The sequence below is a fragment of the Pseudomonas sp. 15A4 genome, from assembly GCF_016925575.1.
In the GTDB taxonomy this organism is placed as follows: domain Bacteria; phylum Pseudomonadota; class Gammaproteobacteria; order Pseudomonadales; family Pseudomonadaceae; genus Aquipseudomonas.
The window spans coordinates 2,031,450-2,492,822 of record NZ_CP068986.1; the positions used below are offsets into that span (position 1 = coordinate 2,031,450).

General features: G+C 60.4%; 372 protein-coding genes, 1 tRNA gene, 1 other RNA gene, 48 pseudogenes and 1 riboswitch (1 of these 423 cut by a window edge). Of the genes and pseudogenes, 214 read left to right on the plus strand and 208 right to left on the minus strand.

All coding sequences use genetic code 11. The features are described from left to right. The 5 genes and pseudogenes from rlmF to JN403_RS09155 all read right to left on the minus strand — a co-directional run. Positions 1-433, minus strand: the start of a protein-coding gene (rlmF, locus tag JN403_RS09135; RefSeq protein ID WP_205486791.1) for a 23S rRNA (adenine(1618)-N(6))-methyltransferase RlmF. Its footprint begins 608 nt before the window's first position; only the first 433 of its 1,041 coding nucleotides appear in the window; its start codon is at positions 431-433; the stop codon falls past the left edge of the window. Between the two features lie 179 nt (positions 434-612). Continuing rightward, the gene (locus JN403_RS09140; protein WP_205486792.1) at positions 613-3,459 is read right to left on the minus strand and encodes a valine--tRNA ligase; all 2,847 of its coding nucleotides are present in this window, start codon (positions 3,457-3,459) and stop codon (positions 613-615) included. Between the two features lie 174 nt (positions 3,460-3,633). Beyond that, complete coding sequence (locus tag JN403_RS09145) at positions 3,634-4,092, minus strand: DNA polymerase III subunit chi (protein ID WP_122622524.1); 459 nt, start codon at positions 4,090-4,092, stop codon at positions 3,634-3,636. A 7-nt stretch (positions 4,093-4,099) separates the two neighbouring features. Then, a complete protein-coding gene (locus tag JN403_RS09150) occupies positions 4,100-4,528 on the minus strand; it encodes a DNA polymerase III subunit chi (RefSeq protein WP_172609625.1) in 429 nt (142 codons plus the stop codon). Positions 4,529-4,585: 57 nt separating this feature from the next. Next, a pseudogene (locus JN403_RS09155) lies at positions 4,586-6,075 on the minus strand (leucyl aminopeptidase). 304 nt (positions 6,076-6,379) lie between these two features. On the opposite strand from JN403_RS09155, the gene lptF reads away from it, so the two are divergent. Then, a complete protein-coding gene (lptF, locus tag JN403_RS09160) occupies positions 6,380-7,498 on the plus strand; it encodes an LPS export ABC transporter permease LptF (RefSeq protein ID WP_065992010.1) in 1,119 nt (372 codons plus the stop codon). Then, complete coding sequence (gene lptG, locus JN403_RS09165) at positions 7,491-8,552, plus strand: LPS export ABC transporter permease LptG (protein WP_122622521.1); 1,062 nt, start codon at positions 7,491-7,493, stop codon at positions 8,550-8,552. Before lptF ends, lptG begins: the two co-directional genes overlap by 8 nt. A 63-nt stretch (positions 8,553-8,615) precedes the next feature. On the opposite strand, the gene JN403_RS09170 is transcribed toward lptG, so the two are convergent. The 14 genes and pseudogenes from JN403_RS09170 to gap form a co-directional block, all read right to left on the minus strand. Beyond that, complete coding sequence (locus JN403_RS09170) at positions 8,616-9,104, minus strand: RDD family protein (protein WP_205486793.1); 489 nt, start codon at positions 9,102-9,104, stop codon at positions 8,616-8,618. Positions 9,105-9,200: 96 nt separating this feature from the next. Continuing rightward, entirely contained in the window at positions 9,201-9,413 is a 213-nt protein-coding gene (locus JN403_RS09175) for a cold-shock protein (RefSeq protein WP_003227496.1), read from the minus strand. Between the two features lie 395 nt (positions 9,414-9,808). After that, positions 9,809-10,930, minus strand: coding sequence for a glycine cleavage system aminomethyltransferase GcvT (gcvT, locus tag JN403_RS09180; protein WP_205486794.1), 1,122 nt, complete (start codon positions 10,928-10,930; stop codon positions 9,809-9,811). A 70-nt stretch (positions 10,931-11,000) separates the two neighbouring features. Next, positions 11,001-12,377 (minus strand): L-serine ammonia-lyase, encoded by a 1,377-nt coding sequence (locus JN403_RS09185; RefSeq protein WP_205486795.1) that lies wholly within the window; start codon positions 12,375-12,377, stop codon positions 11,001-11,003. Positions 12,378-12,483: 106 nt separating this feature from the next. After that, complete coding sequence (gcvP, locus tag JN403_RS09190; RefSeq protein WP_205486796.1) at positions 12,484-15,342, minus strand: aminomethyl-transferring glycine dehydrogenase; 2,859 nt, start codon at positions 15,340-15,342, stop codon at positions 12,484-12,486. 10 nt (positions 15,343-15,352) lie between these two features. Next, entirely contained in the window at positions 15,353-15,736 is a 384-nt protein-coding gene (gcvH, locus tag JN403_RS09195) for a glycine cleavage system protein GcvH (protein WP_122535875.1), read from the minus strand. Positions 15,737-16,262: 526 nt separating this feature from the next. After that, entirely contained in the window at positions 16,263-17,771 is a 1,509-nt protein-coding gene (locus JN403_RS09200; protein WP_205486797.1) for a sigma-54-dependent transcriptional regulator, read from the minus strand. An 84-nt stretch (positions 17,772-17,855) separates the two neighbouring features. Then, the gene (locus JN403_RS09205) at positions 17,856-18,206 is read right to left on the minus strand and encodes a DUF5064 family protein (RefSeq protein WP_205486798.1); all 351 of its coding nucleotides are present in this window, start codon (positions 18,204-18,206) and stop codon (positions 17,856-17,858) included. 177 nt (positions 18,207-18,383) lie between these two features. Further along, complete coding sequence (locus JN403_RS09210) at positions 18,384-18,797, minus strand: YbaN family protein (RefSeq protein WP_205486799.1); 414 nt, start codon at positions 18,795-18,797, stop codon at positions 18,384-18,386. Between the two features lie 93 nt (positions 18,798-18,890). Beyond that, a complete protein-coding gene (locus JN403_RS09215; protein WP_205486800.1) occupies positions 18,891-19,490 on the minus strand; it encodes a biliverdin-producing heme oxygenase in 600 nt (199 codons plus the stop codon). An 88-nt stretch (positions 19,491-19,578) separates the two neighbouring features. Continuing rightward, positions 19,579-21,780, minus strand: a pseudogene (locus JN403_RS09220) (TonB-dependent hemoglobin/transferrin/lactoferrin family receptor); the annotation flags it as partial. A 264-nt stretch (positions 21,781-22,044) separates the two neighbouring features. Beyond that, positions 22,045-22,284, minus strand: coding sequence for a FecR/PupR family sigma factor regulator (locus tag JN403_RS09225; RefSeq protein WP_205486802.1), 240 nt, complete (start codon positions 22,282-22,284; stop codon positions 22,045-22,047). A 140-nt stretch (positions 22,285-22,424) separates the two neighbouring features. Then, a complete protein-coding gene (locus JN403_RS09230; protein WP_205486803.1) occupies positions 22,425-22,940 on the minus strand; it encodes a sigma-70 family RNA polymerase sigma factor in 516 nt (171 codons plus the stop codon). 225 nt (positions 22,941-23,165) lie between these two features. After that, the gene (gene gap / locus JN403_RS09235) at positions 23,166-24,167 is read right to left on the minus strand and encodes a type I glyceraldehyde-3-phosphate dehydrogenase (RefSeq protein ID WP_205486804.1); all 1,002 of its coding nucleotides are present in this window, start codon (positions 24,165-24,167) and stop codon (positions 23,166-23,168) included. A gap of 234 nt (positions 24,168-24,401) precedes the next feature. On the opposite strand from gap, the gene edd reads away from it, so the two are divergent. The 10 genes and pseudogenes from edd to JN403_RS09285 all read left to right on the plus strand — a co-directional run bounded on the left by edd (position 24,402) and on the right by JN403_RS09285 (position 36,540). After that, positions 24,402-26,228, plus strand: coding sequence for a phosphogluconate dehydratase (gene edd / locus JN403_RS09240; protein WP_205486805.1), 1,827 nt, complete (start codon positions 24,402-24,404; stop codon positions 26,226-26,228). Next, positions 26,225-27,198, plus strand: a pseudogene (locus JN403_RS09245) (glucokinase). Before edd ends, JN403_RS09245 begins: the two are co-directional and overlap by 4 nt. 112 nt (positions 27,199-27,310) lie before the next feature. Further along, positions 27,311-28,048 carry a response regulator transcription factor gene (locus JN403_RS09250; protein ID WP_122622508.1) on the plus strand — a complete coding sequence of 246 codons (738 nt, stop codon included), beginning with the start codon at positions 27,311-27,313 and terminating at the stop codon, positions 28,046-28,048. 6 nt (positions 28,049-28,054) lie between these two features. Continuing rightward, a complete protein-coding gene (locus JN403_RS09255) occupies positions 28,055-29,515 on the plus strand; it encodes an ATP-binding protein (protein WP_275900183.1) in 1,461 nt (486 codons plus the stop codon). A gap of 138 nt (positions 29,516-29,653) precedes the next feature. Continuing rightward, positions 29,654-30,940: an ABC transporter substrate-binding protein gene (locus JN403_RS09260; RefSeq protein ID WP_122535890.1), complete on the plus strand. Its 1,287-nt coding sequence runs from the start codon at positions 29,654-29,656 to the stop codon at positions 30,938-30,940. Between the two features lie 156 nt (positions 30,941-31,096). Next, complete coding sequence (locus tag JN403_RS09265) at positions 31,097-32,005, plus strand: sugar ABC transporter permease (RefSeq protein ID WP_037014845.1); 909 nt, start codon at positions 31,097-31,099, stop codon at positions 32,003-32,005. Continuing rightward, on the plus strand, positions 31,998-32,843 hold the full coding sequence (locus JN403_RS09270) for a carbohydrate ABC transporter permease (RefSeq protein WP_122622506.1): 846 nt from the start codon (positions 31,998-32,000) through the stop codon (positions 32,841-32,843). Before JN403_RS09265 ends, JN403_RS09270 begins: the two co-directional genes overlap by 8 nt. Positions 32,844-32,845: 2 nt before the next feature. Beyond that, positions 32,846-34,006 carry an ABC transporter ATP-binding protein gene (locus JN403_RS09275; RefSeq protein ID WP_122535892.1) on the plus strand — a complete coding sequence of 387 codons (1,161 nt, stop codon included), beginning with the start codon at positions 32,846-32,848 and terminating at the stop codon, positions 34,004-34,006. 137 nt (positions 34,007-34,143) lie between these two features. Further along, on the plus strand, positions 34,144-35,499 hold the full coding sequence (locus tag JN403_RS09280; RefSeq protein ID WP_122535893.1) for a carbohydrate porin: 1,356 nt from the start codon (positions 34,144-34,146) through the stop codon (positions 35,497-35,499). Between the two features lie 166 nt (positions 35,500-35,665). Further along, positions 35,666-36,540 (plus strand): annotated as a pseudogene (locus tag JN403_RS09285) (D-hexose-6-phosphate mutarotase). A 38-nt stretch (positions 36,541-36,578) separates the two neighbouring features. Here the strand turns inward: JN403_RS09285 and JN403_RS09290 are convergent. Next, on the minus strand, positions 36,579-37,448 hold the full coding sequence (locus tag JN403_RS09290; protein WP_065992054.1) for a MurR/RpiR family transcriptional regulator: 870 nt from the start codon (positions 37,446-37,448) through the stop codon (positions 36,579-36,581). A 230-nt stretch (positions 37,449-37,678) separates the two neighbouring features. Here JN403_RS09290 and zwf point away from each other — a divergent pair, with 230 nt between their 5' ends. The 3 genes from zwf to JN403_RS09305 are packed head-to-tail and all read left to right on the plus strand — an operon-like array spanning position 37,679 to position 40,546. Further along, complete coding sequence (gene zwf, locus JN403_RS09295; RefSeq protein WP_122535895.1) at positions 37,679-39,148, plus strand: glucose-6-phosphate dehydrogenase; 1,470 nt, start codon at positions 37,679-37,681, stop codon at positions 39,146-39,148. Further along, complete coding sequence (pgl, locus tag JN403_RS09300; RefSeq protein WP_205486806.1) at positions 39,135-39,854, plus strand: 6-phosphogluconolactonase; 720 nt, start codon at positions 39,135-39,137, stop codon at positions 39,852-39,854. The genes zwf and pgl overlap by 14 nt, the downstream gene beginning before the upstream one ends. 17 nt (positions 39,855-39,871) lie before the next feature. Further along, complete coding sequence (locus tag JN403_RS09305; protein WP_122535897.1) at positions 39,872-40,546, plus strand: bifunctional 4-hydroxy-2-oxoglutarate aldolase/2-dehydro-3-deoxy-phosphogluconate aldolase; 675 nt, start codon at positions 39,872-39,874, stop codon at positions 40,544-40,546. Positions 40,547-40,890: 344 nt separating this feature from the next. Here the strand turns inward: JN403_RS09305 and JN403_RS09310 are convergent, their stop codons facing one another. Together JN403_RS09310 and JN403_RS09315 are read right to left on the minus strand one after the other, a co-directional pair. Further along, entirely contained in the window at positions 40,891-42,096 is a 1,206-nt protein-coding gene (locus JN403_RS09310; RefSeq protein WP_205486807.1) for an aminotransferase class V-fold PLP-dependent enzyme, read from the minus strand. A gap of 28 nt (positions 42,097-42,124) precedes the next feature. Next, positions 42,125-42,388, minus strand: coding sequence for a DUF3820 family protein (locus JN403_RS09315; protein WP_122535899.1), 264 nt, complete (start codon positions 42,386-42,388; stop codon positions 42,125-42,127). A gap of 232 nt (positions 42,389-42,620) precedes the next feature. On the opposite strand from JN403_RS09315, the pseudogene JN403_RS09320 reads away from it, so the two are divergent. Further along, positions 42,621-43,095, plus strand: a pseudogene (locus JN403_RS09320) (PA2169 family four-helix-bundle protein). Positions 43,096-43,138: 43 nt separating this feature from the next. Here JN403_RS09320 and JN403_RS09325 read toward each other — a convergent pair. The 11 genes and pseudogenes from JN403_RS09325 to JN403_RS09375 form a co-directional block, all read right to left on the minus strand. Further along, positions 43,139-44,611, minus strand: a complete 1,473-nt coding sequence (locus tag JN403_RS09325) for a sensor domain-containing diguanylate cyclase (RefSeq protein WP_205486808.1) — start codon at positions 44,609-44,611, stop codon at positions 43,139-43,141. A 102-nt stretch (positions 44,612-44,713) separates the two neighbouring features. Next, complete coding sequence (locus JN403_RS09330; protein ID WP_122535902.1) at positions 44,714-44,986, minus strand: HPr family phosphocarrier protein; 273 nt, start codon at positions 44,984-44,986, stop codon at positions 44,714-44,716. A 16-nt stretch (positions 44,987-45,002) separates the two neighbouring features. Further along, positions 45,003-45,860 (minus strand): RNase adapter RapZ, encoded by an 858-nt coding sequence (gene rapZ / locus JN403_RS09335; protein WP_205486809.1) that lies wholly within the window; start codon positions 45,858-45,860, stop codon positions 45,003-45,005. Positions 45,861-45,862: 2 nt separating this feature from the next. Beyond that, a pseudogene (gene ptsN / locus JN403_RS09340) lies at positions 45,863-46,326 on the minus strand (PTS IIA-like nitrogen regulatory protein PtsN). A gap of 12 nt (positions 46,327-46,338) precedes the next feature. Next, on the minus strand, positions 46,339-46,647 hold the full coding sequence (raiA, locus tag JN403_RS09345; protein ID WP_037014798.1) for a ribosome-associated translation inhibitor RaiA: 309 nt from the start codon (positions 46,645-46,647) through the stop codon (positions 46,339-46,341). 76 nt (positions 46,648-46,723) lie between these two features. Further along, complete coding sequence (locus JN403_RS09350) at positions 46,724-48,217, minus strand: RNA polymerase factor sigma-54 (RefSeq protein ID WP_122622499.1); 1,494 nt, start codon at positions 48,215-48,217, stop codon at positions 46,724-46,726. 189 nt (positions 48,218-48,406) lie between these two features. Continuing rightward, positions 48,407-49,132 carry an LPS export ABC transporter ATP-binding protein gene (lptB, locus tag JN403_RS09355; protein ID WP_074884367.1) on the minus strand — a complete coding sequence of 242 codons (726 nt, stop codon included), beginning with the start codon at positions 49,130-49,132 and terminating at the stop codon, positions 48,407-48,409. Continuing rightward, positions 49,132-49,673, minus strand: a pseudogene (gene lptA / locus JN403_RS09360) (lipopolysaccharide transport periplasmic protein LptA). The gene lptB and the pseudogene lptA overlap by 1 nt, the downstream one beginning before the upstream one ends. Further along, positions 49,660-50,232: an LPS export ABC transporter periplasmic protein LptC gene (lptC, locus tag JN403_RS09365; protein WP_037014789.1), complete on the minus strand. Its 573-nt coding sequence runs from the start codon at positions 50,230-50,232 to the stop codon at positions 49,660-49,662. Before lptC ends, lptA begins: the two are co-directional and overlap by 14 nt. 10 nt (positions 50,233-50,242) lie before the next feature. After that, complete coding sequence (locus tag JN403_RS09370; protein ID WP_074884370.1) at positions 50,243-50,776, minus strand: HAD family hydrolase; 534 nt, start codon at positions 50,774-50,776, stop codon at positions 50,243-50,245. After that, a complete protein-coding gene (locus JN403_RS09375; RefSeq protein ID WP_122535906.1) occupies positions 50,777-51,751 on the minus strand; it encodes a KpsF/GutQ family sugar-phosphate isomerase in 975 nt (324 codons plus the stop codon). 308 nt (positions 51,752-52,059) lie between these two features. Here JN403_RS09375 and JN403_RS09380 point away from each other — a divergent pair, with 308 nt between their 5' ends. The 10 genes from JN403_RS09380 (at position 52,060) to hisC (ending at position 60,088) form a co-directional block, all read left to right on the plus strand. Continuing rightward, positions 52,060-52,869, plus strand: a complete 810-nt coding sequence (locus JN403_RS09380) for an ATP-binding cassette domain-containing protein (protein WP_122535907.1) — start codon at positions 52,060-52,062, stop codon at positions 52,867-52,869. After that, positions 52,869-53,666 carry a lipid asymmetry maintenance ABC transporter permease subunit MlaE gene (gene mlaE, locus JN403_RS09385; RefSeq protein ID WP_122535908.1) on the plus strand — a complete coding sequence of 266 codons (798 nt, stop codon included), beginning with the start codon at positions 52,869-52,871 and terminating at the stop codon, positions 53,664-53,666. The genes JN403_RS09380 and mlaE overlap by 1 nt, the downstream gene beginning before the upstream one ends. After that, positions 53,666-54,133, plus strand: coding sequence for an outer membrane lipid asymmetry maintenance protein MlaD (gene mlaD, locus JN403_RS09390; protein ID WP_122535909.1), 468 nt, complete (start codon positions 53,666-53,668; stop codon positions 54,131-54,133). Before mlaE ends, mlaD begins: the two co-directional genes overlap by 1 nt. 11 nt (positions 54,134-54,144) lie before the next feature. Next, positions 54,145-54,798 (plus strand): ABC transporter substrate-binding protein, encoded by a 654-nt coding sequence (locus JN403_RS09395; RefSeq protein WP_037014772.1) that lies wholly within the window; start codon positions 54,145-54,147, stop codon positions 54,796-54,798. After that, positions 54,795-55,100: an STAS domain-containing protein gene (locus JN403_RS09400; protein WP_172609597.1), complete on the plus strand. Its 306-nt coding sequence runs from the start codon at positions 54,795-54,797 to the stop codon at positions 55,098-55,100. Before JN403_RS09395 ends, JN403_RS09400 begins: the two co-directional genes overlap by 4 nt. 114 nt (positions 55,101-55,214) lie before the next feature. Then, the gene (locus JN403_RS09405; protein ID WP_065992095.1) at positions 55,215-55,454 is read left to right on the plus strand and encodes a BolA family protein; all 240 of its coding nucleotides are present in this window, start codon (positions 55,215-55,217) and stop codon (positions 55,452-55,454) included. Between the two features lie 23 nt (positions 55,455-55,477). Beyond that, a complete protein-coding gene (murA, locus tag JN403_RS09410) occupies positions 55,478-56,743 on the plus strand; it encodes a UDP-N-acetylglucosamine 1-carboxyvinyltransferase (protein WP_122536135.1) in 1,266 nt (421 codons plus the stop codon). A 163-nt stretch (positions 56,744-56,906) separates the two neighbouring features. Continuing rightward, on the plus strand, positions 56,907-57,542 hold the full coding sequence (gene hisG / locus JN403_RS09415; RefSeq protein ID WP_065992096.1) for an ATP phosphoribosyltransferase: 636 nt from the start codon (positions 56,907-56,909) through the stop codon (positions 57,540-57,542). A gap of 156 nt (positions 57,543-57,698) precedes the next feature. Beyond that, positions 57,699-59,027: a histidinol dehydrogenase gene (gene hisD / locus JN403_RS09420; protein WP_205486810.1), complete on the plus strand. Its 1,329-nt coding sequence runs from the start codon at positions 57,699-57,701 to the stop codon at positions 59,025-59,027. Between the two features lie 2 nt (positions 59,028-59,029). Further along, positions 59,030-60,088 carry a histidinol-phosphate transaminase gene (gene hisC / locus JN403_RS09425; RefSeq protein WP_205486811.1) on the plus strand — a complete coding sequence of 353 codons (1,059 nt, stop codon included), beginning with the start codon at positions 59,030-59,032 and terminating at the stop codon, positions 60,086-60,088. A gap of 26 nt (positions 60,089-60,114) precedes the next feature. Here the strand turns inward: hisC and algW are convergent, their stop codons facing one another. Further along, complete coding sequence (gene algW / locus JN403_RS09430; protein ID WP_122535914.1) at positions 60,115-61,281, minus strand: Do family serine endopeptidase AlgW; 1,167 nt, start codon at positions 61,279-61,281, stop codon at positions 60,115-60,117. A 98-nt stretch (positions 61,282-61,379) separates the two neighbouring features. On the opposite strand from algW, the gene JN403_RS09435 reads away from it, so the two are divergent. From JN403_RS09435 to cysN, 3 genes and pseudogenes are all read left to right on the plus strand, one after another. Further along, the gene (locus tag JN403_RS09435) at positions 61,380-62,138 is read left to right on the plus strand and encodes a Nif3-like dinuclear metal center hexameric protein (protein WP_205486812.1); all 759 of its coding nucleotides are present in this window, start codon (positions 61,380-61,382) and stop codon (positions 62,136-62,138) included. A 147-nt stretch (positions 62,139-62,285) separates the two neighbouring features. Further along, positions 62,286-63,203: a sulfate adenylyltransferase subunit CysD gene (cysD, locus tag JN403_RS09440; RefSeq protein WP_122535916.1), complete on the plus strand. Its 918-nt coding sequence runs from the start codon at positions 62,286-62,288 to the stop codon at positions 63,201-63,203. 15 nt (positions 63,204-63,218) lie between these two features. After that, positions 63,219-65,116: pseudogene (gene cysN, locus JN403_RS09445) on the plus strand (sulfate adenylyltransferase subunit CysN). Positions 65,117-65,255: 139 nt separating this feature from the next. Here cysN and JN403_RS09450 read toward each other — a convergent pair. Next, positions 65,256-65,693 carry a DUF1043 family protein gene (locus JN403_RS09450; protein WP_122535918.1) on the minus strand — a complete coding sequence of 146 codons (438 nt, stop codon included), beginning with the start codon at positions 65,691-65,693 and terminating at the stop codon, positions 65,256-65,258. A 145-nt stretch (positions 65,694-65,838) separates the two neighbouring features. Between JN403_RS09450 and JN403_RS09455 the strand changes: the two are divergent. The 4 genes and pseudogenes from JN403_RS09455 to zapE all read left to right on the plus strand — a co-directional run bounded on the left by JN403_RS09455 (position 65,839) and on the right by zapE (position 68,998). Next, positions 65,839-66,466, plus strand: a pseudogene (locus JN403_RS09455) (alpha/beta fold hydrolase). A gap of 28 nt (positions 66,467-66,494) precedes the next feature. After that, a pseudogene (gene trpS / locus JN403_RS25410) lies at positions 66,495-67,312 on the plus strand (tryptophan--tRNA ligase); the annotation flags it as partial. 41 nt (positions 67,313-67,353) lie between these two features. Further along, positions 67,354-67,842 carry a hypothetical protein gene (locus tag JN403_RS25415; protein WP_240356872.1) on the plus strand — a complete coding sequence of 163 codons (489 nt, stop codon included), beginning with the start codon at positions 67,354-67,356 and terminating at the stop codon, positions 67,840-67,842. Between the two features lie 61 nt (positions 67,843-67,903). Continuing rightward, a complete protein-coding gene (gene zapE / locus JN403_RS09465) occupies positions 67,904-68,998 on the plus strand; it encodes a cell division protein ZapE (protein WP_122535921.1) in 1,095 nt (364 codons plus the stop codon). Between the two features lie 83 nt (positions 68,999-69,081). Here zapE and JN403_RS09470 read toward each other — a convergent pair whose 3' ends face one another. Further along, on the minus strand, positions 69,082-70,002 hold the full coding sequence (locus JN403_RS09470; RefSeq protein WP_172612965.1) for a GlxA family transcriptional regulator: 921 nt from the start codon (positions 70,000-70,002) through the stop codon (positions 69,082-69,084). 220 nt (positions 70,003-70,222) lie between these two features. Here JN403_RS09470 and JN403_RS09475 point away from each other — a divergent pair, with 220 nt between their 5' ends. Further along, positions 70,223-71,359, plus strand: a complete 1,137-nt coding sequence (locus JN403_RS09475; RefSeq protein ID WP_122622490.1) for an acyl-CoA dehydrogenase family protein — start codon at positions 70,223-70,225, stop codon at positions 71,357-71,359. A 78-nt stretch (positions 71,360-71,437) separates the two neighbouring features. Here JN403_RS09475 and JN403_RS09480 read toward each other — a convergent pair whose 3' ends face one another. Further along, positions 71,438-72,475: an NADP(H)-dependent aldo-keto reductase gene (locus tag JN403_RS09480; protein ID WP_122536136.1), complete on the minus strand. Its 1,038-nt coding sequence runs from the start codon at positions 72,473-72,475 to the stop codon at positions 71,438-71,440. Between the two features lie 239 nt (positions 72,476-72,714). Here JN403_RS09480 and rplM point away from each other — a divergent pair, with 239 nt between their 5' ends. From rplM to JN403_RS09515, 7 genes and pseudogenes are all read left to right on the plus strand, one after another. Further along, positions 72,715-73,143, plus strand: a complete 429-nt coding sequence (rplM, locus tag JN403_RS09485; protein ID WP_019693576.1) for a 50S ribosomal protein L13 — start codon at positions 72,715-72,717, stop codon at positions 73,141-73,143. A gap of 14 nt (positions 73,144-73,157) precedes the next feature. Beyond that, complete coding sequence (gene rpsI / locus JN403_RS09490) at positions 73,158-73,550, plus strand: 30S ribosomal protein S9 (protein WP_065992123.1); 393 nt, start codon at positions 73,158-73,160, stop codon at positions 73,548-73,550. Positions 73,551-73,674: 124 nt separating this feature from the next. Further along, complete coding sequence (gene petA / locus JN403_RS09495) at positions 73,675-74,268, plus strand: ubiquinol-cytochrome c reductase iron-sulfur subunit (RefSeq protein WP_122622619.1); 594 nt, start codon at positions 73,675-73,677, stop codon at positions 74,266-74,268. Then, positions 74,268-75,478: pseudogene (locus JN403_RS09500) on the plus strand (cytochrome bc complex cytochrome b subunit). The gene petA and the pseudogene JN403_RS09500 overlap by 1 nt, the downstream one beginning before the upstream one ends. Further along, positions 75,478-76,245, plus strand: a complete 768-nt coding sequence (locus JN403_RS09505) for a cytochrome c1 (RefSeq protein WP_205486813.1) — start codon at positions 75,478-75,480, stop codon at positions 76,243-76,245. The pseudogene JN403_RS09500 and the gene JN403_RS09505 overlap by 1 nt, the downstream one beginning before the upstream one ends. Positions 76,246-76,471: 226 nt before the next feature. After that, a pseudogene (locus JN403_RS09510) lies at positions 76,472-77,088 on the plus strand (glutathione S-transferase N-terminal domain-containing protein). Between the two features lie 18 nt (positions 77,089-77,106). Next, entirely contained in the window at positions 77,107-77,520 is a 414-nt protein-coding gene (locus JN403_RS09515) for a ClpXP protease specificity-enhancing factor (RefSeq protein WP_065992131.1), read from the plus strand. 79 nt (positions 77,521-77,599) lie between these two features. On the opposite strand, the gene JN403_RS09520 is transcribed toward JN403_RS09515, so the two are convergent. The 4 genes from JN403_RS09520 to JN403_RS09535 all read right to left on the minus strand — a co-directional run bounded on the left by JN403_RS09520 (position 77,600) and on the right by JN403_RS09535 (position 81,199). Further along, positions 77,600-78,178: a BON domain-containing protein gene (locus JN403_RS09520; protein WP_065992133.1), complete on the minus strand. Its 579-nt coding sequence runs from the start codon at positions 78,176-78,178 to the stop codon at positions 77,600-77,602. Continuing rightward, complete coding sequence (locus JN403_RS09525) at positions 78,175-78,768, minus strand: phosphoheptose isomerase (RefSeq protein ID WP_065992135.1); 594 nt, start codon at positions 78,766-78,768, stop codon at positions 78,175-78,177. Before JN403_RS09525 ends, JN403_RS09520 begins: the two co-directional genes overlap by 4 nt. Positions 78,769-79,013: 245 nt before the next feature. Beyond that, complete coding sequence (locus JN403_RS09530; protein WP_205486814.1) at positions 79,014-79,388, minus strand: YraN family protein; 375 nt, start codon at positions 79,386-79,388, stop codon at positions 79,014-79,016. After that, the gene (locus tag JN403_RS09535; RefSeq protein ID WP_205486815.1) at positions 79,385-81,199 is read right to left on the minus strand and encodes a penicillin-binding protein activator; all 1,815 of its coding nucleotides are present in this window, start codon (positions 81,197-81,199) and stop codon (positions 79,385-79,387) included. Before JN403_RS09535 ends, JN403_RS09530 begins: the two co-directional genes overlap by 4 nt. Positions 81,200-81,421: 222 nt before the next feature. On the opposite strand from JN403_RS09535, the gene rsmI reads away from it, so the two are divergent. From rsmI to lpxC, 18 genes are all read left to right on the plus strand, one after another. Continuing rightward, the gene (rsmI, locus tag JN403_RS09540; protein WP_205486816.1) at positions 81,422-82,327 is read left to right on the plus strand and encodes a 16S rRNA (cytidine(1402)-2'-O)-methyltransferase; all 906 of its coding nucleotides are present in this window, start codon (positions 81,422-81,424) and stop codon (positions 82,325-82,327) included. An 86-nt stretch (positions 82,328-82,413) separates the two neighbouring features. Beyond that, positions 82,414-82,770, plus strand: an RNA gene (rnpB, locus tag JN403_RS09545) — RNase P RNA component class A. 306 nt (positions 82,771-83,076) lie between these two features. Continuing rightward, positions 83,077-83,532 (plus strand): division/cell wall cluster transcriptional repressor MraZ, encoded by a 456-nt coding sequence (gene mraZ / locus JN403_RS09550; protein ID WP_037017349.1) that lies wholly within the window; start codon positions 83,077-83,079, stop codon positions 83,530-83,532. Further along, complete coding sequence (gene rsmH, locus JN403_RS09555) at positions 83,529-84,476, plus strand: 16S rRNA (cytosine(1402)-N(4))-methyltransferase RsmH (protein WP_122622484.1); 948 nt, start codon at positions 83,529-83,531, stop codon at positions 84,474-84,476. The genes mraZ and rsmH overlap by 4 nt, the downstream gene beginning before the upstream one ends. Next, complete coding sequence (gene ftsL / locus JN403_RS09560) at positions 84,473-84,766, plus strand: cell division protein FtsL (RefSeq protein ID WP_037014701.1); 294 nt, start codon at positions 84,473-84,475, stop codon at positions 84,764-84,766. Before rsmH ends, ftsL begins: the two co-directional genes overlap by 4 nt. After that, positions 84,763-86,511, plus strand: a complete 1,749-nt coding sequence (locus tag JN403_RS09565; protein ID WP_205486817.1) for a penicillin-binding protein 2 — start codon at positions 84,763-84,765, stop codon at positions 86,509-86,511. The genes ftsL and JN403_RS09565 overlap by 4 nt, the downstream gene beginning before the upstream one ends. Further along, on the plus strand, positions 86,511-87,974 hold the full coding sequence (locus JN403_RS09570) for a UDP-N-acetylmuramoyl-L-alanyl-D-glutamate--2,6-diaminopimelate ligase (protein WP_205486818.1): 1,464 nt from the start codon (positions 86,511-86,513) through the stop codon (positions 87,972-87,974). Before JN403_RS09565 ends, JN403_RS09570 begins: the two co-directional genes overlap by 1 nt. Further along, positions 87,967-89,337 (plus strand): UDP-N-acetylmuramoyl-tripeptide--D-alanyl-D-alanine ligase, encoded by a 1,371-nt coding sequence (gene murF / locus JN403_RS09575; RefSeq protein ID WP_205486819.1) that lies wholly within the window; start codon positions 87,967-87,969, stop codon positions 89,335-89,337. The genes JN403_RS09570 and murF overlap by 8 nt, the downstream gene beginning before the upstream one ends. Then, positions 89,337-90,419: a phospho-N-acetylmuramoyl-pentapeptide-transferase gene (mraY, locus tag JN403_RS09580; RefSeq protein WP_122622481.1), complete on the plus strand. Its 1,083-nt coding sequence runs from the start codon at positions 89,337-89,339 to the stop codon at positions 90,417-90,419. The genes murF and mraY overlap by 1 nt, the downstream gene beginning before the upstream one ends. A gap of 5 nt (positions 90,420-90,424) precedes the next feature. After that, complete coding sequence (gene murD, locus JN403_RS09585) at positions 90,425-91,771, plus strand: UDP-N-acetylmuramoyl-L-alanine--D-glutamate ligase (RefSeq protein WP_122622480.1); 1,347 nt, start codon at positions 90,425-90,427, stop codon at positions 91,769-91,771. After that, on the plus strand, positions 91,771-92,985 hold the full coding sequence (gene ftsW / locus JN403_RS09590; protein WP_172612963.1) for a putative lipid II flippase FtsW: 1,215 nt from the start codon (positions 91,771-91,773) through the stop codon (positions 92,983-92,985). Before murD ends, ftsW begins: the two co-directional genes overlap by 1 nt. Next, positions 92,972-94,045, plus strand: a complete 1,074-nt coding sequence (gene murG / locus JN403_RS09595) for an undecaprenyldiphospho-muramoylpentapeptide beta-N-acetylglucosaminyltransferase (protein WP_205486820.1) — start codon at positions 92,972-92,974, stop codon at positions 94,043-94,045. Before ftsW ends, murG begins: the two co-directional genes overlap by 14 nt. Continuing rightward, positions 94,038-95,498 (plus strand): UDP-N-acetylmuramate--L-alanine ligase, encoded by a 1,461-nt coding sequence (gene murC / locus JN403_RS09600; protein ID WP_205486821.1) that lies wholly within the window; start codon positions 94,038-94,040, stop codon positions 95,496-95,498. Before murG ends, murC begins: the two co-directional genes overlap by 8 nt. After that, positions 95,495-96,454 carry a D-alanine--D-alanine ligase gene (locus tag JN403_RS09605; RefSeq protein WP_205486822.1) on the plus strand — a complete coding sequence of 320 codons (960 nt, stop codon included), beginning with the start codon at positions 95,495-95,497 and terminating at the stop codon, positions 96,452-96,454. Before murC ends, JN403_RS09605 begins: the two co-directional genes overlap by 4 nt. Positions 96,455-96,457: 3 nt before the next feature. Further along, entirely contained in the window at positions 96,458-97,330 is an 873-nt protein-coding gene (locus JN403_RS09610; RefSeq protein ID WP_122535941.1) for a cell division protein FtsQ/DivIB, read from the plus strand. A gap of 15 nt (positions 97,331-97,345) precedes the next feature. Continuing rightward, positions 97,346-98,605, plus strand: coding sequence for a cell division protein FtsA (gene ftsA / locus JN403_RS09615; RefSeq protein WP_037014678.1), 1,260 nt, complete (start codon positions 97,346-97,348; stop codon positions 98,603-98,605). A gap of 63 nt (positions 98,606-98,668) precedes the next feature. Further along, on the plus strand, positions 98,669-99,859 hold the full coding sequence (gene ftsZ / locus JN403_RS09620) for a cell division protein FtsZ (protein ID WP_074884474.1): 1,191 nt from the start codon (positions 98,669-98,671) through the stop codon (positions 99,857-99,859). Between the two features lie 112 nt (positions 99,860-99,971). Further along, positions 99,972-100,883 (plus strand): UDP-3-O-acyl-N-acetylglucosamine deacetylase, encoded by a 912-nt coding sequence (lpxC, locus tag JN403_RS09625; RefSeq protein ID WP_065992158.1) that lies wholly within the window; start codon positions 99,972-99,974, stop codon positions 100,881-100,883. 508 nt (positions 100,884-101,391) lie between these two features. Here lpxC and JN403_RS09630 read toward each other — a convergent pair. Beyond that, positions 101,392-101,859: a DciA family protein gene (locus JN403_RS09630; protein WP_205486823.1), complete on the minus strand. Its 468-nt coding sequence runs from the start codon at positions 101,857-101,859 to the stop codon at positions 101,392-101,394. A 298-nt stretch (positions 101,860-102,157) separates the two neighbouring features. Between JN403_RS09630 and secA the strand changes: the two genes are divergently transcribed. The 4 genes from secA to JN403_RS09650 all read left to right on the plus strand — a co-directional run bounded on the left by secA (position 102,158) and on the right by JN403_RS09650 (position 107,894). Beyond that, positions 102,158-104,929: a preprotein translocase subunit SecA gene (gene secA / locus JN403_RS09635; protein WP_205486824.1), complete on the plus strand. Its 2,772-nt coding sequence runs from the start codon at positions 102,158-102,160 to the stop codon at positions 104,927-104,929. A 135-nt stretch (positions 104,930-105,064) separates the two neighbouring features. Then, the gene (gene argJ / locus JN403_RS09640) at positions 105,065-106,282 is read left to right on the plus strand and encodes a bifunctional glutamate N-acetyltransferase/amino-acid acetyltransferase ArgJ (protein ID WP_122535944.1); all 1,218 of its coding nucleotides are present in this window, start codon (positions 105,065-105,067) and stop codon (positions 106,280-106,282) included. Positions 106,283-106,320: 38 nt separating this feature from the next. Next, positions 106,321-106,947: a glutathione S-transferase family protein gene (locus JN403_RS09645; protein ID WP_205486825.1), complete on the plus strand. Its 627-nt coding sequence runs from the start codon at positions 106,321-106,323 to the stop codon at positions 106,945-106,947. Between the two features lie 2 nt (positions 106,948-106,949). Next, entirely contained in the window at positions 106,950-107,894 is a 945-nt protein-coding gene (locus JN403_RS09650) for a Nudix family hydrolase (RefSeq protein WP_205486826.1), read from the plus strand. Positions 107,895-108,155: 261 nt separating this feature from the next. On the opposite strand, the gene JN403_RS09655 is transcribed toward JN403_RS09650, so the two are convergent. From JN403_RS09655 to JN403_RS09665, 3 genes are all read right to left on the minus strand, one after another. Beyond that, the gene (locus JN403_RS09655; RefSeq protein ID WP_205486827.1) at positions 108,156-108,734 is read right to left on the minus strand and encodes a cob(I)yrinic acid a,c-diamide adenosyltransferase; all 579 of its coding nucleotides are present in this window, start codon (positions 108,732-108,734) and stop codon (positions 108,156-108,158) included. A 4-nt stretch (positions 108,735-108,738) separates the two neighbouring features. Then, positions 108,739-110,787 (minus strand): ATP-binding protein, encoded by a 2,049-nt coding sequence (locus JN403_RS09660; RefSeq protein WP_205486828.1) that lies wholly within the window; start codon positions 110,785-110,787, stop codon positions 108,739-108,741. Between the two features lie 61 nt (positions 110,788-110,848). Next, the gene (locus JN403_RS09665; protein WP_205487282.1) at positions 110,849-111,760 is read right to left on the minus strand and encodes a putative 2-dehydropantoate 2-reductase; all 912 of its coding nucleotides are present in this window, start codon (positions 111,758-111,760) and stop codon (positions 110,849-110,851) included. Positions 111,761-111,941: 181 nt separating this feature from the next. Between JN403_RS09665 and JN403_RS09670 the strand changes: the two genes are divergently transcribed. Continuing rightward, positions 111,942-112,427, plus strand: coding sequence for a YajQ family cyclic di-GMP-binding protein (locus JN403_RS09670; RefSeq protein WP_065992166.1), 486 nt, complete (start codon positions 111,942-111,944; stop codon positions 112,425-112,427). Positions 112,428-112,578: 151 nt separating this feature from the next. Further along, the gene (locus JN403_RS09675) at positions 112,579-113,427 is read left to right on the plus strand and encodes a mechanosensitive ion channel family protein (RefSeq protein ID WP_205487283.1); all 849 of its coding nucleotides are present in this window, start codon (positions 112,579-112,581) and stop codon (positions 113,425-113,427) included. A gap of 265 nt (positions 113,428-113,692) precedes the next feature. Here the strand turns inward: JN403_RS09675 and JN403_RS09680 are convergent, their stop codons facing one another. Both JN403_RS09680 and JN403_RS09685 read right to left on the minus strand, forming a co-directional pair. Next, complete coding sequence (locus tag JN403_RS09680; RefSeq protein WP_172609563.1) at positions 113,693-115,258, minus strand: AmpG family muropeptide MFS transporter; 1,566 nt, start codon at positions 115,256-115,258, stop codon at positions 113,693-113,695. Positions 115,259-115,300: 42 nt separating this feature from the next. After that, complete coding sequence (locus tag JN403_RS09685; protein ID WP_240356873.1) at positions 115,301-115,669, minus strand: MGMT family protein; 369 nt, start codon at positions 115,667-115,669, stop codon at positions 115,301-115,303. Positions 115,670-115,829: 160 nt separating this feature from the next. Here JN403_RS09685 and JN403_RS09690 point away from each other — a divergent pair, with 160 nt between their 5' ends. From JN403_RS09690 to groL, 5 genes are all read left to right on the plus strand, one after another. Further along, positions 115,830-116,837, plus strand: a complete 1,008-nt coding sequence (locus JN403_RS09690; protein WP_122535949.1) for a DUF481 domain-containing protein — start codon at positions 115,830-115,832, stop codon at positions 116,835-116,837. A gap of 219 nt (positions 116,838-117,056) precedes the next feature. Beyond that, the gene (locus tag JN403_RS09695) at positions 117,057-117,788 is read left to right on the plus strand and encodes a HugZ family protein (RefSeq protein WP_205486830.1); all 732 of its coding nucleotides are present in this window, start codon (positions 117,057-117,059) and stop codon (positions 117,786-117,788) included. 66 nt (positions 117,789-117,854) lie between these two features. Next, entirely contained in the window at positions 117,855-118,361 is a 507-nt protein-coding gene (locus tag JN403_RS09700) for an FxsA family protein (protein WP_205486831.1), read from the plus strand. A 253-nt stretch (positions 118,362-118,614) separates the two neighbouring features. Further along, a complete protein-coding gene (locus JN403_RS09705; RefSeq protein ID WP_037014630.1) occupies positions 118,615-118,908 on the plus strand; it encodes a co-chaperone GroES in 294 nt (97 codons plus the stop codon). Between the two features lie 49 nt (positions 118,909-118,957). After that, a complete protein-coding gene (gene groL, locus JN403_RS09710; RefSeq protein WP_122535952.1) occupies positions 118,958-120,601 on the plus strand; it encodes a chaperonin GroEL in 1,644 nt (547 codons plus the stop codon). 578 nt (positions 120,602-121,179) lie between these two features. Here groL and JN403_RS09715 read toward each other — a convergent pair. Then, the gene (locus JN403_RS09715) at positions 121,180-121,923 is read right to left on the minus strand and encodes a phosphatase PAP2 family protein (RefSeq protein ID WP_205486832.1); all 744 of its coding nucleotides are present in this window, start codon (positions 121,921-121,923) and stop codon (positions 121,180-121,182) included. A gap of 235 nt (positions 121,924-122,158) precedes the next feature. Between JN403_RS09715 and colR the strand changes: the two genes are divergently transcribed. The 5 genes from colR to JN403_RS09740 all read left to right on the plus strand — a co-directional run bounded on the left by colR (position 122,159) and on the right by JN403_RS09740 (position 125,932). Next, a complete protein-coding gene (gene colR / locus JN403_RS09720; protein ID WP_037014624.1) occupies positions 122,159-122,842 on the plus strand; it encodes a two-component system response regulator ColR in 684 nt (227 codons plus the stop codon). Further along, positions 122,832-124,154, plus strand: a complete 1,323-nt coding sequence (locus tag JN403_RS09725; protein ID WP_122535954.1) for a HAMP domain-containing sensor histidine kinase — start codon at positions 122,832-122,834, stop codon at positions 124,152-124,154. Before colR ends, JN403_RS09725 begins: the two co-directional genes overlap by 11 nt. Positions 124,155-124,315: 161 nt before the next feature. Next, a complete protein-coding gene (locus tag JN403_RS09730) occupies positions 124,316-124,984 on the plus strand; it encodes a class I SAM-dependent methyltransferase (RefSeq protein ID WP_205486833.1) in 669 nt (222 codons plus the stop codon). A gap of 4 nt (positions 124,985-124,988) precedes the next feature. Then, positions 124,989-125,708, plus strand: coding sequence for a lipopolysaccharide kinase InaA family protein (locus tag JN403_RS09735; RefSeq protein WP_122622465.1), 720 nt, complete (start codon positions 124,989-124,991; stop codon positions 125,706-125,708). Continuing rightward, a complete protein-coding gene (locus JN403_RS09740) occupies positions 125,705-125,932 on the plus strand; it encodes a hypothetical protein (protein ID WP_108120736.1) in 228 nt (75 codons plus the stop codon). Before JN403_RS09735 ends, JN403_RS09740 begins: the two co-directional genes overlap by 4 nt. Positions 125,933-126,008: 76 nt before the next feature. Here JN403_RS09740 and JN403_RS09745 read toward each other — a convergent pair whose 3' ends face one another. Both JN403_RS09745 and JN403_RS09750 read right to left on the minus strand, forming a co-directional pair. Beyond that, complete coding sequence (locus JN403_RS09745; protein ID WP_205486834.1) at positions 126,009-129,083, minus strand: multidrug efflux RND transporter permease subunit; 3,075 nt, start codon at positions 129,081-129,083, stop codon at positions 126,009-126,011. A gap of 14 nt (positions 129,084-129,097) precedes the next feature. Further along, positions 129,098-130,264, minus strand: a complete 1,167-nt coding sequence (locus tag JN403_RS09750) for an efflux RND transporter periplasmic adaptor subunit (RefSeq protein WP_205486835.1) — start codon at positions 130,262-130,264, stop codon at positions 129,098-129,100. Between the two features lie 340 nt (positions 130,265-130,604). Between JN403_RS09750 and JN403_RS25420 the strand changes: the two genes are divergently transcribed. From JN403_RS25420 to JN403_RS09760, 4 genes are read left to right on the plus strand one after another with little or no spacing between them, the layout of a single operon-like run. Next, positions 130,605-131,402: a hypothetical protein gene (locus tag JN403_RS25420; RefSeq protein ID WP_240356874.1), complete on the plus strand. Its 798-nt coding sequence runs from the start codon at positions 130,605-130,607 to the stop codon at positions 131,400-131,402. 22 nt (positions 131,403-131,424) lie between these two features. Then, positions 131,425-132,276, plus strand: a complete 852-nt coding sequence (locus tag JN403_RS25425; RefSeq protein ID WP_240356875.1) for a lipase family protein — start codon at positions 131,425-131,427, stop codon at positions 132,274-132,276. After that, positions 132,264-132,641 (plus strand): hypothetical protein, encoded by a 378-nt coding sequence (locus JN403_RS25430; RefSeq protein ID WP_240356877.1) that lies wholly within the window; start codon positions 132,264-132,266, stop codon positions 132,639-132,641. Before JN403_RS25425 ends, JN403_RS25430 begins: the two co-directional genes overlap by 13 nt. Before the next feature lie 25 nt (positions 132,642-132,666). Further along, a complete protein-coding gene (locus tag JN403_RS09760) occupies positions 132,667-133,425 on the plus strand; it encodes a hypothetical protein (RefSeq protein WP_205486836.1) in 759 nt (252 codons plus the stop codon). A gap of 49 nt (positions 133,426-133,474) precedes the next feature. On the opposite strand, the gene JN403_RS09765 is transcribed toward JN403_RS09760, so the two are convergent. The 9 genes from JN403_RS09765 to JN403_RS09805 all read right to left on the minus strand — a co-directional run bounded on the left by JN403_RS09765 (position 133,475) and on the right by JN403_RS09805 (position 143,803). After that, on the minus strand, positions 133,475-134,572 hold the full coding sequence (locus tag JN403_RS09765; protein ID WP_205486837.1) for a DUF1513 domain-containing protein: 1,098 nt from the start codon (positions 134,570-134,572) through the stop codon (positions 133,475-133,477). Position 134,573: 1 nt separating this feature from the next. Then, entirely contained in the window at positions 134,574-135,638 is a 1,065-nt protein-coding gene (locus JN403_RS09770) for an imelysin family protein (RefSeq protein ID WP_205486838.1), read from the minus strand. A 27-nt stretch (positions 135,639-135,665) separates the two neighbouring features. Further along, entirely contained in the window at positions 135,666-137,093 is a 1,428-nt protein-coding gene (locus JN403_RS09775; protein WP_205486839.1) for a di-heme oxidoredictase family protein, read from the minus strand. A 137-nt stretch (positions 137,094-137,230) separates the two neighbouring features. Next, positions 137,231-137,482 (minus strand): AP2/ERF family transcription factor, encoded by a 252-nt coding sequence (locus tag JN403_RS09780; protein ID WP_205486840.1) that lies wholly within the window; start codon positions 137,480-137,482, stop codon positions 137,231-137,233. Between the two features lie 552 nt (positions 137,483-138,034). Then, on the minus strand, positions 138,035-139,390 hold the full coding sequence (locus tag JN403_RS09785; protein WP_205486841.1) for an imelysin family protein: 1,356 nt from the start codon (positions 139,388-139,390) through the stop codon (positions 138,035-138,037). A gap of 215 nt (positions 139,391-139,605) precedes the next feature. After that, positions 139,606-141,657 (minus strand): bifunctional diguanylate cyclase/phosphodiesterase, encoded by a 2,052-nt coding sequence (locus tag JN403_RS09790; RefSeq protein ID WP_172609546.1) that lies wholly within the window; start codon positions 141,655-141,657, stop codon positions 139,606-139,608. A gap of 308 nt (positions 141,658-141,965) precedes the next feature. Continuing rightward, positions 141,966-142,562, minus strand: a complete 597-nt coding sequence (locus JN403_RS09795) for a Fe-Mn family superoxide dismutase (protein WP_065992213.1) — start codon at positions 142,560-142,562, stop codon at positions 141,966-141,968. 203 nt (positions 142,563-142,765) lie between these two features. Then, entirely contained in the window at positions 142,766-143,368 is a 603-nt protein-coding gene (locus tag JN403_RS09800; protein WP_205486842.1) for a LysE/ArgO family amino acid transporter, read from the minus strand. Between the two features lie 36 nt (positions 143,369-143,404). Then, positions 143,405-143,803 (minus strand): ACT domain-containing protein, encoded by a 399-nt coding sequence (locus JN403_RS09805; RefSeq protein ID WP_205486843.1) that lies wholly within the window; start codon positions 143,801-143,803, stop codon positions 143,405-143,407. A gap of 105 nt (positions 143,804-143,908) precedes the next feature. Between JN403_RS09805 and JN403_RS09810 the strand changes: the two genes are divergently transcribed. The 4 genes from JN403_RS09810 to JN403_RS09825 all read left to right on the plus strand — a co-directional run bounded on the left by JN403_RS09810 (position 143,909) and on the right by JN403_RS09825 (position 147,820). Further along, on the plus strand, positions 143,909-144,808 hold the full coding sequence (locus JN403_RS09810; RefSeq protein ID WP_205486844.1) for a LysR family transcriptional regulator ArgP: 900 nt from the start codon (positions 143,909-143,911) through the stop codon (positions 144,806-144,808). An 88-nt stretch (positions 144,809-144,896) separates the two neighbouring features. Next, positions 144,897-145,895, plus strand: coding sequence for an NAD(P)-dependent oxidoreductase (locus JN403_RS09815; protein ID WP_205486845.1), 999 nt, complete (start codon positions 144,897-144,899; stop codon positions 145,893-145,895). 67 nt (positions 145,896-145,962) lie between these two features. After that, on the plus strand, positions 145,963-146,817 hold the full coding sequence (locus tag JN403_RS09820) for an ATPase (RefSeq protein ID WP_172609541.1): 855 nt from the start codon (positions 145,963-145,965) through the stop codon (positions 146,815-146,817). Between the two features lie 265 nt (positions 146,818-147,082). Continuing rightward, a complete protein-coding gene (locus JN403_RS09825; protein WP_205486846.1) occupies positions 147,083-147,820 on the plus strand; it encodes a hypothetical protein in 738 nt (245 codons plus the stop codon). Between the two features lie 86 nt (positions 147,821-147,906). Here JN403_RS09825 and JN403_RS09830 read toward each other — a convergent pair. The 3 genes and pseudogenes from JN403_RS09830 to JN403_RS09840 form a co-directional block, all read right to left on the minus strand. Further along, a pseudogene (locus JN403_RS09830) lies at positions 147,907-148,954 on the minus strand (alkene reductase). A 58-nt stretch (positions 148,955-149,012) separates the two neighbouring features. Next, on the minus strand, positions 149,013-150,179 hold the full coding sequence (locus JN403_RS09835) for an MFS transporter (protein WP_205486847.1): 1,167 nt from the start codon (positions 150,177-150,179) through the stop codon (positions 149,013-149,015). Positions 150,180-150,216: 37 nt separating this feature from the next. Further along, positions 150,217-150,525 (minus strand): metalloregulator ArsR/SmtB family transcription factor, encoded by a 309-nt coding sequence (locus JN403_RS09840; RefSeq protein WP_205486848.1) that lies wholly within the window; start codon positions 150,523-150,525, stop codon positions 150,217-150,219. Positions 150,526-150,803: 278 nt separating this feature from the next. Between JN403_RS09840 and JN403_RS09845 the strand changes: the two genes are divergently transcribed. Beyond that, complete coding sequence (locus tag JN403_RS09845; RefSeq protein ID WP_205486849.1) at positions 150,804-151,400, plus strand: ACP phosphodiesterase; 597 nt, start codon at positions 150,804-150,806, stop codon at positions 151,398-151,400. On the opposite strand, the gene JN403_RS09850 is transcribed toward JN403_RS09845, so the two are convergent. Next, positions 151,361-152,149 (minus strand): lysophospholipid acyltransferase family protein, encoded by a 789-nt coding sequence (locus JN403_RS09850; RefSeq protein ID WP_205486850.1) that lies wholly within the window; start codon positions 152,147-152,149, stop codon positions 151,361-151,363. The two genes, JN403_RS09845 and JN403_RS09850, sit on opposite strands and share 40 nt — an antisense overlap. Further along, positions 152,149-152,904 (minus strand): L-ornithine N(alpha)-acyltransferase, encoded by a 756-nt coding sequence (gene olsB, locus JN403_RS09855; protein ID WP_122535978.1) that lies wholly within the window; start codon positions 152,902-152,904, stop codon positions 152,149-152,151. The genes JN403_RS09850 and olsB overlap by 1 nt, the downstream gene beginning before the upstream one ends. Positions 152,905-153,099: 195 nt before the next feature. Between olsB and JN403_RS09860 the strand changes: the two genes are divergently transcribed. The 3 genes from JN403_RS09860 (at position 153,100) to JN403_RS09870 (ending at position 155,836) form a co-directional block, all read left to right on the plus strand. Beyond that, the gene (locus JN403_RS09860) at positions 153,100-154,194 is read left to right on the plus strand and encodes a serine hydrolase (protein WP_205486851.1); all 1,095 of its coding nucleotides are present in this window, start codon (positions 153,100-153,102) and stop codon (positions 154,192-154,194) included. Beyond that, positions 154,191-154,529 carry an amidase gene (locus JN403_RS09865; RefSeq protein ID WP_205486852.1) on the plus strand — a complete coding sequence of 113 codons (339 nt, stop codon included), beginning with the start codon at positions 154,191-154,193 and terminating at the stop codon, positions 154,527-154,529. The genes JN403_RS09860 and JN403_RS09865 overlap by 4 nt, the downstream gene beginning before the upstream one ends. A 149-nt stretch (positions 154,530-154,678) precedes the next feature. Beyond that, positions 154,679-155,836 (plus strand): phosphatidylserine/phosphatidylglycerophosphate/cardiolipin synthase family protein, encoded by a 1,158-nt coding sequence (locus JN403_RS09870; protein WP_205486853.1) that lies wholly within the window; start codon positions 154,679-154,681, stop codon positions 155,834-155,836. Between the two features lie 22 nt (positions 155,837-155,858). Here JN403_RS09870 and JN403_RS09875 read toward each other — a convergent pair whose 3' ends face one another. From JN403_RS09875 to JN403_RS09885, 4 genes are all read right to left on the minus strand, one after another. Beyond that, positions 155,859-158,813: an RHS repeat-associated core domain-containing protein gene (locus tag JN403_RS09875; protein ID WP_205486854.1), complete on the minus strand. Its 2,955-nt coding sequence runs from the start codon at positions 158,811-158,813 to the stop codon at positions 155,859-155,861. A 160-nt stretch (positions 158,814-158,973) separates the two neighbouring features. Next, entirely contained in the window at positions 158,974-161,262 is a 2,289-nt protein-coding gene (locus tag JN403_RS25875) for a toxin TcdB middle/C-terminal domain-containing protein (protein ID WP_345945840.1), read from the minus strand. Continuing rightward, complete coding sequence (locus JN403_RS25880; RefSeq protein ID WP_345945841.1) at positions 161,216-163,384, minus strand: SpvB/TcaC N-terminal domain-containing protein; 2,169 nt, start codon at positions 163,382-163,384, stop codon at positions 161,216-161,218. Before JN403_RS25880 ends, JN403_RS25875 begins: the two co-directional genes overlap by 47 nt. 249 nt (positions 163,385-163,633) lie before the next feature. Further along, positions 163,634-165,157 (minus strand): fumarate hydratase, encoded by a 1,524-nt coding sequence (locus JN403_RS09885; protein WP_081567934.1) that lies wholly within the window; start codon positions 165,155-165,157, stop codon positions 163,634-163,636. A 415-nt stretch (positions 165,158-165,572) separates the two neighbouring features. Between JN403_RS09885 and JN403_RS09890 the strand changes: the two genes are divergently transcribed. Next, positions 165,573-166,679 carry a GGDEF domain-containing protein gene (locus JN403_RS09890; protein ID WP_122535984.1) on the plus strand — a complete coding sequence of 369 codons (1,107 nt, stop codon included), beginning with the start codon at positions 165,573-165,575 and terminating at the stop codon, positions 166,677-166,679. Further along, on the plus strand, positions 166,672-167,610 hold the full coding sequence (locus JN403_RS09895; protein WP_205486855.1) for an iron-sulfur-binding ferredoxin reductase: 939 nt from the start codon (positions 166,672-166,674) through the stop codon (positions 167,608-167,610). The genes JN403_RS09890 and JN403_RS09895 overlap by 8 nt, the downstream gene beginning before the upstream one ends. A gap of 73 nt (positions 167,611-167,683) precedes the next feature. Here the strand turns inward: JN403_RS09895 and pyk are convergent, their stop codons facing one another. Next, positions 167,684-169,135, minus strand: a complete 1,452-nt coding sequence (gene pyk, locus JN403_RS09900; protein WP_122535986.1) for a pyruvate kinase — start codon at positions 169,133-169,135, stop codon at positions 167,684-167,686. A gap of 179 nt (positions 169,136-169,314) precedes the next feature. Here pyk and JN403_RS09905 point away from each other — a divergent pair, with 179 nt between their 5' ends. Continuing rightward, positions 169,315-169,689, plus strand: a complete 375-nt coding sequence (locus JN403_RS09905) for a hypothetical protein (RefSeq protein WP_074884629.1) — start codon at positions 169,315-169,317, stop codon at positions 169,687-169,689. 313 nt (positions 169,690-170,002) lie between these two features. Next, positions 170,003-170,362, plus strand: coding sequence for a PilZ domain-containing protein (locus tag JN403_RS09910; RefSeq protein ID WP_205486856.1), 360 nt, complete (start codon positions 170,003-170,005; stop codon positions 170,360-170,362). Positions 170,363-170,373: 11 nt separating this feature from the next. Here the strand turns inward: JN403_RS09910 and JN403_RS09915 are convergent. The 6 genes and pseudogenes from JN403_RS09915 to JN403_RS09940 all read right to left on the minus strand — a co-directional run bounded on the left by JN403_RS09915 (position 170,374) and on the right by JN403_RS09940 (position 177,361). Further along, positions 170,374-171,728, minus strand: a pseudogene (locus JN403_RS09915) (DUF58 domain-containing protein). Then, the gene (locus tag JN403_RS09920; protein ID WP_240356879.1) at positions 171,725-172,801 is read right to left on the minus strand and encodes a MoxR family ATPase; all 1,077 of its coding nucleotides are present in this window, start codon (positions 172,799-172,801) and stop codon (positions 171,725-171,727) included. The pseudogene JN403_RS09915 and the gene JN403_RS09920 overlap by 4 nt, the downstream one beginning before the upstream one ends. Next, on the minus strand, positions 172,798-174,018 hold the full coding sequence (locus tag JN403_RS09925) for a DUF4350 domain-containing protein (RefSeq protein ID WP_205486857.1): 1,221 nt from the start codon (positions 174,016-174,018) through the stop codon (positions 172,798-172,800). The genes JN403_RS09920 and JN403_RS09925 overlap by 4 nt, the downstream gene beginning before the upstream one ends. Continuing rightward, positions 174,015-175,660, minus strand: a pseudogene (locus JN403_RS09930) (DUF4129 domain-containing protein). Before JN403_RS09930 ends, JN403_RS09925 begins: the two are co-directional and overlap by 4 nt. Next, the gene (locus JN403_RS09935) at positions 175,647-176,627 is read right to left on the minus strand and encodes a stage II sporulation protein M (protein WP_122622433.1); all 981 of its coding nucleotides are present in this window, start codon (positions 176,625-176,627) and stop codon (positions 175,647-175,649) included. The pseudogene JN403_RS09930 and the gene JN403_RS09935 overlap by 14 nt, the downstream one beginning before the upstream one ends. Continuing rightward, entirely contained in the window at positions 176,624-177,361 is a 738-nt protein-coding gene (locus JN403_RS09940) for an RDD family protein (protein ID WP_205486858.1), read from the minus strand. The genes JN403_RS09935 and JN403_RS09940 overlap by 4 nt, the downstream gene beginning before the upstream one ends. A gap of 235 nt (positions 177,362-177,596) precedes the next feature. On the opposite strand from JN403_RS09940, the gene sbcB reads away from it, so the two are divergent. Beyond that, entirely contained in the window at positions 177,597-179,027 is a 1,431-nt protein-coding gene (gene sbcB / locus JN403_RS09945) for an exodeoxyribonuclease I (RefSeq protein ID WP_205486859.1), read from the plus strand. A gap of 100 nt (positions 179,028-179,127) precedes the next feature. Here the strand turns inward: sbcB and mvaT are convergent, their stop codons facing one another. Next, entirely contained in the window at positions 179,128-179,505 is a 378-nt protein-coding gene (gene mvaT, locus JN403_RS09950) for a histone-like nucleoid-structuring protein MvaT (RefSeq protein ID WP_122535995.1), read from the minus strand. Between the two features lie 346 nt (positions 179,506-179,851). Here mvaT and purU point away from each other — a divergent pair, with 346 nt between their 5' ends. Continuing rightward, a complete protein-coding gene (purU, locus tag JN403_RS09955) occupies positions 179,852-180,703 on the plus strand; it encodes a formyltetrahydrofolate deformylase (protein ID WP_122535996.1) in 852 nt (283 codons plus the stop codon). A gap of 104 nt (positions 180,704-180,807) precedes the next feature. After that, positions 180,808-180,996: a hypothetical protein gene (locus JN403_RS09960; protein WP_122535997.1), complete on the plus strand. Its 189-nt coding sequence runs from the start codon at positions 180,808-180,810 to the stop codon at positions 180,994-180,996. Here JN403_RS09960 and JN403_RS09965 read toward each other — a convergent pair. The 3 genes and pseudogenes from JN403_RS09965 to JN403_RS09975 all read right to left on the minus strand — a co-directional run bounded on the left by JN403_RS09965 (position 180,973) and on the right by JN403_RS09975 (position 183,827). Then, entirely contained in the window at positions 180,973-181,968 is a 996-nt protein-coding gene (locus JN403_RS09965) for a lysylphosphatidylglycerol synthase transmembrane domain-containing protein (protein WP_122535998.1), read from the minus strand. The two genes, JN403_RS09960 and JN403_RS09965, sit on opposite strands and share 24 nt — an antisense overlap. Beyond that, a complete protein-coding gene (locus tag JN403_RS09970) occupies positions 181,965-182,744 on the minus strand; it encodes a polysaccharide deacetylase family protein (protein ID WP_240356881.1) in 780 nt (259 codons plus the stop codon). Before JN403_RS09970 ends, JN403_RS09965 begins: the two co-directional genes overlap by 4 nt. After that, a pseudogene (locus tag JN403_RS09975) lies at positions 182,737-183,827 on the minus strand (glycosyltransferase family 1 protein). The gene JN403_RS09970 and the pseudogene JN403_RS09975 overlap by 8 nt, the downstream one beginning before the upstream one ends. Before the next feature lie 234 nt (positions 183,828-184,061). Here JN403_RS09975 and JN403_RS09980 point away from each other — a divergent pair. Further along, positions 184,062-185,551 (plus strand): annotated as a pseudogene (locus tag JN403_RS09980) (helicase HerA-like domain-containing protein). Positions 185,552-185,656: 105 nt separating this feature from the next. Here JN403_RS09980 and JN403_RS09985 read toward each other — a convergent pair. Beyond that, positions 185,657-187,129 (minus strand): inorganic phosphate transporter, encoded by a 1,473-nt coding sequence (locus JN403_RS09985; protein ID WP_065992277.1) that lies wholly within the window; start codon positions 187,127-187,129, stop codon positions 185,657-185,659. A gap of 242 nt (positions 187,130-187,371) precedes the next feature. After that, positions 187,372-187,569, minus strand: coding sequence for a hypothetical protein (locus tag JN403_RS09990; protein WP_037014498.1), 198 nt, complete (start codon positions 187,567-187,569; stop codon positions 187,372-187,374). Between the two features lie 814 nt (positions 187,570-188,383). Here JN403_RS09990 and pcaR point away from each other — a divergent pair. The 6 genes and pseudogenes from pcaR to pcaD all read left to right on the plus strand — a co-directional run bounded on the left by pcaR (position 188,384) and on the right by pcaD (position 194,562). Further along, complete coding sequence (pcaR, locus tag JN403_RS09995; RefSeq protein ID WP_205486860.1) at positions 188,384-189,226, plus strand: pca regulon transcriptional regulator PcaR; 843 nt, start codon at positions 188,384-188,386, stop codon at positions 189,224-189,226. A 168-nt stretch (positions 189,227-189,394) separates the two neighbouring features. Then, complete coding sequence (locus tag JN403_RS10000) at positions 189,395-190,255, plus strand: CoA transferase subunit A (RefSeq protein ID WP_205486861.1); 861 nt, start codon at positions 189,395-189,397, stop codon at positions 190,253-190,255. After that, positions 190,252-191,030 (plus strand): annotated as a pseudogene (locus JN403_RS10005) (CoA-transferase subunit beta). Before JN403_RS10000 ends, JN403_RS10005 begins: the two are co-directional and overlap by 4 nt. Continuing rightward, positions 191,027-192,227 (plus strand): annotated as a pseudogene (gene pcaF, locus JN403_RS10010) (3-oxoadipyl-CoA thiolase). The pseudogenes JN403_RS10005 and pcaF overlap by 4 nt, the downstream one beginning before the upstream one ends. Before the next feature lie 169 nt (positions 192,228-192,396). Next, positions 192,397-193,686: an MFS family transporter gene (locus tag JN403_RS10015; RefSeq protein WP_205486862.1), complete on the plus strand. Its 1,290-nt coding sequence runs from the start codon at positions 192,397-192,399 to the stop codon at positions 193,684-193,686. Between the two features lie 87 nt (positions 193,687-193,773). Then, complete coding sequence (gene pcaD, locus JN403_RS10020; RefSeq protein ID WP_205486863.1) at positions 193,774-194,562, plus strand: 3-oxoadipate enol-lactonase; 789 nt, start codon at positions 193,774-193,776, stop codon at positions 194,560-194,562. Positions 194,563-194,643: 81 nt separating this feature from the next. On the opposite strand, the gene JN403_RS10025 is transcribed toward pcaD, so the two are convergent. The 3 genes and pseudogenes from JN403_RS10025 to JN403_RS10035 all read right to left on the minus strand — a co-directional run bounded on the left by JN403_RS10025 (position 194,644) and on the right by JN403_RS10035 (position 200,416). Next, the gene (locus JN403_RS10025; protein ID WP_205486864.1) at positions 194,644-196,110 is read right to left on the minus strand and encodes an AdeC/AdeK/OprM family multidrug efflux complex outer membrane factor; all 1,467 of its coding nucleotides are present in this window, start codon (positions 196,108-196,110) and stop codon (positions 194,644-194,646) included. Continuing rightward, a pseudogene (locus JN403_RS10030) lies at positions 196,107-199,240 on the minus strand (efflux RND transporter permease subunit). Before JN403_RS10030 ends, JN403_RS10025 begins: the two are co-directional and overlap by 4 nt. Positions 199,241-199,243: 3 nt before the next feature. Further along, positions 199,244-200,416 (minus strand): efflux RND transporter periplasmic adaptor subunit, encoded by a 1,173-nt coding sequence (locus tag JN403_RS10035; RefSeq protein WP_205486865.1) that lies wholly within the window; start codon positions 200,414-200,416, stop codon positions 199,244-199,246. A gap of 255 nt (positions 200,417-200,671) precedes the next feature. On the opposite strand from JN403_RS10035, the gene JN403_RS10040 reads away from it, so the two are divergent. Both JN403_RS10040 and JN403_RS10045 read left to right on the plus strand, forming a co-directional pair. Beyond that, positions 200,672-201,316 carry a TetR family transcriptional regulator gene (locus tag JN403_RS10040; RefSeq protein ID WP_122536010.1) on the plus strand — a complete coding sequence of 215 codons (645 nt, stop codon included), beginning with the start codon at positions 200,672-200,674 and terminating at the stop codon, positions 201,314-201,316. A gap of 189 nt (positions 201,317-201,505) precedes the next feature. Then, positions 201,506-202,366 carry a cache domain-containing protein gene (locus tag JN403_RS10045; RefSeq protein ID WP_205486866.1) on the plus strand — a complete coding sequence of 287 codons (861 nt, stop codon included), beginning with the start codon at positions 201,506-201,508 and terminating at the stop codon, positions 202,364-202,366. Positions 202,367-202,384: 18 nt separating this feature from the next. On the opposite strand, the gene JN403_RS10050 is transcribed toward JN403_RS10045, so the two are convergent. Next, positions 202,385-203,890, minus strand: a complete 1,506-nt coding sequence (locus tag JN403_RS10050; protein WP_205486867.1) for an MDR family MFS transporter — start codon at positions 203,888-203,890, stop codon at positions 202,385-202,387. A gap of 447 nt (positions 203,891-204,337) precedes the next feature. Continuing rightward, positions 204,338-205,225, minus strand: a complete 888-nt coding sequence (locus JN403_RS10055) for a LysR substrate-binding domain-containing protein (protein WP_205486868.1) — start codon at positions 205,223-205,225, stop codon at positions 204,338-204,340. 147 nt (positions 205,226-205,372) lie between these two features. On the opposite strand from JN403_RS10055, the pseudogene JN403_RS10060 reads away from it, so the two are divergent. Continuing rightward, a pseudogene (locus JN403_RS10060) lies at positions 205,373-207,003 on the plus strand (5-guanidino-2-oxopentanoate decarboxylase). Positions 207,004-207,030: 27 nt separating this feature from the next. Here JN403_RS10060 and JN403_RS10065 read toward each other — a convergent pair. Next, positions 207,031-207,918: an AraC family transcriptional regulator gene (locus tag JN403_RS10065; RefSeq protein ID WP_240356950.1), complete on the minus strand. Its 888-nt coding sequence runs from the start codon at positions 207,916-207,918 to the stop codon at positions 207,031-207,033. 434 nt (positions 207,919-208,352) lie between these two features. On the opposite strand from JN403_RS10065, the gene JN403_RS10070 reads away from it, so the two are divergent. Both JN403_RS10070 and JN403_RS10075 read left to right on the plus strand, forming a co-directional pair. Beyond that, positions 208,353-208,601, plus strand: coding sequence for an antibiotic biosynthesis monooxygenase family protein (locus JN403_RS10070; RefSeq protein ID WP_345945842.1), 249 nt, complete (start codon positions 208,353-208,355; stop codon positions 208,599-208,601). A gap of 224 nt (positions 208,602-208,825) precedes the next feature. Beyond that, positions 208,826-209,065: a hypothetical protein gene (locus JN403_RS10075; protein WP_205486870.1), complete on the plus strand. Its 240-nt coding sequence runs from the start codon at positions 208,826-208,828 to the stop codon at positions 209,063-209,065. On the opposite strand, the pseudogene JN403_RS10080 reads toward JN403_RS10075, so the two are convergent. From JN403_RS10080 to bglX, 7 genes and pseudogenes are all read right to left on the minus strand, one after another. After that, positions 209,066-209,688 (minus strand): annotated as a pseudogene (locus tag JN403_RS10080) (flavin reductase family protein). A 213-nt stretch (positions 209,689-209,901) separates the two neighbouring features. Then, positions 209,902-210,225, minus strand: coding sequence for a hypothetical protein (locus JN403_RS10085; protein WP_205486871.1), 324 nt, complete (start codon positions 210,223-210,225; stop codon positions 209,902-209,904). Positions 210,226-210,632: 407 nt separating this feature from the next. Further along, positions 210,633-211,058: a hypothetical protein gene (locus JN403_RS25885; protein ID WP_205486872.1), complete on the minus strand. Its 426-nt coding sequence runs from the start codon at positions 211,056-211,058 to the stop codon at positions 210,633-210,635. Positions 211,059-211,303: 245 nt separating this feature from the next. Then, the gene (locus JN403_RS10095; protein WP_065992311.1) at positions 211,304-212,626 is read right to left on the minus strand and encodes an MFS transporter; all 1,323 of its coding nucleotides are present in this window, start codon (positions 212,624-212,626) and stop codon (positions 211,304-211,306) included. A 340-nt stretch (positions 212,627-212,966) separates the two neighbouring features. Then, complete coding sequence (locus JN403_RS10100) at positions 212,967-214,313, minus strand: sigma-54 dependent transcriptional regulator (RefSeq protein WP_205486873.1); 1,347 nt, start codon at positions 214,311-214,313, stop codon at positions 212,967-212,969. Beyond that, entirely contained in the window at positions 214,307-216,070 is a 1,764-nt protein-coding gene (locus tag JN403_RS10105) for an ATP-binding protein (protein ID WP_205486874.1), read from the minus strand. Before JN403_RS10105 ends, JN403_RS10100 begins: the two co-directional genes overlap by 7 nt. A 43-nt stretch (positions 216,071-216,113) precedes the next feature. Then, positions 216,114-218,411, minus strand: a complete 2,298-nt coding sequence (gene bglX, locus JN403_RS10110; RefSeq protein ID WP_205486875.1) for a beta-glucosidase BglX — start codon at positions 218,409-218,411, stop codon at positions 216,114-216,116. 281 nt (positions 218,412-218,692) lie between these two features. Between bglX and JN403_RS10115 the strand changes: the two genes are divergently transcribed. The 4 genes from JN403_RS10115 to JN403_RS10130 all read left to right on the plus strand — a co-directional run bounded on the left by JN403_RS10115 (position 218,693) and on the right by JN403_RS10130 (position 222,096). Next, the gene (locus tag JN403_RS10115; RefSeq protein ID WP_205486876.1) at positions 218,693-219,316 is read left to right on the plus strand and encodes a LemA family protein; all 624 of its coding nucleotides are present in this window, start codon (positions 218,693-218,695) and stop codon (positions 219,314-219,316) included. Positions 219,317-219,357: 41 nt separating this feature from the next. Beyond that, positions 219,358-220,092: a TPM domain-containing protein gene (locus JN403_RS10120; RefSeq protein ID WP_240356951.1), complete on the plus strand. Its 735-nt coding sequence runs from the start codon at positions 219,358-219,360 to the stop codon at positions 220,090-220,092. Between the two features lie 27 nt (positions 220,093-220,119). Next, positions 220,120-220,737, plus strand: coding sequence for a TPM domain-containing protein (locus JN403_RS10125; protein ID WP_205486877.1), 618 nt, complete (start codon positions 220,120-220,122; stop codon positions 220,735-220,737). Between the two features lie 141 nt (positions 220,738-220,878). Then, positions 220,879-222,096, plus strand: coding sequence for an SAM-dependent methyltransferase (locus JN403_RS10130; RefSeq protein ID WP_205486878.1), 1,218 nt, complete (start codon positions 220,879-220,881; stop codon positions 222,094-222,096). Here the strand turns inward: JN403_RS10130 and JN403_RS10135 are convergent. Further along, positions 222,093-222,992 (minus strand): DMT family transporter, encoded by a 900-nt coding sequence (locus tag JN403_RS10135; protein ID WP_205486879.1) that lies wholly within the window; start codon positions 222,990-222,992, stop codon positions 222,093-222,095. The genes JN403_RS10130 and JN403_RS10135 overlap by 4 nt on opposite strands. A gap of 323 nt (positions 222,993-223,315) precedes the next feature. On the opposite strand from JN403_RS10135, the gene JN403_RS10140 reads away from it, so the two are divergent. Beyond that, entirely contained in the window at positions 223,316-223,546 is a 231-nt protein-coding gene (locus tag JN403_RS10140) for a hypothetical protein (RefSeq protein WP_205486880.1), read from the plus strand. A 357-nt stretch (positions 223,547-223,903) separates the two neighbouring features. Beyond that, positions 223,904-224,347, plus strand: a complete 444-nt coding sequence (locus tag JN403_RS10150; protein ID WP_205486881.1) for a DUF2442 domain-containing protein — start codon at positions 223,904-223,906, stop codon at positions 224,345-224,347. Between the two features lie 3 nt (positions 224,348-224,350). Here the strand turns inward: JN403_RS10150 and JN403_RS10155 are convergent, their stop codons facing one another. Continuing rightward, a complete protein-coding gene (locus tag JN403_RS10155; RefSeq protein WP_205486882.1) occupies positions 224,351-225,385 on the minus strand; it encodes a DUF4917 family protein in 1,035 nt (344 codons plus the stop codon). Positions 225,386-225,595: 210 nt separating this feature from the next. On the opposite strand from JN403_RS10155, the gene JN403_RS10160 reads away from it, so the two are divergent. The 3 genes from JN403_RS10160 to JN403_RS10170 all read left to right on the plus strand — a co-directional run bounded on the left by JN403_RS10160 (position 225,596) and on the right by JN403_RS10170 (position 227,708). Further along, positions 225,596-225,793: an SPOR domain-containing protein gene (locus JN403_RS10160; RefSeq protein ID WP_205486883.1), complete on the plus strand. Its 198-nt coding sequence runs from the start codon at positions 225,596-225,598 to the stop codon at positions 225,791-225,793. Positions 225,794-226,049: 256 nt separating this feature from the next. After that, positions 226,050-226,526: a hemerythrin domain-containing protein gene (locus JN403_RS10165; protein ID WP_205486884.1), complete on the plus strand. Its 477-nt coding sequence runs from the start codon at positions 226,050-226,052 to the stop codon at positions 226,524-226,526. Positions 226,527-226,970: 444 nt separating this feature from the next. Beyond that, the gene (locus JN403_RS10170) at positions 226,971-227,708 is read left to right on the plus strand and encodes an alpha/beta hydrolase (protein ID WP_205486885.1); all 738 of its coding nucleotides are present in this window, start codon (positions 226,971-226,973) and stop codon (positions 227,706-227,708) included. A gap of 89 nt (positions 227,709-227,797) precedes the next feature. Here the strand turns inward: JN403_RS10170 and JN403_RS10175 are convergent, their stop codons facing one another. The 12 genes and pseudogenes from JN403_RS10175 to JN403_RS10230 all read right to left on the minus strand — a co-directional run bounded on the left by JN403_RS10175 (position 227,798) and on the right by JN403_RS10230 (position 242,428). Then, positions 227,798-228,607 (minus strand): EAL domain-containing protein, encoded by an 810-nt coding sequence (locus tag JN403_RS10175; RefSeq protein WP_122622397.1) that lies wholly within the window; start codon positions 228,605-228,607, stop codon positions 227,798-227,800. A gap of 234 nt (positions 228,608-228,841) precedes the next feature. Beyond that, positions 228,842-228,915 (minus strand) — tRNA-Gly (locus JN403_RS10180). 184 nt (positions 228,916-229,099) lie between these two features. After that, positions 229,100-229,984, minus strand: coding sequence for an alpha/beta hydrolase (locus JN403_RS10185; RefSeq protein WP_205486886.1), 885 nt, complete (start codon positions 229,982-229,984; stop codon positions 229,100-229,102). Between the two features lie 83 nt (positions 229,985-230,067). After that, complete coding sequence (locus JN403_RS10190; RefSeq protein ID WP_205486887.1) at positions 230,068-230,760, minus strand: pseudouridine synthase; 693 nt, start codon at positions 230,758-230,760, stop codon at positions 230,068-230,070. Then, positions 230,750-230,968, minus strand: coding sequence for a cysteine-rich CWC family protein (locus tag JN403_RS10195; protein WP_122536037.1), 219 nt, complete (start codon positions 230,966-230,968; stop codon positions 230,750-230,752). Before JN403_RS10195 ends, JN403_RS10190 begins: the two co-directional genes overlap by 11 nt. Positions 230,969-231,049: 81 nt before the next feature. Next, positions 231,050-234,442, minus strand: coding sequence for a DUF6543 domain-containing protein (locus JN403_RS10200; protein WP_205486888.1), 3,393 nt, complete (start codon positions 234,440-234,442; stop codon positions 231,050-231,052). 171 nt (positions 234,443-234,613) lie between these two features. Continuing rightward, a pseudogene (uca, locus tag JN403_RS10205) lies at positions 234,614-238,266 on the minus strand (urea carboxylase). A gap of 128 nt (positions 238,267-238,394) precedes the next feature. Beyond that, a pseudogene (locus JN403_RS10210) lies at positions 238,395-239,017 on the minus strand (urea amidolyase associated protein UAAP2). 10 nt (positions 239,018-239,027) lie between these two features. Next, entirely contained in the window at positions 239,028-239,753 is a 726-nt protein-coding gene (locus tag JN403_RS10215) for an urea amidolyase associated protein UAAP1 (protein ID WP_205486889.1), read from the minus strand. A gap of 12 nt (positions 239,754-239,765) precedes the next feature. Continuing rightward, complete coding sequence (locus JN403_RS10220) at positions 239,766-240,530, minus strand: ABC transporter ATP-binding protein (RefSeq protein WP_205486890.1); 765 nt, start codon at positions 240,528-240,530, stop codon at positions 239,766-239,768. Then, positions 240,527-241,342, minus strand: coding sequence for an ABC transporter permease (locus JN403_RS10225; RefSeq protein ID WP_205486891.1), 816 nt, complete (start codon positions 241,340-241,342; stop codon positions 240,527-240,529). Before JN403_RS10225 ends, JN403_RS10220 begins: the two co-directional genes overlap by 4 nt. A gap of 18 nt (positions 241,343-241,360) precedes the next feature. Continuing rightward, a complete protein-coding gene (locus JN403_RS10230) occupies positions 241,361-242,428 on the minus strand; it encodes a putative urea ABC transporter substrate-binding protein (RefSeq protein WP_205486892.1) in 1,068 nt (355 codons plus the stop codon). A gap of 61 nt (positions 242,429-242,489) precedes the next feature. Next, positions 242,490-242,592, minus strand: a riboswitch (guanidine-I (ykkC/yxkD leader). 277 nt (positions 242,593-242,869) lie between these two features. Here JN403_RS10230 and JN403_RS10235 point away from each other — a divergent pair. Then, entirely contained in the window at positions 242,870-243,475 is a 606-nt protein-coding gene (locus JN403_RS10235; RefSeq protein WP_240356884.1) for a hypothetical protein, read from the plus strand. Positions 243,476-243,952: 477 nt separating this feature from the next. Here JN403_RS10235 and JN403_RS10240 read toward each other — a convergent pair. Continuing rightward, positions 243,953-245,064: pseudogene (locus tag JN403_RS10240) on the minus strand (enoyl-CoA hydratase/isomerase family protein). A gap of 171 nt (positions 245,065-245,235) precedes the next feature. Between JN403_RS10240 and ung the strand changes: the two are divergent. Continuing rightward, positions 245,236-245,931, plus strand: a complete 696-nt coding sequence (gene ung, locus JN403_RS10245; RefSeq protein WP_205486893.1) for a uracil-DNA glycosylase — start codon at positions 245,236-245,238, stop codon at positions 245,929-245,931. Positions 245,932-246,111: 180 nt separating this feature from the next. Here the strand turns inward: ung and JN403_RS10250 are convergent. The 4 genes and pseudogenes from JN403_RS10250 to JN403_RS10265 all read right to left on the minus strand — a co-directional run bounded on the left by JN403_RS10250 (position 246,112) and on the right by JN403_RS10265 (position 250,164). Continuing rightward, a pseudogene (locus JN403_RS10250) lies at positions 246,112-247,141 on the minus strand (AbrB family transcriptional regulator). Further along, positions 247,134-248,648 (minus strand): tripartite tricarboxylate transporter permease, encoded by a 1,515-nt coding sequence (locus JN403_RS10255; protein WP_065992418.1) that lies wholly within the window; start codon positions 248,646-248,648, stop codon positions 247,134-247,136. The pseudogene JN403_RS10250 and the gene JN403_RS10255 overlap by 8 nt, the downstream one beginning before the upstream one ends. 1 nt (position 248,649) lies before the next feature. Further along, on the minus strand, positions 248,650-249,108 hold the full coding sequence (locus JN403_RS10260) for a tripartite tricarboxylate transporter TctB family protein (protein WP_205486894.1): 459 nt from the start codon (positions 249,106-249,108) through the stop codon (positions 248,650-248,652). A gap of 75 nt (positions 249,109-249,183) precedes the next feature. Then, positions 249,184-250,164, minus strand: a complete 981-nt coding sequence (locus JN403_RS10265; protein ID WP_205486895.1) for a tripartite tricarboxylate transporter substrate binding protein — start codon at positions 250,162-250,164, stop codon at positions 249,184-249,186. Between the two features lie 472 nt (positions 250,165-250,636). Between JN403_RS10265 and JN403_RS10270 the strand changes: the two genes are divergently transcribed. Both JN403_RS10270 and JN403_RS10275 read left to right on the plus strand, forming a co-directional pair. After that, positions 250,637-251,308: a response regulator gene (locus JN403_RS10270; RefSeq protein WP_205486896.1), complete on the plus strand. Its 672-nt coding sequence runs from the start codon at positions 250,637-250,639 to the stop codon at positions 251,306-251,308. After that, positions 251,301-252,725 (plus strand): sensor histidine kinase, encoded by a 1,425-nt coding sequence (locus JN403_RS10275; RefSeq protein WP_205486897.1) that lies wholly within the window; start codon positions 251,301-251,303, stop codon positions 252,723-252,725. The genes JN403_RS10270 and JN403_RS10275 overlap by 8 nt, the downstream gene beginning before the upstream one ends. Positions 252,726-252,743: 18 nt before the next feature. On the opposite strand, the gene JN403_RS10280 is transcribed toward JN403_RS10275, so the two are convergent. Then, complete coding sequence (locus tag JN403_RS10280) at positions 252,744-253,565, minus strand: HDOD domain-containing protein (RefSeq protein WP_205486898.1); 822 nt, start codon at positions 253,563-253,565, stop codon at positions 252,744-252,746. Positions 253,566-253,662: 97 nt separating this feature from the next. After that, a pseudogene (locus tag JN403_RS10285) lies at positions 253,663-254,603 on the minus strand (folate-binding protein YgfZ). Between the two features lie 142 nt (positions 254,604-254,745). Here JN403_RS10285 and JN403_RS10290 point away from each other — a divergent pair. Together JN403_RS10290 and JN403_RS10295 are read left to right on the plus strand one after the other, a co-directional pair. Continuing rightward, entirely contained in the window at positions 254,746-255,000 is a 255-nt protein-coding gene (locus JN403_RS10290) for a succinate dehydrogenase assembly factor 2 (RefSeq protein WP_065992433.1), read from the plus strand. Continuing rightward, positions 254,984-255,451, plus strand: a complete 468-nt coding sequence (locus JN403_RS10295; protein ID WP_205486899.1) for a protein YgfX — start codon at positions 254,984-254,986, stop codon at positions 255,449-255,451. The genes JN403_RS10290 and JN403_RS10295 overlap by 17 nt, the downstream gene beginning before the upstream one ends. On the opposite strand, the gene nadB is transcribed toward JN403_RS10295, so the two are convergent. Next, positions 255,420-257,036, minus strand: a complete 1,617-nt coding sequence (gene nadB, locus JN403_RS10300) for an L-aspartate oxidase (protein ID WP_205486900.1) — start codon at positions 257,034-257,036, stop codon at positions 255,420-255,422. The two genes, JN403_RS10295 and nadB, sit on opposite strands and share 32 nt — an antisense overlap. A gap of 492 nt (positions 257,037-257,528) precedes the next feature. Here nadB and rpoE point away from each other — a divergent pair, with 492 nt between their 5' ends. From rpoE to pdxJ, 11 genes and pseudogenes are all read left to right on the plus strand, one after another. After that, positions 257,529-258,110 carry an RNA polymerase sigma factor RpoE gene (rpoE, locus tag JN403_RS10305; RefSeq protein WP_037014368.1) on the plus strand — a complete coding sequence of 194 codons (582 nt, stop codon included), beginning with the start codon at positions 257,529-257,531 and terminating at the stop codon, positions 258,108-258,110. A 33-nt stretch (positions 258,111-258,143) separates the two neighbouring features. Beyond that, positions 258,144-258,731 (plus strand): anti sigma-E factor RseA C-terminal domain-containing protein, encoded by a 588-nt coding sequence (locus JN403_RS10310; RefSeq protein WP_205486901.1) that lies wholly within the window; start codon positions 258,144-258,146, stop codon positions 258,729-258,731. Between the two features lie 8 nt (positions 258,732-258,739). Next, on the plus strand, positions 258,740-259,702 hold the full coding sequence (locus JN403_RS10315) for a MucB/RseB C-terminal domain-containing protein (RefSeq protein ID WP_205486902.1): 963 nt from the start codon (positions 258,740-258,742) through the stop codon (positions 259,700-259,702). A gap of 327 nt (positions 259,703-260,029) precedes the next feature. Then, positions 260,030-261,429 (plus strand): annotated as a pseudogene (locus JN403_RS10320) (DegQ family serine endoprotease). Positions 261,430-261,598: 169 nt separating this feature from the next. After that, positions 261,599-263,395, plus strand: coding sequence for a translation elongation factor 4 (gene lepA / locus JN403_RS10325; protein WP_122536059.1), 1,797 nt, complete (start codon positions 261,599-261,601; stop codon positions 263,393-263,395). A 9-nt stretch (positions 263,396-263,404) separates the two neighbouring features. Continuing rightward, positions 263,405-264,259, plus strand: coding sequence for a signal peptidase I (gene lepB, locus JN403_RS10330; protein WP_205486903.1), 855 nt, complete (start codon positions 263,405-263,407; stop codon positions 264,257-264,259). A gap of 100 nt (positions 264,260-264,359) precedes the next feature. Further along, positions 264,360-264,737 (plus strand): DUF4845 domain-containing protein, encoded by a 378-nt coding sequence (locus tag JN403_RS10335; protein WP_205486904.1) that lies wholly within the window; start codon positions 264,360-264,362, stop codon positions 264,735-264,737. Then, positions 264,734-265,422 (plus strand): annotated as a pseudogene (gene rnc, locus JN403_RS10340) (ribonuclease III). Before JN403_RS10335 ends, rnc begins: the two are co-directional and overlap by 4 nt. Next, entirely contained in the window at positions 265,415-266,317 is a 903-nt protein-coding gene (era, locus tag JN403_RS10345; protein ID WP_205486905.1) for a GTPase Era, read from the plus strand. The pseudogene rnc and the gene era overlap by 8 nt, the downstream one beginning before the upstream one ends. 166 nt (positions 266,318-266,483) lie before the next feature. Beyond that, positions 266,484-267,207: pseudogene (recO, locus tag JN403_RS10350) on the plus strand (DNA repair protein RecO). A gap of 89 nt (positions 267,208-267,296) precedes the next feature. Beyond that, a complete protein-coding gene (gene pdxJ, locus JN403_RS10355; protein ID WP_205486906.1) occupies positions 267,297-268,052 on the plus strand; it encodes a pyridoxine 5'-phosphate synthase in 756 nt (251 codons plus the stop codon). Between the two features lie 84 nt (positions 268,053-268,136). Here pdxJ and cmoB read toward each other — a convergent pair whose 3' ends face one another. The 3 genes from cmoB to JN403_RS10370 form a co-directional block, all read right to left on the minus strand. Continuing rightward, positions 268,137-269,096 carry a tRNA 5-methoxyuridine(34)/uridine 5-oxyacetic acid(34) synthase CmoB gene (gene cmoB / locus JN403_RS10360; protein WP_122536065.1) on the minus strand — a complete coding sequence of 320 codons (960 nt, stop codon included), beginning with the start codon at positions 269,094-269,096 and terminating at the stop codon, positions 268,137-268,139. Continuing rightward, positions 269,093-269,836: a carboxy-S-adenosyl-L-methionine synthase CmoA gene (gene cmoA, locus JN403_RS10365; protein WP_122536066.1), complete on the minus strand. Its 744-nt coding sequence runs from the start codon at positions 269,834-269,836 to the stop codon at positions 269,093-269,095. The genes cmoB and cmoA overlap by 4 nt, the downstream gene beginning before the upstream one ends. Positions 269,837-269,991: 155 nt before the next feature. Next, on the minus strand, positions 269,992-272,112 hold the full coding sequence (locus tag JN403_RS10370; RefSeq protein WP_205486907.1) for a TonB-dependent siderophore receptor: 2,121 nt from the start codon (positions 272,110-272,112) through the stop codon (positions 269,992-269,994). Positions 272,113-272,330: 218 nt separating this feature from the next. Between JN403_RS10370 and JN403_RS10375 the strand changes: the two are divergent. Continuing rightward, a pseudogene (locus JN403_RS10375) lies at positions 272,331-274,126 on the plus strand (methyl-accepting chemotaxis protein). An 87-nt stretch (positions 274,127-274,213) separates the two neighbouring features. Here the strand turns inward: JN403_RS10375 and JN403_RS10380 are convergent. Together JN403_RS10380 and lon are read right to left on the minus strand one after the other, a co-directional pair. Further along, positions 274,214-274,606 (minus strand): protease inhibitor I42 family protein, encoded by a 393-nt coding sequence (locus tag JN403_RS10380; RefSeq protein WP_122536069.1) that lies wholly within the window; start codon positions 274,604-274,606, stop codon positions 274,214-274,216. 264 nt (positions 274,607-274,870) lie between these two features. Next, a pseudogene (lon, locus tag JN403_RS10385) lies at positions 274,871-277,286 on the minus strand (endopeptidase La). Between the two features lie 257 nt (positions 277,287-277,543). On the opposite strand from lon, the pseudogene JN403_RS10390 reads away from it, so the two are divergent. The 4 genes and pseudogenes from JN403_RS10390 to JN403_RS10405 all read left to right on the plus strand — a co-directional run bounded on the left by JN403_RS10390 (position 277,544) and on the right by JN403_RS10405 (position 281,896). Continuing rightward, a pseudogene (locus tag JN403_RS10390) lies at positions 277,544-278,213 on the plus strand (methylamine utilization protein). Then, positions 278,210-280,549 (plus strand): bifunctional diguanylate cyclase/phosphodiesterase, encoded by a 2,340-nt coding sequence (locus JN403_RS10395; protein WP_205486908.1) that lies wholly within the window; start codon positions 278,210-278,212, stop codon positions 280,547-280,549. The pseudogene JN403_RS10390 and the gene JN403_RS10395 overlap by 4 nt, the downstream one beginning before the upstream one ends. Positions 280,550-280,574: 25 nt before the next feature. Further along, positions 280,575-281,465: a DUF3034 family protein gene (locus JN403_RS10400; RefSeq protein WP_205486909.1), complete on the plus strand. Its 891-nt coding sequence runs from the start codon at positions 280,575-280,577 to the stop codon at positions 281,463-281,465. Beyond that, the gene (locus tag JN403_RS10405; protein ID WP_205486910.1) at positions 281,465-281,896 is read left to right on the plus strand and encodes a group 1 truncated hemoglobin; all 432 of its coding nucleotides are present in this window, start codon (positions 281,465-281,467) and stop codon (positions 281,894-281,896) included. Before JN403_RS10400 ends, JN403_RS10405 begins: the two co-directional genes overlap by 1 nt. A 174-nt stretch (positions 281,897-282,070) precedes the next feature. Here JN403_RS10405 and JN403_RS10410 read toward each other — a convergent pair whose 3' ends face one another. The 3 genes from JN403_RS10410 to JN403_RS10420 form a co-directional block, all read right to left on the minus strand. Then, on the minus strand, positions 282,071-284,503 hold the full coding sequence (locus tag JN403_RS10410; protein ID WP_205486911.1) for a glucose/quinate/shikimate family membrane-bound PQQ-dependent dehydrogenase: 2,433 nt from the start codon (positions 284,501-284,503) through the stop codon (positions 282,071-282,073). A gap of 113 nt (positions 284,504-284,616) precedes the next feature. Then, entirely contained in the window at positions 284,617-285,999 is a 1,383-nt protein-coding gene (locus JN403_RS10415; RefSeq protein WP_205486912.1) for a carbohydrate porin, read from the minus strand. A 572-nt stretch (positions 286,000-286,571) separates the two neighbouring features. Further along, entirely contained in the window at positions 286,572-288,602 is a 2,031-nt protein-coding gene (locus tag JN403_RS10420; RefSeq protein WP_205486913.1) for a TonB-dependent receptor, read from the minus strand. 198 nt (positions 288,603-288,800) lie between these two features. On the opposite strand from JN403_RS10420, the gene JN403_RS10425 reads away from it, so the two are divergent. Both JN403_RS10425 and JN403_RS10430 read left to right on the plus strand, forming a co-directional pair. Beyond that, the gene (locus JN403_RS10425) at positions 288,801-289,028 is read left to right on the plus strand and encodes a VF530 family protein (protein ID WP_122622363.1); all 228 of its coding nucleotides are present in this window, start codon (positions 288,801-288,803) and stop codon (positions 289,026-289,028) included. Between the two features lie 37 nt (positions 289,029-289,065). Then, positions 289,066-289,728: a Pr6Pr family membrane protein gene (locus tag JN403_RS10430; RefSeq protein ID WP_205486914.1), complete on the plus strand. Its 663-nt coding sequence runs from the start codon at positions 289,066-289,068 to the stop codon at positions 289,726-289,728. Positions 289,729-289,798: 70 nt separating this feature from the next. Here the strand turns inward: JN403_RS10430 and JN403_RS10435 are convergent, their stop codons facing one another. From JN403_RS10435 to JN403_RS10445, 3 genes and pseudogenes are all read right to left on the minus strand, one after another. Next, positions 289,799-290,569 (minus strand): siderophore-interacting protein, encoded by a 771-nt coding sequence (locus JN403_RS10435; RefSeq protein ID WP_205486915.1) that lies wholly within the window; start codon positions 290,567-290,569, stop codon positions 289,799-289,801. After that, on the minus strand, positions 290,566-291,159 hold the full coding sequence (locus JN403_RS10440) for a PadR family transcriptional regulator (protein ID WP_172609451.1): 594 nt from the start codon (positions 291,157-291,159) through the stop codon (positions 290,566-290,568). The genes JN403_RS10435 and JN403_RS10440 overlap by 4 nt, the downstream gene beginning before the upstream one ends. 128 nt (positions 291,160-291,287) lie before the next feature. After that, a pseudogene (locus JN403_RS10445) lies at positions 291,288-294,409 on the minus strand (transglycosylase domain-containing protein). Between the two features lie 333 nt (positions 294,410-294,742). On the opposite strand from JN403_RS10445, the gene JN403_RS10450 reads away from it, so the two are divergent. Beyond that, on the plus strand, positions 294,743-295,678 hold the full coding sequence (locus JN403_RS10450) for a hypothetical protein (RefSeq protein WP_205486916.1): 936 nt from the start codon (positions 294,743-294,745) through the stop codon (positions 295,676-295,678). 46 nt (positions 295,679-295,724) lie between these two features. Here JN403_RS10450 and JN403_RS10455 read toward each other — a convergent pair whose 3' ends face one another. The 3 genes from JN403_RS10455 to JN403_RS10465 all read right to left on the minus strand — a co-directional run bounded on the left by JN403_RS10455 (position 295,725) and on the right by JN403_RS10465 (position 298,870). Next, complete coding sequence (locus tag JN403_RS10455) at positions 295,725-296,345, minus strand: hypothetical protein (protein ID WP_205486917.1); 621 nt, start codon at positions 296,343-296,345, stop codon at positions 295,725-295,727. Positions 296,346-296,457: 112 nt separating this feature from the next. Then, complete coding sequence (locus JN403_RS10460; protein WP_205486918.1) at positions 296,458-297,600, minus strand: OpgC domain-containing protein; 1,143 nt, start codon at positions 297,598-297,600, stop codon at positions 296,458-296,460. A 343-nt stretch (positions 297,601-297,943) separates the two neighbouring features. Beyond that, a complete protein-coding gene (locus JN403_RS10465; protein ID WP_205486919.1) occupies positions 297,944-298,870 on the minus strand; it encodes an alpha/beta hydrolase in 927 nt (308 codons plus the stop codon). A 121-nt stretch (positions 298,871-298,991) separates the two neighbouring features. On the opposite strand from JN403_RS10465, the gene JN403_RS10470 reads away from it, so the two are divergent. Continuing rightward, positions 298,992-299,930 carry a LysR family transcriptional regulator gene (locus tag JN403_RS10470; protein WP_205486920.1) on the plus strand — a complete coding sequence of 313 codons (939 nt, stop codon included), beginning with the start codon at positions 298,992-298,994 and terminating at the stop codon, positions 299,928-299,930. A 189-nt stretch (positions 299,931-300,119) separates the two neighbouring features. Here JN403_RS10470 and JN403_RS10475 read toward each other — a convergent pair whose 3' ends face one another. Continuing rightward, entirely contained in the window at positions 300,120-300,491 is a 372-nt protein-coding gene (locus JN403_RS10475) for a hypothetical protein (RefSeq protein WP_122536086.1), read from the minus strand. A 198-nt stretch (positions 300,492-300,689) separates the two neighbouring features. On the opposite strand from JN403_RS10475, the gene JN403_RS10480 reads away from it, so the two are divergent. From JN403_RS10480 to JN403_RS10490, 3 genes are all read left to right on the plus strand, one after another. Further along, positions 300,690-300,959 carry a type B 50S ribosomal protein L31 gene (locus tag JN403_RS10480; protein ID WP_122536087.1) on the plus strand — a complete coding sequence of 90 codons (270 nt, stop codon included), beginning with the start codon at positions 300,690-300,692 and terminating at the stop codon, positions 300,957-300,959. A 162-nt stretch (positions 300,960-301,121) separates the two neighbouring features. Next, positions 301,122-302,213 (plus strand): D-alanine--D-alanine ligase, encoded by a 1,092-nt coding sequence (ddlA, locus tag JN403_RS10485; protein WP_205486921.1) that lies wholly within the window; start codon positions 301,122-301,124, stop codon positions 302,211-302,213. A gap of 2 nt (positions 302,214-302,215) precedes the next feature. Beyond that, positions 302,216-302,620: an NUDIX domain-containing protein gene (locus tag JN403_RS10490; protein WP_205487286.1), complete on the plus strand. Its 405-nt coding sequence runs from the start codon at positions 302,216-302,218 to the stop codon at positions 302,618-302,620. A gap of 39 nt (positions 302,621-302,659) precedes the next feature. Here the strand turns inward: JN403_RS10490 and metR are convergent, their stop codons facing one another. After that, positions 302,660-303,577, minus strand: coding sequence for a transcriptional regulator MetR (gene metR / locus JN403_RS10495; RefSeq protein ID WP_065992512.1), 918 nt, complete (start codon positions 303,575-303,577; stop codon positions 302,660-302,662). Positions 303,578-303,784: 207 nt separating this feature from the next. On the opposite strand from metR, the pseudogene JN403_RS10500 reads away from it, so the two are divergent. The 7 genes and pseudogenes from JN403_RS10500 to JN403_RS10530 all read left to right on the plus strand — a co-directional run. Then, a pseudogene (locus tag JN403_RS10500) lies at positions 303,785-304,393 on the plus strand (5-methyltetrahydropteroyltriglutamate--homocysteine S-methyltransferase); the annotation flags it as partial. 156 nt (positions 304,394-304,549) lie between these two features. Further along, positions 304,550-305,542, plus strand: a complete 993-nt coding sequence (locus tag JN403_RS10505) for an alpha/beta hydrolase (RefSeq protein ID WP_205486923.1) — start codon at positions 304,550-304,552, stop codon at positions 305,540-305,542. A 109-nt stretch (positions 305,543-305,651) separates the two neighbouring features. Then, on the plus strand, positions 305,652-306,320 hold the full coding sequence (locus tag JN403_RS10510; RefSeq protein WP_122622348.1) for a DsbA family oxidoreductase: 669 nt from the start codon (positions 305,652-305,654) through the stop codon (positions 306,318-306,320). 169 nt (positions 306,321-306,489) lie between these two features. Next, on the plus strand, positions 306,490-307,203 hold the full coding sequence (locus tag JN403_RS10515) for a GntR family transcriptional regulator (RefSeq protein ID WP_163023094.1): 714 nt from the start codon (positions 306,490-306,492) through the stop codon (positions 307,201-307,203). After that, on the plus strand, positions 307,200-308,216 hold the full coding sequence (locus JN403_RS10520) for an ADP-ribosylglycohydrolase family protein (RefSeq protein ID WP_205486924.1): 1,017 nt from the start codon (positions 307,200-307,202) through the stop codon (positions 308,214-308,216). The genes JN403_RS10515 and JN403_RS10520 overlap by 4 nt, the downstream gene beginning before the upstream one ends. 158 nt (positions 308,217-308,374) lie before the next feature. After that, the gene (locus JN403_RS10525; RefSeq protein ID WP_205486925.1) at positions 308,375-309,844 is read left to right on the plus strand and encodes a cytosine permease; all 1,470 of its coding nucleotides are present in this window, start codon (positions 308,375-308,377) and stop codon (positions 309,842-309,844) included. Next, positions 309,834-310,757, plus strand: a complete 924-nt coding sequence (locus JN403_RS10530; protein WP_205486926.1) for a PfkB family carbohydrate kinase — start codon at positions 309,834-309,836, stop codon at positions 310,755-310,757. The genes JN403_RS10525 and JN403_RS10530 overlap by 11 nt, the downstream gene beginning before the upstream one ends. A 304-nt stretch (positions 310,758-311,061) precedes the next feature. Here JN403_RS10530 and JN403_RS10535 read toward each other — a convergent pair whose 3' ends face one another. From JN403_RS10535 to glpK, 9 genes and pseudogenes are all read right to left on the minus strand, one after another. Next, the gene (locus JN403_RS10535; protein WP_122622343.1) at positions 311,062-312,387 is read right to left on the minus strand and encodes a sigma-54 dependent transcriptional regulator; all 1,326 of its coding nucleotides are present in this window, start codon (positions 312,385-312,387) and stop codon (positions 311,062-311,064) included. A 115-nt stretch (positions 312,388-312,502) separates the two neighbouring features. Next, positions 312,503-314,393 (minus strand): annotated as a pseudogene (locus tag JN403_RS10540) (ATP-binding protein). Positions 314,394-314,486: 93 nt separating this feature from the next. Continuing rightward, a pseudogene (locus JN403_RS10545) lies at positions 314,487-315,220 on the minus strand (amino acid ABC transporter ATP-binding protein). 4 nt (positions 315,221-315,224) lie between these two features. Further along, positions 315,225-315,881, minus strand: a complete 657-nt coding sequence (locus JN403_RS10550) for an ABC transporter permease subunit (protein WP_205486927.1) — start codon at positions 315,879-315,881, stop codon at positions 315,225-315,227. Next, on the minus strand, positions 315,881-316,627 hold the full coding sequence (locus tag JN403_RS10555) for an amino acid ABC transporter permease (RefSeq protein ID WP_065992535.1): 747 nt from the start codon (positions 316,625-316,627) through the stop codon (positions 315,881-315,883). The genes JN403_RS10550 and JN403_RS10555 overlap by 1 nt, the downstream gene beginning before the upstream one ends. 117 nt (positions 316,628-316,744) lie before the next feature. Further along, complete coding sequence (locus JN403_RS10560; RefSeq protein ID WP_205486928.1) at positions 316,745-317,659, minus strand: glutamate/aspartate ABC transporter substrate-binding protein; 915 nt, start codon at positions 317,657-317,659, stop codon at positions 316,745-316,747. Positions 317,660-318,054: 395 nt separating this feature from the next. Next, positions 318,055-319,626 carry a glycerol-3-phosphate dehydrogenase gene (gene glpD / locus JN403_RS10565; RefSeq protein WP_205486929.1) on the minus strand — a complete coding sequence of 524 codons (1,572 nt, stop codon included), beginning with the start codon at positions 319,624-319,626 and terminating at the stop codon, positions 318,055-318,057. Between the two features lie 214 nt (positions 319,627-319,840). Beyond that, positions 319,841-320,596, minus strand: coding sequence for a DeoR/GlpR family transcriptional regulator (locus JN403_RS10570; protein WP_074888955.1), 756 nt, complete (start codon positions 320,594-320,596; stop codon positions 319,841-319,843). Between the two features lie 95 nt (positions 320,597-320,691). After that, positions 320,692-322,197, minus strand: coding sequence for a glycerol kinase GlpK (glpK, locus tag JN403_RS10575; protein WP_205486930.1), 1,506 nt, complete (start codon positions 322,195-322,197; stop codon positions 320,692-320,694). A 298-nt stretch (positions 322,198-322,495) separates the two neighbouring features. Between glpK and ybaK the strand changes: the two genes are divergently transcribed. Both ybaK and JN403_RS10585 read left to right on the plus strand, forming a co-directional pair. Next, positions 322,496-322,966, plus strand: a complete 471-nt coding sequence (gene ybaK / locus JN403_RS10580; RefSeq protein ID WP_122536101.1) for a Cys-tRNA(Pro) deacylase — start codon at positions 322,496-322,498, stop codon at positions 322,964-322,966. A 108-nt stretch (positions 322,967-323,074) separates the two neighbouring features. Then, positions 323,075-323,861, plus strand: a pseudogene (locus JN403_RS10585) (PhzF family phenazine biosynthesis protein). Between the two features lie 41 nt (positions 323,862-323,902). On the opposite strand, the gene JN403_RS10590 reads toward JN403_RS10585, so the two are convergent. Together JN403_RS10590 and argF are read right to left on the minus strand one after the other, a co-directional pair. Further along, positions 323,903-325,000, minus strand: coding sequence for an ABC transporter ATP-binding protein (locus JN403_RS10590; protein WP_205486931.1), 1,098 nt, complete (start codon positions 324,998-325,000; stop codon positions 323,903-323,905). Beyond that, a complete protein-coding gene (argF, locus tag JN403_RS10595; RefSeq protein ID WP_205487287.1) occupies positions 324,997-325,917 on the minus strand; it encodes an ornithine carbamoyltransferase in 921 nt (306 codons plus the stop codon). The genes JN403_RS10590 and argF overlap by 4 nt, the downstream gene beginning before the upstream one ends. A 448-nt stretch (positions 325,918-326,365) precedes the next feature. Between argF and JN403_RS10600 the strand changes: the two genes are divergently transcribed. The 3 genes and pseudogenes from JN403_RS10600 to grxD all read left to right on the plus strand — a co-directional run bounded on the left by JN403_RS10600 (position 326,366) and on the right by grxD (position 329,359). Then, complete coding sequence (locus tag JN403_RS10600) at positions 326,366-326,668, plus strand: hypothetical protein (RefSeq protein ID WP_065992547.1); 303 nt, start codon at positions 326,366-326,368, stop codon at positions 326,666-326,668. Between the two features lie 146 nt (positions 326,669-326,814). Continuing rightward, positions 326,815-328,922 (plus strand): annotated as a pseudogene (locus tag JN403_RS10605) (molybdopterin oxidoreductase family protein). A 107-nt stretch (positions 328,923-329,029) separates the two neighbouring features. Next, positions 329,030-329,359, plus strand: coding sequence for a Grx4 family monothiol glutaredoxin (gene grxD, locus JN403_RS10610; RefSeq protein ID WP_122536106.1), 330 nt, complete (start codon positions 329,030-329,032; stop codon positions 329,357-329,359). A gap of 76 nt (positions 329,360-329,435) precedes the next feature. Here the strand turns inward: grxD and bfr are convergent, their stop codons facing one another. The 4 genes from bfr to pyrC form a co-directional block, all read right to left on the minus strand. After that, positions 329,436-329,912, minus strand: a complete 477-nt coding sequence (gene bfr / locus JN403_RS10615) for a bacterioferritin (RefSeq protein ID WP_037012292.1) — start codon at positions 329,910-329,912, stop codon at positions 329,436-329,438. A gap of 200 nt (positions 329,913-330,112) precedes the next feature. After that, a complete protein-coding gene (locus JN403_RS10620) occupies positions 330,113-330,331 on the minus strand; it encodes a bacterioferritin-associated ferredoxin (protein WP_065992556.1) in 219 nt (72 codons plus the stop codon). 787 nt (positions 330,332-331,118) lie between these two features. Further along, on the minus strand, positions 331,119-331,796 hold the full coding sequence (rnt, locus tag JN403_RS10625) for a ribonuclease T (protein WP_122536107.1): 678 nt from the start codon (positions 331,794-331,796) through the stop codon (positions 331,119-331,121). Then, positions 331,793-332,839, minus strand: coding sequence for a dihydroorotase (gene pyrC, locus JN403_RS10630; protein ID WP_205486932.1), 1,047 nt, complete (start codon positions 332,837-332,839; stop codon positions 331,793-331,795). The genes rnt and pyrC overlap by 4 nt, the downstream gene beginning before the upstream one ends. Positions 332,840-332,983: 144 nt before the next feature. On the opposite strand from pyrC, the gene JN403_RS10635 reads away from it, so the two are divergent. Together JN403_RS10635 and JN403_RS10640 are read left to right on the plus strand one after the other, a co-directional pair. Next, on the plus strand, positions 332,984-333,970 hold the full coding sequence (locus tag JN403_RS10635) for an OmpA family protein (protein ID WP_205486933.1): 987 nt from the start codon (positions 332,984-332,986) through the stop codon (positions 333,968-333,970). A gap of 130 nt (positions 333,971-334,100) precedes the next feature. Beyond that, positions 334,101-335,318: an argininosuccinate synthase gene (locus tag JN403_RS10640; protein WP_065992560.1), complete on the plus strand. Its 1,218-nt coding sequence runs from the start codon at positions 334,101-334,103 to the stop codon at positions 335,316-335,318. A 169-nt stretch (positions 335,319-335,487) separates the two neighbouring features. On the opposite strand, the gene JN403_RS10645 is transcribed toward JN403_RS10640, so the two are convergent. Further along, positions 335,488-336,042: a hypothetical protein gene (locus tag JN403_RS10645; protein ID WP_240356885.1), complete on the minus strand. Its 555-nt coding sequence runs from the start codon at positions 336,040-336,042 to the stop codon at positions 335,488-335,490. 1,146 nt (positions 336,043-337,188) lie between these two features. Here JN403_RS10645 and JN403_RS10650 point away from each other — a divergent pair. Beyond that, positions 337,189-337,815, plus strand: a complete 627-nt coding sequence (locus JN403_RS10650) for a response regulator transcription factor (RefSeq protein WP_037012286.1) — start codon at positions 337,189-337,191, stop codon at positions 337,813-337,815. Positions 337,816-337,915: 100 nt separating this feature from the next. Here the strand turns inward: JN403_RS10650 and JN403_RS10655 are convergent, their stop codons facing one another. From JN403_RS10655 to metG, 4 genes and pseudogenes are all read right to left on the minus strand, one after another. Then, positions 337,916-338,098 (minus strand): hypothetical protein, encoded by a 183-nt coding sequence (locus tag JN403_RS10655; protein ID WP_172609428.1) that lies wholly within the window; start codon positions 338,096-338,098, stop codon positions 337,916-337,918. A gap of 104 nt (positions 338,099-338,202) precedes the next feature. Beyond that, entirely contained in the window at positions 338,203-338,841 is a 639-nt protein-coding gene (gene nth / locus JN403_RS10660; RefSeq protein WP_122622331.1) for an endonuclease III, read from the minus strand. Positions 338,842-338,885: 44 nt separating this feature from the next. Next, positions 338,886-339,692: pseudogene (gene rsxB / locus JN403_RS10665) on the minus strand (electron transport complex subunit RsxB); the annotation flags it as partial. A 67-nt stretch (positions 339,693-339,759) separates the two neighbouring features. Beyond that, positions 339,760-341,808 carry a methionine--tRNA ligase gene (gene metG / locus JN403_RS10670; RefSeq protein WP_172609425.1) on the minus strand — a complete coding sequence of 683 codons (2,049 nt, stop codon included), beginning with the start codon at positions 341,806-341,808 and terminating at the stop codon, positions 339,760-339,762. A gap of 182 nt (positions 341,809-341,990) precedes the next feature. On the opposite strand from metG, the gene apbC reads away from it, so the two are divergent. Beyond that, positions 341,991-343,085, plus strand: coding sequence for an iron-sulfur cluster carrier protein ApbC (gene apbC / locus JN403_RS10675; RefSeq protein ID WP_205486935.1), 1,095 nt, complete (start codon positions 341,991-341,993; stop codon positions 343,083-343,085). A gap of 168 nt (positions 343,086-343,253) precedes the next feature. On the opposite strand, the gene JN403_RS10680 is transcribed toward apbC, so the two are convergent. After that, on the minus strand, positions 343,254-343,463 hold the full coding sequence (locus JN403_RS10680; protein WP_002554837.1) for a cold-shock protein: 210 nt from the start codon (positions 343,461-343,463) through the stop codon (positions 343,254-343,256). 310 nt (positions 343,464-343,773) lie between these two features. Between JN403_RS10680 and dcd the strand changes: the two genes are divergently transcribed. Next, positions 343,774-344,340 carry a dCTP deaminase gene (dcd, locus tag JN403_RS10685; protein WP_074889011.1) on the plus strand — a complete coding sequence of 189 codons (567 nt, stop codon included), beginning with the start codon at positions 343,774-343,776 and terminating at the stop codon, positions 344,338-344,340. Positions 344,341-344,449: 109 nt separating this feature from the next. After that, positions 344,450-344,671, plus strand: a complete 222-nt coding sequence (locus JN403_RS10690; RefSeq protein ID WP_205486936.1) for a hypothetical protein — start codon at positions 344,450-344,452, stop codon at positions 344,669-344,671. A 49-nt stretch (positions 344,672-344,720) separates the two neighbouring features. Here JN403_RS10690 and pdeM read toward each other — a convergent pair. From pdeM to JN403_RS10755, 13 genes and pseudogenes are all read right to left on the minus strand, one after another. Next, positions 344,721-345,376, minus strand: a pseudogene (gene pdeM, locus JN403_RS10695) (ligase-associated DNA damage response endonuclease PdeM). Further along, positions 345,373-347,864: pseudogene (locus JN403_RS10700) on the minus strand (ligase-associated DNA damage response DEXH box helicase). Before JN403_RS10700 ends, pdeM begins: the two co-directional pseudogenes overlap by 4 nt. 262 nt (positions 347,865-348,126) lie before the next feature. Then, positions 348,127-348,891, minus strand: a complete 765-nt coding sequence (locus JN403_RS10705) for an ATP-binding cassette domain-containing protein (RefSeq protein WP_065992575.1) — start codon at positions 348,889-348,891, stop codon at positions 348,127-348,129. 12 nt (positions 348,892-348,903) lie between these two features. Further along, positions 348,904-350,022 carry a succinylglutamate desuccinylase/aspartoacylase family protein gene (locus tag JN403_RS10710; protein WP_122622326.1) on the minus strand — a complete coding sequence of 373 codons (1,119 nt, stop codon included), beginning with the start codon at positions 350,020-350,022 and terminating at the stop codon, positions 348,904-348,906. Positions 350,023-350,031: 9 nt separating this feature from the next. Further along, a complete protein-coding gene (locus tag JN403_RS10715) occupies positions 350,032-350,742 on the minus strand; it encodes an ABC transporter permease (protein ID WP_122536120.1) in 711 nt (236 codons plus the stop codon). Then, a complete protein-coding gene (locus JN403_RS10720; protein ID WP_122536121.1) occupies positions 350,739-351,467 on the minus strand; it encodes an ABC transporter permease in 729 nt (242 codons plus the stop codon). The genes JN403_RS10715 and JN403_RS10720 overlap by 4 nt, the downstream gene beginning before the upstream one ends. Positions 351,468-351,546: 79 nt before the next feature. Further along, complete coding sequence (locus JN403_RS10725) at positions 351,547-352,329, minus strand: transporter substrate-binding domain-containing protein (RefSeq protein ID WP_122536122.1); 783 nt, start codon at positions 352,327-352,329, stop codon at positions 351,547-351,549. Between the two features lie 377 nt (positions 352,330-352,706). Next, positions 352,707-354,422 (minus strand): ATP-dependent DNA ligase, encoded by a 1,716-nt coding sequence (locus tag JN403_RS10730; RefSeq protein WP_205486937.1) that lies wholly within the window; start codon positions 354,420-354,422, stop codon positions 352,707-352,709. Continuing rightward, positions 354,419-355,471, minus strand: coding sequence for a ligase-associated DNA damage response exonuclease (locus tag JN403_RS10735; protein WP_205486938.1), 1,053 nt, complete (start codon positions 355,469-355,471; stop codon positions 354,419-354,421). The genes JN403_RS10730 and JN403_RS10735 overlap by 4 nt, the downstream gene beginning before the upstream one ends. Before the next feature lie 687 nt (positions 355,472-356,158). Continuing rightward, positions 356,159-358,642, minus strand: a complete 2,484-nt coding sequence (locus JN403_RS10740; protein WP_205486939.1) for a penicillin acylase family protein — start codon at positions 358,640-358,642, stop codon at positions 356,159-356,161. 142 nt (positions 358,643-358,784) lie between these two features. Further along, positions 358,785-359,428 (minus strand): annotated as a pseudogene (locus JN403_RS10745) (glutathione binding-like protein). A 122-nt stretch (positions 359,429-359,550) separates the two neighbouring features. Then, entirely contained in the window at positions 359,551-359,757 is a 207-nt protein-coding gene (locus JN403_RS10750; RefSeq protein ID WP_065992586.1) for an SEC-C metal-binding domain-containing protein, read from the minus strand. A 4-nt stretch (positions 359,758-359,761) separates the two neighbouring features. Further along, complete coding sequence (locus JN403_RS10755; RefSeq protein WP_122536127.1) at positions 359,762-360,247, minus strand: LEA type 2 family protein; 486 nt, start codon at positions 360,245-360,247, stop codon at positions 359,762-359,764. 114 nt (positions 360,248-360,361) lie between these two features. On the opposite strand from JN403_RS10755, the gene JN403_RS10760 reads away from it, so the two are divergent. Next, positions 360,362-360,967 (plus strand): hypothetical protein, encoded by a 606-nt coding sequence (locus JN403_RS10760; protein WP_205486940.1) that lies wholly within the window; start codon positions 360,362-360,364, stop codon positions 360,965-360,967. Between the two features lie 45 nt (positions 360,968-361,012). Here the strand turns inward: JN403_RS10760 and JN403_RS10765 are convergent, their stop codons facing one another. Continuing rightward, on the minus strand, positions 361,013-361,486 hold the full coding sequence (locus tag JN403_RS10765) for a YchJ family protein (RefSeq protein WP_205486941.1): 474 nt from the start codon (positions 361,484-361,486) through the stop codon (positions 361,013-361,015). 10 nt (positions 361,487-361,496) lie between these two features. Next, positions 361,497-361,993: pseudogene (locus JN403_RS10770) on the minus strand (DUF6231 family protein). A 246-nt stretch (positions 361,994-362,239) separates the two neighbouring features. Here JN403_RS10770 and JN403_RS10775 point away from each other — a divergent pair. From JN403_RS10775 to JN403_RS10785, 3 genes are all read left to right on the plus strand, one after another. Further along, the gene (locus tag JN403_RS10775; protein ID WP_205486942.1) at positions 362,240-362,941 is read left to right on the plus strand and encodes an OmpA family protein; all 702 of its coding nucleotides are present in this window, start codon (positions 362,240-362,242) and stop codon (positions 362,939-362,941) included. 628 nt (positions 362,942-363,569) lie between these two features. Further along, positions 363,570-363,845: a DUF1145 domain-containing protein gene (locus JN403_RS10780; protein ID WP_205486943.1), complete on the plus strand. Its 276-nt coding sequence runs from the start codon at positions 363,570-363,572 to the stop codon at positions 363,843-363,845. Next, positions 363,838-364,611 carry a collagen-like protein gene (locus tag JN403_RS10785; protein WP_205486944.1) on the plus strand — a complete coding sequence of 258 codons (774 nt, stop codon included), beginning with the start codon at positions 363,838-363,840 and terminating at the stop codon, positions 364,609-364,611. The genes JN403_RS10780 and JN403_RS10785 overlap by 8 nt, the downstream gene beginning before the upstream one ends. A gap of 157 nt (positions 364,612-364,768) precedes the next feature. On the opposite strand, the gene JN403_RS10790 is transcribed toward JN403_RS10785, so the two are convergent. Next, on the minus strand, positions 364,769-365,233 hold the full coding sequence (locus JN403_RS10790; RefSeq protein WP_205486945.1) for a CopD family protein: 465 nt from the start codon (positions 365,231-365,233) through the stop codon (positions 364,769-364,771). Positions 365,234-365,362: 129 nt separating this feature from the next. Between JN403_RS10790 and dinG the strand changes: the two genes are divergently transcribed. The 6 genes from dinG (at position 365,363) to JN403_RS10820 (ending at position 373,820) form a co-directional block, all read left to right on the plus strand. Continuing rightward, complete coding sequence (dinG, locus tag JN403_RS10795; RefSeq protein WP_205486946.1) at positions 365,363-367,507, plus strand: ATP-dependent DNA helicase DinG; 2,145 nt, start codon at positions 365,363-365,365, stop codon at positions 367,505-367,507. A 111-nt stretch (positions 367,508-367,618) separates the two neighbouring features. Continuing rightward, entirely contained in the window at positions 367,619-369,973 is a 2,355-nt protein-coding gene (locus JN403_RS10800) for a beta-galactosidase (protein WP_205486947.1), read from the plus strand. Positions 369,974-370,047: 74 nt separating this feature from the next. Beyond that, positions 370,048-371,196 (plus strand): serine hydrolase domain-containing protein, encoded by a 1,149-nt coding sequence (locus tag JN403_RS10805; protein WP_205486948.1) that lies wholly within the window; start codon positions 370,048-370,050, stop codon positions 371,194-371,196. Between the two features lie 150 nt (positions 371,197-371,346). Then, positions 371,347-372,366, plus strand: a complete 1,020-nt coding sequence (locus tag JN403_RS10810; protein WP_205486949.1) for an OmpA family protein — start codon at positions 371,347-371,349, stop codon at positions 372,364-372,366. A gap of 134 nt (positions 372,367-372,500) precedes the next feature. Further along, the gene (gene pdxH / locus JN403_RS10815; RefSeq protein WP_205486950.1) at positions 372,501-373,148 is read left to right on the plus strand and encodes a pyridoxamine 5'-phosphate oxidase; all 648 of its coding nucleotides are present in this window, start codon (positions 372,501-372,503) and stop codon (positions 373,146-373,148) included. A 207-nt stretch (positions 373,149-373,355) separates the two neighbouring features. Further along, positions 373,356-373,820, plus strand: a complete 465-nt coding sequence (locus JN403_RS10820; protein WP_037012225.1) for a glycine zipper 2TM domain-containing protein — start codon at positions 373,356-373,358, stop codon at positions 373,818-373,820. A gap of 94 nt (positions 373,821-373,914) precedes the next feature. On the opposite strand, the gene JN403_RS10825 is transcribed toward JN403_RS10820, so the two are convergent. The 3 genes from JN403_RS10825 to JN403_RS10835 all read right to left on the minus strand — a co-directional run bounded on the left by JN403_RS10825 (position 373,915) and on the right by JN403_RS10835 (position 377,008). Then, positions 373,915-375,552 (minus strand): NAD(P)/FAD-dependent oxidoreductase, encoded by a 1,638-nt coding sequence (locus JN403_RS10825; RefSeq protein WP_205486951.1) that lies wholly within the window; start codon positions 375,550-375,552, stop codon positions 373,915-373,917. Between the two features lie 113 nt (positions 375,553-375,665). After that, positions 375,666-376,346 (minus strand): hypothetical protein, encoded by a 681-nt coding sequence (locus JN403_RS10830; RefSeq protein WP_205486952.1) that lies wholly within the window; start codon positions 376,344-376,346, stop codon positions 375,666-375,668. Positions 376,347-376,408: 62 nt separating this feature from the next. Then, positions 376,409-377,008, minus strand: a complete 600-nt coding sequence (locus tag JN403_RS10835) for a short chain dehydrogenase (RefSeq protein ID WP_205486953.1) — start codon at positions 377,006-377,008, stop codon at positions 376,409-376,411. A 105-nt stretch (positions 377,009-377,113) separates the two neighbouring features. On the opposite strand from JN403_RS10835, the gene JN403_RS10840 reads away from it, so the two are divergent. Beyond that, positions 377,114-378,022, plus strand: coding sequence for a LysR family transcriptional regulator (locus JN403_RS10840; protein WP_205486954.1), 909 nt, complete (start codon positions 377,114-377,116; stop codon positions 378,020-378,022). A 372-nt stretch (positions 378,023-378,394) separates the two neighbouring features. Here the strand turns inward: JN403_RS10840 and JN403_RS10845 are convergent, their stop codons facing one another. The 5 genes from JN403_RS10845 to JN403_RS10865 all read right to left on the minus strand — a co-directional run bounded on the left by JN403_RS10845 (position 378,395) and on the right by JN403_RS10865 (position 383,390). Then, the gene (locus JN403_RS10845) at positions 378,395-379,096 is read right to left on the minus strand and encodes an ABC transporter ATP-binding protein (RefSeq protein WP_065992624.1); all 702 of its coding nucleotides are present in this window, start codon (positions 379,094-379,096) and stop codon (positions 378,395-378,397) included. After that, a complete protein-coding gene (livG, locus tag JN403_RS10850; RefSeq protein WP_122536637.1) occupies positions 379,097-379,864 on the minus strand; it encodes a high-affinity branched-chain amino acid ABC transporter ATP-binding protein LivG in 768 nt (255 codons plus the stop codon). Beyond that, entirely contained in the window at positions 379,779-381,125 is a 1,347-nt protein-coding gene (locus JN403_RS10855; RefSeq protein WP_205486955.1) for a high-affinity branched-chain amino acid ABC transporter permease LivM, read from the minus strand. The genes livG and JN403_RS10855 overlap by 86 nt, the downstream gene beginning before the upstream one ends. Then, on the minus strand, positions 381,122-382,048 hold the full coding sequence (gene livH / locus JN403_RS10860) for a high-affinity branched-chain amino acid ABC transporter permease LivH (RefSeq protein WP_122536639.1): 927 nt from the start codon (positions 382,046-382,048) through the stop codon (positions 381,122-381,124). The genes JN403_RS10855 and livH overlap by 4 nt, the downstream gene beginning before the upstream one ends. A 214-nt stretch (positions 382,049-382,262) precedes the next feature. Then, positions 382,263-383,390, minus strand: coding sequence for a branched-chain amino acid ABC transporter substrate-binding protein (locus JN403_RS10865; RefSeq protein ID WP_172609395.1), 1,128 nt, complete (start codon positions 383,388-383,390; stop codon positions 382,263-382,265). A 326-nt stretch (positions 383,391-383,716) separates the two neighbouring features. On the opposite strand from JN403_RS10865, the gene JN403_RS10870 reads away from it, so the two are divergent. Continuing rightward, positions 383,717-384,016: a DUF2288 domain-containing protein gene (locus JN403_RS10870; RefSeq protein ID WP_205486956.1), complete on the plus strand. Its 300-nt coding sequence runs from the start codon at positions 383,717-383,719 to the stop codon at positions 384,014-384,016. 350 nt (positions 384,017-384,366) lie between these two features. Beyond that, positions 384,367-385,722, plus strand: a complete 1,356-nt coding sequence (locus JN403_RS10875) for an MFS transporter (RefSeq protein WP_205486957.1) — start codon at positions 384,367-384,369, stop codon at positions 385,720-385,722. 77 nt (positions 385,723-385,799) lie between these two features. On the opposite strand, the gene rapA is transcribed toward JN403_RS10875, so the two are convergent. Next, positions 385,800-388,646: an RNA polymerase-associated protein RapA gene (gene rapA / locus JN403_RS10880; protein ID WP_205486958.1), complete on the minus strand. Its 2,847-nt coding sequence runs from the start codon at positions 388,644-388,646 to the stop codon at positions 385,800-385,802. Between the two features lie 206 nt (positions 388,647-388,852). On the opposite strand from rapA, the gene JN403_RS10885 reads away from it, so the two are divergent. From JN403_RS10885 to ccoM, 3 genes are all read left to right on the plus strand, one after another. Next, entirely contained in the window at positions 388,853-389,200 is a 348-nt protein-coding gene (locus JN403_RS10885) for an aspartate-semialdehyde dehydrogenase (protein ID WP_205486959.1), read from the plus strand. A gap of 66 nt (positions 389,201-389,266) precedes the next feature. Then, positions 389,267-389,428: a hypothetical protein gene (locus JN403_RS10890; RefSeq protein WP_163021980.1), complete on the plus strand. Its 162-nt coding sequence runs from the start codon at positions 389,267-389,269 to the stop codon at positions 389,426-389,428. 127 nt (positions 389,429-389,555) lie between these two features. Next, entirely contained in the window at positions 389,556-389,672 is a 117-nt protein-coding gene (gene ccoM, locus JN403_RS25770; protein ID WP_275900180.1) for a cytochrome c oxidase subunit CcoM, read from the plus strand. Positions 389,673-389,807: 135 nt separating this feature from the next. On the opposite strand, the pseudogene JN403_RS10895 reads toward ccoM, so the two are convergent. Both JN403_RS10895 and JN403_RS10900 read right to left on the minus strand, forming a co-directional pair. After that, positions 389,808-390,248: pseudogene (locus JN403_RS10895) on the minus strand (MaoC family dehydratase); the annotation flags it as partial. A 40-nt stretch (positions 390,249-390,288) separates the two neighbouring features. After that, the gene (locus tag JN403_RS10900) at positions 390,289-391,233 is read right to left on the minus strand and encodes an alpha/beta hydrolase (RefSeq protein ID WP_205486960.1); all 945 of its coding nucleotides are present in this window, start codon (positions 391,231-391,233) and stop codon (positions 390,289-390,291) included. A gap of 226 nt (positions 391,234-391,459) precedes the next feature. On the opposite strand from JN403_RS10900, the gene fadD2 reads away from it, so the two are divergent. The 4 genes from fadD2 (at position 391,460) to JN403_RS10920 (ending at position 401,147) form a co-directional block, all read left to right on the plus strand. Continuing rightward, positions 391,460-393,148: a long-chain-fatty-acid--CoA ligase gene (gene fadD2, locus JN403_RS10905; protein WP_205486961.1), complete on the plus strand. Its 1,689-nt coding sequence runs from the start codon at positions 391,460-391,462 to the stop codon at positions 393,146-393,148. A 355-nt stretch (positions 393,149-393,503) separates the two neighbouring features. Next, a complete protein-coding gene (fadD1, locus tag JN403_RS10910; RefSeq protein WP_205486962.1) occupies positions 393,504-395,201 on the plus strand; it encodes a long-chain fatty acid--CoA ligase in 1,698 nt (565 codons plus the stop codon). A 684-nt stretch (positions 395,202-395,885) separates the two neighbouring features. Continuing rightward, complete coding sequence (gene hrpA, locus JN403_RS10915) at positions 395,886-399,797, plus strand: ATP-dependent RNA helicase HrpA (protein WP_205486963.1); 3,912 nt, start codon at positions 395,886-395,888, stop codon at positions 399,795-399,797. Positions 399,798-400,025: 228 nt separating this feature from the next. After that, positions 400,026-401,147 carry a beta-ketoacyl-ACP synthase III gene (locus tag JN403_RS10920; RefSeq protein ID WP_205486964.1) on the plus strand — a complete coding sequence of 374 codons (1,122 nt, stop codon included), beginning with the start codon at positions 400,026-400,028 and terminating at the stop codon, positions 401,145-401,147. A gap of 293 nt (positions 401,148-401,440) precedes the next feature. Here the strand turns inward: JN403_RS10920 and JN403_RS10925 are convergent, their stop codons facing one another. After that, the gene (locus JN403_RS10925; RefSeq protein ID WP_205486965.1) at positions 401,441-402,760 is read right to left on the minus strand and encodes a putative porin; all 1,320 of its coding nucleotides are present in this window, start codon (positions 402,758-402,760) and stop codon (positions 401,441-401,443) included. A gap of 290 nt (positions 402,761-403,050) precedes the next feature. Here JN403_RS10925 and JN403_RS10930 point away from each other — a divergent pair, with 290 nt between their 5' ends. Further along, positions 403,051-404,175, plus strand: a complete 1,125-nt coding sequence (locus JN403_RS10930) for a GNAT family N-acetyltransferase (RefSeq protein WP_205486966.1) — start codon at positions 403,051-403,053, stop codon at positions 404,173-404,175. A 169-nt stretch (positions 404,176-404,344) separates the two neighbouring features. Here JN403_RS10930 and JN403_RS10935 read toward each other — a convergent pair whose 3' ends face one another. The 3 genes from JN403_RS10935 to JN403_RS10945 form a co-directional block, all read right to left on the minus strand. After that, entirely contained in the window at positions 404,345-406,177 is a 1,833-nt protein-coding gene (locus JN403_RS10935; protein WP_205486967.1) for an ABC transporter ATP-binding protein, read from the minus strand. 188 nt (positions 406,178-406,365) lie between these two features. After that, the gene (locus JN403_RS10940) at positions 406,366-406,923 is read right to left on the minus strand and encodes a peptidylprolyl isomerase (RefSeq protein WP_122536654.1); all 558 of its coding nucleotides are present in this window, start codon (positions 406,921-406,923) and stop codon (positions 406,366-406,368) included. A 745-nt stretch (positions 406,924-407,668) separates the two neighbouring features. Further along, on the minus strand, positions 407,669-408,595 hold the full coding sequence (locus JN403_RS10945; RefSeq protein WP_205486968.1) for a LysR family transcriptional regulator: 927 nt from the start codon (positions 408,593-408,595) through the stop codon (positions 407,669-407,671). Positions 408,596-408,645: 50 nt separating this feature from the next. On the opposite strand from JN403_RS10945, the gene JN403_RS10950 reads away from it, so the two are divergent. From JN403_RS10950 to JN403_RS10960, 3 genes are all read left to right on the plus strand, one after another. Then, positions 408,646-408,960, plus strand: a complete 315-nt coding sequence (locus tag JN403_RS10950) for a 3-phosphoglycerate kinase (RefSeq protein WP_065992674.1) — start codon at positions 408,646-408,648, stop codon at positions 408,958-408,960. A gap of 388 nt (positions 408,961-409,348) precedes the next feature. After that, complete coding sequence (locus JN403_RS10955; protein ID WP_205486969.1) at positions 409,349-410,215, plus strand: carboxylate/amino acid/amine transporter; 867 nt, start codon at positions 409,349-409,351, stop codon at positions 410,213-410,215. A gap of 152 nt (positions 410,216-410,367) precedes the next feature. Then, positions 410,368-410,604, plus strand: a complete 237-nt coding sequence (locus JN403_RS10960; RefSeq protein WP_205486970.1) for a hypothetical protein — start codon at positions 410,368-410,370, stop codon at positions 410,602-410,604. Between the two features lie 131 nt (positions 410,605-410,735). Here JN403_RS10960 and JN403_RS10965 read toward each other — a convergent pair whose 3' ends face one another. After that, positions 410,736-411,647, minus strand: a complete 912-nt coding sequence (locus JN403_RS10965) for an alpha/beta hydrolase (protein ID WP_205486971.1) — start codon at positions 411,645-411,647, stop codon at positions 410,736-410,738. Between the two features lie 22 nt (positions 411,648-411,669). Beyond that, positions 411,670-412,590: an alpha/beta hydrolase gene (locus JN403_RS10970; RefSeq protein ID WP_205486972.1), complete on the minus strand. Its 921-nt coding sequence runs from the start codon at positions 412,588-412,590 to the stop codon at positions 411,670-411,672. Between the two features lie 115 nt (positions 412,591-412,705). Between JN403_RS10970 and JN403_RS10975 the strand changes: the two genes are divergently transcribed. After that, positions 412,706-413,662, plus strand: coding sequence for an AraC family transcriptional regulator (locus tag JN403_RS10975; RefSeq protein ID WP_205486973.1), 957 nt, complete (start codon positions 412,706-412,708; stop codon positions 413,660-413,662). Position 413,663: 1 nt separating this feature from the next. Here JN403_RS10975 and JN403_RS10980 read toward each other — a convergent pair whose 3' ends face one another. Together JN403_RS10980 and JN403_RS10985 are read right to left on the minus strand one after the other, a co-directional pair. Next, on the minus strand, positions 413,664-414,479 hold the full coding sequence (locus JN403_RS10980) for a hypothetical protein (RefSeq protein WP_240356888.1): 816 nt from the start codon (positions 414,477-414,479) through the stop codon (positions 413,664-413,666). Then, positions 414,476-415,819, minus strand: a complete 1,344-nt coding sequence (locus JN403_RS10985) for a mechanosensitive ion channel family protein (RefSeq protein ID WP_205486974.1) — start codon at positions 415,817-415,819, stop codon at positions 414,476-414,478. The genes JN403_RS10980 and JN403_RS10985 overlap by 4 nt, the downstream gene beginning before the upstream one ends. Positions 415,820-415,998: 179 nt before the next feature. Here JN403_RS10985 and JN403_RS10990 point away from each other — a divergent pair. Both JN403_RS10990 and JN403_RS10995 read left to right on the plus strand, forming a co-directional pair. Next, a pseudogene (locus JN403_RS10990) lies at positions 415,999-417,350 on the plus strand (DEAD/DEAH box helicase). 125 nt (positions 417,351-417,475) lie between these two features. After that, entirely contained in the window at positions 417,476-417,799 is a 324-nt protein-coding gene (locus JN403_RS10995) for a hypothetical protein (protein WP_205486975.1), read from the plus strand. Between the two features lie 17 nt (positions 417,800-417,816). Here JN403_RS10995 and JN403_RS11000 read toward each other — a convergent pair whose 3' ends face one another. The 4 genes from JN403_RS11000 to JN403_RS11015 form a co-directional block, all read right to left on the minus strand. Continuing rightward, complete coding sequence (locus JN403_RS11000) at positions 417,817-418,689, minus strand: DUF6279 family lipoprotein (protein ID WP_122536617.1); 873 nt, start codon at positions 418,687-418,689, stop codon at positions 417,817-417,819. A 63-nt stretch (positions 418,690-418,752) separates the two neighbouring features. Then, positions 418,753-419,496: a TorF family putative porin gene (locus tag JN403_RS11005; protein WP_122536616.1), complete on the minus strand. Its 744-nt coding sequence runs from the start codon at positions 419,494-419,496 to the stop codon at positions 418,753-418,755. A 79-nt stretch (positions 419,497-419,575) separates the two neighbouring features. After that, the gene (locus JN403_RS11010) at positions 419,576-420,142 is read right to left on the minus strand and encodes a hypothetical protein (RefSeq protein ID WP_240356890.1); all 567 of its coding nucleotides are present in this window, start codon (positions 420,140-420,142) and stop codon (positions 419,576-419,578) included. A 186-nt stretch (positions 420,143-420,328) separates the two neighbouring features. Next, entirely contained in the window at positions 420,329-420,508 is a 180-nt protein-coding gene (locus tag JN403_RS11015) for a hypothetical protein (protein WP_037012170.1), read from the minus strand. Between the two features lie 370 nt (positions 420,509-420,878). Here JN403_RS11015 and JN403_RS11020 point away from each other — a divergent pair, with 370 nt between their 5' ends. Beyond that, positions 420,879-421,715 carry a S1-like domain-containing RNA-binding protein gene (locus tag JN403_RS11020; protein WP_122622291.1) on the plus strand — a complete coding sequence of 279 codons (837 nt, stop codon included), beginning with the start codon at positions 420,879-420,881 and terminating at the stop codon, positions 421,713-421,715. 62 nt (positions 421,716-421,777) lie between these two features. Here JN403_RS11020 and JN403_RS11025 read toward each other — a convergent pair whose 3' ends face one another. After that, positions 421,778-422,158, minus strand: a complete 381-nt coding sequence (locus tag JN403_RS11025; RefSeq protein WP_065992698.1) for a hypothetical protein — start codon at positions 422,156-422,158, stop codon at positions 421,778-421,780. Between the two features lie 372 nt (positions 422,159-422,530). On the opposite strand from JN403_RS11025, the pseudogene JN403_RS11030 reads away from it, so the two are divergent. The 3 genes and pseudogenes from JN403_RS11030 to def all read left to right on the plus strand — a co-directional run. Further along, a pseudogene (locus tag JN403_RS11030) lies at positions 422,531-422,719 on the plus strand (CsbD family protein); the annotation flags it as partial. A 269-nt stretch (positions 422,720-422,988) separates the two neighbouring features. Further along, a complete protein-coding gene (locus tag JN403_RS11035; protein ID WP_205486977.1) occupies positions 422,989-423,987 on the plus strand; it encodes a YihY/virulence factor BrkB family protein in 999 nt (332 codons plus the stop codon). 60 nt (positions 423,988-424,047) lie between these two features. Then, the gene (def, locus tag JN403_RS11040; RefSeq protein WP_065992704.1) at positions 424,048-424,587 is read left to right on the plus strand and encodes a peptide deformylase; all 540 of its coding nucleotides are present in this window, start codon (positions 424,048-424,050) and stop codon (positions 424,585-424,587) included. A gap of 3 nt (positions 424,588-424,590) precedes the next feature. Here the strand turns inward: def and JN403_RS11045 are convergent, their stop codons facing one another. Together JN403_RS11045 and JN403_RS11050 are read right to left on the minus strand one after the other, a co-directional pair. Beyond that, entirely contained in the window at positions 424,591-425,418 is an 828-nt protein-coding gene (locus JN403_RS11045) for a class I SAM-dependent methyltransferase (protein WP_205486978.1), read from the minus strand. Positions 425,419-425,530: 112 nt separating this feature from the next. After that, a complete protein-coding gene (locus JN403_RS11050; protein WP_205486979.1) occupies positions 425,531-425,944 on the minus strand; it encodes a GNAT family N-acetyltransferase in 414 nt (137 codons plus the stop codon). Between the two features lie 123 nt (positions 425,945-426,067). Here JN403_RS11050 and JN403_RS11055 point away from each other — a divergent pair, with 123 nt between their 5' ends. From JN403_RS11055 to JN403_RS11085, 7 genes are all read left to right on the plus strand, one after another. After that, positions 426,068-427,009, plus strand: a complete 942-nt coding sequence (locus tag JN403_RS11055) for a fatty acid desaturase (RefSeq protein WP_205486980.1) — start codon at positions 426,068-426,070, stop codon at positions 427,007-427,009. A gap of 29 nt (positions 427,010-427,038) precedes the next feature. After that, positions 427,039-427,818, plus strand: a complete 780-nt coding sequence (locus tag JN403_RS11060) for a PhnD/SsuA/transferrin family substrate-binding protein (protein WP_205486981.1) — start codon at positions 427,039-427,041, stop codon at positions 427,816-427,818. A gap of 117 nt (positions 427,819-427,935) precedes the next feature. After that, positions 427,936-428,445, plus strand: coding sequence for a sigma-70 family RNA polymerase sigma factor (locus JN403_RS11065; protein WP_205486982.1), 510 nt, complete (start codon positions 427,936-427,938; stop codon positions 428,443-428,445). 73 nt (positions 428,446-428,518) lie between these two features. Next, the gene (locus tag JN403_RS11070; RefSeq protein ID WP_205486983.1) at positions 428,519-429,532 is read left to right on the plus strand and encodes an ABC transporter substrate-binding protein; all 1,014 of its coding nucleotides are present in this window, start codon (positions 428,519-428,521) and stop codon (positions 429,530-429,532) included. Between the two features lie 276 nt (positions 429,533-429,808). After that, complete coding sequence (locus JN403_RS11075) at positions 429,809-430,300, plus strand: GNAT family N-acetyltransferase (protein WP_240356892.1); 492 nt, start codon at positions 429,809-429,811, stop codon at positions 430,298-430,300. A 313-nt stretch (positions 430,301-430,613) separates the two neighbouring features. Beyond that, positions 430,614-431,108: a hypothetical protein gene (locus tag JN403_RS11080; RefSeq protein ID WP_163027815.1), complete on the plus strand. Its 495-nt coding sequence runs from the start codon at positions 430,614-430,616 to the stop codon at positions 431,106-431,108. Between the two features lie 59 nt (positions 431,109-431,167). After that, positions 431,168-431,605, plus strand: coding sequence for a nucleoside deaminase (locus tag JN403_RS11085; RefSeq protein WP_122535463.1), 438 nt, complete (start codon positions 431,168-431,170; stop codon positions 431,603-431,605). A 342-nt stretch (positions 431,606-431,947) separates the two neighbouring features. Here the strand turns inward: JN403_RS11085 and JN403_RS11090 are convergent, their stop codons facing one another. Continuing rightward, positions 431,948-432,550, minus strand: coding sequence for a LysE family translocator (locus tag JN403_RS11090; RefSeq protein WP_205486984.1), 603 nt, complete (start codon positions 432,548-432,550; stop codon positions 431,948-431,950). A 54-nt stretch (positions 432,551-432,604) separates the two neighbouring features. Beyond that, positions 432,605-433,441, minus strand: coding sequence for an AraC family transcriptional regulator (locus JN403_RS11095; RefSeq protein ID WP_205486985.1), 837 nt, complete (start codon positions 433,439-433,441; stop codon positions 432,605-432,607). A 260-nt stretch (positions 433,442-433,701) separates the two neighbouring features. Here JN403_RS11095 and JN403_RS11100 point away from each other — a divergent pair, with 260 nt between their 5' ends. The 9 genes and pseudogenes from JN403_RS11100 to JN403_RS11140 all read left to right on the plus strand — a co-directional run bounded on the left by JN403_RS11100 (position 433,702) and on the right by JN403_RS11140 (position 443,328). Continuing rightward, positions 433,702-434,043 (plus strand): hypothetical protein, encoded by a 342-nt coding sequence (locus tag JN403_RS11100; RefSeq protein WP_205487288.1) that lies wholly within the window; start codon positions 433,702-433,704, stop codon positions 434,041-434,043. A 41-nt stretch (positions 434,044-434,084) separates the two neighbouring features. Next, a complete protein-coding gene (locus JN403_RS11105) occupies positions 434,085-435,266 on the plus strand; it encodes a PQQ-dependent sugar dehydrogenase (RefSeq protein WP_205486986.1) in 1,182 nt (393 codons plus the stop codon). Positions 435,267-435,434: 168 nt separating this feature from the next. After that, positions 435,435-435,770 (plus strand): helix-turn-helix transcriptional regulator, encoded by a 336-nt coding sequence (locus JN403_RS11110; RefSeq protein WP_205486987.1) that lies wholly within the window; start codon positions 435,435-435,437, stop codon positions 435,768-435,770. After that, on the plus strand, positions 435,770-437,035 hold the full coding sequence (locus JN403_RS11115; RefSeq protein ID WP_205486988.1) for a type II toxin-antitoxin system HipA family toxin: 1,266 nt from the start codon (positions 435,770-435,772) through the stop codon (positions 437,033-437,035). Before JN403_RS11110 ends, JN403_RS11115 begins: the two co-directional genes overlap by 1 nt. Positions 437,036-437,180: 145 nt before the next feature. After that, positions 437,181-439,352, plus strand: a complete 2,172-nt coding sequence (locus JN403_RS11120; protein WP_205486989.1) for a TonB-dependent siderophore receptor — start codon at positions 437,181-437,183, stop codon at positions 439,350-439,352. A gap of 115 nt (positions 439,353-439,467) precedes the next feature. Next, positions 439,468-440,785 (plus strand): annotated as a pseudogene (locus JN403_RS11125) (MFS transporter). A 391-nt stretch (positions 440,786-441,176) separates the two neighbouring features. After that, positions 441,177-441,449 (plus strand): LuxR C-terminal-related transcriptional regulator, encoded by a 273-nt coding sequence (locus JN403_RS11130; RefSeq protein WP_172609357.1) that lies wholly within the window; start codon positions 441,177-441,179, stop codon positions 441,447-441,449. Between the two features lie 188 nt (positions 441,450-441,637). After that, positions 441,638-442,255, plus strand: coding sequence for a hypothetical protein (locus tag JN403_RS11135; RefSeq protein ID WP_240356894.1), 618 nt, complete (start codon positions 441,638-441,640; stop codon positions 442,253-442,255). A 188-nt stretch (positions 442,256-442,443) separates the two neighbouring features. After that, positions 442,444-443,328: a hypothetical protein gene (locus tag JN403_RS11140; RefSeq protein ID WP_205486990.1), complete on the plus strand. Its 885-nt coding sequence runs from the start codon at positions 442,444-442,446 to the stop codon at positions 443,326-443,328. A 2-nt stretch (positions 443,329-443,330) separates the two neighbouring features. Here JN403_RS11140 and JN403_RS11145 read toward each other — a convergent pair whose 3' ends face one another. After that, positions 443,331-444,410, minus strand: coding sequence for a diguanylate cyclase (locus JN403_RS11145; protein WP_205486991.1), 1,080 nt, complete (start codon positions 444,408-444,410; stop codon positions 443,331-443,333). A gap of 302 nt (positions 444,411-444,712) precedes the next feature. Between JN403_RS11145 and JN403_RS11150 the strand changes: the two genes are divergently transcribed. Continuing rightward, positions 444,713-445,348, plus strand: a complete 636-nt coding sequence (locus JN403_RS11150) for a LysE family translocator (RefSeq protein WP_205486992.1) — start codon at positions 444,713-444,715, stop codon at positions 445,346-445,348. Between the two features lie 106 nt (positions 445,349-445,454). Further along, positions 445,455-446,624 (plus strand): DUF3298 domain-containing protein, encoded by a 1,170-nt coding sequence (locus JN403_RS11155; protein ID WP_205486993.1) that lies wholly within the window; start codon positions 445,455-445,457, stop codon positions 446,622-446,624. 77 nt (positions 446,625-446,701) lie between these two features. Here JN403_RS11155 and JN403_RS11160 read toward each other — a convergent pair whose 3' ends face one another. Continuing rightward, a complete protein-coding gene (locus JN403_RS11160) occupies positions 446,702-447,286 on the minus strand; it encodes a polyribonucleotide nucleotidyltransferase (protein WP_205486994.1) in 585 nt (194 codons plus the stop codon). Positions 447,287-447,756: 470 nt separating this feature from the next. Between JN403_RS11160 and JN403_RS11165 the strand changes: the two genes are divergently transcribed. Beyond that, positions 447,757-449,433, plus strand: a complete 1,677-nt coding sequence (locus tag JN403_RS11165; RefSeq protein ID WP_205486995.1) for an NAD-dependent malic enzyme — start codon at positions 447,757-447,759, stop codon at positions 449,431-449,433. 62 nt (positions 449,434-449,495) lie between these two features. Here the strand turns inward: JN403_RS11165 and JN403_RS11170 are convergent, their stop codons facing one another. The 3 genes from JN403_RS11170 to JN403_RS11180 form a co-directional block, all read right to left on the minus strand. Then, positions 449,496-450,260, minus strand: coding sequence for a 2-keto-4-pentenoate hydratase (locus tag JN403_RS11170; RefSeq protein WP_205486996.1), 765 nt, complete (start codon positions 450,258-450,260; stop codon positions 449,496-449,498). Between the two features lie 64 nt (positions 450,261-450,324). After that, a complete protein-coding gene (locus tag JN403_RS11175; RefSeq protein WP_205486997.1) occupies positions 450,325-451,623 on the minus strand; it encodes an MFS transporter in 1,299 nt (432 codons plus the stop codon). A gap of 101 nt (positions 451,624-451,724) precedes the next feature. Continuing rightward, positions 451,725-452,936: an aminotransferase class V-fold PLP-dependent enzyme gene (locus JN403_RS11180; RefSeq protein WP_205486998.1), complete on the minus strand. Its 1,212-nt coding sequence runs from the start codon at positions 452,934-452,936 to the stop codon at positions 451,725-451,727. A gap of 162 nt (positions 452,937-453,098) precedes the next feature. Here JN403_RS11180 and JN403_RS11185 point away from each other — a divergent pair, with 162 nt between their 5' ends. After that, positions 453,099-453,836, plus strand: coding sequence for a GntR family transcriptional regulator (locus JN403_RS11185; protein ID WP_205486999.1), 738 nt, complete (start codon positions 453,099-453,101; stop codon positions 453,834-453,836). Positions 453,837-453,872: 36 nt separating this feature from the next. Further along, the gene (locus JN403_RS11190) at positions 453,873-455,198 is read left to right on the plus strand and encodes a glycine hydroxymethyltransferase (RefSeq protein ID WP_205487000.1); all 1,326 of its coding nucleotides are present in this window, start codon (positions 453,873-453,875) and stop codon (positions 455,196-455,198) included. Positions 455,199-455,601: 403 nt separating this feature from the next. Here JN403_RS11190 and JN403_RS11195 read toward each other — a convergent pair whose 3' ends face one another. The 6 genes from JN403_RS11195 to JN403_RS11220 form a co-directional block, all read right to left on the minus strand. Continuing rightward, positions 455,602-456,588 (minus strand): restriction endonuclease, encoded by a 987-nt coding sequence (locus tag JN403_RS11195; RefSeq protein WP_205487001.1) that lies wholly within the window; start codon positions 456,586-456,588, stop codon positions 455,602-455,604. 140 nt (positions 456,589-456,728) lie between these two features. Further along, complete coding sequence (locus JN403_RS11200; RefSeq protein WP_205487002.1) at positions 456,729-457,406, minus strand: HNH endonuclease signature motif containing protein; 678 nt, start codon at positions 457,404-457,406, stop codon at positions 456,729-456,731. Positions 457,407-457,889: 483 nt separating this feature from the next. After that, positions 457,890-458,423 (minus strand): transposase, encoded by a 534-nt coding sequence (locus JN403_RS11205; RefSeq protein ID WP_205487003.1) that lies wholly within the window; start codon positions 458,421-458,423, stop codon positions 457,890-457,892. A 269-nt stretch (positions 458,424-458,692) separates the two neighbouring features. Continuing rightward, on the minus strand, positions 458,693-459,940 hold the full coding sequence (locus JN403_RS11210; protein ID WP_037012114.1) for a ribonucleotide-diphosphate reductase subunit beta: 1,248 nt from the start codon (positions 459,938-459,940) through the stop codon (positions 458,693-458,695). Positions 459,941-460,578: 638 nt separating this feature from the next. Next, a complete protein-coding gene (locus JN403_RS11215; protein WP_205487004.1) occupies positions 460,579-461,187 on the minus strand; it encodes a Fic family protein in 609 nt (202 codons plus the stop codon). Then, positions 461,187-461,357 carry a YhfG family protein gene (locus tag JN403_RS11220; protein ID WP_122535490.1) on the minus strand — a complete coding sequence of 57 codons (171 nt, stop codon included), beginning with the start codon at positions 461,355-461,357 and terminating at the stop codon, positions 461,187-461,189. Before JN403_RS11220 ends, JN403_RS11215 begins: the two co-directional genes overlap by 1 nt. Positions 461,358-461,373 lie beyond the last annotated feature (16 nt).

Below are 461,373 nucleotides of genomic sequence, written 5' to 3' on the forward strand. Positions count from 1 at the left end.
TGGCGCCCGTGCCAATGTCCAGCGCTGTAACGGATGCGCCGCGAGGAATGACGCCGTCGTTGCGCTCCGCCAGCAGGTCCGCCAGAAAGTGCAGATAATCGGCGCGCCCAGGGATTGGCGGGCACAGGTAGTCCGCGGGAATATCCCAATGGGCAATGCCATAGAACGCTTTGAGCAGAGCACGGTTGAATACCCGCACAGCAGCGGGGTTGGCGAAGTCGATGCTTTCCTTGCCATAGGGATTGAGGATCACGAACTTGCCCAGTTCGGGGCTGCTTTTGATCAGGCGCGGAAAGTCGTAATGGCCCTGATGGCGGTTGCGCGGGTGCAGGGTGGCTTTCTCACGCGGCGCGGCAGGCTTGGCCTGTTGGGCAGGTTTGGCTTTCTTGCGTGGGGTGTTGCGTTGGGGTTTGGGGGCGTCGTGGCTGGTCATCGGTGATGCGATTCTCGTGAAAGCACAGCCCCTGTAGACGTGAGCTTGCTCGCGATAACCGTGTGTCAGTCAACGGTTGGGTTGCTGATATACCGCTATCGCGAGCACGCTCACGCTCACGCCTACAGGGGTCATGGTCGTCAACCGGCCTGCGATTCAGGCCGGCTGATTTGATCGGATTACAGACTCGCGATCCGCGCGTGCTGCTCGGCCAGCTTGCTCAGCGCCTGTTCGGCTTCGGCCATCTTCGCGCGTTCCTTGGCGATGACTTCAGGCGGCGCCTTGTCGACGAACGCGGCATTGGACAGCTTGCCGCCAACCCGCTGAACTTCGCCCTGCAGACGCTGGATTTCCTTGTCCAGACGCGCCAGTTCGGCGTCCTTGTCGATCAGTCCGGCCATCGGCACCAGCACTTCCATCTCACCAACCAGCGCGGTCGCGGACAGCGGTGCTTCGGCGCCGGCTTCCAGCACGATGAACGATTCGAGCTTGGCCAGCTTCTTCAGCAGGTGCTCGTTCTCGTTCAGGCGGCGCTGGTCTTCGGCGCTGACGTTCTTGAGGAACAACTGCAGCGGCTTGCCCGGGCCGATGTTCATCTCGCCGCGGATGTTGCGCACGCCGAGCATCAGGCTCTTGAGCCATTCGATGTCGCCTTCGGCCGCGACATCGATGCGCGCATCGTTCGCCACCGGCCACGGTTGCAGCATGATGGTCTTGCCTTCAACGCCGGCCAGCGGCGCGAGGCGCTGCCAGATTTCTTCGGTGATGAATGGCATGAACGGATGCGCCAGACGCAGTGCGACTTCCAGCACACGCACCAGCGTGCGACGGGTGCCACGCTGACGCTCGATCGGCGCCGTCTCGTCCCACAGAACCGGCTTGGACAGCTCCAGGTACCAGTCGCAATACTGATTCCAGATGAACTCGTACAGCGCCTGCGCCGCGAGGTCGAAACGGAACTGATCCAGCTGACGGGTCACTTCGGCTTCAGTGCGTTGCAGCTGCGAGATGATCCAGCGATCCGGCAGCGAGAGCTCGAACGCTTCGCCGTTCTGACCGCAGTCTTCGCCCTTGTCGAGCACGTAGCGCGCGGCGTTCCAGATCTTGTTGCAGAAGTTGCGATAGCCCTCGACGCGGCCCATGTCGAACTTGATGTCACGGCCGGTGGAGGCCAGCGAGCAGAACGTGAAGCGCAGGGCATCGGTGCCGTAGCTGGCGATGCCGTCGGCGAACTCGTCGCGGGTCTGCTTCTCGATCTTCTTGGCCAGCTTGGGCTGCATCATGCCAGAGGTGCGTTTCTGCACCAGGGCTTCGAGCTCGATGCCGTCAATGATATCCAGCGGATCAAGGACGTTGCCCTTGGACTTGGACATTTTCTGGCCCTGGCCATCACGCACCAGACCGTGCACATACACGGTCTTGAACGGCACTTGTGCCGTACCGTCTTCGTTCTTCACCAGGTGCATGGTGAGCATGATCATCCGGGCAACCCAGAAGAAAATGATGTCGAAACCGGTGACCAATACGTCGGTCGGGTGGAAGGTTTTCAGGAAGTCGGTCTGTTCAGGCCAGCCCAGGGTGGAGAACGTCCACAGACCGGAACTGAACCAGGTGTCGAGCACGTCGTTGTCCTGTTGCAGGGCAACATCGGGACCCAGATTGTGCTTGGCGCGAACTTCGGCTTCGTCGCGGCCGACGTAGACCTTACCGGACTCGTCGTACCAGGCCGGAATGCGGTGGCCCCACCAGAGCTGACGGCTGATGCACCAGTCCTGAATGTCACGCATCCAAGAGAAGTACATGTTCTCGTATTGCTTGGGCACGAAGGCGATGCGGCCGTCTTCGACGGCGGCGATGGCCGGTTCTGCCAGCGGCTTGGTCGATACGTACCACTGATCCGTCAGCCACGGCTCGATGATGGTCCCGGAGCGGTCGCCCTTTGGTACTTTCAAACCGTGGTCGTCAACGCTGACCAACAGACCCGCGGCGTCGAACGCAGCCACGATCTGCTTGCGCGCCTCGAAGCGGTCGAGGCCGGCGTATTCGGCAGGGAGGGTGCCGTCGACCGTGTCGTTCAGCGTGCCGTCGAGGTTGAACACCTGGGCAGCGGGCAAAACGGCAGCGTTCTTGTCGAAGATGTTTAGCAGCGGCAGGTTGTGGCGCTTGCCGACGTCGTAGTCGTTGAAGTCGTGGGCCGGGGTGATCTTCACGCACCCGGTGCCGAATTCAGGGTCGCAGTAGTCGTCCGCGATGATCGGGATGCGACGGCCTACCAGCGGCAGCTCGACGAACTTGCCGATCAGCGCCTGGTAGCGCTCATCGTTCGGGTTCACGGCGACGGCGGCGTCGCCAAGCATGGTTTCCGGACGGGTCGTGGCAACGATCAGGTAGTCCAGACCTTCAGCGGTCTTGGCACCATCGGCCAGCGGGTAGCGCAGGTTCCACAGATGGCCTTTCTCGTCGTGGTTTTCCACTTCGAGGTCGGAGATTGCGGTGTGCAGCTTGGTGTCCCAGTTGACCAGCCGCTTGCCACGGTAGATCAGGCCGTCTTCATGCAGGCGCACGAACGCCTCTTTGACCGCTTCGGACAAGCCGTCGTCCATCGTGAAGCGCTCACGGCTCCAGTCGACCGACGAGCCCAGGCGACGGATCTGGCGGCTGATGTTGCCGCCGGACTGATCCTTCCACTCCCAAACTTTTTCGAGGAATTTGTCGCGACCCAGATCGTGACGGCTCTGACCCAAGGCCTCGAGCTGACGCTCCACCAGCATCTGCGTGGCGATACCGGCGTGGTCGGTGCCTGGCTGCCACAGGGTGTTGCGACCCTGCATACGGCGGAAGCGGATCAGGGCATCCATGATCGCGTTGTTGAAACCGTGGCCCATGTGCAGGCTGCCAGTGACGTTCGGCGGCGGAATCATGATGGTGTACGAGTCGCCCGCGCCTTGCGGAGCGAAATAGTTTTCGGACTCCCAGGTCTGGTACCAGGAAGATTCGATGGCGTGCGGCTGGTAGGTCTTGTCCATGCGAGGCGGGAACCTGATCTGCTTTGAGTCGGAAAAGCCGACGAGTATAGCTTTTCAAGGCGGCGTCAAGCTACAAGCGCTAGGTCAGGTGCTACGAGCGGTGATGCCCGGAATCGTCGCGGGCATCTGTAGGACTGCGCTTACCCGCGATCCCGGATCGGAAAGCGAACGGGTTCAGCTGGTGTATTGACTCAGCAGCCGTTCCATCCGCGCATCCAGACGGCGTTTGATCTCGTTCTCGATGTGCGGGGCGAAGTCGTCGATCACGTCCTGCATGATCAACTGCGCAGCGGCCCGCAGTTCGGCATCCAGGTGCAGCAGCGCGTCAGCGTTCGGCGCCTTGGCGCTCGACGCGCTCGACGCGCTCGATGCGTTGGCCGCGGGTGCGGCAGGGGTAACAGCCGCAACCGGCTCGGGCGTGAGCAGGGGAATGTCATTGAGGTTGGCTTCGTGCTCATCGAGCGTCACGACCTGGCCGGTGACCACGTCAAACAGCAGCGGGATCTGCTCGTCGCTGTTCACGGACTCGGTCAGCAGGGGCGGCTGGGCCGGATCATCGCCCAACAGCTGGCGAATCGACTCGAGGTCATCCAGCAGGTGCGCTGAATCTTTCAGGTGTTTTGAATTATCCATCGTGTGCTCAAAGACGCTGCAGCTTGTGATCCTGCAGAGGATAGCCCTGTTCGCGGTAGAAGCGAAAACTCTCGCGCGCCGCGAGGCGGATGGCTGGATCCTCGACAACGATCTCGGCGACACGCGCGAATCGTTTGAAGAATTCCGGGATGCGCAGGTCGAGATTGACCAGCAAATCCTGATGTTGGCCGGGGTCGCTGCCAATGCCCAGCGCCACGGGTGCGTCCTGGTCGTCTTCGACCGCACCATGGGGAACGAACGCTTCGCCCCTGAACCGCCACAGTCGGGCGTCCAGTTCCTCGCGCTGTCCGGCATCGCTGCAATGCAGGTACACCCGATGGCCGAGGCGCCAGGCCTTGTCGGTGAGTTTGCAGGCGAAGTCCAGGCGCGCGACAGGGTCGGCACTCGGCAGAATGTAGAAGTCGACTTGGGTCATGGGTGATTCCAGAACGCTGAACGCGCCGACCGGGGAGGCCGGCGCGTTTGCAGCGGCTTAAACGCCAGCGCGGTCGATCAGGTATTGGGTCAGCAGCGGAACCGGACGGCCCGTTGCGCCCTTGTCCTTGCCGCCGCTCAGCCATGCCGTACCGGCGATGTCCAGGTGCGCCCACTCGTAGGCTTTGGCAAAGCGCGAGAGGAAACAGGCCGCGGTGATGGTGCCGGCTTTCGGGCCGCCGATGTTGGCGATGTCGGCAAACGGACTGTCCAGTTGCTCTTGATACTCATCGAACAACGGCAGTTGCCAGGCACGGTCGTCGGCGCGTTTGCCGGCTTCCAGCACCTGGTTGATCAACGCGTCGCTGTTGCCCAGCAGGCCCGAGGTGTGACCGCCCAGCGCGACGACGCAAGCACCGGTCAGCGTGGCGATGTCGATAACGGCCTGTGGCTTGAAGCGTTCGGCGTAGGTCAGCGCGTCGCACAGCACCAGACGGCCTTCGGCGTCGGTGTTGAGGATCTCGACGGTCTGGCCGCTCATGGTCTTGACGATGTCGCCCGGACGCGTGGCGTTGCCGCTCGGCATGTTTTCAGCCGCCGCAACGATGCACACCAGGTTGATCGGCAATTGCAGTTCGAGTACGGCGTTCAGGGTGCCGAATACGCTTGCCGCGCCGCACATGTCGAACTTCATTTCGTCCATGCCCAGGCCTGGCTTGAGGCTGATGCCGCCGGTGTCGAAGGTGATGCCCTTGCCCACAAGCACGAAAGGCTTTTCGCTTTTCTTGCCGTTGGAATACTGCATAACGATCAGGCGTGGCGGCTGAGCGCTGCCTTGACCGACCGCGAGGAACGAACCCATGCCCAGCTTTTCGATGTCTTTCTCGTCGAAGATTTCGACCTTGAGGCCCTTGTTGGCTTTGCCCATCGCCTTGGCCTGCTCGCCCAGATACGTCGGATGGCAGATGTTCGGCGGCATGTTGCCCAGGTCGCGGGTCACCGCCATGCCGGCAGCGATGGCCTGAGCGTGCTTGGCCGCGCGCTCGACGTCGGCGACGTTGGCCTTGGCGGTCAGCAGGGTGACTTTTTCAGGGCGCGGGGATCGACTTTCTGGCTCTTGAACCGATCGAAAACGTATTCGCCGTCGGCCAGGGTCTCGACCAACAGGCGGTTCTTGCCATAAACGTCGCGGTTCTTGACGTTCAGTTGATCAAGGTCGAAGCCGGCATCGACGCCGCCCAGGCTTTTCAGGGTGCTGAGCGCGCCGCTGATGATCTTGCGGAACTGACGGTCGTTCAATTCCGGCTCTTTACCCGAACCGACCAGCAATACGCGCTCGGCTTTCAGGTTGGGCAGGCTGTGCAACAACAGGCTCTGGCCGATCTTGCCCGACAGGTCGCCGCGCTTGAGCACAGCGCTGATGGCGCCGCCGCTCAGGGTGTCGAGGGTGCTTGCGGTGTCGCTCAGCGTGCGGCCTTCACCGACGGCGACCACCAGCGTGGCGGTCTTCAAGGTTTCTGCACTGACGCTTTTAACAACCAATTCCATGTCGGGGTCCCCGAATAAACTGTGAGTTATCGCACTTGAGCACACGGCTCGGCAGCGGCGCAGAGGTATTTACACCGGCATGCCTGCGGCAAGGCCCGCAGTTTGACCCTGCGAGCCAATGGATGACAACCCCGTCCGGGTGCGCGCGTGCGCCGGTTGCAGAAGTATCCCGCACGCGCAGTGACAGACACACCCAATCACAGGATAATGCCGCATATTTTTTGGTGGTACGCCGTCGCGCGCATCATGGCTGATTCATTTCATTGTCATGCCGCCTTAGCGTGACAACCCTGGAGTGTCTGGTTTGATTGTCTTCCGTTACCTGTCCCGAGAAGTGCTGGTTACCCTGAGCGCTGTCAGTGCTGTGCTGCTGGTAATCATCATGAGTGGCCGTTTCATCAAGTACCTGGCCCAGGCGGCATCGGGCGCACTCGATCCGGGTGTCCTGTTTCTGATCATGGGTTTCCGTCTGCCGGGCTTCCTGCAACTGATTCTCCCTCTGGGGCTGTTCCTCGGGATTCTCCTGGCGTACGGCCGGTTGTACCTCGAAAGTGAGATGACCGTACTGGCCGCCACCGGCATGAGCCAGCAACGTCTGCTGCTGATCACCCTCGCGCCGGCTGCGCTGGTTTCACTGCTGGTGGCCTGGCTCAGCTTCAGCCTCGCGCCCCAGGGCGCTACGCAGTTCCAGCTGCTGATCAACAAGCAGGACGCGATGACTGAATTCGACACGCTGGTGCCGGGTCGCTTCCAGCTCCTGCGTGACGGCAGCCGCGTGACTTACACCGAGACCATGAGCGACGACCGCATCAACCTGGGCGGCGTGTTCATCTCCGAGAAGAAGCTCGACGAGAAGAAAGACCACGGCATCACCGTGCTGGTCGCGGAAAAAGGCCGTCAGGAAATCAAACCCGACGGCACGCGCTACCTGATTCTGGACAACGGCTATCGCTACGACGGGAACCCCGGTCAGGCCGATTACCGCGCGATCAAATACGACACCTACGGCGCCTTGCTGCCCAAGCCGGACATCAGCGATGAAGTCACTGACCGTGATGCCATCTCCACCAGCGAACTGCTGACCGGCGAAGACAGCCTGCGCAACCGGGCCGAGCTGCAATGGCGGGTTTCGCTGCCGATTCTGGTGTTCATCGTGACGCTGATGGCGGTGCCACTGGCTCGGGTCAACCCGCGTCAGGGTCGCTTCCTCAAGCTTCTCCCGGCGATTCTTCTTTATATGGCTTACCTCACCATTCTGATCGCCGCGCGCGGCGCGCTGGAGAAGGGCAAGATTCCGATGGGCCTTGGCCTGTGGTGGGTGCATGCACTGTTCCTGTCCATCGGACTGGCGTTGCTCTACTGGGAGCCTCTGCGCCTGAAGCTTGCGAGTCGCCGCAGCGTGTCGGGGGTGGCTCATGGTTAAGCTCGATCGTTACATCGGCAAAAGCGTGTTCATGGCGATCCTTGCGGTACTGGGGATCATCCTCGGGCTGGCCTCGCTGTTCGCCTTCATCGACGAAATGGCTGACATCAGCGACACCTACACCTTCTGGGACGCTGGCAGTTTCGTGTTGATGACCGCGCCGCGTCGTCTCTACGACATGCTTCCGATGGCCGCGCTGATCGGTTGCCTGATCGGTCTTGGCGCACTGGCGAGCAGCAGCGAACTGACCATCATGCGCGCCGCCGGTGTGTCGATCGGCCGTATCGTCTGGGCGGTCATGAAGCCCATGCTGGTGCTGATGGTGGCGGGTCTGTTGATTGGCGAGTATGTCGCGCCGGTGACCGAAGCCTCGGCCCAGGCCGCGCGTTCCCTCGCTCAAGGGACCGGCGACGCGCAGAGCGCCAAGCACGGTCTGTGGCACCGTCAAGGTGAGGAGTTCATCCACATCAACACGGTGCAACCGAACGGCCTGCTGTATGGCGTCACCCGTTACCATTTCGATGACCAGCGCCACATGCTGACCTCGAGCTTCGCCAGGCAAGCCAACTTCATGACCGATTACTGGTTGTTGAAGGACGTCACCACTACGGTGTTCCACGACGGTCGCACCGAAGTGGTCACCGCCCCTGAAGAGCGCTGGAACGTGGCGTTGAGCCCGCAGTTGCTGAGCACGGTGGTGCTGCCGCCTGAGTCACTGTCGATGACCGGGCTTTATGGCTATGCGCGTTATCTCGCCGATCAGGGGTTGAACAACGGTCGTTACTGGCTGGCGTTCTACACCAAGATCCTCCAGCCGCTGGTGACGGTCGCGCTGGTGCTGATGGCGATTTCCTTCATCTTCGGGCCTTTGCGCTCGGTGACGCTGGGGCAACGGGTGTTCACGGGCGTGCTCGTGGGCTTCACCTTCCGTATCGCTCAGGACCTGTTGGGGCCGTCGAGCCTTGTGTTCGGCTTCTCGCCACTCTTCGCCGTGCTGGTGCCGGCGGGCGTGTGCGCCCTGGCGGGTATCTGGTTGCTGCGCCGCGCGGGCTGATACCTGCTGCGCGATGAAAAGCCGACCCCTGGGTCGGCTTTTTTGTGGGCGGCCTACCGAGGTTCACCTCCTGATTCCGGGCACTCGCACCAGCTGCGTTTGGGAATACAGGTCATGCCAGCAACGTTTCTGTTTGTCGAACAGGCTCCAGAAGAAGCCCAGCCCGACACACAGCCACGAGGCGATGGCCACGACGAAACGCAGCAGCGCTTGCCACAGGCTGATGGCGGTTCCGTCGGCGTTCTGCACGCGTATTCCCCACACCTGCATGCCAAGGGTCTGGCCCGCGCGGGTCCAGAAATGGGCGAAGAAACCGAACAGCGTGATCAGCAGAATCGAGGACAGCAGCGGGTCGGCATCAAGCGCGCCGGACTCGGACAGCTGGCGCAGTCTGGCTTCGCCGATGAAGCCCATCCAGACCAGCTTGTAGATAAACGTAATGAACATCAGCAATGCCACGCACAGCAGCGCGTCGTAGCTGATCGCAGCCATGCGCCGGCCCAATCCCGCGGCGGGGAAGTCGCCCTGGGGGTGTAAAACGTGTCGGATCATGGCGGTGCTCGTTTAATCGGAGGCGGGCAGTTTACGGAATCGCAGGCACAAAAAAGCCCCTGATGTTGGCCATCAGGGGCTCTTTGCGTCGGCTGATCAGGCCTCGGCTTGTACTTCGTCAGCCTGCATGCCTTTTTGGCCCTGCACTGCGACGAACGTCACTTTCTGGCCTTCTTTCAGGCTTTTGAAGCCATTGCCCTGAATAGCGCGGAAGTGGACGAACAGATCCGGACCGCTTTCAGGCGTGATAAAACCAAAACCCTTTTCATCGTTAAACCACTTAACGGTGCCGCTCTGACGTGTAGACATTTTCTTATTCCTTGACGCATTAAATTAATGACAGTCTCTTTCACGCGAAAGAGTACTGGGGCTGGTTGCAGGAAGAAGAAACGTAGAGCGGGATGTAGCATTGCTTTTGGCGCTACTGCCCGGGTCACGATCCCAGCGACCCATGCAAACACAGTCGAGAAACTCTACGCTAACTCTCGTCAAAAAAACAAGCCCCGCTCGGGCCAGCATTTATAGGGGTTTTCGGCTTTTTGAAAACATTAACCACATTCGCAAGATCGATAGTTTTTAATGTTTAGAGGATTATCGAAGTTCAATATTTTGACAGTTTTGAATGCACTTAACGCTGGCGCCAGACTGCAGCATCCGCACAGTTTGATGCACTGTTGCGGTGCCGCATTTTTTGACGGTGTTACTTAGCCACGGAAGTAACGTGCCGGAACGAATGGCATTTTCGTCACCTGCATAGGGACTTTCTTGCCGCGGACGATTGCCCAGACAGGCGTTTCCAGCGTGGTAAAACTGGCGTCGACATAGCCCATCGCCAATGGCGCGCCCAGCGTCGGACCAAAGCCGCCGCTGCAGACAGTCCCTATGGTTTTTCCATCGGCATCGACGATCTCAGCGCCTTCACGCACCGGCGTACGTTCCTGTGGCAACAGACCGACACGTTTGCGTGCCGCACCGCTTTGGTGCTGGGCGAAGATGTTGTCGGCACCGGGGAAGCCGCCTGCACGGGCGCCGTCAGCACGACGAACCTTGGAAATCGCCCACAGCAGGCTGGCTTCGATCGGCGTGGTGGCGGTGTTCATGTCGTGGCCGTAGAGGCACAGGCCGGCTTCCAGTCGCAGCGAGTCGCGTGCGCCCAAGCCGATCGGCGCCACTTCGGGCTCCGCGAGCAGTCGACGTGCCAGGGCTTCTGCCTGATCTGCCGGCACTGAAATCTCGTAGCCGTCTTCACCGGTGTAGCCCGAGCGGCTGACATAGCAGTCGATGCCGTCGATTTTCGTCGAGGTGTACTGCATGAAGATCATCTTCGCGACTTCCGGCGCCAGCCGCGCCAGTGCGGTGACGGCGTGGGGACCTTGCAGCGCGAGCAATGCGCGTTCGTTGAACAGCGGCGTTTTTTCGCACTGATTGCCGATGTGCTGCTGCAGGTGCGCCAGGTCTTCATTCTTGCAGGCGGCGTTCACCACCAGCATGAGCTGATCGTTACCCAGATTGGCGACCATTAGGTCGTCGAGAATGCCGCCGTTTTCGTTGGTGAACATCGCGTAACGCTGCATGCCGACCGGCAGATCGAGGATGTCCACTGGCACCAGGGTTTCAAGCGCTTTCGCTGCATTCGCGCCGCTCAAGAGGATCTGACCCATGTGCGAAACGTCGAACAGGCCGGCCTGATCTCGGGTGTGCAGGTGTTCTTTCATGACGCCAGCAGGGTACTGAACGGGCATGTCGTAGCCGGCGAACTCGACCATTTTCGCGCCGAGTTCACGGTGCAGGGCGTTGAGCGGGGTCTTCAGCAATTCGGTGGTCATGGGGTCACTCCTTGAAAGCGGTTCCGGCTTCCCCGCCCAGGGCAGGGAAGTCTGTGAATAGGGGCTGAGATCAGCACTCGATGATGTTCACGGCCAGCCCGCCACGGGCTGTTTCCTTGTATTTGCTTTTCATGTCGGCGCCGGTCTGGCGCATGGTGCGGATCACTTTGTCCAGCGAGACAAAATGCTGGCCGTCGCCGCGCAAGGCCATGCGAACCGCGTTGATAGCCTTCACCGAACCCATGGCGTTGCGTTCGATGCACGGCACCTGAACAAGGCCGCCAATCGGGTCGCAGGTCAGGCCGAGGTTGTGTTCCATGCCGATTTCAGCGGCGTTTTCCACTTGTTGAACGTTGCCGCCCAGGACTTCGCACAACGCACCGGCCGCCATGGAACAGGCCACGCCGACTTCGCCCTGACAGCCAACTTCGGCGCCTGAGATCGACGCGTTCTCTTTATAGAGAATGCCGATGGCGGCCGCCGTGAGCAGGAAACGCACGACCCCGTCCTCGTTCGCCCCGGTGATGAAGCGTGTGTAGTAATGCAGCACGGCCGGGATGATCCCTGCTGCGCCGTTGGTGGGCGCGGTGACCACACGGCCGCCGTTGGCGTTTTCTTCATTGACCGCCAACGCGTACAGATTGACCCAGTCGAGTACCGACAACGCATCGCGCAGCGCGGCTTCCGGGTTTTTGCACAACTGGCGATGCAGCGCCGCCGCACGCCGTTTGACCTTCAGGCCACCCGGCAAAATGCCTTCGTTGCGGCAACCCGCTTCGACGCAGTCCTGCATGACCTGCCAGATGTGCAACAGGCCCTGACGGGTTTCCGCTTCGGGGCGCCACGCGGCTTCGTTCGCCAGCATGATCTGGCTGATGGAGAGACCGCTGGCGCTGCAATGCAGCATCAGATCCCGTGCAGTTTTGAAGGGATACACCAGAGGCGTCTGGTCTTCCACGATGCGATCCGCGCCAGCCGCGTCCTCATCGACCACGAAGCCGCCGCCGACGGAGTAGTACTCGCGGCTGCGGACCTGTATGCCAGAGGCGTCGAAGGCACGGAAAATCATGCCGTTGGGGTGGTAGGCCAAGGGCTTGCGAATCATCGCCAGGTGATGCTTTTCGATGAATTCGATGCTGTGCTGGCCGAGCAGGTTCAGGCGTTCACTGCTGCGTATCTGCCGCAGGCGAGCATCAACGGTTTCGGTGTCGACGGTGTCCGGGTGCTCACCTTCAAGGCCCAGTAACACGGCCTTGTCGCTGCCGTGGCCTTTGCCGGTAGCACCGAGGGAACCGTAGAGCTCGACTTTGACGCAGATGATGGTTTCCAGCAGGCCATCGCGCTGCAAGCCTTCGGAAAAACGCGCCGCCGCTCGCATCGGGCCCACCGTGTGGGAACTGGAGGGACCAATGCCGATCTTGAACAGGTCAAATACGCTCAGCGACATGATGGGGTTCCGGGAAGTGAAGCAGTAACAAGCAGCAAGCTACAAGCCGCAAGTAAAAGCTGATCGGCTTTCACTTGTAGCTTGCGGCTTGAAGCTCGTGGCTGGGTTAAGCGTAGTCTTCGATCGACGGGCAGGCGCAGACCAGATTGCGGTCGCCGAACACGTTGTCGACACGACCGACCGGTGGCCAGTATTTGCCTTCGATCAACGACGCCACCGGGTAAACAGCCTGCTCGCGGCTGTACGGGTGGCTCCATTCGTCCACCAGTTCAGCGGCGGTGTGCGGCGCGTTTTTCAGCGGGTTGTCGTCCTTGTCCAATACACCACTTTCGACCGCGCGGATTTCTTCGCGGATCTTGATCATTGCGTCGCAGAAGCGGTCCAGCTCCTCTTTCGATTCGCTTTCGGTCGGCTCGATCATCAACGTACCCGCGACCGGGAAAGACATGGTCGGTGCGTGGAAACCGAAGTCGATCAGACGCTTGGCGACGTCATCAACGCTGATGCCGCTGGTTTCCTTCAGCGGGCGCAGGTCAAGAATGCATTCGTGGGCGACCAGGCCGTTGCTGCCGGTGTAGAGCACGGGGTAGTGCTCTTCCAGACGACGGGAAATGTAGTTGGCGTTGAGGATCGCCAGTTGCGAGGCGCGCTTGAGGCCTTCGCCGCCCATCATGCGGATGTACATCCAGGTGATCGGCAAGATGCTCGCGCTGCCGAATGGTGCCGCGCAGACCGCGCCTTCCTTGCGTTCCATCTTCGCGTGACCCGGCATGAACGCCGCCAGGTGCGATTTCACGCCGATCGGACCAACGCCCGGGCCGCCGCCGCCGTGGGGGATGCAGAAGGTTTTGTGCAGATTCAGGTGGGACACGTCGCCGCCGAACTTGCCCGGTGCGCAGAGGCCGACCATGGCGTTCATGTTGGCGCCGTCGATGTACACCTGGCCGCCGTTGTCATGGACGATGCCGCAGATCTCGCGGATGCCTTCTTCGAACACGCCGTGGGTCGACGGGTAGGTGATCATCAGCGCCGCGAGGTGTTCGCGGTGCTCGATAGCCTTGGCGCGCAGGTCTTCGATGTCGACGTTGCCGCGGGCGTCGCAAGCGGTCACGACCACGCGCATGCCGGCCATGTTGGCGGTTGCCGGGTTGGTGCCGTGGGCAGAGGACGGAATCAGGCAGATGTCGCGACGCTCATCGCCACGGCTCTGGTGGTAAGCGCGGATCGCCAGCAGACCGGCGTACTCGCCCTGGGAGCCAGCGTTCGGCTGCAGGGAGATCGCGTCATAACCTGTGGCGGCGCAGAGCATCGCTTCCAGTTCGTCGGTCAGTTGCTGATAACCAGCGCTTTGCTCGGCCGGGGCGAACGGGTGCAGGTTGCCGAACTCGGCCCAGGTCACCGGAATCATCTCGCTGGCAGCGTTGAGTTTCATGGTGCACGAGCCCAGCGGGATCATCGTACGGTCCAGCGCCAGGTCCTTGTCCGCCAGGCGACGCAGGTAGCGCATCAGCTCGGTTTCGGAGTGGTAACGGTTGAACACCGGGTGGCTGAGGATCGCCGACTGGCGCTTCAGTTCGGCAGGCAGGCGCGCTTCGACGCGTTCGGCCAGCGCGGCGAAGTCAGGCAGGGCCTGGCCTTCTGCAGCAAATAGCGACCACAGCATTTCGACGTCGGCTTGCTGGGTGGTTTCGTCCAGGGAAACGCCCAAACGCTCGCCGTCTACTTCACGCAGGTTGATTTCGAGTGCGCGGGCCTTGGCGTGCAGATCGGCCGTTTTGGCGCCGGTGTTGAGGGTGATGCTGTCAAAGAAGAACGACTGCTCGGCCTTCTGGCCCAGCTGGCTCAGGCCCTCGGCGAAAATCGCGGTCAGGTGATGCACGCGGTTGGCGATGCGGGTCAGGCCGCGCGGGCCGTGGTACACGGCGTACATGCTGGCGATGTTGGCGAGCAGCACCTGCGCGGTGCAGATGTTGCTGGTGGCCTTCTCGCGACGAATGTGTTGCTCGCGGGTTTGCATGGCCAGACGCAGGGCGGTTTTGCCGAAGCGGTCAATGGACACACCGACCAGTCGCCCGGGCATGTCGCGCTTGTAGGCGTCGCGGGTGGAGAAGTAGGCCGCGTGCGGGCCGCCAAACCCCAGCGGCACACCGAAGCGTTGCGCGCTGCCGATGGCCACGTCAGCGCCAAACTCGCCCGGTGGGGTGAGCAGGGTCAGGGCCAGCAGGTCGGCCGCCACGGCGACCAGGGCGTTGGCGGCATGGAAGCGCTCGACCAGTTCGCGGTAGTCGAACACGTCGCCATTGCTGGCAGGGTATTGCAGCAGCGCGCCGAAGAACGCGCTGACGTCGGTCAGTTGAGCTTCATCCGCCACGACCACTTCAATGCCCAGCGGCTCGGCGCGGGTTTGCAGCACGTCGAGGGTTTGCGGGTGGCAATGGGCGGAGGCGAAGAACTTATTGCTGCTCTTGTTCTTGCTCAGGCGTTTGCAGAAGGTCATGGCTTCGGCGGCGGCGGTGGCTTCGTCGAGCAGCGAGGCGTTGGCGATCGGCAGGCCGGTCAGGTCGCTGATCAGGGTCTGGAAGTTCAGCAGCGACTCCAGACGGCCTTGGGAAATTTCAGGTTGATACGGCGTGTAAGCGGTGTACCAGGCCGGGTTTTCCAGCAGGTTGCGCAGAATCGGCGCCGGGGTATGGGTGTTGTAGTAACCCTGGCCGATGTAGGTTTTAAACAGCTGATTCTTGCCGGCGATGGCTTTGATGTCGGCCAGTGCGTCGGCTTCGCTTTGCCCGGCCGACAGGCCGAGAACGCTGGTGCCCTTGATGGATTCGGGGATGACGCTGGCGGTCAACGCGTCGAGGGAGTCATAGCCCAACGTGGTGAGCATGGCTTTTTCGTCAGCGGCACGCGGGCCGATGTGGCGGGCGATGAACTCATTGGCGGTGCTCAATTCAATACGGTCAGTCATTGCGCGCTCCTCAGGCTTCGGCGTTGGCTTTGATCAGACGATCATAGGCGTCTTGAGTCAGCAGTTGGCCGACAGCATCGGGATTGGAAGGAATAAAGCGAAAGAACCAGCCCTGGCCGAGCGGGTCTTCGTTGACCAGTTCGGGGTTGGCGTCCAGCGCGGGATTGGTTTCGACAACTTCACCGTCGAGGGGCATGTACACGCCGCTGGCGGCTTTGACCGATTCGACGGTGGCCGCTTCAGCGCCTTTGTCGTAGGCCTGCAGCTCCGGCAGTTGCACGAAAACCACGTCACCCAGTGCGTCCTGCGCGAAGGCGGTGATGCCGACTGTGACGCTGCCGTCAGCTTCGGCGCGCAGCCACTCGTGGTCTTCGGTAAAACGCAACTCGCTCATGAAATCTCCCCAGATGGTAAATCGCCCGTTATGCCCGGGCGTGATGGGGGAGTGCATAGCAAGTTTGCGGCCAAGGTAGGGAAAGGGGCGTAAACGTTGGGCGGTGGCGGCTTGAGTGGTTTGGAGTTCGACACTTGCTGGAACGAAATCGATACGGAGCTTTGAGGCTTGAGCAGGATTTCGCCACAGCAGCGTTATAAGCCGCTGAGTGTGCGCTCTGGAATGCTTTCAATACAGTGTTGCGGTATCGTTACGGCAGTAAAGCGCTGGATTTCATGGAGGCACACGGATTGGTGGAAGCGAGCATGCTCGCGAAGAGGCCAGTTCACGCGCTAGATCTCCAGCGGCTGGAATATTGCCTTCGTGAGCAAGCTCACTCCCACACGTTTCGCGGAACGGCTGAGATTCCAAGCCGAACCCCATCCTGTGGGAGCGAGCTTGCTCGCGAAGAGGCAGTTACATTCGCTGAGTTTTAAGCGGGACACTGTCTTCGCGAGCAAGCTCCCTCCCATCTTCTTTGGGCTCTTTAGCCTTTCCCCGGAATCCCGTACTTGCGCAACCGATGGGCGATCGCTGTGTGGGATGTCTGTAGCCGCGCGGCCAGTTGCCGGGTCGATGGGTATTGGCTGTAGAGCTTCTCCAGCAAGGACCTTTCAAAATCCTCAACCGCCGCTTCCAGGCTTTCTACTTCGCCATCACTGCCCCTCGCTACCGACGTGCCGGCAATGTCGAGATCGCCGATGTCGACCAGCGAGCTGTCGCAGATGGCCGCCGCGCGGAAGATCACGTTCTGCAACTGGCGGACGTTGCCCGGCCAGCGATTGCCAAGGAGGGCAGGGTAAGTGGTCGGCGCAAGGCGGCAGACCGGTCGCTGAATCTGCGTGCAGGCCTGCTCCATGAAATAGCGCGCAAGCATCAGGATGTCCTGACCCCGTTCACGGAGCGGTGGCACGTCCAGATTGAGCACGTTCAGGCGATAAAATAGGTCTTCGCGAAAGGTGCCTTCGGCGACCATTTTTTCCAGGTCGCGGTGGGTAGCGCTCAAGATGCGCACGTTGACCTTCACTTCCTTGTCACCGCCAACCCGCCGAAAGCTGCCGTCATTCAGGAAGCGCAGCAGTTTGGCTTGTAAATAAGGCGACATCTCGCCGATCTCGTCGAGAAACACGGTGCCTTTGTTGGCGAGTTCCATCAGCCCGGGTTTGCCGCCCCGTTGCGCACCGGTAAAAGCGCCGGGGGCGTAGCCGAACAGCTCGCTCTCGGCGAGGTTTTCCGGCAGTGCCGCGCAGTTCAGCGCGAGAAAAGGCGCTCCGTTGCGCGCGCTCACGGCATGACACGCCCGCGCCACCAGTTCCTTGCCCGTACCGGTTTCGCCCTGAATCAGCAGCGGCGCATCCAGTGCCGCGACCCTTTGCGCCCGCGCCTTGAGGGTGCGTATAGGCGCAGAATCGCCCAGCAACGCGTCGAAGCCTTCAGCGTGATCGTGGTGCAGTGCTGACAGGCGCTCACCGATTCGGCTTGGTTGATAAAGGGTCAGCAATGCGCCCGCGTCGGTGATCGGCGTCGCGTCGAGCAGCAAGGCCTCTCCGTTCAGCGTGACTTCCCGCAGTGGTAGGCGAAAGCCGTTTTCCAGCAGCGCCGATTGCAGGCCCGCATCGGAAAACAGCTCGCCAATCGACTCGCCCGCCGGTTCCCGGCCGTACAGCGCAACCAGCGCCGGGTTTGCCAGCAACACATGGCCGGCGCTGTCGAGGGCTAGCACCGGGTCGGTCATCGCTGCCAGCAAGGCGTCAAGCTGCAGGTGACGGCGCTGACCGGGAAGAATGTCGACCACCGTGATCGCTTCCACGCCGCGCACGCGAAACAGCCGGTCCTTGAGTTCTTCAAGCACGTCATGGCTCAGCGTAGGCGCGTCGATATAGACGTTGGGCGGCACCATTTCCACGGCATCGAGGTTCAGGTTGCGCGCGCCGAGGATGGCCAGCACTTCCTGGGTGATGCCGACGCGATCAATGAACGTGACGTGAATGCGCATGGGGAAGGAAAGGGTTCGCGGGAGTGAGGGGGCGATTATGCCAGTAATCTCATTAGCCATCCCGAGACCCTGAAAGCGCGCTGGCTACTCCAGATGCTCCGGCTTTACCGGGTCACCGGATTTCATGTCGAGCGTGTGACGGATGTCTTCGAACATCTGGTCGTATTCACCGTGCATCGCGTGCAGGTCAGTGATCTTTGGCAGGCCATGCTTCTCGAGTCTGCGGGACGCTTCGCTGGCGAAGTTGTAGGCCTTGTCCTTGGGCAGTTCGAACGTTTCATTGACCGGCTGGCCACTGACGTCGCCTTCCAGGGTGAACTGCATGCCCCGCCCCGAGTCGGTCTGGGTGACTTCGTAGCGGATGTGAAGGTCGTAGCCGACGTCGTGGGGTTGCACTGCGGGGTGGACGATGTGCAGATGGCCTGGCTCGAACATGGCGGTGGCTCCTGGGAAGGTGAATGGACCTAAAGGGACAGACCCATAGGACCGCCTCGGGTTCAGGTTCATATGCCGAGTGCTATCGGTCGAACCGGCTTCAGCCGGGAAAGCGTCAGCCGTCACACCTCAGAATAGAGGGTGTTCAAGCCGGCCTCTTCCCGGATAAAGCTGGTCCTACACCTCGCTTTTTTCCGGTTGAAGGCGCGAAGGCTCGGGCCGTGACCAGATCCACAGATTGACCAGCACCATGCCGGCCACCGCGAAATAGATCCACCAATTGTGTTTCAGCAACACCAGCATCATGACCGCGCAGATCAGCATGGTGACCGTGGCGCTGATTTTGGCCCTTCGCGCAATCCTCTTGCCGTTTCGCCAGTTGCTCAACATCGGTCCGAACAGCCGGTGGTTTTCCAGCCAGGCGCTTAAACGCGGCGAGCTACGAGTGGCCGCCCAAGCCGCCAGCAGAATGAATTCAGTAGTGGGCAGGCCAGGAATGAAAATCGCGATGATGCCGATGGTCAGGCTCACGTAGGCGAGAATGCCAAACAGGATGCGGGACAGTTTGCTGCCGGGTGGAGTACGGGTCATGGTCTCGGTAATGCAGAGTGAGCAGGTGCTGCGGGATTTTCACGTCCCGCAAAGGCGCTCAGCTTATCAGTGCCGGGCGCAAAAGGCCCGGCGTCAGGCGGGTTCGGCTTCAGACGCTGTTGCATAGGCGTGTTGCAGCAGCACGTTGAAGCGTTCGAAGGCCGCCACTGCGCCACGGTCTATCTCACGCTCCTGTTCGGCGTTGAATGGCAGATCGTCAATGATCCGGATAAAGCGTTTCCAGCCTTCGGCGCGACCGCCCGCCGGTTCGCCCAGATGGCGGGCGCCGAAGGTGTCGCTGAGGTTCAAGGCCACGGCGCGCTTGATCAAAAACGCTGCGCCCAGCTTCGAGCCTTCCGACACGAACAGCCAGCCCAGCGCCTCGGCAAGGCTGGGCCCATTGACGGCGCCGGCGACCGGAGCAGGGATGGCAGCCTGAAGATCAATCAGATCGGCTTTGGCCTGTTCGGCGCGGCATCGATCCGGCAGGTCGGCAATCAGCTCGATCAACTGCGGGTGCGTGTACAGCGTTTTCAGCTCTTCCTGAAACAGGTATTGGGCGCTGAGGAATCGGCTGTAGCTGGCCAGTGTTTCGAACGGCGCCTTGGCCTTCACTGCCTTGTCCAGTTGTACATGGGGGGCGTGGGTGATCTGGTTCAGGCGTTGCGAACGACGAATCGAGTTGTCGGTCATGGGTCTTCCTTGGAAATGAGGCGCTTGTTAACAAGACGAACGAGCGTTGCAGGCGCGTAAAGAATCACGCACCTGCAACGGGGATCGGTCAGATATCCCACACCACGTTCACGGCGAAATTGCGGCCGGGCTGGGTCAGACGGTCGAGGTTGGCGGGAGCAGTGGCGCCTGCTTCGCCGACGTTGTCGTAGCCGCGCACGTCGTCCCACAGCCAGTATTTTTTGTCCGCGAGGTTGTACAGGCCACCGCTGACCGTGACGTCGTTGGTGACTTTGTAATAGCCCGTCAGATCGACGAGGCCAGAGCCCGGCGTCTTGAACCGGGTGGCACCGTCGGGGGCGTAGTAGTTGCTGGTGTCGACCCGGGTCTTGCGCTTGACCAGGGTCCAGTTCAGCAAACCGCCGTAGTTGTTCTGGTCATAACCCAGCCCGACTACGCCGGTGAGCGGATTGATGCTATTGAGGGGCTGGCCGGTGTCGTTGTTGCGGCCGTACAGATAGGCCAGTGAGCCTCGGGTGTAGAGGCCTTCGGGTGCGCCGAAGCTGGCCAGGTTCAGCCGGCCCTTGAGCTCAACGCCCTTGATCGTGGCGTGCTTGATGTTGTTGGACTGGAAGGTCGTGGTGGTGGCGTTGGCTGGAATCACTGCGTCCTCATTAATGAAGTCGCGATACGTGTTGTAGAACACCGCCAGATCAAACGTGCCCTCGTCGAAGTGACCGCGCAGCCCGGTTTCGTAGCTCTTGCTGGTCTCCGGCTTCAGGTCGGGATTGGGCTCCACGACGTAATTGCCCCGGGTGTTTTCGAAGCGGCCATACAAGGCTTTGGCGCTCGGCGTGCGGAAACCCTCGGCGTATTGGCCGTACCAGGTGTAGGCGTCGTTGAACGCATAGGTCAGCCCCAGCTTGGGTAACAGGCGATGCCATTTTTTCGTGCTGTCGTCGAACTCGCTCTTGCTTTTCAGGTTGACGCTTTTGAGGAATGAATCTGTGGCGTCTGGTTCGAGCGTGGTGTAGTCGTAGCGGGCGCCGGGCATGAAGGTCCAGTCGCCCCACTTGATCTGATCCTGAGCGAACAGCGCGTAGGTGGTGATCGTCGGGTTCGGGAAGTCATTGGTGGGTGCCACGATGTCGTTCGCGCTGGCACTGACTGCGCCGAGGGTGCGGCAGGTTCCGACGACCGACGCACAGGTGGCTGATCCTGTCCGAAGCCCTGTCACCTTCTGTTGCTTGAGGGTCGTGCCGTACGTCAGCAAGTGCTGGGTGTCGCCAAGGTCGAACGCTTTATCCAGCTGTGCGTCGAGGATCCACTGGCGTTCCTTGTAGTGGGTGTCGCGGGTGCGCCAGACGTCACGACTGCCGGGCACATAGCGCTCGAGGGTGTTTTGATCGGTCTTGGCAAGTTGGTAGTTCAAGCTCCACTTGGCGTTGTCGGCCAGCACGCTGTCCAGCGCGAAACTGTTTTCCAGGCCAAACCGTTCGCGGGTGATGACATCGTTGCCCTCGCGGTTTCGGTACATCCCTGACGCACCTCTGCCAGGTATGAAAGGCCCTCCCACCACACTCTTCTGATTCGTATGCGTGTCGTCCTTGTACTTCTCGTACGTGAACGCCAGACGATCATTGTCGCCGTAGTTCCAACCCAGCTTGGCGAGCACATTCGTTGCACGTGCGTCTTCCGGGTTGGCCGCCGTCCGGGACAGCCCTGTGCCGCCATGCTCACCGTAGGACTCGGTCTCGTGGCCGTTGCGTTGACTGACGTGCAGCAAACCGTCGACATCCCCCACGCGTCCGGCAACCGTGGATGAATTCAGCCAGCTGTTGTCCGCCGAGCTGTAGCCGGTTTTCAGGCGGGCACCGACGTCCTTGCCCGGCTTGATGATGTCCTCGGGGTCGAGGGTGTAATAGCTCACGGCACCGCCGATGGCGCTGCTCCCATACAGCGCCGACGCAGGCCCGCGCAGGATCTCGACACGCTTGATGATCTCCGGATCAACGTAATTGCGATGGGTGTTGGCGAAAGGACCCTGGAAGAAGTTGTCCGGCACTTCGACGCCATCTACCTGCGTCAGGATCCGATCGCCGTCGATGCCGCGAATGTTGTAGCCGCTGGTGCCCGCACGCTGGCCGGCCCCGCCCACGGAGACCCCCGGCTCGTCGCGTACCAGGTCGCGGATGCTGTTGACGTTGCGGCGGTCCAGCGACGCTCTGTCCTGCACTGTCACCGTGCCGGGTACCGAATCCACCGACTGCGCCTGACGCGTGGCGCTGACTGTGATCTGCTCCAGTTCCAGCGCGCTGGCTTGCTCGGCGGCAGCGACGGCGGGGCTGTGCACCGCAGCCGCTAAAACGGCGATGGTCAGCAGGGAAAGCCCGAGGTGGTGAGTGGCGTTTGGCGAGGCGGGTGAGGCGGGGTTGAAGCTGGACAGCATGGATAGCGCTCCCTGTCGTGCGGGTCGTCATAGTTGTTGCGAGATGATTCAAATAGGAATCAATTGCATTGGCTATGACTAGACGTACGGGTCGCGGCTATCGCGTAAAAATAATTTCGGTGAGTGTCAGATCATCAGGTTCGAAGCAATGGCGCCGCAGGTTGGCGAGCGCAGTCCGGCGTCAGGTTTTTTCCGCACAGCCAGCACCTCTGCCGCATCGAATAGCGGTTGCGAGTGCCACACGGCCTCGGCGCTGGCAAACGCTTCGCGGTGGGCGGGATCGGCGTCGAGCCATTCCAGAAAGCGCGCGTGTGTTGCAATATCGGCGATTTCCAGCTCGATCAGCCAGGTCAGGGCCTGGTCCATCGTCTCGGCAGCGCGCGCTGCATTGGCTTTAGCGCGGCGGGGTGATTGAGCGTCCGTCAAGGAGCGTCCTCGGGTCCACGGTTTGGCCGGCAGTGTAGCGTCACTCTGTAGCACCAGCTGACGATTCTTGCCGGCGAAGCTCAGTGATCCAGACGCGCGGCCACACTCAGGCAAACCATCATGATCAGCTTCAATTCTTTTTGCACGGTGCTGGTGGACACGCCCAGTTGCTCGGCGATTTCCAGATAACTCGCGCCGTGAAGTCGACTGAGGTTAAAGATTTTCTGCTGTCGCGGCGACAGGGTTTCCAGGCTCGCGCTAAGACTCTCCAGCAGACGGTTGGCGTGGGCGGCATCCTCCAGTGAGGTGTCGGGGCCGACGACATTATGGATATCGCTGAGGGGCGCATCGTCAATGATGGTGCGCGCGTGAACGCGCCGTGCGCGCAGATGATCCAGGGCCAGATTGCGCGCGGTCTGGAAGACGAAGGGTTCGAGGTGTTCGATGGCCCGCTCGGCGAGCGCACGGGTGACCCGCAGGTAGGTTTCCTGGAGCAGGTCTTCGGCGGTGGTGTGGCTGCGGACCATGCGCTGAAGCGTGCGCAACAGCATGGTTCGCCGGGCGAGAAAGACAGCATTGAAGTGCGACTGAGTCACGGGGACACCCGACCAGAATTCAGCAGATGATAATGCTTATCATCTAGAGGTCAGGTCAAGGCAGGGATTTGCACAGATTGTAAAGGCGTTGTCCGGGGACGGTAGCCATTACTGAAGGAGGGAGTTTGATCGCGAAGAGCTTGGAAAGTCCGCTGACTCTTCAGCGGCGTGCATTCCTTCTTCGCGAGCAAGCTCGCTCCTACACAGGATGATCCCGTTACTTACTTACTCGGCGTTCATCAACGCCAGGCAGTTATCCAGCATGCGGTTGGAGAAGCCCCATTCGTTGTCGTACCACGCCAGCACCTTCAGCAGGCGACCGCTGACTTTGGTGTGGTTCGCGTCGAAGATGGACGACAGCGGGTTGTGATTGAAGTCGTGGGAAACCAGCGGCAGGGTGTTGTAGCCGAGGATTTTCGAATGCTGCGCCGCTTCCTTCATGATCGCGTTGACCTCTTCGGCCGTCGCATTGCGCTTGAGCTGAATGGTCAGGTCCACCAGCGAAACGTTGATCACCGGCACACGCACGGCCATGCCGGTCAGCTTGCCCGCCAGCTCCGGCAGCACCAGGCCGACCGCTTCAGCAGCGCCCGTCTTGCTCGGAATCATCGACTGGGTAGCCGAACGCGCGCGGTACGGGTCAGTGTGGTAGACGTCGATCAGGTTCTGGTCGTTGGTGTAGGCGTGGATGGTGGTCATCAGACCGCTCTCGATGCCCAGTTCACGGTTCAACACCTGGGCAACCGGCGCCAGGCAGTTGGTGGTGCAGGAGGCGTTGGAAATGACCTGATGGGACTGGCGCAGCACGTCATGGTTGACGCCGTAGACGATCGTCGCATCGGCGCCTTTGGCCGGAGCCGAGATAATCACTTTTTTGGCGCCGGCAGTGATGTGAGCAGCAGCCTTGGTGCGGTCGGTGAACAGACCGGTGCATTCAAACACCACGTCGATGTTCAGAGATTTCCACGGCAGCTCGGCCGGGTTGCGAATGGCGCTGACCGAAATTCGGTCACCATTGACGGTCAGACTTTCCTGATCGTGCTCGACGGTGCCGTCGAATGGCCCGTGGACGGTGTCGAATTTAAGCAGGTGGGCGTTGATCTCGCTGTCGCCCAAGTCATTGATGGCGACGACTTGCAGGTCCTGACGGTAGCCTTGGGTATAAAGTGCGCGTAGGACGTTGCGGCCGATTCGGCCAAAGCCATTGATTGCGATGCGGAGAGTCATACACCCGTCCTCAGGAATTTGTTGTTGGAATTACAAGATTATTCTCATAAAAATAGAAAACAACCCCTTTTAGTGGCAGTATTTTGTTTTATCTACAAATAGAAACCCGTCTGGCCGTCACAACTGGCTGAAAATCAAGTGCTTGCCGCCGCTCTCGTCTGAGCCCCGGATTTGATCGCAGCCTGGTGAAAGCGCCTGAACGAGTGACCACATCGCTAGCCTGGAGTCCATGACATGCATCCCCGCGTCCTTGAGGTAACCGAACGGCTGATTGCTCGCAGCCGTGAAACCCGTCAACGCTACCTGCAATTGATCCGGGGTGCGGCGAGCGACGGGCCGATGCGCGGCAAGCTGCAATGTGCCAACTTCGCCCACGGCGTCGCGGCATGTGGTCCCGAAGACAAGAACAGCCTGCGCATGATGAATGCGGCCAACATCGCCATCGTCTCTTCCTACAACGACATGCTCTCGGCCCACCAGCCGTACGAACACTTCCCCGAACAGATCAAAAAAGCGCTGCGCGAAATCGGCTCGGTGGGGCAGTTTGCCGGTGGCGTTCCGGCCATGTGCGACGGCGTCACCCAGGGTGAGCCGGGCATGGAGCTGAGTATCGCCAGCCGAGAAGTCATTGCGATGGCAACAGCGGTGGCGTTGTCCCACAACATGTTCGACGGCGCGCTGATGTTGGGCATCTGCGACAAGATCGTTCCGGGTCTGCTGATGGGCTCGCTGCGCTTCGGTCATTTGCCGACGATTTTTGTGCCGGGCGGGCCGATGGTCTCGGGCATCTCCAACAAGGAGAAAGCCGACGTGCGTCAGCGCTACGCCGAAGGCAAGGCGACCCGTGAAGAGCTGCTGGACTCGGAAATGAAGTCCTACCACGGCCCGGGCACCTGCACGTTCTACGGCACGGCGAACACCAACCAGTTGCTCATGGAAGTCATGGGTCTGCATCTTCCGGGTGCCTCTTTCGTCAATCCCTACACACCGCTACGCGATGCCCTGACACGCGAGGCGGCGTTCCAGGTCACGCGTCTGACTAAACAAAGCGGCGACTTCATCCCTCTCGGAGAGATTGTGGACGAACGTTCGCTGGTCAACTCGATTGTTGCCCTGCACGCGACGGGCGGTTCCACCAACCACACGCTGCACATGCCGGCGATTGCCCAGTGCGCGGGCATTCAGCTGACCTGGCAGGACATGGCCGACCTGTCGGAAGTCGTGCCGACCCTGTCCCACGTCTACCCGAACGGTAAAGCCGACATCAACCATTTCCAGGCCGCCGGCGGCATGTCCTTCCTGATCCGCGAGCTGCTCGACGCGGGCCTGATGCACGAAGACGTCAACACGGTCATGGGCCGTGGTCTGCGTCGCTACACCCAGGAGCCGTTCCTGGAAGAAGGCACACTGGTGTGGCGCGATGGCCCAATCGAAAGCCTCGACGAAAACGTCCTGCGCCCCATCGCGCGTCCGTTTTCGGCCGAAGGCGGCCTGCGGGTGATGGAAGGCAACCTGGGCCGTGGCGTGATGAAAGTCTCTGCCGTTGCGCTGGAGCATCAGATCGTCGAAGCCCCCGCCAAAGTGTTCGAAGACCAGCAGGACCTTGCCGACGCCTTCAAGGCCGGTGAGCTGGAATGCGATTTTGTGGCGGTCATGCGCTTCCAGGGGCCGCGCTCCAACGGCATGCCGGAGCTGCACAAGATGACGCCGTTTCTGGGCGTGCTGCAGGACCGTGGCTTCAAAGTAGCGCTCATTACAGACGGACGCATGTCCGGCGCCTCCGGGAAAATCCCGGCGGCTATTCACGTTTGCCCGGAAGCCTCCGACGGCGGACCGCTGGCGCTGCTGCGTGATGGGGATCTCATTCGTGTCGATGGCGTGAAAGGAACGTTGCAAGTTCTGGTCGAACCGGCAGAATTGGCCGCCAGAGAGCCGGCGATCGGTCGCTTGTCCCATAACGTGGGCAGCGGCCGCGAACTGTTCGGCTTCATGCGCATGGCCTTCAGCTCGGCAGAGAAGGGCGCCAGCGCCTTTACTTCGAATCTGGAGACGCTCAAGTGACATTGGCGATGGTGGGTGATATCGGCGGCACAAATGCGCGGTTTGCCATTTGGGAAGACGAGCAGTTGCATTCGATCCGCGTGTTCGCGACGGTCGATTACGCCAGTCCTGAAAAGGCCCTGACGGTCTATTTGCAGGACCTGGAATTGCAGCGCGGTGATGTCACCTCCATCTGCTTGGCCGTGGCCGGGCCGGTGACCGGCGATGATTTTCACTTCACCAACAGCCACTGGAAGATCAATAGGCAGGCATTCTGCGCCGAGCTTAAGATCGACCACCTGATCCTGGTCAACGACTTCACCGCCATGGCCCTGGGCATGACCCGCCTGAAGGACGACGAGTACCTGACCGTGCGTCATGGCAAGGGCGATCCTCGTGGTGCGCGGGTGGTGATCGGGCCAGGCACCGGCCTTGGCGTCGGCACGTTGATCCGCAGCGGCGAAGCGCGATGGACTGCGGTGCCGGGGAGGGCGGTCACGTTGATTTGCCGATCGGCACGCCTCGCGAAGCCCTGCTGTGGATGCGGTTGATGGCGACCCACGAGCATGTCAGCGCCGAGACGATTCTGAGTGGCGCCGGGCTGTTGCTGCTGTATCAAGTCAGCTGCGGGCTGGACGAGATCGAGCCTGAACTCAAATCCCCGGCGGCCATTACCTCGGCGGCGCTCAAGGGCGATCCGGTCGCCAGCGCGGTGCTCGAGCAGTTCTGTGTATTCCTCGGCCGGGTGGCGGGCAATAACGTACTGACTGTCGGCGGACGCGGCGGCGTGTATATTGCCGGTGGCGTGATCCCGCGGTTCGTTGATTTCTTCATGCAGAGCGGCTTCAACAAGGCGTTCGCCGAGAAGGGACTGATGAAGGATTACTTCAATGACGTGCCGGTCTGGCTGGTCACTGCCGAGTACCCTGGCCTGATGGGCGCTGGCGTGGCGCTGGATCAATATGCGACGAGCGCTAGCGGCAAGCTATAAGCTGCAAGCTGCAAGCTGCAAGCTGCAAGCAAAGACCGCGTACGTCTCGCTGGCCGCTTTGAGCTTTGAGCTTGAAGCTGCCTTACCCACCATTGCTCACAAGGACGACCATGTGAACGCTGTCAGTAAATCGATTCTGGTGGTCGACGATGACGAGGAGATTTGCGAGTTGCTGCAAGCCTACCTGAGCCGATCCGGTTTTCAGGTGCGCACGGTCGGCGATGGGGCGGAGTTTCGTCAGGCGTTCAACGAAGAGGCCAGCGACCTGCTGATTCTCGACGTCATGCTCCCCGATGAAGACGGCTTCAGCCTGTGTCGCTGGGTCAGGCAGCATCCGCGTCAGCCGCATATTCCCATCATCATGCTTACCGCCAGCTCCGACGAGGCCGATCGCGTCATTGGTCTGGAGCTCGGCGCCGATGACTACATGGCCAAACCCTTCAGCCCCCGCGAGCTTCAGGCCCGGATCAAGGCCCTGTTGCGCCGTGCCCAGTTCGGTCAGGAACGCAGCGGCGGTGAAGTGCTGGTGTTCGATGAATGGCGGCTGGACATGGTCAGTCATCGGCTGTTTCACAACGACGGCGAGGAGGTGATTTTGTCCGGCGCCGATTTCGCGCTGCTCAAGCTGTTCCTCGACAACCCCCAACAGATCCTCGATCGCGACACCATCGGCAACGCCACCCGTGGCCGTGAGCTGATGCCGCTGGAGCGCATCGTCGACATGGCGGTGAGCCGCCTGCGTCAGCGTTTGCGTGACACCGGCAAGGCGCCGCGATTGATCCGCACCGTGCGAGGCAGCGGTTATCTGCTGGCAGCCAATGTGCTGCCGCAAGCCGGCAACGGCTACTAGCCCTTGATGGTGGTCGACAGGAAACGTCGCTTGCCGGTGCCTCGCTCGCTGCTCGGGCGCATGTTGCTGCTGACCTTGCTCGCCGTGCTGCTGGCGCAAACCCTGTCCAGCCTGATCTGGCTCTCGCAATTGCGCGCGACGCAAATGGAAGGCCTGGTCACTAGTGCCCGCAGCCTGGGTTTTTCCATGGCGGCAAGCGTGAGTTACTTCCGCTCGCTGCCTGTCGCGTTTCGGCCGCTGGTACTCGATCAACTGCGCAGCATGGGCGGCACGCGTTTCTTCGTTTCACTTAATGACCGCCCGCTGGAAATGCAGGTGCTTGAGCCCACCGTGCGCAAGACGGCGGTCATCGATGTGGTCGGTCAGGTGTTGCGGCAGAACCTTGGCGCCGACCCGGATATCCTCGTGCGCTTCGTGCGTCCCGAAGACCTGCGCATTTTCAACAGCGGCCTCAGGCTCGATGAGCTGCCACGCTCGTGGGCTCATTACGCGCTGACCCTCGAACCGGTGAATCCGCCCGTGCTGGTGACGCAGATCGAGCTGTCGCCTGGCGAATGGCTGTACATCGCCTCGCTGCTGCCCGAGCCCTACACCATGCTCGAAGCCGAAGGTCTGCCTTCTCAGCAGGTCTGGTTCATTGCGCTGACCAGTCTCTTTCTGCTGGTGTTCATCGGCCTGCTGGTGCACTGGCAGAGCGGCCCGCTCAAGCGTCTGGCTCATGCTGCGCGGGATCTGTCGCTGGGTGCCGACGTCGAGCCGGTGGTGGAGGGCGGCGGCAGTGAAGTGGTGGAAGTGACCCGGGCGTTCAACACCATGCGCGATCGCATCAGCCGTTACCTGACCGAGCGCGGCCAGCTGTTCAGCGCGATTTCCCACGACTTGCGCACGCCGATCACTCGCTTGCGGCTACGCGTTGAACTGCTCGAAGACGAACAGATGCAGGCCAAATTCACCCGAGATCTGGATGAGCTGGAGCTGCTGGTAAAAGGCGCGTTGCAGTGCGTGAAGGACACCGATATTCACGAGAATATCGAGCCGGTTGACCTCAATCACGCGCTGGATTGCCTGATCGAACCCTATCTCGCCCCCGATGGCGCGGGCCGTGTCACGTTGCAGGGCAAGGCGATGTCGATGTACTACGGCAAGCCTCTGGCGCTGCGTCGCTGCATGGGCAACCTGATCGATAACGCGATCAAGTACGGCGACCGTGCGCACCTGTTCGTCGAAGACGACGCCGATGCGTTCATTCTGCACGTCGAAGACGAAGGCCCGGGCGTGCCGGAACAGCGGCTGGAGCAGGTCTTCGAGCCGCACTTCCGGCTGGCCGGCAAACACCAGCAGGGCTACGGACTAGGGCTCGGAATTGCGCGCAACATTGCCCATAGCCATGGCGGCGAAGTGACGTTGCAGAACATGCGCGAAGGCGGGTTACGGGTCACGCTGTATCTGCCGCGCGGCGTGGAGTAATCCGGCCTCTTTTCTGAATGTCACAGCTCTGTGACATTTGCGCATCCCTTCGTTACCGTCCGCTCTAACCCCTTGGTTAGAATCCACGCAGCGCAAGCGCCACGACTTGCTCATGCATAACAACAAGAAAGGTCAGATATGAATTCGATTTCCCGTCTCGCTGCACTTATTTCCCTCGCCTCGTTGTTCCCTCTGAGCGCCATGGCGGCTGATGCCAAAGGCACCGTCGAAGTTGTGCACTGGTGGACGTCCGGTGGCGAAAAGGCCGCTGTCGATGTGCTCCGCGCGCAAGTTGAAAAAGACGGTTTCACCTGGAAAGACGGCGCTGTCGCAGGCGGCGGCGGTGCAACCGCAATGACCGTGCTCAAGAGCCGCGCCGTTGCTGGCAACCCGCCTGGCGTTGCGCAGATCAAAGGCCCGGACATTCAGGAATGGGCTTCCACCGGCCTGCTTGATACCGACGTGCTGAAAAACGTCTCCAAAGAGGAGAAGTGGGACAGCCTGCTGGACAAGAAAGTCTCCGATACCGTGAAGTACGACGGTGATTACGTGGCCGTGCCGGTGAACATCCACCGCGTCAACTGGCTGTGGATCAACCCGGAAGTCTTCAAGAAAGCCGGTATCGAAAAAGCCCCTACCACCCTCGAAGAATTCTACGCAGCGGGCGACAAGCTCAAAGCGGCAGGCTTCATCCCTCTGGCCCACGGTGGCCAACCTTGGCAAGACAGCACCGTTTTTGAAGCCGTCGTTCTCTCTGTCATGGGCGCTGACGGTTACAAGAAGGCACTGGTCGACCTCGACAACGCTGCGCTGACCGGCCCTGAAATGGTCAAGTCGCTGACCGAGCTGAAGAAAGTCGCCACCTACATGGATGCCGACGGCAAAGGCCAGGACTGGAACCTGGAAGCGGCCAAAGTCATCAACGGCAAGGCTGGCATGCAGATCATGGGTGACTGGGCCAAGAGCGAATGGACCGCCGCCAAGAAAGTCGCCGGCAAGGACTACGAGTGCGTAGCGTTCCCGGGCACCGACAAGGCCTTCACCTACAACATCGACTCCCTGGCTGTTTTCAAGCAGAAGGATGCGGGTACTGCTGCAGGTCAGCAGGACATCGCCAAGGTCGTGTTGGGTGAAAACTTCCAGAAAGTCTTCAGCATCAACAAAGGCTCGATCCCGGTTCGCAACGACATGCTGGCTGACATGGGCAAGTACGGTTTCGACTCGTGCGCCCAGACCGCTGCCAAGGATTTCCTGGCTGACGCCAAAACCGGCGGCCTGCAACCAAGCATGGCGCACAACATGGCTACCACACTGGCCGTGCAGGGCGCTTTCTTTGACGTCGTGACCAACTTCATCAACGACCCGAAAGCCGATCCGGCCGACGCGGCGAAGAAGCTGGGCGCTGCGATCAAGTCTGCCAAGTAAGCCGTAACACCGCTTGCTCCATGTAGGAGTGAGCTTGCTCGCGATGGCGTCATGTCAGCCAATACAGACGGCACTGACACGCCGCATCGCGATCAAGCTCACTCCTGCAGAAGGCGGCGTGTTTGCACTCTTCATTCTTCTGTACTGGATTTCACCATGAGTTCTGTTGCTGTGTTCAGCAAAGCCTCGCCGTTCGATGCACTGCAGCGCTGGCTACCCAAACTGGTGCTGGCGCCCAGCATGTTCATCGTATTGGTGGGCTTCTACGGCTATATCCTGTGGACGTTCGTTCTGTCGTTCACCAACTCGACTTTCCTGCCGACCTACAAATTCGTGGGTCTGGCGCAATACGCGCGGTTGTTCGACAACGACCGCTGGTGGGTAGCCAGTAAAAACCTCGCGGTGTTCGGTGGCATGTTCATCGGCATCAGCATGGTGGTTGGCGTGCTGCTGGCGGTCTTTCTGGATCAGCGTATCCGCCGCGAAGGCTTTATCCGCACCATCTACCTGTACCCGATGGCGCTCTCGATGATCGTCACCGGTACGGCCTGGAAGTGGCTGCTCAACCCAGGCATGGGCCTGGACAAACTGCTGCGTGACTGGGGCTGGGAAGGCTTTCGCCTGGACTGGCTGATCGATCCGGACCGCGTTGTCTATTGCCTGGTGATCGCGGCGGTATGGCAGGCATCGGGCTTCATCATGGCGATGTTCCTGGCGGGCCTTCGCGGCGTTGATCAGTCGATCATCCGTGCTGCGCAGATCGACGGCGCGAGCATGCCGAAAATCTACTGGAAGGTCGTGCTGCCAAGCCTGCGTCCGGTGTTCTTCAGTGCGGTCATGATCCTGGCGCACATCGCCATCAAGAGCTTCGACCTGGTAGCAGCCATGACGGCCGGTGGCCCGGGCTATTCGTCGGACTTGCCCGCAATGTTCATGTACTCGTTCACCTTCAGCCGTGGCCAGATGGGCATGGGTTCCGCCAGTGCGATTCTGATGCTCGGCGCAATTCTCGCCATCCTTGTGCCTTATCTGTATTCCGAGCTGAGGGCCAAGCGTAATGACTAGTCTCGTCAACAAGCCTGCTCTCAGCCTGAGCCGCGTCGCCATCTATGCGGTGCTGATCGTTGCGGTGTTCATTTATCTGGTGCCGTTGGTGGTCATGTTGCTGACCAGCTTCAAGTCGCCGGAAGACATCGGCAGCGGCAACCTGCTCAGCTGGCCGACCGAAGTGACCGCCATCGGCTGGATCAAAGCCTGGGCGACGGTGAAGGGCTACTTCTGGAACTCGTTCCTGATCACCGTTCCCGCGGTGCTGATCTCTACCACCATTGGTGCGCTGAACGGCTACGTACTGTCGATGTGGCGCTTCCGCGGTTCGCAGTTGTTCTTTGGTCTGCTGCTGTTCGGTTGCTTCCTGCCGTTCCAGACCGTCCTGCTGCCGGCGTCTTTCACCCTCGGCAAAATGGGCCTGGCCAGCACCACAACGGGTCTCGTGTTTGTCCACGTCGTTTACGGTCTGGCGTTCACCACGCTGTTCTTCCGCAACTACTACGTCAGTATTCCGGATGCACTGGTGAAAGCGGCGCGGCTGGACGGTGCAGGTTTCTTCACCATCTTCCGTCGGATCATTCTGCCGATGTCGACGCCGATCATCATGGTCTGCTTGATCTGGCAGTTCACCCAGATCTGGAACGACTTCCTGTTCGGCGTGGTGTTCTCCAGTGGTGACTCGCAGCCGATCACGGTGGCGCTGAACAACCTGGTCAACACCAGCACCGGCGTCAAGGAATACAACGTTGATATGGCGGCGGCGATGATCGCCGGGCTGCCGACCCTGCTGGTCTACGTGGTCGCAGGCAAGTATTTCGTGCGCGGGCTGACGGCCGGCGCAGTCAAGGGGTAATCATGGCAACGCTTGAGCTTCGCAATGTAAACAAGACTTATGGGGCCGGTCTGCCGGACACCCTGAAGAACATCGAACTCTCCATCAAAGAAGGCGAGTTCCTGATTCTGGTCGGCCCTTCGGGCTGCGGTAAGTCGACCCTGATGAACTGCATCGCTGGCCTGGAAAACATTACCGGCGGCGCGATCATGATTGGTGATCAGGACGTCAGCGGCATGAGCCCGAAGGATCGTGACATCGCAATGGTGTTCCAGTCCTACGCGCTGTATCCGACCATGAGCGTGCGCGAGAACATCGAGTTCGGGCTGAAGATTCGCAAGATGAATCAGGCTGATATCGACGCCGAAGTGGCGCGGGTCGCCAAGCTGCTGCAGATCGAGCACCTGCTCAACCGCAAGCCGGGGCAATTGTCCGGTGGTCAGCAACAGCGCGTGGCCATGGGCCGGGCACTGGCCCGTCGTCCGAAGATCTACCTGTTCGACGAGCCGCTTTCCAACCTCGACGCCAAACTGCGCGTCGAGATGCGGACCGAAATGAAACTGATGCACCAGCGCTTGAAGACCACCACGGTCTACGTGACCCACGACCAGATCGAAGCGATGACCCTGGGCGACAAGGTGGCGGTCATGAAGGACGGCATCATTCAGCAGTTCGGTACGCCCAAGCAGATCTACAACGACCCGGCCAACCTGTTCGTGGCGAGCTTCATCGGCTCGCCGCCCATGAATTTCATCCCGCTGCGTCTGCAACGCAAGGACGGTCGCCTCGTCGCACTGCTCGACAGCGGTCAGGCCCGTTGCGAACTGCCGATGAGCATGAACGACGCCGGCCTTGAAGACCGTGAGGTGATTCTGGGCCTGCGTCCCGAGCAGATTGTGCTAGCGTCCGGTGATGCTGCAGGTCTGCCGACCATTCGCGCCGAAGTCCAGGTGACGGAGCCGACTGGCCCGGATACGCTGGTATTCGTTACCCTCAACGAGAGCAAGGTCTGCTGCCGTCTGGCTCCGGATATTGCACCTGCTGTGGGCGAGACCTTGACGCTGCAGTTCGATCCGGCGAAGGTTCTGCTGTTCGACGCCAAAACCGGCGAGCGCCTTGGCGTGTTGGCACCGAGTCAGTCGGTGGAGAATATGGGGAATGTCACGCGGCTCAACCGCAACTGATCCCGACGTGCAGGAGCACTGCACAAACGAGCACCTGTGGCGGGTGGATGTCTGCCGTACAAAACCCGTCATGCACACGATGTACGTGGTTACAACGCTGTTCAAAAGCTAATAACAATAAAACGAGGATCCAAGGGATGAAAAAGGTACGTAACAAGTCGCTTAACCAGTTTCAGCTGATCGGTGGGTTGTCTGTCCTGAGCGCGTTGACGATTTCCGGAACGGCGTCTGCAATGGAGCCTTTCAAAGCCAGCGAGCACATGACCGGTGACTGGGGTGGTCTGCGTCAAGAGCTGTATGACAAGGGTTACGACTTCCCGATCGAGTATGTAGGCGAAGCCGCCTCCAACCTCAACGGTGGTTACAACGACGACAGAACCGGCCGCTACAGCGACCAGTTTGCGTTTGGCGTACAGATGGACCTGCAAAAAATCCTCGGCTGGCACGACGCAGAGTTCAAGCTTGCGATCACCGAGCGTAGCGGCAACAACATCTCCAACGATCGTATCGGCGATCCGCGTGCCGGCACGCTCAGCTCCTCCCAGGAAGTCTGGGGTCGTGGCCAGACCTGGCGTCTGACCCAGATGTGGGTCAAGCAGAAGTACTTCGACGGCAAGCTCGACATCAAGGTCGGCCGTTTCGGTGAAGGCGAAGACTTCAACAGCTTCCCTTGCGACTTCCAGAACCTGTCGTTCTGCGGCTCGCAAGTCGGTAACTACGTAAACACCTGGTACAACTGGCCTGTCAGCCAATGGGCTGCACGCGTGAAGTACAACATCACGCCTGAGTTGTTCGCCCAGATCGGTGTCTACGAGCAGAACCCTTCGTACCTCGAAACCGGCAACAGCTTCAAGCTCAGCGGCAGCGGCTCGAAAGGCACCGTCGTACCGGTTGAAGTAGTGTGGTCGCCAAGCGTCAACTCGCTGCCAGGCGAATACCGTCTGGGCTACTACGTGAGCAATCCGAGCGCCGACGATCTCTACGAGAACGAAAACGGCCAGCCTCAGGCGACTGCCGGCGGTGACTTCAAGTCTCACAAAGACAAGCACGGCTGGTGGGTCGTGGCTCAGCAACAGCTGACCGCGCACAACGGCGACGCATCCCGTGGTCTGAGCATTTTCGCCAACGCGACGGTGCATGACAAAGCCACCAACTTCGTCGACAACTACCAGCAGGTCGGCTTCGTCTACAAAGGCCCGTTCGATGCACGTCCGAAGGATGACATCGGTATCGGCGTCGCACGTATCCACGTGAACGATGATGCCCAGGACAACCGTCGTCTGGTGAACGCCGTCAACGGTATCGAAGACTACGACAACCCAGGCTACCTGCCGATCCAGAAGACCGAATACAACTCGGAAATCTACTACGGCGTGCACGTAACCGACTGGCTGACCGTGCGTCCCAACCTGCAGTACGTGAAGAGCCCGGGCGGTGTGGACGACGTTCAGAACGCACTGGTTGCCGGTATCAAGATTCAGTCGAAGTTCTAAGCTAAAGCGGACGCTCCTCCGCGCTCCACAAACGATCAAGGGTCGTGTGTGCTTTACGGGCAGCCTGGCTGCCCGTTTTTTCCGCTATTTATTCCGCAGCAATGGCTTCGTATTCGGAGCATTTTTTCTCGCGTGACGAGTGACCGCAATCTGGAGTGCTACAACGATGCCCTTCAGGGATTCCGGCTCAACCGAGCATCCTCTTCAGCGTTTTTTCACTTCGGTGCGACCGCAACCGACTTTTCAGTGGGAACGCTACCAACAGCGCGATGTGCTGGTGATCAACCATGCCCAGTGCCAGGCCGTGTTCAGTCGGCAGGGCGCTCAACTCCTGCATTTCGAACCTGCCGGGCAGAAGCCGTGGTTGTGGTGTGCTGCCCATTGGCCTCTGGTCGGTGCGATCCGCGGCGGCGTGCCGGTCAGTTGGCCCTGGGTCGGGCGTCATCCGGGGAGAGTGGCTGGCCGGCGAATGGCTGGGGCCGGCTGCTCGACTGGAAACTGGTTGAAAGCCATGAGCACGCGCTGGGAGTGACCTTGCGCTGGCAGCTCAGATTGTGGGACTGGCAGGCCGATCTCTTCGCTGAGCTGGGGCAGGCGATGGACCTGCGCCTTGAAACGCGTCACGACGACAGCGAGCCTTGCCACTTCGGCCATGGCTTGCACGCCTATTGGCGCATCAGCGACGTGGCAGATGTTGCGCTCCAAGGGCTCGACGGTGCCCACGGCTACGATGAACTCAGTCGCAGCGCCTGCGAGCAGCGGGGCGAGCTACGGGTCCAGGGCAGTTGTCAGCGGGTATTCGAGCATGCCGGACGGCTTGAGCTACAGGATGACACTTGGCAGCGGCGTCTGTGCATCGACACCGGAGACAGCGACAGCACGGTGGTCTGGCATCCCGGCAGCCGACCCTTGCTCGGTGTGGGTGGCGATGAAGCCATGGGCTTCTTGCGTGTCGAGGCGGCGTCAGGTGTTGATGATTGCCTCAGCCTGGCGCCCGGGCAGCACGCCAGTCTGAGCCTGCAGGCCACTCTGGTTCACTGAGTGTGGAGGCGGGGATCGCCTGCCAATGAGGCGTTCCCTCAATTCAACTCATCGTCCGCGGGATACCGGCTCGCGTTCAGGCTTTCCTTGATCTTGCGCAGGTGTGGCTGGAAGTCGACGCCCCGACGCAGGGTCATGCCCGTTGCCAGCACATCCAGCACCGTCAGCTGGACGATCCTCGACGTCATGGGCATATAGATGTCGGTGTCTTCGGGCAGCGGGATGTTCAGGCTCAGCGTGCTGGCCTTTGCCAGCGGCGAGTCGGCGGCGGTGAGGCCCAGCACTGACGCGCCGTTCTCCCGGGCGATCCGCGCCACTTCCACCAGCTCGCGGGTGCGTCCGGTGTAGGAAATGATCACAAACAGCTCGCCGGTGTGCGCCACCGAGGCCAGCATGCGCTGCACCAGCACGTCGGCATGGGCCGTGACCGCGAGATTGAAGCGGAAGAATTTGTGCTGCGCGTCCAATGCCACAGGCGCCGAAGCCCCGAGGCCGAAGAAGTGGATCTGCCGCGCCTGAATCAACAAGTCGACCGCTTTGCTGATCAGGTTGGGATCAAGCACCTGGCACACGCTGTCGAGGGACGCGATGGCACTGCCGAAAATCTTGCGGGTGTAGGCTTCCGGGTTGTCATCGGCTTCCACCGCGCGGCTGACGTAGGCGGCGCCGCTGGCCAGGCTCTGGGCCAGCTGAAGTTTCAGCTCTGGATAACCGCTGACATCGAATGAGCGGCAGAAGCGGTTGACCGTCGGTTCACTGACTTTCGCGGCCTGTGCCAGCGCAGCGATGCTGAACCGGGTAGCCTGCTGCGGATTGCTCAGAATCGCCTCGGCGACCTTGCGCTCGGCCTTGTTCAGCTCTTCCAGACGACTCTGGATCTGCTCCAGAAGATTGCGTACGCGGTCCATTGTTTGTCCTTCTGATGAAACGGCGACAGGCCGGTGGACAGGCCTTTATTTGAAGAGTGGGAATTTGGCCTTTAGCCTGTCGCAAAGGTGGCCTATCGTACTGAGGGCCTGTGGTGATCACCACTCTAATGTGGTTCTGGTGGGAATGTTGTGGTTATTACTACATTCGGCCTTGAGTAACGCCTTTAAAAAAGGTATTTGTAGCTTAACTTGATAAAAGAACCAACATTATGCTCTCGATTACGGTTGAACCGTGCACTTTTGCGTTGTTTGGCGCCTTGGGTGACCTGGCGGTACGCAAACTGTTTCCTGCGTTGTACCAGCTTGACCGAGCTGGACTGCTGCATGCCGAGACCCGAATTATTGCGTTGGCCCGTGAGCCCGGCACTCCTGAGGAGCACTTGGCCTACATCGATAAAAGCCTGCGTCGCTTTGTTCCCGAGGCGCAGCTTGAGACCGAACACGTGGAGCGTTTTCAGGCCCGCCTGAGTTACCTGCACGTCGACTTTCTCAAGGGCGAGGATTACGTCGCGCTCGCCGAAGCCGTGGGCGACGCGCCGACCATGATTGCCTACTTCGCGACCCCGGCGTCGGTCTATGGCGCCATCTGCGAAAACCTCGCGCTGGTTGGCCTGACCGATCGCACCCGCGCCGTGCTGGAAAAACCCATTGGCCACGACCTCGCGTCGTCGCGCCGGGTGAACGATGCCGTTGCCAAGTTCCTGCCTGAAACCCGTATCTACCGGATTGACCACTACCTGGGCAAGGACACGGTGCAGAACCTCATTGCCCTGCGGTTTGCCAACAGCTTGTTTGAGACGCAGTGGAACCAGAACCACATTTCCCACGTGGAAATCACCGTGGCGGAAAAGGTCGGCATCGAAGGGCGTTGGGGCTATTTCGACCAGGCCGGTCAGCTGCGCGACATGATCCAGAACCACCTGTTGCAGCTGCTGTGCCTGATCGCGATGGACCCGCCCAGCGACCTGTCCGCCGACAGCATCCGTGACGAGAAGGTGAAAGTACTCAAGGCACTGGCGCCGTTCACCCCGGAGCGTCTCGCCACACAGGTGGTGCGTGGTCAGTACATCGCCGGCTACAGCGAGGGCAAGCCGGTGCCGGGCTATCTGGAGGAAGAAAACTCCAATACCCAGAGCGACACGGAAACCTTCGTCGCCATTCGTGCCGACATCCGTAACTGGCGCTGGTCAGGCGTGCCGTTCTACCTGCGTACCGGCAAGCGCATGCCGCAAAAGCTCTCGCAGATCGTGATCCACTTCAAAGAGCCGCCGCATTACATCTTCGCCCCAGAGCAGCGCTTGCAGATCAGCAACCGACTGATTATCCGCCTGCAGCCCGATGAAGGCATCTCGCTGCAAGTGATGACCAAGGATCAGGGCCTGGACAAGGGCATGCAGCTGCGCAGCAACCCTTTGCAACTGAGCTTCTCCGACGCCTACCGCAGCGCCCGCGTGCCGGACGCCTACGAGCGGTTGTTGCTGGAGGTCATGCGTGGCAATCAGAACCTGTTTGTCCGCAAAGACGAAATTGAATACGCCTGGCAATGGTGTGACCAGTTGATCGCTGGCTGGAAAAAGGCGGGCGATGCGCCCAAGCCTTACCCGGCCGGTTCCTGGGGGCCGATGAGCTCCATTGCTCTTATTACGCGTGACGGGAGGTCCTGGTATGGCGATATGTGAACTTGAGTTTCCGGCGGGCCTGAAGGCCCACGAATTCGATAGCCCCGAAGTGTTGGCGAACGCGCTGGCTGATCAGGTGGCCGAGCGACTGACGGCTGCGATTTCCAGCAACCCCCACGGCACGGCCACGTTGGTGGTGTCGGGCGGCAAAAGTCCGGTGGCGTTTTTCAAGGCGCTGGCGCAGAAGCCGCTCGAGTGGTCGAAAGTCTGCGTGAGCCTGGCCGACGAGCGTTGGGTACCGACCGAGCACGCCGACAGCAACGAAGGCCTGCTCAAGCGTTTCCTGCTTCAGGGCCCGGCGGCCGAGGCGGGGTTCTTTAGCCTGTACCGTGCGACAACGACAGTGGATGAAGCCGCGGCTGCAACGGACGAAGCGCTCAAGGCGCTGCCGAACATCGACGTGCTCATTCTGGGGATGGGGGACGACGGCCACACCGCGTCGCTGTTCCCCGACAGTCCGCATCTGAAGGAAGCGCTGGACCTCAACAGCGAGCGTCGTTGCCTGCCCATGCTCGCGCCGACCGTCCCGCATCAGCGCTTGACCCTGACACGTCCGGTCCTGGCATCGGCAGCGACCACCATTCTGTCCGTTTCCGGCCAGGCCAAACTCGACACATTGCGCGCTGCACTGGCAGGCGATGACCTTGCCGAAATGCCGGTGCGCGCGTTCCTCAACCCGTCTCTAGAGATCTACTGGTGCCCATAAGCAAAGGATCAGCCGCCATGGAAAATACCCAAGTGAAACAGCCGTTGAATAGCATGGCGAGCAAGATTGCCCAGATCGACGCACTCTGCGCAAAAGCGAAGATTCTGCCGGTCATTACCATTGCCCGTGAACAGGATGTTCTGCCGCTGGCCGATGCCCTGGCCGCTGGCGGTCTGAATGCGCTGGAAATCACCCTGCGTTCGGAGTTCGGCCTCAAAGCCATTCGCATGCTGCGTGACGCGCGCCCTGAGCTGAGCGTTGGCGCCGGCACCATCCTTGACCGCCATATGCTCAAAGCGGCCGAGGAAGCGGGTTCACAGTTCATCGTCACCCCCGGCAGCACCCAGGATCTGCTGGAAGCCGCCGCGCTGAGCGAATTGCCGCTGCTGCCAGGCATCAGTAGCGCTTCGGAAATCATGATCGGTTACGCGCTGGGTTATCGCCGCTTCAAGCTGTTTCCGGCGGAAATCAGTGGCGGTGTGGGTGCCATCAAGGCGCTTGGCGGTCCCTTCCCGGAAGTGCGCTTTTGCCCAACCGGCGGCGTCAGTGCGGCCAACTTGAAAAGCTATATGGCGCTGCCCAACGTGATGTGCGTTGGCGGCACCTGGATGATCGATAACGCGTGGGTGAAGAACGGCGACTGGCAGCGGATTACCGACGCCACTGCCGAAGCCATCGCGTTGTTCGACTGAGTCAGGATTTGCCGGTCAGGCGCAGGCTTCGACAGCTTTCGTTCAAGTGGAGGCTGTTTAACTGCTGAGCATGATCCGTTTATGGCGCCCTGTCGGGGCGTTGCTGCAGAAGTCGTTGTTGCATGGCTTTTTTACGGTGTTCCTTGGTCGGGAACGCCGTTTTTTTTGCGCTTTTTATACGCAATACATATGTACCGCACAGGCGGTGGCAGGAGCGCTTATCTTTGCCGCTCCTTTGTAGTTCGTTTCTCGATGGATTTACGGCGCCTCCGTCATGGAGGCGCCGTCTTTTTCTACGGGCTTATCGAAGGCGCTGATCCCGGTGCCGCCTATCGAGGCAGACCTCAAGCCAGCGCGCGGAGTGCTGCTACCAGCTGTTCAACGTCTTTTGCCGACGTGGTGAATCCCGGCGTGATGCGGATGCACGTCCCACAGGCCGAGCCTTCCCGCGTCACTGCAAAAATGCCGTGCTCATCGAGCAGTCGCTTGACCATGAGTTCCTGATCCGCGTGACGGCTGAACCGGAAAGACGTGATGCCGCAATAGAGCCGAGGGTCGTCCGGGGTTAACACGTCGATGCCATCGATGCTGCGCGCTTGAGTCACCCACAGATCTCGCAGGTAGGCCAAACGTGCGCCTTTGGCCGGTGCGCCGCCCATGGCGCGATGCTCGGCGAAGACTTTGGGCAGGGTCATCAATGCCGGAATATTCGGCGTCCCGTAAGGCACGCGCCCAAGGATGTCGTCCGCACCATAGCGCTCGTCTGCCATGTCGGGATCGATGGCGCTCAGGCGGTCCTGCTTCACATAAATGAAGCCCAGGCTCAGCGGCGCGCCAATCCATTTCTGCAGGTTGAAGCCGGCGAACGACACGCCAAGGTCAGCCAGTTCGAAATCCAGCAGGCCCAAGGCATGGGCGCCATCCAGAATGACTTCGATGCCGTGGGCTTTGGCGAGCTCGGCGATGGCCTTCACCGGCATTACCAGCCCGGTCCGGTGGGTGACGTAAGTCAGCGCCACCAGCTTGAGCCGTGGATGTGCGGCAAAGGCGTCGCGGTAAGTTTGCAGCAGCGCATCATGGCTCGCAGGGTGCTGATGAGTGACCTCAATCACTTCCACGCCACGGTTTTTCGCCAGCCAGCGCATGCCGGTCTGTACGCTGTTGTAATCCAGGTCGCTGACCAGCACCTGGTCGCCTGCCACGAGCCCGTTGTAGTTGCGAATCAGCGCTTGCACCGACTCCGAGGCGGAGCGGGTGAGGGCGACTTCGCGGACGGGTACGTTCAGCAGATCGGCAAGGTCGGCGCGAATGATCTCGCTGTCGTCGGTATCGAACTTCTGCCGCACGTAGACCGAGTTGCTGCGATTGACGTAATCGAGGTTCTGCTCGTAATCCTTGAGTGCAGCGCGGGTCATGCGGCCAAAATAGCCGTATTCGAAATTGACCGGCCCAGGCTCCACGTCGTACTGCGCCGCGACCTGCTGCCAGAACCCTTCGTCCCGAGCCTGTTCATCCGCCAAATCCGTTATTGCGTATGCAGTGCTGTTCATCACGCGGCTCGCTTTTATCAATGGACGTTTAGTTGAAGCGTATTGGGGCTTTTGAGGGACCTGGACGCAAAGGCTCGCGAGGTCGGGTGCGCAAGGGGTCCAGCAGTGCCGAGAGACCGTTGTGATCAATCTCGTGCATGAGCGCCAGCAGGCTGCCCAGTTCCCCGGCGGGAAACCCCTGGCGGGCGAACCAGTTCAGGTAGTCCCCAGGCAAATCTGCCAGCAACCGACCCTGATACTTGCCGAACGGCATGTCGCGCGTGACCAACAGCTTGAGTTTCTCTGGATTCATTCAAAAACCGCTTATCCGTTCGAGTGAACCTGAAAGATACGTGCATTCTGCAATTGCTCAAACACACAGATCATGCATAAAGCGCGGCGCTACTGTCGCTTGATATTGTTAACTGATTGAAAAATATAGGTATTTAATGCCGCGGAAAGCTGGCATGCACAATGCAATATTCCCTCTATCGAGTGTTTCATTAACTAAACCTTTGATAAACCTGCCAGAAAGGAACCGCAAAATGTCGGATATCAACAAAGAAGCCATCTCTGTTCTGAATGACTTGATCGAGACCAGCATTGACGGTGAGAAAGGTTTTCACACTGCCGCTGAAGATGCCAAGAACCCGGAAATCAAGCGCTTACCTGCTTTCGCGCTCTTCCGGCTGCAAGACTTCGGTTGCCGAATTGCAAGCTGAGGTTCGCGCATTGGGCGGCGATCCAGAAGACTCCTCCAGCATCGCCGGCGGCGCACACCGTCTGTGGGTCAACCTGAAAAGCGCTTTGAGCGGCAAGAACGACGAAGCGGTCCTGAACGAAGTCGAAAGCGGCGAAGACCACGCCCTGAAGGCTTACAAAAAGGCTGCCCAGGAAGCTACCGAGAAAAACTTGCCAGTCAACGTGACTACCCTGATCCAGCGTCAGCTGCAGGGCGTGCAAGCGAACCACGACAAGGTCAAAGCCCTGCGTGACACCGTTCGTGCTGCCAACAAGTAATTTGCAGCAGGTTCGAAAAAACGCCAGCCAGTCTGGCGTTTCTTTATGTCTGCAGTTCGGCGGAAGGCGGGTCGTACGCTCCGACTTCTACCCGATTTCTGCCATTTCTTTTGGCGCGATACAGAGCCCGGTCAGCGGCTTGAAACAAAGCCCCGGGCAAGTCGTGGGTCACCGGCAGATGCGTGGCGACGCCGATGCTCACGGTGATGGGCGCTGTGTCATTGGCGAACGGCGGCAGCGCTTCGATTGCCAGACGCAGCTTTTCTGCGATAACGCAGGCACCTGCCTTGTCGGTCTCCGGTAGCACTACCATGAATTCCTCACCGCCGTAGCGCGCGGCCAGGTCACCCGGCCTGCGAATGCTGGCAGCCAGTGTCTGAGCAACACTGCGCAAGGCGACGTCGCCGCCATGATGCCCATGGCGGTCATTGAACGCCTTGAAGTGGTCTACGTCGATCATCAGGAGCGCCAAAGGTCGCCCTGAACGTATCCCGCGCGCCCATTCCTGCGCGAGCGCCTGATCCAGCCTGCGGCGATTAGCCAAACCCGTCAGCCCATCCGTGGACGCCAGACCAGCCAGTTCGCGCTCGGCGTTCTGGCGCAACCGCAGTTGGCGACCCAACAGCCACGACAGCGAAAGGATGCCGATACACAGCAGACCGGTGGCGCCCGCCACCAGCAGGGCATTGCGCTTCCACACGGCGTAGACATCATCCTGCGATTGAGCGACCACGACGATCAATGGCAAATCCCCGACCCTTGAGAACGTGTACAGCCGCTTGGCGCCGTCGAGTTCGGACACGGCGGCAAAGCTGCCGTTGACCTCGTCCAGGATGCGTTTGAAATTGGGACGCATACTGAAGTTCTGGCCGACAAAGGTGCGATTGTTTTCATCGGGTTGGCGGGCGAGCAGCACGCCATCTGCGCTGAGCAAGTTGACGGTGCTGGTGGGGCCGATGTCCAGCGTGCGAAACAGCTGGTTGAAATACGACAGGCGCATTGATGCACTGGCGATGCCGATGAACTGGCCTGTGTCGGAGGGGAGACGCCGACTGAAACTGATGCACAAGTCCCTGAAGCCCCAGCGCGACAGGAACGGTCCGTCTACCACCAGCGCCAGCGAACTGCTCTCCCGGTGTTTTTGAAAGCCTGGCCGATCAGAAAAGTTGTCCAGTCGAGGCGTTAGAGAAGTGGAATCGGCAACGATGCGCCCGGTTTCATCGAGCAGCACCAGATCGCCCTTGTAGGGCGCGGCCGTAGCCCGGTCGAACAGCACCAACTGCCGTAACTCCGGCGAAATCGTCATGACATCGGGTCGTCGCCATGCAGCGATCAGGCCCTGAAGAGAGGTGTCGTACAGCTCGGCGTTACGCTGCACATCCGCATCGATCAACTGCACCACGTTGTTCGCCGAGCGCACGGCGGCTTCGTTGGCGGTGCCCAGCTCCCGAAACAACAACCAGGTGACGATGGCCAGGATGGCTCCCACCGCCAGGGCGCTGCCCAGCATCAGCATCTTCTCGGACCCTGATCTGATCCCTCGCGCTAATGGAGGCATGGCTGTCAGTGGCATCGATCATCTCTGACGGGGAAGGAAAGCGTCGTGCAGCGGTAAGGCTTATTCGCCTTCGTCGAACTTGTTGTTGATCAGTTCTACCAGTCCCGCCAGCGCGGCATCGGCTTCGTCACCTTCGGTGGCCAGATGGATCAGGGTGCCCTTGCCGGCGGCGAGCATCATGACGGCCATGATGCTTTTACCATCGACCATGGTTTCCGGCGTGCGACCGACCCTGATCTGACACGGGTACTTGCCGGCGACACCCACGAATTTGGCGGCGGCCCGGGCATGCAGACCGAGCTTGTTGATGATGGTGATTTCTAGAGCGGGCATCGCGAGGGAGGTCCTTTCAGCTTAGGTCGCGGTGGCGGACCTGAACATTCTTGAGCGATTGCTGCAGCACCTGACCCAGACGTTCAGTCAGGTAGACAGAGCGGTGGTGTCCGCCGGTGCAGCCAATGGCAATAGTGACGTAGGCGCGGTTGCTGGCGGCGAAGCGCGGCAACCACTTATTGAGGTACGAAAAGATGTCCTGGAACATTTCCTCGACGTCCGGTTGAGCGGCCAGGTAATCGGCCACCGGCTTGTCGAGGCCCGACTGCTCACGCAGTTCGGGCTTCCAATACGGGTTCGGCAGGCAGCGCACGTCGAACACCAGATCGGCGTCCACGGGCATGCCACGCTTGAAGCCAAAGGATTCGATGAGGAAGGCAGTGCCCGGCTCGGGTTTGTTCAGCAGGCGCAACTTGAGGATGTCGCGCAACTGATAGAGATTCAGGTGCGTGGTGTCGACCGTCAGATCAGCCAGATCGATGATCGGACCCAGCAGGGTTTTCTCGTCACGGATCGCTTCGGCCAGCGAGCGCGTCGCCGTGCTCAGCGGATGACGGCGACGGGTCTCGGAAAAACGCTTGAGCAGGGTAGGTTCATCTGCATCGAGGAACAGCACGTCGCACTGGATGTGCCGCGCGCGAACCTCGGCGAGCATGCGCGGGAATCGCGTCAGGTGACTGGGCAGGTTGCGTGCATCGATCGAGACCGCCAGCAGGGGCTCAGCCAGTTCGGTGTTGATCAGCGCGCGTTCGGCTAGCTCCGGTAGCAGGCCGGCAGGCAGGTTGTCGACGCAGTAGAAACCGCTGTCTTCAAGGACATCGAGGGCCGTGCTCTTGCCGGAGCCGGAGCGGCCACTGACGATGATCATGCGCATGATCAGTGACCGTTCTGGACGTCGAGCACGACGTTGTAGAGCTCTTCAGCGGTTTTGGCACCGCGCAGCCGCTTACGCACCTCGGCCTGATCAAGCATGCTGGCGATCTGGCGCAGCAGTTCGAGGTGGGCATCGGTGGCCGCTTCCGGGACCAGCAACACAAACAGCAGGTCAACCGGAGCGCCGTCGATGGCGTCGAAATCGATAGGTTTTTCCAGATGCAGTACGGCGCTGACAGGCGTTGAGCAGCCCTTCAGCCGACAGTGGGGAATGGCGATGCCGTTACCGAATCCGGTAGAGCCGAGCTTTTCACGGGCAATAAGACTTTCAAACACCACCTGCTCATCAAGATCAGGCACTTGCTTGCTGATCACGTTGGCGATGTTTTGGAGTACGGCTTTTTGCTGCCGCCTGGCACGTTCACAAGTGAACGGCCAGGGGTCAGGATATTTTCAAGTCGGATCATGAGTGGGGAGTGTCAGCGAGCAGTCGCGCCTTGCAGCAGACTTTGCTGTTTTTCCTTATGTTTTTTGAGTTGGCGGTCAAGCTTGTCGGCAAGCAGGTCAATGGCTGCATACATGTCGTCGTGTTCGGCGTTGGCAACCACTTCAGCGCCAGGAACGTGCAGGGTGGCTTCGATTTTCTGCTTGAGCTTCTCGACCTCCATGGTGACCTGCACATTCGTGATCTTGTCAAAGTGGCGTTCCAATCGGGCGAGTTTCTCGCCGATGTAGGTACGCAGAGGTTCAGTCACTTCCAGCTGGTGTCCACTGATGTTGACTTGCATACAGCTTCTCCTTCGTTGCCAGTGCATTAAGAGGCAGGCGTAATGCCTGCCACTGGAACGCTTTGACGTGTGACCTTTACATCAGTCGCTTGCGCTCGCTGGACGGCGAGATCCCGAGGGATTCGCGGTACTTGGCGACTGTGCGACGGGCCACTTGAATGCCTTGTGCTTCCAGTAAACCAGCGATCTTGCTGTCACTCAACGGCTTTTTCTGATTTTCCGCGGCGACCAGTTTTTTGATGATCGCGCGAATCGCCGTGGACGAGCATTCGCCGCCTTCGGAGGTGCTGACGTGGCTGGAAAAGAAATATTTGAGTTCGTAAATCCCGCGCGGCGTGTGCATGAACTTCTGCGTGGTCACCCGGGAAATCGTCGATTCGTGCATGCCAACCGCTTCAGCAATGTCATGCAGAACCAGCGGCTTCATGGCCTCGTCCCCGTACTCCAGAAAGCCGCGCTGATGTTCGACGATCTGCGTGGCCACCTTCATCAGCGTCTCGTTGCGGCTCTGCAGGCTCTTGATGAACCAGCGCGCCTCTTGCAGCTGATTGCGCATGAACGTGTTGTCGGCACTGGTATCGGCGCGACGCACAAAGCCTGCATATTGCGGATTGACCCGCAGGCGCGGCACGGATTCCTGGTTCAGCTCCACCAACCAGCGCTCGTTGTCCTTGCGCACGATGACGTCAGGTACGACGTATTCGGGTTCGCTGGATTCGATCTGCGAGCCGGGGCGCGGGTTGAGACTCTGGACCAGCTCGATGACCTGGCGCAGGTCGTCTTCCTTGAGCTTCATGCGGCGCATCAGTTGCGCGTAGTCGCGGCTGCCCAACAGATCGATGTACTCGCTGACCAGCTTCTGCGCTTCTGCCAGCCACTTGGTTTTGGCCGGCAACTGGCGAAGTTGCAGCAGCAGGCATTCGCTCAGGTTGCGAGCGCCGATGCCCGCAGGCTCGAACTGCTGGATGCGGTGCAGAACGGCTTCGATTTCGTCCAGCTCGATATCGAGCTCGGGATCGAACGCGTCGAGCAATTCGTCGAGTGTTTCGTCGAGGTAGCCCTGGTTGTTGATGCAATCGATCAGGGTCACGGCGATCAGGCGATCGGTGTCCGACATCGGCGCCAGATTGAGCTGCCAGAGCAGGTGGCTTTGCAGGCTCTCGCCAACGGAGGTGCGGGTGGTGAAATCCCACTCGTCATCATCATTGCTGGGCAGGCTGCTGGCGCTGGTCTGATAGACGTCTTCCCACGCCGTGTCGACCGGCAGTTCGTTGGGGATGCGCTCGTTCCAGTCACCCTCATCCAGATTGTCGACGGTAGGCGCCGACTCCTGATAAGTGGGTTCCTGAACGTCAGCGTTGGGCTTTTGCTCTACGTTATCGGCCAAGGGGTCGGCGTTGTCGAAATCGTCGCCTTCCTCCTGCCGTTCCAGCATCGGGTTCGACTCCAGCGCCTCCTGAATTTCCTGTTGGAGATCCAGCGTCGACAACTGAAGCAAGCGGATTGCCTGTTGCAGCTGAGGTGTCATCGTCAGCTGCTGGCCCATTCTCAAGACTAGCGAAGGTTTCATGGCAGGGCTTAACACCTTATTCGCCGGCGCACTGCGCGCCATTTACTACCAGGGCGCCGATGGCGCCAACTTAAGCAAATTATATGCCTGAAGCTGGAGGGTTTGCCTAGAGTGTGATGACAATTAAAAAACGAGGTCGGCGATGGCATCCGTTACGGGAGGGCGCACGACCTCATGTCATCACTGCGGTTACAGGCGGAACTCGTGACCCAGATACACTTCCTTGACCAACTGGTTGGCCAGGATGGACTCGGCGTCGCCTTCGGCAATCAGCTGGCCATCGTTGACGATGTAGGCGGTTTCGCAGATATCCAGCGTTTCACGCACGTTGTGGTCAGTGATCAGCACGCCGATCCCTTTGGCCTTGAGGTGGTGAATGATCTGCTTGATGTCGCCTACGGAAATAGGGTCAACACCGGCAAACGGTTCGTCGAGCAGAATGAATTTCGGCGAAGTGGCGAGGGCGCGTGCAATTTCCACACGGCGACGTTCCCCGCCCGACAGGCTCATGCCCAGGTTGTCGCGGATGTGGGTGATGTGAAATTCCTGCAGCAGGCTTTCCAGCTCTTTGCGGCGGGCCGCGCGATCAAGCTCCTTGCGAGTCTCAAGGATCGCCATGATGTTGTCCGAGACGGAGAGCTTGCGAAAGATCGACGCTTCCTGTGGCAGGTAGCCAATACCGGCACGGGCGCGGCCGTGCATCGGCTGGTGGCTGACATCCTGGTCGTCGATCAGCACGCGCCCCTGATCCGCCTGAACCAGGCCGACGATCATGTAGAAGCAGGTGGTCTTGCCAGCGCCGTTGGGGCCGAGCAGGCCAACGATCTGGCCGCTCTCGATGGACAGGCTGACGTCACGTACGACCTGGCGGCTTTTATAGGCCTTGGCCAGGTGTTGGGCTTTCAGCGTTGCCATTACTGGGCCTTCTGCTGGTCGGTTTTCTTTTTCGGCTGGATGACCATGTCAATGCGAGGGCGTGGTGCGGTGACCTTGGTGCCGTTGGCGCGGCCGGCGTTCACGACCTGCTTGACGGTGTCATAGACAATTTTCTCGCCTTCGGACGTGTTGCCGTCGTTGACCACTTTGGCTTTGTCGATCAGCACGATGCGGTTCTGCGCCGCGAAGTATTGAATAGTGACACCCCAGGCCTGAACGATCGGCTTGTCCACCGATGGCTTCTGCTCGTAGTAGGCCAGGTTGCCCACGGACGTGAACACGTCCACGTCGCCTTGCGGCGTGCGGGTGATGGTCACAGTGTTGCCGGTGATCTTCATCGTGCCCTGGGTGATGATGACATTGCCTTTGTACGTGGCGATGCCTTGCTTGTCGTCCAGCTGCGCGTCATCCGACTGGATGTGGATGGGTTGATCGCGATCCGTCGGCAGAGACCAGGCGCTCGCGCTTCCCAGTGCTGCGCCCAGGCCGAGCAAAAAGGAAGGGTTTTAACGAGCCTCATACTGTCCTCTTACGTTGGATAGCAGGTTCATCCTGCTTTCTTTCAGATACGCTTTCATACCCGTGCCGGTCGTTACACCGCCAAGGCCGTCGATTCTAACGGGTTGGGCAGTCTCCGCATATTGCTTCTGCGGGAATACAGTCATGCGGCTGCTTGTGATGATAGTGGTGCGGTTCTTTTCGTCGGTGCGGTTGATGCGCACCGAGTCGATCAGCTCGACGTGATCACCGCCCGGCGACACTTCGGCGCGAACGCTCTGTACGTGCCACGGGAAGGTCGAACCTCGATACATCTGCAGCACCGGCGTGGTCATCAGGGTGACGTCGGTGGCTTTGAGGTGCTCGACCTTGTCGGCGGTCATGTCGTACTGCATGGTCCCGTCGGGCAGGTACTGAATGCTGTGGGCGTTGGTCGCATAGTAATCGACAGCGCTTTCATCCACGGCAGCCTTGGGTTGATCGAGGAAGCTCTCCGGACTGATGTTCCAGTAGCCGACCGCTGCCAGCAGCAGTGCCAGCACGCCGAACAGCAGAAATGTTCGAAACTTTTTGCTCAGCATAAATGCACTTCTATAGGTAGGCGGCGTGAGCCGCTTCGAGGTTGCCCTGAGCTTTCAGGATCAACTCGCAGAATTCGCGGGCAGCGCCTTCGCCGCCACGTGCCTGGGTGGTGCCGTGGGCATGCTCGCGGACGAAGCCGGCAGCGTTGGCAACGGCCATGCCCAGACCGACCCGGCGAATGACCGGCAGATCAGGCAAGTCATCACCCAGATACGCGACGTGCTCGTAGCTTAGATTCAGTTGCTGCAAAAGCTCGTCGAGGACCACGAGTTTGTCTTCGCGGCCCTGATAAAGATGTGCGATGCCGAGGTTCTTCGCCCGCCGCTCAACCACGGGGGTCTTGCGTCCGCTGATGATGGCGGTGGTAACGCCCGAGTTGATGAGCATCTTGATGCCCTGGCCATCGAGCGTGTTGAACGTCTTGAATTCGCTACCGTCTTCGAGGAAGTACAGGCGCCCGTCGGTGAGCACGCCATCGACATCGAAGATCGCCAGTTTGATGTTCTTGCCGCGTTGCATCAGGTCATTCATATCGGCGCTCATTTACATGACTCCTGCGCGGAGCAGGTCTTGAAGGTTGAACGCGCCAACAGGGCGATCGTTCTCGTCGACCACGATGAGTGCGCCGATCTTGTTGTCTTCCATGATTTTCAGGGCTTCGGCCGCGAGCATCTCCGGGCGCACGGTCTTGCCATGGACGGTCATCACTTCATCGATACTGGCCTGGCGGATGTCGATCGGGCGATCCAGGGTGCGACGCAAATCACCGTCCGTGAAGATACCGGCAAGGCGGCCATCGCTCTCGATGATGGCGGTCATGCCCAGCCCCTTGCGGGTCATTTCCATCAGCGAATCGCGAAGCGGCGTGCCCCGCGCAACCTGCGGGAGGTCGACGCCAGTGTGCATGACATGCTCGACCTTCAACAGCAGCCGACGACCCAGCGCACCGCCCGGGTGGGAAAAGGCGAAGTCTTCGGCGGTGAAGCCTCTGGCGTCCAGCAGCGCCACGGCCAAGGCGTCGCCCATGACCAGCGCCGCCGTGGTGGAGGAGGTGGGCGCCAGATTCAGCGGGCAGGCTTCTTTTTCGACCCGCGCATTGAGGTTGACGTCTGCGGCCCTGGCCAGCGTTGACTCCGGGTTGCCGGTCAGGCTGATCATCTTGATGCCCAGGCGCTTGATCAGCGGAAGCAGCGTGACGATTTCAGCCGTCGTGCCCGAATTGGACAGGGCCAGAATGATGTCGGCGCTGGTGATCATGCCCATGTCGCCGTGGCTGGCTTCGGCCGGGTGCACGAAAAACGAAGGGGTGCCGGTGCTGGCAAGGGTGGCGGCGATCTTCTTGCCGATATGCCCGGACTTGCCCATGCCGACCACGACTACGCGGCCCTGGCTGCCCAGGATCATGTCGCACGCGCTGACGAAATCGGCATTGATGTGCGCAAGCAAACCTTCCACTGCTTCTATTTCAAGGCGGATGGTGCTCTGTGCCGATTCAATCAGATTGCGCGCAGTGGACATATCGGAAGGGGTCGCTTGGTGAAAAGCCGGGGATTATAGCGGCAATGTTCAAAAGCCTCACGCTTCATCGGTGCTGTTTGTTTAATGAAGGGACACGTCCTTCAGCAACTGCGTGATAAAGGCTGGCGAAGGATAAGAAAATTCCACACCGTCCTTAATACTCTTCTTTGTTTGCGACTTGACACGTTGGAGCTTGGGCGGCGTGCGACAGCGGTGGTATAGTCCGCCGCTTGTTCGGCCCCTCCAAAAGTGTGTCGTTCGTCAAGAACGCGGCATCTGAGAGACAGGTTGCATCGCAAGGAGTTTAGATGAGTGCCGATAACGCCTACGCGGTCGAGCTGAAGGGCGTTTCCTTCAAGCGCGGTGCGCGCAGCATCTTCAATAATGTGGACATCCGCATCCCCCGGGGCAAAGTCACCGGCATCATGGGGCCGTCGGGCAGTGGCAAGACCACTCTGCTGCGATTGATGGGAGCACAACTGCGTCCGAGCGCAGGTGAAGTCTGGGTCAATGGCCAGAATTTGCCGAAACTCTCGCGCAGCGATCTTTTCGATGCGCGCAAGCAGATGGGCGTGCTCTTTCAGAGCGGCGCGCTGTTCACCGATCTCGACGTTTTCGAAAACGTGGCGTTCCCGCTGCGGGTTCACACCAAGCTGCCTGAAGACATGATCCGCGACATCGTCCTGCTGAAACTGCAGGCGGTCGGACTTCGTGGCGCAGTCGATCTGATGCCCGACGAATTGTCGGGTGGCATGAAGCGCCGTGTTGCGCTGGCGCGTGCCATCGCGCTGGACCCCCAGATCCTCATGTATGACGAACCCTTCGTCGGCCAGGACCCGATCGCCATGGGCGTGCTGGTTCGTCTGATCCGGCTGCTGAACGATGCGCTCGGCATCACCAGTATCGTGGTGTCCCACGACCTCGCCGAGACCGCCAGCATCGCCGACTACCTCTATGTCGTGGGTGACGGTCAGGTGCTGGGGCAGGGCACGCCGCAGGAACTGATGGAGTCGGATAACCCTCGTATACGTCAGTTCATGACGGGTGATCCCGACGGGCCGGTGCCTTTCCATTATCCGGCGCCGGATTATCGCGACGATCTTTTGGGGAAGCGCTGATGCGCAGAAAGTCTTTAATGGATCGCGTACGCCTGATGGGGCGTTCGGCGATCGATATAGTTGCAGTGCTGGGTCGTTCAGGGATTTTTCTGGTTCATGCGTTGCTTGGGCGCGGCGGAATTGGCGGCGGTTTTCAGCTGCTGGTTCGTCAGCTGCACTCTGTGGGCGTCATGTCCCTGGCCATTATTGTCGTGTCCGGCGTGTTCATCGGCATGGTGCTGGCGTTGCAAGGCTTCAGCATTCTTGCCAAGTATGGCTCTGAACAGGCTGTGGGGCAGATGGTTGCTCTGACGCTGCTGCGTGAACTCGGGCCGGTCGTTACTGCTCTATTGTTCGCCGGTCGTGCAGGCTCTGCTCTGACCGCTGAAATCGGCAACATGAAATCCACCGAGCAGCTGTCCAGCCTCGAGATGATCGGCGTTGACCCGCTCAAATACATCGTTGCGCCGCGTCTGTGGGCCGGCTTCATCTCGCTGCCGGTACTGGCACTGATTTTCAGTGTGGTGGGTATTTGGGGTGGTTCGTGGGTGGCGGTCGACTGGCTGGGCGTCTACGAAGGCTCCTTCTGGGCCAACATGCAGAACAGCGTTTCGTTTTCCGATGATGTACTCAACGGTGTCATCAAGAGCGTCGTGTTCGCTTTTGTCGTCACCTGGATTGCCGTGTTCCAGGGCTACGACTGCGAGCCCACGTCCGAAGGGATCAGTCGCGCCACGACCAAGACCGTGGTCTACGCCTCGTTGGCCGTACTGGGCCTGGACTTTATTATGACCGCCTTGATGTTTGGAGACTTCTGATGCAAAACCGCACCCTCGAAACCGGTGTAGGCCTGTTTCTGCTGGCCGGGATCCTGGCTTTGCTCCTGCTCGCCCTGCGCGTCAGCGGTCTGAGCGCCAGCGCCACCAACGACAGTTATAAACTTTATGCAAATTTCGACAATATCGCCGGTTTGACTGTCAGAGCGAAAGTGACCATGGCCGGTGTGACCATCGGCAAGGTCACTGCAATCGATCTGGATCACGATACCTTCACCGGTCGTGTGACGATGGAAGTGGACAAGCGGGTCAACAACCTGCCTTCGGATTCCACCGCTTCCATCCTGACCGCAGGCCTGCTGGGTGAAAAATACGTCGGCATCAGTGTCGGTGGCGATGACCAGCTGTTGAAAGACGGCGGCGTCATCCATGACACCCAGTCCTCGTTGGTACTCGAAGACCTGATCGGTAAATTCCTGCTCAATTCAGTGGGCAAAGACGCCAAATGAGGAGTTTTTTCATGATCTCGATTCTGCGCCGTGGCCTTCTGGTGCTACTGGCCGCCCTGCCTTTGTTCGCCAACGCAGCAGCGTCCGATTCCGCTCACGATCTGGTTGATCGCACCACCAAACAATTGTTGGCCGATCTGTCCGCCAACAAGGAAACCTACAAGTCCAATCCCCAAGCCTTTTACGACGCACTTAACGGCATCGTTGGCCCTGTCATCGACGCTGACGGCATCTCCAAAAGCATCATGACCGTGAAGTATTCGCGCAACGCCACCCCGGCGCAGATGCAACGCTTCCAGGAAAACTTCAAGCGTAGCCTGATCCAGTTCTATGGCAACGCGCTGCTCGAGTACAACAACCAGGGCATCACGGTTTCTCCGGCCAAGCAGGAAGCGGCTGATCGCACGTCCGTTGACATGTCCGTCAAGGGCAACAACGGAGCGGTCTACCCTGTTTCCTACACCCTCGTGAAAATCGGCGGTGAATGGAAAGTCCGGAACGTGATCATCAACGGCATCAACATCGGCAAGCTGTTCCGCGATCAGTTCGCTGACGCCATGCAGCGCAACGGTAACAACCTGGACAAAACCATTGACGGTTGGGCTGGCGAAGTCGCCAAGGCCAAGGAGACCTCCGAAGCCTCCAGCGACAAGGTCGTCAAATGAGTCAAGCGTCCGTCACTGCCGCTGGCGCCGGAGAGCTGATGCTCTCCGGCGTGATCGACTACCGGACCGGTCCGGCCTTGCGTGAGCAGGGTGCCGCGCTGATCAAGTCAAATACCGCAGCGACCCTGACACTGGATTGCTCCGGCGTCGAAAAGTCCAGCAGTGTCGGCCTGGCTTTGCTTCTTGCGTTCATGCGTGATGCGCAGGCCGCTGGCAAGTCAGTCACCGTCCGGGCGTTGCCTGAAGACATGCAGGAAATCGCCAAGGTCTCTGAGCTGACTGAGCTGTTGCAGCATCATTAATTGCTTTCATCGATCAAGCCCCTCGTCCGGCCCCTGCAAAGTAGGGTTCGCAACGAGAGGGCTTTTTTGTATGATGGCCGACCCGCGCGCGTAGGGCGCCGATAGAGGTTAAGCATGCAGGCCGTAGAAGTTAAAAGCTTCCTGGAAGCTAAGTTGCCAGATATCCAGGTCGAAGTTGAGGGCGAAGGCTGCAATTTCCAGCTGAACGTAATCAGCGATGAACTGGCCGCACTGAGCCCGGTCAAGCGCCAGCAGCAGATCTACACGCATTTGAACCCATGGATCGCCGATGGCAGCATCCACGCGGTCACCATGAAATTTTTCAGCCGCGCTGCATGGGCCGAGCGCACCTGAGCCAACACGGCGTCGAGATTCCAATGGATAAACTGATTATTACTGGCGGCATTCGTCTTGACGGCGAAATCCGCATCTCCGGGGCGAAAAACTCTGCCCTGCCGATTCTCGCAGCCACGCTGCTGGCTGATGGCCCTGTGACCGTCGCCAACCTGCCGCACCTGCACGACATCACCACCATGATCGAGCTGTTCGGTCGCATGGGCATCGAGCCGATCATCGACGAGAAGCTCAGCGTCGAAATCGACCCGCGCACCATCAAGACCCTGGTCGCTCCGTACGAGCTGGTGAAGACCATGCGTGCGTCGATCCTCGTGCTGGGCCCGATGGTTGCCCGTTTCGGTGAAGCCGAAGTGGCGCTGCCTGGCGGTTGCGCCATTGGTTCACGTCCGGTCGATCTGCACATCCGTGGTCTTGAAGCCATGGGTGCGGTCATCGACGTCGAAGGCGGCTATATCAAGGCCAAGGCGCCGGAAGGCGGCCTGCGTGGCGCGAACTTCTTCTTCGACACCGTCAGCGTGACCGGTACCGAGAACATCATGATGGCCGCTGCACTGGCCAACGGCCGCAGCGTCCTGCAAAACGCCGCCCGTGAGCCTGAAGTCGTCGACCTGGCGAACTTCATCAACGCCATGGGCGGTAAAGTCTCTGGCGCCGGCACCGACACCATCACCATTGATGGCGTCAAACGCTTGGGTTCGGCGACCTATCGCGTCATGCCCGACCGTATCGAAACCGGCACCTATCTGGTGGCGGCGGCGGCAACCGGCGGCCGTGTTAAACTCAAGGACACCGACCCGACGATTCTCGAAGCCGTACTCGAGAAGCTTCGTGAATCCGGCGCCGAGATCACCACCGGCAAGGACTGGATCGAGCTGAACATGCACGGCAAACGTCCGAAAGCGGTCAATGTGCGCACTGCGCCGTACCCGGCTTTCCCGACTGACATGCAGGCGCAGTTCATCTCGCTGAACGCCATCGCCGAAGGCACCGGTGCGGTCATCGAGACCATCTTCGAAAACCGCTTCATGCACGTGTATGAAATGCACCGCATGGGCGCGCAGATTCAGGTCGAAGGCAACACCGCAATCGTCACCGGCTGCACCAAGCTCAAGGGCGCGCCAGTCATGGCGACCGACCTGCGTGCTTCGGCAAGCCTGGTCATTTCGGCGTTGGTTGCCGAAGGCGATACGCTGATCGACCGCATCTATCACATCGACCGTGGTTACGAGTGCATCGAAGAAAAACTGCAGATGCTGGGCGCGAAGATCCGTCGCGTTCCGGGCTAGTCAGCTGCTGCGCGTTCGCCCGGGTCAATGTCATCGACGCGGGCGACGTGTCTGGCCATCGCGCCAAGACTTTCTGATTCGTTTCACTCCGGCTTCTTGAGCCGGGGTTGCCGGGCGCCAGTCGCGACCCGGCACGCGCTGCTGATAAGGACTGACGTTTCCCATGTTGACCATCGCACTGTCCAAGGGCCGTATCCTCGACGACACTTTGCCGCTGCTCGCTGCTGCGGGCATCGTGCCAACCGAGAATCCGGACAAGAGCCGCAAGCTGATCATCCCCACGACCCAGGCCGACGTGCGCTTGCTGATTGTGCGGGCTACCGACGTGCCGACCTATGTCGAGCATGGCGCTGCGGATCTCGGCGTCGCAGGCAAGGACGTGCTGATGGAGTACGGCGGTCAGGGGCTGTATGAGCCGCTTGACCTGCAAATCGCCCAGTGCAAGCTGATGACTGCAGGCGCAGTTGGCGCCGTCGAACCCAAGGGCCGGCTGCGCGTTGCAACCAAGTTCGTCAATGTTGCCAAGCGCTACTACGCCGAACAGGGCCGTCAGGTCGACATCATCAAGCTGTACGGCTCCATGGAGCTCGCGCCGTTGGTGGGTCTGGCCGACAAGATCATCGACGTCGTCGACACCGGTAACACACTGCGTGCCAACGGCCTCGAACCCCAGGACATGATTGCCCACATCAGTTCGCGTCTGGTAGTGAATAAGGCATCCATGAAAATGCAGCACGCCCGCATTCAGTCGCTGATCGACACCCTGCGCACTGCCGTGGAGTCGCGACACCGCGGTTGACTGTTTCGCGTGACCCTCAACGGGATCACGCCCAGCTATCCGTGTCATAGCCAAATTTCTCAGGTGCCCGCGCGGATGGCTTGCTAGCTTAGGCATCTGCCTATCCTTGCAACTGAAATCGCCACCTGAGAAATCGCCATCATTGAGGCCCACGCTATGACCACTCCCAACGCTATTCGCCGACTCAACGCTGCCGATCCGGACTTTGCCCGTCATCTGGATCATCTACTGAGCTGGGAAAGTGTGTCTGACGACTCGGTCAATGAGCGTGTGCTGGACATCATCAAGAACGTGCGCGAGCGCGGCGATGCGGCGCTGGTGGAGTACACCCGCCGTTTCGACGGCCTGGACGTGGCGTCGATGGCGGACCTGATCCTGCCGCGCAAGCGTCTGGAGCTGGCACTGACCCGCATCACGCCCGCCCAGCGCCAGGCCCTCGAGAAAGCAGCTGACCGTGTGCGCAGTTACCACGAGCGGCAGAAGCAGGATTCCTGGAGCTACACCGAAGCTGACGGCACCGTGCTCGGCCAGAAGGTCACTCCGCTGGATCGCGCCGGGCTTTACGTCCCGGGCGGTAAAGCGTCTTACCCGTCTTCGGTGTTGATGAACGCCATTCCGGCCAAAGTCGCCGGCGTGGGCGAGGTGGTCATGGTCGTACCAACCCCGCGCGGTGAGCTCAACGAGCTGGTACTGGCGGCGGCCTGCATCGCCGGCGTCGATCGCGTGTTCACCATCGGCGGCGCGCAGGCAGTTGCGGCGCTGGCGTATGGCACTGAAAGCGTCCCGAAAGTGGACAAGGTTGTGGGGCCGGGCAACATCTATGTGGCCACTGCCAAGCGTCACGTCTTTGGTCAGGTGGGCATCGACATGATCGCCGGCCCGTCGGAGATTCTGGTGGTATGCGACGGCCAGACCGATCCGGACTGGATCGCCATGGACCTGTTCTCCCAGGCCGAGCACGATGAAGACGCCCAAGCGATTCTGGTTAGCCCCGACGCCGACTTCCTCGACCGCGTCGCGGCCAGCATCGCCAAATTGATGCCGACGATGGAGCGCGCGGAAATCATTCAGACCTCGATCAATGGCCGCGGCGCCTTGATCAAAGTCGCCGACATGACTCAGGCCATTGAAGTCGCCAACCGGATTGCGCCGGAGCACCTGGAGTTGTCGGTGGCAGATCCTGAGGCCTGGCTGCCGCAGATTCGCCACGCCGGCGCGATCTTCATGGGCCGTCACACCTCCGAAGCGCTGGGCGACTACTGCGCCGGTCCCAACCACGTGTTGCCAACGTCGGGCACCGCACGGTTCTCCTCGCCCTTGGGCGTGTACGATTTCCAGAAGCGCTCATCGATCATTTTCTGCTCGGAGCAGGGCGCGTCCGAGCTGGGCAAAACGGCCTCGGTGCTGGCACGCGGCGAGTCATTGACCGCCCACGCCCGCAGCGCCGAATACCGCATCGTCGACACCGAACAAGAGGGCAACTGAACATGAGCAAATTCTGGAGTCCCTTCGTCAACGACCTGGTGCCGTATGTGCCGGGCGAGCAGCCCAAGCTGACCAAGCTGGTGAAGCTCAACACCAATGAAAACCCCTATGGCCCGTCGCCCAAGGCGATCGATGCCATGCGTGCTGCAATCAGTGACGAACTGCGTCTATACCCCGACCCCAACAGCGATCTGCTGAAGCAGGCGGTGGCGCGTTATTACGGCGTCGACGCCAGTCGCGTGTTCCTCGGCAACGGTTCGGACGAAGTACTGGCCCACGCCTATAACGCGTTTTTCCGGCAGGATAAGCCGCTGCTGTTTCCGGACATCAGCTACAGCTTCTATCCGGTGTACTGCGGCCTGTATGGCGTCGATTACGAAGCCGTGCCGCTGGACGAGCAGTTTCAGATTCGCGTCGAAGATTACGCGCGTCCCAATGGCGGCATCATTTTCCCGAACCCGAATGCACCCACGGGCTGTCTGCTGCCCCTTGATGCCGTCGAGCAGATCCTCAAGAACAGCCCGGATTCAGTGGTGATCGTCGACGAGGCGTATATCGACTTCGGTGGCGAAACCGCGATCAGTCTGGTGGACCGCTATCCGAACCTGCTGGTCACTCAAACGCTGTCCAAATCGCGCTCCCTCGCCGGGTTGCGAGTGGGCCTCGCGGTGGGGCATCCGGACCTGATTGAAGCGCTGGAGCGGGTCAAGAACAGCTTTAACTCGTATCCCCTGGACCGCATGGCCATTGTCGGCGCAGCAGCGGCATTCGATGACCGTGAGTATTTCGAGCACACCTGCCAGCGCGTCATTGCCAGCCGTGAAGCGCTGGTCGAGCAGTTGGAGGGCAAGGGCTTTGAGGTGCTGCCCTCGGCGGCGAACTTCATTTTCGCCCGCCACCCTCAGCATGACGCTGCCGGTCTGGCAGCGAAGGTGCGGGAGCAGGGCGTGATCGTGCGCCACTTCAAGCAGGCGCGCATTGCGCAGTTCCTGCGCATCACCATCGGCACGCCTGAACAGAACCAGGCGCTGGTGGATGCGTTGGGGGATTTGTCGAACTGAGTTGACGGTTGCCTAACGGCAACCGATCAATTCTCCGCCGCAGGCGCCGTCGTCTGCGGTGGGCGCACACCCACCTCGGCGTTCAGTTTCAGTTCCTTGCCGTTGCGCATGACCTCAATGGCGATCTTGTCAGTCGGCTTGGTGCGGGCCACCTGATTCATTGAACGACGGCCATCACCTGCCGGTTCGCCGTTGATGCTCAAGATCACATCACCCAGTTGCAAACCTGCCTTCTGCGCCGGGCCGTCGCGGAAGATCCCGGCGACCACGATGCCCGGACGATCCTTAAGCCCGAACGATTCAGAAAGCTCCTCGGTTAGCGGCTGTACCTCGATGCCCAACCAGCCGCGAATCACCTGACCGTGCTCGATGATCGACTTCATCACCTCCAGGGCCAGCTTGGTCGGGATCGCAAAACCGATACCTTGGGAGCCACCGGACTTTGAAAAGATCGCCGTGTTGATCCCTGTCAGGTTGCCGTTGGCGTCCACCAGCGCGCCGCCCGAGTTACCGGGGTTGATCGCCGCGTCGGTCTGAATGAAATCTTCGTAGGTGTTGAGGCCCAGTTGGTTGCGTCCGGTGGCACTGATGATGCCCATGGTCACGGTCTGGCCAACCCCGAACGGGTTACCGATGGCCAATGCAACGTCGCCGATGCGGATGGCATCAGAACGGCCGAGGGTAATGGAGGGCAGGTTCTTCAGATCAATCTTCAGGACCGCAAGATCGGTCTCGGGGTCGCTGCCGACGACTTTGGCAATCGTCTCGCGGCCATCCTTGAGCGCCACGACAATCTGGTCCGCACCAGAGGTCACGTGGTTGTTGGTCAGCAGGTAGCCTTCCGGACTCATGATTACGGCCGATCCCAGGCTCGACTGCATGCGCTTTTGTTTAGGCAGGTTGTCGCCGAAGAAACGACGGAACTGCGGGTCGTCGAACAGTGGATGGTTGGGTTTATTGTTGTTATTGACCATCTTGGTCGTGTACAGATTGGCCACGGCGGGGGCGGCGCTGCTGACGGCGTCCGCGTACGACACCGGGCCTTGTTGCACGAAGGTCTGCTGCGGCGCTTGTTGCAGGTTCACGTCCTGGCTTGGAAGTCCGACCCACTCGGGGTAGCGCTGGATAATCAATAAAGCGATAAGCACGCCAGCGAGCAAGGGCCAGCCGAGAAAACGCAGCGCTTTAAACATTGAGCGGAGTCCTGAAGGTAGAAGCGCCTAGCTGCGCCATAATGGCCGGCATTATACGAGGACCGACACGGTCTGGACTGCATATTTAGGAGACTTTTATGGCGGTTGCCTTGAGCACCCTGGTTGAAGAAGCGGACCGTTATCTCGGGAGCGCGCGGATTCAGGATTATTGCCCCAACGGCCTGCAGGTCGAGGGTCGGCCGCAGGTCAGCCGAATCGTCTCCGGCGTCACCGCCAGTCAGGCGCTGCTGGACGCGGCGGTGGAGGCCAATGCCGATCTGGTGCTGGTTCATCACGGCTATTTCTGGAAGGGCGAGAATCCCTGCATTACCGGCATGAAACAGCGCCGGTTGAAGACGCTGCTCAAGCACGACATCAGCCTGCTGTCCTATCACTTGCCCCTCGACCTTCATGCCGAAGTGGGCAATAACGTTCAGTTGGCCCAGCAGTTGGAGATCACCGTCGAAGGGCCGCTGGACCCGGACAATCCGCGCATCGTCGGGTTGGTCGGCTCACTCAGCGAGGCCATGACACCGCGGGACTTCGCCCGTCGTGTGCAGAGTGCGTTGGGGCGCGAGCCGCTGCTGATCGAGGGCGATGGCATGGTTCGCCGGGTCGGCTGGTGCACCGGGGGCGGGCAGGGCTACATCGATCAAGCCGTGCTGGCCGGCGTGGACCTGTATTTGAGCGGCGAGGCGTCCGAGCAGACCTTTCACAGCGCGCGGGAAAACGGTATCAGCTTCATCGCCGCCGGCCATCACGCCACCGAGCGGTATGGTGTGCAGGCCCTGGGCGATTATCTGGCGCGGCGCTTTGCCCTGGAGCATCTGTTCATCGACTGTCCGAACCCGATTTAGCAAGTTCGGAGGTCCAAAGCCTGAGCTATATGGTTAGATCGTTTCGATCTATCCCCGCCGCTGAATAGAATCAGGCCCCATGATAAAGTGCCTCGCTCGATAGAGCCCGCAGGCTCTCCATACATGTACGTTATCCCGTGAGTAACCATGGTCGACAAACTGACGCATCTGAAACAGCTGGAGGCGGAAAGCATCCACATCATCCGCGAGGTCGCTGCCGAGTTTGATAACCCGGTGATGCTGTACTCCGTCGGTAAAGACTCTGCCGTGATGCTGCATCTAGCGCGCAAGGCCTTCTTTCCGGGCAAGCTGCCGTTCCCGGTGATGCACGTCGACACCCGCTGGAAATTCCAGGAGATGTACCGCTTCCGCGACAAGATGGTCGAGGAGATGGGCCTGGACCTGATCGTGCACGTGAACCCGGAAGGTGTCGCGCAGGGTATCAACCCGCTGACCCACGGCAGCTCGAAGCACACCGATATCATGAAAACCCAGGGCCTCAAACAGGCCCTCGACAAGCACGGCTTCGATGCCGCGTTTGGCGGCGCCCGTCGTGACGAAGAGAAATCCCGCGCCAAAGAGCGCGTGTATTCCTTCCGTGACACCAAGCACCGCTGGGACCCGAAGAACCAGCGTCCCGAGCTGTGGAATGTTTATAACGGCAACGTCAACAAAGGCGAGTCGATCCGCGTGTTCCCGCTCTCCAACTGGACCGAGCTGGACATCTGGCAGTACATCTACCTCGAAGGCATCCCGATCGTCCCGCTGTATTTCGCCGCCGAGCGCGAAGTCATCGAGATGAACGGCACCTGGATCATGATCGACGACGACCGCCTGCGTAATCACCTGTCCGACGAGGACAAGAAGCGCATCGTCAAGAAGAAGGTCCGCTTCCGCACACTGGGCGACTACCCGTTGACGGGCGCTGTCGAGTCCGAGGCCACCAGCCTCACCGACATCATTCAGGAAATGCTCCTGACGCGAACTTCCGAGCGCCAGGGCCGGGTCATCGACCACGATGGCGCCGGCTCCATGGAAGAAAAGAAACGTCAGGGTTATTTCTAATTAGGGTGTCTGAACATGTCGCATCAATCTGAATTGATCAGCGAGGACATCCTCGCCTATCTGGGCCAGCATGAACGCAAGGAAATGCTGCGTTTCCTGACCTGTGGCAACGTCGACGACGGCAAGAGCACGTTGATCGGGCGTCTGCTGCACGATTCCAAGATGATCTATGAAGATCATCTGGAAGCCATCACCCGTGACTCGAAAAATCCGGCACCACCGGCGATGAAGTCGATCTGGCGCTGCTGGTCGACGGCCTGCAGGCCGAGCGCGAGCAGGGCATCACCATCGATGTCGCGTACCGTTACTTCTCCACCGCCAAGCGCAAATTCATCATCGCCGACACCCCCGGCCATGAGCAGTACACCCGCAACATGGCCACCGGTGCGTCCACCTGTGACCTGGCGATCATTCTGGTCGACGCCCGCTACGGCGTGCAGACCCAGACCAAGCGCCACAGCTACATCGCCTCGTTGCTGGGCATCAAGCACATCGTGGTCGCCATCAACAAGATGGACCTCAACGGCTTCGACGAGAAAGTCTTCGAGCAGATCAAGGCTGATTACCTGGCGTTCGCCGACCGCATTGCGCTGAAGCCGACCACCATGGAATTCGTGCCGATGTCGGCCCTCAAGGGCGACAACGTGGTCAACCGCAGCGAGCGTTCGCCGTGGTACACCGGCAAGTCGCTGATGGAGATTCTCGAAACCGTCGAGATCGCCAACGACCGCAATTTCACCGACCTGCGTTTCCCGGTGCAGTACGTCAACCGTCCCAACCTGAACTTCCGCGGTTTCGCCGGCACCCTGGCGAGCGGCATCGTGCACAAGGGCGATGAAGTGGTTGTGCTGCCGTCCGGCAAGAGCAGCCGCGTGAAATCCATCGTCACCTTCGAAGGCGAGCTGGAGCATGCGGGCCCGGGTCAGGCGGTGACGCTGACCATGGAAGACGAGATCGACATCTCCCGTGGCGACCTGTTGGTGCATGCGGACAACGTCCCGCAGGTGGCCGACGCCTTCGACGCCATGCTGGTGTGGATGGCTGAAGAGCCGATGCTGCCGGGCAAGAAATACGACATCAAACGCGCCACGTCCTACGTGCCGGGTTCGATTGCCAGCATCACCCATCGTGTTGACGTGAACACGCTGGAAGAAGGCCCTGCCAGTTCGCTGCAGCTGAATGAAATCGGTCGCGTGAAGATCGCACTGGACGCGCCGATCGCCCTCGACGGCTACGACAGCAACCGCACGACGGGGGCGTTCATCGTCATCGACCGTTTGACCAACGGCACCGTGGCGGCCGGCATGATCATCGCCAAACCGGTGGTGGCGGGTGGCGGCAGTCATCACGGCGCGCCGGCCCATGTGTCCGCAGAAGAGCGCGCTCAGCGCTTCGGCCAGAAGCCGGCGACCGTGCTGTTCAGCGGTCTGTCGGGTGCAGGCAAGAGCACGCTGGCGTATGCCGTAGAGCGCAAGCTGTTCGACATGGGCCGTGGGGTGTTCGTTCTTGATGGCCAGAATCTGCGTCACGACGTCAACAAGGGCTTGCCGCAAGATCGCGCCGGTCGCACCGAGAACTGGCGTCGTGCCGCCCACGTTGCGCGTCAGTTCAACGAAGCGGGCCTGCTGACCCTCGCGGCGTTCGTCGCGCCGGACGCGGGCGGTCGGCAGAATGCCAAGGCGCTGATCGGCGATGATCGATTGATCACCGTGTACGTTCAGGCGTCGCCACAGGTCTGTCGCGAGCGTGATCCGCAAGGGCTCTATGCCGCCGACAAGGACAACATCCCGGGTGAATCCTTCCCGTATGACGTCCCGCTTGACGCCGACCTGGTCATCGACACGCAGTCGCTGAATGTCGAAGAAAGCGTCAAGCAAGTGCTGGATCTGCTGCGGACCCGTGGCGTGATCTAAACGCCGCTTGCCCAACAAGAAGCCCGCCAGTGATGGCGGGTTTTTTGTTTCCGGCCCATTGCGGATCACGGCCAACCACTCGCCACAAAAAGCCCGCCCCTGATCACCTCAGGGGCGGGCTTTCTGTGAAACGGGTTGGCTATTTCTTCAAACCGTAATGCTCATCCAGCATGCCCGGGGAATCAGCCGACTTGGGCGCGTAGTCCTTCGGCGGTTCAGCGGCGGTGCGTGGTGGCGTCAGGCGGTCGCGGTGTGGATGGAGCGCGTCAGGGTGCAGCGCGGCGAGCAGTCGTTGACGGGTGATGTCGTCGGTGGCCAGACGGTTGGCGCCTTCGGCCAGATGCTCCTGGACATCGTGGTAGCTTTGCGACAGCTTCTGCACCAGATTGGCCGTGCTGTTGAAGTGGGTGATCACCTCGTTCTGATACGTATCGAAACGCTCCTGAACGTCATCCAGCTGGCGCTGAGTCCCGTTAGGCACGGCATTGGGCAGCGCGCGCGCCACGAAGAAACCGATGATCACACCAACCACCAGGGCGATGGTCGGCAGCAACCAAACTAAGAGCGAGTAATCCACGAGTCCTTCCTCTATAAACGGCTTTGCTTTACGTTAACGGCTCGAACCTGCGCTGTATAGCGGCGACGCGTCGCCAGCCTGCCAGCCACAGACAATCAGCTAGACGAGTCGACCCAATTGAAGGTCACGGAGTTCATTCTTGCTCATGCGTGAGACCCCTGTATTCATCGACGGCCCGGTGGGCCAACTCGAAGCGTTGTACCTCGATCTGGACGAGGCCAAAGGCATCGCGCTGATATGCCATCCTAACCCGGTTCAGGGCGGCACCATGCTCAATAAAGTGATTTCGACACTGCAGCGCACTGCGCGCGATGCCGGCCTGATCACCCTGCGCTTCAACTATCGTGGCGTTGGCGCCAGCGCCGGCAGCTCGGACATGGGGAGGGCGAAGTCGACGACGCACAGGCTGCCGCGACGTGGCTGCGGGATAAACATCCCGATCTGCCCATGACCTTGTTCGGTTTTTCCTTCGGTGGTTTCGTGGCGGCTACCCTGGGCGGGCGTCTTGAGGCTGAAGGCGAAACCCTGAAGCATTTGTTCATGGTTGCGCCTGCCGTGATGCGCATCGCCAACGTGGACGCATTGCCGCAGAAGGGCGCGCTGACGCTCATTCAGCCGGAAACCGACGAAGTCGTTGACCCACAACGTGTGTACGCGTGGTCTGACACGCTTCAGCGCCCCCATGAGCTGCTGAAAGTGGCAGAATGCGGGCACTTTTTCACGGCAAGCTGACCGATCTCAAGGATCTGATTCTGCCGCGCCTTTCGAATTGATCGCAGCACCCAAAATAAGCGACTCGCCATGACCACTCGTATCCTCACCGGTATCACCACCACCGGCACACCGCATCTTGGCAACTACGCCGGTGCCATCCGCCCGGCCATCGTTGCCAGCCGCCAAAGCGATGCCGACTCTTTCTACTTCCTGGCTGACTACCACGCGCTGATCAAATGCGATGACCCGCTGCGCATTCAGCGCTCGCGTCTGGAAATCGCCGCGACCTGGCTCGCGGCAGGGCTGGACGTCGAGCGCGTCACGTTCTATCGCCAGTCCGACATTCCGGAAATCCCCGAGCTGACCTGGCTGTTGACCTGCGTGGCCGGCAAGGGCTTGCTCAACCGCGCCCACGCCTACAAGGCGTCGGTGGACAAGAACGTCGAAGCCGGTGAAGACCCGGACGCCGGCATCACCATGGGCCTGTTCAGCTACCCGGTGCTGATGGCCGCCGACATCCTGATGTTCAACGCCCATCAAGTGCCGGTCGGCCGTGATCAGATCCAGCACGTCGAAATGGCGCGCGACATCGGTCAGCGCTTCAATCACCTGTTCGGCAACGGCAAAGAGTTCTTCGTGATGCCCGAAGCACTGATCGAAGAGAGCGTCGCGACCCTGCCTGGCCTGGACGGTCGCAAGATGTCGAAGAGCTACGACAACACCGTGCCGCTGTTCACCAGCGCCAAAGACATGAAGGAAGCAATATCCCGCATCGTCACTGACTCGCGCCTGCCGGGGAAGCCAAGGATCCGGAGACGTCGCATCTGTTCACGCTGTACCAGGCATTCGCCACTAAAGAGCAAGGCGACGAGTTCCGCTCCGACCTGTTGCAGGGATTGGGTTGGGGGATGCCAAGCAGCGCCTGTTCCAGTTGCTGGATGCCGAATTGGGCGAAGCGCGCGAGCATTACCATCGCCTGATCGAGCGACCCGCTGACCTGGAAGACATCCTGCAAGCGGGCGCCGAGAAGGCCCGTCGTGTGGCCACGCCGTTTCTCGGCGAGCTGCGCGAAGCGGTCGGCCTGCGTTCATTCCGCACCGCCGCGCAAACCGTCACGACGGCCAAGAAGAAAGCCGGCAAAGGCCCACGCTTCGTTAGCTTCCGTGAAGACGGCGGCAGTTTCCGCTTCCGGCTGCTGGCGGCCGATGGCGAGCAACTGCTGCTGTCGCGCAATTTCGCAGACGGCAAAGCCGCCGGTGCGGTGACCAAAGCGTTGCAGCAGGGCGGTGAGCTGGACATCCGGCCCGAAGGCGATGCCTTCACCCTGTGGCTGAATGATGCGTGTGTCGCCGACAGCCCGACGTTCGCCGATGCCGCCGCCCGTGACGCCGCGATCGAGAGCCTGAAACTGGCGCTCGCGCCACAACAGGATTAATTGCCATTCCAATGGGCCATCGCTACAGTGACGGCCCGTTTTTGCTCCCTTGCAAGCGACTATGACCCCTCTAGAACGATACCAAGCTGACCTCAAGCGTCCGGACTTTTTCCACGACGCCGCGCAAGAGAATGCGGTGCGCCATCTGCAGCGTCTGTACGACGATCTGGTCGCCGCCCATGACCGCAAGCCGGGATTGCTGGGCAAGCTGTTCGGCAAGAAAGAAGTCCCGATTGTGAAGGGGCTGTATTTCTGGGGCGGTGTCGGCCGGGGCAAGACCTACCTGGTCGACACCTTCTTCGAAGCGCTGCCGTTTGAAGACAAGACGCGCACGCATTTCCACCGCTTCATGAAGCGTGTGCATGAGGAGATGAAAAACCTCAAGGGCGAAAAGAACCCGCTGACCCTGATCGCCAAGCAGTTTTCCGAAGAAGCGCGGGTGATCTGTTTCGACGAATTTTTCGTGTCGGACATCACCGATGCGATGATCCTCGGGACGCTTATGGAAGAGTTGTTCAAGAATGGCGTGACCCTGGTCGCGACCTCGAACATCGTTCCCGACGGTCTCTACAAGGACGGTTTGCAGCGTGCGCGTTTCCTGCCGGCGATCGCGCTGATCAAGCAGAACACCGAGATCGTCAACGTCGACAGCGGTGTCGATTATCGCCTGCGCCATCTGGAGCAAGCCGAGCTGTTCCACTTCCCGCTGAACGAGGCGGCGGAGGAGAGTCTGCGCAAGAGCTTCCGTGCGCTGACCCCTGAATGCACCAAGGCCATCGAGAACGATGTGCTGATCATCGAGAATCGGCAGATCAAGGCGATCCGTACCTGCGACGACGTGGCGTGGTTCGACTTCCGCGAGCTGTGCGACGGGCCGCGTAGCCAGAACGACTACATCGAACTGGGCAAGATCTTCCATGCGGTGCTGCTCAGCGGCGTCGAGCAGATGAGCGTGACCACCGACGACATCGCGCGTCGATTCATCAACATGGTCGACGAGTTTTATGATCGCAACGTCAAGTTGATCATCTCGGCGGAAGTCGAATTGAAAGACCTGTACACCGGCGGCCGCCTGAACTTCGAATTCCAGCGCACGCTCAGCCGATTGCTGGAAATGCAGTCCCACGAATTCCTGTCGCGGGCGCATAAGCCCTAGGGAGCAGCGGCAAGCTTCAAGCGGCAAGCTGCAAGAGGCCAGCTCGCCACTTGCAGCTTGAAACTTGCCGCTTGAAGCTGCCTTCAGGCCGCCTGCTGGAACTGCTGCCGATACTGGTTCGGAGACAGGTCGGTGTGTTGACGGAACAGCCGCGCGAAGAAGCTGGCATCGTCGTAGCCGACTTCATAGCTGATGGTCTTGATGCTCTTGCGAGAGCCCGACAGCAAGCCCTTCGCGGTTTCGATGCGCAGGCGTTGCAGGTAATGCAGCGGCTTGTCGCCCGTTGCGGTCTGGAAGCGGCGCATGAAGTTGCGGATGCTCATGCCATGCTCGCGAGCCACATCCTCGAAACGGAATTTGTCGGCGAAGTGTTCTTCGAGCCAGTGCTGAATCTGCAGGATGATCACGTCCTGGTGCAGCTTCTGCCCGCCGAAACCAATCCGTCCCGGGGCGTAGCTGCGTTGCACTTCGTAGAGAATGTCGCGGGCGACGGTCTGCGCGACATGGGCGCCGCAGAAGCGCTCGATCAGGTAGATATAAAGATCACACGCTGAAATCGTGCCGCCTGCGCAATACAGGTTATCGGCGTCGGTCAGGTGCTTTTCCTGATTGAGCAGCACGTTCGGAAAACGCTCAGCAAACTCGTTGAAAAACCGCCAGTAGGTCGTCGCTTCCTTGCCGTCGAGCAGCCCCGCATCCCCAAGCCAGAACACGCCGCTGGCCTCGCCGCAGAGCACGGCGCCGCGCGCATGTTGCTCACGCAGCCACGGCAGGATTTGCGGATAGCGCTCACGCAGGGTGTCGAAATCTTCGACGAAAGCGGGAAGGATGATGATGTCGCTGTGTTCAAGCACGCCATCTACAGGGATGACGACGTCGCTGAAGCTGCGCACTTCCTTGCCGTCCGGGCTGACCAGTCGGGTTTCGAAGGCCGGCTTGAAGCCCTGTCCCAACTGCTTGCCATAGCGCAGGCTGGCGAGGTGAAAGAAGTCTTTGGCTTGCATGAGCGTGGAGGCAAAAATTCCATCGATCGCAAGAATGCTGACACGCCGCAACGGCGTGATGGGTTGGATAGACATAGTCTTTTGTTCTTATATGGGAAAGTGGTCAAGCAACGGCGTGATCGTCTTATTTTTTGTCGGATGTGTCCAGTGTCGCCGTCATCCGGCTGCGCCTACGCTCTGTTGACATTTTGTCCGACAATCCTTCTCGTCAGGTGCAGCCATGCTTCCCAGAACACTCTTCAGCTCAGAGCACGAGCTTTTCCGAAACAGCGTGCGCAAGTTCTTCGAACAGCACGCGGCGCCGTTTCATGCCCAGTGGGAGAAGCAGGGCCACATCGACCGCACGCTGTGGAATCGGGCGGGGGAGCAGGGCATGTTGTGTTCGCACTTGCCGGAAGAGTACGGCGGCATGGGCGCGGATTTTCTCTACACCACCGTGGTGATCGAAGAAATCTCTCGGCTCGGCCTGACCGGTATCGGTTTTTCCCTTCATTCGGACATCGTTGCGCCCTACATCCTGCACTATGGCAGCGAGGCGCTGAAGCTCAAATATCTGCCCAAACTGGTCTCCGGGGAGCTGGTCACCGCCATTGCGATGACCGAGCCAGGCGCAGGCTCTGACCTGCAAGGGGTCAAGACCACTGCGGTGCTGGACGGGGACGAGTACGTCATTAATGGCTCGAAGACTTTCATCACCAACGGATTTCTTGCTGATCTGGTGATTGTCGTCGCCAAGACCGATCCCAAGGCGGGCGCGAAGGGCACCAGTCTGTTTGTCGTGGAAGCGGGCACGCCGGGCTTCGCGAAAGGCAAGCGACTGGAGAAGGTCGGCATGAAGGCGCAGGACACGTCGGAATTGTTCTTCCAGGACGTCAGAGTGCCCAGGGAAAACCTGCTTGGTCAGGCCGGGATGGGTTTTGCGTATTTGATGCAGGAGCTCCCGCAGGAGCGTCTGACGGTGGCCATCGGCGCCATAGCTTCTGCCGAAGCCGCCTTGCAATGGACACTCGAGTACACGCGGGAACGGAAGGCGTTTGGCAAGGCGATCATCGACTTCCAGAACACCCGTTTCAAACTGGCTGAAATCGCTACCGAAGTTCAGATTGGTCGTACGTTCATTGATCGATGCCTGGAGTTGCATCTGGAAGGAAAGCTGGATGTGCCGACGGCGGCCATGGCGAAATACTGGTCGACCGACCTCCAATGCAAGGTGCTGGACGAATGCGTCCAGTTGCATGGCGGCTACGGCTTCATGTGGGAATACCCGATCGCCCGGGCGTGGGCCGATGCGCGGGTGCAGCGGATCTATGCCGGGACCAACGAAATCATGAAAGAGATCATTGCCCGGTCTCTGTAATCCTGTGCTGAACCCCAGAGGGGCCTTGTAAAGACCCTCTGCGGTTCCACAGTCAATCAGCGATCACGCGATCACCGATCAAGGCGCAGGATTCGGTTGATCCTTGTGAATCGCTTCAATACCCGCCAGCACTTCATCCGACAGCACCAGTTCCGCGCTCGCCAGGTTGCTTTCCAGCTGCTCCAGCGTGGTCGCACCGATGATGTTGCTGGTAACGAAGCTGCGGCTGGTGACGAACGCCAACGCCATTTGCGCCGGATCAAGACCGTGCTCGCGGGCCAGCGCAACGTAGCGCGCACAGGCTGCTTCAGATTGCGGATTGAAATAGCGCGTGAAGCGGCTGTACAGGCTCAAACGGCCCTTGGCAGGGCGAGCGCCGTCTGCGTATTTGCCGGACAGCATGCCGAACGCCATGGGCGAATAGGCCAGCAGGCCGCATTGTTCGCGAATCGCCACTTCCGCCAGACCCACTTCGAAGCTGCGGTTGAGCAGGTTGTAGGGGTTCTGAATGGACACGGGGCGCGTCAGGCCATGGGCGTCCGCTTCGGCGAGAAACTTCATGGTGCCCCACGGCGTTTCGTTCGACAGACCCACGTGGCGGATCTTGCCGGCCTTGACCTGCTCGTCCAGCGCTTCGAGCACTTCCAGCAGCGGGGTGAACTGCTCCTCACTGTGGTTGTAACCCAGCTTGCCGAAGAAGTTGGTGCTGCGCTCAGGCCAGTGCAGTTGATACAGATCGAGGTAATCGGTCTGCAGGCGTTTGAGGCTGGCATCCAGCGCCGCGACGATGTGATCGCGGTTGAATTTCAGCTGACCGTCACGGATGTAGTCGATGCCGTTGCCGGGACCGGCGATTTTGCTGGCGAGAATCCAGTCAGCGCGGTCGCCGCTCTGTTTGAACCAGTTGCCGATGATGGTTTCGGTGCTGGCGTAGGTTTCTTTCTTCGGCGGCACCGGATACATCTCGGCGGTGTCGATGAAATTGATGCCGGCAGCCTTGGCCCGTTCGATCTGCGCGAAGGCCTCGGACTGGCTGTTCTGCTCGCCCCAAGTCATGGTGCCGAGGCAGATTGCGCTGACATTGAGGTCGGTTCTGCCCAGTTGGCGGTAGTCCATTTGGCTCTCCTGTTTAAAAGAGCCATAAAAGCAGGTTGAAATTTTTTCGCAATCTGCATAATTCCGCTCCTCTTTGTCGCTGGAGTGATGCCCCGCGACAAAAGAAACCGCTGCGATCGAACGCGCTGACCCGAGCCCCCTATAGCGTTCGTGCCCGGCGGCCTTTGACTTGTCAAAGACCGTACTAATGAGTATGCTCCGCCGTCTATTTTTCAGGGCGGCCTTTGAGGCTATAAAGAATGAAAACTTTTACCGCTAAACCGGAAACAGTAAAGCGCGACTGGTTCGTCGTCGACGCTGCTGGTCAGACCCTGGGTCGTCTGGCCACTGAAATCGCGAGCCGTCTGCGTGGCAAGCACAAGCCGGAATACACTCCGCACGTTGACACTGGCGACTACATCGTCGTGATCAATGCCGAGCAGATCCGTGTGACCGGTGCCAAGACCACCGACAAGATCTACTACTCTCACTCCGGTTTCCCGGGCGGGATCAAGTCGATCAACTTTGAAAAGCTGATCGCCAAAGCTCCTGAGCGCGTGATCGAGACCGCGGTCAAAGGCATGCTGCCTAAGAACCCGCTGGGTCGCGACATGTATCGTAAGCTGAAAGTCTATGCGGGCGCTGCACACCCTCATACTGCTCAGCAGCCCCAAGAACTGAAGTTTTAACGGAATAGTTCATTATGTCGGCGACTCAAAATTACGGCACTGGCCGTCGCAAGACCGCAACCGCTCGCGTTTTCCTGCGTCCGGGTACCGGTAACATCTCCATCAACAACCGTTCCCTGGACTCGTTCTTCGGTCGCGAAACTGCCCGCATGGTAGTTCGTCAGCCGCTGGAACTGACTCAGACTGTCGAGAAATTCGACATCTATGTCACTGTCATCGGCGGTGGTGTGAGTGGTCAAGCTGGCGCAATCCGCCACGGTATCACCCGCGCTCTGATGCAATACGACGAAACCCTGCGCGGCGCTCTGCGCAAAGCAGGCTTCGTAACTCGCGATGCTCGCGAAGTTGAACGTAAGAAAGTCGGTCTGCGTAAAGCGCGTAAGCGTCCGCAGTACTCGAAGCGCTAATTCGCTTCCGTTCAAAAAGAACGCTCAGTTTCTATACGAAGCTGGGCGTTTTTTTATGGCTGTCTTTTATTGATTCCGCAGGCGTTGGCCAAGGAGATCTCGGATGCTGACGGGAGAGGGCGCCATGGGCAATGGCGGCGTAAACACGGGTCGGCGTCGCTTCCTTGTGGCTGCCACGTCTGTGGTAGGCGCAGCAGGAGCGGTCGGCGCCGCCGTGCCGTTCGTAGGCTCATGGTTCCCGAGCGCCAAAGCCAGGGCGGCGGGAGCACCGGTCAAAGTCAACATCAGCAAGATCGAGCCCGGCCAGCAGATGATCGCCGAGTGGCGCGGTCAGCCGGTGTTGATTGTCCGTCGTACGCCCGAGATCCTTTCCGGTCTGGGCCAGCTCACGAGCCGTCTCTCCGATCCCGAATCAAAGGATTCTACCCAGCCTGGCTATGTCGATCCGGTGGTCCGTTCCATCCGGCCCGAAATCCTGCTGTTGGTCGGCATCTGTACCCATCTCGGCTGCTCGCCCACGTTTCGCCCCGAAGTCGCCCCCGCCGACTTGGGCAAAGACTGGGTCGGTGGATATTTCTGTCCCTGTCACGGCTCCAGGTATGACCTCGCCGGGCGCGTGTACAAAGCGCAGCCTGCACCGCTGAATCTGCCGGTGCCGCCGCATTCCTACGAGTCGGACTCAATCATCGTCATCGGTGTGGATCAGGAGCAAGCGTGATGAGCAAGCTCATGGACTGGATCAATGCGCGCTTTCCTGCGACCTCAATGTGGGAAAACCACCTGAGCAAGTACTACGTGCCCAGGAACCTCAATTTCTTTTACATTTTCGGTGTTCTGGCGCTGCTGGTGCTGGTCAACCAGATCCTCACGGGGATCTGGTTGACCATGAGTTACACGCCCACGGCCGAGGGGGCGTTTGCCTCGGTCGAGTCCATCATGCGTGACGTTGAATACGGCTCGATCCTGCGGCTGTTGCATTCGACCGGCGCGTCGGCGTTCTTCATCGTCATCTACCTGCACATGTTCCGCGGGCTGCTGTACGGCTCGTACCAGAAGCCGCGGGAGCTGGTCTGGGTTTTCGGCATGCTGATTTATCTGGCGCTGATGGCCGAGGCGTTCACGGGCTACCTGCTGCCGTGGGGGCAAATGTCGTACTGGGGCGCCCAGGTGATCATTTCCCTGTTCGGCGCCATCCCCTTTATCGGCAACGACCTTGCGCAGTGGATTCGCGGCGATTACCTGGTCTCCGGGATCACCCTCAATCGCTTCTTCGCGCTGCATGTGGTGGCGCTGCCAATCGTGGTGCTCGGGCTCGTGGTGCTGCATATCCTGGCGCTGCATGAAGTGGGCTCCAACAACCCTGATGGCGTCGACATCAAGCAGTACAAGGATGAGAACGGCAATCCTCTGGATGGCATTCCCTTTCACCCGTACTACACGGTCAAGGATTTACTTGGCGTCGTAGTGTTTCTGTTTATCTTCTGCTCAGTGGTTTTTTCTTTCCGGAGATGGGTGGTTACTTCCTCGAGAAGTCCAACTTCGAGCAGGCCAACGCCTTGAAGACCCCGGAGCACATCGCGCCGGTCTGGTACTTCACGCCGTTCTACGCGATCTTGCGCGCCATCCCGGACAAGCTCCTCGGCGTCATGGCCATGGGTGCAGCCATCGCCGTGCTGTTCGTCCTGCCGTGGCTTGACCGCAGTCCGGTCAAATCGATGCGCTACAAGGGCTGGCTGAGCCGGGTATGGCTGCTGTTGTTTTGCGGGTCCTTCGTGACCCTCGGGGTGCTGGGCGTATTGCCGCCGAGCCCCGGGCGCGCATTGCTGTCACAGATCTGCACTGTCCTGTATTTCGCCTACTTCATCCTGATGCCGTTCTACACGCGCATGGAGCGGACGAAGCCGGTGCCGGACAGGGTGACGAGCTGATGAAACGGTTGCTCGCTGTCTTGCTCATTGCCCTGTTGCCGGCGTTGTCATTCGCCACTGAGCACGCTGCGGACCTGGAGAGCGTCGACATCGACGTGTCTGACAAGGCCGCTCTGCAGGATGGTGCGCGCACGTTTGTCAATTACTGCATGGGTTGCCACAGCGCCAAGTTCCAACGGTACGAGCGCGTTGCGGACGATCTCGGTATCTCCCACGCGCTGATGCTGGAAAGGCTGGCGCCTGCCGGGGCGAAAATCGGCGATCACATGATCATCGGTATGCAGCCGGCGGACGCGAAAACATGGTTCGGCGCAGCACCGCCCGATCTGACCCTCGTCGCGCGGGTACGCGGGACGGACTGGCTCTATGGCTACCTGCGTTCGTTCTACGAGGACCCGACGCGGCCCTGGGGCGTGAACAACATCGTCTTTCCCAGCGTGGCCATGCCCAACGTGCTGGAGGGGCTTCAGGGGCGTCAGAGGCTCCGCTGCAGGGAGGTTCAGCGGCGCGGGGTGGAAGAAGAACACGCAGACACGCCCCTTCCCCACGAAACCTGCGATCAACTGGTCGCCGTTCCCAACACCGGCACGCTGACCGAAGCGCAGTTCAACGAGCAGATAAAGAACCTCGTTACCTTCCTCGCTTACTCGGCCAACCCGGACAAGCTGCAGCACCAGCGCATCGGCACCTACGTGCTGCTTTACCTCGCCGTGCTGCTCATCCTTGCCTACCTGCTCAAGCGCGAATTCTGGAAAGACATCCATTGAGCAGCCGTCTGATTCGCGGGTCTGCGCCGCTTGCAGCTGCACTGTTTCAGGTAATGAGGGGAGAGCAGGTATAGTGGCGGGCTGAAGATTGCAGAATCTACCTTGAGTAAATGAGCTATCTTGTCGCCCGCGTTGAACACCCGATCATCGTGGACGTCGCCGAAAGCGCCCTCGCGGCGCATCCGTATTTCTGCTTTTTGAATATCTACAAGCGAGGAGGACCGCCATGGGCGTGACCAATCGGTTGGCCTGTTACTCCGACCCCGCCGACCACTATTCCCATCGCGTGCGCATTGTGCTCGCCGAGAAAGGTGTCAGCGCCGAGATCATTGAAGTTGTCGAGGGCCGTCATCCGCCCAAATTGATCGAGGTGAATCCGTACGGCAGCGTGCCGACCCTGGTTGATCGTGACCTGGCGTTGTACGAGTCGACGGTGGTAATGGAATACCTGGACGAGCGTTATCCCCATCCGCCGCTGCTCCCGGTCTATCCGGTGGCGCGTGCCAACAGCCGCTTGCTGATCCACAGGATTCAGCGCGACTGGTGCGGTCTGGTGGATCTGATTCTGGACCCGCGCAGCAAAGAAGCCGCACGTGTTCAGGCGCGCAAGGAGCTGCGCGAAAGTCTGACCGGCGTATCGCCGTTGTTCGCGGATAAGCCTTTTTCCTGAGCGACGAGCAAAGTCTGGTCGACTGCTGTCTATTGCCCATACTCTGGCGCCTGCCGATTCTGGGTATCGAATTGCCGCGGCCCGCCAAGCCGCTGCTTGACTACATGGAGCGCCAATTTGCGCGTGAGGCATTTCAGGCAAGTCTGTCTGGTGTCGAACGCGACATGCGCTAAGGCCTTAGGAGCCGTTTGATGAACTCCAGTCGCCCTTATCTGATCCGCGCGCTGTATGAGTGGATCGTCGATAACGATTGCACACCGCACGTACTCGTCAATGCCGAGTATCCAGCGGTGCAAGTCCCGCAAGGCTTCGCCAATGACGGGCAGATCGTTCTGAACATCTCGCCGAGCGCCGTGCGCCATTTGCACATGGACAACGACGCGGTGAGTTTCGAAGGCCGCTTCGGTGGCGTTCCCCACAGCCTGTACGTGCCGATTGCCGCGATCATGGGCATTTATGCCCGCGAGAACGGGCAGGGCATGGTCTTCGACCTGGAGCCTGCTGTGGATGAAGACGAAGATCTGGACGTCGAAGACGACATGCCGCCACCGAACGACGAGCCACCACGCCCTACGGGCCGGCCGAGTCTGAAAGTGGTCAAGTAAGTCGCTTCTGCAATAACGAAAAAGGCGATCCCGAGGGATCGCCTTTTTTGTGCCTGTTGAGTGGCTATGTAGGAGCGCGTCAGTCGATGTACTCAAACAGCTTCACGATCTTCTGCACGCCGCCGACGCCTTGCACCAGGTTGGTGGCGCGGGTGGCTTCGGCCTGGGTCAGCAGGCCCAGCAGGTAGACGATGCCGTTTTCAGTCACGACCTTGATGCGAGAGCCCGGGATGGCGCTGTCGGTGAGCATCTCGGTTTTGATCTTGCTCGTCAGCCAGGCGTCATTGCTGCGCGCCAGCATCGAGGACGGGCCGGTGACCTGTAGCTCGTTGTTGACCTTCTTGACCTTCTGTACCTGGCTGGCGGTTTGCTCGGCCAGTTGCTTGAGGTCGGCGCGCGGTGTCTGGCCTGCCAACAGCACGATGCCGTTGAAGCTCGTTACGACGATGTGCGAGGCGTTGTCCAGATCAGGGTTGGCCTTGGCGATGTTGACCGAAACCTTGGTCTCGATCAGCGAGTCGTCGATCTTGCTGCCGAAGGTGCGTGTGCCGCGGTCGTCATCGATTGGCGCTTCGCGGCTGGCGTTGATCACCGAGCTGCATCCGCTGATGCCCAGGCAGAGCGTCAGGGCCAGCAGGCTAAGACGTTTGGATATCATTCTTCACTCCCGAACAGTTGGCTGTCGATCAAGTCGCAAAGGCAGTGGATCGCCAGCAGGTGGACTTCCTGGATACGTGCGGTGACTTTTGCCGGGACGCGGATTTCGACGTCCTCCGGCAACAGCAGCGACGCAACGTCGCCGCCGTCGCGACCGGTCAAGGCTACGACAATCATTTCACGATCATGTGCGGCCTGGATGGCCTGAATAATGTTGGCCGAATTGCCGCTGGTGGAAATCGCCAGCAGCACATCGCCCGGCTGACCCAGCGCACGAATCTGTTTGGAGAAAATTTCGTTGTAGCTGTAGTCGTTGGCGATGGAGGTGATGGTGGACGTGTCGGTCGTCAACGCGATGGCCGGCAGGCTCGGTCGCTCGCGTTCGAAGCGGTTGAGCAGCTCCGAGGAAAAGTGCTGGGCATCGCCAGCCGAACCGCCGTTACCGCAGGCGAGCATCTTGCCCTCATTGAGCAGGGCGTTGACCATCACTTGGCTGGCTTGCTCGATGTGGGGTGCAACAACATCCATCGCCTGTTGCTTGGTGTCGATGCTGGCCTGGAAAAGCTGGCGAATTCGGGATTGCATGTCCATCTATGAAAACCTTAATAGGGGCGGCTGGTCGGGGCGGCGTCCGATTAGTCATCGGCGTCCCGGCACAAAACTGTGCAGCCCGCAAAGCAAAGAGCAAAAGAGCCGGTGTGGTTCGTTGGGTGGTAAGGGATAAAGCGCAATACCAGAAGCTTCCCGGCTAAAGCCGGTCCTACAAAGCTAAAGCCGGTCCCACAAAAGGGAAGGCGGCCGATCTTACGCTGCAATCCGACGGAATCATCGCGTTTTCAGCAATCGAAAGCGTTGGTCAGCCAATTAAGCGCGGGTGATGTGCCGGGGTCGCCATTGATCGCGACGACGTCGAAGCGACACGGTGAATCGGCCCAGCGCACCTCGCTTTGCAGAAAGGATTGAGCCGCCAGTGTGAGCTTTTCCCGCTTGCGAAAATCGACGCTTTCCAGCGCGCCACCCCAACCGGCATGGCGACGATACCGAACTTCGACGAATACTACTGTATCGCCGTCGAGCATGACCAGATCAAGCTCGCCGCGTTTGCATGACCAGTTGCGGGTAATCAGCTGCAACCCATGCTGTTGCAGGTGACGCAGGGCGTAGGCTTCGGCCTCGCGCCCTGCCGTTTGACGGGTGGTGCCTGAGGTCAAGGCGCGGTGTCCGGCAGGCGCTGGACCTTGCCATCTACGAACTCTGCCCACGGCAGTTGACGCTCGATGCGCTGGCCCTGACCGATCGCCAGGCTGCCGGACAGGCCATCGATGCGGCTGTCAGGCAGGGTTTTCAGTTGCGTCAGTCGTGGCGCCAGACGGTACGCGTCGATGCCCATGGCGTAGAGACGGCCAAGGCTGCCGGCGGCTTGCGGCCATTGAGCGGTCACTTGCTGGCGCAGCGGGTCGTTTGCGTTCAACAGCCAAGGGGTTTCGCAGAAGCGCACGCCGTTCAGGTCGTTGTACATCGCCGGGTCGCCGCTGTTGGTGAACAGGTGCGAAGTGGCGTAAACCGGAACATCGCCAGCGTACTGGAAGACCATGGTCGGCTTGATCTGCTGCGCCTGTTGAGGCGTTGCAGCCAGGAACATGAAGTCCACGTCCTGGCGACGGGAAGGCTGAGCGGCCATTTGCGTGCCGGTGGCGCTTTGCACGCGCTGGGCGCGGCCTTCGCTGTTGCGCAGCTGGAACAGATCGGCAACTTGCTGAGCCAACGCGACTGGCTGATCGATGCGTTCAGCACCCAACAACGTACCGCCTTTGGCCTGCCAGCTCTGACGGAAGGCCTCCAGCACGCGATCACCCCATTCGCCCTTCGGCACCATGGCAACGGCACTGCGCTTGCCATCGGCCCAGGCGCGACGCGCCACTTCACGGGCTTCGTCTTCCGCTGCCAGACCGAACTGGAACAGCTCGGCAGGGCCTTGAGTGACTGAATCGCTGTAATTCAGCGCCAGCGTAGTAATCGGCAACTGCGGACGGGCGCTCAACTGTTTAACCAGTGGTTTCTCAAGCGGACCGACCACCAGCTGCACGCCGGCCGCCTTGGCTTGCGCATAGAAGGCGTCCATCGACGTCACGCGGGAGCTGTCGAACACTTCGATCGCCGGTGGCTTCTCGCCGGCCTGCTGAGCTTGATAGTTAGCGGCCATGAAGCCGTCACGCAGAGCGCGCGATACCGCGGCGAGAGGACCGTCTTGCGGCAACAGCAACGCGATTTTGGTCAGCGGCTGGCTCTTCAGGTCACGCAATTGCGCGAGGGCCGTCGGCAACTGACGTGCCGCCGGGTGCTGCGGGTTCTGCGCCTTCCAGTTGTCGATGGCAGCCTGTTGCTGTTCTAGCGTGCCGGCGCCCTTGACCGCGCGGGCCAGGCTCAGCCAGCCGCCCATGTCATCGTTGGCCGAGCTTTGCAGCTGCTCGGGTGGCAACGCGGCAACCAGGGTCCAGATGGCGTCGTTGTTGGCGTTCAGGGCATCGCCTTGCAGCAGCGGGCCCATGAACACGCGCTCACTTGCAGCGGCGAGGGTCTGGCCGTCTGCTTCAAAAGCACGGGCGCGCACAGTGTGAGCACGGGTTTGCAGATCAACCGGCATTTCGCCCAGATGCTGCATGCTCGGGTGGTTGAGAGCGGTCAGCGCGGCTTTCGGCTGGCTACGCCCCAGTGCCAGTTCGGCAGACAAGGTGTTGGCGTAGATTTGTTTGTCGGTCTTGAGCTGGTCCATTTGCACCTGCTCAAGGATGCTCGCGGCGCGGCTCGGGTTGTTCTGGCGGGCTGCCAGATCGGCCGCCGTCAGTTTCAACAGTGCGGCCTGATCAGGCGACTTGGCCGCTGCGGCCTGTTCGAGCAATTGTTCGATGCTGGCATCGGGGGAGCGAGGCAGTTCGCCAAGGCTGGAGGAGGGCGAACCGGCACAGGCAGCCAGGAGGGCGGCAAGGCAGAGGGCAGAGAACAGCCGCAGGCAAGCGATCATGTGTATGTTCCTGATACTCGAGCAAATTAGCGTGGAAGTGTACCCAAGCACTGGCCGGGGCGCGACGTTGAAGGTGTTAAAGCGTTGATATCGGTCGTCTCCGGGCACGCCAGTTGACCTGAGTCGCAAGGTCGCGGAGTCGCTGCCGTGATGCCGCGGTTCGAGTTGCTTTTCTGGCCTTACGGGGTGCGACGTCCTGTTTTGTCGGCCGCAGCCTGTACAATGCAGGCTTTTACACAACATGAGGTGTGCGCTTTGACTGCTCCGGGTGCTTCGAATTCCACTACAGGCGCGCTTTATGTGGTGGCCACGCCGATTGGCAACCTGGATGACATGAGCGCCCGTGCCTTGAAGGTGCTGCGCGATGTTTCGCTGATCGCGGCGGAGGATACCCGGCACTCGTTACGGCTGATGCAGCATTTCGGTATCCCCACCCCGTTGGCGGCCTGCCATGAGCACAACGAGCGCGAGGAGGGCAGCCGCTTCATCACCCGCTTGCTGGCGGGCGATAACGTTGCGCTGATTTCCGATGCCGGCACGCCGCTCATTTCCGATCCTGGCTACCATCTGGTGCGGCAGGCCCGGGCAGCAGGTATTCAAGTGATCCCGGTCCCGGGCGCCTGCGCCTTGATCGCGGCGCTGTCTGCGGCGGGGTTGCCATCAGACCGTTTCATTTTCGAAGGCTTTTTGCCGGCCAAATCCGTGGGTCGCAAGGCGCGGCTCGAACTCGTCAAGGAAGAACCCCGCACGCTGATCTTCTATGAAGCGCCCCACCGCATTCTTGAGTGCCTTCAGGACATGGAAGAAATCTTCGGCCCGGAACGTCCTGCGGTGCTCGGCCGCGAATTGACCAAAACATTCGAAACCCTCAAGGGACTGCCGCTGTCCGAGTTACGTGCCTTCGTTGAAGGGGACAGCAATCAGCAGCGCGGTGAGTGCGTGGTGCTCGTGGCGGGCTGGAGTGAGCCGGAGGGCGAGGATGCGATTGGCGCCGAAGCACGGCGGGTGCTGGATCTGCTGCTGGAAGAAATGCCCCTCAAGCGTGCCGCCGCACTGGCCGCAGAGATCACAGGCGTACGCAAGAATCTGCTTTATCAGGTCGCGCTGGATAAACAGAAGGGCGTGTGACGGGATGTCGCGGGCGGCTCTGCAAATGGCGCGAGAGCCGATTAAAGCTTGTTCTTGAGCCGTCCTCCCATTAACCTTGGCGGCGGAGAGTCGATTGGACAGTCGCTGCCTTTCATTGTTCTGCAGTGAAGGGGGAGGAAAGTCCGGGCTCCATAGGGCGGAGTGCCAGGTAACGCCTGGGGGGCGCGAGCCTACGGAAAGTGCCACAGAAAATAACCGCCTAAGCACTTCGGTGCCGGTAAGGGTGAAAAGGTGCGGTAAGAGCGCACCGCACGTCTGGCAACAGTTCGTGGCTAGGTAAACCCCACTCGGAGCAAGACCAAATAGGGTTCCAAGGCGTGGCCCGCGCTGGAACCGGGTAGGTTGCTAAAGATGTCCAGTGATGGCCATCGTAGAGGAATGACTGTCCTCGACAGAACCCGGCTTACAGATCGACTCTCCACCTCCTTTTCTTCCCCTCGTTTGTACGATTTATCCCCTCCGGTAATACCAAAAAAATCTTAAACCTCACAAATCACTTTAACTTCGTACGCCATCCTTTTGTTCGTCCTAGGAAATATCCGTAGGACCGATCCGAAATCCGCCACATCTCCTTCGTAAGTGCTCCTAAATATCCGTCCTGTAAGGGTTTTCCTCGTGAAGTCGCCTTGACGGTGTGGTGGGCGCATTCCTATAGTGTGCGCGAGTGGCGGAAAGTGGCGTGAAGTGGGTTTTTTGAGCTCAAAAAGATAATATTTGGAGATCGCGCCGTGTTTCGTGGTGCAAACGCAATCAATCTCGACGCAAAGGGCCGTCTCGCTATGCCGAGCCGGTACCGTGACGAGTTGGATTCGCGTAGCGCAGGGCAGCTGATCGTCACCATTGATACCGTCGACCCGTGCTTGTGCATCTATCCGCTTCCGGAATGGGAGCTGATTGAGGCCAAGTTGCGCGAGCTCGCCACATTCCGTGAAGAAAACCGTCGTCTGCAGCGGCTGTTGATCGGTAACGCAGTGGATCTGGAGCTGGACGGCAGTGGGCGTTTCCTGGTGCCGCCACGTTTGCGTGAGTACGCCAAGCTCGATAAGCGAGTGATGCTGGTAGGCCAGCTCAACAAGTTTCAACTGTGGGATGAGGACGCCTGGAACGCGCTTGCTGATGCGGACCTTGCGGCCATTCAAAAACCGGGTGCGATGCCCGATGAACTGCGTGATTTGATCCTGTGACTACGAATAGCGGCTTCACCCACATCACCGTACTGCTCGAAGAAGCCGTCGAGGCTCTCGCGGTGCGCGCCGATGGCTGCTATCTGGATGGCACCTTTGGGCGTGGCGGACATAGCCGGCTTATATTGCAGAACCTGGGGCCGGAGGGTCGGCTTCTCGGATTCGATAAAGATCCCCAAGCGATTGCCACCGGGCAAACGCTGGCGGCCGAAGACGGCCGCTTTGTCATTGTGCAGCGCAGCTTTGCTGAACTGGGCGGCGAAGCTCAAGCGCGCGGGTTGGCAGGCAAGGTCAGCGGCATTCTTCTGGACCTCGGTGTGTCGTCGCCACAACTGGACGACCCTGAGCGCGGCTTCAGCTTCATGAACGATGGCCCCCTCGACATGCGCATGGACCCCTCCCGCGGCGTCAGCGCAGCCGAGTTCGTCAATACCGCGCCCGCAGAAGAAATCGCCCGCGTTTTCAAAGAATACGGCGAAGAGCGTTTTTCCCGCCGCATGGCAGGCGCCGTCGTGGCCCGCCGCGAGACTCAACCGTTCGAGCGCACCGGCGATCTGGCCGAAGTGCTGAAAGTGGCCAACCCGGCGTGGGAGAAGGGCAAGAATCCGGCGACTCGTGCATTTCAGGGCCTGCGCATTCACGTCAACAACGAACTGGGCGATCTGGAGGCAGGCCTTGAGGCTGCGCTGGAAGCCCTTGAAGTGGGCGGCCGTCTGGTGGTCATCAGCTTCCACTCGCTGGAAGACCGCATCGTTAAATTGTTCATGCGCAAGCTGGTCAAGGGCGAAGCCGACAACCTGCCGCGCAACCTGCCGATCCGTCATCAGGCGTTCGAGCCGCGTATCAAATTGATCGGCAAGGCGCAGTTTGCGTCCGATGATGAAACCCGCGCCAATCCGCGTTCGCGCAGCGCCGTCATGCGCGTCGCGGAGAAACTCCGATGAGCCGCGGTTTCTTCAAGCCCCTGCCGGGCGGCAGCTTCTTTATGCTGATGCTGTTTATCGCCGTGCTGGTGTCGGCGATCGGTGTGGCGTACAGCGCGCACTGGAACCGTCAGTTGCTCAACTCCCTTTACGGTGAACTCAGCGTGCGCGACAAGGCGCAGGCCGAGTGGGGCCGCCTGATTCTTGAACAAAGCACCTGGACCGCCCACAGCCGTATCGAAGCCCTGGCCACCGATCAGCTGAAAATGCGCATTCCGAACGCCGCCGATATCCGGATGGTGTCGCCATGATGAAACTTGAAGGGGCGCTCTACCCGTGGCGGTTCCGTGTCGTGGTCGGTCTGCTGTCGGTCATGGTCATCGCGATCTGCTATCGCATTGTCGACCTGCAAGTCATTGACCATCGCTTCCTGATCGAGCAGGGCGATGCGCGCAGCCTGCGTACCGTTTCGATTCCTGCCCACCGTGGTCTGATCACCGACCGCAATGGTGAGCCGCTTGCCGTCAGTACGCCGGTCACTACCATTTGGGCGAACCCGTCCGAAATGCAGGCCGACAAGACCAAGTGGGGCCAACTCGCGCAGGCGCTGGGGCAGGACCCCAAGGCACTGACGGATCGCCTCAACGAGCAGGCAAGCAAAGAATTCATCTACCTGGTCCGTGGCCTGACCCCGGAGCAGGGTCAGTCGGTGCTCGACCTGAAAGTCCCGGGCGTTTACGGCAAGGAAGAATTTCGCCGTTTCTACCCGGCGGGCGATGTCACTGCGCACATGGTCGGCTTTACCGACCTTGATGATCACGGCCGTGAAGGCGTAGAGCTGGCGTATGAAGACTGGCTCGCCGGCGTCCCCGGCAAGCGGCAGGTCATCAAGGACCGGCGCGGCAGGATGATCAAAGACCTGCAAGTGAAGAAAAACGCCAAGGCCGGCAAGACCTTGGCTTTGTCTATTGATCTGCGCCTGCAATACCTGGCAACCCGCGAGCTGCGTAACGCGATTCAGGAAAACGACGCCAAGGCCGGCAGCCTGGTGATCATGGACGTGAAGACCGGCGAAGTGCTGGCGATGGTCAACCAGCCGACTTACAACCCGAATAACCGTCGCACCATGGTGCCGGCCGCGATGCGCAACCGCGCGATCATCGATGTGTTCGAGCCGGGTTCGACCATGAAGCCGATCTCCATGACCGCTGCATTGGAAAGCGGCCGCTGGAAGCCGAGCGACAAGGTCGAGGTATACCCGGGTACGTTGCAGATCGGTAAATACACCATCCGTGACGTCACCAAAACCGAAGGCCCGATCCTCGACCTGACCGGCATCCTGATCAACTCCAGTAACGTCGGCATGAGTAAAGTCGCGTTCGATGTGGGTGGCGAAGCGATTTTCCGCGCCATGCAGCGTGTGGGCCTGGGTCAATACACCGGCCTCGGCTTCCCGGGTGAGCGCGTCGGCAACCTGCCGAACTACCGCGAGTGGCGCAAGGCTGAAACCGCAACGCTGTCGTACGGCTACGGCCTGTCGGTCACAGCGCTGCAGTTGGTACACGCTTATGCGGCATTGGCCAACAACGGCAAGATCGTGCCGCTGACCATTCTCAAGACCGATAATCCAGCCGAATCGGTTCAGGCCATTCCGGAAGCGACGGCCAAGACCGTGCAGGGCATGTTGCAGCAAGTGATCGAAGACCCGCGCGGCGTTTACCGTGCGCGCGTTCCGTCGTATCACGTGGCGGGCAAGTCCGGTACCGCGCGGAAAACGTCCGTGGGCACCAAGGGCTACGCCGAAAATTCCTACCGTTCGCTGTTCGCCGGTTTCGGCCCGATGAGCAACCCGCGTTACGCGGTCGTTGTGGTCATCGATGAACCGAGCAAAGGCGGCTACTTCGGTGGCCTGGTTTCCGCTCCAGTGTTCAGCAAGGTGATGTCGGGCACGCTGCGCTTGATGAACGTGCGCCCGGACAACCTCGCACCGGTTCCGCCTGAGCAACAAGCCAATGCCGTGCCCGCCGTCGTTCCAGTCAAGGGAGGACGTGGCTGATGTCTTTGAATTTGAGCAAGCTGTTTGCGCAATGCAATCGTGATCTGCTGATTCGCGAACTGACCCTCGACAGCCGCAAAGTGCGTCCGGGCGATCTGTTTCTGGCGATTCCGGGCCTTAAGTTCGACGGCCGCGAGCACATCACTGACGCCATCGCCCATGGCGCCGCAGCCATCGCTTATGAAGCCGAAGGCGCCAAGGTGCTGCCGATCACCGATATTCCGATGATCCCGGTCAAAGGCCTGGCAGCACAGCTTTCCGACATCGCCGGGCGCTTCTATGGCGACCCGAGCCGCAACCTGAACCTGATCGGCGTGACCGGCACAAACGGCAAAACCAGCGTGACTCAGTTGGTGGCGCAGGCGTTGGACACGCTTGGGCAGCACTGCGGCATCATCGGTACGCTGGGCACCGGCTTCTACAGCGAGCTGAAAAGCGGCATTCACACCACGCCGGATCCGATCTCTGTGCAGTCGACCCTGTACGACCTGAAAAGGGCCGGGGCCAAAGCGGTTGCCATGGAAGTCTCGTCCCACGGGCTGGATCAGGGGCGGGTGACCGCGCTGGCTTTCGACGTGGCGGTGATGACCAATCTGTCCCGTGACCATCTCGATTACCACGGCACCATGGAGGCGTACGCGGCCGCCAAGGCCAAGCTGTTCGCCTGGAATGACCTGCGCTGCCGTGTGGTCAATCTCGACGACGCGTTCGGTCGCCAGCTCGCTGCGGCGCCGCACTCTTCACGGCTGATTACCTACAGCCTGGAAAACAGCAGCGCTTACCTGTTCTGCCGCGATGCGCATTTCGATGACGACGGCGTTCGCGCGACCCTGGTGACGCCACAGGGCAGCCATGCGTTGCGCAGCAGCCTGCTGGGCCGTTTCAACCTGAGCAATGTGCTGGCTGCGGTCGGCGCGTTGATGGGCCTTGATTATCCGCTCGACGACATCTTGAAAGTGCTGCCGAGGCTGGAAGGCCCTGCTGGCCGGATGCAGCGTCTGGGCGGAGGTTCACGTCCGCTGGTGGTGGTCGATTACGCCCACACCCCTGACGCGCTTGAAAAAGTGCTCGCGGCGTTGCGTCCCCATGCAAAAGGTCAACTGACCTGCCTGTTCGGCTGCGGCGGCGATCGCGATCGCGGCAAGCGCCCGCTGATGGCGGAAGTGGTCGAGCGTCTGGCCGACAAAGTGCTGGTCACCGACGACAACCCGCGCAGCGAAGACCCGTCCCGTATTTTCGATGACATCCGCACCGGATTCGTCTCGGCTAACGCAGTGGATTTCGTTGCCGGGCGTGGTCAGGCCATCGCGCAAATCGTTGCACAGGCGTCCGCCGCCGATGTGATCGTGCTGGCCGGCAAGGGCCACGAGGATTACCAGGAAATCAACGGAGAACGTCAGCCGTTTTCCGATCTTGAAGAAGCCACCAAAGCGCTCGACGCCTGGGAGGCCGCACATGCTTAAGCCGCTCTCGTTCAGCGAACTGCTCGTGCCGCTCGACGCGCGTCGTGTGGGCCATGACTGCAGTTTTTCCGGTGTCAGTATCGACAGCCGTGCGATCACGCCCGGCCAATTGTTCGTGGCGCTGACCGGCCCGCGTTTTGATGGGCACGACTACCTCGATCAAGTAGCCGCCAAAGGGGCCGTCGGCGCGTTGGTCGAGCGCGAGGTCCCGGGCAGTTCGCTGCCGCAGTTGATTGTCACCGACACCCGCAAAGCCCTCGCGCAACTCGGCGCGCTGAACCGCAATGCCTTTATAGACAAGCCGGTCGCTGCGATCACCGGTTCCAGCGGCAAGACCACCGTGAAGGAAATGCTTGCGAGCATCCTGCGCACCCGTGGTCCTGTGCTGGCAACGCGGGGGAACCTGAACAACGAATTGGGCGTCCCGCTGACGCTGCTGGAATTGGCGCCGGAATTCGAAGCCGCGGTCATTGAGCTGGGCGCATCGCGTGTGGGCGAGATCGCGTTTACCGTCAGCCTGACCAAGCCCCACGTCTCTGTCCTGACCAATGCCGGGACCGCTCATGTGGGCGAGTTTGGCGGTCCGGAAAAGATCGTTGAAGCCAAGGGCGAGATCATCGAAGGCCTGGACGCTCGCGGTACTGCGGTACTGAACCTTGACGACAAGGCGTTCGATATCTGGGTGGCTCGCGCCGGCTCGCGCAAGGTGTTGAGCTTCGCGCTCAACAACAGCCGTGCTGACTTCTACGCCAGCGACCTGGGCATCGATGCGCGCGGTTGCCCGTCGTTTACGCTAAACACCCCGAACGGCTCCGCGCCGGTGCAGTTGAATCTGTTGGGCACCCACAACGTTGCCAATGCATTGGCCGCGGCCGCTGCTGCCCACGCGCTGGATGTATCGCTGGCAGGCATCGTCACCGGGCTCGACAACGTACAGCCGGTCAAAGGCCGCACTGTCGCGCAACTCGCGCCGAGCGGCATGCGCGTCATTGATGACACTTACAACGCCAACCCCACTTCCGTGGCTGCCGCGACCGACATCCTCACCGGTTTCCCGGGCCGCAAGGTTCTGGTGCTGGGCGATATCGGCGAGCTGGGTGCCTGGGCGGAGCAGGGCCATCGCGACGTCGGCGAATACGCAGTCGGCAAAGTCGACGCCCTGTATGCCGTCGGTCCGTTGATGGCCCATGCGGTCAAGGCTTTCGGGCAGGATGCCCGCCATTTTGAAACTCAGGCCGAGCTGATCGAAGCCCTCGGCGCCGAGCACGATAAAAACACCACCATTTTGATTAAAGGTTCACGCAGCGCTGCGATGGAAAACGTCGTAGCGGCCTTATGCGAAACACGCCTGGAGAAACATTAATGCTGCTGCTGCTGGCCGAGTATCTGCAACAGTTCTACAAAGGCTTTGCGGTCTTTCAGTACCTGACCCTGCGCGGGATCCTTGGCGTGCTCACCGCATTGTCACTTTCCCTGTGCCTGGGCCCGTGGATGATCCGCGCCCTGCAGAGCAAGCAGATCGGTCAATCCGTGCGCAACGACGGACCTCAATCGCACCTGTCCAAGTCCGGCACGCCGACCATGGGTGGCGCGCTGATTCTGTCTGCAATCGGCATCGCCACGTTGTTGTGGGCCGACCTGAGCAACCGCTACGTGTGGGTCGTGCTGATCGTCACCTTGCTGTTTGGCGCCATCGGCTGGGTCGACGACTACCGCAAAGTGATCGAGAAGAACTCTCGAGGCCTGCCGAGCCGCTGGAAATACTTCTGGCAATCGGTGTTCGGCCTGGGCGCGGCGATCTTCCTTTATATGACTGCGCAATCGCCAGTGGAAACCACGCTGCTGGTTCCGATGCTCAAAGACTTCAGCATCCCGATGGGCATTGGCTTCGTCGTGCTGACCTACTTCGTCATCGTCGGCTCCAGCAACGCCGTGAACCTGACCGATGGCCTCGACGGCCTGGCGATCATGCCAACGGTGATGGTCGGTGGCGCGCTGGGGATCTTCTGCTACCTGTCGGGTAACGTGAAGTTCGCGGAATACCTGCTGATCCCTTACGTGCCGGGCGCGGGTGAACTGATTGTGTTCTGCGGCGCGCTGATCGGTGCGGGTCTGGGCTTCCTCTGGTTCAACACCTACCCGGCTCAAGTCTTCATGGGCGACGTCGGTGCTCTGGCACTGGGCGCGGCATTAGGCACCATCGCGGTCATCGTCCGTCAGGAAATCGTCCTGTTCATCATGGGCGGCGTTTTCGTAATGGAAACCCTGTCAGTCGTCATTCAGGTCGCATCGTTTAAGTTGACCGGCCGCCGCGTTTTCCGCATGGCGCCCATCCATCACCACTTTGAACTCAAGGGCTGGCCCGAGCCGCGTGTGATCGTCCGTTTCTGGATCATCACCGTGATTCTGGTGTTGGTCGGCCTTGCCACGTTGAAACTGAGGTAGAACGAGTGTCACTGATCGCTTCTGACCACTTCCGCATCGTTGTCGGCCTCGGCAAGAGCGGCATGTCCCTGGTTCGCTTCCTGGCGAACCGGGGCGTGTCGTTTGCCGTCGCCGATACGCGGGAGCACCCGCCAGAACTCGCGACGTTGCGCCGTGATTACCCGCAGGTCGAAGTGCGCTGTGGTGCGCTGGACGTTGAATTCCTGTGCCGCGCCGATGAGCTGTATGTCAGCCCCGGTCTGGCACTGGCGACCCCGGCCCTGCAGCAAGCGGCGATGCGCGGCGTGAAGTTGTCCGGCGACATCGAGCTGTTCGCTCGCAATGCCAAGGCGCCGATCGTGGCCATCAGCGGATCGAACGCGAAAAGCACGGTCACCACGCTGGTAGGCGAGATGGCTGCGGCAGCGGGCAAGCGCGTTGCTGTGGGCGGCAATCTCGGCACGCCGGCGCTGGATCTGCTCAGCGATGACGTGGAGCTGTATGTGATGGAGCTGTCGAGCTTCCAGCTGGAAACCACCGATCAGCTCGGCGCTGAAGTGGCGACCGTGCTGAACATCAGCGAAGACCACATGGACCGCTACACCGGCCTGCCGGCTTATCACCTGGCCAAGCACCGGATTTTCCGTGGCGCGCGGCAGGTGGTGGTCAATCGTCAGGACGCGCTGACCCGCCCTTTGATCGGTGAAGGCGTGCCGTGCTGGACCTTCGGTTTGAACAAGCCCGACAGAAACGGCTTCGGCTTGCGCGAAGAGAACGGCGAGAAATATCTGGCCTTCCAGTTCGACAACCTGCTGCCGGTCCGCGAGCTGAAAATCCGTGGCGGCCACAATCAGGCCAACGCCCTTGCTGCGCTGGCGCTGGGTCATGCGGTGGGTCTGCCGTTCGACGCCATGCTTGCCAGCCTCAAGACATTTGCAGGTCTCGTTCATCGCTGCCAGTGGCTGCGTGAGCTCAACGGCGTGAATTACTACGACGACTCCAAAGCGACCAACGTCGGTGCGGCGCTGGCAGCGATCGAAGGCCTTGGCGCCGACATCGACGGCAAGCTGGTGCTGATTGCCGGCGGCGATGGCAAGGGCGCGGATTTCACCCCGCTGAAAGCCCCGGTTGCCGCCCATTGCCGCGCCGTGGTCCTGCTGGGCCGGGATGCGGATTTGCTCGCCGCGACCTTCGGCGATTCGGTGCCTCTGGTACGCGTCACTACATTGGAAGAAGCCGTGCAACGTGCTGCTGATATCGCTCAGGAAGGGGACGCCGTATTGCTGTCGCCCGCCTGCGCAAGCCTGGACATGTTCAAGAATTTCGAAGAGCGCGGACAACTGTTCGCCCGGGCCGTGGGGGACTTGTCATGATTTTTGGCGTGATCAAGCCGTATCCGTCGCCGATCATCAGCGGCCGTGGCGTAGACGTCGATTTCCCGATGCTCGCCGGCTGCCTCGCGTTGCTGGGCCTGGGCCTGGTGATGATCACTTCCGCGTCCTCGGAAGTGGCCGCCGTGCAGTCGGGCAACGCGCTGTACATGATGACCCGTCACCTGATCTATCTGGTGCTGGGCCTGATCGCCTGCGTCGCGACCATGATGGTGCCGGTTGCTACCTGGCAGCGCCTGGGATGGCTGATGCTGATTGGCGCGTTCGGTCTGCTGATCGCGGTGATCGTGCCCGGCATCGGGCGTGAGGTGAACGGTTCGATGCGCTGGATCGGCTTCGGCATGTTCAACGTGCAGCCGTCGGAAATCGCCAAAGTCTTCGTGGTGATCTTCCTTGCCGGTTACCTGATTCGTCGCCAGCAGGAGGTGCGCGAGAGCTGGATGGGCTTCTTCAAGCCGTTCATCGTGCTGCTGCCGATGGCGGGCCTGCTGCTGATGGAGCCGGACTTCGGCGCCACGGTCGTGATGATGGGCGCAGCGGCGGCAATGCTGTTTCTCGGCGGCGTGGGCCTGTTCCGTTTCAGCCTGATGGTCGCGTTGGCGGTCGGTGCCGTGTTCGTGCTGGTTCAGGCTCAGCCTTACCGGATGGCGCGTCTGATTACCTTCACTGACCCGTGGTCCGATCAGTTCGGTTCCGGCTACCAGCTGACCCAGGCGCTGATCGCCTTCGGGCGCGGTGAATGGTTCGGCGTCGGCCTGGGCAACAGCGTGCAGAAGCAGTTCTATCTGCCGGAAGCCCACACTGACTTCGTGTTCTCGGTACTCGCCGAAGAGCTGGGCGTGGTGGGTTCGCTGGCCACGGTCGGGCTGTTTGTCTTCGTGAGTATCCGTGCGATGTACATCGGCATGTGGGCCGAGCGTGCCAAGCAGTTTTTCGCCGCGTACACCGCGTATGGCCTGGCCTTCCTGTGGATTGGTCAGTTCCTGATCAACATCGGCGTGAACGTCGGTTTGCTGCCGACCAAGGGCCTGACCCTGCCGTTCCTTAGCTACGGCGGCAGTTCGTTGATTATCTGCTGCGCCAGCCTGGGGCTGTTGCTGCGCATCGAATGGGAATCGCGCAACAACATGGGCAGTGAAGAAGCCGAGTTCCAGGAAAGCGACTTTGCCGAGGAGCCGACCCATGGCCGCCGGTAACGTTTTGATCATGGCGGGCGGCACCGGTGGCCACGTGTTCCCGGCGCTGGCGTGCGCCCGCGAGTTCCAGGCCCGTGGGTACACCGTGCATTGGCTCGGGACGCCGCGCGGTATCGAAAACGAGCTGGTGCCCGCGGCTGGTTTGAAGCTGCACTTGATCAACGTCACCGGTTTGCGTGGCAAGGGTCGACTGTCGTTGCTCAAGGCGCCGTTCATGTTGATCAAGGCGTTGTTGCAGGCGCGCAGGATCGTGGGCGAGTTGAAGCCGGTCTGCGTCGTCGGTTTCGGCGGTTATGTGACAGGCCCGGGTGGTCTGGCGGCGAAGCTCGCCGGTGTGCCGCTGATCATCCATGAGCAGAACGCTGTCGCGGGGACGGCCAATCGCAGCCTGGCGTCCTTCGCCGCGCGGGTCTGCGAAGCGTTCCCGCAGACGTTCGCCGCATCGGCCAAGCGTCGCACCACCGGTAACCCTGTTCGTGCCGAGCTGTTTTTCGAGACGCCGCGCCAGACCCTGATCGGTCGCCGGCCTCGTTTGCTGGTGTTGGGCGGAAGCCTGGGCGCCGAGCCGCTGAACAAATTGCTGCCGGAAGCCCTGGCGCAAGTGCCTGCCGACATCCGCCCTGAGGTTTTTCACCAGGCCGGCAAGCATCACGATGAAGTGACCGCCGAGCGTTACCGCGCTGCTGGTGTCGAGGCGCAGGTCGCCCCGTTCATCAAAGACATGGCCCAAGCCTATGGCTGGGCGGACCTGGTGGTCTGCCGCGCAGGTGCGCTGACCGTCAGTGAACTGGCTGCTGCCGGGCTGCCGTCGTTGCTGGTGCCTTTGCCCCACGCGATCGACGATCACCAGTCGCGCAACGCCGAATATCTGGCTCGCGAGGGCGCTGCCTTCGTCATGCCGCAAGCGACAACTGGCGCCGCCGAAATGGCCGCTCGCCTGAAAGAGGTTTTGATGCAACCCGAACAATTGAACCGCATGGCCGTCACCGCTCGCCAATTGGCCAAGCCTGATGCCACCAACACCGTCGTCGACATCTGCCTGGAGGTGGCCCATGGTTGAGAATCAACGCGCCATGCCACAGCCGGAAATGCGCCGCATCCGTCGTATCCACTTCGTGGGCATTGGCGGCGTGGGCATGTGCGGTATCGCCGAAGTGTTGCTGAACCTGGGCTATGACGTGTCCGGTTCCGACCTCAAGGCTTCACCGGTGACCGAGCGTCTCGAATCGTTTGGCGCGCAGATCTTCATCGGCCATCGTGCAGAAAACGCCTCGGCGGCGGACGTGCTGGTGGTCTCCAGCGCTGTGAACACCTCCAACCCGGAAGTGGCGACCGCCCTTGAGCGTCGCATTCCTGTAGTGCCGCGCGCTGAAATGCTGGCCGAGCTGATGCGCTATCGCCATGGCATTGCGGTCGCCGGGACCCACGGCAAAACCACGACCACCAGCCTGATCGCCTCGGTGTTCGCGGCCGGTGGCCTTGATCCGACCTTCGTGATCGGCGGGCGTCTGAACGCTGCCGGCACCAACGCGCAGCTCGGCACCAGCCGTTACCTGATCGCCGAAGCCGACGAAAGCGACGCGAGCTTCCTGCACCTGCAGCCGCTGGTGGCCGTGGTCACCAACATCGACGCCGACCACATGGCGACCTACGAAGGCGACTTCAACAAGCTGAAGAAGACCTTCGTCGAATTCCTGCACAACCTGCCGTTCTACGGTCTGGCCGTGGTTTGCATCGACGATCCGGTGGTGCGCGACATCCTGCCTTCGGTCAAGCGTCCAATCATGACCTACGGCTTCGATGACGCCGCAGACGTGCGCGCGATCAACGTGCGTCAGGACGGCATGCACACACACTTCACCGTACTGCGTCGTGACCGCGAGCCGCTGGACGTGTCGGTCAACATGCCCGGCAAGCACAACGTGCTGAATTCGCTGGCGACCATCGCCATCGCCACTGACGAGGGCGTCTCTGACGAAGCCATTGTTCAGGGCCTGTCTGGCTTCCAGGGCGTTGGCCGTCGCTTCCAGGTCTACGGCGAGCTGCCGGTGGAAGGCGGCAACGTGATGCTGGTCGATGACTACGGTCATCACCCGCGCGAAGTGGCTGCCGTCATCAATGCCGTGCGCGGTGGCTGGCCGGACCGTCGTCTGGTCATGGTCTACCAGCCGCACCGCTACAGCCGCACCCGCGATCTGTACGACGATTTCGTGCAGGTGCTCAACGAGGCCAACGTGCTGCTGCTGATGGAAGTCTATCCCGCCGGTGAAGAACCGATTCCGGGTGCGGACAGCCGTCAGCTGGCCCATAGCATTCGTCAGCGCGGTCAGCTTGATCCGATCTACATCGAGCGTGGCGTCGAGCTGGCCCCGCTGGTCAAACCGCTGCTGCGCGCCGGCGACATTCTTCTGTGCCAGGGCGCCGGCGACATTGGCGGGCTCGCACCGCAATTGCTGAAAAGCCCGCTGTTCACCGGCGCCATCGTGGCCTCAACCGAAGGTAAGCTGAAATGACAGCCGCCCTGCAGTCCGCCCTGTTCTCGACGCTGGAGCCGAAACGCTTCGGGCGTGTCGCCGTGCTGTTTGGCGGCAAGAGCGCAGAGCGGGAGGTTTCCCTGAAATCCGGCAGCGCAGTGCTTGAAGCCCTGCAAAGCGCAGGCGTCGATGCGTTCGGTATCGACGTGGGCGAGGATTTCCTGCAGCGGCTGGTCAGCGAAAAGATCGATCGCGCGTTCATCGTGCTGCACGGTCGCGGTGGCGAAGACGGCACCATGCAGGGTCTGCTGGAATGCTTGGAAATCCCCTACACCGGCAGCGGCGTGCTCGCGTCGGCGCTGGCGATGGACAAGCTGCGCACCAAGCAGGTCTGGCAGAGTCTCGGCTTGCCGACACCCCGTCACGCTGTGCTGAGCAGCGAGGCGGATTGTATTTCTGCGGCAACGGAACTGGGCTTTCCTTTAATCGTCAAACCCGCCCATGAAGGTTCCAGTATCGGTATGGCCAAGGTGACCGGCTTCGACGAATTGATCGCCGCCTGGAATACCGCCAGTACCTACGATTCGCAAGTGTTGGTTGAGCAATGGATTGAAGGTCCGGAGTTCACCATCGCCTCTCTGCGTGGGCAGGTGTTGCCTCCCATCGGTCTGGGTACTCCCCACAGTTTTTACGACTACGACGCCAAATACCTCGCTTCCGATACCCAGTACCGGATTCCGTGCGGCCTCGATGCAGCCAAAGAAGATGAACTCAAGGCACTCACGGCTCGGGCCTGTGAAGCGGTCGGCATTGCCGGCTGGGCACGCACCGACGTCATGCAGGACGCCGACGGCAAATTCTGGTTGCTGGAAGTGAACACCGTTCCCGGCATGACCGATCACAGTCTTGTGCCCATGGCTGCACGTGCGGCCGGGCTCGATTTCCAACAGTTGGTGTTAGCGATTCTGGCCGACAGCGTCCAGGTGGAAGGGTAGATCATGCACGGCGCAACGGTTCGTCATCAGCAATCCGCTACCGGCCGCAACAAGCCGGTGCCGCGGGGTGCCAGCCGCATGGTCGCCAAGGAGCCCATGTCGTCGCGCCTGTCGCGACCGAACTTCGGTTTCCTGCGCAGTCTGATGTGGCCGGTATTGTTGGTCGTGTTGGGGTTCGGGACGTACGAAGCCGCCCAGCGTCTGTTGCCGTACGCCGACCGTCCGATCTCGCGTATCAACGTTCAGGGCGACCTGAGCTACATCAGCCAGCAGGCCGTGCAGCAGCGAATCGCGCCGTACGTGGCGACGAGCTTTTTCAACGTCGACCTGGCCGGCATGCGCACAGAGCTTGAGCAAATGCCGTGGATTGCCCACGCCGAGGTTCGCCGCGTCTGGCCGGATCAGGTGGTGATCCGGCTGGAAGAACAACTACCGGTTGCGCGCTGGGGCGATCAATCCCTGCTGAACAACCAGGGTCAGGCATTCACTCCGCGTGAACTGGCCAACTACGAACACCTTCCGCAGTTGTTCGGGCCTCAACGGGCTCAACAGCAGGTGATGCAGCAGTACCAGGTCCTGAGCCAGATGTTGCGCCCGTTGGGGTTCTCCATCGCTCGCCTGGAACTGCGCGAGCGAGGCAGCTGGTTTCTGACCACCGGCGCAGGCAATGCAGGCCCTGGCCTGGAACTGCTGCTGGGACGAGGCAACCTGCTTGAAAAGATGCGCCGCTTTATCGCCATCTACGACAAGACACTGAAAGACCAGATCACGAACATTGCGCGAGTCGACCTTCGTTACAACAACGGCCTGGCCGTTGGTTGGCGCGAGCAGGCAGCAGCGCCAACGACGGACAAACCCGCCGTCGCGAAGAATTGATAAGAGGCAGGACCCATGGCAAACGTGCAAAGCGGCAAAATGATCGTCGGATTGGATATCGGCACCTCCAAGGTGGTGGCGCTGGTAGGCGAAGTCGCGGCTGATGGCACGCTGGAAATCGTCGGTATCGGCACTCACCCGTCCCGCGGCCTGAAGAAGGGCGTGGTGGTGAATATCGAATCCACCGTGCAATCGATCCAGCGCGCTGTAGAAGAAGCGCAGTTGATGGCCGGTTGCCGGATCCACTCGGCGTTCGTCGGCGTTGCAGGCAACCACATCCGCAGCCTGAACTCCCACGGCATCGTGGCGATTCGCGACCGCGAAGTGAGCTCGGCCGACCTTGAACGCGTGCTCGACGCTGCCCAGGCCGTGGCGATCCCGGCTGACCAGCGCGTGCTGCACACGTTGCCGCAGGACTACGTCATCGATAACCAGGAAGGCGTTCGCGAGCCACTGGGCATGTCGGGCGTGCGTCTGGAAGCCAAGGTTCACGTGGTGACCTGCGCGGTGAACGCGGCGCAGAACATCGAAAAGTGCGTGCGCCGCTGCGGCCTGGAGGTCGACGACATCATCCTTGAGCAACTGGCCTCGGCTTACTCGGTGCTGACCGACGACGAGAAAGAACTGGGCGTGTGCCTGGTGGACATCGGCGGCGGCACCACCGACATCGCGATCTTCACCGAAGGCGCGATCCGTCACACCGCTGTGATCCCCATTGCTGGCGACCAGGTCACCAACGACATCGCCATGGCGCTGCGTACACCGACCCAGTACGCCGAAGAGATCAAGATCCGTTACGCCTGCGCCCTGGCCAAACTGGCCGGCGCCGGTGAAACCATCAAAGTGCCAAGCGTCGGCGACCGTCCGCCCCGTGAACTGTCCCGTCAGGCCCTCGCCGAAGTGGTCGAGCCGCGCTATGACGAGCTGTTCACCCTGATTCAGGCAGAACTGCGTCGCAGCGGCTACGAAGACCTGATCCCGGCCGGCATCGTGCTGACCGGTGGCACCTCGAAAATGGAAGGCGCGGTCGAACTGGCCGAAGAGATCTTCCACATGCCGGTCCGCCTCGGCGTGCCGCACAGCGTCAAAGGGCTCGCGGACGTTGTTCGCAACCCGATCTACTCAACCGGCGTCGGCCTGTTGCTGTACGGACTGCAAAAGCAGTCTGACGGCATCTCGCTGTCCGGCCTGTCCGGCTCCGGTAGCAGTTATAGCGATGAACCGAAGGCCCCAGTGTTAGAGCGTCTGAAGCGCTGGGTTCAGGGGAATTTCTAAGATTCAAAAAGCGGTAGGCAGGCAACAGGCGACATAAAACTAGAGAACTGAAGGAGAGGGAACATGTTCGAGCTCGTAGACAACATCCCACAAAGCCCGGTAATTAAAGTTATCGGCGTTGGTGGTGGCGGCGGCAACGCAGTCAATCACATGGTCAAGAGCAACATCGAAGGCGTCGAGTTCATCTGCGCCAACACCGATGCTCAGGCACTGAAAAACATTGGCGCACGTACCATTCTGCAATTGGGTACCGGCGTGACCAAAGGCCTGGGCGCAGGTGCGAATCCTGAAGTCGGCCGTCAGGCTGCACTGGAAGACCGCGAGCGTATCGCTGAAGTGCTGCAAGGCACCAACATGGTCTTCATCACCACTGGCATGGGCGGCGGTACCGGTACCGGTGCTGCGCCGATCATTGCCGAAGTGGCCAAGGAAATGGGCATTCTGACCGTTGCGGTCGTGACTCGTCCGTTCCCGTTCGAAGGCCGCAAGCGCATGCAGATCGCCGATGAAGGCATCCGCGCGCTGTCCGAAAGCGTCGACTCGTTGATCACCATTCCCAACGAGAAACTGCTGACCATCCTCGGTAAAGACGCCAGCCTGCTGTCGGCTTTCGCCAAGGCTGACGATGTACTGGCCGGTGCCGTTCGCGGTATCTCCGACATCATCAAGCGTCCGGGCATGATCAACGTCGACTTCGCTGACGTACGCACCGTGATGTCCGAAATGGGCATGGCGATGATGGGCACCGGCTGCGCCAGCGGTCCGAACCGTGCGCGTGAAGCCACCGAAGCTGCTATCCGCAATCCGTTGCTGGAAGACGTGAACCTGCAAGGTGCTCGCGGCATTCTGGTCAACATCACTGCCGGTCCTGACCTGTCTCTGGGTGAGTACTCCGACGTGGGTAGCATCATCGAAGCGTTCGCCTCCGAGCACGCGATGGTCAAGGTCGGTACCGTTATCGATCCGGACATGCGCGACGAGCTGCACGTGACTGTGGTTGCCACCGGCCTGGGTGCAAAAATCGAGAAGCCTGTGAAGGTCATCGACAACACCATGCAGACCGCTCAAGCCGCCCCTGCGCAGCAACACGCCGCACGCCAGGAGCTGCCTTCGGTCAACTACCGTGATCTGGACCGTCCAACCGTGATGCGCAATCAGGCACACGCGGGCGCAACAGCCGCCGCGAAGATGAACCCGCAAGATGATCTGGATTACCTGGACATTCCAGCGTTCCTGCGTCGTCAGGCTGATTAATGGGTTCTATCAGGGGTATAAGGGTGATTGGTGTTCAGCAAAGGCGGGGTCTGCTATCATCGCCAGCCTTTGTTGATACTAATTCGCGATACGCGCTGAAGCGGCCAATGCCATGATTAAACAACGCACCCTGAAAAATATTATCCGTGCCACAGGTATCGGCCTGCACTCTGGGGAGAAGGTTTACCTGACCCTCAAACCAGCGCCTGTGAACGCTGGCATTGTGTTTTTCCGTACCGACCTTGAGCCGGTGGTCCAGATCAACGCTCACGCGTTGAATGTGGGTGACACCACGCTCTCCACGACGCTGTTCAATGGCGACGTGAAGGTCGATACGGTCGAACACTTGCTGTCGGCCATGGCCGGCCTTGGCATCGATAACGCCTACGTTGAGCTTTCTGCCTCCGAAGTTCCAATCATGGATGGCAGCGCAGGTCCCTTCGTATTCCTGATTCAATCGGCTGGCCTGGAAGAACAGGACGCACCGAAGAAATTCATCCGCATACTTAAAGAAGTGTGCGTAGAAGAAGACGGCAAGTCCGCCAAGTTCTTACCGTTTGAAGGTTTCAAAGTGGGGTTCGAGATCGATTTCGATCACCCTTATCTGAAGAACCGCACTCAAACCGCTTGCGTGGATTTTTCCAGCACTTCGTTTGTTAAAGAAGTAAGCCGTGCGCGGACATTCGGTTTCATGAAAGACATCGAATACCTGCGCAAGCACAACCTGGCCCTTGGCGGCAGCGTTGAAAACGCGATCGTCGTGGACAAGGACGGCGTGCTGAACGAAGACGGTCTTCGTTATGAAGACGAGTTCGTGAAGCACAAGATTCTGGATGCCATCGGTGACCTGTATCTGTTGGGCAACAGTCTGATCGGCGAGTACCAGGGCTTCAAGTCGGGACACGGTCTGAACAATCGTTTGCTGCGTGCGTTGATCGCGCAGGAAGACGCTTGGGAAGTTGTGACCTTCGAAGATGCCAGCACCGCACCGATCTCTTACATGCGCCCCGTTGCGGCGGTGTAAACAGTCTCTTCTTCCTAGTTTTGATGTTTTCAGGCCACCTTCGGGTGGCCTTTTTTATGAGGTCTCTTTTTGGCCTGCGTACGCGGGAGCGCTCTGCCTAACGGCCTCGATTTCGCCTTCGGCGAGTTACTTGGAAAAGCACCCCAAGTAACCAAGGGTGCCTGCTCCTGGTTTGGCCCTTCGTTCCTCAGGGTTCCTTCACTCCGGTCCCGCTCCGTGGGCCCGCGCCGAACGGACATCCATGTCCTGACGGCGCTCTCGCCGCATCCATGCGGCTCGACCCACTGCGCGAGACCTGCGTTCAGCCTGCACCCAAGTCGCGATTGGCGGTGACTGAGCTTTTTGTGTACGAAGATCAAAAGCAGATCAAAAGCAGATCAAAAGCTTCCCGGCTGAAGCCGGTCCTACGGTCAAGGTCGCCGCCACTTTTCCTGAATAGACGCGCTGCTTTTAGTGGGACCGGCTTTAGCCGGGAAGAGGCCAGTGAAAACGCCGGCATTCTGCAGGTTTACGAATCCCCAGCCTCTTTAGGCACAGCATGCGCGGCCAGCCGCTCGAGCGCAGCACGCAGTTTCGGGTCGGTGATGCCTTCTGCCGTTGCTGAGATGGTTTCGGCTGCTGCAACCGACAGATCGCGCGTATGCCCGGCCGCGATTCGATGAGTCCTTTCGGGCTGTACCTTCAGTTGCAAGCGGGTGAGGTTGGCGAATTCCTTGAACGCGACCAGTTGCCGTTGCAGACGCTTCTGTTGATAGCGCAGTCGGGTGGCCCAGTGGCCGTCGGTGACGATGAGCAGCAGGGTGCCTTCGCGCCATGACGCCACGTGACAGTGCTCGCGCGCTGCGGGTTGCAGCTGGCTTTCCAGCAGACGCTGCAAGTGCGCGAGGCGTTGGGCGTGGTTGAAGATGGCTTTGAGCGGCCGGGCTTCGCGCAGAAGAACAGCCGGTGCGCGCGCCGGTAGGGGACGAAATGCCATGATAGGGTTGCCTTGTGTTGCCAGGGCGGGATCTTAGCAGAATCGGCTGAAGCACCCTCAGGTCAGGCGTTTCGGGTGCAAATGCGCTGCGCGATCATGAAAAAACATTAATAAAACTTCTGGCCTTCATGGGTTGAAGTCACGGGAAATGACCCTATTGTACTTCTGCCCCGTAACATTGCTGTGCCAGCATCGTGGAATAACGCCACTTTCCTCACCACCATTTCCGGGTAGAATGCTCGTTCGCATGCGGCCATCAGGGCTGCTCGGGCGACTCACGGGGCCGCCCTCCATCCCTATGTGTGGAAGATCCTTTCGATATGTTTGCACCTTTGTTAAAAAACTTTTCGGAAGCAAAAACGAGCGCGAAGTAAAGCGCATGCTCAAGACGGTCCAGGTCGTCAACAGCTTCGAAGAGCAAATGCTCGCCCTCTCGGACGAACAGCTGCGCGCCAAGACCGATGAGTTAAAGGCCCGCATAGCCAAAGGTGAGATCCTCGACCAGCTCTTGCCCGAAGCCTTCGCGGTCTGCCGCGAGGCGGGTAAACGCATCATGGGCATGCGTCACTTCGACGTACAGCTGATCGGCGGCATGACACTGCACGAAGGCATGATCGCCGAGATGCGTACCGGTGAGGGTAAAACCCTCGTCGCGACCCTCGCGGTTTACCTCAACGCACTGTCCGGCAAGGGCGTGCACGTGGTCACGGTGAACGACTACCTGGCACGTCGTGACGCCAACTGGATGCGCCCGCTGTATGAATTCCTCGGTCTGACCGTAGGCGTGGTCACGCCTTTCCAGCCGCCGGAAGAAAAGCGCGCCGCCTACGCCTCCGACATCACCTACGGCACCAACAACGAATTCGGTTTTGACTATCTGCGCGACAACATGGCATTCAGCCTGGAAGACAAATTCCAGCGTGAACTGAATTTCGCCGTGATCGACGAAGTGGACTCGATCCTCATCGACGAAGCCCGTACGCCGCTGATCATCTCCGGCCAGGCCGAAGACAGCTCCAAGCTCTACACCGAGATCAACAAGCTGATCCCCAAGCTTGAGCAGCACATCGAGGAAGTGGAAGGCCAGGTCACCCAACAGGGTCACTACTCCATCGACGAGAAGTCCCGTCAGGTGGAGCTGAACGAGTCCGGTCACCAGTTCATCGAAGAGATGCTCACCGAAGTCGGCTTGCTGGCTGAAGGCGAGAGCCTGTATTCCGCGCACAATCTGGGTCTCCTGACCCACGTTTATGCCGGTCTGCGTGCCCATAAGCTGTTCCATCGCAACGTCGAATACATCGTTCAGGACGGCCAGATCCTGCTGGTTGACGAACATACCGGCCGTACCATGCCGGGTCGTCGTCTGTCCGAAGGCCTGCACCAGGCCATCGAAGCGAAGGAAGGCCTGAACATCCAGGCCGAGAGCCAGACCCTGGCCTCGACCACCTTCCAGAACTACTTCCGTCTCTACAACAAGCTGTCCGGCATGACCGGTACGGCGGACACCGAAGCGTTCGAATTCCACCAGATCTATGCTCTGGCCGTGATGGTCATTCCGCCGAACAAGCCGTTGGCGCGGAAAGACTTCAACGACCTCGTGTACCTGACCGCCGAAGAGAAGTACGCGGCGATCATCACCGACATCAAGGCCTGTCTGGCCGAGCAACGTCCGGTGCTGGTGGGTACGGCGACGATCGAAACCTCGGAGCACATGTCCCGCCTGCTGGTGCAGGAAGGCATCGAACACAAGGTTCTGAACGCCAAGTTCCACGAAAAAGAAGCTGAAATCATTGCCCAGGCCGGTCGTCCGGGCGCGCTGACCATCGCCACCAACATGGCCGGTCGCGGTACCGACATTTTGCTGGGCGGTAACTGGGAAGTTGAAGTTGCCAGCCTGGAAGACCCGACCCCAGAGCAGATCGCGCAGATCAAGGCCGACTGGCAGAAGCGCCATCAGCAGGTGATCGAAGCGGGCGGTCTGCATGTTATTGCGTCCGAGCGCCACGAATCCCGCCGTATCGACAACCAGCTGCGTGGTCGTGCCGGTCGTCAGGGTGACACGGGTTCGAGCCGTTTCTATCTGTCGCTTGAAGACAGCTTGATGCGCATCTTCGCCTCTGACCGGGTGAAGAACTTCATGAAGGCGCTGGGCATGCAGTCCGGTGAAGCGATCGAGCACCGCATGGTGACCAACGCGATCGAAAAAGCGCAGCGCAAAGTCGAAGGCCGCAACTTCGACATCCGCAAGCAGCTGCTCGAGTTCGACGATGTTTCCAACGAACAGCGGAAAGTGATCTACCACATGCGTAACAGCCTGCTGGCTGCGACCAACATTGGTGACACCATTGCCGAGTTCCGCGAAGAAGTTCTCGACGCCACCATCTCCGCGCACATCCCGCCGCAGTCGTTGCCTGAGCAGTGGAACGTGGCCGGTCTGGAAGCCGCGCTGAACAGCGATTTCGGCGTGAAGCTGCCGATCCAGCAGTGGCTCGACGAAGACGATCACCTGAACGAAGACACCCTGCGTCCGAAGTTGATGGAAGCCATTCTGGCGGCCTACAACGAGAAAGAAGACCAGGCCAGTGCCGAGGCCCTGCGCACGTTCGAGAAGCAGATTCTCCTGCGCGTACTGGACGACCTGTGGAAAGACCACCTGTCGACCATGGATCACCTGCGTCACGGCATTCACCTGCGCGGTTACGCTCAGAAGAACCCGAAGCAGGAATACAAGCGCGAGTCGTTTGCCTTGTTCCAGGAGCTGCTCGATTCGATAAAGCGCGACGCCATCCGCGTGCTGTCACACGTTCAGGTTCGCCGCGAAGATCCGGCCGAGGAAGAGGCGCGTCTGCGTCGGGAAGCCGAGGAACTGGCCCAGCGCATGCAGTTCCAGCACGCCGAAGCACCAGGCCTGGAGCAGCCGGACCTGCTCGCTGAAGACGGAGAAGACGTCGCGGTAGCCGCTGCTGCCGCACTGTCGCCGGTTCGTAACGACCAGAAGCTGGGTCGCAACGAATTGTGCTGGTGTGGTTCGGGCAAGAAATTCAAGCACTGTCACGGTCAGATCAGCTGAATCGCCGACCGCGACAGGCTGTAGCTGAACTGTAAAATCACGCCGCGACCGGCTCTGCCGTCGCGGCGTTTTTCAATCAATCGAGCCGTGTCGGCAAGGCCGCGCGGTGTGACTGTCTTTCAAGGAGCGCACTTCATGGCTGTTGGTCTTGGTCCTTTGCCGACGCTGCACCCGGTTCCCGGTTTTGAACTTGGCATCGCTTCCGCCGGCATCAAGCGCCCGGGGCGCAAAGATGTCGTGGTCATGCGCTGCGCCGAAGGCTCCAGCGTCGCGGGTGTGTTTACACTGAACGCCTTTTGCGCGGCGCCGGTCATCGTCGCCAAGCAGCGCGTGCAGGGCACCGTGCGTTATTTGCTGACCAACACCGGCAATGCCAATGCGGGCACGGGTGAACCTGGGCTGGCCGCCGCCGAGCGGACCTGCGCGAAGCTGGCCGAGATCACCGGGGTGGAAGCCAGCGCCGTGCTGCCGTTTTCCACGGGCGTGATCGGCGAGCCATTGCCTGTCGAGAAGATCGAAGGCGCGCTGCAGGCGGCGCTGGATGATTTGTCCGTCGACAACTGGGCTGCGGCGGCCACCGGCATCATGACCACCGACACGCTGCCGAAGGGCGCGAGCCGTCAGTTCGTGCTTGATGGCGTCACCATCACCGTGACTGGCATCAGCAAAGGCGCGGGCATGATTCGTCCGAACATGGCGACCATGCTCGGTTACATCGCCACCGACGCCAAGGTGGCGCCGGGCGTGCTGCAGGACCTGATTCGCGATGGCGCCAACAAGTCGTTCAACCGCATCACCATCGATGGCGATACATCGACCAATGACTGCTGCATGCTGATCGCCACAGGCCAGGCCGACTTGCCCGCGGTAACCGAGGCCAAGGGCCCGCTGTTCGAAGCGTTGAAAAAGGCCGTATTCGAGGTGTGCATGGACGTCGCGCAAGCTATCGTCCGTGACGGCGAGGGCGCCACCAAGTTCGTGACCGTTGAAGTGAACGGCGGCGGCAATCATCAGGAATGCCTGGACGTGGGTTACACCGTCGCGCATTCGCCGCTGATCAAAACCGCGCTGTTTGCATCAGACCCGAACTGGGGCCGAATCCTGGCGGCCGTGGGTCGCGCAGGCGTGCCGAACCTCGACGTCAGCAAAATCGACGTGTTTTTGGGTGACGTCTGCATCGCCAGCAAGGGCGCTCGGGCCAGCACCTACACTGAAGAGCAAGGCTCGCTGGTGATGGCGCAGGAAGAAATCACCATCCGCATCGAGCTGGGCCGTGGCGACTGCAGTGAAACCATCTGGACCACCGACCTGTCGCACGAGTACGTGAAGATCAACGCGGAATACCGCACCTGAGTCACGAGCGAGTCCACCGGTTTCAACGGAGCCAAGACATGAGCCTGCACCTGATCATCGGCGACAAACGTTATTCCTCCTGGTCGCTGCGCCCGTGGCTGGCGCTTGCGCTGACCGGTGAGGCGTTCACCGATCAGGTGATTCGCCTGAATCAGGCGGACACCACGCGCCTGATCCTCGAGCATTCGCCGACCGGTAAAGTCCCTGCGCTGAAGTGCGAGCACGGCACCATCGTTGATTCGCTGGCGATCTGCGAGTACCTGGCGGAGCGCTTTCCGAATGCAGGATTGTGGCCGGCGGACGTTGCCGCCCGCGCTCAGGCTCGGTCGGCGTGCGCGCAGATGCACAGCGGTTTCGTCGGTCTGCGCTCTCGTTTGCCGATGGACTTGCGTCAGGACGAGGCGCTGGAGGTCATCGCGGTCGAAGCTCAGGCCGATATCGACCGCATGATTGCGCTGTGGCGTGAATGCCGCGCGGTGTCGGGTGTGAAGGAGGGCTTCCTGTTCGGCACGCCGGGCATCGTCGATGCGTTCTTCACACCGGTCGCCGTGCGATTTCGCACCTATCGCGTCGCGCTGCCAGCGGACGCGGCCGCCTACGTCGAAACGATTTATCAGTGGCCTGCGTTCAAGCGCTGGCAGCAGGCGGGTCTGGAGGAAGGTTGAACGTGAAACGCATCCATGTGGCCGCGGCGGTTATTCGTGGCACCGACGGCAAGATCCTCATCGCACGCCGCGCCGACAAACAGCATCAAGGCGGTTTGTGGGAGTTTCCTGGCGGCAAGGTCGAACCTGATGAATCGGTCGAAGCCGCGCTGTCCCGCGAACTCAACGAAGAGCTAGGCATCGTCGTGACGGCAGCGCGTCCGCTGATCAAGATCAAGCACGACTACCCGGACAAGCAGGTGTTGCTGGACGTCTGGGAAGTCTCGTCGTTCACCGGCGAACCCCACGGTGTTGAAGGGCAACCGCTGGCGTGGGTATCGCAACGGGAACTGGCCGAGTATGAATTTCCGGCCGCAAATCGGCCGATTGTGGCTGCTGCGCGTTTGCCGGGTGAGTACCTGATCACCCCGGACGATCTGGATACCCCAGAGCTGCTGCGCGGCATACGCACGGCGGTGGCTGGCGGCATCAAGCTGGTTCAGCTTCGCGCGCCGAACATGTACGACCCGAAATACCGTGACGTCGCGGTTGATGCGGTCGGGCTGTGCGCGGGCAAGGCGCAGTTGATGCTCAAGGGGCCGCGCGAGTGGCTGGGGGATTTCCCGGCGGCGGGCTGGCACCTGACCAGCGAACAGTTGCGCAAATACGCCAGCAAGGGCCGTCCGTTTCCTGAAGATCGCTGGCTGGCGGCCTCGTGTCACGACGCCGAAGAGTTGAGTCTGGCCGAGCAGATGGGCGTGGATTTCGTCACGCTCTCGCCGGTCTTGCCGACGCAAAGCCATCCTGATGCGCAGCCGCTGGGTTGGGAAAAGGCCCGCGCGTTGATCGAGGGCTTCAGCAAACCGGTTTATCTGCTCGGCGGGGTAGGGCCGACGGACCGTCAGCACGCGTGGGAATCTGGCGCGCAGGGTGTGGCCGGAATTCGCGCGTTCTGGCCGCAGGGCTGATCAATACCTTATCGATATACAAGCCAGCAAGCCGCCTCTCATCGCACCAAGCAACGGCACAGATGTACCGGCTGGCAAAGAACTTGTGGGAGCGAGCTTGCTCGCGAAGAGTCCTGTACAGCTACTAGATATCTAGTGGCTGAAATGCAGTCTTTGTGAGCAAGGTGGAGCGCCACCCCGGTCACTCCCACAGGTTCCGCGCTTGCCAGCTGATGAGCGGCGTATCAGCAGCGCGGTACAGTCTGCCTGCTCCCTACCCAATCACTGCGGTTTCTTCGCAGGCTCCCACAAAATCTCCGCCACGCCCTCACGCCGGGCAATGATCCGCGCTGCGACAAACAGCAGATCCGACAGCCGATTGATGTACGCCAGACCAACCCCGGCCAGTGGCTCGACCGCGTTGAGGTGCTGACAACGCCGCTCCGCCGTGCGCGCAAGGCTCCGGCAAACGTGGGCCTGGGCAATCAGCGTCGAGCCACCCGGCAAGATGAAATTCTCCAGCGGTCCCAGTTCTTCATTCCAGTGATCGATCGCCGCTTCCAGGCGCTCGATCTCTGCTGCATTCAGCGCCTTGTATTCCGGCATCGCCAGCTCGCCGCCCAGGTCGAACAAGCGATGCTGACACGGCGCCAACACGTCGATGACTTCCTGCAACGCCGGATGAGTTGCCACTCCCGCCGTAAGCCCCGCCAGCAGCACGCCGACCTGGCTGTTCAGTGTGTCGACTTCCCCGATGGCCTCGACCCGCGGGTGATCCTTCGGCACTCGGCGACCATCGCCCAAACCCGTTTCGCCGGTGTCACCCGTGCGCGTGTAAATTTTCGACAAGCGAAATCCCATGGCTCTACTCCCGGTCGTTCTGACCAATGACCTGTGGTGCAGGCATATCTATCGAATTGTCCACCAGCGGCAGGCGCAAGGTGAAACAGGTGCCTTGGCCGAGGGTGGAATGCACTTCCATCTGGCCCTTGTGATTGTTGGTGATGATGAAATACGACACCGACAGACCGAGGCCCGTGCCCTGGCCGATTTCCTTGGTGGTGAAAAACGGCTCGAAGGTGCGCTTGCGCACGCTTTCCGGCATGCCGATACCGTTGTCCTCGACCTGAATTTCCGCCCAGGGCGGGTTCAGGCGCGTGCGCAAAATAATGCGCCCCGGCTCGCCGGGATTTTCGCGCTGGTGAATGGCCTGAGCAGCGTTCTTCAGCAGGTTAAGCAGCACCTGCTCCAGCTCGTTGGCCGTCGCAGGCACCGGGCCCAGATCAGGATCGAACTGGCGAATGATGTTCTGGCCCTTGAAGTCAAAACCGATGGTCAGGTCAAAGTCGTTGCTGGCGATCTCCACCGCTTGATCGATCAGTGCCGGCAGATCACACGGCGCCAACTGACGGTTGCTGCGGCGGCTGAAGCTGAGCATGTGGCTGACGATCTTTGCCGCCCGCGCCCCGGCTGACTGGATGCCGTCCAGCAACTGCGGTACTTCGCGCGCGATCAGGTATTGGTTCACCGCCGCCAGCTCGATGCCTTCCTGCTGGGCCTGCTCGAGATTCTTCGGCAAATCGGGCGACAGCCGACGGCGGATGTTTTGCACGTTGTGCATGATCGCCCCGAGGGGGTTGTTGATTTCATGGGCCATGCCGGCGGCGAGCCCACCCACCGAGAGCATTTTCTCCGACTGAACCATCATTTCCTCCAGCGACAGGCGCTGGGTGATGTCATCGATGCGGATCACCGCGCCACGGCCGGCATCGCCGGTCAGGGGATAGAAGGTGAGGGCGTAATGGCGCGACTCTTCGCCTTTGACCCAAGTCACGCGCTCGATTTTGGTGACGGTGTGGCGTTCGACGGTCTGTTTGATCTGCGGCAAAAACGCGCGCATCGGCGGGAACGCCGAGTAAATCGGCTGGTTCAGCGCTTCGTCCAGTGGCGTACCGGACAGGGCGCCGGCCTCCTGATTCCACTGGGTAACGTACAGCTGCTCGTCCAGGGCGATCAGCGCCGACGGCATGGAGTCGATGATGCTGTTGAGGTAGTTCTGAAAGCCCGTGAGCTTCTTCTCGATCTTGCTGCGCACCTGAACTTCAAGCTCCAGCTTGCGGTTGGTGTGACGGGTTTCTTCCGCCAGACCCTGCGCCTGATCGTAGGCGTCCTGGGATTCATCGCGGGCGCGCCTGAGCTGCTGCTCACGGGCTTCCATGCGCGAGAGCATGGTGTTGAACGCCTCGGCCAGCGAGCCGATTTCGTCCTTGTTGCCGGGCGTCGCCCGCAGCGCGTAGTTCTCCTCGCGGGTAACCCGCCGCGACAGGTCTTCCAACTGGTAGATCGGCTCGGTGATAAAGCGCCGAATCTGCCGGGCCACACCGGCCCACAGCAGGATGCTGAAAATCAGGATGCCAAGGCTGGCGGTCAACGTGCCGGTGTAGAACGCCGTCGGCAATTCGCTGCTGGCGACAAGCAACAGATGACCCTGCGCCTGTCCGGCTTTGGGAATGGGGATGACCTGAGTGTTGCGAAACTCGGTAATGCGCCAGCTCTCCAGATCCCGGTAGTGGTCGGGCATGCGCAGCTTGTTGCCCTGCTGCATCTGCGCCAGACGCGTACCGCTGCTGTCGTACACCGCCGCCGCCCGTAACGGGCCGTAGTTTTTCAGTTCACTGAGCAACGTCTGGGCGTTGGAGGTCGAAGACAGAGCGTGCTCGGACAGGCCGGGATTGCTGATCAGCCGACCGATCGTCTGCAAAGCTTGGGGCGCCATCGCTTCCTGGGAAATGTAATAGGCGGCGCTGATAAACGTCAGGTTGGCGACCACCAGCACGGTGGTGAGCAGTACGAGCAGGGCGGCCAGGAGCTTTTGACCGACCGGCAGGTTTTCGAGGCGCTGGCGCAATGGCATGGGGCAGGTCACCGGAATGAGGAGCGGGCAGGTTAGCGCTGTTCAGCCGTTGAGCAAACCGTCAGTCGCTGGGCAGGCCGCGGGCGTTGAGGTGTTCGATCAGGCGCAGGCGAAACTGGTTCAGCATCGGCGCAGGACAATCGAGGGCAGCCGCCGTGGCGCAGGCATGCCCGAGCAGGTAGCGGATCTCGGTACGACGGCCTTGAGCAACGTCCTGATACATCGAGGAATAATTACCGGCGGTGGCGGCAATCACCTGCTGCACCTGATCCAGCAACCCTTCAGCCGCGCCGGGCTGACCACAGCCGTGCAACACGTGGCCGAGCTCAACGCACAGCGCCGTTACTTCTTCTGCATGAGCCTGGAGCTCTCCGTTGCGGCATTGATGCAACACGGTCAGCGGGTTGATGGCGCAGTTGAGCGCGAGTTTGCGCCAGAGGCGTTCGGCGATGTCAGCGGTCCACTGATGGGGGATGCCCGCCTGCGTGAGCTCGTCCAGCCAGGCCGGCGCCGCGCCTTGCTGCGTGTCGCCCAGCCAGTTGGAGCCCTGTCCGGCAAATACCACGCTCCAGTCTTCATCGCGGTAGGCGCCTTCGGTGCTGGAGACAAAAATGCAGCGTGCCTCAGGAATCATCGCGGCCACGGCGTCCTGGCTGCCGAGACCATTTTGCAGGAGCAAGACATCAGCCCTGTCGGTCAGGCGACGGGCGACGGCTGCAACCGCGCGTTCAGCGTCGTAGGCCTTGCACGCCACCAACAGACGCTGGATCGGTTCATCGGCGCTGACCGTCTGCGCCGGGATAGCAAACCTCTGACGCTGACCGTTTTCGTTGAGCGCCAGACAGGCTTGCGCATCGTAGGCCGCCAGTCGGGCCTCGTCGCGCACGATTAACCGCACCGGCAGACCCGCCCGGGCCAGTCGAGTGGCCCACAGACTGCCCAAGCTGCCTGCGCCCAGAACGTGCCAGCACACGGATTTCAAAATAAATGACGCCCGGCGACGAAGATCTCAGTGCGCGGGGAAAACGAAATCAACATCGCAGGCTCACATGAACGTGGGAAAAGTCTCGTTATAATGACCGGGCTTTCATACCGTCAAGTCAGGCGTGCTCCATCCACATGTTGAGCCGCGCCGTATCAATTGGAGAATCTACATGCCCTCGTTCGACGTAGTGTCCGAACTGGATAAACACGAAGTCACGAATGCCGTCGACAACGCGATCAAGGAGCTGGACCGCCGCTACGACCTCAAAGGCAAAGGCAGCTTCGAGTTCACGGAAAAAGACCTGCTGATCAAGATGACCGCCGAAGAAGGGTTTCAGCTCGAAGCCATGATCGAGATCCTCAAGCTGGCCCTGGTCAAGCGCAAGATCGATGTGCAGTGCCTGGAACTGAAAGATCCCTTCGCGTCCGGCAAGGTCATGAAGCAGGAGGCCACGCTCAAGGAAGGCATCGACAAGGAGCTGGCGAAGAAGATTGTTGCTCACATCAAGGAAGCCAAGCTCAAGGTTCAGGCTGCCATTCAGGGTGAGCAAGTGCGCGTCACCGGCAAGAAGCGTGACGACCTGCAAGAAGCGATCGCTGCGCTGCGTGGTCACGAGTTCGGCATGCCGCTGCAATTCAACAACTTCCGCGACTGATTGCCTCGCGATTTGCCCTGCGATTTCATGTTGGCTCAGGAACCCGAGGGGTTCCTGTGCGTCCGAATGCAGGTCTCGCTGAAATAACGGGCCCACTCGGCGCCGTTGCTTCAGCCTTCCATGTCGCGACCCCGAGGAGAAATAGATGGACTTGGATTTAAACAGCCAGGTAGACCATCTGGTGAAAGCGTCTCAGGCCTGGATCCCGATGGTCATGCAATACGGCAGCAAAGTGCTGCTGGCAGTGGTGGTCCTGCTGGTCGGCTGGTGGCTGATCAACAGACTGACTTCCCGCGTGGGCGCGTTGTTGGCGCTGCGCCACGTCGACCTGGCGTTGCAGGGCTTTATCAGCAGCATCACCAACATCATTCTGAAGATCCTGTTGATCGTCAGTGTCGCCTCGATGATCGGGGTAGAAACCACTTCATTCGTTGCCGCGATCGGTGCGGCGGGTCTGGCGATCGGCCTGGCGTTGCAAGGCAGTCTGGCGAACTTCGCCGGCGGCGTTCTGATTCTGCTGTTCCGTCCATTCCGCATTGGCGACTGGATCGAAGCCCAAGGCGTATCCGGCACCGTGGACGGGATTCAGATCTTCCACACCGTGCTGCGCACCGGCGACAACAAAACGGTGATCCTGCCCAACGGCAACCTGTCCAACGGGATCATTACCAACACCAACCGCCAGCCAACGCGCAAGATCACCTTCGACGTGGGCATCGACTACGACGCCGACCTCAAGCAGGCGCTGCAAGTGCTGATGGACATGGCGGACGATCCGCGCATCTTGCAGGACCCGGCGCCACAGGCGGTGGTCGCGGCACTGGGCGACAGCTCAATTACCGTGTCACTCCGTGTGTGGACCAAGACCGGTGACTTCGGTGACGTGTCGAACCGCTTCAACGCGGAAATCCGCGACCGTCTGCGCGCGGCCAACATCGACATCCCCTTCCCGCAGCGGGTGATTCGTGTGGTGCAGGACGAGCAGCCCACGAAGGTGTAACGCTCGACCGCAGAAAGCGAAAAGCCCCGACTCGTGAGAGTGCGGGGCTTTTTGTTGAGTGGGCCACGGGAGCGTGCACGTCAAACATGGCGACACTGCGGATCGTGAACGCGGACGACAACTTGTGGGAGCGAGCTTGCTCGCGAAGGGGCCGGAGCATACGAAGCATCTTTAGCGGTCGGGCTAGAGTCTTCGTGAGCAAGCTCACTCCCACATTTACGGAGTATCCTGCGCGATCGCACATGGTCCGAACGATAAGCGCTGCCTAGAGCACCGAGTCCACAGGCTTGGCCGGCTCTTCGCCTTCTGCCGCTTCTTCCCGTGCTTCCCGGCGGGCTTCCTGCGCCCAGTGCAGGGCGATCATGAACAACGTCGGCACGCCCATCAGCGCGGTCGCCAGGAAGAAGTTGTGATACCCCAGCTTCTCCACCATGACCCCGGAATAGCCGCCGATCAGACGCGGCAACAGCAGCATGATTGAGCTCAGCAGCGCGTATTGGGTGGCCGAAAACTTGAGGTTGGTCAGGCTCGACAGGTAGGCCACGAACGCGGATGTCGCGAGTCCCGAGCTGAAGTTGTCCAGCGAGATCGTGACGATCAGCATCTTCAGGTTTGGGCCCATGTCGGCCAGCATCAGGAACAGCAGGTTGGTGGCTGCCGACGTGATACCGCCGATGAACAGGATCGGCAGAATGCCGAAACGCACGATCGCCAGGCCGCCGAACGCCGCGCCGGCCAGCGTCATCACCAGACCGAAGATCTTGCTGACGCTGGCAATCTGATCCTTGGTGAAGCCCTGGTCGATGTAAAACACGTTTGCCATTACGCCCATGACCGTGTCGGACATGCGATACGTGGCGATCAGCCCCAGCAGCAAAAAGGCCTGCCAGCGATAACGCAGAATGAAGTCGTTGATCGGCGTCAGCACCGGCGCCAGGCCGCGTCGGCCCATGGACGACAGGCAGGCCACGGTCAGCAGCGTGTAAAGGATCGCGCGCAAAAAGGCGCGGTCTTCCATCAGCAGGTCTTTCCAGGTGGTGCCCTGAAACAGCACGCTGGCGAAATCGGTGTTGTACAGCTGCGTGAACATCGCGGGCACCGAGACCAGCAGAATGATCAGTACGAACACCGAGGCCAGCTGATGAGCGAAGCCATAACGCACGGCCGACAACTGCGTGCGGATCGGCACGGACGGTTCACGCATGATCAGGCTGGTGATCAGCGCAGGCACCATGAGCAAGCCGAACAGCACATAGGTGCCGGCCCAGGCCGAGTGTTTGTAGGCAAAGCCGGTCGAACCGAAGCCTTCGGCGAAGTACAGCGCGCCGGCAGTGGCGAGGAGGGCGGCGACGCGGTAACCCGCCATGTAGCTGGCGGCAAGGGTCGCTTGCTGGCTGTCGCTGGCGATTTCCAGGCGGTAGGCGTCGATGGCGATGTCTTGGGTCGCCGAGGAGAACGCGACCAGCACGGCAATCGCGATCAGCCACGACAGGTGCTGCTGCGGATCACAGAAGCCCATGCCGATCAGGCCCAGGGTCACCAGCGATTGCGAGAGCACCAGCCACGAGCGCCGTCGGCCGAGCCGGCCCAACAAAGGCAGGCTCCATTGATCGAGCAGCGGCGACCAGACCCACTTAAAGGCATAGGCCAGACCGATCAGACTGGCGTAGCCAATGGTTTCACGCGCGACGCCGGCTTCACGCAGCCAGACCGACAGCGTGGAAAACACCAACATGTAGGGCATGCCCGCGGCAAAGCCGAGCAACAGGAGCACAAACGTAGAGGGGCTGGCATATGCGGCGAGCGCGGCGCGCCAGGTTTTGCGGGGCATGGGCTGGAATCTGCCTCAGGTTACGTAAACAAAGCGCGCACTCTAACCGTTGTGCTCTGTCGGGCGCCAGCCATGACGCTGCATATCCACACGATTGTTACGGATGGTCACGCCCTCGGCCCGCAACCGTGCCCGTTGCTCCTCGCCCGACACGGTTCCGGGCGCCAGGCTGATGCGCCCGCCAGCGCCGATTACGCGATGCCAGGGCAAACTGCTGCCGTCCGGCAATTGACTCAGCGCTCTGCCAACGAAGCGTGCCGCTCGTCCCAAACCGGCCAGCTCGGCCAGTTGGCCATAACTGACCACTTTGCCCTCCGGGACTTGATGCAACGTAAGGTATAACGCCGTGCGCCGTGCCTCTGCGGGAGAGAGACCGTTCGGGTCGCCGTGCGCGGGAGATTGTTCGATCACGCATTCGTTCCTGTAAAAGGGATGAACGGGAATTTTCGATAAGGAACTTGGGAAATTTCTTACTGTCAGTGTTACCTGTGTCGGCGGTCTGCCGATTGCCACGACGTTATCCATCCGGATAATGCCCGATTTCCCGCGAACCAGAGCCTTGTCGTTGCTTATGTTGTCCAGAACCCTGTTGTGCGTTGCGTTTGCCAGTGCCTCTACTCCATTGCTCGCTGACACCGTCTGGTTGAAGAACGGTGACAAGCTGACGGGGACTATCAAGGTCTTCGACGGCGGCAAGCTGCTGCTCAATACCAAATATGCAGGCGACATCCCGCTGGACTGGAAGGAAATCAAAACGCTGGAAAGTGACCAGCACCTCCTGGTAAAGCAGGACGCCACTACAGGCGAGATCTCCAAATCGCTGCAGCCGGCCGAAGACGGCAAGGTCACCCTGGCCAACGGCGATGCGCCGAAGACGGTTGAGCTGGCAAGCATTCAGCAGATCATGAAGCCCAAGCCGGTGGTCACCGATCTGGTGTGGAAGGGCAATATCGATGCGGCGCTCGACTTCCAGCGCGCCGAGAACGACACCGACGATTACAACATCGCCTTCAAAACCTCCGCGACCCACGGCCAGTGGCGCCACAACGCCAAGGGCGAGTACAACCGCGAGTCGCAGGACAGCCTGACCACCACCAACAACTGGGACGCCGAGTACTCGGTCGACCGGTTCTTTACGGACAAATGGTTCTGGGACGGTCGCATTACCTACAAGCGTGACACCATTGAAGACCTGGCCCGTCAGCGCACGGTCGGTACCGGTCCGGGCTACCAGTTCTGGGACGACGAACTGGGCGCATTCAAAGTCGGCGCGCTGCTTAACCGCACCGATTTCGAATACTCCAACGGCGAGAAGGACAACTTCTACTCCGTTTCCGGCACCTGGGACTACAACCGTTACCTGATCGGCAAGAAGGTCGAGTTCTTCACCAACGGTGAAGTCGGCAAGCCTATCAGTGGCGTGGCTGACTATAGCCTCGAGACGGAAGTGGGCCTGCGCTACAAAGTCACTGAATGGGCGTCGCTCAATCTCAAAGCCGAGAAGGACATCATCAGCGGTTCCGACAACGGCGATCTGGACAAGACCCGCTATACCGCCGGTTTCGGTGTGGCCTGGTAACGTCTTCTCTATAACGGCTGCGCGCGCATAAACGGCATCCCGATTCGCGCGCCGGCCGGTTTCATCTTCCACGCGTATTCTTTTACGCGAACCCTCCGTAAAATCGTCACTCCCGCTCAATCTGGCACCTTCCACCGATAACGCTTATCGTGTGGCATGCGTCGCCGTCAGCTGCTTCGCGTCCCTCAGGCCCTTCGTTTTACTCTTCAGGAGCCCCATATGAGCGCCAGCGCCAACCGGCAAGCCCGTACCTTGCTGCTCAAGGAATACCGTGGCGTGTTGTCGACCCATTCCAAGTCGATGCCCGGTTACCCGTTTGGCTCGGTGGTGCCCTACTGTCTGGACGATCAAGGCCGTCCGCTGATCCTTATCAGCCGCATCGCACAGCACACCCACAACCTGCAACTCGACGCCAAGTGTTCTTTATTGGTGGGCGAGCGCGGCGCCGAGGATGTGCAAGCGGTGGGGCGCGTCACGCTGATGGCCGAGGCTGAAAAAATCATCGACCATGCCCAGGTTGAAGCCGCCGCTCAGCGTTACTACCGTTATTTCCCGGAATCCGAGAGTTACCACAGCGCCCACGATTTCGATTTCTGGGTGCTGAAGCCGGTGCGCTATCGCTTCATCGGCGGGTTCGGCGCGATCCACTGGCTGGACGACGCAGCGCTGGCCAATCCCTTCGCTGGCGCTGCCGAGATCAGCATGGTCGAGCACATGAATGCCGACCACGCCAAAGCCATCACTCACTACGTCGAACTGGCCGGTTTACCGAAGACTGAACTCGCTACGCTGGTGGGCATCGACAGCGAGGGCATGCACCTGCGGGTGGGCCAGGGTCTGTACTGGCTGGCCTTCGCAGAGCCCTGTAATACGCCGACACAAGTCCGCCAAGCCTTGACTCAGCTGGCTCACGCTGAAAAATGGCCCACACTTGAACAGGCCGAGGCTTGAATTAACGACTTTGCGACGTCACGTAAGGTCTACTGGAAGCCTTCTTCCGTCTAGGAACTCACTTTGATGCGCGTTTTTCTTCTGCTTTTATTGCTTTTTCCGGTGCTCGAATTGTTCGTGCTGGTGAAAGTCGGGATGTCGATCGGCTTTCTGCCGACCTTCCTGCTGGTCGTTGCCGGGTCGATGCTCGGTGTTTTCGTGGTGCGGATCGCCGGTGTGGCCACCGCGTTGAGCGCCCGACAGAGTCTGGCCCGTGGCGAACTGCCCGCTCAGCAGATGCTCGATGGTTTGATGATGACCATCGGCGGTGGCTTGCTCGTGCTGCCTGGCTTCATCAGTGATGTGCTGGGCCTGCTTTTCCTGATGCCTTTTACCCGTCGCCTGATCGTCGGCAAGGTGCGCAACCGTGCCGAGGCCCAGGCCGCGCGCCAGCGTGCGTTTGCCGAAAATATGCACGCGGCAAATTCGGCGGGTCCCATGCACCCCGGGACTGCCCGTCCTGAAGCACGTCGCCCTGAAGTCATTGAGGGTGAGGTGATCGAAGGCGAATACGAGCCGCTGGATAAAAAGTAATTCAGCGCCACCACGACACGGCACCTGCGGGTGCCGTGTTCGTTTTTGCGACCGCCATTCATGCAAAAAATTTCTACGGTCAGCCTTGAATTCGGCTTGCTCGCCCTTATGTATGGGTCACCGCAAGGTTTCTGGCGCGTTTCGTCAGACCGTATTCTGCGGTTCGCTCGCGAACCGTAACCGGCAAGCCCGGATGTTTTAACCCGCCGGTGTCCGCACCGGGCGTTTAAAAACCATAATTAGGAGATCGACAATGAAGCTTCGTCCTCTGCATGACCGCGTCGTAATCCGTCGCAGCGAAGAAGAAACAAAAACTGCTGGCGGTATCGTGCTGCCTGGTTCGGCTGCTGAAAAACCTAACCGTGGCGAAATCCTCGCCGTCGGTAACGGTCGCATCCTGGACAACGGCGAAGTACGCGCGCTGGCCGTGAAAGTGGGTGACAAAGTGGTGTTTGGCCCTTACTCCGGCAGCAACACTGTGAAAGTAGACGGCGAAGACCTGCTGGTGATGAGCGAGAACGAAATCCTCGCGGTCGTCGAAGGCTGAGTTGATACCCCATTTCCCGTTACTACAAAGTATTTAAGGAATAACGATCATGGCTGCTAAAGAAGTTAAGTTCGGCGATGCTGGCCGTAAAAAAATGCTGGCTGGTGTCAACGTCCTGGCCGACGCAGTAAAAGCAACCCTGGGCCCAAAAGGCCGTAACGTCATCATCGAAAAAAGCTTCGGCGCTCCGCTGATCACCAAAGACGGTGTGTCCGTAGCCAAAGAAATCGAGCTGAAAGACCGTTTTGAAAACATGGGCGCGCAGCTGGTCAAAGACGTTGCTTCCCGTGCAAACGATGATGCTGGCGACGGCACCACCACGGCTACCGTTCTGGCTCAAGCCATCGTCAACGAAGGCCTGAAAGCCGTCGCTGCCGGCATGAACCCGATGGACCTGAAGCGCGGCATCGACAAGGCGACCATCGCCATTGTTGCCGAGCTGAAGAAGCTGTCCAAGCCTTGCACCGACTCCAAGGCCATTGCCCAGGTCGGTACTATCTCGGCGAACTCCGACAACTCCATCGGCGACATCATTGCCGAAGCAATGGACCGTGTAACCAAAGACGGCGTTATCACCGTTGAAGAAGGTTCGGGTCTGGAAAACGAGCTGTCTGTTGTTGAAGGCATGCAGTTTGACCGTGGTTACCTGTCCCCGTACTTCATCAACAAGCCGGACACCATGGTTGCCGAGCTGGACAGCCCGCTGTTGCTGCTGGTTGACAAGAAGATCTCCAACATTCGCGAAATGCTGCCTGTTCTGGAAGCCGTTGCGAAAGCTGGCCGTCCTCTGCTGATCGTCGCTGAAGACGTTGAAGGCGAAGCGCTGGCGACTCTGGTCGTGAACAACATGCGCGGCATCGTTAAAGTTGCAGCGGTCAAGGCCCCTGGCTTCGGCGACCGTCGCAAGGCCATGCTGCAGGACATCGCTGTTCTGACGGGCGGTACCGTTATTTCGGAAGAGATCGGCCTGAGCCTGGAAACCGCTACCCTGGAACACCTGGGTAACGCCAAGCGCGTTGTGCTGAACAAAGAAAACACCACAATCATCGACGGTGCCGGCGTTCGTGGCGACATCGACGGTCGTATCGCGCAGATCCGTCAGCAGATCGGCGACACGTCTTCGGACTACGACAAAGAGAAGCTGCAAGAGCGTCTGGCCAAGCTGTCGGGCGGCGTTGCAGTGATCAAGGTCGGTGCTGGTTCCGAAGTTGAAATGAAAGAGAAGAAAGCCCGCGTTGAAGACGCCCTGCACGCAACCCGTGCAGCCGTTGAAGAAGGCGTGGTGCCTGGCGGTGGTGTTGCGCTGGTTCGTTCGCTGCAGGCGATTTCCGAACTGCGTGGCGACAATGCTGATCAGAACGTCGGTATCGCGCTGCTGCGTCGTGCTGTTGAAGCACCTCTGCGTCAGATCGTGGCTAACTCGGGCGACGAGCCTAGCGTTGTGGTCGACAAGGTCAAGCAGGGTACCGGTAACTACGGTTACAACGCTGCGAGCGGCGAGTACGGCGACATGATCGAGATGGGTATTCTCGATCCGGCCAAGGTGACTCGCTCTGCTCTGCAGGCTGCTTCGTCGATCGCCAGTCTGATGATCACCACTGAGGCGATGATTGCTGATGTGGCTGATGAGAAGGCTGCGGGTGGCGGTATGCCTGACATGGGCGGCATGGGTGGTATGGGCGGCATGATGTAAGCCAGCCGTACCCCGATGTAGAAAAACCCCGCTTAGGCGGGGTTTTTTTATGGGTGCTTTTCTTTCTTCAGTGGGACCGGCTTCAGCCGGGAAATGCGCGGTGATGCTGATGGGGGTCTGCCTAACGGCAGACATTTCGCCTTCGGCGAGTTACTTGGAAAAGCACCCCAAGTAACCAAGGGTGCTTGCTCCTGGTTTGGCCCCTCGTACCTCGGGGTTCCTTCACTCCGGTCTCGCTCCGTGGGCCCGCGCCGAACGGGCATCCATGCCCTGACGGCGCTCTCGCCGCATCCATGCGGCTCGGCCCACTCCACGAGACCTGCGTTCAGCCTGCACCCAAGTCGCGTTTGGCGGTGACTGGACCTCCTGTGTACGAAGATCAAAAGCAGATCAAAGGCAGATGCAGATCAACGGCTTCCCGGCTAAAGCCGGTCCTACAGGCAGAGGCAATCCCACGGGATGCACGCGGTCTCCTTGTAGGACCGGCTTTAGCCGGGAAGAGGCCAGCTTGTGGATTTAAAGGGGACTGATTTATTTACAGCGCTTTTCCGTAAATTAATCTGTCCCCGGTCGAGCCATCACCCCGAAACGACTTCTCCATTCACCACCACATCCTTCTTCTTCGCCGGTCGGTACAGCACGAAGTAATACGCCCCCAAACACAACAGCCAGCAAAACACAGCTGTCCAGATATTGTGGGAGAAGAAGTGCGCCCCTTGAAGCATTCGGCCGATGGAGAAGACGGTGCCCAATCCTGCCGCGAAGATCAGGCCGGCTTTGGCGAGGCGGGGTTTGCGGTCGCGGAAGACGAAGAACAGGGCGAAGAGTGTGAAGCCGGTCGCGGCATGACCGCCGGGCCAGCAGCGGCCGGGTTTGTCGGTTGGGGGCCGGGGGCTGAGGAGTTCGCTGTAGGTTTCCTGGCCGCCGAACTCTTTCAGGCTCCACGGACATTGCACCGATGTCACGACTTTCACCGGCGTCACGAAGCTGGTCGATAACGCCATCGACAGCACCATGCAGCCCAGTTCACGTTTCCAGGGTTTGAGCAGGCTGACGAAGAACGAGGCGATGAAACTGGCAAAGGACAACACCCCGATGGCGATCACGGCCTGTTTGGCGCGGTCGTGCAGGACGTCTTCAAGGAAGAAACTGTGCCGCCCGATGAATTCGCCCGCCGCTGGGTCGTAGGCCAGTTTCGCGATGTCCATGTCCAGCGAAGTCAATTCAAGCAATATCAGAACGACAGCGGTCACCGCCGGGATGCCCAGGTAAACCCAAAAGTTGATCGGACGTGAAGCGGGCCGTTCAAGTGCGTGTGACATGGCGAATCCCGTGTAGTGGGCGAGGGGAGAGCGGGGGCGTATTGAGCCAGAGCGGTGCGAAGTCTGAGCAGAATGCTGTCGCGGCGCCGTGAACCGCGAGTGAAAAAAACGTTATGCACGGCGGTGCTGGCCCTCGAGCGCGCATCGCCGTAAGCTGCCGCCAACTCAGACCTTGTTGAGCGGCATCCCACGCCGTGTCCCGGGTCTCGCCACACCGCATAGGGAGACACGCGCCATGAGAATTCTGCTGGTTGAAGACAACCGCGACATCCTGGCAAACCTCGCCGATTACCTCGGTTTGAAGGGTTATACCGTTGACTGCGCGCAAGACGGTCTGTCCGGCCTGCACCTGGCGGCCACCGAGCATTACGACTTGATCGTGCTCGATATCATGCTGCCCGGCATCGACGGCTACACCCTGTGCAAGCGCCTGCGTGAAGACGCACGTCGCGACACGCCGGTGATCATGCTCACCGCACGCGACCAGCTTGACGACCGGCTCCAGGGGTTTCGCTCCGGCGCCGACGACTACCTGCTCAAGCCGTTCGCGCTATCGGAACTGGCGGCGCGTATTGAAGCGGTGCTGCGGCGTGCCCAGGGTGGCGGGCGCCGTACCTTGCAGGTCGCCGATCTGATCTACGACCTCGACACGCTGGAAGTGACACGTGAAGGGCGCCTGCTCAAGCTCAACCCGGTTGGGCTTAAGTTGCTCGCAGTGTTGATGCAAAAGAGCCCTCACGTCCTGCGTCGGGAAGTGCTGGAAGAGGCGCTGTGGGGCGATGATTGCCCGGACAGCGACAGCTTGCGCAGCCATGTTCACCAGTTGCGCCAAGTCATCGACAAACCATTCGCCAAGCCACTGTTGCAGACCGTCCATGGTGTCGGATACCGCCTCGCCGAGGGGCGTGATGGAGTTTAAGCAGAGCCTCGCCCAACGGATCATCATTGCCTTTGCGCTGATGAGCGCGTTGGTTGCCGGGTGCTTCGCGATGGGCATCGTCGCGACGGTGCACCTGGTCGAAGAAAAGCTGATTTCGGCAGGACTGGGCGGCGACCTGACGCGCCTGCTGCTGATGGACAGCGTCAACGACTGGAACCACCGCCCGGAGCCGGATCAGCTGTTTTACTTCAGCGGCGGTCCGGGGGATTTCGAGCTGCCAAAGGACCTGCGGCATCTTGAACCGGGCTTTCACGAAGTGTTTCGCGGGCCTTTGTCGTACCACGCCATGGTTGAGATCGTCGACGGTCGCCACTATGTCTTGCTCCAGGATCAAAGCGATTTCGAAGAGCGTGAGCGCGTGCTGTTCGCCGTCGTGCTGGTGGGCTTTGTGCTGGCATTGGCGCTGGCGATTTTCCTCGGCTGGATACTGGCGCGTCGGGTGATGGCGCCGGTGGTACGGCTGGCGCGACAGGTGCGTCATCGCGATCAGTTGCTCGGCCTCGCGCCGCCCCTGGCCCCCGACTACGCCGCCGACGAAGTGGGTGAGCTGGCGGTGGCCTTTGACGCCACGCTGGGCCGTCTCCGTGACGCGCTGACCCGCGAGCGGATGTTCACCAGTGATGTCAGCCACGAACTGCGCACGCCGTTGATGGTGCTGGCGAGTTCCTGTGAGCTGCTGCTGGAAAACCCGGCGCTTGACCAACGCGCACGGGCCCAGGTCGAGCGCGTGGCGAGGGCGTGCGAAGAAATGCGTGATCTGGTGCAGACCTTCCTGATGCTCGCCCGCACCCAGCGCGATGACCTGGCGCTTTATCCACAGCTGACCCTGCACGGCGCTGCCCAACAGCTGATCAGCCTGTGGCGCGAACCGATCGAACGCAAAGGCCTGACCCTGGAATACTTGCCCGGTGAGCCTTCCGAAACGGCTTACAACGCGACCTTTCTTTACGCCGTGATGGGCAATCTGCTGCGCAACGCGCTGCACTACACCGAGACCGGCTTTATTCGCCTGACGCTGCGCGAAGGCGGGTTCATGGTTGAGGATTCCGGCGTGGGCATTCCGGAAGAAAAACGTGAGGCGATGTTTCAGCCATTCGTGCGCGGCACCGAGCAACGGGGCGAAGGTCTGGGGCTGGGACTGTCGTTGGTGCAGCGCATCTGCGAAAACCAGGGGTGGTCGGTCAGCCTGGACACCATGGAGCCAAACGGCTGCCGGTTCAGCGTAGACATGGGTTTGCGCCCTGGCAAAGACCCCATGCGGTTGCCGTCGACAAATGTACAGCCTGTGTAAAGGTGCTGAAATGGACCTGGACATGGCCGTATGCTGGCCCTAAGTCCTTGAATAATCTCGTAACATTTGTTCACTTTTTCGGACGCTTTTTTCACATTCATCTGACCTGAGCGTGACGCTCCGCTGCTTAGTTTGGCCCTCTCATCAAAGGAGAGGCAGCCATGAGCAAGCGGATCGAGCTGGATTTTTCACGCAAATACGACGACGAACACGCTAAAAGGTATCTACGCAAACATAACGACGGACTGGCAAGACGCTTGTCGGATCGCCGGGATAAACAACTGGCGCGTCGCGCGCTGGCGTTGGCGGGCGAACCGGGCCTGGTGCTGGACCTGCCCTGTGGCGCCGGACGTTTCTGGCCGGTACTGGCCGAAAAAGCCAACCGGGTGATTATCGGGGCGGACAATTCGGCGTCGATGGTCAAGATCGCCTGCGAATCGCAACCTGCGGAAATCGTCAAACGCGTCCAGCCATTGCAGACCTCGGCCTTTGCGATCGAGATGCCGGACAACGCTGTCGACAGCATCTTCTGCATGCGCCTGATGCACCACATCGGCAAGGCTGAAGACCGCGCCGTGTTGCTGAAAGAGTTTCACCGGGTGAGCCGGGATAGCGTGATCGTGTCGCTCTGGGTGGATGGCAATTTCAAGGCCTGGAAGCGCAGACACGCTGAAAAATCAAGGCCGCAACGTGATTACCAGAACCGCTTCGTGCTGCCGGTTGCGATCGTGGAAGCCGAATTTGAACAGGCAGGGTTTCGGATTCAGGAGCGCCTGGATTTCCTGCCGATGTACGCCATGTGGCGTGTGTATCTATTACGTAAGAGGTAACAGGATGGCCGTGGATTTCGCAACAGAGTTAGCCGTTCCCGCCAAGGACCGCTTCGCCTATTTCTGGAACACGCGAGGCGAATGGGTCGAAGAACCCAACGTGCGCCGTGGCGGTGAAAGTGGCGTGCAGCGTGTCGTCTCGGAAAACGGTCGGCTGCTGTATGTGAAGCGCCAGACAGGCCATATCTACCGCAGCTGGTTGCACCCTTTCGGTCGCCCGACCGTTCTGCGTGAGCGCGATGCCCTCGAAGGCCTCCGCCAGCTCGACGTCAATGTGCCGCGCATGGTGTTCTGTGGTGCCGAGCGTGACGAGAACAACGAGTGGCGAGCGTTGCTGGTCACAGCCTCGCTGGACGGCTTCGACGAGTTCGAAAACTGGCTGCGTGCAGGCGGTCGCGAACAATACGGCGAAGTGGTGTACGAGCAGATGCTTCAGGAAATCGCCAACAACCTGGCCCGCATGCACAAGGGTCGCTGGCAGCACAGCTGCATCTACATCAAGCACGTCTTTGTTCGCGTTGTAGGCGAGGGCGCCAACGCCAAGGCTGAGGTCGCGCTGCTGGATCTCGAGAAGTGCCGTCAGCGCCTGACGTCTTATGCCGCCGCTCAGCACGACATGAAACAGCTTCGTCGCCATTCGTCGTTTCAGCCTGCGGACTGGAGCAAGCTGGTCTATTTTTACGAGACCGCGTTTGGCAGGCCCATCAAAGGTTTACAGCGATGAAGTTAGAAATGGCGCGAGGTTTGTTTTTGGTTGGGGCGTTGGGGGTGACTTCCATCGCTTTGGCTGCCTGGGATCAGCCCGGTCCGAAGATTTTGAGTGCAGTGCATGGCGAAGGCCATTGCCCGCTGCCACGAGTGGCCAAGATGTCTGACACGGCCCGACCTGATCACGATCTACTTTTATTGATGTTCGGCCTGGCCCAGGGGAGTGGACCGCAAGGCTGACTCCTTCCTGTTGCGTTAACCAAAAGGCCCCGAAAAATCAGGGCCTTTTTTGTGGGCGTGTGGTTATTTTCTTATGTCAGGTACCGGCAGTCCTGTCGGGACTTGCATGGTCGTTGTAGTCATGCTGCGCCTCATCGCGCCGCGCCAGCAGCGTATACACGCACGGTAATACAAAGAGCGTGAACAACGTCCCCACCGACATCCCTGTGGCAATCACCAGACCGATGTCGAACCGGCTGACCGCCCCCGCGCCGGTCGCCAGGATCAGCGGCACCATGCCGAACACCATCGCCGCTGTGGTCATCAGTACGGGCCGCAAGCGAATTGCCGCCGCTTCTTCGACCGCTTGCCGCGCCGTCAGGCCTTTGTCGCGGCGTAGCTGGTTGGCGAATTCGACGATCAGAATGCCGTGTTTGCTGATTAACCCGATCAGCGTGACCAGACCCACCTGGGTATAGATATTCAGCGACGAGATGCCGAGGAACAGCGGAATCAGCGCGCCGCAGATCGACAGCGGCACGGTGACAAGAATCACCAGCGGATCGCGGAAGCTCTCGAACTGTGCCGCCAGCACTAGAAAAATGATTGCCAGGGCCAGTCCGAACGTGACCCACAACGCATTGCCTTCCTGCACGTACTGGCGAGATGCGCCGGCGTAGTCGTAGGCGAAACCTGGCGGTGATTCTTCGATCGCGATCTGTCTCACCAACTCGATCGCTTCGGCCTGACTCACCAGCGGGAAACCGGAGATGATCGCCGAGTTGAGCTGCTGGAACTGATTGAGCTGCCGCGGCCTGGCCCGATCGCTGACAGTAATCAGCGTCGACAACGGCAGCATCTTGCCGTCGGCGTTCTTGACGTAGTAATTCGAGAGCCAGGCCGGGTTGTCTCGGTAGGCCCGTTCAACCTGCGCGATCACCTTGTAGCTGCGGCCGTCGATGGTAAAGCGGTTGATTTCCGCCTCCCCGAGCAACGTCGCCAGGCTGCCGCCCAGGTCCTGCATCGACACGCCCATCTGCGCGGCTTTGGCGCGGTCGATGTCGACCACCACTTCCGGCTTGTCGAACGCCAGGTCAACGTCCAGAAACGCGAACTTGCCCGAGTCGGCGGCGCGTTTCTTGATGCGATCCGTCACCTCCAGCAGCGCGGCGTAGTCACCCGGTGTATTGATCACGAACTGAAACGGCAGCCCTTCGCCGGTGCCGGGCAACGACGGCAGGTTGAAGCCGAAGATCTGCAGCCCGGTAATACCGTTGAGCTTGGCTTGCACTTCGGGCAACAGCTCCATTTGCGTGCGGCTGCGCTCGTCCCATGGCTTGAGCAAGAACCCGCCGACGCCGGTCTGCACGCCATTGAAACCGTTAATCTGGAACGAGGAGTAATACTCCGGGAACGCTTTGAAAATGCTGATGAACTGGTCGGTGTATGTGTTCATGTAGTCGAGGTTGGTCGGCTGCGGCGCCGTCGCCATCATGAAGATGATGCCCTGGTCCTCGTCCGGCGCCAGTTGCGACTGGCTGAGCTTTAGAAACACTGGAATCAAACAGAGCACCAGTATGGCGAACACGATGACCACCGGCCGCGTATTCAGCGTGCCGTGAAGGACGCGCTGGTAGCGGACCTTCAGGCTTTCGAAGGCGTGATCAAGTTTGTGCGCCAGGCCGCTGGGATTCTCTTCCCGACGCAGGAGCACGGCGCACATCATCGGCGACAGGGTCAGCGCGACGATCCCGGAAATCACCACCGCACCCGCCAGCGTCAGCGCGAACTCCTTGAACAGCGCGCCGGTCAGTCCCTCCAGAAAACCGATGGGTGCATACACCGCTGCCAGGGTGATGGTCATCGATACCACGGGCATGGCGATCTCGCGAGCGCCCTCGATGGCCGCATCGAAGGGCGTCTTGCCTTCTTCGATGTGCCGGTGAATGTTCTCCACCACCACGATGGCGTCGTCGACCACCAAGCCGATGGCCAGCACCATCGCCAGCAGCGTCAGCAAATTGATCGAATACCCCATCAGCTGCATGAAAAACAGCACGCCGATCATCGACAGCGGGATGGTGATCACCGGGATCAGCACCGAACGCAGGGCGCCCAGGAACAGGAACACCACCACGATGACGATGAGCACCGCTTCGATCAGGGTTTTCACCACTTCATGGATCGAGGCCTGAATGAACAGCGTGGCGTCGTAGGCGATGGACGCTTTGAGGCTCGGCGGTAATTGGGCTTCCAGCTCCGGCAGGATGCGCCGCACTTCCTTGATCACGTCCAGCGGGTTCGAACTGGGCGTACCCTTGATGCCGATGTACACCGACGGCGTGCCGTCGAACGAGCTGACCGTGTCGTAGTTCTCGGCGCCCATCTCCACCCGGGCCACATCACCCAGCAGTACGCGGCTGTCGCCGACGGTCTTGAGCGGAATCGCCGCGAAGGTCTCAGGGGATTTCAGGTCGGTGCTGGCGTTGACGCTGGTGACCACGTACTCGCCCTTTACCTCACCCGCAGCGGACAGGAAGTTGTACTTGCGCACCGCTTCGGTGACGTCGTTGGCGGTCAGGCCGAAACCGGCGAGTTTGATCGGGTCGAGCCACAGGCGCATGGCGAACACCTGATTGCCCAGAATCTCCGCTTCGGCCATGCCTGGCAGCGTCGCCAGCTTTGGCTGAATGACCCGGGACAGGTAATCGGTGATCTGGGGGTTGCTCAGCTCGGCGCTGTAGAAGCTGATGTACATCAGCGCCGAGGCGTCGGCGGCCTCCTTGCTCAGGACCGGGTCTTCGGCGTCCTGGGGCAGCTTGTTCTTGACTTCGTTGGCCTTGGCCAGCAGTTCGGTGTAGAGACGGTCGCTGTTGGAGCCGATGCGCGCATAGATGGAAATGACCGAGAAGTTCTGCCGACTGACCGAGGTCATGTAGTCGATGCCTTCGGCGCTCGCCAGACTTTGCTGCAGCGGCTGGGTGATATAGCCCTGAATGGTCTCGGCGTTGGCGCCGGGGTAAGCCGTGGTCACGGTGATCAGCGCGTTTTCCATCTGCGGGTACTGGCGGATGGTCAGCTTGCTGAACGCCTGAAAACCCAGCAGCACGATCAACAGGCTGATCACGCTGGCAAGCACCGGGCGACGGATGAACGGGTCTGTAAAGGCCATGATCGATTCCTTGATCAGTCCGCTTTGGGCTGGCTGTTCTGCGCTGCCGGGGTGGCGTGCGACGGAGTTGGCGGGTCGACCACGATGGCGACGGCGGCGCCGTTATCCAGTTTGAGCTGGCCGCCGGTGACGACCTGTTCGCCGGCTTTTAATCCTTTGCTGATGATCACCAGGCCGCCGCGACGCTCGCCGGTTTCGACGAAGCGCCGCTCGACCATGAGCTGAGGCTCACCCTTGCTGTTGTTTTCCGGCTGGCCGTCGGCGGTCTTTTTCGGCACGACGACGTACACCGAATTGCCGTACAGCGTGTAAGTGATGGTGCTTTCCGGCAGCACCAACTGCGGCGTGTCCTGCCCGAGCAGCACTTGCAGGCTGGTGAACATACCGGGCAGCAGCTGACTGTCGGGGTTGGGCAGGGTGGCGCGAATCAGCACATTGCGGGTGGTGTCTTCGACCTTGGGGTTGATGGCGCTGATGCGTGCAGTGAAGACGCGTTCGGGATAGGCCGCGACGCTCACCTGCACCTCTTGGCCGAGGGCCAGTTTCGGCAGCATCTGCTCCGGCACGAAGAAGTCGGCGTACAGGCTGGTCAAGTCCTGAAGGGTGGCGATCACTGTGCCGCTGGCAAGGTAGTCGCCCACGTCAACCTGACGAATGCCGATGGTGCCGCTGAAGGGCGCGAGGATGCGCTTCTTAGCCAGGGAGGCGTTCAGTTGTGCGACGGTGGCAGCGGCTTTCTTCTGGGTGGCGGCGAGCTTGTCGAAGTCGCCGCGGGAGATGGCGGATTCGCCCACCAGTTTGCTGCCGCGGCCGTATTCCACCTGTGCCAGACCGAGGTCTGCTTCGGCGGTGCCGAGCAGGGCCTTTTCCACATCGCTGTCGAGCTGCAGGAGCGGCTGACCCACCTTGACCTTCTGGCCGGATTCGAACTGCACGGCCTTGACCGTGCCTGCGATTTCCAGCGACAGGTCAACGCCCTGGAAGGCCTTGAGCGTGCCGATGGCAGGCAGACGATTCTGCCACGGGCGCTCCGCAACCACGGCCACCGCCACATTGATAGGTGGCTTCGGCGCCGTGAATTGCTGTATCTGCTGATAGACCGAAAACGCCTTGTACCCACCCAAGGCCAGCACCACGATCAGGACAATGCCCAACATGATCAACATGCGGCGACGCAACATATTCCACTTCCTTGGAAAACCGACGAATCAGGCGAGCACGTTAGTCGTGTCGGGGTTTAGTTGCCAGTGGCGGTGATGGATTTCGAGGGGGCTCGCGCGAACTGTAGGAGCGCGTCATCTCGCTCCGACAGCGTCGCTGACGAGCGCAGTGCCCTGAATCTGGATTCGTGTAGGGCGATTCCGGATCTTCGTTAGGACGCGTCCCCTTCGTGTTTTCCCTATGGAATCGCACTTTCAAACCACGCATCTTCGCCCGCTTTGGCGCGCAGCGGACTTGCCGCCTGCCGCGATGCACGACTACCCGAAGCAACTTCATACTTTCAACGAGGAAGGATCCGTCGTGAGCGACAGACAGCACCAAACCGATATATTTTGCACCTACAAGGCCGTGACCGCCGGCCCGCAAAAAAAACACTGGGTTGAATTTCAACTGGTGGACGAACTCGGCAAGCCATTGGCCAATCTGCCGTGGCGTGCCGTCAATCAGGCGGTGCGGGATGGATGCGTTTCCGAATACACAGGTATCACCGATGCCGAAGGTGTTATTCGGCTTGAGGATCTTTACCCACTCGACATGACCTTGCTGATGCCGGCAACGCCGTTGGCTCAGGTGCTGCAACAAAGGCGTTTGCGAGCTGTGCGCCCAGAGCCCGACAGGCCCGGGTTCGGTGAGAGCACGCCGCTGTATGGCGAGCAGCGTTCAGGTTGTTCGCCTGTTGAAAAGACAGCGCATGAGCAAGGCCATGATTACCACTACCTGCGAATCGGGCAGTTGTGCGATGGGCTGCCGGTTGTCAGGCCTGAATTGTCGAAGCGCAAGCCAATGCCTGCTTACCATTTTCCAGATGCAAGCTTCTCGGGTTTCACCGCGCCTTACGACGCTCTCGACCGACGGCATGTATTAGAGGTCTGCCCGTTTCGGGCGTGGTCACTGGTGCTGCATCAGCAGAAAAGGTACAGCTTGGCAAATGCCTACAACCTGGGGCTGATGAGCATTCTGTCGTACAGCAATGAGGACAAAACGCGGCATGGCGCCCCTGCAGAGTTTTTGCGCGGCAGTGTCTGGACATGTCACGAACGCCGCGGGTTTGGGATGGGGGAAGAACTGGCCCTGTGTCGTCGCCGACGTCCCTTTTGATGACCGATACGAGCCTTGCGAAGTGTTGAACAGTACCAAAGTAGCCATTCCTCAGGGCGATACTCAACTCTTCTACGTCCGCAACGCTACCCACATGCTGGTGGCTTGGCGAGGGACTGATTTTGATCGCATTCACGCTCCTGACGTTGCCACCGACCTTACCTTTCGACCTGTCCAGCCTGGGCTAAAAGAAGCCTGTGTTCCAAAGGAACCGTGCACAGACTTGGGACTTGAGGGCCGAGTTCATTTAGGGTTTCGAAGAGCCTTTGCAGTTGCTCAGAATCTATTCAGTGAGCACTTCGATAAATTACTTCCTGCCAGAAGTGCCGGTAGGGACTTATTCATTTGCGGCCATAGTCTGGGTGGCGCTCTAGGGCTAATACATGCAGCCACACTGAAGGACAGCAGCCCACTTCTGTACACCTACGGCATGCCTCGCACGTTTACCCTCGCTGCGATCAAGGGGTTAGCGGAGGTGGACCACTATCGTCACGTGAATGATACCGACACGATTCCCAGCGTGCCGCCTGAAGCTGACCTCGACAACTACCTCTATGACTTGTATGGCCCCTTAGGCACGACGTTGGGTTTCGCCTGGTCAATGGGTCAAGCCCTCGCCAACAACCTTATAGAATTTGGTGATCCTTACGCCCATCACGGGGAACTCGCCATGCTATACCGGGTAGAGCAGCACATGCAGAGTCGCGGCTCTGACTATGCGGCGCAAGGTAGCAAGGATGGTCTTGGGGCACCCTATTACAACACCGTAAAAACCCGGCTGCGCGAGCGGCCTAACCTGTACCTGGTGCCAAGTCTCAACAAGATAGAAAATAAAAAAGTGAGCAATCGCAACGCCGTTTTATGGGCAGCCTGAAACCAGATGCGCGTGCGCGATTGTTCCCACCCTATAAAAACGTCAAGCCGGGAGGGCTGCTGGGCATCGGTAACCACATGATGGGCGAGTATATGGCGCATATCACCCGCCGCTTGCTTGCCGCTATTAAACCTGATCGTGAGCCTCCTCTCGCCGCACAGTCCAGGATCAAGCGCTTCAAGGATCAGATGGTTAATCACGGCAGCACTGCTCCAGAAGATGAGCTAGAACGCAATCGTCTGTTTCTTGTGATGCATGAAGAAGTCTGTGCTGCACTGGAAGTGACACGGCAAGCAAAAGGCGGCCCCGAAGCTTTGTTGCGTCTTGATGCGAGTGTCAGTACATCAGGGGCATGGAATGTTTAGTTTTGCTTCATGTTCAAGAACTACCGTGGCCTGTCTTCTGATATTCGGTTCCGTGGGTGGCTGCGCGAAAGACCTCAGCTTTTCTCCCACCCCGGGAGGCGAGAAGGTGACTATTACGGTCAAGGTGCCTAAGGACCTGATAACTGACTCAATGCATGTCATGTACCGGTCCTCAATCTGTAAACGCATTACGCCCGACAGTAACGGGCGTCCCGAACCGCTCGATGGATACAACGGGTATGAGATGGAGCTCAAGCGTGCAGGAAATGACGATACCTTTACCGCACAGTTATTTGTTGACGGTGGTGGTCCATGCGAGTGGCATTTAAGCAACGTAAGGTTCGGCGTTTCGTACCCTGTGCCCAATGTCTTGGGGGAGGACGTAATAGAGGGGGCAGGTGGGAACATCATTGTGGTGTTCGATCACAATAATCCTCAACTTCAAACGGGCTATTCCTGGACGGCAGAGGGGCCTGATCTGAATGTTGTGAAAGATTACTATCCATGGATACACGAAAGTTACATTCGGGGGCATCAGAAGTGGGCCATGCTTGCCGATGAGGACGGAGGGACGTTTACCTACGAGGCACGTCAAGCTCGAAACATATATTTCGAGCCCGTACTGCATAGAGACTATGTGGTGCGATCGGCGGAGCCCAAAAAACACAAAAGGGGTGATTACATCACTTTCGTTTATCCCGATGGAACGAAGCAGTTCGACGGGCGAGCGGTGCCTGACTTTGAAAAGATGCAGAAGGTTCGCCTGGGGGGCGACGGCAAATGAATAAGGTTTCTCATTGCACAGCCGCCGCCTGGCCGCCGCATATCCCCAATCAAACCAAATGCAAATGGTTGTCCCACAACCCCGCTGGCAGCTCCAGCGGCTTGGCGACCAGCGCTGTCTCGCGGCAATCATAGAATCGGCAGCGGCCCTGGCCTGAGGTGACGACGAAGCCGTCCGCCACGGCGCCCACCCCGGCGCAATCAGGCAGCGGTGCGTCGAGCTTCAGCGCGCCGCTGTCCAGGTCCCAGATGAAGAAGCGGTTGCCCCTCGGCGCGGTCAGCGCTACCAGCCGCAGGTCGTTGTGAATGGCAACGCTGGCGGTGTAATGCGCCATCGCCTGCAGCTGTTGCTCGGCCACCGGGAACGCCTGAAATGGCTGTCCTGGTCGCTTGATGGCGAGCAGCTCGGCGGACTCGTGGGAAGGCCCCATGAACTGCTGCCCCGCCACGATGGTGCCGTCGCTGGCGATCGCCATATGCCGCACGCTGTTCATCTGCTGCGACAACGACTCTTTGCTCAGCAGCGTGCCGTCGCGCTGCATCAGCACCAAGCTCGGTTCCATGGCATCGAGATTCATTTCGACGCGGCTCTCGGCCTCGGTGCGAATGCCGCCGTTGGCGACTGCGAAGGTCTCGCCATCCGGCATCCATGACACTTGATGCGGTCCTACGCCATGGGTGGAAATTTCACCGGTGCGTTGCAGCCGCTCATCAACGAATCGATACACGCCCAACAGCCCTCGGCCCGGTTCTGTCGTGTCGTTTTCAGTGGCGTATAGCCATTCGCCGTCTTTGTGAATGACCGCGTGGCCATAGAAATGTCGGTGGGGTTGCGAGGTGATGGTTTGCAGCAGACGACCGTCGCGCAGGTCGATCAGGTAACTCTCGGTCCCCGGCCGGCGCGCGACGAACAGCGCGATCGGCAGGTTCGGGTGATTGATGATGTCGTGACAGCGCTGGGCAACAGCGGTGGCAAACACTTGCGTGCCGTCGACGCGATAACCCACAGCGAAGTGCTGGCCGTTGCCGTCGTCCCGCGCGGACAACAACAGCGGGCTCTCGCCTTTTTTGGCGAATAGCGTCCAGCCGCCAAACGTGACGGCGCTGAGCAGCAGGCTGCCCAGACCCAGAGCCTGACGTCGCAACATATCAGTCACCATCATTGGCGTTGAAGCCCAGTTGAATGCCCAGCGCCTTCGCCAGTTCGCCTTCGTGCAGGCGATGGACCACGTTGAGGCTGTCGTAGAAAGCGTTGAGCTGCTGGCGGCCTGCTTCGGTGGCCAGCAGATCCCCGAGCGGCGGTTTCAGCGCGGCCAACTGTCGATTGCTCTCGGCGTAGGCAGCGTCGATCTTGTCGGCCAGAGGCTTCTGCTCCTTGGGCAACAGCCCGCGCAAACCCTTGTTGTCGACGCCGGCCCAAACAGTCTGCGCACTGGCCAGACTCGCCTGCAAGCTGCTGAGCGACGCCTTGCTGCGCCACGCTTCCGCCTGAAACGGCTGCGGCACGCCCTTGGTGCCACGGCCCAGCGGGGTGCCGAGCTTTTTCTTCAACGAGTCCAGCGCGGTCACTTGCACGCGCAGCAACTCGGCAATGGCTTCATGGGAATCGGCGTAACGCTGATTGGGAAATTTGCTCAGCTGAGCGAGCATGCCGTCGTTGCTGTTCCAGCTGTTGAGGATGTCTTTTGCCAACGCCTTCTGACGCTCGCCGATGGCCATCAGCAGCGGGCAGTAGCGAGCTTTCTGCTCGGCGTTGGCCATGTCGATGTCGGCGTCGAACAGGATGTATTCATAGGCCGACAGCCCCTGAACCACGACGCTGGATTTGGCCAGGGCGTCAGCGCTGATCTGCGGCTGTGCGGTGACCAGTTGCTCCACTTGACGGCCAACGAGGTTTTTCTTGTCCGGCCAGAACTGAATCTGCCAGGCGCGATTGCCTTCGGCCAGCGGCCCGATGAGCAGCGGTTGCAGCTCGGCCCAGGCTTTTTGCGCGTGGAGGAAGTCGGCGCGGGCGGTGTCCAGGTCAGATTTGCCCTGGCAGTAGGACAGCGCGCTGATCGCCAGTTGCCGGTCGGCATCGACCCACCGGCTGTAAGTCGGGAGGATGACCTGACTGGCGATGGCGGCAGACGTCACGGCCTGCGGGTCCGACGGCGCGCATGCACCCAGTGCCAGTGCGGCGAGGCTGGTGAGCAACAACTTGGGGCGGAACATGCCCGACTCCTTATCTTCAGAAATACGTTAGAGAGAATTCAAGAACGCCAGCAGCGCCGCGCGTTGTTCTGCGTCGAAAGCCAGCACCTGACGCTGCGCGGGGAGCGCTTCGCCGCCATGCCAGAGCACGGCCTCCATCAGGTTACGGGCGCGCCCGTCGTGCAGAAACTGCGTGTGGCCGCTGACAGTCTGGGTCAGGCCGATGCCCCACAACGGCGGGGTGCGCCACTGCTGGCCGCTGGCCTGAAATTCGCTCAGATTGTCGGCCAGGCCTTCGCCCATGTCATGCAGCAACAGATCGGTGTAAGGGCGGATGACCTGATTCGCCAGCTCGGGCTCGGCGGCGTCGGCGGAAGTGGTGAATTGTGGCGTGTGGCACTGCTGGCAGCCGGCCTTGAAGAACAGACTCTTGCCCGCCAGCACCTGCGGCTCAGCCACATTGCGACGCACCGGAACGCCGAGGTTGCGGGTGTAGAAGGTTATCAAGCGCAGGATGTTGTCGCTGACCTCCGGCTCACCGTTCGGACCATTGCCATTGGGCGCAGCGAGGCATGCGCTCTGTGACGGTGTGCAGTCGTCGACCGGCATCAGAGTGGACGTCAGGCCCATGTCACCCGCCAGTGCGTGGGCATTTTGCTGCTTGATGCTCGGCTGCGAGGCTTTCCAGCCGAAACGGCCGAGGACGGATTTCTGCTGTTCGTCGTCCCAGACCCAGTTGGGTTTACCGGTGATGCCGGTGCCCTTTTCATCGTTCGGGTTGGCGTTGGCCAGAATCGCCGCCTGGGGAATGGCTTCCAGAAGCCCGAGGCCGATCATCGGCGGGGCGATGCGCGCAGAGGCTCGCGTCTGCGGGTGCATCGGGCCGTAACCAGGTTGGGTGATCTGCAGGGTAGGGCGGCGCAGATGCACCGGAGTGCCGTCGCGAAAATGCACGGTCATCGAATCGTAATCGACCCGAACCTTGCCCTCGGGCGTGACGCCGGGGATGGCCATGTCCTGGAGTTGCTTGCCGTAAACAGGCTCGGGGATAAGGCCCAGCCGCTTGATGTCCTCGACGAACGCCGGATCGTCGGGAATCGACAGACGCACCAGCATTGACACGGCGTTGTCGGCGCCGGGCTCGGGCGGGTGACCACGGCCGTCCTTGATGTGGCAGTTCTGGCAGGCGTTGGTGTTGAACAACGGACCCAGGCCGTCGCGTGCAGTGGTAGTCGACGGCGCAATCACCCAGGGGTTGCGGAAGAAGCTGTTGCCGACGCTGAAGTCCAGCCGCCGGACGGGCGACAGATTGGCTGAAGGCAGGGAAAACGCATTGCGATCGCTTTTGTTGACGGTGGTGGCGCCGCCAGAGCGCGACTCGCCCGGTTCGGCGGCGGTGAAACGCGGGGCGTCATCGCACCCACTCATGGCGAGGGCCATCAGCAGGAGAGACGAAGGACGGAACCACGCAGTCATACAGGTCCTGCAAAGGGGGAAATCGGGGCGAGCAAGCTTACCAGCCCCGAGTTTGATGAATAAGAGGGATTAGCGTTTGCAGGCCCTCTCGTAACGTGTTGTTACCAAATCATCCGCGCGTGATGGGCCCGCAAAACTCATGCGCCGGCGATCTCCAGCGCCGGGTTTTCCACAAGCAGTTGCATGAGACGCCGCTCGCCCTCGACCACCTTGAATGACCGGTAATCGCCGATGCCGTCGAGCTGCCGCTCGCGCTCGCGGATCGCCAGCTCCTTGGCCCTCTCGTAACCGTAGTGCTCGACCCTGAACGACTTGGTGACGCTGCTGCCGTTGCGCAGCGTGGTCCGCGCCACCCAATAGGCGATGCCGGTATAGCAGCGGTAATGCACCCCGGATAGCCGCTGGTGTTGGTGGCGATGATGCGCTGGCGGATGTCGCGGCTGAGCTTGGGCAGGTGAGCCAGCAGCAATTGGTCACGGCACGCGTCGGCGGCTTTTCGTGCCGGATCACGGCCGCCATAGCGGGAGAAGGAAAACAGTCGGTTGAAGGTTCTGCCGTCGCGGTAGATCGTCACCTTCCAGGCACGCGGCCCCTTGACGCCGACCAGCAGGTGGATACCGTAATCGTTGGCTTTGAGCTTGCTGACGCGGCGCCTTTTATTGTTTCTCTTGGGCACTTTCTGTCTCCTCCTGGATAGGGCGGGGTCAAGGAAGTGCGCATGATCGGCGGCGGGGAGGCGTGTTCAATCCGACAAGGACCGAACAGGAAAAGCCCTACAAAGCTTACAGACCGGTCCCCGGATAAGGGCCGTTTTGGTGGTGTTTGAAGCGTCGATTGACGAAAAAATGCCGGCCCGTGGTCGGGTCGGCATTCGTTTGCAACGGGACCGACTTCAGCCGGGAAGGCGCGGCCTTGCCGATTTGAAGCGGACGTGAAGCGGATCAGAACTCGTGGTCGGCGTTGTCCGGGTTCAGATCAGTGATGCCTAACTTGCCGGCCGCTTGCTCAATGGCCCCGGTCTGTTTGACCAGCGCGGCGATGGCGTCGCGCACGACCTGGTTGCCTGCCGTATTGCCCGCAGCGATGAGCTGGTCGAAATGCTCGCCCTTGTTGGCGTGGTCGACGATGACCTGCAGCTTCGCCTGTGTCGCATCGAGGTCGGCGCGCACGGTCTGGTCAGTCGCGGCGTCGGCGGTGGCGACCAGCGAGGACAGGCTCGCGCCGCTCACTTTGCTGCCGTCCACGCGGGTGTATTCACCCAGGTAAACGTTGCGGATGCCCAGGCCGTTATAGAAGTGCGAATTGTGGGTGTTGTCGCTGAAACAATCGTGTTCGTCTTCACTGGAATTGGCCTCCAGCGCGACTTTCATGCGTTCGCCGGCCAGTTCGCCCAATGACAGGCTGCCCATGCCGAACAGCATTTTGCGCAGCCCGCTCTCGGCGGACTCCGCCTCCAGCGTGGCGCGATAATTGTCGGCGACGCCCGGTTTCCAGTTGTTGACCATTTCTTCGAGGTCGCTGACCAGCAGGTCAGTGGCGGCTTTCAGATAAGCGCGACGGCGATCATTGTGGCCGCCGGTGCCGCCCTGGCCTTCGATGTAGTCGCTGGCCGGACGCTCGCCGGCGCCCGGATTGGTGCCATGCAGGTCCTGGCCCCATAGCAGGAATTCAATGGCGTGATAACCGGTCGCCACGTTGGCTTCCGAACCACCGAGCTCGTTCAGGCTGGCGAGTTTTTCAGGGGTGATTTCGCTGACGTCGACTTTGTCCTCGCCCACTTGCACTGATTTGTTGGCGATGATGTTGGCGGTGGCACCCGGATTGCCCAGTGCGTGCTGGTAATCCTTGGCGACATAATCGATCAGGCCTTCATCCAGCGGCCATGCGTTCACCTGACCTTCCCAGTCGTCGATGATGGTGTTGCCGAAGCGGAATACTTCGCTCTGCATGTACGGCACGCGCGCTGCTACCCAGGCTGCACGCGCTGCTTTCAGGGTCTGGTCGTTGGGTGTGGCGAGGAAAGCGTCGACTGCCGTGCTGAGCTTTTTGGCAGTGGATTCGGCGTCGCTGAAAACGGCAAATACGATATTGGCGTAGTTGGCGACCACCGCTCTGGTGGCGGTTTCGTTGGGCTGGGCAGGCGCAGCGGCGGCGGTTGGCGCTGGAGCCGGGGCGGCAGCGGCGGCAGGTGCGGGGGCAGGCGCTGTAGCGGCGGGCTTGTCCTTGCCTTGATCACAACCGGCCAGAGCAATAGCGACAGCCAGCAGACTTGCGGTTGCCAGGGGCATACGAATCATGACGGAATCCTGCATCGAGAAGAGGTGTGAACGGTGGCGAACGCCAGAAAAATGCTGCGACATAATGCGAAAGATTTGCATTCTGTGTAAAGGCCATTAGCCCAGGCAGGCGGGGGAGATATTTCAAGCTGTTTCAAGAAAGGGTCCGGCCGGGGCCCAAGCGTGAAGGGCGGTGATCGGCGCAACGCCTGCTTTCGTGCCGGGAGACACGTGTGCTACAGCGCCTCGCTGTGGGTCCGTTGCGCCTGTTTCAGGTAAACCAGTAGCTCCCGCGCTGGCAGAGGCTTGCTGTAGAAGTAGCCCTGACCTTCGTGACAACCCTCGGAAATGATATAGGCCTCTTGCTCGGCGGTCTCGACGCCTTCGGCGATTACCTGCATGCCCAGGCTTTTGCCGAGCTGAATGATGGCGCGCACGATCGTCGCGTCGTCATCGTCGTCGAGCAGGTCCTGCACGAAGCTCTTGTCGATCTTGATCTTGTCCAGCGGCAGGCTTTTCAGGTAACTCAGCGATGAATAACCGGTCCCAAAGTCATCGATGGCGATCAGCGCCCCGGAGCGGCGCAGGCTCAACAGGTGCTGCGCGGCGGTGGTGATGTCTTCCATCAGACCCGTTTCCGTGACTTCCAGCTCCAGACTGCGGGGTGGCAGGCGGTAGATTTGCAGCAGGTTGTTCACCACCCGCGGCAGTTCGGCGTGATGCAGTTGTACGGTAGACAGGTTCACCGCCATGCGCAGGTCGGTGAAGCCCTGATCGTGCCACTCGCGCAGCTGTTTGCAGGCCTGATCCAGTACCCATTCACCAATGGCGATAATGGTGCCGTTCTGCTCGGCCAACGGAATGAACTGATCCGGCGGCACGAAGCCATGCTCCGGGTGAATCCAGCGGATCAGCGCCTCGACCCCCACTACGCTGTGGTCGCGATAGCTGATCTGCGGCTGATAGACCAAGTGAAACTGCTCGCGGGCCAGGGCTTCACGCAGGTCTTTTTCCAGCTCGCGACGACGACGCATCTCGCTGTCGACGCTGGCGATATAAAACTGGTAGCGGTTACGCGAGCGTGTCTTGGCCAGCGTCATGGTCTGTTCGGCTTTCTGCAGCAGCTTCTCGGTGCTGTCGCCATCTTCGGGGAACAGCGTGATGCCGATGGTGGCGCGCAGACGAATCTCTTGCTGATCGACGGCGAAGGGCGCTTCCAGGTCGTCGAGAATATTCTGCGCCAGCTCGGCGGCTTCGTAAGGCTGTTCGATATCGGCCTGAACCAGCGCGAACTGGTCGCCGCCCAGACGGGCGAGGGCGCCGAGGCGGCCGCTGTGGCTGCGCAGGCGATCGGCGAGGGCGAGCAGCAACTGATCGCCGGCCTGATAACTGAATTGTTCGTTAATGCCTTTGAAGTCATCCAGCCCGACGCACAACACCGCGACGCGATGCTGCACTTTTCCGGAGTCGACGAGGATCTTGTCCAGTTGCTTCTGCAGTTGCAGCCGGTTCGGCAGACCAGTGAGGAAATCGTACTGGGCCATCCGCAGCAGGCTGGATTCAGCCTCGTGGCGCAAATTGGTGTTGCGCTCGATGGACGCCAACAGTTGGTTGGCGGTGTTGACCCAGACCCCCAGTTCGTTTTTTTCATGGCCTTTGAGCAACGGCAACTGGTGTTCGCTGGGGCGGTCGGGGTTGATGCTGGTCAGGTGCTCGATGATTTTCGACAGCGGTTTGGTCAGTAGCCAGTGATAAACCAGGTACAGCACCAGGCCCATCGCCAGCGCGCGCAAAACGCCGGAAATGAAAATGATCATCGAATTGGTGAGGAAGGTTTCGCCGTAGGTGGCGGTGTCGAGGGTGATGCGCAGGTCGCCGTAATATTCGCTGTAGGGGCTGCGGCCGACCAGTTGCGTGGTGAAACTGCGTTCCTGGCCCAGGATCAGATCGGTCAGCCAGCGGGTGGGGGTGGTTTCGAGGTCTCGGGATTTCTCGGCGAGCACCGTCTCGTTGGGATGACCGATGGATGCCATCCGTACGGCCTTGTCCTGAAACAGCCCTTCGATGACCTGCATGCCCATTTCCCGGTCCAGGCTATAAACGGCCTGAGTCGACGGATCGCGGAACATGTCGAGGATACGCGCCGCATCCGAGGCAACGGCCTGGCGGGTTTTGTAAGCGTCGTAGACGATCTGTGCGCAACTGAGCACGACCCCCACGATTAGCGCGGACAGCAGCACAACGCGAAGCAGCTTCACCGACAGGCTGTGTTTGAGTTCCAGCTTCAAATGGCCATTCCTTTATCCATGCTGATAGCGGGCTGACTGCGTGCAGGCACTGGCAATACAGGCATTCGGATCAGGCGCTCCCGGCTTGCGCATGACCCGATCAATCGGAGAAAACAGTTGATAGGCGGACCACTCGGGCTATCCGTACTGTGTCGGTCATACGCGGGGAAAACTTGAGCCCAGCCGTTTGAATCAGCACGAAATTTGATATTAGTCCGCTATCGCTTCCAGACAATACATAAACGACAAACAGAAGGCGAAAAAACCCGGACGTGCCGGGCTTTTTTATTCGAGCATTCAAGCGTTCATCAGGCTGTGAAGCTTTTGCCTTCGAACTGCTCGGCAACGAACTTCCAGTTGACCAGGTTCCAGAACGCCTCGACGTACTTCGGACGCAGGTTACGGTAGTCGATGTAGTAAGCGTGTTCCCAGACATCGCAGGTCAGCAGCGGGGTGTCGCCGCTGGTGATCGGGTTGCCGGCGCCGATGGTGCTGGCCAGTGCCAGGGAACCGTCAGCTTTCTTCACCAGCCAGCCCCAGCCGGAGCCGAAGGTGCCGATGGAGGTCTTGCTGAATTCTTCCTTGAACTTGTCGAAGGAGCCGAACGCGGCGTTGATTGCGTCCGCCAGAGCGCCAGTCGGTTGGCCGCCGGCGTTTGGCGCCAGGCAGTTCCAGTAGAACGTGTGGTTCCAGACTTGAGCGGCGTTGTTGAAGATACCGCCCGAGGAGGTTTTGACGATTTCTTCCAGAGTCTTGCCTTCGAACTCGGTGCCTGGCACCAGGTTGTTCAGGTTCACGACATAGGTGTTGTGGTGCTTGTCGTGGTGGTATTCCAGAGTTTCCTTGGAGATGTGCGGTGCCAGAGCGTCATGTGCGTACGGCAGCGGAGGCAATTCAAAAGCCATGGTAATTCTCCTAATCAGGTCAGTTGCGGTTTGCGCAAGGCCGATCACGGGCGGCCAGACAGAACTTACGCCGGCGAGTTTGTACTCTTTGCAGCGCAGGGGCTGGATCATAGCACCGGCCCCTGACCTTAACCACGCAACAACTGTGTGGGATAGAGGTTCCAGAGCGTTGCGCTGAAATGCGCGCCGGCGAGACGAAATGCTCACGCCGTTCTGATCAACTGCACCGCTACGCTGAACATCATCACCGCCACCATCAGGTCCAGCAGACGCCAGGTTGTCGGGCGGGCGAGCCATGGGGCCAGCCAGGCGGCGCCGATCGCCAGCGTCGAAAACCACAACACCGAAGCGCTGGCGGCCCCGGCCACGTAGGCGCCAGGCACCGCTTGCTGCGCGCCGAGCGAGCCGATCAGCAACACGGTATCGAGATAAACGTGCGGGTTCAGCAAGGTCACCGCCAAGGCGGTCAGCAATACCGCGCGGCGTGAACGCTGGCCGTCGGCATCGCCCTGAACGAGGCTTTGCGGCGCCAACGCCCGACGCAGTGCCATGGTGCCGTACCACAGCAGAAACACCACCCCGCCCCAGCGCGCCACCGCCAGAAGCGTGGGGTTGTGGGCCAGCACATTGGCCAGCCCAAAGACGCCGGCGGCCACCAATATTGCATCGCACACGATGCACAGCAGGGCCACGGAAAGGTGGTGTTCGCGACGCAGACTTTGCGCCAGCACGTAGGCGTTCTGGGTGCCGATGGCCATGATCAGCCCGAGGGAAACCAGCAGGCCGTTGAGGTAGCTTTGCCACATGATGTCAGGCCTCGATCAGTTCAGGGATGGGTGAGGTCAGGCGCTCGTGGCCAGTGCGCGCAAGGTGTCCATGGCCTTCAGCGCGTCGTCCTTACCCACGAAAAGATGGTCGTGGTAAAAGCCGGCGACCACGTTGCAACTGATGCCCGCCGCGCCCAGTGCGCTGGCGAAGGCCGCGGTCAGCCCGACCGCTGCGAGTGAGGAGTGAACGGTCAGGGTGATCCAGGCCATGACGTAATCGCAGTCCAGGCCCAGTTGCTGTGCCTGGTTGCGTTCGAGGATGACGGTCAGGCCTTCGCGCTCGCGAAAGCTGCCGACCACCTCGATGCCTTCCACGCGTTTGCTGTCCGCCACGGTGCAGAACACGTATTCACCCTCGTTGAGTTCAGGGTTCATGCTGCGCAACAGCGCGCTGAGGGAGGTTTCGCCAGTCATTGATATTTCGCCATTACTAAGGTCGCATCAGTCAGTGGTGGCGATTGTCGGTTGAACGCGAGTATAAGAAAAACCAATAAAGCTCATTACCCATTAGGGAAACTGATGTTCGACTACAAATTACTTTCCGCGTTGGCGGCGGTGATCGAGCAGGCCGGTTTCGAACGCGCCGCTCAAGTGCTCGGCCTTTCCCAGTCAGCCGTGTCCCAGCGCATCAAGCTTCTGGAGGCGCGGGTCGGCCAGCCGGTGCTGGTTCGTGCAACCCCGCCGAGCCCAACGGAGATCGGCCGGCTGTTGCTCAACCATGTTCAACAGGTGCGCTTACTGGAACGCGACCTGCAGAGCGTGGTGCCGGCCCTGGACGAAGGGGGCATGCCTGAACGTTTGCGCATCGCGCTGAACGCCGACAGCCTGGCGACCTGGTGGGCCCTCGCGGTCGGAGACTTTTGTGCCGAGCATCGACTCCTCACCGACCTCGTCGTCGAGGATCAGGATGTCGGCCTCAAGCGCATGCGCGCCGGTGAAGTGGCCGCATGTTTATGCGGGAGTGAACGGCCGGTAGCGGGCGCACGGAGTTTATTACTCGGCGCCATGCGTTATCGGGCGTTGGCCAGCCCTGACTTTGTTGATAGGCATTTCCCACAGGGTGTCACGCCTCAAGCGGTCGCCCGATCGCCCGCGCTGGTGTTCGGCCCGGATGATTTCCTGCAGCACCGCTACCTCGCTTCGCTGGGTGTCGAAGGCGGTTTCGAGCATCATTTGTGTCCGTCGTCCGAAGGTTTTACGCGCATGGTCGAAGCCGGAATGGGCTGGGGACTGGTGCCGGAGTTGCAGGTCCGTGGACAATTGGCGAGTGGTTTGTTGGTCGAGTTGCTGCCCGATCACTGCATTGATGTGCCCTTGTACTGGCATCATTGGCGCAACGGCGGCCGGTTGTTGACGGAGCTGACGGACCATCTGGCGAAAAAAGCGGGGCAGTGGCTGGTGCCGTTGGAGTCTGAGTGAACGTCAGTAGTCGACGCAGCAGATTGTAGGATCGGTCGCGGCATAGCCGCGGCGATCACAGGCAGAAGAAGATGAAACGGAGCAGGCAATGAAAATTCTGGTCACCGGCGCAGGCGGCTTCATCGGCGGACGCTTCGCGCGTTTCGCGCTGGAGCAAGGTCTGAGCGTCCGGGTCAACGGCCGTCGCGCTGAGGGTGTTGAGCATCTGGTGCGGCGCGGGGCCGAGTTCATCCAGGGCGATCTTTCCGATCCGGAGCTTGTTCATGCGCTGTGTGACGACGTCGAAGCCGTGGTCCATTGCGCGGGGGCGGTGGGTACATGGGGGCGACGTCAGGACTTCCATCAGGGCAACGTTCAGGTCACCGAAAACGTGGTTGAAGCCTGCCTGAAACAGAGAGTCCGGCGGTTGGTGCATCTGTCCTCGCCCTCGATCTATTTCGATGGCCGATCGCACCTCGATATCCGTGAGGAACAAGTGCCCAAGCGCTTCGGCAATTACTACGCCGCGACCAAATACCTGGCCGAACAGAAGGTGTTTGGTGCCGAAGAGTTCGGTCTGGAAGTCATCGCCCTGCGCCCGCGTTTTGTGACGGGTGCGGGTGACACGAGCATTTTCCCGCGACTGCTGCAGATGCAGCAGAAGAAGCGCTTGTCGATCATCGGCAACGGCTTGAACAAGGTTGATTTCACCAGCATTCAGAACCTCAATGAGGCGCTGCTCAGCAGTCTGCTTGCAGCAGGGTCAGCGCTGGGCAAGGCTTACAACATCAGCAACGGCGCGCCCGTCCCGCTCTGGGACGTGGTCAATTACGTCATGCGCCAGATGGAATTGCCGCCGGTAAGACGCTATCGGTCCTACGGCCTGGCGTACACCGCGGCGACCATGAACGAGGCGGCGTGCCTGATCTGGCCGGGGCAACCTGAACCGACGCTGTCGCGCATCGGGATGCAAGTGATGAGCAGGGATTTCACGCTTGATATCAATCGCGCCAGGCATTATCTGGATTACCAGCCTGACGTCAGCGTGTGGACTGCCCTCGACGAGTTCTGCGGTTGGTGGAAAGCCCAGCACGGGGGCGCGTTATAAAAGGCGTCAACATCCGTGGTTATACTGCGAGCCATTTAGATTCAGCGGTTTTTTCAAAGGTAAACCCATGCGCAAAGATCCCTATGACGACGTCGATGACGTCCCGAGCCTCAGCGCCAAAGACGATGACGATGATTTTCTGCCGCCGCCGGGTGCCCGCGAGCGCACGACGGTGTACTCGCGCGACACGCCAGTGGTGAAGGTGAAGGCGCCCGGCACCGGCGCGTTGTGGGCGCTGATCTGCGTGCTGTTTATCGCTTTTTGCGGCCTGGGCTGGTGGAGTTTTCAGCAAGTGTCGTTGATGGAGCAGCAGCTGGTTGCAACGCAGGAAAGCTTTGCGAGGATCAGTGAGGAGGCGGCGGGGCGCTTGCAGGATATTTCCGGGAAGGTGGTCGCCACCGAGTCGATGGCGAGCAGCAGCGAGGCGTTGAAGGCGCAGATCAAGCAGTTGCAGGATCAGTTGGCGGATCAGAGCAAGCAGCAGCAGGGTGTGGCGGGTTTGCAGGGCGGGCTGGACAAGCGGCTGGAGCAGATCAGTACGCAGAGCGCGCAGCAGCAGGCAACCAACCAGCAGTTGCAGGACCAGCTCAAGGCCGTGACGACGGAGCTGGCAGCGTTGAAAGCGGCGGTGCCGGATGGCAAGTCGATTCAGACTGAGCAGGAGCGGCTGGAGACGCAACTGAAGGGTTTGAATGCAGATGTGGCGAATCTGAAGAAAGCGAACGGCAGTCAGGCGATCGAGCAGCTTGAGCAGGATATGGTGGTGGTGAAGAGCGAGTTGGAAAATCGTCCGGCGGCGGCTGCTTCGTCAGGGGCGAGTCTGCAGGAGTTCGATGCGTTTCGTGCGCAGATGACGCGGACGATCAATACGTTGCAGAGTCAGATTCAGACGTTGTCGCAACAGATCAACGCTCGACCTTGAAGCACCCCTCCCGACGACGGCGCCTGTTGTGATGTTGTCGGGGGGACTGACACAAAGTGAAGTCGAGGAGTGATGTTTAACTCCAACCTGTAGGCTATTTCCGATTTTGATATTTTTTAGGATTTTGAATGGCGTTTATTTTTATTTGAATTATGGTTTTGTTCAGTAACTCGCAAGACAGTGAAGCGCTTCAATGACGAAGCTCTTTTGAAGAACGATACAACTCCAACGGGGTGTTTCGTTACAGCAATCAAGGATGACTCAAATGAATGGATTCAAGACTAAACACGGCCAAGGCCGCTCGATCGGTAAAAGCATCGTCAGCGGTGCGGGCCTTGCCCGAAGTGCTGCAAAGCCGCCCAGCATCAAACCCGGCATCAAGCCTCCGGTGACGAAGCCGCCGGTCATCAAGCCGCCTGTTACAAAGCCTCCGATCGTCAAGCCACCCGTTACAAAGCCACCGGTTATCAAACCACCTGTGACAACTCCGCCCTCAATTAAACCGCCGGTCATCCGACCGCCTGTTGTAAAGCCAGTGAAACCACCACAGTCGGCGGTTAAACCCCGTCCGCCGAAGCCTGTCACTGCGGGACCGGTCAAGCCACCCGCATCGTTGGTGCTGCCGCCCAAGCCGCTGATCCCGCCTCGTCTGGCTGAAGTGCTGTCGGTGGTTGATACGATTACCGGTGTCATTTCGTTGTTGTATCCGTTGGGTACCTATCTGCTGCCAAGCGGAGACAGACAGTTGCCGGACGGCCGCGTAGCCGACGCCGGAGGCGAGTACGTCACGGATGCCGATGGCAACGTCCAATATCTGGACGGGACCATTATGTACGCAGACGGGGCGATCAAGTTTCCGGACGGCACCTACCAATATACCGACGGCAGTTATATGTACCCTGATGGCACCGTTGGTTATCCGGACGGTACCTGGCGGTTCCCGGATGGCACTGTGACGGATTCGGAAGGCAATGTGTTGGCTACTGATTATCCGGAGCTATAAGTTAAAACGTTAGTTGCTAAAAAAGCCCCGGCTCTTTCGAGTCGGGGCTTTTTTACTATCGTTGTATTACTTTATGAGCGGTGCGCTTACAGCGTTGGGTAATCCAGATAACCCTCAGCGCCTTTGGCATAGAAAGTCTCTGGATGCGGCTCGTTCAGCGGAGCATCCTTGGCCAGACGCGCCGGCAGGTCAGGGTTGGCAATGAACGGCACGCCAAACGCCACTGCATCTGCCTTGCCGCTCGCCAGCCACTCGTTGGCGCTTTCTTTGGTGAACTTCTCGTTGGCGATGAACACGCCGCCGAAGGCTTCTTTCAGGCGCGGGCCGAGGCTGTCGTCGAGTTCGCGTTCGCGGGCGCAGATGAAGGCGATGCCGCGTTTGCCGAGTTCGCTGGCGACGTAGGTGAAGGTCTCGGCCAGGTTGGCGTCGCCCATGTCGTGGGCATCAGCGCGGGGTGCCAGGTGTACGCCGACACGGCCAGCGCCCCAGACTTCAACGGCGGCGTCGGTCACTTCCAACAGCAGACGTGCGCGATTTTCCAGCGAGCCGCCGTAGGCATCGGTGCGGGTGTTGGTGCTGGTTTGCAGGAACTGGTCGAGCAGGTAACCGTTGGCGCCGTGGATCTCTACGCCGTCAAAGCCGGCGGCCTTGGCGTTCTCTGCACCGGCACGGTAGGCGTCGACGATTTCTTCGATTTCCGCCAGTTCCAGCGCGCGCGGGTGACGTAGTCAGACAGCGGACGGACCAGGCTCACGTGGCCTTTTGGCTGGATGGCGCTCGGCGCGACGGGAGTTTCGCCGTTCAGGTAAGTCGGGTGGGAAACGCGACCCACGTGCCACAGTTGCAGCACGATCTTGCCCCCGCCGCGTGCACGGCTTTGGTGACGTTGGCCCAGCCGCGTACTTGGTCGTTGGACCAGATGCCCGGGGTGTCAGGGTAGCCAACGCCCATTGGCATGACCGAAGTGGCTTCGCTGATGATCAGGCCGGCCGAGGCGCGTTGAACGTAATACTCCGCCATCATCGCGTTGGGCACGCGGCCTTCGTCGGCGCGGCAGCGGGTCAGCGGCGCCATGACGATACGGTTGGCCAGTTCCAGGTCACCCATCTTGATCGGGTCAAAAATCGTGGTCATCGTGAAATCCTTAGTGCAATCGGTAAAAGGTGGATCCGCAGGTTTCAAATTCGGGGAATCAGTTCGTCACAGGGGCCATTTCGACATCGCTGCGCTGACGGAAATTGATCAGCGTGACCAGCAGGGCCAGCACCGCCAGTACGCCGGCGGCCAGCGGCACGGTGGTCAGGCCGAAGCCATGGGCGATGACGCTGCCGCCGACCCATGCGCCCAGCGCGTTGCCGACGTTGAAGGCGCCGATGTTCAGGGTCGACACCAGATTGGGCGCGGCCTTGCCGAAGGTCACCACGTTGATCTGCAGGGCAGGCACGGCGGCAAACGCGGCGGTGGCCCAGAGGAACAGGGTGATTTCAGCCGGGATCAACGCCGTGCTGGTCCAGCTCAGGACCGTTGAGATCACCGCCATGGCAATGAACACGCCGATGAGCGTGGCGGCGAGTCGACGGTCTGCCAGCTTGCCGCCGATGATGTTGCCCAGCGTCAGGCCGAGGCCAATGAGCATCAGCGTCCAGGTCACCCCGAGCGGCGAAACACCCGTGACTTCGCCCAGCAATGGGGCGACGTAGGTGAACAGCGCGAACACGGAGGCGGCGAACAGCGCGGTCATGCTCAGCGACAGCCAGATACCTACGCCTTTGAGCGCAGCCAGTTCGGCACGCATGTCGAGTTTTTCCTCATCGCGTTTGCTCGGCAGGAAGCGAATCAAGCCAATGAACGCGATGACGCCGATCACCGTGACCGCGAAGAAGGTCGAGCGCCAGCCGGCCTGTTGTCCCAGCGCGGTGCCCAGTGGCACGCCGAGGACGTTCGCCAGGGTGAGGCCGGTGAACATCAGCGCGACGGCCGATGCCCGGCGATTGGCCGGAACCAGGCCGGCCGCCACCACCGAACCGATGCCGAAGAATGCGCCGTGGCACAGCGCGGTGACCACGCGGGCGAACATCAGGATGTTGTAATCCGCCGCCAGCGCGCAGAGCAGGTTGCCGATGATAAAAATCCCCATCAGCGTGACCAGTGCACCTTTGCGCGGCAGCTTCGCGGTGGCCATTGCCATGAACGGCGCGCCGATCGCGACCCCTAGGGCGTAACCGGTGACCAGCCAGCCGGCGCCGGGGATGCTGACGCCCAGGTCGCGTGCGACGTCGGGGAGCAGGCCCATGATGACGAACTCGGTCGTCCCGATGGCGAAGGCGCTCAGGGCCAGAATGAGTAGTGAAAGGGGCACGTTGCGTCTCCTGAAAGGCGGGTGTGTAGCGCAGGGCTCAGAGCCGCTGCGCCAGTTGCTGCACGAACGCCTGAATGACGTCTTCGTTGCGCTTGAAAAAATGCCACTGGCCGTGTTTTTGGCTAGTGATCAACCCGGCGCGCTGAAGCGTTGCCAGATGAGCCGAAACGGTCGACTGCGACAATCCCGCGCGCTGATCGATCTGGCCGGCACAGACGCCGCCATCAATGGTGTGACGCTGATCGGGGAAGGTCGCAAGCGGGTCTTTGAGCCAGTCCAGAATCTGCCGGCGAACCGGGTGGGCGAGGGCTTTGATGATGTCGTCAATGTCGATGTCAGTGGGCATGTCGTTCTCAGTGCAGGTGCGCTGTATCGAGATGGGGCGAACCTTATATCTATAAATCGCGATATACAAATATGATTAGGTGCTTAGCAGAGGCCGAATCGTTATATCGGGTTATAACGATATGAGCCTGGCCTGATCTCCGGGTGTAGCCTCCACCGGCATTCCTGCTTTACAGGCGCAGGAAATGTGGCGACTGTACGAGCGTCATTGCGAATGAGTTCCCGCACAGTCGGCGGCATCAGGCGCAGAAAAAAGGCTCGCAGCAATAGGCAACAAGCATGAATTACCTCGCACACCTGCACCTCGGCGGGCAGGCGCCGGCGCAATTGCTGGGCAGCCTGTACGGCGACTTCGTCAAAGGGCTGCTGCCCGGCCGTTTCCCGGCGGACATCGAAAGCGCGATTCGTCTGCATCGGCGTATTGACGCCTTCACCGATTCTCACCCGCTGACCAAGCAAGCACTGGGGCGCTTCCCCGATGGCCGTCGGCGCTATGCTGGCATCGCACTGGATGTGTTTTTCGACCATTGCCTGGCGCGTGACTGGCACGTCTATTCCGACGAGCCGCTGGATACCTTCACCGCACGGGTCTACCGCGTGCTGGCGGAAGAGCCCGCATTGCCGGAGCGTCTGGCGCTGATTGCGCCGCGCATGGCAGCGCAGGACTGGTTGGGTTCGTACCGGGAATTTTCGGTGGTGGGCGATGCGCTGGCCGGCATCTCGCGGCGCTTGTCACGGCCTGAAGGGCTGGCCGGGGTTTATCAGGAGTTGCACGCGCTGTATCGACCGCTGAGTGACGACTTCAGCGCGTTTTACCCTGAGCTTCAGGCGTTTGCTCAAGCGGCTTTGGCGGCGGAACGTACGATCGCCGGTTGAACTACCTCGCCGAACAACGCGACCTGCACCGCCTGCTGGGCTTCGAACGCCAGCGCTGCGCGTTCTTTCCCCTGGGAAGCGATGGGCGAGAGCAGCTGGATGTGCACCTCACTCACCTCATTGGCGAAAAGCCGACGCAGGTGCGAGAGCAGGTCGTCGTCGCCAATGAAGGGCGCGATCTGATCCGGCTGGCCCTCACGCACATATTGAATGGCAACAGGCTGCACCGGCACGCCGGTTTCGATTGCGCTCGACAGCAGGCGGCCATGGAAAGTGCGCAAGCTGCGGCCATCGGTGGTGGTGCCCTCGGGGAAGATCACCAGCGAATGCCTGCCAATCAAGTGCTGGCCCATCTGCTTCTGAATCAGCTTGCTGTCTCCCGAGCCCCTGCGGATGAACAGTGTCCCGGCTTTCAACGCCAGCCAGCCCGCCACCGGCCAAGTGCGCACTTCGGCTTTCGACAGAAAGGACAGCGGCGCCAGCATTCCCAGCAGCGGGATGTCGGTCCACGACACATGATTGCTCACCCACAACATTGGCTCGCTCGGCAGCTTGCCGCTGACCTTCACGCGGAACGGCAGCGCGGCACTCAGGCGCGCCATGAACCAGGCGGTCCAGCGCTGGCGACGGGCCATGGAGTTGCCGATGCGCAGGCGTTCCATCAGGGCAAAGGTGCCGGCAATGCTCAGGCCCAGCGCAATGACCCAAAGTACCCGCACCACGCGCGCATGACTGCGCCACGTGCTCATCACACCGCTGCCTTGAAGTGGCGAGCGTAGCGTGGGCACAAGTCGTCGCGCTTGAGCAGGATGAAGACATCGGCGACCTGGAAGTCTTCGTCCCAGCACGGTTCGCCGCAGATCTTCGCGCCTAGGCGCATGTAGGCCTTGAGCAGCGGCGGCATCTCGCAGATTACGTTGTTGGGCAGGTCCAGCGTCGGCAGAGGATTCTTCGGCTCGGCGCGCAGGTGCTCGGTGCACAGATAACGCTCGCGCAGGCGTTGCATGATCGCGTGTGCCTGAATACCGCCGTCCTGCATCGGAATGCTCGCGCAACCCATCAGGTAGCTGTAGCCGCCTTCGTTGAGAATCTCGGCCAGTTCGCTCCACAGCACGGCGATGGTGCCGCCGTTGCGATAGGCCGGGTCGACGCAGGTCCGACCCAGTTCCAGAATCGGGCCCTGCAGGTGGCGCAGGCCGTGCAGGCTGAATTCTTCTTCGCTGTAGAAGTTGCCCAGGGTGTTGGCGGCTTTGTGATCCAGCAAACGGGTGGTGGCGACCAGACGACCGCTGCTCAGGTCGCGCACGCCGATGTGCATGCAGTGAACGTCGTAATCATCGATATCCAGGCCCAGCTCGGCGCCCTTGAGCCTGGCGTTGAACTCGCCGCTGAACACACTGAAGCGCAACGCCTGTGCTTCCTGCAGGGCCTTATCACCGATCAGGCGTTCTGCCTGCAGGCGACGTTCGGTTCGGGTGTCTCGAATGCTGGCGATCTGAGTCATGCGGCGTCTCCGTAATCCCGCCTTCGTCCAGGCGAGTCGACTGATTGTTCGAGCATTGCTGTCCGAATTCAGGCTAGGGAGGGGCCGTGTCACGACCATTAAGCTTTGGTGATGGTTGCGTGACAGGGGTTTGGGTTCCCGGCGCTGTCATAGTTGACTGCTAGGGTTGATCTCATCCGAGCCCGAGCCCCCTCCATGACCCGCTTGCTTTTCACCCTCGCGCTGTTGCTCATCAGCTGTTCAATCGCCGCTGAAACCTGGCCCGCGCCGGAGTGGTCCCAGCGCCTGCTCATTCGAAAAGACGCTGTATCCGCCCTTGAGTCCTACGCCTTCCCGACCCGTGACGAAACCACCCGCCAAGGTGTGCGCACGGACGCGCTGCTGATCATTCACGACGGCGAAGTGGTGTATGAACGTTATGGCGGCGTGACCCGAGCCGACACCCCGCACCTGACCTGGTCGATCAGCAAAAGCATTTTGGCGAGCGTGCTGGGCGTCGCTTTTGCTGAAGGCCGTTTCAAACTTGAAGACCCCGTCGCCAGGTTCTACCCGCCATTCAGTACGCATCCCGATATCAAACTTCAGGACCTTCTGCACTGGGCTTCAGGGCTGGACTGGCAGGAGGATTACGAATACGCGCCGCTCAACTCGTCGGTCGTCGCGATGCTCTACACCCGAGGCCGCGGGGACATGGCGCGGTACACCGCCAAGCACCGCGTCGCCAGTGCGCCGGGCACCTCATACCGCTATTCCAGTGGCGACAGCACCGTCCTCGCCGCCGCCCTTAAAAGCATGGTCGGTGACAGCGCTTACGCCAATTACCCGTGGACCGCCTTGTTCGACCCGCTGGGCATCACCAGCGCCACATGGGAGCGCGACGCTGCCGGCACTTTTGTCGGGTCGTCCTACGCGTACATGACGGCCCGCGATCTGGCGCGCATCGGCCTTTTGATGGAACGCGGCGGGCGCTGGCAGGACCGCCAGTTGCTGCCCAGGGCCTGGGTTGATTACAACCTGACGCCGTTCAAATCCCTGACGCCGACCCCAACCGATGAAGCCCCCGGCGGTCACTGGTGGCTGAACAAGACCGCCGATGGCAAGCCCGGTCCGTGGCGCGACGCACCTCCCGACACCTTTGCCGCCCTCGGCCATTGGGGGCAAGCGCTGTACGTAATCCCCAGCGCGAAGCTGGTGATCGTTCGTTTCGCCGACGATCGCGACGGCGGCTATGACCACAACCAGTTGCTCAAGCTGGCACTGAAGGCCGTGGCCGGGGAGGGTGATCAATGAACGCTCGTGAAGCATTCATCCGACGCCGCCCGTTCAGCAGTCTCGGCATATTGCTTCTGTTAATACTTGCCGGCCTGATCTGGAACTGGCGCGTTCAGGTGCAGGTGTTCCCCGACATCATCAGCGCCTACACCGCCAAGGAATACTGCTCGTGCCGCTTCGTCATGAATAACCCGGCAGACTATTGCCGCAGCTACGTGAAGCAGTGGCTGCCGAGTACGCTTGACGAAGACGCCCTGAACAAGCGCATCACCGCGACAGGGCTGGGCCGCGAAAGCGAAGCCCGCTGGGAAGGTCCACGCCAGGGCTGCCGGTTGTCATCGCCGGTGCCGTAGAACGTTGAAGTTTGCCTGCGGTCAGACAGCCGGATAGGGTTGCGTATCGCACCCTCTGGAGTCTGCATGTCCATTCGCATTCCATCCTCGCTGGCCCGCCCGGCAAGCGCTGCTCAAACCTGCCTGCTGACCGCCATGGCGAGCCGCCCATGAGGGGCGCGATTTTCCCGTGGCGTGAAGAAAACCAGTTCAACCTGCTGATCGACGGCCCTGCGTTTTTTCCGCGCATGGTCGCCGCGATCGAAGGCGCGCAGCAGCAGATCGAGCTCGAGCTGTATCTGGTCGAAGCCGGCGCCTGTGCCGAAGCGATCGTGCAGGCGCTGGTGAGTGCGGCGAGCCGCGGGGTCATCGTGCGGTGTCTGTTCGATGGGTTCGGCTCGGCGGCTTTCACCATCGGCTTGCGCAAGCGCCTGACCGATTCGGGCGTGATCCTGCGTTTCTATAACCGGGTGCATTGGCGACGCGGCTTTCGAAACCTCTACCGCGACCATCGCAAATTACTGCTGGTCGACAAAGAGCTGGCGGTAGTGGGCGGGACGGGGGTCACCGATGAATTCTGGCGCCCGGACCTGAACAGCAGCGAGTGGCATGAGGTGATGGTCGAGATTCGCGGCCCGCTGGTAATCGACTGGCAAGCGCTGTTTGACCGCCAGTTCCACGCCAACCCTCGGCGGCGAGCGTGGCGGCCCGCGGAAAACTTCGGTCTGCCGCGCTTGCCCAAGGCGCCGGTCGGTGGGGATGGACTGGGGCGCGTGGCCTACGCCGATTCCCGTCAGCATCGGGATATCGTGCAGTCTCTGGTGCGCGCGCTGAACACCAGCAAGACGCGCATCTGGCTGGCGACGCCGTATTTTCTGCCGACCTGGAAAGTCCGCCGCGCGTTGCGTCGTGCGGCCTCTCGGGGCGTCGACGTGCGCTTGTTGCTGACCGGGCCGCGCACCGATCACCCCTCCGTTCGCTACGCCGGCCACCGGTACTACCCGCGCTTGCTCAAGGCCGGGGTGAAAATCTTCGAATACCAGCCGTGCTTCCTGCACCTGAAAATGGTCCTGATCGACGACTGGGTCAGTGTGGGCTCCTGCAACTTCGATCACTGGAACCTGCGCTTCAACCTGGAAGCCAACCTCGAAGCGATCGACCCCGCGCTTACCTTGGCTGTCGCCAGCAGCTTTGAACAAGACTTCACCGTCAGCAACCTGGTCAGCCTCGACGACTGGAAAGCCCGGCCGCTGTGGCGCCGCGTGCAACAGCGCGTTTGGGGCTGGGTGGATCGACTGGTCGTCAACGCGCTGGATCGGCGGGGCTAGGAAAATCCAGGCGCGCTTTCTTTTACCGATGGAATGTCAGGAAGTTTCCTATCGGTCTGGCTGATTTGACGCCGCTTCTGCCGTATTTCAGCGTGTGGACCTGCAACAGGTGTTTGCCGTCAGGGTCCAGCACCCCAAGCGTTGACGAATCGCCACCGTCGAGATTCCAGGATGAGGCGGCGGGTAGGCCTTCTTCATTTTTAGGGTTCAGGTTGTCCAGTCGAGCCATGACGGTCGCCCATTCAAGCATCGTGAAACCAGGCTCATCGGTTTTTTCAGGAAAGGTGCCTCGGCCCTGGTTAAGCGCGATAGCCAGACGAGTTCTGGCTGTGTTGTTTTCTGCGAGGCTGATCGCTGAGCGCGCATTGGGGTCGCTGGCATGACCTAAGGCGCCCACGTGGCCCGTTTCTTCGCCATAGATGTGTTTTTCATCAAGGCTATCTCTGCGAGAAAACTGCATGACGCCTCTTGTTGTCAGTTTGGGGGCCACATGAATGAATGAACCGTCTCCCATCTGCAGTTTTGAATAAGCTGACCTGTAGTCTTCAGGCGGGTCGATATAAGGTTTTTGAAGGCCGTCGATGACGTTCCCTCCAACTGAGGCGTATTCCAGGTTTGGAGGTTGGGGGGATGGAAATGGTAAAGGTCCTGATATGGGTTGCCTGGCTCCCATATTGAAATATCCACCGTTTACGTAGGCCGTCGGCATCGAGCCGCTGGCGGTTTTGATTGCATCACCTGTGGCTCTACTCAGCGGTATTGCCGCATCGCCTCCTGATACCTTTCCCTTAAGACTGCTGCTCAGAGACAGGTAGGTGAGTTCGCGTGGCGCTGCCGCTTCGCGATCAAGCTCAATGCCGACTTTTGCGAATACAGCGTTGTCACCTGTAATCGATACGCCGATAACTCCTTTAGTCAGCGTTTTAACGTTAATGGGCGATTCAAGAATGGGCGATTTAAGTCTCCTGTATTGACGCTGGATCACGACTGCGGCCTGAGTTACGTCCATACCCACCAGCCCGTTGGTATCGAACTTACTCACGGGCGAGTTGCTGACGAAGCAGTAAAGATTCAGCCCATCGGCACTGCCTTGCGGATCTGGGTTTATCCAACGCTGTAACCACGGTGCGTAATAACGCATGCCGTAGTAATAGAGCCCTGTGGCATCGCGCTCTTTGCCGCTGTAGCGAACGGTTCGGTATTTGGCTTCAATGGCGCTACGCGCGGTCCACCAGGCGGTGCCGCCGAACGGGTAATAACCTTCCCGGGTAATGACGCCACCCTGATCGTCCAGCTCCAGCGTGCTGGAGCCCAGATGATCACTCAACTCATAACGCACCTGATTGTCATCGATCCCATCGGGCTTGTTGGCCGTCCAGTGCAAAATCCGTACGCTGCTGCCTCCTGCCTGAACCGTTGCCACTTCCAAAATCTCACCACCCGGCTGGTTGCGGATTTCCAGCCCATCGAGGTAGCGGACCTCCGACACCAGCGTTCGGCCACTTGCTTGCGCCTTGGTGATCTTGCGCAAGCGCTGGCCCCCGCTGTCATAAATATAGTGTTCGTCATCGTTTGCTCCGGCCTCCCGGCGCACGGTCGTGACCAACCGCAGCTGGTTGCGCACGTCCCATTCCAGGGGCTGGCCGCGAACCAATTCCTGCAGATTGCCATTTGAGTCGAATCCGGATGCAAAGTCCGCGTCGGTTTCATCGTGGGGGAGGCTGCGGTTGCTGTCGGGTGCCACGTCCATTTTGCGCGTGAAGGCTTGCCCACCCGCATGATGCATTTCCAGCAGGTTGCCCCCTGCGTCGTAGCGGTAAGTCTGGGAGTAATTGGCCAGGTTATTAGGGTCCGGAATCGGGATGATCGCGTCGGGCAATGCGGGGCCGTGACTGGCGCCGGTCGAGACCTCACGCCCACTGGCTTCTATCAGTTGATAAAGAGTGTTGTAACGGTAGTGACTGACGGGCTCAATCTTCTGGTTGTTAGCAAAACGGGTCGGCTGGCTGGCGTCCTCAGCGTGAACGACATTGCCCGCTGGATCGTATTGATAGTTCAAGTCCGACAGCAGCGTGCCATTGGCTTTTTTAGCGGTCATTCGAGCTGTACGTCCACTTGCCGGCTCGTAGGTGATTTCGCGGATGACCCCGTTACCGAAAGTTTGCGCCAAGACCTGGCCGCTGGCGCTGTAAGCGATTGCGCTGACCAGGCGCTGAGGCGCCGATGTGCCTGCCAGTTCTATCCGGGATTCCTGAAGCTGACCGCTGACGCCATAGGATGATGTGCGCCGATTGCCCGCCGGGTCTGTCTGTTGGACGGCCTCCGCCAGCGCATCGACAACGGCCGAGCTGAAATACCCTTCGCCGGCTTCGAGCAGCAGATCGCGTTCAATGACGCTTTCTGGCCAGTCCGGTAATTGCAGGCTGAGCAGCAGTCGCCGATTTGTCAGCAGTAAGCCGCCCGCCAACCCGAACTCACACCCCAGCACTGTGCCTGCCGGATCGTCATGACGTATCAGTTGACCGCATTGATTGTGGTGCGCCGATTCCGTCGAACTGTCGCCATAGGTGAAGCGTTCGACAATTGCAGGCTCGCCATCCGCCGGTTTTTCAGTGAATGACGCGGGACGAAACATCGGGTCGTAATCGACGTGAACACTGCTTCCTCTGGCGTCCCAACTGTCCAGTAACTGGCCGGCAGCTCCGCTCAGTGTCAGCTTCCAGCCCGCGTCGACGCTCTGCTGCAGAAGTGCTACTCCGGACAGCGAGTGAATGGTAGTGGTGTTGAGCGGCGATCCCGTGCCCGCGAAGCGCGGATCCTGATCGGCAACGTGCCGACCCGCTTCATCCCAGCGATGTCGCGTGATGCGTGGCTCGGCGACCTCCCCTTCGACTGCTCGGCAATAGGCGATATGCCGCACCAACAAGGCACGCGGGTCGACGACCTGTAATTGTGGGGTTTTACTGTGCAGGTTCATGGAGGCGACCTCCTTTCTACGGGTGAGTTGCAGGCGCTAATTGAGTCAGCATCGAATCGCTGTACCCCCTTGAGCCTGGTTCGTGGCGCATCATCCATGTCTGCGGCCGCCGGGCCGGCTGGCGGTCAACCAGGCCTGAGCATTCGACTCAGGCCTGCTACTACAGATCTGAAAATCCGATGTTGCTGACGTTTCGGGCTGCACGGATGGCGAGCATCTCCTCTTCTGTATCGTTCTCGTCCTCGCTGATGCTGTACCAGGTCAGATAAGTCTGGCGTCGCATGAAATCAGCCGCTGTGTAGGTCACGGTCGGGCGCCCAAGCGGGTCGTAATGTTGCTTGTCGCAGTAACCGTAGTCTCGGATGGACTGGTCGTTTACGTAGCGGTGCGTGTTGGCGAAGTAGGGTCTATAAATCCGGATCGGCAGGCCCTTGGTGTTGTATTCCACCCGTTCGCTGACCCGCCAGCGAGGTGAGGCGGGTACAACAACCGGCCCGACTTTCCTCTCTTTCTCGTTTCCGGTAACGGGATCAACTGTGGGTTTGCTTTTCGCGACTTCCAGATTTCCAGTGTCGGGATCGACCTTATAGGCGTCACCGTCCTCCACCCGTTGGCGGGTTTGCAGAACGCGACCGAAGCCGTCGTAGGACACCAGTGATAGACGAATCTGCCGTTCCGGGTCATCCGGATATCGGTCAGCTACCAGCGTGGCGGTGTGCACAGGTTGATGCTGTGAAGACCGGTCCATCCAGCTGAAAGCGTCGTAGCAGTGATAAGTGGCGCGCCGGCCCAGGGTTAGAGGCGCCGAAGCGATAGCTTCGCCAGGTGTTACCGGATAAGGCAGTGTTCCGATGGGGTCAAACCCCACCTTGACGCCCAGCTCGGTGCCATAAAAGCTGGTGGCACGCAGTTGACCAAAGGCGTCGTAGGCCGCCTCCTGAGTGTTTTGGTTCGGGTCGACGAGGCGGACAGGCTGCAAGGTCCGATACTCATAGATGGCTGTGGTTTTACAACCTGTCGGGTCCGTCATGCTCGTAACGAGCATCCAATAGGCGTCGTACTCCACAGTGCTCCAGCCATGACTGTTCGTCGGCTTGAACGCTGTGACATGGTAAAAAGCCGCCGCTGGGGCGTAAGTATTGAAGCCGCGTCTGACCGACCACAGGTTCAGCCCGTCATCGGGTAGAAAACTCGGCATCCGTTCATATTTGAGCGCGACCAGGCGCTCGATCAGTTCCTCGGGCGCCATTACGCGTTCGTAAGCGCTCAGTGCGTGATCATCCAGCTCGGCCAGTTCGACGGCATCGGGAAGCGCCACGAACGTGGCCTCTTTTCCTGTGCAGTCTACGTAGCGCTGCAAGGAGAGTGCAGTCAGCGTGCGCGGCAGCCCGTTGAATTTGCCTGAGGGATCGATGAAGGCCTCGTAACTGATGTCCTCCACCGAGAACGCAGTAGCGGGGGCGAGCATGGCGTTGCTCCGCTGCCGGTAAGGCAGGCCCAATCGCCAACCTTGTGGTGCCTCAAGATGAATCGGCTCAACACGCTGCTCCTGAAAATAAAAGGTCTGTTGGGCATCATCATGGGAGGCCTGCCACCAGGTCTGCTGGTACTCGTCGTCGAAGGGAGCGTCGTCGCCGAATGTCTTGCGCCGGGCGCAGTTGACCGAGGCGACGTGTATCAGTGTGCCGAACGTGTCCCAGGCCAGGCTCACTGATCGATCGCACTGCGGATCGTCCGCTTGGCGTTCGTATCGATAACTGATTGACTCAAGCGCCAGCGGCAGCATGCGCGCATACGGCTGGAACGGGCTGAGCGGTGCCAGTTGCCTGACCAGGTAGCGCGAGCTTTGCACCGAATACGGCACTGATTGCGTGGCGGCGCCGTCGATGCCGAATACCTCAACGCGCAACACGCTGCCAGCCAGCGCGCGGGCCATCTCCCGGCCGGTGGCGTCATCGATCTTGTCGATGATTCTGTCGACTGATCCATCGAACTCGGTCAGCAAGTGAGCACCGAGCATCTGCGCGTCGGGATCGCTTGTGTTGTAGTCGTCAGGTTCACGTTGCGGGTAGCGGCCGGTATGAAACCAGGTCTTGGTCATGACAGGCGCGGTGAAACCCTCATTTTTGTCCGGAGCGGCGGGCGCGTCGGTGTCGGTTCGGATCAACAAGCCGAAACCGCGGAATTCTCGCTCGCTACCCTCGTAAAAGCCTTGGCGGTACCGGAATTTCTGGGTCAAAAGGTTTTGCGTGATCTCGTCGAACTGGGTCTGCCTGACCACCACATGCACTGGAAACGGCAGCTCGGGTACTGGCGCTTCGGCGCATGCGAGCAGCTCGTGTTTTTCGTCCAGCCACTCCTGCGCGGAACTGCGGTAAAACACTTCGCTGAGCGCGCCCATGTTATTGATGCTGCGCTGCAGCAAATAGGGTTTGAGATAAGGCTTCAATGGCGCCGTGCGTTCCTGAATAGTCGAAGCACCAGTGGCGCGGCTTCATGTGCGGTGTGGTCAGTACCAAGCTAGAGCAGCCCAAGCCCCGAAGATCCGTCATGCTGACCTGACAGAACCGGTCGTAGCGCACGCCGTCCGGCCAGTTTTGCACGTGGGCTTCATTCAGCCCATTGCCCCCGCGGTTCATGAAAATGCTGAAATGATCGGGCTCCAGATACAAAAGGTCGGCGGCCCCGGAGCCGTCCATGTCGGCCAGTCTGATTCTCCCCGCATCAAACGCTGCATGGCTGAAGGGCAGGGCGGCGAACAGTTTGACGCTGCCGAAACGCCCGGCGCCCAGATTGGGCCAGAACCAGACGCCGTCGTGCCGGATACGAATCAGATGCTGTTGCCCGGTGCCCAGAATGTCGCAGAAGGCCACCAGCTCATCAGGGCTGTTGCTCAGCAGCGGAAGACTGTCGTCATCGTGCGGGACATCGATTCCGGGGCCGAAACCGCCAGCCCGTTTGTTGGCATAGAGACGCACGCTGCGTGGGCCGATCAATGCCAGATCACTCAGACCTCCGCCGATCAGGTCAGCCAATTGCCCTTGCGGGTGAAAAAATTCGGGAGGAAAGGCGCCGAACGTCGCGAACCTGGACCAACTGCGATCAGGGTTCAGGGTGAAAAATCCCGCCATGCCCGGCTGTGCCACCAACCAATCCAGCCGACCGTCGCCGGTGAGATCGACAAGGGATTGGCGGACAGGTTTTGTAGCGTCGGCTGCGGGGATGTCCTGCAGCCATTGCCAGGGGCCGTATTGGATGGCGTCCGGGTCTTCCGATGTTTCGTCCCGCAACGGCTCACGGTAGTACCAGGCCTTGTCCTGTTGATACAGCACGCCGGGGAGGCCGTCGCCATACAAGTCCACGAGCTGATAGTGCTGACCGTCATTCAAGCCCGGTAGGTCATCGAACGGATGGAAGCCGCCGATGCTGACGTCGAACTCGCCCCACTCGAATACGACCGGAGGGCGCGGCTGCAGGTAATCCTTGTTCGCATCAAGAGGATCAGCTGCCACCCCTTGCAAATGAGCTTCTCGCAGCATGTTGTAGCCCAAGCCCAGCGTCTGATATTTCAGCAGCAGGCGGGTGATCAGCCGTGGTTCCTCGCCCAGCCCCTCGTCGGGGAAGTGGTGAAACATCAATACCTGCTGGCACAGACGCAGGTTGCCCAGCTCGAAACCGTACGCAAAGCTTGAGTGCGGATCGGAACGCACCGGCCAGGCGTGCTCGTCGGCATAGGCTGGAATCCCTGCCGCGTCTGTATTGCGCTCGCCGTAATCAAACAGCAGGTCGAAATGCCAGTTGAGGCTCTCCAGCTGCTCCGGCTTCCACAGATACAGATCCGGCGATTGCGCTTTATTGCCATAGCGCACACGCCATAGGTAGCACTGGGCAATGTAGTCCCGCGGCGAATCATCAGCCAGGCCCACTTCGTCTTCGGCCTTGTACTCGTAAAGGATGTGCTCGCCCAGCGCATTCATCGTTTCTTCCAGCAACCACTCGGCAACGTGGTCGGGATTAGCCGGGTCGGTACGGCGCGATCCGGGGTTCTTGCCGTAAAAAGCCAGGCTGCCATCGGCGCCATGAATCAGCCAGAAACCTGGGTCGCCAAGATCAATGCGCCAGTGTTCAATGCGATCAAACGCGCCTTCGACCCGGGCGAAATAACGGATGACCTGATACGTCTCGTCCAGCTCCAGTTCGAGATACTTGCTGACGGTCTCGAACACCAGCGAGCCATCGTCGGAACGCTCAGGCAGCCAGACTTCGCCGCTCGGGCCAAGGATTACATCGTCATCGGTGTAAGTCGGCACGCCTTTGCTGGCGCGCCGGGCCACGCAGCCAACGTTAAGTCCCCAGCCCATGCCAAACAGACCATTGCCCGCGGTGCTCTGGTAACCCAAAGCTAACGCAGGCGCATAACCCCGGCCCGCTGTAATGGGCAATGAGATACCAAATGACGCCGAACCACTGACGCCCACCGCGCCCCAGCCCTTGCCGATGCTCTGAATCGCGCCGCCGCCCTTGGGCAAGGATGGTGCTGAAATGCCGGGTTGTTGCGCCTGGGTCTCCATGACAGTGATCTCCCTGAGAACAGTGACTCAGCGTTTCACTGCGACATCGTCCTGTCACCTGTCATAAATATCAGTAGAGGCCTCATTCACTGGATTTGTCAGGCAAATCAATTGCCTCGCATCGTTCGTCGGGTTAGACCGAATTGCGATAGTCATTAACGCCATTGCTGATAAGAGGCTCGCACTGACGCTGGTGGACGAGCAAAAATAAACCCGGCCAATGCCGGGTTTATTCATGCAACGCAGCTGTTACTGCACTTCCACCGCCAGGCTTTCACTGATCTTCTTCTGCCAGATGGCGGGACCTGTGATGTGCACCGATTCGCCTTTGCTGTCGACCGCAACCGTCACCGGCATGTCCTTGACCTCGAACTCGTAGATCGCTTCCATGCCCAGTTCCGGGAACGCCAGCACTTGCGACTTCTTGATCGCCTGGGCGACAAGGTAAGCAGCGCCGCCGACGGCCATCAGGTAAACCGCTTTGTTGTCCTTGATCGCTTCGATGGCGGTCGGGCCGCGCTCGGATTTACCGATCATGCCCAACAGGCCGGTCTGCTCGAGGATCTGGCGGGTGAACTTGTCCATACGCGTTGCGGTGGTCGGACCGGCCGGGCCCACCACTTCGTCACCGACCGGATCGACCGGTCCGACGTAATAGATGAAGCGACCCTTGAGGTCCACGGGCAGGGTTTCGCCCTTGTTCAGCATCTCGACCATGCGCTTGTGCGCCGCGTCGCGACCGGTGAGCATCTTGCCGTTGAGCAGGACGGTTTCGCCCGGCTTCCAGCTCTGCACGTCTTCAGGCGTCAGCGTGTCGAGGTTGACGCGGCGCGCCGACGGACCGGCTTCCCAGACGATCTCCGGGTAAGCGTCCAATGGCGGTGCTTCCAGGGAAGCCGGGCCGGAGCCGTCGAGCACGAAGTGGGCGTGACGGGTGGCGGCGCAATTGGGGATCATGCACACCGGCAAGGACGCTGCGTGGGTCGGGTAATCCATGATCTTGACGTCGAGCACGGTGGTCAGACCGCCGAGGCCCTGGGCGCCGATGCCCAGCTGGTTGACCTTCTCGAACAGCTCCAGCCGCATTTCTTCCAGACGGTTCGACGGGCCGCGCGCCTTGAGCTCGTGGATGTCGATGGATTCCATCAGGACTTCCTTGGCCATCACCGCAGCTTTCTCGGCGGTACCGCCGATGCCGATGCCGAGCATGCCCGGTGGGCACCAGCCCGCGCCCATGGTCGGCACGGTTTTCAGCACCCAGTCGACGATCGAGTCGGATGGGTTGAGCATCGCCATCTTCGACTTGTTTTCCGAACCGCCGCCCTTGGCCGCCACGTCCACTTCCACGGTGTTGCCCGGGACGATGGAGTAGTGGATGACCGCCGGTGTGTTGTCTTTGGTGTTCTTGCGGGCGCCGGCCGGATCGGCGAGGATCGAGGCGCGCAAGACGTTTTCCGGCAGGTTGTAGGCGCGACGCACGCCTTCGTTGATCATGTCGTCCAGGCCCATGGTGGCGCCATCCCAGCGCACGTCCATGCCGACGCGGACGAACACGGTGACGATGCCGGTGTCCTGGCAGATCGGCCGATGACCGGTGGCACACATGCGCGAATTGATCAGAATCTGGGCCATGGAGTCGCGTGCGGCGGGCGACTCTTCACGCAGGTAGGCCTCGTGCATGGCTTGAATGAAGTCAACGGGGTGGTAATAAGAAATGAACTGCAAGGCGTCGGCGACACTCTGGATCAGGTCATCTTGCTTGATCACGGTCATGGGGCGCGCTCCTCTGATTGGCGGGAACATTCGAATTGCGGGTGGCGACGATACCGCCTAGGCCGGACGAAAGCATCTTGATCAGGCGTCAGACAGCCGGGCAACACCTCGGCGGGTCAGGGTAAAAAAGGCGCGGCAGTATAACCCGAGGTCGATTAAGGTACATCTGCCAACGACTAAGCCATGGTCGAAAGCGCCCCACGGCATGCGCACTGAATCATCCATGAAACAGATTGCTACGGCCGTCTGGAAACACAGGAATTTGAATAGTCATTTTTTGGCGCACGCACTACAGTGGCAAGCTGCCTGCATTATCGCGCACGGCGCAGGCATGTTTTGATCTGTTGCCTGAAAAGTATCACAGGTCATCTTGCCGGTACGGGACGGACCCTTAATACCCATGATGAGTCAACGAGTGACTGCCCAAACCATCCAGCGTTTGCTGTTGAAACGTTTCGCGCTCGCTACCGGCACCTACGTGCTGGGGCTGATGCTCGTATGGATGGCGTATTTTACCGGCTACTACAACGCCACTTTCTTCGGGATCTGGTGCACGAGCGTACTCGTGCTCTTCTGCCAGGCCGCGCTGAGCCTGGTATTTTTCGGCGGTTACAACCGACGTTTCAAAGACCCCAGCCTCACCGAATTCCAGGTGCTGCTGGGTCTGGCCTGGCAGACGTTTCTCATCAGCCATATGGAAGCCTCCCGCGGCACCTTTCTGGTCATTTACGTGCTGGTGCTGATGTTCGGATTGTTTCACCTGCGCCCCAGTATTTTCGCCCGCTGCGCCCTGTTTGCCCTGTTGGGGTTTGCCGGCGTCAACCTGTGGGACGCGAGTCGCGGACGGCTTGCGGATCCGGGGCTGGCGGCGATTCAAACCTGCGCGCTGTTCATCGTCTTCTCCTGGCTGTGCCTGTTCGCACGCTTCGTGCAGAACTCGCGCAACCGCATGCACCAGCGGCGGATTACCTTACAGGCGCATCAGGAAACCCTGCGCGGCATGATGCTGCAGCTTGAAGAACTGGCGTCCACCGACGAACTGACCAACCTCTGTAATCGCCGGCACTTCCTGCGCATTGCCACCCGTGAGCTCGAGCTCATGGACGGCAATTACACCGCCGGCCTGGCGCTCATTGATCTTGATCACTTCAAGCGGGTCAACGATATTCATGGCCACGCGACGGGGGACCGGGTGCTGCAGATGTTCGGCAAAACCGCCGCCGAGTGCTTACGCTCCGACGACATCCTCGCGCGCTATGGCGGTGAAGAATTCGTCTTGCTGATCCCGCGCTGTACCCGTGCACAACTGGTCGAATGTTGCGAGCGCATTCGGCTCGCCTTCACCCATGTCACGCTGCCCGAACTTCCGGAGCTGGACCTGAGTTTGTCGATCGGCATGACGGTGATCGAGCGCGGCGATCACATGGACCGTGCCCTGCAACGTGCCGACCAGTCGCTGTATCGCGCCAAGCACCAGGGCCGCAACCGTTGCCACGGCGCCTGGGATTACGCCGATGCCTGAATTGCGTGTGGGCGATCGGCACTGGTCGGTGGCGCCTGCGGCCAATTTGCTGGATGCCCTCAACGATGCCGGATTGTCCGTCCCCTACAGCTGCCGCGCTGGCAGTTGCCACGCGTGCATGGTCCGTTGCGTCAGCGGCGATCCGCTGGACGCCGCACCCGATGCACTGGATGCCGACAAGCGCGCCCAAGGCTGGCGGCTGTCGTGCCAGTGCCGGGTAACGAGCGATCTGACTGTTGAGATCTTCGATCCCCTGCGCGATGGCTTGCCGGCAACCGTCGTCAGTGCTGACTGGCTAAGCCCGTCGGTGTTGCGTCTGCGACTGAACCCCGAACGCCCGTTGCGCTACCGCGCCGGCCAGCATCTGGTGCTCTGGACAGCGAGCGGCGTGGCGCGGCCATATTCCTTGGCGAGCGTGCCGGGGGACGATCCCTTTCTGGAATTTCACATCGATTGCCAGCGTCAGGGCGCCTTTGCCGACGTCGCCCGTACACTGCAACCGGGCGATCCGATTCGCCTCGGCGAACTGCAGGGCGGCGCGCTGCAATACGACCCTGACTGGCAGGACCGGCCGTTGCTGCTGCTGGCGGCGGGCACCGGATTGGCCCCGCTCTGGGGTGTGCTGCGGGAGGCGTTGCGGCAGGGGCATCAAGGCGAAATTCGCCTGCTGCATCTGGCGCGCGAGCCTCAAGAGCATTATCTGAGTCACGCGTTGAGTGAGCTGGCGAACCAGCATTCGAACCTGCACATGGAGCTGATCAAGCAGGAAAACTTTACGACCGAGCTGAGTGCGTTACGCGTAACGTCTCGTCAGACCGTTGCGCTGGTATGCGGGTCGCCCGCCAGCGTCGAGGCGTTTTCGAAACGGCTGTTTATCGCAGGACTGCCGCGCAGCCAGTTGCTCGCGGACGTGTTTGTGGAGAAGGGCTGACGGCCTGTACGTTGAAGACATGAAAAAGCCCCGCACTCTCACGAGGCGGGGCTTTTTCGTGTTGCAGTGACGCTTAAACCATTGGGTCGCCGACGTGCAGGATCTTCATGCCGTTGGTGCCGCCGATGGTGTGGTAGCTGTCGCCCTTGGTCAGGATGACCCAGTCGCCTTGCTCGACCAGGCCGCGCTTGACCAGTTCGTCCACAGCGGACTGGCTGACCTGGCCGGGTGGCAGTGCGGCCGGGTCGAACGGAATGGTGTACACGCCACGGAACATCGCCGCGCGCGCCTGAGTGCCGCGGTGCGGCGAGAACGCGTAGATCGGCACCGAGGAGCGAATGCGCGACATGATCAGCGGGGTGTAGCCGCTCTCGGTCAACGCGATGATCGCTTTCACGCCAGGGAAGTGGTTGGCGGTGTACATGGCCGCCAGCGCAATGCTCTCGTCACAACGGGTGAACGAGTGACCGACGCGGTGGCTGGAGGTCTTGCCAGTCGGATGACGCTCGGCACCGACGCAGATACGCGCCATCGCTTCCACGGCTTCGACCGGGTACGAACCGGCGGCGCTTTCGGCAGACAGCATCACGGCGTCGGTGTAGTCGAGCACGGCGTTCGCCACGTCAGACACTTCAGCGCGGGTTGGCATCGGGCTGGAAATCATCGATTCCATCATCTGCGTGGCAACGATCACCGCCTTGTTGTGGCGACGTGCGTGCAGGATGATTTTCTTCTGGACGCCCACCAGCTCGGCGTCGCCGATTTCCACGCCCAGGTCGCCACGGGCAACCATGACCGCGTCACTGGCGCGGATCAGCGCATCGAGGGTTTCGTCGTCAGCAACGGCTTCGGCGCGTTCGATCTTCGCCACCAGCCAGGCCGTGCCGCCGGACTCGTCACGCAGCTTGCGCGCGTATTCCATGTCGGCGGCATCACGCGGGAACGACACGGCCAGGTAATCCAGGTCCATTTCGGCAGCGAGCTTGATGTCCTGCTTGTCTTTTTCAGTCAGCGCCGGCGCTGTGAGGCCGCCGCCGCGACGGTTGATGCCTTTGTGATCCGACAGCGGGCCGCCGATGGTCACGGTGCAATGCAGTGCATCGGCGGTCTGTGTATCAACGCGCATGACCACGCGTCCGTCGTCCAGCAGCAGCTCGTCGCCGACGCCGCAGTCCTTAACCAGATCGGGGTAATCGATACCGACGATGTCCTGGTTACCGTCGGTCAGAGGATGGCTGGTGGAGAAGATGAACTTGTCACCTACCTTCAGCTCGATCTTCTTGTTGACGAATTTGGCGATGCGGATTTTCGGGCCTTGAAGGTCACCCAGTAACGCAACGAACCGGCCGTTCTTGGCGGCGATGTCGCGGATCAGCTTCGCGCGAGCCTTGTGCTCGTCGGGCGTGCCGTGGGAGAAGTTCAGACGGGCAACGTCCAGACCAGCAAGAATCAGCTTCTCGATGACTTCTGGCGAATTACTGGCAGGGCCCAGTGTGGCTACGATTTTGGTGCGGCGAACGGTCATGCACAAACTCCTTAAATGAAGCGCAGCGAGAGGCTACTACTGTATTGCTCTGTAGTCATTGTTCCTTTGCACTACCTGACCCCCTGATCGCTGGGCAATCGGCAGGCCGGCGGCACTCAAATCGGCCTTGAAGAAATCCCGGAATACGCCGATACAAGGGCTGAGCACAGGAGACTCTCATGCGAATCGTGATGATATTAGTGGCGCTGCTTGCCTTGGGTGGCTGCACCCGCTGGGCAATGAACAGCCATTTGAACAACGCCAACCGCGCCTACGCCCAAGGCGACTGCGACGCGGTGATGTACAACCTGTCGAAAGTCGACCGAGAAAGCCGTTCGCGTCGTTACGTACAGCCCGAAGTGTCGATGTTGCGTGGCCAGTGCCTGGAACGCCAGAAGTTCTACATGGATGCGGTGCAGACCTACCAGTACATCATCACTCAGTTCCCGGAAAGCGAGTACGCGTTCCGCGCCAAGGCTCGTCTGGACACGCTGCATCAGCTGGGCCATGACAACCTGGCGCCGCCCGCCACCCCGCGTGCTGCTTCACGCTAGTTACACCCGAGTGGATATACGGTCACGTTTCCGGGTGGATATCGGGAAAACCTGAGCTAGGCTGCAATGAGTAGGGACCTAAGTGTTTTGACGAAGGTGACAGCGCCACTGATCCGAAAGCGGGGCGATAGGTGTGGTTAGCGCAAATCGGCCGCTCGTATCAGTGACTTTTGCCAGTGCCGGATGAGTCAGATGTCGTCATCGGTTTTTCCGCTGATGGATTCTGGCGACACGGGTCTGGCAGTTCCGTGCAACCGAATCCCAAAGCACTAGCGCGGCCATGCTCAATGGTCATCTCAGGGCGAGTGTCCGAATGCTTAATGAAAGACGAATAGAACGTCACCAACTGCCTTACTACCTGCAAGTGTTCAACCGGTACACCGATAAACCGTTGGGTTGCCTGGGTAACGTGTCTGAACAAGGCCTGATGCTGATCAGCGATCTGCCCATTCTGGTGGCGGCCGATTTTCAGCTGCGCCTGAAAGTGCCCGACGGGAAGAATGGCCTGTACAACATTGATATCGACGCCAGCTGCCTGTGGTGTCAGGAAGACGAAACCCCGCGCGTGTTCGATTCCGGCTTCCGGCTTCAAGCGGCGCCGGCGGAATACTTTGTCCTCATTCAGGCTTTGCAGCACTACTTCAGTTTCTATCCGTTGGAAGCGTCCGCCTGAAGGCAGGCACCCTACAAGGCCCCGGCCTTTTTCCAGCTCATGTATCGGCTGACCAACTCCGGGCCCAGCTCACTGGGGCGCACATCCAGCACCGGGATGCCATGGGCGACCAAACGCTCATGCAGCCCGCTCCGGGCGTTCAGCAGGTCGACCGTACCGCAATAATCCACGGCCTGTTGCCAGGTCTGCACCGGCGTTTGGCGCAGATCGTCGAGCACAACTTCGCGCAAACTGGCTATCAGCACGCGATGATGGCGACTCAGTTGTTTGACCGCTTCCAGTAACTGCTCGTCATCCTCGTCCCGCAGATTAGTCACCAAGACCACCAACGCCCGGCGTTTCTGCCGCGCAAGGATGTTTCGCATCGCTACCGCGTAATCCGCAGGTCGCTGGGTCGCGTTGACGTTGTAGAGGTGATTCAACAGCACGTTCAACTGGCCCGCGCCTTTGACGGGTGTCAAATGACGGTCCTGTTCGCCCGCAAAGGTTGAAAGCCCGACTGCGTCGCCCTGACGCAAGGCCACATAGCTCAGCAGCAGGCAGGCGTTGAGCCCGTGGTCGAAGTGCGTCAGATCGCCGTCCTGGCTGCGCATGCGTCGGCCACAGTCGAGCATGAACAGGATTTGCTGATCGCGCTCATCCTGATATTCCCGTGCAATGGGCGCGCGATGCCTGGCCGTGGCCTTCCAGTCGATCTGACGCAGGCTGTCGCCTTCACGAAATTCACGCAGCTGGTGAAATTCCCGGCCCAGCCCCCGGCGCGGCTGTTGGCGAATGCCGATCTGCCTGAGCCAGTTCTCGACGCCCAGCAGCTGTCCGTCGTGCAACCGGGCGAAATCCGGGTACACCCGGACGGTGTCATGGTTGGGTACATGCCGCCGGGATGACCAAAGGCGCAACGGGCTGCGCATGAGGATCTCGGTCTGTTCGAAGGTGAAATCCCCGCGACTGGCCGGCCGCAGCCGGTAAGTCAGCTGCGTCGTGCGCTGTGGGCGCAGCGCGACGTTCTGGGGCAGATGTTCGGTTTCGTAGCGGGCGTCCGGCTCGGTAGGGCCATGATCAAAGAGGGTCATGTGCAGTGCGCGGGGGAATCGTGTTCCAGCTCGACCTGCACCTCGCTCCAGCGCCCCATTCCCAGACTGCCGGCCAAGCGCCGCTTGACCCGAGGGGAGGGCAGACGCCACAGCCATGCCGCATCCAACGCAGCGACGGCAGTCATCACCCCTAGCAGGGTCCAGAAACCCCCGTCCAGTCGGGCAACCGGACCGCGCCCCAATGCCTGCAGAATGCCGAGCAGCACCGACACGCCCAGCAGAACGGCCAGCCACCAGAGCATCCGTGTCGACGGCTTGAGCAGTTGCTTCATCGACGCGGCGCCGCCACCTGATCCAGCATTTGCTTGAGCACTTGATCCACCGACAAGCCTTCGATGTCCAGCTCCGGCGCAAGCCTCACCCGATGACGCAGCACTGCCAGGGCGCAGCCTTTGACGTCGTCAGGTACGACGAACTCGCCGCCGCGCAACAGCGCCCGCGCGCGGGCTCCCCGAATCAGTGCGATAGACGCACGCGGCCCCGCGCCGAGTGTCAGGCCCGGCCACGTGCGAGTGGCGCGAGCAAGCCGCACGGCATAATCGAGGACCTGTTCATCCACCGGCAGATCGCCGGCGATGCGTTGCAGCGCGAGCACATCCTTTGCCTGCATCAAGGTGCGCAAGGGCTGGACGTCGAGCATGTCAGAGCGGGTCGAACGCGTGACCTGACGGACCATCTCCAGCTCCTGATCGGCCTGGGGATAATCCATACGCACTTTGAGCATGAAGCGGTCGAGCTCGGCTTCGGGCAATGGATAAGTGCCTTCCTGTTCAATCGGGTTCTGCGTCGCCAGCACCATGAACGGTTGCGGCACCGGTAACGCACGGCCCTCCAGGGTGACCTGACGTTCCTGCATCGCCTCAAGCAGCGCGGCCTGGGTTTTGGCCGGTGCGCGGTTGATCTCGTCCGCGAGCAGCAGATGCGTAAACAACGGCCCTTTGCGCAGTTTGAACTGCTCGCTCTGCATGTCGTACACGGCATGGCCGGTGACGTCGCTGGGCATCAGGTCAGGGGTGAACTGAATCCGCGCGAACTCGCCGCCGAAACACCGGGCCAGCGCCCGCACCAACAGCGTCTTGCCAAGCCCGGGCACACCTTCGAGCAGGACATGCCCACCGCCGATCAGTGCGGTCAGTACATCATCGATCACGGTGTCCTGACCGATGACCGCTTTTTGCAGCTCGTGCCGCACTGCCTGTGCCAGATGAATCGCGCGCTGGCGCTGCTGCGCCGGATGGCTGCCCGAGCCGGTGGCCGGTTCGGTGTGCGTGGGGTCCACAGCCGCGGTTTCAGGAGTGGGGAGGTGATGGGACGCGTGACTTGGCTCGGTCGGTTGATCGCTCATAAGGCATTCCTGATGGTTTGCAGGTACGCAACCTGACGGGTGAATTCGCTGCTGGACAGGCGCTGCTCCGGCCGCGGGCGCAATGCCTGACCGATGCTGCTGGTGGACTGACGCGTCATGCGCGCCAGCGTTTGCCATTGTTCGGTGACGGCCAGGGTTTCGAAGCCGGGGTGGCGCTGCCGGGCGCGGCGCAGGATGTCCTGTTGCAAGGCGCGCAACGCGGCATGCTGACCTTCTCGGCGGAGCATGAAGTCGGCGTTTGCGCGCAGGTGTTCGCTGAGCTGACGGCGACCGCGCGGCGGGATGGGCAACATCGGGCCGTGGCGCATGCCTGCGTGCCACAGCGTTGCAACGAGGCACAGTGCCAAGGCGAGCAGCGCCTGGGGAAAGTATTTCCAGAGCAGCCCAAACAGGTTGTCGTGTTCAGTGCGCAGCACCATCGTGACAGTGCTGTCCTGGCTCAGGTACCAGAGCAGCCAGGCATTGTCGTACTCACCGATGGCTTGAGTTTTCCAAAGATCGGCGTCGGTGACGACAGTGATCAATCCGGAGCCGTACACCATTTGCAGCAGGTGCGTGGCGTCAGCGCTGTTGGCCCATGACTGTGCATGATCCTCCGGGTCATCGAGATGGAAGGCCGGGTCGAAGCTCATGTAGGCCGGATCGTTTTCGTTTTGCACAAACAGCCGGGTCAACTCGGGCCACGGCGTTTCCGGGCCTTGAATGTCCGGCGTGCTCAACGGGATGACCGGCTTGAGCTGTTCGCGCTGTCGTTCGCGGTCCTGCTCTTGCAGATCCTGGGTGAGAAATTGATGAATCTGCAATTGATCCAGCAACAGGTCGCCACTGCTCCCCTTGGCGGGGTCCCACAACTGTTCGGCAACAAACAGAAGGCGGCCGCCTGATCGGGTCCAGGCCAGCAAGCGCTTGACCTCGGACGGCGTCATCCTTTCGCGGAAATCCAGCAGCATCAGCGTTTGCGGCTGGTCACGGGGGTCAGGGAGCGTGGTGAGCGTTTCAACGGTCTTCACCTGAATGTTTCGTTGACGCATGAACGTTTGCGCGGCGAGGTAAGGATTGGCCAGCGCTTCAGGCGAAGGTCCCTGGTCCACGGTGTCCTCATAACGTTCGAGCCGCTTCAGCACAGGCACACTGGCGATGACGATGCTTGCCAGCATCAGCGCAACGACCAGCCCGATGATCCAGCGTCGGCTCATGTGCGTGCTTCCTGCGCGAACAACTTCCGCCAGCCTGAACACAGCGCCTGTCGTGCATGATCCGGCGGCACCTGATGCCCGTACGCGAGATTTTGCCAGTGGCGCGTCAGTTCATGACTGAAGTCATCGAGGGATGGCTGCTTGAGCTCGGCAATGCGTGCCAGTATCTGGCCCTCGGTGTCCGCGCTTTTCAGCGGCAACTGGTAATCCGTCAACAGTCGGCTCAGCAGTGCGCGGTAAAGCAGACTCAAAGCTTCTCGGGGTGACTGCTGCCACAGCCTCTCCGCTGCACCCGCGACATCCGTTGGCAGCGTTTCAGCGCGAACTTGCAAGCCGAAGAGTTGGTGGGGGATGTCTCGGGGGCAATTGCCTTGCGGGGGCTTTTATCCACGAAGGTGGCGAACCAGGCCCGATAGCGCCAGATTACCCACGCGACCGTGAGGCCGAGCAGGGTCCATAACGTTGCGCCAAACACCGTCGACAGGGTTTTGCCCAGGTTGAGCGCGCCAACGACCAGTCGCGCCAGCCAATTTGGTGTCTCGGTTGACCTGGCATCATGGCTGGCATCGTGTTTAGGTTGGGCGATGCGCCACCCTGAGACCGGTTTGGGATTTTTGAACGGGGGTTGCTCAAGCACTGAATGGATGGAGTTTTGTGACGCCTGGCTGGTCAGCGGCTGATTGAGCAGGCGAGGTGAGTCGGGCGGTGCCACGTCCTCGTCAGTCTGCGGGTTGTCCAGCGGCGGCAGCGGGCAGCTATTGCCCGACTCGCTGGGTATTTCGTCCGCCATTGACGGGGCTGCCATCAACGGGTTTGCCGCCGACTCTGCCATAGCGGAAGACGGCAACAGCGTCAGCGCAAGTACGCCGCCGAATAACAACGCCACTGCACTGCCCAGAACACGCTCGCGCAGCTTGCGGAAACGTAGTTCGATGTCCCACGCCTCCAGTGCAGTTCGACGATTGAGGTAGAGCGAAAACCCGCAGGACACGTAAACCGGTCCCCACACGATCAACACCAGCGCATAAAACCCGTTGGTCAGATGCTCAAGCCAGTTCCACTCACCTTCAATGTCCAGCAAGCTGCGCCACGACCAGTCGGCTTCGATCTGCGGCGGAATCATGGCGTAGAACAACACCATCAGGCCGATCCAGAAGGTCATTTCAAGGGTGCTGCCCAGTGCGGTCAGCAGACGCGCCGCCCGGGAATCCTTCTGGCCAAGTACGGCAATGCGCTGCGCCCGCGGTAACCCGTCAAGTCCCTCCAGTTGCTGCACCGGCTGGTAGAAGCTGCGGCTGAGGCTCAGACGCCGCCAGCTCAGGGTCGCGATCATCTGCGGTTTGAGTGCGGACGGAAAACTTTTCAGCGCCTGCTTGAGCGAAGGTGTCGAGCCGAACAGAGCCTGGGACAGAATCAACAGCGGCAGCCGTTCGTATGCCGGTTTCAGCCACCAGAACACCAGAACTGACACCGACGGGTAATCCCACAGCAGCAGGGTCAGGAGCGCGAAGACTGGCAAGGTAACGATGGCCCAGCTGGTCATCAGCAAGGCGCGGTGCCGTTGCGCCAGAAGGACGCCCAGATCGATGGCTTCCCAGGGCGTACGTGGGCGTATCGCTACGCTGGCGTCAGTCAGGCGCATGGGGCGTGCGTCCGGCAAGCGTCAGGTAGGCCCCGACCAACAGCCATAAAGAAGCGCCCACCCCATATTTGGCCGTCGCTGGCGGCCAGCTCATCGACGACCAGTACGCTTCAATGAATGCGGCGATGAGCAGGAACATCGCGACCCCGCCAATCAGTCGTACGCTGATTTGGGCAGCCTGGCGAAGCGCCTCGCCTCGGCGCAGGCGGCCGGGAGCGACCAGCGCCCATCCGAGTTTTAGCCCCGCCGCACCCGCCAGCGTGATGCCGGTCAGCTCGAAGGCGCTGTGCCCGACCACGAACGGCCAGAAGGTTGCGCCCATGCCAGCATCGGTGAGATGGCCCGCAACCGCGCCAATCATCAGCCCGTTGAAGAACAGAAAGAACAGACTGCCGACGCCGAAGAACAGGCCACTGGCGAAGGTCTGGAAAGCGATGCCGATATTGTGCATGACGTAGTAACCGAACATCAGCCAGTCAGTGCTGGATGCGCGCTCGGCCGTTTGCCCGATGCGCCGTGCGGCGGGCTCGTACATGGCGTGCATCTCGGCGACATCGGCGGGGCTGACGACGCTGTAGATCAGATCCGGATAGCCGTAAACCAACAGCGCCATGAACGTCAGGCTGCCAAAAAACAGCAGGCCGGCGAGGGCGACCCATCGCCATTGAGCACGCACCAGCCGCGGAAAGTCCGCCAGCACAAAACTCAGCAACTGCGCAGTGAATTGACTTCGGTGGCGATACAACTGCTGGTGGCCGCGCATCGCAAGCTGTTGCAGGTGCTCGACCAGATGACTGGCGTAGCCACGGTCAATCGCCAACGAAAGGTGTTGGCAGATCTGACGGTATTCCCGGCTGAAGCCGGCACCGGATTCACTTTTACGGCGACTCCCTTCCAGCACCTCAAGGCGTGTTGCAAAGCGCTGCCAGTCTTCTGCATGGCGTTGTTCGAACAGGCTCTGCTTCATGGCGAGCCGGCCAGGCTGCGCGCAATGCCATTCAATTGCTGGACGGGATAGTGAGGATCTTGCGAGGTAGATAATTGCAACGGCTGCGTGACGATGGCAGCAAGCTCTTGAGCCCTCGCCGAGGAAAGTGTGCCTTGCCGCTCGGCAAAGGCTTGTATGGCGCGCTGTTCCTCCAATAAGAGGGGCAGCGGCGGACTCATCGCTGTGGCTTCAGCCAGCGGCGGCCGTTGAGGGGGTAAATCGCGATAGATCACCAACGTGCCGGCCGCGAGATCCCCAAGGCGTTTGAACAGCGGGTGCTGCAGGCAGGTGAACGCGCCAACGCAGTAGCCGAAGGGCAGCATGTCTACGAAGCGCAGCAAGTTGCGCAGCACTGACGCCGACCAGCCGATTGGCGTGCCGTCATCGTGAATAACCCGCAGCCCCATGATCTGCTTCCCCGGCGTGCGTCCCTGATGCAGCACCTCGAAAAGCACCATATAGCCCCAGGTCCTGAGAAACAGCGCGAGCATGAACAGCCCGGTGCCGAAGTCGCCCAACGCTCCCAGCACGAAAAACAGCGCACCCAGGAGTGCGCCGCGAATCATCAGGTCGATGCCGAAAGCAATTGACCGGGACAGCAACCCGGCGGGGCGCAGGATAAGGTCTATGCCCTCAGGCGTTTCCATGCGAACACGAGTGTCCAGCAGGGCAAGCGGTGCAGCAATTCCTGGCTCTGCATGGGAAAGGGACATAAAGAAAGGCGCGCCGGTGAAAGAGGTTTGATGCTAGCCACGCCGGAGCGGCTAAGCAACAGGATGATTCTGGTCGAAGTGTGGGAATAGTCCTGTTACAACTTGCTGGCCACAGACAGCCGCCACTTTCGCACAAACTGTGTCGCAGTATCCCAGGCCGTAGGGTTTATTGACTGGCGTCAGACGCGGAGGGGCGTCTGTTAAACTCGTCCGGTCTTTTGTTCAGGATCAGCCCGTGACTTCCAGCATCTTCTGGTACGACTACGAAACCACCGGGATCAATCCACGCAACGACCGGCCGCTGCAAGTGGCGGGCATTCGTACGGACGATCAACTCAACGAGATCGGTGAACCGATCAACCTCTATTGTCAGCCCAGCGATGACATCCTGCCCCACCCTGCGGCGTGCCTGGTGACCGGCATTACGCCTGACCGGCTCGCGGAAAAAGGCTTGTGTGAAGCAGACTTCATGACCCGGCTGCACGCGGAGATGTCTCTGCCGGGCACGTGCAGCGCGGGTTACAACACGTTGCGTTTTGACGATGAGATGACCCGCTACAGTCTTTATCGCAACTTCTTCGATCCCTATGCACGGGAATGGCAGGGCGGCAACAGCCGCTGGGATTTGATCGATGTGGTGCGCACGGCTTATGCGTTACGCCCCGAGGGTATTGTCTGGCCGGAAGAAGAGGGCCGGGTCACCCTGAAACTCGAGCGGCTGACGGCGGCCAACGGGATAGACCATGGCCATGCCCACGACGCGCTCTCCGATGTCCGTGCAACCATCGCGCTGGCGCGTCTGGTCCGCGATAAACAACCCAAACTTTACGATTATCTTTTCGGCTTGCGCTTCAAACACAAGGTCCAGGATCAGATTCGGTTGATGCAGCCGCTGGTGCATATATCGGGTCGATTTTCCGCGGCACGAAGTTATGTGAGCGTCGTACTCCCGCTGGCTTGGCATCCGGTTAACCGAAATGCATTGATTGTCTGTGACCTGTTCCATGACCACAGCCCGTTGCTGGAGGAAGACGGAGAGACCTTGCGTCAGCGTCTGTATACCCGCCGCGAAGATCTGCTCGAAGGCCAGTTACCGGTTCCGCTCAAATTGTTGCATGTTAATAAATGCCCCGTCATTGCCCCGCTGAGCGTGCTTCGCGAGGAGGACCGTCAGCGTCTGCAACTGGACATGAGTGTTTATAAAACGCGCGTGGCCGCTTTGAATGAAGGGCAGGCGATCTGGCAGGACAAGTTGAAGAGCGTGTATGCCAACGACAACTTCGCTGCCAGTGAGGATCCGGAACAGCAGTTGTACGATGGCTTCATCAATGATCGGGATCGTCGTCTCTGCGAGCAGGTGCGAATTGCCGAGCCCCAGCAACTGGCTACCGATGGCTGGCCGTTCGATGATCCCCGATTGCCTGAATTGTTATTCCGGTACCGCGCCCGCAACTTCGCCGAAACCCTCAATGTTGCCGAGCAACAGCGCTGGTTGGCGTTTTGTCAGTTGCGCCTGAGCGATCCTCAGGCCGGCGCGCCCAATACGTTCAAGGCATTCAGCCGTGCGCTGATCGAACTCTCGCTGAGGGCCACCCCCGAGCAACTCAAAGTACTCGCCCAGTGGCAGGAATACTCTCTGGCGTTGAAACAGCGCCTGGGGCTTTAAGCGAAGAGGAGTAAACGGCAGGCAATAAAAAACGCCAGCATAAGCTGGCGTTTTCTTGGGTCGAACATCTCTGCGCGACGGCTGACTCTACACCCGGTAATTAACCCAGCAGAGTTGCCCAGCCTTCAACCTCGTCGCCACCCCACTTGGCTTTCCACTCTTTCAGCGTCTTGTGGTTGCCGCCTTTGGTCTCGATGATTTCACCGTTGTGCGGGTTCTTGTATTGCTTGACCTTGCGAGCGCGTTTGGTGCCAACCGGCTTTACAGCAGCGCCACGTGGAGCCTTCATTTTCGAATCGGGATCCAGCAGGGCGATGATGTCGCGCAGGGATTTCTGATACTCGCCCATCAACGTGCGCAGTTTGCCTTCGAACTCAAGTTCTTTCTGCAGTTTGTCGTCTTGTTGCAGATTTTGCAGGCGTGCTTGCAATTCTTTGATGGCTTCTTCTGTTGCGCGGTATTCGTTGATCAGTGACATGGGGGGTACCTATGTTGTGATGGGCATGATGCGATGGCGCATAATAATCAGAGTGTTTGCGCAAGTAAACATTTAAGAAAAGTTTTGTCCGTAGCATTTTGAAATAGCCGCAGACTTATCCTCGATTCAGATACACATGTCGCGTTATACAACGCCAATGACCTTACCGTTTTTAGTGAAGTGTCTGGCGTCGAGTTTCTGCCGCCGATGGCCCTGTAGGGTACTTAAGCATTGACCTCGGCAGGGTGCGCTTTTTTGCCGCCTGAAATGAGTGTCATACAGGTACTGCACAGTCCATCGCTAATCGCTAGAATGGCGGCCTTTGCGAAGTTCTGGAGTTTTTCACATGCGCACTTTTCGTCTGGTGATTGCTTGCCCGGACCGTGTCGGTATCGTTGCCAAGGTCAGTAACTTTCTGGCATCACACAACGGCTGGATTACTGAAGCGAGCCATCACTCTGACAACCTCAGCGGCTGGTTTTTCATGCGCCATGAAATCCGCGCCGATTCTCTGCCTTTCGACCTCGAAGGCTTTCGCCAAGCCTTCGCACCCATCGCCGAAGAGTTTTCGATGGACTGGCGGATTACCGACTCTGCGCAGAAAAAACGCGTCGTGCTCATGGCAAGCCGGGAGTCCCATTGCCTGGCCGACCTGTTGCACCGCTGGCACAGCGATGAACTGCACTGTGAAATCGCCTGCGTGATTTCCAACCACCAGGACCTGCGCAGCATGGTCGAGTGGCACAACATTCCGTATTACCACGTGCCGGTTGATCCAAAAGACAAAGAGCCGGCGTTCGCCGAAGTCTCGCGTCTGGTCAAACAACATGAAGCCGACGTTGTTGTGCTGGCGCGTTACATGCAGATCCTGCCACCGCAACTGTGCCGGGAATACGCGCACCAGGTCATCAACATTCACCACAGCTTCCTTCCTTCGTTTGTCGGCGCCAAGCCGTATCACCAGGCGTCGCTGCGGGGCGTGAAACTGATCGGCGCTACTTGCCACTACGTCACCGAAGAACTGGACGCCGGTCCTATCATCGAGCAGGACGTGGTGCGCGTCAGCCATCGCGACAGCATTGAAAACATGGTGCGTTTCGGTCGCGACGTGGAAAAGATGGTGCTTGCTCGCGGCCTGCGCGCGCACCTGGAAGACCGCGTGCTGGTGCATGACAACAAGACAGTGGTCTTTGATTAAGAAGTGATCAGCCGGTTTTAATGTGCCGCTGAAGTTTCAGCGGCCCACTTCAACATGATTGTTTGCGAGCAATCAGGCTTCTATGGCGAGACAGGCAGAACAACATGACCGACCCCCTCGACAGAGCCACTTCCAAAGCCCCGCCGACCCTTGGCGAGGGATGCGTGAGCCGTTATGACGTCGACGCAATGTCGCCGGAGGACGGAACGGACTTCGAGGGGGCCGAAGCATTATGGAAAGAGCTGACATCCGCCAGACCGGAAGACGAATCAGACGGTCTTGATCCGCAGTAACTTGTTCAACAGGGGGCGCCCGACCATCAACAGAAACACCGGACCGCCTGCGACCAGATAGAAATAGTAGGTGACGATCCGCCAGATAAGGATCGCCGCCGCGGCCGTCGACTTGCCCACCATCGGCGCCAACAAGGCCGCCGACGTCAGCTCCGCCGCCCCGGCACCGCCCGGCGACAGGCTGAACTGCCCAGCGCTCAACGACAGCATCTGCACCAGGAACGTCCACGCCCAGTCGATGTTCACGCCCAGCCCTTGCAGCGCCAGATACAGCACGCTGTAACGCAAACTCCAGTGCACGCAGGTCAATGCAAACACCTGCAGCAGGATGCGATGGGGCATCTTCCAGGTTTCAGCCAGGGCGTCGCGAAAGTGCAGCAGCTTGCGCGCCCAGCGAATACGCGTGGTGTTCTTGCGTTTCAGGCGCTTGAGCACCCGGCCGTTGAACAGAATGATGCGTCGGTGGTACCGCGCGAAACCCGCGCACGCACACAGCCCGGCACCGATCAGCAGGGCGCTGGCAATGAGCATCCATTCCAGGTTTTCGCTGAGCCGGTGGAACACTGCGTAAATCAGGATGCCGATCAGCGCGAGCAGGAAAAACACCAGATCCATCAGCTGGTCAGTGGCGAAGGCCGCTGTGCTTTTCGCCGGGCCGATGCCACTGCGCGAGAGCAGTGCAACGAGGGTCAACGGGGCGCCACTGCCCCCGGGCGTCGCGCAGTAGGCGAACTCCGTGGCCATCACCACCGCGAGGCTTTTGCGCATGCCGAGCCCGCTGGCCGCGTCGCCAAGCAGCAGGCGCAGGCGCATCGTGTTCATGCACCAGCCCACCAGCACCATGACAAACATGCCGATCAGGAGCATCACCGGGAAGTTACGCAGGCGATGAAACATGTCTGCGCCGCCCATAAAGAACGGAATCAGCAGGGCGAGTATCAGCGCTGCGGCGAGCCAGCCAAGTCGCCTCACGCCGCGGACCTTGCGGCATTCAGTCCCTGTAACCAGGCAAATTTGCTCGTCGGCGTACGGCCGTCGCTGAGCAAGCGCTCAAGGGCTTGCAGCCAGTAACGACGGGAAAAATTGTGGCGCATGTCTACGGGGTGCAGACCCAGACGAATAGTTGCGGCGTTGTGCAATTGAGCCTCACGGTGGTTGCTGACGATCTTCGATACGCCCCGGCGCCAGGCGCTGCGAGCGCTCCAGACGATGCCGGGTGCATCGATCTCGGAAAAGTCCGGCAGAAGATACAAGTGTTGGGCATCACTTGTGTAGTCCAACGGCAATTTTCGAAGGGCATCACGTGTGCCTTTGCTCATCAGCCAGGCCGGCGCAACGAATCCGTGCAACGGCCAGTCGTTGCGCCGGAACACTTCCATGCCGGCTTCCAGTCGCTGCATCGCCTGCTGCTCGTTGAGGGTGTAGAACTCGCCTTCCCAGGTGTAGATGCGCCGCATGAAAAAGTCCTGCGGCGTGCGCGGCGCGGGGCTGTCGTCGCAATGGTAATAACCGTGCAGCGCCAGTTCATCGCCACGTGCAAGACGGTCGTGCATCACCCGCTGGAAGTCCGGGTTGGCGTCGATGGAGTTCTGCTTGTGAAAGTCCGGTACCACTAGCCAGGTAATGGGCACATTTCCCAGTGCATCGACGGCTTCTACAAACGGACGATAATCCGGCCAGGTTTGGGGCGCCACGTCATGGAGCACCAGCATCAGGCTGCGCTGGGTGATTGCAGGCATGTCACCCATGGGCATAGACCGGCTGATGGGCGCCGAGGACTGCCTGATAATGCCCGAGTAAACCGGTGACCACGGTGTCCCACGCGTAGTGCGTCTCCACATGACGCCGCGCTTGTGCGCCTCGGCGTGCCGGGTTCTCTGCAAACAGTTGGCGCACCGCTGACGCCATGGCCAGCGGATGATTGGGTTCGCACAACAGGCCGCAATGCGCGGGGATGATTTCGCGGAACGCCCCGGCATCTACTGCGACCACTGGAATTCCGCTGGCCATGGCTTCGATCACCACCAGGCCGAAGGTTTCCTGATCCCCGGCATGCACCAGCGCATCAGCACTCGCCAGCAGCCGCGCGACTTCGGCGGTCGGGCGGAATTTATCCACAACCGTCACATTCGCTGGCACGCCGGTCGGCATATGAGAGCCCACTAGCACCAAGTGGTAATTCGCACCCAGCGCTTTCATGCAGTCCAGCAGAACCGTCAGGTTTTTTCTTTTGAACCTCGTCCGGCGAAGATAAGCAGGTGTGTTTCTTCCGACAGGCCCAACTCGGCCTTGAGACCGGGGTCTCGCCGCGAAGGATGAAACGTCTGTAGATCAACCCCCAACGGCTGCACATGCACATTCATCACACCCAGACGGATCAGCTTGTCGGCCATTGCCGCGCTCGGCGCGAGCACCCGGTCGAAGTTGCCGTAGAGCTTGCTCACGTAATTCTCGGCGTTGGCGCCCAGCCAGGTGCCGATGCGGTTTCGCACCAGCAGCGGCAGGTCGGAGTGGTAGAAGCCAATGACCGGCACGTCCAGCTGGCGTCGGGCGTCCAGTGCCGCCCATGCGGTCAGGTAAGGGTCGCCGACTTCGATCAGGTCCGGTCGCAGGCTTCGCAGGGCCTCTCGCCAGGGACCCACGCGCAGCGGAAAGCGGTAGCCGTTGCCAAAGGGCACAGGTGGCGCCGGCACACGGTATACGCCGTCCTCATGACTGCGTTGCGGTCCGGGAATCAGCAGGCTGTGTCGCACGCCCGGGTATTGCGCGAGGCGACGGTGTTTGGCGTCCAGATACGTGCGCACGCCACCGCTGGCAGGGGCGTAGAACATGGTCATGTCAGCGATATGCACAGTAAGGCTCCGTCCGGTGGTCGGTACTTGCGGTTGACCACCCACAGATACAGATGTTCGGTTGCAGATCATCGCACCTATGACCATGGGTGGGCGCCGCAGCGCTTGCGCTAGAGTAGAGAAGTGGCCTTGGGGCTGATCTGCGGTGGTGGTCCATTCGGACCGTTGCCGCAGTGCCCTCGGGATTATCAAACGCGACGCTTGGGTGAACCGATGGCTGACTCACAACAGATTCTTATTGGCGCTGACCTGAAGGGCCAGCCGATCGGGCAGACGATGCGTCTGGCCAATCGTCACGGACTGGTGGCCGGCGCGACGGGCACCGGAAAAACCGTCACGCTGCAGCGCTTGGCGGAAGTGTTCAGCGATGCCGGCGTGGCGGTGTTCGCGGCCGACATCAAGGGCGATCTCTGCGGGCTCGGCGCTGCAGGCGAACCTCAAGGCAAGATCGCCGAGCGCATTGCCGGTATGCCCTGGCTGCGCCATACACCTCAGGGCTATCCGGTGACCCTGTGGGATGTGCACGGTGAAACGGGCCATCCGTTGCGCACGACCTTATCGGAAATGGGGCCGCTGCTGTTGGGAAGTCTGTTGGAATTGACGGACAGCCAGCAGTCGGCGCTCTACGCCGCGTTCAAGGTGGCGGATCGGGAAGGGCTGTTGTTGCTGGACATCAAGGACCTCAAGGCGCTGCTCAATCATCTGCGCGACAACCCCGAAGTACTCGGCGACGACAGCGCGCTGATGACCACGGGGTCGAGTCAGGCGCTGCTGCGTCGGCTGGCCGTCCTTGAGCAGCAGGGCGCCGAGGCCTTGTTCGGTGAGCCGGCGCTGCAACTGGAAGACATTCTGCAGCCTGCAAGCGACGGCCGCGGGCAGATTCATTTGCTGGATGCCAGCCGGCTGGTGCACGACTCGCCGAAGGTCTATGCCACCTTCCTGCTGTGGCTGCTGGCCGAGCTGTTCGAGCAATTGCCCGAGCGCGGCGATGCCGACAAACCGTTGCTGGCGCTGTTCTTCGACGAAGCGCATTTGCTGTTCGCAGATACGCCAAAGGCGCTGCAGGAGCGTCTGGAACAAGTGGTGCGGCTGATTCGCTCGAAAGGCGTCGGCGTGTATTTTGTCACCCAGTCTCCCGGGGATTTGCCGGACACGATTCTGGCCCAGCTCGGGTTGCGCATTCAGCATGGCCTGCGCGCGTTCACCAGCAAGGAGCAACGATCGTTGAAAGCCGTCGCGGATGGTTTTCGCCCCAATCCTGAGTTCGACGCGCTCTCGGTGCTGACCGAACTGGGCATCGGTGAGGCGCTGGTGGGCACGCTGCAGGACAAGGGCACGCCTGAAATGGTCCAGCGGGTGCTGGTTGCCCCGCCGCAATCGCGCATCGGGCCGTTGACCCAGGCTGAACGCGCCGCCCTGATGGCCCGGTCGCCACTGGCCGGTCGTTACGACAAACCCGTGGATCGCGAATCAGCCTACGAAATGCTGCTGGCGCGCAAAGGCGCTTCGACGGACCCCGCGCAAAAACTGCCCGCCGAGGAGAAGTCAGAAGGCGGCTTTGCCGACATGGCCGGGGGTTTCTGGGTGGATTGGCGGGGCAGGCGGTCAAGAGCGCGATGCGCCAGGCCGCGACCCAGATCGGTCGCGAGCTGGTACGGGGATTGATGGGCTCGTTGCTGGGCGGTGGTAAAAAACGCCGCTAAAACCTTCGCCCACACGCTCATCCCGATGAACACCTCGCTGATCTCGCACCCACAAAAAAGCCCATTCAATGAATGGGCTTCTTCAGATCATGCCGTGCAGTCAGGTCAGGCCAGCGCTTTGGACGCCAACCAGAACAACCCTGCCGACAGCGCCACCGTGGCGGGCAGGGTCAACACCCACGCCAGCAGAATGTTACGTACGGTGCCGCCTTGCAGGCCGCTTTTGTTCGCCACCATGGTCCCGGCCACGCCGGACGACAGGATGTGAGTGGTCGAAACCGGCAGGCTGAACACGTTGGCCAGCGCAATGGCGCTCGCGGTGGTGATCTGAGCGGACATGCCCTGCGCGTAGGTCATGCCTTGCTTGCCGATCTTCTCGCCGATGGTCAGCACCACACGTTTCCAGCCGACCATAGTGCCAATGCCCAGCGCCAGAGCAACGGCGAAGATCACCCAGAACGGCGCGTATTCAGTGGTGGCGGTCAGGTCCTTGCGCAGCTTCTCCAGATCCGATTTTTCACGGGCATCCAGCGCCGGCAGCTTGCCGACCTTGCGTGCCGTGTCGTCCAGGCACAGCAGGTAACGACGCACTTCGATGCGACGCTCCGGTGCGAGGCTGTGGTAGTCATTGACGCCCTTGAGGTTGCTCAACAGCGCATCAATGGTCGGCTCGGTCTGCTCGGGGTTGCAGCTGAAGCGCTCAGGCAAGTCGCCCGCCGCTGATTTACCCAGTGCCAGGTACTCGCCCAGCGTCGCGTTGTTGCGCTGGTAAAACTGGCTCAGGTGCTGGGTCGCGTCGCGGGTGCGTTCGATCTGGTAAGTCGTGGTGCTCAGGTCCAGCACGAACTGCGCCGGGACGATACCGATGAGCACCAGCATGATCAGACCAATGCCTTTCTGGCCATCATTGGAACCGTGCACGAAGCTCACCGCCATCGCGGAAATCACCAGAACCAGGCGATTCCAGAATGGAGGGTGTTTTTTGTCATCGAGCTTGCGGCGTTGTTCCGGGGTCTTGTGCATCTTGGAAAGCGGGCGCCAGGCTTTGAGACCCAACAGCACCAGACCTGCCACGATGAAACCGGCCAGTGGCGAAAACACCAGCGAAGCGCCGATGTCGATCGCTTTCTGCCAGTTCACGCCTTCGCCCAGCGGGATGTTGTTGATCAGCGCATTGGCCAGACCTACACCGAGAATCGAACCGATCAAGGTGTGCGAACTGGACGCGGGAATACCGAAGTACCAGGTGCCGAGGTTCCAGGTGATGGCCGCAGCCAGCAGCGAGAACACCATGGCCAGACCATGACCGGTGTTGACGTTGATCAATAACTCGACCGGCAGCAGATGGACGATGGCATATGCCACGCCGACGCCACCCAGGAGCACCCCGAGGAAATTGAACACGCCCGAGAAAAAGACTGCCAGATGGGGCGGCATGGCCTTGGTGTAAATGACTGTCGCCACCGCGTTGGCGGTGTCATGAAAGCCATTGATGAACTCGAAGGTGAGGACAAACGCCAGGGCGAGCAACAGGCTCACAATTACCCAAGCATCCAGTCCGCTGAATAGATCGATCATGGAAGGTTTTCTGACCCGGTCTTAAGGGGGCGGGATTATGACAGAAAAAACTGCGCGATAGGCGCGCGGATCATTGGTAGCAAACGGCAACCCAATTTCTGTCTCATCAGCCCGTTGACTTCCTGTCCGGAAGGACGGTGCGAAGCACCCCTGAATCAGGGTCGAATCTATTAAGCGCGGTCTTTCAAGCAATCGCGGGTTCGCCGTCGGCTGCCTGGGTCAGCGAAAGGCAAGCTACCTGCTCAAGGCTCTTCCTTGAGTTCTTCTTCCATCTTTTGCAGTTCTTGCTTGAAAGCCTGATCGAGCAGGCTCGCCCGCTTGCGCCACGGCTTGCGTTCTGGCTCGGGCTGAGCGGCGTATGTTGTGACTTCGCCGCCGTAGACTTCCTTGTAACGTTGTTCCTGGCGCTCTAATTCTGCGCGCAGTTCATCTTTGGTCACGTTAATACCTGATCGGTTGAGTTTAATCCCGGTGCTGACGCCGAGTCTGAAAGTGTCGGGCCTGACGATCGCACTGTATCGGATCAGGAATAACCATCGGGCAGGAGCGCTGCGCAAGATGATTCACACTTCAAACAGGGGCGGCTACGTACACCGGAATGACAAAACTGTCGTAGCAACATTCTTTATTGATTGTCTGCAGGATGGCAAATGACCGTGGTATTGGCCTGCCGCCGCTGAACATTGCGATCGAATCGGGCAATGCCTGCGTGAGTTTGGATCCATGCCGAATGGGCGGGGGGATTAAACCACGCGATAGCGTTCCGGAGCTTCAATGGCGGTCACTATCGCGAAGATGCGCAAGCGAGTCAACTGTCGAGAGTGTCGCAGTCGAACAATGGAGGATTTATACCTTTTTTATGTACGAAGGTTCCTAAGTTGCACACTCGGTTTTACGTCAGAACTTTGTGAGTCAAATGTTTAACGCGACAGGCAGTTTTCTGGCGACGTAAATTCTCGGGTATGAAGGTGCAATAGCAGATGTGTATTTATTCGGTTACAGATAATGCGGAGGGCGGAAACAAAACGGCCTTGCGGTTAGCAAGGCCGTGCCCGGGACTTCTCAGTGGGTACCTGACCAGTAATCCAAAGAAGCCTTATGGCAAGGTGAAAGGTATAAGCAACGGTGCGGCCGGTCAATTGCGATTATCGGCCACTCGTTCGATAATCGCCCAAAGCTCACTTGCCGTGGCTCAGGAAACAGGCGAGAGTGGCGGTCTACAAGGCTTCCGCGGCCACGACGAACGGTGTCAGCATGAACGACCAATTGCGTAATTCTTTCACGTCACTTGCGCCGCCGATTGTTGCGTCCCCTGCTAAAAGGATTCAGGCGCTCACCGGTGATCCGGACTTCATGACCTCGCTGGCGCGCGGGTTGGCCGTCATTCAAGCGTTCCAGGAGCGCAAGCGGCATCTGACCATCGCCCAGATCAGCCACCGCACGGAAATTCCCAGGGCCGCAGTTCGTCGTTGCCTGCACACACTCATCAAATTGGGTTACGCCACCACGGACGGGCGCACGTACTCGCTGCTGCCTAAAGTGCTGACGCTCGGCCATGCGTACCTGTCGTCCACACCCCTGGCGGTTTCGTCGCAGCCGTATCTGGACCGCATGAGTGATCAGCTGCACGAGGCCTGCAACATGGCCACGCTGGAAGGCGACGACATTCTTTACATCGCGCGCTCGGCCACGACTCAGCGACTGATCTCCGTGGATCTGGCGGTGGGCGGGCGTTTGCCGGCTTACTGCACGTCCATGGGCAGGATTCTGCTGGCAGCGCTGGACGATGTGTCGTTGCAGGAATACCTCGACCACGTGGATCTGCAACCCAAAACCAGTCGCACCTTGCGCACCCCCGAGGCCTTGCTCGAATGCCTGCAGCAAGTGCGGCAGCAGGGCTGGTGCATTGTCGATCAGGAACTGGAGCAGGGTTTGCGTTCCATTGCAGTGCCGGTCTACGACGCATCGGGTCAGGTTCTGGCGGCGCTGAATGTCAGCACCAGCGCGGGTCGGGTGGCGCGCAATGACCTGGAGCAGAAGTTTCTGCCGATCATGCTGAGTGCCAGCCGTGACCTCAGCACGCAGTTATTTACTTGACGGCTATAAAGCGGTGAGACCGTAGCTGGCTCCAGTCTCCACTAACCGTTCGGTGATCGAACACTTAGTCGGTTATCGGATTGTCCCGTCCTTTGCCCAGGCATAACCTCATTCTCAACGCCAAGCCGTCAAGGGCATGGCAACCGAGTGTGAACCTGGAGCACCCCCATGGCTGCAATTCTTTCCCTCCACGAGGCCGTCAAGCAGTTCGTCAACGACGGTGACATCGTTGCACTGGAAGGCTTCACCCACCTGATTCCTACCGCGGCGGGACATGAGCTCATTCGCCAGAAGAAGAAAGATCTGACGCTGGTGCGCATGACGCCCGATCTGATTTATGACCAGTTGATCGGCGCAGGCTGTGCGAGACGTCTGATTTTCTCGTGGGGCGGTAACCCCGGGGTTGGCTCGTTGCATCGGCTTCGTGATGCCGTCGAACGGCAATGGCCGCAGCCCATGGAGATTGAAGAACACAGCCACGCCGACCTCGCCAACGCGTACGTGGCGGGCGCGTCGGGCCTGCCGTTCGCGGTGCTGCGGGCGTATGCCGGTTCCGATCTGCCGAAGGTGAACCCGCTGATCAAATCCGTCACATGCCCGTTCACCGGAGAAGTGCTGGCCGCGGTGCCGGCAGTGCGCCCCGACGTTACGGTGATCCACGCGCAGAAAGCCGACCGCAAAGGCAACGTGCTGCTGTGGGGCATTCTCGGGGTTCAGAAAGAGGCGGCGTTGGCGGCCAGGCGCTGCATCGTCACGGTCGAGGAAATTGTCGATGACCTCAAGGCGCCGATGAACGCCTGCGTACTGCCAACCTGGGCGCTGAGTGCTGTTTGCGTCGTGCCGGGCGGCGCTCATCCTTCCTACGCCCACGGCTACTACGAGCGCGACAACCGTTTCTATCAGGCGTGGGACGCCATCGCCCGCGACCGTGAGGCGTTTACCGCCTGGATCGACGAATACATCCATGGCACCCGTGACTTCAGTGAGTTCAAGAACAAGCTGGCCCACGCGGCGGAGGCTCACCAATGACTTATTCCACCAGCGAAATGATGACCGTCGCCGCCGCGCGCCGCTTGAAAAACGGCGCCGTGTGCTTTGTCGGCATCGGTCTGCCCTCGAAAGCGGCCAATCTGGCGCGCCTCACTTCCTCGCCCGACGTGGTGCTGATTTACGAATCAGGGCCCATCGGCGCCAAGCCAGATGTGCTGCCGCTGTCCATCGGTGACGGCGAACTGGCGGAAACCGCTGACACCGTCGTGTCCACCAGCGAGATCTTCCGTTACTGGCTGCAGGGCGGGCGTGTCGATGTCGGTTTTCTTGGCGCGGCTCAGGTCGACCGTTTCGGCAACATCAACACCACGGTCGTCGGCGATTATCACCACCCGAAAGTGCGTCTGCCGGGTGCGGGGGCGCGCCGGAAATTGCAGGCTCGGCCAAAGAAGTGCTGATCATCCTCAAGCAGTCCCCACGGACATTCGTCAACACGCTGGACTTCCTGACCTCGGTCGGCCACGGCGAAGGGGGCGAATCCCGAAAACGCCTCGGCCTGCCGGGTGCCGGGCCGGTCGGCATCATCACCGACCTGTGCATTATGGAGCCGGAGGAGGGCACCCACGAATTCGTCGTGACCACGCTGCACCCCGGCGTGACCCGCGAGCAGGTGATCGCCGCCACCGGTTGGGACCTGCGCTTTGCCGAAACGGTCGTGCAATCCGACGCGCCTACCGAGTACGAACTGGCCGCGTTGCGTGATCTGGAGGCGCGGACCGCTGCCGCCCATGGCCAGGCCCCGGGAGAAGCATGATGCGGGACGTATTTATCTGCGATGCAATTCGCACCCCCATTGGCCGGTTTGGCGGCGCCCTGGCGACCGTTCGGGCGGATGACCTGGCCGCGTTGCCGATCAAGGCCCTTATGGCGCGCAACCCGTCGGTCAACTGGAATGAGTTGGACGAAGTGTTCCTCGGCTGCGCCAATCAGGCGGGGAAGACAACCGCAACGTCGCGCGCATGGCGGCGCTGTTGGCCGGCTTGCCAGCGACTGTGCCGGGCGTGACCCTCAATCGGTTATGCGCCTCGGGTCTGGACGCAGTGGGTTCAGCGTTCCGTGCGATTGCCTGTGGCGAGATGGAGCTGGCCATTGCCGGCGGCGTCGAGTCCATGTCCCGCGCCCCTTTCGTGATGGGCAAGGCCGACGCGGCATTCGGCCGCGGCCAGAAGCTGGAAGACACCACCCTGGGCTGGCGTTTCGTCAATCCGCAAATGAAAGATCAGTACGGCGTTGAGACCATGCCGCAGACCGGGGACAACGTCGCTGAGGATTTCGGCATCTCCCGGCAGGATCAGGACGCGTTTGCCCTGCGCAGCCAGCAGCGTACGGCGGCGGCTCAGGCCTCAGGCTTCTTCGCTGAGGAGATCGTGCCCGTGCGCGTCGCCCACAAAAAGGCGAGACCGTCGTCGACACCGACGAGCACCCCCGTGCCGATACCAGCCTTGAGGCGCTCGCCAAGCTGAAGCCGGTCAACGGGCCTGGCAAAACGGTCACGGCCGGCAACGCCGCCGGCCTGAACGACGGCGCGGCGGCGATGATTCTGGCGTCCGCCGAAGCCGTCAAGAAACACGGCCTGACGCCGCGCGCTCGCATACTGGGGATGGCCAGTGCCGGCGTTGAGCCTCGCGTCATGGGTAGCGGCCCGGTCCCGGCGGTGCGCAAGCTGGTGGCCCGACTGGGTCTGGCGGTCAGTGATTTCGACGTCATCGAGCTCAACGAAGCGTTCGCCAGCCAAGGCCTGGCGGTCTTGCGTGAACTCGGCATTGCTGACGATTCACCCAAGGTGAACCCGAACGGCGGGTCGATTTCGCTGGGACATCCGCTGGGCATGAGCGGCGCGCGGCTGGTGCTGACGGCGCTGCATCAGCTGGAGAAAACCGGCGGCAGCAAAGCGCTGGCCACGATGTGCGTTGGCGTGGGGCAAGGCCTGGCCCTTGCGATAGCGCGCTAAACGACCTTCTTGGGAATCAACCACCCGAGTCATCGGTTGCCTCTGCGAAAGGGGCAACTTGCTGACTTGGGTGGTTGTCCTTGTGATGTCGAAACGTTACTGCTTAAGTCTAAATGTTGCAGGTTATGTCTTAGACTGGCTGACCTTACTAACACCTGGGGAGATAATAATGACAACGACTCACTACACCGGCGAAGAAAGGCGCAAGCGGATCTTCGCCATCGTCGGGGCCTCATCGGGCAACCTCGTCGAATGGTTCGACTTCTACGTTTACGCCTTCTGCGCCATCTACTTCGCGCCTGCGTTTTTTCCTTCCGACGACCCGACCGTTCAACTGCTCAACACCGCGGGCGTATTCGCCGCAGGCTTCCTGATGCGTCCCATCGGCGGCTGGCTGTTCGGTCGCGTGGCGGACAAACATGGCCGCAAGAACTCGATGATGATTTCCGTGCTGATGATGTGCGCGGGATCGCTGGTCATCGCCTGTCTGCCCACCTATGCAACCATCGGTGCCTGGGCGCCGTTTCTGCTGCTGATGGCGCGCCTGTTCCAAGGCCTGTCGGTGGGCGGCGAATACGGCACCACGGCCACATACATGAGCGAAGTCGCATTGCGGGGGCAGCGCGGGTTTTTCGCTTCGTTTCAGTACGTGACGCTGATTGGCGGCCAGCTGTTGGCCGTACTGACCGTGGTCATCCTGCAGCAGTTTCTCAGTGCCGATGAGCTCAAAGCCTACGGCTGGCGCATCCCGTTCGTGGTCGGTGCGGTGGCGGCGGTGATTTCGCTGGTGCTGCGCCGCTCGCTGAAAGAAACCACCACCGCCGAAGTCCGTCAGAACAAGGATGCGGGCAGCATGTCTGCCCTGTTCCGCGATCACAAAGCGGCGTTCATCACCGTGCTGGGCTACACCGCCGGTGGCTCGCTGATTTTCTACACCTTCACCACGTACATGCAGAAATACCTGGTCAACACCGTGCACATGGATGCCAAGGTCGCGAGCTACATCATGACCGGCGCGCTGTTCCTGTACATGTGCATGCAGCCGGTGTTCGGCATGCTCGCCGACAAAATTGGCCGTCGCGCTTCGATGCTGTGGTTCGGCGGGCTGGGCACGCTTTGCACGGTGCCGCTGCTGCTGACGTTGAAAACCACCACCAGCCCGGTCATCGCGTTCGTGCTGATCACCCTGGCATTGGCCATCGTCAGTTTCTACACCTCGATCAGCGGTCTGGTGAAAGCCGAGATGTTTCCGGTGCAGGTCCGTGCGCTGGGCGTCGGTCTGGCCTATGCCGTGGCCAACGCTATTTTCGGTGGCTCCGCTGAATACGTGGCGCTGGGCCTGAAGAACATGGGCATGGAAAACACCTTCTACTGGTACGTGACCGCGATGATGGCGATTGCTTTCCTGTTCAGCCTGCGACTGCCGAAGAAGCCTGCTTACCTGCACGAAGATCACTGATCCCGGACCTTGGAGCCCGCGTCTTTGCACGGCGCGAGCTATCCACGTTCATCACACTTATTCCACGTGTTTCACGGAGCGACTGCCATGGCGTTCGTACAACTTGAAGACGGTGAGCTGCATTATGAAATTGATGGGCGAGAGGATGCGCCAGTGCTGGTGCTGTCCAACTCGCTGGGCACTGACCTGCATATGTGGGACGCGCAGATTCCGGCGCTGAGCAAGTCATTCCGCGTCGTGCGTTACGACACCCGCGGCCACGGTCAGTCCCTCGTCACCCAAGGGCCTTACACCATCGAACAGCTGGGACGAGACGTGCTGGCGCTGCTTGATGGGTTGAAGGTCGACCGCGCGCACTTTTGTGGACTGTCCATGGGTGGCTTGATCGGTCAGTGGCTGGGCATTCATGCCAACGATCGGCTGCACAAGCTGGTGCTGTGCAACACCGCTGCGAAGATCGGCGACACGGAAACGTGGGCGCCGCGCATCGCCCAGGTGGAGAAGGGCGGTGAGCGGGCCATGAAGGAAATGGGCGCTGGCGCTGTAGGGCGTTGGTTCACGCCTGACTTTGCCAGTCAGCACGCCGACAAGGTCACGCCCGTCACCGACGTGCTGGCGGCGACGTCTCCGCTGGGTTACGCCGCCTGCTGCGCGGCTGTCCGGGATGCCGATCTGCGCAAGGAAGTCGGTTCGATCACCGTGCCCACGCTGATCATCTGCGGCAGCCATGACGCCGTCACCACCGTGGCGGACGGGCATTATCTGCAGAACCACATCCACGGCAGCGAACTCTCCGACTACTACGCCGCGCACCTGTCCAGCGTTGAACTGGGTGAAGTCTTTGCACTGCGTGTGACGGAGTTTTTGTTGGCGTAACCGCTGTGGCCTTTGCTTGAAACAGTCTGGAAAACAGGCAAAAAAACCCACCAATCGGTGGGTTTTTTCATACGCGGCGTATCAGAACAAGCGGGTGGACGGCACATCGCCCGCGGTTGGCTGACGCTCGCCGGTCGGGGTCTGTTCGTACCAGCCGCCGCCGAGCGCGCGGTACAGATTGACCTCGCTGTTCAGCTGCGACAGACGATCGGTGATCAACGACTGCTGCGCGCTGAACAACTGACGCTGGGCGTCGAGGAAGGTCAGGTTGCTGTCGATCCCGATGCGATAGCGACGCTCGGCCAGACGGTAGTAGTCCTGGTTGGCGTTGACGAAATCGGTCTGCGCCTTGAGCTGATCGGTGTAGGTCTTGCGCGCGGCCAGACCGTCGGAGACTTCCTGAAACGCCGTCTGAATCGCCTTCTCGTAGTTGGCGACGCCGATGTCTTTCTGGATCTTCGAGTAGTCCAGGCTCGCGCGCAAACTGCCCGCGTTGAAGATCGGCAGATTGATCGACGGCTCGAACAGCCACGTCCCCGAACCGCCTTTGAACAGACCGCTCAGGTCGCCGCTCGCCGTACCGGCACTGGCCGTGAGGCTGATGCTGGGGAAGAACGCGGCGCGTGCAGCGCCGATATTGGCGTTGGCGGCTTTCAGGTTGTATTCGGCCTGCAAGATATCCGGACGGCGTTGCAGCAGCTCAGATGGCAGCCCCGGCGGCATTTCGTTGAGCATGTCAGCGCTCAACGGCTTGGACGCGGGCAGATTGGCCGGCAGACTGGTGCCCAACAACAGCACCAGATTGTTTTCGTCCTGGGCGACCAGTCGCTGGTACTGGGCCAGCTTGACGCGGGCGCTCTCGACGGAGGTGCGCGATTGCGCCAGATCCAGTGCCGAAGCCACACCCACTTCGCTGCTGCGAGAGGTCAGACGCAGGCTTTCCTCGAAGGCGCCCAAGGTGTCCTGGGTCAGCTTCAACAGCTCTTTGTCCGCTTCCCACGTCAGATAGGCGTTGGCCACGTTGGCGACCAGACTGATCTGCGTGCTGCGACGGCCTTCTTCACCGGCGAAGTAGGTTTGCAACGCCTGCTCACTCAGGCTGCGCACTCGTCCGAACAGATCCAGCTCATAGGAGCTGATGCCCAGACCCACTGAATACTGACTGGTGATACCGGACTCGCCCGTTTGCGACAGGTCGCCCGGCACGCGCTGACGCGTGCCGGTGCCCGAGGCCGCGACAGCCGGGAACAGGTCCGCACGTTGAATGCGGTACTGCGCGCGGTAGGCGTCGATGTTCAGCGCGGCGACGCGCAGGTCACGGTTGTTCTGCAGCGACGTCTGAATCAACTGCTGCAGTGCCGGATCATGGAAAAACTGACGCCAGCCTTGCTCGGCCGCCGCCTGATTCGCCGCCTGGGCCGGCGAGTAGGCCGGACCTTGCGGGAACTGAGCCGGCACCGGAGCGGCGGGCTGCTTGTAATCGGGGATCAACGAGCAGCCGCCGAGAATGAACGCGGTGACCGCCAGCGAGATCAGGGACTTGCTCATTGGCCAGCCTCATCGTGTGGAGTGTGTTTCTGTTTGCCTTTGAACAGCGAGGATATCGAAACGAAGAACAACGGTACCCAGAAGATCGCCAGGATAACCGCGGTGATCATACCGCCGATTACGCCCGTACCGATCGAATGCTGGCTACCGGCACCGGCGCCCGAGGAAATCGCCAGCGGAACCACACCGAGAATGAACGCCATGGACGTCATCACGATGGGCCGCAGACGCATCCGGCAGGCTTCGATGGTTGCATCGACGATGCCCTTGCCCTGTTCATGCAGCTCCTTGGCGAACTCGACGATCAGAATGGCGTTTTTCGCCGCCAGACCCACCGTCACCAAGAGACCTACCTGGAAGAACACGTCATTGGACAGGCCACGCAGACTCGTCGCGATCAGCGCACCGATAACCCCAAGCGGGATGACCAGCAACACCGCGATCGGAATCGACCAGCTTTCATACAACGCCGCCAGACACAGGAACACGATCAGGATGGACAGTGCGTACAGCGCGGGCGCCTGGGAACCGGACAGACGCTCTTCATAGGACAGACCCGTCCACGACAGACCCACGCCGGCCGGCAACTTCTTCGCCAGTTGCTCGACCTCGGCCATCGCCTCACCGGTGCTGTAACCCGGCGCCGGAGTACCCAGCACTTCCTCGGCCGGTACACCGTTGTAACGGGACAGCTTCGGCGAACCGAACACCCACTCGCCGGTGGCGAACGAGGCAAACGGCACCATCTCGCCAGCGGTGTTGCGCACGTACCACTTCTTCAAATCTTCCGGCTTCATCCGCGCACTGGCATCGCCCTGCACGTACACCTTCTTGACCCGACCGCGGTCGATGAAGTCGTTGACGTAGTTGCCACCCATGGCGATGGACAGGGTGGTGTTGATGTCCGAAAGGCTCAGGCCCAGGGCCTGCGCACGCTCGTCATCGATAACCAGTTGGTACTGCGGCTCATCGTTCAGACCGTTCGGACGCACGCCCGCCAGAATCTTGCTTTGTGCCGCCATGCCCAGCAATTGATTACGCGCTTCCATCAGCTTGGCGTGACCCACGCCGCCCTGATCCTGCAAGTACACGTCGAAACCGGTGGCGTTACCCAGTTCCAGTACCGCAGGCGGTACGACCGCAAAGGTCATTGCGTCGCGGAAGCCAAAGAAGTGCTGCTGCGCCCGTTTGGCCAGCTCGAAAACACTGTTGGAGGCATCACGATCGCCCCACGGTTTCAGCATGATGAACGCCAGACCGGAGCTCTGACCGCGACCGGCAAAGTTGAAGCCGTTAACGGTGAACACCGAGTTGACCGCGCCGGACTCTTCTTCCAGCAGGTACTTACGCATGTTGTCGATAACGGTCTGCGTACGTTCAGCCGAGGAGCCTGGAGGCGTCTGCACCTGGGCGAAAATCACGCCCTGGTCTTCTTCCGGCAGGAACGCGCTCGGAATGCGGGTGAACATCCAGATGGTGCCGCAGACGATCAGCGCATAAACGATAAAGGCCGGAACCTTGTGCTTGAGCATGTTGCCGACGCCGCGCTCGTAGCTCACTACGCTGCGGTCGAAGGTGCGGTTGAACCAGCCAAAGAATCCACGTTTCGGCTGCCCGTGCTTCTCATGATCGATCGGCTTGAGCAGGGTGGAGCACAACGCCGGGGTGAAGATCAGCGCGACCAGTACCGAAAGCGCCATCGCCGAAACGATGGTGATCGAGAACTGCCGGTAGATCACACCCGTGGAGCCGCCGAAGAACGCCATTGGCAGCAGAACTGCACACAGCACGAGTGCGATACCGACCAGTGCGCCCTGGATCTGCTCCATGGATTTGATCGTGGCATCCCGCGGCGAAAGTTTGTCCTCCGCCATCACCCGCTCGACGTTTTCCACCACAACGATGGCATCGTCCACCAGCAAGCCGATGGCAAGGATCACCCCGAACATGGTCAGCGTGTTGATGGTGAAACCGGCAGCGGCAAGGATCCCGAACGTACCCAGCAATACCACCGGCACGGTCATCGTGGTGATGATGGTGGCGCGGAAGTTCTGCAGGAACAGGTACATCACCAGGAACACCAGGATGATCGCTTCACCCAGGGTGTGAACCACGCCGGTGATGGATTCCTGAACCACCGGCGTGGTGTCGTACGGGTAAACCACTTTCATGCCAGGCGGGAAGAACGGCTCCAGCTGGGAGATCGTGGCGCGGATCGCCTTGGCGGTGTCCAGCGCGTTGGCACCGGTCGCCAACTTGATCGCCAGACCGGAGGCCGGCTTGCCGTTGAACTGCGCGTCAATGCTGTAGTTCTCGCCCCCAGACCGACTTTGGCGACGTCTTTCAGGCGAACCTGCGAACCATCCTGATTGACCTTCAGCAGAATGTTACCGAACTGCTCGGCGGTCTGCAGACGGGTTTTACCGATGATCGTGGCATTCAGCTGCTGACCCTTGAGCGCAGGCAGACCGCCGATCTGGCCGGAAGACACCTGAACGTTCTGGGCTGTGATGGCCGTTTTGACGTCGACCGGGGTCAGCTGGAAATTGTTCAGCTTGGCCGGGTCGAGCCAGATACGCATGGCGTACTGGGCACCGAAGACCTGGAAGTCACCCACACCGGAGGTACGGGAGATCGGGTCCTGCATGTTCGACACGATGTAGTTGGACAAGTCTTCCTTGCCCATGCTGCCGTCTTCGGACACAAGGCCGACAACCATCAGGAAGTTCTTCACCGCCTTGGTCACACGGATACCCTGTTGCTGCACCTCTTGCGGCAGCAGCAGGGTGGCCAGGTTGAGCTTGTTCTGCACCTGAACCTGAGCGATGTCCGGGTTGGTACCCTGGTTGAACGTCGCGGTGATGGTCATGCTGCCGTCGGAGTTACTTTCCGATGACACATAACGAAGGTTGTCGATACCGTTGAGCTGCTGCTCAATCACCTGCACCACGGTGTCCTGCACGGTCTGCGCGTTGGCACCCGGGTAGGTCACGGCGATCGCGATGGCCGGCGGCGCAATGGCCGGGTATTGGTTGATCGGTAGCTTGAGGATCGACAGCGTCCCCACCAGCATGATCACGAGGGCAATTACCCACGCGAAGATCGGCCGGTCGATGAAAAATTTCGACATGAATTACTCCCCTTTGCTGCCTGCGGCTTTATCAGTTGCCGGGGCAGTTGCCGGGTTCGGTGCCGGGCTAGCTGCGTTGACGTTGGTGGCTTCGGCCACTTTCACTTCAGCGCCTGGCTTGACGTATTGCAGCCCTTCGGTAATCACGCGATCACCTGCGTTCAGGCCCTTTTCAACCAGCCAGTCGCTGCCGATGGTGCGGTTGGCAACCAGCGTGCGGGACTCGACCTTGTTGTCGGCGTTCACCACCAATGCGGTTGGCGTGCCTTTCAGGTCACGAGTAATGCCTTGCTGTGGAACCAGGATCGCGTTCTCGGCCACGCCCGATTGCAGTCGTGCATGCACGAACATGCCCGGCAACAGGGTGTGATCCGGGTTCGGGAACACGGCGCGCAGCGTCACGGAACCGGTGGTCTGGTCGACCGACACTTCTGAGAACTCAAGCTTGCCTTCGATGGGGTAGAGGCTGCCGTCTTCCAGCACCAGCTTGACCTTCGCGGAGTTCTCGCCGGCTTTCTGCAGCTTGCCGCTTTCCAGTTCGCGACGCAGCTTGAGCATCTCGGCCGAAGACTGGATCACGTCGACGTAAATCGGGTCGAGCTGCTGAATGGTGGCCATCGCATCGGCCTGACCGTTACTGACCAGCGCACCTTCTGTTACCAGGGAGCGACCAATACGGCCGGAGATGGGCGCATAGACCTTGGTGTAGCGCAGGTTGATCTCTGCTGTCTGCACTGCCGCCTTCGCTTCACGAGCCGAACCCACCGCCGTGTCGTATTCCTGACGGCTGACGGCTTGCTCGTTGATCAGCTGCTTATAGCGGCCAGCGAGGGAGTTGGAGGATTCGTAGGTCGCCTTGGCGCTGTCCAGGGTGGCCTGGTAAATCGCCGGGTCGATTTGATAGAGCTGCTGACCGGCTTTGACATCCGCACCTTCAGTAAACAGGCGCTTGAGGATGATGCCGTTCACTTGCGGACGCACTTCGGCGATACGGAACGCGGTGGTCCGACCGGGAAGTTCAGAGGTGAGGGTGTAGGCCTGGGTTTTCAGAGTAACGACGCCGACCTGAGGGGGCGGTGGTGCTGCGGCCGCTTCTTCCTTCTTGCTGCATCCGGAGAGCAGCGATGCCAGGGCGACGGCAGTGACCAGTACGGTAACAGCTGGCTTGAATTGCATGAAGATCCTCGGGTCAGGAGCCTGAACTCATGGGTAGTGGAAAGAGGGCGGGAAAGTATTCCAGCTAGATAAGTAGGATGCTAATGAATATACTTACATTCACGGTTGTTTGTAAACACCCACGAGTGCGACACTCCAACGCACCGAGGGTATCGATTGTAGGTCCGGGACAAGGCATTACAAAGGCCGCCCGACGTGCTGTGCAGGCCACTCGACCAGAGCGCCTGAGGCATTTTCATTGAGGTTTTTACTGCCATGGTTCGACGCACGAAAGAAGAAGCCCAGGAAACGCGCAAGCAGATCCTCGAAGCTGCCGAGCAGGCTTTCTACGATCGAGGGGTCTCCCGCACGACGCTTGCCGACATTGCGGCCTTGGCTGGCGTGACCCGCGGCGCGATCTATTGGCATTTCAGCAACAAGGCCGATCTGGTCCAGGCCATGCTCGACAGCCTGCATGAGCCTCTGGAAGAGATGGCGAGGGCGAGCGAAAGCGAAGATGAAGTAGACCCGCTGGGATGGACGCGCAAGCTTCTCATTCATTTGTTTCAGCAAGTTGCCAGCGATCCAAAAACCCGTCGCATCAATGAAATTCTGTTCCATAAATTCGAATTTACCGACGAAATGTGTGACATGCGGCAACAACGGCAATTTGTCTGGCTAGACGCCAACGAGCGGATTGCACTGGCACTCAGTAATGCTTCCAGGCAAGGCCAGCTCCCCGCTGACCTCAATCCGCAACGCGCTGCGATCTGCCTGCATGCCTATATCCACGGCATCATCGGCCAGTGGCTGCTGGTGCCGGAAAGCTTCCCGCTGCATGACGACGCCGAGCGTCTGGTCGATGGCATTCTCGACATGCTCCGCTTCAGCCCGGCGTTACGCGATACCACGTCGGCCTAAATGGCGTTTGGCCTGTATCTATACCGCGCCTGACCTTCGCTGAAAAGGCGGTTTACCTTCGCTTTACTAAGCCAAACCGGTGATTCAGCGCTCATTCAGGTCCGGGTACTCATTGAAGTGCCGAATGCTGCCCTATCGCAATCTCCCGTCTACGCTTGCCCCATAACCAATAAGAGTGGGGGCGAAGCGATGGCAGTCGTGTCAAAAAACGCATGCAGCAGGCTACTGATGGGTGTGCTCGCTGCCTTGTGCATCGGGCAAGGCTGGGCAGCAGGTGACGAAGTCGAGGAAGCGGCGGCGGCCAGGGCGCTGCTGGAAAAAGCCGTTGCCCGGTATCGGGTTCAGGGAGACAAAGCGCTGGCCGAGTACAGCCGCCAGGGTGAGTTCGTCGATGGCGAGCGTTATGTTTTCGTCACCGATACCAAGGGCATCATGCTTGCAAGTGGCGGGCCATCGGTCGCGTTGATCGGCCGTGACGTGTCGTCTGTGCTTGATCCTGAGCTGCAGAAAACCTTCAGGCAGGTGCTGCAAACCCCGGAAAGCGCCGGCATTCAGCAGGCCGAATATCGCTGGCAGAACTGGCGCGACGGCAAGGTCGAGCGCAAGCGGGTGTATTTCCAGCGCATCGGCGATCGGGTGTTGGCCGTCGGCTATTACTTGCCCCGTGCTTCCCCGGAGCAGGCGAGGGCATTGCTCGACAAAGCTTCCAGGGCGCTGGAAGAGGATAAAGACGGCGCCCTCCGTGCGATCAATGACCTCAAGGGCGGATTTCTGCAAGACGATCTGTATGTCTTCGTGGTGAACGTGGAGACCAGGCGCTACGTGGCCCACGGCACCAATCTGCGGCTGGTGAATACCGACTTCAGCAAGGTCAAGGATCCGGAAGGCAAACCGGTTGGCATTCCAATGCTCGAGCTGATCAAGAAGCAGCCCGAAGGCGAGTACGAATACCGCTGGCGCAATCCGGTCACCAGCAAGATCGAACATAAGCACGCTTACGTGCGCAAGGTCGGTGAATTCCTGGTGGCGGTGGGTTACTACAGCGGCTGATCGGTCTGGCAGGCTCGTTTATCGGTCCTTGTCGTCCCGCCCGCGCAGCAGGTTATTGGGCATCGCCAGCGCAGCTGACAGACCCAGTAGCGACACCGCCGCGCTGGCCATCAACAGATGCTGGAAGGTCATCGACAGTTGCCCGCGCAGCGATTCAAGGGCCGGGCCGCTGGCGGTATGCAGACTGTCCATCAGCACATTGCCCGAGCCCTCGCCCGGGATCGAACCGGCGCCGACCTGGGCGATGCCGGAACCGGCGAGCATCGCCAGCAGCAGTGCCGACATGCTCGCCACACCGACCGCGCCGCCCAGAGACCGAAACAGGTTGGTCGTGCTGGTCGCAACGCCCATGTCTTTGACCTCCACCGAGTTCTGTGTGCCCACCAGCGACGTCGGGAATTGCATGCCGCTGGCAATGCCGGTCAGAACCATGAACAGGCTGGTCAGAATGACAGACTGAGGCGGCGTGAGGGCGATGCCGAGGATTGCCAGCGGCATCAACGCTGCGCCAGTGAGGATGATTGGCTTGTAGCGGCCCGTCAGCGAAGTGCGACGGCCGCCGAAGTACGCGCCTATGGGCATGCCGATGGCCAGTGGCATCAGGTGCAACGCCGCGCTGTCGGCACCTGCGCCGGTGACGGTCTGAAAACGCAGCGGCAGCAGTACGATCAGCGAGATGGCCTGAAAGCTGGTGAAGAAAATAGTGCACCAGCAGAGCACTGCGCTGCGATTGGCGAACAGGTGCATGGGCAGTAATGGTTCGCGGGTGCGTCGTTCGTACAACACAAAAATCACCAGCGCGAGCAGCGCGACCGACAATTGCATGACCACCGAAGCATCGCGCCAGCCGTGGCCCTGACCGATTTCGGTAATGCCCAGCAGCAAGGCGGTCAGGCCGATGATCATCAACACCGTACCCAGGTAGTCGATCACCGGTTTGCGTTGAGGGATCGGCAGGCCAACCAGCGTTTTGCGCGCGACCCACCATGCAGCCAGCCCCAGTGGCAAGTTGATGATGAACACCCATCGCCACGACAGGTACTCGGTCATGAAGCCGCCGAGCACCGGCCCGGCCACGCTCGCCGCTGCGTACATCCCGCTGAAGTAACCCTGATAGCGACCGCGCTCCCGGGGCGGGACGATGTCGCCGATGATCGCCTGGCTCACGGAGACCATGCCGCCAGCGCCGATGCCTTGCAGCACACGCGCCAGCACCAGTTGCTCCATGCTCTGGGCCATGGCGCAGAACAGCGAGGCCAGGGTAAACGTCGCCAGCCCGAACAGCATCAAGCGGCGCCGACCGTACAAGTCCCCCAGCTTGCCGTAAATCGGCACCGCCACGGTCAGCGCGACCATGTAGGCGGAAATCACCCAGGCGAGCAGGTCGAAATCCTGGAATTGGGCTGAGATGGCCGGCATCGAGACCGCAACAATGGTCTGATCCAGCGCACTGAGGAAGACGGCCATCATCAGCGCAAACAGAATGCTGCGGATGTCCGGACGGGGTTGATTGAGGCTCGTCACAGAAGGGACTCGACTGGCAGATTGACCCGCTGAACACCCGCAGGAATTTTTGCCAAGTCTAGTCCGTTAGCTTGCTAATCGATAGCAGGCTGCGGGGTTTTTAAGCGTCGGATTGACCGGCGTTTGCCATCAACGCAGGGCGCTGAACGTCGCATCCGTAGGGACGCAATGCCCCATCGTGCAGACCACCGCCATGCGGGGTGTTTGCCGCATTTGTTCGATTCGGTAAGCACCTGCGGCATACAGGCTCAATACGGCAGTAACGGCGACGACATAAACACACTGTCTTTTTATTGTGGTTCTCATGACATTTGCCTCGATCCGGTAGGACATCTGGTTCAGAGCGGACACTGTCAGTGTAGGTCGCTTCCGGCGAGTTGGCCGGGCGAGGGGGGATTGAATGTTTGTATCAGGCGGGCCATGGAGGAAAAGCGAGCATTGCGCCGCTCAGCCGATGCGCCTTTCTGCCGCCTGCAGCGACAGCCAGCCCAGCAGATCCTGCAGTGGGGAAGGGATGCTGGCGCCTCTGGGGTGCACGAAGTAATACGCCGCGCCGGTCCGCACTCTCAGCTCGAACGGCATGACCAGCCGCCCGGCGCTCAGGTCTTCGCCGATCAGCGACCAGTCGCCGATGGCAACGCCGGACCCTTGAGACGCGACGGTCATCGCCAGGTCCATCGTGTCGAAGTGCTGGCCCTGCTCGACGTTGGTCAGCTTCGCCCCGGCGGCTTTCAGCCACAGCGTCCAGTCCCGCTCGTCGAGGGTGGGGTGCAGGAGCATGTGCCGTTCCAGATCGGCGGCGCGGGAGAGTGGATTGCTGAATGGCAGTGATGGAGAGCACACCGGCGTCAGTTGTTCGTCGAACAGGTGCTGCACGTGGGTGAAATCACCCGGGTGTGCGCCGAACACCACGGCGGCGTCGAAATCCTCCCGGCGAAAATCCACGGTGTGGGCGCTGGTCGTGGTCAGTTGCACCGGCACGTCAGGCCGCTCTTTCTGCCACTGCATGAGGCGCGGCAATAACCAGCGGCTGATGCAGGTCGGCGCCTTGATCTGTAGCGCCCTCGGTCTGGCATCGACCTGATCCAGCGCTTCTTCGATCAGGCTGAACACCTGTTCGATGCGCGGCAGCAATTCACGGCCCTGGGCGGTCAGGTTCAAGCCCCGGGCCTGACGATTGAACAGGCGATAGCCCAAATGGGCTTCCAGTCCGGAGATCTGCCGGCTGACCGCGCCTTGGGTGATGTGCAGCGCCTCGGCAGCCCGAGTGAAGTTGCAGCACTTCGCGGTGATCAGGAACGTGTGCAGGGCGGGCAGGGGCGGAAGGCGTTTCATCGGCAGGATGAGCCATGATCTGAGGACATGGCTAAGCATGACATTTTTTGCGTTGTGGTCGATACGGTTGCGCCGCTTCAATGGTCGCATGCTGATCCTGACAAATGGGCGGGCAGCGTCGGGCAAGACTTAACAAGGAGCAGATACATGGCGACGTGCGGGGAAGTGCTGGTCAGGTTGCTGGAAGGTTATGGGGTCGAGCGAGTGTTCGGGATTCCGGGCGTGCACACGGTCGAGCTTTACCGGGGACTGGCGGGTTCTTCGATAACCCACATCACTCCGCGTCATGAGCAGGGTGCAGGCTTTATGGCGGACGGCTATGCGCGCACGCGAGGCAAGCCCGGCGTGTGCTTCATCATCACCGGGCCCGGCATGACCAACATCACGACGGCGATGGGTCAGGCGTACGGGGACTCGATCCCGATGCTGGTGATTTCCAGCGTACAGTCCCGCAGCCAGTTGGGCGGCGGTCGCGGCAAGCTGCATGAGCTGCCGTCCCAGAGCGCACTGGTCGCAGGCGTCTGCGCGTTCTCCCACACGCTGATGTCTGCGGCTGAATTGCCGTCGGTGCTGGCCCGGGCGTTTGCGGTATTCCAAGCAGCGCGACCACGCCCCGTGCATATCGAGATCCCGCTGGACGTGCTGGTGGAAAATGCCGACGCCCTGGTGCATAGCCAACCCGTATCGGTGACCCGCGCGGGGCCGGCGCCTGCAGCGATTGGGCAGATGGCGACTTTGTTGGCCACGGCGCAACGGCCGTTGATTCTGGCCGGAGGCGGCGCCATTGACGCCGCCCCGGCGCTGACGCGTCTGGCGGAACGGCTGGACGCGCCGGTCGCGCTGACCATTAACGCCAAAGGCATGCTGCCGGGCGCTCACCTACTTCTGATCGGCTCGACGCAATCCCTCGACGCCACCCGCGAGGTCATTGAAAACGCCGACGTGGTGCTGGCCATCGGTACTGAACTGGCCGAGACCGATTACGACATCACCTTTCAGGGCCACTTCAAGATACCGGGCGCGTTGCTGCGCATCGACATCGACCCTGATCAAACCGTGCGCAACTTCCCGCCGACCCTCGGGCTGGTGTCCGACGCTCAATACGCTGCCGAGGCCTTGATGGACGCGTTGGCCAACGAAGTGCTGGCGCCACGCAGCGCGGATTGGGGGCTCCGCGAGTGGCTGCGCTGAGGCAGCGTCTTGAGGCGGGCTGGGACGACGCCACCCGTGCGCAGACCCTGTTCCTGCAGACGGTGCTCGAAGTACTGCCGGAGGCCGTGATCGTGGGCGACTCTACCCAGCCCGTCTACACCGGCAACCTCACACTCGACCTCGACAAGCCTCGCCGCTGGTTCAACTCCTCCACCGGTTACGGAACACTTGGCTACGCCTTGCCCGCCGCCGTGGGTGCATGGCTGGGCAGTCAAGACGCGGGAGCATCCAACCCGGTGGTGTGTCTTATTGGCGACGGCGGCCTGCAGTTCACCCTGTCCGAACTGGCGAGTGCGGTGGAGGCGCGGACGCCCATCGTCGTGCTGTTGTGGAATAACCAAGGCTACGAAGAAATCAAAAAGTACATGGTCAACCGCGCCATTGAACCCATCGGCGTCGACATCTACACGCCTGATTTCATCGGCGTGGCCACAGCACTGGGATGCGTCGCCGAAGCGGTCGTCAACGTCGAGCAACTGACGGCGGCCCTGAACTCAGCCGGCCAGCGTGACGGCCCGACCTTGATCGAGGTCGACCAAAAGCGCTGGATGAGCAGCCTCGGCTGATGTTTTATATTAACCGGCCGGCGCGTTTCAGACCGTGCTGCGCAGGCGTGCCAGATCCCGCAACGGTGGCGCGCCGAACAGGCGGCTGTACTCGCGGCTGAACTGCGAAGCGCTTTCGTAGCCGACCCGGTAACCGGCGGCCGATGCCTCCAGGCCGTCCGCCAGCATCAACCGTCGGGCCTCCTGCAGTCGCAGCTGTTTCTGGTATTGCAGCGGGCTCATGGCGGTGACGGACTTGAAACGGTGGTGCAGCGTCGAGACGCTCAGGTTCACCTCCTTCGCCAGATATTCAATCCGCAGCGGCTCCTGGAAATGGTCGTTGAGCCATTTGATCGCTTGGGTGACGCGATGGGTCTGGCAGTTGGAGATGGCGATTTCGTACAGCCGGTGCCCTTCGCTCCCACGCAGGAGTCGGTAAAGAATCTCCCGATTGATCAGCGGTGCGAGCATGGGAATGTCTTTCGGCGTGTCCAGCAGGCGGATCAGGCGGATGACGGCGTCGAGCAGCTGTGGGTCGATCCGCTCGACGTACATGCCGCGCCCGCTGTGACGCGTCGGCACGCTCATCGGACCGGCTTCGGCGATCAGTGCGTTGATTTCCACCGGGTCGATTTCCAGGCGCAGGGCCAGATGCGGTTCTTCCGGCGTCGCGTAAATCACTTTGCCGCTAATGGGCAACGCCACCGACAGCACCAGGTAATTGAGCGGGTCGTAGGTGTACAGCTCGCCGCCCAGCGTCACGTCCTTGCGGCCCTGAGCCATGATGCACAGCGCCGGTTGTACCAAGCCGGGCACCGATTGCGACGGCCGATCGTGGCGAACCATGAACAGCGACTTGATCACCGTCTGGAAACTGCCATCGGCCGGGGCATGCCGGCGGATCAGTTCTGCCAGCTCGGCGCGCTGTTGCGTCATCTGCGCACTCAGCTCGGCGACAGGTCGAGCATCCGGGGCGGACGGCGCAAGAGCGGATAGCGACATGGGGAATTCCTCTGACAGGGCATTGATGCAGCACAGCTTATTTTTGGGCAAGCGCAAGCGTTAGGCGAATCCTGCCGGATGCTTGCCTGATTCTGTTACCGAGGTGTTGCGTTGCCATGAATGGGCCCTGTTCGTTTGAGATCATTGCTCGAAAGTCCATGGTAGTCACGTGGCGCAGCGTCGAGGTCGGTTCTTGCTGTGAAGCTGTCGGCGCAGAATCAGGCAATAACGTGGCAGTAATCGGCTACCGTTGGGCGTGCTTTCGCCCCTAACCTTCACTTTCAGCCGCAGCCTGCTTCCCGGATACACGGTCCCGGAGCACGGCTCGTCCGCTAAAGACACGCACGCAAAAAGAAGGAGCGCCGAGCATGCCAAACACTTCAGTCGTGAGCCATTGGGTCTCCGTCCGCGCCCGCCCCGGACACAGTACGCAACTGGGCGCCCGCTTGAGCAGCCTGATCAGCCCGTCCGCTGCGGCGTCGGGTTGCCTGCACTTTGCGCTGCAGAAATCCCTGACCGACGAAAATCTATGGGTCATCACCGGCACTTGGGCCGATCCCTCCGCGATGAACGACTGGTTCGCCGCCCCCGAGCTCAACCTTTTTCCGAACTGGTGACCGAGATGCTGGTGACGAGCCTGGATTTTCAAACGTTTGCCACCGTGACGACGGTTCAGGCACAGACGGATCATGTCTCTGTTGATGCTCGCCTGGCGGGCTAGTGGGTTCAGTGCTGGTGCTCACTTGGCTCAGCCTATAAGGGCCTGCGAAGAAAACCTTTCGAGAGTTAGAACGCCTGCGTTTAAAATCCCGGCCTCATTTTCAAGGCAAGGCGTCGAACCATGGCACGCAAAGAATTCCACCATCACGAAGCCGTTTCTGCAGCCGTTCCCGGTGACGATGGCTACAGCGCCGCCATTGCCGTCAAGGCCAGGGTCATGGGCGGCGCGCCGACTTTTCACCGCGTGCTGGCCGAGCAGAAATTCCCTACCGCGCTCGCCGCTGACGACGCCGCTGTGAACGAGCTGGAGCGGCTCGCCGACGTCACGCAAGAGGGCGAACTGGTCTTCGCCCGGGATTGATCAGACTTTCGGCCGGTACATCTTGAACAGCGACTCTGCGCTCAGCTGAAAATAGTCGGCCGGGCCGCCACCGCGCAGGATGGGCTCGCCGGCTGCGGTGTCATACACACCTTCCTTCAGCAGCCGCTTGGCAATGTGCACGGCCACCACTTCCCCAGAATCAGCCAGCTCGGCACGACTTCCTTGTCGGCGCGTTGCAGCTGGATGATCTGCGTCACTTTGCATTCGAACGAAACCGGCGTTTCTTTGACCCTCGGCACGGAAACGATGCGCGACGGTTCTGCCGTCAGGCCGGCCAGCTCGAACTCGCTCACGTCCGCCGGCACTGCCGCGCAACTCATGTTCATCTGCTCGGCCAGGCTGCGCGTGGCGAGGTTCCAGACGAATTCGCCGGTCTGTTCGATATTGTTCAGGCTATCTTTGCGGCCGATGCTGCAGAACCCGATGATCGGAGGCACATAGTTGAAGGCGTTGAAGAAACTGTAGGGCGCCAGGTTCAGCTTGCCTTCTGCGTCCTGGGACGAGATCCAGCCTATCGGGCGTGGGCCCACGATGGCGTTGAACGGGTCGTGGGGCAGTCCGTGACCCTTGGACGGTTCGTAGAAATGAATATCGTCTGACATGGTGTGTTCCTGAATGGTGTTGTGCCGGCGTATCGACCACGGTGTGCGCGCGCACGGGGTGCGGGCCGACATAGTGCAAGGCATTGAATAAGGATTCCAGCAGCCTCCAAACCCCGGGCAAAAAAAGCCCGACACGCGTCGGGCTACAAAGGGAGTTCAGGAGGTGGAACATGAAGCGGTTGGACGTGAAGCAGTCAACGTGATGCGGGCAACTTAGCTAACGCGGTTGGCACCGACGTGATCAGCGCCATCTGCGGCCAGACGGTTGGCGCCGACGTGATCAGCACCATCTGCGGCCTGGCGGTTGTTGCCTACGCGGTCAGCGCCGTCGGCGGCAAGACGATTGGCGCCAACGTGGTCAGAACCATCGGAAGCCTGACGATAAGAACCGGTGTGCGACGCATTGGTGTGAGAAGAACCGCCTTCTGCTACGACAGTGCCATTAAATGCAGAGTGCTGTTCGGAAACAGGCAGAGCGAATGCGCTCGATGCCAGGATGGACAGACTAAGACCGAAAATAATATTTGAAGTTTTCATGAGTGTTGCTCCAGTAAGTTCAATAATTAGTTAACTTGGGAATGGAGCTAATATTACGCGCGTACGGATTAAGTTGAAGTTAACGGTATTGGTAACGACCATCGCCAAAAATGATAGTTGGCTGGAATGCCCGGTTTTAAAGCGTTGTAGGGTGATTTGCGCTGGGATGGGGCAATTTTCAAGAGCGACGGCGAATTTGCCTGTTGACTAGAATGGTAAATATTGCTAGTGCGTTAGCGGCTAGAAGGGGCCAAGGGATGACCCCGAATGGAATCGCGGCGAGTGCAACCTGCTTCGTTGCTGGCAAGATTCCGGCATGCGCCCAGTCACACCAAGGGTTTCAGGTTTTGTAGCGGAGAAAAATTAAGCCCGGCATAAAGCCGGGCTGAGAGAACGACAGGGGTGAATCAGCTCAGGCGATTTGCACCAACATGGTCCGAGCCGTCAGCAGCCAGACGGTTTGCGCCTACATGGTCGGCACCGTCAGCAGCCAGACGGTTTGCGCCTACATGGTCGGCACCGTCAGCAGCGAGGCGGTTGGCGCCTACGTGGTCCGAGCCATCAGCGGCCTGACGGTTGGCACCAACATGATCGGCACCGTCAGCAGCGAGGCGGTTGGCACCTACGTGGTCGGAGCCATCAGCGGCCTGACGGTTGGCACCGACGTGGTCTGAACCGTCAGCAGCAACGCGCCCGATGTTAGTGTGGGACGAGCCGTTTTCTGCAACAACCGCAGCATTAACAGCGTGGTGCGCATCAACGGATGGAAGTGCAAAGGCGCTGCTTGCAAGAATGGAGAAAGCGAGGCCGAAGATCAGTTTGTTAGTTTTCATGATAGTTGCTCCAGATCGATTTAATTAGTGGGTAACTCGGTATGGAGTGAACTTTACTCGCCTCAGAATTATTAAGAAGTCAATCGCATTGGTAGCGATCATTGCTGAAATTGATACTGCCAAAAGCGAGTGTTATTCATGCACTTAGCGGCGCCTTGAAGCGCAAAAGGGCAGCTCACGTGAGTGAGCTGCCCTTGTTTTTCTGTCTTGATGCGCTGGTCGAAGCGGCTCGCAGCCGGGTCAAATCAATCGGTTTCGATCCGTGAGTGCTTGCGGGTGTCCTTCATGAACACATACACCAGCAGCGAAACCGCGATGCAGGCGGTGACGTACCAGTAGTAACCGGTTTCCATGCCGATGCTCTTGAACCACAGCGCGATGTATTCGGCCGTACCCCCGAAAATCGACACTGTCAGCGCATACGGCAGGCCGACGCCCAGGGCGCGGATCTCGGTCGGGAACAGTTCGGCTTTCACCACGGCGTTGATTGAGGTGTAGCCGCTGACGATGATCAGCGCGGCCATGATCAGAAAGAACGCGCCCCACCAGCTTTGGATGGTGTGGAGGGTGGTGAGGATCGGCACGGTACACAAGGTGCCCAGCACGCCAAAGGCAATCAGGATCGGGCGACGACCGATCTTGTCAGACAGCGCGCCGATCACCGGTTGCAACAACATGAACAGGAAAAGCGTGGCGGCAGAAATCGTCGTCGAATCGGTGATGCTCATGCCCACCGTGTTCACCAGGTACTTCTGCATGTAGGTCGTGTAGGTATAGAAGGCCAGCGTGCCACCCATGGTCAGGCCGACCACGGTCATCAGCTCTTTCGGATGGCGCATCAGTGTACGCATGAGGCTTTCTTTGGGTTTGTCCTTCTTGCGGTTGAACGACTCGGTCTCTTCCATGCCGCGACGCAGGAACAGCGCCACCACCGCGCACAATGCGCCGATGGCAAACGGGATGCGCCAGCCCCACGCGTGCAGCTGTTCAGTGGTCAGCGTTTGTTGCAGCACGATCAGCACCGCCAGCGCGATGAGCTGACCGGAGATCAGCGTCACGTACTGAAAGCTTGAGAAGAAGCCCCGGCGTTCCTTGGTCGCCATCTCGCTGAGATAGGTCGCCGAAGTGCCGTACTCGCCACCCACCGACAGGCCCTGCAACAGGCGGGCGAACACCAGCATGATTGGGGCGCCGACGCCGATGGTTTCGTAACCGGGGGTGAGGGCGATGATCAGCGAACCGAAACACATCAGCAGCACCGACGCCATCAGCGCGGCCTTGCGGCCTTTGCGGTCCGCATAGAGGCCCATGAGCCAGCCGCCGATAGGGCGCATCAAGAAGCCCACGGCGAAGATCGCGGCGGTGTTGAGGAGCTGGGCGGTGGTGTCGCCCTTGGGGAAGAAGACTTTGGCGAAGTAGAGGGAGAAGGCGGCGTAGACGTACCAGTCGTACCACTCAACCATGTTGCCGACCGAACCGCTGAAAATGGATTTCAGGCGACTTCCGGTGGTTTTCTCGGCGGCTGGCGTGGCAGCCGTTCCGTGGGAGGCAGAATTGGGGATGGCCATGGGATTTCCTGCAAGTCATTGTTGTTAGAAGGAGCGCATCGAGGCGGTCTGACAACAGTGATAGCAGGAGCTGTGCCAAAGGCTGAAAGGCCCGGAATAGAGGGGTTTTCGCGGCGAAGATAAGCGGAAATCCGCTTGTTGTCTGAAACCCATGAGCGAAAATCCGCTCATGGCCAGAAAGCTGTTCCCGGCTGAAGCCGGTCCCACTGACGGAATGCGATCACCTGGTGGGACCGGCTTCAGCCGGGAATGCATCGGTGGTTACACCGCAAATGTGATGGCGATCAAACGGGCCTCTTCCCGGCTGAAGCCGGTCCTACACAGATTACATCCGGGCAGCTCAACTCTGTGTATTGCCTTCAACCAGAAAGTCCTCGCGCACCAACCCGTGCCGCTGCATCTTTTCATTCAGCGTGCGGCGGGGCAGTTGCAGTTCGTGCATGGCCGCTTTGATGTCGCCCCTATGCCGTCGCAACGCCGAACGAATGCAATGGGCTTCGAACGCTTCTTGCTGCGCCACGAGAGACTGACCTACCGTGCTGCCTTGCGCAGCAGGGCCGTCCAGCCCCAGCACCTGGCGCTCGGCCGCATTCGCCAGCTCGCGTACGTTCCCTGGCCAGTCGTGGCTGAGCAGATGGCTCAGCTGCTCACCACTCAATACCGGCGCGCTACGACCCAGGCGCTCCGCCGCATTTCGCGAGAAATGGCTGAACAGCATCGGGATGTCCTCTCGCCGCTCGCGCAACGGCGGAAGGCGCAATTCCGCGATATTCAGCCGATACGCCAGGTCCTCGCGGAAACGCCCGGCCCTGGCTTCGTCCAGCAGGTCAGGCTTGGTCGCGGCAATGATGCGCACATCAATATCGATGCTCTGGTTCGAACCCAGGCGCTCGATTCGCCGTTCCTGAATCACCCGCAGCAGCTTGACCTGCTGCGCCAGCGGCATGCTTTCGATTTCGTCGAGGAACACCGTGCCACCGTGGGCGTACTCCAGCTTGCCGATTCGCTTGCCCTGAGCGCCGGTGAACGCGCCGCTTTCGTGTCCAAACAGCTCGGCTTCGAACAGCTGCTCCGGGATCGCCGCGCAGTTGACCGCAACGAAAGGTTTGTCGGCCCGCGGACCGAAGTCGTGCAGGCAACGCGCGACCATTTCCTTGCCGCTGCCGGTCTCGCCGCGAATCAGCACATTGACCGGCAGTTGCGAGAGGTCCAGCACCTGCCGCCTTAAAGTCTGCATCGTCGGCGACATGCCCAGCAGCGTCGCATCGAGACGCGAGCGGTTATCTGCGCGTTCGTGCAACGCGCGGTTTTCCAGCACCAGCGCGCGCTTCTCCAGTGCCCGCCGCAAACTGCCGAGCAGGGTTTCGGGGCTGAACGGCTTCTCGAGAAAGTCATAGGCGCCGTCGCGCATGGCGTCCACGGCCATGGGCACGTCGCCGTGGCCGGTCAGCATGATCACCGGCAAATCACGGTCTCGCAGCTGCAACGCTGCCAGCAATTGCAAACCATCCATGCCGGGCATGCGCACATCGCTGAGGATGACGCCGGGGAAGTGATCCGGCAGCTGCGCCAGGCATTCCTCAGCACGGCTGAACAGGCGCACCTCGAACCCGGACAGCGTGAGCCATTGCTCCACCGCTTCGCGAATGGGCGCCTCGTCATCCACCACGATTACCGCGTTCAGCATGGGGCGTCGGCCTCCGGGGCCTGGGTCAGACAGAAGAAAAACCGCGCGCCGTTGTTGACGTTTTCGGCGCTGAGCCGGCCGCCCAGCTCATGCACGATGGCAAACGAAACCGCGAGCCCCAGCCCCAGGCCGTCGCCCACCGGCTTGGTGGTGAAAAACGGATCGAAGACGTTGGCCAGGTGTTCTTGGGCAATTCCGCCGCCACTGTCGATGACGGAAAGGCACCAGTGCCCGCCGGTTGCATCGATGCGGATCTCCAGGCGCTTGAGAGGTTTATCGCCCATCGCGTCGAGGGCGTTGCGCATCAGGTTGATCAGCACCTGTTCAAGCCGAATCGCGTCGCCGCGCACCCACGCCGGGCGCGTCAGGTCGAGCACGCAACTAACACGTTCTTCCCGAATACGTGCGTCCAGCAACAGCAGCGCCTGGTCGACCACGGTGGCCAGATCAAGGCGTTCGCGCAGGCCGCTGGGGCTTTTGCGGGCAAAGGTTTTCAGGTGCCCGGTGAGCGCGGCCATGCGCGTCAGTTGCTGATCCAGCAGGCTCAACGCTTTGTGCGCATCGTCGACGCGGCCATGCTCCAACAGCAGGCGCAGGGTCGCGAGTTGCATGCGCTGCGCCGTCAGCGGCTGGTTGATTTCGTGGGCGAGGGCGGCGGACATCTGACCGAGCGCCGCCAGCTTGGTCGACTGCACCAGACCGTCCTGCGCCGTGTGCAGGTCCCGCGTGCGTTCTTCAACCAAACGTTCAAGCTCTTCGCGACTGCGCTGGCGTACCCGGGCGAGGCGCCAGCGCTGATACAGAAACAACCCCAGGAACACCAGCGTCAGCCAGATGCCTGCTGCCGCCAGACCCGCATTGCGCACATCTTCACTGGCAGGCTGGGGTTTGCGCAGCAGGTGCAAGGTCCAGCCCTCGGTCGGCAAGGGCATCGACTGCCACAAAAAATCGGCCTGCTCGTTGGGGGCGTCGACGCGGCTGAGATGGCTGTTCTCGCCGAACGTTCGCAGCGGCGCCTGATGCAAGGGCGTCAGCGGCTGTTTGTCGTACTGACGCGTGCTCGCCAGCTCTGCGTGGTCCTGCTCGGTCAGCGGGTGTAAAGCGCGGTACCGCCAGCCCGGCTGATTGGCGATGAAGACGATGCCCTTCGCGTCACTGACCAGCAGCAGGTCATCGTTTTGCGCCCAGGTGTGCTCCAGATCCGGAAACTCCAGCTTGACCACCATGGCCCCAATGAACTGCCCGGCCTCGTCCCGTACGGCGTTCGACAGGAAGTAACCCGGAATGCCGCTGGTCACGCCGACGGCATAAAAACGCCCGACACCGGTGGCGCGGGTTTGCGTGAAGTAGGGGCGGAAGCCGTAGTTGTGGCCCACATAACTGCTCGGCAGACGCCAGTTGCTGGCGCCGACGGCAAGGCCTTTGCGGTCGAGCAGTTCAAGGGTGGAGGATCGGGCGGCGCCGTTGATCTGCTCCAGTTTGAGATTGAGCGCCTGGGTGGTGTCGGCGCTGACCGGTCCGGCCAGTGCCGCCCGCAGTTGCGGATCGAGGGCCAGAACGGCTGGCAACGCGCGGTAGCGCTCGATCAGGGTTTGCAGCGTATTGGCATAGAGCGCCAGCCGGTCCCTGGATTGTTCAGCGTCATCTTCCAGGGCATGGCGCTGAGCCTGGTGCATCGCCAGCGTCGCCGCTATGACGGCACCGGCGAGGATCAGCAACACATAGAGCACAAGGCGGACGGAACGGGGCATGGGCATGACCTCCTTTCAGTGGCTGGCGCATTCGCCCCGGATTCCTGCCTTACAGCAAGTTAAACGTCGTCTCTTTCACGTTCTCCGAATCCAGGCCGATCATCAGCTTGAACTCGCCAGCCTCGGCTGCGTACTTCAGCGACGGGTTGAAGAACTTCAGGTCTTCTTCGGTCAGGGTGAAGCTCACGGACTTCTCTTCACCCGGCTTCAGCATGACTTTCTGGAAGTTCTTCAGCTCCTTCACCGGGCGGCTGATAGACGCGGCGACGTCGCGCAGGTACAGCTGAACCACGGTCTCACCGGCGACCTTGCCGGTGTTCTTGACCATGACGCTGGCGGTCAGCTTGTCCTTGCGGGTCATCTTGTTGATCGACAGGGTGATGTCCGACACGCTGAACTGCGTATAGCTCAGGCCGTAACCGAATGGGAACAGCGGGCTGGTCGGCTCCTCGAAATAGTTCGAGGTGTAGTTCGAATCGTTCGGGCGATACGGACGGCCGGTGTTCAGGTGGTTGTAGTACGCCGGCACCTGACCCACGGAACGCGGGAAGGTCATCGGCAGTTTGCCGGACGGGTTGTAGTCGCCGAACAGCACGTCGGCCAAAGCGTTGCCGCCCTCGGTGCCGAGGAACCAGCTTTCCACCATGGCGTCGGCCAGCTCGTTTTCTTCACCCAGCGCCAGCGGGCGGCCATTCATCAGCACCAGCACCAGCGGTTTGCCCGTGGCCTTGAGCGCGCGGATCAGCTCACGTTGACGGCCCGGGATCACCAGGTCGACCCGGCTCGCCGCTTCGTGGGACATGTTGCGCGACTCACCGACCACCGCCACGACGACGTCAGCCTGCTGCGCGGCCTTGACCGCTTCGTCGATCATCTCCTGCTCGGGACGCGGATCGATGGCGATCTGGTCGTCCATCTTGTTCAAGTAGGTAATGGCGTGCTGGTTGTCGGTGACGTTGGAGCCCAGCGCATAAACCAGCTTGGCCTTGTCGCCGACTGCCGCCGCGATACCGTCGTAGGCGTTGACGGTCTGACGCGCCAGACCGGCCGCCGACCAACTGCCCAGCATGTCCATCGAGCTTTTGGCCAACGGACCGATCACGGCGATAGTGCCCTGCTTTTTCAGCGGCAGGGTGTCGTTCTGGTTCTTCAACAGCACGATACTCTTGCGCGCGACGTCGCGGGCTTCGGCACGGTGCAAACGGTTTTCGGCGTTACGGTCGGCCGGGTCGTCCACTGCCGCGCCGATGCGCAGGTACGGGTTGGCGAACAGGCCCATTTCCCACTTGGCGCCGAGCACCTCACGCACGGCATCGTCGACTTCTTTCTCCGACACTTCGCCGCTCTTCACCAGGCCCGGCAGTTCTTCGCCGTAGGCCTTGTCGTTCATGCTCAGGTCGACGCCGGCCTTGATCGCCAGTTTGGCGGCTTCGCGGAAGTCTTTCGCCACGCCGTGGTCGATCAGCTCCTTGATTGCGCCGTGGTCGCTGACGGTCACGCCCTTGAACCCCCAATCCCTGCGCAAGACATCCTGCAGCAGCCAGGCGTTGGACGTGGAAGGCACGCCATTGATGGAGTTGAGCGCGATCATCACGCCGCCTGCGCCGGCATCAATCGATGCGCGATACGGTGGCAGATAGTCCTGCTGCATGCGCACCGGGCTCATGTCGACGGTGTTGTAGTCACGACCGCCTTCGACGGCGCCATACAGGGCGAAGTGTTTGACCACCGCCATGATGCTGTTGGGCGCCTGCATGCTGGTGCCCTGGAATGCGCGGGTCATGGTGGCGGAGATACGCGACACCAGATAAGTGTCTTCGCCGAAGCCTTCGGAGCTGCGGCCCCAGCGCGCGTCGCGGGTGATATCGACCATCGGCGCGAAGGTCATGTCGACGCCGTCGGCGGCTGCTTCGATCGCCGACACGCGACCGGTGCGGGTGATGGCGTTCATGTCCCAGCTGGACGCCAGGCCCAGGCTGATCGGGAACACCGTGCGCTGGCCGTGGACAACGTCGAAGGCGAAGAACATCGGAATCTTATTGCGGCTGTGACCGGCGGCATCCTGCATGGCGCGGTTGTCCGGCAGCACGACAGAGTTGAACGTGCCGCCGATGCGGCCTGCGGTGATTTCCTTGAGGATTTCCGGCTTCGGCATCTCCGGGCCGATGCTGATCAGGCGCAGCTGACCGATCTTCTCGTCGAGGGTCATTTGCTTCATCAGATTGGCGATGAAGGCATTCTTGGCTTGCAGGGTAGAGGGCGCCCCGACGCCGGTGGTGGCGTTTTCGGCCCAGGCGGACTGACTGACCAGGCCGATGACGAGACTCAGGAAACACAGCTTATTCATGAATGGTTTTCTCAAGGCGTTGCCGGCAACTCGCGCGTAATACCGGTCAGCCATTGTTATAGGTGTCGAACCTTTGGTTTTTATTGTCATCAGGACGGCAACGTCGCTGAACTCCTGTCTCATATGAGCATCAGTAGCGCAACGAGTTTTATCTGATTGTGGCCCGGCAATCCAGAGCCCTGACAACGTGATGGGGCGCGATTATGCCGGGGATCGTCCGGTTTGGCTAAAGTCATGACTGACAGGACTAACTATTGATGAGTACAGGGAGCACGCACGCCATGCGAACAGAGCGTTATGACCACAGCCGGGGCAGTCGTTACAAATTGTCACTGGCGTTGATGATGCTGCTGACGACACTGTTGTCCGGCTGCGGAATCAACAACATTCCGACCTACGACGAGCAGGTGAAGGCCGCCTGGGCTCAAGTGCAGAACCAGTATCAGCGCCGCGCAGACTTGATCCCCAACCTCGTGGAAACAGTGAAGGGCTACGCCAAGCAAGAGCAGGACACCCTGACCGCCGTTATTGAGGCGCGGGCCAAGGCGACGTCGATTCAGGTGGACGCCAGCACCCTGAATGATCCGGCCAAACTCAAGCAGTTCCAGGATGCACAGGGTCAGCTGACCGGCGCATTGAGCCGTTTGATGGTGGTCTCGGAGCGGTATCCGGATCTCAAATCCAACCAGAACTTCCTTGCGCTGCAATCCCAGCTTGAAGGTACGGAAAACCGCATTGCGGTGGCCCGTCGCGATTTCATCACGGCGGTCGAGCGTTACAACACCGAGATCCGCACCTTCCCGGGCCGTCTGTGGCATACCGTGATGTACAGCGATCTGCCGGTGCGTCCGAACTTCGAAGCCACTGCCGCTGACGCTGACAAAGCGCCACAAGTGAAGTTCTGATGGGACGCGCGCGCCGGGGAGTGATGGTCGCGTTACTGGCGATGTCGGTGGGTGTGTTTACCCAGTGGGCGCAAGCCGACCTCACGTTTCCGCCGCTGACCGGGCGTGTCGTCGACACCGCCGGGATGATCGATGGCCCGAGCAAAGAGCATCTCGAGCAGATGCTGCGCGCGCACGAAGAGCTGACCACCGAGCAAGTGGTGGTGGTCACGCTGCCTGACCTGCAGGGCTCGACCATTGAGGACTACGGCTATCAGCTCGGTCGTCACTGGGGCATCGGCCAGAAGGGCAAGGACAACGGCGCTCTGTTGGTGGTCGCCCGGGACGAGCGCAAGGTGCGCATCGAAGTGGGTTACGGCCTGGAAGATCGTCTGACGGATGCGCAATCATCAGTGATCATCAATCAGGTCATCACGCCGGCGTTCCGACAGGGCGATTTTGTCGGCGGTATCACCAAAGGCACCGAGGCGATGGTCCAGGTACTCGGCGGCGATCCCCTTGCCGAACCCGCAGTCGGCGCCACCGGCAGCGCAGCGGCGAGCGAGAACGAGGGTGTCGACTGGAAAGTGACCTTGCTGTTTCTGGTGCTGTTCGTGGTCATCAGTTACATCAGCGCACGTTCCGGGCGAGGCCGTTCCATCGGCTCCGGGGGCGGCGGGTTTGGCGGGTTTGGTTCCGGCGGCTCTGGCGGCTTCGGCTCAGGCGGCTCGGGCTCGGGCGGTATGCGCGGTGGCGGTGGTGGTTTTGGCGGGGGCGGTGCCTCCGGTGGCTGGTAGTTGTTCGCTCAGGAAGGGTTTACGTGCATGACATTGCTCAATAAAGACGAACAGCAGCGGGTTGCCCACGCCATCGAAACCGTCGAGCGTCAGACCGACGCGGAACTGGTGACGGTGCTGGCAACCAGTGCAGACGACTACACCTACGTGCCGCTGATCTGGGCCGGGGTCATCGCGCTGCTCGTGCCGGGGCTGCTCAATCTGCTGACCGGCTGGCTCAACGCTAATCATCTGCTGCTGGTGCAGGTCATCACGTTCATTGTGGTGGCGCTGCTGTGCCGGTTGCCTGGCGTCACCACGCGGCTGGTGCCTGTTCGCGTGCGGCACTGGCGGGCGGGTAATCTCGCCCGTCGGCAGTTTCTCGAACAGAATCTTCATGCCACCGCCAATGGCACCGGCGTGCTGATTTTCGTCAGCGAGGCCGAGCGCTACGTCGAAATCATCGTCGACGATGGCATCGCCCGACGCGTCGATAACGAAGTCTGGCGCGCGATGGTCGAGACCTTTACCCGGCAGGTGAAGGATGGCCGGATTCTGGAGGGGTTTGTCGGGTGCATCCGTTCGTGCGGCGAGGTGCTGAGCGAGCAGGTGCCCGTGACCCAGGCGCGCAACGAGTTGCCGAATCGGTTGGTGGTGTTGGAGTAGAGCCTCACGGCTGCCGATATGATCGTCCCCGCGCTGCGCGTGGGAATGCCTCTTCTGACGCTCCGCGTCATTTAATTGCACCTACTGCTTACGACCCGCCTAAAATAGCGCCTCGCATTTCCGCTCCCGAGGCGCTTTCCGATGTCCGTTACCGCACCCGCCACCGTTCCTGCGCAGGACCACCGCGCTCAGTTCCTGAGTCTGCTGGACACCTGCCTGACGCAAAACTCGCTGATCAAACTGGTGCTGGCCAAGTACGTCGGAAGTGAAGCGGAATTGCAGCGGGTCATCATCAAGCCCGTCACGGTCAAGGATCAGCCTTGCCTGTCCTTCGTCTATCGCTACAAGACCCGCGACATCACCAAGAATCACCTACTGGCCGAGGCGCAGACGCTGATTGCCAGCCTGCTGCCCGAGTCGTTCAAGAACGCTCATCTGCTGTCGCTCACCGATGAAGTGCAGCTGGAATTCAGCAAGAAGGGCAAAACCACGCTGTTCCGCAACAAGGCCCAGCAAGAACGCGAAGCCCCAACCGCCGAGCATGACCGCGAGAAAAAACGCTATCTGGAACTGAGCCGGCCGTTCCTGACCGATTTGGGCGTGACCAACAAGCAGCACGAGCTGATCCCGGCGATGTCGCGCAAGTGGAAGCAGATCAATAAGTTCATCGAAGTGTTTTCCCACGCGCTGGCGACCTCGCCGATCAAGCTAGACAGACCTTTGACGGTTGCGGATTTCGGGTCGGGCAAGGGCTATCTGACCTTCGCCATCCACGATTACCTGCGCAACACCTTGCAGGCCGAAGGCAACGTCACCGGCGTCGAGCTGCGCGAAGACATGGTCACGCTGTGCAACAACGCTGCCGCGCGGCTTGAGCATCCGGGGCTGGTGTTCAAGTGCGGTGACGTGCGCTCGGTGGCGCCCAGCGAACTGGACGTGATGATCGCCTTGCACGCCTGCGACATCGCCACCGATTACGCGATTCACACCGGCATCCGCTCGGGCGCCTCGATCATCATGTGCTCGCCGTGCTGCCACAAACAGATCCGACTGCAGATCCAGAGCCCGACGCTGCTCAAGCCGATGCTGCAATACGGTTTGCACATGGGCCAGCAGGCCGAGATGGTCACCGATGCCTTGCGCGCGCTGCTGCTGGAAGCCTGCGGCTATGAAACCAAGGTTTTCGAGTTCATCTCGCTGGAGCACACCAACAAGAACAAGATGATCCTGGCGGTCAAACGCACCAGCCCGGCGGACCCTGCTGAATTGCTGGCGAAGATTCAGGAGCTGAAAGTGTTCTACGGGATTCAGGAGCAGTGCCTGGAGCGCTTGCTCCAGGCGGATGGCCTGCTCGGCTAAATGCGAGCGGCGGCGACGGGCTTGGGTGCAATCACAGCCGTTTTGCGTCCGATGGCCAGCACGACCACGACACCGGCGGCGAAGATCCAGGTTGTCGGGTCAATGTGCTCGCCGAAAAACAGCGCCGAGAAGGCCATGGTGAAGAACAGCTGCACCAACTGAATCTGGCTGACCCGCGCGATGCCGCCCATGGCCAGCCCGGCGTACCAGGCGAAGAATCCGATAAATTGCGAGAACAGCGACACGTAGCCGAAGGCCCACCAGGTGCCGGGCGAGATCGGGCCCTTGTGCTGCCACGCCAGATAGCTGACGGGCAGGACCAACACCGGGATTGAAATCACCAGCGCCCAGCAGATCACCTGCCAGCCACCCATCTCCCTGGCCAGGCGGCCACCTTCGGCATAACCCAGCCCGCCAATCGCCACTGCGGCGACCATCAGCACATCACCGGCCTGAAGATTGCCGGCGCCGCTGATCAGCGCGTAACCCAACACCAGAACGCTACCCATGGCCGCGCAGGCCCAGAAGGCTTTCGACGGGCGCTCGTGGGAGAGCCATGCGGCGTAGATGGCCACCAGCAGCGGTTGCAGGCCATTGACCAGTGCGCCGTGGGAGGCAGGCAGGGTTTTCATGGCCCAGGCCGAGAGCACCGGGAACCCGACGATCACCCCAAGCACGACCACCATCAAGGCCTTGAACTGAGCCCGGGTCGGCCATTTTTCCCTGCGCCACAGCAGCAACGCCGCCGCCGGCACCGCCGCAAACAAGGCGCGGCCCAGCCCGTTGAGCAACGGATGAATCTCCTGCACCACGATGCGGGTCATGGGCAGCGTCAGACTGAAGATCACCACGCCGATCAGTCCGAGGGCCATGCCGGTGTTTTCACGAGAGGACATAGAGGGTCTTGCCTTGTTCTTGTGGGTGCGAAACGCACGGGTATTCAGCCACAGAACCTGGGTGGCGGCCCTTTACAGATGCGCGCTGAATCGTCCGTACACTTCAAAAGCTTCCCGGCTGAAGCCGGTCCTACTAACCGACCGCGATGCTTTTGTAGGACCGGCTTCAGCCGGGAATCGGTCAAGGGTGGAACTGCCGTTTTCGAGGATTTTCCTGGCGAGCACTCAATCGCCTCAAATGTTGGTGCAGAAGTTGAATGCAACGTTCCTGCAACAGTTTGAAGGTCAAATTGATGCCGTCGAATTCAGCCAGGAGAACCATCGTGTCGGGTATCGGAAAATGGGCGTTGCAGGGTGTCGTGGTATTCCTTTTCGCATGGCTGGCGACGGTGGCCGCTCAATGGTCAGGCAGCGTTGTGCACACGACGAGCAGTGATCGGCTTGCCGCCCTCAGCAGCATGCGCCTGACCACCGAATCGGTCGCCACCAGCGTAAGCAAACACAGTCAGAGTGGGGCAGTGGTGGTGGGGGCGTTGTCGGAAGGTAACGAGTAAAGGGCAGCGGCTGGGAAGATTCGAAGCGGTGAGCGACTGGAGACCGGACCTCGCAGGGTCCGGTTTTTGTTTTTGTCAGCAGAGTTTGTCCTGGGGAAAAAATTTCTCTAGTATCCCGCCATGGCTACCGTACATAACAATCGCAACTGGAAGATCAAAATCTATCCGGACGACCATGCCCCGCCCCATTTCCATGTCCAGACGCCTGACGGGGAGTCACTCGTGCAGATTGACGGTTTAAGGGTCTTAGGCAGGGGCGCTGAGGGGAAGGCGCTGAAAGAAGCGCTGCAGTGGGCCAGGAATCATACCCGGGACTTGTGGCGTATCTGGTATGAGCAGAATCGGAGGACTTGAGACATGACCAGCAAATTACGCATCGTCGCTGCGCAACCTGTCGCGAACAGCCGCTCGTTGATCCTCGACTGGAACAACGGCAAGCGTCATACCGTTGATTTGTCGGCCTACATCGACCAATTTGAAGCGCTGGTGCCACTGAAGGATGAAACGCTGTTCAGTCAGGTGACTGTGGGTGATTGGGGGTTCGACGTGTCGTGGGGGAATGATATCGAGCTGTCTGCGTCGACGCTTCACCGGCTCGCGCTGGAGCAGGCCGGTGAAGTCATGCCGACGCGTGACTTCAAACAGTGGATGGCAAAGAACAACCTTTCGCTCTCGGCAGCGGCCATCGAGCTGGGCTTTACGCGTCGAACCATTACTGCTTACAGCAGCGGTGCTGCACTTATTCCCAAGCACGTGGCATTGGCCTGTCGGGGTTGGGAATATGAGCACTCGCCGCGCTAACCCTCAGCCCTTCTTCAACTCCAACGCTTCCTTCAATCGCGCCACCGGCACCGCAAGCGCCGGATCGCCCAGCGGGTGGGTAGCGGCGTTGAAGAATGTCAGCTCGATGTTCTGCCCTTCAAACAATTCGCTATAGCGGCGTTTCTGGTGCTGGATGAACGCGTCACTGCGCGGCAATACCGAGATGGCGATGCGCTTGGGACGGGCCTGGAGAATGGCGTTGAGAATGTGTCGATCCTGCTTGCCCAGCGAGTGGCCGAAGACGCATAGCGCGCCCTCATGCTGCGCCAGTTGGGCGTGGCAAAACGACAGATAGTCCGAACCGCGGATGATCTTCATCTTGTCGTCGCTACGGCCCTCACAGACAAACAGCGGCACATCCTCCAGCGCGTTGATCGCGAAACTGCCCAGCAGCGTGCTCTCCGAAGACAGCAACTTGCGCGCCGTGCCATCGAAGTTCTTCACCAGGTGCATGCCGCCATGCAGGTACAAAATGCGCGTGGCGTGGCTGTCGGTGCGGTGCAGGTTGAACACAGCGTCATCGTCGAACAGATCATCGAACGGCTGCGCGCCATGCATCGCTGCCCAGTACGCCAGTAGGTCGTAGTTGGTGGAGTACACCGTCTGGTACTGGCTCAGAGCTTCATTGATTTTGCCGACAGTCGACGCTTCCATCAGCCGCCACGGGATATGCGCTGAACGGATGCCATGAATCAGGGCTTCCTTGATCGCGAAGTAACGGTTCCGTGGCGAGGACGACCCGATGGTCAGCGCGGCATTGACCCGCATGGCGACTTTCAGACCGCTGAGCACGGGTTCGAAATTCTCCGTTTCCATGGATTTGAACAGCGCCAGCTCAGTGGCGCTCAGGGGTTTGTTGCGCGTGGTCTGCGCCAGCTCGAACAGCGAGTCGTAGGCAAAGTTCTTCCACACGGCAAGACTGGCGCCGTTGCCCAGCAGCAATCCCGAGCAGGGATTAACGGCTTGCAGCGTGTTCCAGTCGGCCAGTTCGGCATCAAAATCCGTGAATTCCATCATCTCGCTTCGCTTTCAGGTGAGCAGGTACTGACCGGACGCCAGAACGGAGGGGACTTATAGAAACCCAGGTCGGCATTGTCAACGCGGCAACCCGGCTTCGAGCATTTTTGGCAGGGCACCGCTGGTCTCGCTAACGTCTATAGAGTGAATGGCGGGTGTAAGGTTTTATCCGACAACCCACAACACTCTCTTGAATGAGGGGAGATCACCATGCACACCGCGATGCTCAGCAAGACGCACTTCAACGGCTACGATGTGATTAACGTCAATAACGGACCTTGGCGGGTCTGCACCCACCACGATCGATTAGGCTCGTTCTCCACGCGCGAAGAAGCCATGGCTTATGCAGCCTCCTTGCCGGCCTATCAAGAGCGGACGGCGTTAGCACCTGCCGCCAAAGCGCACTAATGACACGACTCCTCGCCATTTGAGCTCTGGTGTTGCCGGAGCTCAATCGGCCGGATAGCAACTCGTGAACTGCACTATCCATTTGCGAAGTTTCATGCAGCCTGCACGATTTCGCATTTTCCCTATTCTTCTAACTGCTTGATTCGCCAGGCTTTTCGATATCTGGCTATATCGGCACGGTCGATGCAACTCTCATCACGAACCTGCAGGATCGGCACTTAGATCGATCCGCTTACCGTGATCCAGAGGAAACAACATGAACGCCATCGAACTGTTGAAAGCCGACCATGAACGCGTAAAAGCCATCTTGACCCAACTGAGCGAGTCCACCGAGCGCGGTGTTAAAAAGCGCACTGACTTGCTGGCCAAACTGGAGATGGAAATCACCATCCATACCAAGATCGAGGAAGAAATTCTCTATCCGGCGTTTAAAGAGGCGGGCGGCAAAGAGCAGGACATCATGTACTACGAAGCCAAGGAAGAGCACCGCACCGTTGACGCCCTGGTGCTGCCGGACCTCAAGCAAACCGACCCTGCCACCCCGGAGTTTTCCGGTCGTGTGAAAGTGGTCAAAGAGCTGTTGGAGCACCACATCGAGGAAGAAGAGGAAGAAATGTTCCCCCAGGCTGAAAAGTTGCTGGGCAAGAAGAAGCTGGAAGAGCTTGGCGCGCAGATGGAAGCAATGAAGGCTGAATACAAGAAGTCCATGTCGTCGCCGAGCATTGCAGCGTAAGCGTTGATGGAATGAACGAGCCCGGAGTTTTCCGGGCTTTTTTGTGGGTGATGGTTTCTAGTACCTGATGAGAGGTGCGGGGCGTTCACGGGCCTCTTCCCGGCTGAAGCCAGTCCCACATTTGAATTGCGTGCGTTCAGTAGGACTGGCGGCGGACTCCATTGTGGGACCGGCCTTAGCCGGGAAAGCGTCAGCCGCCACGCTGCAAAACCAATGGCGAACACACTTGCCTCTTGTCGGCTGAAGCCGGCCCCACAAGGAAACGCTAGCTTTGTATGCCTGTGTATCCAGACCCCTTGCCGATACGTACTGACTGAAAGCTCCCACTCGGTGACACACCGCAGATACGTGCAGTGCATTCAATGGTCACAGCGAAATGCGGGGCCAGGCTTCGGCCATTTCGGCCAAGCCCCCGACCATGAATGCACACCGAGGAAGCACCCCATGAACAGAATCAACGCGTCATTGCTGCTAAGCGTTTTTACGGCGGGCGCCCTGGCGCTGGGCGTTGCCGATGCGGCTCAGGCTGCACCGGTCAAAAACATCGTGCTGGTCCACGGCGCCTTTGTGAACGGGTCGGGCTGGAAGCCGGTTTACGAGATCCTGCGCAAGGACGGCTACAACGTCTCGATCGCTGAACACCCGCTGACGTCGTTCGCCGATGACGTGACGGCGGTGAAGCGCATTGTTGATCAGCAGGACGGCCCGACGATTCTGGTCGGCCACAGTTATGGCGGCGCGATCATCACGGATGTCGGCAATGACGCCCACGTCGTGGGCTTGGTGTACATCGCCGCCCACGCGCTGGATCAGGGTGAAACCGAGGCGCAGAACGGCAAGCTCTACCCCAACGCCACCAAGGCGGTGAAGAAAACCGCCGACGGCTTTCTGTCCCTCGACCCTGCGCTATACCCGGCGGACTTCGCGGCTGACCTGCCCAAGGCTCAGGCTGAGTTCGAGGCCATTTCTCAGGAGCCGACCGCGGCATCGGTGTTCACCACCCCGCTGGCGTGCCCGCGTGGAAAACCAAACCGAGCTGGTACGCAGTGGCCGGCGCAGACCGGATCATCAACCCGGACCTTGAGCGCATGTACGCCAAGCGGGCCAACAGCCACACCATCGAGATCAAAGGCGCCAGTCACTCGGTGTACCAGTCCCGTCCCCAAGAGGTGGCCGCGTTGATCGAACAGGCCGCCACCCATGCGGCGGATTGACGTATCGCTTTCACAACCGACTTGTAACCCCTGCAACGTCGAAGGTTGCCTGGGGAATCAGGCCACTTCGACAACACCTGAGCCGGCGATCAGATCCAACGGCATCGGTTGCAATTGCCCCACCATGGGTTTGGCAAACAGATAGCCCTGCATCAGCTCGACACCCAGATCCAACAGGGCGTCGCGCTCTTCGCGGGTTTCGATGCCTTCGGCCACGACCGTGATGCCAAGCCGCTTGGACACCAACACGATCCCTTCAACAATCGCCTGGCGTACAGTGTCCCGGTCGATGTCACGGGTGAGTGCCATGTCGATTTTCAGGACCTGTGGCTGAAACATCGCCAGCATGTTCAGGCCGGAATAACCTGATCCGAAGTCATCGATAGCGGTGGTAAAACCTTGCCGCGCGTACTCTTCAAAAATGGACTTGAGATGATTCGGGTCTTCGACGCGCTCGCCTTCTGTGACTTCGAACATGAGCCGGTCCACCGGGAAGTCGAACGTCCGGGACGCTTCAAGGGTTGCACGAATGCAGGTTTCCGCCCGGTACACCGCCTTGGGCAGGAAGTTGATACTCAGCTTGCAGTCTGGAATCGCAGGCAGGCCCAACCGGGTAGCGAGCTCAATGGCCCTGACCCGGCACGCCTGATCGAAACGGTATCGGTTGCCGTCGTTGACCTGACCCAGAATGAACGCTGCCGACTCGCCATTGACGCCACGTACCAGCGCCTCATAAGCAAAAGGCGCGCCCGTGATGACGTTGAAAATAGGCTGGAAAGCCATGGTGAAGTCGAATCCCAGCCCTTCAAGATTTCGACATTCAGCGCAGCCAATGGATTCGAAGGTTGCCAAGGGGATATGTTGCATGATCGTCACTGCCTTGAGGTTTCGTCGGTCGATGTGTGGATTTCGAGCGACAGGTTTCTCTGTATCGGCAGTTGGCGTGAAATCTGTGGTGCGGATTTGCAGCAGGGGATTAGCGGTAACGAAAATCGGTGCCTGAGAGGGGGAGGTCTGGCCCGGTCTTTGAAATCGAGGGCAAGAACCAAGGTTGATTCAGAGGGGGAGGGCGGCTGGAAGGCCCGTAAACACTGGGGGAGATGGAGCGGGTAGAGGGAATCGAACCCTCAACTAAAGCTTGGGAAGCTTTCGTTTTACCACTAAACTATACCCGCTTTTAAATCGACGCCTTTGGCGCGGCTGACTTTGTACCAGATGCTGCGTGTTAATTGAAGCGTTATATGCCGCACCGACCCAATGCCATCTCGTCCACCCCTGATTCGCTGTCCAATAGCGCTCATCAGGGTCTGCAGCAGACCATTCCCTCCCCGTCTTCTGCTCTTGCATTGCCCAGTCCAATCACACCGCAAACGCCTGTTGCAACTGACCCGTTCTGTAATGAACGCGGCGGGGTTCAGGCGTGGGCGTCAGAAACCCGTGCAGCGCCTCTTTCGATGCCAGGCACGCGGCCTTGTTCTCCATGTCCAGAAAGTGCCCGGCATCCTGAAGGGTGCTGAAATGGCAGTCGCGAATGTAGTGGGCGAAGTGCCGGGCGTCGGCAGCCGAGGTGTATTCGTCCCATGCGCCATTCATGAACAACACCGGCACATTGATGCGCTTGGCCGCTTTCATCTGCGGGTGATTGCTCGCGTCCAGCACATGATCGATGTGGTGGTGCATCTGCGCGTACTCATGCGCATCCAGGGAGCTGACGTGCTTGTGGTTGTAGCGCTTGAACAGCGTGGGCAGGTGTTTGCCCAGGGTGCTGTTGAGCAACTCCCCGACGCCATGGCGGTTGTAAGTGCCGAAGTGTTGCCGGCCGCGCTCGAGGTAGTCGCGCAGAGGGTCGCTGATGACGGGGGAGAACGAGCTGATGACTGCCTTTTCGATGCGTTTGGGCCGGTGGGCCAGGGCGACCAGCGCTGCCGCGCCGCCCCATGAGAACGACATCAGGAGTTCGGCGTTGAAATGGTCGATGAGCTCCAGCAGCAGTTGGCCTTCAAGCTCTTTGGTCAGGGGGCGTTCATGGGCATTGTGGGGTTTTGATTTGCCGGCGTAAGGCGGGTCGTACAGCACGACGTTGAATTGCGGATGCAAGTTGCGCACGGTCTGGGCGAAGGAGGTGGTCGTGGCGAGCGAGCCGTTGACCAGAATGATGGTCTTCTCGGCGGCGTCTGCGCGGTAGAGCTCCGTGTAAACCCGGAACTGGCCCTGGATATCCAGCACAGCGATTTCTGGCTTCATCTCCATGTCTCCTGACGAAAAAACGGGGTGCTCAGAGACACGTTGCACGGGTTTCGTGACAGGTAGGCAATGTGACGCAGGTTTCAGATCAACGCGACTTCGTCGGCACTCAGCGCCCTGTATTGTCCAGGCGCCAGTGCGGAGTCGAGCACCAGTGGCCCCATGCTTTCGCGGTGCAGCCGGGTCACCTTGTTGTTGAAGTGGCCGAACATGCGTTTGACCTGGTGGTAGCGGCCTTCGAGGATGCTCAACCGGGCGCGATGACTGTCCAGAATCGTCAGCTCGGCGGGCTGTGTCATCAGGTCTTCAAACGCGAAATAAAATCCCTCAGCAAATTTTTCGACGTAGTTCGCGCCGATGTCGTCTTCGGTTTCGACGCAATAGACCTTCGCCAGCTTGGTGGTTGGCTGCGTCAGACGGCGCGACCAGTGGCCGTCATTGGTAATGAGCATGAGCCCGGACGTGTTGAAATCCAGACGGCCGGCAATGTGAAGATCGTCCTTGTCGGGTTCATCCAGCAGGTCGAGCACGGTGGGGTGCTGCGGATCGACGGTTGCGCTGACGCAGCCCGGAGGTTTGTGCAGCATGAAATACCGGGCGGGTTTGCCGTGCTGAAGGACTTCTTCATCGAGCCGCACCTGGCTGAATTCGCGGACCTCATGCAGCGGGTTTTTTACCGGCAACCCGTCGACCTGCACGCGGCCTGCGATCAGCGCCAGTCGTACCTCTTTGCGGCTGAAGCGCGGCAGGTTGCTGAGGAAACGGTCAAGACGCATCGCGACGCTTCGCCTCGACGCCTGCGCATTGCGGGCAAAGACATGCCTGTCCACGGACCTCTTCGGGTAGCGCTGCCAATACCGCCGGGTCGATCTCGGCGGTAAAACACCAGCAGGCCTGGTCCACTGTGCGCGGATCAGCCAGGGTGCAGCGGTTACTGGCGCCGCAAACAGGGCAAATGCTGGTGTCGATGATGTGGGTGTCCATGTAGGCGCGGTCTTTGAAGGTCGCCAATGCTAGCGCGCCGCCTTGTCTCACGCCATGAGCATGTGCTGTCGCGCAACGCGCCTACGGGGTGATCGGCGATGGGCCCCTGGGTGCCACAAAAGAGGGAGAGCGCCCCAGCATCGATCCCACGGCAGGACAGCGGCAATGCACCAGCAGGATGTTGTCGTAATGAATACCTTGTCGATGCAGCTCACCGAACAGGTCCTGCAGGGTCGGGTTGGCCATACCGAACCGGTTGCGCACGGTCAGCACATCCATGGGCGTTGCAGGGAGTGGGCTCGGTAACAGAGGTTGGTGACTGTTGCGCACGACCTGGCTGATGTCCCGATAACTCTCATAGTGCTCGCTCTGAAATTTCGCCAGCGTGTAGTTCTTGATGCGCCCCGGCAACGACGTGCCGGCCATCAGCGTGTCCCGGGCCAGCATGTCGGGAAAAGGCCCGACGCCCGGACCGGGCATAGGCTGCGCCGTGTTCAACGTTGCGTAAGGCCGGACCGACTGGCTGGCGATCCGGTGCAGCATCGGGTCGACCAGCTCGTGACCGTGAGGGGCGTAGGTTCGCAGTTCGGTGCCGTTGGGAATGGCCGTCGTGCGCGTCCATGGCAAGTAGTAGCCGTGGCTGCTGACGACCAGGGTGCGTGCCTGGGTCCGGTCCGATGTCCACAGCAGAAATTTGCGCCCCAGCTTCCACACTTGAACCGACGACGTGCCGAATTCGGCATTACCCGCCACGCTCCACGTCTTCATCAGGCCCGCTCCGTTGAAGAATGGCTTGAGCAGCGTTTTGCGTGGGTGGGTCGCCCTGCGCAGCCAGTCGCCGAAACTGCGGGCTGGCAGAGCGGCCTGCACTCGACTCAGCCCTCGGCCCAGTGCTGTGGCAGGCGCTGCGAGTTTGCGGAACGCCTGAAAAAGTCGTGGCGTGGCCGGTGCCATGTGCAACAGCCCCAGAGACAGAATGGCGAACATCACCTGGCGCCGTTCCTCCTGACGGTCGCCGGGGAGGTTGGCGGCCTGAATGCCCAGCGCAACGCTGGCCGCGCTGGCCGTCAGCGCCGCAACGGAGGCCGCCGGCAGCACGAGCGCCATGGGTGCCAATAACAGTTGCAGGCGATTGAGGTGTTGAATCCAGGCGCCGAGTGCCTGCTCGCGGTCGGTCACGATGCTGTCCTCGGCGTCGTACTGGCTGTTAAGACGCAGGCCCTCACAGATGAATCCCATGGGCGAGCCGGCCACTTCCTGCTCGCTTAGATGATGTTGTCGGGCGGCATGGGTGTCCGGGCTGTAGAGCGGCTCGGTCCAGGGACGCAGGATCGACACCGGTTCGGCCGGCGAGCGGACCCCGCCCCACAGCTCGAGGACATAACCGAGCCTGGCGTGAAAACGGCGCGGCATGTAATTGAGCACGGTCTCGCGCCAGGCAGGGTTGGCGGCTGCAGCAGTCAGATGATCGATGAGCTGCTGACGATTGCTGAATGGCACGAAGGGCGTGGACTGCCCGGCCTGATACAGCACGCCGTCGTCTCGGCCGGGAGTGGTGATCATCAGCAAGCCGACGCAGGGAGGGCAGTCAGCACTGAGGGGCAGGCCGTTGCTCACGTAAAAGCCCGCAGCGCTCCAGCGGACGGGAGCTGTTCTCAAAGGCCGCGTCTCGGGCAGATGCCCCTGCTGAGCCTGCTCGACGGCATCGATGACCCGCTGGAAACTGTCCCTGGGCAGTTCACCGCTTTTCAAGGCCAGCAGCGCCTGGCTAACGAACGTCGACCAGAGCGCGCGCTCGACGTCAGCGCGTTGCTGTTGCCAGAACCGGTCAAGTTGGCGCTGCATCAGTTCGAGAAAGTCGATGCCCTGAATGTATGCCTCGACGCCAATCGCGCTGATATTCAGCTCCGCCTCGGGCGACCATGTACCGTTGCCGCTAGGGTCGGCGTAGACGACCCAGCGACCGCCTTCGTCATCGTACCCCTGAGGCCGAAGCGCCCTGAACCGGCTTATCAGTGCCTGAGCCAGGGTGACGGGCGCTTCATCCGGCGTGACGATCACGTTGCCCGCCGCAATCCGCGGATGACCCCAGGGCGTCCTCGATGTGCCGGGCAAGTAGCGGATGAACACCCGCTGCGGGTCCGTGATCAGCGTGTGCATTTGCTTCAACGCGACTGGCTTGAGCCGGGGACACATCTGCCTCAGCCACTGGCCCATGAGCCGGTTCGCAACCCCGAGGGGCGTAGGGATTCGCGTCAGCAGCGGCTCATGGTGCTGCCAGTAATCGAGGGCGCTGACCAATGCCATCGCTGGCTCGATGGGCATGAGAGCGCAGTGGTCGTCGTCGATAAATGCGGCAGGTGATTCAACCGCATCGATGCCGCTCAGTCGTGCAGCGCAAAAGCGTTGCTGGGCAACGCGCAGTTGAGTGAACACGCCGTCCGAAGGCGCCGCCAGCGTGAGGAGGGTGTGCACGCCATCGAGGGAGAGATTCAGCCGATGCCAGGCCGATGCGTTGATCGCCTCCAGCACCTTGTCCGCCTTCCAGGGCGCGTCATCGCTGATGTACTCATGGCAAAGGGGCGCGCTGCCCAGCACATGGACATAGCAATGCCCCGTGGTGTTGGAACGTACATGGAAGATACCGGGGATGATCTCGCCGTTCAGCGCCAGCCCGCGCACGACCGAGCGTACCGGCGGCCCCGCCGACTGCAGGTCCTGGAGACTTGGCGGGAAACGTGTGAGGCCCAGCGCATCCAGCGCCAGTAGATGGCCGTCGTTATCGATCCGCTTGCGCGACTGCAGACGGGTCAGACCGTCTAGAAACGCCAGCCTGGCGAGCATCTCCCATGTGTCGCCGTGTTGCTCCCAGAACTCACGCCGCATCTGCTGGTGTTCCAGCGTCCATCGCGCTTCAATGAGGAGCTCGAAAAACGCCGAGACGGTCAGGGCGGGCGTCGAGGCCGACAGCGGGCGATCAGCCTCGGCGCAGCGTTTAAGGGCGAAAAATCCGAGCGGGTTCAGGGTCTCCCGGCCCAGCTCGCGTAACGTCAGGCGCAGCTCGAACCGCTCCCGACCGTCTGTTTCCACGGCCGGCTCCAGCGCGGTGCTGAAACTGATGTGCAGCTCATCAAGGTCAATGGGTGCGCCAAATCTGGCCTGCAGCGTTTCCTCCAGCCGCTGGTCCAGATGGTGGACGATCGAGGGCGGAAACTCGAGATCCAGTTGCCAGGCTTTCAGTACCCAGACCGACCCGTACAACAATTCGGCAACCGGACTGATGGCCTGGCGCATCAATCTTTTGTGGTTCAGCGCGTGAGGTTCGGCGGGCGCTGCCGCGGTGGGCTTCAGGGATTCTGCCGGCCGCATGTCCTCCGCGAACGGCGAAACGCTGAACGCGCTGCCATGGGGCAGGGTGTCATTGGAAAGGAGATCAAGGCCACTCGCGGAATCGGAGCTGCTGGGGTCGTTCATGGAAAATCGCGCCACGTGGAAAGGTGCCCACTATGGCGCGATGCCGGGTTGCAATGGCGGTAACTATGTATCGCGTATGCCACCGCGTCTGATGCCTGTATGAAAGCTGCAAGCGTTAAGCCGCAAGCCGCAAGCTGCAAGCTGCAAGCTGCAAGGAACATCAAGCGCCAATCAGTCGACGTCCAGCACGACCACCCGTTGCCCGGCGCGCACCGCCGAGCCGGGTTGTACGCGTACGTCGCTGACCACACCGGCGTGGGGCGCCAGCAGCGGGATTTCCATTTTCATCGACTCCAGAATCACCAGCGTTTCCCCCGCCTCGACGCGCTGACCGACGCTGACCTGCACCTGCCAGAGATTACCGGCAATGTGGCTGTCGATGCTGGTCTGCCCGTTTTGCAGCGGGGCTTCTTCCGTGGCTTCGGCCACCGCTTCGTCGCTCTCGAACGAGGCCTGGCCGTTGGCGATCCAGCGCTCGCGCTCGGCGCTGAACGCGCTTTGCTGCTGAGTGCGGAATGCTGCGATGCTCTGCGCTTCATCGGCCAGAAAGGCTTGGTACTCGGTCAGATTGAGCGTGCTGTGCTCGATCTGCAGTGGGTATCGACCGAGGGGGAAATCGCGGCGGATGGTCAGCAACTCGTCGGCACTGACAGGATAGAAACGGATCTGGTCGAAAAACCGCAGCAGCCACGGTTTGCCATCGAACGCCGCCACCGCGCGATAGCGGTTCCACATCTGCAACGTGCGGCCCACGAACTGATAACCGCCCGGGCCTTCCATGCCGTAGACGCACATGTACGCGCCGCCGATGCCGACCGAGTTTTCAGCGGTCCAGGTCCGCGCCGGGTTGTATTTGGTGGTGACCAGCCGATGCCGGGGATCCAGCGGCGTGGCGACCGGCGCGCCGAGGTAGACGTCGCCCAGCCCCATCACCAGATAGCTGGCGTCGAAGACGGTGCGGTGCACCTCGTCGAGGTTCGGCAGGTCGTTGATGCGGCGGATGAATTCCAGGTTGCTCGGGCACCACGGCGCGTCCTTGCGCACGGTGGTCATGTACTTTTCGATGGCCAACTGACAGGCCGGATCGTCCCAGGACAACGGCAGATGAACGATGCGCGACGGCACCTCCAGATTCTTGCTGGCGCAGACGCCGTCCCACTCGCCGGCGACCACCTCGAGCAGCGTTTTCAGCGGCAGTTGTTCGGGCTGGTAATGCACCTGCAGCGAACGAATGCCTGGCGTCAGGTCAATCACCCCGGTCAGCTGTTTGCTTTCCAGCGCCTGCATCAGCGCATGGCCCCGGAAGCGCAGCACCAGGTCCAGTTCCGCCGCGCCGATTTCCAGCAACAGATGGGTGTCGCCAGAAAGACGGGCAACCAGACGTGTGTCGTCCTTGCCGATGTCGAGCACAACAGGCGAGGTCAACACTAAACCCTGTAGGAGTGAGCTTGCTCGCGAAGACTCTGGTCGAGTCGCTACATATTCATCGGATGTACCGACCTCTTCGCGACCAAGCTCACTCCTACCCAGATCGGTGTTCAGTTTCAGCGAGCGGGCCGCTTCGACGCTCACCGGATAAAACCGCACCTTGTCCCCGGCCTTGAGCTGCCCCAACTGCCACAGATCCGCCTCGATGATCGTTACCGGGCAGACAAAACCGCCCAGGCTCGGCCCGTCCGGCCCAAGAATCACCGGCATGTCCCCGGTGAAATCCACCGCGCCGATGGCGTACGGATTGTCGTGAATGTTCGACGGGTGCAGACCCGCTTCGCCGCCGTCGGCGCGCACCCATTCAGGTTTCGGCCCGATCAGGCGCACGCCCGTGCGGCTGGAGTTGAAATGCACTTCCCAGTCGGTGGCAAAGAAGGTCTCGATGTAGCGCTCAGTGAAATATTCCGGCGCGGCGTGGGGGCCGTAGATCACCCGAATGTCTCGCACTGACGGCAGCTCGACGATCTGCGCTGGCGCCAACTGTTCACCTGCGCGGCGGTCCACCAACGGCGCTACATGCAGCACGTCCCCTGCGCGCAACGCCCGCCCGCCATGCCCGCCAAACTGGCCCAGCGTGAATGTGCTCTTGCTGCCCAGATAATCCGGCACGTCCAGCCCGCCCCGCACGCACAGATAACTGCGGGCACCGGCGCCAGCGATGGTGCCGAGGGCCAGCGTCGAGCCGGCTGAAACGAGCACAGACTGATTCATCGGCTGCACGTCGCCATTCAGCGTCAGCGGAATGACCGCGCCCGTCACGGCGATGACCGCCTCGGTGTTGAAGCGCAGGGTCGGCCCGGTCATGGTGATTTCCAGCGCGGCGCAGCCTTCAGCGTTACCCACCAGAGCATTGCCCAGGCGCAACGATCGGCTGTCCATCGGTCCGGACGGCGGCACGCCCACTGCCCAATAACCCAGACGCCCCGGGTAATCCTGAACGGTGGTCTGTGTGCCGCCGCTCAGCACCTCGAACGTGTCGGCGCGATAGCTCAGCCCCTCAAGGCACCGCGTCCACGGCTGACCGCTGGCGAACGGCGCATCTGCAATGATCTGGCGCAAGTAGTCACGATTGGTCTCGATGCCGTAGAGCCGCGTCTCACCCAAGGCCTGGGCCAGACCGTCACTGGCTGACGCCCTGTCCGGCGCCCAACTGATGACCTTGGCGATCATCGGATCGAAAAACGGCGGAATCTCGCACCCGGCCTCGACCCACGTGTCGATGCGCAGGCGTTTGCCGTCGGCGGCAGGAAAGTGCACCGAGGTCAGCAAGCCGGGGCTGGGCTGAAAATCCCGGCCCGGGTCTTCTGCGTACAACCGCGCCTGAATCGCGTGGCCGACAGGCTGTAAACCCACGCGCAATTCAACGAGCGGCGGCAGATCGCCGGCCGCCAGCTGAATCATCCAGCTCACCAGGTCCACGCCCCAGACCTGCTCGGTCACGCCGTGCTCGACCTGCAAACGGGTGTTCACTTCCAAAAGTAGAAGCGCTGATCGTCGCTGTCGAAGACGAACTCCACGGTGCCAGCGCTGCGGTAGTTGACCGCTTTCGCCAGCTTGATCGCCGCGGCGCACAGCTCATCGGCCATGCCAGCGGGCAGGTTCGGCGCGGGGGTTTCTTCGAAGACTTTCTGATTGCGACGCTGCACCGAACAGTCGCGCACGCCGAGGGCGATCACTTCGCCACAACCGTCGCCGAACACCTGCACTTCCAGATGGCGGGCGCGCTGGATGTACTTCTCGATGAACACGCCGGCGTCGCTGAAGTTGTTCTGGCCCAGCCGCTTGACGGCCTCGAACGACTCGCTCAGTTCGCTGGCGCTGCGGCACACGCGCATGCCGATGCCGCCGCCGCCGGCCGTGCTTTTCAGCATGACCGGGTAGCCGATGGTTTCAGCAGCGCTCAATGCGGCGTCCACGCTGTCCAGCAATTCGGTGCCTTCAAGCATCGGCACGCCGTGCTGTTTCGCGAGCGCGCGAGCGGTGTGCTTGAGGCCGAAGACCCGCAGTTGCTCGGGCGTCGGGCCGACGAAGGCGATCCCGGCGTCTTCACAGGCCTGGGCGAAGGCCGCGTTCTCCGACAGGAAACCGTAACCCGGGTGGATTGCTTTGGCGCCCGCGGATTGAGCGATGGCGAGTATTTTGTCCACCGCCAGATACGTGCCGGCGGCGCCACCGTCACCCAGACTGTGGGCTTCGTCGGCTTGCAGGATGTGCAGACTGGCAGCGTCCGCTTCGGCGTACACCGCGACGCCGCCGACCTGCAGGTCGCGAAGGGTACGCAGGATGCGGCAGGCAATGGCGCCGCGGTTGGCAATCAGCAGTTTGTCGAACATGGCATAGACCCCGGGGACCGACAGCGATCAATCCCTCACTGGGTAGCGGGCCGTCCCGCTGTGGTACGCGTTGCACGAAGGCCGTCCCTCGCGCCGAAGCCTTGAACCCTTGAAACTGTGGTCAGCGGTCAGTCCCAGACCAGGAGTTCTGCCGGGGTCGGGTTGTAGCCGTTGCACGGGTTGTTCAGCTGAGGACAGTTGGAAATCAGCACGATCACGTCCATCTCGGCGCGTAGTTCAACGTACTTGCCGGCGCCGGAAATGCCGTCCTCGAAGGTCAGCCCGCCGTCCGCCGTGACCGGGACGTTCATGAAGAAATTGATGTTCGGGCTAATGTCACGCTTGCCCAGCCGGCCGTCATGGATGCAGGCGCGCAGGAAGCTGTCGCGGCAGCTGTGCATGTGCTTTTTTCCAGCGCATAACGCACGGTGTTGCTCTCTTGGGCGCAGGCGCCGCCGAGGGTGTCGTGGCGGCCGCAGGTGTCTTCGACGATGGTCAGCATCGGCTTGCCCAGGTTCGAATAAAGGACGCTGCCCTTGCTCAGGTAAACGTTGTTCTGGCGGCGCAGCGTGCGTTGTACGTCATAGCGTTCGCGGGGGTTGGCGAGGCTGTAGAACAGCGTGTCGACCGCCTGATTGCCTTCTAGATCGAGCAGGCGCAGGGTTTGCCCGGCCTTGAGTTCGGTCAGCGATGGCTCGCCTGCCGGGATATGGGTGATGGAAACGGGGGCAGAGGTCATGGTGCTGGTCATACTGGCCTCCTCAGGCGAACAGGCGATCGGTGTTGATGAAACCGCGCACATTTTCTTCGCGGGACGTGCGGCAGTGCTCGGCGACGCTGGGGTCGGCCTTCATCCAGCTCAGCTGGACCGGCTGCGGTGCGTACTCGGGGTTGGGGTCCATCGGGTGTTGCAGGGCGGTCATCACGACCAGCGTGTCCATCGGCGCGTACAGCTCGATGCTGTCGCCCGCTTTTGAGTTGCCCGGGACGAAGGCCAGCGCGCCGTGATCGTCGACGTTGACCCGGCTGAACAGGTTCAGCGTCATCAACAGATCCGACAGGCCCAGGCCCCACTTGCCCATCTCCACCAGCAGGTTGTCGGCGCCGTTGCGGAAGAAGCCGTTGCGCAGTTCCTGATAGCGGCCCTGGCCGTATTTCTCGGTGACCTCTTCGGCGCACAGCACGCCGCCGATGCTGTCGCTCCAGCCGCAGGTGTCGGCGGTGATCGCCGCCAGCACGCGGCCCATGTCCGAATACAGACAATGGCCGCTGGTGAGCTTGGCGGTGTGCTGGCACTTGAGGCTGTCGGGCAGGTTCAGCCGCTCGGTTTTTTCGTGGGCGTTGAACATCGTCAGGCTGACGTTGGCGTTGCCATTCAGGTCGGTCAGGCGCAGCAGTTCGCCCCGTTTGAGCACGAACGACAGGTGGCCGCCACCGGGTAGCAGCTCTTCGGCGAACACGGGAAACAGCGTGGTTGAATCAGTCATGGGCAATGTCCTTCAAGCCGTTTTCAGCGAATCAAGCGCCACGCGGGCGGCGCGACGATCGCTGTTCAGGGGAATGTCGTAAGTGATGCGCGCGCCATAGGCGCTGGGGGCGTGCGGGTCGATGCGGACCTTGTCGAACACCAGCAGCCGAGTGCCGAGGTTGAAGCCTTCGGACAGGTCGTGGGTGACCATGAACACCGTCAGTTTGGTCTCCCGCCACAGCTCCAGCAGCAGCCCATGCATGTCCTTGCGGATGCCGGGGTCGAGGGCGCCGAAGGGCTCGTCCAGCAACAAAACCCTTGGCTTCATGATCAGCGCCTGGGCGATGGCCAGACGCTGTTGCATGCCACCCGACAGTTGCGTCGGGTACTTGTCCAGCGCGTGATCGAGGCCGACCTTGTGCAACAGCGCCGCCGCCTGTTCCCGGGCGTCACGCTTGGCGGCGCCGAACAGCCGCCCGAGCAACGCCGAGCGCGGCAACTCCAAGCCCAGGGCAACGTTGTCCAGCACCGACAAGTGCGGGAACACCGAATAGCGCTGGAACACCACGCCACGGGTCGAATCCGGTTCCTTCGCCAGCGGCTGACCGTCCAGCAGAATCGTGCCTTTGCTGGCGACTTCCTGGCCGAGCAGCAGGCGCAGGAAGGTCGATTTGCCGCAGCCCGACGCGCCCACCAGGGTGCAGAACTCGCCTTCGGCAATGCTCAGGTTCAGGCCTTCGAGCACCACCTGATCGCCGTATTGCTGCCAGACGTTTTTGACCGAAATGAAGCTCATGGGCGTGCCCCCTCGTACCACGGGAACGCTTTGCGGGTGAGGGCTTTCAGGCCCCAGTCCATCAGCCAGGCGAGGAGGGTGATCCACAACACGTAGGGCAGAATCATGTCCATCGCCAGATAGCGCCGCACCAGAAAGATCCGGTAACCCAGACCGTCGGTGGAGGCGATGGCTTCGGCCGCGATCAGAAACAGCCACGCCGACCCCAGCACCAGCCGCAGCGAGATCAACAGGCGCGGCAGCAATTGCGGCAGCACCACCCGCAGGATCAGCGTCCAGGTCGAGGCGCCCAGGGTTTGCGCCTTGATCAGCAGCTCGACCGGTATCTCCCGGGCGCGCTGCTCCAGGTCACGGGCCAGCACCGGCGTGATGCCGATGACGATGAGCATCACCTTCGACAGCTCGCCCAGACCAAAGACGATGAACAGGATCGGCAGAATCGCCAGCGGCGGCACCATCGACAGCACCGTCAGCAGCGGCGACAGTGGCGCGCTGAACAACGGCAGTACTCCCGAAGCGATGCCCAGGCACAACCCGACTACGGCGCTGATCGCCAGCCCGATTGCCAGTCGCTTGAGACTGGCCCCCGTGTCCTGCCAGAGGATGTATTCGCCGGTGCGTTGATCGGGCACGAACGCCACCCGTTTGATCGCATCGGTCATCTGCACGGCGCTGGGCAGCAGCTTGTCGTTGGGGTTTTCCGTCAGCCGTGTCGCCGAGCCCGTGAAATAGGCGAACAGCAACAGGGCGAACGGCAGGAGCACCAGGATCAGGCGACTGGCGCGATCCGGGCGGCGGTTTATCAAACGCATGGCAAAGACCTTTGGTTTTTACAGCGTGCCGTCGGCAGCCATCTGCACGTAGCTTGTGTCGAAGTGCAGCTTGAGGTTGGCCTTGTCGCCTTCGGTGACGCTGTTGGCGAAGGTCATGCCGACGGCGCTGGCGTCTTTGGCGCCTTCGCCGAGCAGGCCGTGGTCGAAGGAGAAATCGGCGACCTTACGCATGGTGGCCGGCAGTTGTTTGCTGGTGGCAAACTCCAGCGCCTCTTTAGGCGTGGCGAACAGCTTGGTGGTGTCCAGTTGCGACTGGAAGCCGGCCAGATCGGTGCCCGACGCCTGGGCCATGTGTTCCAGCGCGGCTTTGGATTCGGCGGACTTGGCGTTCATCAGCGCCACCACTTCAAACCACGCGCCGGTCAGGGCTTTGCCCAAGGCCGGGTTGTCTTTCAGGGTCTGGGTGTTGACCACCATCATGTCCATGATCTCGCCGGGGATCTTGCTGGAGTCGAACACTTCGGTGACGCCGGGCTTGGCCTTGATCTCCGAGAGCATCGGGTTCCAGGTGGTGACGGCCTTGACCTCACTGGTGTTGAAAGCGGCGGCGATGTCGGCGTCGGAGGTGTTGACGACTTTCAGGTCTTTTTCGGTCAGGTCCACCGAGTCGAGCGCGCGGGCGAGGAGGTAGTGGGACACCGACAGCTCGACCAGATTGACGTCCATGCCCTTGAGGTCGGTGACTTTCTTGCCGTCGCCCTTTATGACGATGCCGTCGTTGCCGTTGGAGAAATCGCTGACCACCAGCGCGGTGCTTTCAACGCCGCCGGCGGCAGGAATGGTGAGGGCGTCCATGTTGGTCATGGTGCAACCGTCGAACTGGCCGGCGGTGTACTGGTTGATGGATTCGACGTAGTCGTTGAGCTGGGTGACTTTGATGTGGATGCCGTACTTCTTGGCCCACTTGTCGACGATGCCTTGAGTCCCTGCGTATTCCCATGGCATCCAGCCGGCATAAATGGTCCAGCAGACGTCGAAATCTTTCTTCGGGGCGGCGGTGGCCGAAAGGCTCAATGCGGCGAAGACGCCGGCGGTGAGCAGGCTGAACAGACGGGACTTTTGCATTGGGGGTGTCTCCAGTAGCGAAAAGGGACGGTCAGGAGCACGGCGACACCACTGGTGTCCTGTCTCCCGGGCTTTTATCCCGCCGTGTAACCTCTACTGGAGGTCGCCAACTCTCGGACCAGCCACTCGCTGAAAGGCGAGCCGGAACCCTAGTCGGCTATTGCAAATTGTGGTGCCGCGAACCTGAGGTGACTCCTGCACAAGCTCCCTCAAGCGAGAGTTGTGCCAAGTTGCGCAAACCCTTGTGCCGCCTGAGCCGCGCGGGCACAGGTCGTTTGACGAAGGACAAGGCGTGCACTGATGCAGGGCGCCGTCTGGCGGCTGGGGACCGCGGTGGGGCACTCGCTCATGATTCAAGAGTCTGAGTTAGCGTTCTCGGCAGTTTCGGGAACGCCGACCAGCGCCGCTGGTTCGAGCTCTACCGCGGTCCGGGAGGCCGCCATGTATCGACGATTGCTTACCGCTTTGATGACGTTGTCCCTGGCAGGTTGTTACGGAGGTTATTACGAATCAGAAAGCTACACGCAGCCGATCTATAGCAGTGGCTACAGCAGCGGTTACGTGTACGAGAGTTACCGTCCGGTCGCTCCGGTGTATTCGGCAGGGGCGGTGTATTACTCCTCGCCGCGTTATTACTCGGCGCCTCGCTACTATGCGCCCCTCCACGTTATTACGCTCCGCCACCCCGTTATTACGGGCCTGGCTACGGACGCCCCGGTTATGGACGCCCTGATTACGGCGGTCGCCCGGGTTATGGTGGCGGCAACTGGAATGGCGGCGGGTACCACGGCGGGGGTGGCTACAACGGCGGCGGTTATCACGGCGGCGGCAATGGCTATCGCCCTTCGCCTCCAGGTCCGCGACCCGGTGGCGGAAATGGCCCCGGCCCCGGTGGGGGTGGCTGGCATGGCAATCCCGGAGGTGGCGGTGGCGGCGGACCACGTCCCGGCTTTGGGCCCGGCGGAGGTGGCCACCGGGGAGATGGCGGTTTCGGTCGTGGTGGTCACGGCGGACCAGGCGGACGAGGCGGCGGCAATCGCTGAGTAACGCAAAAACGGCGCTCCGAGGAGCGCCGTTTTTTATGGGATGAATCTCACGGTTGAGGTGCACCACCCGACGCCTTCCCGGCTAAAGCCAGTCCTACAGGGGAAACGCATTCCAATAGTGGGACAGGCTTCAGCCGGGAAGTGGCCCGTCCATTCACCCTCATGTGTGCGGTGCAGCACCTGACGCCTTCCTGGCTAAAGCCAGTCCTACAGGGATACGCATTCCAATAGTGGGACCGGCTTCAGCCGGGAAGAGGCCCGTGAATTCCCCCTCACACGTGCGGTGCAGCACCTGACGCCTTCCTGGCTAAAGCCAGTCCTACAGGGATACGCATTCCAATAGTGGGACCGGCTTTAGCCGGGAAGAGGACAGCGCAGGCACCATCAGTTTTGCAGTGTGACGTACGATGCCTTCCCGGCTGAAGCCGGTCCCACTAAATGCGTGCGTTTCGTCAGTAACATGAACGAACGCCCAATCTCAATACTCCGACAAATCCGCCAGCGGGTGCCGTCCTTCCCAGGCCTTCTCGAAGTGCGCGTCCACCACCGCCAGCGGAATGGTGGCGATGTCCTGCCAATGCCAGTGAGGCTTTTGGTCCTTATCGATCAGCCGAGCGCGAACACCCTCAGCGAACTCGGGATGTCGGCAGCAGTTGAGCGCCATGGTGTATTCCATCTGGAACACCTCGGCCAGCGACAGATGTCGCGCTCGCTCAATCTGCTCCCACACCAGATGCGCGGTCATCGGGCAGCCGTCGGTCATGGTTTTCGCCGCCTTGGCCAATAACAGGTCATCGCCATTCAGGTGATGTTTCAACGCACTCCAGGCACTCGGTGCGTCGGCCACGTCCAGCAACTCATCAAGGTTCTCGCGCCGAGGCAGCCATTGCGCGGGGGCATCTGATCCACCGCCTCCAGTTGCAGCGCCCGGAACAGGCTGGTCAGTTGCACCTTCGTCTGTTCCTGCCAGTTGAGTTGCAGCAGCCGGTCAATCATTTCCTCCTGCTGATCGTCCAGCAGAAAGCGATCAGCGAGCCCGAGATCCAGCGCGTCACGGCCGTTGATGTGCGCGCCGGTCAATCCGAGAAACAGCCCCAATTTGCCCGGCAGTCGCGACAGGAACCAGCTGGCGCCGACGTCAGGAAACAGGCCGATGCTGATCTCCGGCATCGCCAGACGGCTGCTTGGCGTGACGACGCGGATGCTCGCCCCCTGCAGAAGGCCCATGCCGCCGCCCAGCACATAGCCGTGGCCCCAGCAGATCAGCGGTTTGGGATAGGTGTGCAGCGTGTAATCCAGTCGATATTCCGCGGCGAAAAACTGCGCAGCCAGGGGCGGGACCGTGCCCGGCTGACCGCGCCCGGCCTCGACCAGCGCTCGCACGTCGCCACCGGCACAGAAGGCTTTTTCACCATTGCCGCGCAGCAATACGCAGACGATTTGCGGGTCGCTGGCCCATTCATTCAAGCGGTCCTGCAACGCGAGAATCATCGGCAGCGACAGGGCATTGAGGGATTTTTCCGCATCCAGCGTGGCGATGCCCAGGCGGGCGCCGTCCGTTGCGGTGAGCTCTTCAAATTGCAGATTCATCGTGACCTCTTGTCAGTGGTACGGGGATCTATCGAGAGTTGTGAGTCCCCTCGACGCCCGGAAGTTGCAAACCGGCGGCTGTGAACGAGTGTAGGAACATCCGACGGCGCCGCGCTGGAAATAATCAGCCACAGTCCCTAAAGTTGCGCATTGTTTCTGCCGGATCACACCATGACAAACGACGACCGTATCAAACTGGAGGCCAGCTGGAAGCAGGCCCTGCGCGACGAGTTCGAGAAGCCTTATATGGGCGAGCTGCGCGACTTTCTGCGTCAGGAGCATGCGGCGGGCAAGGAAATCTATCCGCCGGGCCCGCTGATCTTCAATGCGCTGAACTCGACGCCGCTGGATAACGTGAAAGTGGTCATCCTCGGTCAGGATCCTTATCACGGCCCCAATCAGGCCCACGGCCTCTGCTTCTCGGTGCAACCAGGCGTGCCGGCGCCGCCTTCGCTGGTCAACATCTACAAAGAGCTCAAGCGTGACCTGAACATCGACATCCCCAATCACGGCTATCTGCAATCCTGGGCCGATCAGGGCGTTTTGATGCTCAACACCACGCTCACTGTCGAGCGCGCCAACGCCGCTTCTCATGCCGGCAAAGGCTGGCAGCACTTCACCGACAAGATCATTGAAACCGTCAGCGCCCATCAGCCGCACCTGGTGTTCCTGCTGTGGGGCGCCCATGCGCAGAGCAAGAAAAAACTGATCGATGCCTCCAAGCACCTGATCCTGACCGCCGTGCACCCGTCGCCGCTGTCGGCCTACAAAGGGTTTATCGGCTGCGGGCATTTTGGTCTGGCAAACAAGTTTCTGGAGCAGAACGGCATGGCGCCGATCGAGTGGCGATTGCCGCCTGTTGCCTAGCGCGGGATTACGCCAGGAGGGACACGGACCCTGTGGGAGTGGAGCTTGCTCACGAAGACGGAGTTTCAACCGCTGAAAATTTGGCGGATGTACTGACTTCTTCGCGAGCAAGCTCGCTCCCACAATTTGTATGTCGGCAGATACTTATGCGGTAGTGCCATGTTTGATGAGAGCGAGGCCTCAACCCAGCCGTCGATCCCAATACCGAAACAACGGCTCGGCCAGGAACAACACAAACAACAACCGCATCACTTGCATTGCTGTCACCAGTGGCACCGACAGTTGCAGCACCTCCGCCGTCAGGCTCATTTCTGCGATCCCCCCGGCATCATCCCCAGCGTCAACGAGCGTAAATCCAGATGAGTCAGCGTGCTCAAGCCCAGTGCGCAGAACGCCGCGATGCTCATGGTCAGCGCTGTCCCCAGCAGCGTGCGACCGATAAACGACGGCGCACGACGAAAGAACGCGCGGTTGAAGTGGCAGCCCAGACCGCTGCCGATCAGCCACTGCCCCAGCTGACTGCCACCCTGGGGCAGGCCGATGTGCAAATCGAAACTGACGCTGATGACCGCGCTGATCAGCAACGGTCCGAATAACCACGGATTAGGCTGCTTCAACCGCTCCCAGCCCCAGGCCACCAACGCACCCAGCGGAAACAGCAGCATCAGCCACCGCCAATCCACCACCGTCGCGTGGGAAGGCGGGCCGCCGTCGCCCATCAGGTATTTGAAGATCGCCGGCACGCACAGCACCACCGCCAGCACCCGCAGACTCTGCCCGGCGGCGACGTTGCTGAGAATCGCGCCGTTGCGTGCGCCGAGGTTGACCATCTCGCCCGAACCGCCGGGCATGCTGGAAAAGAACGCCGTGGCGCGGTCTTCGCCAGTGCGCAGCATCAGCCACACACCGACCACGCTGGAAACGCTGGTCACCAGTGCGCCGATAAAGATCAGGCCGAAGTGGGAGAGGACTTGTTCGATGACGACGGGGGTGAAGTGCAGGCCGATGCCGATGCCGACCACCCATTGGCCGCCTTTGCGGCCGCCGGGGATTTCAGCCAGCTGCCAGGGCGTGAGGCAGCGCACCAGGATGATTGCCAGCAACGAGCCGACCATCCAGGGCAGTGGCCAGCCGACCTGACTGGCGAGAAATCCCCCAGCAGGCCGACCAGCGGCGTACCCCACCATGTGCTGAATGGCCGGTCAGACATCGGCCAGCGCGCGACGCTGTCTGGAGCGCTTGCGCCAGATGCGGATCAGCGGGAACACCAGCATGAATGCGGTCACTACCCACATGCCCAGGGTGATCGGGCTAGACCACAGGATTTCCAGCCCGCCATTGGAAATCGACAACGCGCGGCGCAGGTTCTGCTCCATCAGCCCACCAAGGATGAACCCCAGCAGAATCGGCGACAGCGGGAAATCCAGCTTGCGCAAGATGTAGCCGAAGATGCCGATACCGACCATCAGGAACAGGTCGAAGGTGGTGGCATGCACCGCGTAGACGCCGATTCCGGTGATGATCGCGATCACCGGCACCAGTGCCCAGTTCGGTACGGACAGGATGCGGGTGAAGATGCGGATCATCGGGATGTTGAGGATCACCAGCATGATGTTGGCGACGAACAACGACGCGATCAGGCCCCAGACGATGTCCGGTTGCTGTTGAAACAGCAGCGGTCCCGGCGTGATGTTGTACAGCGACAGGGCGCCGATCATCACCGCCGTGGTACCCGAACCCGGCACGCCCAGGGTCAGCATCGGCACCAGTGCGCCGCAGGCCGTCGCGCCAATGGCGGTCTCCGGAGCGGCCAGACCGCGCATGTCGCCCTGTCCGAACTTGCCACTTGCGCCGGCGATGCGTTTCTCGGACATGTAAGTCACGGCGCTGGCCAGCGTTGCACCTGCACCTGGCAGCACGCCCATGATGAAGCCCATCAAGCCGCAACGGATGTTCACCCAAAAGACCGAACTGGCCTCCTTGAAGTTGAACATCATGCGCCCGGTGGCTTTCACCGCTTCCTGCCCGCGGTGGGTTTTCTCCAGCAGCAACAGAATTTCACTGATCGAGAACAGACCCAGCACCAGCACGACGAACTGAATGCCGTCAGCCAGATGGATGTTGTCGCCGGTGAAACGGTACACGCCGCTGTTGGCGTCGATACCGATGCTCGACAGAAACAGCCCGATCAGCGCAGCGACAAAGGTCTTCAGCGGCCGATCACCGGCCATGCCACCCAGGCAGACAATGGCGAACACCATCAGCACGAAGTATTCCGCCGGGCCGAAGGCAATTGCCCATTTCGCCAGCAGCGGCGCGAACATGACCATGCCGCAGGTGGCGATGAACGCGCCAATGAACGAACTCCACGCCGACAGCGACAACGCCACACCGGCCATGCCCTGACGCGCCATTGGGTAACCGTCCAGCGCTGTCATCACAGTCGATGCTTCGCCCGGAATGTTGAGCAGAATGGAGCTGATGCGGCCGCCGTATTCGCAGCCCAGGTACACCGCCGCCAGCAGAATCAACGCCGACTCCGGCGGCAGGCCCAACGCGAATGCGATGGGGATCAACAGCGCCACGCCATTGATCGGGCCCAGCCCGGGCAGCAGGCCGACGACGGTGCCGATCAGCGTGCCGGACAGGGCGGTGATCAAGTTGTAAGGGGTCAGCGCGACGCCGAAGCCCTGGCCGAGATAGCCGAGAGTGTCCATATCAATTCTCCAGAACGTCGAGCAGGCCGAGGGGCAGGGGCACATCCATCACTTTGTCGAACAGCACGTACAGCGCGATGCTCATGAAGATGATGATCACGACACTCGGAAGCCAGCGGCCGCCGTACAAGCGCGCCATGGGAATGCCGATCAGGATGCTGCTCAATACAAAGCCCAGCGGCTCGAACAGCCCGGCGAACACCAGCAACAGCAGGGTACAGATACCGATCTTGATCAGCGTCGGACGGTCCAGCGCCGGCTCTTCCTCGGAATGCACGATCGGCGTCGGACGGATCGCCATATACAGCAGCGAAATACCCATCAGCGCCAGCATGAGCAGCGGGAAGGCGCGGGGGCCAACCGGTTCGTAGGAAAACGGCGCCTGATAAGGCCAGGCCATCATTGCCAGACCGATGCAGACCAGCAGCAGCACGACAGCGAAAAGTCGTTGTATCACCATGGAAAACTCCCGGATCACGCCACCGCGCAGGCGGCGCAATCCTCAGTCAATCGAAGACCGGTCTATGCAGTTCAGTCACTGAATCAGGCCGAATTCCTTGGCCAGCGTCTTGTACTCGGCGACGCGGGTTTTCACATACTTGTCGAGCTCTTCACCGGTCATGGCGAACGGGAACAGCTCACGCTGATCGCGCAGCTTGGCGAAGTCTTCCGAGGCCAGCAGCTTGTCGAAGGCCGCTTTCCACCAGTTGTAGTCCTCGTCCGAGACCTTTGGCCCCAGATAGAAACCGCGCACCACCGGCCAGACGATGTCGTAGCCTTGTTCTTTGGCGGTCGGGATGTTCTTCATTTCCGGCTCGTCCAGACGCTCTTCGGAGAACACTGCCAGCAAGCGCATGTCGCCGCTGAGGATGTGCGGCATGGAATCGGAAATGTCGGTGGAGCCCACTTGAATGTGGCCGCCGAGCAGGGCAGTGGCGATTTCACCGCCGCCTTCCAGGGCGACGTAACGCAGTTCGCGCGGGTTGATTTTGGCAGCCTTGGCGATCAGCGCGGTCTGCATCCAGTCCTGGCTGCCCACGGTGCCGCCGGAGCCGATGACCACTTTGCCCGGGTCGGCTTTCAGGGCTTTAACGAGATCGTCGAGGTTCTTGTAGGGCGAATCAGCCTTGACCGCGATCGCGCCGTAGCTGGTGCCGACGGCGGCCAGCCAGCGCACGGCGTTCTCGTCGAAACGGCCGAACTTGCCCTGGGCCAGGTTCAACAACGAACCGCTGGACCAGGCCACCAGTGTGCCGGCGTCGGCCGGGCGCTGAGCGACCACCGCGTTGTACGCCACGGCGCCGACGCCGCCCGGCATGTAGGTGACGCGCATCGGTTTGGAAAGGATCTTCTCGTTGATCAGCGCGCTTTGCGCCAGCTTGCAGGTCAGGTCGAAGCCGCCGCCGGGCGAGGCCGGCGCGATGCATTCAGGACGATTGGGCTCGGCGGCCCACAATTGGGTGGCCATCAGCAGGCAGCTGGCGGCAACGCTGATATGGCGCAACGATAGGTTCATGGTCCGTCTCCAGAGGAGTTGTTGTTTTAATGGGGCAGGCAGTCGTACGTTCGTCAGGCAGTTATCTCACGGCCTCGCGAAAGGGTCGGCCGACAAGATGCGGACGTGACGAAACACCGCGCAACAGGGCTGCGAGGTGAACAGTAAACACAACGGGATTCAGGCGGCACGAGGGCCGAGGATTGCAGTGAGGGCATCACTGATGACTCCGATATTGTTCTTATTGTTGAAAACGCATCAAGGCGTTTTTCGTCACGACCCTGGCATCAGCAGCGTCACGCGGGACGCAATCGTGACAAGTCGTGACGGGATCCTAATCAGCGAAGCTTTCATCAACCTTTCAACTACCTTTCAGAAAGCGTTCACCTGATCCGCTTCCAGATCGGAGGGTGGCTTTCCCGCGCACCGAGCCTTCCCTGACGGCGGCGCGCCTGTAAACTCCGCCCATAAAATGCTCACTCGGGAGAAGTCGATGCGTGTCCTGCTCGTCGAAGATCATCTGCAACTGGCTGAAAGTGTCGCGCTGGCGCTCAAGAGCAGCGGCCTGACCGTTGACGTTCTGCACGACGGCGTTGCAGCTGATCTGGCCCTGAGCAGCGAAGACTATGCCGCGGTGGTGCTCGATGTCGGCCTGCCGCGCATGGACGGTTTCGAGGTGCTGGCACGTCTGCGGGCGCGGGGCAAGAACACTCCGGTGCTGATGCTGACTGCCCGCAGCGACGTCAAGGACAGGGTCCACGGCCTGAACCTCGGCGCCGATGACTACCTGGCCAAACCCTTTGAACTGTCGGAGCTGGAAGCTCGGGTCAAGGCGTTGCTGCGCCGCAGCGTGCTCGGTGGCGAACGCCAGCAACGCTGCGGCGAGCTGGTCTACGACCTCGACACCCGAAGGTTCACACTCGGTGAAGAACTGCTCACCCTGACCTCCCGAGAACAATCGGTGCTCGAATCATTGATCGCCCGGCCCGGTCGGGTCATGAGCAAAGATCAACTGGCCGCGCAAGTGTTTGGGCTGGACGAAGAGGCCAGCGCCGACGCCATCGAAATCTATGTGCACCGCCTGCGTAAGAAGCTGGACGGGCACCCGATCGCGATCGTGACGTTCCGGGGCCTGGGTTACCTGCTGGAAAGCCGCGATGCTTAATCCGTTTCCCGCAGCCGAAAACAGCCTGCGCTGGCGTTTGCTGTGGAACCTGGGATTGCTGCTGGTGGTGCTGATGATCGCCAGCGGCATGAGCGCCTACTGGAACGGACGCGAAGCAGCAGACACCGCCTACGATCGCACCCTGCTGGCCTCGGCGCGGACCATCGCCGCCGGGCTGTCGGAGCGCGACGGCACCCTCAGCGCCGACGTACCCTACGTGGCCCTGGATACCTTCGCCTACGACAGCGCGGGACGCATTTACTACCAGGTCAACGACATCAATCAAAAGCTCATTTCGGGCTACGAAAACATCCCCGCGCCGCCGCCGGGCACGCCGCGCACCGACGCGTACCCGGCCCTCGCCAAGTTCTACAGCGGCCGTTATCAAGGCCAGGACGTACGGGTGGTCAGCCTGCTCAAGGCCGTCAGCGAACCGAACATGAACGGCATGGCCGAGATTCGCGTGGCGGAAACCGAAGAAGCCCGGGTGGACATGGCTCAGGCCTTGATGGCCGACACCCTGCTGCGTCTGGGCATGCTCGGCAGCGGCGCGTTGTTGCTGGTCTGGTTCACGGTCAGCGCCGCATTGCGACCCCTGGATCGCCTGCGCACGGCGGTGGAAGAACGCCAGCCTGACGATTTGCGCTCGCTGCCGCTGGTCGAGGTTCAGCACGAGTTGCGCCCGCTGGTCAGCTCGCTTAACCACTTCACCGAAAGGCTGCGGATGCAGTTTGAGCGTCAGGCGCAATTTATCGCTGACGCGGCCCATGAGTTGCGAACGCCGCTGGCGGCATTGAAAGCGCGACTGGAGCTGGGTCTGCGAGACCACGAGCCTGCGGCATGGCGCAACACCCTCGAAAGCGCGGCATCCGGCACCGACAAACTGACCCATCTGGCCAACCAGTTGTTGTCGCTGGCGCGCATCGAAAATGGCGCGCGGGCCATCGCCGAAGGTGGGGCGCAGTTGCTCGACCTCAGCCAACTGGCCCGTGAACTGGGCATGGCCATGGCGCCGCTGGCCCACGCCCGGGGTGTGGCATTGGCGCTGGAAGCCGACGAACCGGTGTGGATGCGCGGCGAACCCACGTTGCTCAACGAACTGCTGAGCAATCTGGTGGATAACGCCCTGGCCCATACCCCGGCGGGCGGCAATGTGATTCTGCGTGTCCATGCCCCCTGCGTGCTGGAAGTCGAGGACGACGGCCCCGGCATCCCGGCCCACGAGCGTGACCGGGTGTTCGAGCGCTTCTACCGGCGCAATCAGCAGAGCAAGGGTTCGGGCCTGGGGTTGGCGATTGTGGGAGAAATCTGCAGGGCACATTTGGCGCGCATCACCTTGCACGACGGCGCGCAACGGGGCTTGAAAGTAAGGGTGAGCTTTATGGTGCCGGAGTCGGGACTGGTGGGGCTGGTTTGACCGGGCAAGCCATAGCGATCAGTACAGCAGCGTCATCGCCTCGTTCATCTCATTGATAAGTCCGCCGTCGGCCATGTTCAGGCCCAGCTGCGCTACCGCCGGCACGGACTTGAAGCTCAGGTTCGGGTAAGGCGTGCCGTTCATTTCATGAATATGAATCGTCGCGACCTGCACCAGGTCAACGTAGTCAGCCTGACCCGAGACACGGCTGAAACTCTGGAATTCCCGAGGCACGATCGCCAGGGCGTCCGGGAAATCCCATGACCGCAGCAGCCTCTCACCGATGATCGGATGAATGCGCTCGATGACGTGATTGAGGCTGATAGGGTCGGAAAGCAACTCGTAGTTGTCCTCGGCGTAGGTCAGGATCGGCAGCACACCAATGAGGTGAATGAGCCCGGCCAGCGTGGCCTTGTCGGCCTTCAGTCGTGTGCTGCGGTAGCTCAGGACATTACAGACCCCGGCCACCTGCATGCTGAGTTTCCAGATGTCGCGCATCTTGGCTTCGATGACGGCGGACTTGGCGTGAAACATCTGCTCCACCACCAGCCCGATGGCCAGGTTACTGCTGTAGTTCACGCCCAGACGTCGAACCGCGGTCAGCACGTCGCTGACTTCGAAGTTGGGCCGCAGCAGGGGGCTGTTGACGACTTTGATCAGTCGGGCGGAAAGCGCCGTGTCGCTGCCGATGACTTTGCTCAGCGCCGCAATGGAGATTTCCGAGTCTTCCGCCGCCAAGCGGATCCTCAGCGCGACTTCCGGGAGAGTTGGCAGAAACAGAGCATCCTTGTCGATCGCCTTGATCAGATCCCTCTGCACTTCGTCAGCCATGCTACTCATATTGGATCTCTGGACATTGCATTCCGGCCAGCGGCCGTCCACTCGAGGGGACGGCGCTGGTGACTACGCTGACGTCTCGCACATGCTTCAACCGGGTTCAACGCTGTGTTTCGAGCTTCGCGTCGAGCGTGTATGGCAATTCACCTAGTTGCAGGTTCGGGCCATCTGCCGCGCCAAGATGGATTTGACCATCTTCCGCCGCATCCGCCTGCACAACCGCCAGCACCTCGATCCCGACATCAGACCGGGCCGCGATCACAACGTTGCCTACTGCACTCGAATGTACGGGCGAAAACAATGCAACACCCGGCTCGGGCACTTCGCTGCCGCCCATAGTCAGGCGGTACAGCCGGCGTTTCAGCTTGCCGAGGTATTGCATCCGCGCCACGATTTCCTGGCCGGTGTAGCAACCTTTCTTGAAGCTCACTCCGCCCACGGCTTGCAGATTGATCATCTGCGGAATCAATTCTTCACGGGTCTGCCCGAACACCTGGCCAATGCCGGCGCGGATCTGCCCCAGCAGCCAGTCGTTGAGGGGGCTTCCGGCACGTGGGCGATCAGGCGGCTGCGCACGTCATCGGCGTGTTCGGCACGTACCCACAATTCGGCGCGGGCAGGGGAGACGCGAATGGCAATCAGGTCATTGGCGCGGACGACCGAGTCGGTCTCCTGCGCAAGATCAAGGCCCAGGCTGACCAGCGCGCCGTCGCCGTCTTGCAGGCCGAATCGCACCCAGGACGCGCTTTCGTCGGTCAATTTGGATTTGGAGAAGACGGCGTACTTCTTCAGATCCAGCAATTGCGCGTCGATCAGCTCGCTGGCCATTGCCAGCAATACGCCGTCGCCTTCAAGCAGGATGCGAAAGCTGGACTGCATGCGGCCTTTCTGTGTGCAGCGCGCCCCGAGGGTAGCCCTGGCTTCGCTGAGGTAGTCGATGTTGCAAGTCAGTTGGCCTTGCAGGAACTTGCCGGCATCCACGCCGCGAACGGCGAGCACACCTTCGTGGGACAGGGGGCAGAAAAATGCTGGAACGGCCATGAGTCATCGCAGGGTAGAAGTCTGGGGCACCATCATAGTGCCGCGTGTCGCTAATGGGTATACGCAAAAAGCTGCGACTAACTGCAAGTACGCCCCGAGACGATGCGCCTGTATACTCGCCGGCAAATTCGAGGAGCCCTCCATGGTCGAAGATGTTGAACTCAATCGCCTCTTTTGGCACAGCCGTCGCGGCATGCTCGAGCTGGACGTATTGCTGGTGCCATTCGTCAAAGAAGTCTATCCGACGCTCAACCAGGTCGATCGAGACCTCTATGTCCGCCTGCTGACCTGCGAAGACCAGGACATGTTCGGCTGGTTCATGCAGCGCGCGGAGTCTGAAGACCCGGAGCTGCAGCGCATGGTTCGGATGATTCTGGACCGTGTCCAGCCGAAGTGATCGTTTCGAATGCCGTTGGCAAGCCTCCCGGGCGCTGCTGACGGCGTACCTCGTCACGCAAATCGTTGCGCTGACGTCGATAGTCCTCCTGTCAGTGCCCCTGTGGACCAAAGCCGTCGGCATTCTGCTGTGCGCTTTGCATGCATCACGTCGCCTTCGCCCATCCATTCTGCTTGATCAGCCGCAGTCATCCACGGGGCTGCGGCATGACAGCAACGGATGGGCGTTGTGGAGCGAGGAGGGCGGTTGGCAACCGGTGCAGCTACGCCCGGACAGCCTGGCGCTGCCGCACATGGTCGTGCTGCGTTTCCGGGTGCCGACGGGCCACTGGCTGAGCCGTGTGTGGGTGCGAAGCCTGTGCATCCCGGCAGACGCGATGGCCCCGGACAGCCACCGACGCCTGCGTTTACGGCTTAAGTTCAGCCGGCGAAGGTGGGCGGCACCAGAATAGTGTCCAGCGCTTCGGGCAACATGTCCGGGTAATCCAGCGTGTAGTGCAGCCCTCGGCTCTCCTTGCGCGCCATCGCCGACGCAATCATCAGCTCTGCGACTTGGGCCAGGTTGCGCAGCTCGATCAGATCGCGGCTCACCTTGTAGTTGCTGTAAAACTCGTCGATCTCGTCCAGCAACAGCCGCACCCGATGCTGGGCGCGCTGCAGACGCTTGTTGGTACGCACAATCCCCACGTAGTCCCACATGAACCGACGCAGCTCATCCCAGTTGTGGGCAATGATCACGTCTTCGTCGGAATCGGTTACTTGACTCGAATCCCATGCCGGCAGGTTTTGCGGCTGCGGGACGTGCTCGAGCTGAGTCACGATGTCCGCCGCTGCCGAGCGGGCGTACACGAAGCATTCCAGCAGGGAGTTGCTGGCCATGCGATTGGCACCGTGCAGGCCTGTGAAACTGGTCTCGCCGATGGCGTACAGCCCGGGCACGTCGGTGCGGCCCTGCTGATCAACCACAACACCACCACAGGTGTAGTGGGCGGCCGGAATCACGGGAATCGGTTGACACGTGATGTCGATGCCGAATGTCAGGCAGCGTTCGTACACGGTTGGGAAGTGCCCTTTGATGAAGGCTTCGGGCTTGTGGCTGATGTCCAGAAACACGCAGTCGGCGCCCAGCCGTTTCATCTCGTGGTCAATGGCGCGGGCAACGATGTCGCGGGGCGCCAGCTCGGCCCGTGGGTCAAAACGCTGCATGAAGCGCTCGCCATTGGGTAGCTTCAGGTAAGCGCCTTCGCCGCGCAGGGCCTCGGTAATCAGAAAACTCTTGGCTTGCGGGTGGTACAGGCAGGTGGGGTGGAACTGGTTGAATTCCAGGTTGCCCACCCGGCAGCCTGAGCGCCAGGCCATCGCGATGCCGTCGCCGCAAGCGCCGTCGGGATTGCTGGTGTACAGATAAACTTTTGCCGCGCCGCCGGACGCCAGAATGGTGAAACGCGCGCTGTGGGTGTCGACTTCGCCCGTCGAACGATCCAGCACATAGGCGCCCAGGCAACGCTGACCTTCCATGCCCAGCCGCGATTCGGTGATGAGATCGACCGCCACGCGCTGTTCCAGCAGTTCGATATTGGGACGGGACCTGGCCTGCGCCAGCAACGTGCGAAAGATCGCCGCGCCGGTGGCATCAGCGGCGTGAATGATCCGGCGGTGGCTATGCCCGCCCTCGCGCGTCAGGTGGAACTCGAAGCCGCCGTCTACCACGGTGGATGGATCATCCCGGGTAAACGGAACATCCAAGTCGATCAGCCACTGGATGGCCTCGCGGCTGTGCTCCACTGTAAATCGGACCGCGTCCTCTTTGCACAGGCCGCCGCCCGCATTGAGGGTGTCTTCGACGTGGGACTGAACAGTGTCTGCGTCATCCAGCACCGCCGCAACGCCACCCTGGGCCCAGAAGGTCGAGCCGTTCGCCAGATCGCCTTTGCTGAGAACCGCCACGCGCAGATGCTCGGGCAATGTCAGCGCAAGGCTCAAACCGGCTGCACCGGAGCCTATTACCAATACGTCGTGCTGGAAATGCTGACTCATCTCGGTCCCGGCGTCTAAATGGCCACTAGTATAAGCAAGGGTGGAACGGCACAATAGCCGCGCTTTATGGCAAGGTTGGATCGCGGTGGTAGCGAAGTGTGCGCCACCCTGCTACGTCCTGCACCCCGTTTGATGGACGCGATCTTTCCTACAGCTTCATTCGGATTGAGTCCTACAACTGATGGGGCGCGGGTCCTACGCCCAAAGGTGAACGATGGGAACTTTTCGTGAACCCGTACGTTCAATAGTGGGTTGCCCATAAAGGAACAGCGTCGACGTTACGCATTGGTGGTTCAAGCCAATACGAGCGCTTATGACGACAAGATTATTTACGCAGCCGACCTGGTTCGAGCGGCGTTTTTCGCGCGGGCAGCAGACGCCCGCCGGAAACTTGCTTGAAGGGGGAGAACTTTTGCTTAAAGCCCGAGTCTATGTTTGCAAGCCTGCGAAAGAGCCGATGCGATGCTCCTTTAAGCTTTATGAGGAGTGTTCATGCTAACCCAGGAAGAAGATCAGCAGCTGGTTGAACGCGTTCAGCGCGGCGACAAGCGAGCCTTTGATCTGCTAGTGGTGAAATATCAGCACAAGATTCTTGGGTTGATCGTGAGATTCGTTCACGACACCCACGAAGCCCAGGATGTTGCGCAAGAGGCGTTTATCAAAGCCTACCGCGCACTTGGTAACTTCCGCGGCGACAGTGCGTTTTATACGTGGCTGTACCGTATCGCCATCAACACGGCGAAGAACTATCTGGTGTCGCGAGGTCGGCGGCCGCCGGACAGCGATGTCAGATCCGAAGACGCGGAGTTCTATGACGGCGATCACGGCCTCAAGGATATCGAGTCGCCGGAGCGGGCATTATTGCGGGATGAGATCGAGGGCACCGTCCACCGAACTATCCAGCTACTGCCAGAAGATTTGCGTACAGCTTTAACTTTGCGTGAGTTCGACGGTCTGAGTTACGAAGACATTGCCAGTGTCATGCAATGTCCCGTTGGTACCGTGCGCTCTCGCATTTTTCGCGCTCGGGAAGCCATCGACAAAGCCTTGCAACCTCTGTTGCAGGAAACCTGAGACAGCGGCGATAGCCACAAGAGAGGAACCGCCATGAGTCGTGAAGCCCTGCAGGAATCGCTGTCCGCGGTGATGGATAACGAAGCGGACGAATTGGAACTGCGTCGAGTGCTTAGCGCTATTGAAGATGCGGATACACGTGCCACCTGGTCCCGTTATCAGATTGCCCGTGCAGCCATGCATAAAGAACTACTGATCCCTCATCTGGATATTTCGGCCGCCGTTGCTGCCGGGATCGCTGATGAAGTCAGCCCGCTCAAGGCCGGTCGCGGTCCTTGGCGCACGCTGGGTCGTCTGGCCGTGGCCGCCTCGGTGACCGTTGCCGTCCTGGCTGGAGTACGTTTGTATAACCAGGATGAAATCGCAGGGGCACAACTCGCCCAGCAGACTCAGCCGACCAACGTTGCCATGCCGCAGGCCAAAGGCCCGGCGGTACTGGCAGGCTACACCGAAGGCGAACAGTCTCCGGGTCCAATGGCAAGCGGTGTGCTGCAGAACCAGGCTGGCTGGCATGACCAGCGTCTGCCAGGTTACCTGCGCCAGCACGCGCAGCAAGCGGCAACCAAAGGTGCCGAAGGCGCTCTGCCATTCGCCCGTGCCGCAAGCCTGGAAAACCGTTAAGGAGGATCATGCGCGCCATCCCTCTACTGCCGCTTTTGCTGGGCGGATGGCTGGTCCTTCCAGCTCATGCCGATGACGCGCAAGATCAGCTAAAACGTCTTGCGCAGGCTGAGCAGCAGCAAAGCTACACCGGAACATTCGTTTATGAACGTAACGGCAGCTTCTCCACTCACCGAATCTGGCAGCGCGTCGCCGATGGCAAGGTTCGGGAGCATCTTCTACAACTGGATGGCACGCCTCAAGAAGTGCTGCGCGTCAATGGGGTCACCCAGTGCGCCAGCGGTACCCTCGAAGAGGGCGCCTCCAGTGTTCCGGACTCTGCGGCCCGAGCTTTTGATGCTGCTAGGCTATCTTCTTGGTATGACATCAAGTCGGCAGGCACCTCGCGTGTCGCCGGACGCCTGGCTAACGTCGTCACATTGACCCCTCGCGATCAGCACCGTTACGGCATCGAATTGCACCTCGACAGTGAAACCGGCTTGCCGCTGAAGTCTTTGTTGCTCAGCGACAAGGGCCAATTGCTCGAGCGTTTTCAATTCACTGACCTCAATACCTCCCAGTCACTGACCGATCAGATGCTCTCGCCCGGTGCTGACTGCAAGCCGCTCGAAGTGGTCAAATCCAAGCCTGATGCTCCTAAGCAAAAAGTGGCATGGCGTTCCAATTGGCTGCCGCCGGGCTTTGACTTGAGCAGCGCTGCGGCACGCAAGGATCCTGACTCGAAGGATCTTGTGACGAGTCTGATGTATGACGATGGCCTGGCGCGTTTCTCTGTGTTTGTTGAGCCGGTAAGCGGCGCGGCGGTGACGGATATTCGCACTCAGCTGGGCCCGACCGTTGCCGTCTCCCGTCGCGTCTCGACGGCGAGAGGGGATGCCATGGTGACGGTGGTGGGCGAGATCCCGATCGGGACGGCCGAGCGCATTGCGTTGTCCATGCGAGACGACGCTGCGGCTACGAGCAAAAACTGATTTACACACCGGTGATGCCCACGATGAAAAAGGTTTCATCCGGTCGGTTCACGTTCACAAGCCTTTAAATATGGGCTTCACTGGTACTGATGAAATGTTTAGTGCGCTTTGTCGGTTGCAATTGGATGTGTTTTTTTCTATAGGTCACAGCTTCGCAGCTGTGGCCTTTGTTGTTTCAGGGTCCAGGAAACTGGAGCAGATACAGGTGCTGCAGGAAACCGCAGCGCACAGATGCTTCGCGAGCCTGCGGGCTCGTACCGCTTAACCATGCTCGTTGTAAACGGGAGCCATATGTCGATACCACGCTTTAAACCTTACCTGGTCTGGATGGCCGCTGTGCTGATGCTTGGACAGGTCATCACCGCTCAGGCCGAAGCCTTGCCGGACTTCACCTCTCTGGTGGAGCAGGCTTCCCCGCCGTCGTCAACATCAGCACGCGGCAGAAGTTGCCGGACCGCTCGGTTGCCCAGGGTCAGATGCCTGATCTGGAAGGCCTGCCACCGATGCTGCGCGAATTTCTCGAGCGCAGCACGCCGCCTGGGTCCCGCCCGCCAGGAGGGGGCAAGGGTGATCGTCAACGTGAGGCGCAGTCATTAGGCTCGGGCTTCATTATTTCCGCTGATGGTTTCATCCTGACCAACAACCACGTCATTGATGGCGCCGACGAAATTCTTGTGCGTCTTTCGGATCGCAGCGAGATGAAGGCCAAGCTGATCGGCACCGATCCACGTACCGACGTTGCGGTGCTGAAGATCGATGGCAAGGACCTTCCCACCGTCAAGCTGGGTAACTCCGACAAGCTGAAAGTCGGTGAGTGGGTGCTGGCGATCGGCTCGCCGTTCGGCTTCGATCACTCGGTGACCAAAGGCATTGTCAGCGCCAAGGGCCGCAGCCTGCCAAATGACACGTACGTGCCGTTTATCCAGACGGACGTTGCGATCAACCCGGGAAACTCGGGCGGTCCGCTGTTCAACATGGCGGGCGAAGTGGTGGGTATCAACTCGCAGATCTTCACCCGCTCCGGCGGCTTCATGGGCCTGTCGTTCGCCATCCCAATCGACGTGGCGATGGACGTTGCCAACCAGCTCAAAGCCAGTGGCAAAGTCAACCGTGGCTGGCTGGGTGTCGTGATTCAGGAAGTCAACAAAGACCTGGCCGAGTCGTTTGGTCTGGACAAGCCGGCCGGTGCGCTGGTGGCTCAAGTCCTTGAAGACGGGCCGGCCGCCAAGGGTGGTTTGCAGGTAGGCGACGTGATCCTGAGCGCCAACGGCACGCCGATCGTCATGTCCGCAGACCTGCCGCACCTGATCGGCAACCTGAAGGACGGCAGCAAGGCCGAGCTCGAAGTGATTCGCGACGGCAAGCGTCAGAAACTCACCGTGACCGTGGGCGCGTTGCCTGCCGAAGGCGAAGAAATGGGCGCAGCCGACACCGGTGTCGAGCGCAGCAGCAACCGTCTGGGCGTTTCGGTGGTTGATCTGACCGCTGAGCAGATGAAATCGCTGGACCTCAAGGGCGGTGTCGTCATCAAGGAAGTTCAGGACGGTCCTGCTTCGCTCATCGGGTTGCAGGCGGGTGATGTCATCACTCACCTGAATAACCAGGCGATCACTTCGTCCAAGCAGTTCACTGAAGTGGCCAAGGGCCTGCCGAAGAATCGCTCAGTCTCCATGCGCGTTCTGCGTCAGGGCCGCGCGACATTCATCACGTTCAAGCTGGCGGAATAACCCGTCAGGCGCAGCGAGAAGGAGCGGCCAGACCGCTCCTTTTTGTGCCCTCTCGGTGCATGGCGGGCAGGCTCTGCGCGTGAACGTGACGCCTGATCGTTCCTTCAGGTACAATTCCCGGCTATTTTTGGCGGGCAGTCTGCCTGCGACCTTTTTCGAGTGTTGATCCGTGAGTGATTTGAGTCATATCCGCAATTTCTCCATCATCGCCCACATTGACCATGGCAAGTCGACGCTGGCCGACCGTTTCATCCAGATGTGCGGCGGCCTGACCGAGCGCGAGATGGAAGCTCAGGTCCTCGATTCCATGGACCTGGAGCGTGAGCGCGGGATTACGATCAAAGCCCACAGCGTCACGCTTTATTACAAGGCGAAGGACGGGATCACCTACCAGCTCAACTTCATTGATACCCCGGGGCACGTTGACTTCACCTACGAAGTCAGCCGCTCGCTGGCGGCATGTGAGGGCGCGTTGCTGGTGGTCGATGCCGGTCAGGGCGTAGAAGCCCAATCCGTCGCCAACTGCTACACCGCTATCGAACAGGGCCTGGAAGTCATGCCGGTCCTGAACAAGATCGACCTGCCCCAGGCCGATCCGGATCGCGTCAAGGAAGAAATCGAAAAAATCATCGGCATCGATGCCACTGATGCCGTGGTCTGCAGCGCCAAAACCGGTCTGGGCGTTGACGAGGTGCTCGAGCGTCTGGTCCATACCATTCCCGCGCCGACCGGCAACATCGAAGACCCGCTGCAGGCGCTGATCATCGATTCGTGGTTCGACAACTACCTGGGCGTTGTGTCCCTGGTGCGTGTGCGTCACGGCCGGGTCAAGAAAGGCGACAAGATTCTGGTGAAGTCGACCGGCAAGATGCACCTGGTCGACAGCGTAGGCGTGTTCAACCCCAAGCACAGCGCCACCGCTGATCTGAAGGCCGGCGAAGTGGGCTTCATCATCGCAGGCATCAAGGACATTCACGGCGCGCCAGTGGGCGACACCCTGACCCTGAGCACCACGCCAGACGTTCCGGTGCTGCCCGGCTTCAAGCGTATTCAGCCGCAGGTCTACGCGGGTCTGTTCCCGGTCAGCTCCGATGACTTCGAAGATTTCCGCGATGCGCTGCAGAAGCTGACGCTGAATGACTCTTCCCTGCAATATCTGCCGGAAAGCTCCGACGCGCTGGGCTTCGGTTTCCGCTGCGGCTTCCTCGGCATGCTGCACATGGAGATCATCCAGGAGCGCCTTGAGCGCGAGTACGACCTGGACCTGATCACCACCGCGCCGACGGTAATCTTCGAGCTGCTGCTGAAGACCGGTGAAACCATTTACGTCGACAACCCGTCGAAATTGCCAGACCTGTCCACGATCGAGGACATGCGTGAGCCGATCGTGCGGGCGAACATTCTTGTGCCTCAAGAGCACCTGGGCAACGTCATTACGCTGTGTATCGAGAAACGTGGCATTCAGCACGACATGCTGTTCCTCGGTACGCAGGTGCAAGTGACCTACGATTTGCCGATGAACGAAGTGGTCCTGGATTTCTTCGACCGACTGAAGTCGACCAGCCGTGGTTACGCGTCGCTGGACTACCATTTCGATCGTTATCAGTCGGCCAACCTGGTTCGCCTGGACGTGATGATCAACGGTGAAAAGGTCGACGCTCTGGCGTTGATCGTGCATCGTGACAACGCCGCCTACAAAGGCCGCGCGTTGACTGAAAAGATGAAAGAACTGATTCCTCGTCAGATGTTCGACGTGGCAATCCAGGCAGCCATTGGCGGCCAGATTATCGCGCGTACAACCGTCAAGGCGCTCAGAAAGAACGTACTGGCCAAATGTTATGGCGGCGACGTCAGCCGTAAGCGCAAGCTGCTCGAGAAGCAGAAGGCCGGTAAGAAACGCATGAAGCAGGTTGGCAACGTGGAAATTCCACAGGAAGCCTTCCTTGCAGTGCTCAGGTTGGAATAGTCAGGCCCTATGTCACTCAATTTCCCGCTGTTGCTGGTCGTCGCCGTGTTTGTCTGCGGTTTGCTGGCCCTGTTCGATCTGATCATATTGGCGCCGCGTCGCCGCAACGCGATAGCGAACTATCAAGGCAGCGTGAGCCAGCCTGATGTCGCGGTCGTGGACCGGTTGAACAAGGAGCCGTTCCTCGTCGAATACGGCAAGTCGTTCTTTCCGGTGTTGTTCATCGTTCTGGTGCTTCGCTCGTTTCTGGTTGAACCGTTCCAGATCCCGTCGGGCTCGATGAAGCCAACGCTGGACGTGGGCGATTTCATCCTGGTGAACAAGTTCTCGTACGGCATCCGCTTGCCGGTGATCGACCTGAAGGTCATCCCGGTCGGCGATCCGCAGCGTGGCGACGTGATGGTGTTCCGCTACCCGAGCGACCCCACGGTCAACTACATCAAGCGCGTCGTCGGCCTGCCAGGGGATGTGATTCGCTACACCAACGACAAGCAGTTGTTCATCAACGGGCAACTGGTGGCCAAGCAGTTGATCGGTTCCGAGCCGGGCACGCTGGGCAGCGCAGAGCTTTACAACGAGAAGCTGGGCGAGGTGGAGCACCAGATCCGTCAGGAAATGAGCCGCTACCGCGCGCCGCCTGATCATGAATGGACCGTTCCGGCCGCGCATTACTTCATGATGGGCGACAACCGCGACAACTCGAACGACAGCCGTTACTGGGATGACCCCAATATTCCCAAGGACGAGCTGGGCATGGTCCCCGACAAAAACATCGTCGGCAAGGCGTTCGCGGTCTGGATGAGCTGGCCCGAGCCCAAGCTCAGCCACTTTCCGAACTTCTCGCGAGTCGGTCTGATCAGGTAATCGATGCGGCGCTGCCACTGGCAGCGCCGCATGTCATTCAGGGCCATGTTGCGTGGCTGATCTCGCAGGTGACAGGGAAGGGCTACTCTTGAAAGCAACCATGACGTCTGCCGGTCCGCAAAAGGGCCTGTCGTTCATCGGCTGGCTGGTGCTGCTGGCGATTCTGGCCTTTGTCGGAAGCACCGCCGCCAAGATCGTGCCGCATTACATGGACTACCTGTCGATGAAGAAAATCATCGAAACTGCCGGCACCGATCGCACGGCAGACATCACCAACGCCGGTGACCTTTACGCCTACGTGGCCAAAGGCATGCAGGTCAATAACATTCGGGATTTGGATTTGAACAAGGCGTTAACTGTGACGACGGAGAACAACAGGTTCCTCGCCCATTTGAACTACGAAAAACGTGAGCCACTGATCCAGAACATCGATCTGGTGGTCAAGTTCGACCACGAATTCAGCGTGGGTAAACCGTGAGCGCTTCATTGAGTCGCCTGGAGCGTCAGCTCGGCTATACCTTCAAGGATCAGGAACTGATGATCCTGGCCCTGACCCACCGCAGTTTTGCCGGACGCAACAACGAGCGTCTGGAATTCCTCGGTGATGCCATTCTCAACTTCGTCGCCGGCGAAGCGCTTTTCGAGCGTTTCCCCAGGCACGGGAAGGTCAGTTGTCCCGCCTGCGCGCTCGCTTGGTAAAAGGCGAGACCCTCGCGCTGCTGGCCCGTGGATTCGACCTGGGTGAGTACTTGCGCCTGGGCTCGGGTGAGCTGAAGAGCGGCGGCTTTCGACGTGAGTCGATTCTGGCCGACGCACTGGAAGCCCTGATCGGCGCGATCTACCTCGACGCCGGCATGGACATGGCAAGGGATCGCGTGCTCGCCTGGCTGGCCAGCGAGTTCGACACCCTGACGCTGGTCGACACCAACAAAGACCCGAAAACACGGCTGCAGGAATTCCTTCAGTCACGCGCCTGTGATCTGCCCCGCTATGAAGTGGTGGATATCCAGGGCGAGCCGCATTGCCGAATTTTCTTCGTCGAATGCGAGATCTCTTTATTGAATGAAAAAAGCCGGGGACAAGGCGTTAGCCGTCGCATTGCCGAACAGGTAGCAGCGGCCGCAGCCCTCATCGCCCTGGGTGTGGAGAATGGCAATGACTGATTCACTCGCAACACGCTGTGGCTATGTCGCCATCGTTGGCCGGCCAAACGTGGGCAAGTCGACGTTGCTGAACCACATCCTCGGCCAGAAACTGGCGATCACGTCGCGCAAGCCGCAGACGACCCGTCACAACATGCTCGGCATCAAGACTGAAGGCGCCGTGCAGGCGGTCTACGTCGATACACCCGGCATGCACAAAAACAGCGACAAAGCGCTTAACCGCTACATGAACAAAACCGCCTCGGCAGCGTTGAAAGACGTCGACGTGGTGATCTTTGTGGTCGATCGCACCAAGTGGACCGAAGAAGACCAGATGGTCCTCGAGCGCGTCCAGTACGTGACCGGCCCGTTGATCGTGGCGCTGAACAAGACTGACCGCATCGAAGACAAGGGCGCGCTGATGCCGCATTTGTCCTGGCTGCAGGAGCAACTGCCGAACGCCCAGATCATCCCGATCTCGGCGCAGCAGGGGCATAACCTGGAAGCGTTGGAGAAAGTCATCGCCGATCAACTGCCGGAGAATGAGCACTTCTTTCCGGAAGACCAGATCACCGACCGCAGCAGCCGTTTCCTTGCGGCAGAGCTGGTCCGCGAGAAGATCATGCGTCAGCTCGGTGCCGAGTTGCCTTATCAGATCACCGTCGAGATCGAGCAATTCAAGCAGCAGGGCAAGACGCTGCATATCCACGCGCTTATTCTGGTCGAGCGGGACGGGCAGAAGAAAATCATCATTGGCGACAAGGGCGAGCGGATCAAGCGCATCGGCTCGGATGCGCGCCGCGACATGGAAGTGCTGTTCGATTCCAAGGTCATGCTCAATCTGTGGGTCAAGGTCAAAGGCGGCTGGTCCGATGACGAGCGTGCGTTGCGTTCGCTGGGTTACGGCGACTTGTAACACGGCTGCACCGCTGGTCCGTGGAAACTGCCCTGTCGGCAGATCCATGCTGCACATGCAATCCTGTGGGAGTGAGCTTGCTCACGAAGACGGCATTTCAGTCGCTGAAGATTTGGCGCATGAACCTGTGTCTTCGCGAGCGAGCTTGCTCCCACAGTCGTTTCAGATGGCCCGTTCTGCCGTGTTCTTTCATCGAGATAGCCATGTCACAGCCCCTCCCGTCGGTCAGCTCGCCTATGTGTTGCACAGCCGTGCGTACCGCGAAAACAGCGCACTGGTCGATTTCATCACCCCGCAGGGTCGCTTGCGTGCAGTGTTGCGCAGCGCTCGGGGAAGGCGGGGACGATGGCGCGGCCGTTCGTGCCGCTGGAAGTCGAGTTTCGCGGGCGGGGCGAGTTGAAGAACGTAGGACGGATGGAAGGCTCCGGCGTCGCCACGTGGCTGGAAGGGAGGCGCTGTTCAGCGGTCTGTACCTCAATGAGTTGCTGATTCGTCTGCTACCCGCCGAAGACCCGCACCCGAGCGTGTTCGAACATTACGCCGCGACGCTTGCCGCTTTGGCCGAAGGGCGCGCGCTGGAACCGTTGCTGCGTTCATTCGAGTGGCGGCTGCTGGACGATCTCGGTTACGGCTTCGCGCTGGATGCGGATGTGAACGGCGAGCCACTGGCGAGCGATGGCATGTACCGGCTTCAAGTGGATGCAGGCCTTGAGCGGGTTTACCTGTTTCAGCCGGGATTGTTTCAGGGCGCCGAATTGCAGGCGATGTCTGAGGCGGACTGGAGTTCGCCAGGCGCGTTGTCGGCGGCCAAGCGTCTGATGCGCCAGGCCCTGGCCGTGCATCTGGGCGGGCGGCCGCTGGTCAGCCGTGAATTGTTTCGCAAACTCTAGCGTCCTGCCGCGCAAACCTAGAAAATCCTTCCTCGCGTGCGCAATCAGCCGCCACTGGCTGGCACCGCCACAGTAATCAGGAGAACCCCGTGACCCACAGCACTCGCATTCTGCTCGGCGTGAACATCGACCACGTTGCTACCCTGCGCCAGGCCCGGGGCACGCGCTATCCCGATCCGGTCAAGGCAGCGCTGGATGCTGAAGAAGCAGGCGCCGACGGCATTACCGTGCATTTGCGTGAGGACCGTCGGCACATTCAGGAGCGCGATGTGTTGCTGCTGAAAGACGTGCTGCAAACGCGCATGAACTTCGAGATGGGCGTCACCGAAGCGATGATGGCGTTCGCCGAGCGCATTCGGCCGGCGCACATCTGCCTGGTGCCGGAAACCCGTCAGGAACTGACCACCGAGGGCGGGCTGGACGTCGCCGGTCAGGAAGCGCGCATCAAGGCGGCGGTTGAGCGGTTGTCGGCCATCGGCAGCGAAGTCTCGTTGTTCATCGATGCCGATGAGCGACAGATAGCAGCGTCCGCCCGGGTTGGCGCGCCGGCCATCGAACTGCACACTGGCCGTTATGCCGATGCTGAAACCCCGGCGGCTGTGGCCGAAGAACTCAAGCGTATTGCCGATGGTGTCGCCTTCGGTTTGGCCCAGGGCCTGATCGTCAATGCCGGCCATGGTTTGCACTATCACAACGTTGAAGCCGTAGCGGCGATCAAGGGGATCAACGAGCTGAACATCGGCCACGCGCTGGTGGCCCATGCGCTTTTTGTCGGCTTCAAGTCGGCAGTGTCGGAGATGAAGGCGTTGATTCTGGCGGCGGCGGATTCTGCTCATGGCAAGTGATCTGAGGGAGTGACCTCGACCGCCTTCGCGAGCAAGCTCGCTCCCACTAGTACACTATTCGCTTAACTTTCGAGGGGCGCGCCGTTACGGCTTGCGCCCCACAATTACCGCACGCCGGGGCGCTGGCAGTCCTTCCACGGTTTTGCTGTGATCGGCCGGATCGAGGAAATCACTCAACGACTGAAAGCGCATCCAGTCGGTGCCACGTTGTTCTTCTACCGTGGTGGTGCTGACGTCAACGCAGCGCACATCGACGAAGCCCGCGCGGCGCAGCCACAGTTCCAGCGCCGGCACTGACGGCAGAAACCACACGTTGCGCATCTGCGAGTAGCGGTCTTCCGGCACCAGCACCTGATTCGCGTCGCCTTCCACCACCATGGTTTCCAGCACCAGTTCGCCGCCTTTCACCAGGCAGTCCTTCAGGGCCAGCAGGTGATCGATGGGCGACTTGCGGTGATAGAGCACGCCCATGGAAAACACCGTGTCGAAACCTTCCAGCCGCGCGGGCAGATCTTCCAGGGTGAACGGCAGATGCCACGCCGGCAGGTCCGGCAGGTAACGCTGCATGGCCTGGAACTGACAAAAGAACAGCCAGTTGGGGTCGACACCAATGACGCTGTCGGCACCGGCGCCCAGCATGCGCCACTGGTAATAGCCGTTGCCGCAGCCGACGTCCAAAACGCGCTTGCCTTTCAGATCAAGGTGCGGCGACACCCGCGACCATTTCCAGTCCGAGCGCCATTCGGTGTCGACGTGCACGCCGAACACATCAAAAGGGCCTTTGCGCCACGGCGACAAGCCCATCAGCGCGGCGCGGGTCTGCTCGCGGGTGGCGTCATCGCAGTCGGCGTCGAGGATAAAATCGTTCTTGAGCTCAATGCGGGTTGGCGTCAGATCAGGCAAGGCATTCAGCGCGCCTTGCCAGCGTTCCAGGTCGCCATGACCCTTTTCCATCTTCGCGTCGAGTTGCGCCTGCAGGCCTTGGGCCCAGGCATACAGTGGCGTGCCCGCCAGACGGCGGACCAGGGGAGCGAGATCAATCATGGCAGGGCAATCAACGAGGCGAAATTAAGGCACTGGAACCAGGGCACGACTTTGCTGAAACCGGCGGCAAGCAACCGTTCGCGGTGTTGCTCAAGGCTGTCGGGTTTCATCACGTTTTCGATCGCGCTGCGCTTCTGCGCGATCTCCAGCTCGCTGTAACCGTTGGCGCGCTTGAAGGCGACATGCAGATCGGTGAGCAGCGCCTGTTCTTCGGTGTCATCGAAGCGCAGCTTCTCCGACAGGATCAGCGCGCCGCCGGGCAGCAGCGACTGGCGAATGCGAGTCAACAGCGCGAGGCGTTGGTCGGGAGCGATGAATTGCAGGGTGAAGTTCAGCGCGACCACCGAGGCAGGCTGAAACTCGAGATTCAAGATATCCCCGTCGATGACTTCCACCGGCAGTAACTCCTGGTACATCGAGTCCTGGGCGTTGAGGTACTCCCGGCAGCGCTCGACCATCGCCGACGAGTTGTCGATGGCGATCACCCGGCAATCTTCGGTGCGCACATGCCGGCGCAACGCCTGAGTGACGGCGCCCAATGAGCTGCCCAGGTCATAGAGCACGCTATGGGGCTGGGCGAATTGCGCCGCGAGCACGCCGAGGTTTTCGACGATGGTCGGGTAGCCCGGCACCGAGCGCTTGATCATGTCCGGGAACACCCGCACCACGTCTTCGTTGAAGGCGAAGTCGGGCACCTGGGGCAGCGGCTGGGCGAATAGGCGGTCGGGTTCTGGGCTCACGGCGATTCCGGGGTACGAAGCGAAAAGTGCGGCATTTTAGCCAATTCCGTCCCTCGGCTGGAACCTCATCTCATCGCTGGTGTGCCGACCGTGCCCCCGCCGCTGAAAAAGCCGCGTCCGGTTACGGGGGAGCGGCCAGGACTCACGCGATGTAATCAGTACTTCCAGCTCACCGACGCGGTGAAGTTGCGTGGATCGCCGAAGTTGCTCTGGTTGTAGCGCAGGCTCTGTTGGTATTTCTCGTTGGTCAGGTTGTTGAGGTTGAGCTGGGTGCTCCAGTGCTGATCGATGTCGTAGCGGGTCATCAGGCCGATGAGCGCGTAGGCATCCTGGCGGGCCGCCGGCGAGTCGTCGTTCTGAGTCTTGCTCTGCCAGCTCAGGCTGCCGCCGACCTTGACCTTCGGTGCCATCGGCAACTGGTAGGTCATCGACGACGTCAAGGCGTGGCGCGGGATGAACTTGCGCGCACGGCTGTCGTTGTCGTCCGTGATGTAAACGTAAGTGTACCCGCCGTTGACTTGCAGGCCTGGCGCCACTTCGCCCGACGCCTCCAGCTCCACGCCGCTGCTGTCGTAGGACATCGCCTTGTACACGTAGCCGCCCAGGCTGGCGTCATAGGTCGAACTGCCCGGCACGTTGTCTTGCTTGGCATGGAACACCGCTGCGCTGACGTTGAGCTTCTTGTCCATCAACTGGCCCTTGATGCCTGCCTCGTAGCTTTTGCCTTCAAGGGGATCGAGCACTCGGCCTTGGGTGTCGAGGTAATACTGCGGATTGAAGACTTCGGTGTAACTGGCGTACAGCGCGTATTCGGGGGTCAGGTCGTAGACGATACCGGCATACGGCGTGACTTTGCCATGAATGCGCACCTCCCGCGCGGAGCCGTAGTTGTCGCCATTGCTGTCCGCGCTGAGCATGCGCGCGCCGGTGATCAGGTGCAGGTCGTCGGTCAGGCTGAAGCGCGCGCCGGCGTAAACGCTTTTCTGGCGATCGGTGTAGTTCGACGTCGCAGCGGGTAACGCGGCAGCGTAAGTCGGACGCGGCAGGTAGCCATGCAGCGCATCTTCAAGGGTCACAGGCGCGTAGTTGAGAGCGTCGTCGTACTGGGAGGATTCGCGGTTGCGCTGGCGCGCAGCGTTGGCCCCAAAGGTGAGTTGATGCTCGCGACCGCCGAGCATGAAGGGCCCGCTCAGCGAGTAATCGCCGCTGAGTTCGAGGTTTTTGTCTTTGTACTTTGAGCCCAGCCCGCTGTAACCGGTGGGAGAGGCAGCGGAACTCAACATGTAGAACATCTCGGTGTCTTCGCGGTGCTCGGCGCCGGCGACGGTCAGCTTCGACTTCCAGTCGTTGGCGAAGGTGTGCTCCCACTCGGCAAACGCACGTTGCGTGTGAACGTCCCAATGCACCCACGGCTGGGAAATATTGGAATGGGTGCTGCTGTAATGAATGGCGTTGCCATTGCCGTCGACCAACGGCAGTGAACCCCAGCTTGAGCCATTGGCGTTGGTTTTCTGGTCCTCGTAACCAAGGGTCAGCGTGTCGCTGTCGCTCAGGTCGAATGCCAGCAGACCGCTGAAGATGTTCTTCTCGCGGGCGTAACGATCAAGGTATGAGTTGCCGTTTTCGTTGGCGTAGATGACGCGCCCGCGGACGTTGCCCGAGTCGGTCAGGGGGCCGGAGACGTCGATGTCCACCCGGCGTTTGTCCCAGGAACCGGCGGTCACGTCGATCTTTGCCTGGGGATCGTAGGTCGGGCGTTTGCGGATGAAGTTGACCGTGGCCGAGGGGTTGCCGGCCCCGGACATCAAGCCGTTGGCGCCGTGTACGATATCGACCTGTTCGTAGGGCGCCAGGTCGATGTCGCCCACCAGCAATCCATTGGTCATCGGCATGGCCGTGCCGTCGTACTGGAAGTTGTTGATGTCGAAACCGCGCGCGGTGAAGTAGGTGCGGTCTGTTTCGACTTTCTGCACGTTGACGCCGGGGGTGCTGGTCAACACGTCGCGGATGCTGTTGAGCTTGAAGTCATCCATTTGCTCGCGCTTGATGTTGGTCACGCCCTGGGGCGTTTCCTGGTTGGTCAGGTCCAGCCGAGTGGTGGTGCTGCTGGGTTTGCCCTGGTAGCCCTGCGGGTTGCCGGTGTCGCCATAGGTGGCGGTTGAGGTCACGTCGGTGGCGGGCAGGCTGAGCGCTGTCTCTTCGGCATTCGCTGTGTTGAGCACGCTCAGGGCAATTAACGAAAGGGCCTTTGGGCAAAAGGGGATCGAGTGACGCATGGCGGGCAAAGCTCCGGCGAATGTTACAAATGATGATGGTTCTCAATTATCGGGAAGTTACAATTGAGAATCAATGTCATTTATTCCTTGCGTTAGTGTTGCTTGCAACGCTGGCCATGATCGCGTGCCCTTCACCCCGCAGCATTAAAGCTTTCCCCTCGGCAGTCGAAACACCTTAATTCGCAACCCATTTCATTACTGGCACAGGGAACCGTGGCATGCATGCGTTCAAGGCGTTGTACGAGTCCGTCGAGAGGCAGTTTTTCGATTCGTTGACCAAGAAGTTGTCGAGCCTGTTTCTGATGGTGGTGGTGAGCGCCGTGGTGTACTGGGTGGCCGTGAGCATCCGCGCCGACGTGCTGTTGCAGTTGCGCAGCGCACAGTTGCCGGCGGGGACGCTAAGCATGATCGAGGGCAAGCTCGATGTGCTGAGCAACGCCATTCTCGGCAGCACGCTGTTCACCCTGTGTCTGGTCAGCTTCATGGTCTGGTATTTCCGGCATCTGATCGTGCGGCCGGTCACCCAGATGACCCAGGCGCTGGAAGGCATTGCCAATGGCGAGGGCGACCTGTCCAAGGACTTGCCGCTGCTGACCCACGATGAAATCCGCGTGCTGGCAAGCACCTGCAACCGGTTTCTGGCCAAGCAGCGGGAGATCATCAGCAGCGTTCAGGCGTTGACCGTGAACATTGCCGTGGAGTCTGCGCGGTCGTTGAAAAACATCAGCGACTCCAGCGACAGCGCGACCCATCAGGCACGCTTCGCCAAGGAAGTCATGGAGCAGAGCAACGACGCAGTGGGGCGGATTGCCGAGGTGTCCCGGCAGACCCAAGGCATTTCCGGGACCACCGCGCAGAACCTCAGCATGGCCCGCGACTCTTACACCGAACTGCTGGAAGTGACCGGCAACATCAGTGAGATTTCCAGCAGCCTTAATGAGTTCGGCACGCTGGTTTCGGCGCTGAACCAACGTTCGTCGAGCATCAAATCCATTGTCGGATTGATTCAACAAATCTCCTCCCAGACCAATCTTCTGGCGCTCAACGCGGCGATCGAAGCGGCGCGTGCAGGGGAGAGCGGGCGTGGTTTCGCGGTGGTTGCCGATGAAGTCCGGACCCTGGCCCAGAACGTCAGCCGCGCCACTGAGGACATTTCCCAGAACATCGACGCCATGTTGCTGGAAGTCAGTTCGACCCACGAGCAAACCACGCAGATCAGCCACAGCGCCCGGGAGACGCAGAAAGTGGTCGAGCGCGCGTCAGGGCATTTCGAAAGCATGATCGGCGACTTCGAATCCACCCACACGAAGCTGGAGGACATTGCCTCGCACATCCAGCAGTTCGCCGACAGCAACACCGGCATCAACGACCGCGTGACGCAGATTCATGCGGACAGCCAGTCGATTGACCAGCGCATGCAGCATTCCGCAACCGCCACCCGCGATCTGTCGGGCGTGGCGGAAAAGGTCCAGGCGCTGCTGGGACGGTTTGTCCTCGGGCACGGCGCGCTGGACGCTGGCATTACCCGGGCCAGTCATTGCCGCGACCGGCTCCAGGTGCGTCTGGCCGCGCTGCAACGTGAGGGCGTCAACCTGTTCGATCAGAACTACAAACTGATTCCCGGTACCGACCCCAAGCAATACACGACCAGCTACACCGAACGCTTCGCGCAGATCTGTCAGGAAGAGTGCGACGCGCTCACTAAAGGCACGAGGGGCGGAAAGGTCACCTTCATCGTCGACAGCAAGGGTTACTGCCCGGTGAACAACAGTTGGGTGTCGAAAAACCGACGGGCGACCGGGCTATTGACCTGCCGGTGTGCCGGAATAAGCGTATGTTCGCCGACCCCATCGGCCTGCGCGCAGCCGCTAACCAACAGCGCTTCCTGCTGCAAACCTACCTGCGCGACACCGGCGAGATCATGACCGAGATCGACGTGCCGTTCTTCTTCGAAGGCCGCCATTGGGGCAACTTGCGCATGGGCTTCGATGCTGCGCAGTTACTGGCCGAATGACAGAGGCTCACGCCAGTGCTCAGCGACTGAATAGCCCTTCGCCGGCACGGACGTTCCTGCGGGGGCGGCCGTGTCGTCAGCAGGCGATCAGTTCACCGTAATGACGCAATCGAAAGTGCGTTCCGGCGCCACTTCCGGCGCCCAGGGCTGCTGGTAGACCATCATGAGGTGGCCCGAGCCCGGATTGGCCGCTCGGTAGCGCCAGACCGACTGACCGCCTTCACCCACCAGCCCGACATCTTTAGAGGCATTGAACACCTCAGGCCCTAGGCTGCTCAGGATGGACGGCGCAGGATTTTGCATCAGCCAGCGGTACCCGGTCGTGGGATTGCTGGGCAGCATCAGCATGAGGGTCTGGCCGGTTTTGAGGGTGAGGGGGCAGTCTTGCTGATCGTCCAGGGAGACGATCTGTTTTGGCGCCTGGGCGCAAGCGGCAAGCAAGCTGAAGCTGAGCGGGACGAGCAGGCGGGCAGGGGTCATGAAGGCTCCGGTCTTAGGCAACGTAAAGAGAGAATAACCGAAGATGGCAGAGCTGAAACCGGGAAGCTAAAACGGCTCCAAGCCCCGGGAGGAATCTGGAATCCGTAGGAGCCGGCTTGCTGGCGAACCGGGCGTGTCAGCCACTGCCTCAATGACTGACTAACAACGTTCGCCAGCAAGACGGCTCCTACAGGGTGTGCGCCTCGTCCTTGAGCGTTCCGTCGTCCTCCGAACAGCGTTTGTCCCCAGGCGTGCAGGAAGTGCTTAAAACAATATCTTCGCCACATCCGCAAAACGTTTGGCGAAGTGCGCGGTGATGCCCTCTTTCAGGTAATCCGGCAGTTCTTCGAAGTTGCCGCGGTTGGCTTCCGGCAGGATCAGCTCGTAAATCTTCTGCCGACGCGCCGCAATCACTTTCTCCCGCACGCCGCCGATGGGCAGTACGTGCCCGGTCAGGGTCAGTTCACCGGTCATCGCCACGCCTTTTTCGGCGCCTGGTTACGCGCCAGGGACAGCAGCGCGCTGGCCATGGTCACACCGGCACTTGGCCCGTCTTTCGGCGTCGCACCTTCAGGCACGTGAAGGTGAACGAAGGCTTCGTCGAAGAAGCTTTTATCGCCGCCGAACTTCGCCAGATTGGAGCTGACGTAGCTGTAGGCGATTTCGGCGGATTCTTTCATCACGTCGCCCAACTGGCCGGTAAGCTTGAAGCCGCGGTTGAGCGTATGAATGCGCGTCGCTTCGATGGGCAGCGTCGCGCCACCCATGCTGGTCCAGGCCAGACCGGTGATCACGCCGGTGCCCGACAGCACTTGTTCGTTGCGGAAGACCGCCATGCCCAGCGAGGCCTCCAGCTCTTTAGGGCCGATCTTGACCACGGTGTCCGGGTTGTCCAGCAGCTTGACGACGGCCTTGCGCACCAGTTTGCCCAGCTGTTTTTCCAGCTGCCGCACACCGGCTTCTCGCGCATACCCTTCAATGACCGCGCGCAATGCACTGTCGCTGATCATCAGGCTGTTTTTCGAGACGCCGGCCTTGGCCAGTTGCTTGGGCCACAGATGGCGCTTGGCGATGGCGAGCTTTTCTTCAGTGATATAGCCGGACAGGCGAATCACTTCCATCCGGTCCAGCAGCGGGCCGGGGATCGAATCCAAGGTGTTCGCGGTGCAGATGAACAGCACCTTCGAGAGATCAAGCCGCAGGTCCAGATAGTGGTCGAGGAATTCGACGTTCTGTTCCGGGTCCAGGGTTTCGAGCAGCGCCGAGGCAGGGTCGCCCTGGAAGCTCTGGCCCATCTTGTCGATTTCGTCGAGCATGATGACCGGGTTCATCACTTCCACGTCTTTCAGCGCCTGCACCAGCTTGCCCGGTTGGGCGCCGATGTAAGTGCGACGGTGACCCTTGATCTCGGCCTCGTCGCGCATGCCGCCGACGCTGAAACGATAGAACGGACGGCCCAGAGATTCTGCGATCGATTTGCCAACACTGGTTTTACCCACCCCGGCGGGCCGACCAGCAGCACGATGGAGCCGGAGATTTCGCCTTTGTAGGCGCCGACGGCGAGGAATTCGAGGATGCGGCTCTTGATATCGTCGAGGCCGGCGTGGTGCTGATCCAGCACTTTGCGCGCGTGTTTCAGGTCGAGCTTGTCATCACCATACGCGCCCCACGGCACTGAGCTTGCCCAGTCCAGATAGTTGCGAGTGACGGCGTATTCCGGCGAACCGGTTTCCAGCACCGACAGCTTGTTGATCTCTTCGTCGATGCGCTTGCGCGCCTGTGCCGGAAGGGTTTTGCCCACCAGACGTTCTTCGAACTGTTCGATGTCAGCGCTGCGATCATCCTTGGTCAACCCCAATTCCTGCTGGATAACCTTGAGCTGTTCCTTGAGGAAGAACTCACGCTGGTGTTCGCCGATCTTGCGGTTCACTTCGGCGGAGATCTCTTTCTGCAGGCGCGCGACTTCCACTTCCTTGCGCAGCATCGGCAGGACTTTTTCCATGCGCTTGAGCACGGGCACGCAATCGAGCACCTGCTGCAGCTCGACGCCAGTGGCGGAGGTCAGGGCGGCGGCGAAGTCGGTCAGCGGCGAAGGGTCGTTGGGGCTGAAGCGGTTGAGGTAGTTCTTCAACTCTTCGCTGTACAGCGGGTTGAGGGGCAGCAACTCCTTGATCGCATTGATCAGCGCCATGCCGTAGGCCTTGACCTCGTCGGTCGGCTCGTTGGGCTGGTGCGGGTATTCGACCTCCACCAGAAACGGCGGACGATGGTGCTTGAGCCAGGTCTTGATGCGCACGCGGCTCAGGCCCTGGGCGACGAACTGCAGCTTGCCGTTTTCGCGGCTGGCGTGGTGCACCTTGACCAGCGTGCCGTACTCGGGCAGTGCCTTGGTGTCGAAATGACGCGGGTCGTCGGGCGGGGTGTCCATGAAAAACAGCGCCAGCGAGTGGTGATCAGATTTGCTGACCAGCTCCAGCGTTTCGGCCCAGGGCTCTTCATTGACGATGACCGGCAGCACTTGCGCGGGGAAGAAAGGACGGTTGTGGATCGGGATGATGTACACCTGATCCGGCAGATTCTGGCCGGGCAGGGCGAGGCTCTTTCCGTCAGAACCGAGGATTTCGTGCTCGTGGTCGTCGTCGGGGTGCGGCTGGTTGGCGTCGGACTGCTGGTCGCTCATGGGGCACCTGCATAAATGGAGATGAGCCTTAGATGGGGCGGATGGCCTCAGGTTTCAATAGCGGCGGTCGATAGCAATAACGGAGGGGGCGTTTCAAAAACAGGTGCGGCGTTGCGCCAGCCCGTTGCCTCCCATCAGTAACGGCCAAGTGCTCTGCTGGACGCCCGGCTGAAATCGCTGACCACCGATCCGTGGGCTACGCTGAAAATCATTGCCAAGAAGGCTCTCTGCCGGCCTCGCGTTCTGGAACATCTGTCATGCGCCACGTTTTAATTTCATTGTTGCTGGTTGTAACCGTGCTGCAGGGCACCCTTGCCGGTGCGGCCAGCCTGACCGCCGAGTTCGTTGATGCCAAGGGCAATCCGCTCCCGGACGCGGTGCTCACTCTGCGCGGCGCCACTGCGCCCCCTGCCGTGTCGCTGAAAGCCGACATGGACCAGCGTGATGTGCAATTTGCCCCCACGTGCTAACGGTGCGCACCGGCACAGAGATCAGTTTTCCCAATAGCGATCACATTCGCCATCAGGTGTATTCATTCTCGACGCCCAAACGCTTCGAGCTGCGGCTGTATGGCGGCACGCCGTCGGACCCTGTGCTGTTCGACAAGTCGGGCGTGGTCGTGCTCGGCTGCAACGTGCACGACAACATGATCGGTTACGTGTACGTCACCGACGATGGCTGGTTCGGCGTGAGCAATGACAAGGGCTCCCTGAGCCTGGATCAAGTGCCCGCCGGTCACTACGCCGTCACCCTCTGGCACCCGGAAGCCCCCGACATGCTGCCGGTGTCCGGTGGCTACATCGATATTCCGGCCGGCGGCCTCAAACAGCGGTTCAGCATCGCTGTGCAGCCTGGCGGTGATGCCACCCCGCCGCACCGCCGTCCAGCGCGTTCGGCGATGCCTTCCATAAAGCGGCCCACGAATGAGGCTGCGCATCAGCTTTCAGGCGCGAATTGCCGGCGTGTTGATCATGCTGCTGCTGATCGTCGTCTTTGCGGTGTTTATCGCGGTGAAAGCCGCGACCCAGGACGCCGTGCGCAAACAGGCGCAAGCGCAGCTCGAGGTCGGCACCCGGGTGTTTGAAGGCTTGCTGGAAATGCGCGGCAAGCGGCTGCGCGACGCTGTGCAATTACTGTCCACCGATTTCGGCTTCCGGGATGCCGTGGCATCAACGGACTCGGCGACCATTCGTTCGGTGCTGCTCAACCACGGCGCCCGAATCAACGCCAATGACATGTTCCTGCTTGGCATGGACGGCACGGTCATGGCCAGTACTGTCGCGCCGATTCCCGAAGGCTCGCCGTTCCCGTACATCCAGGCGTTGCGTGAGCTCAAGGGCAAGAATCAGTCGATGCTGATCGTGCCGTTGCAAGGCCAGCCTCACTTGCTGGTGGAAAGCACCGTGCTCGCACCGCTGCCGATCGCCCGCGTGGTGATGGGTTTCAGCATGGACGGTGATCTGGCTCAGGAACTGCGCTCGTTGAGCGGTTTGCAGGTGTCGTTTCTGTCAATCGTGCAAAAGCAGCCGGGTCAGATGATCAGCACCCAGCCGGCGCCGTTGTTTGACAGCCTGCGCAGCGTGATGATGAATCCGCCCAGCGACGAGATGCAGATGACCGAGCATCAGAGCCAGAGTTTTCTGAGCAAAACCCTGCGGCTGGGGAGCATCAGCGGCGGCGACGGCGAGGTCGTGGCCCTGCTGCAAAGCCCGCTGGATCAGGCCATGCAGGCGTTCGCGCCGCTGGACAAGACGCTGTTCTGGATCACCGTCGTCGCCCTGGCCGGTTCGCTGGTCGGCGCGTTGTTGCTGGCGCGCAGCCTGTCGCGACCGGTGAGTGCCCTGGCCCAGGCGGCGCGGCGTATCGGCGAAGGTGATTACGCCACGCCCGTGGTGCTGGATCGCAGGGACGAACTGGGGCTGCTCGCCAGCGCCATCAATTCGATGCAGAGCGGGATCGCCGAGCGTGAGCTGCAACTGGCGCACAACGCCCTGCATGATCCGCTCACCGGTCTGCCCAATCGCGCGTTGGTCATGGAGCGCCTGGGCAGTGCGGTGGTTGCTCAGCGGCCAGTGGCCCTGCTTTATCTGGGCATCGATAACTTCCGCGCGATCAGCGCCAACGTCGGGCTCGAAGGCATTGAGCAACTGCTGCGAATCATCAGCGCGCAGCTTCAATTGCCGCTACGTCCCGGCGATACGGTGGCGCGGCTCTCCGATAACGAATTTCTGTTGCTGGTGCAAAACGCTGAAACCGACAGCGCCGTCGCGGTGGCTGACCGGCTGCAGGGTTTGCTGATCAAGCCGCAACGCATCGGCGAGCAGGACATTGCGATGGACGCCTGCATCGGCATTGCGGCCTACCCGGCCAACGGCGATTCGGCAACCGAGCTGCTCAGACGTGCGTCCATCGCCCGGCAGGATGCGGCGCAGTTGCCGGGACGTCTGCAGGTCTATGTGGACGGGCGGGATGTGGCTCACTTGCGCCAGATCAGCCTGATCCGCGACCTGCGTCTGGCGGCGCGCAACGGCGAACTTTCACTGCATTACCAGCCCAAACTGGACATTCGCAATGGCCGGGTCACCCAGGCTGAAGCCTTGCTGCGCTGGCAGCACCCGCAATTCGGCTCGGTATCGCCGGCTGAGTTCATCGTGCTCGCAGAACGCACCGGCAGCATTCAGATTCTCACCAACTGGGTGATCGAAGAGGCGCTGCGCCAATTGGCCGAATGGGCCCAGCGCGGTCTGATTCTGCAGGTCTCGGTGAATATCTCGGCGGACGACCTGTTGGACCGCAATCTGGCTGACCGCGTATCTGCGCTGCTCAAGCTGTACCGCGTGCCGGCCGAACAGCTGATTTTCGAGATCACCGAAAGCGCGATCATGCGCGAGCCCGAGCAATCGCTGAAAGTGCTCAATCGCCTGCGCGAATTCGGCATCAGCCTGTCGGTGGATGATTTCGGTACCGGTTATTCCTCGCTGGCGCACCTTAAGCGGCTACCGGTGCAGGAACTGAAGATCGATCAGTCCTTCGTGCGCGATCTGGATGAAACCAGTGAAGACGCCGTGATCGTGCGCTCGACCATTGAGATGAGCCACAACCTCGGTCTGAAGGTGGTCGCCGAGGGCGTCGAATACGACCATAGCCTGCGCTTGCTGGAGCGCTGGCACTGCGACACCGCCCAGGGCTACCTGATCAGCCGGCCGCTGAGTGCGAGCGCATTCGAAGCCTGGATCGCGCAGTCCCAGCTCCCCCACGCATGACGGTGCATTGATGGAACAACGATCTATGGCACGAAGCCTTTCGACGTATTTGAACCCCGTGGTCCTGGCAAGCGTGGTTGGAGCCTGCGCGACGTGGTTGGCGCCAGCGGCTGAAGCCGAACAGGGACGACTGATTGCCACGGGCGGCGCCAGCAGCATCGAAGGCGGCGCAGGCGGCGGGATCATTCCCTGGGCCATGCTGGCCGGGTATGACGAGCAAGGCGAGTGGGGCGGCAACGCGTTCGCCACCCACGTCGACTTGCCGGACTACACCCTGGATGTGGTTGGCGCTGCGGCTTCCTATGGTAATCGCGTCGAGATTTCCTACGCCCACCAGCGCTTCGATCTGGGCTCACTGGTCAGCAAGCTCAATCTTCCGGAAGACAACCTCACCCAGGACATTTTTGGCGTGAAGGTCCGCCTGTTCGGCGACCTGATCTACGATCAGTTGCCGCAGGTCTCGGCAGGTCTGGAATACAAACATCAGAACGATTTCCTCATCCCCAGCCTGGTGGGCGCCAAGCGGGATTCGGATGTCGAGGGCTATGTCACGGCGAGCCGTTTATTTATGGGCGCGGCCTTCGGTTACAACGTGGTGGTCAACGCCGGCCTGCGTTACAGCCGCGCTAATGAAACCGGATTGATGGGCTTCGGCGGCGACCGACGGGATACCCGCAGCGTGCTGAAAGAGGGCGGCGCAGCCATCTTGTTCAACCCGCACTGGGCGGTGGGCATGGACTACCGCGAGAAGCCCGATAACCTCTCATTCGCCGGAGAGAGCGACTGGGCGGATTTCTTCGTCGGCTGGTTCCCCAACAAGCATGTTTCCGTGGTGCTGGCCTACGCCCGGCTCGGTGAAATCGCCACGCTGGATAACCAGAACGGCACGTACCTTTCCGTGCAGGGGAGTTTCTGATGGGGCGGTCGTTGTGGCTGATCGTCGGGCTCAGTCTGTCGCTGCTGGTGGGTTGCGCCCAACAGCCCGCCAGGGATGACAGCCTTTATCAGGACCTGGGACAGCGCGCCGGGATTCAGAAAATCGTCGAAGGCATGCTGCTGCACATCGCGAAGGATGACCGCATCTATAAATACTTCGCCAAGGTCGACATCGTCCGGGTGCGCGACAAACTGGTGGAGAAGTTTTGCGTCGAGGCAGGCGGGCCGTGCACGTATACAGGTGACTCGCTGGAAGAAGTGCACAAGGGCATGAACCTCAGCCGCAGCGATTTCAATGCGCTGGTCGAGAACCTCATTGATGCGATGAACGAGCAGCACATTCCGGTCACGACGCAGAACCGCTTCATTGCCCGGCTGGCGCCCCAGCGTGGGGAGGTGATCGAGAAATAAGGGGGGTGTCTCTTGGCCCTGAGTTAACGGGGACAGATTGATTTACGGTGAAGCGTTGTAAATAAATCAGTCCCCTTTAGCGATCCTAAACCCCTTTTCAATGCGCAGAAAAAAGGCGGTCACCTTTCGGGACCGCCTTTTCTGTTACTGCACGACGCTAATCAGTGAAGCGGATCAGTCCGGCAGTTTGTAGGCGATCACGTAATCGCCCTGTTTGGTGCCCAGCGAACCATGACCGCCTGCAACGACCAGCACGTATTGCTTGCCGTCCTTGCCGGTGTAGGTCATCGGCGTAGTCTGGGCGCCTGCTGGCAGACGGCCTTCCCACAGCTGCTTGCCGTTACGAACGTCGTAGGCGCGCAGGTATTGGTCGAGCGTGGCGCTGAGGAACGACACACCGCTGGCGGTGATGAACGTGCCGCCCAGGCTTGGAACGCCCATGGTCAGCGGGATCGGAACCGGCGAGCTGTCACGCACGGTGCCGTTTTTGTGCTTCCAGATGGTCTGGTGGTTGGTCAGATCGACCGCCGCCACGTAACCCCATGCTGGCGCTTGGCAAGGCAGACCCATTGGCGACAGCAGTGCTTCGAGGATCACACCGTAAGGTGCGCCTTTGTTTGGCTGCACGCCTTCGGTTTCGCTCTTGCGACCCGGGCCGCCTGCGACTTCAGCCGCCGGCACCAGTTTGGAACGGAACGCCATGTAGCTCGGGTTCACGAAAGCAATCTGACGCACAGGGTCAACCGAAATGCCGCCCCAGTCGAACACGCCGAAGTTGCCTGGGTACACCAGCGAACCTTGCAGCGACGGCGGGGTGAACGGGCCTTCATAACGCAGGGATTTGAAGTCGATGCGGCAGAGCATCTGATCAAACGGCGTCACGCCCCACATGTCGCGCTCTTTCAGCGGCGGCGGCATGAAGTTCAGGTCGGACTTAGGCTGGGTAGGCGAGGTGTGATCACCGGCGACCGCGCCCTGAGGTACAGGGATTTCGTTGATCGGCACGATGGGCTGACCGTTGCTGCGGTCCAGCACGTAGATGCTGCCCTGCTTGGTCGAAGCCAGAACAGCAGGCTTCACGCCGTCAGCGGTTTTCATGTCCATCAGCGTTGGCTGACCGCCGACGTCCATGTCCCACAGGTCATGGTGAGTGAACTGGAAATGCCATTTCACGTGACCGGTGGCGATGTCCAGCGCGACCAGACCGGCGCTGAATTTCTCCGAGGCCTCGGTGCGGTTACCGCCCCACTGGTCAGGCATCTGATTGCCCATTGGCAAGTAGAGCATGCCCAGCTTCTCGTCGACGCTGAACATCGACCACATGTTGGGCGAGTTGCGGGTGTAGGTCTTGCCCTCGGCGATCGGCGTGGTGTCGTCCGGGTTGCCGCTGTCCCAGTTCCAGACCAGACGGCCGGTGTGCACGTCGAAGGCACGGATCACGCCCGACGGCTCGTCGGTGGAAACGTTGTCGGTGACGTGACCGCCAATGACCACGAGGTCTTTGGTCACTGCCGGTGGCGATGTCGAGTAGTAACCGCCCGGTGCGTATGTGCCGATGTTGGCGCTCAGGTCAATCGAGCCGTTGGTGCCGAAGTCTTCACACATTTTGCCGGTGTCGGCGTTCAGTGCGATCAGACGGGTGTCGGCGGTCGGCAGGAAGATGCGACGCGGGCAGCTATTGGCGGCAGTGGCAGCGGCCGGAGCGGCCGGGCTTTGCGCAGGCGCCGCAGCATCGGTCGGAGCAGTGGCAGCGTAGGCGGCGTCATCGTGATACGACACGCCACGGCAGGTCATGTGCGCCCAACCCTTGAAATTGGCTGCTTTGCCGCTGCTGATCTTCGGATCAAAGCGCCAGATTTCCTTGCCGGTGTCCGGGTCCAGTGCAATGACCTGGCTGTGCGGCGTGCAGACGTAGAGCATGCCGTTGACTTTCAGCGGGGTGTTTTCGGCCGTGGTTTCACCCGGATCGTTCGGACCTGGAATGTCGCCCGTGCGATAGGTCCACGCTGGCACCAGCTTGCTGACGTTGTCCGGGGTGATCTGCGACAGCGGCGAATAGCGATCGCCGAAAGCGGTACGACCGTAGGACTGCCAGTCGCCATCCGGCATGGCCGGCGCAGCACTGGTGGTACCGGCGGTTTCGCGGTCCAGCTCGCCTTTGATTTCGCCCGGGTGGGTGAACTGGCTGGCCAGCGCGGCGATGCCCGCCACAATCACGGCGGCGCCCAGTGCGCGAGTACCGGCATCGCCGACCTGGCCACGAAGGACCGGACGACGGAACCATGGCAGCAGCATCACGATGCCCAGGGCAAACCAGAGTGCCAGACGCGGCACCAGTTGCCACCAATCCAGGCCCACTTCCCACAGCGCCCAGACGGTACTGGCGAACAACACCAGTGCGTACAGGCCAAACGCCGCGCTGCGACCCATCATCAGCAGGACGCCGGTGATGGCGAAGCCGATGCCGGCCAGCAAGTAGTAAAGCGACCCGCCCAGTGTCAGCAGTTTGATGCCGCCGACCAGCAAGGCCAGGCCCATTATCAGAATCACCAGCCCGAGCAAGCTCGGAAGCAGGCGACCCTTACCAAAAGCACCCTCAGTGCTCATAAGTGTTGTACTCCGTAACGATGTGATGATTAACGCGTGTTGGCGTGAAGGCTTGGCGGCTAAGCCATGCCTTCAATGCCGATGCCTGGAGGCAGACGGACGAGCGGAGCTGATCAGAACGAGGACTGGATTTTCAGCCCCGCGACCAGCGCGTCATCGACCTGATTCACGCCGCCCGGATGACGGATGAATTGCAGGTTCGGGCGCACGGTCAGCCAGTTGGCGACGTGCACGCCGTAGTAGATTTCGGCGTTGTATTCAGTGTCCTGCACGGGCAGGAACGCCGGGTCGTTGTAATCCGAGACGCCTGCGGCCTGATTACGCAGGTTGATGTTCTTGCGGTACGCCGGGTTGACGTGGATGCGGCTGATGCCGACGCCGATGTCATCCTCGGGCCGCGCGTCGAACGGGCCTTTGTACGTCGCGCCCAGGGCAACAAAGTTGTCGATCATGTTGGTTTTCTTGTCGTGCAGCGTGCCGTTCGCGAACAGGCTCAGGCCGCGGCTGTCGTCGCTCGACTCGCTGTTAACTTGCTGACGCAGGGTCAGCCACATGCCGTGTTTGCTGGACGACGAGGCGTAGTCATCGCCGCTCTGGGCGGCGTATCGACCGTTGCTGTCCTTGTAAACGTCGCTGCTGTCGGCGGTGCTGTAGTAGTAACCGGCGCGGTATTCGCCCGGCAGGCCGTTGACCTTCGGCGACCAGACGACTTCGACCGGCAATACCGCGCCCTTTGTGCCGCTGCCGCTGAGTTTGAAGGCGTTATCGTTTTCCAGGTTCGACGGGTTCTGCTCGAACGCACCGACCTGCACGAACAGTTCGGGGTTCAGCTGGTATTTGACGCGCATCGCCCACTGGCTGATCGGCCAGTTGTACCAGATGCCGCCGCCCCAGTTGCCGACCTGGGAACCGCACAGCGCCAGGTTCTGGAAGTCGCACGGGAAGGTGTTGAAGTCTTCGCCTTCGTTGAACCGGCCGACCTTCACGCTGAGTTTCTGGTCGAGAAATTTCTGCTGATACCAGAGGTCGGTCAGGCGCGTGACGTTGCCCCGGCCCCAGACTTCCTGGGACGACGAAATGGTGCCGGTGCGCGGGTCGCCCACGCGGTCGTTGCTGATGTTGTCACCGTTGCGATTGGTCAGGGTCAGCTGAAATTCCGCGTCGTGCCAGCCGAGGATCTTCTGCAGGTCCATGTGCGCGCCGAGGGCGAACTGGTCGCTGTAGCGGGTGGCCTTGTCATGGTTGTAGCCGCCGTGCAGGTTGGAGCCCACTTCGACGACTGAGTCGAGCTTGAAGTCGTAGCCTTGCTCGGAAAGCTCGCTGCGCTTGCCGCCCCAGTCACCCAGCATCCACGGCGACGTGCTGTCGAACGCCGGCGCGGCGTGGGCGCAGGTCGCGAACCCCAGCGCCGCCAGGCTTAGCGTGCTGGCATGACGAAGGGCTCGGGACGATTTGCAGGTCGGGATGCAGATCGGGCGTTTCAGATGGCTGGGCATAAGGCGTAAGGTCTTTTTGAGTTATTCGAGAGCAAAAGGCGATGCCGCTCGCAACGCTTTGAAGGCGCGTTGCAAGGTCTTAACAAAGGACGAATTAACCGTTTCAGCGTTTAGGGCGGCGATGATAGGACGCTAACGATTTTTTAAAAAGTCGAAATTGCGACATGGATCGTTGCGATCGGCGTAACAGTGGCGGGGACTCCGGGTAGCGCTGTCCATTGTCTGGCCCGGGTGTCTGCTTTGTAAGAGAGCAGGGTGATGTCCCGCCGACCCTTACAGAGGGAGCGTGGATGGGGGTTTAGAAGGGGTCTCCAAATTGTAGGATTCTGCTGCGTGGCGGCTGGCGCGACCCAAATGTAGGACTGGCTCTAGCAGGGAAGAGGCCGGTTCGAACACCGTAGATGTACGGCGTGGCGGATGACGCTTTCCCGGCTGAAGCCGGTCCCACTAAGACCCTGCGTCGTTCCAGCAAGAGTGGCTGAATGCATGCGATCTAATTGTGGGACCGGCTTTAGCCGGGAAGGGGCCCATGTGGGCACCCTCATGTGGGGGCGTCACCGTTCAGGGGGGCTCTAAAATGTCGTCCGGAGCCCGACCTCGACACTACGGCCTTCAGCCGGGGCGATGTCGCGCAGAATGGAGCTGGCGTATCGCACGGTCTGATTGGTGAGGTTCTCGCCGCTGACGAACGCCAGCCACTGACTCCCACCCACCTTGAAGGTGTAGCCGGCACTGGCGCCCAACGTCGTGTACCCGTCGGTGCCGGTTTCGTTATCCGGCACGCGCCGTTGCGAAGCAGCGTGTTCGAGGTCGATCCTCGCTTGCCACTTGTCCACTTCCCACAACAATCCGCTGTTGAGCCGCAAAGGGGCGATGCGCGGCAGGGCCTCTCCGGTATCCAGGTTCTTGGCACGGGTGTAATCGCCGGACAGCTCCAGGGCGAAATTGCCATACCGGGTTTCGCCGAGCTTCCAGTGATCCTTGGCCTCGAAACCGGCAAACCGAGCGCGCACGCCTGAGTAGGTGTACTCGGGGATGCCGTCAGGGTCTTCAGCGCCTTCATCGTTCAAGGTACGGCCGCTGCCCAGCAGTCCGATGTAGTTGGAGAAGTGGCTGTAAAAGACGCCGACACTTCCTTTATGGGTACCGTTGTCAAAGCGCAGCGCCAGATCGCTGGAAACGGCTTTCTCTTTGGACAGGTCGGCATCCCCGACTTCGTACGTGCCGGTGGCGACGTGAGCGCCATTGGCATAGAGCTCATAGAACGTCGGCGCCCGCTCAGTGTAGCCAAGGGTCGCCGCCAGCGACCAGATCGGCGTCAGCGTGTAAACGGCACCGGACGAAACGCTCCCTGCAGTAAAGCTGCTTGAGCTGTTGGCGTTGGCGAATCGCTCGTTGCCCCCTCCGTCCGGGTCCACGGTGGTGTGTTCAATGCGGCCACCCAGGCTGAGCTTCAGGCGATCAGTGGCCCGCAGCTCTTCCAGAATGAACAAGGCACCGGCGTCAGTATCGGTCTGCGGGACGAAGGCCTCTTCGCCAAGGGCTGAAAACTCGCTGCGCGTCACTTGGGCGCCGACGATGCCTTCAACCGGGCCGATGGGCTGATGCCGGGCCTCGACGCGGGCTTCATAGCCCTTGTTCTTGAACGTGGTGCCGACTTCGCCGTCTTCGATCTCCATGTGCTTGTAATCGGTATAACCGGCGTCGAGTTTGACCGAGCTGAACGGGCCGGAGAGATTGCGGATCTCGGAGGCAAATGCGTAGTGGTCCTGCTTCATGCGGATGCGCACGCCTTGCTCGGCAGGCGACCCGTAATTGGCGTCGTAATTGCTGTAGGAAAGCCCGGCGTAACCGTCGTCCCAAGTGTAGGAGCCTCCGACCGCGCCTCCGTCCTGTCTCCCATCGCTGTTACCAAGGCGGTGTTTTTTGTCGCTGTCTTGCGGATCCCGCGCGCGCTCATCGCCGGTGCGGGCATAGCCCGGGATCTTCAGGTCGTTGAACTCCCGCGCGTTGGCGTCCAGGTGCAACGCAAAAGTGCCATTGCCCGCTTCCAGCTTGCCCGCGCTGCTGCGGGTTGTGTCGGCACCGCCATAACGCAACTCACCCGCGCCCTGAATGCCCTCGATGGCTTCGGTGGGGATGCGGTTGTCGAACGTGTTGACCACGCCGCCGATGGCGCTGCCCCCGTAAAGCAGCGCTGCAGGGCCGCGCACGATTTCAATGCGGTCGACGTTGACCGGGTCCAGCGGCACCGCGTGATCGTAGGACAACGAGGAGGCGTCCAGCGCGCCCACACCGTTTCGCAGAAGCCGGATGCGATCGCCGTCCAGTCCCCTAATGATCGGCCTGCTCGCGCCCGGTCCGAAATAGGAGGATGAGACGCCGGGCTGTTTGTTCAACGTCTCGCCCAGGCTGCCTTTCTGTTGCAGGGTCAGCGCATCGCCGGTCAGTACAGTGGTTGGCGAGGCAAGTTGATCGCTGCCCAGCGGATTGGCGGTGATGATTTGCGGCTCCACCTCGATGGCGTACGCAGGTGAGGTGATCAGCAATGCGGCAGCAAGCGGCGTCAGGCGCCACGGACGGATTTGTGAGGGACGGGACATGCGACGTTTCCTTGGACAACGATTCAAAATGTGCGATATGTAAGTGTTATAACATAACAATAAAAAAGCAATCATTTTGAAATCGGTCGCCCTCGTCGGCTGCTTGCAGTCTTCACACTGACTACGGCGTCCGTTAAGGTGCGCAGCTCGCGAAACCTCTTCCAACCAGCCCGTCCCCTCAGCGTCCATAGGCCCGCCATGACCACACCCAACACTAATCCGCTGCACGGCGTGACGCTGGAGCAGATCCTCATCGCGCTGGTCGAGCATTACGAGTGGTCGGGCCTGGCCGAACGGATCGACATTCGCTGCTTCAAGAGCGACCCGAGCATCAAGTCCAGCCTGACGTTTTTGCGCAAGACGCCCTGGGCGCGGGAGAAGGTCGAAGGGTTGTACATCAAGCTGGCGCGCACCAAGCGGCCTTGACTTGACCTGAATCGCCGATTGCCAAGGACTGATCCGAATGCCCAGCCCCATGTTGCAGCTATCTCCAGGCGGGCGCCGTTTTGTCATCACGGCCGCCATGCTCGGCTGGTTCGGGCTTGCGGTGCAGCTGTACCTGATTCTCTGGGGGCGATGGATCGACCACGCCAGTCTTCTCGGCGGGCTGGTGCGGTTTTGCAGCTTCTTCACCGTGGTGACCAACACGCTGGTGGCAGTGGCACTCAGCTGTGCAGTCATCGACCGGCATTCAGCGGGGTATCGGTTTTTCCGTTCCCCCGTGGTCTGCGCGGGGATCACCACCAGCATTGTTCTGGTGAGCCTCGCCTACAACCTGCTGCTGCGGCATCTGTGGACACCCGAAGGCTGGCAGTGGATCGCCGATGAATTGCTGCACGACATCATGCCGTTGCTGTTCCTGGCCTACTGGTTGCTCTTCGTCCCCAAAGGCCTGTTGAAACCCCGGCATGTGCTGATGTGGATGCTGTATCCCGTGGTTTACTTCGGCTATTTGCTGTTACGCGGAAATGCCTTCGGCGACTACCTCTATCCATTTCTCGACATCGGCACGCTGGGCGTGGCCAAGGCGCTGACCAATGCGCTGGGCGTGCTGGCAGGTTTTGTGGTCATTGGGTCAGTCGTATATGGGATAGACAACGTTTTGGGCCGTAGAGGGCAGTCGTAACCTGTATGGATGACGCGCCCCGAATCTGGGGCGCTGGCAGTACTCAATCATCCCGAGGATCTCGTACACCTCACTCCTCGTCCGAACCGTCCGCGCGCCAGTATCCGGCAGCTTTTACAGTCGCTTCGTCCAGCTTGAATTCATCCAGCAGCACGCGCCGCACCTTGCGTGACAGGGACGATTCGGTCGCTACCCAGGCATACAGGCTGCCTGGGGGCAGAATCAATTGACGCGTTGCATCAAGCAGATCCTGCTCGCCACGCACCACCCAGATGACCTCGACCTGCGCCTCGCTGGTCAGCGCCTGGCGCTCCGCTGCGTCATCGATTTCGACCACCACCAGCGCACGCCGACCGACTGGCAATGCTTCCAACCGACGACCGATGGCGGGGAGGGCGGTCTCGTCGCCGATCAGCAGATAGCTGTCGAACATGTCCGGCACGATCATCGAACCCCGAGGCCCGGCGATATTCAGCGTTTGTCCGACCTCAGCCTGGGCCGCCCAGGTCGCCGCTGGACCGTCGCCATGCAGCACGAAATCGATGTCCAGCTCGCCGGTCTGCGGGTCGTAGCGCCGCGGGGTGTAATCGCGCATCGCCGGACCTGGGCCTTCAGCGTTTTGCAACGGCGCCTCGCTGTCCAGCGCTGCCTGCTCTTCGGGCGTGGTGGCGAACAACAGTTTGACGTGGTCGTCCGTGCCCAGACTGATGAACCCTGCCAGCTCCGGCCCGTGCAAGGTGATGCGGCGCATGCGCGGGGTGATGTCGGTCACCTTCAACACTGCCAGCTTGCGACGTTTGATCTCGTGGCTGACGCGGTGAATCCCCTGTGGTGCATTCATTCTGATTTCTCCGAAGCAGTTTGTTGGCCGTCGACGATGGCTTTCGCGGTGTCGTTCAGCAGGTCGCGAACCCGCAGGATTTCCTCAGGGTTCCAACGGCCGTGGTGCATCTGCAAGGCATGACGCAGGTTGTGCACGGCCTCGTGAATTTCCGGCGGACGATCGTGGCCGCGCAGCGAGCGCTTGCTGACGTCAATGCGCATTTTCACGCCATCCAGAGCGACGGCCTGTTCAGTCAGGAACTGCTGACCGGCGTCGGTGATGCGGTAGCGTTTCTTGCCACCATCGGCATCGCCCTCAATCAGCTCGCTTTCTTCCAGAAAGGTCAGTGTCGGATAGATCACGCCAGGGCTCGGGCTGTAGGCGCCGTCAAACAGCGCTTCGATCTGGCGAATCAGGTCATACCCGTGGCAGGGCTGATCGGCGATCAGCGCCAACAGCAGCAGTTTCAGGTCGCCCGGGGCAAATACTCGCGGGCCGCGGCCGCCGCGTTCACGGCCGGTACGTTTCTCAAAACCATCGCGGCCGTCGCCGTGCTCGCCGAAGTGAGGGCGGTGATGGTGGGGGTGATCGTGTGAGTGGTCTTTCATTTTTTCATCTCTTGGTACAAGTTAGATATACCTTAAGATATATCTTATTGTTTCCACAAGACGCGTTAAGACGAACGGTTGTCGTCCATTTTCTGGGTGATGCACTCGATGACTTCAATGAAAACCGGCTACAGACGCGTTGCCATCTGCGTCGGGACGGGCGCCTTGCACTGTGTGAAAGTGCCCGGCTCCAGATAGGGATTGAGAATCGGCGCCATGCCTTTGAGCACTTGAACCGGAAGGGCGGAGGTGAATTTGAAGCTCTCGGCAGCGCGTCCAGGGACGTACGCCGTCAGGGTGCCGTAATGGTTGTCGCCGATGAAAAACACGAAGGTCGCGGTGCGATTGATCGCTTTGGACGCCAGGATTCGCCCGCCTGCGCCGACGCTTTCGATGCGGTTGTCGCCGGTGCCGGTTTTACCGCCCATGGCCAGCCCGCTGCCACCTTGAGTTTTGAAGCTACCGGACACGCGCCGCGCCGTCCCGGCGTCCACCACCTGGGAAAGCGCCTCGCGCATGGCCGCAGCGACTTCAGATGGCAGCACCCGTTTTCCCAGCTCGGGGTTGTTCACCAGTTGTGTTTCGTAAGGTGTCTGCGCGGCGAAATGCAGGCTGTCGATGCGCAACACCGGCAGGCGAATGCCATCGTTTTGAATGATGCCGATGAGTTCGGCGAGCGCGGCGGGTCGGTCACCGGAACTGCCAATCGCAGTCGCCAGCGACGGCACCAGATGATCGAACGGATACCCCAGCCGTTGCCAGCGCTGATGGATGTCGAGAAACGCTTCGATCTCCAGCATCGTGCGAATGCGGCTGTCGCGAGCACTCTTGTGCCGGCTCTTGAACAGCCAGCTGTAGACTTCCTGCCGCTCGAAACGGCTGGCCGCGACGGCATCCTTGAACTTGGCGTCCGGGTTCTGCAGCAGATACCCCACCAGCCACAGATCCAGCGGGTGAACCCGGGCAACGTAGCCCTGATCCGGCAGATCGAACTTGCCGGGGCCGTAGGCGAAATAGAGCTCATCCAGGCGCTTTTCGGTCAGCGCCGTTTTGCTTTTTCCCCGGCCATGTGCGCCCGGACGAATGCATTGAAAGCGCTTTGCGTGGCATCCGGCAGCAGGTAGCGGTGCACGGCGGCCAGTCGGCTCGCCGCGGGATGCACCCCATCGAGAAAGGTGTCGAGCCGGTCCTGGGTGGATTTGTTTTTGTAACGCTTCCAGAAGCGCATCAGGAATGACTTGCCCTCGCGGTCAGCGAACTCGGCCAGGTATTCCTGACGCCTCGGGTCGCTGTCGTCCTTGAGCAACACCGCGCTGTTGTTGGGCCCCTGATAAGTGGTGTAGCGCACCAGATCGCGCATCAGGCGAATGAACGGCAAGTTGATCGACTCCCGCAGAGCTTCGCGAAGAGTCGGGTTTCGGGCGTTATCCTCTCGGCGAAAATTGTTGAAATGATGCAGGCCTCCGCCGGTGAAAAAGCTTTCGCCGGGGCTGGCCGAATACTGACGATCGAGCGCGGCAGCGAGCATCTTCGAGAGGTCACGATCGGTGTTCTGAATCAGGTAATCCACGGCCCAGCGGCTGAGACGGTCTGACTCTTCAACGGGGGCTTTCTTCAAGGCGCCAGTGGGCTGATCGGCGTACTTGTCGTGCAGCTCGGCAATGATCTGCAAGTAGGTTGTCAGCACGCGCATTTTCGCCGTCGAGCCCAGCTCCAGCTTGCTGCCCTCGTTGATATCGAACGGCTGATCCGTGCTGTCGGTCTGCACACGCACTCGCGAGCCATCAGGGTCGCGCTCGAACAGGGTGAAGCTGTAACGCACCGCCTGGGTGCTCGCCGGAGTGAGCAGGTGCTCGCCGATCAAGCCCATCTGACCGGCAAATTCGGGTTTGGCGAGGTCCCGCAGGTACTGACCGACGCTGACCTGCAGGTCATTTTGCAGCGTGCTGGTGGCCGACAGATCCAGACGATCGAGGTCGTACAGCGAACGATTGAGCATGTTCGACAGCCGCGTGCGGGCGACGGTGATGCCTTTGTTGCTCTCAATCGGCTGCACCGTCGGCTGCTGCACCCAGTCGCGATACGTCACGCTGGCCGCCAGTGCGGCGTCGGCCAGCGGTTGATCGATGACATTGTTCTGTGCGAGCACGCGCAGATGGCTGTCAGTCAGATCCGCGAGTTCCTTGCGCCCCTTCGCCAGGAAGTGTGAGGGCCTGCGCTGAGCAATCACCAACGACAGGACTTCACGCAGCGCCAATCCCTGCGCCGCGAGGGTCTTTTCGTCCTGCGTCTTTGCGATCAGAAGCTGATTGGTCCGGTCGAAGTCCGCGCCGTACCAGACCCGCAAACCTTCGGCCATGCCGTGGACTTCGCCATGACCGGGGACCGCTGACAGCGGCACGCTGTTGAGGTAATCGCGCACCACCCGCTGCCGCGCCTCGAGGGTCTGCTGGCCCGGCTGATAGGCGCGAACGCTGGCGGACACCATCTGACGAATCTTCTCGCTGCCCGACAGCGTCAGGCCGTCCGGCGAGTGCCGGTACTTCTCCAATTGAGTCGCCAGTGTGCTGCCACCGGCCGACTGCCCCGGCAACCCCACCACTTTCGCCACCTGGGAAAGCGCTGCCTTGAAGAACCTTGGCCAGTCCACCGCCGGATTGGCCAGTGGGCGCTGATTATCCAGCAGGTCGCGGTTCTCGATGAACAGCAGGCTGTTGACCAGCACGGGCGGGATGGCGGCGAAGGTCGGGTACAGCTGCTGCGGGTAGGTGTATTGATAGAGAGGCTCGGCGCGACAGTCAGAAATGGTCAGGCCGGATTGAATCTTCTCCTGATACGGCACGAAGAAACCGCGCTTGGCGTAGGACATTAGATCGGGAGAGAAACGCGCCTGTGCGCTGATCAGGTAGTCACGCTTGAGCAAGCGCGGCAGGAATTCGTCGAGGGCGGAATAGCCCAGGCGTTTGTCAAAAGGCCCGTCACCCGGGTACACAATGGCGTCACTGGGGCCGGCCTCGACGGTGTAGCTCAGGCCTTGGGCCAGTTGGCTGAATTCCTGGGCCTGCAAACGCGAGCTGCGCACTTCGGTCGAGACCACAAATCCCAGAATCACCGCTGCGACCAGCACCGCCGCCAGCAAAAACCGCCACATGTAACGTCGTGGGCGAGCATGGCCTGGCACTGATCCGTTCCCCTGACTGTCAGCCTTGACCGCAGCCTTCTTCGTATCGGAATGCCAAAAAGCGCCCATATCGTAAGCCCGGTCCAGCCTGCACATCGCACTTGATACAAGCGTAGACGCTGGTGGGCGTGAGTGAAGAGTTTGTGACCGGCTCTCGGTCGGCTTCTTTCGGGAAGCACATTCGTCATCCGACCGCCGGATCTCCGTGATAGACGCTAGGGGTCTCGCTAAACCCCCTCGCGCCTTTTGCCTAGTATTCCCCGGAGCCGTTACGGGGATTGACTGATTTGTAGGAAATCTCTTGTTTTCCGCCTCGCCGGTTGACCGGCGTTGATTGAGATAGTTACGTCCTTTCGTCACCTTTGAATGCGGTGGCAAATTAATTTTAAAGAGGATGAAACTATGAGCAAAAAAATAATTTTGAATAGCATGTTAAGAGGGTTTTTTGTAGCGTGTGTCTGTACTCTCATCGCGCCGGCCAGCGCGCAATCAATCTCTCCCGCGCAACCCCATGCCAAAGGTTTAGAGAAAAGTATTTCTGAGGTACATGATGATGGTGAGATGATTCTTACTGTGCTGTCTGATCAAACACACGTGTTAGACGCTGTGCTTAAAAGCAAGACCGCCGTTCACTACTATAGTTTTACTTCCGTCAGAGGCCAAGATGTGCTGGTGTCTAACGCACCAGAAGTGTCAGGTCCACCGTTTTGGGAGTTGGAATACTTCGATGGTGCTAACTGGCTGAAAAAACCTGATTCTGAAGATAAGTTCTCTAGTTTGATGCCTGGGACGGATGTGCTCATCAGGGTCATCCACAGAGCCGATGCCCCTTTCTCAGGACGGCCTTATCATTTGGCGATCGGCTCTTACCCGGTTTTAAAAGATTTCGAGTTTAGCGACGAAATCGGTGTTAACAGGATTCCTTCAGGCTATACAGAACCGTCTTGGTTATGGACACAGGGCTATACACAAGGAATCTTGAAAGCAAGATTCACCGACTCTGTCGGGGCGCCACTGAAAGGGGCTGTAGGGCGCTTTGTGCTCAGTCTCAAGGAATCCCGCATTCGGCCGGTCGTAGAGGAGGTGATCAGTGACGAGCACGGTGTCGTCACCAAAGTCGTCAACTTCGAGCGCTGTGCCGGAGGCCACGAGGCCAGGGATTACGTAAGCTACAATCACGGTACTAACACGTGGAGAAGTTATTACTATGTGGGAGGCTATGTATTTTCCAACTTTTTACTGGGTGCTAAGGGAGAGGTAGAGGCCAATAAAGATCTTAGGCTATTCGGCCATATCTGCAATCAACGGCTAATTAAAAGCGTTCCTGGGCCCGCCTAAATGAATAAGCTTGGCTGGTCATTCTCCAGCCAAGCTTATCGCTGCTTCAGATACGCACTGAGATATACGGTGTTCGTTTTTCCGCCCTCTCAGAGATTTGGTTTTTCCACGTTTGCTCCATGTCGTCGCTCTCGAGGATTTTTCCGTAGTCAACGATCCGGGCGATATCAGCCGCCTCAAGCTTGTAGCGGGCATTGAAGCCGGTTTTGTCATATTTGGCCAACGCTGACATTGCGCTTGAATGGTCGACCAAATGATCCTTTATGCCTCGGTGCTCTAGCTGCTCTGTCAGCCAGATCCGCTCCTCTGCGGAGAGGCTTTCCTGAGGGTCGAGTATCCGGACATTCCCACTGCTATCAACGCCAACGCTGAAGTTTTTGGAAGCCAGTTCAGGTCGCAGGTTATAGAGCTCGTTTTTGAATGAGGTATACGTCAGGTTTGCCAATTCAAGGGATATGGCCGCATCAATCCTTTTCAAGGATAGATAGTCGGCCATGCTTGTTATGTTCTTCATATTCGGCTCGGCAAGCCACGGTTGTTCATCTTCCACTGCAACTGAGTCTTGAGACATGTCTTGGCTGCCGGGGAAGTCGTCGCCATGCTTTAGCTGTACTGAGATCCTCGCTGGCGCTAAAGCCGCGTGCTGCATCAGATTATGTAGTTGCATTTTTGCCTCCGCTGATTTATCCACTCCTTCGCGTAACGGCAATTCGCGAAAAAGCTTTGCCTGATAAACCAGTAGGAAACTTCCGAAGACCGGCCCAAGTGAGACCTTGTTCTCAAACCTTCACCACGCGCGTCGCCTTTGGACTGCCCAATCGCTTGTTCAACTCCAGCCAGTTCGACAACAGCAGCATCAACCCCAGGCCTAGCAGCGCGGTGATCACGCGCATTTGCCAGACATCGTCCGCCAGCGCGTTCGCCATATCGGCGAGCGGGGCGAGGAGGACGCCCAGGCAGAAGATCTCCAGCGAATAGCGGCCCATCCGGCAAGTCTGCTGGACGGGCCAGTTGTCGAGCCAGGTTACCGACGTCGGCAGTACCTTGGCGACGACATACACCAGCGCAAGGAAATGCAGTAAGCGCACCGGCGACAGATCGGTCTTGCTGATCGGATAGATCAGTTGGGTCAACGCTGAAGGCAGAAGCGCGTCATGCACGTCGGGAAATTTCCACAGCACGGTGATGACGCCGGCCATCAGCAGGTAGGTCGCCGCCATGAGAAACAGCGGCTGTTGCCAAAGCGGGCGAGCGCTGGGTTTAGCGGTCAGCTCGCGTTGAGTGTGCAAGGCAAAGGCCCCGCCGAGCACGAAGATCAACTGCCAGGCGACTGGATTGAAATACCAGTAACCGCCGCCTTCGTAGGCGCGCAGGTTCCAGCCAAGCAGCGGCACCATCATGTACAGCGCAATCGACAGGCCGATCGCCAGCGCCGTGTTGCGCAGCATGATCGGCAGAATGATCGGAAGAGCACCCATCAGCAGAATGTACAGCGGCAGCGGGTCGGTGAGGTTGGGCTTGAACCTCAGCAACAATTCATCGGCTAGCGCCTGCTGCGGGTTGCCAACGAAATACTCCAGCCCCATCTCCCGCACCATGTCGCGGGTTTCGACGTGGTTGTTGGCGACGAAAACGATGCCCATCAGCAGCGTCAGCAAAAAGATGTGCGCGACGTACAGCACCCATGTGCGCCGCAGGATACGCACGCAAGCCACGACATAGCCGTCACGCTGCGCCACCCGGCCATAAGCGAGTACGGCGGCGTAGCCGGCGAGAAACACGAACACCTCGGCGGCGTCGCTGAAACCAAAATTGCGCAGCGTCAGTTGCGCGAACGGGTTGGCCGGCACGTGATCCCAAAAAATGAAAATCAGCGCCAGACCCCGAAAGAAGTCGATGCGATGGTCGCGTCCGTTCGTCATGACGGTGGGCCTTGCAAAGGTGTTTATAGAAGAGGGGCCAGTGGGGCCGTGGTTCCTTGCCGTCAGCAGGGTCTGATCGGCGGCGCGCAGGGTGGCGGGTTTGCGGGGTAAAAGCAAAGGGTGGATGTTGCAGGATGTCTCGCTTGCTTGCCTCTTCGCGTTTGATTTTTCATCACCAGGGCATCCTCTGAGTTCCGTGGACATGATTTTACGGAAGGGGCGTCTGGTGAAGGTATCTCTGGGTGGGCGGGCGCATGTTCAAAGGTTTGGACAGCGGAAGCAGATTCTTTAGAGCGTGAACAGAGACGCGACAGCGAGAAAGCCGTCGCGCTGGGTGTGCGTTTCAGCGACTAGCGTCGGCCAGGCCATCCTCAATGAAGCGCACGGAGCTTTCCATTGCCTGCTGACCTTCCGGCAGCATGGTGGCGTAGAAGTGCCAGGCGTGGAACATCGCGGGCCATACCTCCAGGCTGACGCGAACGCGGTTATCCGCGAGGTGAGTTGCAAGTCGCATCGCATCGCTCAACATCAACTCGTTCTCCCCGATCTGCACCAAAATGGGTGGGAGACCGGTGACGTCTGCAAACACAGGAGAAGCCAGAGGATGATTGGCCAGCGTATCTCCCAGGAACGCTCTAGCGAGGATATCCAGGACAGGCTTGGAGTTCAGCGGATCCAGACCTTCCCGATTGCTCATGGAAGCCCCGGTGTGTTCAAGGTTCGCCCAAGGCGAGATGGAGGAGCCAACCGCAGGCAGTGGAAGCCCTTTCGATTTCGCAGCCACCATCACGCTGACAACCATCGCGCCACCGGCTGACTCGCCAGAGAACGCGATCTTGTTAGCTGGGATCTTCTGCTCAAGCAGCCACTCGTAGGCGCGCAGTGTGTCGTCAATAGAGGCTGGGAACTTGTGCTCAGGGGCAAGGCGGTAGTCCGGCATGTACACACGAGCGCCGAGCATTTTTGCGTAGTTGCCGCCGATGCCGTGGTAGCCGTCTGGCCGACCGACAATATAGGCGCCGCCGTGGATGTACATGATGACTGCGTCAGTTTTGATCTCGTCCGGGGTAACCAGTGTGCCGGGTACGCCACCCATGTCGACTGCTTCAAATTTGACGCCAGCGGGCGCTGGATTCTGCGCGAGCATTTTCGCGTAGGCGTCTCGGATGTCGCTTATTTTTGTAGTGGTATCGCTTCTCTTGAGAACAGGTATCAGATCGGAGAGGCTGTTGGCCCATGTTTCTACAGCTGCTTGTACGTTGGCGTTCATAGTGATCTCAATAGTTTGTGGGGCAATGGAGTAGCTAATTGAGATGCTATGCTTCTTATTGGGGAATAGGGTTCCCCATAGCAGGTGCAGAGTTGCCCGAACGCTGATTTCCAGAGGCCCCATGAAACTCCACAACCTGAACGATATTGCGGCATTTGTAAGCTCTGTAAATGCCGGAAGCTTTACTGCGGCAGCCAGGCAACTCGGGCTGACTCGTTCGGCAGTGGGGAAGTCGATAGTCAGGCTCGAGGCCCGCTTACAGCTTCGCCTGCTCAATCGCACCACGCGCAGCCTGAGCCTGACTGACGACGGTTTGGTTCTTTACGAGCGCTGTGTTGGCGTTCTTCAGGATCTGGACGATGTGGAAGACGCCTTGGCGTTTCGTCGTTCGACACCCAGTGGACGGCTGCGGATAAGCCTTCCGGTTGCGCTGGGCAGACTTCATGTTCTTCCATACATCGAATGCTGCCTGAAAGATTGGCCCTCGTTGAGCGTGGATATCACTTTTTCGGATAGGTTGGTCGATCTGATCGATGAAGGATTTGATCTGGCCATGCGTATCGGGCCGCCCAAGGAGGACTCTCGGTTACTCACTCGTACAGTGGCCTACCAACAAATGATCACCTGTGCTTCACCAAAGTATCTGGATGAGCATCCACAGCCCCAAACGCCGGACGATCTTTCCGAGCACCAGTGTCTGCATTTTGTGAGCGGTGGGAGACTGCTTCCCTGGAATTTTCGAGTCAATGATCGCTCTCTGTCCGTTACCCATGGTGGAAGGCTGCAGATGGACAGTGCTGAGTCACTGCACCAGTCAGCTGTCGCTGGCTTGGGTATTGCGACCCTGCCTTCGTACTTGGTTAACGACGATTTACGCAACGGCAAGCTTGTCCAACTGCTGGCGAATTACGCAGAGGCGGCTGAGCCTATTCGGGTGATCTATCCGAGCAAACGTCACCTCTCTCCGAAAATCCGACTCTTTATCGATAAGCTTGTGGAGACTTGGTCGCCTTGTCCTCCATGGGATCAGTATCTGACGGACGACCTTCGTCCTGTCTGACCGTTAGCTAATCCCACGTGCAGGCTCGATGCCAGGCTCCCTCGAAAGGCATTTTTCCGTGTTGGCTTCGGTCAGCAGCCGCCGGAAACGAATTTTCAAGAAGCGGCATAGCGATACGACGAGCGGCACATCAGGTTGCTAATAACACGCGCCCCTTTTTTACGCGCAGATCCCCAACTCAACCGCAGATTACAGAGCTTCCGGCATCAGCATCGGCTTGCGGTCCAGTGTCTCGCTGATCATTCGATAGATGTCTTCCTTGCCATCGTCGCTGCAGCAACGGATCTCGTGAAGCACTTCGCGCTCTTTGGGAGACAGCCCGATGTAGTTCCACTCGCAGGCCTGGCGCATGAACACGTCATGGTCGTTGACGGGCATGACGTCGTCAGCGGCTTCATGAAAAGCCTCCACGATCGTTTCGATCAGGCTGACGAGCTCCTTGGATTCAGGCTTGCCGTCGGTCGCCTGGACCAGACGCTGCAGATGATTCAACGCGCTGCGGGCGTCGATCAGCTTCATGTGTGCGGGGACGCTCATTTCGTATCGATCGATCAAGTGCATGGCACTACCTCCTGGTGTTGTTGTTCATTCCGTTCCCGTTGAGGACCGGGCTGGGTCGTCAGGGCGCGAACGTTAGCGGCAGGGGAGGCGTCGGAAAAGGCGAAAGTTGTAACCGTTACAAAATGGGTTCCGGTTGAACTATCTAGAATTGATACTGTATAACGTATTACATGATTGTTTACATTCTGGAGAAAGACGATGAAAGCCGACATCCATCCCGACTACCGTCAGGTCCTGTTCCACGACACCGCTGCCGATGTGTTTTTCCTGATCGGCTCCACGGTTGATACCGACCGTACGCACACTCACACCGATGGCAACTCCTACCCTTACGTTGCCCTCGACGTGTCCAGCGCGTCGCATCCCATGTACACCGGTCAACAGCGCAAAACCACCACCGAAGGCCGTATCGCCGGCTTTAACAAGCGTTTCGCCACCTTTGGCTCCGGCGCCAAGAAAGAAGAATGACAGCAGCACCTCCCGCGCTCCGGGCATCGCCAGTCGATCACCCGGGCGCGGGATTTTTTTGCTCGTTTTTTCCTGTATTCGGTCCTGTACCCCACCTTGGCACTGGACTATCGGGCGAAATTGCTTTTAGCTCTGCGACCTGAAATTCAGGAGCATCCCCCTTTGAAAAAGTCAGTCGCCATCGTTTTCGGTGGGCAATCCTCCGAGCATGAAGTGTCGTTGCAATCGGCGCGCAACGTGATCAACGCGATTGATCGCAACAACTTCTCCATCACCCTGATCGGTGTCGACAAGCAGGGCCACTGGCTGCGCTTCGACGAGCAGGATTACCTGCAGAACCCCACCGATCCGGCGCACATCAAACTCAGTGAATCCGGCCGCCTGCTTTCGCTGATGCCGGGCGCCAGCGGGCCGCAGTTCGTGGAAGTGCAGACCGGTGCAGAGGTGCCGCGCATCGATGTGGTGTTCCCGCTGATACACGGCAGTTTCGGGGAGGACGGCTGCCTGCAAGGCATGTTGCGCTTGCTGGACATTCCGTTCGTGGGCCCTGATGTGCTGAGCTCTGCGGCCTGCATGGACAAGGACGTGACCAAACGGCTGCTCCGCGATGCGGGTATTTCGGTTGCGCCGTTTGTGGTCCTTCAGCGTGGCGAGACGGTGGATTTTGTCAGCGTCTCGGCCCAACTGGGCCTGCCACTTTTCGTCAAGCCGGCGTGCCAGGGATCGTCGGTCGGCGTGAGCAAAGTCACTGACGAAGCCGGTTACGCCGCTGCGCTGAAACTGGCTTTCGACTACGACAACAAGGTGCTGATCGAGCAGGGCATCGTCGGTCGTGAAGTGGAATGCGCCGTGCTGGGCAACCACGAACCGAAGGTCAGCGTGTGCGGTGAGGTCGTCGCCAATGACGAGTTTTACGCCTACGACACCAAGTACCTGAACGACGGTCAGGCGCGCATTGCCATCCCCGCGCAAATGTCCGAAGACATGAGCGAGGCCGTGCGTGAAGTGGCGCTGCAGGCCTATCGCGTCCTGGGCTGCGCCGGTCTGGCGCGGGTGGATTTCTTCGTCACCGAGGCGCGGGAAATCATCATCAACGAGGTCAACACGCTCCCCGGTTTCACCTCCATCAGCATGTACCCGAAGCTCTGGCAGGCCACCGGCTTGAGCTACGCCGAGCTGATCGACCGGTTGATCACACTGGCGCTGGAACGCGCTGAAGAAACCCGCGCGCTGAAGACCGAGGTGGTGCTGTGACGGTGAAAACGCTGCGCATCGCTGCCGCTCTCCTTACTCGCGCTGATGGTAAGACACTGCTGGTGCGCAAACGCGGGACCGAGGCGTTCATGCAGCCGGGCGGCAAGATCGACCCCGGTGAGTCGGCGCTCGAGGCGCTGGCCCGTGAGCTGAACGAGGAACTGGGACTGGTCATCGCGCCTGAACACGCGCGATTTCTGGGTGAGTTTTCGGCGGTGGCGGCGAACGAGCCGGGCTTCGAGGTGAACTGCCAGCTGTATGGCGTTCAGGTTGAGGACCCGGTCAGTCCCGCAGCCGAGATCGAAGAAGCAATCTGGGTCGACGGCGGGAATGTTGACCAGTTGCACCTCGCGCCGCTGACCCGGGATTCGATATTGCCGCTGTACCGAAGCCTGCAAAACGCCTGATTTGCAGGCGCTGCATTGCATGGGGTAAGCAGCGTGGCGTTAACGCACCGCACTCACCCCGTCCAGCGTCGAAAACGACGTGTCCTTCGCCGTCAGCAGAAAATCTCGCATGTAGGGCGCGTCCAGCATGTCTGCGCGAATGGCCGCGTACAGCGTGGCGAACAATCCTTTTTCCCCCAGCCGCTTGCCCTTCACGTACCCGCGTGAGCTGTATTCATGCAGCGCCCAGTGCGGCATCCCACATACCCCGCGGCCGCTGGCCACCAGTTGCATCATCATCACCGTCAGCTCGGACGTGCGCACCTGCGCCGGTTCGATGTCGGCCGGCTCGAGAAAGCGCGTGAAAATGTCCAGGCGGTCGCGCTCGACGGGGTAGGTGATCAGGGTTTCATTGATCAGGTCTTCCGGCACCACATAAGGCCTGGCCGCCAGCGGATGCTGGTTGGCGACTGCGAGCATGGCCTCGTAGGTGAACAGCGGCACATAGGTAATGCCTGCCAGTTCCAGCGGGTCCGAGGTCACCACCAGATCCAGATCGCCACGGGCCAGGGCGGGCAGGGGCGCGAAAGCGAAGCCCGACGCCAGATCAAGCTCCACCTCCGGCCACGCATCGCGGAACTGATCGATCGTCGGCATCAGCCACTGAAAGCAGCTGTGGCATTCGATGGCCATGTGCAGGCGTCCGGCGACGCCGCCGGCGAGCCGCGAGATATCCCGCTCGGCGTGACGCAGCTGCGGCAGCACCGAGTCGGCCAGTTGCAACAGGCGCAAGCCCGCGCTGGTGAACCTCACCGGTTTGGTCTTGCGCACGAACAGTGGCATGCCCATGCGTTCTTCCAGTTCTTTGAACTGGTGGGACAGCGCCGACTGCGTCAGATGCAGGCGGTCGGCCGCGTCGACGAGGCTGTCTGCTTCGCGTAATGCGTGCAGGGTTTTCAGGTGACGAATTTCCAGCACCGACGGCGCTCCATGAGTAAATTTTGTGATCAACACGAATTTAATGAGTTTGTCTCATGTAAGGGGAAGTGTCGACAATGGCGCCATCGTTTGAAGGAAGCAGTCAGCATGGGCCAGGTCAACAATACTCATTTTCCTCACATCGGCGTGGCCAAGGGCTTCAAGCAGATCCTCGAAACCCTGGGTGATGGTGTTGAGGTGGATGCAGTGCCAACGCTCACCCGTGATCAACGCTTTAAGCTGAATTGGGCGCCTCTGTTCGATGAGGTCGATGAAGCCCGCGCGCAGGGCCAAACGATCCGGCCGGAAATCATCGGGCCGCTGACCTACCTCTGGCTGGGGCAGGCGGAGGGCGAAGGCTTCGACAAGCTTGACTTGCTTGACCGTCTGCTGCCGGTGTACGGCGAGATCCTGGGTCGGCTGGCGGGCAAGGGCGTCGAGTGGGTGCAGATCGACGAGCCGATTCTGACCCTCGATTTGCCGCAGGACTGGAAGAACGCCTTCGAGCGCGCTTACCACGCCCTGCAATATTCGCCGCTCAAGAAGCTGCTCGCGGTGTCTTGCGGCGGTCTCGGGCTGGGCAGCAACCTTGGCCTTGCGGTGTGTTTGCCTGTGCAAGGCCTGCATGTCGATGTGCTGAGTGCCCCAGAGCAAATGCCTCTGGTGCTGGACCGCCTGCCGATCTACAAGGTGCTGTCGCTGGGTGTGGCAGGGGAACTGGACGCAGCCGGCGTGAACGCTGAAGCCGCGCTTGAGGTGGTGAAGGAAGCGCAATTGCGCTTTGCCGACAACCTATGGGTCGCAGATTCGATCAGCTCGCAGGCAACAGCGGCCGCATGAATGCAGGTCGAGATGACCGTTTTGCTACCACTCAGCCCTCTTCATCAAACTGTCACGCAACTGTGGCAGCGCGCTTGAGAAAACTTCATCAGACTCGCGGCCTACTGGGGTTCTGTGTGTCGGTGTTTTTCCATGCGGGTTTTACTTTTTCTGGCTGCGCTCTTGTGCAGCCTGCCGTCTTTTGCGGCCTCTCGATGCGATGTTGATGTTCCCACGCAAGTGGCCGAGCTCGATGACGTGCACCTGGCGTATCAGAGCATCGGTCGTGATTCCGATCCGGCGCTGTTGCTGGTCATGGGCCTCGGTGGACAGCTGATCCAGTGGCCGGATGAAGTGGTCGTCGCGCTGTGTCAGCAGGGCTTTCGCGTCATTCGCTACGACAACCGGGACGTCGGTTTGTCGACCTGGGTCCAGGCGCCGCCGAGTCCCAACCTCACCTATGAAGTGCTGCGCTACAAAATCGGCCTGCCGGTGTCGGCACCGTACTCGCTCACCGACATGGCTCAGGATGCGCTGGGCCTGATGGACGCGCTGCACGTTCAGCAGTTTCACGTGCTGGGTGCGAGCATGGGCGGCATGATCGCGCAGCATCTGGCGGACATGGCGCCCAGGCGCGTGGAGAGTCTGACGCTGATCATGACCAGCTCCGGCGCGCCCGGCCTGCCGATGCCCAGCCCGGCGTTATTGCAACTGCTCGCCCGTCGCGGCGCGCCGGACCGGCAGACTGCCCTTGAGCAACAGGCCGATCTGCTGGCGGCGCTGGGCAGCCCGGAGGTCAAGGATGATCGGCAGATGCTGCTGCATCAGGCGGCGGTTTCCTACGACCGGGCGTTCAATCCTGAAGGCGTGAAACGGCAGATTCTGGCGATCCTCGCCGAACCCAGCCGAGTCGAGCTGTTGAACCGCCTGCGGGTGCCGACGCTGGTCGTGCACGGCACTGCCGATCCGCTGCTGCCGGTGATGCACGGGATTCATGTGGCGGCACACATTCAGGGCAGCCAGCTGAAGCTTATTCCCGGCCTGGCCCATCGTTTTCAGGAAGCGTTCAAAGCCCCTTTGCTGGCGGCCGTGTTGCCCTATTTGCGCGAGCATCGTGAAGACGCTTCCCACGTCGCGCAGCTCTGATGCAGCGGCGGGCTTGACCCCCTGTTGAGGACAGTCGTGCCGGTGTAGGGTTTGAGCGCCGGCGTGATCGGCGTATCGTGGCGCTTTCCCTCCCTTGCACGAGGCTGCCATGAGCACTCCGCTGAAAATCGACTTCATCTCCGACGTGTCCTGCCCCTGGTGCATCGTCGGCCTGCGCGCGCTGGACCAGGCGCTTGAGCACCTGGGCGATGAAGTCCAGGCCGACATCCACTTCCAACCCTTCGAACTCAACCCGCAGATGCCGCCGGAAGGCCAGGATATCTTCGAGCACATCGCCGAAAAGTACGGCTCCACGCGGGAACAATTCCAGGCCAACGCCGAGAACATTCGTGAGCGCGGCGCTGAGCTCGGGTTCGTTTTCAAGCAGGGCGAGCGACGCATCTTCAACACCTTCGATGCCCATCGACTGTTGCACTGGGCCGAGCTGGAAGGCAAGCAGCATGCGCTGAAAGACGCGCTGTTCACCGCGTACTTCAGCCAGCATGCCAACGTATCCAGCCACCAAGTGCTGGCAGATATTGCGCAGAAAGTCGGGCTGGACCGGGTGCGCGCCGAGGCCTTGCTGGCCAGCGACCAGTACGCCAGCGAAGTTCGCGAACTGGAACAATTGTGGGTGTCGCGGGGCGTGAGTTCGGTACCGACCATCGTTTTTAACGACCAGTACGCCGTTTCCGGTGGGCAACCGGTTGACGTGTTTGTCAGCGCCATTCGTCAGATCGTGGGCGAAGAATCGAGCGTGGTTGACCCTGTCAGCTGACACCTGTCAGCAACCCTGAAGCGCATTGCGAAGGCGGTTATCCGGGGTGTCTGGACCCCGGATGACGGCTACGGCGGTGCGCTATCTACTGTCATGTGTTGTTACGCATCGCTCGTTGCATTCCAAAAACACTTGCTCCTCCCAGCCACTTTCGGATATCAATTTGTACATGATTAGACAGGTTCGATTCGACAAGAAAAAACGTGTAGTGGATGAGCTGGCCCGACGCATCGAAAGCGGCCAGATGGGCTCGGGAGAATTGTTGCCCGGCGAGAATCTGCTTGCACAGGAATTCAACGTCAGCCGTGGCACGCTCCGTGAAGCACTGTCCGAGCTCAAGCGACGCAACTACATCGCCACGCAAACCGGCGTCGGCTCGATCGTGACCTACGACGGCATCTCGCTGGATCAGCGTGCCGGGTGGGCCCAAGCCCTGGCCGACACCGGCGCCAGGGTCAGCACCGAGATTCTGCGTTTGGTGGCGGTGCAGCGGCCTGACCTGGCGGGCCGGTTTGGTACCGCCGAGTTCATCGCACTGGACCGCCGTCGAACGGCAGGCGACGGCAGCGTCGTGTCGCTGGAGCGTGTGCTGATCCCGGCCTGCGACGGCTTGGAAAATCTGCCCCGCGACGGGCTGATCGAAGATTCGCTGACCGTCACGCTGGCCGCCCACGGCTATGTCGGGGATCGCGGCGATCAGTGGATCGGTGCCGAGCCCCTGAGCAACGACGACGCGGCGCTGATGTTGCGCCAGCCGGGCTCGGTGTTCCTCAAGGCGACGCGCACCACGTTTGATCGCCGCGAACGTTTCATGGAGCACGTGGAAAGTCTTCTGGACCCCGTGCATTTTCGTCTGCATCTGGCTTTTGGATCGTCCACATGACCGCACTGATCGACACTCGCGACCGAGGCTTGGGCGCTTTCTACGGGCTGGCGCTGGGCGATGCCTTGGGCATGCCGACGCAATCCCTGAGTCGCGAACAGATCAGGCAGCGATTCGACCGCATCACGACCTTGCAAGCGGCCGGTGCTGATCAGCCCATTGCGCCTAACATGCCTGCCGGCTCTATCACCGATGACACCGAACAGGCGGTGCTGGTCGCCGAATTGCTGGTCGCCGGTAGAGGGCGCATCGAGCCTTCGGACCTGGCGCAACACTTGATTGACTGGGAAGCGGTGATGCAGGCCAAGGGTTCCCAAGACCTGTTGGGCCCTTCGACCAAGCGCGCCATCGAGATGATTCTGGCCGGGCACAGTCCTGAAGAAGCCGGGCGTTTCGGCACCACCAACGGCGCCGCGATGCGCATTACGCCGGTGGGCATTGCCTTCGACGTACGCGATGAAGCGCGCTTCGTCGAAGCGGTGAAACAGGCCTGCCAGGTCACCCACAACACCAACCTCGGGATCTCCAGCGCAGCGGCGGTGGCGGCGGTGGTTTCGGCGGGCATCAGCGGCGCCAGTCTCGGCGAGGCCCTCGACGTCGGCGCGCGCATTGCCCAGGAGGCCGAGCGTTACGGCTACTGGATCGCCGGCGGCCGCATCGCCGCCCGAATCCGATGGGCAAAACAGCTGTGCGCCGAATGCAGCAATGAACAACTTCCCGATTTGATTTATGACGTGATCGGCACGTCCGTCGCTTCCCAGGAATCGGTGGTCGCCGCGTTCGCCCTCGCCCATCAAGTGGCTCGCGAGCAGATGTCGGCATTCGACGCACTGTGCATGGCCGCCAGCCTGGGCGGTGACACCGACACCATCGCCGCCATTCTCGGGGCGATGCTCGGCGCCTGTGAAGGCATGGGCGCCTGGCCTGCAGCGCTGATCAAACAGATCCAGACCGTCAACGCGCTCGACCTTCATCCCGTGGTCGAGCAGTTGTTGTCCCTGCGCGGGGTCTGACCCGGCCGACGCAGCCCGTATAAAGAACAAGACCTACCTCGCGGCTCTATGCAGCGGCGAGCAAGGGTTTTTGCAGCCTGCAAAAGCCCACGCTGACACGGATGTCGTTTGCTTTGCGCACTGCCCACAACCAGAACAAATGGCACAGGAGCATTCACATGACGTCATCCAACGCCGCTCAAGGCGCAGGTCAGCTTGAAACACGCGGCATCGAGCCGGTTCCGGAAAACGAATGCAAAGGTCATCCGCTGCAGCTTTTCTGGGTGTGGTTCGCGGCCAACATCAGCATCCTCGGTCTGCCGTTGGGGGCGACGCTCGTGGCCTTTCGCGGGCTGTCGATCGGGCAGGCGATCATCGTCGCCATCCTCGGCGCGGCCGGTTCGTTTGCGGTGGTCGGGGTTATCTCCATCGCCGGCCGACGGGGCAGGGCGCCGAGTCTTACGCTGTCCCGGGCGATTTTCGGGGTGCGCGGGAATATTGGTCCGACTATCGTCTCGCTGATGTCGCGTCTGGGCTGGGAAACCGTGAACACCACGACCGCCGCGTTCGTACTGCTGTCGCTTTGCTCGATCCTCTTCGCCACGCCGGTGGAGGCCAAGAGCGCGCCGGGCCTGACCCTCGTGTTCATCGCCATTTTCGTGCTGATGACACTGACCGTTTCTGGCCTGGGCCACGCCACCTTGCTGGTCATCCAGAAATGGGCGACGTACATCTTCGGCGCGTTGAACGTCATCGTCGGCGGCTTCCTGATCGCGCACATCGACTGGGCCGCCGTCTTCAATGCCGCGCCTGCACCGGTGAGCGCGATGATCATCGGCATCGGCACCATGGCGGCGGGCACCGGCATCGGCTGGGCCAACGCGGGCGCCGACATGTCGCGCTATCAGCATCGCAGCGTCAAGGCCACGCGGCTGGTGGCGTCGGCCGCTTTCGGCGCCGGCATCCCGCTGGTGTTGCTGATCACCTTGGGCGGCCTGCTGTCGGTGGGCAATGACCACCTGGCGTCGGCCACCGATCCGATCATCGCGATTCGCGAGCTGCTGCCAACCTGGATGGCCGTGCCGTACCTGATCACGGCGTTCGGCGGATTGCTGCTTTCCAACAATCTGTCGGTGTACTCGGCAGGCCTGACTACGCTGACCCTGGGCCTGAGGATCAAGCGCGTGCACGCAGTGATTGTCGACATCGTGGCGATCTTCGCCGGTTCGATTTACTTCATGCTGATCGCCGACAGTTTTTACGGCCCGTTCATCACGTTCATTTCCATGCTCGCCGTGCCGATCACTGCGTGGGTGGGGATCTTCATCGTCGACCTGATGCACCGCCACTACTACTCACCGGCTGACTTGATGGACGTCTCGCCGCGCAGCGCCTATTGGTATCGCGGGGGCATCGAGTGGCGTGCGCTGGGTGCATGGGCCCTGGCCATCGTGCTCGGTTACAGTTTCACCACCGTCGCAACCACCCCGGAGAATGTGCTGTTCAAGGGCTTGCTGTCCGACTCGTGGTTCGGCCATAACGGCCTGGGCTGGATCGTCACCTTCGTGGTGGCGGGCGGTCTGTATGCGTTGCTGGGCGGCGCCCGTGACCGTCGCGTTGTTGCCGAAGAGGTTGTTCATGCCCGCTAGATTGCTCTACACCGGCCAGGTCGTGGTCGATCTGGTCATGGCGCTGGACGCCTTGCCTCGTTCCGGCGGCGATGTGCTTGCCCGTTCGGCCGCCTTTGAAACCGGCGGAGGGTTCAACGTGATGGCCGCCGCGCGCCGCAACGGTCTGCCAACGGTGTATCTCGGTCGCCACGGCGCGGGGCGTTTCGGCGATCTGGCGCGGCAGGCCATGGCGACAGAGGGCATCGACATCGCGACTGCGGCTTCGACGGGCCAGGACACCGGCCTGTCGGTGGCGCTCATAGAGCCCTCAGCCGAGCGCTCGTTCATTTCCTACGTCGGTGCCGAGGGCGGTTTGTCGGCTGACGATCTGGGTAGCGTCAATGTACAGCCTGAGGATTACGTGTTCGTCAGCGGCTACAGCTTGCTGCACGAAGGCAAGGTGTCGACGCTGCTGGACTGGCTTGCGCGGTTGCCGGCAGGGGCGGGCGTGGTATTCGATCCGGGGCCGCTGATCGATTCGCCGGAGGCCTCCGGCATGCAGGCGGTGTTGCCATTGATCACCCTGTGGACGAGCAATGCGGAAGAGGCGCTGCGCTTCACCAGGTGCGAGACGATCGATGGGGCCCTCGACAGGCTGGCGCGCTGGCTGCGCGACGACGCGTTATTGGTGGTGCGTGATGGACCGAACGGCTGCTGGATTCGTCAGGGTCACGAGACCCGACACGTGCGCGGCTTCCCGGTCACGGCCATCGACACCAACGGCGCCGGCGATGCCCATGCAGGCGTGTTGCTGGCCGGACTGGCAACAGGGCTGTCAGCTGCTCAAGCGGCATTGCGCGCCAATGCCGCCGCAGCCATCGCCGTCACCCGCTGGGGCCCGGCGACTGCACCGACGGCGGCAGAGGTGGATGCATGGGTTGCCGGTGTCTGATTCTAAGATTTCCTGTCGTCCAGACACCGCGTTATCGCGTTGCCAGCACCGATCATGTGGGAGTGACCGGGGTGGCGCTCCACCTTGCTCACGAAGGCGGTATTTCAGCCGCTGAAGATTCAGAGGATGTACGCGGATCCTGTGGGAGTGAGCTTGCTCACGAAGAGGTCATTACAACCGCTGCATATGGGGTGGATGTACCGGCCCCTTCGCGAGCAAGCTCGCTCCCACGGTTCGTGCATCTGCGGGAAGATCGGAATTGTCGGCACGTTAGATGACAGCAGTTGGGGGTGAGCCCACGCAGTCACCCCAACCCGTATTTCTTCACCTTGTCGAACAACGTGGTCTTGGCCATGCCCAGCTCCTGGCTGGCCTGACTCAGATTCCCGCCGCTGCGCTGCAACGCCTCGCCCAGCAGGTTCTTCTCGAACGCCTCCACGGCTTCGGCGAAATCCAGGCGCTGGGTGGCGACTTCCGCACCGGCCGTTTTGAATGCCGGCAGGCCTAACGCGTAACGCTCGGCGACATTGCGCAGCTCACGCACATTGCCCGGCCAGTCATGGGCCAGCAACGCCGAGCGCGTCTGCGCATCCAGCTGTGGCGCTTCACGGTCAAAGCGCAGCGACGACTGCTGCAGAAAATGTTCGAACAACTGCAGGATGTCTTCGCGGCGCTCTCGCAAGGGCGGCAGTTCGAGGGTCACCACGTTGAGCCGGTAATACAGGTCGCTGCGAAACTGGCCCGCTTTACTCAGCGCATTGAGCTCCGACTTGGTCGCCGCGATCACCCGGCAGTCCACCGCCACGCTCTGGTTCGAGCCCAGTCGCTCCAGCGTGCGCTCCTGCAATACTCGCAGCAGTTTGATCTGCAGGTTGATCGGCATGCTTTCCACTTCGTCGAGAAACAGCGTGCCGTTGTGCGCGTGTTCGATCTTGCCAATGCGACGCTTGCCCGCGCCGGTGAAAGCGTTCGCCTCGTGACCGAAGATTTCGCTCTCGAACAGGCTTTCCGGCAGGCCGCCGCAGTTCAGCGCGACGAATTGATGGTCATGGCGGCGGCTGAAGTCATGCAGGCAGCGGGCGACGAGTTCTTTGCCAGTGCCGGTTTCGCCTTCGATCAGCACGTTGGCCGAGGTGTCCGCGACGTTGGCGATCAGCGCGCGCAGGGTTTGCATCGCCTGGGAACGGCCAATGATCTTGCCTTCCAGAGAGTCGCGCTCGGCCAGTTGCCGACGCAGCGACCAGACTTCCCGGGCCAGCCCACGTTGCTCCAGCGCGCGGCGCGCAACCTCGACCAGACGCTCGGGAGAGAAGGGTTTTTCCATGAAATCGTAGGCGCCATCGCGCATCGCGCCGACCGCCATCGACACGTCGCCGTGACCGGTGATTAGCACCACGGGCAGGGTTCGATCGCGTTCTTTCAGGCGCTTGAGCAGCTCAAGCCCGTCCATGCCCGGCAGGCGAATGTCACTGATGACGATGCCGGCGAAGTTTTCACTGACCAACCCCAGCGCTTCTTCCGCACTGCCCACACCCTGGCTGTGTATGTCTTCCAGCGCCAGCGCCTGTTGGCAGCCGAGCAGGACATGCGGGTCGTCTTCGACGATGAGTACCGTCAGATCAGTGTTCATGGTGTATTCCAGTGCGTGCCCGCGAAGCGGTGTGTCAGGTCTTTGAACAGGGTCACTGCCCCGGTGCTTTCGCGAGCAAGCTCGCTCCCACAGAGACGGGTAATGCTTCGATCTCTCATACACTCGCCGTCCGGCGATCAACCAGAGGCAAGACCAGCACGAACATCGTGCCCCCTCGGCCGGGTCCTCGGCATTGAGCGTGCCGCCTGCCGCCGCGGCGAGGCTGGCGGACAGCGTCAGGCCCAACCCCAGTCCCTGTTCGCCGGGCTTGGTGGTAAAGAAGGGCTCGAACAAATGCTTGCGCGCTTCGGCGTCGATGCCGTGGCCGTTGTCCCGCACGCGCAACCGATAGCGGCCCTCGAACACGTCACCTTCCAGCCACAGAATCGGCAGCGGCTGCGCCTGCATGGCGTCCAGCGCGTTGCCGATCAGGTTGACCAGAATCTGCTCAAGCCGGGTCTGGTCAATCGCCAGTTCGACATCGTCGATCTGCTGATGCAGCTCCAGTGACGCATTGTCCAGGCGCGCCGCGAGCAAGTGAAGCGCAGCGTCGACCGCTTTGCTCAGCGACGCCTGGCCCTTGTCTTCCCCACGTCGGGCGAAGGCGCGCAGGCTGGCAGTGATGCGGCCCATGCGATCCACCAGATCGTTGATGGTGCGCAGGTTCGCACTCGCCGTGTCCAGCGCACCCCGTTCGAGAAACCGAACGGTGTTGCCCGACAAGGTGCGCAGCGCAGCCAGTGGCTGGTTCAGCTCGTGGGCGATGCTGGTGGACATCTGGCCAATGGCGGCGAGCTTGCCGGCCTGAATCAGTTCATCCTGCGCCTGACGCAGGGTTTCTTCGGCCTGGCGGCGTTCGCGAATCTGGCCCTTCAGGCGTTCGTTGCTGGCGCGCAGGTCGGCGGTGCGGTCGGTGATGCGCCGTTCCAGTTCGTTGTTCGCCTGCTCCAGCGCCTCACGGGCGGCGAGGCGGGTGGAAATCACCTTGCGCCGCTCGTTCCAGGCAATCAGCAGAAACGCCACCAGCGCGCAGGCGACGGCGACGAGCATTCCTTGATTGGCGGCTTCCCGGCGCAGGTCTTCCAGCGGCGTCAGCAGGGTCAGGTGCCACGGCGTGTCAGCCAGTTCGCGGGTCTGCGCCAGATAACTCACCACTGTGTGCTCATGGTCGACACTGATATTGGCAGGAAAGGTCAGCTTCTCGACCCCGTCGGCAATCGATTCACGTTCCAGCGGCACCAGCTCGTTGAGCGGCCACCAGTAATATTGCAGGCTGCGCGCCAGCCGCTCCTTGATCTCGGCGGTCAGCGGACGGACTGATTTGAGGCGTCGCGCCGGGTCGCTGGAAAGAATAATGATGCCGTTCTCGTCGCTGACAAACGCCTCAAGGCGCGCGCGCTGCCAGCGTTCTTCCAGTGCTTCCAGCCGGACCTTGATCACCGCGACGCCGATGATCTTGCCTTTCTCTTCCAGCCCGTGGGCCAGGTAATAACCCGGTTCGCCGGTGGTGCTGCCGATGCCGTAAAAACGCCCCGGCAGACCACGAATCGCGTCCTGATAATAGGCGCGAAAGGACAGGTCCTCACCGAGGTAACTGTCGGCGTCGCGCCAGTTGCTGGTCGCCAGCACCCGGCCGGTGGTGTCCAGCACGTAGATGGCCCGACTGCGGCTGCGCCGGTTCAGGCCTTCGAGGTAATCGTTGACCTTGGAACGCAACTCCGCAGACGGGTTGTTGAGCAGGTCGGAAACGTTGGATTCCAGCTCCAGCACGCTGGGCAGGTAGTTGTACTTGTTGATCTCGCTCTCGACGGTGCGCGCGTGCAGCTCCAGCTGACGCTGACCGTTTTCACTCAGCGCCTTGATGGAGTTTTTTCGCTGTACAAATAGGTGACGTAACCCAGCGCGATCATCAGCAGAATGATCAGCGGCGGCACGAACAGATGGCGGATCAGTCGGGGTTTCACGGCGAGTGATGGCGGCGCGGCGCGGTAGAGAGGGGGTCGCATTTCATCACAGTCGTCCTGGACCGACCAGCCGCCCGTTGCATCAGGGATGAACGAGCGGCCGGTGGTTTTTACGCCCTCTAAGGGCTAATGCTTTTAGTGCTGCAGGATTTTGTTGAGGAATTGCTGAGCCCGCTCGGAGCGCGCGTTGACGTCGCCGAAAAACTCTTCCTTCTCGCAGTCTTCGACGATCTGGCCCTTGTCCATGAAGATCACCCGATCCGCCACTTTGCGGGCGAAGCCCATTTCGTGGGTCACGCACATCATGGTCATGCCTTCGTGGGCCAGTTGCACCATCACGTCGAGCACTTCGTTGACCATTTCAGGGTCGAGCGCGGAGGTTGGTTCGTCGAACAGCATCACCACCGGGTCCATCGCCAGCGCGCGGGCAATCGCCACACGCTGTTGCTGGCCGCCTGACAGTTGCCCCGGGTGCTTGTGGGCATGGGCCGACAAGCCGACACGTTCGAGCAGTTGCAGGCCTTTTTTCGTGGCCTCTTCCTTGCTGCGGCCCAGCACCTTGATCTGCGCGATGGTCAGGTTTTCAGTGATGGTCAGGTGCGGAAACAGCTCGAAATGCTGGAACACCATGCCGACACGGGAGCGCAGTTTCGGCAGATTGGTTTTCGGGTCAGCGATCGAGGTGCCATCGACCACGATGTCGCCTTTTGAAAGGGCTCCAGCGCGTTGACGCATTTGATCAGCGTGGACTTGCCCGAGCCCGACGGGCCGCAGACCACGATCACTTCGCCTTTTTTGACCTCCGTGCTGCAATCGGTCAGCACCTGGAAGTCCCCATACCACTTGTTGATATTTTTGATGGAAATCATACGGCTAACCTTTTTGCATGAACTTGACCAGGCGCGACGCGGCGAAGCTGATCGTGAAGTACACCAGACCGGCGACAATCAGAAACTCGTTGGAGCGGCCGATGATGTCGCCGCTGGAGCGTGCCGAGTTGAGGAAGTCGACCAGACCGACCGTGTAGACCAGCGAGGTGTCCTGAAACAGGATGATGCTCTGCTGCAACAGCAACGGGGTCATCTTGCGGAACGCCTGGGGCAGGATGATCAGGCGCATCATCTGGCCGTAGGTCATGCCCAACGCTTGAGCAGCACCCATCTGACCGCGGGAAATCGACTGCACGCCGGCCCGCACGATTTCACAGAAGTAGGCCGCCTCGAACATCATGAACGCCACGACGCAGGAGGTGAACGCGCCGATCGGCGTGTCTTCGCCGGTGATCCAGCGCAGCACGAACGGCACCGCCAGGTAGAACCAGGTGATGACCAGCAGCAGCGGGATAGACCGGAAGTAGTTGACGTAGGCGCCAGCAACACGTGACGCCAGCTTGTTCGACGACAACCGCATCAGCGCCAGAATCGTGCCGATGATGATGCCGCCCACAATGCCCATGGCCATCAATTGCAAGGTCATGAGCATGCCGTTCCACATGCCCGGGATGGCGGGAATCACTCCAGAGAAGTCCATTACTTACCTCCCACGGAGATCAGGCCCGGCACTGCGACTTTCTTCTCGACCAGACGCATGAGCAGCATCAGGCTCATGTTCAGCGTGAAGTAGATCAGTGTCGCCAGGGTGAAGGCTTCAAACAGGTTCGCGGAAAACTCGGCGGTCTGTTTGGTCTGTGCGAGCAACTCCATCAGGCCGATCAGCGACGCCACGGACGAGTTCTTGAACACGTTGAGGAATTCGGAGGTAAGCGGCGGAATGATGATCCGGTACGCCTGGGGCAGCAGCACGTTCCAGTAAATCTGCGGCAGCTTGAAACCCATGGCGCGGGCGGCGGATTCCTGCCCCACCGGCAGCGCCTGAATACCGGTGCGCACCTGTTCGCAGACACGTGCGGCGGTGAACAGGCCCAGGCACACGACAACGCTCAGGAACGCCGAGGTGGTCGGATTGAGGTCTTGCTTGTACCACTCCTGCAGATTCTCAGGCAGCAGATCCGGCACCAGGAAGTACCAGATGAACAGCTGCACCAGCAGTGGCACGTTACGGAAAATTTCCACGTAAATCGCGGCGATGGAAGAAACGATGCGGTTTGGCACCGTACGCATCACCCCGAGCACCGAGCCCAGGAGTAACGCAATGATCCAGGCGGCGACGGCAATGGCGATGGTCCAGCCCAGCCCGGTGATGTACCAGTCCAGATAGGTCTCGCTGCCGACGCCCGTGGACTTGAAGAACACGCCCCAGTCCCAGTTGTAATTCATCAGGGTCTCCCCCTTGTTGATCGTTATGCACGCACGCGACAGGTAGCGGCTTCCGAAGACGCAGGGCGTCTCCGGAAGTCAGGCTTTTCACGGTTTCAAGATGGTGGAGCGAAGGACTCAGGCCTTCTTGTCCGGCGCCGGCTTGTCGTTCGGGTTGGCGATCAGTGCTTTGAGCTGTTCGCTCATCGGGAACATCAGGTTCAGGCCTTTTGGTGGAATCGGCTGGGTGAACCACTTCTCGTAGATCTTGTTGATCTCGCCCGATTTGTAGGTCGCAACGATGGCATCATCGACGGCTTTCTTGAACGCAGGGTCTTCCTTGCGAACCATGCAACCGTAGATTTCGTAGGACTGAGGAGTGCCGGTAACGGCCCAGTCGGTCGGCTTCTTGGCCTTAGCCATTTCGCCGGCGAGCAGCGCGTCGTCCATCATGAAAGCAACGGCGCGGCCCGATTCCAGCATCTGGAACGACTCGCCGTGGTCTTTGGCCGAAATCACGTTCATGCCCATCTGCTTGTCGGCGTTCATCGCCTTGAGGATGCGCTCGGACGTGGTGCCCGCCGTGGTCACGACGTTCTTGCCTTTGAGGTCGTCGAAGTCTTTGTAGGACGAGTCAGCCTTGCTCAGCAGACGGGTGCCGATTTCGAAGATGCCGACGGAGAAGTCGACTTGCTGGGCGCGCTCGGCGTTATTGGTGGTCGAGCCACATTCAACGTCGACGGTGCCGTTCTGCACCAGCGGGATACGGGTCTGGGAAGTGACCAGGTTGTACTTGACCTTCAGATCAGGCATGTCCAGGTCTTTCTTGATCGCTTCGACGATCTTCAGCTGGATGTCAGCGGAGTAGCCCACTGGCACGCCGGAAGCGTCAGCGATGTAAGAAAAAGGAATGGAGGAGTCGCGGTGACCGAGGGTAATGGTGCCGGACTCTTTGATTTTCTTCAGAGTGCCGGTCAGTTCGGCGGCGAAAACAGGGGTGGTGATCAAAGCGGCAGCAATGGCTGCGCCTAGGATGTGGGGAACGATGCGCATCTGGTTTTCCTCGACATTGTTTTTTTATTGGACCGGTGTTGGACGGCCCTATCGTTTCAGAGCGCTTCAACGGCGGCCCAGTCAGGCGACACGCTACATCGAAGCAATCGTGCAAGAGTGTAGAGCATGAGTCATGCCAGAGATGTGACCGAAGCTAAGCGTATGGATTTGTTGATTATTTTTGGCGGGGGATGAGCGTGAAGGGGGGCGGGCTGTCCGGGATTCCGAACTGTCCGGGGAGGGTGTTCGGGAATCCGAATGGTATCGCAGGGGTTTCAGAGTGGGTAACCAATGGTTTTGCGGTATGACTTCGGACGCTTTCCCGGCTGAAGCCGGCCCTACAAAATCGCGTCATTTCAGTAGGACGGCTTTAGCCGGGAATTTGGTCTGGCAAATTACGCGTGGATCTTTGGTGCCGATACTGACCAGTCAAGCCGGTCAATCGCCCCATTGCTGCTTGCGACATTGTCCAGGTACCGCTGAACGTTCTCGTGCTCTTGGGCAGTGGTGAACAAACCAAGCTTGGTCCGGCGCCACAGAATGTCTTCGGCCTTGGTCGCCCACTCCTCGCTGCAGAGGTAGTCCACTTCGCGGCTGTACAGACCGCCGCCCAAGTGTTCGCCCATTTCGCTGAGACTTTGAACGCCCTCGACGATACGCCAGCTGCGTGAGCCATAAGTAATCGACCAGCGCTTGGCAATATCCGCTGGCAGCCAGCTGCAACGCTGCTCCAGTTGCGCCGCCAGCAACGCTGGCGTGGTCATGCTTTCACCGCCCGGCAGGCTGGCTTTTGCGGTCCAGCTTGGCTTCATCTGCGGGAAGAACGGCGCCAGTTGCTGCATCGCCGATTCCGCCAGTTTGCGGTAGGTGGTCAGCTTGCCGCCGAACACCGAAAGAATCGGCGCCTCCTGGGTGCTGCCCGACAGCGACAAGGTGTAGTCACGGGTGATCGCCGACGGGTTATCCGACTCGTCGTTGCACAGCGGACGTACGCCTGACCACGTGCTCAGAATGTCGGCACGGCTGAGTTGCTTCTTGAAGTGGTCGTTGACGATCTTCAGCAGGTAATCAGTCTCGCCTTCGGTGATCGCCACTTTCCCCGGATCACCGGAATATTCGCGGTCGGTCGTCCCGATGATGGTGAAGCGTTCCAGGTACGGAATGGCGAACACGATGCGCTGGTCTTCGTTCTGCAGAATGAACGCATTTTCGCCTTCATACAGTTTCGGCACGATCAAGTGACTGCCTTGAATCAGGCGAATGCCGTACTGCGATTCGAGCTTCAAGTCTTCACGAATGAACTTGGCGACCCATGGACCAGCGGCGTTGACCAGCGCCTTGGCGCGGATGGAAAACAGGCTGCCGTCCGCACGCTCCATATCCATATGCCACAGACCGCCGCTGCGACGTGCGCCCAGGCAGCGGGTCTGCGTATGAATGTGAGCGCCTTTTTCACGGGCGGCCATGGCGTTTAGCACCACCAGACGAGCATCGTCAACCCAGCAATCGGAGTATTCAAAGCCCTTGGTGATCGAGCTGTTTAGCGGGCTGTTGGCGCCGAAGCGAATGGTCTTCGATGCTGCCAGCTTCTCGCGTTTACCAAGGTGGTCATACAAAAACAGCCCGGCGCGGATCATCCACGCAGGGCGCAGGTGCGGGCGGTGGGGCAGCACGAAACGCATCGGCTTGACGATGTGCGGCGCTTTTTCCAGCAGCACCTCACGTTCAGCCAGCGCTTCGCGAACCAGACGGAATTCATAGTGTTCCAGGTAACGCAGGCCACCGTGTATGAGCTTGCTGCTGGCCGATGAGGTGTGGCTGGCGAGGTCGTCCTTCTCGCAGAGAAAGACCGAAAGGCCCCGGCCCGACGCGTCTGCCGCAATGCCGACACCATTAATGCCGCCGCCGATCACGGCAACGTCGTAGACCTCGGAAAGGGGTGGGGTCGGCAATGTGGACTGGGCCATCGGGGCCTCCTGAGTGTTCGATCGCGTTCGAATTCTGCGCCACAGGGAGGGCGAATTCGAACATTTATGTTCATTTCCGAAAATAGTAGCGCAATAACGCGAACGCAGCCACTCAGTATTCATTGAAAATTCTGATGGGAGAGATGAGAAAGGAACAAAAGCGAACATCCGGATGAAGCGAGCGCGGTCACTGCGCTCGTTCATGGATCGAGGGTTATACGACTTCCAGCCGAATCTTGTTCTGCGTCAGCAGTTGCGCCAACGCAGGCACGGGCGTCTGGTCCGTCACCAGGCAGTCGATCAGCGTGATCGGCCCCAGTCGAACCATCGCGTTGCGGCCGAACTTGCTGGAGTCCGCTGCCAGAATGACCTGACGCGCGTTGGCGATGATCGCCTGAGAAACGCGCACTTCCTGATAATCGAAATCCAGCAGACTGCCGTCCTCATCGATTCCGCTGATGCCCACAAGGGCGAAATCGACCTTGAACTGCGTGATGAAATCCACGCTTGCCTGACCGACCACGCCGCCATCCCGGCGCACATTACCGCCCGCCAGCAGCACTTCGAAATCATCCTTGCCGCTGAGAATCGACGCAACGTGAAGATTGTTGGTGATGATCTTCAGGTGATTGTGATTGAGCAGCGCGCGGGCGATGGATTCGGTGGTGGTGCCGATGTTGATGAACAACGACGCGTGGTCCGGGATCTGCGCGGCAATGGCCTCGGCGATGCGTTGCTTCTCATCGCGCATCTGATCGGCACGCATGGCGTAGGCCGTGTTTTCGATGCTGGAATCGTAGGCCGCGCCGCCGTGGTAACGACGCAGGAGGTTCATTTCCGCCAACTGATTGATGTCGCGGCGAATGGTTTGTGGGGTCACGACGAACAGCTGCGCCATTTCCTCGATGCTGACGTAGCCGCGCTCACGGACCAGCTCGAGGATCTGCTGTTGACGGGGTGGCAGATTCATTTTTTATCCTTCGGGCACGGGCGCCCATGATGCCGCAGGCAGCCATTACCTGTCAGCCGGAAAAAATGCCTCTGCCGCTTCGTTCAGGATCGCGCCTATTCGACCTCTTCGTGGGGTTCCCAGTCGCGGGTGCGGTCCACCGCCTTGCGCCAGCCGGCGTAGAGTTTTTCCTTCTCGGCGTCATCGCACTGCGGCTCGAACTTGCGCTCGATGACGGCTTTGCCCCTCAGCTCGTCCAGTCCGCTCCAGAACCCGATCGCCAGGCCAGCCAGATACGCTGCGCCCAATGCGGTGGTTTCGCGCATCTTCGGACGCTCCACCGGCGTGCCGAGAATGTCGGCCTGGAATTGCATAAGGAAGTTGTTCGCTACTGCGCCGCCGTCAACGCGCAGGGCTTTGAGCGGCTCGCCGGCATCCTGTTGCATGGCGTCGAGCACGTCACGGGTCTGGTAGGCGATGGACTCCAGTGCGGCACGAATGATGTGGTCGACCTTCACGCCACGGGTCAGGCCGAACAAGGCGCCCCGTGCGTACGGGTCCCAATAGGGCGCGCCCAGACCGGTGAACGCAGGCACCAGGTAGACGCCATTGCTGTTCTTCACTTTGGTGGCGAAGTATTCGGTGTCCATGGAATCGTTGACGATTTTCAGCTCGTCGCGCAGCCACTGCACGGTGGAGCCGCCATTGAACACCGCGCCCTCCAGCGCGTACGCCACTTCACCGCGCGGACCGCAGCCTATGGTGGTGAGCATGCCGTGGCTGGATTTCACGGCTTTTTTGCCCGTGTTCATCAGCAGGAAGCAGCCAGTGCCGTAGGTGTTCTTCGCCTGACCCGGTTCGACGCACATCTGGCCGAACAGCGCCGATTGCTGATCACCGGCGATCCCGGCGATGGGAATGCCGCTTTTGCTGTGGCCATAGACTTCGGATGACGACTTGACCTCCGGCAACATCTCCCGGGGCACGTCGAGCACGTCGAGCATGCGCTGATCCCACTCCAGGGTATGGATGTTGAACATCATCGTGCGCGAGGCGTTGGTGTAGTCGGTAACGTGGACCTTGCCGCCGGTAAATTTCCAGATCAGCCAGCTGTCGACGGTGCCGAACAGCAACTCGCCACTACGGGCGCGCTCGCGGCTCCCCTCAACGTGGTCAAGAATCCACTTCAGTTTGCTGCCGGAAAAGTACGGGTCGATGACCAGACCAGTGGTGTCCCGAATGTAGTCTTCCAGACCGTCACGCTTGAGTTGCTGGCAGATCTCGGTGCTGCGACGGCATTGCCAGACCACGGCGTTGTAGATCGGCCGGCCGGTGTCCTTTTCCCACACGACCGTGGTTTCGCGCTGATTGGTGATACCGATCGCGGCGATCTGATTGTGGTGCAGGTTCGCCTGGGCCAGAACTTTGGTCATGCACGCGGTCTGGGTCGCGAAAATCTCCATCGGATCGTGCTCGACCCAACCAGGCTGGGGGTAATGCTGAACGAACTCGCTCTGGGCGCTGCTCACCACGTTGGCGTCACGGTCAAAAATGATGGCGCGAGAACTGGTGGTGCCTTGATCCAGAGCGATGATGTAATTCTTGTTTTCGTTGTCGGTCATGGTGAATGCCTGATAGTAAAACGAGTGTCCGGAAACTGCCGTCCGTATGAATGCCTGCGCGAATTGCCTTTGCGCACTGAATACCGGGATGGCACCAAGGAAGCAAGCTGGATATTCGTATTCGAAAAAATATAGACGTAAACGAACCTTGTCAAAGGTCGAAAGCGAACGTTATCGATGAATGTTCCGAGCCGCCGATATTAGTGGATAAGTCCTGCTCAAACGCAGGCATTTCGATAACCAATGGCCTAAAGTATCGGCAGCAAACAAGAAAGTGTCTGGCTGTCTGGAGTGCTGCATGACCCCTGCATTGGATTTACTGAAAAAGGTTCGCGCCGAACATCGCGTCCACAGTTATGAGCACGACCCCAAAGCCGCTTCCTATGGCCTGGAAGCGGCAGAAAAGCTCGATCTGGCCCCCGCTCAGGTGTTCAAGACGCTGCTGGCCAGCACCGAAAAAGGCGAGCTGCTGGTGGCTGTCGTCCCCGTCGTCGGCTCGCTGGACCTGAAAGCCCTGGCCCACGCCGCAGGCGCCAAGAAGGCTGAAATGGCTGACCCGACGGCTGCCCAACGGGCCACCGGCTACCTATTGGGCGGAATCAGCCCGCTGGGGCAGAAGAAAAGGCTGCGCACTTTCATCGATGAGTCCGCTCAACCGTTCGCGACGATTTTTGTCAGCGCAGGTCGGCGCGGGCTTGAAGTCGAACTGCCCGCCGCTGTACTTGCACAACACACCAGTGCGACCTTTGCCCGGATAGGCCGGGAATGATTCGTAGGGCTTGTCAGAAATGCCTGACCCTTTCATGCGGTGAAACTGACCGCAGACCCGCTGCGCCCGAACCGGGTTGCCGCGCCTATTCACTCGGGGATGCCTTCCATGCAGCTTGAATTCCATCAGGTCGACGCCTTCACCGACCGCGCCTTCGCAGGCAACCCGGCGATGGTCTACCGCCTCGACGCCTGGCTTTCCGATCAACTGATGCAGCAAATTGCTGCAGAGCACAATTTGTCGGAGACCGCGTTTCTGGTCCGCGAACCCCCGGGCTGGCATATCCGCTGGTTTACCCCGACCCATGAAGTACCACTGTGCGGGCATGCGACCCTGGCCAGCGCGTTTGTGCTGTTCGAGAAGTACGCCGAAAAGGCCGAAGTCATCCACTTCACTGGCAAATCCGGGCCGTTGAGTGTGAGCCGTGAGAACAGCCGGCTGGTCCTGGATTTCCCTCGATGCCGCCCGCCGAGCAAGGCGTGACGGTGGAAATCGAGCGTGCCCTCGGCATGGAAGTTGTCGACGTGCTGAGCGCTGCGGAATTGCTCGTGGTGCTGGAGTCCGAGCAGGCTGTTCGCGATTGCAAGCCCGACTTCGCCGCCATCGCGCGTTTGCCGTGGCCTGGGGTAATCGTGACCGCCAAGGGTGACGGCGAACGCTACGATTTTGTCTCGCGCTACTTTGCGCCGAGCATCGGCGTCAATGAAGACCCGGTCACGGGCTCGACGCACTGCAGCCTGATTCCCTACTGGTCGGCCCGTCTCAACAAATTCAGCCTGACGGGTTATCAGGCGTCTGCGCGGGGAGGGAGCTGTTCTGCCGGCTGGAAGGTGAACGCGTGAAGATCGGCGGGCACGCGACGCTGGTGGCCAGTGGCGCGTTAATATTGAGCTAATGATATTCGCCTGAAAGCGCCTGACCGAGAATGACAGGCCGTCAGACCGCCACGTCCCGATGCACGGGAACGCTCCGATGCACCGGCACGCTGCCGGACGTTGGAAACAGCACCAGATGCTCGGCCGAGACTTCGAAGCCGACCTGATCCCCGGCGCGCAGATCCACGTGGCTGGGGAACAACGCTTCCAACTGTGTACCGGTCGACAACTGCAGGCGATACAGGGTGGCCGCGCCCTGAAACGTCAGGCTCGCAACCCGGGCCTTGATCGGGCTGTCGGGCGCATAAATGATGTCATCAGGGCGCAGCAGCACCTCCGTCGGCGTCCCCTTCGCGCCGGGGTAGGCTCGATTGCCCCGCAGAACCCCCAACTCGGTCTGCACCGATTCGGCATCGATCAGTTGCCCGCGAATGAAATACCCCTGACCGACGAAGCTGGCGACATAAGGCGTCGCCGGCTCGTGATACAGGTTGTAGGGCGTGTCCCACTGCTCCAGCCGACCGTCCTTGAACACGCCGACGTGATCGCTTACGGCAAAGGCTTCTTCCTGGTCGTGGGTGACCAGAATCGCGCTGGTGCCACGGGCTTTGAGGATGTCGCGCACTTCGTGGCTCAGGCGCCGGCGCAGCTCGCCATCCAGATTTGAGAACGGTTCATCGAGCAGCAACAACTGCGGCTCGGGGGCGAGCGCACGGGCCAGCGCCACACGTTGCTGCTGTCCACCGGAAAGCTCATGGGGATGACGGGTGCTCAGCGCGCCTAGATTGACCAGCTCCAGCATCTCCTGAACCACCTGTTTCTGGCGCGGATGGTTGCGGATGCCGAAGGCAATGTTGTCGGCGACCGTGAGGTGCGGGAACAGAGCGTAGTCCTGAAAGACCATGCCGATCCGGCGCTTCTCCGGGGCCAGGGTAAACCCGGCCCGTGAAATGACTTCGCCTGCCAGCGTGATCTCGCCCTCGTGCACCGGCTCGAAACCGGCGATGGCGCGCAGGGTGGTGGTTTTGCCGCAGCCGGACGAACCCAGCAGGCAACCGATGTCGCCTGCATTCAGGTGCAAATTGAGTTTTTGCACCACACGTTGGTCCTGATAACCACAGGCCAGGTTATGCAGGGTCAGCAGCAGGGGCTGACTCATGGGGTGGTCAAGGCCGGGGCGACGAGGAATTCGAGCAGGGCTTTCTGCGCATGCAGCCGGTTCTCCGCCTGATCCCACGCCACCGAACGCGGGTCGTCCAGCAAGTCTTCGCTGATTTCTTCGCCGCGGTGCGCCGGCAGGCAGTGCATGAAAATCACGTCTTCAGCCGCGCGGTCGAGCATCGCGCGAGTGACCTGGAACGGCTTGAACAGGGCCAGACGCCGGGCGGCTTCTTCTTCCTGGCCCATGGACGTCCACACATCGGTGGAGACCAGATGCGCACCTTTTACCGCTTCTTGGGGATCACGGGTCAGGGTCACGCGATCGCCCGCCAGGGCCAGGTAATGCGCACTGGGTTCGTAGCCTTCCGGGCAGGCGACCCGCAAATTAAAGTCGAACTGAATGGCTGCCTCTATATAGCTGTTGCACATGTTGTTGCCATCGCCGATCCATGCAACGGTCTTGCCCTGAATGGAGCCGCGGTGCTCAAGGAACGTCTGCATGTCGGCCAGCAGTTGGCAGGGATGAAGGTCATCGGAGAGGCCGTTGATCACCGGCACGCGGGAATGGGCGGCGAACTCGGTGAGGTTGCTGTGGGCGAACGTACGAATCATCACGGCGTCTACCATCCGCGACATGACCCGCGCGCCATCGGCAATCGGCTCGCCACGGCCTAGCTGGGTGTCCCTGGGCGAGAGAAAGATGGCCTGGCCGCCGAGCTGGATCATCCCGGCTTCGAACGAAACACGTGTCCGTGTCGAGGATTTTTCGAAGATCATCGCCAGGATGCGGCCCTTCAATGGCTCGAAGAGCACGCCTCGATTTCGCAGATCTTTCAGCTCAATGCCGCGACGAATCACCCCGACCAGCTCAGCGGGGGTGTAGTCCATCATCGAGAGAAAGTGCCTTGCGCTCATCATTAACTACCTTGTCTGCAACAGACCGCAGATCCTCAAAGCCGGGTTTTTCTGAAAAACGGGCGAGACCTGCGGCGAAAGCCGCACGGGGCGACGAATAGGGAAGGCGCGAGGGTATAAGAAAATGTCGCCTGATGCCAAGGGCCGCCGTGACGGAAAATCCTCGTCGGACGTTCGGTAGCCTGAAAGCGGCGCTCACAGGACGCTTTTCATGTAACGAAGTGCTACAGTCATGTTTCTGCGCAGGCCATTCGCCATCGCATTAGTCCCGATAAGGCTGGCCGCTTGTGACGCCTTTTGGCGTCTCGCAACTGCTGTCTGATCTGTAATAGTCGCAAACCACTGTGCAGCCTTATGCGACATGCTTCACGCCGCGGAAACCCGGACGTTTCTTAAACCATCGGCGTGGGTTATAAAGGCCGCTTATGTCCTCCAGAAGAGGTGGGGAATGGATTCAAAAGAGCAACAACTGACGGAACTGCTCGGGCTGACCGCTCGAACCCTTACGCACCTCACGGCGTCCATGACGTCGATGTCGTTCGAGCTGATGCGCAGTGAAGACGAGGTAACACGCTCTGCGGGACGCCGTATGATCGATCGTATGGCAACCATCAGCGCCGGACTCGACGAACACTGGCGGCTGATCGGCGAACTCACCGGCATTCAGGTGTCTCAAGAGCAGATCGAAACGGTTCATGAAGTGCAGATGCAGCGCAAGGTGGTCACGCCCATCGGTGGCTCTGCTTCCTGAGCAACGTTCCTTCTATCAGGTGAGCTATCGGCTCGCCTGATGCCGCCCGATTCACGGCACTGACATTTCTGGCGCATCACCCCTACAAGTCCCATAGTTTTGTACCCGCGATCGGTTGATCGCCCTATAAAAACTTGAGGCTGGCGATGACCAAGACTCTCCACCACCGTGCCTGCCACCTGTGCGAGGCGATTTGCGGCCTCACCCTCGAAACCACCCTGCAGGACGATGCCACTCTCCTGATCACCTCGATCAAGGGCGATGCGCAGGACACGTTCAGTCGCGGGCATATCTGTCCCAAAGCCGTCGCGTTGCAGGATATCCAGAACGACCCCGATCGCCTTCGCCAGCCCATGCGCCGGTTTGGCAACGACTGGCAGCCGATCGAATGGCAGGCCGCGTTTGATCTGATCGCCGAGCGCCTGGCCGATATTCAGGCGCGTCATGGCCAGAACGCGGTGGCGGTGTATCAGGGCAACCCCAGCGTCCACAACTATGGGCTGATGACCCACAGCAATTATTTTCTCGGGCTGCTGAAAACCCGTAACCGCTATTCTGCAACGTCCGTGGACCAACTGCCCCACCACCTGACCAGTCATTTGATGTACGGCCACGGCCTGCTGCTGCCCATCGCCGACATTGACCACACCGATTTCATGCTCATCCTCGGCGGCAATCCGCTGGCGTCCAACGGCAGCATCATGACCGTGCCGGATGTCGAGAAGCGTCTGAAAGCGATTCAGGCCCGCGGCGGTAAAGTCGTCGTGGTCGATCCGCGCCGCAGCGAGACCGCCGCCATTGCCGATCAGCACCTGTTCATCCGTCCCGGGGGCGATGCGGCGTTGCTGTTCGGCTTGCTGCACACCCTGTTTGCCGAAGGCCTGACCCGCGAAAGCCATCTTGCCGTTGATGGCCTGGAGGACGTTCGCGCGGCCGTCAGCGAGATGAACGCCGACGCCATGAGTCCTCGATGCGGGGTGCCTGCCGAGCAAATCAGGCAGCTCGCGCGGGACTTTGCCGCTGCCAAAAGCGGTGTGTGTTACGGGCGTATGGGTATTTCCACCCAGGCGTTCGGGACGCTATGCCACTGGCTGGTGCAACTGATCAATCTGGTCACCGGCAATCTTGACCGTGCAGGCGGTGCGCTGTGTACCGAGCCCGCGCTGGATCTGGTGGCTTCGACCTCTGGAGGCAGCTTCAATCGCTGGCACAGCCGCGTCTCGCAACTGCCGGAGTACGGCGGCGAGCTGCCGGTTTCTGCGCTGGCCGAAGAAATGCTGACCCCGGGGAGGGGCAGATCAAGGCGCTGATTACGGTCGCTGGCAACCCGGTACTGTCGACGCCCAACGGCCGTCAGCTTGACACCGCGCTCGAGGGGCTGGAGTTCATGGTCAGCGTCGACTTGTACATCAACGAGACCACGCTGCACGCAGACCTGATCCTGCCGTCGACCTCCGCGCTGGAAAACGACCACTACGACACCACGTTCAATATGTTCGCCGTGCGCAACGTCACCCGTTTCAACCGCGCGATCCTCGCCAAGCCCGAGGGCGCGCTGCACGACTGGGAAATCTTTGTCGGCCTCGCGCAGGCGTTTGCGCTGAAAACCGGCCGCGACCTCAAACCGACGATGCCGCCGGCGCAGATGGTCGATCGCGGTTTGCGCGCCGGGTTGTACGGTGATGCGTCCCCGCTGAAGCTGTCGCTGGAGACGCTGGCGCAGTATCCCCATGGTCTGGACCTCGGGCCGCTCAAGCCCAACCTTGCTGCGCGCCTCAAGACTGCGAACCAGCGCGTGCAGGCCGCGCCGCCAGTTATTCTGGCAGACCTGGCCCGTTTTGCCGCGCAGCCTGAGGCGCAGGCCGATGGCCTCATGCTCATCGGCAGGCGTCATGTGCGCAGCAATAATTCATGGATGCACAACTTCCATCGCTTGGTGAAGGGCAAGCCGCGGCATCAGTTGTTGATGCACCCCGACGACTTGCTCAGCCGAGGGTTGATTGACGGTCAGCGGGTCAGGGTCAGCTCGCGGGTCGGCGTAATCGAGGTCGAAGTCATGGGCAGCGTCGACATGATGCGTGGGGTCGTCAGCCTCCCCCATGGCTGGGGCCACGGTCGTCCGGGCGTGAAGATGGACATCGCGACGGCCCAGCCCGGTGATAGCGCGAATGACCTGACGGACGAGCGGGCGCTGGACGGGATTTCCGGGAACGCGGTGTTGAACGGGGTGCCGGTTACGGTTGCGGCGGCATAACGCTCATTGGGGCGTTCAAGGCCAAGACCGAGCGTTATGCTCGGGAATCGTTTAGAATGCGCCACCGTGTCGACACATACAGTCGTAAAGTTTAGCCGAGGTGCTCCATGGATATTATCGAAACGATTAAAGACCAGATTGCCAACAACACCGTTCTGCTTTACATGAAAGGCGCTCCGAACGCCCCGCAGTGCGGCTTCTCGGCCAAGGCTTCTCAGGCACTGATGGCGTGTGGCGAAAAGTTCGCGTACGTCGATATCCTGCAGAACCCGGAAATCCGCGCCAACCTGCCGAAGTACGCCAACTGGCCGACTTTCCCGCAGCTGTGGGTCGGTGGTGAGCTGGTCGGCGGTAGCGACATCATCACTGAAATGCAGGCTGACGGTTCCCTGCAGGAACTGGTGAAAGCCGCTGTTGCGAAAAACGCCACTGCCTGATTTTCGGCGGTCGTAAAAAAGCCCCGCTCTCTGCCGAGACGCGGGGCTTTTTATTGGGCGGTGTTAGGGGCTGGAATCAGCCCTCTTCGCCCATCTGCGATTGCAGGTAGTTCTCGATGCCGACCTTGTCGATCAGGCCCAGCTGGGTTTCCAGCCAGTCGATGTGTTCTTCTTCCGATTCCAGAATGTCTTCCAGCATCTCGCGGCTGCCGAAGTCACCCACGGTTTCGCAGTGCGCGATCGCGGCCTTAAGGTCGGCGTGGCCCTTGCGCTCGATGCGCAGGTCACACTCGAGCATTTCCTTGGTGTGTTCACCGATCAGGATCTTGCCCAGGTCCTGGAGGTTCGGGAGGCCTTCCAGAAACAGGATGCGCTTGATCAGTTTGTCAGCGTGTTTCATCTCGTCGATGGATTCGTGGTACTCGTGTTTGCCCAACTTGTTCAGGCCCCAGTCCTCATACATGCGCGCATGCAGGAAGTATTGATTGATCGCGACCAGCTCGTTACCGAGGATCTTGTTGAGATGCTGGATGACTGTGATGTCGCCTTTCATGATCGGGTCCTGTCGAAGGTATAGGTAATACAGGCGGCAAGTCTGAGCCCCCTATATAACTCTGTCAAACCTAAGTTATTGAATAATAAGTGAAAATAAATAGGAATAAGAATGTTTGTGTTCCGCATCTTGTTGCTAAGCGATTGAATTAAAGGCATAAAAAAACCGGACACTGTCCGGTTTTGTCTGAAAGCGGTTATTCAGGCAGCTGAAAATTCTGCGGGATAGGCGAGGGCGGCATGGCTGGTTTGCAGCTCGGTGAGGGTTTCACGCACCACTTCCTTCGCCAGGCAGGCACATTTCCCACACTTGCTGGCGACCCCTAGGGTCTCGCGGACGTCACGATAGCTGCAGCATCCTTCCATGATTGCTTCACGGATTTGTCCGTCGGTAACACCTTGGCAGAGGCAGACATACATATAAGAAACCGTCGCTGAGTGATTGGCTCAATGCGAGGGATACTAATGTTAATGAGAATGCTTGTCAAAACTACTCAGGCTTTCCGTACGTCACCTCCGATGAGTGGTCGGATGCGCTCATAGGCCTGATCGCTTATGGGGCTTGTGTGTATATCCATTATCGGCGGTGTTGCTGATTATGGTTCCGCCCTTACGGCGGGTCACTTTTTCCAAGAGCCGAAAAAGTAACCAAAAAGGCCCTGCTCCTGGTTGGGCCCTTCCTTCGTCAGGGTTCCTTCACTCCGGTTTCGCTCCGTGGGCCCGCCGCCATCCGCCATCCATGGCGGGGGCGGCTCTCGCGGCATCCATGCCGCTCGGCCCACTGCGCGAAACCTGCGTTCAGCCTGCACCCAAGTCGCGTTTGGCGGTGACTGAGCCTTTTGCGTAAAAAGATCAAAAGCGGATCAAGAGCAGATCAAGAGCTTCCCGGCTGAAGCCGATCCAACCTGTTGTACGCGACGTGCTTTTTAGTGGGACCGGCTTTAGCCGGGAAGGGGCCAGTCGGGACGCTGAACGTCGTTTGATCGTTCCCGCGCTCTGCGTGGGCATGCATCCTGTGACGCTCCGCGTCACCTGTAGCCGGTCCCGCTGAATGCACGCGCTGCTTTTAGTGGGGCCGGCTTCAGCCGGTAAAGGGCCAGTCCGGGCACTGACGGAGTTTGAGCCGATCACTGCCTTTCGATCTCCGTCCCATAAAAAAACCGGCCACTTAGGCCGGTTTATTCATTCATTGCACAGCGACATCGACTCAGTCGTTGAAGTCGTGCCAGCCGCCCATTTCTTTCCAGCGGTTGACGATGCCGCAGAACAGCTCGGCGGTTTTCTCGGTGTCGTAACGGGCCGAATGGGCCTCGCGACCGTCGAAATCAATGTCCGCCGACTGGCAGGCTTTGGCCAGGACAGTCTGACCGTACGCCAGGCCCGCCAGCGTCGCGGTGTCGAAGCTGGAGAACGGGTGAAACGGGTTACGTTTCATGTCCAGTCGTGCAACCGCCGCGTTGAGAAAGCCGAGGTCGAAGCTGGCATTGTGACCGACCAGAATGGCGCGCTTGCAGCCGTTGGCCTTCAGTGCCTTGCGGATGCCGCGGAAGATGTCCGTCAGCGCCGTTTCTTCACTCACGGCCATGCGCAGCGGATGATCCAGCTTGATGCCGGTGAACTCCAGCGCCGCCGCTTCGACATTGGCGCCTTCGAAGGGCTCAACACGGAAGAAATACGTGTGGTCCGGAAAGACAAAGCCTTTCTCGTCCATGCCAATCGTCGTCGCTGCGATTTCCAGCAACGCATCGGTGGCGCAGTTGAATCCGCCTGTTTCTACGTCAACGACCACAGGCAGGTAACCGCGAAAACGGGCAGCCATCGGGTGCCGGGACCCTGTACCGCCACCGGAGCCTTCTTGCTCGTCTTCATAATGTTCTTCACTCACGCGTGTTGCTCCAGCAGACGCCAGCGCAGTTTTTCACCGGCGCGCAGCGGGATGACAGAAAGCTCGCCAAACGGCAGGCTGGCGGGGGCCGTCCACTCGTCGCGAACCAGGGTAATAGTGTCGGTGTTGGTCGGCAGGCCATAGAATGCCGGGCCGTGCAGACTGGCGAAACCTTCCAGCTTGTCCAGCGCATTGCGTGATTCAAATGCCTCGGCGTAAAGCTCGATGGCAGCAAACGCGGTATAGCAGCCGGCGCAACCGCACGCCGCTTCTTTTGCGTGCTGCGCATGGGGCGCTGAGTCCGTGCCGAGGAAGAACTTGCTGTTGCCGCTGGTGGCGGCATCCAGCAGGGCGACCTGGTGGGTATTGCGCTTGAGAATCGGCAGGCAATAGAAGTGAGGGCGAATGCCGCCCACCAGCATATGGTTGCGGTTGTACAGCAAATGGTGGGCAGTGATGGTTGCGCCCACATTGGCCGACGCTTCATTGACGAACTGCACGGCATCCGCGGTAGTGATGTGTTCGAACACCACCTTCAGCGTCGGAAAACGCTCGACGACACGACGCATGTGCTCGTCGATAAAAATCTTTTCGCGGTCGAACACGTCGATGTCGCCGCGGGTCACTTCGCCGTGGATGAGCAGCGGCAGGCCCACTTCGGCCATCGCCTCAAGCACCGGGAATATCTTGTTGACGCTGGTCACGCCCGAATCGGAATTAGTAGTGGCGCCTGCCGGGTACAACTTGGCGGCATAAACGAAACCACTGGCCTTCGCGGCGCGAATTTCTTCGGGCTGCGTCAGGTCGGTGAGGTAGAGCACCATCAGCGGCTCGAAACGGCTGCCTTGCGGGCGCGCGGCGAGGATGCGCTGACGATAGGCGTCTGCTTGCTCTGCGTTGCGTACCGGCGGCACGAGGTTCGGCATGATGATCGCGCGGCCAAAAGTGCGCGCTACGTCGGCGACGGTGTGGGGCAAAACAGCGCCATCTCGAAGATGGATGTGCCAGTCGTCGGGGCGCAGGAGGGTCAGGCGTTCGGACATTGGGGATTCCAGGCGGGTCAAACTCGCTGGGAATGCTACCGGAAAAGACTCCTCCAGGCACTCGCTATCAAGTTTTGCGGGAAGTTACCGATAGCCACGTGTAAGTCATAAATCTTGTTACACGTGAATTTAGTGGAGCCTCCCGTGCGCCAGCGATATCTAGCCCTGCTCAGCGCGTTTGCCAGCCTGCCGGCCATGGCGCTCACTTTCCAGACGCGTCTGGAGAATATTGAGTGGAAGGTGGAAGGCGATCAGTTCGAATGCAGACTGACTCAACCTATCGCCGATTTCGGTGCGGGCGAGTTCGTGCGGCGCGCGGGCGAACAGCCGACGTTTCGCTTGAAAGCAAATGGCTACAGTCTGGCATCCGGGTCGGCCATGTTGATTGCCGCCGCGGCGCCGTGGCAGCCGGGGCGCAGCGATCTCAATCTTGGCGCGGTAAAAGTCAGCAGCGGCGAGATTCCTTTCAATACCAATCAGGCCCAGGCCACGCGATTGATCGCGGGCCTGATGGAAGGGCGCAGTCCGGTGATTCGTCACTCACTGCGCGATGGCGGGGGCGCCATGGAAGTCCGCCTGCTGCCGGTCAAATTCAGCAAGGCCTACGGCGATTTTCAAGTGTGTACGGCGAAGCTGTTGCCGATGAATTTCGAACAGGTGCGGCAATCCGAGATCGGCTTCCCCGGCGGCGGCATCGAGTTGGATGCGTCCGCCAAGCGCAAGCTGGACACCGTGCTGGCTTATATGAAGGCCGATCCGACGGTCAATCACGTCGAACTGGACGGTCACTCCGATAACAGCGGCAACCGGTTGACCAACCGTGATCTGTCGCGGCGCCGTGCGCTGTCGGTCATGGACTACCTTAAAGCCCAGGGCATCCCGGAAGAACAGATCACCCTGCGCTTCCACGGCGAGCAGTACCCGCTGGCGCCTAACACCAACAACGCCAACCGCGCGCGCAACCGCCGAGTGAACATCCACCTGGAGCGTGTGGCGCAGCAGACTCCAGCCGTGCCGCCGGCTGCTGCACCTGCTCCGATACCAGCCCCGGTGCCTGCGCCTGCCGCAGCCCCAACCCCTGGCGCTGCGCCTGTTACAGCGGCAAGTGCGGCCCCCACCAAGGCCTCTTGACCAAGGGCGGTAAAGTCGTCTGACTGACAGAATCTGTCGCTTTGCCGTCAGAAGCTGTCGCGACACTGTAAATTCCCGCGCGTGATCGGTAGACTCGTCGGTTTTCCGTACAACGCGTTGGAGTGATGGCATGGCGGACGTAAACAAGGTAGTTCTCGCGTATTCCGGTGGCCTGGATACTTCGGTAATCCTCAAGTGGCTGCAAGATACGTACAACTGCGAGGTGGTGACCTTCACCGCTGACCTGGGTCAGGGCGAAGAAGTCGAGCCAGCACGCGCCAAGGCGCAAGCCATGGGCGTCAAGGAAATCTACATCGACGACCTGCGCGAAGAATTCGTGCGTGATTTCGTGTTCCCGATGTTCCGCGCCAACACCGTCTACGAAGGCGAGTACCTGCTGGGTACTTCCATCGCGCGTCCCCTGATCGCCAAACGACTGATCGAAATCGCCAACGAAACTGGCGCTGACGCCATTTCCCACGGCGCCACCGGCAAAGGCAACGACCAGGTTCGCTTCGAGCTGGGTGCTTATGCGCTCAAGCCTGGTGTGAAAGTCATTGCGCCATGGCGTGAGTGGGACCTGCTGTCCCGCGAGAAGTTGATGGACTACGCCGAGAAGCACGCCATCCCGATCGAGCGTCACGGCAAGAAAAAATCCCCGTACTCCATGGACGCCAACCTGCTGCACATCTCCTATGAAGGCGGCGTGCTGGAAGACACCTGGACCGAGCACGAAGAAGACATGTGGCGGTGGACAGTGTCGCCGGAAAACGCGCCGGACAAGCCGCAGTACCTGGAGCTGACCTACCGCAACGGCGACATCGTGGCGCTGGACGGCGTTGAGATGACTCCGGCCACCGTACTCGCCACCTTGAACCGCATTGGCGGCGAGCACGGCATCGGTCGTCTGGATATCGTCGAGAATCGCTACGTCGGCATGAAGTCCCGCGGCTGCTACGAGACCCCGGGCGGCACTATCATGCTGCGTGGTCACCGTGCGATCGAATCGATCACCCTGGACCGCGAAGTCGCTCACCTGAAAGACGAGCTCATGCCCAAGTACGCCAGCCTGATCTACACCGGTTACTGGTGGAGCCCTGAGCGTCTGATGCTGCAGCAAATGATCGATGCGTCGCAGGCCCATGTGAATGGCGTCGTGCGCTTGAAGCTTTATAAAGGCAATGTAATCGTGACCGGTCGCAAGTCCGACGAGTCGCTGTTCGATGCCAACATCGCGACGTTCGAAGAAGACGGCGGCGCGTACAACCAGGCAGACGCTGCTGGCTTCATCAAGCTCAACGCGCTGCGCATGCGTATTGCGGCGAACAAGGGCCGCAAGTTGTTCTGATCGCTGTCGTGAGTGGAGTGCAGCCCTTGTTTCGGTGCTGCACTCATTAAGCGTCCACCCGTGTGCTGTTGGTGGTTCACCTGCAAACCTTCCTGATCCCACTTCGGCCGATTATTTGCCGGGCTTACGGACGGTGAAATACGCACTCTCGCTTTCCATTACGTCTGAGTCATGTTGGTAAATCGGTCTCGTCGTCGATGATTTTCTCAGCCATTTCTCCCCGGGAAGTTGTTCGAAACTCAAAACGGTAGGCTTTGCCGATGTCCCAGATATCGCGTATCCCGACGCCCAATAGTTGAGCGATTTCCGGAACGGTATAGCCCAAAGCCGAGTAATGCATGGCATGTCCGGCCGTAGCATCGTTTATCGTGGCGGGCTCTCTTTGCCGAGACGTACGTGACCGGCGAACAGGTTGGCAATAGCGGATCTTCAGGCCGTTCTCGCTCGCCAGGCGCTTGATGTCCTTCTGATTCATGCGCAGCGAGTACTGCAACGCGGCAACCCCGGCTCCCTTGGCCACAAGCCCCTTGAGCAGATCGACCTTGGTGCACAGTTCCGCCTTCGGGTCGGCCTCCCGGGTTTGTCTGGATGCCTCGCTCCCCCGTGACTCACCTTCTGCGATGACGTTGATCACGCCGCCCTGGGAAACGTACCGCTCAACCGCCTCCGCCAGTTTGATAGGGTCACTGCTTGCGCCAATGGAGTATTTTATTTTCTTGGTCATGGTAGGTTCCTTTGAACATATCAACTAAACAGCCTTTACTGCCGGGACGTTCATGCTTAACAGCGTTTAAATACTGAATGGCTTATTCATGCCGATGAGCGGCCTGCGCCCGGCCTCCTGCCTAATGAAGCATCAGCCTTTATATGCGCAATAATTTTATATCGTGATAAGTGCCACTAATTAACGGCGGATTGAACCTTTCGCTCATCAAAAAGTAACGACTGGTAATAGATTTGGCAAGTAAAAATCTTAAAAATCTCTGGTTTGCTTTTTAAGCGCTTAACGTGATTTTCTCGGCGGTAATAATAATCCGTTAGTTATGTAGTATTTTTCTGGAATGGCTTGAGGGTGCTGGAAGTTGTGGGCTGAATAGTATTACGTGAGAGGCGGGGCAGCCCCGTTGTTCCAAAGGCGTGGTGTAATGCAATCGCTGTTTTCTAAGTGGTACTGAACCGGCGACGGTTAAGTGGCGTAACTTTGTCCCATTCCTGATCCCGTGAGCACGGAGTGAAGGGTTGAAAGTTAATCCTGGTTGTTCGGAAATTTCCGAACGCGTCGTAGGTCCTTTCGAGCTTTCAATATGTAATCAAACTCGTCAAGCACCCGTCTGTCATTTAACCAGGTGTGTACGTTCGCCCATGCTGTTCATGGCCTGCAATATTTTATGATTTTTGTTTGCTGGCACCCCGTGCAGATGGGCATATGCTGAGGCCATAACGCTCGAGGTGAAGAGTTTTAAGCCATGGGCCCCAGGCAAAGTGTTAAAGAGGAACCTGTTATCGCAAGCGTCACGGTAAGCCATGGGTTTGCGCCTGTTCAAACCGGGCGGCGGCGCCAGCAGGTCGTCGATCGACCTTAGGACAACTCGACGCATCAACCGCCATTTATATAGCCATAAATGCTCATCGAACTCAGGTTTCAAAAATTATCACTTGCGGTCTTGGACATTATGCGGTCACGTACCGAGACTGTATTGACCATCGTTAAAAATAGTGCGGATAGGGCAGGTTTTGTAGGATTTTTCTGTTGGTTGAGTGAGAAAGGTCTTTGCCTGCTGATCTGCAGGGAGGAGCGCCATGCAAAGCACTAAACGACTAAGCTATTGTGCGGGCTCTGAAAATTCGAACAGCGAAGAATGGACTGCTCATGAATAAAGTGTTGATCGTGGATGATCACCCTGTCATTAGGCTCGCCGTGCGCATGTTGATGGAACGCCATGGCTACGAAGTCATTGCCGAGACGGACAACGGCGTGGATGCGTTACAACTGGCGCGGGAGCACCTGCCGGACATTGTCATTCTGGACATCGGTATCCCCAAGCTCGACGGTCTGGAGGTTATCGCCCGATTGTCGGCCATGACGCTGGCCTTCAAAGTGTTGATCCTGACCTCTCAAGCGCCAGGGCATTTTTCAATGCGCTGCATGCAGGCAGGTGCGGCGGGGTATGTCTGCAAGCAGCAGGATCTGACCGAATTGCTCAGCGCCATCAAGGCCGTGTTGTCCGGTTACAGTTACTTCCCCAACCAAGCCCTGCACACGGTGCGCTCCAGTCTCGGCAATGCCAGCGAGGCGGAGATGGTGGATCGCTTGTCGGGAAGGGAAATGATGGTGTTGCAGCAGTTGGCCCGTGGCAAGACCAACAAGGAGATTGCCGACGGCATGTTTCTAAGCAACAAGACCGTCAGCACCTACAAGACGCGTCTGTTGCTCAAGCTCAATGCGCATTCGCTGGTGGACCTCATCGAGCTCGCGCAACGTAACGGGCTGGTTTGATGGCCGTGGAACCTTGTCGGATGAAGGTGCGTTATCAGGTTGATTTTTTTGCCCAGCCTCTCTGCAGGAGAGGCCTTCAGGCAAACGTGGCGAGAAACAGTCAGAAATCGAAATCGTAGTCTGCAAGCTGCCTCTGCAACCGACGCTCTTCCAGCAGGTTATCGATGGTGCGGCGCTTGCTCAGATTGGTCTTGGCGGTCTCTACCGGTACGGCTGGGACTTCCTCCGGCTCTTCGATCACGAAGTCGTCGTCGACTTCGATGGTGTCTTTTTCATCGCTCATGATGCAGCCTCAGGCGTGAACAGTCGTTGGCGCCTCTTATAGCGACAAACCTCGCTTGGGTAAAAAGATTTTTTTAATCGATCAAAGCCCGGAGACGCTATCGTTCAATCGTCAGAGGTCTTGGCCTTGTACTCGCAAAGGTCCTCGATTCTGCAACTGCCACACCTGGGCTTGCGCGCAACACACACATAACGTCCGTGAAGGATCAGCCAGTGATGCGCATCCATGAGGTAATCCCTGGGCACGAACTTCATCAGTTTGTTTTCAACTTCCACCACATTCTTCCCCGGCGCGATGCCGGTGCGGTTGCTGACCCGGAAGATATGCGTGTCGACCGCCATTGCCAACTGGCGAAACGCTGTGTTCAAGACGACATTGGCGGTCTTGCGGCCTACGCCGGGCAGTGCTTCAAGGGCTTCTCGGTTTTGCGGCACTTCCCCTCCGTGCCGTTCAATCAGCAGACGGCACGTTTCGATCACGTTTCGCGCCTTGCTGTTGTAAAGGCCAATGGTCCTGATATAGGCAGACAAACCCTCGACACCCAACGCGTAAATCGCCTGAGGCGTATTGGCGACCGGGTAGAGACGCGCCGTAGCCTTGTTGACGCTGACGTCGGTGGCTTGCGCCGAGAGAATCACGGCGATCAGGAGCTCGAATGGCGTGGTGTAGGCCAGTTCCGTTTTTGGATCGGGATTGTCTTCGTGCAGGCGACGAAAGATCTCAAGGCGTTTGACGGCGTTCATGGGGTAGGCGTTTCCTGAGAAGACGGTGCCGAGAGCGCCAGTTCCTGCAACTGAGCGAGCGCGTGCTCTGCCTCGTCGAGGCCGCGCTGCAACTGCACGAGTTGTGCGGCTTGTTCGGCAATCGGCGGGTGACCAAAGGCTTTCAGCGACTTCAGCAATTGGGCTCTGCTCATCGCGACTTGGGCGCGGGCCCGTTTCAACGCCGCGTCACCGCCAGTGGAAGGGCTGGAACGAAGCCGCGCCAGTGCGGCCTGCGCCGGATCTGGCTGGATAAAAGCAGGTGTGGCAGATCGCAACTGGCGAGCCTGGCGCTCGGTCTGGCGTCGCTGTTCATCGCGCTGCAGGCGAGCCGAGCGCGCGTCAAAGCGTTGCCGTGCCCGAGCGCGTTTGACGGCTCTGACCAGTTGTTGCGCCTCATCCATCGCGCAATCACCAATAAACGGCACCGAGGTCTTCGGCAGTGGCAGCATGTCGATGCAGTCGACCGGACAGGGCGCAACGCACAGGTCGCATCCGGTGCATTCCTCAATGATGACGGTGTGCATCAGTTTGGCGGCGCCGACGATCGCGTCCACGGGACAGGCCTGGATGCATTTGGTGCAACCGATGCACTCGGCCTCTCGAATAAACGCAACCTGCGCCGGCGCGCTGCCCCGTTCGATGTCCAGTTGCAGCACCGGCACGTTCAGCAGTCGAGCCAGTGCCGCGATGGTCTCGTCGCCACCGGGTGGACACTTGTTGATGGCTTCGCCGCTCGCAATGCCTTCGGCGTAGGGCTGGCAGCCTGGATGGCCGCATTTTCCGCATTGGGTTTGCGGCAGCAGGGCGTCGATGCGCTGAATCAGGCTCATGCTTGGACCAGATCGACGACCCGGGCGGGCCGTCGATAACGTGCAGAATGTGACGGTTGAGGTCGGGTTACTTGATGCGCTGACCGGGGATGGCGCCGCTGTCAGGGCTCAGCAGGTAAATCTCTTCACCGCCTGGGCCTGCGGCCATCACCATGCCTTCGGAAATACCAAAACGCATTTTCCGCGGCTTCAGGTTGGCGATCATCATGGTCAATCGACCCTCCAGCTCCGCCGGGTTCGGGTAGGCGCTCTTGATGCCGGAGAAGACGTTGCGCTTCTCGTCGCCGATGTCCAGCGTCAGGCGCAGCAGCTTGTCGGCGCCTTCAACGTGCTCGGCTTTCTCGATCAGCGCGACACGCAGGTCAATGGCCGCGAAGGCGTCGAAGTCGATCTCAGGGGAGAGCGGGTCTTTCGTCAGCTCGCCATTGCCCTGCGGCGCCGCACCTGTGTCGGTGGCGCTGGCGGCGAGGTCTTCTTTCGAGGCGTCGGTCATGGCTTCCACTTTAACGGGGTCGATGCGGGTCATCAGCGGCTGGAACGGGTTGAGCTGATGATTGCTCAACAGCGTCTGGTGATCATTCCAGGTCAATGGCGGGACGTTGAGGAACTGCTCGGCGTCTGCGGCCAGGTTCGGCAGCACAGGCTTGAGAAAGATCACCAACTGGCGGAACAGATTGATGCCCAGGGCGCAGATCGCCTGAACCTCGTCTTGTTTACCTTCCTGCTTGGCCAAAGACCAAGGCGCCTTGTCGGCGATCCACGCATTGGCGCGGTCCGCCAGCGCCATGATTTCGCGCATCGCACGGGCAAAGTCACGTGCCTCGTAGGCATCGGCAATGCTTGGCGCTGCGGCATGAAAAGCGTCGGTCAACTCGGGCTCGGCATTGCCGGCCACCAGCAAACCTGCGTTGCCTTTCTGAATGAACCCCGCGCAACGGCTGGCGATGTTTACCACCTTGCCGATCAGGTCAGAGTTAACCTTCTGCACAAAGTCTTCAAGGTTCAGGTCGAGATCGTCGACGCCACGGCCCAGTTTGGCCGCGTAGTAGTAACGCAGGTATTCCGGCGACAGGTGCTCAAGGTACGTGCGTGCCTTGATGAAGGTGCCGCGGGATTTCGACATCTTCTGGCCGTTGACGGTCAGGTAGCCGTGCACGTTGATGCCTGTAGGCTTGCGGAATCCCGAACCTTCGAGCATTGCCGGCCAGAACAGCGCATGGAAGTTGACGATGTCTTTGCCGATGAAGTGGTAAAGCTCGGTGGTCGAGTCCTTGCGCCAGAACGCATCGAAGTCCAGTTCCGGACGGCGCGCACAGAGGTTCTTGAAGCTCGCCATGTAGCCGATGGGAGCATCCAGCCACACGTAGAAATATTTGCCCGGCTCGTCGGGGATTTCGAAGCCGAAATACGGCGCATCGCGGGAGATGTCCCACTGCTGCAGGCCGGAATCGAGCCATTCGGCGATTTTGTTCGCCACGGCGTCCTGCAGCGTGCCGCTTCGCGTCCAGCTTTTAAGCATGGCGTCGAACGCGGGCAGGTCGAAGAAGAAATGCTTGGAGTCCCGAAGCACCGGCGTCGCACCGGAAATCGCGGACTTGGGATCTTTCAGATCAGTCGGGGCGTAGGTCGCGCCGCATTTTTCGCAGTTGTCGCCGTACTGATCCTCGGTGCCGCATTTCGGGCAGGTGCCTTTGATGAAGCGGTCGGCCAGGAACATCTTCTTTTCCGGGTCGAAATATTGCGTCACGGAGCGCGTGGCGATATGGCCGGCGTCGCGAAGGCGTTTGTAGATCTCGCTCGACAGCTCGCGATTTTCTTCGGCATGGGTCGAGTGGAAATTGTCGAAATCCACCAGGAAGTCAGCGAAGTCAGCACTGTGCTCGGCCTGCACGTTGGCGATCAACTGCTCGGGCGTGATGCCTTCTTTCTCGGCGCGCAGCATGATGGCCGAGCCATGGGCGTCATCCGCGCACACGTAAATGCACTGATTGCCGCGGTGCTTTTGAAAGCGCACCCACATGTCGGTCTGGATGTACTCGAGCATGTGGCCAAGGTGAATGGAACCATTGGCATAGGGCAGGGCGCTGGTGACGAGAATCTTGCGTGGCTCGGACATTGGGCTCGGCTACTTGAAGTGAAACGGAGGTCGGCCACTATAAAGGCCTGAGCGTTTTTTTCATCCCGCGCTGCATGTCGGAATCTGCCGATGTGCTTGGAAGGAAACGTCGTTGCGTTCTTTATCGGGCATACAAGGTAGGATGGCCGCCTGTTTTAGTCAGTCTTTATAGGGAGTCACCCATGAGCGCTGTCAATCGCGCAACGGTGGAAGCCGTCCTTCGCCAGTACACCGATCCTTACTTGAATCAGGACCCGGTCAGCGCCGGGTGTGTCCGCGCCATCGAGATCAACGGCGACCGCGTGAGTGTCCACCTGGAACTGGGCTACGCGGCCGCGCTGTTCAAGAACGGCTGGGCGCAGATGCTGCAGATGGCGATTGAAGGGCTGGATGGCGTCGCATCGGCCAGCGTCCAGGTCACGTCCGTGATTCACCCTCACAAAGCCCTCGGCCAGATCCCCGGCCTGGCTAGCGTAAAGAATATTGTGGCCGTTGCGTCGGGCAAGGGTGGCGTCGGTAAATCCACGACGGCGGCCAACCTGGCGTTGGCGCTTTCCCGGGAAGGCGCGCGGGTGGGCATTCTTGATGCCGATATCTACGGCCCAAGCCAAGGCGTCATGTTCGGCATCGCCGAAGGCACCCGTCCGAAGATCAAGGACCAGAAGTGGTTCGTGCCGATCGAGGCCCATGGCATCGAAGTGATGTCCATGGCTTTTCTGACCGACGACAACACACCCATGGTCTGGAGAGGGCCGATGGTGTCGGGTGCGCTGCTGCAGCTGGTGACCCAGACCGCCTGGAACGATCTGGATTATCTGGTCATCGATATGCCGCCCGGCACCGGCGATATCCAGCTCACCCTCGCGCAGAAGGTCCCGGTTGCAGGCGCAGTCATTGTTACAACCCCACAGGACCTCGCGTTGCTTGATGCGAAGAAAGGCGTGGAGATGTTCCGCAAGGTCAACATCCCGGTGCTGGGTGTCGTTGAGAACATGGCCGTGCACATCTGCTCGAACTGCGGGCACGCCGAGCATCTGTTTGGCGAAGGCGGAGGGGAGAAGTTGGCCACGCAGTACGGCGTCGAACTTTTGGCCTCGCTGCCGTTGTCCATGCTGATTCGCGAGCAGGCCGATGGCGGCAAGCCCACGGCGATTGCCGAGCCGGAGAGTCAGATTGCAATGGTGTATCAAGAACTGGCGCGTCATGTCGGCGCACGAATCGTGCTGCAGGAAGCCGCGACTGCAGAGATGCCGAACATCTCCGTGAGCGACGATTAATGCGCTAAGGCAGCAGCCTGAAGACGCGCGATGTGCCGGATGCTCGGCATGTCGCGGTGATGGGGTTTCAGGTGGAGGTTGCAGGCGGGATGTGCAGAAGTGCTTTTTTGACAGGCGTAAAAAAACCCCGCTTTTAAGGGCGGGGTCTTTTAAGCGAATCAGGACAAGTTAGATAACTTGAACTTCTTCAGCTTGCATGCCTTTCTGACCGCGGGTAGCGATGAAAGAGACCTGTTGGCCTTCTTTCAGGCTTTTGAAGCCGTCAGATTGGATAGCTTTGAAGTGAACGAACAGGTCGTCACCGGATTGTGGAGTGATGAAGCCGAAGCCTTTTTCATCGTTGAACCACTTAACGGTACCAGTTTGGCGATTAGACATGGTGTATCTCCTTGGACAAAGTTAACTGCGACTCAGGAAGTGCCCTGGCCGAGACTGAGTGCAAAGAGCAGGAAAAATTCTTGGAGATGGTTGGATCGAAATTCAACATCGTGTAGATATTCTCAGTGACACAAGCAACACAGTGGAGCCACCTTACCCCTTTTTCTCGGATGTGCAAAGGGGCTGCTTACGATTTTTTCTTGTGGTGGCTCAACGCCTTTAATGCGCCGGGTGCGCAATCTTTGAACCCGGGGCGTTCGACCGGTAAGATGCCGGACATCTTTTTCACCTCGCTATTCAGGACACCGCCATGAGCATCAAATCGGACAAGTGGATTCGCCGCATGGCGCAGGAACACGGCATGATCGAGCCGTTCGTGGAGCGTCAGGTGCGCGGCGAAGGCGCCGATCGAGTGATTTCTTTCGGCGTCTCCAGCTATGGCTACGACGTGCGTTGCGCGGACGAATTCAAGGTCTTCACCAACATTAATTCGGCCACCGTGGACCCGAAAAACTTCGATGAAAAAAGTTTTGTCGACGTTAAAAGCGATGTCTGCATCATCCCGCCGAACTCGTTTGCACTGGCGCGCACCGTCGAATATTTCCGCATCCCGCGCAACGTGCTGACCATCTGTCTGGGCAAGAGCACCTACGCCCGCTGCGGCATCATCGTCAACGTGACGCCGCTTGAGCCGGAATGGGAAGGCCACGTGACGCTGGAGTTCTCCAACACCACCACGTTGCCGGCGAAAATCTACGCCAACGAAGGCGTTGCACAGATGCTGTTTCTGGAATCCGACGAAGAGTGCGAGGTGTCCTACAAGGACCGTGGTGGCAAGTATCAAGGCCAACGCGGCGTGACGCTTCCTCGTACGTAATCACGCCATTTGTCAGCCACTCACTGAATTTGTCTCGGAATCCGCACTCTACTGACTGAACTGTTTCCATCCGCACCATGCGGATGGGGCCAACGCTCAGGAGTGCCCTATGAAGAGACACATCAACACCAGCAGCAATCAAACTGACCCGAGTCCCAATCAGGTTGGGTTGCTGGCTTGGTCGCTGTTAGCGCATCCACATCTCAATAACATGGTCGCCGGGGGCATTCCCGGGCAGCCAGACCCAGACAGTCCAAACGAATACCCTCAACCTGACGAAGGTGGCGTGCCGACAGTCCCGGACGAGCCGCCACCCGCGCCGGTTGCCTGATTCATGTCCCGTCGGTGCCTGGCATCGGCGGGAGCACCTCCCTCGCCATTCAAAGCGCCTCCCACACCGCTCCATCTCCCACCACATAGATCTTGCTGTTTTCAGCCCGATCGATATTCATTCCCCCGTAAACGCGCCGAACGCTGGCAGCAGGCTTACCCGTGGCAGCACGTAGAAGCACGGCAGCCGTAATCGCTGACGTCCTCGTCCGTATAGTCGATAAGCCGGATGCACATGTCCCGCCAGGACGTGAAAGTCCGGGTGGGGATCAGGTTCGTGCTGCAGCGCATACGGCCCCAGAAACATGGGTTCCTCGACAACCTCCATGCGCAGCTCCGGTGGCGGGTCGCCTGCACGCTTGTCGTGGTTCCCCCGAATCAAGGTGATCGCCAGGTCATGGTGTCTGTCACGCCATGCCTGAATCGCCGCCAGCGTGCCCGCCGCATGGGACTCAGGGGCGTGCAGAAAATCCCCCAGAAAGATCAACCGATCGCAGTCATAGCTCGCCAGTAGAGCATCCAGGCGCTGAAGGTTGGCATCAGTGGTGCCATGGGGCACTGGCTGGCCCAACCGCCGGTAGGCAGCGGCCTTGCCGAAGTGGGCGTCGGCGATCAACAGCGCGCGCTCTGCCGGGTAATAAATCGCTTTATCTGCCAGCAACCACAATTCCGCACCTGCCAGCTGAATCGACAGATATGGCCTCACGTCATGACCTCAGGCCCGGCGGCTTTTTCGAGGTCGCTGACCATGCGCGCGATGCGGTCAGAAAGTTTTTCAGTGCTGAGGCTTTCGCGCATGCGTTCTACCAGCAGCGGGAAGGCCATCGGGGTGGGGCGTTTGATCACGTGCAAATCCAGGGTCCGGTTGTTGATGCGGCTGAGGGTCTGTTCGAGCCGGGCTACATCGAGTTCTTGCCGCAGCACTTCTTCCTGCGCCTGGGTCAGCAACAGGTTGCCTGCGTCGTACTGTTTGAACACTTCGAAGAATAGTCCGCTTGAGGCTTGCAGTTGTCGATTGCTCTTCGGAGCGCCGGGGTAGCCGGAGAACACCAGCCCGGCGATCCGGGCAATCTCGCGAAAGCGGCGCAGTGCAAGTTCGCCGGCGTTCAGGCTGGCGATGATATCGGCGAGCAGCTCGTCTTCGGAAAACAGCTGAGTCGTCAGGCGCTCATTCCAGTCGATCGGGGTGGCGCTGAGCAGCTCGAAGCCGTAGTCGTTCACAGCGATCGAGAAGGTCAGCGGCGTGTCACGGCTCAGCCGCCACGCCAGCAGGCTCGCCAACCCCAAGTGCACATGCCGCCCGGCGAAGGGGTAGAGAAACAAATGCCAGCCTTCCCGGGATTTAAGAACTTCCGCCAGCAGCGTGTCCTTGCGCGGCAACGCTGACCATTGCCGTTGCACTTCCAGCAGCGGGCTGACGATGTGCATCTCGGGGCTGCTGAAATCACCTCGCGCTGCCGCATCGAATTTCTCGACAACGGCGTCGGCCAGTTCGTTTGAGAGCGGCATCCGTCCGCCATTCCAGCGTGGGACGGCGGCTTTTTTGCCCGTAGCCTTTTTCACGTACGCGGTCATGTTCTCCACGCGCACCAGTTCCAGCAAACGGCCGCTGAACAAAAGCCGTCTCCTGGTTTCAGTCGGGCGATGAAACCTTCTTCGACGCTGCCGAGGGATCCGCCTCCGCCGCCCTTGCTCCAATATTTCACGTTAATGCTGGCGTCGCTGACGATGGTGCCCACGCTCATGCGGTGGCGGCGGGCGAGGCGTGCATCAGGGACGCGCCAGATACCGTCTTCGTCCGGCTCGACGCGACGATAATCCGGGTACGCTGTCAGCGACAGGCCGCCATAGCGCACGAACGCCAGCGCCCATTCCCATTCTTCGTCGGTCAGATCGCGGTAGGCCCATGCGGTGCGAACTTCGGCTAATAGCGCGTCGGGGGTAAAGCCGCCACCGAGCGCCATGCTCACCAGATGTTGTACGAGGACATCCAGCGGCTTGTGGGGTGATTCCCGGGGTTCGATCAGACGCGCGTTGACGGCGTCGCGGGCCGCGGCAGCCTCGACCAGTTCCAGGCTATGGGTCGGCACCAGCGTGACCCGAGACGGCCGGCCTGGCGCGTGACCCGAACGTCCCGCACGCTGCATCAACCGCGCGACGCCCTTGGCCGAGCCGATCTGCAACACTCGCTCGACCGGCAGAAAATCTACGCCCAAGTCGAGGCTGGAGGTGCAGACCACGGCTTTCAGGTGGCCTTCTTTCAGCGCGCGTTCAACCCAGTCGCGGACTTCGCGGGACAGCGAGCCGTGATGCAGCGCGATCAGCCCGGCCCAGTCCGGCCGCGCTTCCAGCAGCGCCTGATACCAGACTTCCGACTGCGCGCGGGTATTGGTGAACAGCAGGCAACTGGAACTGCTGTCCACTTCGGCCAGCACTTGAGGCAGCATGCGCAACCCCATGTGACCGGCCCAGGGGAAGCGCTCGATGGACGGCGGCAGGAGCGTGTCGACGATCAATTCCTTGACCACTTTGCCGTGAACAGTGGTGCCGTGATCGCCCACCAGCACCTGTTGCGCGTGATCTTGATTGCCGAGGGTCGCGGAAAGGCCCCAGATGACCAGCTCGGGATTCCATTGGCGCAGCCTGGCCAGCGCCAGTTGCAATTGAATCCCGCGCTTGTTGCCAATCAGTTCGTGCCATTCATCTACAACGACCATCTTCAGCGTCGACATCGTCGCCTGGGCATCGGCGCGGGTCAGCAGCAACGTCAGGCTCTCCGGCGTGGTGATCAGCGCGGAGGGCAGGCGGCGGCCCTGCCTGGCGCGTTCGCTGCTGCTGGTGTCACCGGTGCGCAGGCCGACGCTCCACGGGATCTGCAAATCCTGCAACGGACCTTCCAGCGCCCGGGCGGTGTCCGCGGCGAGGGCACGCATAGGGGTAATCCACAGCACGCTGAGGGGCGCGGCAACGGGCTTGCGCTTGCGCGGCTTCACCTCGGTCGGTTCAGGTGCAGGCCGGGCGAACTGGTTGAGGGCGGCAAACCACACCGAGTAGGTCTTGCCCGCGCCGGTGCTGGCGTGCAACAGACCCGACTCGCCGCGGGCGACGGCGGCCCAGACTTCTTTCTGGAAGGGAAAGGGTTTCCAGCCACGCTCGGCGAACCAGCGCTTGGCGAAATTGACAGCTTTTGGCATGCGCAGGCTCTGGGAGGGGTTAAGTCAGAGACCGCCGGGAGGGTGGAATAGTTTGATGGAATATCCGTTCGGATCGATCTCGCCCCGCAGATTTCCAAGCTGCATCGGGCGTTGTGGGGGCGAGCTTGCTCGCGAATTCGGCGGGTCAGCAACAGGTAGGCTGACTGACAGAATGCCTTCGCGAGCAAGGTGGAACGCCACCCCGGTCGCTCCCACGGGTTATGCATGCGCGCCTTACAACGGTGAGGCGTCAGGCCCGCAATTACTTCAAATTCCCGCTCAGAAACTGCTGCAAGCGCTCGCTCTTCGGGCTGCCCAGCACGTCGTCCGGGTGGCCCATTTCTTCGATCTGGCCCTGGTGCAGGAATACCACTTGATTGGCGACCTTGCGGGCGAAACCCATTTCGTGGGTCACCAGAATCATGGTCCGGCCTTCTTCGGCGAGGCCTTGAATGACCTTCAATACTTCGCCCACCAATTCAGGGTCGAGCGCCGAAGTAGGCTCGTCGAACAGCATGATTTCCGGTTCCATCGCCAGGGCGCGGGCGATGGCCACGCGCTGCTGCTGGCCGCCGGACAGGAATGCGGGGTATTGATCGGCGACGCGCGCGGGAAGCCCGACCTTGTCCAGGTATTTGCGCGCGCGGGCCTCAGCTTCGACCTTCGATACGCCCAACACCCGGCGCGGGGCCATGGTGATGTTTTCCAGCACCGTCATGTGGCTCCACAGGTTGAAGTGCTGGAACACCATCGCCAGCCGCGTGCGAATCCGCTGCAGCTCGGCCGGGTCGGCGACGCGCATGCCGCCGGTGTCGCTGACCATGCGCACAGGCTGGCCGTCCAGGCTCATGGCGCCGTCATTGGGTTGCTCGAGAAAATTGATGCAGCGCAGGAACGTGCTCTTGCCCGAGCCGCTGGCGCCGATCAGGCAAATCACGTCGCCGACGCTGGCCTTAAGCGACACCCCTTTGAGCACCTCGTGGTCACCGTAGCTTTTATGCAGGCCATCGATGGTCAGTTTGTACATGAAGGGCAGTCCTCAAGGAGAAAGTAAGTAGCCGCTGCGGTAGGCTTCGGTGCCGGCGACATGGGCGATGACCATGCCGGCGGTCGCCATGCGTCGCAATGAGCGGGCGTACATAAGGCCCGCGTTGGCTGTGTGGATGGGGGTCACTGTGTCGCTGATCGGGTCGATGACCTCAGCGATCAACTGCCCCGCCTCGACGTATTCGCCGGGCAGTGTGCAGAACACCAGCAGACCGCCGACCGGCGTGGCGACAGGTTCGACGCCCGCCAGCGGGGTCGCCGGGTAAATCAGCTCAGGAGGCACAACCGGCTCGCCGACAATGGCGCCGCGGTGCATCAGGTAGCTGATGATTGCCTGACAATCGCGGCTGGCCAGGGCGTGATTGACGTCCCCCTGACCGCGCAACTCCAGGGTCACGGAGAAACTGCCCAGCGGAATCGGGAAGCGTTTGGCAAAACGCTGCTGCAGTTGCCACCAGACCAGCGTGAAGCATTCGTCGAACGACTGCCCGCCGGAATCGGTTGCCAGCAGGCTCGCCTGTGCGCCGAGGTAACGCGACAGCGGCTCGACCTGCGGCCAGGCCTCAGGCGTGGTGTACAGGTGCTCGACGGATTCGAAATCACAATGCAGGTCCAGCACCACGTCGGCGTCACAGGCCAGCCGTTGCAACGTCAGGCGCTGGGACTCCAGCTGGGTACTGCCGACGCAGTTATGCAGTGCGGCGAGCAAGGTTTTGCGAATCAGCGTGACGTTGTCTTCGGGGTTATCGGTCAGCAGCGCTTCGACTTCATCACCCACCTGCTGACCGAGGTCGACGAAGCGGCGGTTGAAGTTCTGCCCGCTCTCAAGCTCGTAGCGGCCCAGCGGCATGTCCATCAGAACCTGCTCCAGACCCACGGGATTGGCCACGGGAACGACCACGACTTCGCCGAGCAGCTGACCGGCGTTTTCGAGTTCGGCCAGCCGTTGCTTCAAATACCAGGACACCAGCATGCCCGGCAGCTCGTCGGCGTGCAGGGACGACTGGATGTAAACCTTACAGGCGCCGTTTTCCGGGCCGTAGTGAAAGCTGTGGATCTGCCGCGCGGTGCCGGGCACCGGGGCCAGCAGATCATGGGTCTGGTGTCGCATGCAGGGTTCCTAGTGAGTCGGGCCGAGGAAGGCCAGCCAGCGGCGTTCAGCCAGTCGGAACAGGCCCACCAGAATGAACGTGACCGTGAGATAGATCAGCGCCGCGATGCCGAACGACTGGAAGGTCAGGAAGGTGGCCGAGTTGGCGTCGCGCGCGACCTTGAGGACGTCCGGCACAGTGGCGGTGAAGGCCACGGTGGTCGAGTGCAGCATCAGGATCACTTCGTTGCTGTAATAAGGCAGCGAACGGCGCAATGCCGACGGCATGACCACATAGGCGTACAAGCGCCAGCCGGTCAGGCCGTAAGCCTTGGCCGCCTCGACTTCACCGTGGTTCATGCTGCGAATCGCACCGGCGAAGATTTCGGTGGTGTAGGCGCAGGTGTTCAGGGCGAAGGCGAGGATCGTGCAGTTCATCGCGTCACGGAAGAACGCGCCGAGCATGGGCTGCTCACGCACGGCCGCGATGCTGTAAATGCCGGTGTAGCAAATCAGTAACTGGATATACAGCGGTGTTCCACGGAACAGGTAGGTGTAGAACTGCACTGGCCAGCGCACCAGCGGATTGCGCGACACGCGGGCGATGGACAGCGGAATCGACACGATAAAGCCGATGGCGATGGAGGCACTGAGCAGCCACATCGTCATGGCCAGGCCGGTGATGTTCTGGCCGTCCGTATAAAGGAAGGCGCGCCAATACTCTTGCAGTAACTCGATCATCGTTGAGCCTCCCGGCTGCCAGCGGCATAACGCCGTTCGGCCCAGCGCAGGGCGAAGTTGGACACGCTGGTGATGACCAGATAGATCAGGGCGGCGAGTACCAGGAAATAGAACAGCTGATACGTGCTTTTACCCGCGTCCTGCGCGGCCTTCACCAGATCGGCCAGACCAATGATCGACACCAGCGCGGTGGCTTTGAGCACCACTTGCCAGTTGTTGCCAATGCCGGGCAGGGCGAAGCGCATCATCTGCGGGAACACCACCAAGCGAAACCGTTGCGAACGGCTGAGTCCATAGGCCGTGGCGGCTTCGACCTGACCGCGCGGTACGGCGAGAATCGCGCCGCGGAAGGTCTCGGTGAAATACGCGCCATAGATGAAGCCCAACGTGATGACGCCGGCAGAGAAAGGGTCGATCTCGATGTAGTCCCATTCCATCGCTTCGGTGAGCGTGGTCAGCCAGGTTTGCAGGCTGTAGAAGATCAGCAGCATCAGCACCAGGTCAGGTACGCCACGGATCAGCGTGGTATAGATCTGGGCCGGAACGCGCAGCACGGCGGCTTTCGAGAGTTTGGCACTGGCGCCCAGCAGGCCGAGCGCAATGGCCAGCAGCAGCGACAGTACCGATAATTTGACGGTCATCCAGGTGCCTTGCAGCAACAGCGGGCCGAAGCCTTTCAGGCTGAGTGCCGAGAGTCCCAGGTTTTGCAGGAGAGTTTCGAACATGTGCAACCTATACAGTCAATAAAAACGCCCGTGAACTTCAGCGGCCGATTCTGGCTGAAATTCACGGGCGTCTGTTTGCTTACTTACCGCTGTACAGATTCAGATCGCCGAAGTGTTTCTTCTGGATCTCGGCGTACTTGCCGTCATCGTGCAACGCTTTGATACCCTTGTCCAAAAGCGCTTTGAGCTCCTTGTCACCTTTGGAAATGCCGATGGCTGTCTTGGCCGGCAACAGGGGATCGTCGATTGGCTGGCTGACTTCGTAATCACCGCCCTGTGGCGATTTCAGGAAGCCCAGTTCGGCTTGCAGCATGTCTTGAACCGATGCGTCCAGACGACCCGAAACGAGGTCGGCATACACTTGGTCCTGGTTGGCGTAGGCCTGGGTCTTCACGCCAGCCTTGTCCAGAATGGCCTTGGCGTAGGCTTCCTGGATGGTGCCTTGCTCGTAACCCACTGTTTTGCCTTTAAGCGACGCAGTGTCAGCACTCAAGCCCGAGCCTTTTTTGTAGACCAGCGAGGTAGGGCCGGAGAACAGTTCGTTGGAGAAGTCGATGACTTTCTCGCGAGCCGGCGTCACGGTCATGGAGGAGATCACGCCGTCGAACTTCTTGGCTTTCAGGCCTGGAATCATGCCGTCGAAATCGCTTTCGACCCACTTGCACTTGACCTTCAGTTCAGCACAGATCGCGTTGCCCAAGTCGATATCGAAGCCTACCAGGCTGCCGTCAGCGGCTTTGGATTCGAAGGGCGCGTAGGAAGGATCGACGCCGAAACGCAGCTCCTTGTACTCCTTGGCCATTGCGTTACCGGCGGCCAGACAGATGGCGAGTGCGGAAAGGGTCAGCCATGCTTTTTTCATCGTTCAGTCCTTAAAACCAAATTGAGCGTTGGGAACACGCGAAGGCTTGCTACCGGCAAAAGCCAGACCGCAAATAGACAGCAATTTCCGAACCAAACAAACGAACGCGCGTTTTAAATGTACGGAGTTGTCGCAATGATGACTCAGCGCCATCTTTTGTCTTTTTTGAGGTCTCGCAGGCACCGGCAGAGTAGCGGTATCCCGTTGAGAGTGGGGGAAAAAGTTGCAGCCCGTGAGGGGGCCAGCGGCGGTTTTTGCGGCGTGGGGGAGATTCGAAACGCTTGGCCGCGCCTGCCGTGAGATCCTGTCGTTTCAAAGCGCCCTAATTCAGTGCGCTTGGGGCGGGCGATCATCAGGCCTGCGCACCGCGACGGTGCTCAAGCCAGCAGGTCCTGAAGCGTCGCCAGGCTGTCGGCTTCGGCGACGGGTTTGTCGAGGCGCCACCGCAGCATCCTCGGGAACCGGACGGCGATGCCGCTCTTGTGCCGTTTCGAGAGTGCAATGCCTTCGAAGCCCAACTCGAATACCAGGGTTGGGGTAACACTTCGGACCGGGCCGAATTTGTCGACCGTGGTCTTGCGGATGATTGCATCCACTTTGCGCATCTCTTCGTCGGTCAGCCCCGAATACGCTTTGGCGAAGGGCACCAATGTCCGTTCGCTGGATTCCGGCGGGCCGTCCCAGACTGCGAACGTGTAGTCGCTGTAGAGACTGGCGCGGCGGCCGTGACCGCGCTGGGCGTAGATCAACACGGCGTCGACGCTGAACGGGTCCATTTTCCACTTCCACCAGACGCCCATGTCCTTGGTGCGTCCAACGCCGTACAGCGAGTCCCGCGCCTTGAGCATCATCCCCTCCACGCCAAGGCTGCGGGACGCCTCTCGCTGCCGGCCGAGGTCAAACCAGTCAGTGCCGGTCAGTACCGGGGAGGGCATCAGCACCGGGCTTTGGGCGTCGCCGATGACCTTTTCCAGCTGCGCGCGCCGTTCGTGTTGCGGGCGGCTGCGCCAGTCGTGACCTTCCCATTCCAGCAGGTCATACGCCAGCACGACGACCGGTACATCCTCCAGAATCTTCTTGCCCAAGGTTTTTCGGCCGATGCGCTGTTGCAGGAGGGCAAAGGGCTGCACTGACGGTGTCGCTTCGCCGGGGGTGCCGGGCGCAGGGGTGTCGAGGGCAAACTCGCCGTCCTCGGGATTCTCAGGGGTTGCGGCTTTCCAGACCACGATCTCGCCGTCGATCACCGTGCCGTCGGGCAGGCATTGGATAAGGCTGTGCAGCTCCGGGAAGCGATCCGTGACCAGTTCTTCACCTCGCGACCAGATCCACAGGCGACCTTCGCGCTTGACCACCTGGGCGCGGATGCCGTCCCACTTCCATTCCACCTGCCAGTCTTCGGCGGCGCCCAGCAGGTTCTCGAACTGATCGACGGGTTGCTGCAGCGCGTGGGCAAGGAAGAAGGGGTAAGGCTGGCCGCCGCGTTGCGCGTGTTCGTCGGCCGATTCTTCGGCGATGAGTTTTAGATAGCCCTCGGCGCTGGGGCGATGGGAAAGATCGGTGTAGCCCACGAGCCGCTGGGCCACGCGCTTGCTGTCGATATCGGCCAGCGCGGCGAGGGCGCGTGTCACCAGCAGCTTCGAGACACCGACCCGGAAACTGCCGGTGATCAGCTTCAGACATACCATCAGGCTTTGTGGGTCCAGCTGTGACCAGAACGTTGGCAGGCGCTCGAGTAATTCTTCCGGAGGCAGACCACGCAGGGGCAGCAGATGATTTTCCATCCAGCTGGCCAGGCCTTCTTCGGAGCTGTGCTCGGCTTTGGGGAGCAGCAGCGACAGGGTTTCTGCCAAATCGCCGACCGCCTGGTAACTCTCCTCGAACAGCCATTCCGGCAAGCCGGACAGCAGTAATGCCTGCTCACGCAACATCCGCGTCGGCACCAGTTGCCGTGGGCGTCCGCCGGCCAGGAAGTACACCGCCCACGCGGCGTCTTCAGGTGCTGCGGTGCTGAAATAGACTTGCATGGCCGCCAGCTTGGCGTTGCTGGAGGTGGTGGCGTCGAGGTCGGAATACAGCTCGGCGAAGGCCTTCATGAGGAGGCCTCGCCTGTCGATGCGGATTCGGATGCTGGCTCGGTCTTGACCGCTGCGTCGTCTTCCTCGTCGCCGTATTCAGTGCTGAAACCCTGGGCGTCGAGGCCGAGTTCCCGCAGATAGCGCACCAGCACCGCTACCGAGCCGTGGGTGACCATGACCCGCTCGGCGCCGGTGTTTTCGATGGCCCATAGCAAACCCGGCCAGTCAGCGTGGTCGGAGAGGGCGAAGCCGCGATCGACGCCACGCCGACGCCGGGTGCCGCGCAGCATCATCCAGCCGCTGGCGAAGGCGTCGCTGAATTCGCCAAAGCGGCGCATCCAGGTGCTGCCGCCGGCGGAGGGCGGTGCGACGATCAGGGCGCTGCGCAAGGCGGGGTCGGTTTTTTTGAAGTCGCCGGCGTAGTGGGTTTCCGGGATGCGTACGCCGGCTTCACGGTAGACGCGGTTCAGCGGTTCCACGGCGCCATGGACGAGGATCGGGCCAATGCTGGGGTCGATGCCGTGGAGGATGCGTTGGGCTTTGCCGAATGAGTAGGCGAACAGGACGCTGGCTTTGCCGGCGGCGGCGTTGGCGCGCCACCATTCGTTGACGCCGGCGAAGATTTCCGCCTGGGGCTGCCAGCGGTAGATCGGCAGGCCGAAGGTGGATTCGGTGATGAAGGTGTGGCAGCGCACGGGTTCGAAGGGTTCGCAGGTGCCGTCGGGTTCGACTTTGTAGTCGCCTGAGGCCACCCAGACCTCGCCCTGGTATTCGAGGCGGACCTGGGCGGAGCCGAGGACGTGGCCCGCAGGGTGGAGGCTGAGTTTGACGCCGTGGTGGGTGATGCTTTCGCCGTAGGCGAGGGTCTGGAGGTTGATGTCCTGGCCCAGTCGGGAGCGCAGTATGCCTTCGCCGGGCGCGGCGGCGAGGTAGTGTTCATTGCCGGTGCGGGCGTGGTCGCCGTGGGCGTGGGTGATGACGGAGCGTTCGACCGGGCGCCACGGATCGATGTAGAAATCACCGGGCGGGCAGTAGAGGCCTTCGGGGCGGGCAATGACGAGATCCATGGTTTGACCGGGTTTGGGGACTTGTCAGGTAGAGCGGTGGGTGAGGTGAGAAGTTCGGTCGAGGTGTTCCGTACAGGTGGGTCTTTATCCAGAATCTCGGGTGATCCGAATGGAGATCGACAGCGGCCTGCCTAACGGCAGACATTTCGCCTTCGGCGAGTTACTTGGAAAAGCACCCCAAGTAACCAAGGGTGCTTGCTCCTGGTTGGGCCCGACTTCGTCGGGTTCCTTCACTCCGGTCTCGCTCCGTGGGCCCGCAGCCATCCGCCATCCATGGCGGGGGCTGCTCTCGCCGCATCCATGCGGCTCGGCCCACTGCGCGAGACCTCCGTTCAGCCTGCACCCAAGTCGCGATTGGTGTTGTTTGGACTTCCTGCGTATGAAGATCAAAAGCGCGTGTAGAGCAGATCAAAAGCTTCCCGGCTGAAGCCGGTCCTACAGGGGCGCCGCCGGTCCCACTGACGGTGCGCGGTGTGCTTTTTAGTGGGACCGGCTTTAGCCGGGAAGAGGCCATTTCAGGCACCATCAATCTTGGATGCCCGCGCTGCTGTTAGTGGAACCGGCTTTAGCCGGGAAGGGGTCAGTTCAGGCGCCACTTCTTCGTAGGCTCCAACGCTTGATCGTTCCCCACGCTCTGCGTGGGAATGCAGCCCGGGACGCTCTGCGTCATCCCAGGTCAAGGGGCATTTACTTCCCTGGCGTCAGTGTCAGGCGTTGTTTGCCGTAGGCTTTTTCGAAGTTTTCCGGTTGCATTGGCACGGACATGTAGAGGCCTTTCATCCAGGAGTCGATGCCGTTGGCGTTGAACGGGCTGGCCGGGTTGCCGGATTGGCCGGCGGCGTTTTGCGCCATCATCGGTTCCTGCTGGGCGAAGTCGACGATGATGCGCATGGCCGGGACGACGGCGGCGTTGAAGTCCTGACCCCAGTGGAAGCCCGAGGCGTTGAGCGTGGTGTGGTCGCCGCCGGTGGCGATCGGGCCTTTGATCACGCTGGCCTTGCTACCGCCCAGCGCTGCGGTGAGTTGGGCGCTTTGGGCGGTCCAGGTGGTCTGGTGCAACTTGCCCCACTGCCAGGCCTTGTGATCGGCGCCCAGCTGGCTTTCGCCGACGGTGATTGCCGCGGCCAGGCTGCGGGCGAGGATGGCGGGTTTGTCTTCTTTCTGGGGCGTTTTCACGTCGTCCCAATACGGACTGTCTTCGCGGCCCAGCAGGTGGTCGGCCTGGGGCGAGTAGGACAAGTCCGCGCTTTGCACCAGCGCTTTCCAGGCAGGGCTGGTTTCCGGGCCGAGTTCGTCGAGGAAGGTCTGGCGGGCGCTTTCTTGCAGGAACAGTTCGTAAATCGCCGCATCGGCCGAACCCGGCGATAGTCTGCCATCGAACGCCATCAGGCGGTTCAACGCTTCGCGGGCTTCGTCGCGCTCTGGCGCGGGCAGGGCGTCGATGGCCTGTTTCAGCGGCGCTGACATGCCGGGCGCGGAGAACATTTTCTTCAGTTTGGCGGCGAAGGTCGTGGTCTGGTCGTATTGCATGGCGACGGTGCTGCGGGTGTCCTGCTTGCCGGCATTGGCCAGTTCGGCGATGCGTTCGGCGCGCTCCGGGTAGTCCCAGGAGTTGGACAGCTGCATGCCATAGCCTTTCGGCACGGTGCGCTGGTTGGCAGTGGCAATCCAGCCTTGTTGCGAATCCTGATCGTACGGGTGCAGCATCGCGTCGGCGTAGCCGTCCCAATCAAAGCGAGCATCCCAGCCCGGTGATGGAATCAGGCCAAGCCCGTCGCGCCGGTTCGGGTATTTGCCGGTCACTTGCCAACCGGTGTTCGAGGCATCGGCAAACACCATGTTCAGGGTGATGGCGCGGATTTCCCGGGTGGTGTCGAAAGCGCGCTGCACAGTCGGCGCGCGCGTCAGGTCAAAAAGGGCGTCGAGGGTTTTGTCATCCTTGGCATCCGGCGTCTGTAGGGCGACGCCCAGGCCGCTGGCGAGCTGCGCGGAACTCGCGTTGAGCAGCGGGCCATGACGGGTTTCATAGGCGGGCTCGCGCACCGGGCTCTGGCCTTTGACGAAGTAGGTTTCCTCATGGGCGCCTGCCGCGACCCATTTGCCATCGGCCATCACCATCAGGCGATTGTTTTCGCGCTTGAGCTTTTCCAGGAACAGGTCCTGGTTGTCGCCCATTGCTGGTCCCATGCCCCAGGCCAGTTTGCCGTTGAAACCGGACAAGACCAACGGCAATCCCGCAACGGTCGCGCCGGCGGCCTGGTATTTCGGCGAGCGGATCTGCACGAAATTCCACATCGACGGAAGGGTCGGCGCCAGTTGACTGTCGGTGGCCAGCAGGCTCTTGCCGGCACGGGCGCGCTGGGGCGAGATCACCCAGTTGTTCGACGCCGAAACGCCGAGCAGATTGAGGTCGGAAAGCTGCAACGCCGCTTTGTCCAGATCGCTGAGGCCCGGCAGTTGGCTGCCCAGATTCAGGCCTTTGAGCTTGTCGGCTTCAGCAAAGGGCAATGCTTCGTCGGGATAGGTCGGCAGCAGCCAGGCCAGCTTATCTGCCCCGACTTTCTGCGCCAGCACCAGCGAGGAAATCTCCTCCTGCAGGTTCACCGACAGGCTGAAGTTGAGCAGGCTGAAGATCAGCGCCGAGTCTTCGGGCTTCCAGTATTCAGGCTTGTAACCTGAGTCGGCGAGGTCAGCCGGCAGTTTGTCGCGGTAGCGGAAGAGGTAGGCGTTGACGCCGCGCGCGTAGACCTCGAAGAAGCGTTTCAGGCGCGGCGACGAGGCGGCATACAACTGGCCAGCGGTCTGTTTGAGGTTGGCGGCGCGCATCATGCGGTCGAGATCGAGGGCGCCCGGCCCGGCGATTTCCGACAGCCGGCCCTGGGCCAGCAAGCGCATTTGCATCATTTGAGTGATGCGGTCTGTCGCGTGAACGTACCCGAGGGTGAACAGTGCGTCATGGAATGTGCTGCTTTCAATCAGCGGCATGCCCAGATTGTTGCGGCGAATCGAGACGTTCTGCGCCAGCCCCTTAATGGCAAACACCCCGCTGGCAGGCGGCAGGCTGTCGCGGTCTTCACCGCCCAGCTGGCAACCGGCCAGGCTCAATAGTCCAATCATGGCAGCGGCCGCGCTCATGCGCGTTTTCAACGTCGAAAGGGCTGGCGAGGCCATGATGGAGCTCCTGCGGGGGTGGGCGTAGAAAAGGCGCTACGTTAGTGAGCCGGCGGGCGTCACGCAAGCAGGGGGAGGGAGTTTATTTTCGGGTTTCAGAGGGGATATCAGCGCGTCCCCCTGAACCCTGTCGACCCTGAGATTACGGCTTCGGCGGATTGATCTTGTCCACCAGTGCGTAGGCGCGCTTCACCGCATCGCGATTGGCTACCGCGTCAAACCAGCGCTTGAGGTGCGGGAAGTCATCCAGGTTCTGCTCCTGGAACGTGTGCGGCACGATCCACGGGTAGATCGCCATGTCTGCGATGCCGTAGTCCTCGCCCGCAACAAAGCTCCGATCGGCCAGACGCTCGTTCAGCACGCCGTACAGGCGCGCAGTCTCGTCAACGTAGCGCTTGATCGCGTAGGGAATTTTCTCTTTGGCGAACCGGTTGAAGTGGTGATTCTGACCGGCCATCGGGCCCAGGCCGCCCATTTGCCAGAACAGCCATTGCAGGGTTTCCTGGCGGCCGCGCAGGTCCTTCGCAATGAACCGGCCGGTCTTCTCGGCCAGGTACAGCAGGATAGCGCCGGACTCGAACAGGTTCAGCGGTTCGCCGCCGTCAGCAGGTTCGTGGTCGACGATGGCCGGAATCTTGTTGTTGGGGAAATCTTCAGAAAATCGGCTTCGAACTGTTCGTTCGCCCCGATGTTGACCGGGAAAATCTTGTACGGCAGGCCCGCTTCTTCGAGGAAAATCGAGACTTTGTGGCCGTTGGGGGTGGTCCAGTAGTGCAGATCGATCATTGCGCGCTCCAGGTGAAGTCATCACGACTGCCATTAAGGCTGCACCTGTTTTACGCCTTCAAACGTCCATCGCACAAATGAAAACGGCCTGAAGATTCAGGCCGTAGAAAGGGCAGGGTGCGTTACGCGCCGTGGCACTTCTTGAATTTTTTCTCGCTGCCGCAGGGGCAAGGATCGTTGCGGCCGACGTCCTTGAGCGTGTTGCGTACCGGCTCCTGAGGCGCGTGGCCGCAATGCGGACCGTGCACATGGCCGTGGTCATGATGGTGATCGTGGTGGTCGTGATCGTGGTCACAGTCGGGACCGTGCACGTGAGCTTGCTGGTTCATGGGGTTACTCCGGAATCAAATCGCCGGGGATTATGTCGCCATTGCGCCCGATGCGCACGCTGTGCCCGAATAAAAATCCGGTCTTGAGCTTGCCTTCCAAACGGTAATGCACCGGTTGATTGGCTTTGCCAAGCACCTTGGAGATGTCCTTGAGGTGTTCCCACAGATTGGTACGGATCGGCACGGAAAAGTTTTTGTGGCTGTTGGCTTTGACGATGAACCAGTCGCTGTAGACGCCTTCGCTGAGCAGCATGTCGTTGAGCAGGATCTTGTAGCGCAGGCCGCGGACCAACAGGCTGGAGTCGTTGGGGTTGTCGACCCTGAAGCGCAGTTTGAAGTCCTGACGCAGCAACTTGGCCTTGACCACCTCGACCTTCAGCAGCTTGACGTCGGGGTCTTCGAAGCCGCCGGTTATCCAGGTCGAGCAGCCCGACAGCGCAAGGAGCGCGAAGAGGCCTGCGATTTTGAGGACGCGTGCTGCAAACATCATGGGTCGCTCCCTTATGTCCGGTCTGATAGGCCCGGTCTGACCGCCACTGCACGTGACTCGCCGTTCTCCACAGCCTGCGCCATACTCGCGCCATGTGTCGAAGGAGTATTGACCATGAAGCTCTACGAAATCGTATTTTCCGGCCAATTGGTCCCTGGCGCGCAGCCGGATCTGGTCAAGGCCAACATGGTAAAGCTGTTTCAGGCGGACGCTCAACGCATCGCGTTGCTGTTCTCCGGCCGTCGGCTGGTCCTGAAAAACAACCTCGATGAGGCGGCGGCGGAAAAGTACCGCTCGACCCTTGAACGCGCCGGGGCCATGGCCCAGGTCGTGCCTATGGCGCCAGTCGTTCAGGCTCCGGTGGTGGCGGCCCCGGGCCTGGTTGAGGTGGAAGAGGTCGAACTGGCGCCGCCCCCGGACGAGCCGAGCTGGACGCGCAAGCCATCAAACCTGACCGCGCCGCGCAACGACGCGACGCCGACGCGCAAGGCCAGCGTCAAACCGCGGGACGTTTATATGGCGGCGTTTGTGGATGTGGAGGCGCCTGACTACACGCTCTCGGAGCCGGGCCAGAACGTGCAAGATCCGAAAATGCCGGCGCGTGCGCCGCAGCTCGACCTGTCTGGGTTGAGTCTGGCACCGGCGGGCGCCGATCTGGGTCAGGACAAGCCGGTCGAGCATGCGCTGGTGCCGGACGTTTCCCACATCAGACTGGCCTGAGGACTGCCTGTCTCTGAGTGGTCCCTGGCGTTGCCGCGGTGAACGTCAGCTTAGATAAGCCGAACAGCACTTCTTGAATTTCTGTTGGCTGCCGCAGGGGCAGGCATCATTACGACCGGCTTTAAGCGACACCGTTGGGTCGATGAAATACCAGCGTCCGTCATGCTGCACGAACGCCGAGCGCTCGCGATGACGGTGCTCGCCGTCGGTATCGTGCCAGCGGGCGGTGAAGGTCACGAATGCATGTTCAGGCTGACCGCCGATCAACTCGGCGCCCTCGACTTCCAGACCCAGCCAGGTGCTCTGGGCACTCCACTGGCTGATCGCATCCCGATCCAGCGCGGCATTTTGTGCCGGCAGCGTGGTGTCCACCAGGTAATCCACCAACCCCAGCACATAGGCGCTGTAGCGCGAACGCATCAGCGCTTCGGCAGACGGTGCGGGCTGGCCGGCGTGATAGCGGCCGCAGCAACCGTCGAGAAGATTGCCGCTGCCGCAAGGGCATGTTGCGCTGCTCATGATGCGTCCCTCACCACCAATACTTGCCGTAATTCTCCGGATTGGCCCAGAACCTTGCGTTCAGCCAGTCCGGCACTTGTTTGTATTCCCGCAGATCGTAGGTGAACAGCGTGAGCACTTGTTCATCCCGTGAAAACCGTTCGCTGGCCTGGAGTGCCAGGGAGTAGAAATCGGTCGACTGCCAGCCGCAGGCATCGAGATCCGCCAGCACGGCGATCCGGCTGGCATTGAGGTTGCGAATACCCCCAACAACTCCAGCCCCGCACGTTTGGGCATGTGCTCAAGGCAGTCCACCACCAGCGCCAGATCAAAGCGCTGCCCGGCCAGGTCGGGCGGTAACAGACCGGGCCCCGCCTGGGCCAGCTCGATCTGCGGATGCGCTTCGCAAAAAGCCTGCAACGCCGGAAACCCCTCGGCACCCACCAGCAGCAAACGCTTCGGCGCACAAAGGTCGAGCAGGGCGGCCAGGGCCTGTTGCGGCGTACGGCTGGAGAAGCGGTCGGTCATTGGAGTTCCTCGGTCAGGCGGGCAAGGTTAGCGCGCTGAACTTCAATGGCCTAGTGCTTCAGCTTCCTCATTCTCGCGAGATGACAAGACGCCCGGAGTGAAAGCAGAGGGGTATTGCACTCAGTACCGTCCGAATTTTGAGGTTCGAATCCCGCAAAACCCCTGAAATCAGGGTGGCGAACGGCCCCACACCCGTCTTTACTGCACTTCAGTCGGTTTTAGCCGATTCCAAAGGAGAAGAACGGTATGAGCATGATTCGGACAGCGTTACCTCTGATTTTGGTGACCAGTGTATTGACGGGCTGTGCGGGCTTGCAAAAGACCGACTGGCCTCTGTGTGCGGCCGGTGGCGCACTGAGCGGCGCAGCGATCGGCGCCTTCCAGTCTGCCTCGGTGGCGGCAGGCTTCGGTGCTGCGGTAGGCGTCATGGCTGGCGCGTATTGCTGGGTCCATGGGGATGGCGATGATGACGGCGACGGCGTCCTCAACAGCAGGGACAAATGCCCGGACACGCCGAAAGGCACCCCGGTCGATGCCACTGGTTGCCCGATCGTGACTCCGGCGCCTGAACCGATGGCCGCTCCGGTGGTGCTGCCGAAAGAAGAGATCATCACCATCCGTGACGTGCACTTCGAGTTCAATAAAGCCACCCTGACACCGGGTGACAAACAACAACTGGACATGGTTGCGACCAAACTCAAGACCGAAGCCCCGAACGTCCAGCTCCATGTCAGTGGTCACACCGACAGCGTGGGCGGCGATGCCTACAACCAGAAACTGTCGCAAAAACGTGCGCAGTCGGTGACTGACTACCTCGTCAGCGCCGGCATCCCGCGTGCCTCGTTCGTGTCCGTTGAAGGTGACGGCGAAGCCCGCCCGGTCGCCGACAACAAAACCGCCGACGGCCGAGCGCTGAACCGCCGCGTCGAGATCAAAATCAACCGTTGAGACAAGGTTGAAGCCACAAAGGAAGCCCCGGCCTGAAAACCCGGGGCTTTTCTATTTCTTGAATTCGGCTTCCTATTCAAAAAAACCATTGTCCAGACGGGCCCCTTCCCGGCTAAAGCCGGTCCCACTAAAAGCGCGCGTACATTCAGTGGGACCGGCTTTAGCCGGGAAGCGGTTGCCGTTGCCGTTGCCGTTGCCGTTGCCGTTGCCGTTGCTTTTGATCTTCGTGCGCAAAAGGTTCAAACACCGCAGAACGCGACTTGGGTGCAGGCTGAACGCAGACGACGCGCAGTGGGCCGAGCGGCATGGATGCCGCGAGAGCGCCGTCAGGACATGGATGTCCGTTCGGCGCGGGCCCACGGAGCGGCGTCGGAGTGAAGGAACCCCGAGGCACGAGGGGCCAAACCAGGAACAGGGCCTTTTTGGTTACTTTTTCGGCTCTTGGAAAAAGTGACCCGCCGTAAGGGCGGAACCATAACTCCGGCAAACACCAATAACGGATATTCACCCAATCCAAGCCGTCAAACACCAGAAACTTTAAAGCCTGCCTCTGGCATAGTCCCCCGCCTCACCGTACTGTGCGCAAACCGTTTTCACCGCACAAAACCAAAAACAGCAGAGGCACCACATGAGTGTGATTTGGGGAACAGGGAAAGTACTGACAACAGCATTCTGGCTACTGGTAATCACCAGCCTGACCATCGCCATGCCACACCCCTTCGACCTGTTGTTCAAACTGGCAGGCGGCCTCTTGCTGCTCGTCCACCTCATCGAACTGATCAGCTACAACGCCAGCCTGCGCGGCCGTCCCCATCCCATGCGCGATCGTCTCCAGATTCTGCTCTTCGGCCTCTTTCACCTGAACACATTCAAACGCCCACTGGCGGAGGTACACCATGCGTAACGCGATGCTGATGACGGCAGGCCTGCTGTCCGCCCTGACCAGCCCCTGGATCATGGCCCAGACCATCTCGGTCGAAACCCACTCGCTCATGCGCCTGCCCTCCAAAACCAGCGTATTGCAACTGGATCGGCTCGAAGTCGCCGACTACGGCACCCTGCTGATCCCGGCCGGGCTCACCGAAGTCAAAGTCGGCCAACTCGTCATGGGCCACGAATCACGCATCGCCATCGTCCCCAGCGCCGAACCGTTCAGCCTGCAAGTCAAACAGGGCGACCTCGGCAGTGGCGCCGAAATCACCGCAAGGGGCGCCCCGGGCACCTTCGAAAAAGCGCCAACCCCAGGCCGCAACCTCAACGTGAGGATTGAACAACTCAACGCTGACCAACTCTTCGTCGACGCCCGTGGCGGCGCGGGCTCACCCGGCTACGTCGGCCTCGACGGCGGCAACGGCATCGATCCGGGCTGCACCTGGGGTTCCGCCAGTCGCGGGATCGACGGCGACAATGGCGGCAACGGCCGTGACGGCGCGCCGGGTGCGCTCGTTCGTCTCGAGCTGCCGGCGACTTTCGGCAATGAACGCATCAAGGTCAACGTTCAGGGCGGTGCCGGTGGGATTGGCGGCGATGGCGGTCGCGGTGGCAAAGGCGGCGCGTCCAAAGGCTGCGTGGTCTATCGCGCGGACGGCGCCAGGTCCGGCAAGAACGGTGACAAAGGGCAGTCCGGTGCAGCAGGGCCAACGGGCGCTATCGTGGTTCGCAACTTATAAGCCCGATAACCCACAGGGGTTGTTTACCGTCCAGACGGCTCTCATTCGTGGAGCCGACACGGTTCATGTGGGAGTGAGCTTGCTCACGAAGACGGCCGCTTAGCCGCCGGGTATCCAGCCGGTGGACCGCCTTTTCGCGAGCAGCGCTTGCCCACCTCTAAAACATGGGCCTCATGGCAGCGATTGCCACAACGGCCACCCCCACAATCAGATTGATCCCCACCAGCCGTCGCATTCCACCCAGCGCCGCAGCGCCCTCAGCCCATTGCTCGGCAAGCACAGCCTTGCGCAATTGCGGCAGGTTCAACGTCGAAACCCGCAGAAACAACGCCACCATCACCACATACAGCCCCATCATTACTTGCACATAACGGGGCGCAGTCTGGAAACCGCTGAAGTTGACGTTAATCATGCCAATGCCGGTTAACGGCAGCATGACCACCGCGCACCACACCCAGACGAAGAAACGCGGCAAAACCTGAAGCCACAGCTTCAAACGGGCCGGGCCCTCCAGAGCGACGGTGACCGCCGGTCGAAGAATCATCCAGGCGAAAAACATACCTCCTACCCACACAATCGCTGCCAGCACATGCAAGGCGTAGACAAAGGCTACAGGTGACATCGAGAACTCCGATCTGCGCAGAAAGAATTAGCGCGGTATGATAGCCGCCCGCTGCGACTACTGAAGATATATCCAGCGGTTTTCGTGTTTTCATTCAGCACCCGTGACGCCGAGCCAACGACCCAGCCCATGATCAGCACCGAACTCAAATCCCAGATTCAGGGCGCCTACTCGCGTTTCCTCGAAGCCAAGAGCCTCAAGCCTCGTTACGGCCAGCGCCTGATGATCGCTGAAGTGGCGAAGGTACTGGGCGACGTCGATACCGACGAAGAAGGCCGCCGTTCGGGTGATCCCGCCGTGGTAGCGGTCGAGGCGGGGACCGGCACCGGCAAAACCGTTGCCTACGCCATCGCAGCCATTCCGACCGCCAAGGCCGCGGGCAAGCGCCTGGTCATCGCCACTGCGACCGTCGCGCTGCAGGAGCAGATCGTTTACAAAGACCTGCCCGACCTGATGCGCAACAGCGGCTTGAATTTCACTTTCGCGCTGGCCAAGGGCCGCGGCCGCTACATGTGCCTGTCCAAACTCGACATGCTGCTGCAGGAAGGCGACGCCCAGAGCGCGACCGCGCAGCTGTTCGAAGAAGAAGGCTTCAAGATCGAAGTGGACGAGGCCAGCCAGAAGCTTTTTACAACCATGATCGAAAAGCTTGCGGGTAACAAATGGGACGGCGACCGGGACAGCTGGCCCCAGGAGCTGGCCGATCAGGACTGGGCGCGCCTGACCACCGATCACAGCCAGTGCACCAACCGCCATTGCCCGAACTTTCAGCAGTGTGCCTTCTACAAAGCCCGCGAGGGCATGGGCAAAGTCGACGTCATCGTCACCAACCACGACATGGTCCTCGCTGATCTCGCGCTGGGCGGCGGTGCAGTCCTGCCCGATCCCCGCGACACCCTGTATGTGTTCGACGAAGGCCACCACCTGCCAGACAAGGCGATCGGCCACTTCGCCCATTTCAGTCGCCTGCGCTCCACCGCCGACTGGCTGGAGCAAACCGCCAAAAACCTCACCAAATTGCTCGCCCAGCACCCGCTGCCGGGCGATCTGGGCAAGTTGATCGAGCAGGTGCCCGAGCTGGCACGGGAGATCAAAACCCAGCAGCAATTCATGTTCACCGCCTGCGAGCAATTGGCTGACTTCAAGCAAGGCGAAGACATGGAAGGCCGCGAGCGTCCGCGCCATCGCTTCGTCGGCGGTGTGGTCCCCGAACACATGCGCGAGATGGGCATTGAGCTGAAAAAAGGCTTCGCCCGGCTCGACGATCTGTTCACGCGCCTGACCGAGCTGCTTAAAGAAGGCATGGACGGCGAGGTCAACATCGGCATCGCCAGCCATCAGGCGGAAGAGTGGTATCCGTTGTTCGGCAGCTTGCTGGCCCGCGCCCACGGCAACTGGGAGTTGTGGACCGCCTTCACCGCTGAAGACCCGGAAAACAGCCCGCCCATGGCGCGTTGGTTGACCCTGGCCGACAGCGGCTCGCTGTTCGACATCGAGGTCAACGCCAGCCCGATCCTGGCCGCCGAAATGCTGCGCCGCAACCTGTGGAACGTGGCTTACGCCGCGCTGGTGACCTCGGCTACGTTGACTGCGCTGGGCAAGTTCGACCGCTTCCGCATGCGCGCCGGGCTGCCGAAAGACGCTGTTACGGCCGTGGTGCCCAGTCCGTTTCACCATGCTGACGCGGGCGTGTTGCGCGTGCCGGACCTCAAAGCCGACCCTCGCAACGCGGCCGAACACACGGCCGCCATCATCCGTGAACTCCCAAATCTGGTCGAAGGCTCCAAAGGCACGCTGGTGCTGTTCTCGTCCCGCAAACAGATGCAGGAAGTGTTCGACGGGCTGGAACGTGACTGGCGCAAGCGGGTGTTCATCCAGGGCAACCTGTCGAAACAAGAAACCCTAAACAAGCACAAGGCGCGGGTCGACGGTGGCGATGAAAGCGTTCTGTTCGGGCTGGCGAGCTTCGCCGAAGGGGTCGATCTTCCAGGTGCGTATTGCGAGCACGTGGTGATTGCCAAGATTCCCTTCGCCGTGCCGGATGATCCGGTCGAAGCTGCACTGGCCGAATGGATCGAAGCGCGAGGCGGTAATCCGTTCATGGAAATCGCCGTTCCCGACGCCTCGTTGCGCCTGATCCAGGCCTGCGGTCGTCTGCTGCGCACCGAGCAGGACCGCGGCATCATCACGTTGCTGGATCGCCGGGTCGTGACCCAGCGCTATGGCAAAGCCATCCTCAACGCACTGCCGCCTTTCCGGCGCGAAATTTCCTGAGTCCGTGTTGCAAATGAAACACGGTTGACCGGGTCTTAACACTCGGTCCGCCCGGATGCGCGCAACCTCGTCGTGCTCCGGGCCTCAGACGATCAAGGAGCTTCAGATCTCATGATTCGCCGTTCACTGTCCGCCCTCCTTGCCACGCTGTGCGCCGGTATGGCCCACGCCGCGCCTGATGTGCAGCAAACGCTGTTCAATTTCGTCCGGCCCGCCGACGTGGTCAAGGTCACGACTCAGGATGCCGGGTTTCCCCAAGCCAACGCCGAGCAGACCGCCGAGGGCGAAGTATTGCGCCGCGTGGTTTTCAATCCGGTCGCCAAACCCAGCCTGCGACTGACCCCGCAGACCGGCGTCTGGGACTGGAGCCACGACAGCGCCATGACCTTGCGGCTGCAGAGCGCGATGGACTGGGCATTGACGGTGTACGTGCAGATCGAAAGCCGCGACGGCAAAATCCTCACCAGCCGCATCGACCTGCCGGCCGGGCCGGCGCAAACCCTGGTGCTGCCGCTCAAGGCCAGCTCGCCACTGAGCCAGGGCATGCGCGCCGGCCCACCGATGCCGTGGATATACGAAGGGCAGCGCGTGTTGCTGGCGAACACCGGGGGTGAGCTGAACAGCGCTGAGGTGTCATCGGTCACCGTGTCGATGTCTCAACCCAATGTGGCGCAGTCCGTCCTGATCGAGAAGTTCGGCGTGCAAGAGGGCGACGCGCTGCAAACCGCCGCCTACAGCAACCTGGTCGATGGCTACGGTCAGTTCACCCGGGGCAAGTGGCCGGAGAAGGTCACCAGTGACGATCAGCTCAAGACGTTGGCGGCCAAGGAACAGCAACAACTGCAAGGCTGGCTGAAAGACCGTCCGGCCCACGACAAATACGGCGGCTTGCTCAACGGACCGGCGTTCGAAGCGAAGGGCTTTTTCCGCACCGAGAAGCGCGACGAGCGCTGGTACTTGGTGACGCCTGAAGGGCACCCTTTTTACTCACTGGGGGTAAACGCTGTCTCCGCTGACGACAGCCAGACCTACGTCGAAGGCCGCGAAGCCATGTTCACCGGCCTGCCTGGCAGCGAAGATCCGCTCGCCGCGTTCTACGGCAAGGGCGATGACAACCGCGAGACGGGCGCCAACCGTAACCGACAGTTCGATCAGGGCCGCTGGTTCGATTTCTATGGGGCCAACCTGCAGCGCACGTACGGTGTGCCGAAGTGCGTGGAAGTCTCAAAGCCTGCCGATCCGGCTGACGACGAAGACGCAAGCACAGCCGCGACCGACTCCACTGCCGACAGCGCTGCCGGGCAGACCGCGCCAGCGCCTCAGCCCGAAAAGCCCGCCGCGCCTGCGCCTGCCATCGAATGCAAACCGGTGATCGTGGACAGCAAACGCTGGGTCGACCACACCTTGCAACGCTTGCAGGCCTGGGGTTTCAACACCGTCGGCAACTGGAGCGAGCCCGCGCTGCAAAACCTCGAAAGCAGCAAGAAGGAACGCGTGCCCTACACTCTGCCGCTGTCCATTGTTGGCGACTACGTGAGCATCAGCACCGGCCTGGACTGGTGGGGCGGCATGCCGGACCCGTTCGATCCGCGCTTCGCCATGGCCACCGAGCGGGCCGTCGCCATCGCTGCGCGCGATCATCGGGATGACCCGTATCTGATCGGCTACTTCGCCGATAACGAACTGGCCTGGGCTGCGCCGGGCAACGATCCGAAGGATCGCTACGCATTGGCCTACGGCACTCTGAAGTTGACCACCGATGTGCCGGCCAAGCGCGCGTTCCTCAAGCAGTTGCGCGATAAATACCGCAATGAAGAAGGGCTGTCCAAAGCGTGGGGCATCAATCTATCGGCCTGGGAGTTGATGGAAGACCCGGGCTTCGAGCCGCCGCTGCCGAGCGCAGAGCACCCGGAGATCGAAAACGACTTCCGGTATTTCCAGCGTGTGTTCGCCGAGACCTATTTCAAGACCATTTCCGACGCGCTAAAGTGGCATGCGCCCAACCATCTGCTGCTCGGTGGCCGCTTTGGCGTCACCAGCCCCGAGGCAGTCGAAGCCTGCGCCAAGTTCTGCGACGTGCTGAGCTTCAACTCATACACCCTCAAACCCCAGGACGGCGTGGACTTCGCGAAACTGCGCGTGCTCGACAAGCCTGTGATGGTCACCGAGTTTCATTTCGGCTCCCGTGATCGCGGGCCGTTCTGGGGCGGGGTGCTCGAAGTGCCGCGTGAGGAAGATCGTGGGCCGGCTTACGCCAACTTCCTGAAAAGCGCGCTGGCCGAGCCTTCTATCATCGGCGTGCACTGGTTCCAGTACTTGGATCAGCCTGTCACGGGCCGCTTGCTCGACGGCGAGAACGGCCATCTCGGGCTGGTGGGCATCACCGACGTGCCGTACCAGGGCTTCGTTGAGGCAGTGCGCAAGGCCAATGGACAGGTCGTGGATGTGATCGGCAAGCGCCCTTAACCGGGCGGTTCCCAAAGCGATCATTCGCTGGAACAATGTTCGCCATTTTTGCAGCCCGACCGGAGAGCCAGACCGTGCAGATTCAAGGCCATTTCGAGCTTCAGTTTGAGGCCGTACGCGAGGCGTTCGCCGCGCTGTTCGACGATCCGCAGGAGCGTGGCGCAGCGCTGTGCGTGCAGGTTGGCGGCGAGACGGTGCTGGATCTGTGGGCGGGCACGGCAGACAAGGATGGCGGCGAGGTCTGGCACAGCGACACCATCGCCAATCTGTTCTCCTGCACCAAGACCTTCACCGCGGTCACGGCCCTGCAATTAGTGGGCGAGGGCAAGCTGAGTCTGGATGAGCCCGTCGCGCGTCTCTGGCCCGAGTTCGCTGCCAACGGCAAACAGTCCATCACCTTGCGGCAGTTGCTCTGCCATCAGGCCGGGCTCCCGGCGATCCGTGACATCCTGCCGGCCGAAGCGCTTTACGACTGGCAGACCATGACAAGTGTGTTGGCTGCCGAGGAACCCTGGTGGACGCCGGGGCAGGGCCACGGCTATGCCGCCATCACCTACGGCTGGCTGGTGGGCGAGATGATTCGGCGTGCCGACGGGCGTGGCCCGGGCGAATCCATTGCGGCGCGTATCTCACGGCCATTGGGCCTGGATTTCCATGTCGGTCTCCCTGATGAAGAGTTTCACCGCGTCGCCCACATCGCCAGAGGCAAGGGCAATACCGGCGATGAGTCCGCGCAGCGGCTGCTGCAGACCACGATGCGCGAACCCGCTTCCATGACCGCCAGGGCGTTCACCAACCCGCCGTCGATCATGACCAGCACCAACAAGCCGGAATGGCGGCGCATGCAGCAACCTGCCGCCAATGGCCATGGCAACGCACGCAGTCTGGCCGGTTTCTACAGCGGCTTGCTGGATGGCAGCCTGCTGGACGGCGACTTGCTCAACGAGCTCACTCGTGAGCACTGCATCGGCCAGGACAAGACGCTGCTCACCCAGACGCGCTTCGGTCTGGGCTGCATGCTCGATCAACCCGCGGTGCCTAACGCAACATTTGGCCTGGGTGCCAAGTCGTTCGGCCATCCCGGCGCAGGCGGCTCGGTAGGTTTCGCCGATCCCGAGCGCGATGTCGCGTTCGGTTTCGTGACGAATACCCTCGGTCCTTACGTGTTGATGGATCCGCGCGCTCAGCGTCTCGTGCGCGAGCTTGGTGAGTGTTTGCAATAACTATCGTCGTTAAGTGCTTGTTCTACCGACTGTCAGTTAAATCTGGATAACCGAACCGTAGGGCGGTTTCTTTTTCCAAAACGGTCTTTATGCGTGTTATATGAGCGCTGCTTCGTTCATTTTCTGATCAATTATTCATGTGGGTCACCCATGTCAGCTAACAAAAGCCTCGCATTCGCCATCTGCCTCGCCGTCACCGGCTGTGCGCAAACCCCTCAGGACCAATCGGCCAGCAATGATCACTGGTGGTCGTTCGGCTCAGGCAAAGGCGCCGATGCCGCTCCGGCAACCCCGGCGCCACGCCCGGCGGCCGCGCAAGTGGCAAAAGCCCAGGCCGAGACCGGCACGCGCTGGTACTGGCCGTTTGGTTCTGACCACGGCGAGACCGAGAAGAAACCGGAAGTTGCCGCCACTCAGCCGGCCGCAGCCCCGGCCGTTGCTCAGGCTGGCGACGCCAACAAATGGTGGTGGCCGTTCGGCGCAAGCGAAGCTAAAAAAGACGCAGCGCCAGCTATTCCCAAAGTCGACCCGAAAGTGACGCAGGCCTGGCTGGATCTCAACGAGCCGAAAGTCCGCGAAGCGATCAAGGACAGCCAGTTCCAACTTGAGCGCCGTGACGACATCCTCGTGGTGACCGCGCCGGTCGACAGTACTTTCAATCCGAAACGTCCGGAAATGCTCCTGCCGACCAACCTCGGCCCGATCAGCCGTATGGCCAAGATCGTTGAAGTCGACCCGCGCGCCGCTGTTCTGGTGTTGGGCCACGGTGATGTCGCCGGCGACGCCGATCTCAAGATCAGCCAGCAGCGCGCGCAATCGGTCGCGGCGATTTTCCGCCTCAGCGGCCTGCAGCGTAACCGCCTGAGCCTGCGTGGCATGGGCGCCGACATGCCCCGTGCAGCCAGCGACAGTGCGCCAGGTCGCGCATTGAACCGCCGCGTGGAAATCATCCTGACCCCGCAAGACACCATGGTTGCCCAGATGGCCAAGTACAACTTGCCGCCGGCGCCAACCCTGCTGGCCGTGCAAACTGCCAACGCGCCGGCTCCGGCACCGGTTGCCGCACCGACCAAGGCGGCTGCGCCTGTCAAATCGGCCGCACCGGTCAAGAAGGCCGCTGCGACCAAGGCTTCTGCCGCCAAAGCGCCTGCGGCCAAAAAGCGCCGGTGAAGAAAGCTGCGCCAGCGAAAGCCAAGGCAGCGCCTGCGAAAGCAGCCGCCAAAAAACCTGCCCCGGATGCTCAAGCCAGCAACTGAGGTTAAGATCGGGAATCTGTTCACGAATCTCGATTAAGGAAGGCAGTGATGAGCCAGCGTCTGGCCGATATGCGTCGTAACTATGCCCGCGAAGGATTGACCGAAGCCCAGGCTCCGGAAGAACCCTTCGCACTGTTTCATCACTGGTTCAACGAAGCGGTCCAGACCGAGCAAGCGCCGGTGGAGGCCAATGCCATGACGCTGGCGACTGTCGATGCCGACGGCCGCCCGCATTGCCGGGTTCTGCTGCTCAAAGGCCTCGACGCTCAGGGGTTCACGTTCTTTTCGAACTACGAAAGCGCCAAAGGCCAGCAGTTGAACGCACGTCCTTTTGCCGCGATGACGTTCTTCTGGCCCACGCTGGAACGTCAGGTGCGCATCGAGGGCCGCGTGGCCAAAGTCAGCCACGAAGAATCCGACGCCTATTTCCAGGTACGCCCCCTCGGCAGCCGCCTGGGTGCCTGGGCATCGCCGCAAAGCCAGGTGATCGCCGACCGTGAAGAACTCGAAGGTTTGCTCAAAGCCACCGAGGCGCGTTTCATGGACACCCAGCCTGACTGTCCCGATCACTGGGGCGGTTATCGTCTGGTACCGGATCGCATCGAATTCTGGCAGGGACGTCCAAGCCGTCTGCACGACCGCCTGAACTATCGACTGGTTGAAAGTGAATGGCAGCGAGAGCGCCTGGCCCCCTGATTGCTGGCGTTTCGGACTGGCTGATTGTCAGCTTCGGGGCTCTGTCACACTTTTCTTTGAATCAATTTCCGGCGCCGTCGTCCACTGCTGTAGACGTCGGCGGGTTGCTGTATCACGCCTGAATAAACGTAAATTATCGGTACAGGACCGTGACATCGATCGGCGTCGCAGAGTCTAATGGCTACCTGTTCCTCTGGAGATACTGTTATGCGTAAGTCTGTTCTGTTGGTTGCTTCGTTCACCGCCATGGCGCTGACGCTGGGCGGCTGTACTTCAAGCCTCACCGGCGACTCGTACTCGCGCGACGAAGCTCGTCAGGTGCAGACCGTACGCCTGGGCACGATCGAATCGCTGCGTCCGGTGAAGATTGAAGGCACCAAAACCCCGATCGGCGCTGGCGCCGGTGCCATTGTCGGCGGCGTGGGTGGCAGCGCCATCGGTGGCGGCCGCGGCAGCATCGTGACGGCCGTGATCGGTGCGGTCGCCGGTGGTCTGTTGGGTTCGGCAGCGGAAGGCGGCCTGACCCGTGCTCAAGGCGTCGAGATCACCGTGCGTGAAGACGACGGCACCATGCGTGCCTATGTTCAGGAAGTTCAGGAAAACGAGATCTTCCGTGTGGGTGAGCGTGTCCGCATCATGACCGTCAACGGTACCAGCCGCGTCAGCCACTAAACCGCGCTGGATGGCCTGAAGCTTGGTGTAAAAGCCCGCTTGCAAAAACGCCCCGATCATTCGGGGCGTTTTGCATTTCAGTACGCTGTCTCAGCTACAGGCTTTGCGCTGTGGCGGCTGATTCAGTGATGCCCAGGATATTGCGGGCCAGCGCTTCAGCGATGCGAATCCCGTCGACGCCGGCCGACAGGATGCCGCCCGCATAGCCCGCGCCTTCGCCCGCCGGGAACAGGCCTTTGACGTTGAGGCTCTGCAGGTCTTCGCCACGGGTGATGCGCAGGGGCGAGGAGGTGCGGGTCTCGATGCCGGTGAGGATCGCATCGTGCTGCGAAAAGCCCCTGATCTGCTTCTCGAACGCGGGCAGCGCCTCACGAATGGCTTCGATGGCAAAGGCGGGTAATGCGTCGGCAAGGTCGGTCAGCTTGACGCCCGGCTTGTAGGAAGGTTCTACGCCGCCCAACGCCGTTGAAGCTTTGCCCGCGATGAAATCACCCACCAGTTGCGCCGGGGCTTCGTAGGTTTCGCCGCCCATGAGGTAGGCGTGGGACTCCAGTCGCTCCTGCAGTTCGATGCCGGCCAGCGGGCTGCCCGGATAATCCTGCTCCGGCGTAATGCCGACGACGATGCCGGAGTTGGCGTTGCGCTCGTTGCGCGAGTACTGGCTCATGCCGTTAGTGACCACGCGGTTGGGCTCGGAAGTCGCCGCCACCACCGTGCCACCGGGGCACATGCAGAAGCTGTACACCGAACGGCCGTTCTTGGCGTGGTGCACCAGTTTGTAATCGGCAGCGCCAAGCTTCGGGTGACCGGCGTATTTACCCAGTCGGGCGCGGTCGATCAAGCCTTGTGGGTGCTCGATGCGGAAGCCGACCGAAAACGGTTTGGCCTCCATGAACACGCCGCGGCCGTGGAGCATGCGGAAGGTGTCGCGGGCGCTGTGGCCCAGCGCCAGAATCACGTGCCGAGAGTCGATGCGCTCGCCGCTGTCGAGCAGGACGCCCTGCATCTGGCCGTCTTCGATCAGCACATCGGTGACGCGTTGCTGGAAACGTACTTCGCCGCCCAGCGCTTCGATCTGATGACGCATGTTTTCAACGACGCCGGTCAGGCGGAAGGTGCCAATGTGCGGCTTGCTGACGTAGAGAATCTCTTCCGGCGCGCCGGCTTTGACGAACTCGTGCAAGACCTTGCGACCGATGAATTTCGGGTCTTTGATCTGGCTGTAAAGCTTGCCGTCGGAAAACGTCCCCGCGCCGCCCTCGCCGAACTGCACGTTGGATTCAGGGTTGAGCACGTTCTTGCGCCACAGGCCCCAGGTGTCCTTGGTGCGCTGACGGACTTCGGTGCCGCGTTCGAGGATGATCGGTTTGAAGCCCATCTGCGCCAGCAACAGGCCGGCGAAAATCCCGCAGGGGCCAAAGCCGACTACCAACGGACGCTGGCTCAGATCGGCGGGGGCGTGGCCAACCACTTTGTAACTGACGTCCGGGGCCGGGCCGATGTGTTTGTCGTGACTCAGGCGCTGGAGCAGGGCGGCTTCGTCGCGCACCAGGAAATCGATGGTGTAAATGAACTGCAGCTCGGTGGATTTCTTGCGCGCATCGTAGCTGCGCTTGAACAGGGTGAGATCCAGAAGCTCGTCGCTGCCGATGGCCAGGCGTTGCAGAAGTGCAGGGCGCAGTTCGTCGTCCGCGTGGTCCAGCGGCAATTTGAATTCGGTGATTCGTAACATTGAAAGATCCGGTTTCGGGCCGCAGGATCGGCCCGGCAGCACTACAAGAGCGCGCGATTATAAGCCACATTGGGCAGGGAGCGGTGGCCCGAGCGACGACATCCGCCACTCCATCAATCGTTACGCATCGCCCCAAAGTACGCGCAGCCGCGCTGAACCTGGCCATTGACCCGCAACTCGGCGGTCAGGTGCTGCACCGATCCGTTCGACGGGTCCACACACCGCAGCGGCGCCACGTAGAGCTCGACGTGTTGATTGTTGGCGTCGGTGATCAGGTTGAAGCGGCCCTCGGGCATCTGCTCCTCCATGTACGGCACGGCGAACGGCTCCTGGCCTTCGCGCTCAAGCACCAGACCCTTGCCGCTGGCGTTGAGGTTCCATTTCGGACCGTTGCCGCTGGCATGAATCGTCAGGCGCTTGAAATTGGGGTCCTCGCAGGCACCGCTCGGGCTCTCGACGCGGTACAGCTGATAGATGTCGGCCTGACCGTCACTGCCCTGAGCCTTGCTCGCGACGAAGTTGCCGCGTACATCGGCGAACGCCTTGCCGTTCTTGTCCACCACCGAGGCGGCTTCCTGCAAGATGCCAGTGTTGCCCTTGTCAGTTACTGCATAGCGGCGCTGTTCGTTGCACGGGGCGAAGAACAGTTTGCCGCCGTCACCGCTGAGGGTGCCCTGCATGCGGATCATGCCGGCCGTCGACACCTTGCTGTCATTGGACGACATGGGCATCAACTGGCAGCCGGCGAACAGAGGCAACAGGGCGAGCATCAGGGCAGAGCGAGCAGCGGACATGGGGCGGTCTCCAGACAAGTGCCGCCACGTTACTCAGCCTGCTCGCGCATCACAAGGGGCGATTAACCGACGTGATAGGTCTGTCCGGTTTGTAGCCCTTCGACACTTTTTGCGTACGCCAAGGCTACATCCGCTGCGGGGACCGGCTTGAAGCCGCGGAAGTACGGCGCGTAACTGCCCATGGCTTCGACCAGCACAGTGGGGCTGACCGAATTGACCCGCATGCCGCGCGGCATCTCGATGGCGGCGGCGCGCACGAAGGCGTCGATGGCGCCGTTGACCAGGCTGGCAGACGCCCCGGTGGGAATCGGATCGACGCTGGTAATGCCGGTGGTGAAGGTGAAGGACGCGCCGTCGTTGGCGAACTCCCGGCCGATCAGCAGCAGATTGACCTGTCCCATCAGCTTGTCGCGCAGGCCCAGGGCGAAGGAGTCGGCGGTCATCTCGCCCAGCGGCGCGAAGGTGACATTGCCGGCCGCGCAAATCAATGCGTCGAAAGGGCCTGTCCGTTCGAATAGTTTGCGGATCGAGTCGCTGTCACTAATATCGACGTGCTCGTCTGCGCCGGTTCTGCCGATGCGAACGATCTCGTGGCGTGGCGCCAACTCTTTCTCGATCGCCGAGCCGATGGTGCCGCTGGCGCCAATCAATAGAATTTTCATGATGCTGTTTTCCCCTGGTATGGATCAGGCGCTCAGTGTGAGTCGCCTTTTCCCACCGATACAGGGGCTAAACGGCAATCCCGGTTTGTCAGAAAGGAAACAATCATGAGCGAAATGGACGACCTGGCCGCGTTCGCGATGCTGGTGGAGGCCAATAGCTTCACCCTGGCTGCGCAATGGCTGGACACCAGTACCAGCCAACTGTCCAAGCGCATCAGCAAACTGGAAAAGAACTTCGGCGTGACGCTGCTCCATCGCACCACCCGCAGCCTGACGCTTACCTCGGCAGGCGCCATTCTGCTGCCGGAGGCCCGCGCGCTGCTGGCCCAACGCGACCGCGTTCGCGACGCCATGGCCTACCTGAGCGAAAGCCTGATCGGCACCGTGCGCCTGACCGTGCCGGTGTCCTTGGGCGAAACCTTCTTTGAAGGCCTGCTCACCGAATTCGCCCAGACCTACCCCGACGTGCAGGTCGAGCTAGACCTCAACAACCACTTCCGCGACATGCGCCGTGATGGCTTTGACCTGGGCATACGCTCCAGCGTGGGCATCGATGAGCGTCTGGTGGCCAAGCCGTTGTTGTCGTTACAGGAACTGACCTGCGCCAGCCCGGACTACCTCGCCAAACACGGCACCCCGCACACACCGGAAGAACTGCGCGTGCATCGATGCCTGCTCAACAGCCACCACACCGGCCGCGAATCGTGGGCTTACCACCAGAAACACGAACTGAGCCGCGTCAACGTACGCGGCACCTTCGCCAGTAACCACTACGGCCTCCTGAAAAAAGCCGCACTGGTCGGCGCCGGCATCGCCCGCCTGCCGTCGTACATGGTTCATGAAGAACTGAAAGAAGGGCGGCTGCACTGGTTGCTGCGCGATTACCAGACGCCGGTTTCATCGCTGTACCTCGTCCACCCCTTCGAAGGACGACTGCCGAGGCGGGTTCAAGTCATGGCGGATTATTTAAGCGAATGGTTCGAGCGCAGCACTGCGGCGCTGGAACAGCTCTGACTTCTGGGGTTATCAAATCGAGCGGGGACAGATTAATTTACGGTGAAGCGCTGTAAATAAATCAGTCCCCTGTAAACACTTGATCTGCCTTTGATCTTCGTACGCAAAAAGCCCAGACACCGCAAATCGCGACTTGGGTGCAGGCTGAACGCAGGTCTCGTGGAGTGGGCCGAGCCGCAGGGATGCGGCGAGAGCGCCGTCAGGACATGGATGTCCGTTCGGCGCGGGCCCACGGAGCGAGACCGGAGTGAAGGAACCCTGACGAAGGAAGGGCCCAACCAGGAGCACTAAGCCCTTGGTTACTTGGGGCTTTATCAAGTAACTCGCCGAAGGCGAAACGTCTGCCCCCAGGCAGACGCCCTTGATCCTGCTTTACCCGCCTAAATAAGCATCCCGCACTTTCGGATCAACCAGCAACTCCGCCCCCGACCCCTGCATCACCACCCGGCCATTCTCCAGAACATACGCACGATCAGCGATCTTCAACGCCTGATTCGCATTCTGCTCCACCAGAAACACCGTCACCCCATCCCGCCGCAACTGCTCAACAATCTCGAAAATCTGCTGAATAATAATCGGCGCCAGACCCAGCGAAGGCTCATCCAGCAACAACAGCTTCGGCTTGCTCATCAAGGCACGCCCGATCGCCAGCATCTGCTGCTCGCCGCCAGACATCGTCCCGCCGCGCTGATTGAAACGCTCCTTCAGACGCGGGAACAACTCAAGCACCTTATCCATCTGCACCTGATAATCGGCCTTGTCGGTAAAGAACCCGCCCATCGACAGATTCTCCTCCACCGTCAGGCGCGCGAACACACGACGGCCCTCCGGCACCACCGCAATACTCTTGCGCATGATCACCGACGACTCCAGACCGACCAGCTCTTCACCCATATAACGGATGCTGCCACTGTGCGCCCGCGGCGAACCGCACAGCGTCATCAACAGCGTCGATTTGCCCGCGCCATTCGCGCCGATCAGCGTGACAATCTCACCCTGCTGCACATCGATGCTGACACCGTGCAATGCCTGGATCTTGCCGTAGAACGTGGAAACGTTATCGAACTGCAGCATTTACGCTTCCCCCAGATAGGCTTTGATCACTTCAGGATTGTCACGGATCTGCTCGGGCGTGCCATCGGCCAGCGGCGTGCCCTGATTGATCACCACGATGTGGTCGGAAATGCTCATGACCAGCTTCATGTCGTGCTCGATCAGCAACACCGTCGCGTTGTGCTCGTTGCGCAACACGCCGATCAACGCTTTCAAGTCTTCGGTTTCTTTAGGGTTCAGACCGGCCGCCGGCTCGTCGAGCATCAGAATGCGCGGGCGCGTCATCATGCAGCGGGCGATTTCCAGGCGGCGTTGCTGACCGTAGGCCAGCGTGCCGGCAGGACGGTTGGCGAATTCCTTCAGGTCAACCGCTTCCAGCCAGTGCTCGGCATATTCCATCGCCTCACGCTCGCTCTTGCGGTACGCCGGGGTCTTGAACAGGCCCGACAGGAAGTTGGTGTTGAGGTGGCGATGCTGGGCCACCAGCAGGTTCTCCACTGCCGTCATTTCCTTGAACAGGCGCACGTTCTGGAACGTACGCACCACGCCTTTACGGGCGATTTCATGGCCGGCCAGTCCCTGGATAGGCTCGCCGTCCAGCAGAATCGTGCCGGAGGTGGGCTTGTAGAAACCGGTCAGGCAGTTGAACACAGTGGTCTTGCCGGCGCCGTTCGGGCCAATCATCGACACAACCTGTTTCTCGTTAACGGTCAGACCGACGCCGTTGACGGCCAGCAGACCGCCAAAGCGCATGCACAAGCCGGACGCTTGCAGAAGTGGACGGCTCATCAGCGCTCCCCTTGAGTTTCATGACGGGACGCTGCATCGGCAGGAAGCCCTGCGGACGCCAGATCATCATCAGCACCATCAAGGCGCCAAAGCCGAGCATCCGGTATTCGCTGAACTCGCGAAGCAGTTCAGGCAACAGAATCATCACGACCGCGGCGAGGATCACGCCCAGTTGCGAGCCCATCCCGCCCAGAACCACGATGGCGAGGATGATCGCCGACTCCAGAAAGGTGAACGACTCCGGCGTGATCAAACCCTGACGCGCGGCGAAGAAACTGCCGGCGAAACCAGCGAATGCAGCACCGAGGGTGAAGGCCGACAGCTTGATGATGGTCGGATTCAGACCCAGCGCGCGGCAAGCGATTTCGTCTTCACGCAGGGCTTCCCAGGCGCGGCCGATGGGCATGCGCAGCAACCGGTTGATCACGAACAGCGCCAGCAGCGCCAGCAGCAGGGCGATCAGGTAGAGAAAGATCACCTTGTTGATGGAGTTGTAGGGCAGGCCGAAGTATTCGTGGAACGTCTGCATGCCTTCGGCAGCCTTGCGCTCGAAGGTCAGGCCGAACAGCGTTGGCTTTTCGATGTTGCTGATGCCGTTGGGGCCGCCGGTGATGTCGGTCAGGTTACGCAGGAACAGGCGAATGATTTCACCAAAACCCAGCGTCACGATCGCCAGATAGTCACCACGCAAGCGCAGGACCGGGAAGCCGAGCAGAAAGCCGAACGTCGCCGACGCCAGCCCCGCCAGCGGCAGGCAGATCCAGAAACCGAAGCCGAAGTAGTGCTGCAGCAGGGCGTAGGTGTACGCGCCCACGGCGTAAAAGCCGACGTAGCCCAGGTCGAGCAGACCCGCCAGACCGACGACGATGTTCAGGCCCAGGCCGAGCATCACGTAAATCAGGATCAAGGTCGCGATGTCCACCGCGCCGCGCGAACCGAAGAACGGCCACACCAGCGCAGCGATCACCAGCGCGCCGAGGAACCAGCGTTGGGTCGACGGCAGGGTCAGAAAGCTGCTGGTTTTGTCGGACATCAGCTGTTTCTGCGGACGCGAACGCCACATGGCGCTGATCTGTTCGTTGAACAGCACGCGCAGGAACATCAGAAACGCCGCGGCGAAGATCACCAGCACGGTGGTGGTGCTGGCGCCGACTACCGCGAGATTGATCCCGACGATGTCCAGTTTGAGCCCGAGGATCGGGTAAGCGACGGCCAGCACCAGCACTGCGCTGAAGAGGGCCGATTTGAGATTCCTGGTCATACTTTTTCAACCTCCGGACGGCCGAGCAGGCCGGTTGGCCGGAACAACAACACCAATACGAGAAGACCGAACGCCACCACATCCTTGTACTGGTCGCCGAAGATGTCGGCGCCAAAGGCTTCGGCGATGCCCAGCACCAGACCGCCGAGCATCGCGCCCGGGATACTGCCGATGCCGCCCAGTACCGCAGCGGTGAAGGCTTTGATGCCGACGAGGAAACCGGCGTTCGGGTTGATCACGCCGTACTGCATGCTCAGCAGGACCGCAGCGACGGCCGCCAGGGCAGCGCCGATGACAAAGGTCAGGGCAATGATGTTGTTGGTGTTGATCCCCAGCAGGTTGGCCATCTTGATGTCTTCGGCACAGGCACGGCAGGCGCGACCCAGGCGAGAGCGGGAGATGAACCAGGTCAGACCGAGCATGGCCACCAGCGTGACGACGAAGATGAGGATCTGCATGTAGGAGATCACCACTTCATGGGTGCTGCCGGGGCCGAAAACGAAGTTGCCGGGAATGAGGTTGGGGATCGATTTGTCTTTTGAGTCCTGCGACAACAGCACGGTGTTCTGCAGGAAAATCGACATACCGATGGCGGAAATCAGAGGGATCAAACGGTTGCTACCGCGCAACGGGCGATAGGCAACTCGCTCGATGGCGTAACCGTAGGCGCTGGTCACCACAATACTGGCGACGAAGGCTGCGGTAATCAGCAGGGGCAGGCTGTCCAGGCCAAGCATGGTCAGACCGGCCAGAGCGATAAACGCCACATACGACCCGATCATGTACACCTCGCCATGGGCGAAGTTGATCATGCCGATGATGCCGTAAACCATGGTGTAGCCGATGGCAATCAAGGCGTAAGTGCTGCCAATGGTCATCCCATTAACCAGCTGTTGAAGAAAGTGATAGAGATCTATCGGCATTGCTGAGTGCTCCTAAAAACCTGCCTGGTGTTTCACTGGTGAAGTTTTTTCCCGCTCGCGCGTCGTGATCTACGTCCGCGTCCGGCACGAGCCCAGTGGGTCACTGGTGCGGTTTCAAGATGTTCAGGGATCGGAATTCTTGTGAAATTCGCTGCCCAGCTAAAACAAAGCCCACTGCGGTTGCAGTGGGCTTCGGGTAAGCATGAAGGCTGCGTTATTTCACAGGGGCTTCAGTCTTGGTGCCATCTTTGTGCCAGGTGTAAACGACGAATTTGAAGTCTTTCAAGTCACCCTTGGCGTCGAACGACAGATCACCGGTAGGGGTTTTGAAGGTACCGGCGTGAATGGCTGCAGCCACTTTGGCGGTGTCTTCTGACTTGGCGGTCTTGATGGCGTCGGCGATCACTTCCACAGCGGCATAGGCCGGGAACACGAACGGACCGCTTGGGTCTTCTTTCTTCGCCTTGAACGCGGCAACCAGTTCATTGTTGGCCGGGTCCTGATCGAAGGATTTCGGCAAGGTGACCAGCAGACCTTCGGACGCATCCTGAGCGATCTGCGAGATGGACGCGTTGCCCACGCCTTCCGGACCCATGAAGCCGGCTTTCAGGCCTTTTTCCTGTGCCTGACGCAGGATCAGACCCAGTTCAGGGTGGTAGCCGCCGTAGTAGACGAAGTCGACGTTGGCTTGCTTCATCTTGGCGATCAGCGAGGAGAAGTCCTTGTCGCCGGCATTGATGCCTTCGAACAGGGCGACTTTCACGCCGTCTTTTTCCAGGGTCTGCTTGACGGCGGTGGCGATGCCTTCACCGTATTGCTGTTTGTCGTGGATGACCGCAACGATCTTCGGCTTGACCTGCTTGGCGATATAGTCGCCAGCGGCCGGGCCCTGGGCGCTGTCCAGGCCGATGGTGCGGAAGATCATTTTGTAACCGCGGGCGGTGATTTCCGGGCTGGTGGCCGCCGGGGTCACCATGATGATGCCTTCGTCTTCGTAGATGTCCGAAGCAGGCTGAGTGGAGCTGGAGCAGAGGTGACCAACCACGAACTTGACGCCGTCGTTAACCACTTTGTTGGCGATGGCGACCGCTTGTTTCGGGTCACAGGCATCATCGTAATCAACCGCTTCAAGCTTCTTGCCGTCAACGCCGCCTTTGGCGTTGATCTGGTCGATGGCCATCTTGGCGCCACTGAACTGCATGTCGCCGTACTGGGCCACTGCACCGGTTTTAGGGCCGGCGATGCCGATCTTGATGGTGTCAGCTGCGAACGAGTGACTGGCAACCCCCGCCAGAACCAGTGCGGCAAACAGCTTGGAAATCTGATTAATACCCTTAGTCATGATGCTCCACTCTTGCGTTGTCGTTTTTATAATCCTGACGGCCAAAGCTGCAGGACCGGATTGAATCTCCAGGCCGCACCCCAGCAACTGTACCGGAACAGTTTAGAGCGCCGGTCGAGCGCTTGAATAGCTGGCTGCGGGGGCCAAAACCTGTGGATGTCGCTTAATCGACAGAAAGATACACAATCAGGCGGCTGGTTTCGTCTTCTCGGACGAGCAACCGGTCGGCTAGCGCGAACTTCCCTGCAATCAATCACTTGAATCCGGGTTTGTCGGTATGAAAGGCGGCGCTATCATTGCGCCGATTTCCAATACGGTGAAAACCCATGACGCAAGAACCTAGCACCCTCTATGCCAAGCTGCTTGGCGAAACCGCTTCGATTACCTGGAAAGAATTGCAACCATTCTTTGCGAAGGGTGCCCTGTTGTGGGTCGAGCCGACGCTGGATTTGATCGCCGTGGCAGAGGCATTTGCCGAGAACCGCGAGGCGCAGGTGGCGGCGTGGCTCAAGAGTGGGGACGTCGGCAAGGTCTCTGAATCAAAGGCTCTGGATCTTCTCGAGCGTGATCCGCCGCTGTGGGCCGTCGTCGTCGCACCCTGGGTGTTGATCCATGAGAGGGCGTGATGCTGACAGCTGCTCAAAAATGGTGCGCCAAGTGATGGCAAAGTGGGTAGGGCGGTAACTATCAGTGTGTTGCCGGTAGCGGAATATCTCACCGACCGCACGCTTCGCGTGAGGGTCACGGCGGGGATCACTGCGGGACTGAGGCATGCCTTACATGGGCCGGTATCAGCGGGGCGAATGTTCACAGACAGAGTGCCATGGGGTGACTAGATTTCAGGCAAACCGGAGCGTCAGCCGGGACAGCCTCCTATAAAGCAAACCGGGGACAGATTTATTTACGGTGAAGCGATGTAAATAAGGTCAGTCCCCTCGCCGACGTCATTGCCCTATAACAAGAAAGAGATCGCCCCATGGACCACTCTACTCAGGCAAGGAACGCTTGGCGCGTTCTGTTTCTGCTGTTTCTGGCCAACTTGTTCAATTTCTTCGACCGCACGATCCCCGCGATCATCATCGAGCCCATCCGCAAGGAATGGTCGCTGAGCGACTTTCAGCTCGGCATCATCGGCACTGCCTTCACGCTGGTGTACGCCGTGGCCGGTCTGCCGTTGGGGCGCATGGCCGACAATGGCTCGCGGCGCAAGTTGATGGGCTGGGGTCTGGCGGTGTGGAGCGGGCTGACGGCGGTGAACGGTCTTGTCGGCAACTTCTGGGCGTTTCTGTTAGTGCGCATGGGCGTGGGCATTGGTGAGGCCAGCTATGCGCCTGCGGCCAACTCGTTGATCGGCGACCTGTTCCCGGCCCACCGCCGCGCCCGGGCCATGGGCATCTTTATGCTGGGCTTGCCCCTGGGGCTGCTGCTGGCGTTCTTCACCATCGGCGCAATGGTCCAGGCCTTCGGCAGTTGGCGGGCGCCATTCTTCATCGCTGCGGTGCCGGGGCTGGTGCTGGCGGTGTTCATGTTCTTCATCCGCGAGCCAGCCCGGGGCGCCGCTGAAAGCGTGGCCATTTCCCAGGAGAAAATCGACCGACCCATCCGCCGAGTGCTGTCGATTCCTACGTTTCGCTGGCTGGTGCTCGCCGGCCTTGCGTTCAACTTCGCCACCTACGCCTGCAACTCGTTCATGGTGCCGATGCTCCAGCGCTACTTTTTGCTGCCTTTGCAGGACGCCGCGATGGCGACCGGCATGATCGTCGGCGTGACCGGGCTCGTTGGCCTGACGGTCGGCGGCTGGGTGGCGGACAAGCTGCATCAACGCTGGAGCAACGGCCGCCTGATGTTTGCCGCCGTGAGCATGGTGGTCGCGACGCTGTGTACCGGTTATGCGCTGCACGCCGGGCGCATCGAAATCGGCGTGTTCGTCGGTGTATTCAGCCTGGGCTGGCTGTTTTCCTACAACTTCTACACCTGCGTTTACACCGCGATTCAGGACGTGGTGCAGCCCCGGCTGCGCGCCACGGCCATGGCGTTGTTTTTTGCCGGTCTGTATCTGCTGGGCGGCGGCCTGGGGCCAGTGGTGGTGGGACTGCTGTCCGACCATTTCGCTCACTCGGCCATGTACGCCGCGCAGGTCGAACAGATGACCGAACCGTTCAAGGCGGTGGGACTGCACGATGCGATGTACCTGATACCGGTGGCGCTGTTTTTCGCGCTGGTGTTTCTGGTGAAGGCGTCGACGTGTTTCAGCGCCGATGCGCAGCGGATGCGCGAGGGGATGGTGGCGGATGAGCGGGTGGGGCAGGGGGTGAAGCCGTCCGTGGCATGACCGAAAAGGGGACAGATTTATTTACGGTGAAGCGCTGTAAATAAGATCAGTCCCCTTTTACGGCCAGTCTCGTTGGTTTAGCCGGCGACAAGCACCCGAATGGCTTCGAGGCGCAGCGCGGCTTTTTCCAGCATGGCCAGGCCTTGCTCACGTTGTTCACGCAATGCCGCCAGTTCGCTGTCGCGGACCGTCGGGTTGACCGCTTGCAACGCGGTAAGACGCGCCAGCTCTTCTTCGGTGTCTGCCGCCAGACGTCGCTGTGCTTCCGCGACACGTTCAGCGTGCTTCGGCGCGATCTTGCTTTCGGCGGCGTTGATCTGCGGGTTGAGCACGTCACGCTGGGCCTGGATGAACTTGTTGGCGCTGGCCCGGGGCACGCTCTCCAGCTGATCGTTCAGGGTGGTGAAGGACACGCGGCCCGACAGGTCGTTGCCGTTGCCGTCCAGCAGGCAGCGCAGCGCGGCCGGCGGCAGGTAGCGGCCCAGTTGCAGTGAACGCGGCGCGACCACTTCACTGACGTAGAGCAATTCCAGCAACACGGTGCCGGGTTTCAGCGCCTTGTTCTTGATCAGTGCCACGGCGGTGTTGCCCATCGAGCCGGACAGCACCAGATCCATGCCGCCCTGCACCATCGGGTGTTCCCAGGTAATGAACTGCATGTCCTCGCGGGCCAGCGCCTGATTGCGGTCGTAGGTGATGGTCACGCCTTCGTCGTCGCCCAGCGGGAAGCTGGCGTCGAGCATCTTCTCGCTCGGCCGCAGGATCAGCGCGTTCTCCGAGTGGTCTTCGCTGTCGATGCCGAACGCGTCGAACAGGGTTTCCATGTAGATCGGCAGGGTGAACTGGTCGTCCTGCTCAAGGATGGCTTCCACCAGCGCCTCGCCTTCGCCCGCACCGCCGGAATTGAGCTCCAGCAGACGGTCGCGGCCGGTGTGCAGTTCACTCTCCAGACGCTCGCGCTCAGTGCGGGCCTCGGTCACCAGGGCCTGCCAGTCATCCTCGTCACCGCCATCCAGCTGCGGCAACAGGCGCGGACCGAACGTATGTTGCAGCGCGTTGCCGGTCGGGCAGGTGTTGAGAAATGCGTTGAGCGCTTCGTGATACCACTGGAACAGCCGCTCTTGCGGGCTGGTTTCCAGGTACGGCACGTGCAGCTCGATGATGTGCTTCTGGCCGATCCGGTCCAGACGGCCGATACGCTGCTCCAGCAGGTCCGGGTGCGCAGGCAGGTCGAACAGCACCAGATGATGGGAGAACTGGAAGTTGCGGCCTTCACTGCCGATTTCCGAGCAGATCAGTACCTGGGCGCCGAACTCTTCGTCGGCGAAGTAGGCCGCCGCGCGGTCGCGCTCAAGGATATTCATGCCTTCGTGGAAGACTGTCGCCGGGATGCCGGAACGCACGCGCAGGGCGTCTTCCAGGTCCATCGCGGTTTCGGCGTGGGCGCAGATGACCAGCACCTTCACGCGCTTGAGCATTTTCAGGGTGTCGATCAGCCAGTCAACGCGCGGATCGAAACGCCACCAGCGTTCTTCTTCAGTGCTCTCGCCATTGGCCTGGAAGCTGACTTCCGGGTACAGGTCGGCGTGTTCGCCAATCGGCAGCTCCAGGTATTCGGCCGGGCAGGGCAGGGGATACGGGTGCAGTTTGCGCTCCGGGAACCCTTGTACGGCGGCGCGGGTGTTGCGGAACAGCACGCGGCCGGTGCCGTGACGGTCAAGCAGTTCCCGGATCAGGCGGGCACTGGCTTCGGCGTCGCCGGCGGCCACCGCGGTCAGCAGTGCCTCGGCTTCGGCGCCGAGGAAACCACGGATGGTCTCGTTGGCCTTGGGCGACAGCGTGCCCTTGTCCAGGAGCTCCTGAACGGCCTCGGCCACCGGGCGATAGTTTTCGCTCTCGGCGCGGAAGGCGTGCAGGTCGTGAAAACGGTTCGGGTCCAGCAGGCGCAGACGGGCGAAGTGGCTGTCCTGGCCGAGCTGCTCGGGCGTTGCGGTCAGCAGCAGTACGCCGGGAATGACTTCGGCCAGTTGCTCGACCAGCGAGTATTCGCGGCTGGCCTTTTCTTCGTGCCAGACCAGGTGGTGGGCCTCGTCGACCACCAGCAGGTCCCAGCCCGCCGCGAACAATGCGTCCTGGGCCTTCTCGTCCTCAACCAGCCATTCCAGCGACACCAGCGCCAGTTGCGTGTCTTCGAACGGGTTGCTGGCATCGCTTTCGATGAAGCGTTCGGCGTCGAACAGCGCGACCTGCAGGTTGAAGCGGCGGCGCATTTCAACCAGCCACTGGTGCTGCAGGTTTTCCGGCACCAGGATCAGCACACGGTTGGCGCGGCCCGACAGCAACTGGCGGTGGATGACCAGACCGGCTTCGATGGTTTTACCCAGCCCCACTTCGTCCGCCAGCAATACGCGCGGCGCGATACGGTCAGCGACTTCGCGGGCGATGTGCAACTGGTGCGCGATCGGTTGCGCGCGCACACCGCCCAGGCCCCACAGCGAGGATTGCAGCTGGCGGCTGGTGTGTTCGAGGGTGTGATAACGCAGGGAGAACCACGGCAGGGGATCGATCTGCCCGGCAAACAGGCGGTCGGTGGCCAGGCGGAACTGAATGAAGTTCGACAGCTGGGTTTCCGGCAGCGTCACCGGCTGGTTCTGCGCGTTGAGGCCGTGATAGACCAGCAGGCCGTCGACGTCGTCGACTTCGCGGACGGTCATCTTCCAGTTTTCGAAGTGGGTGATGGTGTCACCCGGCGAGAAGCGCACTCGCGTCAGCGGCGCATTGCGCAAAGCATACTGGCGCGTGTCGCCAGTGGCCGGATAGAGCACGGTCAACAAGCGGCCGTCCTGAGCCAGAACGGTGCCCAAACCCAGCTCGGCTTCGCTGTCGCTAATCCAGCGTTGCCCCGGTTGATACTGCTGCGCCATGCTGCCTGACTCCCGCCTTGAAAAAGCCGACTATGTTAACGGAACAAGGCGCCCAGGCCAAAGCCACATTGTAAAAACGCCCGGATAGAGTGGGTCGCGCGCCTGAGGCGGGCACTTGCTGCGAAAAACATAGTCGAAACTCGCGCTTGAATCGGCTCAAGTCGACGAACCGTCAGCCGACAGCTTGATAACAGGAGACCATTACCATGCTGCCACCGCTGATCCCACTGAGCGCGGCCCCCGTGACTTCGCAGCTGGACCCGGTCAAACCCAACCCGGACATCCCGCCGGTAACGCCGATTCAAAAAAGTTCGAGCGAAACCAACATCGACATGGGCGAACGTGACCGCGAGCAGGCCGAAGTGCTGCTGCGCAAAGAACAACGCCGCCATCAACGCCGCCGCAGTGACCGGCGCGTGGCTGACCGCCATCCCGATCTCGAAGAAGGCCCGGCCATCCCCGGGGATTTCCTCAATGCCGACGACACCGTGCCGGTGGTGCCGATCATCGACGACGAGCCGCGCCAGGGTTTGTGGGTCGACCTGAAAGTCTGAGGCGCTGGTCAGCGCCGCTTCGATTGCGCATTATTGGCGGCAACGGGCATTCACGAGCGATACGCCATGAGCAATGACGAAAAACTGGTAGACCTGAGCGCCGAACGCGCCAAGCGTGTTCACGACCTCAATGACAAACGCCTGAACGAAGTGCGAAGCGCGTTCGAGCAGGCCATGCCGCTGGGCAAGGGCAAGAAGAAAGCCAAGAGCAAACCGAAAAAACGTTGACCCCCGCCTTTCGTTCATCCCCCGTCTGCCGGCTGCTTATCCACGCCGGCATTGACCTGAGTCAATCCCTCCCGTCACCCCACTGGTTACTCTGCGCCCATCAAAGGTTTAGGCAGAGGGCACGCGCATGTTTCTCGACCACGCAGTGATAGCCGGCGTCATGACGGTGGGGCTGACGATGGTGATTTATTCAAGCGTCGGACTGGTCATCTGGAGAGACTCACCCCGGCGCGGCAGACGCTGAGTTTTCTATAAAAGAGCACGCAAGGCATTTTGGGCAACTTCGGTTGCCCATTTTTTTGCGTGCTGTTTGCTCATTTGCGGCGGGGTCATGTTTGCTGAGAGCCGACTCAACCCACGGTAATGGGGGCAGCTCGGCCAGGCTCACGGTCTGCAGTTTGCGTGGCGCAAGGATTTCGGCCTCGCCATCCACCACCAGCTCATCGTTCTGATTGAAGACGCGAGTGGCGATGCGTACGCGGAACTTCGGCAATTTCTCAAGGATTTCCAGGCGCACGGTCAAGGTGTCGCCGATCTTCACCGGCTTCTGAAAGGTCATCTGCTGGCCCAGGTAAATCGTGCCCGGGCCAGGCAGTTCGCAAGCCACCGCCGCGCTGATCAAAGCGCCGCTGAACATGCCGTGGGCGATGCGATCCTTGAACATGCTCTTGGCGGCGAACTCGGCGTCCAGGTGCACCGGGTTGCGGTCGCCGGACATTTCGGCGAACAGCTGGATGTGGCGCTCTTCGACGGTTTTGCTGTAGCTGGCGGTCTGGCCGACTTCAAGGGCTTCGTACGGCGTGTTGGTGACTTGGGTCATGGGGTGTCCTGTGACAGTTAGGAAAGGTGAACCACTGACGTCATTCGCTGCGGCGCGGCCTAGGCTGCTTCAGCGCCTGTTCCAGCCAGGCGAGCAGGTCCCGAGTGACTTCTTCACGATTGGTCTCGATGAGAATCTCGTGGCGCGCCTGCGGATAGACCTTCAGCGTAACAAACGGGTGGTTGGTGCCGCTCAAAGCGTCGGCCAGATGCGTGAGACGCTTGCCATCACTCACCGGATCACATTCGCCACCGATAATCAGGATCGGCAGCCCGGGATCGATCTGCGCCAGGTTCGAACGTTTGCTGATCTGTTGCAGGCCGCCGAGCAAGTCCATCCACAACTGATTAGTGCAGCGAAAGCCGCACAGCGGGTCGTTGCTGTAGGCGTCGACCTCGGCCGGGTCGCGGTTGAGCCAGTCGTAGCAAGTGCGGGCAGGTTTGAAGCGTTTGTTGAACGCGCCGAACGACAGGTGCTCGATCAACGCGCTGCGCCCTGTTGGCCCTTGCCGCCAGCGTTCAATGCGGGCGACCAGCGCCGCCGAGCGATAAAAGGTGACGGGATGGTAGTTCGAGCCGCTGAGGATCGCACCCTGCAAACTGGCGCTGTGGTGCAGCAAATACCCCTGGGCGATGTAACTGCCCATGCTGTGACCCAGCAGGAACACCGGCACCCCCGGATGACGCACTGCAATCGACGCTTTGAGCGTAGCCAGGTCGCCGACCACTTTGTTCCAGCCGTCCTGATCGGCGTAATGACCCAGGGTGCCATAGGAAGCGGAATGGCCGTGGCCACGCTGATCGGCGCCATACAGGGCGAAACCTGCCCGCATCAATGCCATGCCCAGTCTGTCATAGCGCCCGCCGTGCTCAGCCATTCCATGGGAAAGCAGGATCACCGCTCGGGCATTGCCCATCGGCCTCCAGGCATGCACATAGAGGCGACTGTGGTCTTGAGCGTCCAGCCAAAAAGCTTCGTGTTCCATCGCGGTTCCCTGGCCCCTGTAAAAAGTTGTCTCAAAAAACGCAGTGGCGAGCGCTTCGCTTGAGTGTATAGCGGTAGCCGGATGGCAGGCTGGTTACCGGCAAGATTCACACCGGTGATGACGTGCCGACGACTATTTGCCTTCTATGCCATAGCTGCTAACGTCCGGCAAACGCCCGTTTAAATTCCACGGGGCCAGCACACTCAGGTAAGAGGATAAAAACAACATGCAACCTGACTTCTGGAACGACAAGCGCCCCGCTGGCGTTCTTTCTGAGGTGGACCTTCAGGCGTACACATCGGTGGTCGAGGTCTTTGAGCGCAGTTGCCGTCAATACGCCGATCGGCCGGCTTACAGCAACATGGGCGTCACCCTGAGCTACGCAGAGCTTGACCGCCATTCAGCAGCGTTCGCCGGTTACCTGCAACAGCAGACCGACCTCAACCCCGGCGACCGCATCGCCGTGCAGATGCCCAACTTGATCCAGTACCCCATCGCCGTGTTCGGTGCCATGCGCGCCGGCCTCATCGTCGTCAACACCAACCCGCTGTACACCGCCCGGGAAATGCGTCATCAGTTCAAGGATTCCGGCGCGCGCGCACTGGTCTACCTCAACGTCTTCGGCAAGAACGTGCAGGAAGTGCTGCCGGACACCGACATTGAATACCTCATCGAAGTGAAGATGGGCGACATGCAGTCGGCGGCCAAGGGCTGGCTGATCAACACAGCGGTGGAAAAGCTCAAGAAGCTGGTGCCCGCGTACCACTTGCCCCAGGCGATTGCGTTCAAACGTGTGCTCAAGCTCGGCAAGGGTGATCGTCTGCAACCCGTGCCGCTGGCCCTGGATGATGTCGCCGTCCTGCAATACACCGGTGGCACCACCGGTTCGCCGAAAGGCGCGATGCTGACCCACGGCAATCTGGTCGCCAACATGCAGCAGGTCTATGCCTGCATGCTGCAGCACGGGCCGGACGGGCAGCCGATCTTCAAGCAGGGCAGCGAAATCATGGTGGCGCCGCTGCCGCTTTATCACATCTATGCGTTCACCTGTAATTGCATGTGCATGATGGTCAGCGGCAATCACAACGTGCTGATTACCAACCCGCGGGACATCGGCGGCTTCATCAAGGAACTGAAGAAGTGGAAGTTCTCCGCGATGCTCGGCCTCAACACGCTGTTCGTGGCCCTCATGGACCATCCCGAATTCAAGCACCTGGATTTCTCTACCTTGCGCCTGACCAACTCCGGCGGTACCGCGCTGGTCAAAGCCACGGCCGAGCGCTGGCTGGAGCTGACCGGCTGCCCGATCGTCGAAGGCTATGGCCTGACCGAAACCTCTCCCGTCGCCACCGCCAACCCCTATGGCAATCAGTCCAGGCTGGGCACGGTGGGCATGCCGGTGCCAGGCACCACGGCGAAGGTCATCAGCGACGACGGGGCTGAACTGCCTGTGGGTGAGCGCGGCGAGCTGTGCCTCAAGGGGCCGCAGATCATGCTCGGTTACTGGAACAAACCAGAGGCCACCGCCGAAGTGCTGGACGGCGAAGGCTGGCTGAAAACCGGCGACGTCGCGGTGATCGACCCGGACGGGTTCATTCGCATTGTCGATCGCAAGAAGGACCTGATCATCGTCTCGGGCTTCAATGTCTACCCGAACGAGATCGAGGACGTGGTTTCACGGCATCCGAAAGTGGCGAACTGTGCGGTGATCGGCGTTCCCGACGACCGTTCCGGCGAAGCTGTGAAGCTGTTCGTGGTGCCGAGGGATGCGACGCTGACCAGCGAGGAGTTGAAGGCATACTGCAAGGAGAACTTCACCGGCTACAAGATTCCCAAGCTGATTGTGCTGCGTGAATCCTTGCCGATGACGCCGGTGGGAAAAATCCTGCGGCGGGAACTGCGGGATACCGCCTGATCCTGCGGCGATTGCTCATCAGCTTCCAACCCTGGAAAAACGGCGTGTCGATCACGCCGTTTTTTTGCCTGGTGGTTTGCTGCTGGATTGAATCGGAACGCGTAAATGAACATCGACGTAAGGCATTTCCGACATTTAGGTTCATTGCTCTAAACGTGACCGTGGCTCATTCAAGAGTCAGCTATGTGACTGGAGAGCCCGCTTTTGGCTCTAGGCGGCCTTTGGCAAAGCTGATACGCTCGCCCCGCTTTTTGTGCCATTGGCCAACAAAAAGCAGTGACTACACAATTCCAAACACAAGAAATCATCGCACCAAGCGGTGTGTAGAAACGCTGTCGCTGAGGAGTCGGCTTTTATGCTCGAAAACTTCTGGAAGGATAAATATCCGACAGGTATCGCCGCCGATATCGATCCGGATCAGTATCCGAACGTACAGGCCGTATTGAAACAGTCCTGCGAGCGTTTCGCCAACAAACCTGCGTTCAGCAACCTGGGCAAGACCCTCACCTACGGCGAAATGTACGCGCTGTCCGGTGCATTCGCTGCGTATCTGCAACAGCACACCGACCTGCAACCCGGCGACCGCATCGCCGTGCAGCTGCCCAACGTGCTGCAGTATCCGGTCGCGGTGTTCGGCGCCATTCGTGCCGGGCTCATCGTGGTCAACACCAACCCGCTGTACACCGCGCGGGAGATGGAACACCAATTCAACGACTCCGGCGCCAAGGCGCTGGTCTGCCTGGCGAACATGGCGCACCTGGCCGAAAAGGTCGTGCCCAAGACCGGCGTCAAGCACATCATCGTCACCGAAGTCGCCGACCTGCTGCCGCCGCTCAAGCGCCTGCTGGTCAACAGCGTCATCAAGTACGTGAAGAAGATGGTCCCGCCGTTTCACCTGCCCAAGGCGATCAAATTCAACGACGTGCTGGCCAAGGGCCGCGGTCAGCGGGTGCAGGATGTTTCGCCGAACGGCGACGATGTCGCGGTGCTGCAATACACCGGAGGCACCACGGGCGTGGCCAAAGGGGCGATGCTGACCCACCGCAACCTGATCGCCAACATGCTGCAGTGTCGGGCGCTGATGGCGGCCAACCTTAATGAAGGCACCGAGGTGCTGATCACGCCGTTGCCGCTTTATCACATCTATGCGTTCACCTTTCACTGCATGGCGATGATGCTGAGCGGCAACCACAACGTGCTGATCAGCAACCCGCGTGATCTGTCGGCGATGGTGAAAGAGCTGTCGAAGTGGAAGTTTTCCGGTTTTGTCGGGCTCAACACGCTGTTCGTCGCGCTGTGCAATAACGCCGACTTCCGCCACCTGGATTTCTCTTCACTGAAGCTCACCCTGTCAGGCGGCATGGCCCTGCAAACCGCTGCCGCCGAGCGCTGGAAAGAAGTGACCGGCTGCTCGATCTGCGAGGGTTACGGCATGACCGAAACCAGCCCGGTGGCGTCGGTGAACCCGTTCCAGAAGATCCAGATGGGCACCATCGGCATTCCCGTGCCCTCGACGCTGTGCAAGACCATCAACGACGCTGGCGAAGAACTGCCGTTGGGCGAAGTGGGCGAGCTGTGCATCAAGGGCCCGCAGGTGATGAAGGGCTACTGGCAGAACCAGGCCGCCACCGACGACATGCTGGATGCCGACGGTTGGTTGAAGACCGGCGACATCGCGATCATCCAGCCGGATGGCTACATGCGCATTGTTGATCGCAAGAAAGACATGATTCTGGTCTCCGGCTTCAACGTGTACCCGAACGAACTGGAAGACGTGCTGGCAACCTTGCCGGGCGTGCTGCAGTGCGCGGCCATCGGCATCCCGGACGAGAAATCCGGTGAGGCGATCAAACTGTTCGTGGTGTGCAAACCCGGCACGACCCTGAGCAAGGACCAGGTCATGGAGCACATGCGCGCCAACGTCACCGCTTACAAAGTGCCGCGCAGCGTGGAATTCCGCGACGCGCTGCCGACCACCAACGTCGGCAAGATCCTGCGCCGCGAACTGCGCGACGAAGAGCTGAAAAAGCTGGCGCTGAAGAAGCCTGCGTAAGTCAGCCGTTACACCCAATGACCCCGCCAGCGTGCGGGGTTTGTTGTTTTGGCGAATCTATTGGCGTGTTCTGCTAGCCACAGCGCGGCGCGTCGGCTCCTACATGGAGGGTGTTTGCCAAAAAATTTGATGGGGGTCATGCGGGCCTCTTCCCGGCTGAAGCCGGTCCCACTGAGAGCAGCGCGTGCATTCAGTGAATGCTTAGTGATCACACCGGCCTCTTCCCGGCTAAAGCCAGTCCTACAGTGGGTCCGCGTTAGGTCTGTAGGACCGGCTTTAGCCGGGAAGCAGTTGATCTTGATCTTCGAATGCAAAAAGCCCAGGCACCACAAAACGCGACTTGGGTGCAGGCTGAACGCAGGTCTCGCGCAGTGGGCCGAGCCGCATGGATGCGGCGAGAGCGCCGTCAGGACATGGATGTCCGTTCGGCGCGGGCCCACGGAGCGAGACCGGAGTGAAGGAACCCTGACGAAGGAAGGGCCCAACCGAGAGCAGGCACCCTTGGTTACTTGGGGTGCTTTTCCAAGTAACTCGCCGAAGGCGAAACCCGAGGCCGTTAGGCCGAAGCTTTCACAGAATACAAATTGTGGCCCACGAGCGCCTTTGCTCCGCAGACCTGCCTCCGCCCCACCAAATCTGCGACAATCCGCGCCCTGCATTCAGATAGAAAGATTTCGCGCCCTGATGACCGACGATTCGACCTCCATCGACCAACTCTTCAAAAATCTCGACCACGCGATGATCAGCGATCGTCATCGCTTGCGCCGGCAATTGCATGAGCTGCGCAAGAAACCGGACGAGACGAAGCTGGCGCAGTGGGTCGAGCGCGTGCAGGCATCGTGCGCCCGTGTGGTCAGTCGCGCGCACAGCGTGCCGACCATGCGCTACGACGAAAACCTGCCGATCGCCGCCAAGCGTGACGAGATCAAGAAAGCGATCCTTGAACATCAGGTGTTGATCATCGCCGGCGAAACCGGCTCGGGCAAAACCACGCAGCTGCCGAAAATCTGTCTGGAAATCGGTCGCGGTCAACACGGCCTGATCGGCCACACCCAACCCCGCCGTATTGCAGCACGCAGCGTCGGCAGCCGGGTCGCCGAGGAGGTCGGCACGCCGCTGGGCGGACTGGTGGGTTATCAGGTGCGCTTCGAAGACCAGAGCGACGAAAACACCCTGATCAAGCTGATGACCGACGGCATCCTGCTCGCCGAAACCCAGCACGACCGCTTTCTTGAGCGCTACGACACGATCATCGTCGACGAAGCCCACGAACGCAGCCTGAACATTGACTTCCTGCTCGGTTACCTGAAAACCCTGCTGCCCCGTCGTCCGGATCTGAAGGTCATCATCACCTCGGCGACCATCGACCTTGATCGCTTCTCCGAGCATTTCGACAAAGCGCCGGTCATCGAAGTCTCGGGCCGGACTTTCCCGGTGGAGACCTGGTACCGGCCGATGACCGCCCAGCAGGACGAAGAAGGTAACAGCGTCGAGGAAGACCTGACCGTCGATCAGGCGATTCTCGCCGCGCTGGACGAGCTGGCCGCTTTCGAACGCAGCGAGCGCAAGTCCCCCGGCGATGTGCTGGTGTTTCTGCCCGGCGAGCGGGAAATCCGTGACGCCGCCGAGATGCTGCGCAAGGCGCAACTCAAGCACACCGAAATCCTGCCGTTGTACGCGCGTTTGTCGCCGGCCGAACAACAACGAATCTTCCAGTCGCACCCGGGCCGTCGCGTGGTGCTGGCGACCAACGTCGCGGAGACCTCGCTGACCGTACCGGGGATCCGCTATGTCATCGACACCGGCACCGCGCGCATCAGCCGCTACAGCTACCGCGCCAAAGTGCAGCGCCTGCCCATCGAAGCGATTTCCCAGGCCAGCGCCAATCAGCGCAAGGGCCGTTGCGGCCGAGTCGAGCCGGGCCTGTGCGTGCGCCTGTACAGCGAAGAGGATTTTCTCTCGCGGCCTGAATTCACCGATCCGGAAATTCTGCGCACCAACCTCGCGGCGGTCATCCTGCAGATGCTCCACCTGCGACTGGGCCAGATCACCGATTTCCCGTTCATCGAGCCGCCGGACGGCAAGGCGATCAGCGACGGTTTCAACCTGTTGCAAGAGCTGTCGGCGGTCGACCGCGAGAACAACCTGACGCCGATGGGCCGTCAGTTGGCGCGCTTGCCGGTGGACCCGCGCATGGGCCGTATGTTGCTCGAAGCGGCGAAGCAGGGCAGCTTGCAGGAAGTGCTGATCGTCGCCAGCGCGATGTCGATTCAGGACCCGCGCGAGCGTCCGCCGGAGCGTCAGCAGGCCGCCGATCAGGCCCACGCGCAGTGGAAAGATCAGGACTCCGACTTCGCCGGGCTGGTCAATCTGTGGCGTGGCTTCGAAGAACAGCGCCAGGCCTTGACCGCCAGTCCGCTGCGCAACTGGTGCCGGCGCAACTTCCTCAATTACCTGCGCCTGCGCGAATGGCGTGACTCCCACCGCCAATTGAGTTTGATCTGTCGCGACCTGCAACTGACGGTCAACAAAGAGCCGGCCGATTTTCCGAAATTCCACAAGGCGGTGCTCTCGGGCCTGCTCAGCCAGATCGGTCAGAAGACCGAAGATGGCGACTACCTGGGCGCGCGTCAGCGGCGGTTCTGGGTGCATCCGTCGTCGGGGCTGGGTCGCAAGCGCCCGCAATGGATCATGGCCGCCGAGCTGGTGGAAACCACCAAGCTGTATGCGCGCATGGTGGCGAAGATCGAACCGGACTGGATCGAACCCCTCGCCGGCCACCTGATCAAGAAAAACCACTTCGAGCCCCATTGGGAAAAGAAGCGCGGCCAGGTCGTCGCCTTCGAGCAGATCACCCTGTTCGGCCTCATCGTGGTCGGTCGCCGCCCTGTGCATTTCGGGCCGATCGATCCAGTGGTGTCCCGTGATTTGTTCATCCGCGAAGGGCTGGTGCGTGGCGAAATCCAGTCCCGGGCCAAATGCCTCGCCGCCAACGCCAGGTTGCTGGAACAGCTCGACGAACTGGAAGCCAAGGCGCGTCGCCGCGACATTCTGGCCGACGAAGAAACCCTGTACCGCTATTACGACGAACGCTTGCCGGCGGAGATCCACCAGACCGCGACGTTCGACGCCTGGTACCGGATGGAAAGCCAGAAAAACCCCCAGCTGCTGATCATGCGCGAGGAAGATGTGCTCGCCCGTGAAGCCAGCGAAGTCACCGCCAATCAGTACCCGGACACCTTGCGCCTGGGCGACCTGACGTTGTCGCTGACCTACCACTTCGAGCCGAACCATCCGCGCGACGGCGTGACCCTGCGGGTGCCGGCGCCGCTGTTGCTGTCGTTGCCCGCCGAGCGCCTGGAGTGGCTGGTGCCGGGGCTGCTGGAGACCAAGTGCGTGGCGCTGGTGCGCAATCTGCCCAAGGCGCTGCGCAAGAATTTCGTGCCGGTGCCGGACTTCGTCAAAGCCGCGTTGCAGCGCATGGTCTTCGCCGAAGGCTCGTTGCCCCAGGCGTTGGGCCGTGAGCTGTTGCGCATGACCGGCGTGCGAGTGACCGACGAAGCCTGGGCCGAAGCGGCACAACAGGTGGAAAGCCACCTGAAAATGAACCTTGAAGTGGTCGATGCCAACGGCAAGTTCCTCGGTGAAGGCCGTGAGCTGGATGAGCTGACCGCCCGTTTCGCCGAGGCCGGACAAGCCGCGTTGGCGGTGCCGCAATCGGCGAAGGGTCAGCAGCCGGTTGAGGCCAAGGGCTTTGCGGCGGTGGCCGAAAAGACTCAGCAGAAGATCGCCGGACTGTCGATGACGGTGTATCCGGCGCTGGTGGAAGAGGGCGGTACGGTCAAGGAAGGGCGTTTCTCGACCCAGGCCGAGGCCGAATACCAGCACCGTCGAGCCCTGCAACGGCTGTTGTTGCAGCAACTGGCCGAGCCGACCAAGTTCCTGCGCAGCAAGCTGCCGGGCCAGACCGAGTTGGCTTTGCTGTATCGCGATCTGGGTCGGGTCGATGGGCTGATCGAAGACATTCTGCTGGCGAGCCTCGACAGCTGCATCCTTGAGGGCGAAGCGACATTGCCGCGAGACGGTGCCGGCTTGCTGTCGCTGGCCGAGCGCAAGCGTGGCGGTCTGACCGAGCATGCCGAGCGGCTGGCGAAGTTGACGCTGGAGATTCTCAAGCTCTGGCACGGCCTGCAGAAGCGCTTCAAGGGCAAGATCGATCTGGCCCAGGCCGTGGCGTTGAACGACATCAAGGGCCAGATGAGCAAGCTGGTCTACCCGGGTTTTGTCCGCGAAACGCCGGCGGTGTGGCTCAAGGAACTGCCGCGTTACCTCAAGGCCATCGAAATGCGCCTCGAGAAACTCGGTAGCCAGGCGCAGAAGGACCGGGTCTGGAGCATCGAACTGGGCAATCTCTGGGCGCAGTACCAGACCCGCGCCGACAAACATGCCCAGGAAGGCAAGCGCGACTCGGAGCTGGTGGTGTATCGCTGGTGGCTGGAGGAATACCGTGTCTCGCTGTTTGCCCAGCAACTGGGCACCAAAGTGCCGATCTCGGACAAGCGCCTTAACAAGCAGTGGACCCAGGTCGAGGGGTGATCCCCCTCGGCCCGCAGTCCCGATTACATTACCCGATAGCGCGAAAAGGCGGCCGTTATGGCAAACTTCGCGGCTAAACTTCATAGCGTCATAAACATACGTCGTCCGCCAAGCGGGTTGCTGCCTCGTTGCATTGGGACTTTCGTTCCAGAACCACCGACGCCCTGCTTGTGCTGGCTGTTCAGCTGCTGCCGTCAATGAGCTGCTTTTATCTCGAGAGGAACGACCGTGTACGAAGTCGTGATCAGTGGCACCGGGCTTTTCACCCCCGCCAACAGTATTTCCAACGATGAGCTGGTGCAGTCTTTCAACACCTACGTTGCCCAGTTCAACGCCGAAAATGCCGCCGCGATCGACGCGGGCGAGATTCAGGCACTGACGGAATCCAACGCGGCGTTCATCGAGAAAGCCAGCGGCATCAAAAGCCGTTACGTGATGGACAAGGACGGCATTCTCGACCCCCAGCGCATGAAGCCTCGCCTGCCCGAGCGTTCGAATGACGAATGGTCGATTCTCTGCGAGATGGGCGTTGCCGCGGCCAAACAGGCCCTCCAGCGTGCCGGCAAGACCGCGGCCGACATCGACGGCGTGATCGTCGCCTGCTCAAACCTGCAACGTGCTTACCCGGCGATCTCCATCGAAATCCAGGCGGCGCTGGGCGTTCAGGGCTTCGGCTTTGACATGAACGTGGCGTGCTCATCGGCCACGTTCGGCATTCAGACGGCGTGCAACAGCGTCAAGCTGGGCCAGGCCCGCGCGCTGTTGGTTATCAGCCCTGAGATCTGCACCGCGCACCTCAATTTCCGCGACCGTGACAGCCACTTCATCTTCGGCGATGCGGCCACGGCCGTAGTGGTTGAACGTGCTGATCTGGCGACCTCACAGCATCAGTTCGACATCGTCGGCACCAAGCTGCTGACGACGTTCTCCAATAACATCCGCAACAACTTCGGCTTCCTCAACCGCGCGGCGGAAGAGGGCGAAGGCAAGGCGGACAAGCTGTTCGTGCAGGAAGGCCGCAAGGTGTTCCGCGACGTCTGCCCGATGGTCGCCGAGCTGGTGGCTGCACACCTGGACGAGAACCAGCTGAACGTCGGCGACGTGCAACGCTTCTGGCTGCATCAGGCCAACCTGAGCATGAACCACCTGATCGTGAAGAAACTGCTGGGCCGCGACGCCACCGTCGAAGAAGCCCCGGTGATCCTCGACCGATACGCCAACACCAGCTCCGCCGGCTCGGTGATCGCCTTTCACGAACACCAGGACGACTTGCCAAGCGGCGCGCTGGGCGTGCTCAGCTCGTTCGGCGCGGGCTATTCGATTGGTAGCGTGATTTTGCGCAAGAAGTGATCTGACAGCCTGCCGGTAACCTGTGGGAGCGAGCTTGCTCGCGAAGATGGCATTTCAACCGCTGAAGATGTAGCGGATGTTCTTGTCTCTTCGTGAGCAAGCTCACTCCCACAGTAGTTTTCAGCGTTTGGCAAATTTGCGACGTCAGACAAAAAAGCCCGGCGCTGCTCTGTCGGAACGGATGATGGGGATCCGACAGGGCAACGGCGGGCATGAGGTCCAGCGACTTCAAACGGCAGCAGCACGCCGCATGAAGCTTTCAGCTTGTAACTTGCAGCTCATGGCTGCCTTTCTTAAAACTTCGCCAGCACGTCCAGTTGCAGCGTATTCGCATCCTGATCACGCGGCAGAGCAGAGGTCGCGAAGTCCGCTTTGGTCAGGAAGTACGTTGCACCGACGGCGAAGTTCTTGTCGATGTCGTAGGAAATCGCCAGCTTGTGACCGCGCGAACCGGTGGTGCCGTTGGCGAAGTCGGAGTCAGTGAAGGCACCCACCACAGCGTTACGCTGTGTATCGCGGTAGTTGTAGTCCAGACCGAAACCGAACACCTTGGTTTTCACACCGGCCAGCCAGGCGGTGTCTTCGTCGCTGTTGGTGGCGCTGTTGACCACGTATTGACCGTACAGGCCAACCGGTACTGCAAAGCCGGTCAGGTCCAGTTGACCGAAGCCTTCGTACAGACGGAAGTCAGTGGTGTTGTTGCCGTTGATACTCAGGCCACAGAACGTCGTGCTGGTGCTGGCAGCAGCCGGATTACAGTCATTGGAGTTCTCGTAGTTGTAGACCGAACCGCCGACCGTCATCTTCACGTTGTCGGTGATCGCGACACGTGTGCCCAACTGGGCAGCGTTCAGGCGCAGGTCGTTCTTGAACTGCGTACCTTCGCCGCTGATGTTGTCTTTGAGGGTGTAGGTACCGGCGCTGCCGAACAGCTCGAATGCTTTGTTGATCGGCAGGCTGTAAGTCGCGGCCAGACCTTCAGGGTTGATGTCGTTGTCCCAGATCACGTCGCCTTCGCTGACCCATGGCTGAGCCATTTTGCCGCCGATGACGTGCAGGTTCTTGATGTTGGTCGGGTGGTAATCGATGAAGCCCTGATCCAGCCACAGGTCTTTCTTGGTGAAGTAGTCGTTCTGATCAACGTTTGTCGAGTTGGCCTTGTTGTCGCCACCGGTGGCGATGCGGATACCGGTGCTGACCTGCGGGTTGATCTCGCTGTAGGCACCGAGGCGCACACGGATACGCTGACGGTTTTTGTCCTGGCTGTTGTTCTGGTCGTCGATCTTGACCGTCTCTTGCCGAACGCGAACGTCGCCCTTCAATTGAGTCTTCGCCGCCCATGCCACTTTCTGCTCGAAGGCAGACAGTTCGGAGGACTTGGCAGCGGTGGCGGCGGCGATCTGGTCGGACGTCGCTTTCTGGGCCTGTTGCTGAGCCAGTTGGTCTTTGGTCAGCTCGGTTTGCAGTTCGGCGTACTGGGCAGGTGAAATCGAGCCGTTGGCCTTGAGCATGTCGAGCAGTTTCGCGTCGACTGCGGCGCTGGCCGGAACGCTCATGGCCAGCAGCACACCACCACACAGGGCTGCCGCAGTTTTCGTGGAAGCAAGACGCATATCAATCTCCGTAATCGAGAAGGGATGACCGAATCATCCAGGGATCAACCGACCAAAGGCGGGCGGGAAAAAATCGGAAGTCTTAGAACCTCTGGCTCTAAAAACAGGCGCCAGTATTGCCAGCGTTTATGACGAAACGGTGGCGAAGTGATGTCATGTCGATGACATGTGAAAATTTTGTCGAAGCCGCGGGCTAGAGCGGCGGATCGAGTAAATTCACGTGCAGGCCCTGTTAATAAGTGATACTGCGCAAACGTTAGCGACCACCGGACTGGACCAGGAGTGGCGAGATGTCGTTACACCGTTTGGATAAACTGTCGGACCTGGCGCCTGAACAGTGGGACGCCCTGATACCGGGCGATTCACCGTTTCTGCGCCATGCGTTTCTCAGTTCGCTGGAAGACAGCGGCAGCCTCGGACCGCGCTCCGGCTGGCGGGCCGAGCACTTGCTGCATTACGAGGGCGAGCAGCTGATCGCTGCGCTGCCGGCGTACCGCAAGTGGCACTCTTACGGCGAATACGTCTTCGATCACGCCTGGGCGGACGCCTGTCGTCGCGCGGGGCTGGCCTATTACCCCAAGCTGCTGGTAGCAGTGCCGTTCAGCCCGGTAAGCGGGCCTCGGCTGCTGGCGAAGACACCCGAAGACGGCCGCGAACTGCTCGCCTGCCTGCCGGGCTATGCCCAGGGCGAGGAGCTGTCCAGCGTTCACGTCAACTTCACCGATCCGGTTGCCGACGCCTTGCTCGCCGAACAACCCGGCTGGCTGCAGCGCATTGGATGCCAGTACCACTGGCAGAATCGCGGCTATCGGGATTTTCAGGACTTTCTCGATGCCTTGAGCTCACGCAAGCGCAAGCAGATGCGCAAGGAGCGCGAGCAAGTGGCGGGGCAGGGCTTTGACTTCGACTGGCTCGAAGGGCACGAGCTGAGCGAGGCGCATTGGGATTTTGTTTACGCCTGTTATTCCAATACCTACGAAGTACGTGGGCAAACGCCGTACCTCACGCGGGAATTCTTCAGCCTTGTGGCAGAGCGCATGCCCGACGCAATTCGCGTGGTGCTGGCACGGCAAGGTTCGCGGCCGGTGGCGATGGCGTTCAGCCTGATTGGCGGGGACAGTTTTTACGGACGCTACTGGGGCTGTCTGGCCGAGTTCGATCGGCTGCACTTCGAGACCTGTTTCTATCAGGGCATGGATTACGCGATCGCCCACGGCTTCAAGCGCTTCGACGCGGGCGCCCAAGGTGAGCACAAGTTGATCCGCGGCTTCGAGCCGGTGATCACCCACTCGTGGCATTACCTGGCGCATCCGGGGTTGAGAGAGGCGGTGGCGGATTTCCTGACTCAGGAACGGGCGGGGATTCTGGCGTACGCCGACGAGGCCCGCGGGGCGTTGCCGTATCGGCAGGTGTAGCTCGATCTGTTTGGGTCCGATCAAGCGAGAGCAGCTTTGTTGGCTTCGCCCTGACACCGATGTCTCGTGGCAAGCTCAACCCTTGTAGGAGTGAGCTTGCTCACGAAGGCGGCACCGGAACCTCCCGGAACCTCCCGGGACATTCGCCGTGGGCCTATCTCTTCAAGGGTCAATCCACCCCGACAAACCCGCCCGTCTGATGCGCCCACAGCCGCGCATACAAACCTTTGTGGGCCAATAGCTCGCCATGGGTTCCGCTTTCAGCGATCACGCCGTTTTCCAGCACGATCAGGCGGTCCATCCGCGCGATGGTCGACAGCCGGTGAGCAATAGCGATCACCGTCTTGCCCTGCATCAGCGTTTCCAGACTCTCCTGAATCGCCGCTTCCACTTCCGAATCCAGCGCGGACGTCGCTTCGTCCATGATCAGGATCGGCGCGTCCTTGAGCAGCACGCGGGTGATGGCGATGCGCTGACGCTGACCACCGGACAGCTTCACGCCGCGCTCGCCCACATGGGCATCCAGCCCGGTGCGGCCTTCAGAGTCCGTCAGCAGCGGGATGAACTCGTCGGCGCGGGCCTTGCGCATGGCTTCCCACAGCTCGGCGTCGGTCGCATCCGGTTTGCCGTACAGCAGGTTGTCGCGGATCGAGCGGTGCAACAGCGACGTGTCCTGGGTGATCATGCCAATGTGTGAGCGCAGGCTTTCCTGAGCGACGTGGGAAATGTCCTGATCGTCGATCAGGATCCGCCCGCCTTGTACGTCATACAGGCGTAGGAGGAGGTTAACCAAAGTCGATTTACCCGCGCCCGACGGCCCGATCAACCCGATTTTCTCGCCCGGCTTGATGTCCAGGTTCAGGCCATGAATCACGCCTTTGCCCTTGCCGTACTGAAAATTGAGGTCCTGGAATTTCACTTCACCACGGCTGACGGCCAGCTTCGGTGCAGCGTCCCGGTCGGTGATGCCTACCGGTTGCGCGATGCTCTGCAGACCGTCCTGCACCATGCCGATGTTTTCGAAGATGCCGTTGACCACCCACATGATCCAGCCGGACATGTTGACGATCCGAATCGCCAGACCGGTCGCCAGCGCGATCGCACCCACGGAAATCAACGACTGGGTCCACAGCCACAACGCCAGGCCCGTGGTCGTCACGATCAAAATGCCGTTCAGCGTGGTGATCACGGAGTCCATTTCGGTGATCACGCGACCGGCGAGCTGGGTCTTCTCGGTTTGTTCGCTGATGGCCTCGCGGGCGTACTGCTGCTCCGAATTGGTGTGGGCGAAGAGCTTGAGCGTGGCGATGTTGGTGTAGCCATCGACGATGCGGCCCATCAGTTTGGAACGCGCATCGGAGGAGATCACCGAGCGCGCTTTAACCCGCGGCACGAAGTACCGGAGGGCAAGGATGAATGCGATGATCCAGCTCAGCAGCGGAATCATCAGGCGCCAGTCGGCCTCGCCGAACAGCACCAGTGCGCTGATCGAATAGATCAGCACGTGCCACAACGCGTCCACCGACTGCACCGCCGAGTCGCGCAGCGCGTTGCCGGTCTGGACAATGCGTTGGGCGATGCGCCCGGCGAAGTCGTTCTGGAAGAAATTCAGGCTCTGCTTAAGCACGTAACTGTGGTTCTGCCAGTTGATCATGCTGGTCATGCCGGGGCTGATGGTCTGGTGCACCAGTAAGTCGTGCAGCGCAACGAAGATCGGCCGCAGCACCAGCGCGACGATGACCATCCACGTCAGCTCGAACGCATGTTCCTGGAAGAAATTCGGGTTGGGCGTGCCCTGGGCCAGGTCGATGATGCGACTCAGATAGCTGAACAGCGAGACTTCGATCAGCGCGCCGATCAGTCCGACCACCAACAGCGCAGCAAAGCTGGGCCACACCTGACGCAGGTAATACAGGTAGAACGATGTGACGGTGTTGGGCGGGGCGGCGGAAGGGGCTTCGCGGAAAATATCGATCAGCTGTTCAAAACGGCGATAGAGCATTGGCAATGACGCCCACGCTTGAGCGGGCTCTCCTTTCAATGGGGTGATAGGCAGCGGCTTGAGAGCAGCTCAATGGCAGTCTTCGGTTCAGACCACAGCAAAGCGCGATTGCTCACGCTGATTCAACGGGCCTTGCCCCTAAAATGCAAAAGCCGGGCAGGCGCCCGGCTTTTACGCTTGCGGCAAGCTTAGTTCACGCGCTTGGCCGTCTTGATGTAGATCGGGTCCACCGGCACGTTCTGCATGCCGCCTTTGTTGGCGGTCTGCACGTTGACGATCTGGTCAACGACGTCCATGCCTTTCACGACCTTGCCGAACACCGCATAACCGTAGTCGCGGGCGCCGTGGTCGAGCATTGCGTTGTCAACGACGTTGATGAAGAACTGGCTGGTGGCCGAGTTAACGTCCGAAGTCCGCGCCATCGCGACAGTGCCGCGCACGTTGTGCAGGCCGTTATCGGCTTCGTTCTTGATCGGGTCGTTGGTGGATTTCTGCTGCATCTGCGCCGTAAAGCCGCCGCCCTGCACCATGAAGCCCGGGATCACCCGGTGGAAGATAGTGTTGTTGTAGAAGCTGCTGTCGACGTACTTGAGGAAGTTCTGAGTGCTGACGGGCGCCTTGTCCTGGTTCAGCTCGATTTCCACATCGCCGAAGCTGGTGGTCAGCACAACGTGAGGCGCCGGAGCGGCCATCAAATTGCCGGCGAACAACACGGCAGCGGCGGAGAGGGCGATTTTCTTCAGCATGGGCAGAGTCCTGAAATTGATGTCGACTGCGAAAAAACAGGACGTAAGGGAAGCACGTTTGCGGAGATTTGGACAGTGGGGTGGGCAAGTCTAGCTTCACAGAAGTTTTGGTAATTTCAGCGACTAGCATTTTAGATGCCTGTGAGGCCCTCAAAGCTCCACAGGCAACGCCCCTATTAACAGGCTCCAGGTGGAGCCAACTGAGGAATTATGCAAGCTGGGTTCGGGATGCATACCAATGGCCCCCGAAAGGAAGCTGAGCTGGTATGAATCCAGGCTCGCAGGCCGCTGCAAATGCTTGAGTAGATAGCATTAGCGAACCTGCAACTACGATTGCACTGATCATTGCTTTGAGAGTTGTTTGCATGTCTGGTCACTCCTGTGACGTTACCAATACTTATAATCCGATAGCATCTGATTGAAGTCCTATGAATCCTCCAGCTGCGGATGATATTGAAGCAAGCTGTTGCTACCCACCCGCCGCCTCATTGGTAAGCCTAGTGCGGACTTGCACTAAAGCCATTTGGCTTTAATCATATTTCGCTGTAACGATTAACGCCTTGTAACGTATTCGCGATTAGACCAAGCAAAGGGGTTGTAAACACCTTCACTCTTGCGGTGTGACGCGCGCCGCTTCCTGCTAAAGCCAGTCCTACAGACCGCGCGCTTGAGTAGGACCGGCTTCAGCCGGGAAGAGGGCAGTTTGAGCAGCATCAATCCAAAGACATACCCGCTGACGCGTTATTCAAAGCATCTGCTGCGGCGCCGGGAAGGGCGCATCCAGCGGCGCGGTGTCGAAACTCTGAATCAGCTCAATCAGAATCTGCGTCGCAGGCCCGAGCGGTTTGTCCTTGCTGGAGTACAGATAGAACGTCGGATGCCGACTGCCGCCTTTATCAAGAGGCAGAATCTTCAGCACGCCCTCCCGGATTTCCCGCTCGATGATGTGGCGCGGCAACCAGGCAAACCCCAACCCGCTGCTGACAAACGCAGCTGCCGTCGCAAGGCTGCCAACTGTCCAGCGCTGTTCGGCACCGAGCCAGCCGACATCGCGCGGTTGATTGCGACCGGAGTCACGAATCACCACCTGTAACTGGCTTTCCAGGTCCTGGAAATTCAACTCACGCTTTAGTTGATGCAAGGCATGGCCAGGGTGGGCCACGGCGACAAACTCGACCTTGCTCATCTCATGACCCAGATACCCCGGAATGCTGAAGCCGCTGATGGCGAGATCGGCTACGCCTTCCAGCAACACTTCCTCCACGCCCGACAGCACTTCCTCACGCAGCCGCACCCGACATCCGCGGCTCTGTGGCATGAAGGCTGTCAGCGCCCGCACCAGTCGCGCGTTCGGGTAAGCGGCGTCGACCACCAGCCGCACTTCGGCTTCCCAACCCTGTTCCATGTGATGGGCCAGGTCTTCCAGCTGGCTGGCGTTCTTCACCAGTTGCCGCGAACGTCGCAACAAGACCTCGCCGGCCTCGGTCAGCACGGCCTTGCGGCCATCGATGCGCAACAGCGGAACGCCCAGTTGGTCCTGCATCCTGGCGACGGTGTAGCTGACCGACGACTGCGAGCGGTGCAGCGCTTCGGCAGCCTGAGCAAAGCCGCCATGGTCGACAACGGCTTGCAGCGTGCGCCATTGATCAAGGGTCACGCGGGGCGCTTTCATCTCTCGCTCCTGTTGTCCTAAGCTGGCGGTCCCTGAATGGAGACTGCCCCATGAAAAGAATCTGTTGTGTGCTGCTGGCGATGCTGCCGCTGAGCGCGTTTGCCTACCCGATCGACGTCGAGAAAGACATCAAGGGCGTGCAGGTGGACTACAACAGTCATGACGTCGCCTACGACATCGGCAACATCACCCTGAACAACTTTGGCGACGTTCCCGCCAAGTGCAGCGTGGTCTTTCGCAACGGGCCGGAGGCCCCACGCACGCGCCGGGTCCAGGTCGCGCCGAAGAGCAGCACCGAAGTTACCGCGAAATTCACCCGCGACATCGTCAAGCTGCGCATCTCCCTGAGCTGCGAGCCTCTGTAACCCGCGCATCAGCGTCGACGGAGCGTACTTCGGCTTCGTCGATAAAACAAATTCTTAGATGGGTTCTCGGCGATTGGCAGCTTCTTTGATCGAGACAGCTGCCGCTGACCGGCCAGGGAAATGAACGTTCTCTCGCGGGAGCGACCTCCCACACATCGCTTAATCGCCCGTTAATCCCGTCGCCTGATGATGCTCGTGTTCATCGACACTCCATTGGCACTCGTTCGCTCCTGAGTGCATTGCCCGATCGACCCGCAGGACTGCGCCGGGTCGATCGGGTTTTTCTTTCCGGGTCCGGGATCGCTGCCAACGGTGGCCCGGCTGACCTGTTCAATAGACACGCCACCGCCAACCGGCTAAGGTCGCCGCCTTCAAAAAAGGGGCGACCATGGGCTATCTACTTTTCGTGACGCTGATTCAGGCGTTTTCCTTCAGCCTGATCGGCGTTTATCTGGCCGGGCACGTCGACAGCTACTTTGCCGTGCTGCTACGCGTGGTGCTGGCCGGCCTGGTCTTTATTCCACTGACGCGCTGGCGTCGGGTCGAGCCGTCATTCATGCGCGGCATGCTGTTGATCGGCGCGCTTCAGTTCGGCGTCACCTACGTCTGCCTGTACCTGAGCTTCCGCGTGTTGACGGTCCCCGAGGTGCTGCTGTTTACCATCCTCACGCCGCTCCACGTCACGCTGATCGAAGACGCTCTCAATCGGCGCTTCAATCCGTGGGGCCTGCTGGCGGCGTTGGTCGCGGTGCTCGGCGCGGTGATCATCCGTTACGACCGGGTCGATCCGAACTTCCTCGGCGGCTTCCTGTTGCTGCAACTGGCCAACTTCACCTACGCAGCGGGGCAGGTGCTGTACAAACACCTGGTGGCCCGTCACCCCAGCGATCTGCCGCACTACCGCCGCTTTGGCTATTTCTACCTCGGCGCCCTGGCTGTGGCCTTGCCGGTGTTTCTACTGTTTGGCAACCCGCAGCATCTGCCGGATGCGCCTCAACAGTGGGTGGTGTTGCTGTTCCTCGGCCTGTGTTCCACCGCGCTCGGCATGTACTGGTGGAACAAAGGCGCTTGCCTGGTCAACGGCGCCACGCTGGCGGTGATGAATAACCTGCATGTGCCGGTGGGGCTGCTGATCAATCTGTTGATCTGGGGACAGAACGAGGACCTGGGCAAGCTGTTTTTGGGCGGTCTGGTGATTGTTTCGTCGGTGTGGATCAGTCGCCGCGGTATTGCTCAACGCCGGGCTGTTCTCTGAAACAGCCGGGTTAGACGCCCGCGTTAACGACATCAGCGAGAGTGATGTTAGATATCTGCATGCTTGGTTTTTCATGTTGGGATCAACCGAATAGATTGGCCCCAACGAAACGACTTAACCCACTTACCAGCAACTACGCGGAGATCTACATCATGAAAAAGTCCATCGCCTTCGGTTTCGCCTTGTCCATCCTGGCCGCCGGTTCTGCATTCGCCAGCCCTGAGCACATTAACCAACGTGCCATCGTCGACGCTTCCAGCGCTACCGTTCTGGACAGCAAAGTCGCCAGCAAAGACGCGGTCAAGCCCTTCGCTACCCAGACTTCGGGCACTGTGACCGTTGCTGAAAACCGCAAAGAGTTTGGTTCGAGCTACCAGCGTGAACGTTAATTCATTGGGTGTTTGAATACCCGAAATATAAAAGCCCGGCAGACGCCGGGCTTTTTTGTGGTTTGAATTAAAGTGCGTCGGGTTTACTCCGTTTTCATGCTCCGCTGATAACAACTTACCTTCAAACGTCATTAGATGTTGTGCATTCGCAAGAAGGGAACAAGTGCTGCCGCTACTTGTTCTGGAGCATCTTCTGGCTGCAAATGCCCACCCCGCGTTGAGCTGCCGGTCACGTCGGTTGCCCAGCGGCGCCAGATGTCGATGGGTGTCGGGCGGTTATCAGCGTGATCGGCATCCGGCCATAGCACCAGCACCGGGCACCACAGCTTTCGCTCTGCTGCGAAGTCTGCTTCGTCCAGCGCAAGATCCTCATCCAGCGCAGACCGGTAATCTTCAATCATGGCCAGACGCACCGAAGGTCTGCGAAATGCCGCCCGGTAAGCTTCCATGGCCGCCGTTTCGATCACCTCTCGCCCCTCAGTCATTTTCTCCAGCGCGAAATCAATGAATGCATCCGGGTCAGCAGCCAGCAAGCGCTCGGGCAGGTCCGCCTGCTGAGCAAGCAAAAACCAGTGGAAGGCCTTGTTGGCGCCGCGAAAATCCATTGCGGCCAGCGCATCCAGCGTCGGCACCACCGCGAGGGAGGCGAATGCGGTGATCCGCTCAGGATGATCAAGGGCCATGCGATATCCGACCCGCGCCCCTCGGTCGTGGCCAACCACCGAGAATCGCTTATGTCCCAGCTTCTCCATGAGGGCCACCAGTGCGTTCCCGACGCGGCGCTTCGTCCATCGAGGTGTTGTTTGCCTGATCAGGCTCGAGCCGTACCCTGGGAGGTCCGGGGTGATCACCGTATGAGTCAGCGCCAGCGCTGGTGCAATTCGCCGCCAGGCGATGTGGGTTTGCGGGTAGCCGTGGAGCAGGAGCACTGGTGGGCCATTACCCCCAATGACACCGGCGAAGCGAACTCCACCTGCTTCCATGTCGAGTGGCCGGAAGTCACTAAAGAAAGGTGTGGATGTTGCACGTCTCAGCTCGGACATCAGCCAGCCTCTTAGTCTGCTTTCAGTGGCCCTGAGCAGCGGTCACAGATGTGTCCATGAACTGAACCAGATCCCGATTGAAGCGCGGGGCTTCTTCCAGAAACGGCGCATGGCCCGAGTTCTCGTACAGCTTCGTCTGAATGCGAGGGTTCAACTGCCTGGCGCGGACGATGCTGGGCTGAACCTGAACCAGCTCATCCTTTTCGCCATACACCATCAGGACCGGCACGCGTGCCTTGGGCAGTCCTTCCGCCACGGCAACGGTCATCGAGGGCGTGGCGCGGGTCATCGGCCAGGAAGCCATGGCAGCATTGGATAACAGCAGCTCGAACGTGGCCGAGTCTGGCCGGGTGTTGAAGCAGAGCGCAAGAAAGGTGCGCACGGCGTCCAGATGGATTTTCAGATCCTCGGACGCCAGGCCTGCATAGACATCAGGGTGGGAAGTGATCAGCGCGGCGTTAAGTTCGATGACGCCGTCGACGTACATCACCCCGCCAATATCAGCGTCCCCATACGCGGCGAGGTAGTTCGACATGACCACGCCGCCCAATGACCAGCCGACCAATACCGGCTTACTGGCGCCAGTTGCCTTGAGCACGGCGGCCAAGTCATCGGCGTATCGGCGCCCGTCGGTATAGGCGTCGGTATGTTCCGGCTTGTCGGAAAGACCATGACCACGCAGGTCGTAGGTGATCATGCGATAGCGTTGCAGCTCGGCACTGCTCGTTTGTTTCTCCCAGTTGAGTCGACTGCCCAACAGTCCATGAATGAAAACAATGGCAGGGCCCTGTGGATTGCCTGACTCTTGCACCGCCAGCTTGATGCCATCCGGCGAAGTCACGGTGTAGCTCCGGTCTGCGGCCAGGGTCAGCGAGGACAGGCCTCCCAGCAGGAGGACCGCGCAGGTGCTGCGCAGCATTCGGGTAAATCGAAGGTAGATCATGGGGACTGCTTCCTGACTTCAAGGTGGGAAGCAAAGTCTAGGCAGGCTCGTTGGGACGTTCTATGATCCAAAACGCTTATTATTTGATTATACGTCCTGACTTGGTTCCCTCTTTATGCATCCTTCTTCCAACGCCCTAGTCGGTGAATTGCTGTCAGGTATGCGCTTGTTCGGCGTGCAGTTCCGCAGAATGGAAGTTCCAGTCTCTCAGGGGATTGGCTTCAGCAACGAAGTGGGCCGGGCGCAATTTCATTTTGCAGGGCGCGGGCCGCTTTGGCTGCGCAGCCCGGGCGGCCATCTTCATCGGCTCGACACGGGGGATGCCGTGCTCCTTCCCCATGGAGGGCCCCATGGGGTATTGGCCTCTGAAAATACCCGCGCCGCCGAGGTGAAGCCCTTTGCTCTGGACGCTTTGGCGAGGGATGACGGCGGTGAGAAGTCCCTTGTTGATCAGAAGCGAGAAGGCCGCGCGCCGATTCTCTTCAGTTGCTGCATGACGCTGGAGCTCGGTGGCATGCAACCGCTCGTAACGGCCATGCCAGAGGTGTTGCAGGTGAGTACCCTGCTTGAGTCATCACCCGAGATCCGCCCCATGCTTGAGGCGATGGAGCGTGAGTCGCTGACCCTTCAGGCGGGGCACATGGGAATCCTGGCGCGTCTGGCCGAAGTGGTCGCCGCCCTGATCGTACGAGGCTGGGTGGCTGGCGGATGCGGCGGCGCCTCGGGCTGGTTGAGCGCGTTACAGGATCCCCGACTCAGCAGGGCGCTGGTCATGATGCACAAACAGCCCGGCCATAATTGGACAGTGGCATCGCTTGCAAAGGAAACCGGGCAATCCCGCTCGGTGTTTGCCCAGCGGTTTTTCCTTGCAACCGGCGTCACTCCGCTTCGATACCTGACGGACTTGAGAATGCGTCTGGCGGTTCTCCGGTTGAGTCGCGAACGTCAACCGGTTGAAACCGTCGCCAGCGAACTGGGTTACGGATCATTGGCCGCGTTCAGCCGCGCGTTCAAACGGTCGGTGGGCATGTCCCCAGGGGCGGTGCGGGTCAGAAACGGCGCGGCGTTGTGACTCACTGCCAACTGCATATCCAAGACCTGCCTCTTGGATGGTTATGGATCGGGAGCACAGCACCAACCCCGGGTGGGATAAATGCCCCCAATGAAGACAATACCGCTTCATTGGCGAATATACCTGAGCCATCAGGATCCACCGAAGCTGGCAACAGGACCTGGCCTATGTTCGCGGGCATTGTGGAGCACTCGATTTTCCAAGGCGCTTCACCCGCGCGATGCTGGCCGAACGAGAGCTCGCAAGCCAACAGGGAGACGCTTTGTTCGCGGCTTCCGGATTGGCTGAGCAACTCTCTTAAATCGGTACCCGATGGCAGTGGCTCAGGACGGCTCGCGGCGAACAGAAAGTAGTCTCCCGCCAACAGCAAACAGCCCTGACGCGCCGGGTCATCTATCCCCTGCAACCATTGCCCACGGCATGCGCCAATCGAACGAGGCAGTCGATCCCATATTTCGTAGTAGCTGTCATCCAGCGCCGTTTCGATAAGGCAATCGCTGGTTTCAAAGCGCATGCGTCCAATGTCTTCGTCGCCGTTGACCGGCTGATAGTCCATTTTGCGATGCCATTGGCAAATGTCGGCGTCGACCTGCGTCACCCCGGCGAAGCCTTGCTGTTCACTCAGCGCCAAGTGTTGAGCATCGCTGAGGGCTGCAAGCGCCAAAGGGGACAGCGGATTACCAGGGATTCGTAGGTCCGCGAACAGTCGCGGTGTCTGTAGCCAATACACTGCCGTTTCGCTGTCCGTGTGCCCTGAGCGACGCTGGATCAACCGCCGCTTCCATACCCCGAGGTAAGCGTTGGGGACTTGATTCATAAATGTTCCGATCCATGGGCCGGGATTTTGACGGGAGTTGACACTTCAGGCCTGGACGCCATTGGCAATTGCACACTCTCATTCGACGACATCTTCGCCAACCCCAGCCTTAAATCCGCGCCACTCGGCTGTTGATAAACGCCCAGCCCGAACTCCGGCAGCACGGCCAGCAGGTAATCGAAGATATCCCCCTGAATCCGCTCGTAGTCCCCCCAACTGGTGGTGCGGGTAAAACAGTAGATTTCCAGCGGAACCCCTTGGGCCGTGGCTTCCATCTGGCGGACCATGCAGGTCATGTCGGGGTGAATGTCGGCGTGGCTTTTCAGGTACGCCAGCGCGTAGGCGCGGAACGTGCCGATGTTGGTGATGCGACGGCGATTGGCTGACATCTCGGCGACGTTGCCCTGTGCCTCGTTCCACGCCCTGAGCTCGGCTTTTTTGCGGCCCATGTAGTCCGTCAGAAGACGAACCTGGGTCAGCTTCTGTTCTTCTTCATCGGAGACGAAGCGCACGCCGCTGGCGTCGATGAACAGGCTGCGCTTGATCCTGCGCCCGCCGGACTGCTGCATCCCGCGCCAGTTCTTGAACGACTCGGACATCAGGCGCCAGGTCGGGATCGACACGATGGTCTTGTCGAAATTCTGCACCTTGACGGTATGCAGGGTGATGTCCACCACGTCGCCATCAGCGCCGACTTGTGGCATTTCGATCCAGTCGCCCACGCGCAGCATGTCGTTACTGGTGAGCTGCACGCTGGCGACGAAGGACAGCAGGGTGTCTTTGTAGACCAGCAGAATCACCGCCGACATCGCGCCGAGCCCGGACAGCAGCAATAACGGTGATCGATCGATCAATGTCGCAACGATGATGATCCCGGCGAAGACGTACAGGATCATTTTCGTCAGTTGCACATAGCCCTTGATCGAGCGGGTGCGGGCGTGTTCGGTGCGCGCGTAAATGTCCAGCAGCGCGTTGAGCAGCGCGCCGACGGTGAGCATGAGGAAGAGGATGGTGAACGCCAGCGCGATATTGCCGAGCACGTGATTGGCGGGAGTGCTGAGGTTCGGGACCAGATTCAGCCCGAATTGAATGACCACCGAGGGCGTGACCTGGGCCAGTCGGTGAAAGACTTTGTTGTGCAGAAAATCGTTGAGCCAGAACAGCGACGGCTGGCGGCTCAGGGCTTTCATGGCGTAGAGGATCATCCATCGCGCCAGGCGCCCGAGCGCGAAGGCAGCGACGAGCAGTAACAGCAATCCGGTGATCGTGCGCAGCATTGGCTGGTTTTCCAGCAGCGTCCAGATTTCCTGGGCGCGTAGCCAAAGCGAATGGGTGTCCATGGGCGCTGGATCTCCTGATCAGAAATGGGGGCGCGATTAGAGCATTGATAGGGAAGCGAGGGCAGGGTAGGCCAAATCCGGTAACAAAATAGGCCCTTTGAGCTAAAGAGACTCGGCGAATCAGGCGTAAACCGGTACCCTATGCGACTGTTTTTTTGTATTACGCCGAGGTAACACCCGTGTTCTCCCAATTCGCCCTGCACGAACGCCTGCTAAAAGCCGTGGCCGAACTCAATTTCGTCGAGCCTACGCCTGTGCAAACAGCGGCCATTCCGCTGGCGCTGGAAGGACACGATCTACGGGTGACGGCGCAGACCGGCAGCGGCAAGACTGCCGCGTTCGTATTACCGATGCTCAATCGCCTGATGGGCCCGGCCAAGGTTCGCGTCGACATCCGCGCCGTGATCCTGCTGCCGACCCGCGAGCTAGCCCAGCAGACGCTCAAGGAAGTGGAACGTTTCTCTCAGTTCACCTTCATCAAGGCCGGCCTGATCACCGGCGGCGAAGACTTCAAGGTCCAGGCGGCGATGCTGCGCAAGGTTCCGGACATCCTGATCGGTACGCCGGGCCGCCTGCTGGAGCAACTCAACGCGGGCAACCTCGACCTCAAGCAGGTGGAATTGCTGGTCCTCGACGAAGCCGACCGCATGCTTGACATGGGCTTTGCCGAAGACGTCGAGCGTCTGGCCGGCGAATGCGCCAATCGTCAGCAGACCATGCTGTTCTCGGCCACCACCGGTGGCTCGGGCTTGCGCGAAATGATCGGCAAAGTCCTGAAAGACCCCCAGCATCTGCAGGTCAACAGTGTCAGCGAACTGGCCCCGGGCACCCGTCAGCAGATCATCACTGCCGACCACAACGTGCACAAAGAGCATGTGCTCAACTGGCTGCTGGCCAACGAGACCTACCAGAAAGCAATCATCTTCACCAACACGCGCGCCATGGCCGACCGCATTTACGGCCGCCTCGTGGCGCTCGAGTACAAAGCGTTCGTGCTGCACGGCGACAAAGACCAGAAGGACCGCAAGCTGGCGATCGATCGTCTGAAGCAGGGCGGCGTGAAGATTCTGGTGGCGACCGATGTCGCGGCCCGTGGTCTGGACGTCGACGGCCTGGACATGGTCATCAACTTCGACATGCCGCGCACCGGTGACGACTATGTTCACCGCATCGGCCGCACCGGCCGTGCCGGTGGCGAAGGGCTGGCGATCTCGCTGATCACCCACGGTGACTGGAACCTGATGTCCAGCATCGAGCGCTACCTGAAGCAGAAGTTCCAGCGCCGCACGATCAAGGAAGTCAAAGGCACCTACACCGGGCCGAAGAAGGTCAAGGCGTCAGGCAAGGCTGTTGGCGTGAAGAAGAAAAAACCGATGGCAAAGGTGACAAGAAGGGCGACAAAAAGAAAGCCGTCGCCAAGGGCCCGACCAAACGCAAATCGGTAAATCGTCCGAAGGCCGAGCCTTTGGTCAGCCAGGACGGGATGGCGCCGCTGAAAAAGCGTGTCACGCGTCCGCCCGTCGCTGAATAATCTGCTTCTGCCTCCCGGCCAGCCCGCTGAACGGCTGGCCCTCCGCTGGGTCACAACCACTGAGCATCAAGCCCGATGACCGGACGTCACGGGTATTGCCCTGTTGGCCCACTGGAGGTTGAAACATGTCTAAACGATACGACTGGGACCTGATCGAGCGTCTGCTGCACCACGTACAAAACAGCGTTGCAATCGACGATGCGTCAGACACCCATGCCGCAGAGTTGAGAGCGCTGTTGCTCGAACGCGGGTTCATTGCCGCCCACACCAGCGGTGCAGGTGGGAGTGGCGAAGGCGCTACCCTCACCGCAAACGGCGCGAGCCTGCTGGCGATGATCGACAGCAGCATTCCGGGCAATGACCATCCGCGTCAGGTGCTGGATGAACAGGCCGACGCGCTGGATCCGGCCACTTTTGACGAAGTGGCCTCAAAGGCGCAAATCGCCTGATCCCGAAAGCGTCCTGATCAGGACGCTTTTTTCATGCTCTTGTAGCAACTCAAATCCGTGAAGTCCTTGCGCACGTCGGCGATCTTCGCCAGCAACTTCTGCCGTTGATCCGCCGTACTCTGCGCCATCAGGTCTGCAATGAGGGAAATGGCTGCCTGCTCGGTATGGTCGTAGGTCGCGCGGTACTCAGGTGTCCAGAAGGTCTGACGATCCTGCAACAGACTGGCGATTTTCTGATCGAAATCGGGGGCCTTGCGCTGTTTCACCGCCGCCAGCAACAGCGACTGCCAATGCGCGCGGTTGTCGATCCATAACCGATTCTGCTCGCCCAGCGACGTCGACCACTGCATCACTCGCGCCTGCTGCGCGGCATTCAGCTTGCCCATCCACGGCGTCAGCCGTTTCTCCATGCGTTGAGCGCGTTCACTGATCTGCTTGTCCAGCGGCTGGTCGACGTACTCGTCCTCATGCTTGCGCAGGTCCTTGGCGAACGCGGTTTGCATCTCGCCCACTTGCTGATCGTCCAGCTGACGCAGCAGCTCGACCGCCGACGGCGTGATTTCTTTGGAGAGGGTGGCGATGGCTTGCCGCGCTTCGGCGGTGCGTGCCTTGAGCTGCTCTTGATTGACCTGGTTGTTTTCGACCATCCCTTGCAGACGGTCAAGCCAGTCGAGGTAACCGGGAATCTGGGTGGTGCAGTGCCAGCTCAAATGCTCCTTCAAGCGCTCATCGAGCCAGTCTTTCTGCGACGCGTTCATGTCCAGGTAGTCGTTGAGCGACCAGGGGATGATGAAGTCCAGATGCCGATACGTCAGTCCGATCTGACTGCACCCTGCCAGCAGCGTCAGGCTCAGCCATAGCGAAATAAAGGTCTTCAACACAATGCCCATGACTGCTCCTTGCCGGTTCGTCTCCCCGTTATAGAGCAAGTCAGGTCATGGCGGTTCAACCCATCAGAAAAACGAGCGCACAACCTTGAGCGTGACGGTGCTTTCGCACTGCGTGTTGTGCCCGCTGTAAGCGCTGCAATCGGCGCCGGTCAGGCTCGAACCGCTGTACATCAGGTTCATGTCCATGCCCAGCACGGGGCGCGACACGTTGAAGGACCAGTCGCTGTAGGCATTGACCACGCCGCCGCCGTCGATGATCGAAGGCGAGTCAAGCTGGTGATTGCCGTACTGCATGCGCAGGTCCAGGCCCAGCGGAATCATGCTGCCCAGGTCGAGGAACAGGGTGCTGTCCTGCCGGCCGGCGTCAGTGCTGAAGGCGGTGCCGATGCGGCTGTCGAAAATGCGAAAACCGGCGTAAAGCTCATGACTGTCGAGCTGAGCGGTGTTTGGGTAGCTGTAGCGAATGACACCCAGTTCATAGCCGAGGGTTTTGTCGAAGGGCTTCTTGAACCCCATGTAGGAATCGACTTCCAGCGAAGTATCGGGCGCTAGCCCGGTGCTGGGGGACCATTGCCCGAAGTAGAAGCCGCTGTCGTGGGTCAGGTCGAGTCCGCCATGGAATTTGGAATCGGCACCGCTCGGCGTCACCAGGCCCTGGGCCATGGTGCGGCTGGGCGTGGTGCCGAGCTTCAGGCTGAAGTCGCCCAGCTCCCGCTCGATGACTTGAGCGCTGGCGGCGTGATGCATGAGAGCGGCGCAGGCAAACACCGCACCGGTCCAACGGTTGAAACAGCGAGCATAAGGCATGCTTCACTCCTTTCAGGTTTCAGAGGAGTGGGTCGAAGGTATCTGTGCTGGCAGCGAATGGCCCGACAAGAACCGCGATCTAGAGCGTCGCAAGGATACCGCCGATTGGCGATATCTCGCGACCATTGGTCGATTCGATGCAGATGGGCTGAATGTAGCGATCAGTTCCCGGGGAAATCAGCTGATTGACGACGATCAACGCTTGGGGGAAAGAGGGGTAACCACTGGTGGCGACATCGAGCTTTTCGTACCTGGCACGGCAGGCGCGGGCCTTTTCCTCATCTTCCTTTCCCGCCCGTTGTGCCTGTAAGGCGATGGCCAGCGGATAGTTGCGATCGGCCGAGTCATCGAGCTTGGCATCAACCTGTTTCGCGCTGGCGTTCTGACGCAAGAGCAGTATCGCCTGGTAAAACTCCGCTTCGCCGGATGTGTCCTCGCGCGCTGCCCGCTCAAGCAGCGCGCTGGCAAGCTCGTCGTTTTCGGCGCGGCGCTCGTTGATCAGCAGCTTGGCCTGGAGCATGTCGTTCTGATACAGCAGATAGTTGGCCCGGCATGCGCTGCCTGCCACCGAGGTGTCGCAACCGTGGGTCGCACAGCCGGTCAGCCCGAGGCTAAGCAGGGCGCCGATGATCATCCGTTTGTTCATAGCGGTTTCCGCAGAGACGTCAGCAGATCAGGGTATCGTCCGTTCTTACCCATGACCCATGCATAGCAGCATCAATGAGCGGTCATGTGACGAGAGTAAAGCAGAGCTTTGTACAGCGAGGGAGCGATAGACCTGGCGCTTTGTGATCAAAGCGCCTGGATGTCGACCGCGGAGGCGGGAGAAAATTTACTTTTTGCCGAGGGAGATCTGTTTGGATGGGCCGAAGGTCTGGCCGCTGACACCTTTGGCGATCTGCTGGATCTCGCCACCGGATTTCAGGAAAGCTGCAATTTGTGCGTTGATCGAATCGCTGGTCTCAACGGCAGGAGCTGGCTTGGCTTTCGAGTTGGATGCTTTTACACGCATGGCTGCAATTGACCTATATAAATTTAATACGGCCGGCCATCCTATCGGAATTGGCCGGAAATTGCTTGGGTATTATCGGACGAGGGGAGGGCTGCTCATCGCGATGAGCAGCGGAAACATTTCCTGAGATGAGCCGCTAAATGACTGTTTTAATTGCGATGTTCAACATGGCTTTCTCTTAAATCGAGCCAGCGTTCAAGGCGGCAACGACGCTCAGCGACCTGACGAATGGCTTGCGTCCGGCATTCTCTGCGCAGAGTCGTTCACCAACCCGTTGATTTTCAAGGTCGCGAGCTGACGTCAGTGGCCAATCCGGAATGCCCGTCCGAATTCGGGTAGAATGCCGCCCACGTAACGAGGGTATCTGCACATGGCTTTAGTCGGGCGCTACAACAGTTTGCAAGTGGTTAAACACACCAACTTCGGTTTATATCTGGACGGGGCACAAGACGGCGAAATTTTGCTGCCCAACCGATATATTCCCAAAGATATTCCCAGCGAAGATGAAGACTGGCTCAACGTCTTTATTTATCTGGACAGCGATGACAAGTTAATCGCCACCACCGAGAAACCCAAGGTTCAGGTGGGTGAATTTGCCAGCCTCAAAGTGGTTGAAGTCAACAGCATTGGCATCTTTCTGGATTGGGGCCTGCCCAAGGATTTGCTGCTGCCGTATTCGGAAGAAAAGCAGCCGCTGAAAGCCGGTGATTACTGCGTGGTGCATGTCTACCTCGACAAACACACCCGCCGCATCACCGCGACCACGCGTCTGGATCGCTATCTGGACAAGGCGCCGGCGAACTATTCAGTCGGGCAGGAAGTGGACTTGCTGGTCGCCGAAGAGACCGCGATGGGTTTCAAGGCAATCATCAACAACAAGCACTGGGGCCTGATTCACAAGAATGAGGTGTTCAAGTTCCTGCGTTCGGGCAAACAGGAAAAAGGCTTCATCAAGGAAGTGCGCAGCGACGGCAACATCAGCCTGAGTCTGCAGCCGGTGGGCGAACAGCTTGCCAGCAGCCTCAACGCGCAAATCCTTGGCAAATTGCGCGACAACAACGGGGTGCTGCCTGTCAGTGACAAGAGCGATCCACAGGTCATCAGCAATCTGTTCGGCGTCAGCAAAGGCAACTTCAAGAAAGCGATCGGTGCACTGTACAAACAGGGCCAGATCGTCATTCACGCCGACCGTATCGAACTGGTCTGACGTGATACTCGGCTGCAGCGCGGGTTGATCTGCGCTGCGGCCGTCTGATTAGCCTTGCCCGATCACTTCTGTACGAAACTGGCGAAGCTCAGATTCGCGCCGTTCGGGCGCATGTCCTTCAAGTACGAATCCTTGTCCGCCGAAAGCTCCAGGCTCACGGTGGACTTGCGCTTGCCTTCATTGCGAACCACCACTGCGTCTTTTTGATCGCGCAGGAACTTGGTCGTCACCTTCAGGTGAATCAACTCATCGGTGCTGGGCGTGTGCAGAAGCAAATGCAGCCACTCGTACTGACCCACCGCCAGACGGCTCATGGGCAAATCAAACCACCAGATATTGCGCTTGGGGTCGAGCACGGCGAAGTGCGTGTTGTTGGTGCCGAGCACGGCGCCGCCGAGCTGTTCATTACGGCGCGCAATGGCTTGCTGCTTATCGAGTTTCATAACATTCCTGGATCACGGTCTCGTCAACCTGGCCCGACGCCCTGAGCGCCGCCGGTTCGGTCGCGCATTCTCCGGGGTTCTCGGGGAAACATAAAGGCAAAATTCGCGAGCTCCAACAGGGACGCTGAGCGTCCCGGGATGCGTTACCACGCAGAGCGTGGGAGCGATCAAAATGTCAGCGCCTCGACTGTCCTCTTCCCGGCTGAAGCCGGTCCCACTAAAACCACCGAGTGCCTGTAGGACCGGCTTCAGCCGGGAAGCTCTTGACCTGCTTAACGCACCCTCGCGAAATAATTGAACCTCTGATTCACCGCTCCGGTCAGTTCTAGTGTCGAGTTAATGACATCCTATTCTCACCCTGGAGTGAACCCTATGAGCAGCACTGGCGATAAAATCAAAGGCATGGCTAACGAAGCAGTGGGCAACGTCAAGCAGGGCGTTGGCAAAGTGACCGACAACGACAAACTGCGTGCCGAAGGCAAAGCGCAAGAAATCAAAGGCGAAGCGCAACAAACCGTTGGCGACGCAAAAGACGCTGTGAAAAAGGCGTCGACAAGGTCTGAATCCCTTGCGCCCGGAGCCCGCATGCTCCCGGCGACCAGATTCGCAACACCGTAACGGCCATCCTCTGATGGCCGTTATCATTTGCGTCGCCGACCGCCTGAAACACATCAAATGTAGCCAATACCCCGGGCGCCCTGTAAAAAGCCTGCCCGTTCGGGCAACTGACGGAATTTCAACGCATTTGCCCGCTCGTATGCATACCGCTTGTAGAAACGCCTGAATCAATAACCGTGCTTCGGCTACATCTGTGTCGCGAAGGAGACGCCATGATATTCCCGGACTTGCGCCAGCTCAGCATCAAGACAGTGTTGGTCAGAACGGTCAAAGAGTTTCTCGATGACGAGATGTCGACCTACGCCTCGGCACTGGCCTACCAGATGCTGTTTTCGCTGTTCCCGTTCCTGCTCTTCCTTATCGCCCTGATCGGTTTCCTGCACCTGCCGGACTTTTTCAGCTGGTTGCGACTGCAGTCCGAGCTGGTTCTGCCGCCCCAGGCCCTCGATCAGGTGAACCCGGTCATTGACCAGTTGCAACAGTCCAAGGGCGGTCTGCTGTCAATCGGTATCGTCATCGCGCTGTGGACCGCTTCGGCCGGCGTGCGGCTGATGATGAGCGCCATGAATGCCGCGTATGACGTGGTCGAAGCGCGTCCGGCCTGGAAGCGCATCCCGCTCTCGGTGTTCTACACCATTGGCATCGCCGGGATGTTGCTCACGGTTGCGGCGCTGATGGTCACCGGCCCGCAGGTCATGAACTGGCTCGCCGCGCAGATTGGCATGGAAGATTTCATCGTCACACTGTGGACGATTCTGCGCTGGCCGCTGATTATCCTGCTGCTGATGGTGGCGGTGGCGATCATGTATTACGTGATGCCCGACGTTAAGCAGAGCTTCCGCTTCATTACCCCAGGCTCAGTGCTTGCAGTTGTGGTGTGGATCGTAGCTTCGCTGGGCTTTGCCTATTACGTGAAGACATTCGCTGACTACAACGCGATGTACGGCAGCATCGGCGCGATCATCGTGCTGCTGCTGTATTTCTACATCTCCGCAGCGGTGTTGTTGCTGGGCGCTGAGATGAACGCTGTCATCGAGCACATGTCAGCCGAAGGCAAAGAAAAAGGTGAGAAGGAAGAGGGCGAGCGCGATGGGATGTCCGATTTTAATACGGTCCACCTCAAGCAGCACGTTTCCGGACTCGGCCGCGATCACAGCCATGACCAAGACTACACCCCAACGCCACCGGTGTTGAAAACCGACAAATTCTGATCACGCTCAAGGCACACGGCGCCTGCTTTTGGCGCCGTTGTCCGTTGCAGAGGGCCCGCAATGATTCGCGAAATTCTGAAAATGGGCGACGAGCGCTTGCTGCGCATTGCGCCACCTGTCCCCGAGTCGATGTTCGGCTCCCGTGAGCTGAAGACGCTTATCGAAGACATGTTCGAAACCATGGAAAGCGTCGGCGGTGTCGGCCTGGCCGCGCCGCAGATCGGCATTGACCTGCAATTGGTGATCTTCGGTTTCGAGAGCAGCGACCGTTATCCGGATGCAGAAGCCGTCCCCCAGACCATCCTGCTCAATCCGCTGATCACACCGCTGGAGCAAACCCTGGAAGAGGGCTGGGAAGGCTGTCTGTCCGTCCCGGGCCTGCGTGGTGTGGTGGACCGCTACGAGCACATTCGCTACGAGGGTTTCGACCCGGACGGCAAGCTTATCCAAAGGGAAGCCCGCGGGTTTCATGCGCGGGTCGTTCAGCATGAGTGCGATCACCTGATCGGCCGCCTGTACCCGTCACGCATTACCGACTTCAGCCGCTTCGGCTTTATCGAAGTGCTGTTCCCGGGAATGGACCCGAACGCGGACGAATAACGGCTAGTTCTTCGCCTTGATGAACCGCAGGGTCATGCGATCGGATTCGCCGATCGCCAGATACTTCGCCTTGTCCTGTTCGCCCTTGACCAACGCCGGCGGCAGTGTCCAGACCCCATCAGGATAGTCTTTGGTGTCCTTGGGGTTGGCATTGATTTCGCTCTCGGCCGCCAGCTTGAAACCGGCCTTCTGCGCCAGTTTCACCACATAGTCCGTCGGCAGATAGCCGTTCTTTTCGTTGTCCTTGGCGGTGGTGCCGGGTTTGGCCCGGTGGTCGACCACGCCGAGCGTCCCGCCCGGCTTCAATACTTCGTAAAACGCCTTGAATGTCGCCGCTTCGTTGCCGGCATCGACCCAGTTGTGCACGTTGCGGAAGGTCAGCACGGTGTCGGCCGAGCCTGGCTTGCCGAAGACCGGCGCCTCGGGCGCATAAGCCACGAGCTCGACCTTGCTGTAATGGGCAGGGTCGGCGGCGTATTTTTGCTTCAGGCTGTCGGCGGATTTCTTCGCGTAATCGCTGATGGCGGGGTCGACGATGGCAGCAACGTAATGCCCCTTGTCTTTGAGCAGTGGCGCCAACAGTTCGCTGTACCAGCCATTGCCCGGCGTGATTTCGATGACCGTCTGATCAGGGCGCAGGCCGAAGAATTTCAGCGTCTGCTCGGGGTGCCGGTATTGATCGCGTGCGGCATTTTGCGGGACTCGCCAGTCGCCGCTGAGGACGCTCGCGAACTGCGCGTGAGTCACTGTGGATTCAGGCGCAGCGCTCGCCGCCGCCAAGCCTGTCGCCGAAAGTGCCGCAAGAGAGAGAACCATAAGCGCCGGTTTCATGTGCATCCTGCTCAACCAAGAAATGATCGGCGAGGCTAGCACGCAAGGCCGGGCCTGCGATGGCACGTTTGGTTTGGTTTACCGCAGGAAAAGTTCTAAGCCTGTCAGCCGGTCAATCAGCGCTGCGCACAAGCGAGATCAACGGCTTGGTCTGTCGATAACGCGCCAGCCGTGGGGCCAGTTCCTGCGGCAAGTCCTCAACCTCAACGAAGCCGATCCGCTGATAAAACCCGCTCAACGCTGGCTCACAGAACAGCCAGACGCTCCCTTTAACCGATATCAACGCTGCCGCGATCAACCCTGCTGCGACACCGCGCCCGCGCTCGGCCGGCGCAACGAACAACCCGGTCAACCAGTGCCCACCCGCAACAGGCGTCAGGCATAAGGCGCCAACAATGTCCGGCTGGCGCGCCACCCATATCTGCGCCTCGCCTCTGGCACGCATGGGCGAGCGATGGGCGCGGTAAAACTTCTCCAGCAACGGACGCTGCAGGTCGGGGAGGGGCAAGAACTGAATGTCGGGCATGTGCGCTGGGCGTCGAATCAAGGTCGGCTTGGGCGCATCGTTCTACCCTCATAACCAATCGATCTACAAGTTTTTCCTGCGTCGTTGCACAACCGGTTATCAGCCCGAATGCAGGAACCGGCAATGCCCAACTACCTGGACGACGCGCAGCGCGAAGAGATCAAGCGTCTGCGTGCAAGCTTTACGGGCCGTACGGAATGGCCGACCTGGTTGCTGCTGATTGGTGTGTTCACAGGCTGGCCGACGTTGCTGGTTGCCAGTCCGCACCTGGGCGTGTGGCCCACAACGCTGTTGATGATCCCGCTGCTGGTGCTGTGGATGTCGGTGCAACACGAGGTGCTGCACGGCCACCCGACCCGTTCGTTGCGCCTGAACAAGCTGCTCGGTTACGCGCCCTTTGCGGTGTGGTATCCGTACACGCTGTATCGCGACACCCATATGCAGCATCACTGCGATGAAGACCTGACCGTTCCCGGTCGCGATCCGGAAAGCCGCTACTTGAGCCAGCTGGACTGGAAGCAGACCGGCACGCTGATGCGTGTGTTGCGGTGGCTCGACAAGACGCCGCCGGGGCGTCTGGTGTTTGGTGTGCCGTTGGCGCTGAGCAGTCTGATCGTTGGCGAAACCCGGCGATTGCTGCGTGGCGAGCGTCAGGCCTGGGCGATGTGGTCTACCCACGGTGGAGTGCTGGTGCTGATGTTTTTATTCATTGAGCATTACAGCGCGATCTCGGCCGTGCATTACGTGATCTTCTGCAGCGTACCGGCGCTGGCGGTGTCGATGGTTCGCTCCTATTACGAGCACCGCCCCGGCGAGCAACCCCAGGAGCGCACGGTGATCAACGAAGCCTCCTGGCCATGGGCCTGGCTGTTTCTGAACCTGAACCTGCACCTCGTCCACCACGACTTGCCCGGCCTGTCGTGGTATCACATGCCGGTCGTGTATCGGGCGCGGCGCGAGCAGTGGCTGGCGCGCAGCGGCGGATTTCTGGTGGCCGGTTACGCGGAACTCTTTCGTCGCCACAGCTTCAATCCTATCGACAGCCCGCAACATCCCCATGTTTGAAACCCCAGGTCTGATGAGGAACACCGAACATGCCCCAAGGCTTCGCCGAACTGTTGATGTACGTCGCGCCGCCGCGCGTTCAGCAGGCGCAAGAGCAGTGGCTGAGACGAACAGTGGAAATCCTTGGCGTGGAGCGTCTCGATGCGCAGGCTTTGGACCTGAAAGCGCTGTGGCTGTCGCCGCACTTGCTGCTGGCCCAAACCTGCGGTTATCCGCTGATGACGGAATTGCAGGGCAAGGTGCAGGTGGTCGGGCGGCCTGTTTATCAGTTGCCCCACAGCGCCGATGGCAACCATTGCAGCCTGATGGTCGCCCGTGAGGACGATCCGCGTCAGGCCCTCGTCGAGTTCAGAGGCAGTCATGGCCTGCTGAATTCGCGGGATTCCAATTCCGGCATGAACCTGTTCCGCCACGCCCTGGCGCCGCTTCAACGGAATGGGGTGTTTTTTGCTGATGTCACGCTGACCGGTGGTCATCGCAACAGTCTCGCCGCGATCAAGGCGGGGGATGGTGATCTGGCCGCCATCGACAGCGTGACCTTCGACTATCTGGCCCGCGACCGCAGCGAGGAAGTCGCCGGTTTGAAGGTGATTGCTCGTACGGCGGAGGGGCCGTGCCTGCCCTACATCACGCGGCTCCGCGCCGATGCCGATGCCATCCGCGCGGCGATGAATCAAGCGCTGAGCGAACTCCCCGATGTCGCACGCGTGTTGGCGATTAGCGAGGTGTTACCGGCAAGTGAGCCCGATTACGAGGTGCTGCTCGGTTACCAGCAGCAGGCTGTATCCCTGGGGTTGCCGTTGCTTTAGTTATTCCTTGATGATCTATAAGAATCACTTTTAAGTATTTTTACTGCATAACCGCGCTTGCTAGCATGGCCTCTCGGAAAGTCCCGATGATAAAAATTTCAGGGCAGGGGATGTCTTATGGCTGGCGCCGACGTTATGCATCGCCACTACCTCAGCGAACTCTTTGTGCAGCACCATGCGTGGCTGTGCCTGCGCCTGCGTCGGCTGCTCGACTCCGAGCAGAGCGCCGAAGACGTCGCCTCCGAAACCTTTCTGCAATTGCTGGCCTCGCCCAACGTCGTGCCCATCCGGGACCCGCGCGCGCTGCTGACCACCATCGCCCAGCGGCTGGTGTATGAGCGCTGGCGGCGGCGTGATCAGGAGCGCGATTATCTGGAGGGCTTGGCCCTGGAAGACGCTGTTCCTTTTGCGTCCGCAGAAAGCCACGCCGCCACGCTGCAAATCCTTGATCGTCTGGATCGACGCCTTGACCGCCTGCCTGCAAAGATCAAATCAACCTTTGTGCTCTCGCGCCGCGGCGGGCTGACCTATCCTGAAATTGCCGCGCAGCTGGGCATTTCCCGGCGTTCGGTGAGCGACTACATGGATCAGGCTGAAACCTGTTGCCGCCGCGCTTGTCTGGAATAAAGCGTGTGCTGTGCCCGGCCAACTGTGCCAAACCGATTGAGCTCCTCCCATCCCCGAGCGACGAGAGACATCCATGACACCAATCAAAAAACTGCTGGGCGGCTCGCTGCTGGCACTGGCTGCCCTGACGGGCTCGGCGTACGGCGCAGAAAAGACCGCGCCGATTCATTTCGGTGACATTACGTGGGAGAGCGGCAGCCTGATCACCGAAATCCTGCGCACCATCGTGGAAAAAGGCTACGGCTATCCCACCGACACACTGCCCGGCAGCACGGTGAGTCTGGAAGCGGCGCTGGCGAAGAACGACATTCAGGTGATCGGCGAAGAGTGGGCCGGTCGCAGCCCTGCGTGGGTCAAGGCCGAGGCCGAGGGCAAGGTCCACGGCCTAGGCAATATCGTCAAAGGCGCGACAGAAGGCTGGTGGGTGCCGGAGTTCGTGATCAAGGGCGACCCGGAGCGCGGCATCAAACCGCTGGCGCCGGACCTGAAATCGGTATCCGACCTGCCCAGATACAAGGACGTGTTCAAGGACCCGGAATCCCCGGACAAGGGCCGCTTCCTCAACAGCCCGACTGGCTGGACGTCGGAGATCGTCAACACCCAGAAGCTCAAGGCCTACAAGCTCACTGACAGCTACGTGAACTTCCGTACCGGTTCCGGCGCGGCGCTGGATGCTGAAGTCGCATCGTCCATCCGTCGCGGCAAGCCGGTGTTGTTCTACTACTGGTCACCGACGCCGCTGCTGGGTCGCTTCAAGCTGATCAAGCTGGAAGAGCCGCCATTCAACGAAGCCGCGTGGAAAACCCTATCCGACGCCAGCAATCCCAACCCCATCGGCTCCAGCTCCCTCGCTGCCCACTTGGCCATCGGCGTGTCGGAACCGTTCCGTCAGCAGTACCCGGATCTGGTGAGCTTCTTCGAGAAGGTGGACCTGCCCATCGATCAGTTGAACAAAACGTTGGGCGAGATGAGCGAGAAGCGCCAGGAACCGAGCGTCGTCGCGAAAAGCTTCCTGAAGGATCATCCGGACGTCTGGACCGCCTGGGTGCCGGCCGAGGTTGCCAGCAAGGTGAAGGCGGGCCTGTAAGCGCTTTCTCTTCAAACTGTGGGGCAAGTGGGTTGCCGCTTGTCCCTCAGGCAACCCTTTCCTGTAGGAGTGAGCTTGCTCGCGATATAAGACGGAACATTCGCTGAATCTCCACGAGCTGTACTGACGTCTTCGCGAGCAAGCTCACTCCTACAGTGATCGCGTGTACATTACCCCCCACGCAATCATTACCGCGGCCAACAACCCTGACTGGCGACGATGCTCGCCGTGCGCCAAGCTCAAGGCGTGTAACGATCCTCTCGCGAGCCCGCGATCATGAACCCTCTATTCCTTCCCCTGCATACCGAACGCCTGATCCTGCGCGAGCTCACCCCAGACGACACTCCGGCGCTGGCGCAAATTCTGGGCGATGCCGAAGTGATGCGCCATTCGGTAGCGGGGGTGTTATCGGAAAAGGCGACGGGCGAGTTCATTGACTGGTGCCGGATGTCCTACCGTGAACGCGGCTTTGGTCCCTGGGCGGTGGTGGAGCAATCCACATCAACCCTGGCTGGCTTCTGCGGTCTCAATGCCGAGCGTGTGGATGAGAAGGACGAGGTCGACATTGGTTACCGGCTCGCGACCGGGTTCTGGGGGAAAGGCCTGGGCACCGAAGCAGCCCGCAGCGCGATGTCTTACGGCTTTGAACAGCTGGGCTTGTCATCGCTGATCGCCATCGTCCAGCCGACTAATCTCGCGTCGGTCAATGTGATCAAAAACTCGGTTTCGGCGGGTTCGTCCACAGCCAGTATCACCGACAGGGCGTGAGGATTTACCGCATGACCGCGCAGCAATGGGCCTCTGTCGTCTAATGTAAGTGTCCGGTTTAACCAAGATCCCTGTAGGACCGGCTTCAGCCGGGAAGACGTGAGGCGGCGCAATGCAGAACTCATCGTGTACACACTGGCCTCTTCCCGGCTAAAGCCGGTCCCACAAGGTACCCATTGCTCGGCCGCAAATCGCTCACCGATGGATATCTCGCCCCTCAACTGTTAGCGTCCAGCAGACAATCAAAGCGTTGATCACCGATAAAAAGTCGCCGGGAGAGGACATGGGATATTGCAGATCGACAGCAATGACGATGATGAAGGCGTCACTCGGGCTAACGCTGTTGGGCGTGATGGCCCTGCATAACGTGACATTGGCCGGCGAAACCGCACCCGCACCCGCACCTGTGGCCGGGGATTCCGCGCTGACCTTCGTACAGGATCGGCATCTGGGCGAGAGTCTGGGCTGGCTGGGTTATCAGGTCGCTTCCCACACAGTAACCTTCGCCACGATTGTTGAGACCGTCGGCCGCACCAAGGCCCAGGAAATCGTGCAGGACGAGTTGCAAAGCCTGCAGCCGCAGTATCAGCAGGAATGGGACCGCAACCTCGCGGCCGCCTACGCCGCATCCTTCAGCCCCGAAGAGCTGAAGGCGCTGGACGCTGCAGACCCGGCGCCAGATGTCGCCAACAAATTCCGCAACAAGCAGCGCGACGTTGGCGCTGACATGAAGGACCGCTCCAGTGAGCTTCTCAAGGTTTACGTGTCCACCGCGCTGGACAACGCGCTGAAAAAAGCCAAGCCTTGAGCGCGCGTTTTTAGAAGCGTTTTTTCGATCATCCCCCGTCACAAAGGAAAGGAGAGACCATGGACCCGTTCATGCAAGCGGCCATTGATGAGGCGCAGAAGGGCCTGGACGAAGGCGGTATTCCGATCGGCTCGGTCATCGTCCACGACGGCAAGATCATCGGCCGTGGCCACAATCGTCGCGTCCAGGAAGGCAGCGCCATCAAGCACGGCGAAATGGACGCCTTCGAAAACGCCGGCCGCCAGCCCGCCCGCGTTTACCGCGAAGCCACGCTTTACACCACCCTGTCACCCTGCGCGATGTGCAGCGGCGCGATCCTGCTGTATGGCATCCGCAAAATCATCGTCGGCGAACATGAGACGTTTATGGGTGAGGAAGAATTGCTCAAGTCCCGTGGCGTGGAAGTGAACGTGCTGCACGACGCGACCTGCGTCGGACTGATGAAGCAATTTATCGCGGACAAGCCTGAGCTGTGGAATGAGGACATCGGCGAGTAGTCAGCGTCAGGCCTGATTTTGATCAGGCGACAAACACCATCCATGTGGGAGTGACCGGGGTGGCCCTCACCTTGCTCTCAAAGATAGGCCGGGTCATCTGGCCAGATCACTGCAAGTAAGCCTTCGCGAGCAAGCTCGCTCCCACAAGACTGTGGCTGACATGAGATCTCGACCCGTGCAGAAAACTTGTGGGAGTGAGCTTGCTCACGAATGCGGTGGGTCAGGCGAGAAGGGGTAGCCCAGGCAGACCGCTTTCGTGAGAAAGGTGGAATGCCACCCCGGTCACTCCCATGGTTTGTGCGTAGGCAGATCCATCGAATGCCTCCAGGCCCCGCCCGCGATTCACACCACCAACGTCAGCCACGCCGACACCAGCAACAGCACCGCCATCACCTGATTGAAGCGCTTCATGCTGTTCGCCGAGCGGCAGAATTTCGCGGCGCTGACGCCCAGCCAGGCCCAGGCGCTCATGCACGGGATCGACACCAGGAAGAACGCCAGCGACAGCCACATCACCCTCAGCATGCGGTCGGCGTCAGTGCCCGCAAAGACGCTGACAACGGCCAGCGCCATCATCCAGGTTTTCGGGTTGACCAGTTGCAGGCTCGCTGCGCCCCACAGGCCCAGGGTCGGACCGCTGCGGGTTTGCGTCCGGTCGACTGCTTCGGCGGGCGCGCTGAAGATCTGCCACGCCAGCCAGGTCAACCAGCCAATGCCGATCCATGACATCAGCGTTTGTACCTGCCGATGCCGCGCCAGCACGTCGCCCAGCCCGGTGCCGACCATCAGCACCAGCAACGCCGCGCCGGCGCAGGCCCCCAGCACAATCGGCAGCGTGCGCAACAGGCCGTAGCGCGAGCTGTTGGTCAGTACGAGAATGTTCGTCGGCCCGGGCGTGATGGAAGCGACGAAGGCGAACAGGAGGAAGGGCAGGAGGGTTTGCATAAGGCCACTCGGCGGTCATTGATCGTGGAGCAATGATCGGCGCGCAGTCGGCGGTCAGTCTGGAACGTTTGAGCAGCGTCGGCGGTAGTCTGCGGGGGTCATGCGATAGGCGCGCTGGAACCAGCGGCCCAGATGGCTTTGGTCGGCAAAACCCAAGGCCGCCGCGACGCTGACAGGTGCCTCGCCCCGCGCCAGTAGATGCCGGGCGCGGGTCAGGCGCAACTGGATCAGGTAGGCATGGGGCGCCATGCCGAACGCAGCCTTGAACGCGCGGCTCAGGCGGAAACGGTCCACGCCGGTCACTCGGGCCAGATCATCCAGACCGATGTCCTGATGCAAGTGGCTGTGCAGATAATCACGGGCTCGCTGGGCCACCAGCGGAAGGCGCGGATCGGGGGTGATCACGGTCCGCCACCGCAAGTGGCTGGTCAGGTTGGCGAGCAGGTGATCCAGCGCGGTCTGGCGGACGATCCGCAGTTCGTCGTGGTGCATCGCTTCGAAGGCGTTGGCGGTGGCGATGGCCAGGCGCGGGTCTTCCGCCAGCGTCGCGGCGAAGCTCAGTTGGGCGTTGTCCGGCGCTTCTTCAAACTGCGCGCGTAACTCCCGGTCCAGCCAGCGCGGGTCGAGGTACAACGTGCGGTAGGTGAAGCCGCCCGCTTCCGGGGCGGTGCCGTCATGGATGTCGCCCGGTTCGAGCAGAAACACCTGGCCCGGCGTGCTGTTGTGCTGCTGCCGACGGCAATTGAATTGCTGCAGACCCTGTTCGGTGATGCCCACCAGATAACTGTCGTGCCAGTGCGGATCGTAGGCATGGCCCTCGAAATGCGCGCGCACGGTCTCGATGCCGGACGTGGCGTCCTGCTTGAGCTCGATCCAGTTGCGCTCGGACATCGCGGTGCCTCTGAAAGGGCTGGTTTTGATAGGCGGTCGGTCAATCCTGAATACGTTACCGCGCCGCTTACGGCAGGTCTGGAAGAATCGTGCAGCGGGCGACGAAGTGTCGGCGCACGTCAAGGTCCTGCGGGTCGCCGACTACTCTTGTTACAAAGCGAAAGGTCCTACACGTTGCTCATCCACCGTGACAGCGCGAACCTACGCGCTCGATCGCCATCAAAGACCGGAATCGTTACCCATCCCACAGAAGGTAAATGATGAACCCTTTTCCGCGACGCCTTGCCGTCGTCCTGCTCGGCGGGCTCCTGTCGGCCGGGCTGGCACAGGCCGATGATCACACCGCGCACTCGCCGCCGCTTCTAGCGGCCGCCGGTTACCCGAGCCGCTCGATCAACGTTCCCGACAACGGCGCCGTGCGCCGCGCCAACCCCAACAGCCGCCAGGGCACCGAGTCCATTGCGCCGCGTGTCGGTGGCCCGAATCTCGGACCGACTCAGCCACGTCCGCCCACCCTTGAAAACGGTGGCATCGGCAACGGTTACCCAACCCGGCAACAACCCTCTCGACCTTCCGGGGATACCGACCGCCGCAGCAACTGAAACCACTGCCAGCCTCTCTTCCATTTCAGAAGGAATTGCCTATGTTGCGCGCTACCCCTTTTCATAAGCTCGCCCTCCGCAAAACCCTGCTAGCGACCCTCTGTGCCTCCGCGTTATTGGGCTTCTCCGTCCAGGCCACTGCCGCGACCTACCAGAGCGAGAACGGCACGCTGACCGTCGATGAGGTCGTCGGCGGTTTGCAGCATCCGTGGGCGGTTGCGTTTCTGCCGAACGCCCAAGGCATGCTGGTCACCGAGCGCACGGGCAACCTGCGTCGGGTGATGCCTGACGGCAAGTTGTCGGCGCCGATCTCCGGCGTGCCGAAGGTCTGGGTGCAAGGGCAGGGCGGTTTGCTGGACGTTGAGTTGTCGCCCGATTTCGCCAAGGACCGCATGGTGTACCTGACCTACTCCGAGGCCGCCAGCGATGGTAAAACCGGCGGCACGGCGGCGGGGCGCGCAAGGCTGTCGGAGGACATGACCAAGCTGGAAGGCTTTACGCGCATCTTCCAGCAGCAGCCGAAACTGTCGGTAGGCAACCACTTAGGCTCGCGCATCGTCTTTGATCGCGACGGCTACATGTTCATCGCCCTGGGCGAGAACAACGACCGCGCCACGGCTCAGGACCTCGACAAGCTGCAGGGCAAGGTCGTGCGCCTGTACCCCGACGGCACCGTGCCCAAGGACAACCCTTTTGTCGGCCAGAAGAACGTGCGCCCGGAAATCTGGAGCTACGGTCATCGTAACCAACAGGGCGCCGCACTCAACCCCTGGACCGGCACGCTGTGGACCAACGAGCACGGCCCGCGTGGCGGCGACGAAATCAACATCATCGAACGCGCCGCCAATTACGGCTGGCCGATCTCGACCTTCGGCATCGACTACAGCGGCGAGCCGATCTCCGAGTCCAAGGGCAAGATCGTCGAGGGCGTGAAAAACCCCTTCCATGTGTGGGAGAAGTCCCCAGGCATCAGCGGCATGGCGTTCTACGACTCAAGCACGTTCAAGGCGTGGGACCATAACGTCTTCATCGGTGCGCTGGCGTCCGACGAGCTGATTCGTCTGGAGCTCAAGGACGACAAGGTCGTGCACGAAGAGCGTCTGCTCGGCGAGCTCAAGTCGCGCATCCGCGACGTGCGGCAAGGGCCGGACGGGTACGTGTATGTGCTGACGGACGAGGATGACGGAAAGTTGCTGAAGGTTGGGTTGAAGGTGGAGCAGTAGGCTCATGTAATCTATGCAGCTCATTTCTATTTTAATGAGCCGAATATGGCTCCTTACCATCGAATGTAATTTATATGGCTCATTCCCCTCGCAATGAGCCATATACGACTCTATCGACTTGACCTGAGCCATATACGTTACATACTCACTGCTCGACAGTGAGGCCTCATGAAAACCACCCTGCTGGACCAAATCCGAAAAAGACGCCTCGCGCTGGGCCTGCAGATACAGCAGATGCCTTTGCGTGCGGGCCTGACGCGTCAGCAGTACGGCAAGATCGAAGCGGGTGGGAATCCGCGGTTGACGACCCTCGACCAGATTGCAGAAGGACTCGATGCGGCTCTGCTTCTCGTCCCCAAGTCAAAGCTTGCCGCCGTGCAACGAATTCTCGACAGCGAAGCAGCGCACGACAGTGACCGTCCATACGCGGTGCCGGCGAATGAATCTTCAGGTCAGGAGCTTTCCGTCCACGAGGCCGACGAGAGTCCGTGGGGTGATCTCTGATGGCTGATGAAACGGTAGCGGCTTTGCAGCTGACCCTTCAGGGCGAGCGTGTGGGGTACGTTGCGGGGTACTCCAATGGCAAAAACGTCTTCACGCTGGCGCCCGAGTACATCGAGAATCAAGCCCGACTTCCGCTGACGCTGTCCCACACTGACCCTAGGGCATTTGCTCAGCAATTGGCCAAACGGCATCCCTACGTCACTGCCCATAGACTGCATCCGGTGTTGAGCAACCTCCTGCCGGAAGGAGCGCTGCGCGACTTTCTCTCGCAAGCGATGAAGGTCCACCGCGATAACGAGTTTCCACTGCTCACCTGGCTGGGCCGCGACTTGCCGGGCGCTTTGGTGGCAGAGCGAATGGACGCTGCAGACATCCCCGGCCTTGCGTTGCAGCACCGTGGGAAAATCGACCCGACCGTCATCGACATCCCAGACAGCCAGGCGCATTTCTCACTGGCTGGCGTGCAGATGAAATTTTCCATGCGTGACAGAGACGGGCGGTACATCACCGGTGATCCCGATGCGCCTGGGGACTGGATCATTAAGACGCCCTCGACCATCCACCCGTTTGTGCCGCTCAATGAATACACGGCGATGACACTGGCAGCGCTCGCCGGTGTGGATATTCCCGAGATCAGACTGATCCCGATGGCTGACATCGAAGCGCTGCCAAATATAAACCTGCCCAACGAAACGCTCGCTTACGGCATACGTCGTTTCGACCGTCTGCCAGAAAACGTGCGGGTGCATGCCGAGGATTTCGCGCAGATATTCTTCGCCTACGCACATGATAAATACCGCAAAGCCAGCGCTGACCAGATTGGAAAGTTGGTGTATAGGAGCTCTCTCTACGCGCAGCGTGATGCGACACAGATGGCGAGGCGGCTGTTGGTCAATGTGCTACTCGGCAATGGCGATGCACATCTGAAGAACTGGAGCATGATTTATCGCGACGGCCTAAACGCCGAGCTTTCACCGGCCTATGACATTGTCACGACCAAGGCCTATATTGCCGACGAAACCAAGCCCGCCTTGAATATGGCCAAGGCCAGAAGCTGGTATGGCATGTCACTCGAGCACTTCAAGAAATGGGCTGAGTACGGCGACATTCCATGGCGACCGGTCCTTTACAACTTGAGAGCGACCATCGACAGCGCACGCACCCTGTGGCCCGGTGCGCTTGAAAATAGCCCCATGCCAGACGCGCAGAAGGACGCCTTGCGGGCGCACTGGAGAGATCTGCATCAAGACTTCCGCATCGGATGATTCTTGGCGATTTACTTCACGTTTATCCCTGCACTTAACATAAATCCCGGTTGTAAAAATCCCGCGCAGAACGTAAAAGAAGCGCCGCCGAACTGGCCTGCGTTTCCCGTCGCCCGACTGCCCATCACCAGGAATTCACCCGCCGATGATCACCTCGTCCCGTCCCGCTGCCGGTTTCACCCGTCGGCTGTTGCCGCTGAGTATCGCCTTCGCTTCGCCATGGCTGGCGGCCCACGAAGCCGAGCCGGTCACGCTGGATGCGTTGCGGGTGACCGGGGAGCAGGAGTCGATTTATCAGGCGAGCAGCGCGTCGGTTGGCGGGTTCAGTGAAGCGCCGCTGCGCGATACGCCGGCGTCGATTTCGGTGTACACCGCCGAGCGGCTGAAGGACCAGCAGGCCAAGCTGCTCAGCGATGTCCTGCGCAACGACGCGTCGGTGGGCGACAGCTATGCGCCGGTGGGCTATTACGAGAATTTCGTCGTGCGCGGTTTCTCGCTCAACGCGGCCAACAGCTACCGCATCAACGGGCGGAGTATCACCGGCGAGCAAAACGTGGCGCTGGAGAACAAGGAACAGGTCGAGTTGCTCAAGGGGCTGTCGGGCCTGCAGAGCGGCGTTTCCGAGCCCGCGGGCGTGATCAATTACAAGAGCAAGCGCCCGGAAGACGTGCGCTCGGTGACTGTCTCGACCAACGAGCACGGCGAGCGCTACATCGCCACGGACGTCGGCGGCTGGTTCGGCAGCGAGAAGCAATTCGGCCTGCGCGCTAACGTCGCCCACGAAGACATCCGCTCTTACGTCGAACACGCCAATGGCCAACGGGATTTCGCCTCGCTGGCCTTCGACTGGAACATCAACGACCAGTCCACCCTGCAGCTAGACGTCGAATACCAGAACAAGGAACAGCGCTCGGTGCCGGGCTATCAGTTGCTGGGCGGCACCGAGCTGCCCCACGACGCCTCGCCGCGAAAACTGCTGGGTTATCAAAGCGGTTCGAACCCGGTGGGCATCGACTCGCTGAACATGACCGGGCGCTACGAATACCGCCTCAGCGACGACTGGAAAGCCAGTCTCAGCGCGTCACGCAGCCGCGTGGTCATCGACGATTACAGCGCTTTCGCCTACGGCTGCTATTACCAGAGCGACTGTCCTGCCGAGCCGCTGACCGGGCATTTCACGCCAAGCGGCGGTTACGACATCTACGACTTCCGCAGCCCGGACGACACGCGACGCAACGATGAAGTCGAAGCGTCCATGACCGGCCTGTTCGACACCGGCTGGCTCAAGCATGAGCTGACCTTCGGCAGCAGCGCGTTCCGGCGCACGGTCGACACCCGGCCGTATTTCAGCGAATACGTCGGCTCCGGCAATATCAACGAAACGCCGGACACCTTCGCGCCGTCGGACCTGTCCGTGGGCCACACCGAACGGCGCCTGGACAGCCGCCAGTTCGGGCTTTTCGCCACCGACCGCATCAGCTTCAACGAACACTGGCAGACAGTGATCGGCGGGCGTGAAGTGAAGCTCGATGAAAAGGCCTACAACGAGGACGGCAGCGACAACCGGCACACCGAGCGCTGGATCTTCCTGCCCCAGGCCGCGCTGATCTACAAACCCATTGACAACGTTTCGCTGTACACCAGTTACAGCAAAGGGTTGTCCTTGGGCGGCACGGCGTCGGTGTTCGACAGCAATGTCGGGGAAATCCTCGCGCCGACGATCTCTCGTCAATTAGAAGCCGGGGTCAAATACGACTGGCGCCGCATGAGCTTCACCGCAGCGGTGTTTCAAACCCGCCAGGCCTATCAATATTCGAAATCCCAGGACGATGGCAGCCTGACCTTCGTCCAGCAAGGCCAGCAGAAAAACACCGGCGTCGAGCTGAGCGCCAACGGCTACGTGACCTCGCAGTTGCAGGTGTCGGCCAGCGTCGCGGCCATTCGCGCACGGGTGGAAGACAGCGGCACCGCGGCGTATGAGGATCATCAGGCGATCAACGTGCCCAAATTCCGCGGCAGCCTCTCAGCCGATTACGCGCTGCCGATTCAAGGGCTGGCGCTGTTGGGCGGCGTGCAATACAGCGCCAGCAAATACGCCAACCGCGAAGGCTCGGTGAAAGTGGATGACTACGCTGTGTTTAACGCGGGTAGCCGCTACAGCACCAAAATCGAGGGCTACGACACGGTCTTGCGCCTGACCGTCGACAACCTCTTCGACAAGCGCTACTGGCGCGACGCGGGCGAATACCTGGGGGACGATTACCTGTTCCTCGGCGCACCGCGTACGGCTCGGGTTTCGGCGACGGTGAATTTTTAAATCAGTCGCTGAAACGCGTCAGCCGTCAGCGATCCGCCCGCAAGCCGTCAGCTTTGTTATCCTGCGCGCCTTTGTCGCACCCGCGTGCGTTTCAACCTGTGATTTGGGGTCTTTCATGACAGCCATTCTTCGACCGCGCCCACAACCCATCAGCCGGGGAGACTACAAAACCCTTGGCCTGGCGGCATTGGGGGGCGCTGGAAATTTACGATTTCATTATTTTCGTGTTTTTCGCCCTGACGCTCAGTCAGCTGTTCTTCCCGCCGGAAATGCCCGAGTGGCTTCGCCTGCTGCAAAGCTTCGGCATCTTCGTCACCGGCTACCTGGCGCGCCCGTTGGGCGGGATTCTGATGGCGCACTTTGCCGACAAACTGGGTCGCAAGCGCGTCTTCAGCCTCAGCATTTTGATGATGGCGTTGCCCTGTCTGCTGATCGGCGTGATGCCGACCTATGCCGACATCGGCTACTGGGCACCGCTGGTTCTGCTGGCGCTGCGCATTCTTCAGGGGGCGGCCGTCGGTGGCGAAGTGCCGAGCGCCTGGGTGTTCGTCGCCGAGCACGCGCCGAAAGGCCATCGCGGTTATGCGCTGGGTGTTCTGCAAGCCGGACTGACCTTTGGTTACCTGATCGGTGCGCTGACCGCGACCTGGCTGGCGAAAGTGTTCAGCCACGCGGAAATCCTCGATTACGCCTGGCGCATCCCGTTTCTGATGGGCGGCGTGTTCGGCGTTATCGGCGTGTGGCTGCGACGCTGGCTGAGCGAAACGCCGGTGTTCATGGCGATGCATGCCCAACGCGAGGGCATGACTGAACTGCCGCTTCGCGCTGTCCTACGCCAGCACCGGCAATCTCTGCTGCCCGCGGCGTTGCTGACCTGCGTGCTGACGTCCGCTGTCGTGACGCTGGTGGTCATCACGCCTACGGTGATGCAGCAGCGCTTCGGCATGAGTCCCAGCGACACGTTCGCCCTGAGCAGTGTCGGCATCGTTTTCTTGAACATCGGCTGCGTGTTGGCCGGCGTGCTGGTCGATCGCATTGGCGCCTGGCGTGGCGTAGTGCTTTACAGCCTGTTGCTGCCCGTCGGCGTCGGCGTGCTTTACGCCAGTCTGGTCAGTCACTGGTTGCCGTTGAGCATCGCTTACGCGTTGGCCGGCCTGGCCTGTGGCATTGTCGGCGTCGTGCCTTCGGTGATGGTCGGACTGTTCCCGGCGAACATTCGCGTCTCCGGCATCTCGTTGACCTACAACATCAGCTACGCACTGTGGGCAAGCACCACGCCGCTGGCGCTGATCGCCTTGATGCCCTGGAGTCCGTGGGTGTGCGTCGGTTATTGCGTGATCATGGGCGCGGTCGGTCTGGTGACGGCCATGTTCTTTGGCCTGCGCAAGGGCATGCAGGTCGATGATCCGCGGGTGGCGCGAGCTGGAAATTGAGAGGGCAGGGGCGTCGCAATGGCGCCCGTGTCGAGTCAGTGGTGCGGATTTTAAATCCGTGCCATTCCAAACGAAATCGACCTCTGATTTGTAACAGATGATTGTAATTATCATTTGCAGCGTTTATTGTCCCTGTCTATACAACTGACCCGCTTTTATATATCCACACGGCCTGTACTTGGGCCGTGTTCGAACAGTTTGTCTGCGTGTTTGAGTAGGGATGCTTCGCAAATATCTGTAGGAAAGTTTACTTGTTATTGTTCGGTTATTAACCGGGCTTGACTGTGTAAATGATTAAAGTCTTAAAAACCTGAATATCAATAAAAACAATGTCACGGCCCAGGCAGATGTCATGCCGGGGGCGGCAAGTCGCAGAGACGGTTGAGAACGAATGTTGGAAGAAGAACGCAAGCGTAAGCGATTAAATAAAGCCACTCCCCGAGAGCAGGAAGTCCTGCTTCTCTTGCTGGAGGGGCATACCAACAAGGACATCGCGCAACGACTGGGGATCAGTGATTATACGGCTCGCGACCACGTTTCGGCATTGCTGCGAAAGAACGAGGTGAAGAATCGGGCACAGCTCATTGCGCTGCACATCACGGCGCCGAGAAAGAAGAAACTGGCCACACCCCTACATCTGACGGATTGTTCCGTTGACCGGTAAGTGCATAATTAACCCAATTTGATAGTCCACACTTGTAACCCGTCGTCATCGAGATTTGCTGCGGTGGCGTGTGTTTCGTAATGCGCGATTTTTTGAATAATGACTTCGCTGTCAGTGCTTTGATTTCTTCAATAAAAGTGCTCGTCAAGGTGCACCCACAATAATGATCAATAATAAGGATGGAGTCGATGACCATTCAAGTCGCAACGTCTGAGCCTTTGAAACAACAGCACATCGAGGCACACCACAGTTCGGACGTCTCCACTGCGTTTCAGCAATTGGTCGATGAGCAAAGCCAACTGTCCCGAGACCAGTTGAGCGAGCTGCACAAGCAATGGCTCGGGCCACACGGCATCTTTGCCACCTTCAGTGCAGAGGTCGAGCGACTGGGACGTCAGGCCCCTGCGCTGGATGACCTCTGCAGCCTTGGCAGCGCGGAGCGTACGAACGAGGCCGAGCGAGCGGTGGCCTTCGCGCTGGCGCAGAGCAATCGCCGGCGTGCGGCCAACAACCCGTTCGGCTCGCGCTCGCGTCAGGACCTGTGCTGCGTGGTGTTTAACGAGACCGGTGCATACACCCTGGCTGAGCGTTACGCCGCGTATGAAGCCATGCGCCAGAGCGACTCGGATTTCTTCATCAAACTGATCGCCACCACCCGCGGTGTCACGGAGCGGCGGATCGTCTTTCGCGGCTTGCTCGAGCACTACGACCGGCTGCTGCCAATCGAAAAAGCATCTACCCCGAAGCCTACCGCGACGTGCAGCAAACGCATCTGGATCGGGAAGAAGGGTTATACGGGCCGCTGATATTGGGCGACAGCCTTGCTGCAATATTTGAAACTGTCACGCCTAAAGAGCTGCTCAATCAAATTCATAATTCGGCAGAAATGCTTCCATGATCTACGGTCTCGCCAGACGGGATAAGCGTTCTGTGGTCGGCTAAACCCCATGCCGTCAATCCCCAGTAGATGGCGGACTTCAGTGGAGTATTTGTGATGAGTATTTCAATTCCAGAAAAGATCAATGTTCAGTCCGCTTCCTCGTTGGCTATCACTCAACCCGAAATCAAGGAGGCTTTGAGCGCTTCACCCCAAGGCGCGCAGCAAATACCCGAGTCACCTGTCACTATCAGCGGAAAAGGGCTGATGATGTCACGGCTTTTTAATGGCCATACTTTTGAGCCAGCCACCGTGAAATACGATCCCGCCATGACGGCCTTGTTTCCCACGCTTTTTTTATTGCCTGAAGACCGGAATCTACTGTCGGCAGTCTATGAGTTCGCGAGCGAAGAAGAGGCCGACCTTGGCTATGTGGACGATCTGGCTTGGTCCATTGCTCATTACCGGCGAACGGACAATGGACGCGAAATCATCCCGCAGCGGCCTCTTAACCGGTTTGATACGGAAGGCCACGAAGTGTCTTACTCGTTCAATGAGGAAAGTGCCAACACTGCCCATCGCATATTGAATGGAAGTGCTTTCAGCACGACAGCCATTGATCGCGGCTTTCTACGTTTTGCACTGGACGTCGATTACAGCCCGTTTAGCAGCTTGAATTTTCATTTCCTCGAACAGATCGTCAACAAATTTTCTGAAAATGGAAACGTGGTTGCTGACTTTGGCCGGCAATTCCACCATTTTTCATTTGATCAAAAAAACTGGATTCAGAACGTTTCTGAGGAGGTATACGATCTCTCTGGCAGCGTGCCGTTCTTGAAGCGTACGAAGCCTGATAGCAGTGATGCGCCCGCAGCGGATAAGGCATGTGCTGCCACTGATTCGCATACCCCTGAACGCTCCATTCGCGAGATCATCGCTGCCTATCTGAAGGAAACGGCCGTCCCTACGCTGTTCGAAACGTTGAGGCGCATGAAGCGCTGAATTCACCCCAGCGCCGCGCCCTCGTGCGCACACACCTTCGTGGACGGCCACGCCGGCGTGACCCGATTGCGCCCGGCGCTTTTTGCGTCGTAGAGCGCCATGTCCGCTTCGTGCAACCACTGGGCGGCGTCGGCCTGGTGCGCGCCGTGCGCCGCAACGCCGATGCTCAGGCTCAGTTTCAGATCGGGAAGGGCCGAGTGGGCGTGATCGTGGACCGTGCGGCGCAGGCGTTCGAGTATCTCGGTGGCCTGGGCCAGAGTGGTGTCGGGCAAGATGACGCAGAATTCATCGCCGCCGTAACGGCCGGCCAGATCGGTCTGCCGCAGGCTGGCGCACAGCGTGTTGCTGAGTTGCTTGAGGACGTTGTCGCCGGTGATGTGGCCGTAGGTGTCGTTGATGGTTTTGAAGTGGTCAATGTCGATCAACGCCACGCTGTATTGGCGGTTGAGGGTCTGGCACCTATCGAATTCGAGCGCCAGTCGATCCTTCCACGCGCCGTGGTTCATCAGGCCTGTGAGGCTGTCGGTGGTGCTGAGTTTTTCCAGCGCTTTCTTGCTTCTGGACAGCTGTACGGCCACGCGATAACAGACCAGCCCGATCGCCATCGGGTAGATCACCAGCATGGGCAGGCAGGCGAAGAGCTGCAGCTGAGTGACGTGGGGGAACAATGCCGGCATGAACAGGGTGTACGCCGCCAGCGCGCCCGCGATCTGCGCCAGCGAACCCAACACAAACAGACGCAAGCCACCGGCTGCGATGTTGTTCATCGCCATCATCGACAGCACCGTCACGGTGGGCAGCGGACTGATTCCCATCGCTCCCGCCCAGAAGCCACCGCCCAGCGAGTCGTAAATCAGGTTGCGCCGCTCGGCGGCATAGGGCTGAGGGGAACGCCTGGCGAGCAGGAAAGCCATGTGCGGCCAGCCGAAACCGTGGGCGATCATGGCGATCCATACCCAGGTTGGCGGATGGGAAGGGTACAGCGCCGCCGCCACCGCGAAGAAGCCAATGCCCAGGCCGATGCTGCGCGGCAGGTACATGCGTCTGGCGAAGGAAAGACCTTTTTGGACCGAAGTGTTCATAGCGCTTCACCGGGTTATAACGCAGCATCCCGACTGATACATCGGTCACGACCAACGACGCCGAGTGTCGCTCGCCAATGGGATGCTGGGAAGAGCCCTTAGCCACTATTGGTTAAATAATTCGCACCGGCTGTCGCGAGGAGGCGGGAATGCTGGTGCCCTTGGGCGAGCGCAAGGGATCGTCTGTCATGGCCCGTTTTCCGGCCATCTGTGTATAGACCGGTCTGCGTAGGTTGGCTGAAATAAGCGGGCAATTCGGCGCGGTCCGGATGTGCATTCCGTCACGCCGGCAGGAGCCTACGATGCCCGAACTCTCAAACCTCATCGCTTTTTCCCTCATCGCCCTCGGTATGGTGCTGACGCCAGGGCCGAACATGATTTACGTCATTTCGCGATCCATCTCACAAGGACGCAGGGCGGGTCTGGTCTCCCTCGGCGGCGTGGCAGCCGGTTTCATCTTTTATATGCTCTGCGCGGCGTTCGGCATCACCGGTTTGGTGATGGCGGTTCCCTATGCCTACGACACGCTGCGCATGGCTGGTGCCGCGTACCTGCTGTACTTGGCTTGGCAGGCCGTGAGACCGGGCGGTCGCTCGCCGTTTCAGGTGAAGGATTTGCCGCACGACAGCAACCGGCAGCTGTTCCTCATGGGCCTGATGACCAACCTGTTCAATCCCAAAGTCGCGGTGCTTTACCTGTCGCTGTTGCCGCAATTCATCACCGTCGGCGACGGCACCAGCGTGCTCGGCCAGTCATTGATTTTGGGCAGCGCGCAGATTGTGGTCAGCCTGAGCGTGAACGCAATGGTCGCCATGGCGGCGGGCTCCATTGCGATGTTTCTGACGCAGAAGCCGGGGTGGGCGGCAGTGCAGCGCTGGCTGATGGGCACGGTGTTGTTTGGGTTCGCGGTGCGGATGGCCGCTGAGGGGCGGCGGTGATGGTGCGGTAATGTTTCGCTGGGAACTTGGCAAGCGCTTGCCAGACGCTCTCCGATTCGCGAGATTAAGGCCCCCGATTCGTTAGCATCATCACAAGGGACGTCTGATGCCTGTTTCTCTCTATGTTCTGCGTATCACCTGCCTCGCCGCGCTGATCGCGCCCTTCACCCTGCACGCCGATAACGCGGTCCATGTGCTGACAGGCACCTTGGGCAAAGCGCCCATCGTCGTCGAGTTGGATCTCACCAGCGCTGAGGACGTGTCGGGCCGGTATTTCTATGAGAAGTACCACAAGGACCTGCCGCTTTCCGGCACCTCCAAGGGTAACGATCTGACGCTCACTGAAGGCCTGAGCTACGACGACGAAGCCAAGTTGCCGAAGCTCGTCCTTCATAAAAATCCGGATGCGAGCTGGACCGGGGACTGGAGCAGCAAGGGCAAGTCCTACAAGGTGCAATTGGCCGAACAGGCCATCAACGCGCCGGATGCTTCCGCCGAACCGGGTTGGCAGGACATCTACAAACAGTCGGCGTATGACTACCTGCGACTCACGCATCTGACGCTCAAGGCGGATAAAAAAGCCACGTTCATGGGGCACGCGCTGCAATGGTGGGTCGAGCCGGAATCGGGCGTCTCGATGTTTGAAATCACGTCGGGTTACACGCCGGAGCAGGCCGCACGTATCAATCAGCAGCTGCGCGCGCGCTTGTGGCAGGAGGTTGTCACCTACAACCAGTGCATGCTCAATGCCAGTCGCAATGGCGGTGATTTTGCCCAGACGGTCACGCCGCGCGTGCTGACGCCGGGCATCGTGAGCCTCAGCGTCTTCACCGAATACGATTGTGGCGGCGCGCACCCGGACTTCGGCGACTCACCGCTCAATCTGGATGCCAGCACGGGGAAGGCCTTAACGCTGGAAGATGTGATGTGGGTCGGCAAGGGCGCGCCGTTTCATTACGAACGTGATGAAGAAGGCGGCACGAGTTTCGACACGTATTCCGACTACCGCGGCAAAGCCTTCGCCCCGTGGCTCGTTGGCCAGCTAAAAGCGGCGCACCCTGCAGACATGGTGAAGCCTGCCACCGAAGACGACTGCGACTACACGGACCCATCGGTCTGGGAGTTTCCGTCGTGGTACTTCACCGAAAAAGGCATCGTTTTCGGACCGTCTTTCGCCCGGGTGATGCGCGCGTGTGAAAGTCCCGAATGGTCGGTGTTGCCTTACAGCGTCATCAAAGCGCATCCGGGCGGGACTAAACTGACGCTCCCGGAATGATGAGGCCTTCGTGATCGATTGATGATCTGACATCGCTGCTTTTCCGGCTGCAGTCGCTGCCAGAAAAGCAGCAACCCTCACTTCCCGCCGGTCACACCCTTCACCACCTCGGCGTGGGCCTTGGCATCCTTCGCCAGGGAAATCACGTTCACCATCGCCGTGCGTTTGCCGTAGGCCGCAGTAATCGTCGTGCTCAACACCCGGCCGCCGTCTACGCTGCCTGAGATATCCAGCTGACGCATGCCGAGGCCTTTTCGTACGATCTTCTTCTCACCCAGCTTCTTGAAGTCCTTGTAGCTGGACTGCTGCTGTTGCAGCGTGTCGGCGATGATACCGTCGAGGGTTGGCTTGTCGTTGGCGCCGACCTTCTGGTCATTGGGCAGCGGCGTCTCGGTGATGATCACCACGCGCTTGGCGGGCTTGTTCATGTACAGCGAGCCCGTCACGCCTGCCGCCCTGGCCTTGGCGTCGATCTCTTCCATCGGGCCTTTGACGTAGTCCTTCGGCAGGGTGAACGCGAATTTGCCGCCGAGCATCGCGACTTTCTGTACAGCAGGTTTCGGCGCGTGCTTGGCTTTGGTCGCGGCCTGCGCGCCGGCCATGCCCAGGCATGAGGCCAAGGCGGTGCAGACCAGCAGGGTTCTTAAACTGAACAAGCGCATTCCGACCACTCCTGGGGATGATTCCTACATAGGTCCGGCATTTTGCCTGAGGGTGATGGCAGGGTGATAGTCGTGAGGATGATGGTGTGTTTAGGACTCGCAGATGCCGGTCCGGCTGGATACACGCGGTACATTGTGGGACCGGCTTCAGCCGGGAAGCGGCCGGTATACACAACACAAGATTTTCAGCGAGACACCCGACGCCTTCCCGGCTAAAGCCAGTCCCACAGGGTATGCGGCATGTCCAATTCCTTTGGTGTACGCGGTGTATCTGTAGGACTGGCTTCAGCCGGGAAGAGGCCGGTATGCACAACACAAGATTCGCAGCGTGACCCCTGACGCCTTCCCGGCGAAAGCCGGTCCCACTAGGCCACACGCATGTCCGAAGGATTGTGCGCACCTTTCACGGTTGGCTTTCCAGGCCAAAGGTGTACATTGAATTCAAAATACAATAAGCACAGGAGACAGACATGACCCATGCCACTGATCGCGCCTTGCAAGTCCCTTTCGCCGGGCCCACGTTGTTGGGCACTCCACTTCTCAACAAAGGCACGGCGTTTAGCCTCGATGAGCGTGAAGCCCTGGCCCTGCAGGGACTGCTTCCCGAACGCGTCGAAACCATCGAACAACAGGCTAGCCGCGCCTATCACCAGTACCAGGCCTGCGCGACCGATCTGGACAAACACATCCTCCTGCGCTCGATTCAGGACTCCAACGAGACACTGTTCTACCGCGTCGTCGACGACCATCTCGACGAGATGCTGCCGATCATCTACACCCCCACCGTCGGCAAGGTCTGCCAGGAATTTTCCCGCATCTACCGCAGCCATCGCGGCCTGTTCATCAGCATCGCTGACAAGGACCGCATCGACGAGATCCTCAACAACGTCACCAAAGACAACGTCAAAGTCATCGTCGTCAGTGATTGCGAGCGCATTCTCGGCCTCGGCGATCAGGGCGTCGGCGGCATGGGCATTCCCATCGGCAAGTTGTCGCTGTACACGGCGTGCGGTGGCATCAGCCCGGCCTACACGCTGCCGGTGGTGCTCGACGTGGGCACCAACAACCCGGCGCTGCTGGCGGATCCGCTGTATTTCGGCCGTGGCCAGGAGCGTGTTCGCGGCGCTGAATATGATGCGTTCGTGCAGGCATTCGTCGAAGGCGTCCAGCGCCGCTGGCCGGAAGCCATTCTGCAGTTCGAAGACTTCGCACTGACCAATGCCATGCCGTTGCTGGCGCGCTTTCGCGATCAACTCTGCTGCTTCAACGATGACATTCAGGGCACGGCCGCTGTCACCGTCGGCACCTTGCTGGCCGCCTGCAAGATGAAGGGCCAGCGCTTGTCCGATCAGACCGTCGCGTTCGTGGGCGCCGGGTCAGCGGGTTGTGGGATCGCCGAGCAGATCATCGCCGCCATGCAGCTCGAAGGTTTGTCCGAAGACCAGGCGCGCAGCCAGGTGTATCTGCTCAACAGCAAAGGGTTGCTGACCGATCGCCAGCCGGGCCTCTACGATTTCCAACAGCGCCTCGCCCACTCCAGCGACTCACTCAACGACTGGGATTTCAGCGCCCACTGGCCTTCGCTGCTTGAGGTGGTCAGCAACGCCAAACCCACGGTGCTGATTGGCGTGTCAGGGAAGGCAGGACTGTTCACCCAGCAGATTGTCGAGACCATGCACAGCCATTGTCCGCAGCCGATCATCATGCCGCTGTCCAACCCGACCTCACAGATCGAAGCGCACCCCAAGGACATTCTGCAATGGACCGACGGGCAGGCGCTGGTGGCGACGGGCAGTCCGTTTCTACCCATTGAGGTGCTGGGCAAAACCTTTCCCATCGCACAGTGCAATAACTCCTACATCTTCCCCGGCATTGGCCTCGGCGCCATCGCGAGTAAAGCCACCCGCGTCACCGACGGCATGCTGATGGCGTCGGCCCAGGCACTGGCTGGATGCGCAGCGGCAGGGCAGATGCTGCCGCCGTTGCGGGATGTTCAGTCGGTCAGCAAGCGCATCGCCTTTGCTGTCGGCATGGCGGCCCAGCGCGACAGTGTGGCCCCACCGCAATCGGAAGAAGAATTGTCAGCGGCCATCGAGAAAGACTTCTGGCAGCCGGTTTACCGGTCCTACGTCCGCCGTCCTGATTAAACCCCAGGGACAAAAAGAACCCGCCAAATCGGCGGGTTTCTTTATGACACTAAAGCCCTGCGTCAGGACAGAGTGAGGGAAACCGGCGGCAACCCGTCGATCTGTGCCAGCACCTCAGACATGCCCTGGGCGAAGTGCATGCCGGTGTAAGAGCCCGTGGTGATCACGAAGTCCGCAGGCAATGGCAGACCGTTGAGGGTGTGATGGTTGACCAGCCACGGCAGCAACCGTCGCGGATCGCTTGCGGGATTGGCGACTTTGGAAGGCACGATGCTCTCGCCATTTACCGTGAAGGTCAGCGTCGGTGCAACAAAGGGAAACGACCCTTCGTAGGGTACGAAATCACCCACCACTAGTGCGCCGTGGTTAAGCAGATCGGCCAGTTGCGTCAGCGGCTCGATCTTCGGCCACGCCGCAAACCGGCTGGACACCACCTCAATGGACGCCGCCATTTCGCCGATGCCGGCCATAACCTCGTCGTCGCTGTACGCCTCATCCCGCGGGCTGAAGGTGCGGTTGAAACGGAAGGCGATTTCCAGCTCCAGACCCACCGGCGGGTAGACGCTGCGGTCTAGCGTGCCGGTGGACGGGAACAGGCAGTCGCGGGGCAGGGGAGAGCCTTGAATAGGCCCGTCCGCAGACTTCGAACCGATCTTCCAGCCGCCTGCTTCAACGCCACGCAAGCGCAGGATTTTCTGTTGCGTGAGGTAGGCCGCGTCGCGGTCAGGCGGGTTCAGCTCGAAATTCAGCTCGCCCAACAGGTCATGTTTGTTCTGGGCATCGACGATCAGCTGCGCCAGGCGCGAGGGTTGGGTGTCAGTGTCCAAGAAGGGTCCTCCATTCAGGTTGCTCGCGTGAGAACGCCGCCCGAAGGCGGCTTCCGTTGTCGCTTTATTTACTGATCACCGGCGCGGGTTCAACACTCGGGGCCAGCGGCGCAGCAGGTGTGCCGTACTCAAACTTGTTCTGCGGCTTCATGCGGAACGACAGCACGACGCCAATCGCCAGCAGAATAATGCTGACCAGAAATGGCAGCTGCCAGTTGCCAAACTTGTCGATCAACAGACCGGCGGCCACCGGGCTGACGATGGCAGCCATGGCCGATCCGGTGTTCATCATGCCGCTCGCGGTGCCGCAATGGTCCGGCGCGATGTCCATCGGAATTGCCCACATCGGGCCGATGGTCATCTCGGAGAAGAAAAACCCGATCGCCAGGCAGGCCAGGGAAATGTGCATATCTTTGGTGAACATCAGCGGCACCAGCGACAACAGCGTCAGGCCCAGGCACACGGCAACCATCAGGCTGCGCGCCTTGTTCAGATCCTTGGTGCGCGCATAAATACGGTCGCTGACGATGCCGCCCAGGGTGTCGCCGACCACTCCACCGAAGAAAACGGTGGAAGCGAAAATCGCCGTGCCCTTCAAGTCCAGGCCCATGTTCATGAAGTACATCGGCACCCAGCTGAGCAGCAGCCACAGCGTCCAGCCGTAGCAGAAGTAAACGATCGTGACCGGCGCCATGCGCTTGAACAGGCGACCCCACGGCAGGACGACGCTGGACTTCACTTTCGGCGGCGGCAGGGTGTCCAGTTCCTGTTTCGAGATGCGCGGGTGGTCTTTCGGGTGCTCGGTGAACACCACCATCCACAGGATGACCCAGACGAAGCTGGTGGCTGCGCAGACGTAAAACGATTCGCGCCAGCCGTAGGTGGCCATCACCGCGATCATCGCTGCCGGCGCCAATGCGTTGCCGAGGCGGGCGAAGGCGTGGGTGATGCCCTGGGCGAAGCCGCGTTTTTCCTTGGGGATCCAGCGGGACATTGCCGCCGTGGCTGCCGGGAAGGTCGCGCCTTCACCGAGGCCGAGGAGGATCCGCGCGACGATCAGCGAAACGAAGCCGCCGGCCAGCCCGGTCAGCACCGTGGCGCTGGCCCAGATCAGCCCGCACACCACCAGCGTTCGCTTGGCGCCGAATCGGTCGCTGACCCAACCGCCGATGATTTGAAAGATCAGGTAGGGGTACGCGAAGGCCGAGAAGACGATGCCGATCTCGGTCTTGGTCAGATTGAATTCTTTACCGAAACCGACCGCGGCGGTGCTGACATTGACGCGGTCCAGGTACGTAATGAAATACATGGCGCACAGCATGAACAGCACCACCGTGGTGGGGCGCAGACGTAAAAACTTCATGTGCTATCTCCAGTTTCTTATTGTGTTCGCTGACAACGCGATGATTCGGGATAGTGAGATGCGTCAAAAACGCTGCGGGCGTGCCGCAGCGGGGTGTGGCATTAGTCGCGTCGCAGCGGTACCGATTGCCCTCCCAGGTAATCCATGGCGGCCAGCACGCCGCTGGACTGAAGTTTTACGCCGGCCATCTGCAGACCCATTTCGCAGCCGGTGAGGGTGGCCATCAGCATCAGGTCGTTGCAGTCGCCCAAGTGGCCGATGCGGAACATGCGGCCTTTCATCTTGCCCAGGCCGGTGCCGAGGGACATGTCGAAGCGCTCGTAAATGGTCTTGCGCACCTGGTCGGCGTCGATGCCTTCAGGCGTCATCACGCCGGTGAGCACGGGGCTGTAAACGCTCGGGTCGGCGCACTGGATTTCCAGGCCCCACGCGGTCACGGCAGTGCGGCAGGCTTTCGCCAGACGGTTGTGACGGATGAACACGTTGTCCAATCCTTCGCCGAGGATCATGTCCAGCGCTTCGGACAAGCCGTAGAGCAAGTTGGTGTTCGGCGTGTAGGGCCAGTAACCGGTCTTGTTCATCTCGATGATCTCGTCCCACGCCCAGAAACTGCGGGGCAAACCGGCGCTTTTGCTGGCTTCGATGGCTTTCGGCGACAGGGCGTTGAAGCTGATGCCCGGCGGCAACATGAGGCCCTTCTGCGAGCCGGAGACAGTCACGTCCACGCCCCATTCGTCATGACGATAATCGGCAGAGGCCAGGCCAGAGATGGTGTCTACCAGCAGCAGGGCAGGGTGGCCCGCCGCATCAATGGCTTTGCGCACGGAAGCGATGTCCGAGGTCACGCCGGTGCTGGTCTCGTTGTGCACGACGCAGACGGCCTTGATGCGATGCCCGCCGTCAGCGCGCAGGTGGTCTTCGATCATTTGCGCATCGACGCCACCGCGCCAGCCTTCAAGGCCGGGGCGGCCGATGAACTGCGGCTTGAGGCCGAGGCTCAGCGCCATCTTCCGCCACAGTGTTGCGAAATGGCCGGTCTCGAACATCAACACTTCGTCGCCCGAACTCAGCGTGTTGCACAGCGCCGCTTCCCAGGCACCCGTGCCCGACGCCGGATAAATCACCACCGGATGCACGGTCTTGAAGATCTGCTTGATGCCTTCCAGCACCTTGAGCCCCAGCGCGCCGAACTCCGGGCCGCGGTGGTCAATGGTGGGGTAACTCATCGCGCGCAGGATGCGATCCGGCACCGGGCTAGGCCCCGGAATCTGAAGGAAGTGGCGACCGGCAGGGTGGAAATCGAGCTTCAGCATCGGTGTCTCCTGGTTTTTTTGTAATTTTGTATTTTGAATTCAAAATTAACCTAGCACAGGGTGATGCTGTGTCAAACGGCTTAATTACGCTAATCTTCCCAGCGAACTGGAGCATTTTCGAATAAGGACTCGATGCCAGAGCGGGTCCGATAAGGATTTTGTATGCAAAATTTTGACGAACTATCCGACCAAACGGGCCAGCAACCGCCCGCGCGACTAATTCCCAAGGTCGAACGCCAGCGCCTCCATGACATCGTCATCGATCACCTGCGCGGCTTTATCACCGAAGGCGTGCTTGCCCCAGGCACCAAGCTCAACGAACGCGAGCTGTGCGAAACCCTCGGCATCTCCCGCACGCCGTTGCGCGAGGCGTTAAAGGTGTTGGCCGTAGAAGGGCTGATCGAAATCAACCCGAACCGTGGCGCCAGCGTCGCCCGCATGTCGGAGCTGGAGATTCGCGAAACCTTCGAATTGATGAGCGGCATCGAAGCCTTCGCCGGGGAGCTGGCCTGTGAGCGCATCACTGCCCAGGAAATCGACGACATCAAAGCGCTGCACTACGCCATGGTCGTCAGCAAAAACCAGAACGACCTGCCGGGTTACTACCAGCGCAACCGCGCCATCCACGACCTGATCAACCTGGCCGCGCGCAACTCGGCGCTGCGTCAGGTCTACCTGTCGCTGAACCGGCGCATCCACGCCTTACGCTTTCTCTCCAATCATCAGGCCCCGAAATGGGATCGCGCGCTGCACGACCACGAAGAAATGATCGAGGCCCTGCAAGCCCGGGACGGCAAGCGCCTGAGCAGCATCCTGCGCCACCACCTGCTGGAAAAACGTGATGCCCTGATGCTGCTGGTCAGGGATGAATCCGAGCACCCGGATTCCATTCGTCGTTGACTGATTGTTGATGCGTCATTAAGGAGGCTGCCGACCATGCCCCGTGATCTCGATGCCTTGCTGGCCGCTTGTGCCGACCGATTGCCCCAACTGGAAACCCAGCGCCTGATGCTCTATGCCGGCGCCAACCTCCCCAGCGCACGCGCCATGGCCGCCTACAATCCCGCGTTCAGCGCCTACCCGGCGATGGGCCCGACCGGTTACAAAGAACAGCCGGACACCGAACTGGTCAGCGAGCTTGAAACCTTCGCCAGCCAGGCGGCCATGTCCCTGTTCGGCGCGGCATGGGCCGAAGTCCGCCTGGCCAGCTGCACCTTGGCCAACCTGGCCATCTTTCACGCCTACTGCCGACCGGGCGACAAGGTGCTGGCACCCGCCGCCGAGCACGGCGGGCACCTGAGCCAACGCCGAGGGGGTACCCCTGAATTGGCAGGTCTCATCGTTGAAGACCTACCGTTCGACCGCCGCAACTGCCAGCTGGACGCAGCGCGCGCAGCAGAGATGATCACCCGAACCCGCCCCAGGCTCGTCGTGCTCGGACGCAGCATCATGATCAAGGCCGACGACATCGCCCCGGTGGTCAGCGCAGCCCGCGCGGTCGGCGCCAAAACACTGTTCGACGCCTCCCACGTGCTGGGCCTGATCGCTGGCGGCACGTACCCCAACCCGTTTGACGCCGGCGTCGACCTCATCAGCAGTTCCACCTACAAAACCCTGCCCGGCCGCCCGCAAGGGCTGGTGCTCGGCCGCGACCCGGAAGACGCGATCGCTTTGCGCGAGGTGCTCGATACCCGGCTGCTTGCTAACTACGACGCGGGCCGGCTGCCGTCCTTGGCGGTCACCCTCACTGAAGCCCAAGCCAATGGCCGTGACTATGCCGCCCGCATTGTCAGCAACAGCGCGGCGCTGCATCGCGCGCTGGTCGATGCCGGGTTGCCTGTCATCGGGGCTAATGACGGGGAAGTGCACACCCATCAACTCTTGCTGCCGCTGTCACTGGATGCTGACCCGCGGGCCGTGATGCACGCGTTGCAGGCTCAGGGCATTCTCATTGGGACTTGTGTTGATCCTTCTCGTGCTGGACATCAGGCGTTGCGGCTGGGGACGCAATTCATCACGCGGCAAGGGATGGGCGCGCTGGATATGGTGGATGTGGCGCGACTGCTGGGTGATGTTTTGCGTGTGGGTGCTTGGGGTCGGCTTCATGCCCGACCGGTCGCTGATATGGCGCAGATGGCAGGGCGGATTCAGCAAATGCTGAGCAAAAAAAGCCGCTGGGGAGCGGCTGAAGTTTGGAGCTTGGAGGCACCACGTCGGGAGCAACGACGCAGCGAACGACAGAAACAAAATGCTAAAAGCTGATCAGGCGTTTGACGTTCTCCGGCTTGGGTGTGTGGGTTCACCGTTTCCGCGCTGGGCGGGTTCGATGGGGTGAAGCCACTTTAGGAACGATGGACGGCGGGGGCAAATGAAACCCGGGTAACTATTTGTTAGCGAAAATGTTATGTGGGGAAGGGGGCTTGGGCGGGAACTTTCAGGCCTTCGTGGTGCTTCGCGGCACGGCGCTTTGTATGAGGGCTGCAAGCTAGTCCCTGCCAAGCACACATCCACTGTAGGAGCGCGCTTGCCCGCGAGAGTCGTGTCAGCACCTGATTCGTCGCTGACCCACCGCCATCTCATAACGCCGTCAGAGTGTTTGCGCGGGGGGCTTGTTGGTGCGAAGCACGTCATGGGTTGGCTGACGTGCTCATCTGATCTTGCGGCGTTACTTCACCGTCATCGGCGCGAAAATCGGCCGGATCCCGCGGCATTTCGGATAAGCCACACAACCCCAGAAATTCCCGCCAGCGTTGGCACCGGTTCTCGCGACACGTATCACCATGGTTTTGCGGCAGTGCGGGCATAGAGGCGCTGGGGGCAGGGCAGCAGGCTCAGGCTCGGCTTCACGTGTGACGGGTGGCGTCGCGGTTGGAGCGGGCGCTTGAACGGGAATCGGAGCTGGAGCGGTACTTGGCGTAACGACCACCTCGGGCTTAACGATTGCTGGCTCGACACGCTCTGGCACCACCTCGACCGTCGGCCGTGGACCGGGCTTCTTCGCCTCAGCGATCCACTGCTTCAGCACCGATCCGTCGACCAGTTGCACGTTGCGCCCCGCCGCAAAATCCCTCGCTGGTTTGGTAAACGTCCCACTGGTCACCACGAACCCACCGACAGCACCTTCAGCCGCCATCGCGCCATACAACTCCCGCACCACCGGCACACCGACCTGCACCGAGCGCCATTGTTTGCACTGCACCACGTACGTCTCGCCGTCCTTGCGCGCGATCAGATCGATCCCGCCGTCCGGGCCGTTTTGGCCTGTTTCTCGTACTGAGTAGCCGCGACGACGCAAGGCTTCGCCCACCAGTATTTCGAACTCGTGCCAGGTGATGCTCAGCAGAGGGTTGCCTTTGGTGGTGGTGGCGGAGTCGAAAAGCTTGCGGGGGCGTCGGCGTTGGATGATCGACGCTATGGCGCCTCCGGCGAAAATTAGCGGCACCAAATACTGGCCGAACGTCGCGAACGTGCGCCAGACGGTGCTGAAAAGCACCGACTGCAAATGTTGAGGATCAGAGTAGACGGGCATCGGCGCGGTTGCTACGGAATGCAGATAAACGCCGGAGCTGACCGCAATGAGCGCGCTGATCCACCAGGGTAGTTTGCTGGCGATGTGAAACAGGTCTTCGAAGAGGGAGGTTTTCTTGGCCATGTCCTTGGTCTTTTCTTTAGTCCATACAGGGAGACAATTCGGTGAGCGCTGCACGACTCTGTAGGAGTGAGCTTGCTCGCGATGCGGTGTTGCGGATAACGGTGTATCGGCGGGATTGCTCACACCGATAGAGCATTCACTTATATCTGCGTTGGCACTGCGGATTTTTTCGGTCTTTTATCTTCTTGCAGGGATTTGGCTAAGGCATTTTCTTTCGTCATTATCGCAACACGGAGTTCTTCATTTTTCTTGCTGCCATCTTTCCCGTAATGAATCTCACGATGGCAGGTCGGGCACACTCCGCCCACGAAGTTGGGATGATCCAATCCCCCGTCAGAAAGTCGATTTATATGGTGGGGCTCAAGGTATGGAGCGCCGTCGATTTTGTAGAAGGGGGCAGGTTTTCCGCAGCTCTCACAGGTCCCATCTGCTCGCAGTAACACGTAGCGTTTTACTTTTTTACTTCGAGCATGAACGGTTTTTAACACAAGATTTTGGCCCCCTTCTGGGGTTTTGGAAGCCTCGAACGCCGTTTTCCTTGCGGCGGAGAGCGACAAATTCATAAGGTCCAGCTCTTCATCAACTACATCAGGCATGACCTCATCCTGCAGATTCACACTGACGGGGACTAAGCGGAACACAATGATTCTCCTCTTATCGCCGTGTTTATCGAGGCCTTCGTCCCACTGAAAACTTGCACAGCAGAACTCATCAAGATAGCGGTGCCCTTTTCCTTTTCCCAGTGATTCAAATAGATGAAGAGCTCGCCCCTCACGTGCATGGTTCAGAATCGCAAGATTTCCTTTGGACAGCGTCATGTGGCCCGTCTGGCCTTCGCCGGTGTAGGAGTAAACACCTAGGTCGTCTTTTTTATCGTGGTAACCGTACTGTTCTCCGGATTTACCGGTGAATATGAAGACCGCACTCGTTTTTTTGAACGGGTAATTCCCGGCTGATAACTGCCTCCATAGGGAGGTGAATATCGCGCTTTCGCTGGTAGATTTCTCCTTTAACGAAGCGCGGCTGAGCGCTCCCAGGTTGAGCAGAATCCACCTGCTTTGACGATGCTTTCTGGCTTAACGTGGGGAGCACTATTCCATTCCGTGTGTAGGAAAAATTACCTAGCACTGTACGAATGGTTTGGATCTTTGGCTAGTAGCCTTAAGCCTCTTACCCATGGGCTCAGTAATTAGCCAATCCCGTCTGACTTCGGGCGGGCAATAACATTGATTTTAACGCTCAGGTGATCCGATCGTTCCCACGCTCTGCGTGGGAATGCAGCCCAGGACGCTCCGCGTCCATCAGGACCACCGCTGCACGTTGATCAGCCCTTTCTCCCCTTGGTAATCCCGCGCACTCGAATATCGCCATTGCTCCCCCAAGTCCACATACCCTCGCTTCACCGGGTTCTGATGTATGTAGTCGAGCTTTTGCTGCATGACACTCTCGCTGTAGACCATCTCCGCGTGCACGCCTTCCTGCCAGACCTGATAAACGCGGTCCACCTTATGCGCGCGCTTAGCGAATCGAAGTCTCTGAAGAGTGCTTTCAGCGTGCGCGAGTTGGAGGTAGTCGATGATGTTTCGCGCCGTGTAGGACTTGAAGCCAGCCACGGATTTTGCGAGGTTTGGAGACTGAGCGAGATAGTGAAGGTGATTTTCTAAAACGACATACCCATAGAGCTGTAGACCTTGATTCGCTTGTTGGAAGCGCCACGTGTTAAGCACGATATCGACCAAGGCCGGGCGGGTGAATAGCGGCAGCCATTCAACGATGGTGCAGGTCAGGAAGTGGGGTTTGTCGATTTCCGTAATCGTGTAACGGCTTCGGCCCATGGATTCGTCCTTTAATCTGAGATGGGGGCGGAGCGTCGGAGGCTAATGGAAGCGGGCGGTTGGTAGAACCGGGTTGGTGTTGCTGGGTGCTTCAGATTGGTTAGTTAGCTCCAGCGCGATGGACGCGGAGCGTCGAGGGCTGCATTCCCACGCGGAGCGTGGGAACGATCAGGTAGGAATTCTCGAGTGCCTGCTCGGCGTTCAGCAAATAAAAAGGGCCACCATTTCTGGCAGCCCTTTCGTGTGCAGCTTACTGAGTCGAGATCAAATCAGTCCCAGCTCAAAGCCCCACCGGTCTGATACTCAATAACCCGCGTCTCAAAGAAGTTTTTCTCTTTCTTCAAGTCCATGATCTCGCTCATCCATGGGAACGGGTTCGTGGTCCCTGGATACTCTTCCTTCAAACCAATCTGGCTCAAACGACGGTTCGCGATGAACTTGAGGTAGTCCTCCATCATCGCTGCGTTCATGCCCAGTACGCCGCGGGGCATGGTGTCGCGGGCGTATTCGATTTCCAGTTGGGTCCCTTGCAGGATCATCTGAGTTGCTTCTTCCTTCATTTCGGCGTCCCACAGGTGTGGGTTTTCGATTTTGATCTGGTTGATCACGTCGATGCCGAAGTTCAGGTGCATGGACTCGTCACGCAGGATGTACTGGAACTGTTCTGCGACGCCGGTCATCTTGTTGCGGCGACCCATGGAGAGGATCTGGGTGAAGCCGCAGTAGAAGAAGATGCCTTCCAGAACGCAGTAGTAGGCGATCAGGTTGCGCAGCAGTTCTTTGTCGGTTTCGACGGTGCCGGTTTCGAACTTCGGATCGGAGATCGAGCGGGTGTATTTGAGGCCCCAGGCTGCCTTTTTGGCGACCGATGGGATCTCGTGGTACATGTTGAAGATCTCGCCTTCGTCCATGCCCAGCGATTCGATGCAGTACTGGTAGGCGTGGGTGTGGATCGCTTCCTCGAACGCCTGGCGCAGGATGTACTGGCGGCATTCAGGGTTGGTGATGAGGCGATACACGGCCAGCACGAGGTTGTTGGCAACCAGGGAGTCGGCGGTGGAGAAGAAGCCCAGGTTGCGCAGGACGATGCGGCGCTCGTCGTCGGTCAGGCCTTCCGGGTCTTTCCAGAGGGCGATGTCCGTGGTCATGTTGACCTCTTGCGGCATCCAGTGGTTGGCGCAGCCGTCGAGGTATTTCTGCCAGGCCCAGTCGTACTTGAAAGGCACGAGCTGGTTGAGGTCGGCACGGCAGTTGATCATGCGTTTTTCGTCGACCGCGACGCGGGCGGCGGAGCCTTCGAGTTCGGCAAGACCTTCAGCGACGTCCAGTTTGTCCAGCGCGGCTTTGGCGCGGGCGATGGCGTCGGAGTCGTTTGCGCTGACGGCGCGGGCTTCAAGCGCAGCAGCACCACCGGCGCTGTCGAGTTTGTCCATCGCGGCTTCGGAAGCGTGGCCGGCGTTGGCGCCTTTGGCGGGTTCAGCGGCGTCTTCTTTGTCGAATTCGTCCCAGCTCAGCATGGTGAGGAGGCTCCTGCTAGAGGACCGGTTTTACGCGGCCTGTGGATTTGAGTAATCGGTTTGCTGCTGTTGTGACACGGGTCACGCCATACAGCGGTCGAGAGAGGGCTCTCTGAAAATCTAGGTATTCGGTGTTCCGGTTGACGTTGTCAGGCGCTAGACCTGTCACCCGGGAGAGGAGCAAAACGCTGACGCGGCAAACGCACGGTGACCATAGGAATCCGGTCGGCTTTGGGTGCGCAGGTGGTCATGGCGTTGTCCTTGATTGGGGGCGCGAGTATACGGAAATTTGCTCCGTACGTCTTTGCTGCGACCCGTATATCCGTCATTTTCAGCGGTCGTTCGACAGGGCGAACGCGCGCTGGATTTTTCTTGACCTGACGGTGATTCACTGATTCTGAATCGCCTATCTAGTGGTCGTGGGCGTAAGAATACACACGATATGGTGTTTGTGAAACTGCGTATTTCGTCATCTGCCGGTGTTTGTGACGCAGGTCAACGGCTCATAAAAGCCCTTGACCCTGAAGACGCCCGAGATACGTGCCGTCCATGGATGCGCGAGCCCATACGCTACTCATTTCGATGACGGCCGACCTGACAAAAGGCGCTCGCGCTAGTGGTATTTGAATCGAAGAGCGTCAATCAGCCGCAGCCCCCAATCGCCCCCCAACACACCGCTCAAACACCCGCACCATCCCCTCATAATCACACCCCACCGCATCCACATTCGCCCGTATCCATTCCTCCGCCTCCACCGGCCACCAACTGATCTCAAATCCCGCATTCACAATGATGTGCTCAAACAGAATCCGCTGAGCCCGCCCATTCCCCTCTCGAAATGGATGAACCACGTTCAAATCCCCAAACAGCTCCGCACTCGCCGCAATCAAGCCCCCGCGATCCAGTTCCTGAAACCAGTTCGCGTCGGCCAGCACCTTGAACAGCTTGTTGGCCTCGGGCTCGATGCGGTGGGTCACGCAGAAGTGGGTCTGGTCTTTGGAGATATCGACGGTGCGCAGTTCGCCCGCCCAGTCATACAGATCGGCGAACAGCTGGCGATGGATGGCTTGAAGATAAGGTAGATCGTACGGAGGAAGGGAGAAGTCGATGGCTTCAGCGGCGACTTCAGAAAGGTCGCGCTCGGCTTGGGCCAGGGTTTCTGCGTCGGTGAGGTCAAGGCGGTTGCGCAGCACGGTGCTGCCGCGCGGACAGTAGGGGTCCTGTCCGACGCCGTATTTATCGACCATCAAGCCTGTTTTTTGCGGTAGCTGGTGAGCAGCTCTTCCCGTGAGGGCAGGCGGCGTTCGGAGTCGGCGGGCGAGCTCTCGTAACCTTCCAGCCGCAGGCTGGCGGCGTAGTTGGAGCGGCGCGTTTTGGCGCAGTAGGCTTTTTTGGACTCTAGCGAGGCAGCTGGCATGGGCATTCTCCTGGCT

Bases quoted from the DNA above. Each gene is read 5' to 3' on its own strand.
- JN403_RS09140 (WP_205486792.1), bottom strand. From the start codon at position 3,459: ATGGACAAGACCTACCAGCCGCACGCCATCGAATCTTCCTGGTACCAG.
- JN403_RS09145 (WP_122622524.1), bottom strand. From the start codon at position 4,092: ATGGATAATTCAAAACACCTGAAAGATTCAGCGCACCTGCTGGATGAC.
- JN403_RS09150 (WP_172609625.1), bottom strand. From the start codon at position 4,528: ATGACCCAAGTCGACTTCTACATTCTGCCGAGTGCCGACCCTGTCGCG.
- lptG (WP_122622521.1), top strand. From the start codon at position 7,491: ATGGTTAAGCTCGATCGTTACATCGGCAAAAGCGTGTTCATGGCGATC.
- JN403_RS09170 (WP_205486793.1), bottom strand. From the start codon at position 9,104: ATGATCCGACACGTTTTACACCCCCAGGGCGACTTCCCCGCCGCGGGA.
- JN403_RS09175 (WP_003227496.1), bottom strand. From the start codon at position 9,413: ATGTCTACACGTCAGAGCGGCACCGTTAAGTGGTTTAACGATGAAAAG.
- gcvT (WP_205486794.1), bottom strand. From the start codon at position 10,930: ATGACCACCGAATTGCTGAAGACCCCGCTCAACGCCCTGCACCGTGAA.
- JN403_RS09185 (WP_205486795.1), bottom strand. From the start codon at position 12,377: ATGTCGCTGAGCGTATTTGACCTGTTCAAGATCGGCATTGGTCCCTCC.
- gcvP (WP_205486796.1), bottom strand. From the start codon at position 15,342: ATGACTGACCGTATTGAATTGAGCACCGCCAATGAGTTCATCGCCCGC.
- gcvH (WP_122535875.1), bottom strand. From the start codon at position 15,736: ATGAGCGAGTTGCGTTTTACCGAAGACCACGAGTGGCTGCGCGCCGAA.
- JN403_RS09200 (WP_205486797.1), bottom strand. From the start codon at position 17,771: ATGCGCATTCACGTCACGTTCATTGATCGCGTCGGCATCACCCAGGAA.
- JN403_RS09205 (WP_205486798.1), bottom strand. From the start codon at position 18,206: ATGTTCGAGCCAGGCCATCTGCACATCGTCCACCCCGCAGTGCAACCC.
- JN403_RS09210 (WP_205486799.1), bottom strand. From the start codon at position 18,797: ATGACCCGTACTCCACCCGGCAGCAAACTGTCCCGCATCCTGTTTGGC.
- JN403_RS09215 (WP_205486800.1), bottom strand. From the start codon at position 19,490: ATGACCGACAACTCGATTCGTCGTTCGCAACGCCTGAACCAGATCACC.
- JN403_RS09225 (WP_205486802.1), bottom strand. From the start codon at position 22,284: ATGGACCAGGCCCTGACCTGGCTGATCGAGCTGGAAATCGCCGATATT.
- gap (WP_205486804.1), bottom strand. From the start codon at position 24,167: ATGACTCTCCGCATCGCAATCAATGGCTTTGGCCGAATCGGCCGCAAC.
- edd (WP_205486805.1), top strand. From the start codon at position 24,402: ATGCATCCCCGCGTCCTTGAGGTAACCGAACGGCTGATTGCTCGCAGC.
- JN403_RS09255 (WP_275900183.1), top strand. From the start codon at position 28,055: ATGGTGGTCGACAGGAAACGTCGCTTGCCGGTGCCTCGCTCGCTGCTC.
- JN403_RS09260 (WP_122535890.1), top strand. From the start codon at position 29,654: ATGAATTCGATTTCCCGTCTCGCTGCACTTATTTCCCTCGCCTCGTTG.
- JN403_RS09265 (WP_037014845.1), top strand. From the start codon at position 31,097: ATGAGTTCTGTTGCTGTGTTCAGCAAAGCCTCGCCGTTCGATGCACTG.
- JN403_RS09270 (WP_122622506.1), top strand. From the start codon at position 31,998: ATGACTAGTCTCGTCAACAAGCCTGCTCTCAGCCTGAGCCGCGTCGCC.
- JN403_RS09275 (WP_122535892.1), top strand. From the start codon at position 32,846: ATGGCAACGCTTGAGCTTCGCAATGTAAACAAGACTTATGGGGCCGGT.
- JN403_RS09280 (WP_122535893.1), top strand. From the start codon at position 34,144: ATGAAAAAGGTACGTAACAAGTCGCTTAACCAGTTTCAGCTGATCGGT.
- JN403_RS09290 (WP_065992054.1), bottom strand. From the start codon at position 37,448: ATGGACCGCGTACGCAATCTTCTGGAGCAGATCCAGAGTCGTCTGGAA.
- zwf (WP_122535895.1), top strand. From the start codon at position 37,679: ATGCTCTCGATTACGGTTGAACCGTGCACTTTTGCGTTGTTTGGCGCC.
- pgl (WP_205486806.1), top strand. From the start codon at position 39,135: ATGGCGATATGTGAACTTGAGTTTCCGGCGGGCCTGAAGGCCCACGAA.
- JN403_RS09305 (WP_122535897.1), top strand. From the start codon at position 39,872: ATGGAAAATACCCAAGTGAAACAGCCGTTGAATAGCATGGCGAGCAAG.
- JN403_RS09310 (WP_205486807.1), bottom strand. From the start codon at position 42,096: ATGAACAGCACTGCATACGCAATAACGGATTTGGCGGATGAACAGGCT.
- JN403_RS09315 (WP_122535899.1), bottom strand. From the start codon at position 42,388: ATGAATCCAGAGAAACTCAAGCTGTTGGTCACGCGCGACATGCCGTTC.
- JN403_RS09325 (WP_205486808.1), bottom strand. From the start codon at position 44,611: ATGCTGATGCTGGGCAGCGCCCTGGCGGTGGGAGCCATCCTGGCCATC.
- JN403_RS09330 (WP_122535902.1), bottom strand. From the start codon at position 44,986: ATGCCCGCTCTAGAAATCACCATCATCAACAAGCTCGGTCTGCATGCC.
- rapZ (WP_205486809.1), bottom strand. From the start codon at position 45,860: ATGCGCATGATCATCGTCAGTGGCCGCTCCGGCTCCGGCAAGAGCACG.
- raiA (WP_037014798.1), bottom strand. From the start codon at position 46,647: ATGCAAGTCAACATCAGTGGACACCAGCTGGAAGTGACTGAACCTCTG.
- JN403_RS09350 (WP_122622499.1), bottom strand. From the start codon at position 48,217: ATGAAACCTTCGCTAGTCTTGAGAATGGGCCAGCAGCTGACGATGACA.
- lptB (WP_074884367.1), bottom strand. From the start codon at position 49,132: ATGGCAACGCTGAAAGCCCAACACCTGGCCAAGGCCTATAAAAGCCGC.
- lptC (WP_037014789.1), bottom strand. From the start codon at position 50,232: ATGCTGAGCAAAAAGTTTCGAACATTTCTGCTGTTCGGCGTGCTGGCA.
- JN403_RS09370 (WP_074884370.1), bottom strand. From the start codon at position 50,776: ATGAGCGCCGATATGAATGACCTGATGCAACGCGGCAAGAACATCAAA.
- JN403_RS09375 (WP_122535906.1), bottom strand. From the start codon at position 51,751: ATGTCCACTGCGCGCAATCTGATTGAATCGGCACAGAGCACCATCCGC.
- JN403_RS09380 (WP_122535907.1), top strand. From the start codon at position 52,060: ATGAGTGCCGATAACGCCTACGCGGTCGAGCTGAAGGGCGTTTCCTTC.
- mlaE (WP_122535908.1), top strand. From the start codon at position 52,869: ATGCGCAGAAAGTCTTTAATGGATCGCGTACGCCTGATGGGGCGTTCG.
- mlaD (WP_122535909.1), top strand. From the start codon at position 53,666: ATGCAAAACCGCACCCTCGAAACCGGTGTAGGCCTGTTTCTGCTGGCC.
- JN403_RS09395 (WP_037014772.1), top strand. From the start codon at position 54,145: ATGATCTCGATTCTGCGCCGTGGCCTTCTGGTGCTACTGGCCGCCCTG.
- JN403_RS09400 (WP_172609597.1), top strand. From the start codon at position 54,795: ATGAGTCAAGCGTCCGTCACTGCCGCTGGCGCCGGAGAGCTGATGCTC.
- JN403_RS09405 (WP_065992095.1), top strand. From the start codon at position 55,215: ATGCAGGCCGTAGAAGTTAAAAGCTTCCTGGAAGCTAAGTTGCCAGAT.
- murA (WP_122536135.1), top strand. From the start codon at position 55,478: ATGGATAAACTGATTATTACTGGCGGCATTCGTCTTGACGGCGAAATC.
- hisG (WP_065992096.1), top strand. From the start codon at position 56,907: ATGTTGACCATCGCACTGTCCAAGGGCCGTATCCTCGACGACACTTTG.
- hisD (WP_205486810.1), top strand. From the start codon at position 57,699: ATGACCACTCCCAACGCTATTCGCCGACTCAACGCTGCCGATCCGGAC.
- hisC (WP_205486811.1), top strand. From the start codon at position 59,030: ATGAGCAAATTCTGGAGTCCCTTCGTCAACGACCTGGTGCCGTATGTG.
- algW (WP_122535914.1), bottom strand. From the start codon at position 61,281: ATGTTTAAAGCGCTGCGTTTTCTCGGCTGGCCCTTGCTCGCTGGCGTG.
- JN403_RS09435 (WP_205486812.1), top strand. From the start codon at position 61,380: ATGGCGGTTGCCTTGAGCACCCTGGTTGAAGAAGCGGACCGTTATCTC.
- cysD (WP_122535916.1), top strand. From the start codon at position 62,286: ATGGTCGACAAACTGACGCATCTGAAACAGCTGGAGGCGGAAAGCATC.
- zapE (WP_122535921.1), top strand. From the start codon at position 67,904: ATGACCCCTCTAGAACGATACCAAGCTGACCTCAAGCGTCCGGACTTT.
- JN403_RS09470 (WP_172612965.1), bottom strand. From the start codon at position 70,002: ATGCAAGCCAAAGACTTCTTTCACCTCGCCAGCCTGCGCTATGGCAAG.
- JN403_RS09475 (WP_122622490.1), top strand. From the start codon at position 70,223: ATGCTTCCCAGAACACTCTTCAGCTCAGAGCACGAGCTTTTCCGAAAC.
- JN403_RS09480 (WP_122536136.1), bottom strand. From the start codon at position 72,475: ATGGACTACCGCCAACTGGGCAGAACCGACCTCAATGTCAGCGCAATC.
- rplM (WP_019693576.1), top strand. From the start codon at position 72,715: ATGAAAACTTTTACCGCTAAACCGGAAACAGTAAAGCGCGACTGGTTC.
- rpsI (WP_065992123.1), top strand. From the start codon at position 73,158: ATGTCGGCGACTCAAAATTACGGCACTGGCCGTCGCAAGACCGCAACC.
- petA (WP_122622619.1), top strand. From the start codon at position 73,675: ATGGGCAATGGCGGCGTAAACACGGGTCGGCGTCGCTTCCTTGTGGCT.
- JN403_RS09505 (WP_205486813.1), top strand. From the start codon at position 75,478: ATGAAACGGTTGCTCGCTGTCTTGCTCATTGCCCTGTTGCCGGCGTTG.
- JN403_RS09515 (WP_065992131.1), top strand. From the start codon at position 77,107: ATGAACTCCAGTCGCCCTTATCTGATCCGCGCGCTGTATGAGTGGATC.
- JN403_RS09520 (WP_065992133.1), bottom strand. From the start codon at position 78,178: ATGATATCCAAACGTCTTAGCCTGCTGGCCCTGACGCTCTGCCTGGGC.
- JN403_RS09525 (WP_065992135.1), bottom strand. From the start codon at position 78,768: ATGGACATGCAATCCCGAATTCGCCAGCTTTTCCAGGCCAGCATCGAC.
- JN403_RS09535 (WP_205486815.1), bottom strand. From the start codon at position 81,199: ATGATCGCTTGCCTGCGGCTGTTCTCTGCCCTCTGCCTTGCCGCCCTC.
- rsmI (WP_205486816.1), top strand. From the start codon at position 81,422: ATGCAGGCTTTTACACAACATGAGGTGTGCGCTTTGACTGCTCCGGGT.
- ftsL (WP_037014701.1), top strand. From the start codon at position 84,473: ATGAGCCGCGGTTTCTTCAAGCCCCTGCCGGGCGGCAGCTTCTTTATG.
- JN403_RS09565 (WP_205486817.1), top strand. From the start codon at position 84,763: ATGATGAAACTTGAAGGGGCGCTCTACCCGTGGCGGTTCCGTGTCGTG.
- JN403_RS09570 (WP_205486818.1), top strand. From the start codon at position 86,511: ATGTCTTTGAATTTGAGCAAGCTGTTTGCGCAATGCAATCGTGATCTG.
- murF (WP_205486819.1), top strand. From the start codon at position 87,967: ATGCTTAAGCCGCTCTCGTTCAGCGAACTGCTCGTGCCGCTCGACGCG.
- mraY (WP_122622481.1), top strand. From the start codon at position 89,337: ATGCTGCTGCTGCTGGCCGAGTATCTGCAACAGTTCTACAAAGGCTTT.
- murG (WP_205486820.1), top strand. From the start codon at position 92,972: ATGGCCGCCGGTAACGTTTTGATCATGGCGGGCGGCACCGGTGGCCAC.
- murC (WP_205486821.1), top strand. From the start codon at position 94,038: ATGGTTGAGAATCAACGCGCCATGCCACAGCCGGAAATGCGCCGCATC.
- JN403_RS09605 (WP_205486822.1), top strand. From the start codon at position 95,495: ATGACAGCCGCCCTGCAGTCCGCCCTGTTCTCGACGCTGGAGCCGAAA.
- JN403_RS09610 (WP_122535941.1), top strand. From the start codon at position 96,458: ATGCACGGCGCAACGGTTCGTCATCAGCAATCCGCTACCGGCCGCAAC.
- ftsA (WP_037014678.1), top strand. From the start codon at position 97,346: ATGGCAAACGTGCAAAGCGGCAAAATGATCGTCGGATTGGATATCGGC.
- ftsZ (WP_074884474.1), top strand. From the start codon at position 98,669: ATGTTCGAGCTCGTAGACAACATCCCACAAAGCCCGGTAATTAAAGTT.
- lpxC (WP_065992158.1), top strand. From the start codon at position 99,972: ATGATTAAACAACGCACCCTGAAAAATATTATCCGTGCCACAGGTATC.
- JN403_RS09630 (WP_205486823.1), bottom strand. From the start codon at position 101,859: ATGGCATTTCGTCCCCTACCGGCGCGCGCACCGGCTGTTCTTCTGCGC.
- secA (WP_205486824.1), top strand. From the start codon at position 102,158: ATGTGTGGAAGATCCTTTCGATATGTTTGCACCTTTGTTAAAAAACTT.
- argJ (WP_122535944.1), top strand. From the start codon at position 105,065: ATGGCTGTTGGTCTTGGTCCTTTGCCGACGCTGCACCCGGTTCCCGGT.
- JN403_RS09645 (WP_205486825.1), top strand. From the start codon at position 106,321: ATGAGCCTGCACCTGATCATCGGCGACAAACGTTATTCCTCCTGGTCG.
- JN403_RS09655 (WP_205486827.1), bottom strand. From the start codon at position 108,734: ATGGGATTTCGCTTGTCGAAAATTTACACGCGCACGGGTGACACCGGC.
- JN403_RS09660 (WP_205486828.1), bottom strand. From the start codon at position 110,787: ATGCCATTGCGCCAGCGCCTCGAAAACCTGCCGGTCGGTCAAAAGCTC.
- JN403_RS09670 (WP_065992166.1), top strand. From the start codon at position 111,942: ATGCCCTCGTTCGACGTAGTGTCCGAACTGGATAAACACGAAGTCACG.
- JN403_RS09680 (WP_172609563.1), bottom strand. From the start codon at position 115,258: ATGCCCCGCAAAACCTGGCGCGCCGCGCTCGCCGCATATGCCAGCCCC.
- JN403_RS09690 (WP_122535949.1), top strand. From the start codon at position 115,830: ATGTTGTCCAGAACCCTGTTGTGCGTTGCGTTTGCCAGTGCCTCTACT.
- JN403_RS09695 (WP_205486830.1), top strand. From the start codon at position 117,057: ATGAGCGCCAGCGCCAACCGGCAAGCCCGTACCTTGCTGCTCAAGGAA.
- JN403_RS09700 (WP_205486831.1), top strand. From the start codon at position 117,855: ATGCGCGTTTTTCTTCTGCTTTTATTGCTTTTTCCGGTGCTCGAATTG.
- JN403_RS09705 (WP_037014630.1), top strand. From the start codon at position 118,615: ATGAAGCTTCGTCCTCTGCATGACCGCGTCGTAATCCGTCGCAGCGAA.
- groL (WP_122535952.1), top strand. From the start codon at position 118,958: ATGGCTGCTAAAGAAGTTAAGTTCGGCGATGCTGGCCGTAAAAAAATG.
- JN403_RS09715 (WP_205486832.1), bottom strand. From the start codon at position 121,923: ATGTCACACGCACTTGAACGGCCCGCTTCACGTCCGATCAACTTTTGG.
- colR (WP_037014624.1), top strand. From the start codon at position 122,159: ATGAGAATTCTGCTGGTTGAAGACAACCGCGACATCCTGGCAAACCTC.
- JN403_RS09725 (WP_122535954.1), top strand. From the start codon at position 122,832: ATGGAGTTTAAGCAGAGCCTCGCCCAACGGATCATCATTGCCTTTGCG.
- JN403_RS09730 (WP_205486833.1), top strand. From the start codon at position 124,316: ATGAGCAAGCGGATCGAGCTGGATTTTTCACGCAAATACGACGACGAA.
- JN403_RS09735 (WP_122622465.1), top strand. From the start codon at position 124,989: ATGGCCGTGGATTTCGCAACAGAGTTAGCCGTTCCCGCCAAGGACCGC.
- JN403_RS09740 (WP_108120736.1), top strand. From the start codon at position 125,705: ATGAAGTTAGAAATGGCGCGAGGTTTGTTTTTGGTTGGGGCGTTGGGG.
- JN403_RS09745 (WP_205486834.1), bottom strand. From the start codon at position 129,083: ATGGCCTTTACAGACCCGTTCATCCGTCGCCCGGTGCTTGCCAGCGTG.
- JN403_RS09750 (WP_205486835.1), bottom strand. From the start codon at position 130,264: ATGTTGCGTCGCCGCATGTTGATCATGTTGGGCATTGTCCTGATCGTG.
- JN403_RS25430 (WP_240356877.1), top strand. From the start codon at position 132,264: ATGGGCAGCCTGAAACCAGATGCGCGTGCGCGATTGTTCCCACCCTAT.
- JN403_RS09765 (WP_205486837.1), bottom strand. From the start codon at position 134,572: ATGTTGCGACGTCAGGCTCTGGGTCTGGGCAGCCTGCTGCTCAGCGCC.
- JN403_RS09770 (WP_205486838.1), bottom strand. From the start codon at position 135,638: ATGTTCCGCCCCAAGTTGTTGCTCACCAGCCTCGCCGCACTGGCACTG.
- JN403_RS09775 (WP_205486839.1), bottom strand. From the start codon at position 137,093: ATGACTGCGTGGTTCCGTCCTTCGTCTCTCCTGCTGATGGCCCTCGCC.
- JN403_RS09785 (WP_205486841.1), bottom strand. From the start codon at position 139,390: ATGATTCGTATGCCCCTGGCAACCGCAAGTCTGCTGGCTGTCGCTATT.
- JN403_RS09795 (WP_065992213.1), bottom strand. From the start codon at position 142,562: ATGGCTTTTGAATTGCCTCCGCTGCCGTACGCACATGACGCTCTGGCA.
- JN403_RS09800 (WP_205486842.1), bottom strand. From the start codon at position 143,368: ATGTGGCAAAGCTACCTCAACGGCCTGCTGGTTTCCCTCGGGCTGATC.
- JN403_RS09805 (WP_205486843.1), bottom strand. From the start codon at position 143,803: ATGACTGGCGAAACCTCCCTCAGCGCGCTGTTGCGCAGCATGAACCCT.
- JN403_RS09810 (WP_205486844.1), top strand. From the start codon at position 143,909: ATGTTCGACTACAAATTACTTTCCGCGTTGGCGGCGGTGATCGAGCAG.
- JN403_RS09815 (WP_205486845.1), top strand. From the start codon at position 144,897: ATGAAAATTCTGGTCACCGGCGCAGGCGGCTTCATCGGCGGACGCTTC.
- JN403_RS09820 (WP_172609541.1), top strand. From the start codon at position 145,963: ATGCGCAAAGATCCCTATGACGACGTCGATGACGTCCCGAGCCTCAGC.
- JN403_RS09825 (WP_205486846.1), top strand. From the start codon at position 147,083: ATGAATGGATTCAAGACTAAACACGGCCAAGGCCGCTCGATCGGTAAA.
- JN403_RS09840 (WP_205486848.1), bottom strand. From the start codon at position 150,525: ATGCCCACTGACATCGACATTGACGACATCATCAAAGCCCTCGCCCAC.
- JN403_RS09845 (WP_205486849.1), top strand. From the start codon at position 150,804: ATGAATTACCTCGCACACCTGCACCTCGGCGGGCAGGCGCCGGCGCAA.
- JN403_RS09850 (WP_205486850.1), bottom strand. From the start codon at position 152,149: ATGAGCACGTGGCGCAGTCATGCGCGCGTGGTGCGGGTACTTTGGGTC.
- olsB (WP_122535978.1), bottom strand. From the start codon at position 152,904: ATGACTCAGATCGCCAGCATTCGAGACACCCGAACCGAACGTCGCCTG.
- JN403_RS09860 (WP_205486851.1), top strand. From the start codon at position 153,100: ATGACCCGCTTGCTTTTCACCCTCGCGCTGTTGCTCATCAGCTGTTCA.
- JN403_RS09865 (WP_205486852.1), top strand. From the start codon at position 154,191: ATGAACGCTCGTGAAGCATTCATCCGACGCCGCCCGTTCAGCAGTCTC.
- JN403_RS09870 (WP_205486853.1), top strand. From the start codon at position 154,679: ATGAGGGGCGCGATTTTCCCGTGGCGTGAAGAAAACCAGTTCAACCTG.
- JN403_RS09875 (WP_205486854.1), bottom strand. From the start codon at position 158,813: ATGAACCTGCACAGTAAAACCCCACAATTACAGGTCGTCGACCCGCGT.
- JN403_RS25880 (WP_345945841.1), bottom strand. From the start codon at position 163,384: ATGGAGACCCAGGCGCAACAACCCGGCATTTCAGCACCATCCTTGCCC.
- JN403_RS09885 (WP_081567934.1), bottom strand. From the start codon at position 165,157: ATGACCGTGATCAAGCAAGATGACCTGATCCAGAGTGTCGCCGACGCC.
- JN403_RS09895 (WP_205486855.1), top strand. From the start codon at position 166,672: ATGCCTGAATTGCGTGTGGGCGATCGGCACTGGTCGGTGGCGCCTGCG.
- pyk (WP_122535986.1), bottom strand. From the start codon at position 169,135: ATGACCGTTCGCCGCACCAAAATCGTAGCCACACTGGGCCCTGCCAGT.
- JN403_RS09905 (WP_074884629.1), top strand. From the start codon at position 169,315: ATGCGAATCGTGATGATATTAGTGGCGCTGCTTGCCTTGGGTGGCTGC.
- JN403_RS09910 (WP_205486856.1), top strand. From the start codon at position 170,003: ATGCTTAATGAAAGACGAATAGAACGTCACCAACTGCCTTACTACCTG.
- JN403_RS09920 (WP_240356879.1), bottom strand. From the start codon at position 172,801: ATGAGCGATCAACCGACCGAGCCAAGTCACGCGTCCCATCACCTCCCC.
- JN403_RS09925 (WP_205486857.1), bottom strand. From the start codon at position 174,018: ATGAGCCGACGCTGGATCATCGGGCTGGTCGTTGCGCTGATGCTGGCA.
- JN403_RS09935 (WP_122622433.1), bottom strand. From the start codon at position 176,627: ATGAAGCAGAGCCTGTTCGAACAACGCCATGCAGAAGACTGGCAGCGC.
- JN403_RS09940 (WP_205486858.1), bottom strand. From the start codon at position 177,361: ATGTCCCTTTCCCATGCAGAGCCAGGAATTGCTGCACCGCTTGCCCTG.
- mvaT (WP_122535995.1), bottom strand. From the start codon at position 179,505: ATGTCACTGATCAACGAATACCGCGCAACAGAAGAAGCCATCAAAGAA.
- purU (WP_122535996.1), top strand. From the start codon at position 179,852: ATGCGCACTTTTCGTCTGGTGATTGCTTGCCCGGACCGTGTCGGTATC.
- JN403_RS09960 (WP_122535997.1), top strand. From the start codon at position 180,808: ATGACCGACCCCCTCGACAGAGCCACTTCCAAAGCCCCGCCGACCCTT.
- JN403_RS09970 (WP_240356881.1), bottom strand. From the start codon at position 182,744: ATGGGTGACATGCCTGCAATCACCCAGCGCAGCCTGATGCTGGTGCTC.
- JN403_RS09985 (WP_065992277.1), bottom strand. From the start codon at position 187,129: ATGATCGATCTATTCAGCGGACTGGATGCTTGGGTAATTGTGAGCCTG.
- pcaR (WP_205486860.1), top strand. From the start codon at position 188,384: ATGAACGACCAATTGCGTAATTCTTTCACGTCACTTGCGCCGCCGATT.
- JN403_RS10000 (WP_205486861.1), top strand. From the start codon at position 189,395: ATGGCTGCAATTCTTTCCCTCCACGAGGCCGTCAAGCAGTTCGTCAAC.
- JN403_RS10015 (WP_205486862.1), top strand. From the start codon at position 192,397: ATGACAACGACTCACTACACCGGCGAAGAAAGGCGCAAGCGGATCTTC.
- pcaD (WP_205486863.1), top strand. From the start codon at position 193,774: ATGGCGTTCGTACAACTTGAAGACGGTGAGCTGCATTATGAAATTGAT.
- JN403_RS10025 (WP_205486864.1), bottom strand. From the start codon at position 196,110: ATGAGCAAGTCCCTGATCTCGCTGGCGGTCACCGCGTTCATTCTCGGC.
- JN403_RS10035 (WP_205486865.1), bottom strand. From the start codon at position 200,416: ATGCAATTCAAGCCAGCTGTTACCGTACTGGTCACTGCCGTCGCCCTG.
- JN403_RS10040 (WP_122536010.1), top strand. From the start codon at position 200,672: ATGGTTCGACGCACGAAAGAAGAAGCCCAGGAAACGCGCAAGCAGATC.
- JN403_RS10045 (WP_205486866.1), top strand. From the start codon at position 201,506: ATGGCAGTCGTGTCAAAAAACGCATGCAGCAGGCTACTGATGGGTGTG.
- JN403_RS10055 (WP_205486868.1), bottom strand. From the start codon at position 205,225: ATGAAACGCCTTCCGCCCCTGCCCGCCCTGCACACGTTCCTGATCACC.
- JN403_RS10065 (WP_240356950.1), bottom strand. From the start codon at position 207,918: ATGACGCAACAGCGCGCCGAGCTGGCAGAACTGATCCGCCGGCATGCC.
- JN403_RS10070 (WP_345945842.1), top strand. From the start codon at position 208,353: ATGCCAAACACTTCAGTCGTGAGCCATTGGGTCTCCGTCCGCGCCCGC.
- JN403_RS10075 (WP_205486870.1), top strand. From the start codon at position 208,826: ATGGCACGCAAAGAATTCCACCATCACGAAGCCGTTTCTGCAGCCGTT.
- JN403_RS10085 (WP_205486871.1), bottom strand. From the start codon at position 210,225: ATGAAAACTTCAAATATTATTTTCGGTCTTAGTCTGTCCATCCTGGCA.
- JN403_RS25885 (WP_205486872.1), bottom strand. From the start codon at position 211,058: ATGAAAACTAACAAACTGATCTTCGGCCTCGCTTTCTCCATTCTTGCA.
- JN403_RS10095 (WP_065992311.1), bottom strand. From the start codon at position 212,626: ATGGCCATCCCCAATTCTGCCTCCCACGGAACGGCTGCCACGCCAGCC.
- JN403_RS10100 (WP_205486873.1), bottom strand. From the start codon at position 214,313: ATGCTGAACGCGGTAATCGTGGTGGATGACGAGGCGCCCATTCGCGAA.
- JN403_RS10105 (WP_205486874.1), bottom strand. From the start codon at position 216,070: ATGCCCATGCCCCGTTCCGTCCGCCTTGTGCTCTATGTGTTGCTGATC.
- bglX (WP_205486875.1), bottom strand. From the start codon at position 218,411: ATGAATAAGCTGTGTTTCCTGAGTCTCGTCATCGGCCTGGTCAGTCAG.
- JN403_RS10115 (WP_205486876.1), top strand. From the start codon at position 218,693: ATGCGAACAGAGCGTTATGACCACAGCCGGGGCAGTCGTTACAAATTG.
- JN403_RS10120 (WP_240356951.1), top strand. From the start codon at position 219,358: ATGTCGGTGGGTGTGTTTACCCAGTGGGCGCAAGCCGACCTCACGTTT.
- JN403_RS10125 (WP_205486877.1), top strand. From the start codon at position 220,120: ATGACATTGCTCAATAAAGACGAACAGCAGCGGGTTGCCCACGCCATC.
- JN403_RS10130 (WP_205486878.1), top strand. From the start codon at position 220,879: ATGTCCGTTACCGCACCCGCCACCGTTCCTGCGCAGGACCACCGCGCT.
- JN403_RS10135 (WP_205486879.1), bottom strand. From the start codon at position 222,992: ATGTCCTCTCGTGAAAACACCGGCATGGCCCTCGGACTGATCGGCGTG.
- JN403_RS10150 (WP_205486881.1), top strand. From the start codon at position 223,904: ATGACCAGCAAATTACGCATCGTCGCTGCGCAACCTGTCGCGAACAGC.
- JN403_RS10155 (WP_205486882.1), bottom strand. From the start codon at position 225,385: ATGATGGAATTCACGGATTTTGATGCCGAACTGGCCGACTGGAACACG.
- JN403_RS10160 (WP_205486883.1), top strand. From the start codon at position 225,596: ATGCACACCGCGATGCTCAGCAAGACGCACTTCAACGGCTACGATGTG.
- JN403_RS10165 (WP_205486884.1), top strand. From the start codon at position 226,050: ATGAACGCCATCGAACTGTTGAAAGCCGACCATGAACGCGTAAAAGCC.
- JN403_RS10170 (WP_205486885.1), top strand. From the start codon at position 226,971: ATGAACAGAATCAACGCGTCATTGCTGCTAAGCGTTTTTACGGCGGGC.
- JN403_RS10175 (WP_122622397.1), bottom strand. From the start codon at position 228,607: ATGCAACATATCCCCTTGGCAACCTTCGAATCCATTGGCTGCGCTGAA.
- JN403_RS10185 (WP_205486886.1), bottom strand. From the start codon at position 229,984: ATGAAGCCAGAAATCGCTGTGCTGGATATCCAGGGCCAGTTCCGGGTT.
- JN403_RS10190 (WP_205486887.1), bottom strand. From the start codon at position 230,760: ATGCGTCTTGACCGTTTCCTCAGCAACCTGCCGCGCTTCAGCCGCAAA.
- JN403_RS10195 (WP_122536037.1), bottom strand. From the start codon at position 230,968: ATGGACACCCACATCATCGACACCAGCATTTGCCCTGTTTGCGGCGCC.
- JN403_RS10200 (WP_205486888.1), bottom strand. From the start codon at position 234,442: ATGAACGACCCCAGCAGCTCCGATTCCGCGAGTGGCCTTGATCTCCTT.
- JN403_RS10215 (WP_205486889.1), bottom strand. From the start codon at position 239,753: ATGACTGATTCAACCACGCTGTTTCCCGTGTTCGCCGAAGAGCTGCTA.
- JN403_RS10220 (WP_205486890.1), bottom strand. From the start codon at position 240,530: ATGAGCTTCATTTCGGTCAAAAACGTCTGGCAGCAATACGGCGATCAG.
- JN403_RS10225 (WP_205486891.1), bottom strand. From the start codon at position 241,342: ATGCGTTTGATAAACCGCCGCCCGGATCGCGCCAGTCGCCTGATCCTG.
- JN403_RS10230 (WP_205486892.1), bottom strand. From the start codon at position 242,428: ATGCAAAAGTCCCGTCTGTTCAGCCTGCTCACCGCCGGCGTCTTCGCC.
- JN403_RS10235 (WP_240356884.1), top strand. From the start codon at position 242,870: ATGTATCGACGATTGCTTACCGCTTTGATGACGTTGTCCCTGGCAGGT.
- ung (WP_205486893.1), top strand. From the start codon at position 245,236: ATGACAAACGACGACCGTATCAAACTGGAGGCCAGCTGGAAGCAGGCC.
- JN403_RS10255 (WP_065992418.1), bottom strand. From the start codon at position 248,648: ATGGACACTCTCGGCTATCTCGGCCAGGGCTTCGGCGTCGCGCTGACC.
- JN403_RS10260 (WP_205486894.1), bottom strand. From the start codon at position 249,108: ATGGTGATACAACGACTTTTCGCTGTCGTGCTGCTGCTGGTCTGCATC.
- JN403_RS10265 (WP_205486895.1), bottom strand. From the start codon at position 250,164: ATGAACCTATCGTTGCGCCATATCAGCGTTGCCGCCAGCTGCCTGCTG.
- JN403_RS10270 (WP_205486896.1), top strand. From the start codon at position 250,637: ATGCGTGTCCTGCTCGTCGAAGATCATCTGCAACTGGCTGAAAGTGTC.
- JN403_RS10275 (WP_205486897.1), top strand. From the start codon at position 251,301: ATGCTTAATCCGTTTCCCGCAGCCGAAAACAGCCTGCGCTGGCGTTTG.
- JN403_RS10280 (WP_205486898.1), bottom strand. From the start codon at position 253,565: ATGAGTAGCATGGCTGACGAAGTGCAGAGGGATCTGATCAAGGCGATC.
- JN403_RS10290 (WP_065992433.1), top strand. From the start codon at position 254,746: ATGGTCGAAGATGTTGAACTCAATCGCCTCTTTTGGCACAGCCGTCGC.
- nadB (WP_205486900.1), bottom strand. From the start codon at position 257,036: ATGAGTCAGCATTTCCAGCACGACGTATTGGTAATAGGCTCCGGTGCA.
- rpoE (WP_037014368.1), top strand. From the start codon at position 257,529: ATGCTAACCCAGGAAGAAGATCAGCAGCTGGTTGAACGCGTTCAGCGC.
- JN403_RS10310 (WP_205486901.1), top strand. From the start codon at position 258,144: ATGAGTCGTGAAGCCCTGCAGGAATCGCTGTCCGCGGTGATGGATAAC.
- JN403_RS10315 (WP_205486902.1), top strand. From the start codon at position 258,740: ATGCGCGCCATCCCTCTACTGCCGCTTTTGCTGGGCGGATGGCTGGTC.
- lepB (WP_205486903.1), top strand. From the start codon at position 263,405: ATGTCACTCAATTTCCCGCTGTTGCTGGTCGTCGCCGTGTTTGTCTGC.
- JN403_RS10335 (WP_205486904.1), top strand. From the start codon at position 264,360: ATGACGTCTGCCGGTCCGCAAAAGGGCCTGTCGTTCATCGGCTGGCTG.
- era (WP_205486905.1), top strand. From the start codon at position 265,415: ATGACTGATTCACTCGCAACACGCTGTGGCTATGTCGCCATCGTTGGC.
- cmoB (WP_122536065.1), bottom strand. From the start codon at position 269,096: ATGATTGATCTCGCTCCCCTGGTCCGCCGTCTGGCGGGCACGCCACTG.
- JN403_RS10370 (WP_205486907.1), bottom strand. From the start codon at position 272,112: ATGCGTCACTCGATCCCCTTTTGCCCAAAGGCCCTTTCGTTAATTGCC.
- JN403_RS10380 (WP_122536069.1), bottom strand. From the start codon at position 274,606: ATGACCCCTGCCCGCCTGCTCGTCCCGCTCAGCTTCAGCTTGCTTGCC.
- JN403_RS10395 (WP_205486908.1), top strand. From the start codon at position 278,210: ATGAGGCTGCGCATCAGCTTTCAGGCGCGAATTGCCGGCGTGTTGATC.
- JN403_RS10400 (WP_205486909.1), top strand. From the start codon at position 280,575: ATGGCACGAAGCCTTTCGACGTATTTGAACCCCGTGGTCCTGGCAAGC.
- JN403_RS10405 (WP_205486910.1), top strand. From the start codon at position 281,465: ATGGGGCGGTCGTTGTGGCTGATCGTCGGGCTCAGTCTGTCGCTGCTG.
- JN403_RS10410 (WP_205486911.1), bottom strand. From the start codon at position 284,503: ATGAGCACTGAGGGTGCTTTTGGTAAGGGTCGCCTGCTTCCGAGCTTG.
- JN403_RS10415 (WP_205486912.1), bottom strand. From the start codon at position 285,999: ATGCCCAGCCATCTGAAACGCCCGATCTGCATCCCGACCTGCAAATCG.
- JN403_RS10420 (WP_205486913.1), bottom strand. From the start codon at position 288,602: ATGTCCCGTCCCTCACAAATCCGTCCGTGGCGCCTGACGCCGCTTGCT.
- JN403_RS10425 (WP_122622363.1), top strand. From the start codon at position 288,801: ATGACCACACCCAACACTAATCCGCTGCACGGCGTGACGCTGGAGCAG.
- JN403_RS10430 (WP_205486914.1), top strand. From the start codon at position 289,066: ATGCCCAGCCCCATGTTGCAGCTATCTCCAGGCGGGCGCCGTTTTGTC.
- JN403_RS10435 (WP_205486915.1), bottom strand. From the start codon at position 290,569: ATGAATGCACCACAGGGGATTCACCGCGTCAGCCACGAGATCAAACGT.
- JN403_RS10440 (WP_172609451.1), bottom strand. From the start codon at position 291,159: ATGAAAGACCACTCACACGATCACCCCCACCATCACCGCCCTCACTTC.
- JN403_RS10450 (WP_205486916.1), top strand. From the start codon at position 294,743: ATGAGCAAAAAAATAATTTTGAATAGCATGTTAAGAGGGTTTTTTGTA.
- JN403_RS10455 (WP_205486917.1), bottom strand. From the start codon at position 296,345: ATGCAACTACATAATCTGATGCAGCACGCGGCTTTAGCGCCAGCGAGG.
- JN403_RS10460 (WP_205486918.1), bottom strand. From the start codon at position 297,600: ATGACGAACGGACGCGACCATCGCATCGACTTCTTTCGGGGTCTGGCG.
- JN403_RS10465 (WP_205486919.1), bottom strand. From the start codon at position 298,870: ATGAACGCCAACGTACAAGCAGCTGTAGAAACATGGGCCAACAGCCTC.
- JN403_RS10470 (WP_205486920.1), top strand. From the start codon at position 298,992: ATGAAACTCCACAACCTGAACGATATTGCGGCATTTGTAAGCTCTGTA.
- JN403_RS10475 (WP_122536086.1), bottom strand. From the start codon at position 300,491: ATGCACTTGATCGATCGATACGAAATGAGCGTCCCCGCACACATGAAG.
- JN403_RS10480 (WP_122536087.1), top strand. From the start codon at position 300,690: ATGAAAGCCGACATCCATCCCGACTACCGTCAGGTCCTGTTCCACGAC.
- JN403_RS10505 (WP_205486923.1), top strand. From the start codon at position 304,550: ATGCGGGTTTTACTTTTTCTGGCTGCGCTCTTGTGCAGCCTGCCGTCT.
- JN403_RS10510 (WP_122622348.1), top strand. From the start codon at position 305,652: ATGAGCACTCCGCTGAAAATCGACTTCATCTCCGACGTGTCCTGCCCC.
- JN403_RS10515 (WP_163023094.1), top strand. From the start codon at position 306,490: ATGATTAGACAGGTTCGATTCGACAAGAAAAAACGTGTAGTGGATGAG.
- JN403_RS10520 (WP_205486924.1), top strand. From the start codon at position 307,200: ATGACCGCACTGATCGACACTCGCGACCGAGGCTTGGGCGCTTTCTAC.
- JN403_RS10525 (WP_205486925.1), top strand. From the start codon at position 308,375: ATGACGTCATCCAACGCCGCTCAAGGCGCAGGTCAGCTTGAAACACGC.
- JN403_RS10530 (WP_205486926.1), top strand. From the start codon at position 309,834: ATGCCCGCTAGATTGCTCTACACCGGCCAGGTCGTGGTCGATCTGGTC.
- JN403_RS10535 (WP_122622343.1), bottom strand. From the start codon at position 312,387: ATGAACACTGATCTGACGGTACTCATCGTCGAAGACGACCCGCATGTC.
- JN403_RS10550 (WP_205486927.1), bottom strand. From the start codon at position 315,881: ATGGACTTCTCTGGAGTGATTCCCGCCATCCCGGGCATGTGGAACGGC.
- JN403_RS10555 (WP_065992535.1), bottom strand. From the start codon at position 316,627: ATGAATTACAACTGGGACTGGGGCGTGTTCTTCAAGTCCACGGGCGTC.
- JN403_RS10560 (WP_205486928.1), bottom strand. From the start codon at position 317,659: ATGCGCATCGTTCCCCACATCCTAGGCGCAGCCATTGCTGCCGCTTTG.
- glpD (WP_205486929.1), bottom strand. From the start codon at position 319,626: ATGGCCCAGTCCACATTGCCGACCCCACCCCTTTCCGAGGTCTACGAC.
- JN403_RS10570 (WP_074888955.1), bottom strand. From the start codon at position 320,596: ATGAATCTGCCACCCCGTCAACAGCAGATCCTCGAGCTGGTCCGTGAG.
- glpK (WP_205486930.1), bottom strand. From the start codon at position 322,197: ATGACCGACAACGAAAACAAGAATTACATCATCGCTCTGGATCAAGGC.
- ybaK (WP_122536101.1), top strand. From the start codon at position 322,496: ATGACCCCTGCATTGGATTTACTGAAAAAGGTTCGCGCCGAACATCGC.
- JN403_RS10590 (WP_205486931.1), bottom strand. From the start codon at position 325,000: ATGAGTCAGCCCCTGCTGCTGACCCTGCATAACCTGGCCTGTGGTTAT.
- argF (WP_205487287.1), bottom strand. From the start codon at position 325,917: ATGAGCGCAAGGCACTTTCTCTCGATGATGGACTACACCCCCGCTGAG.
- JN403_RS10600 (WP_065992547.1), top strand. From the start codon at position 326,366: ATGGATTCAAAAGAGCAACAACTGACGGAACTGCTCGGGCTGACCGCT.
- grxD (WP_122536106.1), top strand. From the start codon at position 329,030: ATGGATATTATCGAAACGATTAAAGACCAGATTGCCAACAACACCGTT.
- bfr (WP_037012292.1), bottom strand. From the start codon at position 329,912: ATGAAAGGCGACATCACAGTCATCCAGCATCTCAACAAGATCCTCGGT.
- JN403_RS10620 (WP_065992556.1), bottom strand. From the start codon at position 330,331: ATGTATGTCTGCCTCTGCCAAGGTGTTACCGACGGACAAATCCGTGAA.
- pyrC (WP_205486932.1), bottom strand. From the start codon at position 332,839: ATGTCCGAACGCCTGACCCTCCTGCGCCCCGACGACTGGCACATCCAT.
- JN403_RS10640 (WP_065992560.1), top strand. From the start codon at position 334,101: ATGGCGGACGTAAACAAGGTAGTTCTCGCGTATTCCGGTGGCCTGGAT.
- JN403_RS10645 (WP_240356885.1), bottom strand. From the start codon at position 336,042: ATGACCAAGAAAATAAAATACTCCATTGGCGCAAGCAGTGACCCTATC.
- JN403_RS10650 (WP_037012286.1), top strand. From the start codon at position 337,189: ATGAATAAAGTGTTGATCGTGGATGATCACCCTGTCATTAGGCTCGCC.
- JN403_RS10655 (WP_172609428.1), bottom strand. From the start codon at position 338,098: ATGAGCGATGAAAAAGACACCATCGAAGTCGACGACGACTTCGTGATC.
- nth (WP_122622331.1), bottom strand. From the start codon at position 338,841: ATGAACGCCGTCAAACGCCTTGAGATCTTTCGTCGCCTGCACGAAGAC.
- metG (WP_172609425.1), bottom strand. From the start codon at position 341,808: ATGTCCGAGCCACGCAAGATTCTCGTCACCAGCGCCCTGCCCTATGCC.
- apbC (WP_205486935.1), top strand. From the start codon at position 341,991: ATGAGCGCTGTCAATCGCGCAACGGTGGAAGCCGTCCTTCGCCAGTAC.
- JN403_RS10680 (WP_002554837.1), bottom strand. From the start codon at position 343,463: ATGTCTAATCGCCAAACTGGTACCGTTAAGTGGTTCAACGATGAAAAA.
- dcd (WP_074889011.1), top strand. From the start codon at position 343,774: ATGAGCATCAAATCGGACAAGTGGATTCGCCGCATGGCGCAGGAACAC.
- JN403_RS10690 (WP_205486936.1), top strand. From the start codon at position 344,450: ATGAAGAGACACATCAACACCAGCAGCAATCAAACTGACCCGAGTCCC.
- JN403_RS10705 (WP_065992575.1), bottom strand. From the start codon at position 348,891: ATGTACAAACTGACCATCGATGGCCTGCATAAAAGCTACGGTGACCAC.
- JN403_RS10710 (WP_122622326.1), bottom strand. From the start codon at position 350,022: ATGCGACACCAGACCCATGATCTGCTGGCCCCGGTGCCCGGCACCGCG.
- JN403_RS10715 (WP_122536120.1), bottom strand. From the start codon at position 350,742: ATGATCGAGTTACTGCAAGAGTATTGGCGCGCCTTCCTTTATACGGAC.
- JN403_RS10720 (WP_122536121.1), bottom strand. From the start codon at position 351,467: ATGTTCGAAACTCTCCTGCAAAACCTGGGACTCTCGGCACTCAGCCTG.
- JN403_RS10725 (WP_122536122.1), bottom strand. From the start codon at position 352,329: ATGAAAAAAGCATGGCTGACCCTTTCCGCACTCGCCATCTGTCTGGCC.
- JN403_RS10730 (WP_205486937.1), bottom strand. From the start codon at position 354,422: ATGAAGGCCTTCGCCGAGCTGTATTCCGACCTCGACGCCACCACCTCC.
- JN403_RS10735 (WP_205486938.1), bottom strand. From the start codon at position 355,471: ATGGATCTCGTCATTGCCCGCCCCGAAGGCCTCTACTGCCCGCCCGGT.
- JN403_RS10740 (WP_205486939.1), bottom strand. From the start codon at position 358,642: ATGGCCTCGCCAGCCCTTTCGACGTTGAAAACGCGCATGAGCGCGGCC.
- JN403_RS10750 (WP_065992586.1), bottom strand. From the start codon at position 359,757: ATGAACCAGCAAGCTCACGTGCACGGTCCCGACTGTGACCACGATCAC.
- JN403_RS10755 (WP_122536127.1), bottom strand. From the start codon at position 360,247: ATGATGTTTGCAGCACGCGTCCTCAAAATCGCAGGCCTCTTCGCGCTC.
- JN403_RS10760 (WP_205486940.1), top strand. From the start codon at position 360,362: ATGAAGCTCTACGAAATCGTATTTTCCGGCCAATTGGTCCCTGGCGCG.
- JN403_RS10765 (WP_205486941.1), bottom strand. From the start codon at position 361,486: ATGAGCAGCGCAACATGCCCTTGCGGCAGCGGCAATCTTCTCGACGGT.
- JN403_RS10775 (WP_205486942.1), top strand. From the start codon at position 362,240: ATGAGCATGATTCGGACAGCGTTACCTCTGATTTTGGTGACCAGTGTA.
- JN403_RS10780 (WP_205486943.1), top strand. From the start codon at position 363,570: ATGAGTGTGATTTGGGGAACAGGGAAAGTACTGACAACAGCATTCTGG.
- JN403_RS10785 (WP_205486944.1), top strand. From the start codon at position 363,838: ATGCGTAACGCGATGCTGATGACGGCAGGCCTGCTGTCCGCCCTGACC.
- JN403_RS10790 (WP_205486945.1), bottom strand. From the start codon at position 365,233: ATGTCACCTGTAGCCTTTGTCTACGCCTTGCATGTGCTGGCAGCGATT.
- dinG (WP_205486946.1), top strand. From the start codon at position 365,363: ATGATCAGCACCGAACTCAAATCCCAGATTCAGGGCGCCTACTCGCGT.
- JN403_RS10800 (WP_205486947.1), top strand. From the start codon at position 367,619: ATGATTCGCCGTTCACTGTCCGCCCTCCTTGCCACGCTGTGCGCCGGT.
- JN403_RS10810 (WP_205486949.1), top strand. From the start codon at position 371,347: ATGTCAGCTAACAAAAGCCTCGCATTCGCCATCTGCCTCGCCGTCACC.
- pdxH (WP_205486950.1), top strand. From the start codon at position 372,501: ATGAGCCAGCGTCTGGCCGATATGCGTCGTAACTATGCCCGCGAAGGA.
- JN403_RS10820 (WP_037012225.1), top strand. From the start codon at position 373,356: ATGCGTAAGTCTGTTCTGTTGGTTGCTTCGTTCACCGCCATGGCGCTG.
- JN403_RS10825 (WP_205486951.1), bottom strand. From the start codon at position 375,552: ATGTTACGAATCACCGAATTCAAATTGCCGCTGGACCACGCGGACGAC.
- JN403_RS10830 (WP_205486952.1), bottom strand. From the start codon at position 376,346: ATGTCCGCTGCTCGCTCTGCCCTGATGCTCGCCCTGTTGCCTCTGTTC.
- JN403_RS10835 (WP_205486953.1), bottom strand. From the start codon at position 377,008: ATGAAAATTCTATTGATTGGCGCCAGCGGCACCATCGGCTCGGCGATC.
- JN403_RS10840 (WP_205486954.1), top strand. From the start codon at position 377,114: ATGAGCGAAATGGACGACCTGGCCGCGTTCGCGATGCTGGTGGAGGCC.
- JN403_RS10845 (WP_065992624.1), bottom strand. From the start codon at position 379,096: ATGCTGCAGTTCGATAACGTTTCCACGTTCTACGGCAAGATCCAGGCA.
- livG (WP_122536637.1), bottom strand. From the start codon at position 379,864: ATGAGCCGTCCACTTCTGCAAGCGTCCGGCTTGTGCATGCGCTTTGGC.
- JN403_RS10855 (WP_205486955.1), bottom strand. From the start codon at position 381,125: ATGACCAGGAATCTCAAATCGGCCCTCTTCAGCGCAGTGCTGGTGCTG.
- livH (WP_122536639.1), bottom strand. From the start codon at position 382,048: ATGCCGATAGATCTCTATCACTTTCTTCAACAGCTGGTTAATGGGATG.
- JN403_RS10865 (WP_172609395.1), bottom strand. From the start codon at position 383,390: ATGACTAAGGGTATTAATCAGATTTCCAAGCTGTTTGCCGCACTGGTT.
- JN403_RS10870 (WP_205486956.1), top strand. From the start codon at position 383,717: ATGACGCAAGAACCTAGCACCCTCTATGCCAAGCTGCTTGGCGAAACC.
- JN403_RS10875 (WP_205486957.1), top strand. From the start codon at position 384,367: ATGGACCACTCTACTCAGGCAAGGAACGCTTGGCGCGTTCTGTTTCTG.
- rapA (WP_205486958.1), bottom strand. From the start codon at position 388,646: ATGGCGCAGCAGTATCAACCGGGGCAACGCTGGATTAGCGACAGCGAA.
- JN403_RS10885 (WP_205486959.1), top strand. From the start codon at position 388,853: ATGCTGCCACCGCTGATCCCACTGAGCGCGGCCCCCGTGACTTCGCAG.
- JN403_RS10890 (WP_163021980.1), top strand. From the start codon at position 389,267: ATGAGCAATGACGAAAAACTGGTAGACCTGAGCGCCGAACGCGCCAAG.
- ccoM (WP_275900180.1), top strand. From the start codon at position 389,556: ATGTTTCTCGACCACGCAGTGATAGCCGGCGTCATGACGGTGGGGCTG.
- JN403_RS10900 (WP_205486960.1), bottom strand. From the start codon at position 391,233: ATGGAACACGAAGCTTTTTGGCTGGACGCTCAAGACCACAGTCGCCTC.
- fadD2 (WP_205486961.1), top strand. From the start codon at position 391,460: ATGCAACCTGACTTCTGGAACGACAAGCGCCCCGCTGGCGTTCTTTCT.
- fadD1 (WP_205486962.1), top strand. From the start codon at position 393,504: ATGCTCGAAAACTTCTGGAAGGATAAATATCCGACAGGTATCGCCGCC.
- hrpA (WP_205486963.1), top strand. From the start codon at position 395,886: ATGACCGACGATTCGACCTCCATCGACCAACTCTTCAAAAATCTCGAC.
- JN403_RS10925 (WP_205486965.1), bottom strand. From the start codon at position 402,760: ATGCGTCTTGCTTCCACGAAAACTGCGGCAGCCCTGTGTGGTGGTGTG.
- JN403_RS10930 (WP_205486966.1), top strand. From the start codon at position 403,051: ATGTCGTTACACCGTTTGGATAAACTGTCGGACCTGGCGCCTGAACAG.
- JN403_RS10935 (WP_205486967.1), bottom strand. From the start codon at position 406,177: ATGCTCTATCGCCGTTTTGAACAGCTGATCGATATTTTCCGCGAAGCC.
- JN403_RS10940 (WP_122536654.1), bottom strand. From the start codon at position 406,923: ATGCTGAAGAAAATCGCCCTCTCCGCCGCTGCCGTGTTGTTCGCCGGC.
- JN403_RS10945 (WP_205486968.1), bottom strand. From the start codon at position 408,595: ATGAAAGCGCCCCGCGTGACCCTTGATCAATGGCGCACGCTGCAAGCC.
- JN403_RS10950 (WP_065992674.1), top strand. From the start codon at position 408,646: ATGAAAAGAATCTGTTGTGTGCTGCTGGCGATGCTGCCGCTGAGCGCG.
- JN403_RS10955 (WP_205486969.1), top strand. From the start codon at position 409,349: ATGGGCTATCTACTTTTCGTGACGCTGATTCAGGCGTTTTCCTTCAGC.
- JN403_RS10960 (WP_205486970.1), top strand. From the start codon at position 410,368: ATGAAAAAGTCCATCGCCTTCGGTTTCGCCTTGTCCATCCTGGCCGCC.
- JN403_RS10965 (WP_205486971.1), bottom strand. From the start codon at position 411,647: ATGTCCGAGCTGAGACGTGCAACATCCACACCTTTCTTTAGTGACTTC.
- JN403_RS10970 (WP_205486972.1), bottom strand. From the start codon at position 412,590: ATGATCTACCTTCGATTTACCCGAATGCTGCGCAGCACCTGCGCGGTC.
- JN403_RS10975 (WP_205486973.1), top strand. From the start codon at position 412,706: ATGCATCCTTCTTCCAACGCCCTAGTCGGTGAATTGCTGTCAGGTATG.
- JN403_RS10980 (WP_240356888.1), bottom strand. From the start codon at position 414,479: ATGAATCAAGTCCCCAACGCTTACCTCGGGGTATGGAAGCGGCGGTTG.
- JN403_RS10985 (WP_205486974.1), bottom strand. From the start codon at position 415,819: ATGGACACCCATTCGCTTTGGCTACGCGCCCAGGAAATCTGGACGCTG.
- JN403_RS10995 (WP_205486975.1), top strand. From the start codon at position 417,476: ATGTCTAAACGATACGACTGGGACCTGATCGAGCGTCTGCTGCACCAC.
- JN403_RS11000 (WP_122536617.1), bottom strand. From the start codon at position 418,689: ATGGGCATTGTGTTGAAGACCTTTATTTCGCTATGGCTGAGCCTGACG.
- JN403_RS11005 (WP_122536616.1), bottom strand. From the start codon at position 419,496: ATGCCTTATGCTCGCTGTTTCAACCGTTGGACCGGTGCGGTGTTTGCC.
- JN403_RS11010 (WP_240356890.1), bottom strand. From the start codon at position 420,142: ATGAACAAACGGATGATCATCGGCGCCCTGCTTAGCCTCGGGCTGACC.
- JN403_RS11015 (WP_037012170.1), bottom strand. From the start codon at position 420,508: ATGCGTGTAAAAGCATCCAACTCGAAAGCCAAGCCAGCTCCTGCCGTT.
- JN403_RS11020 (WP_122622291.1), top strand. From the start codon at position 420,879: ATGGCTTTAGTCGGGCGCTACAACAGTTTGCAAGTGGTTAAACACACC.
- JN403_RS11025 (WP_065992698.1), bottom strand. From the start codon at position 422,158: ATGAAACTCGATAAGCAGCAAGCCATTGCGCGCCGTAATGAACAGCTC.
- JN403_RS11035 (WP_205486977.1), top strand. From the start codon at position 422,989: ATGATATTCCCGGACTTGCGCCAGCTCAGCATCAAGACAGTGTTGGTC.
- def (WP_065992704.1), top strand. From the start codon at position 424,048: ATGATTCGCGAAATTCTGAAAATGGGCGACGAGCGCTTGCTGCGCATT.
- JN403_RS11045 (WP_205486978.1), bottom strand. From the start codon at position 425,418: ATGAAACCGGCGCTTATGGTTCTCTCTCTTGCGGCACTTTCGGCGACA.
- JN403_RS11050 (WP_205486979.1), bottom strand. From the start codon at position 425,944: ATGCCCGACATTCAGTTCTTGCCCCTCCCCGACCTGCAGCGTCCGTTG.
- JN403_RS11055 (WP_205486980.1), top strand. From the start codon at position 426,068: ATGCCCAACTACCTGGACGACGCGCAGCGCGAAGAGATCAAGCGTCTG.
- JN403_RS11060 (WP_205486981.1), top strand. From the start codon at position 427,039: ATGCCCCAAGGCTTCGCCGAACTGTTGATGTACGTCGCGCCGCCGCGC.
- JN403_RS11065 (WP_205486982.1), top strand. From the start codon at position 427,936: ATGGCTGGCGCCGACGTTATGCATCGCCACTACCTCAGCGAACTCTTT.
- JN403_RS11070 (WP_205486983.1), top strand. From the start codon at position 428,519: ATGACACCAATCAAAAAACTGCTGGGCGGCTCGCTGCTGGCACTGGCT.
- JN403_RS11075 (WP_240356892.1), top strand. From the start codon at position 429,809: ATGAACCCTCTATTCCTTCCCCTGCATACCGAACGCCTGATCCTGCGC.
- JN403_RS11080 (WP_163027815.1), top strand. From the start codon at position 430,614: ATGATGAAGGCGTCACTCGGGCTAACGCTGTTGGGCGTGATGGCCCTG.
- JN403_RS11085 (WP_122535463.1), top strand. From the start codon at position 431,168: ATGGACCCGTTCATGCAAGCGGCCATTGATGAGGCGCAGAAGGGCCTG.
- JN403_RS11090 (WP_205486984.1), bottom strand. From the start codon at position 432,550: ATGCAAACCCTCCTGCCCTTCCTCCTGTTCGCCTTCGTCGCTTCCATC.
- JN403_RS11095 (WP_205486985.1), bottom strand. From the start codon at position 433,441: ATGTCCGAGCGCAACTGGATCGAGCTCAAGCAGGACGCCACGTCCGGC.
- JN403_RS11100 (WP_205487288.1), top strand. From the start codon at position 433,702: ATGAACCCTTTTCCGCGACGCCTTGCCGTCGTCCTGCTCGGCGGGCTC.
- JN403_RS11105 (WP_205486986.1), top strand. From the start codon at position 434,085: ATGTTGCGCGCTACCCCTTTTCATAAGCTCGCCCTCCGCAAAACCCTG.
- JN403_RS11110 (WP_205486987.1), top strand. From the start codon at position 435,435: ATGAAAACCACCCTGCTGGACCAAATCCGAAAAAGACGCCTCGCGCTG.
- JN403_RS11115 (WP_205486988.1), top strand. From the start codon at position 435,770: ATGGCTGATGAAACGGTAGCGGCTTTGCAGCTGACCCTTCAGGGCGAG.
- JN403_RS11120 (WP_205486989.1), top strand. From the start codon at position 437,181: ATGATCACCTCGTCCCGTCCCGCTGCCGGTTTCACCCGTCGGCTGTTG.
- JN403_RS11130 (WP_172609357.1), top strand. From the start codon at position 441,177: ATGTTGGAAGAAGAACGCAAGCGTAAGCGATTAAATAAAGCCACTCCC.
- JN403_RS11135 (WP_240356894.1), top strand. From the start codon at position 441,638: ATGACCATTCAAGTCGCAACGTCTGAGCCTTTGAAACAACAGCACATC.
- JN403_RS11140 (WP_205486990.1), top strand. From the start codon at position 442,444: ATGAGTATTTCAATTCCAGAAAAGATCAATGTTCAGTCCGCTTCCTCG.
- JN403_RS11145 (WP_205486991.1), bottom strand. From the start codon at position 444,410: ATGAACACTTCGGTCCAAAAAGGTCTTTCCTTCGCCAGACGCATGTAC.
- JN403_RS11150 (WP_205486992.1), top strand. From the start codon at position 444,713: ATGCCCGAACTCTCAAACCTCATCGCTTTTTCCCTCATCGCCCTCGGT.
- JN403_RS11155 (WP_205486993.1), top strand. From the start codon at position 445,455: ATGCCTGTTTCTCTCTATGTTCTGCGTATCACCTGCCTCGCCGCGCTG.
- JN403_RS11160 (WP_205486994.1), bottom strand. From the start codon at position 447,286: ATGCGCTTGTTCAGTTTAAGAACCCTGCTGGTCTGCACCGCCTTGGCC.
- JN403_RS11165 (WP_205486995.1), top strand. From the start codon at position 447,757: ATGACCCATGCCACTGATCGCGCCTTGCAAGTCCCTTTCGCCGGGCCC.
- JN403_RS11175 (WP_205486997.1), bottom strand. From the start codon at position 451,623: ATGAAGTTTTTACGTCTGCGCCCCACCACGGTGGTGCTGTTCATGCTG.
- JN403_RS11180 (WP_205486998.1), bottom strand. From the start codon at position 452,936: ATGCTGAAGCTCGATTTCCACCCTGCCGGTCGCCACTTCCTTCAGATT.
- JN403_RS11185 (WP_205486999.1), top strand. From the start codon at position 453,099: ATGCAAAATTTTGACGAACTATCCGACCAAACGGGCCAGCAACCGCCC.
- JN403_RS11190 (WP_205487000.1), top strand. From the start codon at position 453,873: ATGCCCCGTGATCTCGATGCCTTGCTGGCCGCTTGTGCCGACCGATTG.
- JN403_RS11195 (WP_205487001.1), bottom strand. From the start codon at position 456,588: ATGGCCAAGAAAACCTCCCTCTTCGAAGACCTGTTTCACATCGCCAGC.
- JN403_RS11200 (WP_205487002.1), bottom strand. From the start codon at position 457,406: ATGACGCTGTCCAAAGGAAATCTTGCGATTCTGAACCATGCACGTGAG.
- JN403_RS11205 (WP_205487003.1), bottom strand. From the start codon at position 458,423: ATGGGCCGAAGCCGTTACACGATTACGGAAATCGACAAACCCCACTTC.
- JN403_RS11210 (WP_037012114.1), bottom strand. From the start codon at position 459,940: ATGCTGAGCTGGGACGAATTCGACAAAGAAGACGCCGCTGAACCCGCC.
- JN403_RS11215 (WP_205487004.1), bottom strand. From the start codon at position 461,187: ATGGTCGATAAATACGGCGTCGGACAGGACCCCTACTGTCCGCGCGGC.
- JN403_RS11220 (WP_122535490.1), bottom strand. From the start codon at position 461,357: ATGCCAGCTGCCTCGCTAGAGTCCAAAAAAGCCTACTGCGCCAAAACG.